Here is a 458,547-nt window from a genome sequence, read left to right as displayed (position 1 = left end):
ACTGCTTACCGGAGTATTCCATGACCAAATCCGCCTGGCTGTTTCTGACCCTGGCCCTGGCCGCCGTCGGTCTCGGCCTGAATGTATTGTCGCAAGACGTACAGACCATCGCTTTCGTCGCCGCAGCTGTGTTCGGTAGCCTCTGGCTATTGGCAATCATCATTGGCCGACGCATCAAATTCGATCCCGTACTGCGCTGAATCCCCCCGCTCGTCGCCCTCTCTGTACAGGGTAGTCAACCTCAGGCTCACCCGTCCGAACGACCGACCATATGTCGCTCCGCCCTCGTAAATTGGCAATTTGCCACTAATCTTAAAGTTAAGGGCAAAAGGCCATATTGCTATAGCATGTGCCCCCGAAAAGCCTTTTGCGCCCAGGCCCTGCGGCCTCGACACCTATTTGGGTGCAACCGTGGAAAAGTTTTCCAACCAGTCCGCAAATTTTGAAATGAGTACTGGCATAAAGCCGGTAGCCGGTTCAATATTTGTCACAGAATTGACGCCAAGGAACTGGCAAAACTGAGGCATGATGCGGCCTCTTTGCAATTCAGGTTGAACATTTGGCAGCAAGTCTTGTCCTAACATGCATCTTGCGGCCAATTCCAAAAACCGCTCCCCTGAACTAACCGGTTAAATATATGCGCCCATTGAAACAGGCAATTTATTCCAGCCGTACGGCTGACAAGTTCGTCGTACGTCTGCCAGACGGAATGCGGGAACGCATTGCCGAGGTGGCTCGCAATCATCACCGCAGCATGAACTCCGAAATCATCGCACGCCTGGAACAAAGCCTGATTCAGGAAGGTGCGCTGGGCGACGAGCTGAGCATGCGCCTGGACAGCCCCGAGCTGTCACTGCACGAACGCGAACTGCTGCAGCGTTTTCGTCAGCTCTCCCACCGCCAGCAAAATGCTCTCGTCTCGCTTATCGCTCACGACGTTGAGGCAGCTGCAGAAGCCAACTGATTGGCAACCGAAAGCTGAAAGCCAGCCATGGGCTGGCTTTTTTTTGCCTGGGATTTGGTAAACAAAAGAAAGGATCAAGGGGCATAAGCCCCCTGACCGATGGAAGGGGTCAAAGCAGGAAGATGGTTGCCAGGCCCAGGAAGATGAAGAAGCCGCCACTGTCGGTCATGGCGGTGATCATCACACTGGCGCCCATGGCCGGGTCCCGCCCAAGGCGCACCAGGGTCATTGGAATCAGAACCCCCATCAAGGCCGCCAGCAGCAGGTTGAGCGTCATGGCCGCGGTCATGACCACACCAAGGGACCAACTGCCATACAGCAGGTACGCCACGACGCCAATGACACCACCCCACACCAGGCCGTTGATCAGCGCGACCGCAAGCTCCTTGCGCATCAAACGCTTACCGTGCCCGGTACCCACCTGATCCAGCGCCATGGCCCGCACGATCATGGTGATGGTCTGGTTACCCGAGTTACCGCCAATCCCAGCCACGATCGGCATCAGCGCCGCCAAGGCCACAAGCTTCTCGATGGAGCCTTCAAACAGGCCAATAACCCTTGATGCAATGAACGCGGTAATCAAGTTAACCGCCAGCCAGGCCCAGCGGTTGCGCAGGGACTTCCACACCGACGCAAAAATATCTTCTTCTTCCCGCAGACCGGCCATGTTGAGGACTTCGCTTTCGCTCTCCTCACGAATCAGGTCGACCATTTCATCGATGGTCAGACGGCCGATCAGCTTGCCGTTCTTGTCGACCACCGGGGCCGAGATCAAGTCATAACGCTCGAACGCCTGGGCAGCGTCGTAAGCGTCTTCGTCCGGATGGAAACTTACCGGGTCGTTGGCCATGACGTCCGCGACTTTCTTGTCCGGGTCATTGACCAGCAGGCGCTTGATCGGCAGCACGCCCTTGAGAATGCCTTCGTAATCGACCACGAACAGTTTGTCGGTATGCCCTGGCAGCTCCTTGAGGCGGCGCAGGTAACGCAGAACCACTTCCAGGCTGACGTCTTCGCGGATGGTGACCATCTCGAAGTCCATCAACGCACCGACCTGCTCCTCGTCGTAGGACAACGCCGAGCGCACACGCTCACGCTGCTGGGCGTCGAGGGTTTCCATCAGCTCATGGACAACGTCACGCGGCAGCTCGGAAGCCAGGTCAGCGAGTTCGTCGGCATCCATGTCCTTGGCGGCAGCCAGGAGCTCGTGATCGTCCATGTCGGCGATCAGGGTTTCACGGACCGAGTCGGATACTTCGAGGAGGATGTCGCCGTCGCGATCAGCCTTGACCAATTGCCAAAGCGTCAGACGGTCATTAAGCGGCAAGGCTTCGAGGATGTAGGCAACGTCGGCAGAGTGCAGGTCATCGAGCTTGCGTTGCAGCTCGACAAGGTTTTGCCGGTGGACCAGGTTCTCGACCCGGTCATGATTCGCACCTTCCTGGCGATGCGTCAGGTCTTCGACCACACGCTGGCGCTGCAGCAGCTCGACGACTTGAGCCAGGCGATCCTGCAGGCTTTCTTGTGTTTTCTTTACTTCAACTTCGGTCATAGGCGAACTCCACTCCCAGCAGCGGGGCACGCCGGAAGGATCAATCAGTCAATTCATGATTGGTAAAACGGGGTACTGAGTAACTACTGGGTAAGTCCATGGAGGTGTTCCACAAGCCCCGGCGGGGCTGACGGGCGCAATGATACACCGGGCGGGCGCTTTTAACGTCAAAAAACTGGAAAGAACAAGCGCTTGCGACACAAAGCTGAGCATTGGCCACACATATGAACTGCGACGACGCCGCTTGAAAGGAAAACACATGGGGCGGGAGAAAAAGGCGCCCCGGGAAATAAAAACCCCAGACGGCAAAAAGCCCGCACTAGGCGGGCTTTTTGTTGTTTGGTGCACTCGACAGGATTCGAACCTGTGACCGCTCGGTTCGTAGCCGAGTACTCTATCCAGCTGAGCTACGAGTGCAGATTGTGTTTTTAGACCAGATCACAACTGGTTGAAGCCAAGTTACCTGCATTGCTGCAACTAACTCTTAAATGGTGCACTCGACAGGATTCGAACCTGTGACCGCTCGGTTCGTAGCCGAGTACTCTATCCAGCTGAGCTACGAGTGCATTTGTTGCCGCGCATTATAGGCCGTTCAATCTCTATGTAAAGCTATTTTTTCGTTTAGTTTCAACAACTTAGCGAAAAAACCAGATTGCAACGTACTAAGCAAATAATGGCGGAGAACGGGGGATTCGAACCCCCGACACCCTTTTGAGGTGTACTCCCTTAGCAGGGGAGCGCCTTCGGCCACTCGGCCAGCTCTCCGCAACACGGGGCGTATATTAACCAGCTTCATCCCCGTTTGCAAACATAAAAAACGATAAAAATTAATGGCTTGGTTCTTCGTCCTTCTCTTTCTTGATCCGCAGGTAGATTTCCTCGCGGTGGACAGCCACCTCTTTCGGAGCGTTAACCCCGATACGCACTTGATTGCCTTTGACGCCGAGCACGGTCACGGTGATTTCGCCATCACCAATAATCAGGCTTTCTGCGCATCGACGAGTCAGAATCAACATACCTTTCTCCTCACGCATTTCATTTCGGGAACAACAGTCTGCAAAAAAAGGCATTCGCCCTACAACCAAATGGCCGTAGCCCTACCGCCTAAGTATTGTCGAGCGCAGGCAAAAGAACAGGTCTTCACCACGCGCCCGGCAAAAAAATGAAAGGCGCGGATAACCGCGCCTTCCTGGCAACGCATCACTCGCCCTGTCGGGCCGGAGCGTCGAGCTCGAAAGCCGTATGCAATGCGCGTACAGCCAGCTCCAGGTACTTCTCTTCGATCACTACCGACACCTTGATTTCCGAGGTGGAGATCATCTGGATGTTGATGCTTTCCTTGGCCAGAGCTTCGAACATGCGGCTGGCAACGCCCGCATGGGAACGCATGCCCACGCCCACGATCGACACCTTGGCAATCTTGGTATCGCCGACCACTTCACGGGCGCCGATTTCCTTCGCGGTGTTCTGCAGGATACGCTCCGCCGCATCGTACTCGTTGCGGTGCACGGTGAAGGTGAAATCGGTGGTGTTATCGTGCGAAACGTTCTGCACGATCATGTCGACTTCGATGTTCGCGCCACTGATAGGGCCCAGAATCTTGAAAGCCACGCCCGGGGTGTCTGGCACGCCACGGATAGTCAGCTTGGCTTCATCACGGTTGAAAGCGATACCGGAAATGATCGGCTGTTCCATGGATTCCTCTTCATCAATAGTAATGAGGGTGCCCGGACCCTCCTTGAAGCTGTGCAGTACGCGCAGCGGAACGTTGTACTTGCCGGCAAACTCAACGGCACGGATCTGCAAGACCTTGGAACCGAGGCTGGCCATTTCCAGCATCTCTTCGAAGGTGATCTTGTCCAGGCGCTGGGCCACGGACACAACCCGCGGGTCGGTGGTGTAGACGCCATCCACATCGGTGTAGATCTGGCATTCGTCAGCCTTCAGGGCTGCCGCCAGGGCCACGCCGGTGGTGTCGGAACCGCCACGACCGAGGGTGGTGATATTGCCGTGCTCGTCGACGCCCTGGAAACCGGCGACAACCACCACACGACCGGCCTTCAGGTCAGCGCGAATCTTCTGGTCATCAATCTGCAGGATGCGGGCTTTAGTGTGCGCGCTATCCGTAAGAATGCGGACCTGGTTGCCAGTGTAGGACACCGCCGGCACACCACGCTTGTTCAGCGCCATGGCCAGCAACGCGATGGTCACCTGCTCACCGGTGGAGATGATCACGTCCAGCTCACGGGGAACCGGTTGCTGATCGCCACTGATTTGCTTGGCCAGATCGATCAGGCGATTGGTCTCGCCGCTCATGGCCGAGAGCACCACCACCAGGTCATCGCCGGCATCGCGGAATTTCTTAACCTTGTCGGCGACCTGCTCGATTCTTTCGACAGAGCCGACCGAGGTGCCTCCAAATTTCTGTACGATCAAAGCCATTTCTAAGCCGCCTCAGCCCGTAAAGGGGCGCCTGTTATTCAATCAACCAGCACTGACTGAGCCCGCGACTAGACCACGGGCTCATTAACAGCGTCTTAAATACCTGCCTCGACAAACGGCACGGTCAGGGCCAGGGCCGCGTCCAGGGCGCCGGCGTCAACACCACCGCCTTGCGCCATGTCCGGACGACCACCGCCCTTCCCGCCCACTGCCGCGGCGGCTTGCTTCATCAAATCACCGGCCTTGAGTTGGCCAGTCAGGTCTTTGGTTACACCGGCAACCAGCACGACCTTCTCCTCATGGACACTGCCGAGCAGGATCACTGCGCGGCCGAGCTTGTTCTTCAACTGATCGACCAAGGCCAACAGCGCCTTGCCGTCCTGACCGTCCAGGCGCACGGCCAGTACTTTCACACCCTTGACGTCCAGGGCGGAAGCCGACAGATCGTCGCCCGCCGCGCTGGCCGCCTTGGCCTGCAACTGCTCCAGCTGTTTCTCCAGCTGACGGTTGCGCTCCAGTACGCCGGAGAGCTTGTCGATCAGGTTGTCGCGGCTGCCCTTGACCAGGCCGGCCGCTTCCTTGAGTTGTTCTTCTGCCGCATTGAGGTAGGCCAGGGCCGCAGCGCCGGTGATCGCTTCAATACGACGCACGCCGGAAGCCACACCGCCTTCGCTGATGATCTTCAGCAAGCCGATGTCGCCGGTACGGCTGGCGTGGATACCGCCACACAGCTCCACCGAGAAGCTGCCGCCCATGCTCAGTACGCGCACTTCGTCGCCGTACTTCTCGCCAAACAGCGCCATGGCGCCTTTTTGCTTGGCGGTCTCGATGTCGGTTTCTTCGGTTTCCACCGGGGTGTTCTTGCGAATCTCGGCGTTGACGATGTCTTCCAGGGCCTTCAACTGCTCAGGCTTGATCGCCTCGAAATGACTGAAGTCAAAACGCAGGCGCTGGCTATCCACCAACGAACCCTTCTGCTGCACATGCTCACCCAGCACCTGACGCAACGCGGCGTGCAGCAAGTGAGTGGCCGAGTGATTCAAAGCAGTTGCATGCCGTACGTCGGCATCTACCTGAGTGTCCACCGGCGCGCCGACGGTCAGGTTACCCAGCACCAGCACGCCGTGATGCAGGAATGCTCCGCCGGTCTTGGTGGTGTCGCGCACTTCAAAACGACCGGAGGTGGAACTCAGGAAACCGCAATCACCGACCTGGCCGCCGGATTCAGCGTAGAACGGGGTCTGATCCAGGACTACAACGCCCTCGTCACCTTCGTTCAGCACGTCGACCGACTTGCCGTCCTTATAGATAGCCACGATCTTGGCCGAGCCAACGGTGGCTTGATAACCAATGAACGAAGTCGCTACATCAACCTTTACCAGGGTGTTGTAGTCCAGGCCAAAGGAGCTGGCGGAACGGGCACGCACACGCTGGGCTTCCATCTCACGCTCAAACCCGGCTTCGTCGATGGTCAGCTCGCGTTCGCGGGCGATGTCGGCGGTCAGGTCCATCGGGAAACCGTAGGTGTCGTACAGCTTGAACACCACGTCGCCCGGCACCACGGTGCCTTTGAGCTCAGCCAGGTCCTGCTCGAGGATCTTCAGGCCGTGCTCCAGGGTCTTGGAGAACTGCTCTTCTTCAGCCTTGAGCACGCGCTCGATGTTGGCTTGTTGCTGCTTGAGTTCCGGGAAGGCATCGCCCATCTCGGCCACCAGCGCGGCAACGATCTTGTAGAAGAAGCTGCCGGTGGCGCCCAGCTTGTTACCGTGACGGCAGGCGCGACGGATGATGCGGCGCAGCACATAGCCACGGCCTTCGTTCGACGGCAGCACGCCGTCGGCGATCAGGAAGCCGCAGGAACGGATGTGGTCCGACACCACCTTGAGCGACGACTGATTGTCGTTGGCACAGCCAATGGCCGCGGCCGAAGCGCTCAGCAGGTTGGTGAACAGGTCGATCTCGTAGTTGGAGTGAACGTGCTGCATCACCGCACTGATCCGCTCCAGGCCCATGCCGGTGTCCACCGACGGCGCTGGCAACGGGTGCAACACGCCATCGGCGGTGCGGTTGAACTGCATGAACACGTTGTTCCAGATTTCGATGTAGCGGTCGCCGTCTTCTTCCGGCGAGCCCGGTGGGCCGCCCCAGATGTCGGCGCCGTGATCGTAGAAAATCTCGGTGCAAGGGCCGCACGGGCCGGTATCGCCCATGGTCCAGAAGTTGTCGGAGGCGTAAGGCGCGCCCTTGTTGTCGCCGATGCGAATCATGCGCTCGACCGGCACCCCGATTTGCTGGGTCCAGATGTCGTAGGCTTCGTCATCGGTGGCGTAGACGGTGACCCAGAGTTTTTCCTTCGGCAGCTTCAGCACGCCGGTCAGGAAGGTCCAGGCGAAGGTGATCGCATCTTTCTTGAAATAGTCGCCGAAGCTGAAGTTACCCAGCATCTCGAAGAATGTGTGGTGGCGGGCGGTGTAGCCCACGTTTTCCAGGTCGCTGTTCTTGCCGCCGGCGCGTACGCACTTCTGGCTGCTGGTGGCGCGGGTGTAGGCGCGCTTTTCCTGGCCCAGGAAGCAGTCCTTGAACTGGTTCATCCCCGCGTTAGTGAACAGCAGGGTTGGGTCATTGCCTGGGATCAAGGAGCTGGAGGCGACACGGGTGTGACCTTGCTCTTCGAAGAAGCGAAGGAAGGCTTCACGGATTTCTGCGCTTTTCATTAGGTTCTTCCACGGAGGCTGCGGCCAAAGGCCAGTGCTAAACGTCATCAGACGGAGCGACGGCAAAGGGCCGCATTATATCGGCCCTTTGCCCGTGGTACAGCGTGTTTATGTGATAGAAACAGTCAATTAGACGGTCTGCACTGTCATTTCCGGGAAAACTCGACAAATGTTGCGAGTACTTGCTCGATCTGTGCCCGGCTGACATCCAGGTGAGTGACCATGCGCAGACGCGGCGCGGCGCTCAACTTGATCCCGCGCTCGGCAGCAAACGCCTTCAAGGCCTGGGCCCGATCACCAATATCCACGTAGACCATATTGGTCTGCACCGGCTCCACCGTATAACCCGCCTTGCGCAGTTCATCCCCCAGCCATTGGGCGTTGGCGTGGTCGTCGGCCAGGCGCTGCACCTGGTGATCCAGGGCGTACAGCCCCGCCGCCGCCAGCGAACCGGCCTGGCGCATGCCGCCACCGACCATTTTGCGCAAACGGCGGGCCTTGGCGATCAATGCCGTGGAGCCGCACAACACCGAGCCGATGGGCGCGCCCAGGCCCTTGGACAGGCACACCGACACCGAATCGAAGTGCTGGGCGATCTCCCGTGCATCCACACCCAGCTTGACCGCCGCGTTGTAGAGCCGCGCGCCGTCCAGGTGCAAGGCCAGGCCGTGCTCCCGGGTAAAGGCTCGCGCGGCTGCCAGGTATTCAAGCGGCAGGACTTTGCCCTGCATGGTGTTTTCCAGCGCCAGCAGGCGGGTGCGGGCGAAGTGGAAGTCGTCCGGCTTGATCGCCGCCAGCACGTGCTCAAGGTTCAGGGAACCGTCGGCCTGCACCTCCAGGGGTTGTGGCTGGATCGAGCCGAGAACCGCCGCGCCGCCGCCTTCGTATTTGTAGGTGTGGGCCTGCTGACCGACGATGTATTCCTCGCCACGCTCACAGTGCGCCATCAACGCCAGCAGGTTGCTCATGGTGCCGGTGGGCACGAACAACGCGGCGGCAAAACCCAGGCGCTTGGCCAGTTCGGCTTCCAGATGATTGACGCTTGGGTCTTCGCCGTAGACGTCGTCGCCACTGGCGGCCGTCGCCATCGCCTCGAGCATGCCTGGGGTCGGTTGGGTCACTGTGTCGCTGCGCAGGTCAATCACGGTCATCAAACTAGCCTCTAGCGGATTGGAGCGTTTCTTGTGTTAACGATTACTGCGGGCAAACCCGCGGAATATCAAGCCCCGAGCTTGCACAATCGAATACCAACCAAACAAACCGATATAGGTTATCGATAAACCAACCGTGCAGTTTCTGAAAAACCATGATAAAAACTCTCCGCCGCCAGGGTTCTGGCGGCAACGTTCTCAGGGCGGGGTGTAATTCCCCACCGGCGGTAATTGCACGCAATGTGCATAGCCCGCGAGCGCTTGGCGCCTCGAACTGCCTCGGCAGGACGGCGACAAGGTCAGCAGACCCGGTGTGATCCCGGGGCCGACGGTCATAGTCCGGATGAAGAGAGAACGGGATTGGCACCTAAGGGCCGCGCTGACGTCATGTTCACATGAGCCAGCTGTGCGTACCCTTAAATCCCATTCGATTCATAACGCCCTGTTTTTTTCTTAAACAGGAGTCAGAACATGCAACCCACCGCAATCGACAGCAAAAGCAAAAACCATCACGGCGAGCGTGTCGCGTTTATCCAGGCCTGCTGGCACAAGGATATTGTCGACCAATCCCGTAAAGGTTTCCTCGCCGAAATGATCGCCCAGGGCTACCAGGAATCGGACATCGATTTCTTCGAAGTCGGCGGCGCTTTTGAACTGCCCCTGCACGCCAAGCTGCTGGCCAAGTCCGGCCGTTATGCCGGTATCGTCGCGGCCGCCCTGGTGGTGGACGGCGGGATCTACCGTCATGAGTTCGTGGCCCAGTCCGTGGTCAGCGGCCTGATGCAGGTTCAGCTGGAAACCGAAGTGCCGGTGTTCTCGGTATCCCTCACCCCGCACCACTTCCACGCGGGCAGCGAGCACCACACCTTCTTTTATGAGCACTTCGTGCACAAGGGCCAGGAAGCGGCACGCACCTGCGCCGACACCCTGCACAAGGTTCGCGCACTGCGTCGCAATGAGCCACGGGCGGTAGCGGTTTAAGCAACACCACCAAGCCCAGTCTCAGAGCCGGGCTTGTGTGGGAGCTGGCTTGCCTGCGATAGGATCAACTCGGTCTGCCAGATACACCGAGGCGATGCTATCGCAGGCAAGCCAGCTCCCACATTTTTGACCGAGACAGTCTCGAGTTTCAGGCCAGGCCAGCATCCGTGGTCGGCACAATCAATATCCCGGCTCGCAAGCCATTCTTGACCTTCGGGTTCGGGAAGATGATGCGTGCGCCCTCCTCCTCGATCACCCAGCGGGTCTTGGCAATGTCCTCGGCCAGCAGATAGCCCATCTCCAACTCCGAAAAGTTTTCCACGTCCGCCGGCAAATGCAGGACGAAGGTATCGCTGTGCTTGATCACTTCCCGGGAGACGCTGAACAGCTTCAGGCCGTCCAGGCTCTCGGTGGTCGGCTCGTTGCCTTCGATGATCTGCTTGAGGCGGGTCTCCAGGCGCGATACGTCCACGCCCTGGTTATGCCCGAACGGCCGGGCCTTGCCCAACTCCAGGGTAAAGGACTCGGCCTCAAGCTGCTCGTAGGTAAACGCGGTGAAGGTGATCGAGGTCTTGTTCTGCAACAGCACCGCTTCCATGCCGGCAGCTCGCAGGCGCGCCAGCTCGGCACGCGAATGCTGGCGACCGTCTTTCCACGGGTACAGCGCGAACTGCTCGATCTTCGAGCCACGGATGGCGGTGTGCAGGTCGTAGTGCAAACGGCTACGCCCCGGCACGCTGAAGAAGGTGCGGGCCAACTGCTCAAGCTCGGCGGCGCGCATGGCTTCGGGGCCGATGTTTTGTTCGTGACGGCCATTGAACAGCCGGTTGACGTCCAGTTCGAGGTAACGCTCGCCGCGGCGCATGGCCTCGGGGTTACCGAACAGGAACAGAATACGGGTACGGGGCTTGATCTCCCCGCGGGCAATGCCCTGCAGCAAGCGGTCGGCCAATTCGATCGGCGCGGTTTCGTTGCCATGGATGCCGGACGACAGCAGCACGTCGCTGCCGTTGTCCCGCGCCTCAGGAGGCCGCACTTCCAGCGCGCCCTCACTGAGCCAGCGCAGTTGCACGCCATCGACAGTCAGTTGAATTTTTTGCGCCGGTTCGCGACCGGCGAGGGTCAGTTCAAGCAGTTTGCCGAGGGCGAGCATAAGCAGCTTCCTTAGTGGTTGCAGCCAGGACCGTGGACGTGATCGTCGTCATCACCTTCAACGTCGGCCGGTTCCATTTCCAGTTGCAGGCTCATCAGGTTGGTGGCCAATGGGCGCATCAGCAGGTTGGCGTATTCCGCGTCGCCTTCTTCCACGTCAACGCCGATCAGCAGCTGGCCACGGCCGTCGTGCTGGATCCAGATCTCCTTGTCCTGCCACACCACGGCAACGCGGGTGCAGGAGGTTTCCAGCTGGGTGCCGTCGGTGTCTTCAAGGATCAGTTTCAGGGTGTCGGTGGTCATAAATAGTTCTCAGCCGTGCGGCGTTAATTGATCTGGAAAGGATAAACCGAGCCCAGTTTAAGGATTTGCGTCAGTTCATCCAGTGCCGTCCGGCACTCAAGCAGCAATTGCGGGTCAGCCAGGTCGGTTTCCCGCAGGCTGTCGCGGTAGTGCTTGTCGACCCATTGGGTCAGGGTGTCGTACAACGGCGCCGTCATGATAACCCCTGGGTTGACCGCCGCCAGTTCGGTTTCATTGAGCGCTACACGCAAGCGCAGGCACGCCGGGCCACCGCCGTTCTGCATGCTTTGCTTGAGGTCGAAGACTTTGACTTCGCGGATCAGCCCGCCGGAAGACGTCAGGCCTTGCAGGTACTGCCAGACGCGTTCGTTGGCGCGGCATTCTTCCGGCACGATCAGCAGCATCGAGCCGTCGGCGCGGCTCAGCAACTGGCTGTTGAACAGGTAGGAACGCACCGCATCTTCAACGCCGACCTGGGCCCGTGGCACGCAGATCGACTGGAAATTGCCGCCGAGCTTGCCGAGCTTGCCCTGCAATTCGCCGAGCATCTGATCGGTATTGAGGAACGCGTCCTCGTGATAGAACAGCACCTCGCCATTGCCCACCGCGATCACGTCGTTATGGAACACACCGGCATCGATCACCGCCGGGTTCTGCTGGGCGTAGACCACGCCGTCATCCCGCAGGCCGTGCAGGCGCGCGACCGCCTGGGAGGCTTCGAGGGTCTGGCGTGCCGGGTACTTTTGCGGCGCCGGGTAGCGGGTGTCGAACGCACTGCGACCGAACACGAAAAACTCCACGCCCGCCTCGCCATAGTCACGGCAGAAACGCGTGTGGTTGGCCGCGCCTTCGTCACCGAACTGCGCCACGGCCGGTAATGCGGCGTGGTGGGCGAAGTGCTTCTGGTCAGCGAACATCGCCCCCAGCACGCGGCTGGTGGTCGGGTGCTCGATGCTGCGGTGGTATTTGCAGTTGAGGTTGGCGGCGGTGAAATGCACGCGGCCGTCAAAGGTGTCGGCGCTCGGGCTGACGGTGGCGGCGTTGGCCACCCACATGCTCGACGCCGAGCAGCTGGCAACCAGCAGCGGCATGGCTTGCTTGGCGGCCTGCTGGATGACTTGTGCGTCGGTGCCGGCAAACCCGAGGCTGCGCAAGGCGGCCACATCCGGACGTTCCTGGGGCGCCAGCACACCTTGCACAAAGCCCATTTCCATCAGGGCTTTCATTTTCGCCAGGCCTTGCAGCGCCGCTTCCTTCGGGTTGGAGGACTGCTGGCTGTTGCTCTGGGACGCGACGTTGCCGTAGGACAAACCGCCGTAGTTATGGGTCGGCCCCACGAGACCGTCAAAATTGACTTCACAGGATTTCATCGGCGAGGCTCCACGAACATCTGTATTTTTATAGGCATCAAGTGCAGATCTGTATCTGTTAACCCGATCAAGTGTGGGAGCTGGCTTGCCTGCGATGCGGGCAACTCGGTCATTCAGATACACCGAGGTGATGCCATCGCAGGCAAGCCAGCTCCCACATTAGATCAGTGTCACTTTCACTTAAGCGTTACGCCCGGGGTCAGAGTTGCTGGTAACACCAGGCTCGGGGTCTCAAGGGAGGCCACCGGGTACGCGCAATAATCCGCTGCGTAATAGGCGCTGGCGCGATGGTTGCCCGAAGCCCCTACCCCGCCAAACGGTGCGCTGCTCGCAGCCCCCGTCAGCTGTTTGTTCCAGTTGACGATCCCGGCACGGCTTTCCAGCCAGAACTGCTGGTAACGCGCTTCGGAATCCGACAGCAACCCGGCCGCCAAGCCGTATTGGGTGTTGTTGGCCTCGGCAATCGCCGCCTCGAAATCGGTGTAGCGGATCACTTGCAGCAGCGGGCCGAACAGCTCTTCGTCAGCGCGATCCGTCACCTCGCTCACATCGATAATCCCCGGCGTCAGCAACGCAGCCTGGGCCTGGGGTTGGGTCATTTCCAATAGCGCCACGGCGCCATTGGCCAGCAGCAATTCCTGCGCATCCATCAACGCCTTGGCAGCACCGAGGGAAATCACCGAGCCCATGAACGGCGCCGGCGTTTGGTCAAATGCGCCGACTTCGATGGTCGAGCTCACCGCCACCAGGCGCGCGAGCAACGCATCGCCCCACGCGCCTTGCGGCACCAGCAGGCGACGGGCACAGGTGCAGCGCTGGCCGGCGGAGATAAACGCCGACTGGATAATGGTGTACACCGCCGCGTCCACGTCGACCACTTCGTCCACTACCAGCGGGTTGTTGCCGCCCATTTCCAGCGCGAGGATCTTGTCCGGGCGCCCGGCGAATTGCTGGTGCAGATGGTTGCCGGTACGGCTGGAGCCGGTGAAGAACAGACCGTCGATGCCTGGGTTGGCCGCCAGGGCGATCCCGGTTTCCCGCGCGCCTTGCAGCAGGTTCAACACGCCCGCCGGCAGGCCGGCGTCGATCCAGCATTGCACGGTCAACTCGGCGACTTTCGGGGTCAGTTCGCTCGGTTTGAACAGTACGGTATTACCCGCCAGCAAGGCCGGCACGATGTGGCCGTTAGGCAGATGACCCGGGAAGTTGTAAGGGCCAAACACCGCCACCACACCGTGGGGCTTGTGGCGCAATACGGCAGTGGCGTCGCCCAACGGGCCGCTTTTTTCGCCGGTACGTTCGCGGTAGCTTTGCACCGAGATCGCGACCTTGTTGACCATGCTGGTGACTTCAGTCGCCGATTCCCACAATGGCTTGCCGGTTTCCTCACCGATGCAGCGGGCGAGTTCGTCGGCACGGCTTTTCAGGTTGGCGGCGAAGGCTTCCAGCACGCTCAGGCGCTCTTCCAGGGAGCGCTTGGCCCAGGCTGGAAAGGCCTGGCGTGCAGCCTGAACGGCAGACTCGACCTGCTCGGTGGTGGCGCCATTACCCGACCACACGACCTGCTGGGTCACCGGGTTCAGCGACTCAAACACTTCACCCTGGCCAGCAAGCCACTCACCTGCGATGTATAGCGAATTCATTATTTCGACTCCCGGGCAGCGGACAACGGTACGGCGCGCACTTGATCACCGGCGATCAGTTGCAGGCGCTTGGCGGTCTGTTGATCGACCACCAGGGTGCCCGCAGCCAACCGCGCCGGTGCGGCGGTGATGCGGCAATCTTCACGTTTACGGTTATGGATCAGGAACGGCGTGGCGTCGTCACCCGGCGTACCAATCGCCAGCACCAGCGCCTCGCTGTCGCGCACGGCGCGGATCTTGGTGGTTTCACACTCCACCGCCGGGCCGGCGTCGAAGATGTCGACGTAGCCCTGATAACTGAAGCCTTCGCTCTTGAGCATGCTCAGGGCCGGCTCGGTGTCGGTGTGGACCTTGCCGATCACGTTGCGCGCGTCTTCAGACAGGAAGCAGGTGTACAGCGGAAACTTCGGCATCAGCTCGGCGATAAACGCCTTGTTGCCCACGCCGGTGAGGTAGTCGGCCTGGCTGAATTCCATCTTGAAGAAGTGCCGGCCCAGGCTTTCCCAGAACGGCGAGCGCCCGGCTTCGTCGGACATGCCGCGCATCTCGGCGATGATCTTGTTGCCGAACAGCTGCGGGAATTCGGCGATAAACAGCATGCGCGCCTTGGCCAGCATGCGACCGTTAAGGCCGTTGCGGTAATCGGCGTGCAGGAACAACGAGCACAACTCGGAGTTGCCGGTCAGGTCGTTGGCCAGAAACAGCGTCGGGATTTCACGGTAGATGTTCAGCTCCTGGGAGGCGCTGACCGTCAGGCCGACCCGGAAGTTGTACCAGGGCTCACGCAGGCCGACGGCGCCGGCGATGGCGGAAATCCCCACCACGCGACCTTCGTCGTTTTCCAGCACGAACAGGTAGTCCGCATCACCACGCCCGGCTTCGCCGCGAAAGGTCTTTTCAGCCCAGCCGACCCGGTGGGTCAGGCGCTCTTCGTTGGCCGGCAAGGTGGTGAGGCCGGTGCCGGTGCTGCGCGCCAGATCAATCAGGGCCGGTAAATCGCTGCTGCGTACGGGACGAACGATCATGCTATCTCCTCAAACGGGCCGCCTTGCAAGCCACCCGCGAAACTCATTCTTAAACCGCTACCAGTCGAACGCTGGCACCCTCGCCGACGCCCAGGGCTTCGGCGGTTTCCAGGTCCAGGGTCACTGGCTTGCCCGGTGCGTAGTCCAGTTCCAGCATCACCGCGCGGTAATCCTGCAACTGGCCGTTGCTGACCAGGTACTGGCGGCCGACACCCTTGGCCATCTCACCGATCTTCACCGGCACCACCCGACTCTGGGCGATCGAGCGAATGCCCGAGACCCGTGCGTGCAGGGTTGGGCCGCCGTCGAAGATGTCGATGTAATGGTCAGTCTCGAAGCCTTCGCGCATCAGGATGTCGAAGGTGATCTGCGCCCGTGGGTGCACCTGGCCCATGGCTTCCTGGGCGGCGTCCGGCAACAGCGGCACGTAGATCGGGTAATGCGGCATCAGTTCGGCCAGGAAGGTCCGGCTCTTCAACCCGCACAGGCGCTCGGCAGCGGCGTAATTGAGGTCGAAGAAGTTGCGGCCGATGGCGTCCCAGAACGGCGAATCACCGTTCTCGTCGCTGTAGCCCACAATCTCGGTGACCACCGAATCGGCGAAGCGCTCCGGATGGCCGGCCACGAACAGCAGGCGGCCACGGGAGTTGAGTTCCGACCACGGCGAACCCACCAGCTCCGGCACCACGTAGAAACTGGTCAGCAGGCTGTTGCCGGTGAGGTCATGGCACTGCGAGAGCACGTGGATCTTGTTGTGGATCTTCAGCTCGCGGGAAGCATGCACGAAGGTTTCGTTGCGAAAGCTGTAGAACGGTTCCGAGTAGCCCGCCGAAGCGACGATGGCCGAGCAGCCCACCAGCTTGCCGGCGTCGGTGTCTTCAAGCACGAAGAAATAGCTTTCTTCGCCGTTGAAGCTGACCTCGGCGGCGAAGGACGCTTCGCTCGCGGCGATCTTGTCGCTCAGGCGTTCGACATCATCCGGCAAGGAGGTGACACCAATCGGGCTGTCCGCAGCCAGACGCTGTACCTCGCCCAGATCAGCCATTTGCGCGGGGCGCATCACCAGCATGGTGTCACTCCTTAACTCGAAAAACTCACAGGAAAAAATGCCGGACACGATCTTGAAATCAGTGAGGTCAAGTGTGGGAGCGGGCTTGCTCGCGAAAGCGGTGTGTCATTCAACATTTCAGGTGACTGAGCCACTGCATTCGCGAGCAAGCCCGCTCCCACATTTGATCTTCACAGCTTCAACTAAAGAGTCCGGCATACAAAATTTGTGTTGGGCGCCCGACTCGTCGGGCACCCAACGGTCTATCAGGCTTGCGTCAGCTTTTTCACAGCACGTTCGAAGCGGTCCAGGCCTTCCTGGATATCGGCATCTTCCACCACCAGGCTCGGGGCGAAACGCACGACATCCGGGCCGGCTTGCAGGATCATCAGGCCTTCGCGCTCGGCGGCGTTGAAGATGTCCTTGGCCTTGCCTTTCCAGGCATCGCTCAGCACGCAACCGAGCAGCAGGCCCAGGCCACGCACTTCGGTGAAGATGCCGTATTGCTGGCCAATCTTCTCCAGACGGGAAACGAACACGTCGTGCTTGGCGTTAACGCCAGCCAGCACTTCTGGCGTGTTGATCACGTCGATCACCGCTTCCGCCACCGCGCACGCCAGCGGGTTGCCGCCGTAGGTGGTGCCGTGGGTGCCGACCACCAGGTGCTTGGCCAGGGCCTCCGTGGTCAGCATGGCGGCAATCGGGAAACCGCCGCCCAGGCTCTTGGCGCTGGTGAGGATGTCCGGCACGACGCCGTAATGCTGATAGGCGAACAGCTCGCCGCTGCGGCCCATGCCGGTTTGCACTTCGTCGAACACCAGCAGCGCGTTGTTCGCGTCGCACAGGTCGCGGGCACCTTGCAGGTACGACAGTTCTGCCGGCAGCACGCCGCCTTCGCCCTGGATCGGCTCCAGCACCACGGCGCAGGTCTTGTCCGAAACGGCGGCTTTCAGCGCCTCCAGATCGTTATAAGGCACGTGGGTGATGCCGACGATTTTCGGACCGAAGCCGTCGGAATACTTCGACTGGCCACCCACGTTCACGGTGAACAGGGTGCGACCGTGGAAGCTGTTCAGGGCTGCGATGATTTCGTATTTCTCGGTGCCGAAGCGGTCGAACGCGACGCGACGGGCCAGCTTGAAGGCGGCCTCGTTGGCTTCGGCGCCGGAGTTGCAGAAGAACACACGCTCGGCAAATGTGGCGTCGATCAGCTTATGGGCCAGGCGCAGGGCCGGCTCATTGGTGAAGACGTTGGACACGTGCCACAGCTTGTTGGCCTGTTCGGTCAGTGCACCGACCAGCGCCGGGTGGGCGTGGCCCAATACGTTGACCGCGATGCCGCCGGCAAAGTCGATCAGCTCTCGGCCCGCCTGGTCCCATACGCGGGAACCTGCGCCACGCACGGGGATGAAAGCGGCAGGTGCGTAGTTGGGAACCATGACCTGGTCGAAATCGGCACGTTGCACCGGGGCTTGCTCAACGGACATCGGAGTCTCCTGAAGAGGAACGCCTGCCTGAAACTGGCGGGCGATGCAGGGATTGTAAGGACAGTTTTCAGCGCGGCCTTGCCGCCAAGCGACAACTTCTTATAGCGCCAACCCGCGATTTTCGCGGGTTTACGCCAATGCGACAAATAGCATCGCAATGGCGCAGTTTAAACCGCCCGGGCCGGTTTTGGGCGGTCGGTGAGGCACAACTATCTAATGCCGTCGCCGATTGCTGTTTTGGTCTGCTGTTGATCTCATCCGCGCACAGGAACAGCGCCATGCCTGAAATAGACGAGCAACACTTTCCGCAACACCCCGATGTTCATTATCAACCTCTGGCCCAGGCCGTTCCCGACTGGCTAACCAGCGCTTCGGCCGACCGACGCGCCCAGCTCAAGAGCGCCCGGCCCAAGCCTTTGGCGTGGCACAAAACCGCCACCGGCGAGCAGCACCGCCAATTGCGCCTGCGCAACGCCAGCCACTGGACCGCGCAAAACCTGGTTGACCAACGCCTGGCGCAGTTGCAAGACGCCGGCGCTTTCGCTGCGCCCCTGCTGGCGGATGCCCTGAAAACCCGCTTTGGACTGACGCTGGACGTCCGCACAACCTGCTTGCGACTGTACATTCCCGCCACCATTCCCTGGTTCCCCGTCAAAACCGGCGCTGCACGAACCTGGACCGTCTCGCTGCTGGACGCCGCACTGCACAACTTCGAAACCCGCGAAACCCAGCCTGACGCCTTCGAGGCTGCCAGCGAATTCATTACTCAACCCGATGCACTCGGCCACTTCCAACCGTTACCCGAGATCCAGCGCAGCCTGTCGATCCCGGCGTTTACCCAACTGTGCAGAAACCTGGATCTCGGTGCCCGGTACACCGCCTATCTGGAGGAGAACCTGGGCATCACCAACGCCGTGGTCGCGACGATGCTGCAACGCGAGGTCAAGGCCAGTGAACGTGCGGCGCTGGAGGTTGCCCTGCAACTGGCCCCTATGAAAGGCGACCTGGACACCCTCTCCCATCAAGCCCTGCAAGGCATGCTGGAGGGCAAACCGGGGATGCGCCTGGCGGGCAAGCCCGTGCGCTGCCATGAATTGCGCATGATGTCTGCCCGGCTGACCGGGATCGTGCTGTTCGCCCCGGACCTGGAGCGCGAGCACGGTGCAGTGCCCGTGGTGGCCTATATTCCGGACGACCCGGAACACCCCATCAAGCAATACACCTCGACCGCCGCGTTCACCGCTGAACTGACCCGGCAACTGCGCGACGCCAGCTATCAACGGTTCTTCAGTCGCTTTGTCGCCCATCAAGACCGTGGCTTTTTCTTCGCCAACCTCAACAACCGCCTGGGGCAGATCACCTGGCATCCGCACAGCTCCACCGACCCGCAACCCACCTGGCGTGAAACCCCGCACCAGCGCCCCAACCTGCAATTGAGTGCACCGGTCATTCCCGGCGATTTGCTGACTCATCTCTATCAGCAAAAACTCAACAAGATCCTCAATGACGCCAAAGTCATTGCTGTGTCCACTGCCGATGTCGATCAGAAAGCCCGCTGGGCCCTGTGGGACTCATTCCAGCAAATCGCCACCTCGCTGCTCAACATCGCTGCACTGGTGATCGCGCCGTTCGTGCCGGTATTGGGCGAGGCCATGCTGGCCTACATGGCCTATCAACTGCTGGATGAGACCTTCGAAGGCATCGTCGACTGGGCCGAAGGGCAAACCACCGACGCCTTCGAGCACTTGATGGGCATGGTCGAAGCCCTGGTGCAACTGGGCACCTTCGGAGCGGGCGGGGCCGTTGTCGCCGGCGAGTTTCGCGCATTGCTGCCGCAACGGACGGTGGCCTTTATCGACAGCTTCAAGCCGGTCCAGGCGCCGAACGGCAAAACGCTGTATTGGAAGCCCGATCTCAAACCCTATGCCCGCAAAATCCCGCTACCCAAAGACTCCCCCCCTGACGGGCGGGGTATTCATCAACACCTGGACCAGGCAGTGATCAGCCTGGACGGCACCGCCTATGTGCTGAACAAAGCGCCGGCCGGCGAGGATTTCTCGCTGCTGCACCCGGATCGCCCAGAAGCCTATCAGCCCAAGGCCTGGCACAACCGCAGGGGCGCCTGGCAAACCGAGCTGGATCAACCGCTGTATTGGGACAGGCCAACCCTGCTGCGCCGGCTGGGACACATGGCGAACAGCTTCAGCCCACAGACGCTGGAACAGATTCGCAGCGTGAGCAACACCCCCGAGAACGTGCTTCGCCAAATGCATGTCCAGCGTGAACCGATGCCCGCGCTGCTGGAGGACACGCTCAAGCGCTTCAAGATCGAGCAAGACATTTCGACCTTCATCCAGCAAATGAACAGTGACGACCCGACGGTGTTTCGCAACGCCGCGCCCCTGACACAATTGCAACTGCTGTGCGAAACCCATATCTGGCCTGAAACCAAGGCCCTGCAAGTGGTGGATGCCTCGGGCCAGGTGCTCTGGCAATACGCACCCCGCGACGGCGCTGCGAAGGTGCGGATCAACCAGGCGCAACTCAACAACGGGGATCTGTTGAAAACCGTGCTGTTGGCGCTCGACGCAGACGAGATCAAGACACTGCTGGGGCAAGCGTTTGGTGAACCGTCCGATGCGCTTGAGGTACAGACTCGCGCATTGCGCAAAAAGATCGCGCAGGCCGCCGAGGCGAAAGCCTCCAGCCTGTTCGAATCGCGCTACAAAGGCCTGAACCAACCCGAGCACGGAGGCGCTCAACAATTGATGGACCGCTACCCCGGGCTTCCGGCCTCGGCGGCCGAGGTCTTGCTGGCACAGGCCAGTGACCTGGAGCGCGCAGCACTGCGCAACAGCAGCGTCTCCACACGCATGGACCAACTGGCACGCTGGGCGCGCCAGGAAACCCGCTTGAACCGCGCCTATGAAGGCCTGTACCTGAAATCGCCCACCAACCTGGACACCCACACACTGGCCCTGCACTCACTGCCGGAACTGCCTGGCTGGTCGGGCACCGTGCGCCTGGAAGTGCGAGAACACACGGTGATGGCCCCCTGCGCGACAGCATCGGGCAAGCTGCCGCGCCGCAACGCAAAGTGCTGGTACACGAAGAGGGCCGGTACCAGGCCTATGACAATGAAGGCCTGCACCTGCTTGGAAAAAGCGACCTGTACAGCGCGCTGCTCCAGGCGCTGCCCGACAGCGAGCGCAATGCTTTGAACCTGCATATCCAGCAAGGCCCGCAACTGTGCCAGGCCATTGCCAACGTGGCCCTGCCCCGCGACCGGCTGCTCCCGCTACTCGAGCGCCAGCCCGTCAGGCCGCCCGCCACCGGCAAACGTCCGAAGCTGTTGGGTGGCATGAACGGCTACGCCATCCCACCCGAACCAATGCCGGCACCCGGCGCGCCGCTTACACTGATTCAGCGCCTGCAAGCGCTTTACCCCAGCCAGAGCCCGATGCAAAACCGCGTCTTGCTTCAACAGCTCAATCGGCTGCCGGGCGGCGCGTTGCCACAACTGGTGCAATTGCAGGCCGAATACGCCCAACTCAACGCGCAGCTGACCGCCTGGCACGGTGAGACGCCGGCTCTCCATCCCCAGACTCAAGTCCCCCTTGCTCCGGATACCTACGCGTATGAACAGGAAAAACGCGCAACGCTGGCCGAAGAAATCAGACGGTGCTGGCGCAGGGAAACCGGGCCGGCCATAAATGAAGAGGATGATGATGCACTCGGCTACAACCTGGTGTACGAAGAGCCCATCATGGGCCGACTTCCCGTACTGAGCGCCAACTTCGAACACGTGACAACGCTCGGCTTGATGGGAGATAGCAGCACTTCGGGCGCACAGGCGTTTATTCAACACTTTCCTCGCCTGCGAATCCTGGAGCTCAAGAACATGCCGCTGGGCGCGCTGCCCGTGGGGCTGGAAACAATGCCCAACCTCACCAGCCTGGTACTCGACAGTTGCGGTATTCAATTGACCGAGCAGAGCCTGGCGGCGCTGTCGTCGATGTCACGCCTCGAATCCCTGGACCTGTTCAATAATCCGTTAGGACACGTACCCAGTGTCGAAGCCATGCCCGAGCTCAGGTACCTGGACCTGTCCTCCACCGGGATTGATCAAGTCCCGGCCGGATTGCTCTCACGCCCCGAGCTTGAAAGCGCGATCCTCAATAACAACCGCATCACCGCCCTGCCGGATGCACTGTTTCAACTGCCGGAGACGGTCAGTGACGGGATAGACCTGGAGAACAATCCCTTCCCGGACCCCGTCATCGAGCGGATCAAAAGGCACTTCCAGCGCACCGGGGAACGCTGGGAAACCACAGCGCCGCCCGCCGACATCAGCCGCCTCAAAGCGCTCTACCCCACCTTCACCAACCACGAATGCAATCTGTTCATCTTCGGCATGCCGGGCACCCTGGAAACAGGCCGACTGGAACTGACCCGCATGGAAGCCGAATACGAAAAGCTGACGAACGACCTGCATGAATGGCATATCAACGTGCCCACCCACCACCCGACACTGGGCACCGAACTGACTACGCAGGTACGCGCCCAGGAGCAAGTCAAGCGACTGGCCTTCAAGGAGCTGCTGGAAGGTTGCTGGCGTCGGGAAACCGCGATTGATGAGCTCGACGAGGGTTCTGCGATCACTCACGAGTTGCGCTACCACGCCACGCTATTGGGGGATTTCCCGGCAGTGACGGCCAATTTCGACCACGTGACACTACTGTCGCTGTTTGGTGAGCAAGCCGCCACGGGAGGCATCGACAGCCTTCTTGCGAGTTTCCCCAAGCTCAGGAGCCTGACCATTCACCGCTACCAGTTGCACAGCATCCCGCAAACCGTATTCCGCATGCCACGGTTGGAAGAGCTGATGTTGCAGAGCTGCAGCATCCGGCTGACACCCGCAACGACCAACCAACTGGCGGATGTGCATACCCTGATCAACCTGGACTTGAGCCACAACCCGCTGGGCATGCCACCAAGGCTGGGTAACCTGCAGCAACTGGTGCTGCTGGACCTGGAACACACCGGCATCAGCCAGGTACCGCCGGGACTGTTTTCACTACGGCGGATAAACAGCGCCGACCTGAGCCATAACGCGATACAACATATCGACCGCAGCATCCTGGAAGTGCCCCCACACAACTTCAACGCGATGCTCTGGGACGGTAACCCGCTGTCCAGGCCGAGCCGAATCATCCTGCGACGTTATGCACAGCGCCATCGCCTGGAGATGCCGGCCGAGCACTGATGCCTAGCCGCGCTCGGACGGCACCGACGACAATTCGAACGGGCTGCTGCTGCGGCGCTGGTTGCGGTCTTCACGAGGGGTGGCGCCGAAGAAGTTGCGGTAGGCGCTGGAGAAGTGCGGCCCCGAGGAGAAGCCGCAGGACAGGCCGATCTGGATGATCGACTTGCTGGTTTGCATGAGCATCTGGCGGGCCTTGTTCAGGCGCAGTTCCAGGTAGTACTGGCTGGGGACGCGATTGAGGTATTGCTTGAAGATCCGCTCGAGCTGTCGTCGGGATACGCACACATGCTGGGCGATTTCGTCGGTGGTCAGCGGTTCTTCAATGTTGGCTTCCATCAGCAACACGGCCTGGGTCAGCTTTGGATGGCTGGAGCCCAGGCGGTTTTGCAGCGGGATGCGCTGGCGCTCGCCGCCTTCGCGGATGCGCTCTACCACCAGTTCTTCCGAGACGGCGCCGGCCAGTTCGGCGCCGTGGTCACGGGCCAGCACCGCCAGCAGCAGGTCGAGTACCGACATGCCACCGCAGGCGGTCAGGCGGTCACGGTCCCAGTCGAACAGGTGGCTGGTGGCGATAACCTTGGGGAAACGCTCGGCGAAATCATCCTGCCAGCGCCAGTGCACGGCGGCGCGATAGCCGTCGAGCAGACCGAGTTGGGCCAACGGATACACACCGGCCGACAGACCGCCGATAACGCAGCCGGCGCGCACCAGTTGCTTGAGGGCGGTGCTGAGCTGGGAGGCGATGACGGTCGGTGGTTCATCCGCCAGCAGGAACAGCTTTTGAAAGCCTTCCAGCTTGCCGGCCCAGGGTTCACCCGGCAGTTGCCAGGCCCCGTCGATTGGCGGTTCGGCCTGCAAAAACGAGAGTTCGTACACCACGTCCGGATGCACCCGCTGAGCAACGCGCAAGGCCTCCTCAGCCAGCGCAAGCGTCAGTGCTTTAGTGCTGGGCCAAATCAGGAAACCAATTCGATGGGCAGTCATGGAGTGCTATCCGAAGCGAGTAACAGTAATGAAGACAAAGGCCAATGCTAGCCCGTAAACCAACACAAATCTCAAACCATATGGAGATCTAATGTGGGAGCTGGCTCGCCTGCGATGGCGGCGTGTCTGTGCCAGAGAGGCAAACTGACCCACCGCTATCGCAGGCAAGCCAGCTCCCACAGGGGATCGGGGCCAGCCTTAAAGCTGTGAAGCTTGCACTAATTCAGTGCATAAAAGCAGTTCTGTTTACTTCAAGCTGCCGGAAAGAAACTGCTGCAAACGCTCGGACTGTGGGTTTACCAGCACTTCGCGCGGGTTGCCACGTTCTTCAACGATGCCTTTGTGCAGGAACACCAGCTGGTTGGAGACTTCACGGGCAAAGCCCATTTCGTGGGTCACCACCACCATGGTCCGGCCTTCCTGGGCCAAGTCCTGCATTACCTTGAGCACTTCGCCCACCAGCTCCGGGTCGAGGGCCGAGGTGGGTTCGTCGAACAGCATCACCTCAGGCTCCATCGCCAGGGCCCGGGCAATCGCCACGCGTTGCTGTTCACCGCCGGACATGTGGCCAGGGAACGCATCCTTACGATGGCCCACACCGACTTTAGCCAGGTAGTGCTCGGCCTTTTCCCGGGCGTCTTTTTTCGACATGCCCAGCACGTGCACTGGCGCTTCCATGACGTTTTCCAGCGCGGTCATGTGGGACCACAGGTTGAAGTGCTGGAACACCATCGACAGTCGCGAACGCATGCGTTGCAGCTGTTTCGGGTCTGCAGCCTTCATGGCGCCGTCTTTGTTGGCCACCAGTTTCAGCTCTTCGTTATTGAGCAGAATCTTGCCGGCGTGGGGTTGCTCCAGCAGGTTGATGCAGCGCAAAAAGGTACTTTTGCCCGAGCCACTGGACCCGATGATGCTGATCACATCACCGGCCGCGGCGGCCAGGGACACACCTTTGAGCACTTCATGACTGCCATAGCGTTTATGCAGGTCTTGGACTTCAAGTTTGTACATGCGGTCGGTTCTCACAAAAACAGTTGGTCAGTCGTTGAGCAAGCGCCCGTGCCGCAGCGCTTCGCGCCCCGCCACCTTGGCCAGCCAGAAACCCGCTTGGGCATAACGTAGCCGTTCAACGGCAAACAACACCCCAGACGTACCCGCACAAATAATGCTCACGCGGTCGGACAAGGGATCGATCACTTCAAATATCGGGTCGCCGGCTTCGACTACGTCACCGGCTTTACGCAAGTAGCTGATCACGCCGGCGTGGGGCGCGAACAACAACTCGGTGCCTTCAAAGGGCAGGCCTTCGCAGGCTTCGTAGGGCGGCGCGGGCCATTCACCACGGATCAGGCCTTGCTCGGCGAGGAACGCCAGGATGCCTTCGGCGTGGAAAATCGCCTCGTCACGACCGGTATCGGCCTGGCCGCCCAACTCCAAGGTCGTCGCCAGGCACGCCAGGGGAATCTGCGCCTCGGGGAACGCCCGAGACAGCCGCAGCCACGGCAGCGAACAGGCTTCGTCAAACGAACTGCCGCCGGAATCTTCCGCCAGCAGGCCGACCTTCACATTCAGATGCGCCGACAGCGAACGCCACTGCGGCCAGTGCTGCGGCAGCGCGTACATGTGCAACGCGGCCTCGGCATCGCAATGCAGGTCGAGGACCACGTCGGCGGTGCAGGCATGGCTCAGCAACACCCGCTGCATGCCTTGCAGTTGGCTGCTCGGCTCCGGCAAGGCGTTCAGCGCGTCGCTCATGGCCTGGCGGATCAAGCGCACATTGGCATGGGGATCATCCCCCAGCTTACCGTTGAGCAACTCGGTAACCGGCTCGCTCAACTCAACGAAATCACGGTTGAAATTCTTGCCGCTGCCGACCTCGAAGCGGCCCTGGTGGCTGCCTTGCAGCAACTGTCCCAGGCCCATCGGGTTAGCGACCGGGACCAGCTCGATCACGCCGTTGAGGGCGCCTTGCTGCTCCAGTTCCGTCAGGCGCTTTTTCAGCTCCCAGGCGGCGCGCATGCCGGGCAATTCATCGGCGTGCAGGCTGGCCTGGATATAGGCCTTGCGCTCGCCGCTGCCGAATCGGAACACCGTCAGCTGGCGTTCGCAGCCCAGGTGACCCCAGGGCAACAGGTGATCGATACGTTCCATATCAATGCTTCCGTGGAGCCAGGTAGCTCAGCCAGCGGCCTTCGGCCAACTTGAACAGGCGCACCAGGATGAAGGTCAGGCACAGGTAGAACGCACCCGCCGTGATATAGGCTTCGAACGGCAAGTAGTACTGGGCGTTCACCGTGCGCGCGGCACCGGTGATGTCGATCAAGGTGACGATGGAGGCCAGGCTCGTGGTCTGGAGCATCATAATCACTTCGTTGCTGTATTGCGGCAGCGCCCGGCGCAGGGCCGATGGCAGCAGGATCCGGCGATACAGTTTGTAGCGCGACATGCCCATGGCCTTGGCCGCTTCGATCTCACCATGGGGCGTGGCCTTGAGGCTCCCCGCGATGATTTCAGCGGTGTAGGCGCTGGTGTTCACGGCAAACGCCAGGCACGCACAGAAGGTGGCGCTGGACAGCAGTGGCCACAGGAAGCTTTCGCGCACCGCTTCAAACTGGGCCAGGCCGTAGTAGATCAAGAACAACTGCACCAGCATCGGCGTGCCGCGAATCACGTAGGTGTAGAGCCAGGCAACGCCGTTGACGATCGGCTGCTTGGACACGCGCATCAGGCCCAGGGGCAAGGCCGCGAGCAAACCGAAGAACAGCGAAATGGCCAGCAGTTTCAGGGTGGTCAGCAAGCCGCCGAGGTACAGCGGCATGGCCTCCCAGATGACGTTGTAGTCGAAGATCATAGATCAGCCGCCTTTACGCCTACCGAGTAGCGCTTCTCAAGATGACGCAGGGCCAGCAACGACACGCTGGTGATCACCAGGTACATCGCCGCCACTGCGAGGAAGAAGGTAAAAGGTTCGCGGGTGGCGTCTGCCGCCTGCTTGGCCTTGAACATCATGTCTTGCAGGCCCACCACCGAAATCAATGCGGTGGCCTTGGTCAGTACCAGCCAGTTGTTGGTAAACCCGGGGATCGCCAGCCGAATCATCTGCGGCACCATCACCCGGAAAAACACCTGGAACGGGCTCATGCCATACGCCAGGCCGGCTTCGGCCTGGCCCTTGGGAATGGCCATGAAGGCGCCACGGAAGGTTTCCGAAAGGTAGGCGCCAAAGATGAAACCCAGGGTGCCGATACCGGCGGCCAAGGGGTTCAAGTCAATGTAGTCGTTGTAGCCGAGCAACGGCGCAACGCGGTTAAGCAGGTCCTGACCGCCGTAGAAAATCAGCAGGATCAGCACCAGGTCGGGGATCCCGCGGATCACCGTGGAGTACAGGTCGCCCAGCCAGGCCAACCAGCGCACCGGCGAGAGGCGCAACGCGACCCCGATCAGACCCAGAACAATGGCCAAGGCCATGGACGACAAGGCGAGCTGAAGCGTCAACCATGCGCCATCGAGGATGACAGCCCCGTAGCCTTTCAACATGATTCAGGTCCTCGAAAAGGGGGATGAAAAAATGGCGCAAACTTCAGAGATCCTGGTGCTTGCGCCATTCTGGACAGACAGCTGCGACGGTTTACTTGGCTTCTGGGCCGTAAATGTCGAAGTTGAAGTACTTGTCCTGGATTGCCTTGTACTTGCCGTTGGCACGGATCGCGGCGATTGCAGCGTTGATGCGGTCCAGGTTTTCCTTGTCGCCTTTACGTACCGCGATGCCGATGCCGTCGCCGAAGTACTTGGCGTCGGTGAAGGCCGGGCCGGTGAACGCGTAGCCTTTACCGGCTGGCGTGTCGAGGAAGCCTTCCTGCAACAGGGTGGCGTCGGCCACGGTGCCATCAAGGCGACCGGCTTCTACGTCCAGGTAGATTTCGTTCTGCGAGCTGTAAGGAACAATGGTGGCGCCTTTGGGAGCCAGCACTTCCTTGGCGAAACGGTCGTGGATCGAACCGCGCTGCACGCCGATTTTCTTGCCTTTCAATTCATCCAGGCTGTCGCTGACGGCAGTGCCTTCCTTCAACACCAGGCGAGCCGGGGTCAGGTAGTAGCGGTTGGTGAAGTCCACGGACTTCTTGCGATCTTCGGTGATGGACATCGAGGACAGGATGGCGTCGATCTTGCGCACTTTCAGCGCCGGGATCAGGCCGTCGAACTCCTGCTCGACCCACGTGCACTTGACCTGCATCTGCTCACACAGGGCGTTGCCGATGTCGTAGTCAAAACCGACGATGCTGCCGTCCGGTGCCTTGGAGGCAAACGGAGGGTAAGCCGCTTCAATACCAATCTTCAGTGGCTTGCCTTCGGCGAAAGCCTGCATGGACAGCACGGACAGCGCCAGGGCGCCCAACAGCACGAGTTTCTTCATCTTGGGACTCCATCGGTATAGGGCAAAACAGCAGTATGAGCCAGGGCCCACGATGCGAATGAGTGAAACCGAATAGCGGTGCTGCGTCCTGCGCCAGTTCAGCATCGGCGACGACGAGCGAGTGATCGGCATTCTAACGACAGGCCGGAAGCCGATATTTCCTCAATGCGACAACAATTTACAGAAGCACCGAGAAAGCGGTTCCAGCACATTGACAGCCTCTTGATTTTATGCAGAGGCAAAAGATATTAAACCTGTTAACGCTGCAAGTTGCGGGCCTATTATTCGCAAACCCTTCTAGCACGGCAAGTGTAGCGTTTGATCTAATTTTTCAGGGCGTCTAAGACGCGGGTTTTCGGGGCAACGGCGTAGCACTTTGCCTCATGTTTGGGCATGAGGTTACACATTTGCTGGGTTCGGTAACATTCAGAAACTTCCTACGAGCAACACCGATATTTATTGGCCTCGTGTAAGTCGCCCCACTGTAATGACCAATTTTGGAATGCAATCAAAATGTGGGAGCGGGCTTGCTCGCGAAGGCGGCGTGTCAGCCAGCACATCACCCACTGATACACCGCCTTCGCGAGCAAGCCCGCCCCCACAGGGGTTATAGGTCGCCTGTCCGATCGCACAAAAAAGCCCCACCCGGCCTACGCCGGATGGGGCTTTGTCCCACAAACCGCCTTACGCGACGTTCATGGTCTTGTGCGTTTCGATCAGATGCGCCACCACACTCGGATCCGCCAGGGTGGAGATATCCCCCAACCCGTCGTATTCAGCGGTAGCAATCTTGCGCAGGATCCGGCGCATGATTTTCCCCGAACGGGTCTTCGGCAAGCCCGGCGCCCACTGGATCACATCCGGTGAAGCAATCGGCCCGATCTCTTTACGCACCCAGTTTTTCAGCTCCAGGCGCAGCGCTTCATTCGGCTCTTCGCCGTTTTTCAGCGTGACATACACATAGATGCCCTGGCCCTTGATGTCGTGGGGCACACCCACCACTGCCGCTTCGGCGACTTTCGGGTGGGCGACCATGGCGCTTTCAATCTCGGCGGTGCCCATGCGGTGGCCGGACACGTTCAACACGTCGTCCACCCGACCGGTGATCCAGTAGTAGCCATCTTCGTCACGACGCGCACCGTCACCGGTGAAGTACATGCCACGGAAGGTCTTGAAGTAGGTGTCCACAAACCGGTCATGGTCGCCGTACAGGGTACGTGCCTGGCCCGGCCACGAATCCAGAATCACCAGGTTACCCTCGGCCACACCTTCAATCAGGTTGCCCAGGTTATCCACCAGCGCCGGCACCACGCCAAAGAATGGACGTGCCGCCGAACCCGGCTTCAGTGCATGGGCGCCCGGCAGCGGGCTCATCATGTTGCCGCCGGTCTCGGTCTGCCACCAGGTATCGACGATCGGGCAACGGGATTGGCCGACGTTCTTGTAGTACCAGTCCCACGCTTCCGGGTTAATCGGCTCACCCACCGAACCCAGCAGGCGCAAGCTGCTGCCATCGGCGCCTTCGCAGGCAGCGGTGCCGGAAGCCATCATGGCGCGGATCGCGGTCGGTGCGGTGTAGAGGATGTTGACCTTATGCTTGTCGACGATCTTCGCCACCCGGGTAATGTCCGGATAGTTCGGCACGCCTTCGAACATCAGCGTGGTCGCGCCATTAGCCAGCGGGCCGTAAACGATATAGGTGTGACCGGTGACCCAGCCGACGTCGGCGGTACACCAGTAGATTTCGCCCGGGCGGTAGTCGAACACGCGCTCGTGGGTCAGGGCTGCGTACAACAGGTAGCCGCCGGTAGTGTGCTGCACGCCCTTCGGCTTGCCGGTGGAGCCGGAGGTGTAAAGGATGAACAGCGCTTCTTCGGCGCCCATCTCTTTCGGCGCACACACAGTGCCCGCCACTTTCATCAGGTCTTCGTACCAGATGTCGCGATGCTGGTTCCACTTGATGTTGCCGCCGGTGCGCTTGCACACGATGACTTTCTGGATGCTGCTGGTTTCCGGGTTGGTCAGGGCGTCGTCGACGTTGGCCTTCAGGGAAATTTTCTTGCCGGCACGAATGCCTTCATCGGCGGTGATCACCACCTTGGATTTGCAGTCGATGATCCGACCGGCCAGGGCCTCTGGCGAGAACCCGCCAAACACCACCGAGTGAATCGCACCGATCCGGGCACAGGCCAGCATGGCGACCGCAGCTTCGGGAATCATCGGCATATAGATAGTCACCACGTCGCCGCGGTGCACATCCTGGCCGCGCAGGGCGTTGGCGAACTTGCAGACTTCTTCATGCAGCTCGCGGTAGGTGATGGTGCGGCTTTCGGCAGGGTCGTCGCCCTCCCAGATGATTGCCGGCTGGTCGCCACGCTCGGCGAGGTGGCGGTCCAGGCAGTTGTAGGAAACGTTGAGGGTGCCGTCGGCAAACCACTTGATGTCGACATGGTGATCGTCGAAGGAGGTCTGCTTCACCGTGGTGAAAGGCTTGATCCAGTCCAGGCGCTTGGCTTGCTCGCGCCAGAAACCGTCGGGGTTGACCACCGACTGCTGGTACATGGCCTTGTAGGTCGCCTCATCGGTCAGCGTATTGGCTGCTACTTCGGGGCGAACGGGGTACAGAGAAGCCGCACTCATCTTTCTTACCTCGGTGACATAGTTGTTGTTGTATGACCCTGTTGTAGCCGGGCCGGACCTATAGAACCATTCGACGATGGTAGTAACAAGCCCCTACAAATTGCCCACCTATCCCCCGGCGGCGCTCTGGCCCGTGGCCTGTGGCGCTTTGCAGGTTTCTGAAAAAACCTTCATTTCGGGATTGTTACAAAAACCGCCAATAGTGTTTATCAAAAGCACGGGTATATGAATATAACTCGGGCGCCTAAAATCAACCTCGCCATCAAGGCACTGTGATTAACAACGTAACAGCCCCCACGAAGGCAACGTTAATCCGAACTTCCCAATCAAGTTACACACGTGGCCTCACAAGGGCCCCGTGACCCCTTTCGACCGCCAAAAGGTAAATAGTCAAATGAAAGCGTTATTAGTTATGGCCCTTAGCAGCTTGTGCGCCACCGCCGCCCTGGCCGACGAAGCCCCGACTGACGTAGCCAGCCAGAGCACCCCGATTGTTGAGGATTATACTTACAGCACCCATCTGGACGTCGCCAAAGTAGTGTCCATGAGTGAAGTCCCGGATGTATGCAAAGTTGTACCGGTAAAAATGGAATATGAAGACTCACAAGGTCAGCGTCATATTCTTCAATATCAGGTCATGGGTAACGGTTGCTCTAACGGATAATAACTTCGTTAGTTTGAACTGAACCTGATCTTATTCGCCGCAAGAAATCGTTCTTGCGGCAAAGAACCGGCTTACCCCCTACCGCTTGAATCGAATGCTACGATTGTGGCGCCGCCACCTCACCTGCAAGGCAGGATGCATTCATGCGAGCCAGTTTCGAAAAAATCCCTACCGAGGCGAACACCTCCTGGACCCTGCTGAACAGGCGTCTACCGGAGGCGATTCCGTTTGAATGGCATCACCATCCCGAATACGAACTGACCCTCACCCTCAACAGCCGCGGGCACCGCTATATCAGCAACGATGTGGCGCTCTACGATGATGGCGACCTGGTGCTGGTGGGGCCGAACGTGCCCCATAGCTGGTCTTCCGCCGAGCTGATCGACCCCACCAAACCGCACATTGCCCTGGTCATCTGGTTTTCCGAGGCCTGGGCGGACTCGCTGGTGCAGCTGTTTCCGGAGATGGGGTCGACGCGCGCGCTATTGGCTGCCGCGCGACAGGCGCTGAGCTTCAGTGATGCTACGTCCCGGGCGCTGCGCCCGGTGATCGAAGCCATGGTCGAGCAAGACGCTTCCCAGCGACTGATCTCGTTGCTTACCGTGCTCAACACATTGTCCCGGGATATCGCTGCGCAGCGCATCGCGACGGAAAACGCCGCCCCTCACATCGTTGAAGACGCACGCATCCGCCGCGTTCTGGACTACCTGCACGGCCACTATGCACAACCTGTCGGCATTCCCGAGCTGGCGCAAATGGCCTGCGTCAGCGTTTCAGCCTTCCATCGCATGTTCCGCAAACACACACGCTGCACGGCGCTGGACTACATCGTCCGGCTACGCATCGGACATGCCTGCGCTTTATTGATGCAGGGCAACCTGGCGGTCAGCGCGATTTCCGAACAGGTCGGCTATGCCTCCCAGGCGTTGTTCAACCGGCAGTTCAAGGCGCACAAGGGCATGACGCCGTCACAGTTTCGTCTTCAACACGGGCATCACTTTCAATAAGCCGATTCTTCTATACGCCTCGAAACAAACGCCACAATCGTACTTCTCAACGCGCCAAATCAGGCTGCCGCCCAGGCGGGCCGGAGTGATTCCATACCTGTATGCACAACAACAAGACAGGTCACCCCATGAGCAACTACCACGCCTTCGAATGTGCCGAGCTGCCGGACGACTACAAGCGCAGCATCGTCGCGATGAAAAAGGCCCTGCGCGCGCAGATCGGCGACGTGCCTGCGCTGTTCGCCGAGGTCAGCGAGTTCATCAGTACTGAAATCGCCTCGATCAAGGCCCAGCAGTCCGCCTGGCCCGAGCTCGACTTTGAAACCATCGCCAACGGCCAGGTCACCGAAGCACAACGGGCACTCATCAAGCGCAGGGGCTGCCTGGTGATTCGTAACCACTTCCCCAGGGAACAAGTGCTGGCGTGGGACAAGAGCCTGCTGGACTACCTCGACCACAACCATTTCGACGAGGTGTATCGCGGCCCGGCCGACAATTTCTTCGGCAACCTCGAAGCCTCGCGCCCGGAGATATTCCCGATCTATTGGTCCGACGCCCAGATGCAACTGCGCCAACACGAGCGCATGGGCGCCGCGCAGTCGTTCCTGAATCGCCTGTGGACCTACAATTCCCAAGGCCGGCAATGGTTCGACCCAGACATCAATGCGCTATACCCCGACCGCGTCCGCCGCCGCCCACCGGGCACCAGCTCCAAAGGGCTTGGCCCGCACACCGACTCGGGCGCCCTGGAACGCTGGCTGCACCCCGCCTACCTCAAGGTGTTCGACAAGATCTACCACAACGATTTCAAGTCCTACGACCCCTGGGACGCCGCCCATCGCACCGAAGTCGATGAATACGCCTACAAGGACACGGTGAAATGCTCGGCCTTCCGCACCTTCCAGGGCTGGACCGCACTGTGCGACATGCAGGCCGACCAGGGCGTGCTGCATACCTTGCCGATCCCCAAGGCCATGGCCTACATGCTGCTGCGCCCGCTGCTGGACGACGTCCCCGAAGATGAGCTGTGCGGCGTTGCGCCGGGCAAGGTGCTGCCAGTTTCAGAGAAATGGCACCCGCTGCTGGTCCAGGGCATGACCCCGATTCCGGACGTGCAGGCCGGCGATTCGGTGTGGTGGCACTGCGACGTAATCCACAGCGTCGCCCCCGTCGAAAATCAACAGGGCTGGGGCAACGTGATGTACGTGCCCGCCGCGCCCATGTGCCCGAAAAACCTGCGGTACGCCAAGGATGTGCTCAGGGCGTTCGAGCAAGGGGCCTCACCGGATGATTTCGCCCGGGAGGACTACGAGAAAGAGTGGAAAGACCGCTTCATGACGCCGCAACTGAACACCCTCGGCCGCAAAGGGCTGGGGCTGGAATAAGCACCGCTCCCCAAAACAACAAAAAGGGTTATCCCACATGAAAATCCCCCATCGCCTTGCCGTTGCCCTCTCCCTCGCCAGCCTTTGCACGTTCGCCGCTCACGCAGCCGACAGCAAAGGCACTGTTGAAGTCGTCCACTACTGGACCTCGGGCGGGGAAGCCAAGTCTGTACAGGTGCTGCAACAACTGATCGAGAAAGACGGCTTCATCTGGCAAAACAGTGCCGTGGCCGGCGGCGGTGGCGCTGCTGCCATGACCGTCCTCAAGAGCCGCGCCGTCTCCGGCAACCCGCCCTCTGCCGCGCAGATCAAAGCTCCGGACATTCAGGAGTGGGGCAAGCTGGGCCTGCTGACCAGCGTCGACAACGTCGCCAAGGCCAATCACTGGGACAGCCTGCTGCCCGAAAGCATTGCGCAACTGATGAAGTTCGACGGCCACTACGTCGCCGTGCCGCTCAACATCCACCGCATCAACTGGTTATGGATCAACCCCGAAGTGCTCAAGAAAGCCGGCGTGTCCAAAGCCCCGGCCACCCTGGAAGAACTCTACGCCGCCGGCGACAAACTCAAGGCCGCCGGCTTCATCGCCATCGCCCACGGCGGCCAACCCTGGCAGGACACCACCGTATTTGAAGGCCTGGTGCTCAGCATCCTGGGCGCCGATGGCTTCCAGAAAGCCTTTATCGATAACGACGAAGCCACCTTCACCGGCCCCAAAATGACCGAAGTCTTTGTCGCGCTGCGCAAGTTGAAGACCTACATGGACCCCAACGGCGCAGGCCAGGACTGGAACATGGAAACCGCCAAAGTCATCAATGGCCAGGCCGGCATGCAAATCATGGGGGACTGGGCCAAGAGTGAGTGGACCGCGGCGGGTAAAAAAGCCGGGGCCGATTATGAATGCGTGCCCTTCCCCGGCTCACAAGGAATTTATAGCTACACCATCGACTCACTGGCCATGTTCAAACCGTCCAGCAAAAATGATACGCCGGGCAACAACGCGGCTCGCGACGACCTGGCCAAGATCGCCCTGGAGCCGCAGTTCCAGACGGTGTTCAACCAGAACAAAGGCTCCATCCCGGTGATCAAGGGCCTGGACATGAGCCAGTTCGACAGCTGTGCCCAGGCTTCCGCCAAGGACTTCGCCGAAGCCGAGAACGCCGGCACGCTGGAGCCGAGCATGGCCTTCAACATGTCCACGTCCCAGGCGGTGCAAGGGGCGGTGTTTGATGTGGTCAGCAACTTCATGAGCAATAAAGACGCGGACCCCGCCAAGGCTGGCAAGCAGATGTTTGCCAGCATCAAAGCCGCAGCCCAGTAACCCCCGCGACCCGTTCTTGCGCCAAACGGCGCAAGAACTTCCAGACCGAATCTGCCCCAGTTCGGCGCGCTGAAACAAACGCCTACCGCCCGTCAAAAAAATCCAAGCCAGGCAAAGCCTTGTAAACCCGGACCTTGGCTGCAAACACCACCATTTTGGCCGCTCACCGAGACCATCCGCCGCAACACAAAGTCGAATTTTTCCCTATAATGCGCGGGTAAATCGGGCCTGCAATATCCCTTTACATGGGGATGAAGAGCCAGACCTGAGGCCCCCGCTGGAGCCAGCAAGCATTGCTCCGCCCCTCAAGCCTCAAGCAGAACACCCGTAACCCTGATTCCGTTTAATGCGTGCGTTAGCTGCAACAAACGATTCCTTAAGATCCACCGCGGCCTTTGGGCCGTGTGAACACCCCACCATCCGGTTTCACACGGGCACCTTAGAGCCCTCACGCAGGAGACGACACGTCATGCTGAGCTGGGACGAATTCGACAAAGAAGAAGACGGCGAAGTAGTTGCCAAAGGCGCCAACGCCGGCCACGCCACAGAAGCCAACATGGACCGCCTCGACGGTGCCGGCGCTGCTGCCGCCATCGAAGCCCGCGCCGTCACCGCCAATGACTCCGCCGCCATCGTGCGCGCCAAGGCCGCCCTCGACAAACTCGACGTCGCCGAAGGCCTCGCCGAGCTGGAAGGCTCCGCCGCCCGCGTCGCCGTTGACGAAAAGCGCATGATCAACTGCCGCGCCGACCTCAACCAACTCGTGCCTTTCAAGTACGATTGGGCCTGGCAGAAATACCTCGACGGCTGCGCCAACCACTGGATGCCGCAAGAGGTCAACATGACCGCCGACATCGCCCTGTGGAAAACCCCAGAAGGCCTGACCGACGACGAGCGCCGCATCGTGATGCGCAACCTCGGCTTCTTCTCCACTGCGGACTCGTTGGTCGCGAACAACCTGGTACTGGCCGTGTACCGCCTGATCACCAACCCGGAGTGCCGCCAGTACATCCTGCGCCAGGCCTTCGAAGAAGCGATCCACACTCACGCCTATCAGTACTGCATCGAATCGCTGGCCATGGATGAAGGCGAGATCTTCAACATGTACCACGAGATTCCATCGGTCGCGAAGAAAGCGGCTTGGGGCTTGAAGTACACCCGTTCGATCTCCGATCCGAAGTTCGAAACCGGCACCGTTGAGACTGATAAAGAGCTGCTGCGCAACCTGGTGGCGTACTACTGCGTACTGGAAGGTATCTTCTTCTACTGCGGCTTCACCCAGATCCTGTCCATGGGCCGTCGCAACAAAATGACCGGCGTGGCCGAGCAGTTCCAGTACATCCTGCGGGATGAGTCGATGCACCTGAACTTCGGTATCGATGTGATCAACCAGATCAAAATCGAAAACCCACACTTGTGGGATGCCGAGATGAAGGAAGAAGCGACCCAGATGATCCTGCAAGGGACTCAGCTGGAGATTGAATACGCTCGCGACACCATGCCGCGTGGGGTGTTGGGGATGAATGCGGCGATGATGGAGGATTACCTCAAGTTCATCGCGAATCGTCGTTTGTCGCAGATTGGGTTGAAGGAAGAGTATCCAGGGACGACTAACCCGTTCCCGTGGATGAGTGAAATCATGGACTTGAAGAAAGAGAAGAATTTCTTTGAGACTCGTGTGATCGAGTACCAGACCGGCGGCGCGCTGAGCTGGGATTGATTCCTGAGCTAACTAAAAAGCCCTGACTTGTTCAGGGCTTTTTTGTATTTGCAGAGTGCCAATTCCTACAGGCTCGTAGGAAATTTCGTGGACGTGCTAGTGGCCACTCAGTATCGTCCGAGGGTTTTCTACCTTCGGCGGCTGTATGGATACGAAAAAAGCTAAGACTGGCTGGAGTGACGACGAGCTTGAAGCCTCAGTCGACGCTTATTTGAGAATGTGGGCGCTTGAACAGAACGGAAAAGCCTTCAACAAATCGGTCGAAAATCGACTGTTACGCGAGGGGCCACTGAGGCTGCGTAGCGCTTCGTCTGTCGAGTACCGCATGCAAAACATATCAGCCGTAATCGAACTAATGGGCCTGCGGTGTATCACCGGATATAGGCCTGCAAAAAATGTCGGAGCCAGAGTGAATGAGCGTATTCGCAAAGTATTGGTTTCGAAAATAGGCCTCTATCCAGAGATTGATATCGCTACGGCAGATAAACCGCTACCTAGAAGCCCCCCCACTGTCTCGAAGCCCTTACTTCAAATAGAGCCTCAGGGCATTCTTAATCCACGGCAACTATTTACTGTCAGCATTTCCTTTGCGCGCGCGCTCCATGTACGAAAGCAGGTTCGACGGCTAGCAAGTGGTATTTGCGAGGGTTGCGATAAGCCGGCACCGTTCACAGGTGATGATGGCTTGCCATTTCTTGAAGTACATCACGTCAAGCACCTCGCCCAGAAGGGTTCGGATCGCGTTACCAATGCTGTAGCCTTGTGCCCCAATTGCCATCAGCGTTGTCACCGCTCAAATGACCGTGGTGAATTCACCAAAGGGCTTTACTCGAAAATCAAAAGATTGAGAGAGGAGTAGAATTCTGCGGTCACAGCTCATGCGTTACCAAAATTACTAGATAGGACCGAGACCCGCCCGTGAACCCAGACATGCTCGAATCCGGCCCCCTGGATGCCAAAGTACTCTCCGTCTTTGACTTCGACGGCACCCTGACCCACCACGACAGCTTCGTACCGTTCCTGAAGTTCGCCTTTGGTAAAGGCGAGTTCATGCGCAGGATGGTGAAGCTGGCGGTGCCTGGCGCGCAGTTTCTGTTGCGGGTCATTAGCCGTGATGAGCTCAAGGCGCAGTTGATCCGCACCTTTATGACCGGCGTGGACAAGGCGTGGGTTCAGCAGAAGGCTGAAGCGTATTGCCAGGCGTATTGGAACAAGTTGATGCGGCCTACCGGTCTGCAATCGGTGGCCGATGAATTGAAGTCCGGGGCGGTGGTGACGTTGTGTTCGGCGTCGCCGGCGTTGGTGTTGCAGCCGTTTGCGGATCGGCTTGGGATCCGGTTGATTGGTACTGAGCTTGAGGTGGTGGACGGGGTGTTGACGGGCAAGCTCACGGGGAATAATTGCCGGTGTGAGAATAAGGTGCTTCGGCTTGAGGCGGTTTATGGGGATCTGGGGGAGTATCGGCTCAGGGCCTGGGGGGATACGCGCGGGGATCGGGAGTTGTTGGCGGCGGCGCAGGATGCGCATTTTCGGCATTTTCATGCGAAGAAGAAGCGGGCCAGGTTGCAGCGGTGATGCGGGTGGATGGGGTTGGAAGGTAGACCGAGTCGATGCCATCGCAGCCTCGCTAAAGCTCGACAGCTCCTACAGGTGATCTCTGTATATCCTTAGGGTTAGATTGGCGCTTTGAGATCCACGCCTAGTGCCGTTGCGAAGGCTTTGACCAGTGGGCTACGTGGGGCGTTGTGGCGCAGGATGAGGTTGAACGCTGTGCTCAGGTGGATCTGCTCCGGGCATAACACGCGCAGGCGCCCTTCCCTCACCAGCGGCGCGGCGTAGTGTTCGGGGAGGAAGCCCAGGAAGCGGCCGGTGAGGATGAGGATGGCGACGGCTTCTACCTGGGAGGCCGAGGCGGACTGGCTGTCGTAGCTGACGAAGTTGGCCTTGTCGCTGTGGATCGCGTAACGATGGTTGACCACTTCGTGCTGGCGCAACACATCTGCGTTGATAGCACTCGCTTCAAACAGCGGATGCCCGACGGCGCAGTACGCGTGGGACTTTTCTTCGTACAGCGGGAAATAATCGAATTCTTCCCGCCGCTGGTACACCGGGACGATGCCGACAATCAGCCGCCCTTCCACCACGCCCCGTTCAACTTCGTCCAGTTGCGAGGCATGCAGGCGTAATCTTATTTTTGGCGATTCTGTATGTAATTTTCCCAGCGCTTTAATCAGCGGCGAATTAACGTCAGAGACGGTGTTATCAATAACGCCCACACTAAGGTCGCCGATCAGTTCGTTCTGTGCCGAACTAAGCTTGTCTCTGAAACTGTCTACCGAGGCAAATAATTCAATGGACGCTTGATAGACTAATTTGCCTTCTTCGGTCAGGCCAAACCCTTCTCGCCCTCGTGTACACAAGCGCATGCCGATGCGAATTTCCAGGTCGGAAATCTGCTTGCTGATCGCCGCCAGGCCCACGTTCAGCTCATTCTGCGCCGCACTGAAGCCGCCAGCTTCGACTACAGCCTTGAACACCCGCAGCAATTTGAAGTCCAGGCCGCTGAGTTGCAGGGGCGGTCTTGTGCCGGGTTTTGGCGGTATGTTTCCAGAATTGGAAAGTGGAGTTTCCATAATACGTGTTGACCTCAAGTGCCATCTTCAACAGGCTTTGACCTACTCCATGAACATCGCCGGGCGGCAATAATGAACATACTTAACCGCCCTTGGCAACCTTGAATATAGCGGGTTGAACAGCTTTTACCGGCTGCTTTAACGCCCATAAAAACCTGACACTTCGATCAGGACTTTTCGTTTTGCTACTGCCCTCCGAATCCATAAGGCCAAGCCACGTCCATCGGGCTTGTCACTTCTAAAAACAAGCGTGAGGAACACCATGTCTCAGCCCACCGATCGCCTCTGGGGTGCTCGTTTCAAGTCCGGCCCGTCTGCTGCTTTGGCGGCGCTGTCCCGTTGCCCCGAGCGCTATTTTCGCCTGACGCCCTACGACCTGGCCGGCTCCCGGGCCCATGCCCGTGAGTTGCAGCGGGCCGGGTTGCTGGACGAGTCGGAAACCTTGCGCACCCTGGAAGCACTGGACCGGATTGGTGAGGACTTTGCCGCTGGCCGCCTGCACCCGACGCTGGATGACGAGGATGTGCACACCTTCATCGAGCGGGTGTTGACCGAGCGCTTGGGCGCCCTGGGCGGCAAGTTGCGCGCCGGGCGTTCGCGCAATGACCAGACGGCCAACGATTTGCGCCTGTTCCTGCGGGACCACGCGCGCACCATCACCACCGAGGTGTTGGGGTTGCAGCAGGCGCTGGTGGACCAGGCCGAGCAGCATATCGAGAGCATCTGCCCGGGCTTCACCCACTTGCAACAGGCGCAGCCGATTGTGTTCGCCCATCACTTGTTGGCTCATGCGCAATCGATGCTGCGGGATGTGCAGCGCCTGGTGGATTGGGATGCGCGTACGGCGTTGTCGCCGTTGGGTGCTGCGGCGATGGCCGGCTCGGCGATTGCGCGCCAGCCGGAGCATTCGGCCAAGGAGATGGGTTACACCGGGCCGTGCGAAAACTCTATCGATGCTGTAGCCAGTCGTGACCACGTGGCGGAGTTTCTATTTGTGGCGGGCATGCTCGGGGTGAATATCTCGCGGCTGTCGGAAGAGTTTTGCCTGTGGTCGTCGCGGCAGTTTCGCTGGGTGCAATTGGACGATGCCTACGCCACCGGTAGCTCGATCATGCCGCAGAAGAAGAACCCGGACATTGCCGAATTGGCGCGGGGTAAAGCCGGGCGGTTGATTGGCAACCTGACCGGGTTGATGTCCACGCTGAAGTCGTTGCCGCTGTCGTACAACCGCGATTTGAGTGAAGACAAGCACAGTGTGTTGGACAGCGTGGATACCTTGCTGCTGGTGCTGCCAGCGATGGCCGGGATGGTCGCGACGATGAAGGTGCAGGTGGAAGAGCTGCGGCGTCAGGCGCCGATGGGCTTCACCCTGGCGACAGAGGTGGCGGATTGGTTGGCCACTCGTGGTGTGCCGTTCAAGGAGGCCCATGAGATTACCGGCGCCTTGGTGCAGGCCTGTGAGAAGCATGAGATTGAATTGTGGGAAGCCTCGCCAGCGTTGTTGGCGGAGGTGGATACGCGGCTGACGCCGGAAGTACGTGAGTGCCTGACCCTGGAAGCGGCGATTGCGGCGCGCAGTGGTTGGGGTGGTACGGCGCCGGAGCGGGTGCGGGAGCAGATTGGGCGGTTGAAGACTGCGTTGGCTGTGCAGCAAGAGTGGACACAGAGTTACACCGGTTTTCGGATTTGAGACAGCTTCACTTGTAGGAGCGAGCTTGCTCGCGAAAAACTCAAGAGCGCCGCTGGGTGTCAGGTTTCCAGCGTTATCGTTCACGACCATCGCGAGCAAGCTCGCTCCTACAGGGTTAAAGATCGTTCCCACGCTCTGCGTGGGAATGCCGCCTTGGACGCTCCGCGTCCTGCCGCCAATGCAGGTGGTGACGCGGAGCGTCACGGGATGCATTCCCACGCAGAGCGTGGGAACGATCAGTGTATTCAGTTGTTTTGGAGAGTCACCATGAAACAAACCCCGGCAGAGCGCTTGCAAGCCGAGCGCCAGCAGACCGAGAACCAGTTCGATATCACGAAGTACGAGCATGTGCCGCGTCGCTATTACGGGCGGATGTTTTTTGCCACGTTGATCGTGATCGCACTGGCCGCCTTGTTGCGGGCATTCGCCAACGGCCAGATCGAATGGTCCTACATCGGTCAGTTCCTCACGTCCGAGGCGATCATTTGGGGCTTGGTAAACACCATCATCATGTCGATCCTGGCCATGGCGCTGGGGGTGGTGATCGGGGTGATCACGGCAATCATGCGCATGTCGGCCAACCCGATCCTGCGTTATGTGGCCATCACCTACACCTGGCTGTTTCGCGGTACGCCGCTGATTCTGCAACTGCTGTTGTGGTTCAACCTGGCGCTGATTTTCCCGGTGATCGCGATTCCCGGGCTGTTCAGCATCGACACCGTGGACCTGATGACGCCGTTCGTGGCCGCCCTCCTCGGCCTGAGCATCAACCAGGGTGCCTACACCGCTGAAGTGGTGCGCGCCGGCCTGTTGTCGGTGGACACCGGCCAGTACGAAGCCGCCAAGTCCATCGGCATGCCGAGCCTTCAGGCGCTGCGTAGGGTGATTCTGCCCCAGGCGATGCGGGTGATCATTCCGCCTGTAGGCAACGAGTTCATCAGCATGGTGAAAATGACCAGCCTGGCGAGTGTGATCCAGTACTCGGAGCTGCTGCACAACGCGCAAAACATCTACTACGCCAACGCCCGGGTCATGGAGCTGCTGATTGTTGCCGGCATCTGGTACCTGGCGGTGGTGACTGTTCTTTCATTCGGTCAGAGCCGCCTCGAGCGTCGTTTTGCCCGCGGCGCCGGCAAGCGTTCGTAAGCCCTGACTGAGGAGATTTGCCCCATGAGAAGCATCGTCAAGGCCGTGAACCTGAACAAGTACTACGACCAGTATCACGCGTTGCAGGACATCAACCTGGAAGTCGAACAAGGCGAAGTGCTGTGCATTATCGGCCCGTCCGGTTCCGGCAAAAGTACCCTGCTGCGCTGCGTCAATCAGCTGGAAAAAATCGACAAGGGCGGCCTGTGGGTCGACGGCGAACTGGTGGGTTACCGGGTCGTCGGCAACAAGCTGCATGAGTTGAATGAATCACAGATCGCCCGTCAGCGCTTGGCCACCGGCATGGTGTTTCAGCGCTTCAATTTGTTCCCGCACATGACCGTGTTGCAGAACATCATCGAAGGCCCGTGCCAGGTGCTCAAGCGTTCGCCCAAGGAAGCCACCGAGGATGCGTTGGAGTTGTTGGCCCGCGTCGGCCTGGTGGACAAACGCAATGCCTACCCGGTGGAGTTGTCCGGCGGCCAGCAACAGCGTGTGGCGATTGCCCGGGCGTTGGCGATGCGGCCCAAGCTGATGTTGTTTGACGAACCCACATCAGCCCTCGACCCGGAGCTGGTAGGAGAAGTGCTGTCGGTGATGCGCGATTTGGCCACCACCGGCATGACCATGATTGTGGTCACCCATGAATTGGGCTTCGCCCGCGAAGTGTCCAACCGCATGGTGTTTATGGACGCCGGCCAGATTGTGGAAGCCGGCAGCCCTGAAGAAATTCTAATAAGCCCACAAAACCCGCGTACCCAAAGCTTTATTTCTGCCGTTCGCACTTAACTAAAAAACTAACGAGAACGCCCCATGAAAAATCTGTTTCTTCCAAGTTTGCTCGTAGGCCTGATGGCCTCCACTTCGGTTTTGGCGGCATTGCCGGCAGCGATCAAGGACAAGGGTGAGATCAGCGCGGCCATCGTGCCGAACTACCCGCCGATGGATTTCAAGGACACCGCCACCAACAAACTCACCGGCCTGGACTTTGACCTGGGCAACGCCCTGGCCGAGCGCCTGGGTGTGAAGATCAAGTGGCAGGAAACCGGCTTCGAACAGATGCTCAGCGGCCTGACCACCAAGCGCGTGGACATTGTGCTGTCGGGCATGACCGACACCGCCGAGCGCCAGAAGTCGGTGACCTTTATCGACTACTTCACCAGCGGCCCGCAGCTGTACACCCTGGCCAAGCGTGAAGACCTCAAGGAATTGACTGACCTGTGCGGTAAAAAAGTCGGCACCAGCCGACGTACCACCTGGCCGTCGGAAATTACCGCGTGGAGCAAAGAAAACTGCGAAAAGGCTGGTAAGCCAGCCATCGTGGTGATTGGCACCGAGGGCTCGGCGGATGCGCGGGCACAGTTGCAGCAGAACCGTCTGGATGCGGCGATGCAAGGCAGTGAAACCATTCCTTACCTGATGTCGCTGGACAAGGGTAAGTACAAGCCGGTGGGCCTGGCGATTTCCAAGCAGTTCACGGGGTTGGGGATTGAGAAGAGCAATACCGAGTTGGTCACGGCCATCAGTGAGGCGTTGCAGGGCATGATTGATGATGGGACGTATGGCAAGATTCTGAAGAAGTGGGATCTGGAGCAGGGTGCGGTGGAAAAAATCAGCATCAATGCCGGCCAGTAACACCCTATAACCCTGTGGGAGCCGGGCTTGCCCGCGATGAGGGCGTGTCAGTCGATATTTCCAGTGGCTGACACACCGCAATCGCGGGCAAGCCCGGCTCCCACAGGGATCACCTGTGTATGAAAGATCATCGTCAGCCCCAAGAATAAGGACATCCGCCCCACCGTGGCCACGTACTCCCTGGTAATCCGCCGCCTGATGATCTGCTCGGTGACCATCGTCGTCAGCCGCGCCATGACCAGCCCGTTGCTCGCGCTGTTGCTGAGCACCCGACTGGGCCTCAACCAGCAAGATATCGGCTTGCTGATGGGCATCGCCGTGTTCATCGCCACGCTGCTGGGCCTCTACGGTGGCTACATCATCGACCGTCTGGAAAAACGCAAGCTGCTGATCCTGGCAATGCTCTCCAGCTCCATCGGTTTTCTGTTGCTGACCTTTGCCAGCAACCTCTACCTGACCACCCTGACCCTGGTGATCACCGAAGCCGCTTCGGCGCTATTCCTGATCGGCTCCAAGGCGATCATCAGCGAGAACCTGCCGGTGGGCCAGCGGGCCAAGGTGTTTTCCCTGCGCTACACCCTGACCAATGTCGGCTACGCCACCGGCCCGATGCTCGGCGTGGTGATTGCCGGCCAGATGCCCCTGGCACCGTTCCTGATCGCCAGTGCGATTGCCTTTGGCAGCCTGTTCCTGATGATCGGCATCCCACCGACCCAACGCGACGACAGCAATAAACCCTTAAGTTTTCTCAGCACCCTGCGGACCCTGCGCAGCGATCGCACCTTGATCCTGTTTACCAGCGGTAGCCTGCTGAGCACCATTGTCCACGGGCGCTACACCTTGTATCTGTCGCAGTTTCTGCTGGTGGCCTACAAGCCGGAGAACGCGCTGAAAATTCTCTCTGCGGTGCTGGCGTGCAACGCCATCACAGTTATCCTGATGCAGTACCAGATCGGCCGCTTCCTCAAGCGCGAACAACTGCGCTACTGGATCGTGCTCGGCACCTCGCTGTTTATTGCCGGGTTGATCGGCTTCAGCATGGCGGACGGCCTGGTGTCGTGGTGTGTCGCGATGTTTGTGTTCACCCTCGGGGAGATGATCATCTACCCCTCCGAATTCCTGTTTATCGACACCATCGCCCCGGACGCCCTGCGCGGCAGTTATTACGGCGCACAAAACCTGGCGGCATTTGGCGGCGCCCTGAGCCCGGTGATCTGCGGTTACCTGCTGATCAACGCATCGCCCGCCTCAATGTTTTATGTACTGAGCGGGCTGACGGCGGTGGGTGGCACCTTGTGTTTCCTGAGTGGCCGGCGTGTGGTGGTCCGTGCGTAATTTCTACTGATATTTGCGCAATATCCCGCTATTAATAGCGAACTCTCTCACGGACCCGAGCCCCATGAAATTCGACACGGCCTACAGCCTGAGTCTCGACGACAAGCTGTCGATCTATGACGTGCGCGACCTGAATTTCGACGAAACCGCCGCCTTCGATTCCGACAAGGACAGTTTCCTGTGCCCCAATGACGAGTGCCGGGCGGCGTTTACGGCGGGCAATGTGCTGGGCACGTTTAATGCGAAAAACGTCAATTACCTGCGCACGCCGCACTTCAAGAACATCCCCAGCACCCGGCATATCGAAGGTTGCCGGTACGCCAGTCGCCATGCCGGAAAAGGCGAAGCTGAAGACGGGCCGGAAGAAAATTTCCCGTCGGAATTTGTCCTGACGCGGCGCCAGTACGAACGCAAAACGCCGGTCATCGGTGCTGAGGCTGGCACCCCACAAGAACCACCGAAAACGCCGGCAACCCGCAATGCCTTGTCTCACAGCTCAAGCGACACCACCCCGGACAAGACCAGCGTCTTTGCCCACCCCGTGGAATGCTACGTGTCGAATATCGGCGATAAGGAAAAGCTGAAAAGCATGCCCTTGAAGATCGGCGAGCACACTGCGACCTACTGGACGTTTTTCAAGAAGATCGAATACCTGCAAGACAACAAAGGCCTGATCTACTGGGGCAAGATCAAGGAGATCAAGGACTACACCAGCAGCTTTCGCATCGACTTCGAAAAGAAAGCCTGGCTCGACAAGAAGCCCTACTCCATCAATGTTTACCTGAGCAAAAAACTGATCGAGAACTACCGCAAGCGCAAGGCGTTCCTGGAGCAGATCAAGGCGGCGGTGGACAGTGATCGAACGTTGTATTGCTTCTTTTACGGGGTGACGCCGGAGTTGAAACAGGTACCGAGCAAGAAAAACCCCGAGCAGACGTTCGGGGTGTTCAGTGCCGATATCGAGAACCTGGATCACCTGATTATTCGCGAGGCGCCGGGGTTGGGAGAACGGTAACGCGATTCCAGGTCAGGCCCCTCGGCTGAATAGACGGTACTTTTCACGTGCAAGTGCGGCGCCCGCAGGGTCCAAGCCGCCTACCGTGACCAACCAATGAATCAGCATTTCCTCATCCGGCCAATAAAGCCCCTTCACATCTTTCAAGCTTCGAGGCGTATGGTTGATTCGAGCGTCGTAATGCAGAGCGCTCCAACACATTGCGGCAAGATCCACGCCTTCTGCGTCCATCTCAAAATTCCGCAATATTTTGTTGATTTGAGTCTGCGCACTCCGATCACCCCGCTGCTGCAGGCAGTACGACTCGACCAAACTGACGAATTGCTGCTCAGGCACCGACGGATCAACCAAATCCAAAACATCAGACTTTAAGGCGAGATCCAAAACACCAGTCATCCAGCGATTAATAAAGGTGCGCACGAAGCCATCGGCGTCGGCCTTTTTCATATCAAAAAACAGCATGCAATAGCGGGTTTTCAGATGTATCGCCAACAGCACATGTTTACGTTGCACCGTCGCGGCATGGACCAGCCACTGATGAGGGTCGGCGTACAGGTCATCACCCTGGCGCTCTTGTGTCGGCGGTTTTTGAACTGGGGTAATTTTTTTGCCTTTGTGAACCCGGCTAAAAAAATCACCAGCCGCCTGCGTACAATTAAAACTTAGCATCAAGACACTTCCTGAACATTTGTACTGAAGTCAAAGACAAGACTCTCAGTCGCCTTGTACGTGTGCAGCCACCCACTCGATTTCGTAACGCTGCCTGACCGCGCAGCCGATAGCGATCAATGTCTCTTCGCTTAATACCGACAACTCTGAATCACTCAACAAGTCATGCCTGATCATTTGCGCAAGGCTTTCGCGGGCTTTCGAACGACTGTAGAGATCAAACATTCGGACGACATCGTTATCGCGATCCCTGGTGAGGCGATACAGCGTTTTGTACCGAGCCTCGGCAGAAAGCGTTTCGCGCTCACTGATGGTCTTTGCATCAGCCAGTACGCCTAGGTAAAAGCGCTCAAGCGCCAATGCCCTGAGGACTTTGAACTTCTGCCAATCGCTTTCGGAAATGGACATCACATTCCCCGGTCACTTTCTTTTGAATAAAGAAGTAACCCTAGCCTGCGGCTAAAAGAACGCAAAATCCACTAGCGTCAGACCAGCATGCTCACCATCACCACGCCCAACAACCCGATATATACCCGCGCATGCAGTGCATCCGGGATACGACCAATCCACGGCGTGGCCAGGCGAATGCCCAGCAGCGAGCCCAGGGTGAGGATGGCAAACGCCAGCAAGTCGACATAGCCGACAAACCACGCACCCAATTCCACCTTGGCGAATCCTGCCATGAGCACGTAGGTAAACGTACCGGCCAGCGCCACTGGAACACTCAAGGGGTTGGCCATGGACGTGGACTGGGACATGCTCAAGCCACAACGGCGCAACAGTGGCACGGTCATCACGCTGCCGCCCACGCCCAGGAAGGTGGCGATCACGCCAATGGCGATGCCGCCACCCGTCACTTCCGCGCCGCTCAGGCGTCGTGGCTGGAGCCTGTCGTCCTGGCTGAGAAAGCCCCTGCGCAACAGGCAATCGACAATGGTGACGGCCAGGTAGGCGATAAAGGCGTACCGCATGAAATCGCCACTGGCGAACATTGCAGCCCCTGCGCCCAGCACGGCGCCGACCCCGATGTACCCGCCCAACGGCCACAAGTAATGGCGAATCAGATTACCTTTGCGACGGTGTTTTCCAGTGGCGAGCAGCGCGTTGACGATCATCACGCAGGTGGAGGTGGCGACTGCGATATGCATCGCCGATGCACTCACGCCCGCGTCGTGGCTGAGCTTGAGCATGCCGTATAGCAACGGCACCACCACGAACCCGCCGCCGAAGCCGAACAACACAGCCGTCACGCCGGTCATGCAGCCGAACAGTGCCAGTAATAGATAGAACATCGAGAATCGCCTTGAGTATCAGGAAGAGCTGTGACGATAGAGATTCAAGGCTTGGCCCGCTTGCGCAAGTCGGCCAATAATATGCGAGATATTGCCACTTCCGGAATCAGCTCCATGCGCAACGTTTCCATCGCTCAACTGGACCTGACGCCCCGAACGGTCGTGGCAATCGGCACCGACTACCCCCACGGCTATCTGCTCAAGCGCCACAGCCACCGGCGCGGGCAGTTGTTGTATGGCGCCACCGGAGTGATGCAGGTCAGCACTCAGGAAGGCAATTGGGTTGTGCCGCCCCAGCGTGCGGTGTGGATTCCCGCCCAGATGCCCCATGAAGTGCTGATGATCGGTGTGTCGACGCGCAGCCTGTATATCGAACCGCACGCCGTCACCGACTTGGGCGCCAGTTGTCACGTCATCAATGTTTCACCCCTGATGCGACAGTTGCTGATGGAGGCGGTGGAGCTGCCGCTGGAATACGACGAGGCCGGGCGCGACGGTACGCTGGTCAGCCTGCTGTTGCATGAACTGGCCCGCGCCACGCACTTGCCCCTGCATATCCCGCTGCCGGAGGACCCACGCCTGCTTGCTCTGTGCCTGGCGTTTCTGCAGCGGCCGGACGTGCACCAGTCACCGATTCAATGGGCCGAACAATCGCACCTGAGCTTGCGCACCTTCAGCCGGCATTTCCGCCAACACACCGGCTTGAGCTTCGTGCAGTGGCGCCAACGAGCCTGCGTGGTGCAAGCCCTGGCACGCCTGGCCAGCGGCGAAACCGTCACCCGGATCGCCCTGGACCTGGGCTACGAAAACCCGGCGGCATTTTCCAGCATGTTCCGGCGAGTGCTTGGCCAGTCGCCGAGCACTTACCTGGAAGGGGCGAAATAGAGCAGCGACAACCCTACCGACAAAATCCAGTTGATGAGCGGTAGAAACAACTGTACAAAAACACAGTATAGTTTGCCCTCCCCCGTCGAACCTGGAGAAAGCCCATGTCCTCTCTGGCAATGAGCAACACCGTAGAACAGCAGATCGTCCTTCATCAATTCACCCCACGGCACAGTGTCCAGGCCCGCCTGCTGCTGGGCTGGAGCCGGGAAGACCTGGCCCGGGAAGCGGATGTGGAAGTGGACGCCCTTCAACGTTTTGAAAGCCATGGCGATGTGGACGACGAAGTCCGCCTGAGTGTGGCGTTTCGTCTGGAGGCTGAAGGGTTGGTGTTTTTCCCGGGCTTTGCACCGGGGTGGGGGATGAATGTGCGGGGCCGCGCCAGCGCTTCGACACAACCTGCCGCCAAAGGGATCATCTCCCGGTTTCTGGATTCAACAGCGGCATCCATTGACCCAACAACACCTCAGCCCAATGGTGCGTAGCGCGCAAGGCCATCAACTCACGCCTGCAACTGCAACGCCCTACGGATCATTTGTGGCGGTTGGCCAAACGCTCGCAGGAAGGCTCGACGCATGCGCTCCGGGTCACCGAAGCCCGTCTCTCGGGCGACGACGTCGATGGAGTGGCTGCCGGATTCGAGCATCAAGCGCGCGGCTTCAATGCGCAGGTGTTCCACCGCCTTGGCCGGGGATTGGCCGGTTTCGGCGCGGAACAGTCGGCTGAATTGGCGCGGGCTGAGGTGTGCCGCTTCGGCTAGTTGCTCTACCGAGAGGTCCTCACGCAGATGCCCTTTGGCCCAGGCCAGGGCGGTTTGTACGCGGTCGGACTTTGGGTCCAGTTCCAGCAGCGCCGAGAACTGCGACTGGCCACCGGCACGGCGATGGTAGACCACCAGTTTTTTCGCCACGTCGCGGGCCACTTCCACGCCCAGGTCGTGCTCGACCAAGGCCAGGGCCAAGTCGATACAGGCGGTCATCCCGGCCGATGTCCAGAGCGGACCATCGACGGTGAAGATCCGGTCTTCCTCCAGCTTTACATTGGGGTAGCGCTGGCGAAACGTCATGGCGTGGTACCAGTGGGTGGTTGCCTTGCGCCCTTCCAATAACCCGGCCGCTGCCAGGTGGAACGAACCGGTGCAGGCCGACGTAACCCGGCGCGACGACTTCAATGACGCCTGTAGATACGCCACCATGCCAGGAGTGGGCTCGAGTAATTCGTTATCCCCCAGCACCACAATCGTGTCGTAGTCCTGCTGCCCGAACGCCAGGCTATCAATGGCAAAGCCCATGGAGCTTTTGATCGGCCCACCATGCTCCGACAGCAAATCCACGCGGTAGAACGGTCGTCCGACTACGAAGTTGGCAAATTCGAACACGCTGCTGGTGGACAGGCTCAGCACCTGGAAACCGGGAAACAGCACGATACCGACGGACACCATGGCCAAACCTCATGTCTCTAAAGGAGGGATATATGACATTGCGGCCACCACATTACACCCATAATCTTGGTTCCAACAAGGCCGATCCCCTCCCCGGCCCATTTGGAGCAACTGCCATGTCGCAACAAAAAGGTTATGCCCTGATTACCGGTGCTTCGTCAGGAATTGGCGCGGTGTATGCCGACCGCCTGGCCCGTGCCGGCTACGACCTGATTCTGGTGGCCCGCAACCAGCAACGCCTGGAGCAGTTGGCAACACGCTTGAAGGCCAGCACCCAGCGTGACGTTGAAGTGATAGCGGCCGATCTCAATCTGCCGGCCGACTTGGCGCGTATTGCCCAGCTCGCGCAGGACGACAGCCGTATCAGCCTGCTGGTGAATAACGCCGGTGTGGGCGCCACAGCTTCGCTGCTGGAGTCGGATGCCGACAAGATGGACGCGATGATTCTGCTTAACGTGCTGGCGCTGACCCGCCTGGCCAAAGCGGCGGCAACCAACTTCGTCGCCCAGGGCCGTGGGACGATTATCAACATTGGCTCGATAGTCGCCCTCGCCCCCAAAGTGCTGAACGGGGTATATGGCGGCACCAAGGCCTTTGTGCAGGCCTTCAGCGAATCGTTGCAGCATGAGCTGAGCGACAAGGGCGTGGTGGTTCAAGTGGTACTGCCGGGCGCCACCGCCACGGCGTTCTGGGACATCGCCGGCCTGCCGGTAAACAACCTGCCGGAGACCATGGTAATGACCACGGAAAACCTGGTGGACGCAGCCCTCGCCGGCCTGGCTCAAGGCGAAGCCGTGACGATCCCGTCGCTGCCGGACAGCGCAGATTGGGACACCTACGAACGCGCGCGGCTGGCCCTGGGTCCGAACCTGTCGCACCGTGAACCCGCCGCTCGCTATGGGTTGAAGTAATCCGGACTAGCGCAGGCCGGGTTTAAACGCAGGCTTCCTGATTGCCTGGGAGGCCTGTTCATAACCGTAGGCGACCGAAAGCAACGTGGCTTCGCTCAAACTTTTCCCATAGAAGTGAACGGCTGTCGGCATCCCTTCGTCGTCCATGCCCGATGGTATGGAGATGCCGGGGTAACCGGCCACCGCCGAGTAGTAGTAACTGTATGAGTGAAAGTTGGACATCATTGCATCAAGCTTATGCTCGGTCAGCGGCTTATCGATGGTGCCTTTGAAAATCGGCCCTATGGCAGCCCATAACTCATTGCGCGCCTCATCACTGATATCCATCTCGTTGATCAGGGTGAGCATCTGTTGATCCGGCACACCCGGGCCGCTGTTGCGCTCGTTGAATTCAATCAGCTCAGACAGCGACTTCACCGGCAAGCCTGCCCGTCGTGCCAGATAGGCCTCAAGCTGGTGTTTAACGTCTGATAACAGTGCATCGTTGTATTTTTCGTACGTTTCGTACGACACGCCTTCACCCAGCTGATCCACGGGTACCAATGTCGCGCCCTTGGTCCGCAGCAGCGTAATGGCATCCTCGAAGTGCTGCCTGTCGGCTTTTTTGGCCGGGTCGTTGGCCTCTTTTGCCGATAACTCAGGCAATGGCGTATAGCCGATGCGCTTGCCCACCAAGGCGTCAGGCTTGAGCCCCTGGGTGTAGAGGTTGGTACCTGTCATCGCATCCAGTGCCTGGGCCGCATCACGCACGTTGCGAGTGAAGGTGCCCACGGTATCCTGGCGGGAACTGGTCATCACCCCTTCGGTGCTCACTAATCCTTCGGTCGGTTTGAAACCAATAACACCGTTGTAAGCCGCCGGCGTAATGATTGAACCATTGGTTTCGACCCCCAATGCCAAGGGCACGATCCCTTGAGCGACGGCGACGGCAGAGCCTGTACTCGAACCGGCCGCCTGGCCATCCAACCGATGCGGGTTGAGGGTCAAACCGCCCCTGGAGCTCCAGCCGTGAACCGGCTCTTCAGAGCGAAAATTGGACAATTCACTCATGTTGGTTTTTCCAATAATCACCACGCCGGCCTTCAGCAGGTTGTCCACTACCTTGGCGTTCTTTGAGGCGGGCCTGCCCACCAGTGCCATGGAGCCAGCGCTGGTCTGCATCTTGTCGCTGGTTTCGAACACATCTTTGAGCGCTATCGGAACGCCGTGCAAAGGCCCACGCACTTTGCCTTCGGCCCGTTCCTGATCCAGCGCACGGGCTTTCACACGAGCGTCAGGATTGATTTCGATGAACGCATTGCCGCCCTGCAAGCCCTTGTCCATGTTGGCGATCAGCTTCAGTGAATCCCTCACCACCGAATCGGAACTGGCCCCATTGGGCCGGGTCATGTCCGCCGCCAAATCGTCGGCACTCCTGTAGGCTTGCGGCGGGTTCACCACCGCCTCGAAAAGCCCCGCTGCCCATCCCGCGCCCAAACCTGGTCCGATCATAAATACTCCCCGCCTGCCTGAATGTTGGGAATACCGTTCGATATCCCTGCCTCAGTCTAAGAAGCGAAATACTCGATGACTCGGGGGCAACTCTTACTGCGGCGTGCGATCACTCTCTCCTTGGCGTAGGTCCTTAAAGCCGTCCTAAAACCTGCCGGCAACCTCGCACCAACGCCGCCAGACGATCTCCAGACCAATGCGCACCATAGAACCAGATAAACCTCCAAACCCCGTCAGCATCGGTGCCGACGGGTATGCGAAAGCTCGGGTTACCTGCAGTGGCAGCTTGATGAAAGGCGGCACTTTGCGCATCGGACACCAGCCCATCCAGCCGATTTTCCGTGATCCGATCGTTAATTTCGTTGCCAGGGTCCAGGGTGAAATGGCACGCGTCATCCGTCACCCGCGCAGACACAGGCACCAACTCCGCACCGGCTGTGCGCAGTACGTTCAGGACTTGAGCAAAGTGCGCGCTGTGTTCGATCATTTCCCGCACATCACCTGCAACATATTCACTGGCAAAACCAATGCGGCTGCCAGCCAACGGCCGTGTGTTGATCAGATGGCCTGCATCGACGACCGGCGGAATCTCCACCATCACCGGCCCCTCAGGGTCGATGCCGCCGAGGGCGATCAGTGATAACGAAGGGTCGCGCACGGTGCGCATCAGGGGGCCGGGGATATCGAACCGGGGGCCGTAGCCACTCGGGGAGTCAAACTCCGGACCGCTGGGGTGATCGCCGGAGCTGACGATTGCACCGCAAGTGTCAGCACCAAACACGACGCCCTTGCTGACGGTCAGGGCGCAAGGCGGGGAAACAGAACTGTCCCCCGAGATTGTCTGTTTAAACAGACACAACGCACCCGACGCTGTGACCTTCCTACTCTTGTCGTCCATATACACCCACGCCTCGAAACTGATTTTCGAGGGATGATTGCATCCTTTTATCGGGACGGCTGTAGGTCGGAAACAACCTGCAACTCAGCGGCGGGATTGCACCAAATAGCTATCACCCGCCGACATATTGCTCGTTACCCGCGTGCTCGACTTCCAGCCACCAGGCCTGCCCGCGCTCCGGCTGATTGAGCATGAACGCCTGTCCCATCGCCGGCGTGGTGATCGACACATTACGCTCCCACGCCAGCGCCATGATGCGGTCGAACGGTTCGTGCCACGCATGAAACGCGAGGTCGAAGGTGCCGTTGTGGATCGGCAGCAACCAGCGGCCCTTCAGGTCGATGTGCGCCTGCAGGGTTTCTTCCGGTTGCATGTGAACGTGGGGCCAGTCGACGTTGTAAGCACCGGTTTCCATCAGGGTCAGATCAAACGGACCGTACTGCTCGCCGATACGCTTGAAGCCCTCGAAATAGCCGGTATCACCGCTGAAGAAAATCCGCCGCGGGCCGTCAATCATCACCCACGAACACCACAGCGTCTGGTTGCCATCGAACAGGCCACGCCCGGAAAAGTGCTGGGCCGGCGTGGAAACAAAGCGAATCCCGTCCACTTCAGTGCCCTGCCACCAATCCAGTTGCCGCACCTTGCTGGCATCCACACCCCACTTGACCAACGTATCGCCCACGCCCAGGGGCGCGAGGAAATAGCGGGTCTTGTCCGCCAGTTGCACCACGGCTTTGTGGTCCAGGTGGTCGTAGTGATTGTGGGAAAGGATTACCGCCTCGATGGGCGGCAGGTCTTCAAGGCTGATCGGCGGTTGGTGGAAACGCTTGGGGCCGGCCCAACTGAACGGCGATGCGCGCTCGGCGAACACCGGGTCGGTCAGCCAGAACTTGCCGCGCATTTTCAGCAGGACAGTGGAGTGCCCAAGGCGGAACACGCTGTGGTCGGGGGCGGCAAACAGTTGCTCACGGGTCAGCGGCTGCACCGGGATCTCACCCACCGGGCGCGTGCTGCGGGGCTTCTGGAAAAGCATCTTCCACATGATGCCCAAGGTCTTGCCCAAGCCGCCATGCTGGATGGGCTTCTGATTGGTGAAGTGACCTTGCTGCTGTTCGGAAGACTTGGGCGCTGAAGAAGAACTGTCGAGACGGGTTGAGATCGTGGCCATTACCGAGGAACTCCTGCAGGCTGCTCTTGAAATTACACTGCACAGTGTAGTTTCTACATTGCAACAAAACTCGGAGCAAGTAAACTACCGAGTGTAATTTTCCCTTCAGAGCCGAAATCCCCCATGACTGCACCTCGACGCCTCACCGACCGTAAACGCGAAGCCATCGTGGCAGCTGCCATCGCCGAGTTTCGCGACAACGGTTTCGAGGTCACGAGCATGGACAAGATCGCCGCCACTGCGGGGGTTTCCAAGCGCACGGTGTACAACCACTTCCCCAGCAAGGAAGAACTGTTCGCCGAGATCCTGCATCAACTGTGGGCCAGCAGCGTTGCGCAGCTGGACGTCAGCTACGCCAGCGACCGCCCGTTGCGCGAGCAATTGCGCGGGTTGCTGCAGGCGAAGATGACGATGATGTCGGACGCCAACTTCCTCGACCTGGCCCGTGTGGCAATTGCCGCCACCATCCACTCGCCGGAACGCGCCCAGGACATGGTCAACCGCCTGAGCAAACGCGAAGAAGGCTTCACCCAATGGGTGCGTGCCGCCCAGGAAGACGGCCGGCTGAGTTGCACCGACCCGTGCTTCGCCGCCCACCAGGTGCAAAGCCTGCTTAAGGCTTTTGCCTTCTGGCCACAGATCACCCTCGGCCAGCCAACCCTGGACGCCGACGCCCAAGCGAACGTCATCGAGTCAGCCATCGATCTGTTTCTGGCGGGCTATGAGGTGGTGCCGCAGCACTGACCTGTTTCAGGAACGACATCCAAGGTCGTTTTTTGTCTGATTCGCCCTGTGTCCTTTGCAAATGGCTTGGAAGGACACTGATTATTCCCGCGCGAATAACTGACAATATTCACACGTATTATCCGACCAGTGGTTTTCCCGATCACGTGTGCCGTCGTACCTGCAAAAAAAGAATCGACCCAGGAATTTATGGAAAACCAACGAGGCAAAGGGCTGTCATTTGCCAGACGTATCTACAAGCCAAGGATCATCGGCCTGGGCATCGGCTGCATCAGCGTCATCGCTGCGCTTTACCCACTGCAAATGCCTGGCTGGGTCTGGGGGTTGCTGCTGTTCAATGGTTTTGGCTGGGCGCACCTGGCGTACCAACTGTCGACCCGTTCTGACTTCCCCTACAAGGCTGAACGACGAAACTTGCTCTACGACTCGCTGCTCGGCGGGTTTTGGGCGGCTACCACGCAGTTCACGCCCCTTACCGCCGTGACCATCCTGTCGATGATGACCATGAACAACGTCGCCGCCGGCGGCAAACGCCTGTTCCTCCACGGGATAGTCGCGCAACTGGTGGGCATCGGCGTGGCATGGCTGTTGTTCGGTATCAAGTTCAACCCCGATGTCAGCCTGGTTCAGGTCTACGCCTGCCTGCCCATGCTGACGCTGTATCCGATGGCGCTGGGCATGGTCTGCTACCGCCTGGCGATCAAACTGTCGGAACACAAACGTGCCCTGAGCGCCCTGAGCCGCACCGACAGCCTTACTGGCCTGCTCAACCACGGCTCGTGGAAAGACCTGCTGCACCTGACGTTTCACAAGTGCCAGCAACAACAGGTCCACGCCACCATCGCGCTGATCGATATCGATCACTTCAAGCAGATCAACGACAGCTACGGGCACATCATCGGCGACCAGGTCCTGCGCCAACTGAGCCTGGAGCTGCGACGCAACCTGCGGGGAAACGACTTGGCCGGGCGTTACGGCGGCGACGAATTCTGTGTGATTCTTACGGACATGCCCCTGGAACAGGCCGCGCAGGTCATGGAGCGCATGCGCGAAGTGTTCAGCAACTACCGTCATCCGGAAATCCCCGAGCTGCGGGTCAGCCTGAGCATCGGCCTGGCGTCGTTCCAACCGGCCTTCACCGACGCGGCCATGTGGCTCAACGCAGCGGACCGCGCGCTGTACGCGGCCAAGGACACTGGCCGTAACCGCGTCAATATCAGCGACTATGTGGTCGCTCATAGCGCTTGAATCCCGCGAATTACACCTCGTCTGAATTAAACGCAGCCACCACCGACCGATAGCATAATGCCGCCATTGGTCGGTCGCCGTAGAACTTCTGGCCGACCCTACGACTCAGAACCCGCTGTTCCACCCTCTGTCAGCACAAGGAAGCTGGCAATGAGCACGTTCGCCGTATGCTTGAGCCATACGGTGGCAGGCGCCCCCATGGATACCCCTGACGCTTGCTTCCCCCGAGCACACGACCATGCTATTCAACGCCCATAAAAAAACCATCAGTACCTTGCAAGCCACCCTCGCCCAGCAAGCCAGCCTTCTCGACGCCATCGACCGCTCAATGGCGGTGATCGAATTCGACCTGCAAGGCACGGTCCTGCGGGCCAATGAGAACTTTCTCAAGGCCATGGGTTACACCGCCGATCAAGTGGTGGGCCAGTCCCACCGCCTGTTCTGTACCCCGGCCTTCGCCCGCAGCGCCGAGTATGGCCAGCTGTGGACGCAACTGCGCAACGGCCAGTTCCAGTCCGGCACCTTTGAACGAATCACCCGCAGCGGCCAGCCGATCTGGCTGGAGGCCAGCTACAACCCGGTGCGCGACGAGTCCGGCAGCGTGGTGAAAGTGGTGAAGTACGCCATGGACGTCACCCCGAAAATGCAGGCCGAGAGCGAAGCCAGCGCCAAGTTGCAGGCCATCGACCGCGCCATGGCGGTGATCGAGTTCAACCTCGACGGCACCATCATCAGTGCCAACCAGAATTTCCTGCATCGCATGGGCTACAGCCTGGCGCAGGTCCAGGGCAAGCATCACCGCATGTTCTGCACACCGGAGCTGGCCAACAGCAGCGCCTACAGCGAGTTCTGGCAACGGCTGAACCAGGGCGAGCTGTTCAACGGGCAGTTCGAACGCGTCGACAAAAACGGCCATGTGGTGTGGCTGGAAGCCAACTACAACCCGGTGTACGACGCCAGCGGGCGCCTGTGCAAGGTGGTGAAGTACGCCTCCGACGTCACGGCCATGGTGGAGAAACACGCCGCCGATGCGCAAAGCGCGACCCAGGCCTATCACATCTCGCTGCAAACCCGGGACTTCGCCGAAAAAGGCGCCGAGGTGATCCAGCAGACGGCTACGGGCATGCGCGAGATTGCCGCCAACATCGACGGTTCTTCCACGCTGATCGCCAAGCTGGGCGAGCGCTCGCAGCAGATCACCGCCATCGTCAACACCATTCGCGGGATTGCCGACCAGACCAACCTGCTGGCCTTGAACGCCGCCATCGAAGCCGCGCGGGCGGGTGAGCAAGGCCGTGGGTTTGCGGTGGTGGCCGATGAGGTCCGGCAACTGGCGGCGCGCACCAGCGGTTCAACGGCGGAGATTTCCTCGATGATCGAGATGATCCAGACCGAAACCCGCCAGGCCATCGACAGCATGGACGGCACCCGCGACCGCGCCGCCCAGGGCGTGGACCTGGCGAACCAGGCCGGCACCGTGATCCTGCAGATTCGCGACGGCGCCAGCGAGGCGGTGCAGGCGGTGAGTGCGTTTGCCAATGAACGGGGCAACAGGTAAGCGACAGGCTTCTTCATGTGTCCGGTCAAGGGCTCGGTCTATAGTGGTGGCTTGTCTTACGCCACGGATTCGAGCCCGCCATGACCCCGGATAAACCTGAAGCCCACGTTGACCATCTGCGCTTTCACCGTAAACACGCCCATCTCGCGCCGACCTTTGGCAACGACACGTTTGCGCTGAAAGCCGAAGCCTTCGCGCGCTTCTTTGGCACCCCGACATTCCTGGGGGCGCAAACGGCAATCGTGATTCTGTGGGTCGTGCTCAACATGACCGGCATCACGCACTTTGACGTGTATCCGTTCATTCTCTTGAACCTGGCGTTCAGCCTGCAATCGGCCTACGCCGCGCCACTGATCCTGCTGGCCCAGACCCGCCAGGCCGCACGGGACAAGGCCCAGTCCGACGCCGACGCCCAGCACCGCGAAGCCCTGGCCGTGGCCAACACCGAACGCCAGGCCCAGGCGGCGCAGACCACCAAGCAATTGCTGGAACTGCTGGAACAGAACACCAAGCTCACCGAGATGACCAAGCAACTGACCGAACGCATCGAAGGGCTGACCAGCGAAATGCACGACCAGTTCGTGCGCAAGACCTAGCCCTCCCATGCATCCAGCTCCCACAGTCAGTGCTCCGGCAAGCGCACATGCTGGCCCAACTGATCAAATAACGTAACCACCGAGCGCAGCGCCCGGCAATCGGGGCGCGTCAGCAGCCACAGGGCCGTGTCGTGCCCCGTCAGCGGCGGGCTCAACGGTTGCAGGCCGGCGCCCAGCAAGTAATCCGGTAACGCCGCTACACCGAGTCCCGCGCGCACCAGTTCGGTCACCGAGACCATGCTGTTGCAGCGATAGGCCGGCATCACTCCAGGCAAGTGCTGGCGCCGCCAGGTGACAGTGGGATGATCCGGCAGGAAGTCATCCGGCGCGATCCAGCTCAGGGCGGCCAGCGCCTTGCCTGCATGCTGGCGGGCATAGTCGGCGCTGGCACACACTCGATACGACACCGTGCCCAGGCAACGTCCTACCAGATGCTCGGGCGGGGCCTTGGTCAGGCGCAAGGCGATATCCGCATCGCGGCGGCTGAGGTTGGCAAAGTCATTGGAGGTGCTCAGCTCCAGGGTCAGCGCCGGGTAGCCGGGCATGAAGTGCACCAGGGCCGGCAGCAACAGTGACTGCAACACCGAATCCGTGCACGTCAGGCGCACCGTGCCGCTGATCACTTCACCGCCCTGCTCCACCCCCACACGTGCCGCTTCCAGCGCCTGTTCGGCACGTTCGGCCTGTTCGGCGAGGGTGGTAGCCAAGGTGGTGGGCAGGTAGCCGGCTCGGCTCTTTTCGAACAGTGTCTGGCCCAGCGCCGCCTCCAGCCGCCGCACCGCGCGAAACACCGTCGAGACATCCACCCGCAGCAACCCCGCCGCCCGTGCGAGCGTGCCACCCCGCACCAGGGCGAGGATCAGGGAAAGGTCGGGGTAGTCGATCTGATAGTGCGCAGCTGCATTGAACATGTGGGCTAACGCCAATATTGATTGCGTGAGCGCCAATCTATAGTGAGCGCCAGGACTCAACAAGCCACGGATACCCGCGATGAATAAAACCACTCTGCACCTGGCCCTGATCGGCGACTACGATGCACAAGTCACCGCCCACCAGGCCATTCCCTTGGCGTTGCAACAGGCCGGCGCGGCGTTGGGCCTGACGGTGCGGTTCGACTGGCTGGCCACCGACACGATCAAATCCACCGAACAACTGCAGCACTACGACGGCTTCTGGTGCGTTCCCGCCAGCCCTTACCGTGACTTGGAAGGCGCACTGCTGGCCATCCGTTATGCCCGCGAACAGCGGCGCCCTTTCCTCGGCACCTGCGGCGGTTTTCAACATGCGGTGCTGGAATATGCCCGCAACGTGATGGGCTGGGCCGACGCAGAACATGGCGAACTGGCGCCCGACTCGCCGCGCGCAGTGCTCACACCTCTGACCTGTGCGCTGGTGGAAGCGACTGACACCATCCGCTTGATGGCCTATACCCGCATCGCCGAGGCCTACGCCACCCTGGATATCCATGAAGGCTACCGTTGCCGCTATGGCATCAATCCAGACTTCGAAAGTGCATTGCTGGAAGCCGACCTGATTGCCACCGGCCATGACTCGGCGGGCGACCTGCGGGCAGTGGAGCTGCTGGACCATCCGTTTTTTGTCGCCACCCTGTTCCAGCCGGAACGTGCGGCTCTCAAAGGCATCACACCGCCGCTGGCAATTGCACTGCTGAAGGCCTGCGTATGATCGCCAACACGCCCAAGCCGCCGTACTACGCGGTGGTGTTCAGCTCCCTGCGCACTGAAGGCGACAACGGCTACGGACAAGCCGCCGACCGCATGCTGGAACTGGCCCGGCAACAACCTGGTTTTCTCGGCGTGGAATCGGCGCGTGGGGAAGATGGCCTGGGCATCACCGTGTCCTACTGGAGCAGCGAAGCCGCGATCCTGGCGTGGAGGCAGCACGCCGAACACACCGAGGTGCGCGAACAGGGGCGCTCCACCTGGTACTCGGCGTGCCATACGCGGGTGTGCAAGGTGGAGCGGTCTTACGCGTTCGAGCGGTGAAACATCAGCCTGTGTAAAACACTTAATGTGGACAAGGGAGGCTCTGTGGTGAGGGAGCTTCTGTGGCGAGGGAGCTTGCTCCCGCTGGAGTGCGCAGCGCTCCCAAGATTTTGGGGCCGCTACGCAGCCCAGCGGGAGCAAGCTCCCTCGCCACAGCAAGCTCCCTCTCCACAAAAAGCGCTCTAGCCACAGGGACAATGTGGCATTCAACTGACCAGACTGCGCACCGCACTGATCTGCGGAATCTCCACCCGGCGCATATACACCCGCAGCGGTTCGGTGATGTTGATGCGATCGTCGATGTTCTGGTCCAGCAGCAATTGGATCCGCTCGCGGGACAGGGTCATGGCCTGCTCGTCAACCGGCTGCCAGACAAACTCGGCGGTCGGGATAATGCCGTCGTCGGCCACGTCCATGCCGAAGGCGTCTTCGCTGAAACGAACGATGTACTGGCCAGTCTTGCGGTTCAGGCCGACAAAACCGTGGAGTTGGTCGGCGGCCTGGCAGATAAGCTCGGAGGTGATGCGCATGGTAAACCTCACTGAAAAGTCCTGTTTGGACTGGAAAGATGGTTTACACGCATGGCAGATAATCTGCCCTCTGATGGGGCAGCTGAGGGCAAGAGTACTGCATGGCACCGCACAAAAGTGCAGAAAAATGGCCCGTGAACACGTTAATGTCGGTTTGGTGATAGCGCCATTCGCAAGCAATTGTTAAAAAGGAGCCCTTCTCAAAGTTACCTCCACGAAAGGACTTCGCTTATGCCTGTCACGTTTACCAAGAGTGCCCTGCTGCTGGCCCTGATGCTGGGCCTTGGCCACGCACAGGCGGCAAGCCCGATCAGCCCTACCGAACTCGCGGCCAACGAAGGCATTCCAAACCCTGCCGTCATTGCCCACCGTGGCGCGTCCTTCGATGCACCGGAATCCACCGCCGCCGCCTACAAAGTCGCGCGCGACCTGGGGGCCGACTACCTGGAAATGGACCTGCAACGCAGCAAGGACGGCGTGCTGTTTGCCCTGCATGACAACAACCTGCAACGCACCACCGACGTTGCCACCAAATTCCCAGAGCGCAAGGACAGCCCGGCCAACGAGTTCACCTGGGCCGAGCTTAAAACCCTGGACGCCGGCAGCTGGTTCAACGTCGCCTACCCGGATCGCGCCCGCCCTGGCTTCGTCGGTTTGAAAATCCTCAGCCTGGACGAAATCATCAAGATCGCCGAAGGCAACCCGCAGCACAAACCCGGCCTGTACATCGAAACCAAAGAGCCGAAGCAATTCCCGGGTATCGAAGCCGACCTGAAGAACAAGCTGCTGGACAAAGGCTGGTTGAGTTCCACCGGTTCCAACCAGGCCCAGAAAAACATCGGCGTCGGCCAGGGCAAGGGCCGCGTAGTGCTGCAAACCTTTGAAAAGGACAGCCTCAAAGAACTGCAAAAAGAGATGCCCAACACCCCGAAAATCCTGCTGTTGTGGGTCGGTGAAGGCAGCATCGAGCCAAAATCCAAGGTGACCTTCGCCGAGTCCGGCGAGCCGAGCAAAGCCGCCTACTACGCCAAGCAAGAACCGAAGGACGCCGCCGAGTTCGAAAAATGGGTCGACGAGGCCAAGAGCCTGGGCGCCATCGGTACTGGCCCTTCGGCACAGCTGACCAACCTGGGCGACCAGAGCTATTCCGACCTGGTCAAACCCGAAATGAACCAGTTGACCCACGACAAAGGCATGCTGGTGCACGTGTACACCGTGGATGAGCCGGTGGACTTCGACAAGGTGATGAAAGCCGGCGTCGACGGCATCTTCACCAACCGCGCCGCCGAACTGCTGAAGTACTACAAACGCTGGCCGTCCTCGAGTGTGGCCGACCTGCTGCAGGACAACGGTTACTGAGTGAGTTCCGAATGGTCAGGTCGCCTGTGGCTGGGGCCTGACTACGGGCTGATCCTGGGTATACCGGGGTGCACCGCGCCCCACGCACATTATGCCCACCAGTTGATGTTCTCCCCGGGCGGGCCGATCACGGCCAGCCTCGATGGCCGTGTCATCACGGCCCATCGCCTGTTTATCCCCTCAAGAATGCCCCACGCCCTCCTCCACTCCCATGGTGAAGTGTTGATGGTGTATGCCGAACCTGGCGCGTTTGACCTCGACTTTTTGCAGGCCGCCCTGGCCGACAGTGAACTGTCCCTTGAAGCACTCGAGCGTACGCTGCGCCAATTGCCGAGACGCGCACTGGAAGATGCCCGGGTGGAGCGCGCGCTGTTGGCGCTGGATCAGCAGTTGAGCGGCAAGGTCTCGGCTCACGCACTCGCACAGGCAGCGCATGTGTCGTTGAGCCAGTTGGAACGCTTGTTCGCCAACCAACTGGGTTTGCCGGTACGTCGCCTGGTGCTGTGGCGTCGCTTGCAGGTGGCACTGGGACTGGCGCTCGGCGGCAGCACCTTGACCGAGGCTGCACATGGCGCCGGGTTCGCCGATTCGGCGCACTTTTCCCGGACCATGAAGCAACTATTTGGCGTCACGGCCGGGGCGTCGTTGCGCAAGCTGCAACTGACACTGCTGCCACTGATGACGCGAGCATCCTGAATGAACGCGGTGCCCTCAGGTTTTTCGCGAGCAAGCTCGCTCCTACAGTAGGTCGGTGGGAACCGGTGGCTCCTTGCTCAATCGCACCTTCCTGAATGGATCACGCAACTGCGCCACATACCCCCGTGGAAAATCCGGCCGGCTGCCAATCCCCAGATCGCCCTGGCCCATTCGATAGTCATGGCTGTAAAACGCCGTGCCCAATAGCCAATCCCATAGATTGAAAAACAAGCCGAAATTCACATCCCCTGCCCGGCCATATTTCATGTGATGAAAACGGTGCACCGGCGCCCAGGCGAATACCCAGCGCAGCGGCCCCAGGCGCATGTCGACATTGGAATGCTGCAACAGCAGTTGAACGGCAATCGCCAGGGCCAGCAGCAGCGCAACGTCCGTGGGAATGCCCAGCAGGATCAGCGGCAACAAACCCGCCGTGGCTTCGAGCATCTGGTGCAACGGATGCTTCATCAAGCCATTGAAACCGTACAGCCGCTGCACGCTGTGATGCACCGCATGCAGGCGCCACAAGGCCGCGACTCGGTGACTGGCGTAATGCATCAGGGTGATGCCCGCATCGGCGATGAAGATCGCCAGCAGCAATTGCGCCCAGAGCGGCCACGCCCGTGGCCATACGCCGTCAACGGCCAGCAACGCGGTCAACACCGGCAAGATCAACAAGCCCGCGGCATTGAGACCTTCGTTGACCACCGCATGAATCACGTCGCGACGACGATCTCCCTGGTTGCGATTCCACTGCGGCTCATAGGGCAACCACCACTCCGTAACACACGACACCACCACCGCGCAGGCAAATACCAGCGCCAGCCACTGCGGCTCATCCACCTGCACCCACCAGAGCGCCCACCCGATAAATCCCACCCAGAACAAGGGCGCATACACCCAGGCCATTAACTGTTTCATCTGTGCCTCCCGTAAGTGAGACGCCAGCATGAAACCCCGCACTCGCCGCCGATTGAACAAACGGCGCAATCTTAAGGGTGAGTTAAGTTGCGCTGGTTAACCTGATCCCACTTAAACAGCTCACCCCAAAGGATCACACCATGAAAAACCTGACCGCTTTGTTCGCCGCTGCCGCCTTGACCCTTACCGCTGGCTTGGCCCAGGCCGACGTTCGCCCGGACCATATTCCGGGCCTGCTCAAGTCCGGCGACATTATGGATTTTGAAAAACTCAACGCCAAGGCAGTGGCCCAGCACAAAGGCGCCACCATCGTTGACACCGAACTGGAAGACAAAGCCGGCCGCCTGGTCTACGAGACCGAACTGCGTGACACCGCCAATGTGAAGTGGGACGTGAAGCTGGATGCCAAGACCGGTGAAGTCCTGGAAAACAAGCAAGACACCTGAGTTAAACCGTAAAAACGCCGCGCCGCCTTCGGGCCGCGCGGCTTTTTTATGCGCGCTCGTCGCCGAGAAGAGCAAATAGTCTAATTCCTGTGAACGAATTTGTACCTTACGCCGCCAGCTCGCTAGAATCCCAATCATCAGCCAAGGCACAACGCCAGCAGCATCAGGACCGAGACCGCGCGCCATGGGGCAAAAAGCCGCCGACATTGCCACCATTGGCCGAATCAGCGCTGTACCGGCGATTCTGCAGGTGATCAGTGAAATGACCGGCTTGCGCTTCGCGGCCGTAGCGCGGGTCACCGACGATTCCTGGACCGCCTGCGCCGTGCGCGACCAATTGGACTTCGGCCTGCCCGTGGGTGGCGAGTTGGACCTGACCACCACCCTGTGCCACGAAATCCGCGGCTCCCACGTCTCGATCGTGATCGACAAAGCCAGCGAAGACCCGCTGTACCGCGACCACCACACGCCACGCCTCTACCACTTTGAAAGCTACATCTCGGTGCCGGTGTTTCGCACCGACGGGCGTTTCTTCGGCACCATCTGCGCCCTGGACCCGAACCCGGCACAACTGCGCAGCAGCACCATCCAGTCGACCATGGAGTCGTTTGCCCGGGTGCTGTCGCTGCAGATCGAAGCCGAAGAAAGCCTCCAGCAGACCGAAGCCGACCTGCAGCAGGAGCGGGAAACCGCCGAACTGCGCGAACAATTCATCGCCGTGCTCGGCCACGACCTGCGCAACCCGCTGTTCGCCATCAACGTCGGCGCCGAACGGCTGCTGCGCAAACACCCGGACCCGGCCACCGACACGCTGGTGCGGCACATGTTGGCCAGCGGCCGCCGCGCCTCGCAATTGGTGGAGGACGTACTGGACTTTGCCCGTGGCCGAATGGGCAGTGGCATCCCGGTGAATATCGGTGAGTGCGCGGGGCTGGAAGACACCTTGCAGCATGTGGTGGACGAGGTGCAGCACGTGCACCCCAAGCGGCTGATCCACGCCCGCATCGGCAATCTCAACGGCGTGAAAGGCGACCGCGAGCGGCTGGCGCAACTGCTCTCCAACCTGGTGGCCAACGCCATCAGCCACGGCAGTCCCGAAGGGCCGGTTGAAGTCAGTGCACAGGTCAACGCCGGCACGTTTGAGTTAACGGTGAAAAACCTTGGGCTGATCAGTGAGCAAGCCATGCCGCTGCTGTTCCAGCCCTACTCCCGACCGACGGGCGCCCTGCCCCAGGCCGGGTTGGGCCTGGGGTTGTACATCGTCAAACAGATTGCCGACGCCCATGGCGGGCGGCTGGAAGTGTCTTCCAGCGAGCAGGACGGCACGGTGTTTAGCTTCAGTTTGCCCGCAGGCGATTGACGGCCACCTCAAACCGTCACAAAAGCGTCAAATTCAGTTGCCATGATGCGCTCAAGTGAACCTGTGAAATCTCCTACAGGCACTTTCCCTGCGAGCCTCCATGAACCACAGCATCGACCATAGTCACCAGGACTCCGACCTGTTTGGCTTGCTTTACGGTTTTCGTTTTCGCCCCGGTGAAAAGGGCGAACAGATTGACTCAGCCACCGCCCTGGCGGCCTTGCAGCAACCCGGTGACCCCGAAGAATTTCTGTGGCTGCATTTGAACCTGGCCCACGCCGCCTGTGAGCGCTGGATGCAGGCGCACCTGAACCTGCCGGAAGAATTCTTCGAAGCCTTGCACGAAGGCTCGCGCTCCACCCGCATCGAACACGTGGACTCGGCCTTGTTGGCGGTGGTCAACGACGTGGTCTTCAACTTCAGCAGCATGGTCTCTTCAGACATTTCCACCTTATGGGTGTGCGCCCGCAGCCGGCTGTTGATCAGCGCGCGCCTGCAACCGCTGCACTCGGTGGACAAGCTGCGCTCGTCAGTGAAGGCCGGTGAACACTTTCGCTCGCCGCTGGAACTGCTGGTGCATTTGCTGCGGGACCAGGGCGAGGTGCTGACGCAGATCGTGCGCAAGACCAGCCTCAGCGTCGACCAGATCGAGGACCAGTTGCTGTCGTCACGCCTGTCCACCAACCGCGCCGAACTGGGCGCCGCGCGCCGGGTGCTGGTGCGCCTGCAACGGCTGCTGGCCCTGGAGCCGGGCTCGTTGCTGCGGCTGCTCAACCGCCCGCCGCAATGGTTGCAGAAGGAAGACGTGAAGGAGTTGCGCAAATCCACCGAGGAGTTTGCGCTGATCATCAACGACCTGATGGCGTTGGGCGAGCGCATCAAGCTGTTGCAGGAAGAGATCGCCGCCAACCTCAACGAGCAGAGCAACCGCACGCTGTTCACCCTGACCGTGGTCACGGTGCTGGCGTTGCCGATCAACATCATTGCCGGTTTCTTTGGCATGAACGTCGGTGGCGTGCCGCTTTCTACAGACCCTGAAGGCTTCTGGATTCTGGTGGCGCTGGTGGCGACGTTTACCCTGATTGCCGGGCGTTGGGCGTTTCGCAAGCGCAAGGATTATTGAATTTGAAATGCGATCAATGTGGGAGCTGGCTTGCCTGCGATAGCGGTGGTGACTGATACACCGCTATCGCAGGCAAGCCAGCTCCCACATTTGATCGGCGGTGTTTTATAGACCAGCGGCAACTTCAATTCCCTAAACACTGATTTATCGCAGCATCTCTGTAACATTCTGCAACGATCATGACCGACATCCTCCCCACACTGGATGCTCCGGCATGGCCACCCCTTCCCTGACTGCCTCCACACACGCTTCCACCGCCGACCCCAAACCGCGCCTGGACAAGAAACCGGGCCTGGTGACGGTGATCATTTTCTTCGCCGTACTCGCCATGGGCCTGTTGTTCACCGCCTACAGCCTGATGCACGACATGCACGAGCTGGGCACGGTGGTCACCACCTGGACACCGTTTCTGCTGCTGGGCGTGGCGCTGTTGATCGCCCTGGGCTTCGAGTTCGTCAACGGTTTCCACGACACCGCCAACGCGGTGGCCACGGTGATTTACACCAACTCGCTGCCGCCGCATTTCGCGGTGGTGTGGTCGGGCTTTTTCAACTTCCTTGGTGTGCTGCTGTCCAGCGGCGCGGTGGCGTTCGGCATCATCGCCCTGCTGCCGGTGGAGCTGATTCTGCAGGTGGGCTCCTCGGCCGGCTTTGCGATGATCTTCGCGCTGTTGATCGCCGCGATCCTGTGGAACCTCGGCACCTGGTGGTTAGGCTTACCAGCTTCGTCGTCCCACACCTTGATCGGCTCGATCATCGGCGTGGGCGTGGCCAACGCACTGATGCATGGCCGTGACGGCACCAGCGGTGTGGACTGGGGCCAGGCGATCAAGATCGGTTACGCACTGTTGTTGTCGCCGCTGATCGGCTTTGCCTTCGCCGCCCTGCTGTTGCTGGCGCTGCGGGCCTTCGTGAAAAACCGTTCGCTGTACAAGGCGCCAAAAGGCGACACCCCGCCACCTTGGTGGATTCGCGGCATGCTGATCGTCACTTGCACCGGCGTGTCGTTCGCCCACGGTTCCAACGATGGCCAGAAGGGCATGGGCCTGATCATGTTGATCCTGGTGGGCACCCTGCCGATGGCCTACGCGCTGAACCGCACCATGCCGGCCGGTGAGTCGTTGCAGTTTGCCGCCGTGGCCGAAGTGACCCAGGCAGCCCTGGTAAAAGCGGCGCCGCAACTGGCGCCTGCCGACTCGCGCGCCACCTTGTCGACCTACGTCCGCACCAAGGAAGCCACGCCGGAACTGGTGCCCGCCCTGGCGAACATCACCGGGCATATCGGTGAAGAAGTGAAGAGCTACGGCTCCCTCGCCGCCGTGCCGGCCGAGGCCGTGGGCAACGTGCGTAACGACATGTACCTGACCAGCGAAACCATCCGCCTGATGGACAAGGGCAAGGTCGGCAACTTCGACGCCGACACCCAGAACAAACTGCAACTGTTCAAGCAACAGATCGACAACGCCACACGGTTTATCCCGCTGTGGGTCAAGATCGCCGTGGCCATCGCCCTCGGCCTGGGCACCATGGTCGGCTGGAAACGCATCGTGGTGACCGTGGGCGAGAAGATCGGCAAAACCCACCTGACCTACGCCCAGGGCGCCTCGGCCGAGATGGTGGCGATGCTGACCATCGGCGCGGCGGACATGTATGGTTTGCCGGTGTCCACCACCCATGTGCTGTCGTCGGGCGTGGCCGGGACCATGGTGGCGAATGGTGGTGGGTTGCAGATGAAGACCATCCGCAACTTGCTGATGGCCTGGGTGCTGACGTTACCGGCGGCGATTCTGTTGTCGGGTAGCCTGTACTGGCTATTCACCAAGTTGTTCTGACACAACCCGATAAAAATGTGGGAGCTGGCTTGCCTGCGATAGCGGTGGTGACTGATACACCGCTATCGCAGGCAAGCCAGCTCCCACAGGGGTTCGGCGGCGTTCTCAGGTATTAAACAACCCACCCATCACCTTCAACCGCTTTTTGTACACCCGCCGCGCCTCAAGCGCTTCCTCCAGCGTCACCGCCACAAACCCCGCCCGCTGGTTCGGTTGCATCTGCCCGATCAGATCCAGGTCGGCACTGATCACCGTGCCAATCATCGCGTAGCCACCGCCCGACACCGCGTCCCGGTGCAACACGATCGGTTCCAGCCCGGCCGGCACCTGGATCGAGCCGATGGGGTAGCAACTGTCGACGATGTTCGACGGATCAGACCCGGCACCAAACGGCTGTTCCCGTGGCTGAAAGCTCAACGCGCTACCACCCTTGAAGCGATAGCCGATGCGATCAGCCTCCGAACCGACCGTCCACGGCTCGGCAAAAAAGCTGGTTTTGGCACCGGGCGTCAGCCGCTCGTAATACAGCCCCGGCACCACCCGCAGCGTCACGTCCCCGCCCACCGATTGGCGCAACGCCATGGGCAAACTATTCCCCGCCCGGCCTTTGCCGCTGGCCTCGCCCAAAGGCAATTCATCACCCTCCACCAGCCGCCGCCCGTGAAAACCGCCCAACGCGCCCAAGGTGTAAGTGGACCGGCTGCCCAATACCAGCGGCACGTCGATACCACCGGCCACCGCGAGGTAAGTCCGTGCGCCGGCCTTGGGAAATTCAAAGCGCAGCACTTGCCCGGCCCGTACTTCAAACGCGGTGTCCTGATGCACTACCACACCGTCCAGGCGCGGCGACATCAGCGCACCGCACAGCGCCACCAGGGCGTCTTGCTGAAACTCCAGTTCCGGCCCGATCAGCGTGCATTCCAGCCCGGCAGCACCAATGGGGTTGCCCACTAGGTGGTTGGCCGCGCTCAACGCGTATTGGTCCAGCGCGCCGGACGGCGGGATGCCGAGGTGGTAATAACCTTCGCGGCCCAGGTCCTGCACCGAGGTGGCGAGGCCAGGTTTGAGTACCTTGATCATGCCAGCGCCTCCTGCAGGGTTTTCGGGTAGCCAATGGGGTCGGCGAGAAAAGCATCGAGGGAAAACTCCACCGGACGGATGCGCAGGTCGAACCGCCCTGCGTCCACTTCAGCCACCGCCAGGTCATAGGCATCGCGGTCCATGGGTTTGAACTGGACGATGTCGCCGGGGCGGAAGAACACCATGTGTTCCTTGAGGTACGCCAACTGCTGTTGCGGGTCGTAGATCGGCGCCGGGGTGACGCCGAACATCTGGTAGCCGCCGGCGCCGCGCACCGAATAAATACAGCCGAAGCAGCCGCCATGGCCGAGGGTCAATTTCGGCGTGTCGGTACGTGGACGCAAATACTTGGGCACCTGCAACTGCCGCTCGCGTTCCACCATCTGGAACATGAACGGCAAACCTGCCACAAACCCCACCATCGAGACAAACCACGGCGCGCCACTGTGGGCCGCGATAAACGCCTCCACGTCTGCCAGGCCGTTGATCCGCGCGGCGTATTCCAGGTCGGTGCCGGTGGGGTCTTGATGCCGGTCGCGAAAACGCATCAGGGTTTCATGGGTCCAGGGGTCGTTGTACAGCACCGGCATTTCGATGATGCGGGTGTGCAAGGTGCGTTCGGCCACGGCTTGGGCTTCGGCGCTTTGCACCGCGTCCAGCAGCACGTGGGGCGCGATGCGGTCCGGGTCGAAGCGAATCTGGAACGAGGCATTTGCCAGGCAGACGTCCAGCACACCGTCCAGGGCCAGGCGCTCCACCGCGCGGGTGACGGCCATGCCCTTGAAGAAGGCCTCCAGGGACATGCTCTCGCTGACCTCGGCAAACAGGTGTTCATCACCGCCAAAGCTGTAGCGGATCGGGGAAGATTCAGCCATGTCTGTTCCTCTTGGAATCATTGTAGAAAGGCAGGCAAAAAATCAGCAGGACCCGGTGTCTGGGCACCGGTGTCGGTCAGCGAGGTGTGCGCACTTCAATCCCCGCCTGGTCCAGCGCTTCACGCGTCGCTTCCACCAGCTCAAGGGCGCCGGGGGTGTCGCTGTGCAAGCAGATGGAATCGAATTCGATAAACAGGTCTTCGCCTTCAACCGTGCGTACCAACCCGGTCTGGCAAGCACGCAGGACACGCGCCGCAACCGTTGCCGGATCCAGCGCCCGCACATTGCGGGTAAACACGATGGAGCCAGTGAGATCGTACTCACGGTCGGCATAAAACTCCCGCACCACCGGCTGGCCCAGTTCCTTGGCAATGCGCCAGATCACCGAGTTGGGCATGCAGTACAGCAACAGTGTGGGCTCCAGGCGTTGCAGGTTTTCCACCAACAGCCGCGCCGCTTCTTCGTCCCGCGCCAGATGCATGTACAACGCGCCGTGGGGCTTGATGTGTTGCAGCGTCAGGCCCTGGGCCCGGGCGATCTCCCGCAGGGCGCCGAGCTGATAGAGCATGTCGTCCACCAGTTCCTGGGCCGGCGCGTTGATATGGCGCCGGCCGAACCCCACCAGGTCACGAAAGCCCGGGTGCGCGCCAATCGCCACACCCAGTTGCTTGGCGCGCTCGACGGTGCGGCGCATGGTGCCCGGGTCGCCGGCATGAAAGCCGGTGGCGATGTTGGCCGAGCTGATATAGGCCATCAGTTCACTGTCGACGCCATCGCCGATGGTCCAGGGGCCGAAGCCTTCGCCCATGTCCGAATTGAAATCCACTGCCTGCATCGGGGTCGCTCCGTTGAAGTTCATGCCATGGAAATTAGGCTGCCCCTTGACCCCTTGGGAAGATCTATTATCAGATGGCCCATCTTCTGAAAATCAGATACCTGATACTGATCGTTCCCACGCTCCGCGTGGGAATGCGGCCCTGGACGCTCTGCGTCCGCTTTTAAAATCGTGACGCGGAGCGTCACAGGATGCATTCCCACGCAGAGCGTGGGAACGAGCGGAGAAACCAATGTCCCTGACCCTGCGCCAAATCCGCTACTTCGTCGCCACCGCCGAAATCGGCCAGATCTCCCAGGCGGCGATTCACCTGAACATCTCCCAATCCGCAGTGACCACCGCGATCAAGGAGCTGGAAGCGATGCTCGGTGCGCAGCTATTCGTGCGCTCGGCCCAGGGCATGAGCCTGACCGATGCCGGGCGGCATTTTCTCAACCGCGCCTACGTGATTGTGCGCAGTGTCGACGACGCCCTGAACAGCCCGTTGCCGGACTACCGCGCCAGCGGCGTACTGCGGGTGGCCGCCAGCTACACCGTGCTCGGTTATTTCCTGCCGCACCATTTGCAACGCATGGAACACTGGCACCCCGACGTGACCATCGAGGTCTTCGAACAGGAACGCCAGGCCATCGAACAGGGCCTGCTCAACGGCCAGTTCGACATGGCCGTGGTGCTCACCGCCAACCTCACCCACCCGGACATCGTCTCGGAAATCCTCTTCAACTCCGAACGCCGCCTGTGGCTGCCCAGCCATCACCCGTTGTGCGAACGCCCGGCCGTGAGCCTCGCGGACGTGGCCAGGGAGCCGTACATTTTCCTCACCGTCGACGAGGCCGAACAAAGCGCCATGCGCTACTGGGAACAGGCCGGGCAAACACCCAAAGTGCGGCTACGCACCAGTTCGGTGGAAGCGGTGCGCAGCATGGTCGCCAACGGCAGCGGCGTGGCAATTCTGTCGGACCTGGTGCATCGCCCGTGGTCGCTGGAAGGCAAGCGCATCGAAACCGTAAGCGTCACCGACAAGGTCACGCCCATGAGTGTCGGCCTGGCCTGGCACCGCGAGCGCGACTTCACCCCGGCGATGCAGGCGTTTCGGGATTACTTCCACGATGCATTCCTGGCGCCGCAGCAGTTGTCGGCCCGGCGTTAAAGCCGGGATTGCAGGATCGCCGCCAGCCAATCCATGAACACCCGCACCCGCAGCGGCAAATGCCGTTGGCCGGCGTACAGCAGCGACACGTCCAGCGCGGGTGGCGGATAGTCCGGCAGCACCGCCACCAACTCACCACTGGCCAATAGATTGACAATGCCCAGCACCGGCACCTGAGTCAGGCCGAACCCGCCGATGCACGCTGCCCGATACGCATCCGTGCTGTTGACGGTCACCCGCCCCGCCATGGGAACCCGGTGCACTTTGTTGCCCTGTACGTATTCAAACCCCGGCGAACGCGAGCCCAATGGGCGTACGTAATGCACCAGTTGATGGTGGGCCAAATCGTCGAGTGTCTTGGGCACGCCGTAACGTTGAAGGTAAGTCGCGCTGGCGCAATTGATCATCGTCATGCTGCCTAACAGCCGCGCCACTACCGACTGGTCCGGCTGCGCGCCAATCCGCAACACGCAGTCGAAACCTTCGGCCAGCAGGTCGACCTGGCGGTCAGTGCTGCTGATTTCCAGCTCGATCAGCGGGTGCAGGTCCATGAATTCCGGCAGGCGCGGCAGGATCAGTTCCCGGGCCATGACGTTGGGCATGTCCACGCGAATCCGCCCCGCCAGTTGCGCCTCATCCTGACGGAACAAGCCTTCCAGCTCCTCCATGTGCGACAGCAAATCCTTGCTGCGTTCGTACAGCACGCGGCCATCCTGGGTGGCCTGGACCTTGCGCGTGGTGCGCTGCAACAGGCGCGAACCGACCAACTCTTCCAGGGCCTGTACATGCTCGGAAACGGTCGAGCGCGGCAGGCCCAGGCTCTCGCCCGCCTGGGTGAAACTCGACAGTTCGGTGACGCGCACGAAGGTGCGCAGCAACTCCAGTTTGTTCATGGGATTGTTCGCCTTATCCGGCCAGTGATTCCGGTATAGCTCTGTTTATCACGTTATGGCGGACAAATACACTCAGTCCCACGAACACTCACCTGCTCCGAGGACTCCACCATGACCCGTAAAATCGCACTCATCACCGGCGCCAGCCGCGGCCTGGGTAAAAGCGCTGCGCTGCACTTGGCGGCACAAGGCGTCGACATCATCGGCACCTACTACAGCGCGGCGGACGAAGCCCAGGCCGTGGTCGCCCAAGTCGAAGCGCTGGGCGGCAAGGCGGCGATGCTGCAACTGGACGTCAGCCAAAGCGCCACCTTCGATGCATTCACCGCCCAGGTCGGCTCGGTGTTGAAGGACGTGTTCGGCCAGGCGCACTTCAATTTCCTGGTCAACAACGCCGGGATTGGCGCCCACGCCAGCTTCGCCGAAACCACCGAAGCGCAGTTTGACCAACTGGTGGCGATCCACTTCAAGGGCCCGTTTTTCCTGACCCAGAAACTGCTGCCGCTGATCAGCGATGGCGGCCGCATCATCAATATCTCCAGCGGTCTGGCGCGCTTCAGCCTGCCGGGTTACGCGGCCTACGCCTCGATGAAAGGCGCGGTGGAAGTGCTGACCCGCTATCAGGCCAAGGAATTGGGCGCCCGCGGGATTACCGTCAACACCCTGGCCCCCGGCGCGATTGCCACCGACTTCAGCGGCGGCGCGGTGCGCGACAATCCGAACGTGAACGCGATGGTCGCCAACAACACCGCACTCGGTCGCGCGGGCTTGCCGGATGACATTGGCGGGGCGATTTCCACCTTGCTGGCCGATGGCAGCAACTGGATCACCGGGCAGCGCATTGAGGCGTCGGGCGGGATGTTTCTGTAACGCGCCCAGATTCTCCGCTAGCATCAATGCTTTCGGATACCTGACAGGCAATCACCCATGAGTTTTGATCCAGGACTGGCCGGCGGCATGGGCGTACTGGCTGCCGTGGTCGACAGCGGCAGTTTTGCCCGCGCTGCCGACAGCCTGGAGATGACGCCTTCAGGGGTCAGCCGGGCCATTTCGCGGCTGGAAAAACGCCTGGGGATTCGCCTGTTCGACCGCACCACTCGCTCGGTGCAATTGACCGACGAAGGCCGGCGTTTCTACCAGGAAATCGCCCCGCTGCTGGCCGGCCTGGAAGAAGCCGCCAGCTCGGCGGCAGACAGCGCCCTGACGGTGCGCGGGCGGTTGCGGGTGAACATCGACCCGTACTTCTCGCGGCTGGTGCTGGGGCCGGTGCTCGGTGAATTCATGAGCCAATACCCGCAGTTGCAGTTGGACCTGCACACACGGGACCAGCTCGGGGACTTGGTGGCGGATGGCTTTGACCTGGCCATCCGTTTTGGTATTCCGCAATCGTCCTCGTTGATCGCCCGCAAGTTGATGGAAGTGCGGGTGCTCACGTTGGCGTCACCGACTTATCTTGAGCGTCATGGCCGCCCCAGCCATCCACTGGACCTGGAAGACGGCCAGCACGTGTGCATCGACTTTCGCGACTCCCAGACCGGCCGGCCGTTTGGCTGGGAATTCCACCGGCCCGGCGAGCACGTCAACGTCGCCACCAGCGGACGGCTGGTGGTCAACGATGCCGGGACCTTGTACAGCGTGTGCGAACACGGCCATGCGGTGGCGCAGATGCTCGACCTCGGGCTTGCGCCAGCGCTCGAATCCGGCGCGTTGGTCGAGTTGTTTCCCGACTGGCCCGATGAGCGCTTCCCGTTGTATGCCTTCTACCCGTCGCGGCACTTGCCAGCGGCCAAGGTGCGGGCGTTCCTGGATTTTGTCAGCGCCTTAAAACTCACCTGACTTCCCCCCGGTAGCAGCTGTCGAGCCTAAGCGAGGCTGCGTAGGCCGCACCGCCGATCCCGATGGCTGGCTCAGAACCGAGTCGCTCCCGACGCAGCCTCGCCTAGGCTCGACAGCTGCTACGCCAGGTGATGGCCGGGATTTTCTAGGCGAGTTGTTTCGCCTCGCGTTTTTGCATGATCCGCTCGCGCACTGCGTCATAACCCCAGTGATACACATAGGTGTACGGCAGGAAAAACAGCAGCACGCCGATGTCGAGGATAAACGCCTGCATCAGGCTGATGTTCAGCCACCAGGCAATCAACGGTACGCAGATCGCCACCAGGCCGCCTTCAAACATCAACGCGTGCAGCACGCGGGTCCACACCCCGCCGGACAGTTGCAGGCGCGCCTTGAGACGGTCGAACAGGCCGTTGAAAATCACGTTCCAGGTCAGCGCCATAAGGCTGATGGCCAAGGTCACCATGCCCATCTCCAGCGCCGGTTTATCCATGATCCACGCCAGCAGCGGCGTACAGATCAACAAGGCCAGGCCTTCAAAACCAATGGCCTGCCAAACGCGTTCAGTAATCGACTTGGTGGGTGTCATGACCCGTTCTCCGTGAGTGACGATGGTTGCCATCATTACCCTTTGACTCGATACTTCATAACCAGTAACCATCGATCAAGGCGATAGTCATGGCTTCCCATGAAGTGCTTCAGGCGTTTGTGCAGGCGGCAACCCAGGGTTCGTTTTCGGCGGCGGCGCGCAAGCTGGGCAAGAGCCAGTCCACCGTCAGTGCGGCGGTGGCCAGCCTGGAGATTGACCTGGACGTGGTGCTGTTTGATCGCAGCAGCCGCAAGCCCACGCTGACCCCGGCCGGGCACGTGCTGTTGCAACGCGCCGAGCAGGTGCTGGAAGCCAGCAGCCGCCTGGAGTTGGCGGCCAGCCAGTTGTCCCAGGGGTTGGAGCCGAAGCTGAGTATCGCCATGTCCGATACCTACCAGTCGGACCGTTTCGAAACCGCCCTCAGCGCCTTCGAACAGCGCTACCCGGACCTGGAACTGGAATGCCTGATCGCCGAATGCGAGGACTTGGTCGCCCTGGTGCAAAGCGGCCGGGCGCAGATTGCGTTTATCGAGAAGCAGGAGGTTTATCCGCCGGACCTCACCAGCACCGCCGTGGAAGAACGCACGGAAATCGCGCTGTTTGTCGCCGCCAAACATCCGCTGGCAAACCTTAAGGACATCGATCAGCAAACCCTGGAGCAACACCGCGAACTGCGCCTGGCGAGCATCATCAACCCGAATGAAACCCGGGGCCTGGGGCGGGTGTGGTCGGCCCCCAGTTACCTGATGCTGATGGAAATGGCGCAGCTGGGCTTTGGCTGGGCGCCGCTGCCGCGCTGGCTGGTGGAACGCTTTGGCGGCGACCACCTGTGTGAAATCAAGGCCCGAAGTTGGCCGCGCTCGGTGGCGGTGGATGCGTTGTGGTCACGCCAGCATCCGCCCGGCCCGGCAGGCAGTTGGTTGCTGGGCAAGATGCTGGAGTAAGGCCGGAACACACTATTCGCAACAATGAAGACCCAATGTGGGAGCTGGCTTGCCTGCGATAGCGGTGGTGACTGACACACCGCTATCGCAGGCAAGCCAGCTCCCACATTGAATTTGCGGTGCATTCGAAGGCGCAGTCAGGCCGCTTCAATCTGCGGCGGGCGGTTGTTCTGGAAATACTCATGCAGCGCCCGCAACGCCGGCAACTCCAGGGCCTGGGCGGCAAAGCACAAGCCCACACGGCGCGTCGGTGCCGGCAGGTGCCAGCGGCGAATCACCACCCCGGCCCGCTCCGCCGCCAGCGACTGCGGCAACATCGCCACGCCCACACCGGCCGCCACCATGTGCAAGGCCTGGGTCAACGAACCGGCATGCCCGGCCACCGCCTGGGGCGAACGGCCGTACAAGGCCATCAGCCGTTGGTGGGAATCATGCTGCGGGCAGGTGATCCAGTCTTCAATCGGTGCCCAGGCCTGCTCCTTGCCGCCCGCCGCCATCGGGTGCCCAACCGGCAGCGCCATCACGTAGGACTCTTCCCAAAGCGGCAGGAATAATTCGTCCTCGCAGCACATTTCCTCTACCGCCAGGCGCCCTTCTCCTTCGCAGCCTTCCTGCAAGGTCAGCAGCAAACCGGGCAGGCCCTGGTGCGCCATGCGCAGGAAAGTTTCGATCTGGCTGTCGGCAATATCGCCTTCCACACCCAGTTCCAGGGCGATGCGGTTTTCGCGCCCGCGAAACAGTCGGCTCAACGCGTCGGCCTCGGCCACCATGCGCCGGGCTTGCGGGTACAACACCCGCGCTTCATCGCTGACTTCAACCCCGCGAGGCTGGCGCAGAAACAGCGCCACGCCCAATTCTTCTTCCAACTGCTTGATGGTCACCGACAACGTCGGCTGGCTGATGAACAGGCGCTGCGCAGCCGCGGTGATATTGCGCTCTTCGAACACCGCGAGAAACGCCTTGAGATGACGCACATCCATAGTTAATACCGATGACAGACAGAGGAATAAGGCATTTTTCAGCCGATGAGAGGCTAAATATACTGCGCCCCACGTTTAGATATTTGTTTTTCTTATCTCAGGAGTTCCACCATGAGCAAGCCATTGATCATCATCACCGGCGCCAGTTCGGGCATTGGCGAAGCGACTGCGCGTTTGCTGTCGGCCGCCGGCCACCCGCTGTTGCTGTTGGCCCGCCGTCTCGACCGGCTGAATGCGCTTGAGTTGCCGAATACCTTGAGTCGCGGTGTCGACATCACCGACCGCGCTGCGCTGGTGACAGCGGTGAAAGAAGCCGAAGCGCAATTCGGCCCGGCCGATGCACTGATCAACAATGCCGGCGTGATGCTGCTGGGCAGCGTCAGCGAACAGGACCCGGCACAGTGGGAGCAGATGCTCGACGTCAACGTGAAAGGCCTGCTGAACGGCATTCACGCGGTGGCCGCCAGCATGGTCGAACGCAAGGGCGGCACCATCATCAACGTCAGCTCCGTGGCCGGGCGCAAGACCTTCCCTAACCATGTCGCCTATGTAGGCACCAAGTTCGCCGTGCACGGGATTTCGGAAAACCTGCGGGAAGAAATGTCGCCGCACAATGTGCGGGTGATCACCATTGCGCCGGGTGCGGTGGAAACCGAACTGCTGGGCCACACCACCGATGAAGCGATCAAGAGCGGCTACCAGGCGTGGAAACAGGACATGGGCGGCACGGTATTGAGCGCGGATGACGTGGCGTCGGCGATTGCCTATGCCTACCAGCAGCCGCAGCATGTGTGCATTCGCGAGATCGTGTTGGCGGCGACGCGTCAGCAGCCGTAAGAAGCCAAGGCAGACAACACAAATCCACTGTGGGAGCTGGCTTGCCTGCGATGGCGCTGGGTCAGCCATGCATCTGTTGCTGATACACCGCTATCGCAGGCAAGCCAGCTCCCACAGGGGATCGCACTCCAGTCTCACAGGCTATTTGAGTTCGGCCAAACGCCGCTCGATAAAGCGCTTTTCCGGTTCTTGCTGGGTCAACGCCAGCGCCCGTTCAAACGCTCGCCGCGCGTCCTCCACTCGCCCCAATCGCCGACAAAATTCGCCCCGTGCCGAGTGCGCCAGGTGATAGTCGACTAACTCCCCGCGCGCCAGAATCTCGTCCACCAATTCCAACCCCGCCAACGCCCCATCGCGCATCGCAACGGCCACCGCGCGATTCAGTTCGATCACCGGCGACGGCACCAGCCCGAGCAACACGTCGTACAGCCCAACAATCTGCAGCCAGTCGGTCTCGTCAGCGCTCGTCGCCTCGGCATGTACCGCCGCAATCGCCGCCTGCAGGCTGTAGGGCCCGAAGCGCCGTGTGGTCAGGGATTTCTCCACCAACGCACATCCTTCAGCCATCAGCGAAGCGTCCCACAGCGAACGGTCCTGCTCATCCAGCAGCACCAATTCACCGCCGGCCGAGGTGCGTGCCGGGCGCCGGGATTCGTGGAGCAGCATCAGCGCCAGCAAGCCCATCACTTCCGGTTCCGGCAACAATTCCATCAGCAATCGACCCAGGCGAATCGCTTCGCGGGTCAGGTCCTCTCGGGTCAGATCAGCGCCCATGGACGCCGAATAGCCTTCGTTGAACACCAGGTAAATCACCCGCAACACACTGTCCAGGCGCTCGGGCAACTCCGCCAGGGACGGCACTTGATAGGGGATTTTCGCTTCGCGGATCTTGCCCTTGGCCCGCACGATGCGCTGGGCGATAGTGGCCGGTGTGGCGAGAAACGCTCGGGCGATTTCCTCGGTGGTGAGGTCGCAGATCTCACGCAAGGTCAGTGCCGCCTGGGCATCCGCCGCCAGTGCCGGGTGGCAACAGGTGAAGATCAGGCGCAGGCGGTCGTCTTCCACGTCTTCAGCGCTCCAGTCGGCTTCTTCCAATTCATCAGCCTGAGCCAACAACGCGTTCTGGTGCGCGGCAAACCGGGCCTGGCGCCGCAAACGGTCGATGGCCTTGAAGCGCCCGGTGGAGACCAGCCAGGCCCGGGGATTGTCGGGCACACCGTCTTGCTCCCAACGCTCGACCGCGACGAAAAACGCCTCGTGCAAGGCTTCTTCAGCGAGGTCGAAATCGCCGAGCAGGCGAATCAGGGTCGCGAGGATGCGCCGCGATTCGCTGCGATAAACCGCTTCGACCCGGGCCTGCACCGTCAATCGCGCAGGCCTTCGGTCACCAGCGTCACCAGCCGGTCAAGGCTCTGGCCCCAGCCCTCGTGAAAGCCCATGGCTTCGTGGGCCTGCTTGGTTTCGGCGCTCCAGTGCATGGCGCGGGCGGTGTAGAGGGTTTTGCCGTCGACGTCTTCAAAGGTGACTTCGGCGGTCATGAACGGCTGGCCCGAGGGGATCCAGCCGGGGGTGAACGCATCGGTAAACACCAGCCGACTGGGCGCGGTGATTTCGAGGAATACGCCCTGGGTCGGGTATTCGCTGCCGTCGGGCGCGCGCATCAGGGTGCGAAATTGCCCACCGACCCACAGGTCCATTTCGCACTCGGGGGTGGTCTGCCGTGCGGGCCCCACCACTGCTGCAACAAGGCCGGCTCGGTCCAGGCACGGAATACGCGGCTGCGAGGGGCGTCGATCAAGCGACTGATGGACAGTTCAAATTCGGCGGGCTTGGGTTGATTGCTCATGGGTAAACCTCCTGAGTTTTATTGTTGTGATCAGAGATTCAATTCACGCACGGGGCGCACTTCCACGCTGCCGACCCGGGCGGCCGGAATGCCACCGGCCACCTGGATCGCTTCATTCAGGTCCTTGGCCTCGATCAGGTAAAACCCGGCGAGCTGCTCCTTGGTTTCGGCAAACGGCCCGTCGGTGATCGACAGCTTGCCGTTGCGCATGCGCACGGTGGTGGCGGTGGTCACCGACTCCAGCGGCTCGGCGGCAAGCATCCGCCCGCTGGCCTGTACAGACTCGGCATAGGCAAAACACTCCGGGTCCTTGGGACTGTCGGGCGACTCGTGCAGCACCTGCTCGTTGCTATAGATCAGGCAGAGGTATTTCATGGGATTCTCCGTTTTCGGACAACTGACTATAGTTCGCGACGATCAAGGTTTCAGGTCGAACAGACCGGCGCCGGTTTCCATGTCGAAGGGTGCCGACCAATGCTCATGCACCACTTTCCACTCGCCGCGAACGCGCTGGTAGCCGGCGCTGACGCGCATCCAGCAGGTCTTGAGCACGCCGTCGGGCCCGGTGCCGCCACAGTGTGCGAGCCAGTGGGCAAAGGCGCTGTTATCGGCGGCGACGATACGCATCTCATGGAAGTCAAAGACTCCGGGGCCCGGGCAGAACTCCATGCACGCCTTCCAGTGCGCCTCATAGGCGGCCTTGCCCTTGAACTGCAGGGCGCTAACGGCGTCGAACGCGACGATATCGTCGACGTAAAAGCTGACAATCTTCTCGACATCCTTGTCGGTGACGGCCTGTTTCCATTGTTCGATCAAGCTGCGGATTTCGGTGCTCATGGCGACACTCCTTGCGGGAAAAATCACTGAAGACACCCTTAGTCGACTGGGATATCGGCCAATCGACAGTCCCGCGAAAAATAATTGCGATGACCGCAAACCCGCTAGAATTCGCGCTTCTTTGTAGGATTTCGGATGCTACGCCGATGGAAACCCGCCTCGTCGCCTATCAGACGTTGACTCCCCTGCAACAACAGCAACTCAACGCCCTGGAAGTGCATCCCGAACAGTTGGGGTTTTCCGGCGATATCTACTGTGCGCTGAACACCCTGCTGGTCAATCCGAATCCCGGCGTGGCAGGCTTTGCGTTACTCGCCGACGGGATTCCCGTCGCCTTCCTACTGCTCAAACGCCCGCCCTGCCTGCCCCATTGGGCGGATGAACACAGCGCCACGCTGCATGCGTTGCAAGTCGATCGCCACCAGCAAGGCCTGGGGTTTGGCAAAGCCTGCCTGCAAGCCCTCCCCGCCGCCGCGCGCTTGGTTTGGCCGCAGATCAAAGCGCTGGAACTGTCGGTGGACACGGACAATGTGGCGGCGATGGGTCTGTATTTGCAGCAGGGTTGGGTGGACAGCGGGGAAGCGTATAAGGGGCGGATTGGGTATGAGCGCCGGTTGGCGTGGGTGTTTGGTGCCGAGGCACCTTGACAATGCCAAAATGTAACGTATACATAACTTATCAGCATAAATGTAATGGATACGAGACATGGACTCTTCTGTCATCACCCAGAGAATCGGCAGCCAAGTGCGCACCATGCGGCTCAACCGAGGCTATAAACAAGCGGAATTGGCGCGCTTGGCGGGCGTAACTCGGCAAAAACTGATTGAAATCGAGCAAGGCAGCCCAACGGTCTCCATGAATGCCTACGCTCGAGTGATTGCCGCCTTGGGCAGTGAAATAAAATTGGTACCTGCCACCATGCCAACGCTGGAAGAAGTGGAGGACTTGTTCAATGAATAGCCCGAAGCTTCAAGTTCATACCCCTCAAGGCGCCAGCGGCAGCGTATTCACTAGTGCAGGCGACTATCTTTTCCGCTACGGCGATAACGCACTACCACCCAGCGCACTCAGCCTGGTAATGCCCGTTCGCGCAGATGAATACCGTCGACGAGAGCTACATCCGATATTCCAGATGAACCTGCCAGAAGGGTTTGTGCTGGAGCAGCTTCGCAATCGCCTTGCCAAGACAGTGAAGGTAGATCCGATGTTGCTGCTGGCATTGTCTGGTAGCAGTGCGCCTATCGGTCGCGTCTTCGTTTCCTCGGACCAAGTCAATGAGCTGATTCAGCGCAACGGCGCTCCGTCGACGGGAGAAAACCTGGACGAAATTCTCGCCTGGGACGGGGCGGAAGATGGTGGAGAAACCCGAGGAGCGAATCCGGGCACTGCTCCAAACCCTTGACGTTGTTCTCAAGCGTGAAGACGATTACTGCCGACAAGCCCCTAATGTTGCACAAGCTATACGGCAATCGGCGCAAGGCTATCAGCGCAGCTTCGGTGGCTGAACACATCACCTGACCGATCGATAAGGAATCCCAATGCTGACCACGCTGGAACAACTCGAATCCCTCTACGGCCTCCCCCACGAACGGGCCGTGCGCAAGGAAATCCCGTTTCTCAACGAGGACTACCAGGCGATGGTCCGCGCGTCGCCCCTGGTGGTGGTGAGTTCGTCAGGCCCGGACGGTATCGACGGTTCGCCCCGTGGCGATGTGCCGGGGTTTGTGCGAATCATCGACGAGCGCACGCTGGCGATTCCGGATCGGCCAGGGAATAACCGTCTCGACACCCTGCGCAATCTGGTGGTGGACCCGCGTATAGCGTTGCTGTTCATCATCCCGGGGATTGGCGAGACGTTGCGGGTCAATGGCCGGGCGCAGATTTCCATCGAGCCTGAGTTGCTGGAGAGCTTTGCGGTGAATGGCAAAGCGGCCCGCTCGGTGATTCTGGTGCAGGTGGAGGCGGCGTATTTCCATTGCTCCAAAGCCTTTGTGCGTTCCGATTGCTGGAACCCGGAAAAGCATCTGGATCGCTCGGCACTACCCTCCGCCGGGGCCTTTCACAAGCGCTTGAATGATGGGGCGTTCGACGCCGAAGCCTATGACCGCGAGATGCCGGAGCGGGTCAAGGCCACGTTGTATTGAGGGGCGGTGGCAGGAGCGAATATCCGTGCTCCTGCCGATGGTGCGGTCAGGCGGCTTCGGCGTTGATCGGGATCCAGATTTCCACGGAGCCCGTGCCTTTACCCACATCGAAGTCGGCGCTGTAGCGCTCAAAGTCGGCCCCGACCACCTTGTACCCGGAGGCCGGCAGCCATTCGAACATGATGCGTTCATAGGTCTGCGCCAGTGCCTGCACCGGGCCGAAATGCGGGAACACGGCATAGCGATGGGCCGGGATTTCAATCGACTGGAAGTTGCTCGGTACATCGCCCTTGGCCGGCACTTCAACGCCGGCCAGGTAGTCGAACTCATCGTGTTTGGCGTTGTAGCACACGCCGTAGGTCACGCCGCCGACGCGCTTTTTGATCTCTTTGAAGCAGCTGTCGAACAACTCCCACAACTTGGGAATATCGCCAATCGTGGCCTTCGAATAACGCCCCTGCACACCTGCGATCACCAGGGCCTTGCCCTCTTCCATGCGCGGCTGTAACGGCAGTTTTGTCTGTTGATCCATCTGAACAGTCTCCTTCTTATGAGGGAACAAACCCGCGTCGAGTATAGGGGCATATCCCCGTCGCACTCCAAGCAGAAATTTTTCCCACAGCATCTGGACAATTGGCCATCATCGACCGTATTGTCTGCCCCGCAGGCCACCGCAGTGGCCGACGTCGCTCGGACGGTTCCGGGCGCTTACGTATTTCGAGGCAACAATGGCCGAACCAAGTTCGCCGCGCCGCTTTGCGCGCATAGATCGACTCCCCCCTTACGTGTTCAATATCACTGCCGAGCTGAAGATGGCTGCGCGTCGGCGCGGCGAAGACATCATCGACTTGAGCATGGGTAACCCTGACGGCGCCACGCCACCGCACATCGTGGAAAAAATGGTCACCGTCGCCCAACGCGAAGACACCCACGGCTACTCCACCTCCAAAGGCATTCCGCGGCTGCGCCGGGCGATTTCGCGCTGGTACAAAGACCGCTATGAAGTGGACATCGACCCGGAAACCGAAGCCATCGTGACCATCGGTTCCAAGGAAGGCCTGGCGCATTTGATGCTGGCCACCCTGGACCAGGGCGACACGGTGCTGGTGCCTAACCCCAGCTACCCGATTCACATCTACGGTGCCGTGATTGCCGGCGCCCAGGTGCGTTCGGTGCCACTGATTCCAGGCGTGGATTTCTTCGCAGAACTGGAACGCGCCATTCGCGGCTCGATTCCCAAGCCGAAGATGATGATCCTCGGCTTCCCGTCCAACCCCACCGCGCAGTGCGTGGAGCTGGACTTCTTCGAACGGGTGATCGCCCTGGCCAAACAGTACGACGTGCTGGTGGTGCATGACCTGGCCTACGCCGACATCGTCTACGACGGCTGGAAAGCTCCGTCGATCATGCAAGTGCCGGGCGCCAAGGACATCGCGGTGGAGTTTTTCACCCTGTCCAAGAGCTACAACATGGCCGGCTGGCGCATTGGTTTCATGGTGGGCAACCCGGAACTGGTCAACGCCCTGGCGCGGATCAAGAGCTACCACGACTACGGCACCTTCACCCCGCTGCAAGTGGCGGCGATTGCGGCGCTGGAAGGCGATCAACAGTGTGTGAAAGACATTGCCGAGCAGTACCGCCAGCGTCGTAACGTGCTGGTGAAAGGCCTGCATGAGCTGGGCTGGATGGTCGAGAACCCGAAGGCGTCGATGTACGTCTGGGCGAAGATTCCCGAGGCGTACGCCGCGATGGGGTCGCTGGAGTTTGCCAAGAAGCTGCTGCTTGAGGCGAAGGTGTGTGTATCGCCGGGGATTGGTTTTGGTGAGTATGGCGACGATCACGTGCGCTTTGCGCTGATCGAAAACCAGGACCGGATTCGCCAGGCGGTGCGGGGCATCCGGGCGATGTTCCGGGCGGATGGGCTGGTCAAGAAAGCTGACGCCTGACCCGATCCAACGGCAGGAACCCAATCAATGTGGGAGCTGGCTTGCCTGCGATAGCGGTGTTGAATTCACCATCGCTATCGCAGGCAAGCCAGCTCCCACATTTTGTTTTGCGGTGTGTCTGTTAGACCACCAGCGACAGCAACATGATAAAGCCCAACGCCACCACCGACAGAATGGTCTCCATCGCTGTCCAGGTCTTGAACGTCTCGGCCACGGTCATATTGAAGTACTGCTTCACCAGCCAGAACCCCGCATCGTTGACGTGAGACAACACCAGCGAGCCCGCCCCTGTCGCCAATACCAGCAACTCGCGGTTCACCCCCGGAATCATCCCCACCACCGGCACCACAATGCCCGCACCGGTAATGGTCGCCACCGTCGCAGAACCGGTAGCCACACGAATCACCGCCGCCACCAGCCAGGCCAGCAGGATCGGGTTGATCTGCGCAGTCACCGCCATATGGCCGATCACATCACCCACGCCGCTGGTCACCAGCATCTGCTTGAAGCCACCACCGGCGCCGATGATCAGGATGATCGCTGCAGTCGGCGCCAGGCTGGCGTCGAGCAGTTTGAGGATTTGCGGGGAACCGATGCCCTGGCGACGGCCAAAGGTGTACAGCGACAGCAGCAAGGCCAGCAGCAACGCGGTGATCGGGTGACCGATCATGTCCATCCAGTTGCGGATCACGTGGCCGTCCGGCAGGGCGACGTCGGCGAAGGTTTTCAGCAGCATCAGGAACACCGGCAGCAGCACGGTGATCAGGGTGATGCTGAAGCTCGGCAGGGTCTTGGATTCCGGTTGCTCACTGGCCAGTTGGTCCACCAGTTCCTGGGACGGATTGCCCGGGATGTACTTGGCGATAAACGAACCGTAGAGCGGGCCGGCGATGATGGCCGTAGGCAGCGCGACAATCAGGCCGTAGAGAATGGTCTTGCCGATGTCAGCCCCAAACACGCCAATTGCCAGCAACGGGCCCGGGTGCGGTGGCACCAGGCCGTGCACCGCCGACAGGCCGGCCAGCAGCGGAATGCCGATCTTGATCAGCGACACGCCCGTACGGCGCGCAACGATAAACACCAGCGGGATCAGCAATACAAAACCGATCTCGAAGAACAACGGAATGCCCACCAGGAACGCGGCGAACATCATTGCCCACTGCACCTTCTCCTTGCCGAAGGCCCGCACCAGGGTTTGCGCGATCTGATCGGCACCGCCGGAATCGGCCATCATTTTGCCGAGCATCGTACCCAGCGCGAGGATAATCCCGACAAAGCCGAGCACCCCGCCGAAGCCGTCCTGGAAGGCCTTGATGATCTTGTCCACGGGCATGCCCGAGGTCAGGCCGAGAAAGCCTGCGGCGATGATCAGCGCAATGAACGGGTGGACTTTGAACCGGGTGATCAACACGATCAGGCCGATGATGGTGACCACTGCATCGAGTAGCAGATAGGTATCGTGGGACAAGCCAAACATGGGGGTCTCTCCTGTTTGTTGTTGTTATTAAAGCCGGTAAAAAATTCAGTGCAGGCGGACAGCGCTATCTTGTCCGGCAAAAAATTATTTGTTTGGTTCAAAGCCGTGTTTCAGCCACCAGGCGTTGGTTTGCTCGGCCAGGTCTTCAACGCTGTCTTCACTGGCATTCAGCGCCAGCGTCAACGGCTCGCCCACCGGGGATTCCAGGGTGGCGAACTGGCTGTCTATGAGGCTGGCCGGCATGAAATGGCCGGGGCGATGGGACACACGGTCGGCGGCGACTTCGCGGGTCAGCTCCAGAAACACAAACCCCAGGCCCGGCGCGGCTTCGCGCAGGTGGTCGCGGTATTTCTTTTTCAGGGCCGAACAGGTGAGCACGGGATGCTCGCCGGCTTTGAGGGAGCGGCGCAGTTCATCGCACAGGATGTCGAGCCAGCCGGCGCGGTCTTCGTCGTTAAGGGGATGGCCGGCGCTCATCTTTTCGATGTTCGCGGCGGGGTGAAAGCTGTCGCCTTCGATGGCGGTGGCGCCGTTCAGCAGGCACAGCGCCTCGCTGACGCTGGACTTGCCACAGCCGGAAACACCCATGATCACGAGGGCAGTAACAGGTTGACTCATGAAACACCTCAAGACGCAGATAGCGCTACCTTTGCACGCTGTAAGGCTAGTGCAAAAACAGGCTTTTCCCGCGCCGTCTTGTCATTTTTATGGAGTGACGCGTGCATCTGCTCCAAAGGTTTGAACGGGAACAGGCATCCCGGCGTTCAAGAATTTGCAGGGTCTTGGAGACAGCGCTACCTTAGTGCCTCGATTTTTGTTTGGCAAGCCGCCTGATGACTCCCAAGAACGATAAAAATACCCGCACCACGGGCCGCCCTACCCTGAATGAAGTGGCCCGCCTGGCTGGCGTCAGCCCGATTACCGCCTCCCGGGCCTTGCGCGGCATCAGCACCGTGGCCACCGAACTGGTGGAAAAAGTGCAAAAAGCCGCTGCCGAACTGAGCTACGTGGTCAACCCGGCCGCCCGTGCCCTGGCATCTGCCCAGAGCCAGTCGGTGGTGGTGTTGGTGCCGTCACTGTCCAACCTGCTGTTTATCGAAACCCTCGAAGCCATCCACCAGGTGCTGCGACCCAAGGGCTTTGAAGTGCTGATCGGCAACACCCACTATTCCCGCGATGAAGAAGAAGACCTGCTGCGCAACTACATGGCCTACCAGCCACGGGGTTTGCTGCTGACCGGGTTTGACCGTACGGAAAGTGCCCGGCGCTTGGTGGAATCGAGCAATGTGCCGTGTGTGTACATGATGGACCTGGACCCGGGCGCCGGCCTGAACTGCGTAGGATTCTCGCAGTTGAACGCCGGGGAAACGGCGGCGGCGCATTTGATCTCACGGGGTCGCAAGCGCCTGGCCTACATTGGCGCGCAACTGGACCAGCGCACATTGTTGCGCGGTGAGGGTTTTCGGCGCGCCCTGCAACAGGCCGGCTTGTATGACCCGGCGCTGGAAGTGCTGACGCCACGCCCATCGTCGGTTGGCCTGGGTGGCGAGTTGTTCTTGCAGTTGCTGGCCAGCCATCCGGATGTGGACGCCATCTTCTTTGGTAATGACGACCTGGCTCAAGGTGCGCTGCTGGAAGCGTTGCGCCATGGCATCAAGGTACCGGAGCAGATCTCGGTGCTGGGCTTCAATGACCTGCCGTCTTCCTCGTTCATGGTGCCGCGTTTGAGCAGCATCAGTACGCCACGGGAAGCCATTGGCCGACGCGCCGCTGAACATCTGCTGACGGTGATGGCCGGCAACAAGATCGCCCGACCGGTGGTGGACATGGGGTTTGAGTTGAAGGTGCGTGAGAGTACCTAGACCGGTCCAGTAAGGAGAGACTCACGGGGGGCCACCGGTAAAACGTTCTACGCTAGCCCCTGCGAGCATGAAAATCCACTGTAACTTCTGACAGTATACAAACCTGTGAGGGGCTCCTCTAATCAAGCAACTATCCAGCAAAAAGAGATAGCAAATTGCACGTTAGATGGAGCATCTCGACCATGACACATGAAAGAAATAACGTAGCGCCCGCAAGGGGAATATTTAATGTTAGCCAATCCGTAGATGGACCTTTCGAAGCTACCAGCATCGAGTTTTCTTATGGCAAGGGCGATCTGCAGTTTTCGGGCCGGTATGTTGATGGATTAGGAAGAGTTCAGCTTATGGTGCTTCTCCTGCCTGCCAAGGAAGGTTCATTTTCGGGCGAATTCAACGCTGACGGCGCCGCCTATTACATGAACGGGCCCGATAATAAGCCGGTCTTCTGGGATTCAGTGTCAGGCAAATACGACGCCAAAATTATTACAATACCTGGACATATAACCGGAACTTTCGACTTTACTGGCGTGGGGAACGGCTTACCTAGGAAGTTTGCCGGCGACTTCAATTTCTTTACCAAAGGCATTCATGAGGAATGTACAAACCAAACCGGTTTGAGTTGACACTGCGCGAACGCATACAGGCGGTAGCTGTAGGAAGTGGCTGGTGTTGATGGCAGCGCCTTGCTCCGTTACCTACAGGTACGTCAGAATCCGCCGGCTTGTGCGCCTGGGTAGGGCTCTCTAAGGTTGCCCGGTCGCTGAATTTCTCAGTGATCGGGTTTAGTAGCCCGAACTGGTTCACTCTTAGTGCATGAGCTTCATCTGTCAGACGATTTTGTCTGTGCTTGATGGCGGCTGTGCGTAGGGCACCCTCGGGTGCGCCGGCTATGAGTGTCCACCGGTCTACTAACCTGCGCGCAGCTGCCTCCTTTTTGTTTAGTAGCGATATGGGGGTGGCCTAATACAGGGCACTTACTATGTTCAAAGCAACTCCAAATCCTCCCGCCTTATTCACCGTCAGCCCCAACGCCAGCAGCGAAAGCCTGATCGCCAACAGCTACGAGACGTTTTCCTCGGTCAGCACATTATTGCTCGACCTGTCTGATGAACTCACCGGCAAAGACCGCGACACCGCATTGGCGATTCACCAGTTGAGTGAGTTGGGCGTACTGCTGATGGGCAAACTGATGGACCAGGAATCACCACTGATCTGACAGACCGCACGCGGTCAAACTGTGGGAGCGGGCTTGCTCGCGAATGCGGTGTGTCAGCGGACCGTTCCATCACTGATACACCGCTTTCGCGAGCAAGCCCGCTCCCACATTTTTGATTCTGCCCACTTAACAACCTCGCCGTGCCTTCTGCCCCCTGCTAAATTGCCCCCTGCCTTCTCACCCTCGTCAGGAAAGCACCATGGGCCATTCGCTGAAAATCCTCGGTCGCACTTCTTCCATCAACGTGCGAAAAGTCCTGTGGACCTGCCAGGAACTAGGCATCTCCTACGACCGCGAAGACTGGGGTATCGGCTTCGCCTCCACCCAGTCCGCCGAATTCCTGGCCCTGAACCCCAACGCTCAAGTCCCGGTACTCATCGACGACAACGGCGTGCTGTGGGAATCCAACACCATCTGCCGCTATCTCGTGAGCCTGCACCAACGCCACGATCTGTTGCCCACCGAGCCGGCAGCCCGGGCCAGAGTCGAGCAATGGATAGACTGGCAAGCCATCGAACTCAACCGTTCCTGGGGTGCTGCGTTTACCGCCCTGGTGCGCAACAACCCGGACGGCCTGGACGCGCCAGCCATCGCCGCCGCGGTAAAGGCCTGGAACGACAAGATGGGCCTGCTCGAAGAGCAACTGATCAAAACCGGTGCCTACGTCGCCGGTAAAGACTTCACACTGGCCGACATCCTCATCGGCCTGTCGGTACACCGCTGGCGGATTACGCCCATGGAGCGTCCGTCCTACCCGGCGGTCAGCGCCTACTACGAAACCCTCAGCCAACGCCCCGGCTTCAACACCTTCGCCCTCGACGGCCACAACTAAAAACAAGGACTACACAATGAACGGACTCAACGTACTACTCACCGGCGCCTGCGGCCGCATCGGCAAGACGTTTTTCCAAGCCTCGAAAGACCGCTACCGCTTCACCCTCACCGACCGCATCGAGCCGGATTTCGCCCTCGGCGAGCACCGTTTCATCCACGCCGACCTGAGCGACAAAACCGCCCTCGCCGCCCTGCTCGACGGGATTGACGTGATCGTCCATCTGTCAGGCATCCCCCACGCCAGCGCGACCTTCGACGAGTTGCTGCCCAACAATATCCTGGCCACCACCTACCTGTTCGAAGCCGCCGTGGCCGCGGGTGTGAAGCGCCTGGTGTTCGCCAGCAGTGCCCAGACCATCGAAGGCTACTCGGTAGACCGGCAGATCACTCCGGGCATGCCCGTATTGCCCGCCAACCTGTACGGCGTGAGCAAATGCTACGGCGAAGCCCTGTGCGGTTTTTACGCCGCCAAAACCCCGCTCTCCACCATCGCCCTGCGCATCGGTGCGTTTGAATTCCCCGAAACCCACGACCTGAACAACGCCCGCGACCTCAGCGCCTGGCTCAGCCCGCGCGACGCCGTGCAACTGCTGCAACGCTCGGTGGAAACCGAAGGGGTGAAACACCTGATCGCCCATGGCATTTCCAATAACCGCTTCAAACGCCTGGACCTCAGCGAAACAACCCGTGTGCTGGGTTACCAACCGGTGGATGATGCGTTCCAGGAATTCGAGATCCCGATCACTTACTGAGTCTTCTGCCCATGTCTTCACCCTCTCTTGCAGACGGCATCGACCCGATCCGCGCCGCCCACATCAGCGCGCGCATTGATCGCCTGCCTGCCGTCGCCACCGTCTGGCGCCTGGTGGCGCTGCTATCGATTGGCGGCTTTTTCGAACTGTATGACTTGTTCCAGACTGCCTATATCAGCCCAGGTCTGATCAGCGACGGGATTTTCCACACCGGCAGCCAGGGCGTGTTCGGCTTTTCCGACCAGGCGGCCTTTGCCTCGGCGACCTTCCTCGGCCTGTTCCTCGGCGCCAGCCTGCTCAGCCCGATTGCCGACCGCTACGGGCGCCGGGCGATCTTCACCTTTGCGTTGATCTGGTACACCGTTGCCACCGTGTTGATGGGCATCCAGACCTCCGCCCTGGGCATCATCTGCATGCGCTTCCTGGTGGGCATCGGCCTGGGCATCGAACTGGTGACCATCGACGCCTACCTCTCGGAACTGGTGCCCAAGCGCATGCGCAGTTCGGCGTTCGCCTTTGCGTTTTTCATCCAGTTCCTGTCGGTGCCGGCGGTGGCCTTGATGTCGTGGTGGCTGGTGCCCCAGGCGCCGTTCGGGATCTCCGGCTGGCGCTGGGTGGTGCTGAGCAGTGCGGTGTTTGCGCTGTTTATCTGGCAACTGCGCAAGCGCCTGCCGGAGTCACCACGCTGGCTCGCGCAAAAAGGCCGCTTCGACGAAGCCGGGCAGATCATGGACAGCCTCGAAGCGCGCTGCCAGAAAGACCACGGCAAGCCGCTGGACGAACCGGAACCGGAAGCCGTGAGTGTGCAGGGCCAAGGGCGCTTTGCTGATATCTGGCAACCGCCGTACCGGCGCCGGGCGTTGATGCTGATTGTGTTTCATGTGTTCCAGGCCATCGGCTTTTTTGGTTTCGGCAACTGGCTGCCGGCGCTGCTCTCGGGCCAGGGCGTGAGCGTCACTCACAGCCTGGGTTATGCCTTCATCATCACCCTCGCCTACCCGCTGGGGCCGCTGCTGTTTGTGAAGGTGGCGAACCGCTTTGAGAACAAATGGCAGATTGTCGGCTCGGCCCTGGGGGCGGTGATCTTCGGCAGTTTGTTCGCGCTGCAAACCACCGCCGTGGGGCTGGTGATCTGCGGGGTGATGATCACCTTCTGTAACGCCTGGCTGAGCTTCAGTTATCACTCCTACCAGAGCGAACTGTTCCCCACCAATATCCGCGCCCGGGCGGTGGGGTTCTGCTATTCGTTCAGCCGGTTGTCGACGGTGTTCAGCAGCTTGTTGATCGGCGTGATTCTCGAACACCTCGGCACGCCCGGCGTGTTGGCGTTTATCGCCAGCAGCATGTTGATCGTGATGATCACCATCAGTTGGTTCGGCCCGCGCACCCGCAACCTGGCGCTGGAGAACATTGCCCACTAGCGGCAAACACTGGCCGTCGGCACGCCAACGCTTGCCGACGGTGGCGGCCCAAGGCCCCGTAAACACGGGACCACACCACTGGGCACGCTAATTGCTCCTCCTGTGGCACCGCCCACATCCACAGGTGTCCTGATCATGCTGATCAACAACAATCCCCAGGCTCAGTCGACGATCCAACGCATCAAGCGCGCAGACATGGACCCGGCCAACGCTGCCGCCAGCGCGCTGTACAGCGGTGCTGCACAAAACGCGCAGGGTGCCGGTGCCGCCGGCGTGTCCACCACCCAGGCCGCCGCCGATGCCAAGGCTGACAACATCGACGCAGCCTTTGCCAAGACCCGCGTGCAGTTGCAGGCCACCACCGCGGCCACGTCGAGCACCGATGTGCCCAAGACCGACTCCACCACGTCGGCCCGCAGTGACTTCACCGACTACATGAAGAAAAGCCCGGCCGAGCGCATCCGCGAGCAACTGCTCAAGGAACAGGGTTTGACCGAAGAAGATGTGAAGAACCTGCCGCAGGAAAAGCAGGACGCCATTTCCAAGGAAGTCGCCGCGCGCCTGAAGGACCAGCAGGCGCAGCAGGTAGCGGCGAAAACCGCTGACCCGCAGGCGCAGACGGTGAAAGAAACCTTGGCTGCGATCTAAGCCACGCGCAATGATCGTTCCCACGCTCCGCGTGGGAATGCAGCCCAAGACGCTCTGCGTCCGCTCTTGAAGTCGTGACGCAGAGCGTCACCGAATGCATTCCCACGCTGAGCGTGGGAACGATCTGTTACTGCAGTTGCAGTGTCGAGTTGAACTGACTGATCGCATCCACCACATGCCGTGACCCTTCTTGAATCTCCAGGATCACGTGCCCCGCCTCGTTCGCCAACTCCACCCCAAGCCCCGTGCGGCTCAAGCTCGACTGCATGCTCGACACCGCGCTGATCGACAGGTCGTGGTTCTTGCGCACCACATCCACAATCTCGATTGTCGCCTGGCTGGTACGTGCTGCAAGGCTGCGCACTTCATCTGCCACCACTGCAAAGCCGCGCCCATGTTCACCCGCTCGGGCCGCTTCAATCGCGGCGTTGAGCGCCAGCAGGTTGGTCTGGTCGGCGATGCCGCGGATGGTCTGGACGATGCTGCCGATGATGTCCGACTGCTTGCTCACCGCATCGATGCTCACGGCGGCTTCGTTTAGGTCGCGAGAGATTTCTTCGATGATCTGCACGGTCTGCTGCACCACTTCCGACCCCTTGCGGGCGCAGGCATCGTTCTGCACCGAGGTGGCGTGGGCCGAGTCGGCGGCGGTGCGCAAGGTGGTGACCTGGTCGGTGATGTCACTGGCGAACTTCACCACTTTGTACAGGCGCCCGCTGGCATCGAAGATCGGGTTGTAGGAGGCTTCCAGGAACAGCGTCTGGCCGAATTTGTCTTTGCGCTCAAACCGATGGGAGTGATATTCGCCGCGATTGAGCGAGGCCCAGAAGGCTTTATAGGCCGGCGAATCGGTCTCACCGCGATGGCAGAACATACTGTGGTGCTGGCCCACGATTTCACCGAGGGAATACTTCACCGTCTTCAGGAAGTTGTCGTTGGCATTCAGAATCTGGCCTTGCGGGGTGAATTCGATCACCGCCATGGAGCGGCCGATGGCGTCGATCAGGCTCTGGTTTTCATGCTCGTGGTGGATTCGCGCCGAGATATCCGAGGCGACCTTGATCACGCTCTGTACCTGGTTATCGGCACCGAGCACCGGCATGTAACTGGCCTCCAGCCACACTTCCTGGCCATGTTTATTCAACCGCATGAACGTGCCGCTGAGAGGTTCCCCCCGCGCCAGGTCGTACCAGAGCTTGGCGTAGGCATCGGTGTGGGTGTAGGCCTCTTCGCAGAAAATCCGGTGATGCTGGCCGCGAATTTCTTCGGCGCTGTAGCCCATGGTCTTGCAGAAGTTTTCATTGGCATCCAGCACGATGCCGTTGCGGTCAAACTCGATCATTGCCATGGAACGGCTGATGGCGGCCAATTTGGCTTTGGCTTCGGTAAGGGCACAGGCGAAACGTTCGATTTCCAGCAGGTCGGATTTGTGTTGGCGGTTGAACATGGTGGATCACCCTTTATTTTCCCGACGCCCACGGGGGCGCATTCCATTCACGGTTTGAATCTTGATCGCAGACCTTTATCGGGGAACCTATCCAAAACGCTTTATATGCCGAGCGTCATCAACGGTTCTGGGTGAGCATAGACAGGCGTTGGCGCTATGCAAGGCCACTAGTCAGCCAGCATTTGCAACAAGGCATTAACGGCTGCGGAAGGCGGTTGGTGGCGTGAGGTCACCAAGGCAAACTCGCGATGCACCGGCTCCGCCAGCGGCATGATGCGCAAGCCTTGGCGCTGCGCGGGCAGGGTCATCTCGGGTACCAGGGTGACGCCGACACCTTCGCGCACCAGGCTGAAGGCGCTGTTCCATTCCCGCACTTCCACCCGTACCTCGCGCAATGTCAGACCGGCTTCCTGCGCCAGGCTGCGGGCATTGACGGTGCAGCCGCCGGTGGCAAGCACAAAGGGTTGCTCCACCAATTCTTCCAGCGTCACGGTTGCCTGCGCCGGGCGCCGGGAAAACGCGTGTGCCATCGGCAACACGGCCACCCAGTTGTCGCGCCCCAGCACCGCAGCATTGCGCTCGGATGGCGGGTTGAGTACCACCCCCAGGTCGATCAGATTCGCGTCAAGCAAGGTGTTCACTTCATCGTCGGTCACCTCCAGGGCCGTGACGTCGATGCCCGGGTATAGCTGGTTGAACCGCCGCAACAGCGGCGGCAGGAACACCGCCAGCACCATGGGGAAACTCGCGATGCGAATCGTCCCGCGCAGCATGGGCCGCGCTTCGTCCACCGTGGTACGAATCGCCTGCAAGGCCCCCAGCATCACCCGCGCCTGCTCGATCACTTGCACGCCCAAGGCGGTGGGCACAGTCTGGCGCGCCTCACGCACAAACAGTTGCGCACCGAGGTTGGCCTCCATGGCTGCCATGGCCTGGCTGGCGGCGGACTGAGTCATGCCCACCCGCTCGGAGGCCGCAGTGATACTGCCGTTGTCCGCCACGGCCACCAGCAGGCGCCAGTGCATCAGGTTCATCATGGCAGTAGCTGTCCTTATGGCAGGATTCTGAAAGATTAATTTTACGCAAGGTGCCATGCCCGCGAGACTGAAGGCAACTGTCCTGCGGAGTTGCCCCGATGAAGCTGTATTTTTCCCCGAATGCCTGTTCCCTCGCGTCCCATATCGTGCTGCGGGAACTGGCCCTGCCGTTTGAATTGATTCGCGTCGACAACCAGAAAAAGCTCACCGCTGACGGTGATGATTTCCTGCAGATCAACCCCAAGGGCTACGTGGCGGCGCTGCAACTGGACGACGGCGAGGTGCTGACCGAAGGTGCCGCGATCCTGCAATACCTGGCCGACCGGGTACCTGCGGCAGGCCTGGCGCCGGCCAATGGCAGTTGGGAGCGGGTGCGTTTGCAGGAGTGGCTGAACTTTGTCTCCAGCGAGATTCATGGCGGGCTGGGGGTGTTGTTCAAGGACGCGATTCCGGATGAAGTGAAGGCGCTGTTCAAGGCCACGCTGTTCAAGCGGTTCGCGATTCTGGTGCAGACCCTGGAGCGTCAGGACTACCTGCTGGGCGCGCAGTACTCGGTGGCGGATGCGTACCTGTTTGTGGTGCTGCGCTGGGCGGGGTTGTTTGATATCGACTTGCAGCAGTGGCCGGCGTTGGCGAAGTTTCAGCAGCGGGTGGGCGAGCGGCCGGCAGTGATTGCTGCGTTGGCCGCTGAAAATTCATGACCTGAAATGCTCCCACATTTGATCTTCATTGTTTTACAGGTAGGGCCAACACATCCACTGACCCGGATGGCAACACTGGATTCAATGGCGTTGAGGAAGTCGATGCAGATCGGTTGCATGGCTTACTCTTTGTGGCGAGGGGGCTTGTCCCCCGTTGGGTCGCGAAGCGGCCCCAATAAGATCGCCGAGTTGTTTCAGTCAGAGCGGGTTGGCAGGTTTCAGGGCTGCTTCGCAGCCCAACGGGGGACAAGCCCCCTCGCCACAAAAGCCCCCTTGCCACTTGGGATAGTTGGTTGCCACGAGGGTTACGGGGCCTTGAACACCACTTGCTGCACATCGACCTTTTTCGGGATCAGGCCATTGGCAAAAAACGCGTCGGCCGTGCCTTGTTGGGTGGCGATGTCCGTTGCGTTCAGTGGCCGGCTCGGCGTCGGCGAGCGGTGCTTGAAGTAGCTTTCTACCACCGCCGGCTGCAAGCCCAGTGTCTTGGCCATCAGCGCGACGCTTTCGTCATGCTGGTCCAAAGACAACCGCTGCGCCTGGGCAAACACCTTGAGAATCGCGGCAATCGCCTGGGGATACTGCTTGGCAAACGGGCCGCTGGCGATGAAGAAACTGCCCGCGGGGTTCAGCCCCTGGCCATCCCCCAACACCTTCGCCGAACCATCCACCACCGCCGCCGAGTAGTACGGGTCCCACACGACCCAGGCGTCGACCTTGCCTTGTTCAAACGCGGCACGGCCGTCGGAGGGCGACAGGTACACCACGTTCACGTCCTTCCACTGCAAGCCGGCACGCAGCAGGCTTTTGAGGAACAGGTTGTGGGCGCTGGAGCCCTTGAGCAGCGCCACGCGCTTGCCCTTGAGTTCGGCGACACTTTGCACAGTGCTGTCCTTGGGCAGCAGGATGGCTTCGGTGCGGCCGTCATTGGGTTCGACGCCGATATAGCGAATGTCGATCCCGGCGGCCTGGGCGAAGATCGGCGGGATGTCGCCGATATTGCCGATGTCGATGCTGCCGCCGTTCAAGGCTTCGATCAGCGGCGGGCCGCCGAGGAATTCGATCCACTCGACCTTGGTGCCCGGCAACCCTTGCTCGAACAGGTGATGCTCACGGGCGAGCACCATGCTCACCGAGCTTTTCTGGTAGCCGACGCGCAGGGTGGCCGGGTCTGCCGCCAGCAGAGGCCCGGCGCACAGCGCCAACAGGGTGGCTGCGATGAGTTTGCGCATCAGAGACTCTCCTTGACCTTGGCTGCGACGTCGGCCGGTACCCATTGCTGCCAGACCTGCGGTTGTTCTTTCAGGAACGCTTCGGCCACTTGGCGCGGCGCGGTGCGTTTCTCGGCCATTTGCGCGAGGATGCCGTTGAGCAGGTCAATCGGCAGGTCGACCTTTTCAAAGAACGTCACCAGTTGCGGGTACTGCGCCTTGAACGGCGCCGACACGCCAATCGCCAGGTGCGCCGGCATCGAGCGGGTGCCGATGGGGTGCGGGTTGTTGGCGTCGGCCAGGGTCTTCCAGGCTTCGGCGTTGAACGGTGGCTCTTCCAGTTTGATCAGCTTGAAGCGCCCCAACAGTGGCGTCGGTGACCAGTAGTAGAACAGCACCGGCTTGCCGCGTCGGATCGACGAAGCGACCTCGGCATCCAGCGCCGCACCAGAGCCGGTGCGGAAGTTGACGAAGGTGTCGGTCAGGCCGTAAGCCTTGAGTTTCTGGCTGTTGACGATCTCCGAGGTCCAGCCGGTGGGGCTGTTGAGGAAGCGCCCGCGGGTGGGGTCTTCAGGGTCGCGGAACACGTCTTTGTAGCGGGCCAGGTCGGCCACGGATTTAAGCTCCGGGGCCAGGGGCTTGATGCCGCGTTCGGCGTCGCCCTTGATCACGTATTCCGGTACCCACCAGCCTTCGGTGGCGCCTTTGACGGTGTCGCCCAGGCCGAACACTTTACCTTCGCTTTCGGCCTTGACCCACGCCGGACTGCGCCCGGCCCACTCTTCGCCGATCACCTGGATATCGTCCTTGGCCAGGGCAGCTTCCAGGCTCACGGTGCTGCCGGGCAAGGTGTCGGTGGGCAGGCCGTAGCCTTTCTCGACGATCAGGCGCAGCACTTCGGTGATGAGGCTGCCGCTTTCCCAGGTGATGTCACCGAAGTGGATCGGTTTGGCAGGTTCGGCGGCTGTGGCGGACTGTGCCAGAACGGTCAGCGCCATTAGCGAGCCACCGAGCAGGTTTTTGAGTGTTCTCATGAGTAGCCTCTTGGAGATGATCGTTCCCACGCTCTGCGTGGGAATGCCTCTTGTGACGCTCCGCGTCACGCTTTGGGGCGCAGAGCGCCCCAGGCTGCATTCCCACGCGGAGCGTGGGAACGATCGGTAGGTGGTTTAAAAGTCATCACTGAGCCGCGTGCAGTAAAGGCGCCGTCGGCGGCAGGTACCTGTATTGCTGGCCCGGGGTCTGGCGCAAACGGCTCATGTAGTTGCTGACCGAACGCGGGGAAATACCCAGTTCAGCTGCGATTTGCGGGTAGGTCAGGCCGTTGAGTTGCGACAGCAGAAAGGTCGCCTTGACCTTGGCCGGCAAGCCGTCGAGCAACTGGTCGATGGCCTGCAGGGCTTCGAGCATTTGCGCGAGGTCTTCCGGGGATGGCGCGGGTGACGCTTCGTCCTGATCGAGGGCGTCGAGGTAAACGCGCTCCAGGTCTCGACGGCGCCACAGCTGGTACATCAGGCGTTGAGCGATGGTGGTGAGCAAGGCGCGAGGCTGGCGAATCGGCGCCACGCCCGGGGAGCTGAGAAGCTGGACGAAGGTGTCGGCGGCGATGTCTTCGGCGTGGGCACGAGAATCGAGGTGGCGGTGCAAACGGCTGCACAGCCAGTCGTAATGAGTGCGGAATAATCCGCCCACGTAGTCGCGGTGAGAAGTGTCGGCGCCGGACATAGTGGCTCCATCTAAGTAGGTTGCGCGTTATGTCCGGTGTTCCGGTGGAGCGATCCTAGCAAGGCCGGTTATTCTTTAATAATATTAAAAAGGTATTTTTATATAACCGATAGTTCTCACGCTCTGCGTGGGAATGCCGCCTTGGACGCTCTGCGTCTGCTTTGAAATCGTGACGCAGAGCGTCACAGGATGCGTTCCCACGCGGAGCGTGGGAACGATCATTGGAGGCGTGGATAACCCAGGGCTTCGGCCTGTTGCCGGTAATCCAGCAGCACTTGGTAATCGGCTTCGGAGGCGGGTAGCACTTCGCGTACGCCGAGGGTTTGCACCACGTCGGGCAGGTCCTGCAAGGCCAGGTTCATGGCTTCCCGCAGGTGTTCACTTGAGCCCAACGCGGTGATGTATGGCAATGTCGGGCTGGGCGCACTGCGGGTGACGATCCGCAATCCGGCCACTTCCTGCGGCGCAAAGTGCGCGAGGTAATCGAAGGTCACGCTGTCGATGGCGGCCAGGTCAGCACGGTCTTCCAGCAGCCAGCGCAGGCTTTCACGATGGGCGCCGCTGATGCCGACTTCGGCAAAGAACCGACCGCCCTGCTGCAACGGCGCCAGGCGTTCGCGCAGCAGGTTCATGCCGCTGTTGGAGTCATGGCCGTTGATCACGCCGCGGCTGTTGTAGAAGTCGGCCAAGGCGCTGCGTGGGTTGTCGTCGCCGGTCAGCAGCAGGCTGCAATGCTGGCCGCCGCTGCTGTGGGGCAGTTCGTAGCGCGGGCGGCCAATCACCTGGACTTGCCCGCGCAGCTCGGTCATCAGCGGGTAGCCGCAGGTTTGCGTCAGCAGCAGTTCGGGGGCACGCCACAGGCTGCGCAGGTCAAGATGCTCGGCGTTGCGACGGGTCACGCCCAGGCGTTCCAGGATGCGCGAAAGCCAACGCTCATTGGCCTGTTGCACCTCTTGCGGCGCCACGTACATCAGCAGTTCGGCGTAGCGGTCACTCATGGTCGTCTCTCAAGCAAAGGGATGCCGTGGGCTGTCGATGGCCTTGAGCCCGTGCCGGCCGATCAACTGGCCGTAACCCTGCACCAGAAACCCGCCGCTGCGCGCCACCCATTGTTCGCGGCGCGCGCGGTAGACGGTGGGCAGCAAGTACCACGGCAGCTTCGGCAAGTCGTGATGTACCAGGTGCAGGTTGTTATTGAGGAACAACCAGGTCCACGGCCAAGCGGCTTCATTGAGCACCGTGCGCTGTTCCGGTTGCGGGTGCGGACGGTGTTCATAGTAGGAACGGATCGCCGCCACCGACAAGGCCGGCACGCTGACCAGCGCCACGTAGTGCCACACCGGCAGCACGCTGTAGTGGGCGATGAAGGCCAGCATCAGCGCGGTCACGGCACCATGGCTCAGCCACATCAGCCAGGCCTGGCGCTGGCCCTGGCGCAGGCGCCTGAATTCGTTGCGTGCCAGCTTCCACAGCGCCAGCGGCGAGCCCAGCAGGAAGCGCCCGAGCACGGTCTTGGTCAGCCAATGCAGGGTGCGCTCAAAGGGTGAGCTCGCTGACCACTGCAATTGATTCAGGTAGCGGCTTTCCGGGTCGACACCGGGCACCGTCAGGTCTTCGTCGTTGTGGTGCACCAGGTGGCAGTTGCGGTACAGGGTGTAGGGGTACCAGACGGCAAACGGCGCGTAGCCGAGGAGTTTGTTCAGGGCATTGAAACGGGTGGGATGGCCGTGCAGGAGTTCGTGTTGCAGGGACATCCACAGCGCCACGAGCGGAATCAACAGTGCAGTACTCAGCCACCGGCCAAGCCAGTGGCTGGCGAGGATCACGGCAAACCAGCCGCCGTACACGCCGATCAACAGCAGCCAGGTCGGCCACTCGGTACGGGCGGTAAACGTCTGGGCCAGGGCTTCGATTTCAAAGCTGTGGGTTTCATCAAGGTAGTTGGACATCGGCAGCTCAGGGCAGGCGTGGCCGACGAAAAAGTCGGCTTCATCCTGCTCTGTGCAATGAGGCGGGGAAATCTTGCAGATCGTTTGGTGCTTAGCTTAGAACTTAATGACCGAACAGATTGCTGTCGGTTTTCTTGGCCTTTTTCTCGGCGCGTTTTTCATCGGCGGTCTTTGCCGGTTTCTTCTTGTCAGCTTTCTTGGAATTCAGACCTTTGGCCATGATGCGTGCTCCACTTACAGGGGATGTAACACTGGGTATAACACCGATTGCCCAACAGAAGGCGCTTTGCCCGACTTATAATCTTCGCCCCCTGAATTCGCGTGTTTGAAAACCATGCCCGAGTTGCACATCGACCGACTGGCAGAGCCGTTGTGGCCGCTGCTGAACAAGTTCTACCGCAGCCATAACTCACCGATGAAGGCTCTCAAGGGTGGCCAGTTATGGGTGGCCAAAGGCAGCGAGATTGTCGCAGGGCTGTGCCTGACGCCGGTGGTGGGCGGGCAATGGCTGACCGGGCTGTTTGTCGACCCGGCCATGCGTGGCCAGGGGCTGGCGGCGCAATTGATTCGCGCCTCGGTGGCCGGCGTTGAAGGCACGGTGTGGCTGCTGTGCCATCCGGACCTGGAAGGCTTTTACCAACGCCTGGGTTTTACCCAGGACACGCTGCTGCCGCAGTCTCTGTCCGAGCGCCTGGTGCGTTACAAACGCAACAAGCCCATGATCGCCATGGGCTTAGAACCGTTGATGAGGTCGACCTTCGATAAAGTGTGATCAGCCGTTGTGAGCCCCATGCTAGCCTCGGCGGCACCAGCGGCCCATTACAGGATGATCATGAAAGCGACCCTTGCAGCCTTATCCCTTGCAGCCCTCCTCGCCCCGGCCTTGAGCCAGGCAGCCGAAGCGCCGGTTTCCGCCGAGCAGTACGCAAGCGTGCTCGCCGGCAGTTGGCGCGTGCCGGCCAACAGCGCCCGCGATGTTTATCGTCACCCGCAACAGACCCTGGAATTCTTTGGTCTGCGGGCCAACCAGACCCTGATCGAAATCACCCCGGGTGGCGGCTGGTACAGCGAAGTGCTGGCGCCGCTGCTCAAGGACAACGGCCATTACATCGCCGCTGTGCAGGCGCCGAACAGCAGTGCCTACGCGCGTACGTCAGAGGAAAACCTGAAGAAGAAATTCGCCGCAGACCCGGTGCATTATTCCAAGGCCGGCTTCGTCGAGTTCGATCCCAAGGCACCGGTGCTGGGCCAGCCTGGCTCGGCGGACACGGTGCTGACCTTTCGCAATGTGCATAACTGGGTGATGGCGGATACGGCGCCGGCGATGTTCGAAGCGTTCTTCAAGGTGTTGAAACCGGGTGGCGTGCTGGGGGTGGTGGATCACCGGGCCAAGGATGGGGCGTCGCTGGAAGACATCAAGCACAGCGGTTACCTGACCACCGCGTATGTGGTGAAACTGGCGACCGAGGCGGGGTTCAAGCTTGAGGGTCAGAGCGAGGTGAATGCCAACCCGAAAGACACCAAGGATTACCCGGATGGGGTCTGGACGTTGCCGCCGGCGTTGACGTTGGGGGAGAAGGACAAGGCCAAGTATGTGGCGATTGGTGAGTCGGATCGGATGACGTTGCGGTTTGTGAAGCCCGCAAAATAAGCTGAATGCACGCAGAACAAATGTGGGAGCGGGCTTGCTCGCGAATGCGGTGGATCAGTCTATATCTTCGGTGACTGGCACTCCGCTTTCGCGAGCAAGCCCGCTCCCACAGTTTGATGTGTGTTTTGCCTGAGGGTTATTCGTCTGCCGTCGGATCCATATCCGGGAACATCACTTCGATAAACCCGAACTTGCTGAAATCGGTAATCCGCGACGGGTACAGCCGGCCGATCAGGTGATCACACTCGTGCTGTACCACCCGTGCGTGAAAGCCTTCGGCAATCCGCACAATCGGTTCGCCTTTGGGGTCAAACCCTTCGTAGCGAATCTGCTGGTAACGGTCCACCGCCCCACGCAAACCAGGCACCGACAGGCACCCTTCATAACCTTCTTCCAGCACCGGGCTAAGGGGCGTGATCAGCGGGTTGATCAGGATGGTCTGGGGCACGGCGGGCGCGTCCGGGTAGCGTTCGCTGCTCTCGAAACCGAAGATCACCAGTTGCAGGTCTACACCGATCTGCGGCGCGGCCAGGCCGACGCCACCGACGTGTTCCATGGTCTGGAACATGTCATCAATCAACTGCCACAGCTCGGGGCTGTCGAACATCTCCGGCGGAACCGGCGGGGCAATACGCAGCAGGCGCTCATCGCCCATTTTCAGGATTTCACGGATCATCGATCAGACTTCGTCGGTAGTGGGCTTGAGTGAGGGGTCTCGGCCGAGGCCGGAAACATGCTTTTTTTCGTCGTGCTCGCCAAAGTCCTTTTCACCAGGATCCTTGCCTTCAGCCGACATGTGTTCGATCACGGCATTCATCTCCGCCCCCAGCAACAGCACGGCGGCCGAAATGTAGAAGTACAGCAGCAACACAATAATCGCGCCGATACTGCCATACATGGCGTTGTAGTCGGCAAAGGTTTTGACGTAGTAGCCAAACCCCAGGGAAGCGACGATCCAGACCACCACCGCCAGGACCGATCCCGGGGTGATAAAGCGAAACTTCTGCTTCACGTCAGGCATCACGTAGTACATCAACGCCACGGAGAACATCAACAGGATGACGATCAGCGGCCAACGCAGGATGGTCCACAGCGTGACCACGAATTCCTGCATGCCGATCTGCCCCGCCAGCCATTCCATCACCTGCGGCCCGAGCACCATCAAGGCGGCGGCGGCCAACAGCATGCCGGCGAAACCTACGGTGTAGAAAATCGACAGCGGGAAGCGCTTCCAGATCGGTCGGCCTTCCACCACGTCATAGGCGGCATTCATCGCACTCATCATCAGGCGCACACCCGCCGAGGCGGTGTACAGCGCGATCACGATACCCACCGACAACAGGCCACCCTTGGATTGCTGCAACTGGTCGATCACCGGGTTGACCTGCTCCAGGGCCTGGGGCGGCAATACCAGTTCCGATTGCATGCGCAGCCAGGTGAAGAAGTCCGGCAGGTGCAGGAAACCGATCAGGGCAATCAGGAACAGCAGGAAGGGAAACAGCGAGAACAGCATCTGGTAGGCCAGCGCCGAGGCGTACGTAGGCATCTCGTCATCGAGGAACTCTGTGACAGTGCGCACCAGCACTTTGTGCAGGGGCAAGCCTTGTAATACCGGAAAAATCATAGCGTCTCCTTTCGCCGCAAAAAATTTGAGTTCGTGGGCGACTCAGGGGCCGTTTTCTACATCAAGGTAGCCCATTTGGCGACCCTGAAACAATTTCCAATGTTTAATCACTGCGGGTGACACAAAAACGGCCATCCGTGGATAGCCGTCGGGCTGCTGGAGTGCAGTCAGCCAGGTCGGGACTATTTGGTCGCTTTCTTGACCGCGTCCTTGGTGTCGCCAACTGCTTTTTGCACTTCGCCTTTCTTTTCCTGAACCACGCCTTCAGCCCGCAACTTGTCGTTGCCGGTGACTTTGCCAACACCTTGTTTGATGTTGCCAACGGCTTCGTTCGCTAAACCTTTTGCCTTATCCGATGTGCTGCTCATGGTATTTCTCCTGGGAACAATCAAGGATTTTGGTCACTACGTAATCGTTGACCCTTGGCCTTTCCAGAGAGTTTCAATTATTTTTTGAGCGGCATTTCATCGCGCCGTACAGGTTTGGCTTTATGTTTTGCGGCCAACCCACGAGAATGCCGGGCACATTCAGGCGCAAGCGCTGGATAACAGATCCCGTAGGAAGGTTATGAAACTCAATAAAGCACAGGCCATCGCCCGCAGAAACCAGGAACTGGGCGGTGCCGTACTCGGCGTCAACAACTGCCACTTCACCGACCTGGACCGCAAACGCAACATCTGGTGGTTCGACCTGCCGGTGGGCCGGATTGCCGTGGGCCAGTACGAGTGGATTCACTTGTTGATGCACAACGCCGAAAGCGACCAGTTGCTGCACCTGAAGGTGCCGACGGTGTTTTTGCGCGAGAAGCTCGAAGGGCTGGTGGTGCGCAATGCTGGCAAACGTAAGCCGGAGATCACGTTGGAGCTGAGTGCAGACAAGGACTCGTTCCTCAAGGATGTACGCCCGGCTGGTGCCGGTGTGAGCTTCGCGCAGTTCGCACTGTAGGAATACGGTTAAAACCTGTGGGAGCTGGCTTGCCTGCGATAGCGGTGGGTCAGCTAACACGGCGGTGACTGGCCCACCGCTATCGCAGGCAAGCCAGCTCCCACATTTGGATTGCATTCCAAGTGACTGAATCATCGCCCAATAAAAAGCCCCGCATCTGCGGGGCTTTTTATTGGGGGCCGAGTTACTTCTTCAAACCCAGCTTTTTCAGTTCTTCATCCCGCAGCTCACGACGCAGGATCTTGCCAACGTTGGTGGTCGGCAGCGCATCGCGGAATTCCACGGCCTTGGGCACCTTGTAGCCCGTGACGTTGGCACGCATGTGCTCCATCACTTGGTCTTTGGTCAGGGTGGCACCGGGCTTGACCACGATGAAGATCTTGATGTGTTCCCCGGACTTCTCGTCCGGCACACCAATGGCTGCACATTGCAGCACGCCCGGCAGGGTCGCCAGTACGTCTTCCAGCTCGTTGGGGTACACGTTGAAACCGGAGACCAGGATCATGTCCTTCTTGCGGTCGACAATGCGCATGTAGCCATCGGGCTGGATGATCGCGATGTCACCGGTCTTCAGCCAGCCTTCGCTGTCGAGGATCTCGGCGGTGGCGTCTTCGCGCTGCCAGTAGCCCTTCATCACTTGCGGGCCCTTGACGCACAACTCGCCCACTTCACCCAGCGCCAGTTCGACGCCGTCATCGGTGATGACCTTGCACAGGGTCGACGGCACCGGGATGCCGATGGTGCCGATCTGGATGTTCTGGATCGGGTTCACGGTGGCCACCGGGCTGGTTTCGGTCATGCCGTAACCTTCGCAGATGGAGCAGCCGGTGACCGCTTTCCAGCGCTCGGCCGCCGCCAGTTGCAGGGCCATGCCACCCGACAGGGTGACTTTCAGCGCCGAGAAATCCAGCTTGCGGAAGGCATCGTTGTTGCACAGGGCAACGAACAGCGTGTTCAGGCCGACAAAGCCGCTGAACTTCCACTTCGACAGTTCCTTGACCATCGCCGACAGGTCGCGCGGGTTGCTGATCAGGATGTTGTGGTTGCCGATCAGCATCATCGCCATGCAATGAAAGGTGAAGGCATAGATGTGGTACAGCGGCAGCGGGGTGATCAGGATCTCGCAGCCTTCATTAAGGTTGGAGCCCATCAGCGCCTTGCACTGCAGCATGTTGGCGACGAGGTTGCGGTGGGTCAGCATCGCGCCTTTGGCCACGCCGGTGGTGCCGCCGGTGTATTGCAATACGGCGACCTCGTCGCTGGCGGGGCTGACTTCGTTCACCGGCTGGCCGTGGCCCTTGGCCAAGACGTCGTTGAACTTGATGGCCTTGGGCAAGTGGTACGCCGGGACCATCTTCTTCACGTATTTGATGACGCTGTTGATCAGCAGGCGCTTGAGCGGCGGCAACAGGTCGGCGACTTCGGTGACGATCACGTGCTTGACGGAAGTCTTGGGCACGACTTTTTCAGCCAAGTGCGCCATGTTGGCCAGGCAAACCAGGGCCTTGGCACCGGAGTCGTTGAATTGGTGTTCCATTTCCCGCGCGGTGTACAGCGGGTTGGTGTTGACCACGATCAAGCCGGCCCGGATGGCACCGAATACGGCGACCGGGTATTGCAGGACGTTGGGCAGTTGCACGGCGATTCGATCACCGGGCTGCAAGTCGGTATGCTGTTGCAGGTAGGCGGCAAAGGCGCCGGACAATTCGTACAGTTCACCGTAGGTGATTGTCTTGCCCAGGTTGCTGAAAGCCGGTTTGTTGGCGAAGCGTTGGCAGGACTGTTTCAGTACCGCCTGAATATTCGGATACTCGTCTGGATTGATTTCTGCAGCAATCCCGGCGGGGTACTTATCCTTCCAAAAGTCTTCGATCATGGAAGCCCACTCCTCAGCGACGCGAATTCATTCATCGCATTTGATGCGATTATTATTTGTTTGTTTTTGGGTGAGTCTGGCGGTTGAAAGCAGGCCAAGAGGTCACAAAGCGCGCCGAGAGTAGCAGCTTTGCCAAAGGCCGCCTAGAGCCAAAAGAGGCCCCTACGGTCATAAACATGACTCAAGAATATCTAATGGTCATTTTTAGAGCAAAGATTCTATAAGCCAGGAAATGGCTCTGGAATGGGCTCTACAGGGCAAAAAAAACAATGTGGGAGCTGGCTTGCCTGCGATTGCGTTTCGTCAGTCGATACATCTGGTGACTGATACACCGCAATCGCAGGCAAGCCAGCTCCCACATTTTTGAGCCTATTCCAAATCAGGCGATGTCGCGAAGCTCACGCCGCAAGATCTTGCCCACCGGCGTCATCGGCAACGACTCACGCAACACAATGTGCTTGGGCACCTTGTAGCCGGTGAAGTTGGCCTTGCAGTAAGTCTTCAGTTCTTCAAGGCTCACGCCCTGGGCACGGGCCACCACAAACAGCTTCACCGCCTCGCCGGTACGCTCGTCCGGCACACCGATCACCGCGCAGCTGGCCACCGCCGGGTGCGCCATCACCACGTCCTCGATCTCGTTGGGGTACACGTTGAAGCCCGAGACGATGATCAGATCCTTCTTGCGATCAACGATACGCACAAAGCCGTCCGGGTCGATCACCGCGATATCGCCGGTCTTGAGCCAGCCTTCGGCGTCCAGGGTCTCGGCGGTCGCCACCGGTTGCTGCCAGTAGCCTTTCATCACTTGCGGGCCCTTGATGCACAACTCGCCCCGCTCGCCCAGCGGCAGCTCCGCGCCGTTGTCGTCGATGACTTTCATCGCCGTGCCCGGTACCGGAATGCCCACGGTACCCAGCTTCGATTTGCCGCCATAGGGGTTGGTGCTGGCCACTGGTGAGGTTTCGGTGAGGCCGTAGCCTTCGCCAATCGCACAGCCGGTCAGTTGCTGCCAGCGCTCGGCCGTGGCCTTGACCAGGGCAGTGCCGCCGGAGTTGGTGAGCTTGAGGTGAGAGAAATCCAGGCTCTTGAAATCAGGGTGATCCATCAACGCCACAAACAGCGTGTTGAGCCCCAGCAGCCCGGTGAAGCGCCACTTCTTGAGCTCCTTGATAAAGCCGCCGATGTCCCGGGGATTGGTGATCAGCACGTTGTGGTTGCCCGACACCATCATGCACATGCAATTCGCGGTGAAGGCATAGATGTGGTACAGCGGCAGCGGCGCGACCATCACCTCCTGCCCTTCCTTGATCAGCGGATGGCCGTCGTCCCCCAGTTGCGACATGCACGCCCGCACTTGCTGCATGTTGGCCACCAGGTTGCCGTGGGTGAGCATGGCGCCCTTGGCCAGGCCGGTGGTGCCGCCGGTGTATTGCAGCACGGCGATGTCGTCCAGGGTCACCGGGTGGCGGATGAGCGCCTGGCCAGCGCCCATGTGCAGGGCACGCTTGAAGGAGATGGCCTGGGGCAGGTTGTAGGCCGGGACCATCTTCTTGACCTTGTCGACCACGGTGTTGATCAGCCAGCCCTTGGCGGCGGGCATGAAGTCGCCCATTTTCGCTTCGATCAGGTACTCGATCTCGGTGTCTTTGCTGACTTCCTCAACCCGCGAGCCGAACAGATTGAGGTACACCAATGCACGAATGCCGGCGTCCTTGAACTGGTGACGCATCTCCCGCGGGGTGTACAGAGGGTTGGTGTTGACCACGATCAGCCCGGCGCGCAGGGCGCCGAACACGGCAATCGGATAATGCAGGACGTTGGGCATCTGCACCGCAATGCGGTCACCCGGTTTGAGGTCGGTGTGCCCTTGCAGGTAACCGGCGAACGCGGCACTGCGCCGGTCCAGCTCGGCATAAGTCAGGGTGATCCCCATGTTGCTGAACGCCGGACGGTCGGCAAAGGTCTTGCAGGAACGCTCGAAAACTTCGATCACCGACTTGTAGGCGCTCAGGTCGATCTCGTTGGGGACCCCGGCCGCGCGTTTGTCATTCCAGAAATCAGGTTGCATTATTCTTGTCCTCTTACCTGAGTGGTCCGGCCGCTTTTGATTGCGATGAAAGCGGAGCTTTGGGGACGTTAGCAGCTATGGTCAATCAGGCAAATACAACAAGATGCGTCATTGATTGTGTGAATCTCCCCGCTGAGGCCAGCGCTGATCCAGCGGCCCGAGGCCGATGAGCGATACACTGCAACGACCCTGAGCAAAGGAAGCGCCATGAACCACACCACTTTCTGGCTGACCGCGAATGACCGCAGTCGGGTGTACGTCAACCAATGGCTACCCGACGGGCCGCCCAAGGCGCTGATCATGCTGGCCCACGGCATGGCCGAGCACAGTGGCCGCTATGGGCGCCTGGCCCAGGCGTTGTGTGATGCCGGTTACGGCCTGTATGCCCCCGACCAGCGCGGCCACGGGCGCACCGCCGACGAGGGCACGCTGGGGCTGTTCGCCGAGAAAGACGGCTGGAACAAAGTGGTGGGCGACCTGGCGAGCCTCAACCAGCACATCGGCCAGCAGGCGCCGGGCGTGCCGATCATCCTGCTGGGCCACAGCATGGGCAGCTACATCGCCCAGGCGTATCTGCTGCACCACAGCGCCAGCCTCAACGGGGCGATTCTCAGTGGCTCGAACTTCCAGCCAGTGGCGCTGTACGGCGCGGCCAAGGTGATTGCTCATGTCGAACGCTTGCGTCAGGGTTTGCGGGGACGCAGCGCGCTGATCGAGTTCCTGTCATTTGGATCGTTCAACAAAGCGTTTAAACCCAATCGCACCGCTTTCGACTGGCTCAGCCGCGATTCGGCCGAGGTCGACAAGTACGTCAGCGACCCGCTCTGCGGCTTTCGTTGCACCAACCAGCTATGGATCGACCTGCTGGGCGGCTTGCAGCAAATCAGCAAAGCGTCCAATCTCGCTCAGATCGATCCGGGCCTGCCGATCCTGATAATGGGTGGAGAATGTGATCCGGTCAGTGAAGGCAAGCGTCTCAAAAGTCTGGCCAACGCGTTGCGTGAAGCCGGCTGCCAGAACCTGGAGCTGAGCATTTACCCGCAGGCGCGCCACGAATTATTCAACGAAACCAACCGTGATGCGGTCACAGCCGATGTGCTGACGTGGCTGGCCCAGGCAGCAGTGCTGCGCCGCCCTACTCGCTGCGAATGATTTTTCGTTTAAAATCAACACATTAAGATTTCTGATTAGCCACAGGATGCACCAACTGATGACCCAGGTTACCAACACGCCTTACGAAGCCCTTGAAGTCGGCCAGACCGCCAGCTACAGCAAGACCGTCGAGGAGCGCGATATCCAGTTGTTCGCGGCGATGTCCGGCGACCACAACCCGGTGCACCTGGACGCCGAATTCGCCAAGGCGACCATGTTCAAGGAGCGCATTGCCCACGGCATGTTCAGCGGCGCTCTGATCAGCGCGGCGGTCGCGTGCGAGTTGCCCGGGCCCGGCACCATCTACATCGGCCAGCAAATGACCTTCCAGAAGCCGGTCAAAATCGGCGACACCCTGACCGTGCGTCTGGAAATCCTCGAGAAGCTGCCGAAATTTCGTGTGCGCATCGCCACCCGCGTGTTCAACCAGCGCGATGAGTTGGTGGTGGACGGTGAGGCCGAGATCCTCGCGCCCCGCAAGCAGCAGACCGTGACCTTGACCGAACTGCCGGCCATCAGCATCGGCTGAATAATCGCCCATAAAAAAGCCCCGCATCTGCGGGGCTTTTTTATTCAGGCGGGGCTCAAGACTGAGCGCGTGCCTGGTTACGCAGGGCTTTCACCTGGTCGTGGTTGCGTTGCGCGCCGTGGAACTGACGCTCTACCAGGTCACGAATACCCAGCAGGTTGTGCTTGTTGATCTTCTCGATCGCTTCTTTGTAAGCCTTCAGTGCGTGGTCTTCACCGCGCTCGGCTTCGTTCAGCACCGCTTCTTCGTCTTTACCGGTGACCAACGACTTCACGTCGACCCAGCCACGGTGCAGGGCACCGGCAACGCTACCGGAGTTTTCCGGATCGCCACCCAAGGCTCTAACAGCGGTTTGCAGTTCGGCAGCGGCGGTGGCGCAATCAGCGGAACGCTTTTGAAACAGGGCTTTGAGCTCTGGATGCTTGATGTCTTCTGCGCAGGTCTTGAAGCCTTCCTGGCCGTCCTTGCTGGTCTCGATCAGGTCATTCAGTACGGAGATCGATTCTTTGTTGATATCAGTCATTTTTCAATTCCTTCGCGGGTTAAGAAACGTGTCTTAGTAATTGCAGCGCCCGTGCCAGCTTCTGAAAAACGATTTAATCCTTATATTTCAACGAGTTATAAATTAAGCAAAAATCTGTATCCGCTTTATTTGCATGATCTGTCATTTGGCCTCCATGCAGAATGCCTGTATTTTCCAAGGCATCGACTCAAATACCTGAAGCCCCAATGAATCCTGAAAAACTTGAATTGCTGATCACCCGCGAAATGCCTTTCGGCAAGTACAAGGGGCGGATCATTGCCGACCTGCCTGGCCCTTACCTGAACTGGTTTGCCCGTGAGGGCTTCCCCCACGGTGAGCTGGGCGGGCTGCTGGCCCTGATGCAGGAAATCGACCACAACGGCTTGTCCGAATTGCTGGAACCCCTGCGCGCCAAACACGGCAAGCCTGCCCCTCGTCATTAATAGAGCACGCACATGGACAGTACCCGCGACGAACAACACTGGCACGCCATCGCCCAGCGCTACGACCTGGAGCCCGGCCCGATCAACCTCGAAAATGGTTACTTCGGGCGCATGAGCCGCGCGGTACTTGAGCAGTATCAAGACAACGTCGCCTTCATCAACCGCAGCAACTCGATCCATGTGCGCCAGCGTTTCGAGCAGGGCGAGAACGTCGAGATCCGTAACCAATTGGCGCAATTGATGGACGCCGATCCTGAAGCCATCGCCCTCACCCGCTGCGCCTCGGATGCGTTGCAGTCGCTGATCCGTAATTACAACCGCTTGCAGCCCGGCGACCAGGTGCTGATCAGCGACCTGGAGTACGACACGGTCAAAGGCGCCATGCGTTGGCTGGCGCAGCACCGTGGGGTGGAGGTGATCGAGATTGCCCACGAACACCCGGCCAGTTTCGACAGCCTGGTGCAGACGTATCGTGATGCCTTCGTGCGCTACCCGCGCCTGAAGTTGCTCGCGCTGACCTACGTGACCCACCGCACCGGACTGGTAATGCCGGTGGAGGCGATTGCCAGCGCTGCCAGAGAACATGGAATTGATGTGATCCTCGATGGCGCCCATGCGCTGGGGCAGATTGAGTTCAACCTGGCGCAGTTGGGTATCGCGTTTGCCGGTTTCAACCTGCACAAGTGGATCGGTGCGCCGTTGACCCTGGGCTTTATTTATATCGACCCACAGCGCTTGGCGGACATTGATCCGGACATGGGTGAGTTCCACTACCCCATCACCGATGTACGGGCCCGTACGCCGTACAGCACACCGAATTTCCCGGCGCTGATGACCTTGCCGCTGGTGTTCGAGGAGCATCGCTTGTTGGGCGGTTCGAAGGCCAAGGGTGCCCGGCTCAACTACCTGCGGGATTTGTGGGTGAGTGAGGTGCGCCAGTTGCCGGGGATTGAAGTGCTGACGCCGGATGATCCACGGCTGTACTGCGCGATCACCTCGTTCAAGTTCACTGATCAGCCGGATCAACAGGTGATGGCGGACCGACTGCTCAAGGAATACAACCTCTTCACCACAACCCGCAGCGGGGCATCGTTCGGCAGTTGTATTCGGGTGACACCAGGCTTTTTAACGTCAGCAGCAGACATTCATGTGCTGATCAAAGCCCTCACCGAACTGAGCGCGATCTCACTGTAGGAGCGAGCTTGCTCGCGAAGGTCGTTAACGATGACACGGGAAACCTGACACCCAGCGGTGCTCTCGGGTTTTTCGCGAGCGAGCTCGCTCCTACAGTGGGAGTGGGCCATTTTCCGCAGGCAAAAAAAAGCGGCACACCGACCAAGTGCGCCGCAAAAATGCCGTAGAACACAGCAACAACGATTCGGTAAATCCAATCAGTCCAGCAGGGCCAGCGCCTCGGCGGTGGTTTCCTGAATACGTGCCCAGTCGCCGTTCTTGACCCATTCAGGATCAAGCATCCAGCTACCGCCCACGCACATCACATTCTTCAACGCCATGTAGCTCTTGATGTTGGCCGGACCGACGCCGCCAGTCGGGCAGAATTTCACTTCGCCAAACGGGCCACCCAAGGCCTTGATCGCGGCAACACCACCGCTGACCTCAGCCGGGAACAGCTTGAAGCGGCGATAACCCAGGCCATAACCTTCCATGATCCCGGAGGCATTGCTGATGCCCGGCAACAGCGGAATCGAGCTGTGTACCGAGGCTTCCAGCAGGTCGCGGGTAATCCCGGGGGTGACGATAAACTGCGAACCGGCCACTTCGGCCGCTTCCAGCATCTGGCGATCCAGCACGGTACCGGCACCGGTGCACAGCTCCGGACGCTGCTCACGCAGCACCTGAATGGCCTTGAGGCCGAACTGCGAACGCAGGGTCACTTCCAGCGCGGTCAAACCACCGGCTGCCAGGGCATCGGCCAAAGGCAGAATGTCCTGCTCACGGGCAATGGTGATCACCGGCAGGATCCGCGCCTTGGCGCAGAGGCTGTCGATCAAGGCAACTTTGTCCGCCATGGAAACGGTAGGTTGAGGGCTGTTCATCGCGGCTGATCCTTGGCTCATGGGCACCAGTAAATCTCTAAAGTAGGTTGCAAAAACGCGCGTATCGGCATGGCAGCAACGTCGTCACTGGCCAGCGCGGCGCTCAAGGTGGTCAATTTCGAGCTGCCGGAAATCGACAGCACGGTGTAGTGGGCGGTAGCCAGCAACGCACGACTCATGGTCAGGCGTTGGTGCGGCACGGTCGGCGCCAGCATCGGCCAGCAACGACGACTGCCATCGGGCTTCAGTGCTTCAGCCAGGTTCGGGCTGTTGGGGAACAGCGACGCGGTGTGGCCGTCATCGCCCATGCCCAGCACCAGCACATCAATTGCCGGCAACTCGGCCAGCAGGCGATCGGCTTGCTCGGCAGCGTCTTCAAGATTGGCGGCAGCGCTGTACAGGCTGAGGAACTTGGCCTTGGCCGCCGGGCCTTGCAACAAGTGCTGCTTCAACAGGCCGGCGTTGCTGTCAGCGTGTTCCACCGGCACCCAGCGCTCGTCGGCCAGGGTGATGGTCACCTTGGACCAGTCCTGGCCCTGCTTGGCGAGGTTCTGGAAGAACGCCACGGGGCTGCGCCCACCGGACACCACCAGGGTCGCTTCGCCACGGGCACTGATGGCCGCGCGCAGCTGTTCGGCCACGTCATTGGCCAAGCCATCGGCCAGCAGCACCGGGTTGCGGTACTCATGGGCCGTCACACCCTGAGGCAGTTTCAAATCAGATATCGCCATACCAAGACCTCCCGTCCCGCGTGATCAGTGCAATCGAGCTCATCGGCCCCCAGGACCCCGCCGCATACGGCTTGGGCGCATCACCGGATTTTTTCCACCCGGCGATCAACTGGTCACACCACTTCCACGCGGCTTCGATTTCATCTTTGCGCACAAACAGGTTCTGGTTGCCACGCATGACTTCAAGTAACAACCGCTCGTAGGCATCGGGAATCCGTGCGCTGCGATAGGTGTCGGAAAAATTCAGTTGCAGTGGCCCGCTGCGCAGTTGCATGCCCTTGTCCAGGCCCTGCTCCTTGGTCATCACCCGCAAGGAAATCCCTTCGTCCGGCTGCAGGCGGATGATCAGTTTGTTGCTGATCTGCAAGCGCTGCTCGGGGGCGAAGATGTAGTGGGACGGTTCCTTGAAGTGGATGACAATCTGCGACAGCTTTTGCGGCATGCGCTTGCCGGTGCGCAGGTAGAACGGCACCCCCGCCCAACGCCAGTTACGAATATCGGCACGCAGGGCGACGAAGGTTTCGGTGTCGCTCTGGGTGTTGGAGTTCTCTTCTTCCAGGTAACCCGGCACCGGCTTGCCGGCGCTGTAGCCGGCGATGTATTGGCCGCGTACCACTTGGGTGGTCAGGCCGTCCGGGCTGATGGGCGCCAGGGCCTTGAGCACCTTGACCTTCTCGTCCCGAATACTGTCGGCAGACAGGTCGGCCGGCGGGTCCATCGCGATCAGGCACAGCAACTGCAGCAGGTGATTCTGGATCATGTCCCGCAGTTGCCCGGCCTTGTCGAAATAGCCCCAGCGACCTTCGATACCGACCTGCTCGGCCACGGTGATTTCCACGTGGGAGATGTAGTTCTGGTTCCACTGGGTTTCAAACAGGCTGTTGGCAAATCGCAGGGCGATCAGGTTCTGGACGGTTTCTTTGCCCAGGTAGTGGTCGATGCGGTAGGTGCGGTTTTCCGGGAAAAACTGCGCTACGGCGTCGTTGACCTTGCGTGAGGAATCCAGGTCCGAGCCGATGGGTTTTTCCAGGACGACCCGGGTGTTTTCCGCCAGGCCCACCTTGGACAGGTTCTCGCAGATCGCGCCATACACCGCCGCCGGGGTGGCGAAGTAGGCAATCAGGCGTTGTTCGGTGCCGGCTTTTTCCGCCAGGGCGACGTAATCATCGGCCTTCAGGAAGTCGACGTGCAGGTACGTCAGGCGGGCCAGGAAACGCTGGGCGACGGTTTCGTCCAGTTCCTTGCCCACGTAGCTGCGTAATTCTTTTTCGATGTGGGCCAGGTGTTGTTGCTCGGAACCGGCCTCACGGGCCAGGGCCAGGATGCGCGTGTCTTCGTGCAGCAGACCCGCGCCATCAAGTTGATAGAGGGCAGGAAATAACTTGCGCAGCGCCAGATCACCCAAGGCGCCAAACAGGGCAAAGGTGCAGGGTTCTACGGTTATCGAAGGCATGATGTTTGTTCTTTTATCAAGTTAAGCTACAAATACCTTTTTTTAAGGCATCACTCAAGGAAAAATGTAGTAATAACCACAACATTTTCCCGAAAAACGTATTCCGAGTGGTGGTGTTCAACTACCCTCAGTAGGATAGGCCACCGCAAAGGGCCGCTCGTCGATTGGTTGACGACCCTTATTTGCATCGTCGCCCTAAGGAAACATGAATGGACCGCGTGCGAAATCTACTGGAACAGATCCAGAAACGCCTCGATGAACTGAACAAGGCTGAACGTAAAGTTGCTGAGGTCATCCTGCTCAACCCGCAGCAGGCGACCCGCTTCTCTATCGCCGCCCTCGCCCAGGCCGCTTCGGTCAGCGAACCTACAGTGAACCGCTTCTGCCGCTCGTTCGGCGTGAGTGGTTACCCTGAACTTAAATTGCAGCTGGCGCAAAGCCTGGCCAGTGGCGCGGCGTATGTCAGCCGCGCGGTGGAGGCCGATGATAACCCGGAGGCCTACACCCAGAAGATCTTTGGCAGTGCCATCGCGTCTCTCGACAGCGCCTGCCAGGCCCTGGACCCGAACCTGATCAGCAAGGCCGTCGACCTGCTGATCCAGGCCCGGCAGATCCACTTCTTTGGCCTGGGTGCTTCGGCGCCCGTGGCCATGGATGCCCTGCACAAGTTTTTCCGTTTCAACCTGTCGGTCACGGCCCACGCCGATGTGCTGATGCAGCGGATGATCGCCTCGGTGGCCCACACCGGGGAATTGTTCGTGATCATTTCCTACACCGGGCGTACCCGTGAACTGGTGGAAGTGGCGCGTATTGCGCGGGAGAACGGCGCCTCGGTGCTGGGGGTGACCGCCGAGAACTCGCCGCTGGCCAAGGTCAGCACGGTGAGCCTGAACATTCCGTTGCCGGAAGACACCGACATCTATATGCCAATGACCTCGCGGATCATTCAGTTGACGGTGCTGGACGTGCTGGCGACAGGCATGACCTTGCGTCGCGGGGTGGATTTCCAGCCGCACTTGCGCAAGATCAAAGAGAGTTTGAACGACAGCCGGTATCCGGTTGGGGATGAGTTTAACTAAGCTCGAATTTCTGCCTGCAGTACCGCCGCCATCGCGGGCAAGCCCGCTCCCACATTTGGAATGCATTCCCCTGTGGGAGCCGGGCTTGCCCGCGATGAGGCCATCAGCAACACCACTAAACCCCAGCCCGCGCCTGCAAACTCAAATGCGCCCTCTCCCCCGGCGCCAGACTCGCAGCAGCCATCGCCGACTCCACACACACAAACCCTGAAGCCTCGTTGAAGCTCACCCCCAGCAACGGCCGGGTCCCCGGGTGCCACACCACCGTGTCGGCACTCTCGCCGGTATCGATGCACAACTCGCGCTGCCAGGCGTGGTCCTTGAGGTGCAATTCGCCCTCGTGCTGGAACACCCGCTGACAACCGCCCTCCACCCGCAACTCACCTTCCTGCTGGCACGCCTGGCGATTGAGCTGATCGTAGCCTTGCGCGCCATCCAGCCCAGACAGCGCTACCTCACCCACGTTGCCAATCCGCCAATAGGCGTGCAACGCATGGCTCAGTTGGCACGGCAGCTCATCCTGGTGCTCGGTGGCCAGACGCAGTTCCAGGGTTTCCCCCAGGTGCGCATGCAGGTCTACCTGCCAATCGCATAACTGCAATTGCCAGTGCAAACGCACGCCGTCGTCGTCGGTGCTGCTGTCCAGCAGTTTCCAGTCGATCAACCTTGCCCAGCCATGGGATGGCCAGGCGTTTTCGCTGGGATGGCGGCCATACCACGGCCAACATACCGGCACGCCGCCACGAATGGCGCCGACCTGCGGCCACTTGGCCGCGCACCACAGCCAGGGCTTCTGGCCCGTGGGCTGAAAGTGCAGCAATTGCGCGCCCTGACGACTGAACACCGCTTGGCAGAGCGGGTGATCAATCACCAGCACATCGCGCATCTGGAAGCGTTCCCAGGCGAATACCGGCCGCTCGCGCAGGGATTTGAAAAAGCGTTGCAGCGGATGCTCATGCATGTGCCACGGTCCTGAATATCTTTGTAGGCGCTGGCTTGCCTGCGATGGCATCGCCTCGGTGTGGCAGATACACCGCGGGGCTCGCATCGCAGGCAAGCCAGCTCCCACACAAAAAAAAGCGGATAGCCATGGCTACCCGCAAAATGCGCACAGAGAGAAGGAGCTTATCGCAACAACGTTAGAACGTAGACTGAATTTTCAGGCCCGCTACCACCGCGTTGTCGACTTGCTTAACACCACCTGGGTTGGCGATGTATTGCAGGTTAGGACGCACGGTCAGCCAGTTGGTGACGTGGAAACCGTAGTTCAGTTCAACGTTGTACTCGGTGTTACGCAGCGGTGCGTAACCCGACTGGTCGTAATCCGTGAAACCGCCGGCCGCGTTGAGCAACTCAGCGTTTTTCTTCACGTCACTGTTGGCATGGATACGGGATACACCGATACCCACGTCATCTTTTGTACGTGCGTCGAATGGACCTTTATACACAAGCATCAGCGACTGGTAGTTGTCGACCAGGTTGGTGTCTTTGTCGTGGAAGGTGACGTTGGCCGCAATGTTCAAGCCGCGGGAAGCATCGCCATTGTGGGTGGTGAGTTGCTGTTGCAGAACGCCCCAGTAACCGCTTTTGCTGCTGCGAACGCGGAAGGCTGCGCCCGTGGTGCCAGCATCGTTACCGTTGACGTCTTCACGTACGTCGGTAGCGTCGGCGGTGCTCTTGTAGTAACCCACACGGTATTCGCCCGGCAGGCCATTGACCTTCGGCGACCAGACCAATTCAACCGGCAATACGGTGCCCTTGGTGCCGCTGCCGCTGAGTTTGAAGCCGTTGCCGTGCTCCAGTTGCGACGGGTTCTGGTTGTACGCACCGATTTGCGCATACAGCTCAGGCGTGATGTTGTACTTCACGCGGATGGCCGCCTGGCTGACGGGCCAGTTGTACCAGGTGTTTACATAGTTACCGACCTGCGAGCCACAGAACGACAGGTTCTGGAAGTCGCACGGGAAGGTGTTGAAGTCTTCGCCTTCACCGAAGTAACCGAGTTTCACGTCCAGCTTGTTGTCGAACATCTGGTGCTGAATCCAGAACTGGGTCAGACGCACCATGTGGCCTCGGCCGTCGACTTCTTGAGACGAACTCAAGGTGCCGGCACGCGGGTCGCCAATACGGTCGTTGGAGATGTTGGCGCCGTTACGATTGGTCAGCTGGATCTTGGCCTGGGTGTTATCCCAGCCCCACAGCTTTTGCAGGTCCAGTGCCACGCCCAGACCGAACTGGTCAGCGTAACGGGCAGTCTTGTCGTTGTTGTAGCCACCGCTGAGGTTGCCACCGACTTCACCGACGTAATCCGCCTTGATGTCGATACCTTGCTCGATCAGCTTGGTACGCTCGCCGCCCCAATCGCCGGTCATCCACTTGGAATCGGCGCTGAACGCGTCGGCCGCCATCGCATTGGCGGACAGTACCAGGGCGGCTGCTGCTGACAGTTGGCAGATCAGCCGGGTGTTGTTGTGGTGCTTTTTCATCCCTACATCCTCGTCTTTATTGTTATTAACTGTTTTTATCTAACGCGGTTTACTTCTTTGTGAGAGCAGGACTCTCACAAAAGCCCCTACACATCATTTGAAACTTCAGCGTCCCTTGAATTGAGCAACGTTGTCCGCACGGTCCTGTGCCGGCAACGAAGTGGCAGTGCCCAGGCGCTCGCCGGTCTTGGCGTCGAACAGCAACACCTTGGCCGGGTCGAACTGCAAGGTCAGGGTCTCGCCCACTTGCGGCGCCACATCGGGCGCCAGTCGGCAGCAGACCTTGGTGTCATTGATTTGCACGAACACCAGGGTGTCCGGACCGGTCGGCTCGGTGACTTGCACCTCGGCGCGAATGGTCGGCGCACCGGTGGCTTCGGCGGCGGCCAGCACGATCTGCTCCGGGCGCAGGCCCAGGATCACTTCGCGGTCTTCAAGGCCTGCATCGTTCATGTTCAACGGCAATTCACAGCGTGCCTGGCCGCTGTCCAGCAGCGCCACCAGGCGGCTGTCCTTGCGTTGCAGGCGCAGTGGAATGAAGTTCATCGGTGGTGAACCGATAAAGCTTGCCACAAACAGGTTGGCCGGGTCGTTATAGATCTCTTTCGGCGTGCCGAACTGTTGGATGATGCCGTCCTTCATCACCGCCACTTTGTCGCCCAAGGTCATCGCCTCGATCTGATCGTGGGTGACGTAGACGGTGGTGGTTTTCAGACGCTGGTGCATCAGCTTCATTTCGGTACGCATCTCGACCCGCAGCTTGGCGTCGAGGTTGGACAGTGGTTCGTCAAACAGGTAGATCTTCGGGCGACGCGCCAGTGCACGGCCCATGGCCACACGCTGTTGCTGGCCGCCGGAAAGCTGGCCTGGCTTGCGATTGAGCAGGTGCTCGATCTGCAGCAGCTTGGCCACCCGTGCCACTTCTTCGTCGATCGCCGCCTGGGGCATCTTGCGAATCTTCAGGCCGAACTCGATGTTCTCGCGCACGCTCATGGTCGGGTACAGCGCGTAGGACTGGAACACCATGGCGATGTCACGATCCTTGGGGCTCATGCCGCTGACGTCCTGGTCGCCGATCATGATCGCGCCGCCGGTGATGTTTTCCAGGCCGGCAATGCAGTTCATCAAGGTCGATTTACCGCAACCCGAAGGCCCGACCAGGATCAGGAACTCACCCTCCTTGATCGACAGTTCGATGTTCTTTAGGGTGTCCGGCAGGCCGGTACCGTAGGTCTTGTTTACGTTACGAAGTTCAAGCGTTGCCATGATTACCCCTTGACCGCGCCGGCCGTCAGACCGCGCACGAAATACTTGCCTGCGACCACATAGACCAGCAGGGTCGGCAGCCCGGCGATCATCGCCGCCGCCATATCAACGTTATATTCCTTGACCCCGGTGCTGGTGTTGACCAGGTTGTTCAGCGCCACCGTGATGGGCTGCGAATCACCGCTGGAGAACACCACGCCGAACAGGAAGTCGTTCCAGATCTGCGTGAACTGCCAGATCAGGCACACCATGATGATCGGTGTCGACATCGGCAGGATGATCAGCCGGAAGATCGTGAAGAACCCCGCGCCATCCAGGCGTGCCGCTTTCACCAGTGCATCGGGAATGCTGACGTAGTAGTTACGGAAGAACAGTGTCGTAAAGGCCAGTCCGTACACGATGTGCACGAACACCAGACCCGTTGTGGTACTGGCCAGGCCCATCTTGCCGAGGGTGAACGAGGCTGGCAGCAGCACGGTCTGGAATGGCAGGAAGCAGCCGAACAGCAACAGGCCGAAGAACAACTGCGAACCGCGGAAACGCCACATCGACAACACGTAGCCGTTCAACGCGCCGATGCCGGTAGAGATCAGTACCGCCGGAACGGTGATCTTGATCGAGTTCCAGAAGTAACCGTCAACCGTGGCCCAGGCTTTCACCCAGCCGATGCCGGTGATCACGGTGGGCCAGCTCAGCAGGTTGCCGGTGCTGATGTCTTCCGGGGTCTTGAAGCTGGTCAGCAACATGACCACCAATGGCACCAGGTAAAGCAGGACAGCGAGGATCAGCACCGCGTAGATCGCGACGCGGCTCAGGCTGATGGCAGGTTTGCCGGCGAGACTAGTCATTACGCTTGGTCCTTAGCTCGGAGTACAGGTAAGGCACGATGATTGCGAGAATCGCACCGAGCATCAGAATCGCACTGGCCGAGCCCATGCCCATCTGGCCGCGGCTGAAGGTGAAGGAGTACATGAACATCGCCGGCAGGTCGGAGGAATAACCCGGACCACCCGCAGTCATTGCCGCCACCAGGTCGAAACTCTTGATCGCGATGTGCGCCAGGATCATTACCGCACTGAAGAACACCGGACGCAGGCTTGGCAGCACCACTTTCCAGTAGATGCGCGGCATGCTCGCGCCGTCGATCTGCGCGGCACGGATGATCGATTGATCAACACCCCGCAGGCCGGCGAGGAACATCGCCATGATGAAGCCCGAGGCTTGCCACACAGCGGCGATCACCAGGCAGTACACCACACGGTCCGGGTCGATCAGCCAGTCGAGGCGAAAGCCTTCCCAGCCCCAGTCACGCAGCAATTTGTCCAGGCCCATGCCCGGGTTGAGCAGCCATTTCCAGGCCGTACCGGTAACGATCATCGAGAGCGCCATCGGGTACAGGTAAATGGTGCGGATAAAACCTTCGCGGCGGATTTTCTGGTCGAGGAAAATTGCCAGGGTCACACCGATCACCAGGGTGATGCCGATGAACATGCCACCGAACACCGCCAGGTTCTTGCTCGCGACCCACCAGCGGTCGTTGTCGAACAAGCGCACGTATTGCGCCAGGCCTACAAACTTGTAGGTCGGCAGGAAAGTCGAGTTAGTGAACGACAGCACAAACGTCCACAGGATGTAGCCATAGAAGCCCACCAGAACGATGAACATGCTCGGCGCCAGCACCAGTTTGGGTAGCCAGCGCTGCAGTGCATCGAACGGCGAGGCTTTGCTGAACACAGCAACAGAACTCATGGGAAAATCCAGTACAGGGAAAAAGGACTGCAGGAACATGCCTTGTGGGGGTCAGGGGTCCCCCCACAAGGCCATTCAGTGCTAACCGTTACTTGGCCGACTTGATCGCTGCCGCGAGTTTCTTCGCGGTATCAGCAGGGTCAGCTTTCGGGTCGTTGATGTAGTTGGTCACGACATCAAAGAACGCGCCTTGTACCGCCAGCGTGGTCGCCATGTTGTGCGCCATGCTCGGCTGCAGGCCACCGGTCTGGGCGTCTGCAAGGAAGTCCTTGGCAGCGGTCTGGGCGCAGGAGTCGAAGCCGTATTTGCCCATGTCTTTCAACATGTCGATACGAACCGGGATCGAGCCCTTGTTGATGCTGAAGACTTTCTGGAAGTTTTCGCTCAACACGACCTTGGCGATGTCCTGCTGACCGGCAGCAGTGCCTTTGTCTTTCTGCTTGAAGGCTGCGAGGGAGTCGATGTTGTAGGTGAAGGCCTTGTCGGTGCCCGGGAAGGCTACGCACTCGTAGTCTTTGCCGGCGACTTTCTTGGCGGCGGTCCATTCACTCTTGGCCCAGTCACCCATGATCTGCATGCCGGCCTTGCCGTTGATGACTTTGGCCGCTTCCAGGTTCCAGTCCTGGCCTTTGCCGTCGGCGTCCATGTAGGTCGCGACTTTCTTCAGCTCGGTCAGGGACTTGATCATTTCAGGGCCGGTGAGGGCTTTTTCATCCAGGTCGACCAGGGCCTTCTTGTAACCGTCAGCCCCCATGACCGAGAGCACGACCGCTTCAAAAACGGTGCTGTCCTGCCAAGGCTGGCCACCGTGGGCGAGCGCAATGAAGCCGGCTTTTTTCAGCTTGTCGCCAGCGGCGTAGAATTCTTCGAGGGTGGTAGGCGGTTTTTCGATACCGGCTTTCTTGAAGACTTCCGGGTTGATCCACAGCCAGTTGACGCGGTGGATGTTCACCGGCACGGCGACGTAATCACCTTCGTACTTCACGGTATCCGAGACTTTCTTGTCCAGCAGGCTGTCCCACTTCTCTTCTTTGGCGGGAACCTTCAGGACGTCGGTGTCGAGCAGCCCGGTGGACGCCCATTCCTGGATGTCGGGGCCTTTGATCTGGGCCATGCCTGGCGGGTTGCCAGCAACGGCGCGGCTTTTCAGTACGGTCATGGCAGTCGAACCGCCACCGCCGGCGACGGCACCGTCTTTCCAGGTGAAACCGTCTTTTTCAACTTGGGCCTTCAGGACATCTACTGCCGCTTTCTCGCCACCCGAGGTCCACCAATGCACAACTTCAACCGTCCCTTTCGAGTCGGCGGCAAAAGCACTGAGGGGAAACAACGAGGCAACGGAAATAGCAACGGCGAGGCGACTGATCGCTTTCATCTGAGTACCTTTTTTCTTGTTGTTATGCATGCAAGTCGGTGCTTGCGCTGCAAACGAGTTTAAACAGGGATTTTTAGGTGCAGGTAACAAAGGGACGCCAAAATGTCACCACTTGGTGACATAACGCCCGGCGGCCACGGCACTGGCCATGCTCGGTGCCAAGGGTAGACCCGGCAGCAAGACAGACTGCCAGGCGTGATACAGGTCCGGCTTGCCACCCCATATCTGGCTGCTGGGCTGGTTTTTCGGGCTCAGTTCGTGGTGCCAGCTGCCATGGGTGCGGTCAATGAAATGGCTTTCACAGAACTCCCAGAAGCGCCGGTACCAGATTTCGTAATGCAGCTCACCCGTGCGTTTGAGCAGCGCCTGGGCAGCCGCGCTGGCTTCACAATGGGTCCAGTGCAGGCGCTCGTGCACCACGGGGCGCTGGCTCCAGTCGAGGGTGTAGACAATGCCGGGGGCGCCGTCGACGGCCCAGGCATATTCGCAGGCACTGGCGAACAGGCCTTTGACGTCGGTCAACAACCACTCAGGCGTAACGAGCCCGGCATCCAGGCGCGCCGCCTCCAGGTGCAGCACCAGCCGCGCCCATTCAAAGCCGTGACCAGGGGTGATGCCGTAAGGGCGAAAACCATCGGCCGGATTATCTTCGTTGTAACCGCGCAGGGGTTGCCAGTGACTGTCGAAATGCTCGATCACCATGTACTGGTTTTCCGCCGCATGGGTATGGATCACCCGTTCGACGATGCGTAGCGCGCGATCCAGCCAACGGGTTTCACCGGTGACATCGGCCAGGGCCAGGAAGGCTTCGGTGGCGTGCATGTTGCTGTTGGCGCCGCGATAGGCTTCTACACCACTCCAGTCCTGGGCAAAGGACTCAAGCATCGCGCCCTCCTCTTCGCTCCAGAAGTACTGGTCGATGATGTGGGTCGCGTCGTTGAGCAAGATGTGTGCGCCGGGCGCGCCGGCCACTACTGCCGAGCTGGCAGCCAGGGCCACAAAGGCATGCAGGTAGGCGGCCTTGCCGGTGTTGCCATCGCGGGCATCGGGCGTAGCGAACCAACCACCGTGCCGGGCATCGCGCAGCGGGCCGCTGAGGGCCGCAACGCCATGTTCCACCAGGTCGGCATAACCTGGCAGCCCCAGGCTATGGGCCATGGCGAAGCTGTGGGTCATACGGGCGGTGTTCATGGTTTCAGCGACGGCATCGGGCGGCAAAACGCCGTGATCGTCGAGATTGCCGAAGCCTTCAGGCAGTTTGGAAGCCTTGGCGAATGACAGCAGGCGCTGGCCTTCAGTGGCAAGCCAGGCGTGATGGGCAGGAGCGTTCAGCCAACTACTGGCAGGCAGTGGTTGCGTGGTCATGATTAGCCCTTTTTATTATGTGCGGGATGACGGGAGTCTAAACAAGGGCGGGGCGAGGGCAAGTAACGAAGGAGGTAGGAAATGTCACCGGATGGTGACATTGAGTGTGCCAGGGCCTGCAGGCGCCATGTGTGATGACGCCTGCAGGCCCTCACATCACTGCTGCCCGAGCGGGGTGATCCGGGCCGGCTGGTTGATCTGCTGCTGCAGGTTCTGCACCTGGCTTTGCAAGGCAGTGACGTTGCGCGTGGTCTGGATGCGGAACACGTCGAACTCCTTGGTGGACGGACCGTCGGAGGCCGCCGCGCGGTTGTCCAGTTCACTCTTGAGGACCACGAGGTCCTGCTCCAGGCGGGCGATGGCGGCGGTGGGGTTGCCCTGCTTTTTCAGGGCCGCGACGTCGGCGGAGAGGTCCTTGAACTCGGCGTCCCGGGACTTGAGGGTTGCCACCGCCTCCGTCAGCGCCTGGACCTGGCCTTGCAGTTGCGCGTTGGCACTGGACAGTTGGGCGGTGCTGGCAGTCATTTGCTCCAGGCGTTTGTCCAGGTCGGTGGCTTGGCCGGCCACGCCCAACTGCTGCTTGCCCTGCTCGAGCAGTTGGGTTTCCAGTTGCTTGATCTGCAATTTCAGGGCTTCGCTGCCATTGTTCACGTTAGCTTCGCTGGCCACCACCTTGCCGGAAATATCCTGCAGGCGCCCCGCCGCTTCCTCGCTGATACGCGCGAAGCTTTCCTGGGTGGCCACCAGTTGCTGGCCCATCAGGGAAATCTGCTGGAAGCTCCACCAGGCAAGGCCGGCAAAGGCAAACAGGAGTGCGCCGACCAGTGCCCACAACGGCCCGGTACTGGCGCTCTTGACCTTGACCACAGGCGTTGGCCGGGAACGCACGGACGTGGCCGGCGTAGGCTCGAAATCATCGTCGTCCGGGGTGTCAGCCCGCAGGCTGGGAACGTTGTCAAAGTCGTCGTTAGCATCGTTACGCATGAATCAACCTTCAAACCTTTGAGGTGGCATATGAATAGCCAAGCGCCGGAGTATAAACCCCCGACCTGCCGCACTGATCGACCCTGGGTCGCAAATTCGGTTCCCGGAGTGTTGCCGGTTATTTAAGTGCTGCGTCCTGGGCCTTCCACCAACTGCAGAACTCGTCGAGGGCCGCCCACAGGCTGACCTTGGGCTGGTAGTCGAGATAATGCCGTGCGCGGGTGATGTCGAGGGTGAAATCTTTGTTCATGACCTGCATGCCCAGCCGTGACAAAGACGGCTCCGGACGTCCTGGCCACATCGCACAGAAGGCCTCGTTCAGCGCCGCGACACTGTAGGACAAGCCGTAGGACCGGTAACGGGTGACCTGGGGCATGTCCATTTGACGCATCACATAGTTCACCACATCCCACACCGGCACCGGGGCGCCGTTGCTGATGTTGTAGGCCTTGCCCAACGCTGAACCCGTCGCGAGCAAACCGCTGAGCAACGCTTCATTGAGGTTGTGCACGCTGGTGAAATCCACCTTGTTCAGGCCATCCCCGACAATCGCCAGGCGGTTCTTGTGCTGCATCTTCAACAAGCGCGGGAAGATACTCATGTCACCGGCACCGGTGACAAAACGCGGGCGCAGGGCCAGCACTTCGAGGCCGAATTCCTGGGCGCCAAACACCTTTTGTTCCGCCAGGTATTTGGTGGCCGCATACGGATGCTTGAAGCGCTTGGGCACTTGTTCTTCGGTCACCCCCAGGTGGTCGCGGCCGTCGAAATAGATCGACGGCGACGACAGGTGCACCAGGCGCCCGACCCGCTGCTTGAGGCAGGCCTCCACCACGTTTTCGGTGACCAGCACATTGCCCTGATGGAAGTCCTGATAGCGCCCCCACAGCCCTACGGCCCCGGCGCAATGCACCACGGCCTCGACGTCGCGGCACAGCTCGCGCACCAGGTCCGGATCATTCAAATCACCCTGGATAAACTCGGCGCCGCGCCGCACCAGATGCTCCACACCTTCGGCCCGCCGCCCGTTGACCCGCACGTCCAGGCCCTGCTCCAGAGCGAAACGCGCAAAACGCCCGCCAATGAAGCCGCTTGCGCCGGTGACCAGAATTTTCATGACTTACTCCGCATTCTTTCGTTTTTCATCGCTGTTGCCTTGACGCCGGCCATCACGCCAACGGCACCAACCATTGCCCGGTTGTGTGTGCCAGATGATCCGTCAGCAGCCCCAGCAATTGTCCACCACTGCGCCAATGATGCCAGTACAGAGGCACATCGATCGGCTTATCTGGCAATAACTCCACCAGCACGCCTCTTTCCAGTTGATCGCGCACCTGCAATTCGGGCACCAGGCCCCAGCCCAATCCGGCTTCCGTCAGGCGGATAAAACCTTCGGACGAGGGGCATAAATGGTGTTCGAAACCACCGTCGACACCCAGGGACGCCAGGTAGCGATGCTGCAGAAAGTCATCCGGGCCGAACACCAGCGCCGGGGTGCGGGCCAGTTGATCGGCGCGTACGCCATCGGGAAAGTGCCGCGCGACAAACGCCGGGCTGGCCAGCGCCCGATAGCGCATGGCACCGAGCAACAGGCTGCGGGCACCGGCCACCGGGCGTTCGCTGGCGCAGATACACGCCGCCACTTCGCCGGCACGCATGCGTTTGAGGCCGACGGTCTGGTCTTCTACGACCAAATCCAGCAGCAGGTGTTGCTCGGCGCAGAAGTCGCTCACGGCCTCGGCCCACCAGGTGGCGAGGCTGTCGGCATTCAAGGCGATGCGCAGACGCTCGGGCATGCCCTCTTCATCCAGGGCGGGCACCTGGCTTTGCAGGTCGCGCTCCAACAGCCGCACCTGTTGCACGTGGTTGAGCAAACGGCGGCCGATTTCGGTGGGCGTCGGCGGCGTGGCGCGTACCAGCACCGGCTGGCCGACCCGCGCTTCCAGCAGCTTGATGCGCTGGGAGATCGCCGACTGAGAAATTCCCAGCACTTGGGCGCCCCGCTCAAAGCCAGCCTGTTCCACCACCGCTGCCAGGGCGGAAAGCAATTTATAGTCGAACATCAGTTTTCCTAATGAGCGATCAGCAATATTGGTTTTTCTTATACAGCCTTGGACGGGAGAATAGCCAGCATCGCTTCTTCTTATTCAAGGACCTTCCACATGGCTGGCGAAACCGCCCTGGCAACCCTGCTGCGCAGCATGAGCCCACAGCTCAACGACGGCGACTACGTGTTCTGCACCCTGGCCGACAGCCGCATTCCCGAAGGTTGCGACGTGATCGGCAGCTTTCGCGAGCAGGAAGGCCTGACGCTGATCGTCGAGCGCCAGCAGGCCGAACGGGCCGGACTGGCTTTCGAATACGTAGCGGCGTGGATCACCCTCAACGTGCATTCGGCCCTGGAAGCCGTCGGCCTGACCGCGGCCTTCGCCACCGCCCTGGGCAAGGCCGGGATCAGTTGCAACGTGATTGCCGGCTACTACCACGATCACTTGTTCGTTGGCCGCGCCGATGCCGAGCGCGCGATGAACGTGTTGCAGCAATTGGCAGCGGACGCGGAGTAAATCCTATGTGGCAGAGCTATACGAATGGCCTGTTGGTGGCCTTTGGTTTGATCATGGCGATCGGCACCCAGAACGCGTTTGTGCTGGCGCAGAGCCTGCGGCGCGAACATCACCTGCCCGTGGCGGCGTTATGCGTGGTGTGCGACGCAATCCTGGTGGCCGCCGGCGTGTTCGGCCTGGCGACCGTGCTGGCGCATAACCCGATATTGCTGGCAGTTGCCCGTTGGGGCGGTGCGGCGTTCCTGTTGTGGTACGGCACCCTCGCCCTGCGCCGGGCCTGCTCGAAGCAGAGCCTGGGCCAGGGCGAGAACCTCAAGGTGCGCTCGCTGAAGGCGGTGATGCTCAGCGCCCTGGCGGTGACGTTGCTCAATCCCCACGTGTATCTGGACACGGTTCTGTTGATCGGCTCCCTCGGCGCCCAGCAGACCGAGCCGGGCGCCTACGTGGCCGGTGCCGCCAGCGCTTCATTCCTGTGGTTCATGACCCTGGCCCTGGGCGCCGCATGGCTGGCACCGTGGCTGGCGCGCCCTGCCACCTGGCGAATTCTGGACCTGCTGGTGGCGGCCATGATGTTCAGCGTGGCCTATCAATTAATCAGCGCCGCATAAACTTTTTTCAACAGAAGCCAAAACCCTCTGGAACCTCTATCCCACACAGTTGTTGCGTGGTTTTGCCGCACCCCCGGTGCTATGATCCAGCCCCTGCGCCGCAAAGAGTACAAACTCCCCGGCGCTTGTTTGGCCGCCCGTGATCGGCCTTGCGCTCACCGCAACTGACCTGATTAGGAGAATCATCATGGCTTTCGAATTGCCGCCGCTGCCCTACGCACACGATGCCCTGCAGCCGCACATTTCCAAGGAAACCTTGGAGTATCACCACGACAAGCACCACAACACCTATGTCGTGAACCTGAACAACCTGGTGCCTGGCACCGAGTTCGAAGGCAAGACCCTGGAAGAAATCGTCAAGTCTTCTTCGGGCGGCATCTTCAACAACGCCGCTCAGGTCTGGAACCACACGTTCTACTGGAACTGCCTGGCGCCAAACGCCGGCGGCCAACCTACCGGCGCGCTGGCTGAAGCCATCAACGCAGCCTTCGGTTCGTTCGACAAGTTCAAGGAAGAGTTCACCAAGACTTCCGTCGGCACCTTCGGTTCCGGTTGGGGCTGGCTGGTGAAAAAGGCTGACGGTTCCCTGGCCCTGGCCAGCACCATCGGCGCCGGCAACCCGCTGACCAGCGGCGACACCCCGCTGCTGACCTGCGACGTCTGGGAACACGCTTACTACATCGACTACCGCAACGTGCGTCCAAAGTATGTGGAAGCGTTCTGGAACCTGGTCAACTGGAAGTTCGTGGCTGAGCAGTTCGAAGGCAAAACCTTCACCGCTTAAGCAACGCTTGCAGTAGAAAAAGCCCGGCATTGCCGGGCTTTTTTGTGGGCGGTCACAAACGGAAAAACCCGCCAGGCACAGTGGAACTCAACGACAGGAAATTGCCACCCACGCAGCGAGAGGAATCCGCCTCTCATTCAACATCGGAGATGTACCTATGATCGCAGAAAGCGCAGGCGCCGCAGCACTGGCCCCAATCGTTGCGCCCATGGCCATGCAAGCCGTGGATATGGGGATGAAGGTCGCCCAGGACGTTGCAGGCAAAGCGCTGGACTTCACCCAGCAGGCTGGAAATCAGCAACAACAGCCACCCCTGACCTTTTGATGAACCAAGGAGGGCGGGTGAAAATCCGCCTCCCACCTGATCAGCTTCCCCTTCAACATTTCCCCGCTGCCTGCCCACCAACGCCCCGAACAGCCGCCTGTCGCAATGTCCCTTTGACTGCCATCACTGGATTGCCAATACTCATGGCATATTGAGGCTACCCGCATGGAACAAGGAATACCCCTTTGAAGCTGGAACTCAAAAACAGCTTGTCGGTGAAGTTGCTACGGGTGGTGCTGCTTTCGGCATTGGCAGTGGGCGTGGTGCTGAGCGCGGCGCAGATCGTCTTTGATGCGTATAAGACGCGCCAGGCCGTGGCCGGTGATGCCCAACGTATCCTCGACATGTTTCGCGACCCGTCCACCCAGGCCGTCTACAGCCTGGACCGGGAGATGGGCATGCAGGTCATCGAAGGTCTGTTCCAGGACGATGCCGTGCGCATGGCCTCCATCGGCCACCCCAACGAAACCATGCTCGCGGAGAAAACCCGCGACCTGCAACAATCCCCGACCCGCTGGCTGACCGACCTGATTCTGGGCCAGGAGCGCACCTTCACCACGCCACTGGTGGGGCGCGGGCCTTATAGCGAGTACTACGGCGACCTGAGCATCACCCTCGACACCGCCACCTATGGCAAAGGGTTTCTCGTCAGTTCGGTGATCATTTTCATCTCCGGGGTGCTGCGGGCCCTGGCCATGGGCCTGGTGTTGTACCTGGTCTATCACTGGCTGCTGACCAAGCCGCTGTCGCGCATCATCGAGCACCTGAGTTCAATCAACCCGGACCGCCCCAGCGAGCACAAGATCCCGCAGCTCAAGGGCCACGAGAAAAACGAGCTGGGGATCTGGATCAACACCGCCAACCAGTTGCTCGAATCCATCGAGCGCAACACGCACTTGCGCCATGAGGCGGAAAACAGCCTGCTGCGCATGGCCCAGTACGACTTTCTTACCGGCCTGCCGAACCGCCAGAAGTTGCAGGAGCAACTGGACAAGATCCTGATCGACGCCGGCCGCCGCCAACGCAGCGTTGCAGTGCTGTGCGTGGGGCTGGATGACTTCAAAAGCGTCAACGAGCAGTTTACCTACCAGGCCGGCGACCAATTGCTGCTGGCCCTGGCCGACCGTCTGCGGGCCCACAGTGGCCGTCTCGGCGCCCTCGCCCGCCTGGGTGGCGACCAGTTCGCCCTGGTGCAGGCCGATATCGAGCAACCCTACGAAGCCGCCGAACTGGCACAAAGCATTCTTGATGACCTGGAAGCGGAATTCGCCCTCGACGATGGGCACGAGCAGATACGCCTGCGTGCCACCATCGGCATCACCCTGTTCCCGGAAGACGGCGACAGCACCGAGAAGCTGCTGCAAAAAGCCGAACAGACCATGACCCTGGCCAAGAGCCGTTCGCGCAACCGCTACCAGTTCTATATCGCCAGCGTCGACAGCGAAATGCGCCGCCGCCGTGAACTGGAAAAGGATCTGCGCGACGCCTTGAGCCGCGAGCAGTTCCACCTGGTGTACCAGCCGCAGATCAGCTATCTCGACCATCGCGTGGTGGGTGTCGAAGCCTTGATTCGCTGGCAGCACCCGGAACACGGCCTGGTGCCGCCCGACCTGTTTATCCCCTTGGCCGAACAGAACGGCACCATCATTGCCATCGGCGAATGGGTGCTGGACCAGGCCTGCCGGCAACTGCGGGAATGGCATGACCTGGGCTTCACCGAGCTGCGCATGGCGGTCAACCTGTCCACCGTACAGTTGCACCATGCCGAGCTGCCACGGGTGGTCAACAACCTGCTGCAAATCTACCGCCTGCCGCCCCGCAGCCTGGAGCTGGAAGTCACCGAGACCGGCCTGATGGAGGACATCAGCACCGCCGCCCAGCACCTGCTGAGCCTGCGCCGCTCCGGGGCGCTGATTGCAATTGATGACTTCGGCACGGGTTATTCGTCCCTGAGCTATCTGAAAAGCCTGCCGCTGGACAAGATCAAGATCGACAAGAGCTTCGTCCAGGACCTGCTGGATGACGACGACGATGCGACCATCGTGCGGGCCATCATCCAGCTCGGCAAAAGCCTCGGCATGCAGGTGATCGCCGAAGGCGTGGAGACCGCCGAACAGGAGGCCTACATCATCTCCGAGGGTTGCCACGAAGGTCAGGGCTACCACTACAGCAAACCCCTGCCGGCACGGGAGTTGGCGGTCTACTTGAAACAGGCCCAACGCAATAACGCGGCCATTCTCTGAAGCAATGCTGGCCAGTGGTGCCCCGCGCACCGATGGCCAGCGAATCGAAACTAAATATTTCCTAGTTATAACCCTTTACACAAAATGCAAATCTTTCGCATTATGTCGCAGTTTTGCGCGCCCCCCCGCGTGCCCCATCATCAACCGAAGCAGGATGTTCGCCATGATTCGTATGCCCCTGGCCACCGCCAGCCTTCTCGCCATTGCCATTTCTCTTGCCGGTTGCGGTGAAGGCAAAGACAAGGCCGCCGCACCTCAAGCCCCGGCCGCCGCCAGCACTCCAGCCCCTGCGGCTGCCCCGGCAGGCCAGGTCGACGAGGCCGCTGCCAAGGCCGTGGTCGCGCATTACGCTGACATGGTCTTCGCCGTCTACAGCGATGCCGAGTCCACCGCGAAAACCCTGCAAACCGCGATCGACACCTTCCTCGCCAACCCGAACGACGACACCCTGAAAGCGGCCCGTACCGCCTGGATCGCCGCCCGCGTGCCGTACCTGCAGAGTGAAGTGTTCCGCTTCGGCAACACCATCATTGACGACTGGGAAGGCCAAGTGAACGCCTGGCCCCTGGACGAAGGCCTGATCGACTACGTCGACAAAACCTACGAACACGCCCTGGGCAACCCTGGCGCAACCGCCAACATCATCGCCAACAACGAAATCCAGGTCGGCGAAGACAAGGTCGATGTGAAAGACATCACCCCGGAAAAACTCGCCAGCCTGAACGAGCTGGGCGGTTCCGAGGCCAACGTGGCCACCGGTTACCACGCGATTGAGTTCCTGCTCTGGGGCCAGGACCTGAACGGCACCGGCCCGGGCGCCGGCAATCGTCCAGCATCGGACTACATGACCGGTGATGGCGCTACTGGCGGCCACAACGAACGCCGCCGCACCTACCTGCGCGCCGTGACTCAACTGTTGGTCAGCGACCTGGAAGAAATGGTCGGCAACTGGAAACCCAACGTCGAAGACAACTACCGCGCCACCCTGGAAGCCGAAGCGCCGACCGATGGCCTGCGCAAAATGCTGTTCGGCATGGGTAGCCTGTCCCTGGGCGAACTGGCCGGTGAACGCATGAAGGTTTCCCTGGAAGCCAACTCGCCGGAAGACGAACAGGATTGCTTCAGCGACAACACCCACAACTCGCACTTCTATGACGCCAAGGGTATTCGTAACGTTTACCTGGGTGAGTACACCCGCACCGACGGTACCAAGATGACCGGCCCAAGCCTGTCGTCCCTGGTGGCCAAGGCTGATCCGACCGCCGATGCGACACTGAAAGCTGACCTGGCGTCGACCGAAGCGAAGATCCAGGTGATGGTCGACCACGCCAACAACGGTGAGCATTACGACCAGTTGATCGCGGCCGGTAACGATAAAGGCAACCAGATCGTGCGTGATGCCATCGCCGCGCTGGTCAAGCAGACCGGCTCGATCGAACAGGCCGCTGGCAAGCTGGGCATCAGTGACTTGAACCCGGATAACGCTGATCACGATTTCTGATCCGTGCCGCGTTGAATGAGGCGACCTTCGGGTCGCCTTTTTTGTGCCTGCCCTTCAAGGTCCATTAACCACCGCAACCCCCTGTGGGAGCGGGCTTGCTCGCGAAAGCGGAGGGTCAGCCAATGCATCCGTTGACTGGCACACCGCTTTCGCGAGCAAGCCCGCTCCCACATTTGCCCGGCGTCGCCTTCCAGCCCCCGGTTTACTTGCCCTGCACCGCAGGTAGAATGGCGCCTTTCCTGTCACACCGAGCGGACCTCATGGCGTTGCCGACCTTACGGATAATCGGTTTCATAATCGGCATCTTCCTGATCACCCTGGCGATCGCCATGGTCATCCCCATGGCGACCCTAGTGTTCTTCGAACGCACCAGCGACCTGCCATCGTTCCTCTGGGCCAGCCTGATCACCTTCATCGCCGGCCTGGCGCTGGTGATCCCCGGCCGCCCGGAGCACGTGCACCTGCGCCCCCGGGACATGTACCTGCTGACCGTCTCCAGCTGGCTGGTGGTGTGCATCTTCGCCGCACTGCCGTTCCTGCTGACCCAGCACATCAGCTACACCGACTCGTTCTTCGAAAGCATGTCCGGCATCACCGCCACCGGTTCCACGGTGCTCAGCGGCCTGGACACCATGTCCCCGGGCATCCTCATCTGGCGCTCGCTGCTGCACTGGCTCGGCGGCATCGGCTTTATCGGCATGGCGGTGGCGATCCTGCCGCTGCTGCGCATCGGTGGCATGCGCCTGTTCCAGACCGAGTCCTCCGACCGCTCGGAAAAGGTCATGCCCCGCTCGCACATGGTGGCGCGCCTGATCGTGGCGGCGTACGTGGGCATCACCATCCTCGGCAGCCTGGCGTTCTGGTGGGCAGGCATGGGCCTGTTCGATGCGATCAACCATGCGATGTCGGCGATTTCCACCGGCGGGTTCTCCACCTCCGATGAATCCCTGGCCCACTGGAAACAGCCGGCGGTGCACTGGGTGGCGGTGGTGGTGATGATTCTCGGCAGCCTGCCGTTCACCCTGTATGTGGCCACGATGCGCGGCAACCGCCGGGCGCTGATCAAGGACCAGCAGGTGCAGGGCATGCTCGGTTTGCTGGTGGTGACCTGGCTGGTGCTCGGCACCTGGTATTGGTGGACCACCAATCTGCATTGGCTGGAGGCGCTGCGCCACGTGGCGGTAAACGTCACTTCGGTAGTGACTACCACCGGTTTTGCGCTGGGGGACTACAGCATCTGGGGCAATTTCTCGCTGATGCTGTTCTTTTACCTGGGCTTTGTGGGCGGTTGCTCCGGTTCCACCGCTGGCGGGATCAAGATTTTCCGTTTCCAGGTCGCCTACATCCTGCTCAAGGCCAACTTGAACCAGCTGATTCACCCTCGGGCGGTGATCAAGCAGAAGTACAACGGCCATCGCCTCGATGAAGAAATCGTGCGTTCGATCCTGACCTTTTCGTTTTTCTTCGCCATCACCATCTGCGCCATCGCCCTGGCCCTGTCACTGCTGGGCCTGGACTGGATGACCGCGCTGACCGGCGCCGCCAGCACCGTGTCCGGTGTAGGCCCGGGCCTGGGGGAAACCATCGGCCCGGCCGGCAACTTCTCCACCCTGCCGGACGCCGCCAAGTGGATCCTGTCCCTCGGCATGCTGCTGGGCCGGCTGGAGATCATTACGGTGTTTGTGCTGTGCATTCCGGCGTTTTGGCGTCACTGACCGGAGCCTCCTGCAACCGCGCCCGGTACTCGCCGGGCGTGGCATCGAACCAGCGGCGGAACGCGCGAAAGAAGTTGCTCGGGTCGGCAAACCCCAACAGGTAGGCAATTTCCAGCAGGGTCATGCTCGGCTGTGCCAGGTATTGCTCGGCCAGTTCGCGGCGGGTGTCGTCGAGCAAGGTCTGGAAACTGGTGCCCTCCTCCTGCAAGCGCCGCTGCAAGGTGCGCTGGGACAGGTGCAAGGTCTGCGCAACCACCTCGCGCTTGGGCTCGCCTTGCGGCAGCAATCGGCACAATACCTGCCGCGCCTTGTGGGTCACCCGGCTCTCGGAAAACCGCGCCAGATACTCCCCGGCAAAACGATCATGCAACAACGCCATCGCCTCGTTCGCCGTGGGCAACGGCGCCTCCATATCCGCCCGCTCGAAGATCAGCGCGTCATAGGGCGCGTTGAACACCAGCGGTGCATGGAACGCTTGTTTGTAGGGTGCCAGGTCCGCTGGTTGATCGCCCTGCACCAGCACTTTGCGCGGTTGCAGAGTGCGCCCGGTCAGCCAGCCGCATAACGCCAGGGCACTGGCCAGAGACGCTTCGGCGCTTTGCCGGGTGGGCGGCAGATGGTCGCCGTGCACGGTAAGAATCAGCGCATAACCTTCGGGTAACAGTCGGAAACTCAGGTCAGCACTTTCAGCGATGATTCGCTGATAACGCACCAGCCGCATAAAGCCTTCGGCCAGGGTGTTACTGGACATCAAGGCGTAGCCGGCCACATGAAACGACGCCGGGCGCACCACCTTACCCATGTTCAAGCCGATCGCCGGGTTGCCCGACAGCTCGACCGCGCGCTGCCAGAGCCGGGTCATGGAGTCCTGGGGGAAGCGTGCATCCGGGTCATTCAACGCGGCGTAATCCAGGCCAAGCTGCTTGAACAAGGCACGGCAATCCAGGCCGTCCATCTCCAGCGCCTTGACTATCCCCATCGCCCAGCTTGCAGAAGTCGTTCGTTCGCTCATGGCGTTTTCTTAACAAGGAAGGCTGAAACGACAGCCAGGAATCCGAAGGATACTAAAGTGGCATCTATTGTCACTGGCTGTTACCACTGATGACTCTAGACTCAAATAAGCTCCCCGCCGAACACCTGTCGGGCAGAACAATAACCAGAGGGCTGGATACTGTGGAAAATGTCAGACAATTCAACAGCTTCGCTGATTTCTACCCGTACTACCTGAGGGAACACGGCAACAGCACCTGCCGTCGCCTGCACTTTATCGGCACCAGCCTCGTGATCTTCTTTCTTGCGTTCGCGATCGGCAAAGGCGCCTGGTGGCTGCTGCTGGCGGTGCCGGTGGCGGGCTACAGCTTTGCCTGGGTCGGCCACTTCTTCTTTGAAAAGAACCGTCCGGCCACCTTCCAGCACCCGCTTTACAGCCTGTTGGGGGATTTTGTGATGTACCGCGACATGATTCTGGGCAAAGTGCCGTTCTAGCCCTGCCCTTCAAAAACAATTAGAGCGCCCTTGATGAACCAGCAGGCCCGCTTTACCCATATGCAGGACGGCACACAGGAAGACTGGGCGATCATCGCCAAGGATTTCAGCGCCTATGCCCGGCAACTGCCGACCCGGATCGTGGCGCACCTGCGACTGCTGGAGGGCGACTTCGGCGGCTTCCCGGTGGACCGCCTGACCCACTCGCTGCAAACCGCCAGCCGCGCCTGGCACGACGGGCGCGATGAAGAGTACGTGGTGTGCGCCCTGCTCCACGACATCGGTGACACCCTGGGTTCCTACAACCACCCGGACATCGCCGCCGCGATCCTCAAGCCATTTGTGAGCCCCGAAAATCTGTGGATGGTGGAGAAGCACGGGATTTTCCAGGGCTACTATTTCTTCCATCACCTGGGGATGGACCGCCACCTGCGCGAGCAATTTGGCGACCACCCGCAGTACCGGCAAACCATCGAGTTCTGCGCCCAATACGACGCGGCGGCGTTCGATCCGGCCTACGACACCCTGCCGTTGAGCTTCTTCGAACCGATGCTGGCGCGGGTGTTTGCCCAGCCGAAGCACTCGCTCTACAAGGCGGCGATGGAGCGCCAGGGTTAAACCGGCAACAGGGTGCCGCCGTGACCGGTTTGGGTGGCCGGCTCCGGGCCTTTAACAATCTCCCGGGCCACAGTCAGGATGATGATGGCAGCGATGATGTCGAAAATCGCCAGCACCACAAACAGCGGGCTGTAGCCGACCTTGGTCACCAACACGCCGAACACGGCGGTAAATGCCGCTGCCCCGATAAACCCGCACATCTGCCCGCCCCCGGTCGCGGTGGCCACGTCGTTCTTGCCGAATGAGTCCGAGGCGATGGAAAACAGCGCGCCCGATAAGGTCTGGTGCGCGAAACCACCGACACACAGCAGGGCAATCGCGGTGTAGGCACTGTCCACTAGGCCGATGCACGCCGGGCCGATCATGCACAGGCAACCGAACAACATCACCAGCTTGCGCGAGGTGAACAGCGATACCTTGAAGTAGCGATGGAACAGCGGGCTCAGGTAGCCACCCAGTACGCAGCCGATGTCGGCGGCCAGGAATGGCAGCCAGGCGAACAGCGCCATTTCCTTGATGTTCATGTGCCGCTCGGTCATCAGGTACAGCGGAATCCAGGCGTTGAAGGTCTGCCAGGCCGGTTCCGAGAGCATCCGCGCCGAGGCGATGGCGAAAAAGTTGCGGCTCTTGAGGATGCGCTTCCAGCTGGCTTTCTTCTGCACGCCTTCCTTGAGGTGGGTTTCCTGGCCGGCTTCGATGTACTCACGTTCGGCTTGAGCCAGCAGGCGCTGGTCACGCGGGTGCTTGTACAGCAGCAGCCACAGCCCGCTCCATACCAGGCCGATACCGCCGACGATCAGGAACGCCAACTGCCAGCCGCTGTGCAGAATCGCCCAGACCACCAGCGGCGGCGCCAGCAGCGCACCAAACGACGAACCAAAGTTGAACCAGCCGATGGCGACGGAGCGCTCCTTGGCCGGGAACCACTCGGTAATCGCCTTGACGCCGCCGGGGAAGCCCGCCGATTCCGTCAGCCCCAGGGCGCCACGGGCCACGGCCAGGCTCTGCCAGCCCGTGGCGAACGCCGCCAGCGCGCACACCACCGACCAGGAAATGGCGAAGATCGCAAAGCCCATCTTGGTGCCAATCGCATCGATCACATAACCGGCGATCGGCTGCATCAAGGCATAGCACACCTGCCAGGCAACAACGATATGGGAGTACTGCTCAGTGGAGATGCTCAGGTCGGTCATCAGCGTGGGGGCTGCGACGGACAGCGTATTGCGGGCCAGGTAGTTAATAATCAGGCCGACCGTCATCAGCCCGACCATCCACCAACGGATGCCTTTGATTTTCATCGCTTCACCTTAATTATTTTTAGATTTGAGGCTTACGTTCTGCGACCGAGCGCGCCCATATTACGGGCGCTATAAAACTGTAACGTCATATGTCGTCATACAACTGTTAGCGTTATATTCAGTCCGCAACACGATGTCAATCCGTTAAGGGTGATGTTGTACGATGACAATCGATCACCTGTGGCGCCACGTCACTTGCGCGGCGGGATGAAGAGGTGTTCATTTTTCGAGATAAAATCTTTCTGTCATTTACAGTGCTGTATCCTGCCCAAGCTTTTTGAAAGCGCGGAATCACCTGCGATTGATAAAACAGATCTTGCGAGGAGCGACGACGATGCACGAAATCCCTAATCTCCCCTTCCCAAGCCTGCGCGAAACTGAGCAGCCAACCCCGCAACAGGCCGGTGCCAGCAAGCCCGAGCCAAAAGAGGCAAAACCGGTCGACCGCAAGCGCGAAGACTGAGAGCCGTACCCAGACCGTGTGGAAAGCGTGACATTGCGCGCTTTCCACACCGCCTGAACACCGTGAGCCCCGCCATGACCGACACCACGCCCGATACCGCCCTGCTCGACACTGCCCTGCAGATGGTCGATGTATGGAACCGCCTCACCCCGGAAAAACAGGCCCTCCTGCTCAAGCGCTTCGGCACCCAGGAAAACGCCCTCGCCGCCTTGGTAACCACGCAACTGCTCAACCCCGCCGATCGCTAAAAATTTGGTTTGCTGCCCCCGCACGCGCCCAGCATCGGTATCATAAGCAGCCTATCTTTTCCTGCTGCGACAGTGGACCTCTCCCCATGCCAGATACCCAGCGCCCCATGGCGGTCACGCTGCAAGTCGTTTCCATCGTTCTGTTCACCTTCATCGGCTACCTGAATATCGGCATTCCCCTGGCCGTGTTGCCCGGCTATGTGCACAGCGAGCTGGGCTTTGGCGCCGTGATCGCCGGCCTCGTAATCAGCGTGCAATACCTGGCCACCCTGCTGAGCCGGCCCTATGCCGGGCGCATCATCGATAATCGCGGCAGCAAGCGCGCCGTCATGTACGGCCTGGCGGGTTGCGGGTTGAGCGGCGTGTTCATGTTGCTCTCGGCGTGGCTGTCACACCTGCCGGCATTGAGCCTCACCAGCCTGCTGATCGGCCGCCTGGTGCTGGGCAGCGCTGAAAGCCTGGTGGGCTCGGGCTCCATTGGCTGGGGCATCGGCCGGGTGGGCGCGGCGAATACCGCCAAGGTCATCTCCTGGAACGGCATCGCCAGCTACGGCGCCCTGGCCATCGGCGCGCCACTGGGGGTGCTGCTGGTCAGTCACTTCGGGCTGTGGAGCATGGGCGTCAGCATCATCCTGCTGGCGGTGCTGGGCCTGCTGCTGGCCTGGCCGAAAGTCGCGGCGCCAATCGTGGTGGGCGAGCGTCTGCCGTTCATGCACGTGCTCGGGCGCGTACTGCCCCACGGCTGCGGCCTGGCGCTGGGCTCGATCGGGTTTGGCACGATTGCGACCTTCATCACCTTGTATTACGCGACCCAGCACTGGGATAACGCGGTGCTGTGCCTGAGCCTGTTCGGTGCCAGCTTTATCGGGGCGCGGTTGTTGTTCGGGAATTTGATCAACCGCATTGGTGGGTTTCGCGTGGCGATTGCCTGCCTGTCGGTGGAGACCCTGGGCCTGCTGCTGTTGTGGCTGGCGCCGGATCCCCATTTGGCATTGGCGGGCGCGGCGTTGAGCGGGTTTGGGTTTTCCCTGGTGTTTCCGGCGTTGGGTGTGGAAGCGGTCAACCTGGTGCCCGCCTCGAGCCGGGGCGCGGCGGTGGGGGCGTATTCGCTGTTTATCGATTTGTCGCTGGGGATCACCGGGCCGTTGGCCGGGGCGATTGCGGCGGGGTTCGGGTTTGCCTCGATCTTCCTGTTTGCGGCGATCGCGGCGTTTGGCGGGTTGCTGTTGAGCCTGTATTTGTATCGGCAGGCGCCTAAGTACCGCGAGGAGCGGGACGCGGCTTAGAAATCGACCTTGCCGCGGCCGGCCTTGATGCTGCCGCGTTTGGTTTTGGATTCGAGGCGGCGCTTCTTTGAGCCCAGGGTGGGTTTGGTGGGGCGGCGTTTCTTTTCGACCTTGGTGGCGCTGAGGATCAGCTCGACCAGGCGCTCGAGGGCGTCGGCGCGGTTTTGTTCCTGGGTGCGGTATTGCTGGGCCTTGAGGATCAGCACGCCATCGCTGGTGATGCGGGTGTCGCGCAGGGCCAGCAGGCGTTCCTTGTAGAAGTCAGGCAGGGACGAGGCCGGGATGTCGAAACGCAGGTGCACGGCGCTGGAGACTTTGTTGACGTTTTGACCGCCGGCGCCTTGGGCGCGGATGGCTGTCAGTTCGATCTCGGCGTCGGGGAGGTGCACGTTGTTGGAAATCACCAGCATTTTTTGATCGGGCCTTGGGGTGAGGGGTAAGGATACGCCAATGTGGTGGGCTGCTGGGGGCTGGGGGCATATCCGTTATTTAGGTAACGGCCGCCTATGGTTCCGCTCTTACAGCGGCTCACTTTTGAAGAGCGCAAAAGTAAGCAAAACGCTCTTGCCCCACCACTCGGCTCCTCGCCTAGGCTCGGAGTGCCCTCACTCCGGCTTTGGACCGTGGGCCGCCGTCATGGGCCATCCCTGGCCCAGGACGGCTAACCTGGCGTCCTGCCAGGTTACCCACGCTCCAAAGCCTGCGTTCGGCCAGCGTGGTTTAACGGGGCGCCTAAGATCAAAATCAAGATCAAAAGCAAAAGCACAGCGGCCTCCCGGCCGGCTTGAGTGTTAAAAGCAAAATCAAAATCTAAAGCGGGCACGGTCAAAAATGTGGGAGCGGGCTTGCTCGCGAAGGTCGTTAACGATGACGTGGGCATTCTGAATGAACGCGGCGGTCTCAGGTTTTTCGCGAGCAAGCCCGCTCCCACAGAAAAGCAGATTTGTTTTCGCTCTGGTTTTTGCTTTGGCTTTTAACACTCAAGCCGGCCTGTAGGCCGCTGTGCTCTTGCTTTTGATTTTGATCTTAGGCGCCCCGTTAACCACGATGGCCGCAAGTAGGCACGGTGGAGCGGGTAAATCGGCAGGGAAGCCGATTTAGCCGCGCCGGGCCATGGATGGCCCGTCGCGGCGGCCCGCGGAACCGGGCCGGAGTGCGGGCATGCCGAGCCTAAGCGAGGCACCGAGTGGTGGGGCAAAGACCTTTTGGTTACTTTTGGGGCGTTTGCCAAAAGTGACCCGCTGTAAGAGCGGAACCATAAGTCGCCGTTACCGAAGAAACGGATATGTACACCATCAACTCAACACCACCCCCTCCCGAGCCTTACGCCTGTTCTTGATCCCATAGCAAACCCACATAAACACCACCCAAACCGGAATCGCATACACCGACACCTGAATCCCCGGAATCAGCAGCATCACCCCAAGAATAAACACCACAAACGCCAGGCAAACATAATTCCCATACGGATACCAAAGCGCCTTGAACAACGGCACCTGCCCCGTCCGATCCATATGCTGGCGAAACTTGAAATGCGAAAAGCTGATCATCGCCCAGTTAATCACCAGGGTCGCCACCACCAGCGACATCAGCAACTCCAGCGCATGCTGCGGAATCAGATAATTCATCAACACCGCCACCAGCGTGATCGCCGCCGACGCCAGGATCGACCGCACCGGCACCCCACGCTTGTCGATCTTCGCCAATGCACGAGGCGCGTCACCCTGCTCGGCCATCCCCAACAACATCCGGCTATTGCAGTAAGTGCCGCTGTTGTAGACCGACAACGCCGCCGTCAGCACCACAAAGTTGAGAATGTGCGCCGCCGTGTTACTGCCCAACATCGAAAACACCTGCACAAACGGACTGCCGCTATAAGCGTCACCCGAAGCGTTCAGCGTCTCCAGCAAACTGTCCCAAGGCGTCAACGACAACAGCACCACCAACGCGCCGATGTAGAAAATCAGAATCCGGTAGATCACCTGATTGATCGCCTTCGGAATCACCGTACGCGGCTGGTCCGCCTCGGCTGCGGTAAACCCGAGCATCTCCAGACCACCAAACGAAAACATGATGATCGCCATGGCCATCACCAAACCACCTACACCATGGGGAAAGAACCCACCGTGCTCCCACAGGTTGGTCACCGAAGCCTGCGGCCCGCCGGTGCCGCTCACCAGCAGATAACTGCCCAGGGCGATCATGCCGACAATGGCAACCACCTTGATGATCGCAAACCAGAACTCGGCCTCGCCGAAGACTTTGACGTTGGACAGGTTGATCACATTGATCAGCACAAAAAACGCCGCCGCCGACACCCAGGTCGGGATCTCGGGCCACCAGTAATGCACGTACTTGCCGACGGCCGTCAGCTCCGACATGCCCACCAGGATGTACAGGATCCAGCAGTTCCAGCCCGACAGAAAGCCGGCGAAACCGCCCCAGTACTTGTGGGCAAAGTGGCTGAAGGAACCGGCTACCGGCTCTTCGACGATCATCTCGCCCAGCTGGCGCATGATCATGAAGGCGATAAAGCCGCAGATGGCGTAACCGAGGATCATCGACGGCCCGGCGGATTTCAGCACGCCAGCCGAACCGAGGAACAACCCGGTGCCAATCGCGCCACCGAGGGCGATCAGTTGAATATGGCGATTTTTCAGGCCGCGCTTCAGCTCGCCTGAATGCGAGTTGGCTTCACTCATGGAAAGGGTCTCACGCAAGGTTTGATGGTGCTCATGGAGGGGTGCTGCTTTGGTAACGGGCTACAGCAGCGCCGATCAAACCCCGGTCCAGCGTTTTTTCTTACGGTCATACGTCACCTGTTGTTTTTATCTGTGACGAAATCGAACCCGACGGGCTTGTGGCCAGGCGGAATGAACAAGGCGGATAGCCCTGAAATAGTGGGATCACAGTAAAACGCGGCGCATTGTACACCGCCAAACCTGTCTGGGCCGACAGGATGCGATGCGGCGGAGAGCAGGGACACTGGGAAAATTCTTTCAGATATCGAGAAATTGACGCAGAGACGTTTCCCACAGAAACACGCAACCAACTGACTGTTTCGTCGACATAAACCAAATCGCCATCAAAACAGAATAAAAAATCCAAATGAAACCGTGTCAATAAAAATTTTGCATTTCCCAACACTCTCTTCTAGGTTCATCCACTTGCCCAGCGCAGCCCGCTGGCAAATTCGTCTCAAACACCGTCATCTAGGAGATTCACCATGCAAGCACTGGAAAATGACCTGGAAACCGAACTGCAACTCGACGATTGGTTTGAAGCGCCGACCCACGAGGCCGCCGTTGAAATGATGCAAGCCGATGCCGTTGTGCCGTTCGGCACCGCGATGTGGCCTTTCTAATCTGATCAGGCACCCCGGCAGGTGCGGGACGCCGCACCTGCCACTGCTTCTACCGAAGGCTTTGAAGGAAGGACGTCATGGACAAGGCCCGCGCCGTCGAACATTTTCTCTATTACCTCGTCCATCACCCGGCCCTCACCGGCCTGCACCGCCCCACCATTCTGCTCGGCCATACCGAACGCTACGACGCCATCGCCCACTCGATCACCCAAGGCAGCGCCGCCCGTTTCGACTTCCAGGTACAACGCCTGGACCAGGCCCCCAGCGAAGCGCTGGCCAAGGCCATCGAAGCCTGCGACCTGTACATGTTTCTCTACGATTCCTCGACCTTGCCCAACCCACGTGCCGAGGGCCCGGACTTTATCCGTGCGCTGCAAGGCGTGATGGCCGAGCACTGGAAAAAATCCCTGCTGCTCAAGGACTACGGCGACTATTTCTACGACACCTTCAGCGTCGCCCCACAGCGGATTGCCGACCTCAACGCCACGTTGATCCGGCGTATGTCCCAGGCCAGCGTGCTGAGTTTCACCGACCAGCATGGCTCACGCCTTGAAGCGCCCATGAGCAGCATCAAGAAGTGGACCAATATCAACGGCGTCGGCAACCACGACCTGGCGCCCGGCGAGATCGCGACCCACAGCGAGGCCATCAATGGCCAGGTGCGGTTTGTGGGCACCTTCCTCAGCACCATTCCCTTTGCGCGCAAATACGGCGTGCTGCAATCACCGCTGGAACTGTGGATCGAGAACTCGACCATCTGCACCGTGGCCAGTGAAGTGCCGGGGCTGGCGGATGACTTCAACAAATACCTGAATGCCAACCCGTCCAACCGCCGGGTGGAGGAACTCGGCATTGGCACCAATGAAGGCGTGAAGGATTTGTATGCGCGCAATGCCGGCTTTGAAGAGCGCCATTGCGGGCTGCACCTGGGCTTGGGTGGCGGGCAGAAAGGCAGCCATCACCTGGACCTGATCTTCGCCAGTGGCGTGCTGGCCCTCGACGATAAACCCGTGTTCGATGGGGCTTTCATGTTCTGACACGCCCGCCAAAACAATGAAGATCAACTGTGGGAGCTGGCTTGCCTGCGATGGCATCACCTCGGTATTGCCGACAGACCGAGTTGCCGGTATCGCAGGCAAGCCAGCTCCCACAGGAAATCAGGTCTGCTTGATAGAAAGCATTCCAAATCCAGGCCAAAAAAAAACGCCAACCCGAGGGTTGGCGTTTTTATGCAGTGCTTAACAAATCACTGCGGCTTCTTGCGACCAAAACCTGGACGCTGGCCGGAACCGGCCGGTGCACCACGACGCTTGCCCGATGGCGCGTCATCGACCAGTTTCAAGCCCGGGCGCTTTTTCGGCGATGGCTTGGCTGGGCGTTTGGTGCTGGCGCTGTCGTCGGGACGGCCCGCAGCCGGAGCACCACGGCCAGACTCACCACGGTTACCGCGACCGCCCGTTGGGGCATCACCACCACGACCCGCTGGACGCGGTGCGCGCGGCGCACGTTCGCCATCCTGACGAGCCGGTGCCGAAGGACGACGTTCGCCTTCGATGTGCGGCTCGCGGGAGATACGGCCGCCAGTGGCCGGTGCATCCAGCGCAGGGCGCAGGGTGCGGGCAACACGGTCGGTACGCGCCACGGGACGCGACGATTTACGCTGCATACGCTCAAGTTTGTCTTTGCTCTTGGCGTTCATCTGCGGCATGGCCACCGGCGTCAGGCCGACTTCAGCACTCAGGATGTCGACTTCGTACTGGCTCATTTCGCGCCAGCGGCCCATCGGCAGGTCGGAGTTGAGGAACACCGGGCCGAAACGCACGCGCTTCAGGCGGCTGACCACCAGGCCCTGGGATTCCCACAGGCGACGTACTTCACGGTTACGGCCTTCCATCACCACGCAGTGGTACCAATGGTTGAAGCCTTCGCCGCCTGGAGCCTGCTTGATGTCGGTGAACTTGGCCGGGCCGTCTTCCAGCACGACGCCGGCTTTCAGGCGCTCGATCATTTCGTCATCGACTTCGCCACGTACACGCACCGCATATTCACGGTCCATCTCGTAGGAAGGGTGCATCAGGCGGTTGGCCAGTTCACCGTCGGTGGTGAACATCAGCAAGCCGGTGGTGTTGATGTCGAGACGACCGATGTTGATCCAGCGGCCTTCTTTAGGGCGCGGCATCTTGTCGAATACGGTTGGACGGCCTTCCGGGTCGTCACGGGTGCAGATTTCGCCATCAGGCTTGTTGTACATGATGACGCGGCGCACCGATTCGGCGGCCTCTTCACGCTTGATGACCTTGCCATCAATGGTGATCGCATCGTGCAGGTCGACGCGCTGGCCAAGGGTGGCTTCAACGCCGTTGACCTTGATGCGCTTCTGGGTGATCCAGGCTTCTACGTCGCGGCGTGAACCTACGCCGATACGGGCGAGGACTTTCTGCAGTTTTTCACCTGCGGGGCCGATTTCCTGGCTGTCTTTCTGGTCTTGGTCACTCATCTTAAGCACCTCCCGGTGTGTCGATTCAGGCTGGGCCTGAAGATAGTAAAAGCTGGGCTTTTGGCGAACGCATCGCCAAAGGGTCGCGAATCATACGCGTAAGCCGCGCGTTGCGCATCAGAGACTAGTCGATAAGTGGTGGCTCATTTGCCTTTCCGCCGACCGGTGGCACCCAGCGCCAGCAGGCGCAGCTCGGCTTCGGCGAGTACCGTGCGCTTGTCGACCTTGTCGAGTTTCTTCCAGGCACGAATCTCGCGCTTGCTGCGGCCACAGCCCACGCAGATGTCGTCGGTGAATTTGCAGATGCTGATGCAGGGGTCTTTGGTGGAGCTCATTTGAGTTCTCCTTGCTGGCGACAATCCAAATGTGGGAGCGGGCTTGCTCGCGAATGCGGTGTGTCAGTCGCCGGATGCTTGGCTGACCCACCGCATTCGCGAGCAAGCCCGCTCCCACATTGTGTTCTGCGTCAGTCTTCGAATTGGCGGCGTTCGTTTTCGATGGCTTCGGCCAGTGCCTGGGCTTCGGCCTCTTCGTCACTGAGCGGCGGTTGTTCAAGCGCAGCTACGGCGGCCAAGAGTTTTGCACGGGCTTCGGCGACGCCGAGGATGTCTTCTTCCGGCTCGGGTTCAGGGTCAGGTTCAACTTCGACTGGCAGCTCAACCTCAACGTTCAGTTGCGGTGTTGGCTCTTGCTCGGGCTCACCCTCACCGACCGCGCCATCACGCAGCAAGTCGTCGAAGTCGGTCTTGATGCCCTGCTCCATATCGTCCAGTTCCAGCAACAGCGTATGGAAACTGGTTTCGTCCTTCGGCTCCTCCGGCTCCGCGCTGGCGTCGGCCAGTTCCTGCAAACTTGCCGGCACCGGGGCGTCGTCGAAGTCCAGGACCGGGTCCGGCTCCATCTCCCGCAGTTCGGCCAACGGCGGCAAGTCGTCGAGGTTTTTCAGGTTGAAGTGGTCGAGGAACACCTTGGTAGTAGCAAACATCGCGGGCTTGCCGGGCACGTCGCGGTAACCAACGATCCTGATCCACTCCCGCTCCAGTAGCGTCTTGACGATATGGCTGTTGACCGCCACGCCCCGCACGTCTTCGATCTCGCCCCGGGTGATCGGCTGGCGATAGGCGATCAGCGCCATGGTTTCCAGCATCGCCCGGGAATAACGTTGCGGGCGCTCTTCCCAGAGGCGGCCCACCCACGGCGAGAACTTCTCGCGGATTTGCAGGCGATACCCGGAAGCCACTTCCCGCAGCTCAAAAGCACGGCCGTCGCAGGACTTGCGCAGAATCTCCAACGCCTTCTTGAACACCGGCGGCTCAGGGCGCTCGGCTTCTTCAAACAGTTCGAACAGGCGTTCCAGGGATTGCGGCTTGCCCGAGGCCAGGAGAAAAGCCTCCAGCAGCGGGGCCAGTTCGCGGGGTTCAGTCAGATTCATCGATTCAGCTCTTTATTCGGCTCGCGCCCGCACGTGGATAGCCGCAAAAGGCTCATTCTGGACCAGCTCGACCAAGGATTCCTTGACCAGTTCGAGGATCGCCATAAAGGTCACCACCACCCCCAGGCGCCCTTCTTCCTTGGTAAACAGTTCGACGAAAGGCACAAACCCGCCGCCCTTGAGACGGTCCAGCACATCACTCATGCGCTCGCGGGTGGACAGCGCCTCGCGGCTGACCTGGTGGCTTTCAAACATATCGCCACGGCGCAGTACTTCGGCCATGGACATCAGCAATTCTTCCAGGCTTACGTCTGGCAGCAGTTTGCGCGCCCGGGCTTCCGGGGCGTCGAGCTTGGGCACCACCACATCGCGACCGACCCGGCTCAGGCCGTCGATGCCTTCGGCAGCAGCCTTGAAGCGTTCGTATTCCTGCAGGCGGCGGATCAGTTCGGCCCGCGGGTCATCCTCTTCAGCCTCGATACTTTCCGAGCGCGGCAGCAGCATGCGCGACTTGATCTCCGCGAGCATCGCGGCCATCACCAGGTACTCGGCGGCCAGTTCCAGGCGCACGGTCTGCATCAACTCGACATAGCCCATGTATTGGCGGGTGATTTCCGCCACCGGGATGTCGAGGATGTTGATGTTCTGTTTGCGGATCAGGTACAGCAGCAAGTCCAACGGGCCTTCGAAGGCTTCGAGGAAGACTTCCAGGGCGTCCGGCGGGATGTACAGGTCCAGCGGCATTTCCATGACGGCCTGGCCGTAGACCATGGCAAATGGCAGTTCCTGCTGGGCGCCTGCCTGGCTGTCGACGGATTCCACGGCCGACATTCAGGCCTCGACCATGAACGGTGCCGGGTCGCCACAACCCACGCGCACCACTTCCGGCTCGCCGTCGGCCAGGTTGATCACGGTGGAGGCCTTGTTACCGCCGTAGCCGCCGTCGATGATCAGGTCGACGTGTTTTTCCAGCAACCGGCGCATTTCATAAGGGTCGTACAACGGCTCTTCTTCACCCGGCAGGATCAGCGACACGCTCATCAGCGGCTCACCGAGTTCGGCCAGCAGCGCCAGGGCAATCGGGTGTTCCGGCACCCGCAGGCCGATGGTGCGCTTCTTCGGGTGCAGCAGCAGGCGCGGCACTTCGCGGGTGGCGTTGAGGATGAAAGTGTAAGGCCCCGGCGTGTGGGCCTTGAGCAGGCGGAAGGTGCCGGTGTCGACCTTGGCGAACAGCCCCAGCTGGGACAGGTCGCTGCAAATCAGTGCGAAGTTGTGGTTCTTGTCCAGGTCGCGCAGGCGTCTTACGCGCTCGACCGCATTCTTGTCGCCGATCTGGCAACCGATAGCGTAGGAGGAATCCGTGGGGTAGATCACCACGCCACCGGCACGGATGATCTCCACGGCCTGTTTGATCAGGCGCGCCTGGGGGTTTTCCGGATGAATCTGGAAGAATTGACTCACGTGTTCTACCTGTTCAGACGGTGGCAATAATGGGGTCATGTTTGAAGCGACACCAAAGGGGCGGCAAATCTTCCGGGACGGCACGGTACTCGCCAATCTCGGACCAGCCGCCAGGGCCATGAAAATCACTGCCGGCGCTGACCAGCAGACCAAATTCGCGGGCAAGAATCGCCAGGCTGCCTACCTGTTCGGCGGGTTGATGCCCGTTGACCACTTCAATTGCGTGGCCGCCCGCTCCAATATAGTCGCCAATCAGCTTGCGGCGCTTGCTGCGGGTGAAATCGTAATGCCACGGGTGCGCCAGGCTGACCCAGGCACCCGCTGCCCGCAATGTGCCGACGGTGTCTTCCAGAGTTGGCCAGTGTTGCTTGACGTCCCCCAGCTTGCCGGCACCCAGCCATTTGCGGAACGCTTCGGCGCGATCCTTTACAAAACCTTCACGCACCATCCAGTCGGCAAAGTGCGGACGGGCCGGAGCGTTGCCGCTGTCGCCCAGTTCCTGCTGGATGGCGCGGGCGCCTTCCAGGCCGTTGGGCATGCCCTTGAGGGCCAGCTTGCGGCTTATTTCTTCGGACCGCAGCCAGCGGCCATCGTGCAATTTGGCGATGGCCTCCACCAGCGGCGGCGCGTTGACGTCGAAACCGTAGCCCAATACGTGGATGGTTGCGCCGCCCCAGGTGCAGGACAATTCAACTCCGTTGACCAGTTGCATGCCCAACGCATTCGCCGCTTCGCGGGCCTCTGCCAGGCCTTCGAGGGTGTCGTGGTCGGTCAACGACAGGACTCGCACGCCTTTTTCAAACGCACGCGCAACCAGGACCGCGGGCGCCAGGGCGCCGTCGGAGGCTGTGCTATGGCAGTGCAAATCAACATTCACGGGAGTGTGTAACCTCAAGTCAGCTGGCGCTTTCGCTACCAAGGATGTTTGTTATTATGCCGCCACATCCAGCTTCTGGCTCTTACTGTGAAACAATTCATCGACTTCATCCCGCTGTTGCTGTTTTTCATCGTTTACAAAATCGACCCTCGCGTTATCGATATTGCCGGCCACGAGCTGACAGTCGGTGGCATCTACAGTGCCACGGCGGTACTGATCATCAGCTCCGTGGTGGTCTACGGCGCTCTCTTCATCTCTCAGCGCAAGCTGGAAAAAAGCCAATGGCTGACCCTGATCGCCTGCCTCGTCTTCGGCAGCCTGACCCTGGCCTTCCACAGCGAAACCTTCCTTAAATGGAAAGCCCCGGTGGTCAACTGGCTGTTCGCCCTGGCCTTTATCGGCAGCCACTTCATCGGTGATCGCCTGCTGATCAAGCGGATCATGGGCCACGCGCTGAGCTTGCCGGCCCCGATCTGGGTGCGCCTGAACATCGCCTGGATCGTGTTTTTCCTGTTCTGCGGCGCTGCCAACCTGTTCGTCGCCTTCACCTTCCAGAGCTACTGGGTAGACTTCAAGGTGTTCGGCAGCCTGGGCATGACCGTGCTGTTCCTGGTCGGCCAGGGTATCTACCTGTCGCGCCACCTGCATGACACCGACCCTACCACGCCGAAAACCGAGGACTGACATGCTCTACGCCATCATTGCCACCGACGTTGCCGACTCGCTGGAAAAACGCCTGGGCGTGCGCCCGGCCCACGTCGAGCGCCTGAAACAGCTGCAAGCCGAAGGCCGTATCGTGCTCGCCGGCCCGCACCCGGCAGTCGACAGCAATGACCCGGGAGACGCCGGCTTCACCGGTAGCCTGATCGTCGCCGAGTTCGCCTCCCTGGCGGCGGCGCAGGCCTGGGCCGACGCTGATCCGTATGTCGCGGCCGGCGTATATGCGCATGTGCTGGTCAAGCCGTTCAAGCAAGTCCTGCCTTGATTCGTTGCGCGCTGAACCAAATGGCTTCAGCGCACTCCTAAACGCTCATTATTCCCGGTAACCTGCCGACAACGTTCTGAATATTCGTGTGGAATCAGGAGTTCCGATGCGCTTACGTCAGTTGTGTCTGTTGGCAGTGTTAATGATCGGGGCTACGGCCCACGCTGAAGAAACCTCGAACACCGGCAGTTCCACGCCCCTGTCCTTGAGTGCCGGCAGCCAGATCACCGATTTGCAGCAACGTTTGAAAGAAAGCGAACGGCAGCGGGATGAACTGAGCAAGCAATTGCAAAGTGCTGACGCCACCCGGGAAAGTACCCAACTGAGTAAACTGCGCCAGGAGAACCAACGCCTGGTCCAGCAACTCAAAGAAGCACAGGGCAGTGCCTTGCCACGCTGGCTTACCGAACAACAGCAATGGTTCGTGACCGGTGGAGCAGTCGCGCTGATCGCCCTGCTGTGCGGGATCTTCGCCAGTGGCGGGCACCGGCGCCGTCGACAATGGCTAAATTGAGTGAGTCATGAGCGAGCTGTTACTGATAGATGATGACCAGGAGCTCTGTGAGCTGCTGACCAGTTGGTTGAGCCAGGAAGGTTTCCAGGTGCGCGCCTGCCATGACGGCTTGAGCGCCCGCAAGGCATTGGCCGAAGCCGCCCCGGCGGCCGTGGTGCTCGACGTGATGCTGCCCGACGGCAGCGGCCTGGAGCTGCTCAAGCAATTGCGCAGCGACCACCCGGAGCTGCCGGTGCTGATGCTCTCCGCTCGCGGCGAACCGCTGGACCGGATCCTCGGCCTGGAACTGGGCGCCGACGACTACCTGGCCAAGCCCTGCGACCCTCGCGAACTGACCGCCCGCCTGCGTGCCGTGCTGCGCCGCAGTCACCCGGCCGCTGTGTCTACACAGCTGGAGCTGGGTGACCTGTGCTTCAGCCCGGTGCGTGGCGTGGTCACTATCGATGAACAGGAATTTGCCCTGACCGTTTCCGAAAGCCGTCTGCTGGAAGCTTTGTTGCGCCAGCCGGGCGAGCCGCTGGACAAACAGGAACTGGCGCAAATCGCCCTGGGCCGCAAGCTGACCCTGTATGACCGCAGCCTGGACATGCACGTCAGCAACCTGCGCAAGAAGATCGGCCCGCACCCGGATGGCCGGCCACGAATCGTGGCGCTGCGTAGCCGCGGCTACTACTACAGCCTCTAAGCACAACACCTGTCCCCTGTGGGAGCTGTCGAGCCTTGGCGAGGCTGCGATGGCATCACCCCGGTGCAACGGATAGACCGCGGTGCCTGCATCGCAGCCTCGCCAAGGCTCGACAGCTCCCACACATGATCTCCCCTTCCGGGATAGTTTTGTCAGCCCCGCCCAAATGCCTCTTTACCCAAGCTTTACCGTCCCCTGACTGCCGCTGACCTTGTTCTCCGTAATCTACTCACATCCGGACTCACCGGAATAGAGACAGGAGAATCACCATGCGCAAGACCCTTATCGCTCTGATGTTCGCCGCTGCCCTGCCCACCGTTGCCATGGCGGCCATGCCAGAAGGCCCGGGCCCGATGGGCGGCCCTGAAGGCCACATGATGGGTGGCCCAGGCCACGGCGGTGAACACGGCATGCGCGGCAAAGGTGGGCCTTTCGGCCAGCTGGACCTGAGCCCTGAACAGCGCCAGCAGATCGGCAAATTGATGGGCGAGCAGTGGCACGCTCGCAAAGAGCTGGTCAAAAAGTACCTGGATAAACTCCCGGCCGCTGACCAGAAAGCCATGCAAGACGAAATGGCTGCCGGCAAACAGAAAACCCAGGCCGACATCCGTGCCGTACTGAAACCCGATCAACAGAAGAAATTCGACGAGATCGTGAAGAAACAAGCCGAGCGCCGCGCCGAGTGGAAGGAATTCCAGGCCTGGAAAGCCCAACAGCCGCAAAAAGCGCAATAATGATCTAGCTTCACTCCCAGCCCAGTGGCCACCGCCGCTGGGCTTTTCCTGTTTGAGGGTTTCTTGTGCGTTCATTGTTCTGGCGCGTCCTGGCCAGCTTCTGGCTGGCCATCGCCCTGGTTGCCGGGTTGTCGATCCTGCTTGGGCATATGCTCAACCAGGACGCCTGGATTCTCAGCCGCCACCCCGGGCTCAACAACCTCGCGCAGGAATGGACGCAGCTCTATGAGGCACAAGGCGAGGACGCCGCCCAGGAATTGCTGCAACAGCGCAAGCGCCAGTACCACATCGACGTGCAAGTGCTTAACGAAAGCGGCGAGCCCGTGGTACGCGGCACCTTCCCGCGCCGTGCCGCCGCCCTCGAAGCCCGGCAAAACGACAGCCAGGACCGCCACCTGCCCTGGCGACGCCTGACCGCCGAGTACACCAGTGAAAAAACCGGCGATACCTACCTGCTGATCTACCGCATTCCCCACCCGGAGCTGGACGCCTGGCACCGCAGCAGCCTGCTGTGGCCGTTGAGTGCCCTGGCAATCGCGTTGGTGGTGCTGACCCTGTTCAGTTTGCTGGTGACGCTGTCCATCACCCGCCCCCTCAGCCGCCTGCGCGGCGCAGTGCACGACCTGGGCCAGACCACCTACCAGCAAAACAGCCTGGCGCGGCTGGCCAACCGTCGCGACGAATTCGGCGTGCTCGCTACCGACTTCAACCGCATGGGCGCCCGCCTGCAAAGCCTGATCGGCAGCCAGCGCCAATTGCTGCGGGACGTGTCCCACGAACTGCGCTCGCCCCTGGCCCGCCTGCGGATCGCCCTGGCCCTGGCAGAACGCGCCACACCCGAGGCACGGGAGAAACTCTGGCCGCGCCTGACCCGCGAATGCGACCGTCTGGAAGCGCTGATCAGCGAAATCCTGGTACTCGCACGGGTGGATGCCGACAACGCCAGCGCCGAAGACATCGACCTCAACCCACTGCTCAAAACCCTGCAAAAAGACGCCTTGCTCGGCGCGCCGGACCAACCCGTACAGCTCGATGCCGAGGCCGGGCTGCACCTCAAGGGCTGGCCGACCATGATCGAACGCGCGGTGGACAACCTGCTGCGCAACGCCCAACGCTTCAACCCGCCGGGCCAACCGATTGAAATGGAAGCCAGACGCCAGGGCGACCGTATTGTGATCAGCGTGCGCGACCACGGCCCCGGTGTGGACGCCGAACACCTGAAGCAACTGGGCGAGCCGTTTTACCGCGCCCCGGGGCAAACCGCCCAAGGGCACGGCCTGGGACTGGCCATCGCGCGGCGCGCCGCAGAACGTCATGGCGGCAGCCTGATCCTGGCCAATCATCCTGACGGCGGTTTTATCGCCAGTGTGGATTTGCCGCTGGAGCCTGGGGTTGTCATTCAACCCTGATGATCTTCTATGATGGTCCTTCTCATTAGGAGGGCCTTTGATGACTGATCTGCTCACTCCCATCCAGGAAGCACTCGATTTACCCGTCACCCCGCTGGCCTTTACCGAGGCCGGCGCCCTGCCCTCGACCTTTGCCGTCACCGAACTGGCCAGCGCCAGCATCGGTGCGGCGGGCCAGGCAGTTGCCCAGTTGCTGCTGCAGCAAACCGGGCGCCTGCCTTCGGTGACCGTGGACCGGCGCCTCGCTTCATTCTGGTTCTCCTCGTCCCTGCGTCCCGATGGCTGGACCACACCGCCGCTGTGGGACCCGATTGCCGGCGACTACGCCTGCGCCGACGGCTGGATTCGCCTGCACACCAATGCACCGCATCACCGGGCCGCCGCCGAGCGCGTACTCGGGCAGGTCGCTGACCGTGAAGCGATGGCCGCGAAGGTTGCGACATGGAACGCTGCCGAGCTGGAACAGGCGATTGTCGAAGCCAACGGCTGTGCGGCGCAGATGCGCTCGTGGCAAGACTGGCAGGTGCATCCACAAGGTTTGGCGGTCAATCAGGAACCGCTGGTCCATCGCCAGACCTTTGCAGCCCTCAGCAACAAACCCTGGCTGGGCTCGGTGGCAAGGCCGTTGGCGGGGATCAAGGTGCTGGACCTGACGCGCGTATTGGCCGGCCCCACCGCCAGTCGTTTCCTGGCAGGCCTTGGCGCCGATGTACTGCGCATCGATTCTCCTGACTGGAACGAACCCGGCGTGGTACCGGAAATGACCCTGGGCAAACGCTGCGCCCGCCTCGACCTGAAAAACGCCGACGACCGGCAAATCTTCGAAAATCTGCTCAAGGACACCGACATTCTGCTGCACGGCTACCGCGCCGATGCATTGGAGCAGTTGGGCTACGGTGAGGCCGCGTTGCAAGCCCTCGCCCCCGGCCTGATCGACGCCAGCCTGAACGCTTACGGCTGGAGCGGCCCATGGCGCAATCGCCGAGGCTTCGACAGCCTGGTGCAGATGAGTACCGGGATTGCCGAGGCCGGCAGGCAGTGGAAAAACTCGGACACGCCGGTGCCGCTGCCGTTACAGGCGCTGGATCACGCCACCGGGTATTTGATGGCGGCCAGTGCAATCCAGGCCTTGAGCGAACGATTGAAATCCGGACGCGGCGGTTCGGCGCTGCTGTCCCTCGCGCGCACGGCAAAACTCTTGGTGGACGCCGGGCAAGTCCCGGAACAACTACCGCTGCGGGCCGAAGAACCGGGTGATCAGGGCTTGGTGGTGGAGCAAACAGCCTGGGGCCCGGCCCACCGGTTGCTGCCCCCGGTGACCATCAGCGGGACACCGTTGCAGTGGGATTTGCCGGCAGGTGAACTGGGTTCACACCGCCCTCAGTGGTGAGCGAAGATCCTGTGGCGAGGGAGCTTGCTCCCGCTGGACTGCGCAGCAGGCCCCTGCTTTGGGCTCAATGGGGCCGCTTCGCGCCCCAGCGGGAGCAAGCTCCCTCGCCACAGGTATGCAGTATCAATCCGCGCGGCTCAGTGATGTCCACAAATGCTGCGCCGCATAGGCTCTCAGCGGCCGCCAGGCCTCAGCCCGCGCCAGCAACTGGCGTGGGCTTACCGGCCCGCCTTCCAGCGCCACCAGCGCATTGATCAAACCGATATCCCCCGAGGCAAATGCATCCTGCTCGCGCATCTGGCGCATGGCGATGTACTGCGCCGTCCAATCACCAATTCCCGGCAAGGCAACCAACCGCGCCACGCCTTCCTTCAGGCTCGCCTTCGGCTGGAAAATCTGTGGGTCATCCAATAAGGCCTGGGCCACACCCGACAAGGTGCGCCCGCGACTTTTCGGCATGCCGAGGGTCGCCAAATCTGCGGCTGCCAGCACCTCGGCTGACGGAAACACGTGGGTCACACCGGCATGGGGCGTCACCAGCGGCGTGCCGTACTGCGCCACCAGCTTGCCCGCCAGCTTGATCGCCGCCACCACGGTAATCTGCTGGCCCAACACCGCGCGGATCGCCAACTCCAGCCCATCCCAGGTTCCCGGCACCCGCAAGCCAGGACGCGCCGCCACCAAGCTCGCCATCAAGGGATCATTCGCCAATTGCCGGTTGATCCGCTTCGGGTCAGCCGACAGGTCAAACATGTCCCGTAACCGTCGCTCAATTTCCGGCAACGCTGCCGGGTCGGGGAAGTCCACCGTTACTTCAAGCCAATCACCGGCCCCCGGCGACACACTGAGCCAACCCTGCTGACCGTCGACACTGATGCTGCGCGCGTACACGCCGCCGTCCACCGTCTCCAGCCCGCTGATCGCCCGCGCCGACAAGAAGCCCAGCATCGCCGCCCAGTCATACGGCGCCTGATACGCCAGCTGCATCCTCACAACGACAACACCCCGCTGTACAACCCATACGCCGCCAGGCTCGCCCCGGCGATCACGCAGGCGAAAATGCCTTTTTCCAGGTGGGTAAACAAGGGTTGGCCCTGCTCACGCTTGGCCAGGGCAAACAGGATCACCCCCGGCGCGTACAGCAACGCCGACAGCAGCAGGTACTTCAAGCCTCCGGCGTAAAGCAGCCACACTGCGTAAGCCAGGGCGATCAGGCTCACCAGCAAGTCCTTCATGCGTTCGCCATGGGCACCTTCGTAGGTTTCACCGCGCCCGCTCAACAGCACCGCATACGCCGCCGACCACAGGTAGGGCACCAAAATCATCGATGACGCCAGGTAGATCAGGGTGGTGTAGGTGCTTTCCGAAAACAGCGTGATCACCAGGAACAGCTGGATCATTACATTGGTCAGCCACAACGCATTGACCGGCACCTGGTTGACGTTTTCCTTTTTCAGGAACGCGGGCATGGTTTTGTCATGGGCGGTGGCGTAGAGAATTTCGGCGCAGAGCAACGCCCACGACAGCAGCGCACCCAGCAACGAAACCGCCAGCCCGATGCTGATCAACAGCGCGCCCCAGGGGCCGACAATATGTTCCAGCACCCCGGCCAGGGACGGGTTTTGCAGGTTGGCCAGTTCCGGCTGGCTCATGATCCCGAGCGACAACAGGTTGACCAATATCAGCAGCGCCAACACCCCCAGGAAACCAATCACCGTGGCCCGCCCTACGTCAGAGCGTTTCTCGGCCCGCGCCGAGTAGACGCTGGCGCCCTCGATGCCGATAAACACAAACACCGTGACCAGCATCATGTTGCGCACCTGGTCCACCACGCCGCCAAAGTTCGGATTACTCAGGCCCCAGATATCCCGGGTAAAGATGTCGGCCTTGAACGCCACGGCGGCGATCACGATAAACATCACCAGCGGCACGATCTTGGCCACGGTGGTGATCTGATTGATAAACGCCGCCTCCTTGATCCCGCGCATTACCAGAAAATGCACAGCCCACAGCAACACCGACGCACAGCCGATCGCCACCGGGGTATTGCCTTGGCCGAACACCGGGAAGAAGTAGCCGAGGGTACTGAATAGCAACACGAAGTAACCGACGTTGCCCATCCAGGCACTGATCCAGTAGCCCCACGCGGACGAGAACCCCATGTAGTCGCCAAACCCGGCCTTGGCGTAGGCGTAGACACCGGAATCCAGTTCAGGCTTGCGGTTGGCCAGGGTCTGGAACACGAAGGCCAGGGTCAACATGCCAACAGCGGTAATCCCCCAGCCGATCAACACCGCGCCCACTTCAGCCCGCGCTGCCATGTTCTGGGGCAACGAGAAGATCCCGCCACCGATCATCGAACCCACCACCAGGGCGATCAAGGCGTTGAGGCGAAGCTTTTCTGACGCTTGGGACATGGATATTCCTGAATAAAGAAACAGCTGTTGAGGCCACAAGCGTGCACTCAACTAATTTATCTAACGCGAGCAGCGTTTATTAGATATAGCTAATAAACCCTAACGCCTCATAACTTAAAGGCATGACAGTAAACAGCCTTCGGTCAAATTTATAATTTAAATAATGATTGAACTTTCCAGACAGTGAAGCGTTGCACAAGCCCATTCCAAAAAGTTTGCATATCTGAAAAAACGAACTAGCTTCAAACGTCCATGCCAATGAGAAAACCTGCTGTTTAAAACGTAGAAGCGCTCTACAACGAGCCTCTGCGTGGCGCTTCAGCGCCCGGACCTTTCATCATAAGTCATTAATTCACAATGGAATGTGCCAATGAAGTGATCTGAGTCAGCTGTTTGATTAGCGCACGGATTTATTCTGTGGTCTCTCTTCTCCTGCATTGGAGTCATGCAATGTCTGAATCTCCCGGAAAACTTCGATTAGGCGCACTGGTTGCACTTGTCGTGGGTTCAATGATTGGTGGCGGGATCTTCTCACTGCCGCAAAACATGGCGGCCAGCGCCGATGTCGGCGCGGTACTGATTGGCTGGGTGATCACCGCCGTGGGCATGTTGACCCTGGCGTTCGTGTTCCAGACCCTGGCCAATCGCAAGCCTGACCTCGACGGCGGGGTCTACGCCTACGCCAAGGCCGGGTTTGGCGACTACATGGGTTTCTCATCCGCCTGGGGTTACTGGATCAGTGCCTGGCTGGGCAACGTCGGCTACTTCGTGCTGCTGTTCAGCACCCTCGGTTACTTCTTCCCCATCTTCGGCGAAGGCAACACTCCGGCGGCGGTGATCGGCGCGTCGGTGCTGCTGTGGGCCGTGCATTTTTTGGTACTGCGCGGGATCAAGGAAGCCGCGTTCATCAACCTGGTGACCACCGTCGCCAAGGTAGTGCCGCTGGTGCTGTTCGTGTTGATCGCGCTCTTCGCGTTCAAGCTGGACATCTTCACCGCTGACATCTGGGGCGTGAAAAACCCGGACCTGGGCAGCGTGATGAACCAGGTGCGCAACATGATGCTGGTCACCGTCTGGGTGTTCATCGGCATTGAAGGCGCAAGCATCTTCTCGTCGCGTGCCGAAAAACGCTCCGACGTCGGCAAGGCCACCGTGATTGGTTTTATCACCGTGCTGCTGTTCCTGATGCTGGTGAACGTGCTGTCCCTGGGGATCATGACCCAACCGGAACTGGCCAAGCTGCAGAACCCTTCGATGGCCGCCGTGCTGGAGCATGTGGTAGGTCACTGGGGCGCGGTGCTGATCAGCGTCGGCTTGATCATTTCTTTGCTCGGGGCGCTGCTGTCGTGGGTGCTGCTGTGTGCGGAGATCATGTTCGCCGCGGCCAAGGACCACACCATGCCGGAGTTCCTGCGTAAGGAAAACGCCAACCACGTGCCGGTCAACGCCCTGTGGCTGACCAACGCCATGGTGCAGATCTTCCTGGTGATCACGCTGTTTTCCGCCAGTACATACCTGTCGCTGATCTACCTCGCCACCTCGATGATCCTGGTGCCTTACCTGTGGTCGGCGGCCTATGCGCTGCTGCTGGCAGTGCGCGGCGAGACCTACGAAAACGCCCTGGCCGAACGCAAGAAAGACCTGTTCATCGGCGCGGTCGCACTGATCTACGCGGTCTGGCTGCTCTACGCCGGCGGCACCAAATACCTGCTGCTCTCCGCCCTGCTCTACGCCCCTGGCGCGATCCTGTTCGCCAAGGCCAAACACGAACTGGGCAAACCGATTTTCACCAATGTCGAGAAGCTGATTTTCGCCGCAGTAGTCATTGGCGCCCTGGTGGCGGCCTATGGGCTCTACGACGGCTTCCTGACCCTGTAATTATTGTTCACTGGAGGATCTGTAATGACCACGGAAAAAGTGAAGTACGGCGTACATTCCGAAGCCGGCAAACTGCGCAAAGTCATGGTGTGCTCCCCAGGTTTGGCCCATCAGCGGCTGACCCCCAACAACTGCGATGAACTGCTGTTCGATGACGTGCTGTGGGTGGCCCAGGCCAAGCGTGACCACTTCGACTTCGTGACCAAGATGCGCGAGCGCGACATCGATGTGCTGGAAATGCACAACCTGCTGACCGACATCGTCGCCATCCCCGAAGCGCTGGACTGGATCCTGGCGCGCAAGATCACCGCCAACCAGGTCGGCCTGGGGCTGGTCAATGAAGTCAGCTCGTGGCTGCGCAGCCTGGAGCCACGCAAGGTCGCCGAATACCTGATCGGTGGCGTGTCGGCCGATGACCTGCCGAGCAGCTTCGGCGGCAAGACCATCGAGATGTTCCGCGATTTCCTCGGGCACTCCAGCTTCATTCTGCCGCCACTGCCCAACACCCAGTTCACCCGCGACACCACCTGCTGGATCTACGGCGGCGTGACGCTGAACCCGATGTACTGGCCGGCACGACGCCAGGAAACCCTGCTGGCCAGCGCCATCTACAAATTCCATCCCGAGTTCACCAACGCCGACTTCCAGGTGTGGTACGGCGACCCGGACCAGGAACACGGCAACGCCACCCTGGAAGGCGGCGACGTGATGCCGATCGGTAACGGGGTGGTGTTGATCGGCATGGGCGAGCGTTCCTCGCGCCAGGCCATCGGCCAACTCGCCCTGAACCTGTTCAAGCACAAAGCCGTAGAACGCGTAATTGTCGCCGGCCTGCCGAAATCCCGCGCGGCGATGCACCTCGACACCGTGTTCAGCTTCTGCGACCGCGACCTGGTCACGATCTTCCCGGAAGTGGTCAACCAGATCGTCGCCTTCACCCTGCGCCCGGACGAGACCAAGCCCGGCGGCATCGATATCCAACGCGAAAAAACCAACTTCCTCGACACCGTCGCTGCCGCCCTGAACCTCAAGGCCCTGCGTGTGGTGGAAACCGGTGGCAACAGCTTCGCCGCCGAACGCGAGCAGTGGGATGACGGCAACAACGTGGTGGCCGTGGAGCCTGGCGTGGTGATCGGTTACGACCGCAACACCTACACCAACACCCTGCTGCGCAAGGCCGGTGTGGAAGTCATCACCATCAGCGCCGGCGAACTCGGCCGCGGCCGTGGCGGCGGCCACTGCATGACCTGCCCGATCATTCGCGACCCAATCGACTACTGATATTCAAACCCTGGCCGCCGCTCATAAGGCGCCGGCCAGGGGGATAACCTAAACAGAAGGAGATCCACCATGGCTTTTAATATGCGCAACCGCAGCCTGCTGTCGCTAATGCATCACACCACCCGCGAACTGCACTACCTGCTCGACCTGTCCCGCGACCTCAAGCGCGCCAAATACACCGGCACCGAGCGTCCGCACCTGAAGGGCAAAAACATCGCGCTGATCTTCGAAAAAACCTCGACCCGCACCCGTTGCGCGTTCGAAGTCGCAGCCCACGACCAGGGTGCCCACGTCACCTACATCGACCCGGTGTCGTCGCAGATCGGCCACAAAGAAAGCATGAAAGACACCGCCCGCGTCCTGGGCCGGATGTTCGATGCCATCGAGTACCGTGGCTTTGAACAGGAAATCGTCGAAGAGCTGGCCAAGTTCGCCGGGGTGCCGGTATTCAACGGCCTGACCGCCGAATTCCACCCGACCCAGATGATCGCCGACACCCTGACCATGCGCGAGCACAGCGACAAGCCGCTGCATGACATCAGCTACGCCTACCTGGGCGACGCCCGCTACAACATGGGCAACTCGCTGCTGATGATCGGCGCCAAGCTCGGCATGGACGTGCGCATCGGCGCGCCGAAAGCCCTGTGGCCCCATGCTGACTTCATCAAGCAGTGCCAGGAATTCGCCGAGGAAAGTGGCGCACGCATCACCATCACCGAAGACCCGAAGGAAGCGGTGAAAGGCGTGGACTTCATCCACACCGATATCTGGGTGTCCATGGGCGAACCGGTGGAAGCGTGGGACGAGCGCATCGAGCAACTGCTGCCGTACCAGGTCAACGCCAAGATGATGAAGGCCTCGGGCAATCCCCGCGTGAAATTCATGCACTGCCTGCCGGCGTTCCACAACAGCGAAACCAAGGTCGGCAAGGACATCGCCGCGCGTTATCCGAACCTGGCCAACGGCGTGGAAGTGACCGAAGAAGTGTTTGAGTCCCCGGCCAACATCGCCTTTGAGCAGGCGGAAAACCGCATGCACACCATCAAGGCGATCCTGGTGTCGGCGTTGGCGGATATCTAAACCCTGCCGCGATCACACTGTAGGAGCGAGCTTGCTCGCGAAAAACTCAAGGGCACCGCGTTCATTCAGGATGGACGCGTTATCGTTGACCTCCATCGCGAGCAAGCTCGCTCCTACAAAGGATTGCGAGCTCTAGAAGGATTGAATTATGCGTATCGTCGTTGCACTGGGCGGCAACGCCCTTCTGCGCCGTGGTGAACCCATGACCGCAGACAATCAACGGGCCAATATCCGCATCGCCACCGAACAGATCGCCAAGATCCACAAAGGCAACGAGCTGGTGATTGCCCACGGCAATGGCCCGCAGGTGGGCCTGCTGTCGCTGCAAGCGGCGGCTTACACCCAGGTGTCGCCGTACCCGCTGGATGTGCTGGGCGCCGAAACCGAAGGCATGATCGGCTACATCATCGAACAGGAACTGGGCAACCTGCTGGACTTTGAAGTGCCGTTCGCCACCCTGCTCACCCAGGTGGAAGTGGACGCCAAGGACCCGGCCTTCCAGAACCCGACCAAGCCCATCGGCCCGGTCTACGCCAAGGCCGAAGCGGAAAAACTCGCCGCCGAAAAAGGCTGGGCGATTGCCCCCGATGGCGACAAGTATCGCCGCGTGGTGGCCAGCCCACGGCCGAAGCGGATCTTTGAAATCCGCCCGATCCAGTGGCTGCTGGAAAAAGGCAGCATCGTGATCTGCGCCGGTGGCGGCGGGATTCCGACGATGTATGGCGAAGACGGCAAGCTCAAGGGCATTGAAGCCGTGATCGACAAAGACCTGTGCTCCTCGTTGCTGGCCGGGCAACTGGACGCCGATTTGCTGGTGATCGCCACCGACGTCAATGCGGCATTTATCGACTTCGGCAAACCTACCCAGAAAGCCATCGGCCAGGCGCACCCGGACGAAATCGAAAAGCTCGGCTTCGCCGCCGGCTCCATGGGGCCCAAGGTCCAGGCCGCCTGCGAGTTCGCCCGCCAGACTGGCAAAACCGCAGTGATCGGTTCACTCTCGGACATCGAAGCGATCGTCCAGGGCACTGCCGGCACGCGAATCAGCACGGCGAAACCCGGAATCACCTACCTGTGAAGTAGAGGAGAAATGCCTATGGCTACCTTTGAACCTGGTCACCTGCACATCGAACGCCACGCGCTGAACAAGGATGACTACAGCTACAACCTGTGCATCGACTACGAAGTCAGCCAGGACCCAAAGGAAGGCAAAGGAATGCTCTTCAAAATGCACGGCTCGGTGCAGGACAAGGAGCTCAAGGAAGAGTTTTTCCTGCCCAAGGACCAGTCGTTCGACTTCGCCCGGCATGCGATGAATATCGCGCAGAAGTACGGTATGCCGAAGATAGCCGTGCTCAATGGGCAAATGCACAAGCAGTACGATTTGATGTTTGAAGATGTGCGGCATCAACTGGATGTGAAGCCTGGGGATCCGGTCAAACCTGAACACCTCGAATAACCGCGGCCACAACCCACTGTAGGAGCGAGCTTGCTCGCGAAGGTCGCCAACGATAACGCTGGCATCCTGAATGAACGCGGTGCTTGTGCGTTTTTCGCGAGCAAGCTCGCTCCTACAGATTTCACCTGACCCCTCCTCCAAGGCATACTTGCCACCTCTCGTTCGCCAGAACCGCTAACCGCCCCATGCGTATCCACGTCAGCTTCATCGACCGCGTCGGCATCACCCAGGAAGTCCTGGCCTTGCTCGGTGGGCGCAATCTGAACCTGGATGCGGTGGAAATGGTTCCGCCCAACGTCTACATCGACGCCCCGACCCTGAGCGCCGAGGTGCTGGAAGAGCTGCGCGATGCACTGTTCAGCGTGCGCGGCGTGCAAGCCGTGACCGTGGTCGACATCCTCCCCGGCCAGCGCCAGCACCTGCAACTCGATGCCCTGCTCGCCGCCATGACCGACCCGGTGCTGGCCCTGGACAGCGCCGGCAAGATCCTCCTGGCCAACCCGGCCTTGATCGCCTTGTACGGTCGCGAGCCCGCCGGCGAGAGCATCAATGAACTGTTCGACGACCCAAAGTTGCTGGCCACCTTGCTCGAACACGGCTTTCGCCTGGCCCTGCGGGAAATCAACGTGAACGGCCAGACCCTGCTGCTGGACGCCACGCCGATAACCGACGCCGGCGCCCTGCTGACCCTGTACCCACCCAACCGCATCGGCGAACAACTGTCGGCGCTGCACCACGACCATGCCGAAGGTTTCGATGCGCTGCTGGGCGAGTCCCCGGCGATTCGCACCCTCAAGGCGCGGGCGCAACGGGTGGCGGCGCTGGATGCACCGTTGTTGATCCAGGGCGAGACCGGTACCGGCAAGGAACTGGTGGCCCGCGCCTGCCACGCCATCAGTGCGCGCCACAGTGCGCCGTTCCTGGCCCTGAACTGCGCGGCGCTGCCGGAAAACCTGGCCGAGAGCGAGCTGTTCGGCTACGCCCCCGGCGCATTCACCGGCGCCCAGCGTGGCGGCAAGCCCGGGCTGATGGAACTAGCCAATCAGGGCACGGTGTTCCTCGACGAAATCGGCGAAATGTCACCGTACTTGCAGGCCAAGTTGCTGCGATTTCTCAACGACGGCAGCTTCCGCCGGGTAGGCGGCGACCGTGAGGTGAAGGTCAATGTGCGGATCCTCAGCGCCACCCACCGCGACTTGGAAAAAATGGTCAGCGAAGGCACCTTCCGCGAAGACCTGTTCTACCGCCTCAACGTGCTCAACGTTGAAGTACCGCCCCTGCGCGAGCGCGGCCAGGACATCCTGCTGCTGGCCCGCTACTTCATGCAGCAGGCCTGCGCGCAGATCCAGCGCCCGGTGTGCCGCCTGGCGCCGGGCACCTACCCTGCACTGCTGGGCAACCGCTGGCCGGGCAACGTGCGCCAGTTGCAGAACGTGATCTTCCGCGCGGCCGCCATTTGCGAAAGCAGCCTGGTGGACATTGGCGACCTGGACATCGCCGGCACCTCGGTGGCGCGTCAGAACGACGGTGAAGTCGACAGCCTGGAGCAGGCGGTGGAAGACTTCGAGCGCGGGTTGCTGGAGAAGCTCTATGTCAGCTATCCGTCCACGCGTCAGCTGGCGAGCCGCCTGCAAACCTCCCACACCGCCATTGCCCATCGCTTGCGCAAGTACGGTATTCCCAACAAGCCCTGACGCCTTAGCCCCACTGTAGGAGCGAGCTTGCTCGCGAAAAACTCAAGCACACCGCGTTCCTCCAGGTTTCCCGAGTCATCGTTTGCGACCTTCGCGAGCAAGCTCGCTCCTACAAGGGTGTTGCAGCTAAAAGCGACTCCTACCTGTACTGAAAGCGCTACAGCGGAACGATATCGATACACACCGTCCTAGGCGTCGCCATGCAAGGCTTTGATCCTCATAGTCTTTTTTTCCACGGCCCAGCTGTAGCGATATCGCTACAGCCAACTTTGGAACATCATCTGCGATAAACAGTAACCAATTGTTTTATAACGATAAAAAAACATTGGCCGCGATTTTGCTAAGCAACTCCTCATTATTCCAATCCCGTCCACCAGACGAATCTGGCCCTGAGGAGTTTCCATGAGCGAGTTGCGCTTTACTGAAGATCACGAATGGCTGCGCGCCGAAGCCGACGGCAGCGTTACCGTGGGCATTACCGCTTTTGCGCAGAACGCGCTGGGTGATGTGGTTTTCGTGCAACTGCCTGAACTGCAGGCCTACGACAAGGGCGCAGAAGCCTCCACCGTTGAATCGGTCAAGGCCGCCAGCGGCGTATACATGCCATTGAACGGCGAAGTCCTCGAAGTCAACGACAAGCTGGATGGCAGCCCCGAGCTGGTCAACGAAGACCCGATGGGCGAAGGCTGGTTCTTCCGCTTTAAACCGGCTGATGCCGATGCAGTAGCTAAGCTGTTGGATCAGGATGCGTACGACCGCCTGATCAAAGCCAACGCTGAAGCCTGAGGAGCGCGCCATGACTAATCTGACCACCGCCAACGAATTCATCGCCCGCCACATCGGCCCGCGCCAGGACGACGAGCAACACATGCTCGCCACCCTGGGCTTTGACTCCCTGGAAGCCTTGAGCGCCAGCGTGATCCCGGAAAGCATCAAGGGCACCGCCGTGCTGGGCCTGAGCGACGGCCTGAGCGAAGCCGACGCACTGGCTTCGATCAAGGCGATTGCCGCCAAGAACGAGCTGTTCAAGACCTACATCGGCCAGGGCTACTACAACTGCCACACGCCGTCGCCGATCCTGCGCAACCTCCTGGAAAACCCGGCCTGGTACACCGCCTACACGCCGTATCAGCCGGAGATTTCCCAGGGCCGCCTGGAGTCGCTGCTGAACTTCCAGACGCTGATCAGCGACCTCACCGGCCTGCCGATCGCCAACGCCTCGCTGTTGGACGAAGCCACCGCCGCTGCCGAAGCCATGACCTTCTGCAAACGCCTGAGCAAGAACAAAGGCAGCAACGCGTTCTTCGCCTCCGTGCACAGCCACCCGCAAACCCTCGACGTATTGCGCACCCGTGCCGAGCCGCTGGGCATCGACGTGGTGGTGGGCGACGAGCGTGAACTGACCGACGTCAGCGCCTTCTTCGGCGCCCTGCTGCAATACCCGGCCAGCAACGGTGATGTGTTCGACTACCGCGAACTGACCGAGCGCTTCCACGCCGCCAATGCGCTGGTGGCCGTGGCCGCCGACCTGCTGGCCCTGACGCTGCTGACCCCGCCGGGCGAGTTCGGCGCCGACGTGGCCATCGGCAGTGCACAACGCTTCGGCGTGCCGCTGGGCTTCGGTGGTCCGCACGCGGCGTACTTCTCCACCAAGGATGCGTTCAAGCGCGACATGCCGGGCCGTCTGGTAGGCGTTTCCGTGGACCGTTTCGGCAAGCCGGCCCTGCGCCTGGCCATGCAGACCCGCGAGCAACATATCCGCCGCGAGAAGGCCACCAGCAACATCTGCACCGCCCAAGTGCTGTTGGCCAACATTGCCAGCATGTATGCCGTGTACCACGGCCCGAAAGGCCTGACCCGGATTGCCAACCGCATTCACCACCTGACCGCGATCTTCGCCAAAGGCTTGAGCGCATTGGGCCTGGCAGTTGAACAAGCCCACTTCTTCGACACCCTGACCATCAAGACCGGCGCGCAAACCGCCGCCCTGCACGACAAGGCCCGCGCCCAGCGCATCAACCTGCGTGTGGTCGATGGCGAACGCCTTGGCCTGTCGGTGGACGAAACCACCTCCCAAGCCGATATCGAAACCCTGTGGAGCGTGTTCGCCGGCGGCAAAGCCCTGCCAGACTTCGCCGCATTGGCTGCCAGCGTTGAAAGCACCCTGCCGGCCGCGCTGCTGCGCCAGTCGCCGATCCTCAGCCACCCGGTGTTCAACCGTTATCACTCCGAAACCGAGCTGATGCGCTACCTGCGCAAGCTGGCCGACAAGGACCTGGCCCTGGATCGCACCATGATCCCGCTGGGCTCGTGCACCATGAAGCTCAACGCCGCCAGCGAAATGATCCCGGTGACCTGGGCCGAGTTCGGTGCCCTGCACCCGTTCGCCCCCGCCTCGCAAAGCGCCGGCTACCAGCAACTGACCACCGAACTGGAAGCCATGCTCTGCGCGGCCACCGGTTATGACGCGATCTCCCTGCAACCGAACGCCGGTTCCCAGGGCGAGTACGCTGGCCTGCTGGCCATCCGTGCGTATCACCAGAGCCGTGGTGAAGAGCGCCGCGACATCTGCCTGATCCCGTCGTCGGCCCACGGCACCAACCCGGCCACCGCCAACATGGCCGGCATGCGCGTCGTGGTCACCGCGTGCGATGCACGCGGTAACGTCGACATCGAAGACCTGCGCGCCAAGGCTATCGAGCACCGCGAGCACCTCGCCGCGCTGATGATCACCTACCCGTCCACCCACGGCGTGTTCGAAGAAGGCATCCGCGAAATCTGCGGGATCATTCACGACAACGGCGGCCAGGTGTACATCGACGGCGCCAACATGAACGCGATGGTCGGCCTGTGCGCCCCGGGCAAGTTCGGCGGCGATGTGTCCCACCTGAACCTGCACAAGACCTTCTGCATTCCCCACGGTGGTGGCGGCCCGGGCGTTGGCCCGATTGGCGTCAAATCCCACCTGACCCCGTTCCTGCCCGGCCACGCCGCGATGGAACGCAAGGAAGGCGCGGTCTGCGCCGCACCGTTCGGCAGCGCGAGCATCCTGCCGATCACCTGGATGTACATCAGCATGATGGGCGGCGCAGGCCTCAAGCGCGCTTCGCAGTTGGCGATTTTGAATGCCAACTACATTTCCCGCCGCCTGGAAGAGCACTACCCCGTGCTGTACACCGGCAGTAATGGCCTGGTGGCTCACGAATGCATCCTCGACCTGCGCCCGTTGAAAGACAGCAGCGGCATCAGCGTGGATGACGTGGCCAAGCGTCTGATCGACTTTGGTTTCCATGCGCCGACCATGTCGTTCCCAGTGGCTGGCACCCTGATGATCGAGCCGACCGAAAGCGAATCCAGGGAAGAACTGGACCGCTTCTGCGACGCGATGATCGCCATCCGCGAAGAAATCCGCGCGGTGGAAAACGGCTCGCTGGACAAGGACGACAACCCGCTGAAGAACGCACCACACACTGCCGCGGAACTGGTTGGCGAATGGAGCCACCCATACAGCCGTGAACAAGCGGTGTACCCGGTGGCGTCGTTGATCGAGGCCAAGTACTGGCCGCCGGTTGGCCGGGTGGACAACGTGTTTGGCGATCGCAATTTGGTGTGCGCTTGCCCGTCGATCGAGAGCTACGCGTAACCTGACCGGTAGAACCCGATCAATGTGGGAGCTGGCTTGCCTGCGATAGCGGTGTATCAGTTGACAGAAATGTCGCCTGACCCACCGCTATCGCGGGCAAGCCCGGCTCCCACAGGGATCGGGTACAACCGAAAATCTGCGTCCAATAATAAGAAACCGGAGAACAACCATGTCTTTAAGCGTGTTCGACCTGTTCAAGATTGGCATCGGCCCCTCCAGCTCCCACACCGTCGGCCCGATGCGCGCTGCCGCTCGATTCGTCGAAGGCTTGAAGCGCGATAACCTGTTAGCCACCACCACCTGCGTCAAGGTGGAACTCTACGGTTCCCTCGGCGCCACCGGCAAAGGCCACGGCAGCGACAAGGCCGTATTGCTGGGCCTGGAAGGCGAACACCCGGACACCGTGAATACTGAAACCGTCGCCGCACGCTTGTCGGAAATTCGCGGCAACGCACGCTTGAACCTGCTCGGCGAACACAGCATTGCGTTCAACGAGAAAGAACACCTGGCGATGATTCGCAAACCCTTGCCCTATCATCCCAACGGCATGATCTTCCGCGCTTTCGACGCCGCTGGCCTGCAGATTCGCAGCCGCGAGTACTACTCGGTGGGCGGCGGTTTTGTGGTGGATGAAGACGCCGCCGGCCACGACCGTATCGTCGAAGACGCCACACCCCTGACCTTCCCGTTCAAAAGTGCCAAGGACTTGCTCGGCCATTGCGCCACCTATGGGCTGTCCATCAGCCAGGTGATGCTGACCAATGAAAGCGCCTGGCGCCCGGAAGCGGAAACCCGTGCCGGCCTGCTGAAGATCTGGCAGGTGATGCAGGACTGCGTGGACGCGGGCTGTCGCAACGAAGGGATTTTGCCGGGCGGCCTGAAGGTCAAGCGACGCGCCGCCGCGCTGCACCGCCAGCTGTGCAAAAACCCGGAATCGGCGCTGCGCGACCCGTTGTCGGTGCTGGACTGGGTCAACCTGTACGCCCTGGCGGTCAACGAAGAAAACGCCAATGGCGGGCGCGTGGTGACGGCGCCCACCAACGGGGCGGCCGGGATTGTGCCGGCGGTGTTGCACTACTACATGCGCTTTATCCCGGGGGCCAGTGAAGACGGCGTGGTGCGCTTCCTGCTCACCGCTGCGGCCATCGGCATTCTGTACAAGGAAAACGCCTCGATCTCCGGCGCCGAAGTCGGCTGCCAGGGGGAAGTCGGCGTGGCCTGCTCCATGGCCGCCGGCGCCCTGTGCGAAGTGTTGGGCGGTACGGTTTCCCAGGTAGAAAACGCCGCCGAGATCGGCATGGAACACAACCTCGGCCTGACCTGCGACCCCATCGGCGGCTTGGTGCAGGTGCCCTGCATCGAGCGCAACGCCATGGGTTCGGTCAAGGCCATCAATGCGGTGCGCATGGCCCTGCGCGGCGACGGGCAACACTTCGTCTCCCTCGACAAGGTCATCCGCACCATGCGCCAGACCGGCGCCGACATGAAAAGCAAATACAAGGAAACCGCCCGTGGCGGTTTGGCGGTCAACATTATCGAGTGCTGACGCCTACAAGCGCGTCCGCACGTTTTTCAGGAGCTGAATATGTCCACCGAAACCCTGTTGAAAACCCCATTGCACGCCCTGCACCTCGAGCTGGGCGCACGCATGGTGCCCTTCGCCGGCTACGACATGCCGGTGCAATACCCGCTGGGCGTGATGAAAGAACACCTGCACACCCGTGAACAGGCCGGGTTGTTCGATGTGTCCCACATGGGCCAGATCCGCCTGACCGGCGCCGGCGCCGCCAAGGCCCTGGAAACCCTGGTGCCGGTGGACATCATTGACCTGCCGGTGGGCATGCAGCGTTATGCGATGTTCACCAACGAGCAAGGCGGCATCCTGGATGACCTGATGGTCGCCAACCTGGGTAACGACGAACTGTTCCTGGTGGTCAACGCTGCCTGCAAGGACCAGGACCTGGCCCACCTGCGCCAGCACATCGGTGACCAGTGCACCATCGAACCACTGTTCGAGGAACGCGCCCTGCTGGCCCTGCAAGGCCCGGCTGCTGTCAGCGTGCTGGCGCGCCTGGCGCCGGAGGTCAAGCACATGACCTTCATGCAATTCGCACCGACCCGCCTGCTGGGCGTGGACTGCTACGTCAGCCGCTCGGGCTACACCGGTGAAGACGGCTTCGAAATCTCGGTGCCGGCCGCCAGCGCCGAAACCCTGGCCCGCAGCCTGCTGGCCGAAAGCGAAGTGCAGGCCATAGGCCTCGGCGCTCGCGACTCCCTGCGCCTGGAAGCCGGCCTGTGCCTTTACGGCCATGACATGAACACCGAGACCACGCCGATTGAAGCCAGCCTGTTGTGGGCGATTTCCAAGGCCCGCCGCGCTGATGGCGCACGTGCCGGCGGCTTCCCGGGTGCCGACGCAATCTTCACCCAGCAACAAACCGGCGTGAGCCGCAAACGCGTAGGCCTGTTGCCACAGGAGCGGACACCGGTGCGTGAAGGTGCAGAAATCGTCGACGAACACGGCACCGTGATCGGCAGCGTCTGCAGCGGCGGTTTTGGCCCGAGCCTGGGCGGCCCGCTGGCCATGGGTTACCTGGACAGCGCATTCATCGCACTGGATACCGAAGTATCTGCATTGGTGCGTGGGAAAAAGGTGCCACTACGTGTAAGTAAAATGCCATTCGTGCCACAACGTTACTACCGTGGCTGATTGACTGTTCCTATAAGTAACGCGGTTGCGTTAACGTGCACTAATCTGTAACGCAACCGCCACATTAAAGTGCACTGTCGATAGTCAATGTTATGTTCCGTCACCTATAACAAGTGACGAATTCTATCGAATAAAGACATTCCACATTGTGAACAGAACTGTCATGAAGCCGAGCAAAACCTGGGCTTTTTCCGGGGCTTGTTTTTTCTGTCTTAGTTGGCGTAGAGTTTGCCCACTGTGTTTGCATGGGTCGCTTTGAACCTGGACCTGGGCAGTAGCCAAAGTTTGCTACAACCCGTTCGACGTCTCTTACTTTCCTGCAACCCAGCCCAGTACTCTTTCATGTGAAAGGGACTGTCATTAATTTTTAGCGTCAAGGAAATAAGAAAATGGCTGAACGTCAGAGCGGTACCGTCAAGTGGTTTAACGACGAGAAAGGGTTTGGTTTTATCACTCCAGAAAGCGGTCCGGATCTGTTCGTCCACTTCCGCGCTATTCAGGGCAACGGCTTCAAAAGCCTGAAGGAAGGCCAGAAAGTGACCTTCATCGCGGTGCAAGGCCAAAAAGGCATGCAAGCCGACGAAGTACAAGCAGAAGGCTGATCCTTACTGCGACAAAAAGCCCCTGATATGACATCAGGGGCTTTTTTATGGGCGTTCTTCCGTAAAATGGCTTTTTTCCTGCCGAGAGCCATGCCATGTCGAAACACCTGCTGAGCCCCCAAGGCGAGTTTCCCGCCGTAGGCCTGGGCCGTCGTCTGGCAGCGATGTTCTATGACTTCCTGTTGTGCACGGCCCTGCTGATCGTCACGGCCTTTATCTACAAGCTGGTGTGGATGGGGTTTGTCGGGGAGGCCAAGTTACGGGCGCTGTCTGAATCTGGCGCGCTGGATGGTGATCCGCTGTTGTCGACGATTTTGTTTTTTGTGTTGTTTGGGTTTTTTGCCAAGTTTTGGACGCACTCGGGGCAGACCCTGGGGATGCAGGTTTGGGGGCTGCGGGTGCAGAACGCTGATGGGTCGCGGATTAGTCTGTGGCAGGCGTTGTTGCGGTTTGTGGTGTCGATTGCTTCGTGGTTGTGCCTGGGGCTTGGGTTTATCTGGTCGTTGTTCGACAAGCAGAAGCGTGGCTGGCATGACATTTATTCGGACACGCGGTTGGTGCGGGTTCCGAAGAAAAAGAAGTAGGTTTTTAGATTGGGGGCATATCCGTTGCTGCGGTTATGGCCGCTATTGGTTCCGCTCTTACAGCGGCTCACTTTTGAAGAGCGCAAAAGTAAGCAAAACGCTCTTGCCCCACCACTCGGCACCTCGCCTAGGCTCGGTGTGCCCTCACTCCGGCTTTGGACCGTGGGCCGCCGTCATGGGCCATCCTTGGCCCAGGACGGCTAACCCGGCGTCCTGCCGGGTTACCCACGCTCCAAAGCCTGCGTTCGGCCAGCGTGGTTTAACGGGGCGCCTAAGATCAAGATCAAAAGCAGATCAAGAGCACAGCGGCCTACCGGCCGGCTTGAGTGTTGAAGAGCAAAATCAAAATCTAAAGCGGGCACGGTCAAATGTGGGAGCTGGCTTGCCTGCGATAGCATCAACTGGGTGTACCTGAAGCACCGAGGTGTCTGCATCGCAGGCAAGCCAGCTCCCACAGAAAAGCAGATCGGTTTTCGCTCTGGTCTTTGCTTTTGCTTTTAACACTCAAGCCGGCCGGTAGGCCGCTGTGCTCTGCTTTTGATCTGCTTTTGATTTTGATCTGCGGGCCCCGTTAACCACGATGGCCGCAAGTAGGCACGGTGGAGCGGGTAAATCGGCAGGGATGCCGATTTAGCCGCGCCGGGCCATGGATGGCCCGTCGCGGCGGCCCGCGGAGCCGTGCCGGAGTGCGGGCATGCCGAGCCTAGGCGAGGCACCGAGTGGTGGGGCAAAGACCTTTTGGTTACTTTTGGGGCGTTTGCCAAAAGTGACCCGCTGTAAGAGCGGAACCCTAAGCCGCCGTTACCGCAGCAACGGATATGTACACAAACCAACCCACCACAAATCAGGCATTCCCCGCCAACCTCAACCGAGCCGCCTGAGTAAAATCCAACATCCGCTTCAGCGGCCTAACCGCCTGCGGAATCACCGAAGGCTCAACAAAAATCTCATTACTCCCCTCACGCAAACACTGCAGCGTACGCTCCAGGGTATTCATCGCCATCCAGGGACAATGCGCACAACTGCGACACGCCGCCCCATTCCCGGCCGTCGGCGCCTCGACAAACACCTTGTCCGGACACAACTGCTGCATCTTGTAGAAGATGCCCCGATCAGTAGCCACGATAAACGTCTTGTTCGGCAACCGCTGCGCCGCCGCGATCAACTGGCTGGTCGACCCCACCGCATCCGCCAACTCAATCACCGAAGTGGGCGACTCCGGATGCACCAGAATCGCTGCGTCCGGATACAACGCCTTCATGTCCTCCAACTGCTTGGACTTGAACTCCTCGTGCACGATACACGCACCGTCCCACAGCAGCATGTCCGCCCCCGTCTGACGCTGGATATAGGTGCCCAGATGCTTATCCGGCCCCCAGATAATGGTCTCGCCGTTATCCATCAGGCTTTCGACAATCTCCAACGCACAACTGGAGGTGACCACCCAATCAGCCCGGGCTTTCACCGCTGCCGACGTGTTGGCATAAACCACCACCGTGCGCTCAGGGTGCTGATCACAGAACGCCGAAAACTCATCCACCGGGCAGCCAAGGTCCAGGGAGCAGGTGGCTTCCAGTGTCGGCATCAGGATGCGTTTTTCAGGCGTGAGGATCTTGGCCGTCTCGCCCATGAAGCGCACGCCCGCCACCAAGACGGTCTTGGCCGGGTGCGCCGCGCCGAAGCGGGCCATTTCCAGGGAGTCAGAGACACAGCCACCGGTTTCTTCGGCCAGGGCCTGAATCACCGGATCGCAGTAGAAGTGCGCCACCAGCACCGCGTCCTGAGCCTTGAGCTCGGCGGCGATGGCGGCACGGTAGCCCGCCTCTTCTTCGGCGCTCAGCACCTTGGGCTGCTTGGCGTCGAGGTGGGCTTGGACCAGAAGGCGTTCGGAAATTTGCGTCATGTTCGCAAGACCTGCAGGCGCAGTTGCGCGAAAGTCGAGTGTACCACCGGCTCTGGAGCCCTTCGGGCGCCGCCGGACGAAGTGATTGTGCTCATCAAGCACGGTGAAGCTGCGCAAGGCTACAGAATATCGAATGGTTTCAAAAGCCTAATCTGGGATTCGGCGAGGCATAAAAAAAGGGAAACCCAAGCAGGGGTTTCCCTTTTTTACAACGACCGGTTTAACGGGACAAAACGGTGGGGTCGTCTTGCAGCAACACCCACTGATGCATGTTCGCCAGCGCATCCTTCAGGATGGTTTCATCGGCGCCCTGGGCCTTCTTGCCTTCCCGCGCCGCGTACTCCAGCAACACCAGGTAGTCGCGATGGCTGCTGGCCTGGTTCGGCGCCACGCTGTCTTTAACCAATATCCCCATCTCATAGCGCTGGGTGCGGGTGCTCTGGCTGGCGCTCTGGTCCACGGAGGCGTTGGTCAGGAGGCCGTCCTTGTAGGTGATATTCGCCGCGCTGCTGGCCTTGTCGTCGACCTGCACGTAGAGGTAGTTCTGCGACTCGCGCTGGGTGTCGAAAGACGGTGGCTTGCCGCCATTGAGCGCCAAATGAAAACGGGCTTTGAGAGTTGATTGCTGGACCTGGTCGACCGTGCGATTCGAGAGGTCATTGCCTCCGACACGCGTCTTCTGGGACACCTCATAGGCAAACGTGTCGTTTTCCATAAGACGGGACGGGTTCGGCAACGTGGCCGTCTGGCGGATGGAGGCCTTGAAATCTGCAAGACCGGTGAGCAAGCCTTGATCCGCCGCACTCCGGGTCAGTGGCTGCGGTGCCTTGATGCCCTGTGGGTAGTTGCTGTTCATGGCGGTAAACGCGTCCTTGAACATCGCCATCATGTCAGCGTCGGCTTTGCCCCGCGCCTGGGCCTTGTCGAACTGGGCCAGGTAGCTTTTCAGCGCGATTGCCTGTTGCTTGGCGTTACCGATAATGCCGGCGTTTTTCAGGTCGACCGAAAGATTCACCTCCCCCGCCGGGCCACTCATCCGCGTCGTACGGCTCTGGCTGTCCGCATGGAATGCAAGCGTGAGGTCCTCAGCCTTGCGTACTTTCAATTTGCCGCTGAGGTCCACCGAGGACAACACACTGGAATCAAACTGCGTCAGCTTGCTCAGCTCGAGTTTCGGCGGCTGGGCGGCCAGACCGTCGATAGCCCCCTGGAACGCTTCGCCCAACTTGGCGACTTCCTTGAGCTCGGCGGCGCTGAGGGTGCCGCCGTCCACCTTGGCCTGCGCGGCCAGGCCACTGGACTGGCTGGCCAGACTGAAGGTGACGGTCTTGCCGCTGGCCGTCTTGACGGTGAGGCTGACCAGGTTGTCTGCCTTGCTGTGGAGCAGCGCCTGTTGAATCTTGAGCTCGTCGGGGCTTTGGGTCTTGGACGAAGTGGTGCTCAGCGCCGACTGGGAAATGTCGGTACCGCTCTTCGCAAATTGCTCGATCAGGGTAGCGCCCAGGCCGCTGAAGCCCGTGCCTCTGGGCAGCACATAGAAATTCGTGTTGATCGCTTTAGTGACCGCATAGTAGCTGTCACTTTCCCAGGCGTTGATCGACCCATGGCCGGGCAATTGGCCGTTACGGGAATAGGTGCCGGCTTGAACATCCACCGTGACATTGCCAAGGCTGACCACCGAGGAAGGACGCACGGCAGTGGCGTCCGTTTCTGGCGTCAGCGTCGCTGGCGGCGCAACGGCGGGTCGATTGATAAGGGGAATGGCGGAGCTGATCGGCGAAAGCGTAGTCATGACGATCCCTGTCTTGAGCTGAATTACGCCTAATTTAACCAAGACAGGCAGGGTTTGGTAGCACGATCGATACAATTGCTAGCAAAGAGCCATGTCAGAAAAATGACTCTTTGCCCTGTTTCGGTGCATCAGAAGCGGTAAGTTACCGAACCACCAAAACCGTTGGCGCTGTTTTCATACTTGGCGTCGTAGGTCAGGCCCAAGGCGGGCTGGCTCTGGCGCACCTTGATCGGTTCTTCCTTGAGGTAGGAATAGGCCACGTCAAACGTTACGTTTTCGATTGGCGTCCACCCGGCACCGAGGCTGAATACGGTGCGGTCACCCGTCGGAATCCGCAGGGAACGGTCGGTGTTGTTGGTTGGCGTCTGATCCACCGAGAACCCGGTACGCAGCACCAGTTGTTTGTTGACCCGATACGCCGCGCCAATGGCGTGGGACCAGGTGTCATGCCAGTTCTGCTGTTCGGTGATCGCATTCAAGCCGCCGAACTGGGCGGCCAACGCTGACACACCGTCGTTGTTGATGGTGATCTTCTTCAGCTGGCTCCAGCGTGTGTAAGTGCTGCCCAGGTACAAGGTCCAGTCATCGTTCAGTTGATGGGTAACCGAGAAGTCCACCGACGAGGGTGTGGTGACATTGAGGCTGGCGTCATAGCGTTGCGGGCCGCCATCAAAGGCATCGGAAATCAGGCCGGAAGCGTTGGTCTTGCCGCTGAGGTGGTAGACCACCTGCGAGTGATAAGTCAGGCCGATGCGCGTGCTTTCCAGCGGCTGTACCAGAATACCGGCATTGAAACCGGTGGCGGTGTCGTCACCCTTGACCTTGACCTTCTCACCGGCGCCACCCCCGAGCGGCACGTTGGAATCCAGTTCACCCGAGATCCGGTTGAAGGTGGGGCCGAAACCCACCGAGACCTTGTCGTTGAAGGCATAACTGACGGTCGGCTGCACGGTAATGACCTTGATCTGGCTTTTATTGCCAAAACCATTGCCCTGAAAGCTGCGCTCATAGTCGGTTTCCAAACCGAACGGCGCATAGATCCCCAGGCCGAACGCCCAGTGTTCATCAATCGGCGTCACCAGGTAGCCCATCGGCACGGCAATGCCAGGCACCATATCGCCCTTGTCGGTGCCCGGGTTATTGGCACCGAATTGCGAGGAGCTGGCGTTCTTGATATTCGAACTGGCATCCAGGTAAGTCGCCCCGATGCTCACTTCATTCTGCTTGAGGCGGGACATGCCGGCCGGGTTGCCGAACACCGTGCTGGCGTCATCGGCGGAGGAGGAACGCCCGGCGTAGCCTGTACCCATTGAACTGATGCTTTGTTCATTGAGGGCGAAACCACCTGCAAACAGGGACGTGGAGGCGAGCGAAATCGACAGCGCCAAAGCGCTCTTGCAGAGTTTTTTATTCATTATTAGAACTCGAATTATTGGGCAGCACGAGGAAGCTACCAATCTTCGAGCGGGCAAATTATGAAGAGTTTTTCATGCGGGAAATTGTCCGACAATCCTCTTGATTTCAACGACTTTGGCGGTTTTTAGCGCACTTATTCAGACCTGAAAACCCGAAAGTGACTGATGAGTTTTAAGCTTGATCCCGCGCTTGCAGGCAGACGGGGTCTGCCGTCGAATTAGCGTCAAATGGCTGGAGATATAAGTGTCGCAATGACATGATGGCGGGTATTTAACACGCGCGGCAGCACTCAAATGAATAGCACTATCGGGAAGGGTTCAGAAACACATCGCCCACCCGAAACGGGTGTCAGCGATTTGTCCGTCGCGGGCCTGGATCACAGCGAAGCCTTCACCGAGCGCGTGCTTGCCAGCATCAACGACTGCATCAAGGTGCTGGACCTCGACGCACGCCTGACCTTCATGAGTGAAGGCGGCAAGCAGATCATGGAAGTCAGCGACTTCAATGCGATTCGCGGCTGCCCCTGGCCGGACTTCTGGCAGGACCAGGGAAATCTCGACGCCAAGGCCGCCGTGCAAGCCGCCCGAAATGGTCAGAACGCCAGCTTCATCGGCGCCGCCAATACCCTGGCCGGCAACCTGAAGTGGTGGCATGTGAACGTCAGCCCGATCATGGGCAGTGACGGACTGCCGGAGAAGATCCTCTGTGTTTCCCGGGACATCACGCCCCTGCGCGAAGCCGAAGAGTCCCTGCGCAAACTCAACGAGTCCCTGGAACAGCGGGTGATCGAACGCACCCGCGACCGCGACCGCATCTGGCGCCTGTCGCCAGACCTGATGCTGGTGGCGCAGCTCGACGGTGTGATCTCCGCCGTGAACCCGGCGTGGACACGCATGCTCGGCCACACCGAAAACGACCTGGTGGGCAGCCAATTGCTGGCCCTGGTTCACCCCGACGACCTGGCCGTCTCATCCTCGGCGGTCAGCCGTTTGGGGGATGGCAAGAACTTCCCCAACTTCAAGAACCGTTACCGCCACCAGGACGGCAGCTACCGCATGATCGCCTGGACGGCCGTGCCCGACAGCGACTACATCCATGCCGTGGGCCGCGACATCCAGGCCGAGGAAGAAGCCAAGGAAGCCTTGCGCCTGTCGGAGGATGCCCGGCGCCAGTCGCAGAAACTGGAAGCCATCGGCCAGCTTACGGGTGGTGTCGCCCACGATTTCAATAACCTGCTGACGGTGATCAAGTCCTGCGCCGACTTGCTCAAGCCGCCCTCCCTCAGCGAAGAGCGGCGCGTGAAATACGTGGAAGCCATCGCCAGCACCGTCGACCGCGCAGCCCGCCTGACCGCCCAATTGCTCACGTTCGCCCGCCGCCAGGCCTTGCGGCCAGAAGTGTTCAACGTCGGCGAAAGTGTGAAGCGGGTGGGCGAGATGATGGACAGCCTGACCGGTTCACGGGTCAAGGTCAGCATCCAGGTGCCCGACGACGCCTGCTATATCAACGCCGATGAGAGCCAGTTCGATACCGCGCTGGTCAACATGGTGGTCAACGCCCGGGACGCCATGGCCGGCAACGGGCATTTGACAATTACTGTCTCGACGGCCAGTTGGCTGCCTTCGGTTCGCGCTCATCCGGTGCGCATCGCCGAATACGTAACCATCGAGCTGGCCGACACCGGGTCGGGTATCCCGCCGGAGAAACTCGACGCGATCTTCGAGCCCTTCTACACCACCAAGGGCATCGGCCAGGGCACCGGTTTGGGTTTGTCTCAGGTGTACGGCTTCGCCAAGCAGTCGGGCGGTGAAATCCTGGTGCAGAGCGAATGCGGCACAGGCAGCCAATTCACCCTGTACCTGCCCAGGGTCGAGCCAAGTGCCATGCCGGTACTTCAAGACACCAGCCCCACCCCCATCGTCTCAAGCTTGTGCGTGCTGATGGTCGAGGACAACGCCGATATCGGCCTGTACACCTCACAAACCCTGGAACAGATGGGCTTTCACGTACTCTGGGTGCCGGATGCCAACAGCGCGCTGGAAGCCCTGGCACCCAACCCGGAAAGCTTCCAGGTGGTGTTCTCCGACATCTCCATGCCCGGCATGAGCGGCCTGGAGTTGCTGGACGCAATCGAGGCCCTGTATCCGTGGCTGCCGGTGGTGCTCACCACTGGCTACAACGACGAGTACGCGCGTATCGCTCAGGAAGAGGCCAGCCGTTTTGTCTTGCTGCAGAAGCCTTACTCCACCGAGGCACTGGCCCTGCTGCTGCAAAAAGTCGTCAAGAGTCGCCTGACCCTGACCGCACAAGGCTAAACCGCCGGCTGGGTCGCGCTGCCTGGAACATTGCCCATCTCCAGGGCCAAGTCCAGCCAGGCCCGTGCTGCCGGGGGCAGATGCGCCTGTCGCCGCCAGGCCAGGGCGATGTGCCAATCGGTCTGGGGCTCATCCAACTGGATCAGAGCAATGCCGGCGTGCAGGTGTTTGTAAGCCAGCATGCTCGGCAAAAACGCGACCCCCAAGCCTGCGGCAACCAGGTCGACGATAAAGTCGATCTGGGCGCTGCGGGCGGTGATGCGTGGGACTACGCCTCTGCGCTCGCAGGCCGTGAGAATAATCCGGTTAAGCGCAAACCCGGCCTCGAACAAAATGAAAGGCGAGTCGGCCAGATCGGAAAAATTGACGCTTTTGCGCCCGGCCAATGGATGGTCGATCGGCATTACCACCATCAGCGGTTCGACGCGCACGTCCTGATATTCAAATTCCCCCGCCACCGGTACCAGCAATGCGGCCAGGTCCACCTCCCCGGCCTCCAGGCATTCGCCCAGCTTCTTGCTGCCGTGCTCGATCAGCTCGATCTCGATCTCCGGATAACGCTGTCGATACAACGCAAACATCGCCGCAAACAGCACGCCACTGCCCACCGGCGGCAAGCCAATGCGCAATACACCGCGCTTGAGCCCCAGCAGGTCGTTGATCTCGGCCACCAGGTCACTGCGCTCGGCCAGCAACACCAGCGCGCGTCGGTAGGCAATTTCGCCAGCGGCCGTCAGCTCGCTCTTGTGGCCGATGCGATTGAACAGCGGCGTGCCCAACTCATCTTCCAGGGTCTTGACCGCCTTACTGACGGTAGACTGGGTGAGCGAAACCACCTCGGCCGCCTGTGAGAAGCTGCCCTGGCGAACCACTTCGACAAAGGCCAACAACGTACGAAGGTTCATGAGTATTCCATTTGCGACTTGATTCAAGTTGGAAAAGTTGTTTTTACCATGAATGGCCTTTGTCTATGCTCACCCCACCGTTTTTCTTCACTCGGGGCATCACTGTTCATGATCATTTCGTCCGCATCGGATTACCGCGAAGCCGCCCGCCGCAAACTGCCGCGTTTCCTGTTCGACTACATCGACGGCGGTGCCTACGCCGAACACACCCTCAAGGCCAACAGCTCGGACCTGTCCGATATCAGCCTGCGCCAGCGCATCCTGCGTAACGTCGAAAGCCTGAGCCTTGAAACCACGCTGTTCGACCAGCCCTTGGCGATGCCGGTGGTGCTCAGCCCGGTGGGCCTGACCGGCATGTTTGCCCGGCGCGGTGAAGTGCAGGCGGCGAAGGCGGCAGCGAACAAGGGCATTCCGTTTTGCCTGTCGACGGTGTCTGTGTGCCCGATCGAGGAAGTGGCGTCCCAGAGTGCGCAATCCATCTGGTTTCAGCTGTATGTGCTGAAAGATCGCGGCTTCATGAAAAATGCCCTGGAGCGAGCCCAGGCCGCCGGGGTGAAAAACCTCGTATTCACCGTCGACATGCCCACCCCCGGCGCGCGTTATCGCGACGCCCATTCGGGGATGTCCGGCGCCTACGGGCCGCAACGCCAAATCCTGCAGGCCATGACCAAACCGGCCTGGGCCTTCGATGTGGGCCTGCTGGGTCGCCCCCACGACCTGGGCAACATCTCCAAATACCTGGGCAAGCCCACCCAACTGAAGGACTACATCGGCTGGCTGGCGAACAACTTCGATCCGTCTATCAGCTGGAAAGACCTGGAGTGGATCCGCGAGTTCTGGAAAGGCCCAATGATCATCAAAGGCATCCTCGACCCCGAGGATGCCAAGGACGCGGTGAGCTTTGGCGCCGACGGCATCGTCGTCTCCAACCACGGCGGCCGCCAGCTGGATGGCGTGCTGTCCACGGCCAAGGCGCTGGCGCCTATCGTACAAGCCGTGGGCAGCGATCTGACGGTGCTGGTGGACTCCGGCGTACGCTCGGGGCTGGACGTGGTGCGCATGCTCGCGCTGGGGGCCAAGGGCGTGTTGCTGGGCCGTGCGCAGGCTTACGCACTGGCCGCCGACGGACAGCGTGGCGTGGAAAACCTGCTGGATATCTTCGCCAAGGAGATGCGCGTGGCCATGACGCTGACCGGGGTCACGTCGATTGCACAAATCGATGAATCGATTCTGGTACGCGGCCAAAACTGAGTTGAAACGAGGCAGCCCCGTTCTCTTGCCAAGACCGGGGCTGCCCTTTTCAGCCACGTATAAACAAAAAGATTAAGCGCCTGTATTGCAACAATCAAAAAGCTCTCTTCGCCCCCTCCTGAACGACTAACTCCCGAAAAACCAACCTACATTAAGCACCTGCCTGCCCTTCTTTCACCACCCTTGTGCATTTATTTTGTGAATAACACGGCATTCCCCACGTTTTACGTAATAAATCCTCCCTCCGATGTAACAATCCGTTTAATGATGGCTCAACTATGGCAAGCCCCTGGGTTAACCGCCTGGTTCAGGGGCATGGATCGTGCGTATTTCTACGTTAAGGATGTCGAGTGCCGAATCAGCCCTCAACCAAACGCCACAGCGGCACCCACAAACTGGTCACGGCCCTGCTCTGCCTGTGCACGCTGCCGGCGGCCGCCGCCGATGGGCCGGTGCCTGGCCAGGAAGCACTGCGCTTGCAGCAGCAACAGCAGCGCGACCTGCAGCAACTGCAACTGGAACAGCGTCAGCGACAACTCCAGCGAGGCAGCTTCGCACCGCCGCCGGCCACGCCAGCATTGCCCGCGAACACCACTCAGGATCAGCGCTGCTGGCCCCTGAGCGGTACCCGCGTGGCCGGTGTCACGCTGTTCAACAAGGCTGAACTGGACACCCGCATCGAACCCTATGTGGCGCCGTGCATGGGCGCCGCGCAGATCAACCGCCTGCTGGCCGAAATCACCCGCCTGTATGTCGAGGCCGGCTACATTGCCAGCCGTCCGTACCTGACCAGCCCCCCGGCCGCCGGACAGCCGCTGGCGATTCATGTCGAAGAAGGCTACGTCGAAGCCATCGAGCTGGCCGACCAGAGCCTGCCCGTGTCGTTACGCGGGGCATTCCCGGGCATGCTCGGCGAGCCGCTGAACCTGCGGGACCTGGAACAGGGCCTGGACCAACTCAATCGCCTGCGCTCGGTTGACCTCACCGCCGACATCGCCCCTGGCGGCGCAGCGGGTGCCTCACGGATCATCCTGCGCTCGCGCAGCACTGCCTCGCGGTGGTCGTTGGGACTTGGCGTCGACAACCTCGGCAGTGCCGGCACCGGCCGTGATCGCAATGCGGTCAGCCTCAGCCTGGACAGCCCGTTGCAGCTCAACGACGCGCTTAACCTGAGCTTCAGCGACACCCTCAACCACGGCCCGCGTTACAGCCGCAGCAACAGCCTGTTTTATTCCATCCCCTACGGTTACTGGACCTACAGCCTGTTCGCCAGCCATGCCGAATACCGCTCGCCGTTCAAGCTCAGCCGCACCACGCTCTATAACAGCGGCCGCACCGATCAAGTCAGCCTGCGCACCGACCGGGTGTTGTGGCGCGACCAAAGCCATCAACTGAGCGCCAACCTGCAACTGGCTTACAAGGACGTCGACAGCTATCTGCAAAAGGTTCGGCTGGGTATCCAGAGCCCGACGCTGACCGTGGCCGAGGCCGGCGTAAATCTGTTCTGGCTCAACAGCGCAGTGTGGAACCTGGACGTCAATTACGCCCAGGGCCTGACCTGGTTCGGCGCCGACCGCGACGCCGATCAAGTGGTGAAAAACCTGCCCCAGGCGCAATTTCACAAGTACCGCGCCAACCTCACCCAATGGCGCAATGGCCAGCTCTTCGGGCAACCGTGGCAGTGGCAGAGCCAACTGTCGGTGCAATACAGCCCGGATGCATTGCCTGCCATCGAACAACTGCTGGTGACTGACGATTCGGCGGTGCGTGGCTATCGCGAGAACAACGCGTCCGGCGCCATCGGTGCGGTGTGGCGCAACACCTTGCGCCTGCCGCTCAACAGCGACCTGCCGTTCAAGATCACCCCGCGCCTGGGCCTGGACAACGGCTGGGTCAAGCGTGAATACGGCGCCCGCAGCCAACGCCTGAGCGGCGCCAGTGCCGGGCTCAACCTGAGCTGGAAGAACGTGCAACTCGACCTCGATTACCAACGCAACTTGAACACCCCCGCGGGGTTTGCCCAGGAGCCGGAGGTCTGGCTGACGCGCCTTAGTTTGCAGATATGAGCCGACACCTGATTTGCCTGAAATAAACGCAGCACCTGATCAGCACGGCAGCGTTGCACCGAACGACGCACTTCACCGATCAGCCAACAGAGCGAGACTATTTATGCCGACTCACACTCATGCCTTTCACCTCTCTCCCCAGGGCAAACTGCGCTGGGCCATCGCCAGCCTGTTCCTGTTACCTCAACTCGTACTGGCCGGCGGCTTGACCGTCGTCGAAGGGCCCGGCGGCACCCCGCAACTGCAAAACCAGGCGGGCGTGCCCATCGTCAATATCGTCGCGCCGAATGCCGGCGGCCTGTCCCACAATCAATTTCTCGACTACAACGTCGACCGCCAAGGCGTGGTGTTGAACAACGCTTTGCAGGCCGGGCAATCTCAGCTCGCCGGGCACCTGGCGGCCAACCCACAGTTCCAGGGCCAGGCAGCGAGCGTGATCCTCAATGAAGTGGTGAGTCGGAACGCCTCGGCCCTCAACGGTGCACAGGAGATTTTTGGCCGGGCGGCGGATTATGTGCTGGCCAACCCGAACGGGATTTCTGTCAACGGTGGCAGCTTCATCAACACCCCCAACGCCAGCCTGGTCGTCGGCCGTCCCGAGCTCAACGATGGCAAGCTGCAAGGCTTGGACACCCGTGATGCAAGCGGCCAACTGACGGTGCAAGCCCAGGGCCTGCAAAACCGTGACGGCTCGATCAACCTGATCGCACCGCGCATCGACAGCGATGGCCGGCTCAGCGCCCGTGATCAATTGAACCTCACGGTCGGGCGCAATCAGGTCGACGTTGCCAGCGGCCAGGTGCGCCAGGTGGACCCGGCCAGCAAGACCGGGGAGCAACGTATCGACGCCAGCCTGTTCGGTGCGATGCAGGCCGGACGGATCAATATCGTCAGCACCGCCGAAGGTGCCGGCGTACGCGTGGGGGCCGTGCAAGTGGATGGGCAGGACGGCGTGAACATCCGCTCGGCCGGCGACCTCGACATCAGCGGCCAGGTGCACGCCAATAGCCTCGAGGCCACCCGCGCCGGGGTGCAGAGCCGCCAGGGCGATGTCGACCTGCACAGCGCCAAGGACTTGAGCCTGGCCGCCACCGATGTTGGCGGGCGCAACGTCAAGCTCGACGCTGGCCGCAACCTGACCCTGAGCAGCCTGGAAAGCCGCAAGTTCCAGGAAAAGCGTGAGCAGTGGAACAACAGCAACTTCCTTTTCACCTACGAAACCTACGACCGCACCACCACCGACAAGGACTCGCGCCAGCACGGCAACAGCGTCGTCGCGCAGCAGAATGCCGCGCTGTCTTCCGGCGCCAACACCGAGATCAAGGCCAGCCATGTCGAAGCCGGCGACACCGTGCGCGTCAACAGCGGCGCAGACTTGCGCCTGACCGCAGCCACCGAGACCCATGAAACCCGCGACCAGGGCAACCACCGCAAGCACCTGTGGAAAGCCGACTGGGACAAGTCCGCCAGCGAACAACGCAGCATCACCAGCGGCCTCAAGGCTGGCAAGAACCTGGAACTGACAGGCCGGCAGACCCTGCAATTGCAAGGCGCCGAACTGAAAACCCCGGGGGATATTCAACTGGCCGCCCGGCACGTGGAAATCACCAGCGCCAGCCGCACCCAGAGCAGCCGGGACAACGGGTACTCCGGAGACCTGGTGGGCGGCAGTTTCTTCGGTTCCAAAGGCGACGGCGACAAGGGCAAAACCCTGAATACCGGCAGCAAGGTCAACGCTGACGGCAAGCTGATCGTGAGGGCCGATGAAGTGCGCATCAGCGGCAGCCAGGCCCGTGGCGGCACACAGGCCAGCGTCATCAGCGACAAGGGTTCGCTGGTGATCGATGGCGTGCGCGACACGTCCCACGACAACCGCTACAGCCAGGACAGCAAGTTCTTCGGGATCTCCAAGGACGAAAGCCGCAAGAACCTCAAAGACAGCACCGTGGTCGCCAGCGAACTGCGCTCGGACAGTAACCTCGCACTGCGCAGCGCCAAGGACATCGAAGTCAGTGGTTCCAAGGTGTCTGCCACAGGCGAACTGACGGCTGACGCCAAGGGTGATATCAAGATCGCCTCGGCGGAAAACACCTCCGGCGATACCACCCGCACTCACACCCGGGGTTTTGATGGCTACGCCAAGGAAACCGCCGACGGCACGCGCCAGTACCGCGCAGGCGTGAACTACGAAGACCAGCAGAAAACCCGCCACACCGACACCACCCGCCAACAAGCCTCCAGCCTCAGCGGCGGCACCCTGGCCGTCACCGCAGGTGGCGATTTGAGCGTCGAGGGTTCAGACCTCAAGGCCACCCAGGGTGATGCGACCTTGAGCGGGAAAAATGTCGAGTTGTTGGCGACGCATGACAGCACGGCCAACACCACCGAGCAGACCACCACCGGCGGCGGCGTCTACTACACCGGCGGCCTCGACAGGGCCGGCAGCGGCGCGCAGTTCAGCCATCAAAGCAGCCACGACACCAACAGCAAAACCACCGCGCACACCAGCACCGTTGCGGCGGCCGGCAAGCTGACCATCAATACCGGCAACACCCTCACCAGCCAGGGCGCACAGGTCAAGGCCGGTTCCGGGCTGCAGGTCAACGCTGCCCAGGTCGACAACCAGGCGGCGCATAACAGTGAGTCGAGCACCCACAAGGAGAATGGCTGGACGGCCGATGTCGGCGCCAATGTCGAATACAAAGGCATCACCCGCCCCATCGAAAAAGCCATCGAAGGTGTGGCCCAAAGCAAGTTTCATCAGCCAGGGCTGTTGGACGCGTTCGAACAACCCAATGTCGGGCTTGATGTTGAAGTCGGCCATACCAACAAGACCCGCACACAGCAGGACAGCACAGCAGTGGTCAGCCAGTTCACGGGCGGCACGGTGCAGGTCAATGTCGCTGGCAAATTGCAGGATGAAGGCACTCAATACCGCGCCACCGATGGCGGCCTGAAGATCGATGCCGGCAGCCACCTTGCCACCGCTGCCGCCAATACCCACAGCAGCAGTGAGCAAGGCGTGGACGCCAAGGCCGGCGTGCGGGTCTACACCACCACGGGTGAAGACTTGAACGTGCGCGGCAGCGGCGCAGGCGGCAGCAGTGACGTACGCGAATCCAGCAGCACGGCAGTGGTCGGCAGCTACGCCGGGGCCCAGGGCGTGAGCATCGACGTCAAGGGCGATGCGCGTTATGTAGGCAGCCAGTTCAACGGTGGCCGGGCCGGAGTCGACCTCAAGACGGGCGGCGAGTTGGCGCTGAATCAAGCCAACGACACCCAGAGCAAAACCAGCAGCACCCTGCGCGGCAATGGCTCGCTGACCGTGGGCACGGCGCCGGGCACCAACGGCAATAACGTCAACCTCGGTGCTGGTGTGCAGCTGGACAACAAGCGCCTGGACACCCAGGACAGCCAGGCCCGGGTCGCGACCCTACAGGGCAAAGGTCCGGTGCAACTCAACAGCGGCGCCGACCTGACCCTGCAAGGCACCCGGATTGGCAGCAGCACCGCCAAGACCGGTGACATCAACCTCGCCGCCGGGGGCAAGCTGGACCTGCAAGCCGCCACCGATCACCACGTCAGCAGCGCCAGCAACCTGGGCGGCGGCCTGAACGTCGGCGCGGGCAAGACCAGCAGCGCTGAAAGCAGCGGCAAGACCGGGAGCCTCAGCGCCAACTTCAACATCGGCAAGGGCGCGGAAAACGACCAGGCCGTCAGCGTCGGACAGCTGCACAGCAACGGCAACGTGACGCTCGCCAGCGGCGGCAACAGCGCCGATGCCATCCACCTGCAAGGCACGCAAATCGAAGCCGGCAACGTGCGCCTCGACGCGGTAAATGGCGGCATCCTGCAAGAGTCGGCGCAATCGACCCAGGCCCATGACAGCTGGGGCGTGACCTTGGGCGCGGGCGGCAGCGGCGGCAAAACCACGCTGGCCAACGCGGGTGAACACGACACACCCAAGACCCAGCACGGCATCAATGCCCGGGCCAAGGTCGACGTCGATTACCGGCAAGGCACCACTCAGCACGACAGCCAGATCAAGGCCGACACCGTGGTGATCAACAGTGCCGGTGATACCCGATTGTCCGGGGCACGGATCGACGCGAATCAGGTGAGCGGCAAGATCGGCGGCGACCTGGTGGTCGAGAGCCGCAAGGATCATGTCAGCAGTACCCAGGTCAACGTCGATGCCAAGCTGGACGTCGAGAAAAACCAGCCTGGCGTGGTCAACAAACTCGCCAAGACCACCGGCCCCCTCAAGGACAAAGTGCAGGCCAAGGCGGAAGGCGCGTTCGACAAGCACCGCGAAAAACTCGAGAACGCCGTCGACAAGGGCACCGAACACCTGGCCTCGGCCAAGGACAACCTGGTCAACAGCGTCGGCAACGCCAAGGAACGCCTGGGCGAAAAACTCACCCGCAGCGGTAGCTACGACGTGAACCCCGAGCCCCGTGGCGCCTTCGGCACCCGCGTGGACCAGGCCAAGACTTACCTCGCCGAGAAGAAGGACGCACTGGGCACGCGCCTGTCCAGCGTCAAGGAAAAGCTCTGGCCGAAAACCAGTGACAGCTACGCCGTCAGCGGCAAGAACACCACCGGCAGCTCGGTGGCCAATACCGCAGAAAGCGTGTTGTTCGGCGACAAGAGTGGCACCACCGCCTACACCCCGACCTTGAACCTGGACGTCAGCCACATCGCCAAGGACAGCGTCACTCAGGCCTCGGGCATCAGCGGTACCCAAGGCGTGAATTTGCAGGTGGGCGGTGAGACTCGGCTGACCGGTGCGCGCATCGGGGCTTCGGAAGGCAAGGTCGATTTGGGTGGTTCGGCGGTAAACGCCACCACGTTGACAGGCAGCGATTATCGCGCGGATGTCGGGCTGAACGTCTCGAAGTCACCGGTCAATCTGGCGCTGGGCGCCAAGGACGAATTGACGCGCAAACAGGACGACGCAACGCGTAAGGATCAAGCCATCAACCTCGGACCGCTGCGGGCAGGCGGGCACAGTAATAGCCAGGAGCTACAGGCCGGGATTGATCAAGGCACCCACTAAGCAACCCTGTTCCGGTGCAGACGGGCACGCCCGCCTTCACCGGAACAAACATTTCTAAATGTTTCTTCATAAAGCCAAACCGTCATTAAACAGAAACATCCCAGGAATTAAATCGTCACGTCCCAGACAGGTGGAGCCCTCCACCTACCCCCTTCCTTTGAGGTGTCGTCGTGATGTTGCTGACCAAAAAGAGTCTGTCAGTGTTGTTCGCTGCCCTGTGCCTGAGTGGTGTCGCTCACGCCACTGACGTCACGGGTGCAGGCTCCAGTTTCGTCTACCCGGTGCTGTCCAAGTGGTCCCAGGAATACAGCAAAAGCTCCAGTGACCGGATCAACTACCAGTCCATCGGTTCTGGCGGCGGCATCGCCCAGATCAAGGCTGCCACCGTGGATTTCGGCGCTTCCGACGCACCGCTGTCGGCAGACGAACTGAAGGCCGGCGGCCTCGGCCAGTTCCCCAGCGTGATTGGCGGCATCGTGCCGGTGATGAACGTCGAAGGCGTTGCAGCAGGCCAGCTGAAACTCGATGGCGAGGTGCTGGCGAAGATTTTCCTCGGTGACATCAAGGCCTGGAACGACCCGGCGATTGCCGCGCTCAACCCCGGCCTGAAGCTGCCCGGCGCGAATATCACCGTGGTCCACCGCTCGGACGGTTCGGGCACCTCGTACAACTTCACCAACTACCTCTCCAAAGTCAGTGATGGCTGGAAAAGCAAAATCGGTTTCGGCACCACCGTGCCGTGGCCGGTCGGTGTGGGTGGCAAGGGTAACGAAGGTGTTTCGGCCTACGTAAAGCAGATCAAGAATTCCATCGGCTTTGTTGAATACGCCTACGCCCTCCAGAACAAGATGACTTACGCCTCACTGAAGAACGCGTCCGGCAAATTCGTCGAGCCCAACGCCAAGGCCTTCCAGGCAGCGGCGGATACCGCCGACTGGGCCAACGCCAAGGACTTCAACCTGATCATGACCAACGCACCGGGCGAGAACGCGTGGCCGATCACGGCGACCACCTGGATCATCATGTACAAGCAGGCAAAGAACGCCGAGCAAAGCCAGGCCGCTTTCAACTTCTTCAAATGGTCGCTGGAGAAAGGTCAACAGCAGGCTGCGGCATTGGACTACGTCGCGTTGCCTGATTCCCTCGTGACCCGGATCGAAGGTTACTGGAAGTCCGACTTCGCCCACTGATCCGTCCTCCCATGACCCCCTTGCCAGGCACCTGCTTGAGCAAGGGGGTGAGCACATCTGATATGAACGAAACTGTCCATCCTCTGGCCATGACCACTCACGCGAGCGATGTGTCGGGTGACAGCCGCGCCGCTCGCGATCAGCGTAACGACCTGTGGTTCAAACGCTCGATGTTCGGGGCCGCCATGCTGGTCTTGCTGTTGCTGGCAAGCATCGCCGCCTCGACATTGTGGGGCGGCGGCCTGGCCTTCAAGACCTTCGGTTTCGGTTTCATTACCAGCACCGACTGGGATGCGGTCAACAACCACTTCGGCGCCCTGGTGCCGATTTACGGCACCTTGGTCACCTCCTTCCTCGCGTTGCTGATTGCGGTGCCCGTGAGTTTCGGCATCGCGATTTTCCTGACTGAAGTGGCGCCGCCCTGGCTGAGAATGCCGGTCGCCTCCGCCGTTGAATTGCTCGCGGGCATTCCCTCGATCATCTACGGCATGTGGGGACTGTTTGTTTTCGGGCCCTTTATGGCAGAACACTTGTCACCCTGGATCAACGATTACCTGGGTGCGCTTCCGTTTATTGGCTCGCTGTTCCAGGGACCGCCGCTGGGCATCGGAATGCTGACTGCCGGCATCGTGCTGGCGATCATGATTACGCCGTTCATTACGTCGGTGATGCATGAGGTTTTCCGCAGTGTGCCGACTCAATTGAAGGAGTCGGCCTACGCACTCGGTAGTACTACCTGGGAAGTGGTGTGGGACATCGTGTTGCCCTACACCCGCTCGGCCGTGGTTGGTGGGATCTTTCTCGGCCTCGGCCGCGCACTGGGTGAAACCATGGCCGTCACCTTCGTGCTGGGTAACGCGCAACAGTTTTCCGCCTCGTTGCTGATGCCCAGCAGTTCCATCGCGTCGGTCATCGCCAACGAGTTCAGCGAGGCCTATACCGACCTGCATCGCTCGGCGCTGATCGCCCTGGGCTTCCTGCTGTTTATCGTGACATTCGTGGTGCTGGCACTGGCGCGGCTGATGCTCATGCGCCTGTCACGCAAGGAGGGCCTATGAACAGCAACGACCGCCTGTACCGCAAGCGTGCCTTCAAGAACCGCGTGGCCATGCTGCTCAGTTGTGGCGCCACCGCCTTTGGCCTGTTGTGGCTGGCGTGGATTCTGCTGACCACCATCATCAACGGCTTTCAGGCACTCAACCTGCGCCTGTTTACCGAGATGACACCACCCCCCGGAACAGACGGCGGCCTGGCCAACGCGTTTTATGGCAGCGCCCTGATGTCCGGGATTGCGCTGCTGATTGGCACGCCCATCGGGCTGATGGCCGGTATCTGGCTGGCGGAATTCGCACGGCATTCGCGCCTGGGTACCACGGTGCGTTTCATCAACGACATTCTGCTGTCCGCGCCCTCGATCGTCCTCGGTTTGTTCATCTACACCGGCGTGATCCTGCCGCTGAACCTGCTGACCAATCACCAGGTCGGTTTCTCTGCCATTGCCGGCGCCCTGGCGTTGGCACTGCTGGTGATTCCGGTGGTGGTGAGGACGACCGACGAGATGCTCCAACTGCAGCCCTCCACCATGCGTGAGGCCGCCCTGGCCTTGGGCGTGCCGCAATGGAAGCTGACGTTGCAGATCGTGCTGAGAGCCGCCAAGGCCGGCGTGGTGACCGGCATCCTGCTGGCGCTGGCTCGGATTACCGGCGAAACCGCCCCGCTGCTGTTCACTGCCTTCGGCAACCAGTTCTGGAGCAGCAACCTGCTCAAACCGATCGCCAGCGTGCCGGTGGTTATTTTCCAGTACGCCATGAGCCCCTTCGATGACTGGCACTCCCTCGCATGGGCAGGCGCCTTGGTACTGACGATGTTCGTGCTGGTGCTGAGCTTGCTGTCTCGCCTGATTCTTTTGCGCAATAGGTCCCACTGATGCAATCGACCCGCCTTGATCCTGAAAAAACCAAAATCCGTGTCCGTGGGTTGGAGTTTTTCTACAACAACCAGCGTTCGCTGAAATCCATCGACATCGACATTCCGGAAAAACGCATCACCGCGATCATTGGCCCATCGGGTTGCGGGAAGTCGACGTTGCTGCGGGTGTTCAACCGTATCTACTCGATGTACCCCAAGCAGGAAGCCCGCGGCGAAGTGCTGCTCAACGGCGAAAACATCCTCGCCCCCGGCTACTCGATGAACCGCCTGCGCAGTCATGTCGGGATGGTCTTCCAGAAGCCGGTGCCGTTCCCCATGTCGATCTACGACAACATCGCCTATGCCGTACGCCACCATGAAAAGCTGTCGCGCCGGGAAATGGATGATCGAGTCGAGCAAGCCTTGCGCGGCGGCGCGCTGTGGGATGAGGTGAAAGACAAACTCAAGCAGAGCGCCCAGAGTCTCTCAGGCGGGCAGCAGCAACGCCTGTGCATCGCCCGCACTATTGCGCTGCGGCCGCAGGTGTTGCTGCTGGATGAACCGACCTCGGCACTCGACCCGATTTCCACCGGGCGTATCGAACAGCTGATCACCGAGCTGAAAGAGCAATATACGGTGATTATCGTGACCCACAACATGCAGCAGGCCGCGCGGGTGTCCGACAGCACGGCGTTCATGTTCATGGGCGAGCTGATTGAGCATGGCAATACGGATGAGATCTTCACCAAGCCGAAGATGAAGCAGACCGAGGACTACATCACCGGGCGGTTTGGCTAGGTTCAACAAAAAAGCCGATCACTCTCTGCCATGAGAGTGATCGGCTTTTGTTGGGCAAAAAAAACCCGGAAATCCTCACTTGCGTGGGCCTTCCGGATTTTCTAAACCGCCAAAAATGGTGGGTCGTGTGGGATTCGAACCTACGACCAATTGGTTAAAAGCCAACTGCTCTACCAACTGAGCTAACGACCCGCTGTGTGGTGGCGCGTATAATACTGATTTCTAAGGATTATTCAACACCTTATTTAAATTAAATCAGAAATAACGCGTTGGGTCAGTGATTCCGGCCGCCTGGAAGCCTTCAGCACGCAGTCGGCAGCTGTCGCATTTCCCACAAGCACGGCCGTCATTGTCCGCCTGATAGCAGGAAACGGTCAGCGAGTAATCGACGCCAAGTCCTACGCCAGCCTTCACGATATCGGCCTTGCTGCGGTTCTGCAGCGGCGCCAGGATGCGAAAGCCCTGCCCTTCTACACCGGCCTTTGTAGCGAGGTTGGCCATGCGCTCGAACGACTCGATGTACTCGGGACGGCAGTCGGGGTAACCGGCGTAGTCCAGGGCGTTGACGCCGATGAAGATGTCGCGGGCGTTCAGCACTTCGGCCCAACCGAGGGCCAGGGACAGAAAGACCGTGTTGCGCGCCGGCACGTAGGTCACCGGGATGCCTTCGCTGGGGCCTTGTGGCACGTCGATGGAGCTGTCGGTCAGCGCCGAACCACCCATGCCGTCTAGATTCAGGCCGATCACCTTGTGCTCCACCACGCCCAGATCGCGGGCGACACGGGCAGCAGCATCCAACTCGGCGCGGTGGCGCTGGCCGTAGTCGAAGCTCATGGTGTAGCAGCTGTAGCCTTCGGCACGGGCCATGGCAACCACGGTGGCAGAGTCGAGGCCACCGGACAGCAGAATGACCGCACGCTTTTGATCAGTCATCTCAGCGCCCCGGCTCGTCGTTCCACAGGTACTTGTGCAACTGCAGTTGCAGGCGCACCGGCAGATTGTCTGCGACAACCCAGTCAGCCAGGTCACGCGCATTCAGGTCATGGTGGCTTGGGGAAAACAGCACTTCGCCGGCGCGGCGGTCCAGGCCATATTGGATCAGCTTGGAGTTCGCCCAGTCGTAGTCTTCGCGGGAACAGATGACGAACTTGACCTGGTCGTTGGCCGTCAGCAGCTCGATGTTCTCGTAGCGGTTGCGGTGCGCTTCCTTGGAACCCGGGGTCTTGAGGTCGACGACCCGGCTGACGCGAGGGTCGACCGCAGAAATATCCAGGGCGCCGCTGGTTTCCAGGGACACCTCGTAACCAGCGTCACACAACTGCTTGAGCAGGGGAATGGCATTAGGCTGTGCCAGTGGCTCGCCACCGGTAACACAGACATAGCGCGGCCGGTAACCGGCTACTTGCTCGAGAATGTCGTCAAGGGTACGCACGGTGCCGCCACTGAAGGCGTAGGCGCTGTCGCAGTACTGGCAACGCAGCGGGCAACCGGTGAGGCGCACAAATACAGTGGGCAGCCCGGCAGTGCGCGTTTCACCCTGCAACGAGTAAAAAACTTCGGTGATACGTAATGTGTCTTGCATAGTCGCCACGGGCGTAACAGCTAAACAGGCTGTCCGCCTCCGTCAGGCACTTCAAGGAATTCCGCCAACGCGTAAACCCCAGGAAGCGTGTGTCATAAAAGGGCGTGGATTCTAACGAAAAAACCCGCGCAGGGCGCGGGTTTCTTCTGAACGGGTTGCGACGCTTACATGCGTTGCAGATCCCGCTGTGCCAACTGAGCAGCGGAGGTACCCGGATATTGGGCCACCACCTGCTGCAGAATGCCTTTGACCTTGTCGGTATGACCCAGGCGGCGTTCTACGTCAGCGAGTTTGTACAGCGAATCCGGCACCTTGGCGTGCTTGGGGTACAGCTGGCTGACCTTGGCAAACGCTTGACCTGCACCTTGCAGGTCACCCTTGGCCAGGTTCACCTCGCCCAACCAGTACTGGGCGTTGCCCGCGTACTGGCTGTTCGGGTATTTGCGCAGGAATGCGGTAAAAGCCTGGCTGGCCTTATCGAAATCCTTGGCTTTGATCAGGTCGAAGGCTGCGTCGTAATACAGCTTTTCCTTCGCCGGATCACCCGGTTCGCTGCTGGCGGCAGGGGCTTGGCTCGCAGCTGCGGCCCCTGCTGCTGCACCACCGGCGGCGCTTGCGGCGCCACCGGCAGAAGAATTATCAGGAGTGGCGGCTGGTGTAACGCCGGCTCCAATACGTCGATCAAGATCCTGGTAACGCTCCAGGCCTTCTTGCTTCAGCTGGTTCACTTGATTCTGCAGAACCTCAATCGTGCCTTGTTGCTGCGACAATTGATCCTGCATGCGTTGCAGCTGGTTGAACAGTTCGCCCTGTGCCGAAGGCGCGGCCGTAGCCGCGCCCCCGGCATAGGCGCCGTTCGTGCCATAACCCGCTGGCGGATAACTGCTCCCGCTATTGTTATAGCCAGAGTTGCTATCTTCCACAGGAACCGCAGCCCACACCGCAAGCGGTGCCAGGCTGAGAGCCAATACAGTTAGAGCACGACGGCACGTTCGCATGACGAATTACTTACGCAGTTCGACGCGACGGTTTTGAGCCCAGGACTGCTCGTCGTGGCCAGTAGCAACTGGACGCTCTTTACCGTAGGAAACCAGTTCCAGTTGGCCTGGAGCAACACCTTGCAGTACCAGGTAGCGCTGAACGGCTTTCGCACGACGCTCGCCCAGTGCCATGTTGTACTCACGAGTACCACGTTCGTCGGTGTTACCTTCCAGAACAACGCGAGCGCCGTTAGCTTTCAGGTCCTTCGCGTGAACGTCCAGAGCGCGCATGGCTTCTGGCTTCAGGTCCGAACTGTCGTATTCGAAGTAGAAAGTGGTGATAGCGCGCAGAGCAGCTTCTTCGCTCAGGGAGCCGTCAACTGCACCAGTGTTAGCGCCGTAACCAGCGTTTGGATCAACAGCTGCGCCTTCACCGGCATTGTCGCCGCCTTTAGACGAGCAACCAACGGCTACGGACAGAGCCAGAGCCAGAGCAGCAAACTTACCAAACTTCAGCATTTCCATCGTGAAACTCCTAATGAACCCCAGTGTGTTAAGTACTTCTTTTTGTAGCGCCGCGTCAGTTCAGGTAAGGGGACCAGGACGGTTCTCTGACTTCGCCTTGTGCGGTAGGAAGCGGGAGCCTTACGCGTCCATTAATGGACACGAGCATCAAGACTCCCCGGCCCTGCTGGCGGGTGGCGTAGATTACCATGGTGCCGTTGGGCGCAACAGTAGCTGACTCATCAAGGTTGGTATCTGTAAGGATTTTTACCGTTCCACGCTGCAAATCCTGGGCCGCAACCCGGAAATTAGTGAAACCATCCTGACGGTGAATCATCACCAACGTCTTTTCATCAGCCGAAAGCTTCGGTGCAGCGTTGTAGTTACCAATAAAGGTCACTCGTTCGGCGCCGCCGCCGCTCACGCTGGTTTTGTAGACTTGCGGCTTGCCACCACGGTCTGAGGTGAAGTAGATGGTCGAACCATCCTTGCCCCAGAACGGTTCGGTGTTGATGCCCGGGCCGCTGGTAACACGGCTCAGTTGGCGCGAAGCCATGTTCATCACGTAGATGTCCGGGTTGCCATCTTTGGACAATACGAATGCCAGGCGCGAACCATCCGGCGACCAGGCTGGCGCGCCATTCAGGCCTTCAAAGTTGGTGATCTGCTCACGGCGACCGGTATCGATGTGCTGAACGAAGATCCGCGGACGCTTCTGTTCAAAGGACACGTAGGCGATACGCTTGCCATCGGGTGCAAAGCGAGGCGACAGGATCGGCTCACGGGATTGCAGCAGCGTCACGGCGCGAGCACCGTCATAGTCGGAGCGCTGCAGCGTGTAGCGAGTGTTGTCTACCGAAAAACGCTCTGCCGTTACATAAAGCAGGCGAGTCGAGAAGGCACCCTTGATCCCGGTCAGCTTTTCAAACGACTGGTCGGAGATGTAGTGCGCCATGTCCCGCAGTTGATCCGTGGTGCCCGACACGCTGCCGGTCAGCACTTGCTGCTCGGTCGCGACGTTGAACAACGTGTACTGGATCTGCAGGCGACCGCCGGCAGGCGTGATGCTGCCCACCATCAGGTACTGGGCGTTCAGCGCTTTCCAGTCGCGGAAGATGACTTCGCTGGCCTGGGTCGGCTGGCTGATCATGTTGCCTTTGTCGATCGGTGCGTAGTAACCGGAGTTGCGCAGGTCATCGCTGATGATCTGCGACATGTCGTCCGGCAGCACGCTGCCGCCCTGCCAGCCAAACGGTACAACGGCGATCGGGGTGGCCCGATCGCTACCGCTGGTGACCAGGATGTTCTTTTCATCCGCCGCCGCTATCCCTGCCATGCAGCAAATAACGACAAGCATTCCTCGAAGAAGGTTTCTCACAAGGCTAGATCCTCAGGTGTGAATGTCATCTTGAATGAACGGTAGGGAGCGAAGTCGCTTGGTTTCATTCCCTGCATCTCGGTCAACCGGCCAATGTTCTTGACCGCTGCTACCGCCGAACTGTCGAACGAACCGTCGCCACTGGACTTGGCCACGCTGACCGAGGTCACCGTGCCGTCCGGCAACATGCCGATCTGCAGCACTACTGTCATGCCTTTACGTGCCGAAGGAGGACGGGTCCACCCTTCCGCTGCCCGTGAACGAATCAGGTCATCGAAACTGCCCGCGACTTCGTCACCACGTTCATCGGCCAAGGCTTGCTGGCGCTGCGGCGTGTCGGAAAGCAAATCGGCCAAGGCCTGGGCCTTTTTGTCTTCGGTCGATTTACGTGCTGCTTCCTGGGCCTTTTTCTTGGAGGCGTCGGCGGCAGCTTTCTTCTTCGCATCGTCGGCGATTTTCTTTTTCGCCTCGTCAGCTTCAGCTTTCTTCTTGGCGTCGTCGGCGGCTTTTTTCTTCGCGTCTTCGACTATCTTTTTCTTCGCGTCTTCAGCGGCCTTTTTCTTGGCCTCTTCTTCAGCCGCTTTTTTGGCTTCTTCTTCAGATTTCTTCTTGGCTATATTAGCCAATTGTTTCTCTTCAGCTTTCTTGGCTTCGGCAGCTTTATCGGCTTTCTTGGCTTCATCAGCCTTTTTAGCCTCGTCAGCTTTCTTCGCCTCGTCAGCCTTTTTCGATTCCTCGGCCTTTTGAGCCGCCTCTTCTTTCTTTTGTTCCGCAGCAGCCTTCACCGCTTCCTGCTCGACCTTCTTCTGTTCCATCTGCTCGACTTCAGTCTGGCGCGCAGCCGACTTCTGGGCCTCACCCGCAATCTTCTGATTGGTCTGGGTGGTGGCCTGGCTTTTCGATTTCAGCTGATACAGGGTCGCCTGCACGATCGGCTTGGCTGGCGGCAGGTCCGGGGTCATGGCAAAGCTGACAAACAGCATGCCAAACACCAGGACGTGCAGGGCAATCGCCCAGACGCTAGGCCAGAAGAAGCTTTCCGAGGCGGACGGCTCTCGCTGTTGGTGCATCAGGGCGCCTCGGTAATCAAGCCAACGTTACCGACGCCGGCCTTCTGCAGCCCGCCCATGGCGCCCATCACGGAGCCATAGTCGACGACCTTGTCGCCGCGGATGAACACCTGGGTGTGCTTGCCACCTTCGTTGCCGGCGCGAATGATCTTGGTCACAGCATCAGTCATCTGCGGCAAGGTCATGGCCTTGTCCTGCTGTTTCTGAGTGTCGACTTCGCTGCCAAGGTTCCAGTAATAGGTCTTGTCAGCCTTGATCGAAATGGTCAGGACCTGGGTGTTGTTGTCCTGCGGCAAGGCTTCGCTGGAAACCTTGGGCAGATCAACCTTCACGCCCTGATTGAGCATCGGCGCGGTCACCATGAAGATAACCAGCAGCACCAGCATCACGTCGATGTAAGGCACTACGTTCATCTCGGCGACCGGCTTGCGCTTTTTGCGAGCTCGAGCGATTAAAGCCATTGGGAATTACCTGCTTATTCTTCGCTGGTGTGCACTTTACGGTGCAGGATCGCCTGGAATTCATCGGCGAAGGTGTAGTAACGGCTGATCAAGGTTTCGCCACGAGCGGCAAAACGGTTGTAGGCGATTACTGCGGGAATAGCTGCGAACAGGCCGATGGCGGTGGCGATCAGCGCTTCGGCGATACCCGGGGCCACGGTGGCCAGGGTCGCTTGCTGGGCCTGGGCCAGGCCGCGAAAGGAGTTCATAATCCCCCACACGGTACCGAACAGGCCGATGTACGGGCTGACGGAACCTACGGTGGCGAGGAACGGCAAGCTTTGCTCAAGCTTTTCTTCTTCGCGGGAAATCGCTACGCGCATGGCACGGGCCACGCCTTCCATGACCGCTTCCGGGTCAACGCCTGGCTGCTGGCGCAGACGGGAGAATTCCTTGAAGCCGGCGCGGAAGATCTGCTCGACGCCCGAATCCGGGTCCGGGTTGCTGCCGGCCTGGCGATACAGTTTGGACAGGTCGATACCCGACCAGAAGCGCTCTTCGAAGCTCTCCAGGGCACGTCGACCGGCACGCAGCAGGTTGCTGCGCTGAAAAATCATGACCCAAGAGGTAACCGATGCGGCTACCAGAATCAGCATCACCAGTTGAACCACGACACTGGCATTGCTGACCAGGCTCCACATGGAGGAATGGTCGACGACGGTAGGTTCCACGCTAAATCTCCTGCTCTGAATGTTTACCCGCGCCGCTCACGCCGGCAAAGGCCGTGCGTAGAGCTTCGGGAATGGCCCGGGGTTTCAAACTATTGGTGCGAACACAGGCCACCAGGAACTGCCCCTCACAGAGCAGCGTTGCATCCGTAGCCCGCCTGACCTGCTGTTTAAAGCGCAGGCTGGCACGGTTCAATTCGGTTATTTCTGCGCTGACCAGCAATTCATCGTCCAGTCGCGCCGGCGCGTGGTAACGCGCCTCGCTGGAATGCACGACAAACAACAGGTCCTCCCCTGCCAGCTGGGATTGGGCAAAGCCCAGCTCCCGTAGCCGCTCGGTTCGAGCCCGCTCCATGAACTTTAGGTAATTGACGTAATAAACGATGCCGCCGGCATCGGTGTCCTCGTAATAAACGCGACAGCGATGTGCGAACGACTGATCCCCGTTTTGCGCGCGCATACTCTAGTGCTTACTCCTCAGGTTGCCAATCCGGCCAGGCAACTGTTTTTCATTCTGTGGCACATTTCTAACGAAAGAATGACGACGCCAGCCACTAGGACAGCACAAACGCCGAATAAATCGAATCGCCAAGCGTTTTTAATCGTCTACTGCATCGAGGAATTCGTCTACCACGGGCATCTCGCCCAATCGTGACGGAATGTTTAACCCAAAGTGCAGATACGCATGCCGGGTGACCACACGCCCCCTCGGCGTACGCATGATGTAGCCCTGCTGGATCAGGTACGGTTCCAGTACATCCTCAATTGTGTGCCGCTCTTCGCTGATGGCTGCCGCGAGGCTGTCCACACCCACCGGGCCACCGTCGAACTTCTCGATCATGGTCAGCAGCAGGCGCCGGTCCTGGTGATCAAAGCCGTGCTCATCCACATCCAGCAGGTTCAGCGCCAGGTCTGCCACGGGTTTGGTGATATGCCCTTTGGCCCGAACTTCGGCAAAGTCGCGCACCCGTCGCAGTAACCGATTGGCAATCCGCGGCGTACCACGGGCGCGGCGGGCGATTTCAAACGCGCCTTCCGGGTCCAGGGGCAAGCCGAGGATAGTCGCCGAACGGCTGACGATGGTGGCCAGATCCGCCGTGCTATAGAACTCCAGACGTTGAACAATCCCGAAACGGTCTCGCAGCGGATTGGTCAGCATGCCCGCACGGGTAGTAGCCCCCACCAGGGTGAACGGTGGCAGGTCGAGCTTGATCGAGCGCGCGGCCGGGCCTTCGCCAATCATGATGTCCAGCTGGAAGTCTTCCATGGCCGGGTACAACACTTCTTCGACGATGGGCGAAAGCCGGTGGATCTCGTCGATAAACAGTACGTCGTGGGGCTCCAAGTTGGTCAGCAGCGCCGCCAGGTCGCCCGGTCGCTCCAGCACAGGGCCGGAGGTGGACTTGATCGACACGCCCATTTCCTGGGCAATGATGTTGGCCAGAGTGGTCTTGCCCAGGCCCGGCGGGCCGAAGATCAACGTGTGATCCAATGACTCGCTGCGCCCGCGCGCGGCCTGGATGAACAGCTCCATCTGCTCGCGCACGGTGGGCTGACCAATATATTCGGCGAGGCTCAGGGGGCGAATGGCCCGGTCCTGGACTTCTTCACGGTCACGGGGGCCGGTGGCCGCGATCAGACGATCAGCTTCAATCACTTAAATCATTCCCTTCAGGGCGCGGCGGATCATGTCTTCGCTGCTCAGGTTCTTGTCCTTGATGGCCGACACCGCCTTGCTCGCCTCCTGGGGCTTGTAGCCCAGGGAGATCAGCGCGCTGACTGCATCGCTTTCGGCACTGGCCACCGGCACACCCGGCGCGTCCGGTTGGTTAGGCACCAGGGCGAACATGCTCGGCACGACCTCCCAGGCTTTGAAGCGATCCTTGAGTTCCACCAGCAAGCGCTCGGCGGTTTTCTTGCCAACGCCTGGCACCTTGGTCAGCGCCGAGGTGTCCTGGGCCGACACACAGCGCACCAGCTCATCCACTTCCAGGCTCGACATCAGCGCCAACGCCAGCTTCGGGCCCACGCCGTTGAGGCGGATCAGCTCACGAAAGAAGTCCCGGTCACGCTTGCCAATGAAACCATAGAGCAATTGCGCGTCTTCGCGCACCACCAGATGGGTGTGCAGGGTCAGCGGTTCACCGACCGACGGTAGGCGGTAGAGGGTGGTCATGGGCACTTCCAGCTCATAGCCCAGCCCGTTTACATCCAGAATCAGGTGCGGCGGCTGTTTCTCAGCCAGGGTGCCGCGCAAGCGTCCAATCACGTTCGAATCCTTAAGAATCGGCTCAGATCAAGGCCTGACCGGTAATAACGCGGGCGTGCCGGCCGCCACGACAGGCCGTTCATGCACCCCACGCAGAATGATTGCGCTGATGCTATCAGAGACGCAGCCGGCCGCCACGACTGCGTGCCGTCCCCAAGCCGTGGGGCATCAGGCTGGAACGGGTATGGGCGTGGCAAATGGCAATGGCCAGGGCGTCAGAGGCATCGATTTGCGGTTTGGCGGTGAGCTTGAGCATGTGCATGACCATCATCATCACCTGCTCCTTGTTGGCCGCACCGGTGCCGACCACGGCCTGCTTGACCTGGGTCGCGGTGTATTCCGCGATCTCCATGCCCTCCTCGGCACCGGCCACGATGGCCGCACCCCGGGCTTGGCCGAGCTTCAAGGCCGAGTCGGCGTTTTTTGCCATGAACACTTTTTCGATGCCCATGGTCACTGGCCCGTAGGTCTGGATCACTTCACGCACGCCGCGATAGACGATTTGCAAGCGCTCGGCCAACTCGCCGGCGCCGGTACGGATACAGCCCGACGCCACGTACACGCAGCCTCGCGGGGTCTGTTGGACCACGCCAAAGCCGGTGATTCGCGAACCGGGGTCGATACCTAGGATTAGAGTCATAACGCCTGCGGATTGGATTTAAAGCGGATGCGCCAGGCACATGGTTTGTGTATCAGCATAGATCCCTGTGGGAGCTGGCTTGCCTGCGATACAGGCACCTCGGTGCATCAGTTACACCGGGTTGATGCCATCGCAGCCTCGCCAAGGCTCGACAGCTCCCACATTGGATCTTTGGTGCTCTTAAACGAGCTGTTCGGCTACCGACTCCGGGATATCGGCATTGGAGTAGACGTTCTGCACGTCATCCAGGTCTTCAAGCATGTCGAGCATCTTGAGCACCTTCTGCGCGCCATCCAGGTCCAGCTCGGCGCTGGTGGTGGGCAGCATCACGATTTCCGCATCGGTACCTTTGAAACCCGCCGCTTCCAGAGCGTTACGCACAGCGTAGAAACCCGCGAACGAGGTAAACACGTCGATGGAACCGTCTTCGTTGGTCACCACGTCGTCGGCATCGGCCTCCATCGCGGCTTCGATCAGTGCATCTTCGTCAACGCCCGGCGCGAAGGAAATCTGCCCCTTGCGCTCAAACAGGTAGGCTACCGAACCGTCAGTGCCCAGGTTGCCGCCACATTTGCTGAACGCATGGCGCACGGCGGCCGCAGTACGGTTGCGGTTGTCGGTCATGCACTCGACCATCACCGCCACGCCACCCGGGCCGTAGCCTTCGTAGCTCAACTCGACCATGTCGTCGGTATCGGCCGCACCAGCCCCACGGGCCACGGCACGGTCGATGATGTCGCGGCTCATGTTGGCACCGAGGGCCTTGTCCAGGGCCAGGCGCAGACGCGGGTTGGAGCCCGGGTCACCGCCACCCTGGCGCGCGGCGACGGTCAGCTCGCGAATCCACTTGGTGAAGATCTTGCCTTTCTTGGCATCCTGACGCTCTTTGCGGTGCTTGATGTTCGCCCACTTGGAATGGCCAGCCATAACACAACTCCGAAATTCTGTAGAAACCTGTCAATCCCGCCCCAGGCGGGACTTCCCTCTTTAACGTGCAGCCCTTGTAACGCAAAGGCGCATCCGAAGATGCGCCCTTAGCTGACAATGTAAAACCTTATCGCGCTTTCACGCTGCGGCCTTACTCAGCCTTTGGTGTCTCGCGCAGACGGATATGCAGCTCGCGCAGTGCCTTGGCATCCACCACACCCGGTGCTTGCGTCATGACGTCGGCAGCACTTTGGGTTTTCGGGAAGGCAATCACTTCACGGATCGACTGGGCACCGGTCATCAGCATCACCAGACGGTCCAGGCCGAAGGCCAGGCCACCGTGAGGCGGCGCGCCGTACTTCAGGGCATCGAGCAGGAAGCCGAACTTCTCTTGCTGCTCATCTTCGTTGATGCCCAGCAGGCGGAAGACCGACTGCTGCATTTCCTTGCGGTGGATACGGATCGAACCGCCACCCAGCTCGGTGCCGTTGAGCACCATGTCGTAGGCACGGGACAGAGCGCCAGCCGGGTTGGCTTCGAGCTCTTGCGGCGTGCACTTCGGCGCGGTGAACGGGTGGTGCAGCGCGCTGAAGCTGCCGTCGTCGTTCTCTTCGAACATCGGGAAATCGACAACCCACATCGGCGCCCACTGACAGGTCAGCAGGTTCAGGTCGTTACCGACCTTGATCCGCAGTGCACCCAGCGCTTCGCTGACGATCTTCGACTTGTCGGCGCCGAAGAACACGATATCGCCGTCGACCGCGCCAACACGATCAAGGATCACGTTGAGGTTGGCTTCAGGGATGTTCTTGACGATTGGCGACTGCAGGCCTTCAACGCCCTTGGCGCGCTCGTTGACCTTGATGTACGCCAGGCCCTTGGCACCGTAGATGCCGACAAACTTGGTGTAGTCGTCGATCTGCTTGCGCGGCATGCTCGCAGCGCCAGGAACGCGCAAGGCGGCAATACGGCATTTCGGGTCGTTGGCCGGACCGCTGAACACTTTGAAGTCGACGTCTTTGAGCTGGTCTTCAACGTCAACCAGTTCCAGCGGGTTACGCAGGTCCGGCTTGTCGGAACCGTAACGGCGCATGGCTTCTTCGAAGGTCATGTGCGGGAATTCGCCGAACTCCAGGTTCAGCACTTCCTTGAACAGGTTGCGGATCATCTGCTCGGTGATGCCCATGATCTCTTTTTCATCGAGGAAACTGGTCTCGATGTCGATCTGGGTGAATTCCGGCTGGCGGTCGGCCCGCAGGTCTTCGTCACGGAAGCATTTGGCGATCTGGTAGTAACGGTCGAAGCCGGCAACCATCAGCAACTGCTTGAACAGCTGTGGCGATTGCGGCAAGGCGAAGAAGGAACCGGCGTGGGTACGGCTCGGCACCAGGTAGTCGCGAGCGCCTTCCGGGGTAGCACGGGTCAGGATCGGCGTCTCGACGTCGAGGAAGCCGTTTTCGTCCAGGAAGCGACGGATGCTGGTGGTCATGCGCGAACGCAGACGCAGCTTCTCGGCCATTTCCGGGCGACGCAGGTCCAGGAAGCGATACCGCAGGCGGGTTTCTTCGCCAACGTCGGAGAACTCGTTCAGTGGGAACGGCGGGGTTTCCGACTCGTTCAGCACTTCCAGTTCGTAACCCAGCACTTCGATCATGCCCGACGCCATGTTGGCGTTGGTGGCACCGGCCGGACGCAGGCGAACCTTGCCGGTGATCTTCACGACGTACTCGCTGCGCACGCGGTCGGCGGCGGCGAAGCTCTCGGCGCGGTCCGGATCGAATACCACCTGGGCCAGACCATCACGATCACGGATATCGAGGAAGATCACCCCGCCGTGGTCGCGGCGACGGTGAACCCATCCGCAAAGGGTGATTTCCTGACCTTCCAGGGTCTCGTTCAGTTGGCCGCAATAGTGGCTGCGCATCATGATAGTGGTTTCGCTTCTCGTAATTCGAAATTCGGTGGAGGCCTGCCTCATCACCGTACAGCTAAGTCAGGTGACGGATAATGCAGGAGCCTGCGCGTAGAGTTCAACTCAGTCTGCTTTGTCGCCGCCGGCCAGATTCTTCTTCGAACCGGTCTTGAAATCGGTCTCGTACCAACCGTTGCCACTCAGGCGAAAGCCCGGCATGGACAACATCTTCTTGAGCTCCGGAGCCTGGCAGGCAGGGCAATCGACCAGCGGCGCTGCGCTGATCTTTTGAATGGCTTCCAACTGATGACCACAGGAAGCGCATTGATAGTCGTACATGGGCATGGAGATGTCTCGGCGATCAGATCATTACTGCGCCACGCCCTGCCCTGGCTCTATCCCGTGGGAAAGTCCCGGCATGCGCAGCAAAGCCCGGGATTATATCTGGTAAATCGAGGCTGTGCAGCCGTAGCGGCGCGCTGCTCTTTATATAGGTGGCTGTGGCACGCTTCTGCCAGGCGCCCGACCCGGGGCAATCCCGAGCCTGGCGGCTGGCATAAGGATCATGCCAGGTCCGGGTGGACACCCGGCGCGTCGAGGCGTCCTTTCAATACATGAACCACGCAAACCACCCTGACCAGACCACTGAAGTTCTTTACACCGCCATAACGCAAGTGCACTTCACGGTCCACGTAAGACAGCAACGCACTGACCGAACATGTATTGATCCGGGCTATTTCCGCGAGGATATTCCAATAGACCTCTTCGAGTCGCAAACACGTCGAAAAACCATTAAGCCGAACGGATCGGGACAATGGCCTCGCCAAGGTCATATCGAACCCTTTGGCAAACGGATCTACCTTTATCTTGTGCAACCCGCACGTTTCCATAACTCCATTACCTGCTCCGCGTGACATACACTTGACACTCCATTGCCTGACGGCCACTCATCAGTGTTGTCGTTGGCCGTTGAGCTATAAAACATCAAGAAGACAAGTGCAGCCAGAAGACAGGGAGCCGATCGCCGTAGGACAAGCCAACGCGTGTATCAGGAAGCTCGCGGGGTCAGGAAAATCGCCGAAAAACAGGCACGCGAGGGGCGTCAGCTCGACGCCCACCCGCCACCGGCATTACTTGTTTTCGAGCAGGGAACGCAACATCCACGCGGTCTTTTCATGAACTTGCATACGCTGAGTCAGCAAGTCCGCAGTGGGTTCATCGCTGACTTTATCCAGCAACGGGAAGATGCCCCGGGCCGTGCGGGTAACCGCTTCCTGGCCTTCGACCAATTGCTTGATCATGTCTTCAGCGCTCGGCACACCTTCTTCTTCCTTGATGGAAGAAAGTCGTGCGTACACCGAATAAGCACCCGGCGCAGGAAAACCCAGGGCGCGAATACGCTCTGCAATTGAATCCACCGCCAGCGCCAGTTCGTTGTACTGCTCTTCAAACATCAAGTGCAGTGTGCGAAACATCGGGCCCGTTACGTTCCAATGGAAGTTGTGGGTCTTCAGGTAAAGTACATAGGTATCGGAAAGCAGGCGCGAAAGTCCGTCAACGATTGATTTACGGTCTTCTTCACTGATACCAATATCGATTGCCATGTGTTTCCCCTTCAATTGATGAACATTCATTGATCAGGTGCAGGACCACTCTAGCAAGAGTGCCGGCCTTGCGCAGCCTGGCTGACCCTATAGAGGTGCGGCAAATCGCCCCTCGCAAAGCGGGTTTGCACGGCAGGCGAAGCTTCAAGCCCTGCCGAAAAAATTATCCGCCGCGGGAGAAAAAGCCCGCACCTGTCTAGGACAAGCGTTTGACGCAGAAATGCCGCATGCCTCGCAACAGCCCGAAATGCTTGATTTGAGTAGGCACAGGCTTTGCTGTTAAATAGGCAGCGTGTCGCCGCCGTTTTTGTTTGCGGCAAGCGACATAGGCTGATACCCGTGTACGTGTCCAACGCCTCCCATTGTTCAGAAGCGAACCGTGCCAGTCAGCTCTTCCTCGTGATCCGTCTTAACGTGAGTTAATCAAAATGTTGAAAATCGTCCACCTGCTAACGGGCGCTGCAGCTTTGCTGCTGTCCTTTATCCCCAGCCTGCGATCAGAAACCCTGCCTTACCTGCAACAACCTGACGCTCTCTACCTGACCTTTTTTGGTCTTCTTAACCTGACACTGGCTCCAGTCATTCCTTACTGGAACAAAGGCCCGCGTCATCAACTGCAAAACCTGGTCAGCGCCTTGCTGGTTCTGGCTGTTGTCGTGCAAACCCTCACCCTGCTGGCACCAATGCCTGAAGTCGGTGGCCACCCGGCCGTCCTGCTCAGCCTGGCAATCGCACTGGTCGCCATCGTCCTTCATCTGGCCATCAGTTTTTACCGTTCCTCGCCGGCCGCTGCGTCGCAAAGCTACGACATGACCAACCGGGATACCGGTACCGTGAAGTGGTTCAACACCTCCAAGGGCTTCGGCTTTATTTCCCGGGATTCGGGCGACGATATCTTCGTCCACTTCCGGGCGATTCGCGGCGAAGGCCATCGCGTCCTGGTGGAAGGCCAGCGCGTGGAGTTCTCCGTAATGAATCGTGACAAGGGCCTGCAAGCCGAAGATGTGATCGCGGCGTTGCCGCGTCGCTGATTCCAGCACCCCGAAACAAAAAAACCGCGAAGCAGCCTGGCTGCATCGCGGTTTTTTTATGCCTGGGGATTCACCCCCGCCTCGTTAATAGTGAGGCGGCGGCGCCTCTTCCTCGGACGACTCGAACTGGCCGCCCATTTCTTCCTGGCGCTTGAGCAATGCAGTCATCTGCATTTGCAGGCGTTCAACCGCCCGCTGCTGGGTGACCAGGATGTCATTGAGGGTCTCAATGGTGTCGTCCTGAAAGGCCAGGCGGCTTTCCAGGTCGGTCACACGGTCTTGAAGGTCCATGGTTCAAGCCTCCAGGAACGTGAAGTCAGCCGGCAGAATCTCGCGCAGGCGTGCACGAATCGCCGCCGCCTGCTCGTCGCTGTATGGCTTCGCCGGATGCTTGCCCCACACCGGCGCCGGCCAGGCGGCGTCATCGCGCTTGCGCACGATCACATGCACGTGCAGTTGGCTGACCACATTACCCAGCGCACCGATATTCATTTTGTCGGCGCCAAACCCTTCATTTAATAGCTGGGCCAGCGCCGTGCTTTCCTGCCATACCCGCTGCTGGTCAGCGACATCCAGCTGAAACACTTCGCTGATACCGTCAATGCGCGGCACCAGGATGAACCAAGGGTAATTCGAATCATTGGACAGCAGCAGCCGGCACAGGGGGAAATCCCCGATGGGCAAGGTGTCTTGTTGAAGACGTGGATCTAAGGCGAACACAGCAGTCACTCCCGTTCGGCGGGTCAGGTTTCAGGCGCCCAGCATACCTGCGAATGCCGGGCGCTTCACGGCGAATGCTTCTGGTCAGATACGCGCCCAAACAGGACGCCACGAAAAAAAGCGCACCATTTCGAGACAGGCCAATATTTCAGCTACGCTAAATGACCAATGCATCCAATCCCAGTCAAAGTCGGGACGTGGGACACGCTTAAAGACCTTGAGCCAGAGGGCTCTCAGGATAAGAACAGTAGCCTGGGGCAAAAAAGCAGAGCGGGAACAATTGCACCAAAATGACCCATTTGTGCTTCAAAGGGATCCGCCGACTACCCACCGAACGGGGTGAACCGGTAACGTTTTGCTCGGGTGCAGGTTTTATACACCACCGAACAGGAGCACAGCAGGCGCGTCAAGGCCAAACCAAACGGCGTAAAAAGCCCGTGCTTATGCGGTTTTTACACCGCGTTGACAATTTTCACGAAAAAATCACATTCGGTTTCCGGTTTGTGCACGCTTGTTGCATTCACCGTTCTATCGTCGACAACCGCACCGGCAGGAAGCAGGTGTTTCGCGACGGAAAACAACAGCGGTTCAATGCTTTTTCAAGGAAGAGTTAAAACTTTGAGAAGGGATATTCCTTACCCGACTCAACGCTTTTAAACAGTATTGAAGTTGTCAGTCCGGTTCCAAACGGACTGTGAATTTGCGACATGGAGCTAGCAATTTACGACAGGCCCGTAAAGAAGCTGAAAGGATAGATGTGCAAGTATCGTCAATAATGTCTGCGTGATATAACTTTGCGCCGACACAAAAAAGAAAGAGCCGCCCAGACAAAAATATAGGTGGGACGGCAGTACTCTTCCTAAAACCAAAGGAGCAAATCACGATGCGCGTGATGAAGTGGAGCATGATCGCCCTGGCTGTTTCAGCAGGCACCTCGCAGTTCGCAATGGCGTCCTCTCAGGACGACTCCAAGGGCTTTGTTGAAGACAGTACTTTCAGCATCAACACTCGCCTCCTGAACTTTGGCCGCGACTTCCGTAACAACGACACCGGCAAAAGCCGCGTCAACGAAACCGGTCTGGGCTTCAACGGCCTGTACCAGTCGGGCTTCACCCAAGGCACCATCGGTGTGGGTGTCGACGTCATCGGTCTGTTGGGCGTCAAACTGGACAGCGGCAAGGGTCGTTCCGGTACTGGCCTGTTTCCAACGGGCTCCGACGGTCGCTCTCAGGATGATTACTCCAAAGGCGGCGGCGCCGTTAAGTTCCGTATCTCCGATACGGTCCTGAAAGTCGGCGACCAGTACACCACCGCACCTGTATTCGCTTCCGATGACAGCCGCCTGCTGCCTGAATTGCCACAGGGTATCTCGCTGACCAGCAACGAGATCAAGGGCCTGAAACTCGAAGGCGGTCACTTCACCTCGAGCGTGGCGCAAGCCCAGACCTACCGCGACAGCCTGGGCCTGACAAAAACTGACTTCATCGGTGGCGTCTACGCCCTCACTCCAGAAGTCAGCGCCAGCCTCTACTACGCGAAGACCGAAGACTACTGGAAGAAAACCTACGCCAACCTGAACTGGACTCATGCGCTTAGCAATGAACAGTCCCTGGCGGTCGACTTCAACATCTACAGCACCAAAAGTGATGGCGCTGGCCTGCAACGGGCTGAAAAGGACGGCACCACCAAACTGGATAACCGTGCCTACAGCTTGCAAGGCGCGTACACCATCCAGGCTCACACCTTTACCCTGGCCTACCAGAAGGTTAGCGGTGACGGTGACTACGGTTACGGCGTAGACGGCGGCGGCACGATCTTCCTGGCCAACTCCATCGCTCGTTCCGACTTCAACGCTGAAGACGAGAAGTCCTTCCAGGCTCGCTACGACCTGAACATGGCCACGTTTGGCGTGCCAGGCCTGAGCTTCATGACTCGCTACGTTAAAGGTACCGGCGCCAACACCGCCGACACTTCGAACGGCAAAGAGTGGGAACGTGACATCGAAGCCAAGTACGTGATCCAGAGCGGCCCGGCTAAAGACCTGAGCCTGCGTGTACGTCAAGCCACTTATCGCTCCAGCGATGGTGTGTACTACGGTTCGGCGTCGATCGACGAACTGCGTCTGATCGCGCAATACCCGCTGAACATCTTGTAATTGGCAGTTTGATTACAACGATGACTTAGGGCCTCGGCCCTAACTAAAAAGCCGCTCACTTGTTCGCAAGTGAGCGGCTTTTTTATTGCCACTTAATCTCAACAACCGGATAACTAGCAAGCTAGCTATCTAGTTTAATGCTGCGTAACAAACCTGACACATTGGCCAGGTTTAATCATCCAGTCACGTTATTACTTCGTAGCACTTTCCTGCATGACGCGAATCACCCGCTGCGGAAATGGAATATCAATTCCCGCCGCTTTCAAACGGTCACGTGCCAGTTCGTTGAACATAAACATCACATCCCAATAATCCGCAGTCTTGGTCCAGACTCGCAGGGATACAGTGATCGAACTATCGCCCAAGGTGGAAATCACGGCAGCCGGCGCAGGATCAGCCAGTACCCGTGGATCCTTGGCCAGTTCCAGCAGCACTTCGCGGGCCTTCTGCAGGTCGGCTTCATAGTCGACACCCACATCAAATACCACTTTACGGGTCGGCTGACGGTTGGTGTTGGTGATGAGGCCGTTGGACAGGCTGCCGTTCGGGATGATCACCGTCTTGTTGTCGCCGGTGCGCAACACGGTGTGAAAGATCTGGATGCTGTCGACGGTACCGGAAGTGCCCTGGGCTTCGATCCAGTCGCCAATGCGGAACGGGCGGAACAACAGAATCAGCACGCCGCCGGCGAAATTCGCCAGGCTGCCTTGCAAGGCCAGACCGATGGCCAGGGTAGCGGCACCAATCGCGGCAACGAACGATGTGGTTGCGACGCCGATCATCGAGGCCACGTTAACCACCAGCATGACCTTGAGCGCAATGTTCGCAAGGCTGGTAATGAAGTGTTGCAGCGCCAGGTCAGCATTACGCAGTGCCAGCAAACGCCCGACTCGGTGGGTCAAGACGTTGATCAGCCACCAACCGATGGCCAGGGTGACCACGGCCAGCAAAAATCGGCTGCCGTATTCCATGATCATCGGTAACCACGACTCCGAGCTCTTGATCAAGTGATCCACTTCAGCGTTCAAATCCATCTACATTCTCCTGTTTACCGGATGCTCGGCCTATTGATTGGCCCTGAATACAATTGAGCCCCGTAGGGCTCAATGGTGGGCGCAGGTTCTGGGGCGTGGGACGTCAAAAACGCCCACAGGTTCCCCAACGTGCTATCAGTCGCGGAAGTTGTTGAACTGCAGCGGCATGTCGAAGGTCTTGGCACGCAGGGCAGCAATGGCCTCTTGCAAGTCGTCACGCTTCTTGCCGGTGATACGCACCTGTTCACCTTGAATCGAGGCCTGGACCTTGAGCTTGGCGTCCTTGACGTGAGCGACGATTTTCTTCGCCAGCTCCTTGTCGATGCCTTCCTTGAGCACGGCTTCCTGCTTCATCAGCTTGCCGGAAGCATACGCATCCTTGATTTCAAGGCACTGCGCATCGATCTTGCGCTTGACCAGCGACAGCTTGAGGATCTCAATCATCGCTTCCAGCTGGAAATCGGCTTCTGCGGTCAGGTTGACGGTCAGCTCCTTTTCCTTGAACTCGAAGCTGCCCTTGCCCTTCAAGTCATAGCGACGATCCAGCTCCTTGACGGCGTTCTCGACGGCGTTGGTGACTTCGTGTTTGTCCAGTTCGGATACCACGTCGAACGACGGCATGTAATTTCTCCAATAAAAAGGGGCGCGGCTCAGTAGAGATGGAGCACGCCCAGGCTAAAATGCCCGGGCATTATAGCGGTTCTTTCGCCTCGTTCACTGCGGGCAGCCTTACGGAGTAAAAACTGATGTCGACCACCTGGCATGTCCTCGGCGCTGGCAGCCTCGGAACATTGTGGGCTGCCCGCCTGGCCCGCGCCGGGTTGCCCGTGCGCCTGATCCTGCGGGACCACACGCGGCTGGCCAGTTATCAGGCCGCCGAGGGCCTGACCCTGGTTGAGCAAGGCGTGGCCCACACTTACCCGGTCGTCGGCGAAACATCCGACAGCCCAGGGCCGATTCATCGCCTGCTGGTGGCGTGCAAGGCCTACGACGCCCAGAAAGCCGTCGCACAGCTTGAACATCGACTGGCGCCGGACGCCGAACTGATCCTGCTGCAAAACGGCCTGGGCAGCCAGGACGCCGTCGCCGCCCAACTGCCCCAGGCACGCTGCATCTTCGCCTCCAGCACCGAAGGCGCGTTTCGCGAAAGCGACTGGCGGGTCGTGTTTGCCGGCCATGGCTACACCTGGCTGGGAGATGCGAGCCACCCTACCCCGCCGCCGTGGCTGGATGACCTGCAAGCCGCCGGCATTCCCCATGAATGGAGCACCGACATCCTTACCCGCCTGTGGCGCAAACTGGCTTTGAACTGCGCCATCAACCCGCTGACCGTGCTCTACGAATGCCGCAATGGCGAGCTGCAAGCCCATCAGTGCGAAGTGGCCACCTTGTGCGCCGAACTCGCCGACCTGCTGGAATGCTTCGGCCAACCCGCTGCCGCGCAGGACCTGCAGAGCGAAGTGGAACGGGTGATCCAGGCCACGGCAGCCAATTACTCGTCGATGTACCAGGACGTGGCCAGTTCCCGACGCACCGAAATCAGCTATTTGCTGGGCTACGCCTGCCAAGCGGCCGCACGCCACCAACTGACCTTGCCGCACCTGCAACAACTCCAGGCGCGCCTGGTACAGCGACTGTCTGCACGCGGATTGCCCAGCGACTGAAGCACGCGCTACCCTGCCTGCCTGTTCCTTTGCAGCGAAAACCTTGATGCCACTGCGCCAGCGTCTCGAAAATCTACCGGTTGGGCAAAAACTGCTGGCGGCCCTGCTGGTTTTGTTGACCACCGTCTTGCTGGTGGCCAACCTGACCTTTATCAGCGCCGCCTACTGGATCTCCCAGGAAAGCATGGCACCCCAGGCCTTGCAGGCCATCGGCCGGCTGGTGTCCAACCCCTCGCTCGCCGCCGAGTCCCTGGACTCACCGCTCAAGGCGCAAACCCTGCTGGATGAACTGACCAGCTACTCACCCTTGCGGGCCGCAGCCTTATATGACGGCGAAGGCACGCGCCTGGCCCAGCTGCAACATCCCAATCGCCTGCACCTGCCAGACAATTACCGGGATATTGAAACCTGGCGCGCCACCGAGTTTCGCAGCAACCAGGTGATCACCCTTCCCCGGGCCGGCCAACCGTCCGGGCATTTGTTGCTGGTGGCCAGCAGCGAACTGCCCGTGGCCTTTTACACCGGGACCTTCACCGCCAGCCTGGGCATCCTGATTTTCAGCGTGCTGCTATGGCTGCTGATTGCACGGCAGATCAAACGCCTGATCACCCGACCAATCCATGAACTGGAAGAATTGTCGCGCCAGGTAACCCGGGAAGAGAACTACGCCCTGCGCGCCGGCCGTGGCAACCACGATGAAATCGGTAGCCTCGCCGAAGCCTTCAACACCATGCTTTCGCGCATCGAAGCCCGCGAGCAGCAGCTCAAGCGCGCCCGGGACGATTCCCAGGCCGCCTACGATCAAGCCCAGGGCCTGGCGGAAGAAACCCGCCATACCAACCGCAAGCTGGAGCTGGAAGTCCAAGTGCGCAGCAAGATCGAGAAAAAGCTCACCGGCTTCCAGAATTACCTCAACAGCATCATCGACTCGATGCCCTCGGCGCTGATCGCCCTCGACGAGCAGCTCTACGTCACCCAATGGAACCAGGAAGCCACTGCGCTTTCCGGCACCCGCCTGGACGAGGCGTTGAACCAGCCGATCTACCTTGCCTTCCAGCCGCTCAAGCCGTTCCTGCCGCAAATCAAGGCCACGGTGGAGCAACACACCGTGGAGCGGATTGAGCGGGTCACCTGGATCAAGGATGACGAAGCCAAGCACTACGCCCTGACTTTCTACCCGCTGATGGGCGGTGCCGGGCGCGGCGTGGTGATCCGGATCGACGACATCACCCAGCGCCTGTCCCTGGAAGAAATGATGGTGCAGTCAGAGAAGATGCTCTCGGTCGGCGGCCTGGCCGCCGGCATGGCCCACGAAATCAACAACCCGCTGGGGGCAATCCTGCATAACGTGCAGAACATCCGCCGCCGGCTGTCCAACGAACTGCCGAAAAACCTCGAGCATGCCGAACAGGTGGGCATCGACCTGGACATGGTCAACCGCTACCTGCAAAGCCGCGAAGTGCCGCAATTGCTCGACGGCATCCAGCAGGCGGGAGCCCGGGCGGCAAAAATTGTCACCCACATGCTCAGCTTCAGCCGCCGCAGCAACCGCCAGATGGCGCCCTGCGACTTGCCGGCCTTGATCGACCAGGCCGTGGAAATCGCCGGCAACGACTTCGACCTCATCGTCGGTTTCGACTTCAAGGGCCAGGCGATCATCCGCCAGTTCGACCCACAACTGGGCCCGGTCCCCGGCACCGCCAACGAACTCGAACAAGTGCTGCTCAACCTGCTGAAAAACGCCGCACAGGCGATTCACCAGCGCGAAAATGACAGCGAACCAGGCCGTATCATCCTGCGTACCCGGCTCAACCCGCCGTGGGCGGAGATCCAGGTGGAAGACAACGGCATCGGCATGAGCGAGAACGTGCGCAAACGCACATTTGAGCCGTTCTTCACCACCAAGGAGATCGGCCAGGGCACCGGGCTTGGCCTGTCGGTTTCGTATTTCATCATCACCAACAATCACAAGGGCCAGATGGAAGTCCAATCGACCCTCGGCCAAGGCACCTGCTTCACCCTGCGATTACCTTTGGCGGGCAGCCAATTGCCCCCTAACGAACTCACTCAACTGGAGCGCTAACCATGGGCTTTCGCCTGTCGAAGATTTACACCCGAACCGGCGACAAGGGCGAAACCGGCCTGGGCGATGGCCGCCGCGTGCCCAAGGACCATCCACGGGTTGAGGCGATTGGCGAAGTCGATGCGTTGAACAGCCAGCTGGGTTTGTTGTTGGCGGGTCTTGAGGAACAGAGCGGGCAGCATCCTGCGTTGAAGGATGTGATCGAGGTGCTGACGCCTTGCCAGCATCGACTGTTTGACCTGGGCGGCGAGTTGGCGATGCCGGTGTACAAGGCGCTGAATGCGGCGGAAGTCGACCGGCTTGAAGCGGCCATCGATCGCTGGAATGAAGAGGTCGGGCCGCTGGAGAACTTCATTCTGCCGGGTGGTTCGGCGTTGATTGCCCAGGCTCATGTGTGCCGCAGCCTGGCCCGCAGTGCGGAGCGTCGGTGTCAGCACCTGAATGCGGTGGAACCGCTGGAAGGCGTGGGGCTGGCGTATATCAACCGGCTGTCGGACTTGCTGTTTGTGGCTGCCAGGGTGATCGCCAAGCGTCAGGGCGTTGCAGAGATTTTGTGGCAGGCGGCGGCAAAGCCGCACTGATACTTACTGACCGATTGCAACCTGTGGCGAGGGAGCTTGCTCCCGCTGGGCTGCGTAGCGGCCCCAAAAAAGCGGGAGCGCTGCGCACTCCAGCGGGAGCAAGCTCCCTCGCCACAACAAGCTCACCAGCCTGGTCCTTACACCTCAGGCCAGAACGCCCGAATCCCCGCCACACCTTGAGCCCCGGCTTCCCAGGCCTTTTCCCGCTCAGCAGGGCCAACCCCACCGAGCAAGAACACCGGTTTGCTGAAACCACTGATCAACTGCTGCGCCTGCTCCCAACCCAATGGCTGGGCATCAGGGTGAGTCTGGGTCGGCTGCACCGGTGACAAAGTGACGAAATCCACGTCCATCAACTCCGCCAAGGCTAATTCCTCAGCATTGTGGCAAGACGCCGCCAACCAGCGATCCTTCGGCAAAGGTCGCCCCTTGCTCGCGTATTTGCGCAGTTGCGCCGAGGTCATGTGCCAGCCGGCTGCGGGAAAATCCCCCAGCCATTCAAACGGCCCTTTCAGCATAAGCTGAGCCTTGCCCGCACACAGGCCCACGGCGTCCACCGCCAGGTCGCGATACTTGGGGTCGTAACCGTTGGGGGCACGCAACTGAACCAGCTTGATGCCGCCTGCGATGGCCTTTTGAATCCCGCGCAGCAGTGTCGGCGTTTCCAGCTCACCCGGAGTGATCAGGTATTCAGCCGGCAAACGCGCTGCCGCTACGATCGGCGCGTTGGCCGCCGGAAACTCATAGTTAGGCAGGTCCCGTTGGGCCACCCACTCAAGGGGTTGCCCTTCGGCACCGTGAGGTTCGCCGGTAAAGGCCGAGACTTCCCAGACATCCAGCAACACCTGCTTGTCCGGGTAATCATGCTGCACCTTGATCAACGGACGAGCCGCCGTCACCTGGATGCCCAACTCTTCCTGCAATTCACGGGACAGCGCGGTAGCAACCGACTCATCGGCCTCCACCTTGCCACCCGGAAACTCCCAGAGGCCGCCCTGATGCTGGGTATCGGCGCGGCGCGCCAGCAGAATCCTGCCGTCGACACCCCGGATGACCGCTGCTGCTACATGAACTCGTTTCACCGCATTGTTCCTCTAAACGTAAATCCACCTGTAGGAGCGAGCTGGCTCGCGAAGGTCGTTAACGATAACGCGGGCTTCCTGACTCAGCGGGGCGCCCTCTGGTTTTTCGCGAGCAAGCTCGCTCCTACAATGACACCTGCCATACCTGCATATCAGGTGCGGTATTCCGCGTTGATCTTCACGTACTCGTGGGACAGGTCGGTGGTCCAGATGGTTTCGCTGCACTCACCGCGGCCCAATTCGATACGGATGGTGATTTCTTCCTGCTGCATCACCGCAGAACCCTGGGCCTCGGTGTACGTTTCGGCACGGGCGCCACGGCTGGCGATGCACACCTCGCCAAGGAATACGTCGATCTTGCTCACATCCAGGTTCGGCACACCGGCACGACCTACCGCAGCCAGGATACGGCCCCAGTTCGGGTCGGAGGCAAACAGCGCGGTCTTGATCAACGGCGAGTGGGCCACGGTGTAGCCCACATCCAGGCATTCCTGATGGTTGCCGCCACCGTTGACTTCAACCGTCACAAACTTGGTAGCGCCTTCGCCGTCACGCACGATGGCCTGGGCCACGTCCATGCACACTTCGAACACCGCCTGCTTCAAGGCTGCGAAATACGCGCCGTTGGACGAGGTAATTTCCGGCAGGTCGGCCTGGCCGGTGGCGATCAACATGCAGCAGTCGTTGGTCGAGGTATCGCCGTCGATGGTGATGCGGTTGAACGACTTGTTGGCACCGTCGAGCATCAGGTTTTGCAGCACATCGCGGGAGACTTTGGCGTCGGTGGCAATGTAGCCAAGCATGGTCGCCATGTTCGGGCGAATCATGCCGGCACCTTTGCTGATGCCGGTAACGGTGACGGTGACGCCTTCGTGCACGAACTGGCGGCTCGCGCCTTTGGGCAGGGTGTCGGTAGTCATGATGCCGGTGGCCGCAGCCGCCCAGTTATCCACCGACAAGTCATCCAGTGCGGCTTGCAACGCGCCTTCGATTTTCTCGACCGGCAACGGCTCACCGATCACGCCGGTGGAGTACGGCAGCACTTGGCTGGCATCTACGCCGGTCAGCTCCGCCAATTTGGCGCAAGTGCGGGCAGCGGCAGCCAGGCCAGGCTCGCCAGTGCCGGCGTTGGCATTGCCGGTGTTGGTCAGCAGGTAGCGCACCGGGCCTTCAACCCGCTGCTTGGCCAGAATCACCGGAGCCGCGCAGAACGCGTTCAGGGTGAACACACCCGCGACGGTCGAGCCTTCGGCACAGCGCATCACCACCACATCCTTGCGCCCCGGGCGTTTGATGCCGGCCGAAGCGATACCAAGTTCAAAACCGGCAACCGGGTGCAACGTGGGCAAAGGACCAAGACCAACAGCCATGAATGCGCTCCTAACAATAGTGGATGTGTATTCCGTCGTTATCGACGGTGACAAAATGGCAAAACGCCGCGACGGCTGATGCCGGTCGCGGCGCGGGGTGTTGCAGCGTCAGGCGAAAATCTTAGTTGATTTCGCCGTGGCAGTGTTTGAACTTCTTGCCCGAACCGCACCAGCACAGCTCGTTGCGACCCAGCTTCTGCTCATTGCGCACTGGCGCCTGGGCCAAGGCCACATCGACCTCCTCACCCAAGACTTCCGGAGCTTCAAGACCCGGTGCTTCGTCGTGCTGGAACTGCATGCGCGCAGCCAGTGCCTCGGCTTCCTGACGCAGGCGGGCTTCTTCCTCGATCGGGTCTTCGCGACGCACCTGAACGTGGGACAGCACACGAATCGAATCGCGCTTGATCGAATCCAGCAGCTCGGAGAACAGCGTGAACGACTCGCGCTTGTACTCCTGCTTCGGGTTCTTCTGGGCGTAGCCGCGCAAGTGGATGCCGTGACGCAGGTGATCCATGGTCGACAGGTGGTCTTTCCACAGGTCGTCCAGCACGCGCAGTACGATTTGCTTCTCGAAGGTGCGCAGTGCTTCGGCACTCGCCTGCTCTTCTTTTTCGTTGTACGCGGCCAGCAGCTCGGTCATGAGCTTCTCGCGCAGGGTTTCTTCGTACAGGTGGTCGTCATCGTCGAGCCATTGCTGGACCGGCAAATCGACACCGAAGTCGCTCTTCAACGCGGCTTCCAGACCGGCAACATCCCACTGCTCAGGCAGGGACTGTGGCGGAATGTGTGCGCTGACGGTGGCGTTGAGCACATCCTGGCGGAAATCGGCAATGGTCTCGCCGATGTTGGTGGCAGCCAACAAACTGTTACGCATGTGATAAATCACTTTACGCTGTTCGTTGTTGACGTCATCGAACTCGAGCAGTTGCTTACGAATGTCGAAGTTACGGCCTTCTACCTTGCGCTGTGCCTTCTCGATGGCATTGGTCACCATGCGGTGCTCAATCGCTTCACCGGACTGCATGCCCAGGGCTTTCATGAAGTTCTTCACCCGGTCCGAGGCGAAGATACGCATCAGGCTGTCTTCCAGGGACAGGTAGAAACGGCTGGAACCGGCGTCACCCTGACGACCGGCACGACCACGCAACTGGTTGTCGATACGGCGCGATTCGTGACGCTCGGACGCGATCACCTGCAAGCCGCCGGACTCCAGCACTTGCTGGTGACGCTTCTGCCAGTCGGCCTTGATCTGCGCGATCTGCTCTGGGGTCGGGTTGTCCAGGGAGGCGACTTCCACTTCCCAGTTACCGCCCAACAGGATGTCGGTACCACGACCGGCCATGTTGGTGGCGATGGTCAGTGCGCCCGGGCGACCGGCCTGGGCAATGATCTCGGCTTCTTTTTCGTGGAACTTGGCGTTGAGGACCTTGTGCTCGATGCCTTCCTTGGCCAGCAAGCTGGACATGTGCTCGGAAGTTTCGATGGTGGCAGTACCCACCAGCACCGGACGCCCCTGGGCCATGCATTCCTTGATGTCGGCGACGATTGCAGCGTATTTCTCGTCGGCGGTCAGGAACACCAGGTCGTTGAAGTCTTTACGCGCCAGCGGCTTGTTCGGCGGGATAACCATCACCGACAGACCGTAGATCTGGTGGAATTCGAACGCTTCGGTATCGGCTGTACCGGTCATGCCGGACAGCTTGTTGTACAGACGGAAGTAGTTCTGGAAGGTGGTCGAGGCCAGGGTCTGGCTTTCAGCCTGAATGTTCAGGGCTTCCTTGGCTTCGATCGCCTGGTGCAGGCCTTCCGACAAACGGCGACCCGGCATGGTACGACCGGTGTGTTCGTCGACCAGTACGACCTGACCGTCCTGCACGATGTATTCAACGTTGCGATGGAACAGCTTGTGAGCACGCAGGCCCGCATACACGTGGGTCAACAGGCCCAGGTTGTGCGCCGAGTACAGGCTCTCGCCTTCAGCCAGCAGGCCGATCTGGGTCAGCATGTCTTCGACGAACTGGTGACCGGCTTCGTTGAGTTCGACCTGGCGGGTCTTCTCGTCGATGGTGAAGTGACCTTCTTTGGTCACCACGCCTTCCACTTCCTCGATGTGTTGCTCAAGGCGCGGGATCAGCTTGTTGATTTCGGTGTACAGGCGCGAGCTGTCCTCGGCCTGACCGGAAATGATCAGCGGGGTACGGGCTTCGTCGATCAGGATGGAGTCGACTTCGTCGATCACGGCAAAATTGAGTTCGCGCTGGAATTTTTCTTCCATGCTGAACGCCATGTTGTCGCGCAGGTAGTCGAAACCGAATTCGTTGTTGGTACCGTAGGTGATGTCGGCAGCGTAGGCGGCGCGCTTCTCTTCCGGCGGCTGGAACGGCGTAACAACGCCGACCGTCAGGCCGAGGAATTCATACAGCGGACGCATCCAGTTGGCATCCCGGCGGGCCAGGTAGTCGTTCACCGTCACAACGTGCACGCCCTTGCCGGACAATGCGTTGAGGTAAACGCCCAGGGTAGCTACCAGGGTCTTGCCTTCACCGGTACGCATTTCGGCAATCATGCCTTCATGCAAGGTCATGCCGCCGATCAACTGAACGTCGAAGTGGCGCATGCCCATGACACGCTTACCGGCTTCACGGGCGACCGCAAAGGCTTCGGGAAGCAGCTTGTCGAGGGTTTCACCTTTGGCTATGCGGGCCTTGAACTCTTCGGTCTTGGCGCGCAATTGCTCGTCCGAAAGGGCAACCATCTGCTCTTCGAAGGCATTAACCAGCTGCACCGTCTTGAGCATGCGTTTGACTTCGCGCTCATTCTTGCTTCCAAAAAGTTTCTTTAACAAAGGCGCAAACATATCGGCAGGTTCTTCCACACATAGGGATGGAGGGCGCCCCGTGAGTCGCCCGAGCAGCCCTCACGGCCGCATGCGAACGAGCATTCTACCCGGAAACGTGGGTGAGGAAAGTGGCGTTATTCCACGATGCAGGCACGGCGCTCTCAGAGGGCTTGTTTAAAATAAGGGCTTTTTGCTGAACTTCAACCCATTCGGGTAATAAGTTACTCGTTGATTTAATGGATAAACTGCCGGTAATGCAATGGCGGCGGTGTCGCAGACGCTTTCTGCTACCATGGCCTCTCTGTTACTTAAGGTGTCTAGTCATGGCATTTCGCCCTCTTACGGCCCGAGCTCCCGCCGTGTTGCTTCGCGAAGCCAAGCCTTTAAAAGCCATCTTCGGCCATGCGCAACGCCTTGGTCATCTGCAACGCCTGGTAGAAAGCCAACTGCAACCCGCCGCTCGCGAACACTGCCATGTGGCCTCGTGGCGCGAAGGCAATCTGCTGCTGATCGTCACCGACGGCCATTGGGCGACGCGCCTGCGCTATCAGCAAAAACGGCTGCAGCGCCAATTGATGGCCTTCGATGAGTTCACCAGCCTGACGCGCATCCAGTTCAAAGTACAACCGCCGACCGTTCCGCAAGGTGCGGTGGGGCATACGATGGACTTGTCGGAGATTGCAGCCGAAACCATTCAGGCAACAGCCGACGGGATTACCGACCCGAATTTACGCGCGGCACTGGAGCGGCTGGCCGCTCACGCCAAACCCAAAACCTGAGACCTGGCGCATAACCAAATGTGGGAGCGGGCTTGCTCGCGAAGGCGGCGTGTCAGTCACTGCATATATTGACTGATCCACCGCTTTCGCGAGCAAGCCCGCTCCCACATTTGATCGCATCGTTATTTACGTTTGCTGCCACCCAACAACGACCCGAGTAACCCGCGCACCAACTGCCGGCCCATCTGATTGGCCGCCTGTTGCATCGCCGATTTCAGTGCCTTGCCTGCCGTAGTCCCCAGAAACGCACCGGCCTTGTCGGTAAAGCTCGGCTCTTCAGCTGCGGGCGTCGCCTCTTCTTGCGGCCCCAGGTCCTTGCGCGCCATCAAGACTTCGTACGCCGACTCCCGGTCAATCGGCTTGTCATAGCGCCCCAGCAACGGCGAACCGGCAATCAACGCCGCCCGTTCGGCTTCGCTCAACGGCCCGATCCGCGATTGCGGCGGCGCGACCAGCACGCGTTGGACTACCTCAGGCGTGCCCTTTTCCTGCAACGTTCCCACCAGCGCCTCACCCGTACCCAATTCGGTCAGCACCGCCAGCGCATCAAACGCCGGGTTGGGGCGGAAGCCATCGGCCACGGCCCGCAGGGATTTCTGTTCTTTGGTAGTGAACGCCCGCAGCCCGTGCTGGATGCGCAGGCCCAACTGAGCGAGCACGGTGTCTGGCAGATCCCCCGGAGACTGGGTGACGAAATACACCCCGACCCCTTTCGATCGAATCAGCCGTACCACTTGTTCCAGGCGATCCTGCAGGGCCTTTGGCGTATCGGCGAACAACAGATGCGCCTCATCGAAAAACAGCGCGAGCAGCGGCTTGTCCGCATCACCGCGCTCCGGCAATTGCTCGAACAGTTCAGCCAGCAGCCAGAGCAGGAAGGTCGCGTACACCTTCGGTGCCTCATGCACCAGGCGGCTGGCGTCCAACAGGTGAATACGCCCGCGGCCGTCACTGGCCGGCTGCAGGATATCTTCCAGTTGCAACGCCGGCTCGCCGAACAACGCTTCGGCGCCCTGCTGCTCCAGCACAGCCAGGCGCCGCAACAGCGCCTGGCTGGAACCGGTGGTCATCAAGGCCGCGTCTTCCCCCAGCAATTCCGGGTGGTAGCGCAAATGATTGAGCAACGCCTTGAGGTCCTTCAGATCCAGCAGCAGCAGGCCTTCGCGGTCGGCCACCTTAAAAGCTGCATAAAGCGCTGATTGCTGGCTGTCGGTGAGTTCCAACAGGCTACCGAGCAACAGCGGGCCCATTTCACTCATGGTGGTACGCAGCGGATGACCGGACTCGCCGTGGATATCCCACAACGTCACCGGATACGCCTTGGGCGTGTAATTAAGGAAAGGCATGCCGGCGATCCGCTCGGCGACCTTGCCTTGAGGGTTGGCCGCAGCGCCCAGGCCACACAGGTCGCCCTTGATGTCGGCGGCAAATACCGCGACGCCGGCATCGCTGAAGGCTTCCGCCAGACGCTGCAACGTGACGGTTTTGCCAGTACCGGTAGCACCCGCGATCAGGCCGTGGCGGTTGGCCAGGCGCATCGACTGGGCGATCGGCTGACCTTGAAGGTCTGCACCAATAATGAGTTGCGAGGAGTCAGGCATTTTGTCACCCATGGTTAATCTTTAGCACGGCGTGGTCGATACAGTTAAAGCGAGAGACCCAAGAAGTCTTAGAAAAAACGGGCCGGATAATTCCTGCAGGAGCAGATGGAAATATCACACTTTTTTTGACGCAGCCATTTTGCGCGCCCCAAAAGGACGTGCATCGGATATTAAGACCATAGCGGACCCCACAAGCCATGAATAAAAATCTGCGTTTCAGCCATAAAATCCTGCTTGCCGCCGCTCTTATCGTCATTGCCGCCTTTGCGTTGTTTACCCTCTACAACGACTACTTGCAGCGCAATGCGATTCGCGACGATCTGAACAACTACCTGCATGAAATGGGCGACGTCACCGCCAGCAACATTCAGACCTGGCTCACCGGGCGCATTGTGCTGATCGAAAGCGCCGCCCAGAACATCGCCATCAACCCGGATTCAACTAACGTCGCGAGCCTGCTGGAACAGAAAGCCCTGACGTCTTCGTTCATGGCCACGTACCTGGGCGACAGCAAAGGCGGTTTCGTGATCCGCCCCGACACCAAGATGCCCGACGGCTTCGACCCGCGTGTACGCCCCTGGTACAAGGGCGCACAGGGCAGCAACGGCTCAACCCTGACCGAACCCTACATTGATGCGGCCACCGGCCAGTTGATCATCTCCATTGCCACTCCCAGCAGCAAGGCCGGGCAGAGTGTTGGCGTGGTGGGCGGCGACCTGAGCCTGCAAACCCTGGTGGACAACATCGGTGCCCTGAACTTCGGCGGCATGGGTTATGCCTTCCTGGTCAGCGCCGACGGCAAAGTGCTGGTGCACCCGGACAAAAGCCTGGTGATGAAAACCCTGGCCGACGTCTATCCAAAAAACACCCCGAAGATCAGCAGCGATTTCAGTGAAATCGACGTCGACGGCAAAACCCGCATCGTCACCTTTACCCCGATCAAGGGCCTGCCCTCGGTGAACTGGTACCTCGGCCTGTCGGTGGATAAAGACAAATCCTTCGCCATGCTCAGCGAATTCCGCACCTCGGCGATCATTGCCACGATCATCGCGGTGGTCATAATCATCGCCCTGCTGGGCATGCTGATCCGCATCCTCCTGCAGCCATTGCACGTCATGACCCGCGCCATGGAAGACATCGCCGACGGCGAAGGCGACCTGACCCGCCGCCTGACCATCCAGAACCATGACGAATTCGGCGTGCTCGGTACCGCGTTCAATCGCTTCGTGGAGCGGATACACACCTCGATTCGCGAAGTGTCCTCGGCCACTGAGCACGTCAATGAAGTGGCCTTGCGGGTGGTCAGCGCCTCCAACTCCTCGATGGTCAATTCCGACGAGCAGGCCAACCGCACTAACAGCGTCGCCGCCGCCATCAACGAGCTGGGGGCAGCCGCTCAGGAAATCGCCCGCAACGCCGCACAGGCCTCTAATCAGGCCAGCGATGCGCGGCACTTGGCCGAAGACGGTCAACAAGTTGTCGAGCGCAATATCAAGGCGATGACCCAGTTGTCGCAAATGATCAGCGCGTCCAGCACCAACATCGAAGCGCTTAACAGCAAGACCGTGAACATCGGGCAGATCCTGGAAGTGATCACCAGCATTTCCCAGCAAACCAACTTGCTGGCCCTCAACGCGGCGATTGAAGCCGCACGGGCCGGGGAAGCCGGGCGCGGGTTCGCGGTGGTGGCCGATGAAGTGCGCAACCTGGCACACCGCACCCAGGAATCGGCGCAGCAGGTGCAGAAGATGATCGAGGAGCTGCAAGTGGGCGCGCGGGATTCAGTCAGCACCATGAGTGAAAGCCAGCGTCACAGTCAGGACAGCGTGGAAATCGCCAACCTGGCGGGCGAGCGCCTGAACAGCGTGACCCAGCGCATCGGCGAGATTGACGGGATGAACCAGTCGGTGGCCACCGCTACCGAGGAACAGACTTCGGTGGTGGAGTCGATCAACATGGACATCACCGAGATCAACACCCTCAATCAGGAAGGTGTGGAAAACCTGCAATCGACGTTGCGTGCCTGTTCCGACCTGGAACAGCAGGCAGCGCGCTTGAAACAACTGGTGGGCAGTTTCCGGATCTGATTCAACGGCGTCAGTGGCGGCCTTGCGCAGCGGCTGACGCCTGTTCTTCCGGCGATTCGGATGGGTCCTGCAGTTGTTCCCACAACTCAGCGGCGCCTGGAAACTCGGTGCCGTCTTCACTGCTCAAGTCATCCGGGTCATATCGACTCAAACAACCCTCTCCCAACGTCGCAGGTGCTTTGGACGTAGCTTTATCAAGTGGATCGCTCATTCTCCAATCCTTTCCCGTGGCAAAAAAAAGGGCCTGTAGCGATTTAACGCCCAGGCCCTTGATTCTTCAATCAGAACACTTCAATCAGAACACGACGGTCTTGTTGCCGTGCACCAGCACCCGATCTTCCAGGTGATAGCGCAGGCCGCGAGCCAGCACCATCTTCTCGACGTCACGGCCAAAACGGACCATGTCTTCGATGCTGTCGCTATGGCTGACGCGCACCACGTCCTGCTCGATGATCGGACCTGCGTCCAGCTCTTCGGTGACGTAGTGGCAGGTAGCGCCGATCAGCTTTACACCGCGCAGGGATGCCTGGTGATACGGCTTGGCGCCCACAAACGACGGCAGGAAACTGTGGTGAATGTTGATCACCTTGCCAGCGTATTCACTGCACAGTTCCGGCGGCAGGATTTGCATGTAGCGCGCCAGCACCACGACGTCTGCGTCGTGCTGTTTGACCAGGCGCGAGACTTCGGCAAATGCCGGCTCCTTGTCCTGCGGGTTGACCGGGACGTGGTAGTACGGGATGCCATGCCACTCGACCATGCTGCGCAGGTCGTCGTGGTTGGAAATCACGCAGGAAATCTCGCAGTCCAGTTCGTCGCTGTGCCAACGGTGCAGCAAGTCTGCCAGGCAGTGAGACTCACGACTGGCCATCAGGACCACGCGCTTTTTCTGTTCCGTGTCGGTAATGCGCCAGGTCATCGAGAACTCTTCGGCGATCGGCGCAAATGCCTCGCGAAATGCCTCAAGACCAAAGGGCAGCGTATCGGCACGAATTTCGTGACGCATGAAGAACCAACCGCTGAGATTGTCCGAGTGATGGCTCGCTTCGGTGATCCAGCCGTTATGGGAAGCCAGAAAGTTACTGACCTTGGCAACGATGCCAACCCGGTCCGGGCAAGCAATCACCAGCCGAAAAGTGCGCATTAGGGGGAAACTCCAGAACTTCACAAAGGCCGCCATTCTAGCGATTGCGCAGAAAAACTGCAGTATTCCTTAACCGTTATTCTGATCGCGAGCGTCAGCCCTGCCCCTTAATAGCGTAAGGTTTTACCCATTGTATGTGTGCAAACCCGTGGACTCAGGCAGTAAGCCAAGACTTAGCGAGAGTATCTTTAGCCTGTCGCGGTTACTAATTAACTAAATTCCACGCTTTTGTCACAAACAACCAAAGTAAATTACATAAATGCAGTCTTAAATGTTTACTTGAGCAAACTGTCTGACTATTATTGGGCCACTATCCCCTTTCACCCAGCGCCCTACATAAGGTAGTCCTCATGTCCTTGATCAACGAATACCGTGCCACCGAAGAAGCTATCAAAGAGCTGCAAGCTCGTTTGAAGAACCTGTCCCAAGACGACAAACTGCAAACCGAGCTGGAATTCGAAGGCAAATTGCGCACCCTGATGGGCGAGTACTCCAAATCCCTGCGTGACATCATCGCGCTGCTGGATCCAGAGTCGAAAGTTAAGGCTCCACGTGGCGCCGTAAAAACTACCGGCACCAAGCGTGCACGCAAGGTTAAACAATACAAAAACCCGCATAACGGCGAAGTGATTGAAACCAAAGGCGGCAACCACAAGACACTGAAAGAGTGGAAAGCCAAGTGGGGCGGCGACGTGGTTGAAGGCTGGGCTACCCTGCTGGGCTAAGCCTCGCCAGGACGCCGCGTGATACGCAACGCAATAAAAAACGCCAGCTAGCTGGCGTTTTTTATTGTCCGTATTTTACCTGTGCGCCGATTACAGGCTCATGCGTGCGGCTAAAGAGTCAACATACTCCTGCCATTCATCAAGCACCCGCTGCTGAAACGGTGTAGCACTAACAGCCAACTCAAGACGCGCCTGCTTAAAAGCCTCAAGGGTGTTTGGCGCGCCCCATTGCGGGTCTGACAAACGTTGCTGACAGAAAACTCTCCAGCGTTGTTGCTCCTCACTATTCAAGGTGTCAGGGAAGTTACGCGCACGATAGCGAAATAATAATTCAGGCAAACGTTCATCATCAAAAGGCCATTGCTGACGCGCTAGTTGCGCAGGCTCGGCGACTCTCACTTGTTCACATAAACGTCGATCACGGTCACCGATAAAACCATCGTATAGCTGCTGCTCAGGATCAGCGGTTGGCGCAAAATCTTCCTCGGCGTAAATCAGCGCTAATTTATCGCGCCATAGTTCCTGTGCGTCGCTTAGCCGCAGGGCCCGCGCCTCACACTCATCCATATCCAGTTGCAGACGCTCGCGGTCTTGGGCCCGAAGCACGCTCAACGGTGCGACCACCGGGCAGCGATTGATGTGCAGCAATTTGAGCGGTACCGGCAACTCACCTTCGGCAAGGTCGTCCCGACGGGTATATAAGCGCCGGCGCAAAGTATCGGCGTCCTCGTCCAACAGCCCTTGGGGATCGAGCCCCAGGTCGCAGACGATCAACGCATTGCGATTGCGCGGGTGCCAGGCCAGAGGCAGCACCACCCCCAGGTAATGACGCTCGGCAGAAAAGCGACCGGAAATGTGCACCATCGGCTGCAACAAACGAATCTGGTCCATAACCCGTTGCTTGCTGCGCAGTTGAAATAGCCATTCATAGAGCTTGGGTTGTTTCTCGCGGATCAACCGCGCCAGGGCGATGGTAGCGCGCACATCGGACAAGGCATCGTGGGCCTGGCCGTGATCGATGCCGTTGGCAGCCGTCAATCGCTCAAGCTTGAGGGTGACGCGCCCGTCCTGCTCCGGCCAGACGATCCCGTCCGGGCGCAGAGCATAGGCGGTGCGTACCACGTCGATCAGGTCCCAGCGGCTGTTGCCGCCCTGCCACTCCCGGGCATACGGATCAAAAAAGTTGCGGTACAGACTGTAGCGCGTCATCTCGTCGTCAAAACGCAAGGTGTTGTAGCCGGCTCCGCAGGTGCCCGGGGCGGCCAGTTCGGCATGTACCCGGGTCATGAAGTCGGCTTCGGCCAGGCCTTTTTCCGCCAATACTCCGGGTGTGATGCCGGTGATCGCGCAAGCGGCCGGATGCGGCAGGATATCCTCGCTGGGCTGGCAGTAGAGATTGACCGGCGGCCCGACCTCGTTGAGTTCAAGGTCAGTGCGAATGCCGGCTACCTGCAGCGGGCGGTCGCTACGCGGGTTGATGCCGGTGGTTTCATAGTCGTACCAGAAAATGGTGGTCACGGGCTATTCCTGTGCTGAAGACCGGCAAAGTCTAGGCGCTTGACGGCACCTGGGGCCAGCGCTGTGTTCACTGTACAAACATTCAGTAAATCGTTGAGTGGTTGCTTCCACCGTCGACACTGCTAGCATCCGTCTTTCCAACCCCGCCGCTGCCGCCCAGGCGCCAGCGCCGCACTGCCAAGGACCGCGATGCCATCTGCGCCACTGGACACCCGCTACCAGATCGAGACCCCGGAGGGCATCGACCTGCCCCTGCGCCCGGCCGGCCTGCTGGTTCGCTCACTGGCCTTTGCCTTCGACCTGGGGTTGCGCGGCCTGATTCTCGGCATCCTGTTCATCGCCCTCGCGTTTCTCGGCAATCTGGGCATTGGCCTGGGCTCGCTGCTGCTGTTTCTCGTCAGTTGGTGGTACATGGTGCTGTTCGAAGTGCTCAACCAGGGCTGTTCGCCCGGTAAACAGATCATGGGCCTGCGGGTGGTACAGGACGACGGCACGCCCATCGGCTGGTCGGCCTCGCTGATCCGCAACCTGCTGCGCTTTGTCGACATGTTGCCGTTCGGCTACTTCCTCGGCGCCATCAGTTGCCTGCAACACCCCTACTTCAAGCGTCTGGGTGACCTGGCGGCCGGGACCCTGGTGATCTATCGCGAACAACCACTTTCCCGTCCGCAACTGCCGCAAGCCCCGGCGCTGCGCCTGCCGTTCGCCCTGGAGCTGAACGAACAACGGGCGATTCTCAGCTTCGCCGAACGCCAGGGCGAACTCTCCGCCGAGCGAATCAACGAACTGGCCGCGATCCTGGCCACGCCCCTGCAGGTCTCTCCTGCCCGCGCCGTGGCGGAACTGAACGGCGTGGCTCGCGGATTGTTGGGGCCAGCATGAAGCAGAGTCTTTTCGAAAGCCGCCACCAGGCACAATGGCAAGCCTTTGCTACGCAACTGACACTGCTTGAAAAAGGCAACGCCAAGCGCGCTGACTTCACCGACTTCCCGCATCAGTACCGGCAGTTGTGCCAGCATCTGGCCCTGGCCCAGGAGCGCGGCTACAGCAGTTATCTGGTTGATCCATTGCAGCAGCTCGCCTTGCGCGGCCATCAACAGCTGTACCGGCATCGCAGCCAGTTGAGTGCAAACGTGCTGAGCTTCCTGCTGGCCGACTTCCCCAGGCTGGTTCGCGCGCAATGGCCATTCGTGTTGGCCGCCAGCCTGCTGTTCTTGGGCAGCCTGATCGGCATCGCGTTGCTGGTGTACCTTTTTCCAGACCTGATCTACAGCATCGTCAGCCCCCAACAAGTGGCTGAGATGCAAAGCATGTACGACCCGGATGCCAGCCGCCTGGGCCGGGCAGCCGAACGTGCCTCCAGCGAAGACTGGATGATGTTTGGCTACTACGTGATGCACAACATCGGCATCGCGTTCCAGACCTTTGCCGCCGGGCTGTTGTTCGGCCTGGGCAGCGTGTTTTTCCTGTTCTTCAACGGCCTGATCATTGGTGCCGTTGCCGGGCACCTGACACAAATCGGCTACGGCCAGACCTTCTGGTCTTTCGTGATTGGCCATGGCGCCTTCGAACTCAGCGCCATCGCCCTGGCTGGCGCGGCCGGCCTGCAACTGGGCTGGGCCTTGATTGCGCCGGGGCAACTGACGAGAGGTGAATCCCTGCGACTGGCCGCGCGTAAAAGCGTGCAAATGATTTGCGGTGTGATGGTGTTCCTGCTGATCGCCGCGTTTATCGAGGCGTACTGGTCGTCCACCACTGCGGTGGCGCCGTGGATCAAGTACCTGGTAGGCGCCGCCCTCTGGTTGCTGATGGCCGCCTACCTGCTGTTTGCCGGACGGAACCGCCATGCGCCTGAGTGATGCCAGCGTCGTGATCCGCCCGCGTACCTCCTGGGAAGCCATGGACCTCGGCATCCTGCTGGCCCGCGAGCATCGTCTGCTGTTGATGAGCAGTTGGGCCATCGTGACCTTGCCGATCTTCGCCCTGTTCAGTGTGCTGCTGTGGAATCACCCCTCTACCGCACTGTTGCTGTTCTGGTGGTTGAAACCGGCATTCGACCGCCTGCCGCTGTATATCCTGTCCAAGGCCCTGTTCGGCGAAACACCCAGCCTGAAACAAGCTCTGCGTCACTCGCCGAGCCTGCTCAAGGGCCAACTGCTGGCCAGCCTGACGTGGCGACGCTTCAGCCTGAGCCGAAGCTTCGTGATGCCGGTGGTCCAGCTCGAAGGCCTGCAAGGCCAGGCGCGCCAACAACGTCTTGGTGTGCTGCAACAACGCAATGCCGGCGCCGCGCGCTGGCTGACCCTGATCGGGGTGCACCTGGAAATCGCCCTGTGGTTCGGGTTGATGGCCGTGTTCTATTTTTTCCTGCCGCAAGAGGTCGAACGGGACTGGGACTGGCAACAATTGGTGCTAACAGCGGGGCACGACTGGCTGTGGCTGGAGCACCTGACCAACGCCTTCTATGCGCTGATCCTGGTGTTCTGGGAGCCTATCTATGTCGCCTGCGGTTTCAGCCTGTACCTGAACCGCCGCACCGTACTGGAAGCCTGGGACCTGGAACTGGTGTTCCGCCGACTGCGCCAGCGCCTGAGCAGTGTGGCCCCGGTCCTGCTGCTGGTCATCGGGCTGATGCTGGTTCCGGCGCTCCCATCGGCATGGGCCGATGAAACGGCGCCCCAAAAGCCCCTGAGTACACAATCGGCCGGTCAGTCGATCAAGGCGCTGTTGGAGCAGCCACCGTTTAAAAACGCCGAGACCGTCACCCGCTACCGTTTCGGCGAAGAAAACACTGCGGACAAAAACAAACCGAAAGGTGAAGGCAAGTTGCCGGCCTGGCTGGAAGCATTGCTGAAAAACCTCAACAGCGATTCGTTCAAGCACATCGCGAAGGGCCTTGAAGTGCTGCTTTGGGGATTGCTGGTGGGTGGCCTGGCACTGGTGATCTGGCGCTATCGCGACTGGCTGCATGCCTTCGTCAGCCGCCGCAGCCCCCGCAAGCCCAAGGCTGCCAAGCCCGCTCCCTCGCAGTTGTTCGGCCTCGAGCTGGGGGCAGAGACGCTGCCCGAAGACATCGCCGGCACCGCCGAACAGCTCTGGGCGACGCAGCCCCGGGAAGCCCTCGGCTTACTTTACCGTGGGTTGCTCAGCCGCCTGCTGCACGACTTCAACCTGCCGCTGAAAAGCGCCGACACGGAAGGCCAGGTCCTTGAGCGTATCCGCCAACTGCAGCAACCGCAGTTGCTGGCGTTCAGCGATGAGCTGACCCGCCACTGGCAAAACCTTGCCTACGGCCACCGCCTGCCGCCTGCCTTGGTGCAACAACAGCTATGCAGCCGTTGGCGAGCCCTGTTCGGGCCGGGAGCTGCACAATGAATCGGCCATTGCTGTGGGTCGGACTGCTTGTGGCGTGCCTGCTCGCAGCAGGCGGTTTTTATGCCTGGCACAAGGCGATCCCCTATCAGGAGGTGGTCGACCGCGGCCCTTCGCCCGAAGCCCTCGCCAACCCTTACCTCGCGGCGGAACACTTTCTGCGCCAGCAAGGCCTGGTGGTGGAACACGCCAACAGTCTGGAACGGCTGGCCAGTCTTTCGCCCAAAGGCAACAGCCTGCTATTGCTGGGCGAGCGCAGCAGCATGAGCCCGCCGCAGGTCGAGCAATTGCTGCAATGGACCCGGGCGGGCGGCCACCTGCTGCTGGTCGCCGAGGCACTGTGGGATGAGGACACCGGTAAAAGTGGTGACCTGCTGCTGGACCGCGTGCAGATACACCAATCCTTCAGCGAAGCGTTCGACGCTCCAGCACCCGCGCGTAAAAAGAAAACGCCGGACCTGACCAAACTCTATGTGGACAACGAAACGGCCCCGGCCTATTTCAGCTTCGACACCGACTTCAATCTCACCGACCCCAGGCACCTGGCGCAATTCTCGGCCAACAGTGCCAAGTCGACGCACCTGATGCAGATTAACCTCGGGCAAGGCCGTGTGACCGTGGTCACCGACAGCGACCTGTGGAAAAGCCCGGCCATTGGCCAATACGATAACGCCTGGCTGCTCTGGTACCTGAGCCAGGGGACACAGGTCACGCTGCTGTTCAACTCCGATGTCGAAGATCTGTTCAGCCTGTTGCTGCGCTATTTCCCCCAGGCTCTGGTGGCACTCGCCGCATTGATCGCCCTGGGGTTATGGCACGCCAGCCTGCGCCAGGGCCCGATCCGGCAACCCGCCCCCAAGGCACGTCGGCAATTGCAGGAACACTTGAAAGCCAGTGCCGACTTCCTGCTGCGCCGCAGCGGCCAAAACAGCTTGTTGCAAGCCTTGCAGCGCGACATCCAACGCACTGCAAGGCGTCGTCATCCCGGGTTCGAACACCTCGACACCGCCGAACAATCACGGGTGCTTGAACGCCTGACCCGCCAACCCTCCCTCGTCATCAGCCAGGCCCTCGGCCCACTTCCGGCAAAACGGCTCTCCAGTGCCGATTTCAGCCGCCAGGTGGCTAGCCTGCAAACCCTCAGGAATGCCCTATGAGCGAATTTCCAGCCGCAGACCCGATACAGCGCGCCAGCCAACTGGCCCAGGCCTTGCGCGTCGAACTGCGCAAGGCGGTCATCGGCCAGGAGCAGGTGATCGATGACGTGCTCACGGCGTTAATAGCAGGTGGCCACGTACTGCTTGAAGGTGTTCCTGGCCTGGGCAAAACCTTGCTGGTACGAGCCCTGGCGCGCTGTTTTGGTGGAGAGTTCGCACGTATCCAGTTCACCCCGGACCTGATGCCCAGCGACGTGACCGGCCATGCCGTGTACGACCTGCATACCGAGCAGTTCAAGCTGCGCAAGGGGCCGTTGTTTACCAACCTGCTGTTGGCTGACGAGATAAACCGTGCCCCGGCGAAAACCCAGGCGGCGTTGCTGGAAGCCATGCAGGAACGCCAGGTAACCCTCGAAGGCGAGGCGCTGCCCATCGGCCAACCGTTCATGGTACTGGCCACCCAGAACCCCATCGAGCAGGAAGGCACTTACCCGTTACCCGAGGCCGAACTGGACCGTTTCATGCTCAAGGTGCGCATGGACTACCCCGACGCGCAGCAGGAACTGGACATGGTGCGCGAAGTCACTCGCTCGTCCCGTGCCGATATGCTCGACGTGCAACCCCTGCGAACGGTGCTGCACGCCGAAGATGTGTTGCAGCTGCAACAGATCGCCAGTGAACTGGCGCTGGATGAGCAGGTACTCGACTACGCCGTACGCCTGGCCCGTACCACACGCAGTTGGCCAGGCCTGACCATCGGCGCGGGCCCGCGGGCCTCCATCGCCCTGGTGCGTGGCGCACGGGCCCGGGCTCTGCTGCGCGGTGGCGAGTTTGTCACCCCGGACGATATCAAAGGCTGCGCCCTGGCAGTGCTGCGCCATCGGGTGCGCATCGCCCCGGAGCTGGATATCGACGGGCTGGAAGTCGACCAGGTGCTCAAGCAACTGCTGGACCAAGTCCCGGCGCCTCGGCAATGACACGCCCATGAGACCGACCCGCCTGCTATTGATCTGGCTCGGCATGCTGCTAGGCCTGAGCATCCTGCTCGGCACACTGGGGGCGCTGCAGGTCAAGGTGCCAGATACCCTGCACGCCGTGACGTGGGGCCTGTTGCTGGCCCTGTTGTTACTGGCCGTGCTGGATGCCGGCCGTTTGCGTCGCCGCCCGTCCCCGCGCTTGCGACGGCAGATGCCCGGGAGCCTGGCGCTGGGTCGCTGGGGTGAGGTGCGGGTGACGCTGGACCACGACTATTCCCAGCCACTGGTGGTCCAGGTATTCGATCATGTACCGGACGGTTTGACGGTGGAGAACCTGCCACAGTCCATCGACCTGCGGCCCGGCGAGCAGAGTGAATTGGGCTACCGGTTAAAACCTCAAAGGCGCGGGCATTTCAGTTTTACCCGGTGCGAAGTCCACCTTCCCAGCCCACTGGGGTTATGGTCGGCACGGCGCTTGATAGACGTCAGCGATGCCACCCGGGTCTACCCGGACTTCGCGCGCCTGTATGGCGCGCAGCTGCTGGCGGTGGACAACTGGCTCAACCAGCTCGGCGTACGCCAGCGCCAACGACGCGGACTGGGCCTGGAGTTTCATCAACTGCGCGAGTTTCGCGAGGGCGACAGCCTGCGCCAGATCGACTGGAAAGCCACTGCTCGGCAACGCACGCCCATTGCCCGTGAGTACCAGGACGAGCGCGACCAGCAGATCATGTTCATGCTCGATTGTGGCCGGCGCATGCGCAGCCAGGACGCCGAATTGTCGCACTTCGACCACGCCCTCAACGCTTGCCTGCTGCTCAGCTATGTCGCCCTGCGCCAAGGTGATGCCGTGGGGCTCTGCACGTTTGCCTGCGACCAGCCGCGCTACCTGGCCCCGGTCAAGGGCAGCGGCCAGCTCAACCTGCTGCTGAATGCGGTATATGACCTGGACACTTCCCGGCGTACGGCCGATTACCAGGCAGCCGCCAACCAACTGCTGGCTCGACAAAAACGCCGTTCGTTGGTGATCGTAGTGACCAATTTGCGCGATGAGGATGATGAAGAATTGCTGAGCGCCGTTAAACGCCTCAGTCGCCAGCACCGGGTACTGGTTGCCAGCCTGCGGGAGGAGGTCCTTGACCAGTTGCGCCAGGCCCCCGTGCAAACCCTGCCCGAAGCCCTGGCCTATTGCGGGAATGTCGACTATCTCAACACCCGGGACGAACTCCATGACCGCTTGAACGCCCACGGCCTGTCGGTACTGGACACACTGCCTTCGGAACTGGGGGCCGCCCTGGTGACCCGCTACCTGGGCTGGAAAAAAGCCGGCGTGCTATGAATGCTGGCGCACGGCGCCTAGGCAGAGGCCTGCAAGGGATCAAAGCTGAAGTAACTCAACAGCGCGTTGATCACCTCTGCATATTCGGCGGGCGCGTGGGACACACTGAACCCGGAGTCGTAATGCATGGGGTTTATATCCTCATGGCACCACAGGCAGGCAGCCGTGAGGTCTACCGACTGTACCTGGCCCTCAGGCCCCGGGATCTTCAAGCGCAGCTCGAACTCCACGTCGACCATCATGGGCAATTGGCTGATCAACATCAGCCCCTGCGCGGAGACATTGCCCAAATAGCCAATGGGCTTGTCCGTCAGGCGATTGAACACTTGAAGGAAGCAAGGTAACTGATGTCGCTCGATCCGTCGGGGAGTAAACATGATGAGGTCGCCATCCAATGGCCATGATTGTGGCCGCTCCAGTGATTCGAAACGAGCCTGAAGGCCCGCTCTCCCCGGATATCGGTGCGACAACCGCAAACGCGTTGCCACTTCTACAGCTGCCAAATCCGGGAACTCCATCCGTTTGAATAGAAACTTATACAAACTGACATTCAAAGGTTAGCCCAAGACTGGCAACGAGCCAGCTACGGCATGACAAATATCATCACAACGACGCGGGACGCGGCTGGGCGGCGCTCGCACCGGAGTAATGCCCCAGTTGTTGCAGGGTGTCCAGGCGAGCGCGGGCACGGAAGGCGTACTCGCTCGCCGGGTACTGGCTGATGATGAACTGATAGGTTTGCGCCGCATCGACGAACAATTTCTGGCGCTCCAGGCACTGCCCGCGCAGCATCGAGACTTCCGGCTGCACATAGCGCCGGGAACGGCTCTCACGGTCGACCTGGGACAACTCAAGGGTGACCCGCTGGCAATCGCCGACGCCATAGGCGCGGTACGCGTTGTTCAAATGATGGTCCATCGACCAACGGGTGCAGCCGACAACACTGACGGCCAGGGCAGCAATGATCACGATTCGCATGGGGGTTCTCCTGTCTTGTGCAGTGTATCGACCCTTCATCGAAAATCTTCAAGGTTGTTCATCTGTTCCTGCAGAGTGAAAACAAGCGAATCATCGATAAGTAGTGCAAACGAACAATGACTACAACCAAAGAGCATAGTAGCCTTCCTCAGCGCTTGAACTCAGGAGTCCGTGCATGTCCGTCCGTCGTACCAAAATCGTCGCCACCCTTGGCCCGGCCAGTAACTCGCCGGAAGTCCTCGAACAGCTGATTCTGGCTGGCCTGGACGTTGCCCGTCTGAACTTCTCCCACGGCACCCCGGACGAGCACAAGGCTCGCGCCAAGCTGGTGCGTGACCTGGCTGCCAAGCATGGCCGCTTCGTTGCATTGCTGGGTGACCTGCAAGGCCCGAAAATCCGTATCGCCAAATTCACCAACAAGCGGATCGAGCTGAAGATCGGTGACCAGTTCACTTTCTCCACCAGCCATCCGCTGACTGAGGGCAACCAGCAAGTCGTGGGTATCGATTACCCGGACCTGGTGAAAGACTGCGGCGTCGGCGACGAACTGCTGCTGGACGACGGTCGCGTGGTGATGCGCGTCGACACCGCAACCCCGACCGAACTGAACTGCACCGTGATCATCGGCGGCCCGCTGTCGGATCACAAAGGCATCAACCGTCGCGGCGGTGGCCTGACCGCTCCTGCCCTGACTGAAAAAGACAAGGCCGACATCAAGCTCGCCGCCGAAATGGAAGTGGACTACCTCGCGGTCTCCTTCCCGCGCGACGCCGCCGACATGGAATACGCCCGTAAACTGCGCGACGAAGCCGGCGGTACTGCCTGGCTGGTGGCGAAGATCGAACGCGCCGAAGCCGTGGCCGATGACGAAACCCTCGACGGCCTGATCAAGGCGTCCGACGCCGTGATGGTTGCCCGTGGCGACCTCGGCGTGGAAATCGGTGACGCCGAGCTGATCGGTATCCAGAAGAAAATCATCCTGCACGCACGTCGCCACAATAAAGCGGTGATCGTTGCGACCCAGATGATGGAGTCGATGATCCAGAACCCGATGCCGACCCGTGCCGAAGTGTCCGACGTGGCCAACGCCGTGCTCGACTACACCGACGCCGTAATGCTCTCGGCTGAAAGTGCGGCGGGTCCGTACCCGCTGGAAGCCGTACAGGCCATGGCGCGCATCTGCGTCGGCGCTGAAAAGCACCCGACCAGCAAGACCTCCAGCCACCGTATCGGCAAGGTCTTCGAAAGCTGCGACCAGAGCATCGCGCTCGCCGCCATGTACACCGCCAACCACTTCCCGGGCGTGAAAGCGATCATCGCCTTGACCGAAAGTGGCTACACGCCGTTGATCATGTCGCGCATCCGCTCCTCGATCCCGATCTACGCATTCTCCCCGCACCGCGAAACCCAAGCCCGCGCGGCCATGTTCCGTGGTGTCTACACCGTACCGTTCGACCCGGCATCGCTGCCGCCTGAGCAAGTCAGCCAGGCCGCGATCGACGAGTTGCTCAAGCGCGGCGTTGTGGAGAAAGGCGACTGGGTCATCCTGACCAAGGGCGACAGCTACCACACCATCGGCGGAACCAACGGCATGAAGATCCTGCACGTTGGCGACCCAATGGTCTGAGTGACACGCTGAAAAACAAAAGCCCCGCCCTGTGAATGGCGGGGCTTTTTTACATTCCAGGTCGGGATATTCCATTGGCTATCAGGGCCTCATCGCAGGCAAGCCAGCTCCCACAGTTGACCGAGTTGACTTGAAGAAACGCGATTAACTGTGGGAGCTGGCTTGCCTGCGATAGCGCCCGTTCCCACAACACTTCTTCATCGCCTGGCGATAAATCCCGACAACGCCGCAATCGCTTCCGGCGACTTCAACCGCTGGGTAAACAACGCCCCCTCCTCCTCGATCACCCTGCGCAACTGCTCGCGATCGACGCTTTTCATCAGATGCTTGCTGACCTGCACCGCTCCCGGCGCCAGGGTTTCAAAGCGTGCGGCGACTTCCCGCGCCTTGGCCAACGCCGATTCGCCGCTGCCCAGTGCCTCAGTGGCAATGCCCCAAGCGGCAGCCTGCTCACCGGTAAAACCTTCACCCAACAGCAACAACTCCGCTGCCTTGGCATGCCCCAGCAAGCGCGGCAGGATCAAGCTGGAACCAAACTCCGGACACAGCCCCAGGTTGACGAACGGCATGCGCAGCCGCGCGTCCCGGCTGACGTACACCAGGTCACAATGCAGCAGCAGCGTCGTACCAATCCCCACCGCCACGCCCGCCACTGCCGCAATCACCGGCTTGCGGCAATTGAGCAAGCTGCGCATGAAGTGAAACACCGGAGTGTCGAGATCAGCCGGCGGTTGTTCAAGGAAGTCGCCAATATCGTTACCGGCGGTGAAGCACTCACTGCTGCCCTGGATCAACACGGCGTTGACGCTGGTATCGGCATCCGCCTGCTCCAGTGCTTCGGCCAGTTGGCTGTACATGGCGCGGGTCAGGGCGTTTTTCTTGTCCGGGCGGTTGAGCTGCAGGAGCAGCAACCCGCGTTCGCGTTGCTGCAGGATGGCATCGGTCATGGCAAATCTCGCGGCTGGAAAATTCAGCGCTCAACCACGGGGCAGGAACACATCGGCCAGCAGTTGATTGCGCGGCAGTCCGGCCAGGAACAGGCGCTTGGAGAAGGCCTCGACGCTGGCAGGGTGCCCGCAGAGTAAGGCCAGAGTTTGCCGGGAAACAAGCCGCAGTTGCGCCAAAGCGTCAGTCGACCCGGCCGCGGTCCATAGCTCGACCGTCACGTTCGGATGCGCCGCAGCCAACTGCGCCAGTGGCTCGGCCAGATAATGACCGCCGGTATCATGGGCCAGGTGAATGACCCGGATGGCGCCTTGGTGATCCTGGCGCAAGGCCTCACGTAGCACGCCCCACAAGGGGCCAAGTCCGGTGCCCGAGGCCAGCAGCCAGAGCGGCCGGGATTGCCAGTCTGGGTCGTACTGCAACGCCCCGCCCCGCAGTTCGCCCAGGCGCAGGCTGTCACCGGCCTTGAACTGGCGGGCGGCGTCGCTGAACTCGCCGGGCAGGCGGCAATCGATGTGAAACTCGAGAAACGGATCGTCCTGGGGCAGGCTGGCCAGAGAGTAAGGCCGCGCAATGCTGCCCGCCCACAACACCAGATGCTGCCCCGCCCGGTAGCGCAAGCTGCGCTCGGGTTGCAGCCGCAGACGTAGCACCGTCGGGTTCAACCAATCGACGCTCAGCACCGTCGCGGGCAGCCCATCACGCAGTGGGTCAAATGCCTCGACCTGCAAATCAGCCACGACCTGGCACTGACAGGCCAGGCGCCAGCCGTCCTGGCGTTGCGCCGGGCTCAGGGCATCGGGTTGATTGTCCTGAAGGTCACCCTGGCAACGCACCAGACAGGCATGGCAGCTACCGGCGCGGCAGCTGTAGGGCACAGCCACACCCGCCTGGTTCAGGGCATCCAGCAGGTTGCTGCCGGCGGCTACCGACCAGTGGCGTGCGCCGACGTGAAGTTCAGGCATAAAACTCTTCAACTGTAGGAGCGAGCTTGCTCGCGAAGGTCGCTAACGATAACGCGGGCGGCCTGACGAAACCCACCAGATTCACGTTTTTCGCGAGCAAGCTCGCTCCTACAGTGAACCGGGACCGGCATTCATGACCATAGTCGGGTGTATCGGCCACCGCGGCGGGTTATACTGCCGCGCCTTTTTAGCGTCGCGCCAGCACCATACGGCGTGCCTTGGAAAGGTGCCTTCAGCCGACCGATTCACCCTACTGAAGGCACCTTTATTGAATGTTCCCTTATAGAGGAGCGCGACTCATGACCGTGATCAAGCAAGACGACCTGATTCAGAGCGTTGCCGACGCCCTGCAATTCATTTCCTACTACCATCCCGTTGACTTCATCCAGGCGATGCACGAGGCCTACCTGCGCGAAGAATCGCCAGCGGCCCGTGACTCCATGGCTCAGATCCTGATCAACTCGCGCATGTGTGCCACCGGCCACCGCCCGATCTGCCAGGACACCGGCATCGTCACCGTATTCGTACGTGTCGGCATGGACGTGCGCTGGGATGGCGCCACCATGAGCCTGGACGACATGATCAACCAAGGCGTGCGCCAAGCGTACAACCTGCCGGAAAACGTGCTGCGGGCTTCGATCCTTGCCGACCCGGCCGGCGCGCGTAAAAACACCAAGGACAACACCCCTGCCGTGATCCACTACTCCATCGTCCCGGGTAACACCGTGGAAGTGGACGTGGCCGCCAAAGGCGGTGGTTCCGAGAACAAGTCGAAAATGGCCATGCTCAACCCGTCCGACTCGATCGTCGACTGGGTGCTGAAGACCGTTCCGACCATGGGCGCCGGCTGGTGCCCACCGGGTATGCTCGGCATTGGCATCGGCGGCACCGCCGAGAAAGCCGCTGTAATGGCCAAGGAAGTGTTGATGGAATCCATCGACATCCACGAGCTGAAAAAGCGCGGCCCGTCCAACCGTATCGAAGAGATGCGCCTGGAGCTGTTCGAGAAGGTCAACCAACTGGGCATCGGCGCCCAGGGCCTGGGTGGCCTGACCACCGTGCTCGACGTGAAAATCATGGACTACCCGACCCACGCGGCCTCGCTGCCGGTGTGCATGATCCCCAACTGCGCCGCCACCCGTCACGCGCACTTCGTGCTCGACGGCTCGGGCCCCGCGTCGCTGGAAGCCCCACCGCTGGACGCCTACCCGGAAATCGTCTGGGAAGCCGGCCCGTCGGCCCGTCGCGTCAACCTCGACACCCTGACCCCGGAAGACGTGCAGAGCTGGAAGCCGGGCGAAACCGTACTGCTCAACGGCAAGATGCTCACCGGTCGCGACGCGGCGCACAAGCGCATGGTCGAGATGCTGAACAAGGGCGAAACCCTGCCGGTGGACCTCAAGGGTCGCTTCATCTACTACGTCGGCCCGGTTGATCCGGTACGCGAAGAAGTGGTGGGGCCTGCCGGTCCGACCACCGCCACGCGGATGGACAAGTTCACTCGCCAGATCCTCGAGCAAACCGGCCTGTTGGGCATGATCGGCAAATCCGAGCGCGGCCCGACCGCTATCGAAGCGATCAAGGACCACAAGGCGGTTTACCTGATGGCAGTGGGCGGCGCGGCTTACCTGGTGGCCCAGGCCATCAAGAAATCCCGCGTCGTGGCGTTCGCCGAGCTGGGCATGGAAGCGATCTACGAGTTCGACGTGAAAGACATGCCGGTCACCGTTGCAGTGGACAGCAAGGGCGAGTCGGTACACATCACCGGTCCTGCCATCTGGCAGAAAAAGATCAGTGAAAGCCTGGCGGTAGAAGTGCAGTAAGCATTTCCCCTGCAAGATAAATGACCTTGTGGCGAGGGGGCTTGTCCCCCGTTGGGCTGCGCAGCGGCCCCGAAAAAAGCGGGAGCGCTGCGCACTCCAACGGGGGACAAGCCCCCTCGCCACAAGACAATCCCTCCCCTCGCAACAAGCCATGCACTGCGTGCTATGGTGCTCGCCCCTAATTGCACTGTTCATCTTCGTATGATTGCGATTCCCCGCCCGCTGCGTTTGACGTTCTACTCCTTGCTGATCATCGCCGGCGCGGTACTGGCTGCCGCCCTGGCCACCCGTCACGCCGAACGCCTGGCCCTGGTGGATGACGCTGCCCGCGCCAATCAGCAGCTCATGCTCTATGGCAACTCCCTGCACACCCTGATCGAACGTTACCGCGCCCTGCCCGCCGTACTGGCCCTGGACTCGGAAATGATCAGCGCCCTGAAGGGCCCGCTGGACACCGCCACCCAGGATTTGCTCAACCGCAAGCTGGAGCGCATCAACGGCGCCGCCCAGTCTTCCACCCTGGAACTGATGGACCGCAATGGCCTGGCCGTGGCCGCCAGCAACTGGAACCTGCCCAGCAGTTATGTGGGGCACAACTACGCGTTTCGCCCGTACTTCAGCCAGACCCTGAGCCAGGGCACCGGGCGGTTTTATGCCGTGGGGGTGACCACCGGGATTCCGGGATACTTCCTTTCCAGTGCGGTGGTCGGCGAGAACGAACAGTTCCTCGGCGCCATGGTGGTCAAGCTGGAGTTCCCGGAACTGGAACGCGAGTGGGCTCAGGGCAATGACCTGCTGCTGGTCAGCGACGCCCGGGGCATTGTGTTTATCGCCAACCAGCCGGGCTGGCGCTACCGCGCGCTTCGCCCACTGTCGGACAACGACCATGCCGAACTCAAGGCCACCCGCCAATACGACAAGAAACAACTGCTGCCGCTGGACGCCGAAGTCCTGCAGCGCTTCGACGAAAACAGCCACCTGATGCGCGTCGACGGCCCCGACGGCAAGGCCAACTACATCTGGGAATCCCTGCCGCTGAAGGCTGAAGGCTGGACCTTGCACCTGTTGCGCAAACCACAGGTTGCCTTTGAGGACCAACGCAACGCTGGCCTCGCCGCCGCCGGTTCGTGGCTGGCGCTGGTGTTCCTGGTGCTGTTCCTGACCCAGCGCTGGCGCCTCGCCCGCCTGCGCCAGCGCAGTCGTGAGGAACTTGAACAGTTGGTGGAGGAACGCACCCGCGCCCTGCGTACCGCCCAGGACGGTTTGGTGCAGTCCGCCAAGCTGGCAGCGCTGGGGCAGATGTCCGCCGCACTGGCCCACGAAATCAACCAGCCACTGACCGCCCAGCGCATGCAGTTGGCGACCCTGCGGCTGCTGCTGGATCACGGCCGGGTGGACGACGCCTACCAGGCCCTGACCCCGCTGGACGACATGCTCACCCGCATGGCCGCCCTCACCGGCCACCTCAAGACCTTCGCCCGCAAGAGCCCCAGCGGCCTGCGCGAACGCCTCGACCTGGCCACGGTGGTGGACCAGTCCCTGCATTTGCTCGACGCCCGCCTGCGTGACGAAGCCATCGGCACCGTCCTCGATTTGACCCGTCCGGCCTGGGTACGGGGCGACGCGATCCGCCTGGAACAGGTGCTGATCAACCTGCTGCGCAACGCCCTCGACGCCATGGCCGACAAACCGCGCAAACGCCTGGAAATCCGCCTGCACGCCGATCAACAACTGTGGTGCCTGACCGTCAGCGACAGCGGTGGCGGGATTGCCGAGGAAAACCTCAACAGCGTGTTCGACCCGTTCTTCACCACCAAGCCGGTGGGCGACGGGCTCGGCTTGGGGCTCGCCGTGTCGTACGCTATCGTCCACGAACTCGGCGGCCGCCTGAGCGCCGGTAATCACGGTGACGGGGCGATCTTTACCCTGACCTTGCCTATCGCGCTGGAGACGCCAGACCTATGTTGAATTCGGTGATTGTGGTCGATGACGAAGCCAGCATTCGCACGGCCGTCGAGCAATGGCTGAGCCTGTCGGGGTTTGAGGTGCAGTTGTTCAGCCGCGCCGAGGAATGCCTGGCGCGATTGCCCAGGGACTTTCCCGGGGTGATCCTGAGCGACGTGCGCATGCCCGGCCTCAGCGGCCTGGAGTTGCTGGCTGAAGTGCAGCGGCGCGACGCCGACCTGCCGGTGATTCTGCTCACCGGCCACGGCGATGTGCCGATGGCCGTCGAAGCCATGCGCGACGGCGCCTACGACTTCCTCGAAAAACCCTTCAGCCCCGAGGCCCTGCTCAGCAGCCTGCGCCGGGCGCTGGACAAGCGCGGGCTGGTGCTGGAAAACCGCCGCCTGCATCAGCAGGCCGATCACCGGGCCCAGTTGGAATCGAGCCTGCTCGGGGTGTCGCGCGGCTTGCAGAACCTGCGCCGGCAAGTGCTGGACCTGGCGGGCCTGCCGGTCAATGTGTTGATTCGCGGCGAAACCGGCAGCGGCAAGGAACTGGTCGCCCGTTGCCTGCATGATTTCGGCCCCCGGGCGAAGAAGCCATTTGTGGCGCTGAACTGCGCGGCGATTCCCGAGCAGCTGTTTGAAGCCGAGCTGTTCGGCCATGAAAGTGGCGCGTTTACCGGCGCCCAGGGCAAGCGTATCGGCAAGCTGGAGTATGCGGACGGTGGCACGCTGTTTCTCGATGAGATTGAAAGCATGCCCCTGGCCCAGCAGGTGAAATTGCTGCGGGTGTTGCAGGAGCAAAAACTCGAACGGCTCGGCTCCAATCAAAGCATCAAGGTGGACTTGCGGATCATCGCCGCGACCAAGCCCGACCTGCTGGACGAAGCCCGCGCCGGGCGTTTTCGTGAGGATTTGGCCTACCGCCTGACCGTCGCGCAACTGCGCCTGCCACCGCTGCGGGAACGCCGGGAAGACATTCCGCTGCTGTTCGAACACTTTGCGCAAAGCGCCGCCGAACGCCTGGGCCGCAGCTTCGCTCCGTTGAGCGGGCCGGCGCTGGGCCGCCTGCTCAGCCATGACTGGCCGGGCAACGTACGAGAGCTGGCCAACGTCGCTGAACGCCAGGTGCTGGGGCTGGGTGAACCGGAGCCGGAAGGCATCGAAGCCGGGCAATCGCTGGCGGCGCAACAGGAAGCGTTTGAAGCCCATTGCCTGAAAGCCGCGTTGACCCGGCACAAGGGTGATATCAAGGCGGTGCTGGCCGAGCTGCAGCTGCCTCGGCGCACCTTCAATGAAAAAATGCAGCGCCATGGCTTGGCGCGGGACACGTTCCTCTAACCCGATCGTTCCCACGCTCCGCGTGGGGATGCAGCTCTGGACGCTCCGCGTCCGCCTTAAAATCGTGACGCGGAGCGTCACAGGATGCGCTCCCACGCAGAGCGTGGGAGCGATCTTCGTCGGCGGATTTCCGCTCATCACCCTTTAATCATCAGCAACTTTCCGCTCAAAAAAATCCTGCAACCCCTCTAGACCGGGCCTTCATCTGATTGGCACAGCTCCTGCTATAGCCCAGCCAGGCTGCGCTTGGGCGCGCTCCACAAAAACAATTAGATGAAGGATCCTTAAATGGATAACTCCAACTCCCTGCCTGTAGGGTCGGCGGCTGCGCCGGCAAAAGAACGCACCACTTCCAGCCGTATCAGGTCGATCTTCAGCGGATCGGTCGGCAACATGGTCGAGTGGTACGACTGGTACGTCTACGCTGCTTTCTCGCTGTACTTCGCCAAGACCTTTTTCCCGAAAGGCGACACCACCGCCCAACTCTTGAACACCGCCGCGATCTTCGCCGTGGGTTTCCTGATGCGTCCGATCGGTGGCTGGCTGATGGGCCTGTACGCCGACAAAGTCGGGCGTAAAAAGGCCTTGATGGCCTCGGTGTACCTGATGTGCTTCGGCTCGTTGCTGATTGCCCTAAGCCCGGGCTATGAGGCCATTGGTATCGGTGCGCCGATCCTGCTGGTCTTTGCCCGTTTGCTGCAGGGCCTGTCGGTAGGTGGCGAATACGGCACCTCCGCCACTTACCTCAGCGAGATGGCGACCAAGGAACGTCGTGGCTTCTACTCCAGCTTCCAGTACGTGACCCTGATCTCCGGCCAGCTCATCGCCCTTGGCGTGCTGATTGTGCTGCAACAGACCCTGACGACCGAGCAGCTGTACGACTGGGGCTGGCGCATCCCGTTCGCCATCGGCGCCCTGTGTGCGGTAGTGGCGCTGTACCTGCGTCGCGGCATGGAAGAAACCGAGTCGTTCACCAAGAAAGAAAAAGCCAAGGAAAGCGCGATGCGCACCTTGATGCGCCACCCCAAGGAACTGATGACCGTGGTCGGCCTGACCATGGGCGGCACCCTGGCGTTCTACACCTACACCACCTACATGCAGAAATACCTGGTGAACACCGTCGGCATGAGCATCTCCGACTCCACCACCATTTCGGCAGCGACACTGTTCCTGTTCATGTGCCTGCAACCTATCATCGGCGGGCTGTCGGACAAGGTTGGCCGCCGGCCAATCCTGATCGCCTTCGGCGTTCTGGGCACGCTGTTCACGGTGCCGATCCTCACCACCCTGCACACCATCCAGACCTGGTGGGGCGCGTTCTTCCTGATCATGGCCGCACTGATCATCGTCAGCGGCTATACCTCGATCAACGCCGTGGTGAAGGCTGAACTGTTCCCGACTGAGATCCGCGCCCTGGGTGTTGGCTTGCCCTATGCGCTGACCGTATCGATCTTCGGCGGCACCGCCGAATACATCGCGCTGTGGTTCAAGAGCATCGGCATGGAAACCGGCTACTACTGGTACGTGACGGCCTGTATTGCAGTATCGCTGATGGTGTATGTGACCATGAAGGACACCCGCAAGCATTCGCGGATTACCACGGACTAAGGGTTCTGCCGAGATAAAAAAGGGGCTGTGTCAGTGCATGACGCAGCCCCTTTTTCATTGGCGAACACTCCACCTGAGTGCACTATGATGCCCTTCCCCGAACCACCAGCAGGAACCCCGGCCATGTCCGACGATATCCATTTCTACGAACCCGCCAACGGCCACGGCCTGCCCCATGACCCGTTCAATGCGATTGTCGGCCCGCGCCCGATTGGCTGGATTTCGTCCCACGACAGCCAGGGCCGCCTGAACCTGGCGCCCTACAGCTTCTTCAATGCGTTCAACTACATTCCGCCGATCATTGGGTTTTCCAGCGTCGGGCGCAAAGACAGCCTGAACAACATCGAACAGACCGGCGAATTCGTGTGGAACCTGGCCACCCGCCCGCTGGCCGAACAGATGAACCAGAGTTGCGCGCCGGTCTCTCCCGAGGTCAACGAGTTTGAATTGTCGGGCCTGACGCCGGTGGCTTCAAAGGTGATCGCCGTGCCTCGCGTGGGTGAGAGCCCGGTGTCGTTCGAGTGCAAAGTGACGCAGATCATTCAGCTGCAGCGGGCCGACAAGGAGCTGGTGCCGAGTTGGTTGGTGCTTGGCGAGGTCGTGGCGGTGCATATCGCCAAGTGGCTGTTGAAAGACGGGGTGTACGACACGGCTGCCGCCGAGCCGATCCTGCGTGGAGGCGGCCCGGCAGATTATTTTCAGTTGGGGCCGGAAGCGATGTTCAAAATGTACCGCCCAGGCGCCGCGAAACGCTGATTGGAATGCGATAAAAATGTGGGAGATTCTATGGTTGAGGGTTGCCCCTCAATCATAGAATCTCCCACATTTGGATCAGCGGTGTTTTAGTTGGCGGAAGTTGCCCAAGAAAGCTGACCGTCTTCATCTACATTGACCAAGCGCTCCAGTTGCAGGGCGGCGGCATCATCAGCGTCATCAGCGGTCTTGAATTTCTGTCCATCGAGGATCTTGTGAAAGCGCGGTGCGCCCATGCCATCCAGCGCCTTGACGGCGATGGCGGCGCTATAGCCACCCTCTTCTTCACGCACCAAGGCGGAAACGGCTTCGTGGTGGGCAAATTCTTTACGTGCCATGTTGCAGGTCCTGGCCAGTGGGAAAGGCGGCCATTCTAAAGCACTAACCCGCCAGTTGCAGGTACTCGCCGTAGGCGTTGGCTGCCGAGGCGTCGGTGAAGGTCTGGAAGTCCATGCTGCGAACCACCATGTCGTTCAACAACTCGGTGAACACCATCAGCGCCGGTGAGCTGAAGTAGGCACTCATTGCCTGCTCGCTGCTCCAGAAGCCCGACACCAACCACACATCCGGGTCGGCCAGGGAGTGCTGCAACGAGAATTGCAGGCAGCCCTGAGCCTGGCGGCCCGGTTCGATCAAACTGCTCAAGCGTGCACCCAGTTCGGTGCTGTACCCGGTACGGGCACGGATAAAGGCCATATGGCTCGCGGGAATGGGGGTGGACATGTTCGACTCTCCCGTTGAGAAGTGATGCTCGGCAAGCACTGTGAGGGCGTGTTGCCACAGGATCAAAGATACGGGCGCGGGTGTGGATGCGGTTAGTCGATTCCTGCCAGCTTATTGCACAATCCTGCGAGAAGCGTAGAGATAGCAATCGGACTGCGGGTTTTATTCCCGGCATGACTGCCGTATTTCAGGGGCATGACAGCCCTCTGCTTGCCTGATTCACGATTTATCGCAGGATCAGGCAAGGATTGTGCAGAATCGAAGTACCGCTTTTTGCAAAGCCGCCTTTAAGCTGTGCCCATCGTCAAAAGCACCAGAGGATGTCCCATGCCGTCGCCCGACCTTCGCTCCACGCCCCTCGACGCCGACATGGAAAAGCAGCGCGCAGAACTCGCCGGCATCGTACGTCGGCACACTTGGGAGGACGGTTCCTACGGCACGGCGATCACGTCGCTGTACCTCAACCGCCATAACACCCCACGGGAATTCACGCCTGTGCTGGTAGAACCCGCGCTGTGCATCCTGGCCCAGGGCAGCAAGGAAGTGCGCCTGGCGGATGAAGTCTTCGCCTACGACCCGCTCAATTACCTGGTGTTTTCGGTAGCGATGCCGGTGGCCGGGCGCATCCTTGATGCCACGCCGGAAGACCCCAACCTGTCGATTCGAGTGAATATCGATCCGGCACACATCACCGCACTGATTGCCGAAGCCGGACCGATGGGCGTGCCCCCGCGCCCGACCTCCCGAGGGATGTATGTCGACCGCCTGGACAACCAGCTACTGGACGCCGTGCTGCGCCTGACCCGATTGCTGGACACGCCGAAAGACATCGCGATGCTGGCGCCGTTGATCAATCGGGAAATTCTCTACCGTTTGTTGCGTGGCCCGCAGGGATATCGGCTGTATGAAATCGCCGTCGCCAACAGTCAGAGCCATCGGGTGAGCCAGGCGATCACCTGGCTGAACGGCAACTACGAACAACCCCTGCGTATTGATGACCTGGCCAAGGAAGTAAACCTCAGCGTTTCGACCTTGCACCACCGCTTCAAGGCGATGACCGCCATGAGCCCGTTGCAGTACCAAAAACAGTTGCGCTTGCAGGAGGCTCGGCGGTTGATGATCGCCGAGGGGCTGGAAGCCTCGGCGGCGGGGTATCGGGTGGGCTATGAAAGCGCCTCGCAGTTCAGCCGCGAATACAGCCGGCTGTTTGGTGCGCCGCCGCTTAGAGATCTGGCCAGATTGCGTCAAAGCATTTGACGCACCACAGACCGACAATGTGGAGTTGGAAGCACGCTCCGTTCCGAGAGTCGCTGTAACCCAACCCACATGGAGCGCGCTGCGCTAAGTCATATCCAGCCCGGTGAAATAGTAGTCGAGGCGATATCGCGGCGAATGACGCGCCCAGTCGTAGTGCCCCCTCATCTCAGATCGCATAGACGACAGAAAGCGTATCAACTCAGGGCTGGCCCCCTTTCGCGCAGCGGTTTCCAACTCAAGGTACTGGTCTATCAACTGGTTATGCAGCGCTGCGGTAGCGTCCAGCGCATCCTGCTCATTCAGTCCTTCATGCGCAATGAGTACGGCTGGATAGTTGAGGGCTACTACCCGCGTCTCATCTCTTTCCTTAGGGAACGAAAAGATGTCGTTGCATAGCGCAGTGATACTGGTAACCACTGCATTCAGGTCACGAATGTCTTGACGCAGGTACTCCGTCGGCGGGACTTCATATCCGGCGGCGACGTCTTGCAACGCCAAACCGAATGGCGTTGCAGTGGTTAACCGGCGCCCCACGAGGTACTCCACCGGACTCGGTGTGCGGCGCGTGGAATGCCAACCGGCTTCCCACAGCGTTCCAACAAAATAGTAGGTAGCCGCCTCAACGCAGCGCATGTACTGAGTCGATGAACTCAGCATTTGCAATCGCCGCCAACTGTCTATTGTCGCGGTACCGATGCTTTTACACAGACTGGCTTGCTGAGCCGAGCAGCCTGCAATAACCGCTGCCCCCAAAGCGTCGTGCTCCCGGGCGTTGGGATTATCCATGATCTCGCGGAGCCATAGATGCAGGCGGGTCAGATTGGCTACGTCGTGCCCGAAGATGCCCGTGTCTCCTACAGCATCATCCAAGGCAAACAACCAACCAAAAAAATCGGTGATCAACTGCAAGCCTTCATCCGTCGCGGTAGGGTACTCACGACTGGTGAACTCTCCAAAATTGCCATACTTCACCGAGCGAGCCATCACGGGATCAGTCAAAAGCCCAACGCTCGTCAACCAGCGAACCATGGACGCTTCCACCTGGGGACCTGCGGGGTGGATGGTTGCAGCGAAAGGGTAACTCAGGCGAGGAAACACTAACCTGGCTGCCGGACTCATTGGCCTGCCCCTCATACTGTGCAATCAGGCGCCAAAACGGCGCTGTCTTTGCAGATAGCTGTTGATGGCTGCGTCAAAATCATTCTTGCTGAATTCCGGCCAGCACACGGAAGAGAAATAGTATTCGGAAAACGCACTTTGCTACGGCATGAAGCCTGACAGCCTTTGCTCGCCGGAAGTGCGAATAATCAGGTCAGGGTCAGGGTTGCCAGCGCTGTAGAGGTGGGCGTTCACATCCTCAAGGCTCAATGTTTCGGCCAGATTGGAAAGCTCCCCGGTGGCTTCACGCTCAATCAGAATTTTTCTGAATGCCGAAACGATCTCATCACGGCCGCTGTAGGCAATGGCAATGTTGACCCACATCCCGCTCTCTCCCCGAGTGAAGGCCTGGGCGCGCTCGATGGACTGAACAACCTCGCCGGGTAACTTACATAGCTCGCCAAAAAAGTTGAGGCGCCAGCGGCGTATAGCAGCCAGACCATCAATCACGTCAACGATAATGCCCAGTAATGCATCGATTTCCTGTGCATCGCGCTTGAGGTTCTCCAAGGACAAGGGCCAAAGAGTAACCTGGGGAATATGGTGCATGTCGCACCAGGAAAGAAACGTGGCAACTGCCGCCCCGCCCTGGCGATAACCTTCTGTAACCGGCAGGTTATTCTTCGCTGCCCATCGCCGATTGCCGTCCATTATGACCGCAAGATGCTGCATCGGAGGGTTAGCAACTGCCGACCATAGACCGGGGATGTCCGCATCTTCATTGCGCATGAACAACACTCCTGACGCTTCCTGCGTCCTGTACCCGGATAGTGCTGAACTCACTCGAAATCGGCCACTGTCAGAAATGACAGTTAGTTATACAAAATTGGAATAACCCCAGAATATTTAGCGATAGCCGTCAGCGTGTCTAGTCGAGGCCACGGGGCAGTTGCAAGGTCACCCGCAAACCGCCCTCCCGTAGATTCTGCAAACTCACTTCACCGCCATGGCTGTGGGCAATGTTACGGGCGATGCCCAGGCCCAGGCCGTAACCCTGTTGCTGCCCCGCCAGGCGGAAGTGCGGCTCGAAGACCTGCTCCAGGCGCTGTTCCGGCACGCCCGGGCCTTCGTCGTCGACGTGGAGGATGAACTCCGCGCCGTCGTCTTCAATATGCAAATGCGCGTTCTGTCCGTACTTCAACGCGTTGTCGATCAGGTTGCCGATGCAGCGCTTGAGCGCCAGCGGCTTGCCCGGGTAAGTCGTAAGTGCCCGGCCAGTTTGGGTCACGCGGCCATTGCCGTTGGGTGCCAGGTACGGTTCCACCAGGCAGTCGAGTACGTGGTTGAGGTCCACCGGTTCGATGTTTTCGTGAATGTCGGTGTCTTTCACACACTGCAGCGCGCCTTTGACCAGCAACTCCAGTTCATCCAGGTCGCGGCCGAACTTGGTTTGCAGGTTCTCGTCTTCCAGCAATTCCACCCGCAACCGCAGGCGCGTGATGGGTGTGCGCAGGTCGTGGGAAATAGCGCTGAACAGTTGGCTGCGTTCGGTCAGGTAACGGCTGATGCGTTCGCGCATGGCATTAAACGCGCGGCCCACTTCCACCACTTCGCTGCCGCCGCCTTCGGCCACTGGCTCCACGTCGGCGCCCAGGGACATGTCCCGCGCCGCCCTTGCCAGGCGCTTGAGCGGACGGCTTTGCCAGTGCACCAACAGGCCGATAAACAGCAGCAGGAAGCCGCTGGTGAGCACGATAAACCACACCTGCTGGTACGGCAGGCCTTGCTCTTCGAGGCTGGTGTAGGGTTCGGGCAGCAAGGAGGCGATGTAGAGCCATTCGCCTTGGGCCAGTTGGATCTGGGTCACCAACACCGGCGGATTCACCGGCTCCAGGGTCAACGCGTAATGCGCCCAGGAGCGCGGCAATTCATCGAGTTTCAAACCGGCATTGAAGATGCGCAGGTCTTCGGCGCTGACGAACTCCACCGAGACATGCACGTCGCTGCCCAGGGTCTGGCGCAACACTTCTTCGACAGCACCGAGCACCGCGTGCTTGCGCGGGGTTTCCGGCAACACGGCCATGTCCAGGGGCTTGTCGTTGAGGGTCACGACAAAACGTGTGCCGCCCATGCTACGCAACTGATCGAGCACCAGCGGCCGAAAGGCCACCGGCAAGGAGCGGAAATAACTGACACTGGCAGTCATCGAATGCGCCAGGCTGCGGGCAGCGGTCACCAGGCCTTCGAGCTGGGTGGCGCGCAGTTGTGACACCCAGATCACGCTGGATAACGCCTGGGCAAACAGCACCGCCAACAGGGTCAGCAGTAACATCCGCCCCAGCAGCGAACGCGGTACCGGGATCCGCCGGCGCAGTTCACGCAGGCGTTCAGTGGGCATTGCCGGCAACCACGCTGGCTGCCAATTGATAACCACTGCCGCGCACGGTGCGGATCAGCCGGGGTGGTTTTTCGGTATCGCGCAGGCGTTGGCGCAAGCGGCTGACGGCCATGTCGACAATCCGGTCCAGGGGCATCAGGTCGCGGCCACGGGTGGCGTTGCCAATGGTGTCGCGGTCGAGGATTTGCTGGGGATGATCGAGGAACAATTTCAATAACGCGAAATCGGCACCGGAGAGAATCACTTCCTCGCCGTCGACGTGGAACAGCCGGTGGCTGACCATGTCCAGGCGCCACTCGCCAAACACCAGCACCTCGCCGCCGCTGCGCTCCTGGCCAAACTGGCAGCGCCGCAACAGCGCCTTGATTCGCGCCTGCAACTCGCGGGGACTGAAGGGCTTGCCGATGTAATCGTCGGCGCCCAGTTCCAGGCCGATCACGCGGTCGGCCTCGTCGGAACTGGCGGTGAGCATGATGATCGGCACTTGCGCCTGGCGCGGGTGCTGGCGGATCCAGCGGCAGAGGCTGAAGCCATCTTCGTCCGGCAGCATCACATCAAGGATCACCAGGTCGCACGGCGCTTCGTTCATGGCCTGGCGGAACCCCGCGCCATCCGGCACGCCACGCACCTGGAAACCGGCGCGGCTGAGGTAAGTTTGCAGCAACTCGCGGATTTCCTGGTCGTCGTCGACCAGGAGAATGGATTTACTGATTACGCTCACGGGGCCCCTCCTTGTTGTTATGGCCAAGCTTAGGTCATTTGTTGCCCTTGAGGCCGCCTTCGCGAGCAAGCCCGCTCCCACATTCGACCTCATTCATCCAGTTGGAATGGGATTGAATGTGGGAGCGGGCTTGCTCGCGAAGAGGCCATCACTGCCTACGCAAATGCCTGCTCAAGCGCCACACCAGCACCTGTCAACCCTGAATACGGTGCCGTCACCAGCCACACCGGAATGCCTTTGAAGTAGTCGCTCATGCAGCCTTTGTCGCAAAAACTCTTGGCAAAACCACTCTTGATAAAGAAATCGGCAAAGCGCGGGATCACGCCGCCAACGATATAAACCCCTCCACGACCGCCGGTGGTCAGCACATTGTTACCGGCAACGCGGCCCAGCCAGATACTGAACTGGTCCAGCACTTCCAGGGCAATCGGGTCGCCCGCCAGGCCAGCGGCAGTGATGGCCTCGGGGGTTTCCAGCACGGCTTCATGGCCGTCCACCGCGCAGATCGCCCGATACAACCTCGGCAGACCGCCACCGCTCAAAGCGGTTTCAGCGCTGACATGGCCGATCTCGTTGTGGATGTGTTGCCACAGCTGGGCTTCCCGCGGGCTGCTCACCGGCAGGTCGACATGGCCGCCCTCACCCGGCAACGCGGCCCAACGGCCATGGCCGAGGTCGAGCAAGGTGCCTACACCCAGGCCGGTGCCCGGGCCAATCACCACCGCAGGTCGCAACGGTTCCGGCGTGCCTTCGCACACCACACGGAATTCGTCCGGTTTCAGGCGGGTCATGCCCAGGGCCATGGCCGAGAAATCATTCACCAGCAGCAGCTCGTCCACCTGCAAGGTCTTGCAGAACGCAGTCTTGCTCAGGCGCCAGTGATTGTTGGTGAATTTAAATTCATCTCCGCTCACCGGCCCCGCGACCGACAGGCACACCGCACCAATCGAGCCGATGGCCAGGCCTTCTTCCTTCAGATAGACCTGGATCGCCTCTTCGGGGCTGGCATGATCCGCCGTCGCGTGGACGCGGATCGAATGCAGTTCCTGATCACGCCACAATGCAAAACGGGCGTTGGTACCCCCAATATCACCGACCAGCGCAAGCTTCACTTAAGTGTCTCCAGGGCAGAGGTAAAGGCGCTGGCGCCCTGCTCTGCGGAGCTTGCGGCCAAACGCATAAACGCAAACAGCTCGCGACCGGCCCCCACGTTATTGCCCAGAAGGCCCGTGGCAGGCGTACGCGCAGCAAATTCTTCGGCGTCCACCTTAAGCTCCAAGGTGCCTTTGACGCCATCCACGCGAATGATATCGCCATCGCGCACGCGTGCCAGTGGCCCGCAGCTCTGGGCTTCGGGGTTGACATGAATCGCGGCGGGAATCTTACCCGACGCGCCGGACATACGCCCGTCTGTTACCAACGCCACTTTGAAGCCACGATCCTGCAACACGCCGAGGAACGGCGTCATCTTGTGCAATTCCGGCATGCCGTTGGAGCGCGGGCCCTGGAAACGCATTACCGCGACGAAGTCTTTTTCCAACTGGCCGGCCTTGAAGGCGTCCGCCAGGTCTTGCTGGTCCTGGAATACCACGGCCGGGGCTTCGACGATTTGATGCTCAAGGGCCACGGCGGAGACTTTCATCACCCCACGACCAAGGTTGCCTTCCATTACGCGCAAGCCGCCTTCCGGGGAAAACGCACGGGCCACAGGGCGCAGGATGGTTTCGTCGAGGCTTTCGATCGGACCTTCACGCCATACCAGCTCGCCGTCCACCAGGAACGGTTCCTGGGTGTAGCGGCTCAGGCCATGACCGGCCACGGTATTGACGTCGTTGTGGAGCAGGCCGGCTTCCAGCAGTTCGCGGATCAGGAACGACATACCGCCCGCCGCCTGGAAATGGTTGATGTCGGCCTTGCCGTTTGGATACACGTGAGACAGGGTCGGCACGACTTCGGAGAGGTCGGCCATGTCCTGCCAGGTGAGAATGATGCCCGCCGACATGGCGATGGCCGGCATGTGCAGGGTGTGGTTGGTGGAACCGCCGGTGGCGTTGAGGGCGACGATGGAGTTGACGATGGATTTCTCGTCGACGATCTCGCCGATCGGCGTGAAGTTACCGTTGGCCTTGGTCAGGCGCGTGACCTGGTGCGCGGCTTCGCGGGTCAGGGCATCACGCAGCGGCGTGTACGGGTTGACGAACGAGGCGCCCGGCAGGTGCAGGCCCATGACTTCCATCAGCAACTGGTTGGTGTTGGCGGTGCCGTAAAAGGTGCAGGTGCCCGGGCTGTGGTAGGACTTCATCTCCGATTCCAGCAGCTCTTCGCGGGTGGCCTTGCCTTCGGCGTAACGCTGGCGCACGTCGGCTTTCTGTTTGTTGGAGATCCCCGACGGCATCGGGCCGCCCGGCACGAAGATCATCGGCAGGTGGCCATAGCGCAGGGCGCCCATCATCAGGCCAGGGACGATCTTGTCGCAGATGCCGAGCATCAGCGCGGCGTCAAACATGTTGTGGGACAGCGCTACCGCCGTGGACATCGCAATCACTTCGCGGCTCAGCAGGCTGAGTTCCATGCCCGGCTCGCCCTGGGTCACGCCGTCGCACATGGCGGGGGTGCCGCCGGCGAACTGGCCCACGGAGCCGACTTCACGCAGGGCGGTCTTGATTTGCTCGGGGAAATGTTCGTACGGCTGGTGGGCCGACAGCATGTCGTTATATGACGAAACAATTGCCACGTTGGCGGCGTTCATCATGCGCAGGCTGTTTTTGTCTTCGGTGCCGCACCCGGCCACGCCGTGGGCAAAGTTGGCGCATTGCAGCTTGCCGCGCATCGGCCCGTCGCTGGCAGCGCCGCGAATGAGCGCAAGGTATGCCTCACGGGTTGCACGGCTGCGGGCGATAAGCCGTTCGGTGACCTCAAGTACGCGGGGATGCATGTATAGAACTCCAGGCTAACGGATGTGGCGACCTGAGAGTCTATGCTGGTCAAACGCCCGCCGCGAAGAGGTTGGCAGGGTGTTGCTTGACCAATCGGACCAGTTGATTCAGGTCACTCGTTGTAGATTAAACAAAATATTGCCACTAAAAAGGCTTGTTTTCTATTTTTATGCGAATAATCTTGTAATTCTTACAACAAATCGACGACAGGCACCTTCCAATGACTCTACGTATCGCTATTAATGGTTTTGGCCGTATTGGCCGAAATGTCCTGCGCGCACTTTATACCCAAGGCTACCGCCAGGATTTGCAGATCGTCGCCATCAACGATCTCGGCGACAGCTCGATCAATGCCCACCTGCTTAAATACGACACCGTCCACGGTACTTTCGACGCAGAGGTCGCTCACGATCAGGAAAGCCTGACCGTGAACGGTGACCGGATTGCCGTGAGTGCCATTCGCAACCCGGCCGACCTGCCGTGGGCTGCCCACAAGGTGGACGTGGTGTTCGAGTGCACCGGCCTGTTCACCGACCGTGACAAAGCCGCCGCCCATATTAACGCCGGCGCGCGCAAGGTAATCATCTCGGCCCCGGCCAAGGGCGCCGATGCCACTGTGGTGTATGGCGTGAACCATGACATTTTGCGTCAGTCCCACCAGATCATCTCCAACGCCTCCTGCACCACCAACTGCCTGGCCCCGGTGGCCCAGGTGCTGCACCGCGAGCTGGGCATCGAAAGCGGCTTGATGACCACCATCCACGCCTACACCAACGACCAGAACCTGACCGACGTCTACCACACCGACCCGTACCGCGCGCGTTCGGCCACCCAGAACATGATCCCGAGCAAAACCGGCGCCGCCGAAGCCGTGGGCCTGGTGCTGCCGGAACTGGCAGGCAAGCTGACCGGCATGGCCGTGCGGGTACCGGTGATCAACGTGTCGCTGGTGGACCTCACCGTGCAGTTGAAAAAAGAAGCCAGTGCCGAGCAGGTCAACGCACTGCTCAAAGAAGCCAGCCAGCACTCGAAAATCCTCGGCTACAACACCCTGCCGCTGGTTTCCAGCGACTTCAACCATAACCCGCTGTCGTCGATCTTCGACGCCAATCACACCAAGGTCAGCGGCAAACTGCTGAAAGTGCTGGCCTGGTACGACAACGAGTGGGGCTTCTCGAACCGCATGCTGGATAACTGCCTAGCGCTGTGCAACGCCGAGTGATGCTCGGCCTGTAGGAGCGAGCTTGCTCGCGAAAAACGCAAAACCACCGCGTTTATTCAGGATGTCAGCGTTATCGTTGACGCCCTTCGCGAGCAAGCTCGCTCCTACAGTAATCCAAAGTGCCACTTGCCATTTGCGTTGATGATAAGCATTATCATTCGCTGCAAATCGGTCTGGTATCTCTGTGAGCCAATCTCGCTTCAACCAAGTCTTCCTCACCCAGCGGGTGATTCTGCTGCGCACCTTGCAGCGGATGGTGAATAACCACAGCACCGCCGAGGACCTGCTGCAGGAAACCTACCTGCGCGTGACCCGGGCCTTGAGCGAACGGCCGATCGATCACCTCGAACCCTTCGTCTACCAAACGGCGCGCAACCTGGCGCTGGATCATCTGCGCGCCCGCAGGATTCAGGCGCGCACCCTGCAGGAAGATGTCCCTCTGGACGTCCTGCAAAGCGTCGCCTCCCCCGTCAGCACTCCCGAAGACGCGACACAGGCCGAGCAATTGCTCGAGCACCTGAGTGTCAGCCTCGGCCAGTTGAGCGCCCGCCAGCAGCAGATCTTTATCCTCAGCCGCCTGCACGGTTGCAGCTATCAGGAGATCGCCGACAAACTCGACGTGTCCCTGAGCACCGTGCAAAAGGAACTGAAATTGATCATGGCCATCTGCATAGGTGTGGCCGAAAGACTGGATCGCCCTTAAGCTTTGTCGACACAGCCTGTAGGACTATTGATTAAAACGTGGCGAAGACCCGAGGAACACCGTGACGGATCCGAATAAACTGCGCCCCCATGAGCTGGCTCATGAGGTGTTGCAAGACACGGCTATGGACCAAGCCCTCGACTGGCTGATCGCCTTGCAGTGCCCGCAACCCGGGCAACAAGACGAGTTTGAAGCCTGGCTCGCCCGCGACCCTTTAAACGCCGAAGCCTTCATCAAGGCCCAGACCGCCTGGGGCGGCGCGCCGGTGCACAGCGCTGCCGTCGCCCTGAATGCGCCGCGCAAGCCCAGTGCCTGGCGACGTATCAAACCTCACTGGAAACCCCTGGCCACCGCCGCCGTGTTGCTGCTGGGCCTGTTCAGCTTCAGCAACCTGCCGATGCGCCTGCAGGCCGACCACTTGACGGTGGTGGGCGAGCGCCAGCGCCTGCAACTCGACGACGGCTCAAAAGTCTTGCTGAACACCAATTCCGCCTTCTCCAGCAGCATCAAGGACCACCAGCGCATCGCCCGCCTGTATCAGGGCGAGGCATTTTTCGAAGTGCTGCCCAGCCGTGGCCTGCCCCTGGAGATCGACGCCGGCCCGGTGCGCGCCAGCGTGCGCGATACGTCCTTCGCGGTGCGCTACTTGAACGGTGAAGCCCAGGTTCAGGTACAACGCGGCGATGTTGACCTGAGCAACACCTTTGACGATGCCCGGGTACGCCTGAGCGCCGGTGAAAGTATCCGCATCGGGCCCAAGGGCTTCGGCCAACCCGCCAAGCTGGACACCACCAAGGACCTGGCCTGGGTCGACGGTCGGTTGATCTTCGAAAACTGCCCGATGAGCGAAGTGCTGGCCGAATTGCGGCGCTACTACCCGGGCTGGATCGTCAACAACAACGACAAGCTCGCCAGCGTGGCGGTCACCGGCAATTACCGTCTCGACCAGCCTCTCGACGTCGTGCGCTCCCTGGCCCACATCACTTCCGCCAAGCTCTCGGAATACCCGGCGCTGGTGATCCTGAACTAAATGAGAATTATTTTTACTCGATAGCCTGCGCAGGTTCGTCTCGTTATAGCCAATGCAACTGATTCCTATTTGATTCAGTGTCGCAACTATAAGATTCGTACCTTCCGGAGCGCTCTCGATGTCCTCTCGTTTCAACCGCCGGCCCTCTTCGCCCGTTCGCCGTCACGGCTTGTCCCTGCTGACGGCCGCAATCCTGTTGGCCGGTGCGCCCGTCATGGCCGCCACCGCTGCCGAGCCTGCCAGCCGCAGCCAGGGCAATTACAGCTTCAGCATCGAGCAGCAATCCCTGGTCTCGGCGCTGAATGCCTTCACCGCAGTGACCGGCTGGCAAGTCGGCCTGCCCGCCGAGCTGGGCCAGGGTGTGTCGTCCCCTGGCGTGCGCGGCTCGTTGCCGGCAGATAAAGCCCTGGACCGGCTATTGGTGGGGACCAACCTCGGCTATCGCAAACTGAGTAACAACAACATCGTGCTGGAAAAACGCGCCGCCGGCAGCGCTATCACCCTGCAACAAATGACCATCAGCGCCACCCGCCAGGAACAGGCCGTAGACAGCGTGCCCAGCACCGTGACCGTGCATGATCGCGAAGAACTGGACCGCCAGAACGTCAACACCATCCGCGAACTGGTGCGCTACGAGCCAGGCGTGTCGGTGGGGGGTGCCGGTACCCGCTCCGGGAACGCCGGCTACAACATTCGCGGCATCGACGGCGACCGCATCCTGACCCAGGTGGACGGCGTCGAAGTCCCGGACAACTTCTTCAACGGCCCCTACGCCAAGACTCGCCGCAACTACGTCGACCCGGAAATCGTCAAGCGCGTGGAAATCCTCCGTGGCCCGGCCTCGGCGTTGTACGGCAGCAGCGCCATCGGCGGCGCCGTGAGCTATTTCACCCTCGACCCCGACGACATCATCAAGCCCGGCCAGGACTTCGGCGCGCGCCTGAAGACCGGCTACAGCTCCGCCGACGAAAGCTGGCTGACCTCCGGCACCGTCGCCGGTCGCGTACAGGACTTCGACGGCTTGCTGCACCTGAGCCAGCGCAACGGCCACGAAATGGAGTCCTACGATGGCAATAACGCCACCGGCCTGGCCCGCACCGGCGCCAACCCGGAGGATGCGCGCACCACTAACATCCTGGCCAAGCTCGGCTGGAATTATGGTGAAGAGAATCGCCTGGGCCTGACCTACGAGAAGTTCAAGGATGATCGCGACACCAACCTGAAAAACGCGGTGGGTGGCCCGTTCGTCGGTGGCCAGGGCTTTAACTTCTACCGCGGCCGTACGGGCAACGACACCATCACCCGCGAGCGTTTCGGCATAGAAAACACCTTCGCCCTCGACTCGCCGATTGCCGATCACATCAAGACCAGCCTCAACTACCAAATCGCCAAGACCGACCAGGCCACCGCAGAGATCTACCAGCCATCGCGCGAGGTGCTGCGCACCCGCGACACCCTGTACGAAGAGAAACAGTGGGTATTCGACGCGCAACTGGACAAAGCTTTCAGCATCGGCGAAACCGATCACGTGGTGACCTACGGCACCACCCTCAAACAGCAGAAAGTCACGGGCTCCCGTGAAGGCTCCGCGACCTGCCTGGCGGTTGGCAGCGGCTGCACCGCCATCGGCGCACCAAGCCCGTCGGCCGCCGACAGCGTGAAAAAGGCCAGCGACTTCCCGGATCCGACCATCAACTCCTACGCGCTGTTTGCCCAGGACCAGATTGCCTGGGACAAGTGGACCTTCCTGCCCAGCGTGCGTTACGACTACATCCAGCTCAAACCCAAGCTGACTCAGGAATTCCTCAACACCGTTGACCCGACACGCATCTACGACCACAGCAATTCGGAAAAGAACTGGCACCGTGTAACGCCAAAATTCGGCGTGACTTACGCACTGACCGAGCAATACACCTGGTTCGGCCAATACGCCGAAGGCTATCGCACGCCGTCGGCCAAGGCCTTGTATGGCCGCTTTGAAAACCTGCAACAGGGCTACACCGTCGAACCCAACCCGGACCTCAAGCCGGAAAGCAGCCGGGGTGTCGAAACCGGAATTCGCGGTAACTTCGATTCGGGCTCGTTTGACGTGGCGGTGTACTACAACAAGTACCGTGATTTCATCAACGAAGATGCCTCGGTCGCTGGTGGCACGGTTCAGCAGTTCGAAGCCAACAACATCAAGCACGCCACTATCAAGGGCGTGGAAGCCAAGGGCCGCTTGAACCTCGATGCGTTTGGCGCGCCGCAGGGCCTGTACACCAAAGGCTCGATTGCCTACACCTACGGGCGCAACGACGACAACGGCGAACCGCTGAACAGCGTCAACCCGCTCAAGGGCGTATTTGGCCTCGGTTACGACCAGCAGAACTACGGTGCCCTGGTCAGTTGGACCCTGGTCAAGAAACAGAATCGCGTCGACAGCACCACCTTCTTCGCCCCCGACGGCAACAGCGCCAACGGCCCGTTCAAGACCCCGGGCTTCGGCATCGTGGACCTGACCGGCTTCTACAAGGTCACCAACGACGTGACCATCAACGGTGGCCTGTACAACCTGACCGACAAGAAATACTGGGACTGGGACGACGTTCGCAGCTACGACAGCGTCGGCGAAGCCGGTGTGACCGGCCCGGCCAATCTGGACCGCCTGACCCAGCCGGGCCGCAACTTTGCGATCAACCTGATCTGGGACATCTGATCAAGGGAGCCTCGCCCCGCCGGAATTTCTTCTTGCGCGGGGTGAGGATTTTTTACTGTGACGCGTCTTCTGGTTCGTCTAGTTCATAACAGCCTGGCAACCAGACGCATCCTCTTCTCAAGGACATCTTCATGACCGCTTCTCCTACTGCTGAACGCCCAAGCCTGCGCTCTCAACGCCTGAACCAGATCACCAACGAACCGCACACCAAGCTCGACGCGCTGGTAAAGGCCCATGCACCGTTTGAAACCCAGGCCAACTTCGCCCGCTTCGTGGTCGCGCAGTACCTGTTCCAGTCGGAGCTGGTGGCGCTGTACAACGATGCAGAACTGATCAAGATCGTCCCCGACCTGGCCGAACGCTGCCGTGCCGAAGCGGCCAAGCTGGACCTGGGCGACCTGGACACCGAAGTACCGGCACCGGTGGCCGGCGCGGTGAAAAACCCGAGCAAGGCTGAAGCCCTGGGCTGGCTGTTCGTGTCCGAAGGCTCCAAGCTGGGCGCTGCGTTCCTGATCAAGCGCGCCGTGGGCCTGGGCCTGAGCGAAACCTTCGGTGCCCGTCACCTGGGCGAGCCGGCAGGTGGTCGCGCTGAAGGCTGGAAGCGCTTCACCCGCACCCTCGACGCACTGGAATTCAACGCTGAAGAAGAAGCCGAAGTGGAGAAAGGCGCGATTGATGCGTTCGTGCGCTTCACCGTGTTGCTGGAACAGGCGTACGCTAGCGCCCCTGAACTGGCCTGATTCCCTGATTGGAATGCAATCAAATGTGGGAGCGGGCTTGCTCGCGAATGCGGTGTGTCAGTCAATACATGTACCGACTGATCCACCGTATTCGCGAGCAAGCCCGCTCCCACATTTGATCCAGTTTCACTTTGAATCCTTCGTAAATCCATCCATGCAAACCTCAACCATGACCGGCAAAACCCAATCCTCATCCAAAATCGCCCGTGTCCTGTTCGGCCTGCTGGCCTACGTCAGCCTGGGCATCGGTTTGATTGCGATTGTGGTTCCGGGCTTACCCACCACCGAATTCATCCTGCTGGCCGCCTGGGCCGCCACCAAAAGCTCCCCGCGACTAAGCGCCTGGTTGGAAAACCACCGCCTGTTCGGACCGATCCTGTTCAATTGGCGCAACGGCAAGATTATCGCCCGCCGGGCCAAAGTCAGCGCCACCGTGAGCATGCTGCTGTGCGCCGGCCTGATGCTGGTGATGCTCGACCACGGCTGGCCGATCTACCTGGCCATCGCTGGAATGAGCTTGGGCAACCTGTGGATCTGGTCGCGACCGGAGCGTCTCCCGCAACCCACCTGACACCCCCACTACCGCTCATCGGCTCCCGCTCATGAACCGCCGGCCCAAGCCGATGTTCCGGGCATAGCGCCGAATGGACTTGGCAATGCTGCGTGCATACCAATAAGTCTATTCGCGGGTAAACCTATGTTCGACACCCTCTCCATTCGTTTGAAAATCGTGCTGCTGTCCGGGCTCTGCCTGCTGGGGGTGATCGCATTGGTGGTCAGCATGAACCTGTACCAGACCAATCAGAACGATGAACTGATCAGCGATTCAAGCTCGCGAATGCTCACCGACAGCGTGCAAAACCTGCTGCAAGCCAAAGCCGCCGAACAAGCGGTGCAACTGCAAAAAACCTTCGGTGAAAGCCTGTTGGTGGTCACAGCCCTCGCCGACCAAGTCAAAGACCTGCGCAGCCTGGCCGGCAAGCGCTCGCTGGACGCCGCCGCCTTGCGTGAAGAGCTCAACCACAGCTTGAAAACCGCCTTCGACCGCAACAGCAAGGTGCTCGGCATCTGGCTGTCGTTCGAGCCCAACGCGCTGGACGGCAAAGACAGAGAATTCGTCAACGACGCCGCCCGTGTGTCCAACGAAAAAGGCCGCTTTTCCAGCTACTGGAGCCGCGCCGGTGGCGAAGGCCTGAACACGGTGATGGTCGAGGACGACTTGACCAAGACCACCCTCAACCTCAACGGCACCCCCTACAACATTTGGTACACCTGCCCGCGGGACACCAAAAACACCTGCCTGCTGGACCCGTATGAAGACACCGTCGCCGGCAAACCGGTGTTGATGACCACCATCTCCCTGCCCCTGCTGGTAGAGGGCAAAGTGATTGGCGTGGTGGGTGTCGACCTCGCCCTCAACACCCTGCAAGCCGCGACCGACGCGGTGCAGAAAGAGCTGTTCGACGGCGCCGGGCACCTGGAGATTATCTCCAGCACCGGGTTGATCGCCGGCTACAGCGGTGAACCCGCCAAAGTCGGCAAAAACCTGATCGACACCCTGGGCGCCGAAGGCAAGGAAATCGTGCAGCTGTTGGCCAGCGATACCCGCAAGATTCGCGAGGAAGACAACACAATCCGTGCGGTGTACCCGGTCAAGCCGATTGCCGACGCCAAATCCTGGGGCATCGTAATCAAGTTGCCCAAACAGGTGCTGTTGGCAGACGCCCACAAACTCCAGGCCGTGCTCGACAACGCCCAGGCCAGCGACACTTTCAAGGCGTTGCTGGTAGGCGCATCGGCTGGCCTGCTGGGCCTGTTGCTGATCTGGCTGGCTGCCACCGGCGTGACCCGGCCGATCAACAGCGTGGCGGCCATGCTCAAGGAAATCGCCAGCGGCGACGGTGACCTCACCCAGCGCCTTGCCTACACGAAAAAGGATGAACTGGGGGAACTGGTGAACTGGTTCAACCGCTTCCTCGACAAGCTGCAGCCGATCATCGCGCAGATCAAGCAAAGCATCACCGAAGCCCGTGGCACCGCCGACCAATCCTCGGAAATCGCGCGCCAGACCAGCGAAGGCATGCAGGTGCAGTTCCGGGAAATCGACCAGGTGGCCACCGCCTCGAATGAAATGAGCGCCACCGCCCACGACGTGGCGAACAGCGCCTCTAACGCCGCTAACGCCGCTCGCGGTGCCGACCAGTCAGCCCGTGAAGGCATGCAGATTATTGAACGCAGCACCCGCGACATCACCACCTTGGCCGAAGAAGTCAGCAAGGCCGTGACCGAAGTCGAAGCCCTGGCGGTGAACAGCGAACAGATCGGTTCGGTACTGGAAGTGATCCGCAGCATCGCCGAACAGACCAACCTGCTGGCCCTGAACGCTGCGATTGAAGCAGCGCGGGCCGGGGAAAGCGGGCGAGGTTTTGCGGTGGTGGCCGACGAGGTGCGCAACCTGGCCAAGCGCACCCAGGATTCGGTGGAGGAGATTCGCCTGGTGATCGAACGCATCCAGACCGGCACCCGTGGGGTGGTGGCGACCATGCATTCGAGCCAGAGCCAGGCGCAAAACAATGCCGGGCAGATTCATCAGGCGGTGCAGGCCTTGGGCAAGATCAGCGATGCAGTGACGGTGATCAGCGACATGAACCTGCAAATCGCCAGCGCTGCCGAGCAGCAGAGTGCGGTGGCCGAAGAGGTCAACCGCAACGTTTCGGCGATCCGCACAGTCACCGAAACCCTCACCGGCCAAGCCACCGAATCGGCAGCCATCAGCAGCCAGCTCAATGCCCTGGCCAGCCAACAGATGAAGCTGATGGATCAGTTTCGGGTTTGACCCGAGCTTGAAACCAGTGAGGACCCAATGTGGGAGCGGGCTTGCTCGCGAATGCGGTGGATCAGTCGGTACATGTATTGACTGACATACCGCATTCGCGAGCAAGCCCGCTCCCACACAAGCCCGTCCTCATTAGAGTTGCGGTGCCTTATTGACCCGTCCAGGCTGCCACAAACGGCGCCAGGTCTTCTTTCGGCGCGGTACGCGGCGGGTTTTGCGGCGCGCCCAGGTAGAGGAAGCCAATCACTTCCTCACCTTCCGTCAAACCCAAACCCTTGGCAACGTGTGCCGAGTACGACAACTCACCGGTGCGCCACACCGCGCCGATCCCCTGGGCGTACGCCGCCAGCAGAATCCCGTGGGCCGCACAGGCCGCCGCCAGCCGTTGCTCGGATTTTGGCACTTTGAAATGTTCTTGCAGGCGGGCAATCACTACCACCACCAACGGCGCACGCAGCGGGCCGTTCTGCGCCTTGTCGATCGCGGCCTGGGGCGCCTCGGCGTCTTGCAGGCGGGCGGCTTCGGCCAGCAGCGTGCCCATGCGCTCACGTGCCGCACCTTCCACTGTCAGGAAGCGCCAAGGCCGCAGCTGGCCGTGGTCGGGGGCGCGCATGGCGGCGGCGAACAGCAGGTCGCGCTGCTCCTGGGTCGGTGCCGGGTCCAGCAGTCGCGGCACGGAAACACGGTTGAGCAAAGCGTCGAGAGCCTGCATTGGCCACCTCCAGAGAAAAATGTGCGGTCATTCTAGCGGGAATGAATCGGATACCACCAAACGATAATTGCTCTTATTCAATCCGCCCTGCCCTGTTAGACTTTGCGGCCTTGTTTTCAGCCTCCGTTCAGGAAACCTGATGCCCCGTTCGCCCCTTCGCCTGTCTGCACTGTTGATGGTCTTGAGCCTGAGTGCCTGCGATGACGCCCCGCGATTCACCAAAGCGGAGCCGGGCGAAGCGCGCGCGGGTGGCGCGACAACGGTGAGAAAAACCGACCAGAACGCCTTCTCGCTGCCCTCGGCCAACCTGTCCCCGACCCGGCGCCTGGACTTCAGCGTGGGCAACAGTTTCTTCCGCAGCCCCTGGGTGATAGCCCCGTCGACCACCACTGCCCGCGATGGGCTGGGGCCGCTGTTCAACACCAACGCCTGCCAGAACTGCCATATCAAGGATGGCCGTGGTCATCCGCCGCTGCCCGATGCAGCCAACGCGGTGTCGATGCTGGTACGCCTGTCGATCCCCGATGCGCCCCCCTATGCGAAGGTCATCGAGCAACTGGGTGTCGTCCCCGAGCCGGTCTACGGTGGGCAATTGCAGGACATGGCCGTGCCTGGCGTCATCCCGGAAGGCAAGGTGCGGGTCGACTACACACCGATCAACGTCAGCTTCAAGGACGGTACCGTCGTCGAGTTGCGCAAGCCGGCGCTGCAAATCACCCAGCTGGGTTATGGCCCGATGCACCCCGACACGCGCTTCTCGGCCCGGGTTGCCCCGCCGATGATCGGCCTGGGGCTGCTGGAAGCCATCCCCGACGCCGACATCCTGCGCAATACCGACCCGAAAACCGCCGACAAGGAAGCCATCGTCGGACGCGCGAACTGGGTCTGGGACGACGCGCAGCACAAGACCGTGCTGGGTCGATTTGGCTGGAAAGCCGGGCAACCGAACCTCAATCAACAAAATGTTCACGCGTTCTCTGGTGATATGGGCCTCACTACGTCCCTGAGACCGTTCGATGACTGCACCGATGCACAAGTCGCCTGCAAACAGGCGCCCAACGGCAATGGCCCGGACGGCGAGCCAGAGGTCAGCGACAACATCCTGCGCCTGGTGCTGTTCTACACCCGCAACCTGGCCGTCCCCGCCCGCCGCGACGTCAACGCGCCGCAGGTGCTGGCCGGGAAAAACCTGTTCTACCAGGCTGGCTGCCAGGGCTGTCACACCCCTCAATTCACCACGGCGCCGACGGCGGCCGAACCTGAATTGGCCAACCAGGTGATTCGCCCCTACAGCGACTTGCTGCTCCACGACATGGGCGACGGCCTGGCCGACAACCGTACCGAATTCAAGGCCAGTGGCCGCGACTGGCGCACCCCGCCGTTGTGGGGCATTGGCCTGACGCAAGCCGTCAGTGGCCACACCCAGTTTTTGCATGACGGCCGCGCCCGCAACCTGATGGAGGCCGTGCTGTGGCACGGCGGTGAAGCCCAGGCGGCGCAGCAGCATGTGTTGTCTTTTAATGCCGAACAGCGCGCAGCGTTGCTGGCATTCCTGAATTCTTTATAAGCTTTGTCCTAATTACAGAAGGGAGCTCGACATGTTCCGTCCCAAGTTGTTGTTCACCAGCCTGGCCGCCCTCGCCCTCGGTGCGTGCTCGCCCCAGGACCCGCAAGCGGTGACCTCGGCGGCCATTGCCAAGCAAGTGATCCTGCCGACCTACAGCCGCTGGGTTGAAGCCGACCGCCAACTGGCCGTCAGCGCCCTGGCCTACTGCCAGGGCAAGGAAAGCCTGGAGACCGCCCGTGCTGACTTCCTGCACGCACAAAAAGCCTGGGCCGAGCTGCAACCGCTGCTGATCGGCCCACTGGCCGAGGGCAACCGCTCGTGGCAGGTGCAGTTCTGGCCGGACAAGAAAAACCTGGTGGGCCGTCAGGTCGAGCAACTGGTGACTGCCCAGCCGCAGATCGATGCCGCCGCGCTGGCCAAATCCAGCGTCGTGGTGCAGGGCCTGTCGGCCTACGAATACATCCTCTACGACGCCAAGACCGACCTGGCGGACGAGACGCAAAAAGCCCGATACTGCCCGTTGCTGGTAGCCATCGGCGAACGCCAGAAACTGCTCGCCGAAGAAATCCTGTCGAGCTGGAACAGCACCGACGGCATGCTGGCGCAGATGACCAAGTTTCCTAACCAGCGCTACGCCGATTCCCACGAAGCCATTGCTGACCTGCTGCGTGTACAAGTGACTGCACTGGACACACTGAAGAAAAAACTCGGCACCCCGATGGGCCGCCAGACCAAGGGCATCCCGCAGCCGTTCCAGGCCGATGCGTGGCGCAGCCAGTCGTCCCTGCAAAGCCTGGAGGCCAGCCTGGCGGCCGCCCAGACCGTATGGGTCGGCGTCGACAACAAAGGCTTGCGCGGCCTGCTGCCTGCCGATCAAAAGCCGTTGGCTGACAAGATCGACGCCGCGTATGCCGCGTCCCTGAAACTGTTCGCCAGCAACCAGCGCTCGCTGAACGAACTGCTGGGCGACGATGCCGGGCGCCAGCAACTCAACGACATCTACGACAGCCTCAACGTGGTCCACCGCCTGCACGAAGGCGAACTGGCCAAGGCGCTGGGCATCCAACTGGGCTTTAACGCCAACGACGGTGACTGATGATGCTCAGGCGACAGGCTTTGGCCCTCGGCAGCGTGCTGCTCAGTGCAATTACCCTGGGTGGCTGGACGCTGTTCAAGCAGAAGGGCAAAAGCCCGCTGCTGCTCTCAGCGCGCGATGACGGTGATGGCAAGCACTACGCCGTCGGCTTCCACCTGGACGGCAAACAAGTGTTTGCGACCCAGGTTGGACAACGTTGCCACGACATCATCAACCACCCGACATTGCCGATTGCGCTGTTTGTCGCCCGCCGGCCGGGCACCAAGAGCTACCTGATCGACTTGCGTGACGGGGCGCTGCTGCAGACCATTACGTCCAACGCCAATCGCCACTTTTATGGGCATGCGGTGGTGCACAAGGATGGCGAGTGGTTGTATGCCACGGAGAACGACACGTCCGATCCGGGTCGCGGCTTGCTTGGGGTGTATCGGTTTGAAGGTAAGCGGTTGGTGCACACCGGGGAGATTTCTACCCATGGGATCGGGCCGCATCAGGTGTCGTGGATGCCTGATGGCGAGACGCTGGTGGTGGCTAATGGCGGGATTCGTACCGAGGCGGAGAGCCGGGTCGAGATGAACCTGAATGCCATGGAGCCGAGCCTGGTCCTGATGAAGCGCGACGGGACGCTGTTGAGCAAGGAGACCCTGAGCCAGCAGATGAACAGTGTGCGGCATATGGGGATTGCCAGCGACGGGACGATCCTCGCGGGGCAGCAGTTCATGGGGGCGTCTCATGAGCGGTCGGAGTTGCTGGCGATCAAGCGACCGGGGCAGCCGTTTGTGGCGTTTCCGGTGGCGGATGAGCAGCTGCAGGCCATGGGGCATTACACGGCCAGCGTTGCGGTGCACAGTGAGTTACGGCTGGTGGCGCTGACGGCGCCTCGCGGGAATCGGTTCTTTATCTGGAACATGGACAGCGCGCAGTTGCTGCTGGACGGGCCGTTGCCGGATTGTGCCGGGGTGGGTGCGGTGGCTGACGGGTTTGTGGTGACTTCCGGGCAGGGGCGTTGCCGGTTTTATGATTGTCGGCAGGTGCCGTTGGTGGCGAAGCCGCTGGAGTTGCCGGCGGGGCTTTGGGATAACCATCTGCATCTGGTTTGATCGGGGCTGATTGGGGGCATATCCGTTGCTGCGGTTATGGCCGCTATTGGTTCCGCTCTTACAGCGGCTCACTTTTGAAGAGCGCAAAAGTAAGCAAAACGCTCTTGCCCCACCACTCGGCACCTCGCCTGGGCTCGGTGTGCCCTCACTCCGGCTTTGGACCGTGGGCCGCCGTCATGGGCCATCCCTGGCCCAGGACGGCTAACCTGGCGTCCTGCCAGGTTACCCACGCTCCAAAGCCTGCGTTCGGCCAGCGTGGTTTAACGGGGCGCCTAAGATCAAAATCAAGATCAAAAGCACAGCGGCCTCCCGGCCGGCTTGAGTGTTGAAGAGCAAAATCAAAAGCTAAAGCGGGCACGGTCCAAAATGTGGGAGCGGGCTTGCTCGCGAAGGTCGTTAACGATGACGTGGGCATTCTGAATGAACGCGGCGACCTCAGGTTTTTCGCGAGCAAGCCCGCTCCCACAGAAAAGCAGATCTGTTTTCGCTCTGGTCTTTGCTTTTAACACTCAAGCCGGCCGGTAGGCCGCTGTGCTGCTTTTGATCTGCTTTTGATTTTGATCTGCGGGCCCCGTCAACCACGATGGCCGCAAGTAGGCACGGTGGAGCGGGTAAATCGGCAGGGAAGCCGATTTAGCCGCGCCGGGCCATGGATGGCCCGTCGCGGCGGCCCGCGGAGCCGAGCCGGAGTGCGGGCATGCCGAGCCTAGGCGAGGCACCGAGTGGTGGGGCAAAGACCTTTTGGTTACTTTTGGGGCGTTTGCCAAAAGTGACCCGCTGTAAGAGCGGAACCATAAGCCGCCGTTACCGCAGCAACGGATATGTACTCGATCAACCAAACCAAGCCCAAATAAAAGGCCTCGAACTAGCGAGGCCTTTTATTTGGGCTTCAATCTCTTCAACTCTGTGGCCTCATCCCTTGGGACATCCCAAACATGAACAACAACAACTCATGATCAGGCTTGGCCGCGACACCGACCTTGGCGATCCGCGGCATCGGGCATTGCTGCCCGACACCCTGCACCGCACTGAGAACTTGTGTCCGGGGCTGCTCCCAGGCAGCCAGGGCCAGGGCAGCTATGCCCAAAGCCCCCAACAGAAACAAACCTCGTGCAATTTCTAGCTTCATTACGTTAAACCTTTGATAGCGCTGCCAAACGCCGTCTCGTAAAAGTAGCTGAGTTTCTGCCAGTCCGTAGCATTCCACGACGAATGGCGGCGTAACTGCAACATGTCATGCCGGGCCGCCCGCATAGCCGTCAAACGTTGGCGGCACTTCTCAAAGTCCAGCAGCGCCACTTCAACCTTCGCCGCGTCACCCTCACCCGTCACCCGCACAAAGATATGCTTGATATACAGGCAACCATGCTGCCAACGCCCCTTGTGCATCCGCGCCAACGTACCCGCGAGTTCCTTGAGCAAACGCTCATGCACCAACTCGCCATACTGCTCACGACCACCCGCGGCGTACCAGTTTTCGATCTCGTCGAAACCGTCCAGCGACGCCGTCACCAACAATGCCTTCCATTGGTGCTCAGGATCGCGACGGGCCTCGCAGAACACCAGCTCCGGCACGCGTACATCCAGCAAACGCAGGCCCTTCAGGGCGTCACGCTCACGCAACACAGTGGGGCGCCCAAACGGATGGAGCCAACTACGGTAGATATGACCGGTCTGGCGCTTGCTGTAGAGCAAACGACCATGGGTGCCCGTCACCCGTTGCACACCACTTTCACCGCCGCGACGACGATTGGGCTCTTCGACCCACTCGCCCTGCTGGCGCCAGAAATAATCAAATCGCTCCTCGGGAGCTACTTCACTACCTGGTAAACACTCGACAGCCATCCTGTTACCTCTTGCGCAATACATACACTCGCCACATGGCGTAGAGCGGTATGAAGTCCAGAGATTCCTGAACACGGAAACCGGCTTGTTCAAACTCTGCCTCAACAGTAGCAGCCGGTAACACAAACCGATTTTGGTAACCTTCCTGCTCACCTTTGTTGCGACGGCGCACTTCGGCACGCTTGCGTTTCCAGGCCTTGAAATTCCCATCCACCCACAACGAGATAATCACGCTGTCGCGGGTAACGCGCTGAAATTCGCGCAGTATTGCCAGCCTGTGCTCAGGATCACCGATGTGGTGCATCAAGCGCATGCAGAAAATACTGTCGACCGCGTTATCTGGCAAATCGATATCAAAGGCAGACGTCTGCAAGGGGCGTACCCGTTTCACCACATCCGCCGGTTGGGCGACCGTGGCGATCTTCAACATCGACGCTGAGTTATCGGCGCCGATGATCACACGGTTGGGCTTTTCGGCCAGCAGTGGCCAGAAGCGCCCGGCACCACATGGCAGGTCCAGCACCAGGCCAGGCTCACCGGCCATGGCCAACGCACCACGGGCCAATTGCTCGTCGCGTTTGTGGGACAACCGGCGAGCCAGATTGTCCTGATGTTTGAGCAAATAATTCTGCGCGTGCTGATCGTCGTACTTTTCGGAAAATTCGAGCTTGATTGGGGTAGGCATCACCGGGTCTCCAGTTACTAATGCCTACAACCTTAAGAAGAATCCTGTGATCAACAGGTCAACACGTTGTGAAAAACTTGTCCTGTCGAATCGTATACATTACAAAACTTTGCAGACACAAGTCGTGGCATGATGCCATCTTCGGCGAAAATCAGGAAGTCTGCCGCAGCTTAGCGGCAGCGCAGGCATCAGGCTTTGACCTGACTCAACTCGACGTGAAAGCGGCAGCCGTTGGGCTCCATGGTGCTGAGGCTGACGCTCCACCCCTGGTTCTCGCAGATGCGCTGAACCAAGGACAAACCCAGGCCAAGGCCTTCTCCACGCTTTTCACTGCCGCGTACAAACGGTTCGAACATCGCTTCGCGTTTGTCCTCGGGAATGCCCACGCCAGTGTCTTCCACCACAAAACCGCTCGGCTCCAGGGTAAGGCGGATCAAGCCATGCTCGGTGTAGTGCAGGGCATTACGCAACAGGTTGCCCATGACCGCGTGCAGGAAGGTCGCGTTGTAGCGGGTATCCAGTGGATTGCCCGGTTGATAGATCAGCTCAAGGCCTTTGCGCTCGATCGGCTCACGCCAGATCCCCAGCAAGTCCTCGGCCACCTGGGCCAGATTGGCCTGGGGCGACATGCCGGCCTCCTCGCGCTGGGCACGGGCCAGCATCAGGAAGGTCTGTACCAGTTCGCGCATTTCTTCACAGGCCCGCGCAATGCGCTCGACCTGCTTGCGGCCGCGCTGATCAATCGCCGGGTTCTCCAGCAACAGCTCGCAGGAGCTGGCGAGCACCATCAGCGGGGTACGCAATTCGTGGCTCACGTCACTGGTAAACAGCTGCTCCCGGGACAACGCCTGGCGCAAACGGCCCAGCGTGGCGTCGAAGGCCACGGCCAATTCGCCGACTTCATCCGCGGCGTAATCCGGCGCCAGCGGTGGCGCCAGGCCGAGTAACTGGTCGCGATGCCGCACCTGGCGGGCCAGGCGCACCACCGGCGCCATTACCTTGCGCGCCAGTACCCAGCCGAGGAACACCGCCAACGCCAGGCTGAGCACAAACCCCACCAGCACCACGGCAAACAGCACGCGCTCGCGCTCTTCGAAATCGCTCTGGTCTTGCAGCAGGACATAACGGCGGCCGTCGACCACCTCGACCATGGCATGGTAGGACAGCGCCTCCCGAAACACTTCGTGAAAACCAGGCTCCAGATGGCGCAAATCCTTGGGCAGCTCGAAATCGCCGGGGCCGCCGCTGAAGTAGAACAATTGGTCGGGCTCGGGACGGTGACTCCAGTCCTCGACGCTGTCCATCAGCAACAGGCGTTGCAGGTCACCGCCCAGGCCTGCCGAAATGAGTTTTTCTTCCACCAGGTGCACCGTGGCAACGATGCCCATGGCGAAGGCCCCCGCCACCAACGCGCTCATCAAGGCGAAGGCGATGATGATCCGCTGGGCAAGGCTTTGCTTAAACTCCATCACGACCCTCGGCCAGGCGATAACCCACACCGTGCACCGTTTGCAGCAACGGTTTGGCGAAGGGTTTATCGATCACCTGACGCAGTTGATGGACGTGGCTGCGCAAGCTGTCGCTGTCCGGGCAGTCATCGCCCCACAGGGCTTCTTCGAGAATCTCGCGGCGCAGCACATGGGGGCTTTTTTGCATCAGCACCGCCAGCAGCTTCAGGCCCACCGGGTTGAGCTTGAGCAGGCGCCCTTCGCGGGTGACTTCCAGGGTGTCGAGGTCGTAACTCAGGTCACCGACTTGCAGCGCACGGCGACCGCCGCCCTGGGCACGACGCAGCACCGCTTCGATGCGCGCGGCCAATTCCGACAGCGCAAATGGCTTGAGCAGGTAGTCATCAGCGCCGGACTTGAAGCCCTGCAGCCGGTCATCCAGTTGGTCGCGCGCAGTGAGCATGATCACCGGCGTGTCGCGGCGCGCGTCTTCCCGCAGGCGTTTGCACAGGGTGTAGCCGTCAATGCCAGGCAGCATGATGTCGAGCACGATCAGGTCGTAATGTTCGGTGGCAGCCAGGTGCAGGCCCGACAAACCGTCCTGCGCACAGTCTACGGTGTAGCCCTTCAGCCCCAGGTAATCCGCCAGGTTGGCCAGAATATCGCGGTTGTCTTCAACCAATAAAATTCGCATGGGCAGTGTCTCCGTACGCGGTAACGGCCGTGTTGGCTCGCGCAGCTTAAGGCCAAGTATGGCTCACGGCTAGGCCTGAAGGCCGCACCGATTACTGTTTTCAACCGATTGGGGAACTTAACGAGTTTTTCACTATAGGTTCACAAGCTGACTACAGTGTCAGCGCGAAGATCGCGCCCATCGTAAATAAGGAACATTGACATGGGTTTTCCAAAAACGGCGCCAATGCGCTATTTGCTGTTGGTGACCGGTGCCTGGCTGGTGGTTTTTCTACTGACCCGCCTCTTGCTGCTGGTAACCCATCTGGATGAAGTCAGCGGTAACCTGCTGCCGGTATTCGGCGTGGGCCTGCTCTATGACCTCGGCTTTCTCGCCTATGCCGCCCTGCCCCTGGGCCTGTACTTGCTGCTGTGCCCGCCAGGCTTGTGGCGTCGCCGCGGCCATCGCTGGTTCCTGCAAGCGGTACTGACCGTCAGCCTGTTCGCCATGCTCTTCACCAGCGTGGCCGAATGGTTGTTCTGGGACGAGTTCGGCGTGCGCTTCAACTTTATTGCCGTGGACTACCTGGTGTACTCCAAAGAGGTGCTGAACAACCTGCTGGAGTCTTATCCGATCGGCAAGTTGCTGAGCCTGCTGGCGGTGCTGGCAATTGTCTTGAGCCTGGCCTTGCGTAAACCGTTCAACGCGGCGATGAACTCGCCGTTGCCTGCGATGCGCAAACGCCTGCTCAACGCCCTTGGTTTGATGGTGGTGGCCGGCCTGAGCCTGCAACTGATCAACCAGGACAGCCCGCGCAGCCAGGGCGGTAACGCCTACAACAATGAACTGGCAAGCAACGGCCCGTATCAGTTCTTCGCCGCCTTCCGTAATAACGAGCTGGACTACAACCAGTTCTACAAGAGCCTGCCGGCCGAGGTGGTCGCCAAGCAATTGCGCGCCGAACTCAGCGAGCCCAATGCACGGTTTATCGGCACGGATCCGCTGGATATCCGTCGCGCCATTACCAACCCGGGCACGTTGCGCAAACCCAATATCGTACTGGTGACCATCGAGAGCTTCAGTGCCAAGTACATGGGCAGCAACGGCGACCCGAATAACCTCACGCCCAACCTCGACGCGCTGCGCAAACAGAGCCTGTACTTCAATAACTTCTACGCCACCGGCACCCGCACCGACCGTGGCCTGGAAGCTATCACCCTGGCTATCCCGCCAACGCCCGGGCGCTCCATCGTCAAGCGCATCGGCCGGGAAAGCGGTTTCGGCAGCCTGGGCCAACAGCTCAATGCCATCGGCTATGACAGTGTGTTTGTCTACGGCGGCCGTGGCTACTTTGACAACATGAACGCGTTCTTCAGCGGCAACGGCTACCGCGTGGTGGACCAGAGCAGCGTGCCTGAAGCGGAAATCAGCTTCAAAAACGCTTGGGGCATGGCCGACGAAGACCTCTATAAACAGACGCTGAAACTGGCAGATGCCGACTACGCCAAGCAGCAACCGTTCCTGCTGCAACTGATGACCACCTCCAACCACCGCCCGTATACCTACCCGGCAGGCCGCATTGATATCAAATCCGGTGACGGCCGCGACGGTGCGGTGAAGTACACCGACCATGCCATCGGCCAGTTCCTGGAGGCGGCGCGCCAGAAACCATGGTTCGACAACACGATCTTTATCTTCGTCGCCGACCACACGGCGGGCAGCGCGGGCAAGGAAGACCTGCCGATGGTGAATTACCAGATCCCGCTGTTTATCTACGCCCCCAAGCTGGTGGACGCCGGCGAGAACGCGAAGCTGGCCAGCCAGATCGACCTGGCGCCCACCCTGCTGGGCTTGCTGAACCTGAGCTACGAGTCGACGTTTTTTGGCCGCAACCTGCTGCAAGACAACCCGCTGCCGCCACGGGTAGTGGTGGGCAATTACCAGTACCTGGGGTTGTTCGACGGCAATGACCTGGCGATTCTCAGCCCACGCCAAGGCCTGCGTCGCCATGACCAGGCACTGGGGGACAGCCATGAAACCCGCGCAGGTAGCGATGACCCGTTGATCCAGCGGGCCATCACCTACTACCAGGGCGCCAGTTATGACTACAAACAACAGTTGCTGAGCTGGAGGGCGCCCAAGGACGAGGCTCCTAAGGTGAGTACACGCTAACCAAAAAGCCCCGGCCAGGTCTGACCGGGGCTTTTTTTAGAGTCTGAGTGCGCCATGCAAGCAATCGCTGTTCGTCCGGTATCCCACCCCCTCAACTTCTGGCTGTGTCTCGGTGTGCCTGCCGTGCTGGCGGTGGCCATGCTGCTGTTGGAGCTGACGTCGCTGGACATGGACATCGCCAAGCTGTTTTACAACGCTTCCGAAGGCGGCTTTGTGGGCCGGCACAGCTTTTTTCTGGAGGACATTCTTCACGACCGCGCCAAGCAGATGGTGATCGTATTTTCGGTGCTGGCGATCGCCGGGTTTGCCGGTGCCTTTATTGTCGAGCGGCTTAAACCCTTTCGCCGGGAACTGGGCTGCCTGGTGCTGTCGCTGGCGCTGGCCACCTCGTTTGTGATTTTCAGCTGGTTGATCTGTTTGGGGGCCTATTACTTGCTGCTGTACCGCCCGCTGAAAACATCACTGCCCACCTTCCACAAACAGGCCACCACACCTTGATGAACAGCCCTTGCCTCGCCGGGGCCAAGGGCGCAACACTCTGCGCACTTTTTTGGCAACGATCCTGCTGAGCCATGTCCGATACCCTGCTGCTGATCGAAGACGACCTGCCACTGGCGGCACTCACCGCCGAGTTCCTGCGTGCCGAAGGGTTTACCGTGGCCGTGGAACACCGTGGCGACCGCGCCGCCCAACGTATCCGCGATGAACAGCCCGCGCTGTTGATCCTCGATGTGATGCTGCCGGGCATCGACGGTTTCACCTTGTGTCGACAGATTCGCGACCACTACCCCGGGTTGATCCTGATGATGACGGCGCTGGACGAGAACGCCGAACAATTGGTGGGGTTTGCCGCCGGGGCCGACGACTACGTGGTCAAGCCGATCGACCCGCAATTGTTATTGGCGAGGATCCGCTCGCTGCTGCGCCGCCATCCTCAGGCACCTCGCAGCTATTATCAGTGGGGCGCTTTTCGGCTGGACCTGAACAACCACTTCGCCTGGCTTGGCGAGGCGCCTTTGCAGTTTTCGGTGGCCGAGTTCGAGTTGCTCGCCATTTTCGCCCGCCACTGCGGCGTATTGCTCACCCGGGAAAAACTGCTCCAACGCCTGCGCGGCCTGGAGTACGACGGCCTGAACCGTTCGATTGATATGCGGGTGTCGCGCTTGCGCAAGAAACTCATGAGCCTTGAGTGCCCCGTGACCATCCAGACCATCACGGCGCAGGGATACCTGTTCGTCGAAATCCCGAGCGGGAGTCAACATGCTGTCTAAAGTGCGCCCCTGGATGGCAATCGCGGCCGGCACCAGTTGGGCCGCCCTCACCCTTTACCTGTTGTGGCTGTGCACCAACGCTGCGGTGTTTATCGGCGACTACAGCTTTCTGCGCCTGATGGCCGGGCCGGGCTATCTGGTTGCCGAGCAACTCAAGACCCTGCCCGCCGAACAATGGGAGGCGCGTGTCGAGTCGCTGCAAGCACGCTTTCAGTACCCGGTGAGCGTGGTGAAAAAGGACGATATCGAGCTGCCACCCGAAGCCATTGTGATGCTCGACCATCATCAACCGGCGCAGAACAGTGATGAGGACGTCACCTACTTCCCGCTGGACGATGACACGGTGATTCAATTCGGCCCCATGTGGGGAACCGCCGAAGTGGAGGACCTGCTGCAATATCCGGTGTATTGGGTGACCGCCTGTGTCGCCGGCCTACCGGTATTGCTGCTTCTCTGGATCGCCCTGCGTGCCCGACGCAAATACACCCACGACCTCAACACCCTCAACGCGAGTATCACTGCCCTCGCCCGCACGCCCAACACGCTGCTGCCGGCGATGAGTCAGGAATGGACGCCGCTGCTGCAGACCTTGCGCAAGCATGCCCAGGACATCACCTCGATGGGTGAACGCCACCGGGAGGTTTCCCAGGCGGTGTCCCACGAACTGCGCACGCCCCTGGCCCGGATGCGGTTTGCTCTGGCACTGCTGAGTAAAAGTGCCGACCCCGATACCCGCACCCGCCTGCAAGAGCGCCTGCAAACCGACATCGAAGAGCTGGAGTCGCTGGTTCGCGCCAGCCTCGCCTTTGCCCGGCTGGCCGACGCACCCAGCGACCTGCAGCATGAGCCGATCAACATCCATGACTGGCTGCAGCAAGAGTTCGCCCTGCTGGACGGGCACCATCGCTTGCTGACCCTGGACACCCAGCCGGCCGAGCTGGAGCTGATCGGCGACCGTGCCCTGCTGCACTTGATCGTGCGTAACCTGTTGAGCAACGCCATTACCTATGCCCGCGAACGGGTGAACGTCAGCGCTGCCTGCCAGGACCAGCACCTGGTGCTGCATGTGGACGATGACGGCCCCGGCGTGTTGCCGGAAAACCGCGAAAAGATCTTCGAACCCTTCGTGCGCCTGGCCATGGGCGGCGACGAACCCAGCGGGTTTGGCCTGGGCCTGGCGCTGGCCAAGCGCGCCACCCATTGGCACCGTGGGGAACTGTCGATCACCCGCAGCCCGTTGGGCGGCGCACGCCTGACCCTGACCCTGGCGCTGCGCCCGGGTTAGGCTGTTACAGCCTGTGACAGTGAAACATCCGCGCGGCCGCTAACCTCGCGACCTTGTCCTTTGGATCAGGTTGGAGAGTCAGTTCATGCGTCACCCTAGACGGCATCTGCCCACGCTGCTGTTATCACTGTGCATGGCCGCCGGTTCATGGTCAGTCAGCAGCGCAGCCCAGACTGCTCACGCGCCCTACTACCCCGGCACCATCCTGCCCAATCGCCAGACCCAGGCGATCATGGATAAACAATTGGTCACGTTCTACAAGGACTGGAAGGCGGTGTATCTCTCAGGGGAATGCGGCAGCGGTCGGTATTTCGTCAAGGTCAACGCCGACCGCAAACCGGTAGGAGGTGGCGCCGCGCCCAACACCATCACGGTGTCCGAGGCCCATGGCTACGGCATGCTGCTTACGGTGATGATGGCGGACTACGATGAAGATGCCCAAAAAATCTTCGACGGCATGGTGCGCTACTTTCAGGATCACCCGGCAGCGTCCGATCCCGGCCTGATGGCCTGGAACCAGATCGAGGGTTGCGGAGACTCCACCGACCCTTTCCGTGGCGACGTCAGTGCCACCGATGGCGACCTGGACATCGCCTACGCCCTGCTGCTGGCCGACCAGAAATGGGGCAGCGAGGGCACCATTGACTATCGCAGCGAGGCCAACACGGTGATGGCGGCGATCATGAAACACGAGGTGCACCCCAGGACTCAGCATCTGATGCTCGGCGACTGGGCCGGCACCGACGGCGACCCGGAGCTTGAGTACACCACCCGCAGCTCGGATTTCATGCAGTCGCACCTCTACAGCTTTTTCGCCATGACCGGGGATAAACGCTGGCAGACGGTGCGCGACAAGACCTATTCGATCATCAGCGACTTTACTCAGCGCTACAGTGCCAAAAGTGCTTTGGTGCCGGACTTCATCAGCCATTTGGACACCTCGCTCACACCTGCACGGCCCGAACTGGTGGAAGGTCAATACGACGGCGGCTACTCGTGGAACGCGGCCCGTTACCCGTGGCGCATCGGCCTGGATTACCTGATGTACGGTGATCCTCGTGCGCTGTACACCTTGACCACCTTCAACCGCTGGGCACGCGCCACCGCTCACGATGAGCCAGGCAACTTCAATAGTGGTTACCGGATCGACGGCAGTGCCATTGAGGAAGCACACAATGAGCCGGCCTTTGTGGCGGCACTCGGGGTCAGCGCAATGATCAGCCCCGACAATCAGCTGTGGCTCAATAACATCTGGGACAACCTGCAACGCCAGTCCATCCGGGACCATGACTACTACGGCAACACCCTCAAACTGCTGGGCATGGTCGTCATGTCCGGCCATTGGGAGCGGCCCCAACCGGCGCCCCTCAAAAAAACCGCAAACGTGCCTGTCCATCCGTCATCCGGCACTGCGGCACCAGGACCCGTGGCATCTTTGCCGCCTGCCTCACAGCTGATGCTGGCTCGCGGCTTTATGTTCAAGAAGCTACTGGGGCGTCGCGGCGTCAGCTGAGGCGTGCGCGTAAAGAGAGACGCAGAGTGTCCCTGGCGGCATTCCCACGCAGAGCGTGGGAACGATCAACATAAAAAAACCCCGCCTGCATCGCTGCAGGCGGGGTTTTCAGTATCGGGGTAAGGCTGGCTTACATCATGCCGCCCATGCCGCCCATACCGCCCATGTCTGGCATACCGCCGCCAGCTGGAGCATCTTCTTTGATCTCGGCGATCATTGCTTCAGTGGTGATCATCAGGCTGGCAATCGACGAAGCCGCTTGCAGAGCCGAACGAGTCACTTTAGCCGGGTCCAGGATGCCCATTTCGATCATGTCGCCGTATTCGCCGGTAGCAGCGTTGTAACCGAAGTTACCCGAACCCTGCTTGACCTTGTCGACCACTACGCTTGGCTCGTCGCCGGAGTTGGCAACGATCTGGCGCAGAGGTGCTTCAACAGCACGACGCAGCAGAGCGATACCGACGTCCTGGTCAGCGTTGTCGCCTTTCAGCTCGGAGATAGCCTGCAGAGCGCGAACCAGTGCCACGCCACCGCCAGGTACCACGCCTTCTTCAACGGCTGCACGAGTAGCGTGCAGGGCGTCTTCAACGCGGGCTTTCTTCTCTTTCATTTCAACTTCGGAACCAGCGCCAACCTTGATCACTGCAACGCCGCCGGACAGCTTGGCCAGACGCTCTTGCAGTTTTTCACGGTCGTAGTCGGAAGTGGTATCAGCCACTTGAGCGCGGATCTGGGTAACACGTGCCTGGATGTCAGCTTCAACACCAGCACCGTCGATCACGGTGGTGTTTTCCTTGGTCACGGTGACGCGCTTGGCATTACCCAGGTGTTCCAGGGTAGCGCTTTCCAGGCTCAGGCCGATCTCTTCGGAGATAACGGTACCGCCAGTCAGAACAGCGATGTCCTGCAGCATGGCCTTGCGACGATCGCCGAAACCAGGTGCTTTGACAGCAACCACTTTCACGATACCGCGCATGTTGTTCACAACCAGAGTCGCCAGGGCTTCGCCTTCAACGTCTTCGGAAACGATCAGCAGTGGGCGACCGGCCTTGGCAACAGCTTCCAGAACTGGCAGCAGCTCACGGATGTTGGAGATCTTTTTGTCAACCAGCAGGATCAGCGGGCCGTCGAGCTCGGCGGTCATGGTGTCTGGCTTGTTGACGAAGTACGGGGACAGGTAGCCACGGTCGAACTGCATGCCTTCAACAACCGACAGTTCGTTTTCCAGGCCCGAGCCTTCTTCAACGGTGATCACGCCTTCTTTACCGACTTTTTCCATGGCTTCGGCAATGATGTCGCCGATGGAGCTGTCGGAGTTGGCCGAGATGGTGCCGACCTGAGCGATGGCCTTGGTGTCAGCGCATGGCTTGGACAGGGACTTCAGCTCTTTGACAATGGCGATGGTCGCCTTGTCGATGCCGCGTTTCAGGTCCATCGGGTTCATGCCGGCAGCGACGGCTTTCAGGCCTTCGTTGACGATCGACTGAGCCAGAACGGTAGCGGTGGTGGTGCCGTCGCCTGCGTCATCGTTGGCACGGGAGGCAACGTCTTTGACCAGCTGCGCGCCCATGTTTTCGAAGCGATCTTTCAGCTCGATTTCTTTGGCGACGGAAACGCCGTCCTTGGTGATGGTCGGAGCGCCGAAGCTCTTCTCGATGATCACGTTACGGCCTTTAGGGCCCAGGGTCGCTTTTACTGCGTCAGCCAGGACGTTCACACCGGCGAGCATTTTCTTACGGGCGGAATCGCCGAATTTAACTTCTTTAGCAGCCATGATCGATATTCCTTAAATACTTTGTAGTAACGGGAAGATGAACGGGGAAATCAGCCTTCCAGAACAGCGAGAATCTCGTTCTCAGCCATTACCAGCAGGTCTTCGCCGTCGATTTTCACAGTGTTGCTGCCGGAGTAAGGGCCGAACACAACCTTGTCACCCACTTTCACAGCCAGCGCACGTACTTCACCGTTTTCCAGGGTCCTGCCTGGGCCAGCAGCGAGAATCACACCGTGGTTGGCTTTTTCAGCAGCCGAACCTGGCAGCACGATACCGCCAGCGGTTTTCTTTTCTTCTTCACTGCGACGGATGACGACGCGGTCATGCAGAGGACGAAGCTTGCTCATTGTCGATCTCTCCTAATTGTGTTTTTCATCGGCCGGTGTCAATTCCGGCTAGTTAAATTCCGGCGGTGCCGGTCGCGGTTCGCGGTGCGAAACGCGGAAGTCTGTCTGGTGTCGCCACCAGAAACCTTGCGGTGACCGTTACATAAGGGCGCATAAGCTTATTTCAAGGGTGCAGAGATGAAAATTTTTGTGTCGGGGACGTGTTCAAAAGCCGCACGGCACCCGCGGGTGCCGTGCCAGTGAGGGGATTACTTGGGGTCGCGGTGTTCGAACTCGCCTTCGATCACGTCACCTTCACGTCCCAGTGGCTGGCGCGGGGCCGGGCCACCACGGGGTTGCAGGTCGTCGGCGAAGGCGCGCTGGCGGATCGCAGCCTCTTCGGCACGCTGGCGCATCTTGCCCGCCAGCAGCTTGCGAGTGAATGGCAGCAACATCACCAGGCCAACCACATCGCTGATGAAGCCCGGCAGGATCAACAGGCCACCGGCCAACGCCATCATCAAGCCTTCGAGCATGGTCTGGGCCGGCAGTTCGCCGCGATTCAGGCTTTCACGGGCACGCAGCGCCGTGGCCAGGCCGGCGACGCGCAGCACCAGAACGCCAAGCATCGAGCCAAGAATGATCAGCAGCAGCGCCGGGAAAAACCCGATGGCCCCACTGACTTGTACGAATACGAACAGCTCCAACACGGGGAACAACAAAAAGAGCAACAAAAAAGGGCGCATCAAATGGTTCCTCAACGCAAGAATGCCTTGCTACTTCACCTTAGATGACGTCGCCGTTTCGTGAATTCAAGCTTCAGCGGCGGCTTTTTTCGGCCAGACCTCGGCGTGAGCCAGGAAAACCAAGGCTTCGCGTACTTGTGTCGGCGTATTGCAAGGCTCGGCAAAGGGCAGCCAGTAGAGCGCCTGGCCAATGCGCAGGTGCATGCCTTCGCTGTCGATACCGGCCAATTGTGCAGGCTCGGTGGTCGGCAGGCCGGCCAGTTCGACATAGTGGGCAATGGCCTTGGTGTGGTCGCTGTTCATGTGCTCGATCATGCTCAGCTCGGCCTTGCCGGCGAACGGGTTGGCCAGGGTCAGTTGGTCGACCCAGTGAATCGCGCCGAACCCGCCGATGTAACGGTGGCGCACCGGCTTAAGTACCCAGAAGTCAAAATCATGGGCCTTGTGGTAGTTGGCCGAATCCGGGAAGTAGCGGTAATAACGCTCGGCGGCGGCTTCAATCGCGGCGCTGTCTTCGAGCTTTTCGGCCTCCGCCAGGTAGGTCAGGCGCCCTACCGCTTGCACGTCGTCCGCCTCACGCTCACCCACCAGCAGGGAGCACTTGGGGTCTTTCTGCAGATTATGGGTGTGCTGGGCGATACGGCTGATCAGGATCAGCGGCCGGCCCTCGGCATCCAGGCAGTACGGCACCACTGAGCCGAACGGAAAGCCGGGCATGGCCTTGGACAAGGTGGCAAGTGCCCCACGGTATTCCTTGAGCAGTAGTTCTCGGGCATTCTTGGCAACGTGCGCGCTCAACTTATGACTCCTTTGATAAATTCCGTCAGAAAACAAACTTGGATAGCCGATTAATTCTGCCCACAGGACTTGCGAATGGATCTCAACGACAAAGTAATCATTATCACCGGCGGTTGCCAGGGTTTGGGCCGTTCCATGGCCGAGTATTTTGCAACCAAGGGCGCGCACCTGGCGCTTGTGGACCTCAATCAGGAAAAACTCGACCAGGCGGTAGCCGCCTGCCAGGCACACGGCGTAACGGCCCGGGCCTATCTATGCAATGTGGCGAATGAAGAACAGGTGTGCCAGACGGTGGCACAGATCGCCGAAGACTTCGGCGCGATCAACGGTTTGATCAACAACGCGGGGATTTTGCGCGACGGCTTGCTGCTCAAGGTCAAGGATGGGGAGATGACCAAGATGAGCCTGGCCCAATGGCAGGCAGTGATCGACGTGAACCTCACCGGCGTGTTCCTGTGCTCCCGCGAAGTGGCAGCAAAAATGGTGGAGTTGAAGAACCAGGGCACCATCATCAACATCTCGTCGATCTCCCGCGCCGGCAACGTCGGCCAGACCAACTACTCGGCCGCCAAGGCCGGTGTAGCGGCCGCTACCGTGACCTGGGCCAGGGAGCTGGCGCGCTATGGCATCCGCGTCGCGGGCATTGCGCCGGGGTTTATCGAGACGGAAATGACCTTGGGCATGAAGCCCGAGGCACTGGAGAAGATGACGTCGGGCATTCCCCTCAAGCGCATGGGGCGGCCTGAGGAGATTGCCCATTCAGCGGCGTACATCTTCGAAAACGACTACTACACCGGGCGAATCCTGGAAATGGACGGCGGGTTACGCCTTTAATTACCAGGCGGCTCGTTACCAGGCGACGCCGAACCCTGCGGTATAGCGGGTCTTGCTCAACGCGCTTTCCGAGTCGCCACTGATCACGTCGCGTTCGGCCTTGAGGTTGAGAGAAGCCCACTCGGTGACTTTGTAGCGCAAGCCCACTTCCGCATCCAGGGAGTAGTCGGACGGCCCGGCCAGTGGCTTGCCCAGCTCGCCATTGGTGAAGAATTCGACGGTTTTGCCCACCAGGTAGCGGTTGTAGTTCCACTTCATCGCCAGCGAGTAGAAGTTGTCTTTGCCGCCGTCCTGGTATTCATAGTCGGTGCGGTTGACCAGCGAGCCGAGAGAGAAGGCGCCCAGTTCGTCGTCCCAGAATTGGTAGCCCGGACCCGTACCCACGGTGCGCTGGCGTGACAGGTCTTCAACCTTGTCGCGCTTGTAGGTCAAGCGGCCCTGCCAGAACCAGTGTTCGGTGATAAACCGGTCCAGGTCGTATTCCAGCGCCCAGTTGTCAGTGGTGGTCACGTCGTCCTGGAATTCGCGGTTATATTCGCCCTGGCCGGTATGGCGCCACTGGCCATGGCGGGCTGTGGTCTTGAAGTCGATGTCGTAGTCGTTGGTGTCTTTTTCCGCGCGCTTGTAGTCCAGCGCCATGTCGACATTGCCCTTCCACACCAGGTCTTCGATCACAGGCTTGGGCTTGATGATCTGCTGGATGCTCGCCAGCTCGACGGTCTTGGGCGCCTCACCGTTGGCCAGGATGACTTTGCCGTCATCGGCCGCGTGCAGGGATTTGGCCTTCTCGCCGGTGTAGGCATCCTGCTTGACCAGCAGTTCCTGATCACTTTCAAGGGTTTTGACCTGCTTCCAGTCCACCGGGATGGCACCGGCATAAGCAGTCTGGATCAGCAGCTTGCCGCCGTCGAAAACCTTGATCTTGCCGGTCAGACGGTCACCGTTCTTTAACCAGACGGTATCGGCGAGCAGAGGCGTGGAGGCGCTGAATACAGCGAGGCACAGCAGGGTTCTGGACAACATAAGCGGATATTGGGCTCGAGTTTGACGAAAAAACGGGCATTATCGGGTTGGATAACTTCTTAGCAAGGACTGACTCGGGTATTGGTATCGAGTTCCCTGTCCGGCAGCTCATTTTGCAGACATTTCCTACGAATAGACGGATATTTTCATCGGACATGCCACCGTGAACGAAACGACCGACGCTCCGCAAAGCCCCGCTGAAATGCGCCGCACCGTGCTGTACCTGACTCTCGCCCAAGTACCTGAAGGCTGCGTAATCAGCTACGGGGAGCTGGCACACCTCGCCGGTTTGGGTCGTGCCGCACGCTGGGTAGGGCGCACCCTGAGCCAACTGCCCGAGGGCACCAAACTGCCCTGGCACCGCGTGTTGGGTGCCGGTGGTCGGATAAGTCTGCCGGTGGGCAGTGCTTCAGGTGACGAGCAACGCGCGCGTTTACGCGCCGAAGGTGTCAGCATCCTGAACAATCGTGTTGATATTCAGCGTCATGGCTGGCGCCCGGTAGAGCACAGCGGTTAGAGTGCGCGCTTTATTTGCGTAATTCTGAGGCAGACTCCAGCCCATGCCCCGTAAAACCTGGCGCGCCGCGCTCGCCGCCTATGCCAGCCCCTCGACGTTAGTACTGCTGTTGCTCGGCTTTGCTGCCGGCATGCCTTACATGTTGGTGTTCTCGACGCTCTCGGTGTGGTTGCGTGAGGCCGGTGTGGCCCGCGAAACCATCGGTTACGCGAGCCTGATCGGCCTGGCCTATGCCTTCAAGTGGGTCTGGTCGCCCTTGCTTGACCAATGGCGCCTGCCACTGCTCGGCAAGCTCGGACGGCGTCGATCCTGGTTAGTCTTGTCCCAGACGCTGGTTATCCTTGGATTGATCGGCATGGGCTTTTGCGATCCGCAAAAGCACCTGTCCTGGCTGATCGCTATCGCGGTAATCGTCGCCTTCGCTTCCGCCACCCAAGACATCGCCGTAGACGCCTACCGCCTGGAAATCGCCGACGACAGCCGCCAGGCTGCGCTGGCCGCCAGCTATATGTCCGGCTATCGAATTGCGGCCCTGCTGGCGACGGCCGGCGCACTGTTTTTCGCTGAAGGCTTTGGCTCCACCGGCTTCAATTACAAGCACTCGGCATGGACCGGCACCTACGTGCTGTTTGGGGTGCTGATGGTGCCCGCGCTGCTGACCACGCTGCTGATGCGCGAGCCTAATGTGCCATTGCGCACCCAACTGCAGGCCGGGCGCTACAGCTTTGCTCACCAGTTAGTCTCGGTGTTCGTGTTGATCGTGCTGCTGGTCTCGGTACCGGCGATGTTCACCCAGCTGTACAACACTGACTTCGCCAGCGTGCTGTTCCAGGGCGTGAGCCTGCTGGATCTGCTGCTGGAAGACCGCGCGTTCCTGCGGGCCATCCTCTATATCATCCTTACCACCCTGTGCCTGTCGACCATGGGCCGCCGGGGCCTGGCGCCGGTGCTCACACCGGTCAACGACTTTATCCTGCGCTACCGCTGGCAGGCCCTGCTGCTGTTGGGGCTGATTGCCACCTATCGCATGTCGGACACGGTAATGGGCGTCATGGCCAACGTGTTCTATATCGACCAGGGTTTCACCAAGGACCAGATCGCCGGCGTCAGCAAGATCTTCGGCCTGATCATGACCCTGTTGGGTGCCGGCATGGGCGGCCTGCTGATCGTGCGTTTCGGGATCCTGCCGATCCTGTTTATCGGCGGCATTGCATCGGCCGGCACTAACCTGCTGTTCGTGATGCTCGCCGACATGGGCCCGGACCTGCAGATGCTGATTTTCACCATCTCCCTGGATAACTTCAGTTCCGGCATGGCGACCTCGGCGTTTGTCGCGTACCTGTCGAGCCTGACCAACCTGAAGTTCTCCGCCACCCAATACGCGTTGCTCAGCTCGATCATGTTGCTGCTGCCACGTTTGATCGGCGGGTATTCGGGGGTGATGGTCGAGAAGTTCGGCTACCACAACTTCTTCCTGATCACCTGCCTGCTGGGTGTGCCGACGCTGCTCCTGATTGCCTTGCACTGGTTCCAGGAAAGCCGGCGGATTCGGTTGAATCCTCCCGAGGACACCTCCCCGCTGTAGGAGCAAGCTTGCTCGCGAAGCACTCACAGGCACCGCGTTTATCCCGGTTTCCCGTGTAATCGTTGACGATCTTCGCGAGCCAGCTCGCTCCTACAGACAGCTCTGCATCCTGATGCCTGTACGTCGGCGGCAAGCGCCCGTACAATCCAACGTCATTTCAAGTCCAAGCAACCGACAACGGCCTACCATGCGCACCAGTCAATATTTGCTCGCCACACAGAAAGAAACGCCTTCCGACGCGGTCGTGATCAGCCACCAGCTGATGCTGCGCGCCGGCATGATCCGCAAACTGGCCTCGGGCCTGTACACCTGGCTGCCCATGGGCTTGAAGGTGATGCGCAAGGTCGAAGCCATCGTTCGTGAAGAAATGAACGCTGCCGGCTCTCTGGAAGTGTTGATGCCGAGCACCCAACCGGCTGAGCTGTGGCAGGAATCCGGGCGCTGGGAAGAGTACGGCCCTGAATTGCTGCGCTTCAAGGACCGTCACGGCCGCGACTTCTGCGCCGGCCCGACCCACGAAGAAGTGATCACCGACCTGATGCGCAACGAGTTGAGCAGCTATAAACAGCTGCCCCTCAACCTGTATCAGATCCAGACCAAATTCCGTGACGAAATCCGCCCACGCTTCGGTTTGATGCGCGGCCGCGAATTCATCATGAAGGACGCCTATTCGTTCCACGCTGACCAGGCGTCCCTGCAAGTCACCTACGACCGCATGCACACTGCCTACTGCAACGTGTTCACCCGCCTGGGCCTGAAATTCCGTCCGGTTGAAGCGGACAACGGTTCCATCGGCGGTGCCGGCTCCCACGAATTCCACGTGCTGGCCGAATCCGGTGAAGACGACATCGTGTTCAGCAACGGTTCCGACTACGCGGCGAACATCGAGAAAGCCGAAGCCGTGCCACGGGAAACCTCCCGCCCAGCGCCAAGCGAAGAGCTGCGCCTGGTGGACACGCCCGAGACCAAGACCATCGCGGCCCTGGTGGAGAAATTCAATCTGCCGATTGAAAAGACCATCAAGACCCTGATCGTGCGCGCCGAGGAAGAAGGCAAGCTGATCGCCCTGGTGATCCGCGGCGACCACGAACTTAACGAAATCAAAGCCGCCCAGCAGCCAGGCGTTGCCAGCCCGCTGGTCATGGCCACCGACTCAGAACTGCGCGACGCCATTGGCGCCGGCGCTGGCTCCCTCGGCCCGCTGAACCTGCCGTTGCCAATCATCATCGACCGTTCGGTTGAGCTGATGAGCGACTTCGGCATCGGTGCGAACATTGATGACAAGCACTACTTCGGCGTGAACTGGGAGCGTGACCTGCCGGTTCCGACCGTGGCCGACCTGCGCAACGTGGTTGCCGGCGACCCGAGCCCGGACGGCAAGGGCACCCTGGAAATCAAGCGCGGTATCGAAGTCGGGCACATCTTCCAGCTGGGCAACAAGTACAGCAAGGCGATGAAGTGCGAAGTGCTGGGCGAGAACGGCAAGCCGATCACCCTGGAAATGGGCTGCTACGGCATTGGTGTTTCCCGTGTGGTTGCCGCTGCCATCGAGCAGAACAACGACGAGAAAGGCATCATCTGGAGCGACGCCCTGGCGCCGTTCCAAGTTGCCCTGGTACCGCTGCGCTACGAAACCGAGCAAGTACGCGAAGCCACCGACAAACTGTATGCCGAACTCACGGCTGCCGGTTTTGAAGTGCTGCTGGATGATCGGGACAAGAAAACCAGCCCGGGCATCAAATTCGCCGACATGGAACTGATTGGCATCCCGCACCGGATCGTGGTCAGTGACCGCGGCCTGGCCGATGGCAATCTGGAATACAAGAGCCGGACCGAAGCCGAAGCCCAACCGTTGCCGGTGGCTGACGTGCTGTCTTTCCTTCAGGCGCGTATTCGTCGCTGAAAACCAGATCAAGAGTCGTCATGTTCAAGCGAAACACCATAGCCCTGGGGGGCGCCACGTTATGTGGCGCCCTGCTGGTCAGCGGCTGCGCCAACCAAATGTCGCAACGCAGCGAGCACGAGGAACGTATCGAGCGCAAATTGCTCGATCACAGCCTGCAGATCGACGTGGGCGAACCCAAGGTGCTGGAGCTGCCGCAACGCCGGGTTCGCATTCACGAGCAAAAGACCTTTGAGGTCACCGAATTCGAAGTCACCCGTCGTTACGACCGCTACACGCCCTACCAGCCTTGGCGCAAACTCTATGAGATGCCCCTTGGCGCGGTCGCGCTCGTGGCGGGCGTCGGCGCCAACGTGGCGAATATCTTTGCCCTGGGCAACTTGCCTACCAGCGTGACCCGTGACTGGCTCAGCTACGGCGTGGACGGGATCAACCCGTTCATGAACGTGCAATCCCATGGTCGGGCGCAACAGAACCTGGCGGGCATCGATGAAGTCCAGCGCGACAAGCGCGTGGAGTATTCGAGCCTGCCCTGGAGCGAGCGCCCGGTACAGGTGACGGCTGGCAAGCAAACCCATGAACTGACCACCGACCGTAACGGCGTGCTGCGCCTGAACCTGCTGGACAGCCCGTTTGCCGAGCAGGACCTGAACCGCATCAGCATCCTGAAAATCAGCGTTGAAGATGCCCAAGATGACGTGCACTCGGACTCATCCCTGGCCGTCAGCAGCAGCCTGCGCAGCAAATTGCTCGAAGCTCACGGGTTGATCTACGACGACCTCGAAGACGATGAAGTCAACGAGTGGGTGCACCGGGTCAAGCGCCTCTCGGAGTTGGGCCTGGAAGAAGAAGCCAGCGAGCTGGAACAAAGTCTGATCGAACTGACCCGCAATGATCCGGAGTTGCAGCAGGAATTTTTGCAGGCATTGACCAAGGATGCAGGTCGGCTGGTGGCGGATCCCGGGGCACGCTGAAGCCGTTAAATGTGGGAGCGGGCTTGCTCGCGAATGCGGTGTGCCAGTTGATGCATGTGCTGGCTGACACGCCGCATTCGCGAGCAAGCCCGCTCCCACATTTGGTTTCCGGTTTCTACCAGGGAAATTGGAGCTGCTCGTTGCCGCTGCTCAAATCCAGCAAACGCACACCTATTCCCAGCAATCGCACCGGCTTGCCGCCGCGATTGAACGCCTGGGTCAGCAACTGCCGGTAACTCTCCAGATCCCGCCCTGCCCCAGCCTGCTCCAGGGTGGTTTGGGTAAAGTCGTGGAACTTCACTTTGACGAACGGCTTGCCCGCCCGGTAGCTGCTGTCGATGCGCGCCATGCGCCCGGCCAGGGTGTCCATCAGTTCAGGCAGTTTTTCCAGGCAACTGGGCAAGTCCGGCAGGTCGACATCGTAGGTGTTTTCCACGCTGATGGATTGCCGGCGGCTGTCGTTCTGTACCACACGGTCATCGATCCCGCGGGCCAGGCTCCAAAGCCGCTCGCCGAAGCTGCCAAATTCACGCACCAGGGCCAGCTTGTTCCACTCTCGCAGTTGCAGGCAATCTTCGATCCCCAGCCGCGTCAGCTTGTCGGCCGTTACCTTGCCCACGCCGTGGAGCTTTTTCACCGGCAACGCGGAGACAAAGTCTTCCACCTGATCGGGGGTGATCACAAACAGCCCGTTGGGCTTTTTCCAGTCGCTGGCGATCTTGGCGAGAAACTTGTTCGGCGCCACGCCCGCAGAAACGGTGATATGCAATTGGTTGGAGACCCGCCGGCGAATGTCCTGGGCAATGCGCGTGGCGCTGCCGCCGAAATGCGGGCTGTCGGAGACGTCGAGGTAGGCTTCGTCCAAGGATAACGGTTCGATCAGGTCGGTGTAGTCGCGAAAGATCGTCTGGATTTCCTTGGAGGCTTCTTTATAGGCATCCATGCGCGGTTTGACGATGGTCAGGTCCGGGCACAGCTTCAACGCGTGACGGGATGACATGGCCGAACGCACACCGTAGGCCCGCGCCTCATAGTTGCAGGTGGCGATCACGCCGCGTCGATCTGCCGAGCCACCGACCGCCAGGGGCTTTTGCGCCAGGGTCGGGTCGTCGCGCATCTCGATGGCGGCGTAGAAGCAATCACAGTCGACGTGGATGATTTTGCGCTGCGTCATATATAAGGCAGTGATTCTGGGCAGAAAACGAACAGGCGGGCAGTATCTCACTCACACCTGTATATAGCACCAGTAGTTTGAATCTTCCGCCTAAGCGGTAGGAAAATTCGTAGATGAATTCATTTTCTCAATCGAAACACACCCCCCAATAGAGCTGAAAGCCTCGGCCAGACTGGCCCCGCGGCCTATCAAGGGGCCACCTTGGAGAGCTAACCGATTGAACCACAAGCGCTTTTCTTTGAATCAGCGGTTGACACACTCGCGTTCCTCTGTAGAATGCCGACACACAGACGCGGGATGGAGCAGTCTGGTAGCTCGTCGGGCTCATAACCCGAAGGTCGTCGGTTCAAATCCGGCTCCCGCAACCAAACATCAAAAAAGGCTACTCGAAAGAGTGGCCTTTTTTGTGCCTGTCTGTTTTAGCCCCTCTTTTCGATTGTCTGACAAAAATCCTTTCCCAATCGCGCACTTACCGCACGCGCGTGACAATCCGATGCTAATTTGCACTTATTTGACCCATCGTTCGATTAACGGTTGACACCCCGCCGTTGCTCTGTAGAATGCCGCCACACAGACGCGGGATGGAGCAGTCTGGTAGCTCGTCGGGCTCATAACCCGAAGGTCGTCGGTTCAAATCCGGCTCCCGCAACCAAACATCAAAAAAGGCTGCTCGAAAGAGTGGCCTTTTTTGTATCTGACGAAAAAGTCCTTTTGAAACAATGGCATGGCATCTTTCATGAAACCGTACACGGTTTGTAGAGTCCATCTCATTGCAAGCTATGCTAAGTCTTCAAGCACTGTCCTTCTACGACCAATGGGCGCTGTCGCCGCACTTCGCGATACGCGTTAATATTTGTAATTATTTTGTCCATAGGGATTGGTAACTTGGCTGGATACCTCCATCCTGTCGCGCACAATCCACGAGGTGATTGATGCGCGCCAACTCGTCTGAACCACAAGACTCTGTCACAGCGACACAACCGATCACTCCCACCCGTTTGCGCTGGCTGGATCTGTTGAGCAAGTACCGCCAACCCATCGGATTGGCCGTCACCTTGTTGCTGTTCGCAATCGCCCTTATCGCCTGTCGCCACCTGCTGCTTGAGCTGGACCTGTACGCGCTCCACGATTCGATCCTGGAGGTGCCGAAGCCTGCCCTGCTGGGCGCATTCGGTGCCGCTGTCGCCGGCTTTATCATTCTGTTGGGCTATGAATTTTCCGGCGCCCGCTATGCCGGCGTGAAACTGCCTGCCAAGACCCTGGCCTACGGCGGCTTTACCGCTTTCGCCATCGGCAATGCGATTGGCCTGTCGATGCTCTCGGGCGGTTCGGTACGCTACCGTTTATATGCACGGTACGGCATCGGCGCCTCCGAAGTGGCCCGCATGACCGTGTTTGCCAGCCTGGCCCTGGGTTGCGCCCTGCCCCCACTGGCTGCCCTGGCCACCCTGAGCAACTTGCCCGCTGCGTCCAACGCGCTGCATTTACCCGCGAGCCTGCTGGGTGGTGTCGCAGGCGCCGTGCTGTTGTTGACGGTGGCACTGTGCATCGGCATCTATCGTCGCCGCCTGCCGGAACAACCGTATCCGGACAACCTGCTGGTCAAGGCTGGGCGCCGCACCTTGCGCCTGCCGGGCCGTCGCCTGACCTTTCTGCAACTGATCATCACCGCCCTTGACGTCGCCGCTGCCGCCACCGTGTTGTATATGCTGCTGCCGGAAGCGCCACCCTTTGGCCCGTTCCTGCTGGTGTACCTGTTGGCCCTGGCCGCCGGCGTACTCAGCCATGTCCCGGGCGGCGTCGGGGTGTTCGAAGCGATCCTGCTGGCTGCCTTCGCCGACAAGCTCGGTGCCGCGCCACTGGCGGCCGCACTGCTGCTGTACCGGATGATCTATGTGGTGCTGCCGCTGTTGATCGCTTGTGTGTTCCTGCTGGTCAATGAAGCCCAGCGCCTGTTCCATACGCAACAAAGCCTGCGGGCGGCCTCGGGCCTTGCTGCACCGATCCTGGCCGTACTGGTTTTTTTGTCAGGCGTGGTCCTGCTGTTTTCCGGCGCAACCCCGGAAATCGACTCACGCCTGGAAAACATCGGCTTCCTGATTCCTCATCGCCTGATTGACGCTTCGCACTTCGGTGCCAGCCTGATCGGCGTGCTTTGCCTGCTCTTGGCCCAGGGCCTGCGTCGCCGGTTGTCCGCCGCGTGGATGCTGACCATGGTGCTGCTGCTGACGGGCGCCCTGCTCTCCTTGCTCAAGGGTTTCGACTGGGAAGAAGCCAGCCTGATGACCATGACGGCGGTGCTGCTGGCAATCTTCCGACGCTCGTTCTATCGCGCCAGCCGCCTGACCGAACTGCCGTTCTCGCCGCTGTATCTTGTTGCCAGCGTGTGCGTACTCGGTGCGTCGATCTGGCTGCTGTTGTTCGCCTACCAGGACGTGCCCTACAGCCATCAGCTGTGGTGGCAGTTCACCCTCGACGCCAACGCCCCACGTGGCCTGCGCTCGCTGCTGGGCGCTGCCGTGGTGCTGGTGGTGGTCTCGCTGACCTGGCTGCTGCGTACCGCGCGCCCGATCATCCACCTGCCGACACCCGAAGAGCTGGAGCGCGCCACCAAGATCCTGATGAACTCGGCGCAACCCGACGGCGGCCTGGCCCTGACCGGCGACAAAGCCCTGCTGTTTCACCCCAACGACGAAGCGTTCCTGATGTACGCTCGTCGCGGCCGCAGCCTGGTGGCCTTGTATGACCCGATCGGCCCGACCCTGCAACGGGCCGAGATGATCTGGCAGTTCCGTGACCTGTGCGACATTCACCACGCGCGCCCGGTGTTCTACCAGGTGCGAGCGGAGAACCTGCCGTACTACATGGACATCGGCCTCACCGCGATCAAATTGGGTGAAGAAGCCCGGGTCGACCTGAAGCGCTTTGACCTGGAAGCCAAGGGCAAAGAGATGAAGGACCTGCGCTACACCTGGAACCGCGGGACCCGAGACGGCCTGTCCCTGGAGATCCACGAACCCGGCCAGGCGCCGATGGAGGAGCTGAAAGTCATCTCCGACGCGTGGCTGACCGGCAAGAACGTACGGGAAAAAGGCTTTTCCCTGGGACGATTCAGCGACGACTACCTCAAGCACTTTCGGATTGCGATCATTCGCTTCGAAGGGCGCCCGGTAGCGTTTGCGAACCTGCTTGAGACCTACAGCCATGACCTGGCCAGTCTCGACCTGATGCGTGCGCACCCGGACGCGCCGAAACTGACCATGGAATTCATGATGGTCGGCCTGATTCAACATTATAAGAACCATGGCTACGCCCGCTTCAGCCTCGGCATGGTGCCGTTGTCGGGCCTGCAACCACGACGTGGCGCCCCGCTGACCCAACGCCTGGGCTCGATGGTGTTCCGCCGTGGCGAGCAACTGTATAACTTCCAAGGCTTGCGCCGCTTCAAAGACAAGTTCCAGCCTGACTGGGAACCCCGTTATATGGCCGTGCCCGCAGGACTTGATCCGCTGGTGGCACTGGCCGACACCGCCGCCCTGATTGCGGGCGGCTTGACTGGATTGGTGAAACGCTGATGATTCGACGCTCCTGGCGGTATGTATTGGCATTTTTGGTGGTACTGGCACTGATCCTTGGTGGCGGCTACTGGTACTGGAACCGCCCTGCACCGCAACCGACTCTGGAACAACTGCCACAGGCTGACGGCTCGGTCCTGACCCGCGTAACCCCGGGCACCGCGCCCAAGGCACGTGTAGCCGTGGCCGTGCTGGCCGATGAAACCCTGACCGACAGCCAACTGATCGCCCTCAGCCAGGGCGGCGCAGCGCAGATCGTCCAGGTGGTCCTGCCCAAGGACGACTGCAAGTTGCAGGAACAAGCCCTGCAAACCGCCCTGGGCCAGCTTGCCGGCCCGGCGACCCTGGTCAGCGGCATCGGCCCTGGCGCAGCCCTGGCCTGGCGCTGGCTGGCCGCGCAGAACGACGACAAGGCGAATGCCATTTCCGTCGGCTTCGCGCTGGCACAACCTGGCTGCAACGACCCGCTGCCGAAAACCTCGGCCCACGGCAACTGGCTGGTGGCCTGGAACGATAACCCTGACGATGATGCCGCCAGTTTCGTACGCGACACGCCGCGCGCCACCACCAGCATCAGCGACTATGACGTTCACTACCCGCAAGTGCTGAACAACGAGCTGCGCAAGCAACTGGTGGGTTCGGACAACGGTGGCCTGGCAATCCCGGTGGTCGAAGTGCCGGCTGGCCAGGCCAAGGACACCGTCACCCTGTTCCTCTCCGGTGACGGCGGCTGGCGTGACCTGGACCGTGACGTGGCCGGTGAAATGGCCAAGATCGGCTACCCGGTGGTCGGCATTGACACCCTGCGCTACTACTGGCAGCACAAGTCTCCGGAACAAAGCGCCAAGGATCTCGCCGAGCTGATGCAGCACTACCGGCAGAAATGGGGCACCAAGCGCTTCGTGCTGACCGGTTACTCGTTCGGCGCCGACGTGTTGCCGGCCATCTACAACCGCCTGCCGGAAAACGAGCAGCAGCGTGTAGACGCAATCATTCTGCTGGCCTTCGCCCGCACCGGCAGCTTTGAGATCGAAGTGGAAGGCTGGTTGGGCAACGCCGGCAAAGAAGCGGCTACCGGCCCGGAAATGGCCAAGCTGCCAGCCGACAAGGTGGTGTGCATCTACGGTGCCGAAGAAGTCGACGAGAGTGGCTGCACCGACAAGACGGCAGTCGGTGAAGCCGTGAAGCTGCCTGGCGGCCATCACTTCGACGAGAACTACCCGGCGCTGGCCAAGCGTTTGGTCGATATCATCGAGAAGCGCCAGGGCAAAACCCCGGCCGAATAAGCGCCCACAAAAAAGCCCCCGCTGCCGCAAGGCACCGGGGGCTTTTTGTTGGGCTTACATTTCTACCTGGGTACCGAGCTCGATCACCCGGTTAACCGGCAGCTTGAAGAAGCGCAGGTTGCCGTTGGCGTTCTTGAGCATGAAGGCGAACAACCCTTCACGCCAGCGCGCCATGCCTTTGATGCGGGAGGCGATCACGGTTTCGCGGCTGAGGAAGTAGGTGGTGCGCATCGGGCTGAAGTCCAGGTCATCCAGATGGCACAGCTTCAGCGCCTCGGGCACGTCCGGCTCGTCGGTAAAGCCGAAGTGCAGGATCACGCGAAAGAAGCCTTCGCCGTAGGAATCCACCTCAAAACGGCGCGAGACGGGCACCCGCGGGATGTCTTCGTAGACCACCGTCAACAGCACCACTTGCTCGTGCAAGACCTGGTTATGCAGCAGGTTGTGCAACAGCGCGTGGGGCACGGCATCGGGCCGCGCGGTGAGGAATACCGCAGTGCCCTGCACGCGGTGAGGCGGCTGCACGCGGATACTGCTGATAAAGATCGGCAACGGCAGGCCACCCTCGTCGAGGCGGTCCACCAGCAGCTGCTTGCCGCGCTTCCATGTGGTCATCAGCACGAACAGCACAATCCCCGCGAGTACCGGGAAGGCGCCGCCCTGGACGACCTTCGGCACGTTGGCCGCAAAGTACAGCCCATCCACCAACAGGCAGCAGACCAGGACCGGCACTGCCAATATCGGTGGCCATTTCCACAGCAGCAGCATGACTGCCGATACCAGGATGGTGGTCATCAGCATGGTACCGGTCACCGCCACACCGTAAGCCGATGCCAGTGCGTTGGAGGACTCGAAACCCAGCACCAGCAGGATCACGCCGACCATCAGCGACCAGTTCACCGCGCCGATGTAGATCTGGCCCTGTTCGGCACTGGAAGTGTGCTGGATGTGCATGCGGGGGATGTAACCCAGCTGGATCGCCTGGCGGGTCAGGGAGAACGCGCCGGAGATCACCGCCTGGGACGCGATCACCGTGGCCAGGGTGGACAACACCACCAGCGGGATCAGCGCCCAACTCGGCGCCAGCAGGTAGAACGGGTTGCGCGCAGCTTCAGGATCGCCGAGCAGCAGGGCGCCCTGGCCGAAATAATTGAGCACCAGCGCCGGCAACACCAGAATGAACCAGGCGCGGGCAATGGGCTTACGGCCGAAGTGGCCCATGTCGGCGTACAGCGCCTCGGCACCGGTCAACGCCAGCACCACCGCGCCAAGGATGGCCACGCCGATGCCCGGGTGAGCCTCAAAGAAACGCACGCCCCACATCGGGTTCATGGCGTTGAGTACCTCCGGATGCTGGGTGATGCCGTAGGCGCCGAGGCCGCCCAGCACCAGGAACCAGGTCACCATCACCGGCCCGAACAACTTGCCGATGCGATCGGTGCCATGCTTCTGGATCAGGAACAAGGCCACCAACACGACAAGAGCGATCGGCACGACCCACTTTTCCAGACCATCGAACGCCAGCTCCAGACCTTCCACCGCCGATAACACGGAAATCGCCGGGGTGATCATGCTGTCGCCGTAGAACAGCGCCGCGCCGCACAGGCCACATACCACCAGGAAACTGCGCAATCGCTTGCGCTCACCTGCCGCCCGTCGCGCCAACGCGGTCAAGGCCATGATGCCGCCTTCACCCTGGTTATCGGCCCGCAGCACGAACAGCATGTATTTGATCGATACCACCCAGATCAGCGACCAGAAGATCAGCGCCAGGATCCCCAGCACACCGTCATGGTTGACCTGAACCCCATAACCACCGGTAAACACCTCTTTAAGGGTGTAGAGCGGGCTGGTGCCGATATCGCCGTAAACCACTCCCACTGCCGCCACCAGCATGCCGATCGGCTTTGAGTTGGACTGCTCGGCACCTGCTGCCTGACTACTTGCCTGACCCATCAACCACTCCTGCCCTTTGACCTGCGGTCTTTTATAAACAGCGCGCCTGCTGCGGGCGCCTATGCTGTCCACAGCATGCGCTGTTTTACTTCTCGTTACAGACGATTTATTGACCGAGGAAATTCACTCAGGTGCAACGGCGCGAAGCATAGCGCAGCACTCGTCGTATTTCCCTGCATAAAGCTGGTCAAGAGCGATTCCCGTCGATAGAATTGCGCACTTTTTGATCAGAGGCACACCAAGTGCCCGTCCGCCGCCTTTCGTGCACGACTGGTGGCGTCATTCAATACCGAGGTTAGACATGTCCACCACCATCGCAAAAGCCAACCCCAAGGTCGGCTTTGTATCCCTGGGTTGCCCAAAGGCTCTGGTCGACTCCGAACGCATCCTTACCCAACTGCGCATGGAAGGTTATGACGTCGTGTCCACCTACCAGGACGCGGACGTGGTGGTGGTCAACACCTGTGGCTTCATTGACTCGGCCAAGGCTGAGTCCCTGGAAGTGATCGGCGAAGCCATCAAGGAAAACGGCAAGGTGATCGTCACCGGCTGCATGGGCGTGGAAGAAGGCGCCATCCGCAACGTGCACCCGAGCGTGCTGGCCGTAACCGGCCCGCAGCAGTACGAGCAAGTGGTCAACGCCGTGCACGACGTAGTGCCGCCGCGCCAGGACCACAACCCGCTGATCGACCTGGTACCGCCGCAAGGCATCAAGCTGACTCCGCGCCACTACGCCTACCTGAAGATTTCCGAAGGCTGCAACCACAGCTGCAGCTTCTGCATCATCCCGTCGATGCGCGGCAAGCTGGTGAGCCGCCCGGTGGGCGACGTGCTGGACGAGGCCCAGCGCCTGGTCAAATCCGGCGTGAAAGAGCTGCTGGTGATCTCCCAGGACACCAGCGCCTACGGCGTCGACGTCAAATACCGCACCGGTTTCTGGAACGGCGCGCCGGTGAAAACCCGCATGACCGAACTCTGCGAAGCCCTGAGCAGCCTCGGCGTTTGGGTGCGCCTGCACTACGTTTACCCGTACCCGCACGTTGACGAGCTGATCCCGCTGATGGCTGCCGGCAAGATCCTGCCGTACCTGGACATCCCGTTCCAGCACGCCAGCCCGAAGATCCTCAAGGCCATGAAACGCCCGGCCTTCGAAGACAAGACCCTGGCGCGCATCAAGAACTGGCGCGAGATCTGCCCGGAACTGATCATCCGTTCCACCTTTATCGTTGGCTTCCCCGGCGAAACCGAAGAAGACTTCCAGTACCTGCTGGACTGGCTGACCGAGGCCCAGCTGGACCGCGTCGGCTGCTTCCAGTACTCCCCGGTGGAAGGTGCTCCGGCCAACCTGCTGGACGCTGCCATCGTGCCGGACGACGTCAAGCAGGACCGTTGGGAGCGCTTCATGGCGCACCAGCAGGCCATCAGCTCGGCGCGCCTGCAACTGCGCATCGGCCGTGAGATCGAAGTGCTGATCGACGAAGTCGACGAACAAGGCGCGGTTGGCCGTTGCTTCTTCGATGCGCCGGAAATCGACGGCAACGTGTTCATCGACGATGCCAGCGGCTTGAAGCCTGGCGACAAGGTCTGGTGCACCGTGACCGACGCCGACGAGTACGACCTGTGGGCTGAAAAGCGCGCATAAGATGTAAAGAATTGAAAAAGCCCTGCTTCTGGACAAGATGCGGGGCTTTTTTAGGTCTATCGTTTGGCCCATCAGCGCAAAACATCAGCAAGGGGCAGCGGGCATGCGCCAGCATTCGGTTATCCATACACCCAAATCCAGCGACTATCAGGAACTGACCCGCATCTGGGAGGCGTCGGTGCGGGCCACCCATGACTTCCTGCCGGACAGTTACATCGAGTTGCTGAAAAACCTGGTGCTGACCCGCTACCTCGACGCGGTGATGCTGATCTGCACCAAGGACGCGCGCCAACGCATCACCGGGTTTGCCGGCGTGGCGGCGGGCAAGGTCGAGATGCTGTTTATCGACCCCGAGCACCGTGGCCAGGGCCTGGGCCGGCAATTGCTGCGCTATGCCATCGAGTCCATGAACGCCGACCAACTCGACGTCAACGAACAGAACCCACAGGCCCTGGGCTTTTACTTCAAGCAAGGCTTCGAGGTGATCGGACGCACGGACCACGACGGCATGGGCCAGCCTTATCCGTTGCTGCACATGCGTTTGCGCCAGGCCCAGCAACAGGCACGTCGCGGCTAAATGAAATGGAGCCGGGATTAACCGGCGCCACACAGGTACAATAGCCGCCCCCTTTTGTTTCGGCCCTTGTCATGACTGAACCCCTACGCCTCTCCAAACGCCTCATCGAACTGGTCGGTTGCTCCCGTCGGGAGGCTGAGCTGTTCATCGAAGGCGGCTGGGTCACGGTGGACGGCGAAGTGATCGACGAACCGCAGTTCAAGGTCACCACCCAGAAGGTCGAGCTTGACCCTGAGGCCAAGGCCACTGCGCCGGAGCCGGTGACCATCCTGTTCCACGCGCCTGCCGGTGTGGATGCCGAGACGGCCATGGCGTCGATCAACGCCGAGACCCTGTCGGAAGAACACCGCTTCAGCAAACGCCCGCTCAAAGGCCACTTCCTGCGCCTGACCGCCAGCAGCGACCTGCAAGCCAAGGCCAGCGGCCTGTTGGTGTTCACCCAGGACTGGAAGATCCTGCGCAAGCTGACGGCTGACGCGAACAAGATCGAACAGGAATACGTGGTGGAAGTGTCCGGCGACATGGTCGCCCACGGCCTGAACCGCCTCAACCACGGCCTGACCTACAAAGGCAAGGAATTGCCGGCGGTGAAAGCCAGCTGGCAGAACGAGAACCGCCTGCGCTTTGCGTTGAAAAACCCGCAACCGGGTGTGATTGCCTTGTTCTGCGAAGCCGTTGGCCTGAAAGTCGTCGCCATTCGACGCATCCGCATTGGCGGAGTCTCCATCGGCAAAGTGCCGGTAGGCCAATGGCGCTATCTGTCCGGCAAAGAAAAGTTCTAAGACTTTTTTCGCCGCCGAATCTCTCGACACCGCCTGCCTGGGCGGTGTCCACAGTTGAATGACCAGGATTGCCCACCATGATTCACAACGACGTACTGCGCAGCGTGCGCTACATGCTCGACATCAGCGATAACAAGATGGTCGAGATCATCAAGCTCGGCGGCATGGAAGTCACCAAGGACGACCTGCTGACCTACCTCAAGAAAGACGAGGAAGAAGGCTTCGTGTTCTGCCCTGATGAAGTCATGGCGCATTTCCTCGATGGTTTGGTGATCTTCAAGCGCGGCAAGGACGAAACCCGTCCACCGCAGCCAATCGAACTGCCGGTGACCAACAACATCGTCCTGAAGAAACTGCGCGTGGCCTTCGAACTGAAAGAAGACGACATGCACGCGATCCTCAAGGCTTCGGAGTTTCCGGTGTCCAAGCCTGAGCTGAGCGCGCTGTTCCGCAAGTTCGGCCACACCAACTACCGCACCTGTGGTGACCAGCTGTTGCGCAACTTCCTCAAGGGCCTGACCCTGCGCGTTCGCGCCTAAGCCCGTGAGCTACAGCGTCTCGCCCATCGGCTTTGTCCGCTCCTGCTTCAAGGAGAAGTTCGCCATCCCGCGCCAGCCACAACTGGCGCCTGCCGCCCGGGGCGTGCTCGAACTGGTGGCGCCGTTCGACCAGGGCGAGGCGGTGCAGGGTTTGGAGCAGGTCAGCCATGTTTGGCTGCTGTTCCTGTTCCACCAGGCACTGGAAGACAAGCCCCGCCTGAAAGTGCGCCCGCCGCGCCTGGGCGGCAACACGTCCATGGGCGTATTCGCCACCCGCGCGACTCACCGACCGAATGGCATTGGCCAATCGGTGGTCAAGCTGGACAAGGTGGAGGCCGGCCGTCTGTGGATATCCGGCATCGACCTGCTGGATGGCACACCGATTCTCGACATCAAGCCGTACGTGCCGTACGCGGACATCGTTGACACCGCGACCAACAGCATCGCCAGCGCTGCGCCACCGCTGATTCCCGTGCAGTGGCTGAAGACTGCGCTGCAACAGGCTGAAGGCCACGCTCAGCGCCTTGGCGAGCCATTGGTGGCGTTGATCGAGCAGTGCCTGGCGCAGGATCCAAGGCCGGCGTACCAGACGCCGGGGCCGGAGCGGGAATACGGGGCGCAGTTCTGGGATGTGGATGTGCGCTGGCACTATCCCGAAGCCGGGATGATTTGTGTGCTGGAAGTGATTGCCGCCAAGTAAATCCCGAAAACGAAAAAGCCCGCGCTGCCTCTACAGGCAGCGCGGGCTTTTCTTTGGTGACTCAGTCACCTGTAGGAGCGAGCTTGCTCGCGAAGAACGCAAGTACACCGCGCTAATCCAGGATACCCGCGTTATCGTTAACGTTTTTCGCGAGCAAGCTCGCTCCTACAAGTGACCCACGGTCACTTCTCGACGAACGCACGCTCGATCAGATAGTCGCCCGGCTCACGCATACGCGGGGAGACCTTCAAACCAAAGCTGTTCAGCACTTCGCTGGTTTCATCCAGCATGCTCGGGCTGCCGCACAGCATGGCGCGGTCGTCTTCAGGATTGATCGGCGGCAGGCCGATGTCACTGAACAGCTTGCCGCTGCGCATCAGGTCGGTCAGGCGGCCTTCGTTTTCGAACGGCTCGCGGGTCACGGTCGGGTAGTAGATCAACTTGTCACGCAGGGCCTCGCCGAAGAACTCGTTCTGCGGCAGGTGCTCGGTGATGAACTCGCGGTAGGCGACTTCGTTGACGTAACGCACGCCGTGGCACAGGATCACTTTTTCGAAACGCTCGTAGGTTTCCGGGTCCTGGATCACGCTCATGAACGGCGCCAGGCCAGTACCCGTGCTGAGCAGGTACAGGTGTTTGCCCGGCTTCAAATCGTCAAGCACCAGAGTGCCCGTCGGTTTTTTGCTGATGATGATCTCGTCGCCTTCCTTCAAGTGCTGCAACTGGGAAGTCAGCGGGCCATCGGGCACCTTGATGCTGAAGAACTCCAGATGCTCTTCCCAGTTCGGGCTGGCAATGGAGTAAGCGCGCATGAGCGGGCGGCCATTAGGCTGTTGCAGGCCGATCATCACGAACTGACCGTTCTCGAAGCGCAGGCCCGGATCGCGGGTGCACTTGAAGCTGAACAGAGTGTCGTTCCAGTGATGAACACTGAGGACACGCTCGTGGTTCATGTTGCTCATGTACGGGGGACTCCTGGAAATGGGTCTGCGCCAAATGATGGATGCGCAATTGCACAGCATTCTAATGGCGGCGACAATATCTGTTAACTGGATTATTAAGATAAGGGTTATCGGTTATATCGATATGCGATTTACTCTACGTCAACTGCAAGTCTTCGTCGCCGTCGCCCAGCAGGAAAGCGTCTCGCGCGCTGCTGGCCTTCTGGCCTTATCTCAATCCGCCGCCAGCACCTCGATTACCGAGCTGGAGCGCCAATCCAGCTGCCAATTATTCGACCGCGCCGGTAAACGCCTGAGCCTCAACGCCCTCGGGCATCAGCTATTGCCCCAGGCCGTGGCGCTGCTGGACCAGGCCAAGGAGATCGAGGACCTGCTCAACGGCAAGTCGGGCTTCGGCTCCCTGGCCGTCGGCGCGACCCTGACCATCGGCAATTACCTGGCCACGCTGCTGATCGGCAGCTTCATGCAGCAGCATCCCGAGAGCCAGGTGAAGCTGCATGTGCAGAACACTGCGCATATCGTGCATCAGGTGGCGCACTACGAAATTGATCTGGGTCTAATCGAGGGCGACTGCAGCCACCCGGACATCGAGGTGCAAACCTGGGTGGAAGACGAGTTGGTGGTGTTCTGTGCGCCCCAGCATCATCTGGCCAAGCGCGGCCAGGCCACCATGGAAGAGTTGACCCATGAAGCGTGGATCCTGCGGGAACAAGGCTCCGGTACGCGCCTGACCTTTGACCAGGCCATGCGGCATCACCGCAGCGCGCTGAATATCCGCCTGGAGCTGGAACACACCGAGGCGATCAAGCGGGCAGTGGAATCAGGATTGGGGATTGGCTGCATTTCCCGGCTGGCGCTGCGCGACGCCTTCCGGCGCGGCAGCCTGGTACCGGTGGAAACCCCGGACCTGGATCTGGCCCGGCAGTTCTACTTCATCTGGCACAAGCAGAAGTACCAGACCTCGGCCATGCGCGAATTCCTCGAGCTGTGCCGTTCCTTTACCGCCGGGGTGCAGCGCAGCGACGAGATTGTACTGCCGACCATTGCCTAGATCAGGATCACAGCCCACACCAGGGTAATCATGGTCAGCGCGACGAACTGCGCGGCGCTGCCCATGTCCTTGGCGTTTTTCGACAAGGGGTGCAGGTCCAGGGAAATCCGGTCGATCGCCGCTTCGACGGCGGAATTGAGCAACTCGACGATCAACGCCAGCAGGCACACGGCAATCAGCAGCGCCCGCTCTACTCGGCTTACATTCAGGAAGAAACTCAGCGGGATCAGGATGACATTGAGCAACACCAACTGACGAAAAGCCGCCTCGCCGGTGAATGCCGCACGCAGGCCATCCAGGGAATATCCCCCTGCGTTAAAGATACGTTTGATACCGGTTTGACCTTTGAAAGGCGACATAGAGTTAGGCAACTGAGCAAAAAGGTGTGGGGAAACTAGAGCACGCAAAGTCAAAAAAACGTGAATGAACAGTGTCTTAATGCTGCGAAATTGACTCAAGTTGTTGCAAGAGCAGCGCCGCCTGGGTCCGCGTACGCACGCCCAGCTTGCGGAAAATCGCCGTGACGTGGGCCTTGATGGTCGCTTCCGACACACTCAACTCGTAGGCAATCTGTTTGTTCAACAGACCTTCGCAGACCATGGTCAATACGCGGAACTGCTGGGGCGTCAGGCTGGCCAGGCCATCACGGGCGGCCTTGGCTTCGTCGGAAACATTGATCTCTTCAAAGGCTTGCGGCGGCCAGGAGACATCGCCATCCAACACCGTGCGCACGGCTTTCTGGATATCTTCCATGGAGCTGGACTTGGGAATGAAACCGCTGGCACCGAACTCCTTGGAGCGCACCACTACCGAAGCCTCTTCCTGCGCCGACACCATCACCACCGGAATTTGCGGGTATTGCCCGCGCAACAGCACCAGCCCGGAAAAACCGTAGGCACCCGGCATATTCAGGTCCAGCAGGACCAGGTCCCAGTCGGATTTTTCGGTAAGGCGGGTTTCCAGCTCGGCAATGCTGGCGACTTCGACGAGGCGTACATCCGGCCCCAAGCCCAGCGTGACCGCCTGATGCAGCGCGCTGCGAAACAGCGGGTGATCATCGGCAATCAGGATTTCGTATGTGGCCATTGATTAAATGATCCTGTTTTTTATGGGGGCACTGATGGGTTCAGTGCTCGCCAACACGCAAGGTGGCTGCCAGGCCAGCAGTCACCAAAGGGCGCGCTCAACGTCAAAAGACGACGTATCCAATCTGTGACAACGCCCCAATCGGCGCCAAGCATGCCCAGCGTAGCCTGGGTGGTCAAGCGCTACGCCCGTGGCCATTCTAGCGGGCTGCGCGTTTGCGCGGCCATCATGCAAAGGTCGGCTGGCCATGACGCCTATAGATAAGGTGCAAGACGAGTATGGACGACATCGGCCGGGTCCAACGCCAATTGAAACTTGGCGGCCAGGTAGTGGGTGCTGAACACGTCCAGATAGGCGTCGAGTACTTCGCTGGCCGCGTGATCCTCAGCGAGCTCCAGACACAGGGCCGCCACTTCGGCGGTACAGAAATGATCATCACGCTTGGAGCGGCGCAGTTTGTAGCGCGAGAGTTGCTCGGGAGCCAGGCTCAGCACCGGCAAGTGCTCCAGGTATGGGCTCTTGCGGAACATCTTGCGCGCCTCACTCCAGGTACCGTCCAGCAGAATGAACAGCGGGCGCTTGCCCTCTTCCAGGCTGACCTGGTTGACCACCCGCTCCGGCGCCACGAATTCGCCAGGAAAGACGATGTAGGGCTGCCATTGCGGATCGGCCAGCAAGGCGAGCAACTCAGGCTCGACTTCAGTCCGCGACCAGGGGAATGCGCTAGTGTCGTTGATCACATCGGCAATCAGCCAGCCGGTGTTACTGGGCTTCATCGGCTCTACGTCATGCATCAGCAGGCACATGCCGGATTTGGCCTGGACCTTGGGCCGCCAGGCGCACAGGCAATATTCGGGAATCACCCGGCAGCCGGGACAGCGCTCAGCACGGGAGCCTCGAGCAACAAACGGCTTGACGGCGCGGGCCAGGCGCTGAGTGCGCAAACGGGAGACGGCATGGCTCATCGGGTGCGCCGCTGCATGAATGTGGAAATCGACACGGATAGAACTCGGGAAGGAAAGTTACCGCAGTTTACCAGAGGCGCCCTCGCCTACCTGCACTTCCCCGCAATAGGCTGGCCGTAGTGGCAGGCGGTCACCTATAATCCCGCGCCACTGAACGCACAGCGCAGTGGCTGGTCTATGCACCAGTAACCGAATCAGGAGAGTTTCATGCTGCGTCTTATGCCACGCCTTGTAGTTCCGTCCGTCGCCCTTGCGTTGGTATTGCCTCTGGGCGCCCAAGCAGCCTCGTTGCTGGAGGCTCAACTGAACAGGAAGCTGCAAAGCGTCGCAGAGGAAACCAACAAGAACCTGCCTCGGGAAATTGACGATAAAACCCTGGAAGTCGCCTACACCGTTGAAGGCCTGCAGCTGATTGATCATCTCAGCGTACTGCCAGACCGCGCCGAGCAAATGCGCGCCAACCCCAAGGCTGTGTACTTCCAGCTGGGTCAAAGCGTGTGCCTGAACGCGGGTTATCGCGAGCTGATGGCCAAGGGCGCGATCATGCGCTATGAAATCACCGAGAACAAAACCAACCGCCCGGTGGCTTCGGTGAAGTTCCAGGAAGCAGATTGCCCGGCGCCGGCTGCGGCGAAGAAGAGAAAGTAAGCGATGCTCCCTGTCGCGCGCCGCTGATCAGCGGCGCGCAATATGCCCACCGAACCATCCGCAAGTGCCTGTTCACGGCAACGTCTAAACTCCCTCAGAAGTGATCAATAAGCGGTTGCCAGCCAAGACTTTATAGGCTCATGATCAATTCATGCTGAAAGCTTGGAGCATCGGGTTTTCACACCGTTCTGTAACATTTTCAGGGCAAAAGAGGGTTGCCCTCCTGTGCGTGCAGTGCAAAGGTTTTTAAACATAAGGAACATACAGAACCGGTTTCGCCCACCTCGTTAATCAGAGGCAGCGACACATGCAGTGTCGTGGTCCCGACGAATTTCTCGCCGGCACCCAGGGTTCTGTGAAGAAGGAGAAGTTGAATGCCTTACGAACCGAATGAACTCCTGATCCGTCAATTTGAAGAAAACGGCACCGACCTCACGCAGCAGGTCGACGCGCAACTCCACCTGATTGCGCCCAACAGCCCGAATATCCCCCTTTATCGCGACATGATCTTCACCGTGTTGCGCATGGCCCAGGACGACCGCAGTCGCTGGAATGCCAAGATCACCTTGCAGGCCATCCACGAACTGGACCACGCTTTCCGGGTGCTTGAACAGTTCAAAGGCCGACGCAAAGTCACGGTGTTCGGTTCGGCGCGCACGCCGGTGGAAAGCCCGCTGTATGCCTTGGCCCGGGAAGTGGGCGCGGTCCTCGCCCGCTCGGACCTGATGGTGATTACCGGCGGTGGCGGCGGCATCATGGCGGCGGCCCATGAAGGGGCTGGCCTGCAACACAGCCTGGGATTCAACATCACCCTGCCCTTTGAACAGCACGCCAACCCGACCATCGATGGCACCGAGAACCTGCTGTCTTTCCACTTCTTCTTTACCCGCAAGCTGTTCTTCGTCAAGGAAGCCGACGCCTTGATCCTGTGCCCCGGCGGTTTCGGCACCCTGGATGAAGCGCTCGAAGTGCTGACCCTGATCCAGACCGGCAAAAGCCCGCTGGTTCCAGTGGTACTGCTGGATGCACCGGGTGGCAGCTTCTGGCAAGGCGCACTGGACTTTATCCGCAGCCAGCTTGAAGCCAATCGCTACATCCTGCCCACCGACCTCAAGCTGGTCCGCCTGGTGTACAACGCTGAAGAGGCGGTGGAAGAGATCAATCAGTTCTATGCGAACTTCCACTCCACTCGTTGGTTGAAGCGCCAATTTGTGATTCGCATGCATCATCCGTTGAGTGACCCCGCACTGGCCCATCTGCAGGAGGCATTTGCCAGTCTTCGCCTCAGTGGCGACTTCCAACAAATTCCGTACACCGGCGAGGAGCATGACGAGCCAAGCTTCAGCCATCTGACGCGGCTGGTATTCAACTTCAACGGGCGCGATCAGGGCCGCTTGCGGGAATTGGTGGATTACATCAACTTGCCGGAAAACTGGGCCGAGGCTCAGGGAAAAACGCAGCAGCGGGTGACGGAGACGGCGTGACCTGACAGTGAAACGAAAAAAGGCCCGCTATTTTCATAGCGGGCCTTTTGGGTTGTGTCAGGTAGAACGATGCGCAGGTTGGGGCCGCTGCGCAGCCCAGCGGGAGCAAGCTCCCTCGCCACACCAAGCCCCACGATAATCAGAGCAACCATTTACCAGGCGCAGCCTTCAGTCATCCATATCCCGACCGCTCAACAGGCGGCTGATCATCTCCATCGAAAACCCCCGATAACTCAGGAAGCGACCTTGCTTCGCCCGCTCCCGCGCATCAATGGGCAGATGACCGGCAAACTTGCGACGCCAGGTATCTTCCAATTGTGCCTGCCAGTTGATACCGCACTCACGCAAGGCGAGCTCGATATCAGCACGTTGCAGGCCACGCTGACTTAGCTCTTCACGAATTCGCGCAGGGCCATAGCCGGATCGAGCTCGGTAGGACACAAAACTTTCGAGGTAACGGGATTCCGACAGCAGCCCTTCTTCCGTCAAACGGTCAAGGGCTGCGTCGATCATCTCAGGATCTGCGCCGCGCTGACGCAGTTTACGCGTCAGCTCGACTCGACCATGCTCGCGTCGTGCGAGCAGGTCCATTGCAGTGCGCCTTACGGCGACGGGTGTATCGAGGACAACGCTCATCGTTTGCTTCAGATGTCAGTGTCGACTTCTTCTACTTCTTCAACCGGCTCGCGGTTGGCGGCGGCCTTGACGTCAGGTGCCGGGGTCAACAGCTTGTCGCGGATCTGCTTCTCGAGCGTAGCGGCAACATCCGGGTTATCCGCAAGGAACTTGGCCGAGTTGGCCTTGCCCTGGCCGATCTTGCTGCCGTTGTAGGCATACCAGGCACCGGACTTCTCAACGAAGCCGTGCAGCACGCCCAGGTCGATCATCTCGCCGTTCAGGTAGATACCCTTGCCGTAGAGAATCTGGAACTCGGCCTGACGGAACGGCGGAGCTACCTTGTTCTTCACGACTTTAACGCGGGTTTCGCTACCGACAACCTCGTCACCTTCCTTCACCGCGCCAGTACGGCGGATGTCCAGACGGACCGAAGCGTAGAACTTCAGCGCGTTACCACCGGTGGTGGTTTCCGGGCTGCCGAACATCACGCCGATCTTCATCCGGATCTGGTTGATGAAGATCACCAGGCAGTTGGCGTTCTTGATGTTACCGGTGATTTTACGCAGGGCCTGGGACATCAGGCGGGCTTGCAGGCCCACGTGCATGTCACCCATTTCGCCTTCGATCTCAGCCTTCGGAACCAGGGCTGCCACGGAGTCGACCACGATCACGTCGATGGCGTTGGAGCGCACCAGCATGTCGGTGATTTCCAGCGCTTGCTCACCGGTGTCCGGTTGCGAAACCAGCAGGTCGTCAACGTTGACGCCCAGTTTGCCGGCGTATTCTGGATCCAGGGCGTGCTCGGCATCGACGAACGCACAAGTGGCGCCCATCTTTTGTGCCTGGGCAATCACCGACAGGGTCAGGGTGGTTTTACCGGAAGATTCAGGACCGTAGATTTCAACGATACGGCCTTTTGGCAGGCCGCCAATGCCGAGCGCGATATCCAGACCCAGAGAGCCAGTAGAGATAGCCGGGATCGCCTGACGGTCGTGATCGCCCATACGCATTACGGCACCCTTGCCGAATTGACGTTCGATCTGACCCAGGGCCGCAGCCAAGGCTTTCTTCTTGTTGTCGTCCATTAAAGTCCTCACGTAATCAATAAGGCCTGGCGGCCAACACCTGTATAAGTAGACAGTATTGTTCCACAAAGATCCGTGATCGCCTACCCCTGTTTTTCTATTTCTGCTGCAGCTCGTCGCAACAAGCCCTCTAGCGCGGCCTTTACCGTTTGTCGGCGGACCTCGTCGCGGTTGCCGGGGAAGTGTTCGAGCTCGGTGGTGACCTCATCGCCCACGCCCCAGGCCAGCCATACGGTGCCCACCGGTTTGTCCGGCGAACCGCCATCGGGGCCCGCCACACCGCTGACCGCTACGGCAAAACGCGCCAGGCTTTTCTCCTGGGCACCCCGGACCATCGCCTCCACCACTTCGCGGCTGACAGCCCCGACTTTGGGGAACAGCGCTTCCGACACATTCAACTCCCGGGTCTTCTGGCGATTGGAATACGTGACATAGCCCGCCTCGAACCAGGCCGAACTCCCGGGAATCCGCGTGATCGCCTCGGCGATGCCACCGCCGGTGCACGACTCGGCCGTTGTGACGTGGGCATTGAGAACCTGCAAGCGTCGACCAAGTTCAGCGGCGAGTTGAGTAATTTCCTTCACGGTCATCTCCTGGAGTGGACGGGCGTTTGCCTACCCTACAGGAGCCCATGGGCCATGCAAGTTACAAGAGACTAACGCGCGACGGCCCGGACATACGCCTGGCAGGCGCGCAAGGCAATCATTGCGTTATCGCCGTCGTCGGTGATGGCGATAATTCGTTGAGCATGCGCCGGGTCAAGTCGGGCTCGCGGGGCGCCATGAACCACGCTGCCGGGGGTGGCGGTGGCTGGCATTGGGCAGCCGCTGGCTGAGTCGCTGGCGTCGAGAAGGACTGACAACCGCACATCAGCAGTGGCCAGGCGATCCCGCAGGTGAGCCTGATCGTGCTGTGCATCGGAAAGCTCCCGGGTGTGTTGTTGGTCGCTGGCGCTGAGTTGTTGCTCCAGTGCCAGCCGTTTGTCCTGTTCCAACTGTTGTTGACGCTGAGCCGACAGGCTTTGTTGGCTCAGCGCTTCAGCGTGAAGAGCCTCCAGGCGCTCAAGTTGTGTGCCATACCGCCAGGCCTGTACCTGCCAGGCAACCCCCGCCGAGACCGCCAACAACAGCAAAAAGCCAAGCAGGCGATATGACGTCAGGAAGCCCATAAAACCGCCTTCGCCCGGGCCCACACCTGCATACGGTTCTCCAGACCGTTGAGGCCGCCATTGATACGCCGGGTGATGGTGGTGAACTGGTCCTTGTCAGCCAGTTCGTTCAAGCCATTGCTCTGCCAGAACCACGCGGCGGATTCGCAGGCCCATTGCGGCTGCTCCAGCAACTCTGGTTGCTGCAATAAACGCTCATCGCCGAACAACGCCTGGCTGCATGCCAGGTAGTTGCGCCGGCCAGTGATCTGGATCAGGCCACGCCCGCGATACTTCTGGCCATCGCCATCGGCTTCGGGGGTGTTGCCCAGGCGAGCGGCCAGGGTGCCGGTGTCGTATTTGCTCAGGTATTGATCACTGCCCAGTTCACGTACGTAGCGCAGTTCGCCGGATTCGTGGCCGATTTGGGCGAGGAAGGCGGCGATGCGTTTGGGGGTGGTGATCTGGTAGTGGGCCATGGCAGCGTTTAAAGCAGATATAAAAACGCCGGCTCTAAGGCCGGCGCCGGGCAAGATTGCCTGAAGCTGCGAAATTTGCATAAAAACTCCGTCAAGCATTACTCCACCTGCTGTGAAATCCAGCCTGGAGCCTTTGGACGCTGGTCCATTGCCGGAAACTCCACAGCCTGGGGCCAATCTCGAAGTTGTTGCAAATACGTAAGCAACTCGAAAAACTGCGCGCTACTCAGCGTCGTGTTTGCTGCCATATCTGCTTCATCTCGATGGCGTTCGCGTAGCCATTTGATGCTCTCAATCTGAGAGTTCCGCCAATCACGTTCCAGACTCTGCATAACCGGCCCGTCTTGAGGTACGGGAATTCCGCCCTCCTCCAGCCATTGCTCATATTCGGCCCAGAAACGGTGAGAACGCGGAACCGTTGCTCTATCGACCAAGCGTAAAACGGTGTCTGGATCATGTGTCAACTGATAGCTCATAAACCCTCCTAAAGTTCGGCATCAGCCGCTGCGTGGATGTAATAGGACTGTGTGGCCAAACCGACATCCGAGTTATCCACCCAGACGGACCGGGTTGATGCGGTGTAGGTTCGCGCATTGCCGGATGACACCAGGTCACTGCCAGATCGCCATTGGCCGGGAGCTCCAGTGCCAAGCGCGCGGTAGAGCGTTGTGCTGGGAATCGCACGTTTCTCGACCTTGAAAGACCACTGAGTCGCCGGCTGGCCCGAAGAAGCCACCTGCCCTTGCATAACGATTGAAATCAGCGAACCCGCCGTAGATCCGGCCGCGTCACCAGGTACAACATCTTGACTAAAGGTCTTCTCGTAGTAGCGCTGACAAAGGCTCAACTCTTCACCGTTGGTTCTTCGCTCAAAGAGAGTGGCTACAGGTCCTTCTTCCAACTGCACTTGAGCCAAGTCGATCGTTTGCAGTGAATTCAGCGCAAGATCCAACTCAATCCGCAGGCAGTCGCTGTCTCCAGCGCCCAGCGTCTTGCCAGCAATGGACGGAACCTGAAATGTCGCCTGGCACCTCGTCCAGCCATTCGTCACCTGAAACGAGTTAACCAGCGTAGTGGCCGGGAGAGATCCACCATTGCCGAAGTACTGCGTAATCGAAAAAGTCACACGACGCGGCGCATCACCACGGACCCAAAACGAAACCGTCGCCACTTTTCCAGCCAGCGTTCTTACCGACTCGATTTTTTGAGAAATCTTATGAGTGGTTGCGCCCGAACCGGCTACCACTTGCTGCCAGCGCAAGAAAAACCGCGGCTCGTTGGGTACATCAGTCTGACCAGGTGCAAAGTTCTGCCGAGAGATGTTCACCCCGGCAGCACCGTCCCAATCACAGCGAAATCGATCGGCAAGAAACCCGCCTACACTGGGCCCAACATTGACCACACCGCGCTGCCAAATATCAAAACCGCCATTGATAACCAGATTCTTGCGATAAACCTGAACCGGAAAATTTTGCTGCGGGTCCAGCTTTGCCAACTCTTTAATCGCCAACGCCAGCTGGTTGTTTTGAGACTCGTTCGGCACTAAACCGGCCGCAGTAATTGCGTTAACGATCTCCTGCGTAACCCCATTCCCCCAAGCCGCCGGAATCAAACTCCCTGGCGTCCCGGTCACCGGGTTCTCATCCACAAACTTGCCATTCACCAGCCCAACGCTGGGCACACTCTTTGGATAATCCACGCTTCTACCCTCTAGTCATAATTGATGTACACCTGCGTATGAGCAGGTGCGCTGCGATGAATCAGGCACTCCAGGGCGTTCCCCGGATTGACGCCAAACCGCTCTCCCCAATAACTCGCCCCAAACCGCCGCCCCAGGTGCTGGCGGCCGCCGGTGTTGAGCGTCCACATGAAGTGCGCCTGCCAGGTGCCAAAATGCGCGGCGCCAAACCGTGAGCGGCCCATGCGCGGTGCGCGGTGCTCTGTGACACTGGCGTCGGGATAACCCTGGCTGCGGGCGATTTCGATGTAGTACGCGGCGCGCTGGCTGCCCACCGCCAACAGGCGCCGACGCACCGCCAGGCGACGGTCGTCGTACAGCGGGCTCAAGCCCAGGCAGGGATCGGGCAGTTGCATCACCCTTTCCCACTCCGGCACCAGTTCGCTGACGGTCGCCGGGTCCATTTCGTTTTGCAGGTCGCAGGCCCGGGCGTCGATGCGCGTGAGTTCTTCGGCGATGCCTTTGAGCACCGTCTCCAACTGCGGCACGGTTTCCAGATCCCAGGCTGGCCCGCTGGGCAACAAGGCGATCAGTTGTTCCTGATACTGACCAGCGGTTCTCACTCCAGCCATGTGATACCTCCGAACACCAGTAACTGATTCGTCGCCGCTGTAACGTCCGCCAACGGGTTTGTGAGGGTGTGATCGGTCTCGCCGGTCGCAGTGCTGATGGCTTCGGCGATATGGGTCAGCAACAAGGTGTCGCCCAAGCCGGCTTCGCGGTTGTGCAGGTCACGCAGTTGGGCCTCGACAGCCGCGCGCACGGCGCTGGTGTCGGGGGTCAGCCGCAGTTGATAAGCCACCGGTTTCATCACTGGCGCCAACACATACACATCAGCGGTGACTGGCCGCAGCGGCTCGATATGGGCTTGAACCTGCGCCAGCTGCGCGGCATTGGGGATCGGCTGCGGGTCGTCGTCACGCATCACAAACACTCCCACCGTCCCCGGCCCCAGGTAATTGCCGCGACACCACGCGCGAGTAATGCCGGGCACTTCGAGGGACCAGGTCTCGTAATCCTGTGCCGAACCGCCCTGGGGGATAACGCGATAGGAACGAATCACCCGCGCCCGCAGCGACTCCAGGGTTTCTCGCGCCACACCGCCGGTCAGCCCCGGCGCCAGCACGGTAAAGGTCGAACCAATACCTTGCAGCGGCTGGACCGCGATCAGGCTCAGCCCGGCATCAGCGTTGCCCAGGGTGCCGGCGTCAATCGCCTGCACGGTGGCAGTGTTGAGGCCCGCATGGGTCGTGCCGGCAGCGGTGACCTTGAAGCTGCGCCCATCACTGCTTTGCAGCACCGTATCCACATCCAGCACCGCACCCGTCGCCGCGGTAAAACTCACACTGCCACTGGCGGCCACCGCCGCCTTGCGCGCCTGGTTCAACCGCAGCGCGGCGATGCGCTCCAGGGTGGATTCATCCGCGGTATCCGGCAGGATCTGCTCAGCGATCCAATCGAGATAACCGTACAGGCCGAACGCCGCACCACTGAGTGTGCGCGCCAGGACCTGGGCATCGGACTGGCGCAGCGAATCGCTGGCCAGGTCGCTTTGGGTGCGTTTGATCAGCACCGGCAGCGAAGGGGTTTCAAACGGCATAGATCACCTGCCAACTGTTATCAGGGTTGATGTCCAGGCGCTCGCCATCGGCCAGAGTCAGCTGCGTGCGCAGGTTGAGCCGCTGGGCGTCAAGGCGTTCACTGAGGACTTCGATGGCGCTGCAATGCCCGTCGTCGATCAGCCATTGCAAGGCTTCGCGGGCATAGAATTCGGCGTCCAGTTGCGTCTGGCGGGTCAGCTTGACTCGGCGCAGCAACCACAGCCTTGAGCCGATACGGTCGTCGGCCACGCTGGGGAAACTGTCGCCCCACCAGCCGAAGCGCTCGTCATCGTCAACGGGGTCATCCGGCGCGGCACGGCGCCAGGTGAACAGGCTGATCAGCACCGAGCGGGTCAGGGCATTTTTCAGGTTGTCGGAGACAAACATCACTGGCCTCCCGCCGGCGCGCCGGTCTGGCCGCTGCCGGGCTGTACGCCCACATGCACGTGCCGGATCTGGCTGATGCCGCCGGCAATCTGGTCGCCCTGGGAGATGATCTTGCCGCTCTGGGTCAGGGTCGGCGTATCGATGTTCACAGCGTGGCTGGCGCGGATATTCAGGGTGCCGGTTTCAATGTCGATCACCCGCCCGCGCTTGAAGTGAACCTTGTCGCCTTCGTCGGTGTAGATCGCCACTTCACCCGGCGCCAGGGACTGCAAGCGATAGCGACGGTCGGCCACCACCAGCACGATGGCGTGGGAGCGGTCCCCGCCCAGGAACGTGGCGATGCCTTCAGCACCCGCCAGCGGATTGCTGGTGAAACCGTAGGGTTCGAAGTGCTCCATGTCGTCGTTCACTTCGCCTGCGGTCAGGCGCATTTGCAGTGATTGCAGCTTGGTGGCCGAGTGGGCGAGCACGACAGTGCCGCGCGCCAGCAGGCGAGTCAGTAGGCTCATGGAAATTCCTTGATGGTTAAGCGGATGGCAACGGATTGGCATCAAAGGTGGACGGCGGCGCCACCTGTAGCGTAGTGATCGAACCTTGGTCGGAGAGCGAATAAGTAATCCTGGAGATCAGCATGTCCTGGTCAAAGCCCAGCACCGGATCGACCACCCGTACCAACAGGTTGTGGCGCCACAAATCGCCGTTGGACTGCCGCCAGCCTTGCACGGTGTAGGTGGTGGTCAGGGCTTTTCCGGTACGGGTGGCGCGTTCCCAATCGGCGCGTTGCTGGGCCAGCTCAGGGGTCAACTGCGTCGGTTCGCTGATCACCGTGACGCGTTTTCGCGCGGCGTTTTCATCCCGGGAAATCCCTGAAACCTCACTGACCGCCGCTGCACTTTTCTGATCATCGCCCTTGTGCTGGCCGATGACGCGGTACTCGGAAAACACCGAGCCAAAGTCCATCGGCGCGTTAGCCGAAAGGATGTTCTTGCCCAGTTCCAGGCTGTCATTCGCACGCCCTGCACTCCCCGGCAATGCCAGCACCAGGCGTCCGTCCGCATCGTCGGTGGAGAACACCCGATACAGCGTCAGCAAGCGGTCGATGGATTGGAATACCGTCTCCCCGGGCACGATGCTGTGGGTCTGCAAACGTGTGGTCTCGGCAATCTCGCTGTGCACCTCGACGCCATAGGAGGCCGTCAGCGCGCGGACGATGCTCAACACACTTTGCCCGCGCCACTGGCCGGGCTGGTTTATCGCTGCACAGTCCACCAGGTCCTGCGTCACCGAACCGCCTTGAATACTCAGGCTGATCTGCTGGCCGTCGTAACTGATGGGCGCCTTGAACACAAAGCCGGTGAGCACCAGATCGCAACCGATGCGCACCTGGCAACGGACTCCAGGCTTGATCGGCACCGCCAGGGTTTGCCCGGGCCATTGCCAGGTGATGTTGAGGGTGAAGGTGCGAAATTGACGCTCCAGGTCGGCGCTGATTTCCACGCTTTTCCAGCCGCCATAATCTAGGCCGTCCACGGTCAGGGTGACGGCATTGTCCAACTCGTTCATGGGTTACTCCCTGACCACTTGCAGATCCGCTGGTGGCAGGAAGCCCGGATGGGCCACCCGATTGCGCTGCACCACCTCGCCCACTCGCGTCGCGTCCCCGAAGCGCTGATACGCCAACAGCAAGGCGGGCATGCTGCGCATTGGCGTCAGGTTGACCAGTCGCACACCGGACGAAGCCACCGCGGTCAGATGCGTGAACATCTGTTGGCGCAAGTCGTTCAGCGCAACGTAGTGCCCGGCGTCGGCCTTCAATGCGGCTTGCCACATGGCTTCGTTCAGAAGGTCACGCAGCACCAGCACATCGTCGGCCACCGGCACTTCGCGGCGCTGCACCGGCTGTGCCGCCTGTTGCGCCAGGGACGGCGTGGTACTGAGGGTCACCGCTTTGGTCGCCACCGGTACGTCCGCCAGCCACTGGGCGATCTTCACCCACAACGCGTCCTGTACCAGATTGGCGGTGGCCTGCACGGCGGCCATGCTGTCTTTGCCGGTGGTCAGCTTCGGCACGTCGATAGTGCGAGCCGCTTCCACCTGCTGCGAGAGGTTGGCCAGCATGCCGCGATAGCCGCTGCGGGCAAACGCCTTCAGCTCCTTCACATCGCCGAGCAAGCCCTTGAATTCGGCGCTCAATTCCTTGGGTACTTCCTTGATGGCTTTGACCAGTGCGTTCAGGTCGCCATACAACTGAATCAGCGGGGCAAACTGCTGTTCAATCACCTGGTAAACCTCAGCCAGGCCATTGCGCAACGCCTGGATCCCCACCCGTGCCAGCTTCACCAGTGCGACGGCCTGCTCAAAACGCAGCACCGCCGACCCCAGCAAACTGTCGGCCGACACCAGCAACAGCTGGCGGGTATTGACCGCCGTAGTGGGAAACTTCAAGGGTTCGTCGGGATAGAACTTCAGGGCAAAGGTCACCAGCCCGCCGTCCTGGCGAGTCTGGGTCATCTCGCATTCGCCGACCTTGACCTGCAACCGTCCAAGCCAAGGGTGCACCAGCTCGCCAGCGCCCTCCTCCAGGGCCTTGAGCAACTTGTCGCGTTGCTCCAGGCAGTCCTCGCCCACGACAAATGCCGTCAGCTCATGCACCCGGGACTGTTGGCCCAGTCCTTCAAAAAACGGCAGGTCGCGCTGAGGGTATTCGTGCAACTGGCCCTTCTTGCCGACCGGGACTTTCGCCTGGTCAACCCAAAAACTGACGCCACGAAACGACGCCGGCAACAAACGATCACGCCAGCTCATTGGAGCCTCCAAGGGACAAGGAACGGTAGCCGACACGTGGGGTGACACTCAGGCCGGGCTGGTTGGTTCTGGGCTGGTCGACCCGCAGGCCGGCCGGTGCATTGTCGAAGCTCACCCGCAAGTCGCCGTTGAGCTGCGTGCGGTTGTTGGCCGCGGTTTGTTGCAGCAGCGAACTGGAGCTGGACGCCAGGGGTGATACCAAGCCAGGCCCCTTGCGGAACCAGGATGGGTTACGCGCGCTTTCGGCATTGCGTTCCTGTTGCTCGGTGGTCAACTCCAGCACACTGCCGGTCGCCTGGTTGATCACTTCACCCAGCCCACCGTTGAACAGCTTGCGAATCGGCGCGGTGATCACCGCAAGCTTCTCCGACAGCGCCGTGAACCAACTCAGCACCGGTGCCCACATGGCTTCAAGTTGCTCCATCGGATGCCAGTCGTCGAACAGGCCACTCAGCACCACAAAGGCGTCCTGGGCCTGCAACTTGAGATCGCTCCAGATCGAGGCAAATGCTCCGCTGACGCTACCCCAGACGGCAGAGATCTTGTCCAGGGGCGACCAATCGAAGTAACTGCTGACGATGGTAAAAGCCGCCAGCGCGGTGAGTTTGAAGTCACTCCAGATCGCCGCAAACATCTCACTGATCACACCCCAGTTGGCAATGATTTGCCCTTGGGGTGACCAACTGAACAGGCTTTTCATGAACTCGACCACTGGCACGCTCAGTGCTTTGAGCAAGTCCCAGAGGGCCGCAAAAAAGCCGCTCAACGGCGTCCAGTTGTTGACGATCAACCCCATTGGCGACCAGGAAAACAGTGTGGTGAAAAAGCCGACCAAGGGCTGCGCCATCACCTTCAGCGACGTCCACAACCCTGCAAAAAAACCTGTGATCGGCCCCCACAGGCGCATTACTTGTTCCAGCGGACGAAACGCAAAGACCGTCTGAAAAAACTCGCCCATCGTTCCTATCGCCGCCATCACTCGCTCGCCGAGCCCGACAAAAAACGCCGAAATGGGCTTCCAGTTGGCGACGATCAATCCCGCCGCCACGGCAATGCCCACGGCCACCAACACTATCGGGTTGGCGCTGAGCACCAGTTGCATCAGCCCCAGCGCCTGGGACACGCCGGTGACAGCCGCTTGAATGGCGGTAAACGCCACCGCACCCGCTGCGAGGCCCTGCACCAGTTGCGGATTCTCGGTAAGCACTTGGGCCACCGAGGTCAGCAACGGCTCCAGCCCGACCACCACTGCCGTGACGGCTGGCAACAGCGCGGTACCGAAAGCCACTGATACCTTGTCCAACGAGGCGTTGAAATCCTTCAGGCCCTGCGCTGCGGTTTCGGTAACGCCCTGCCCCACGGCGGCATTCACTTCGCCGACCTCAGCCTTGAACGCCAAAGCCGATTTAATGCCGCTGACAAACGGTGCCGCCAGCCCGCCGCCCTTCACCAAACCGGCGATATCCAGCTTGCCGAGGCCCGTTTGTTCCAGGTTCTGCCTGAAGCGCCCGACCGTGGCCTGCAGCGCAGCGAGCTTGGGCGACAGCTGGTCGATCCCGGTCAGGCGCACGGCGGTACTTTCTACTTTCTGAGCTTCTGCCATCACTGCACCTGCTGCATCGCATTGATCCGTTGCGCATGCTCCAGGGATTCCCGGAGCGTATCCAAAGGCCTGGCCAGCATCTGTTCGGGGTCAACCTTCCAGAACCAGGCCAGGTCATAGGCCACCGCAATCAGCTCGGCGACGGAGCCTGCGCCGCACTCATGAAAAAACCGGCGACGGCCCAGCTCAGCGCGTTGAAGTCCACCAGGTCGAGCTGGTTGACCGACGACGGCGGAATGCCCGCGCACACCGCGATGTACTTGGCGGCCACGTCGAGGTCGAGACTCACGTCTTCACCCTTGTCGATCTTGTACGGCAGCGCCTTGATCGCCCGTACCTCCTGCACCGTCGGGCGGCGCAGGGTGAGTTCGGTCAGTGGCTCGCCGTGGGCCTCGATGGCCACTTGCAGCTTCACCGTATCGGTCATTGCCAGGTCCCCTTGATGCCTTCGAATTTCAGCTCGATCACGGCGTCGTCGCCCTTGGCCACGGGCTCTTCCACCAGGTAGGCACCGGCCAGCACGTAGACCTTGCCGTTGTTGAATTCGCAGGTGACGGTCATGTCGGTGCCGGCGATCAGTTGCTTCAATGGAAAATCCGGCGTGTGCAGCGCGGTAACCTTGAAGGACGGGGTGATGTCGGTTTCCTTGTAGAAACCCGGCACCACGGTTTCCCGCTTGACGGCCATCAACGGTGCTTCGCAGCCGCCGTTGATGGTCAGTTGAGCGCCGTCCACTTTGACGTAGCAGGTGCCCGCAATCAGTTGACCCATGATGTTTCTCCCAAAAATAAGCCCGCACTCGGCGGGCTGGAATCAGTTGCGAAAAGCGCGGGGCTTACACCGCCGCGTCGTACTGCAAACGGAACTGGTTGAGCAGCGCAAACACCCGCAGCCCGTTGACGTAATCCGGCGGGAACAGCACGTTGACCCGGCTCGGGTCCTGGCTGTCGCGCTCGACGATCAGGTGCTCGGCGAACAGCTCGGCGTTCTCCACATGGCCTTCCAGTTCCAGCTTGGCGTACTGGGCGATCAGCTCACCGCGGATAGTGCTCGGGGTGACGATCGGCTGGCCGGCGCCAAAACGCGTGCCGTCAGCGGCGAGCTTGTGGCGCCCGTACTTGCTGGTGATCACGCTTTGCAGACGGCGCACGATAAAGGCCGACTGGTGCAGGGTTTCGCTGTCCAGGTAGGAGTTGTCCGCCTGGCCGAAAGCGTTCTTCTGGTAGGTGGTGATCGCCCGCTGAATGCGCACGTAACCGCCTTCGTAGTAAGCGGTGGCGATGCCGTAGTTGAGCAGCGATTGGCGCTCGGTCAGCGTGAAGCGCTCGCTGGCGTCCGCCGGGTCGAGGCCTGGCAGGCTGCCGCTTTGGGTCGGACGGCTGGCATCGGCGGAGATAAACACCGCCGTGCGTGCGGCCAAGGCGGCTGCCTGGACCCAGAACGGTTGTGGTACGCCCGGCTCCATGGCCTGGATGGTCACGTGCTGGTCGTTACGCCCTTGCCCGGCAGCCACCAGGGTACCGATGGTGCCGCGCTTGGCGGTGTAGACGTGACCGAACAGTTGCTTGGCCCAGGACCAGCGTCCGCTGCTGTCATCCATCACCGCTTGCCAGGCGTTGAGGCTGGTGGTGTCGGCCCAGGGCACGCAGATGAACTCGAACGGCTCATCGCCCAGCGCAGCCAGCGCCGCGAGTTGGTCAGGTACACCGGCACCCGCGGCCATTTTGCCGAGCACGGCGGTCAGGCCATCGGGGATTTGTTCACCGTTGCTCTGGCCCAGGCGGTTGAGCTGCAGGCTGATGTCGTTGCCACTCTCACCGGTCCATTTGGCGGTCAGGGTGACCGTGCCATCGGCGGCCACCGCACTGACCGGCAGGTCGGCGCTGGCGTTGATTTTCAGCGCCAGGGCGGTGGCGGCCACGGCAGCGGTCGCGCCATTGATCACGGTCGCTTGAACGCGGGTGCCGCCAACGTACAGGCTGAGAATGCCACCTTGGGTCGCGGCGCCGGTCAGCTTGAGCTCGGCCTTGGCCGCGCTGCCTTCGGTACTGTGCAGCGGCAGGCACCAGATCTCGCCCACCGGGTCACTCTTGCGGAACGTCTCGTACATCGATGCCAGCATCGAACCCTGGCCACCGATACGTTTGGCCATGGCCGCGCTCGACACCAGCACCAGGCTGCCGATTTCCGGGCTGGTGACGTTGTCGTTGACCTGGGCCACGATCAATCGGCGCAAGGCGGACGACGCACTATTGGCTGCCGAATTGTCCATCTCGGCGTAGAACAGCGGTACACGAATGTCCGCCGGAATATGACTGAATCCAATCGCCATTATTTGGCTCCCTGTGGTTTTGCCGCCTTGACGGCTTTGGTTGTGATGTCGCCATCGGCCAGACGTCGACGCCACCAGGCGTTGTCCGGGACTTCGCGGCCTTCGGCGGGCAACAGATCGCCCGCCTCCGGATCAGGTACGGCACGGCCGGAAACCGGCAGTACGGTGATGCGTTTGCTCATGGTTTTACCTCGGCAGAAAACGTCATTTCCAGGCGCCCGTCGGGGCCTGGGCGTTGCAGATTGGGGTCGGCCGGGTCGATGGCATCGACCCGCACCGTCACCCCGTTGAAGGACGGCAGAGCGTCCAGCTCAAGCTCGAGCCAGGTTTCCGCTGGCTGTGTGCTGAGGTTGCGTCCCAGTTGGAACTCGGCGAAAAATCGCAGCCGGTAGAGCCCGCGGGTCTTCGTCAGCAGCAGCCAGTCGCCGCCTTCGTACTGAATGGGCTCGTAGAAGCGCTCGGGCTTGAATCCCACCAGGGCGCGCCAGACTTCGGCGCGCAGGGCCTGGAGTTGGTCCATGGCTAGCGCTTGTTGGCCGTCCACCAGGTCGAGTACCAACACCACGCCAAAATGCTCGCGGATAGTTTGCCGGGTGGTGTTTTGCGAACTGTTCGCGGTGGCTGCGTCAGTGATCGGCGTAACGACCGCAGCGGGAGCACCGAGCAGGGTTTGCAGCGCATCGAGATCGAGGCCAGCGTGCACCTGTTGGTTGAAACCGGGGCAGTGATCACGCAGGTGGGTCAGTAACGGGGTGATCTTCATAGGGTTCACCGGGCAATAAAAAACCCGCTCGGGAGCGGGTCTGGTTAGAGGGCGCGCGGCTAGACCGTCAAGCCACTGGCGACGATCGAGCTGCGATAGCCCGCCTTCGGCACCCCGGTATGCGTCACCGTTTTGATCGACCATCGCCCTTGCATATACGTCGGCCAGGTTTCGTCCAAGAGCAAAAGACCTTCGGCCGCCAGCAACGGGTTACCTGGGCAATCAATGGTTAGCGTTCGTCCTTTAAGGCTGGCCCGGCCCAACTCGCGCTGCGCCACCACCCGGGCTTCATTTTCGCTCTGATAGCGCTGGCGCAGGACGGTAAACGGGGCAACCCCGACCTGAACCACCCGCAGCTTGCCTGCCGCGGCATCCCACCAACTGGTTTGGCAACCTGCGTATTTAGCGCGGGCTTTTTCCTCAAACTTGGCGCTGATAAATGCCTGCTCCCCGGGGCGGTTGTTCTGGGTCACGGAGAGTTTTACCTCTGGCAGCATCTGGCCAGAAAGCGTTTTGACCTGCCCGCTGTCAGCCAGTACATACAGCTCGTTGAAGGGCTTGCTGACCCCACCGTACTTCCCGGCAAGCCGGGTGATAAAGGCCATGTCGCTTTCATTGGACTGATCGATATGGGGAATGAAAATACCCTCCAGACTCGGCGCAACACGGGGTGAAAAGCCGTGGCGGGTCACCAGTTGGCGGAACAGCGCCCCCAGGGTAGTTGGCCCGTAACTGGCGGAACGACGCTGCCGATAGCCGGTTTGATCCTGCACACTGAACGGAGCTGCGGTGGCTCCCACCACCAGGCGCATGGGAAACAGGAACGGCGTTAGATGGGTAACCACAAACTCGCCCTTTTCCACCAGCCCCGTCTCCAGGTAGCCCGCCCGAAAACCGATCTTCCCGCTCAGGCTCGGCAAGCCTTCCAGGCCTTCGATGTTGAGGGTGAGTTCCAACTGGTCAGATTCAATACCGGTGGTATCCGTATGGCTCCACTGCATGATTCGCTCGTTGAGCAGGGCCGCGTTGGCGCCGTAGAACTCGACGATCGGGGTAAATCCCATTGCCATGAAACCTCCTTAATCCCAGGCCGACACCGGGCGCACCGCAGCCGGGCGCGACTCCACTTCGGGCACGATTACCCAAACACCCGCCGGCAAGACCGGGCCCTGCTCGGCAAGGTCGGGATTCAAGCGCCAGAGGTTTTCTTCAGCCATGTCATCGCAGCGGCCAAGCTCGCGGTAGAGCAGCAGGTTGACCGAGTCACCGGCAATACTTCGCACTCTACGCATTGACGAACTCCTCCAGCACCAGTGTCCAGCCGATCAACAGAGCGGTGCCGTCATCGATCACACAGGACTGATCTTCCGTGACCGAGGTGATGCGCCACAGTCCCCAGTTACGACCGATACCGTCCACCAATGGCAGCGGCGCCCGACCGTTCTGCAGGGCGCGCAGCTCGTCCAGGCGTTGCATGCCCACGGCGTACGCGGCTTTACCTGTGAACGTGAGCTTTTCCAGGTTTTGCCCTTTCTGCCGCGACTGCGGCTTGCTGGCAATAATCTCCAGATTCGCCCAGCCACCGTCCGTGAGGCGGTTGAGACCGGAATAGGCAAACCCGCGCGACAACCCGAAAATAAAATCCCCCAGTACCATTTGCTGTCGCATCAGGCATATCCCCTTAAATCAGTCAGCGATGCGTTACGCCGCACGCTCAAGGCGTCGGTCAGTATCGGTAAGGTTTGGTATTGCAGCGCCTGAATCACGCCATCGATGATGGGTTGGGCATCGGCAAGACTTACACCGCTGATCTGAATGCTTGGCGCGATGGTGATCTGCAGGTTGTCGGTGCTGGCGCTACTGAGTTCCTTGCTTACCGTGTTGGGTGATGGCAGACGATCACTTGGGCCGAACAACTTGTCACCGAGCCAGGTTCCCGCCTCGCTGCCCAACAAACCACCGATGGCGCCGCCGACAGCAGTGCCGACACCGGGAAAAATCAGGGTGCCGATAGCGGCGCCGGCGGAGGCTCCCGCCCAGGCGCCGCCCGCGGTGCTGAGGCCGGAGGCGACCGCTTTTGCGTCGCCATTGCGCACGCCCTGCACCACATCCATGGCGGTGTCGACGTACTTCAACGGGCCGAGGCGGCGGGTGCCTACCGATTCCAGTCTGGCAAACGCTCCCGATAAACTCGCGGCCAGGCCTTTGCCTGCACCGCGCGCCACACGGCGGTTTGCCGACGGTGCCGCGTAGGAGGCAAACGAATTACCAGGTAGGTTGGTCGACGCCTGGGCGGCCTGTTTGGCAGAGAACGGAACAAGCGGCTGGCCCATCGCATTGAGCTGGGGCGCGGCATTTGCCGAGGCGGGAAGATGAAGAGGTTTGAGATCCGCGGCTTTGCCATCGACGGTTGCCTTCGATTCACGCGGAACCGTTTGGCCAGGCTTGGGAAGCTTGACGCGCCGCTTCTTCAAATTCCCGGGGGTGCGAGCTTTGTCTTTCTTGCGGACCGTCTCTCCAACGCTTTCGGGTAACTGTGCGGCCGCCGTTTCAAGTGGGCCGGTGGTGCCAGGGCAACATTGCTTGTCGCCACCCTTGTCCTTGTCTTTATCAAGCCCCCCGTCCTTGAACAGTTTCCCTACTCCGGGAATCTTGCCGAACGTCACATCGACCAGATTGCCGATCACTCGGGTCTTGACCGTATCCAACAGGCTCGAACCCAAATCCTTGCCGATATCGGCCCCGGCCTTGAGGCCCTTGTCCACCCAGGAGTCGGGGGCCGTTGCTGGGTCCTTTTGCTCGCTCTTCGGCGCGCCAGCGGCGACATCGACCGTCTTGGTCTCCAGCGAGTTACCGTTAATGAACAACGTGCTGTTGAGCGTTTCGAGGGTCTCGCGCAGCCGGACCTGCTCCAGGGTCAGGCCGTTGATTTCGAGGCTGGCACTGGCCAGCGCCAGGCTAAGATCCGTCATTGCGGCAGGCACCGCATCCAGGGAGGCAGGCCCGGTCAAATCCTCGGCCGCCGGTGACAAGTCCCTCGAAAGCCCTCGGTCATACGTTTGCCCGGCAAATGCCAGCGCATAGTTAATCTGCATCCGGCTCTACTCCTGTTTGATGCCAAGGCGAGTGATCGCGATGTCGTAGCGGCGCAATGCTTTTCCGGCGTCCCAGTCCAGGATTTCCGCTTCGTTTACCGAGTAAACCAGCGGCACAACATCGAGGATTACTTCGATGTCGCGCTCTGAAAGAAGGCCGCCGGTTGATTTAAAAAATCGTCGATTCGCCCCTGCAGTTCGGTCCAGTCGGGAACGGTCAGGCCCGCCAGGTCGGGGATCATCAGCCCCGAACAATGGGCAGTGATGAACTCGGCGCGCTCCTTGGCCGTGGTGAGTTTTTTCATCACTTTGGTGGCGCGCAGGGCAGGCATTTCCAGGGTCACATCGGTCAGGGTTCGACCCGCTGCGTTCAGCGGCAGCAGCAGCTTCACCTGTTCGGTGATGGTTGAGTCACCAGGCGTGCGGGACTCGTCCAGGAAGAACGAAGCCGGGCGGGTCGACATGTCATGCACGTATTGCGCGATGCTCACGTAGTCCGGGCGTTTGAGCTGGTCGAGCTCTTTTTCCGACAGGCCGGTGGCGAGTTTCGCCAGTTCGAAAAACTGGTCGTCCTCATCGTCACCGGCCCGGGCCAGCGCGTCTTTTTGCGCGGCATAGAACAGCGGTTTGAGTTGAATCTGCTCGACCGTCGCGCCGGTATCGGCGGTGATCGGCGACAGCAGGATGTGCAGTGGAGGCATCCAGGCCATGAATCAATTCCTTGATGAAGTATGGGAGCGGGAAAACCCGCCCCCGGGGGCTTATGGCATCAGCACCGCGCGGCGGGCATCGCCGAGGATGTCGACACCGTTGAGCACGAACTTCTGGGTGCGCACGTCGATGTCGATTACCGGGATGCCGTTTTCCAGGCGGTTGTAGGTGCGGCAGGAGAACTCCAGGGTGATGGCGGGTTTTTCGCCCATCTTCAGCGTGGTCTCGGTCAGCGTTTTCAGCTTGCCGCCGATGGTGTGGTAGGTGAAGTAAGTCTTGCCATCCTGGTCCTGGCCGGCTTCACGCACGTTCAGCAAAATGTCGTCGCCCAAGCGCACGCCCAGGGCAAGCATGATTTCCGGACCTGCGCCTTGCAGCTCCAATGTGGCGTTGAGCGCTTTGGCGCCCTTGGCCATTTCTTCGGCGATGAAGCGCCCGCCGGTCATGAGCTCCATATCGAACTCAATCTTCGGCGGTGCGAACGAGGTGACCGTCGCCGACAACGGCAGGCCTTGGAGGGTGGCCGCCATGGCCTGTCTGATTCGGTTGGTAAACATTAGAGAACGTCCTCCAGGAACTGCTCGATGATTTCATCGCGGGCGTTGAGTTGATAAATCATGTGTTCGTTCGGCGCGTAGCGGCCGTAGTCGATGACGATGAACCAGGTGCCGTTCTTGTACTTCTCGACACTGTTCAATTCCGGGTGCAGGTACACGCTGCCGCCAGGAATGGTTTCGTCGGCCACCAGGGTTTGCAGCCAGTCGTTGATGCGCTTGACCTCCTGGTCCATGAACGACTTGGTCAGGTTCTTGGCCATGGCTTTCTGGCCGGCCTTGACCAGCTTGCGGCTGATGGCGTCTTCCAGACCCACGTAGCTGATGAACTTGCCGGTGATGGAGCGGTTACCCAGCAGCGAGAAACCGCCGAGGATGGTGCGGGCGTAGTAGCTCACGCCGTAACGGTTGAGCAGGTCGCCTTCGGTGGAGGTGTCGAGGATGTTGTACTCAACCACGCGGGAAACGTCTTCGGCGAAGGTCACCTGATTGCCCGGGCTTTCCCACTGCTTGACCTTGGCCAGTGCAGCGATGGCCAGGGACGACGGGGCCAGGAACACGTTTTTCTTCGCAGCCTTGGAGTACACCGACGGCATGTTGTGCACCAGCAGGCAGCGGTCGAAACCGAGGTCGGCACCGCCCAGTTCGCCGCTGTAGGTCACCTGGTCGGCGACGGTTACGTCCTTGCCATCCAGCACCACACGGGCCTTGATGCGCTTGCCGAAGGAGGCGAATTCGCCGGCCACGGCTTTGGTGCCGGTGAAACCCGGGGCGCCGATGATGGTCAGGTCTTCGGGGACGCTGGCCAGGGCGGCGAGGCCCAGTTTACGGCCGGTGACCGGCTCTTCACCGCCGATTACGTTATTGAGGGTGTCGGCCGGCGTGGTGCCCTCGTCGACGATCACTACGTAGACCGGCACCTTGACCACTTTGAGGATCTGGTACACGGCGTGGAACAGCGTGCCGGTTTCAGCGCCGGTAGGGTCCAGCAGCGCCTGGGTGGTGAAGCTGTTGATGCGGAACGGGGCGTTTTTCGGGATCGACGCATGGGCGTTGGGGGCGGTGCCCACCAGGCCGATGACGTTATCGCCCAAGCCACCCATGGCCTCGGGGGATTCGGTGGCATTCACGGTGATGCCGTTGTGTTCGAAGTTCAAAACCTCAGCCATGGTTATTCAGCCTTCTTGGGGGTGGAGTTGAGGACGCTGGTCAGTTCCAGGCGGCCAGCGGTGCGCAGGGCGGATGCTTCGACGTCCAGCAGGTCGAGTTCCTGGCCGGCGGTGGACCAATGGCCATTGCCGGTAGGGAATGGGATGAGGACGGTGTATTTCTGACGGTTTGGCATTTGCGAAATTCTCCAGGCGCAAAACGCGAAAGCCCCTGCGAGAGGGGCTTTGGGCGGGCGAAAAAAAACCGCTTTCGCGGTGGGTTATTTCAGAAATTCAGGTTTAGGGGGCCATACGACGGCATCAGGATCGCTCCCTTGATCAGGAATATCTCGAAGCCCTTGGCGGTAGGCCGCGAATGTCGCTTTATTTTTATCCAACATAGGATAGTCGGGCATAGCCGCATAATCACTCGCGGATAGATCCTGATCACGAGCGCTACGAATTACTTGCCACTTAATAAGAGGATGAAGTTCAGCAGGCACAAAAATTGGTTTCATGATTTCTCCTTAGCTCAAAGCCAACATAGTTCCCCAGTCGCCTGGACTGGTAACAACACCCGTGCACGCGCCCGCCAACATCACTTCAACAATACCGGAAGCGGAAGTGCGCATTGGATGAAGATGATAATAGGCGCCAAACAGTTCAGTGGGGGCGACTACCGTCGAGCACCAGCGCCATTTACCTTTTTCTGACCCGACACTCCATGCGCCTGAAATTGAACCCTCCAAGACACGGACAAAAGCTCCCAATGTGATGTAGGAGTTAAGTGGCACCGCCCCCGTTCCATTAGCAAGCGCCGTATCAACCGTATAAGGAAAAGCGAGCCAGGGACTAATGTCTGCGGTTGCCCACTTCAACTGCCACACGTTTACGACAGTTCGCCAATACTCACTGGCTCTGATATCAAAGCCAGGAAACTGCTCACGCACGTCTGCTTGAACCTGAAGCATGAAATCCACATCAGCCTGCGGACGTCCCGTGGCTTGAGAGGTCGTGCTGATTGAACGAAGCTTAGTGCAACTAACCTCGCCATGAATCCCCCAATTATCGATCAACTTTCCGTCAGCACTAGGGTTCAAGTTGAAATTTTTAGTCACCGCAAGCCTTGGCAAGCGACTTTTAAGTTCCAACAATTGTGCGTCATAGGCACTCCTAGCATCTACAATCGCCTTATCAATTTCCCCGACCTTGCCAGTAACTACATTAGTAAGAGTGTTTGCCGCGCTGACAACCGCAGCAAGTTGCTGTTCTGTACTCAAAATACGATCTCCTTATCTTCTTTGATCACTTAGTAAAAACCTCATTGGTCACCACCAAATAAGTCTTACATCTACACAGCGCTACCTTTGCTCTCAAGTTGCATCACTCGAAGCAAGAGCCCAACACCCCTGGCCATATTATCGACACTGGCAGCGGCCAGTGCCGCCAACTCATCGACCAACAACACATTTAGATTTTCACTCCCCACCACAATCGTCACGCTGTCCGCCGGCAATGGCGAAATATCCAACGTGAACTTCTGCAGCACCCGAGCCGCCGCCGCTTTATACGTCAGCAACTTTCCTGCAACGGAATACACCGCCAACAACGTGCCACTGGCGAGATAAAAACCGAACTCGCCAATCTCATACTCAGCCTCGCCATCAAACAGCGCGGCCATCCTGAGTTGTCGGTCGCCCAAGTCCTCGTAGTCCACAATGGCGACCCGTTGACGCTCGTCACGCAGGGCAACTTCGGTGCCGTCGGGGTTGTAGCGGCCAGTACCGGCGCCAATGTGGGTGATCTCGCCTTTCAAGCCCTGGTTCTTTGCCTGCAGCACTTCATCCAATCCCTTGGAGGTGAAGCGCACCAGGCGTGTAATTTCATCTGTCATGGCTGCGCCCTGAGGTCGTAGTCGTTAATGGTGTAGTGCCGGGCAACCCCGGCACTGTTAAGCCGGGCCGCCAGCCCGAGTTCAGGCAGTACGCCGCACAGCTCCAACTCGCCATCGCTGAGCGGTGTGTGCGCCACGCTGCTACAAGCAAGTACCCCGTGAAGCTTCACCTCGGGTAATGCCCCGGGCTGGCTCTCATCGCCGATGCTCAATCCTGGATCAGCGGTTGCAGCGACACGTAAACCCTGGGAGGTCTCGTGCACGATGGTGATGGTGGCCAGGTCCCGCTCGCTCTTGGCCGCGTTGATGCGGCGGATCAAACGGTTGTGATCGCCACTGGACCAACTGCGACCGATGATTGCCTGCACGTCAAAGGTGTAAGGCAGACCGGTTGGCCGCTGTTGATACCAGGCGCTGATGTTCGGTGTGAAACCCAGTGACTCAACCGCGTAGCTCAGCGCCTTGGGCGTACCGGCCTGACGTTGGATCTGCCAGGACAAGGCCACGGTGAGGCGCTTCTCCGACTCGCTGGCAGCGGCATCCCATTCACTGACGCCGCGATCAGCGGCCAGGTAGGGAAGGAATTCAACCGGGGTTTGCAGCGGGTTCATCAAGGCGGGAAAAGGTGGTGTGACCCGGTCGAGCAACTGCCCGAACCCCAGGTCCAGTGCCTTCTCCAACGGCGAACTGTTGGCGGGCAGCAAGCTGCCTTTTGGTTCGTTCATAGGGTGCGCACCTCCACCTCGACACCCGTGCAATACGGGGCCTGGAATGCCGTGGTGACGATCGGCTCCAGCGGCTCAAGAATTTGCAGTTGCGCAGCGCCCGCCGAGTGGATGGCGTAGTCGATCCAGCTCGGGTCCACCCGCCCTTCCAGGCGATGGCAAGACTCTGCATAGTCTTGCAGCAGTTTCTGGGCGGCGACTTGAGTGAGCCCGGAGTCCGGGCCGGCGTTGATCTTTGCCACCACGCGGATTTTGTAACGCAGGATTTGTGCGCCCTGCACCGAGACGAGATCCGTTTCCGGTCGTACATCAGGCCGGGCGAAATGCCGGCGTACACCCTCGAGTAGATCCGCAGAGGGTGTGCCATCCCCGTCTCGGGACAGGACGGTGACCATCACTTCGCCAGGCGCGGTGCGACGGCCGTTGCCATCCTTGACCCGCGCCGCGTAGCCGTCCGGGTCGAAGGTATAAGTGACCGTCACCACACCCGGCGTAGCACTTTGCACTTTCACCGATGGACGCTCACCGAGGGTGAAAACCTCCCGGCGATACTGCATCCGCGAGCCTGCTGCGGGTGCGTGTGGCGCCAGGTAATAACGCAGGCGGGCGTCGTCGTCGCTCTCCAACGTCGGCGGCACGGGCGGGAAAGCCGCCGGGTCACCAGGGTCGAGCACTTGACGCTCCAGGCCCATGTCGGCAAGGCGTGCGTCAAGGTTACTGCCGGTGGCCCACCACGCCAGCATCTGCTTGATGCGGGCGTTGTATTTACGCTCGTGGGTTTGCAGGCGAACGCAAAAAGCTTCCAGCGCCAACGTCAGCAGCTCGCTTTCGTTCTCCAGGCTGACCTTCAGCTTGGCGGCATTTTCCGGCGCACGAGTCGCGACGTAATCAACGACAAATGCCTTGAATTCTGCCAACAGTGGCTCGAATTCATCGACGGCAATGATCGCTGGCTCAGCCAACTGGTTCTGACCGGGTATCAGCATGCTCATGTCACCACCTCGAAGGTTTGTTTGCGGTTTTTCCAGGTGCCGGCGAAGCGCAGCAACAGGCCCGCGCCCTGGCGATTGGCGACGATGACTTGCGGTTCGAAATCGGCGATGCCGTTCTGCGGGTTGTAGAACGCCTGGGCGGCATGGCTCTGGGCGAGAATCAGCAGGTCATCGCCGAGGTTTTGCCCGAGCAGTTGCGGGATCATCGAGCCGTACAGCGGGCGCTTCTGGCGAGTGCCCAAGGGAGTGGTCAGCGCTCGGGTGGCGCGCTGGACGAATTGCAGCCAGTCATCGACGGCCGCCCCGGTGTTCCGATCGATTCCGATCATGGGATGTCCTTATCAGGGGCTGATGACTCGGCCTTGGTGGTCCACCACCGGGCCGCTGAAGTGCGCGCCGCCGGCATCCAGCAACAGACGGGTACCACCGACTTGCAGCGTGATGCTCTGGGCATTCATCGTCAGGCTGGCGGCGCCGACCTTGACGTCGACCTGCTCGCGGGAACCGGTGAACGTGGTCGGGCCGTTGATCCAGTTGAAGGTATGGCTGGCGTCGTCGTAGTCGCTTTGGGTGCCGTCTTGATGGCGGCGCCGGGTCAGTGACGGAACGCTGGAGACCGGCGGAAAACGGTCGCTGTTCAAGCCGAACAAGGCCACCGATTGCGCCCCGCCCTCCCCGCCGCCGTAGTTGAGCAGCAAGCATTGCTCGCCCACGGACGGGATGCGGGTTTCCGTCTGCGCACCGGCGCTGGGGTTGAAAAAGCGAATGGCCGGGGTGAGCAGTTCGCCGTGGCTGACCTTGCAGGTATTGCTGGCGGCGTCGACCTCCTGGCACACGCCGATGCGGCAGAAACTTTCAGCGCGTCGATACAGGTCTTCGAGCTGGTTTTCCATTTCCGCCAGTCGCTCGACAATCGGCCCCAGTTGCATGCGTAACAGCGCGTCGAACATGGGCTACTCCGCCAGCGGCTTGTATTGGTCGGGGTCGTCGATGTTCGAGACTTCCCAGGTGCAGGCGAACAGTGGTTTGCCTGTGGGATCGTTGAGCAGCGGCGGTCCGATATAGAGGGTTTGGGTGAAGCTGACGGTCCAGGTGTCGTAGTCCGTTTCTGCGGTGGTGCCTATTGAGGGCGCAGCGACGATATTGCTCGGCAAGTCGCACTGCTCCTGCGGCAGGTTCCAGCGGTTATCCAGCACCAGGTCCATCAGTTGGCTGGCCAGGTCGCAGGCATCAAAGGGCAAGGCACCTGGGGCAACCATAGCCTTGAGTGAAATCCCCAGGGCGTGGGCCTTGCGCCCTTCGCGGGAGCGAATGCCCGGGCCATTGCCTTCGACCGTGATCAACACACCGGTGTTATCCGTTGTGCCCTGGAAGTCCTGATGATTGCCGACCTTCAGATTCGGAAAGGCAACGCGCAACGCCTCGTTGATGGCCTGGGGCAGTTGGGAGGGTTTTTCGATGAGTGTCATTTAAGTCGCGTCCTTGCAACGGTTACTGCGGGTCCCGGCCGGGGCCTTCGTTGACGCCGATGCGCTTGGCTGCCCAGCGTTCATAAAGGCCGATGGCCACGTCGGCACCGGCCATGGCAGTCAGGCAACCAATGGCGCCGGCCGTCCAGATCGACATGCCGGCGGCGTAGCACAGCATCAGGGCTGACACCCCGCACACCATGCAGGCCCCGGAACGCAGGGCCAGGCGCCGCACCAGCGACCAACCGCGGGCGCCCTCCTTGTCGGCGCGCCACATTTCTCCGGAGACACCGCCGATCAGAGCCAGTGCGATCACTAACCAGATAGGCATTTCCGCTAACGCTTGCTGCTCGTTTGTCATGTCACGCCTCCTGGCTGAGCATTACCGGCGCAGTGCCGGGTTTTGGGTAATTCCATTTATAGGTAGGCATTCCAAAAAGCCCGGTTGCCCGGGCTTTTCAGTAATGCTGTCCTCGAACTTTCGGCGCTACTGGCGCGGTACGGTTCTTTCCTCAATGTTTTTCCGACCACGATCCCTGTCTGCCGGATAACTGCTTCTGGTGCTTTACGCTGCACACCCGGGCCAGTTGCCAACCCTCTGAACCGTTAAGGCCGGTTCATCGCTGCCTGTTCTTGAAGCGGTTTGAAACTAAAGAGCGTCGGCATCCTTGCCGGTGTTGCCTGGCATCCGTGCCATCGCTTCGATGGCGTCCTTGCCGGTGTTGCGTAACGTCCTTGTCTTCCTTGGCAGCATCCTTGCCGCCTCCACCAGGCCTTCTTGGCTGGCTTGAGATGAAGAATATGCATGTATGCATATACAGTCAATGCACAAATGCATTTATTTTTGCAGTGCATATGCATGGATGCATTCGCAGCCTTATGGGCAAAGGGTTTGGTGGTTTTGCACGGACGAAAAAAAGCCCGCGCATTGGCGGGCTTTGTCTTACGAAGAGGGGTTAGCGGGCGTACATGCCCCACCAGAAGACGTGACCGAGGATGCTGATCTGCTCATCCTGGATATCCTGGAAGCTGTAGTCCTCATCCGGGTGTTCATCGCGGTTGAAGCTGCGCAGGCGAATCCCCGAAGGCAGGCGGTAGAGCTGTTTCACCCGCAGTTGGCCATTGTGGTTGATGGCATACAGGTCGCCGTCGACGATGTCACCAATCCCGCACTTGCCGGCGTTGACGCCGACGGTCGCGCCGTCACGCAGCACCGGCAACATACTGTTGCCACGCACCGTGACGCACTTGGCCTGGTCGAACTGCACACCGTTATGCCGCAGGCTGCGCTTGCCGAATCGCAGGCTGGCCTTCTCGCTTTCCTCGATGACGAATCTTCCTGATCCAGCAGCCAATTCAACCTCGCGCAGAAAGGGGATCGACACCTCGTCATCATTAACGGGCGTGTCGTCGTCCCACAGGCTTATGTCCTTGAGTTCCGAATGCATCGGGTCACGCTCGTCCAACCGCGCCGGCACCAGCCCTGCGCGCCCGCGCAACTGATCGGTGCTGACCTGAAAGTAATCGGCAATGCGTGAGATGTGCTTGTCCGACGGATCGACGATCTTGCCGCTGAGGATCCGGGACAACGTGGATTGAGGCACGCCGGTACGCCGGTGAAGCTCCGTGGGGGAGATCCGGTCGCGGTCCAGCAGCTCTCTTAAGACGATAGAAACGTTGCGTTTTTGCATAACGCGGATAGTGCAGGCAGTTTTGATGCTTGGCAAATGCTAATTTGCATATTTAATGCATTGATTGCAGATTTTTACCTAACCATTTGTGGTCTGCCTCGCATGCTAACCTGCGCCTATCGGAAAAATGCTGGGTTTGTTGATGACGCACTTTGCAGATCCAATCAGAAAAGTCATGACGCACTCAGAGCAGGAAGTCTCAGACGAAGCGCTGCGCTTTGCTCGCTCAAACAAGAAAATGATTGCCAGGCGTCTGACCGACAAAGCTATCTATCCTCCGGAAGAGGCGCCTGTATCGGTCTACATGGCCGGCTCACCGGGTGCAGGAAAAACCGAGGCATCAATCGCGCTCGTGAATCTTTTTGCCGACACCCCGATCCTTCGAATTGACCCCGATGAGCTTCGTAGCGAATTTGTTGCCTATACCGGCGGTAACTCCTGGTTATTCCAGAAAGGGGTTTCTATTTTGGTGGAGAAGATTCTGGATTTTGCGATGGACCAACAGCAGTCGTTCCTCCTTGACGGAACATTTTCAAACATTGATGTTGCTAGGCGGAATGTGGATCGTTCCTTAAGAAAAGGCAGGTTCGTACAGATTCTGTACGTCTACCAGGATCCGATGCTCGCTTGGGACTTCGTCAAAGCTCGCGAAGAAGCAGAAGGAAGAAGGATTCGTAAAGAGCATTTCATCGACCAGTACTTTGCCGCACGTGACGTCGTCAACGCACTTAAGCTAGAGTACGGCGGCGATATCCACGTGGATTTGCTGCTCAAGCACATTGACAACTCGGGACGATTGTACAAAGCCGGTGTCGAAAAAATTGACTACCATATTCCTGAGCGACACACGCGGGCCGATCTTGAGGCCAGACTCGGGCAACCATCAGGAGCGTAATGATGATTTCGATCAAGCTGGGCTTGACCAAAGGTGCAAAAAGCCCCTTTGCCGACTTTATTCGTAACGCTAAATCTGATCAAAAAAAGCGCGTATACAGCGAAGTGCTGACCGAAGCGACCAAACAGCAGAACCTTGTATTGATGGCAGCTGAGGCAAAACGAGCCTGACATCTACTAAGGCACTGCAATAAAGAACCCGACCCAGCGTCGGGTTTTTTTATTGATCAACCGAACCCGATCTGCCTTGGTTTCTATCGTAAACCATAGGACAAACACATCGTTTATAAGGCTCGTAGCGAGAATTCAACATCATATAGCCGCCCACAATGCATAAAAAATCAATGTACCATTAGCCTATTTACCCTTGCCAAAAATCGACAGGAAGAGCTGAACCCCGCGTATGACCGACCTTTCCAGCCACACCCCGATGATGCAGCAGTACTGGCGCCTGAAAAACCAGCACCCTGATCAGTTGATGTTCTACCGCATGGGCGACTTCTACGAGATCTTCTATGAAGACGCGAAGAAGGCCGCCAAGTTGCTGGATATCACCCTGACCGCGCGCGGGCAGTCGGCCGGGCAGGCGATTCCGATGTGCGGGATTCCTTATCATTCGTTGGAAGGTTACCTGGTCAAGCTGGTGAAGCTGGGCGAGTCGGTGGTGATCTGTGAGCAGATCGGCGACCCGGCCACCAGCAAAGGCCCGGTGGAACGCCAGGTGGTGCGCATCATTACGCCGGGTACAGTGAGTGATGAGGCGCTGCTGGATGAGCGTCGCGACAACCTGATCGCGGCGGTGCTGGGGGATGAGCGGTTGTTCGGCCTGGCGGTGCTGGACATCACCAGTGGCAATTTCACGGTGTTGGAAATCAAGGGCTGGGAAAACCTGCTGGCGGAACTGGAGCGCGTCAACCCGGTGGAGTTGATGATTCCGGATGACTGGCCAAAGGATCTGCCGGCGGAACGTCGTCGTGGGACCAAGCGTCGCGCGCCGTGGGATTTCGAGCGTGATTCAGCGCTGAAAAGCCTGTGCCAGCAATTCTCCGTGCAAGACCTCAAGGGCTTCGGTTGCGAGACTCTGACCCTGGCCATCGGCGCTGCCGGTTGCCTGCTGAGCTATGCCAAGGAAACCCAGCGCACCGCCCTGCCGCATTTGCGCAGCCTGCGTCATGAACGTCTGGACGACACCGTGGTGCTCGATGGCGCCAGCCGTCGCAACCTGGAACTGGACACCAACCTGGCGGGCGGTCGCGACAACACCCTGCAATCGGTGGTCGACCGTTGCCAGACCGCCATGGGCAGCCGCTTGCTGACCCGCTGGTTGAACCGTCCGCTGCGGGATTTGACCGTGCTGCAAGCCCGTCAAACCTCTATTACGTGCCTGCTGGATCAATACCGCTTTGAAAAGCTGCAACCGCAGCTCAAGGAAATCGGGGATATCGAGCGGATCCTGGCGCGGATCGGCCTGCGCAACGCGCGGCCACGCGACCTGGCACGCCTGCGGGATGCCCTCGGCGCCCTGCCGCAACTGCAAGCGGCGATGACTGAACTGGAAGCACCGCACCTCCAGCAGCTTGCCGTCACCACCAGCACCTACCCGGAACTGGCGGCGCTGCTGGAAAAAGCCATCATCGACAACCCGCCCGCGATCATCCGTGACGGTGGCGTGTTGAAGACCGGTTACGACACCGAGCTGGACGAACTGCAATCCCTGAGCGAGAACGCCGGGCAGTTCCTGATCGACCTGGAAGCCCGCGAAAAAGCCCGCACGGGCCTCGCCAACCTGAAAGTCGGCTACAACCGCGTGCACGGCTACTTCATCGAATTGCCAAGCAAGCAGGCCGAGCAGGCGCCGATCGATTACCAGCGGCGCCAGACCCTCAAGGGCGCCGAGCGCTTTATCACCCCGGAACTTAAAGAGTTCGAAGACAAGGCGCTGTCGGCCAAAAGCCGCGCCCTGGCTCGGGAGAAGATGCTCTACGAGGCCTTGCTCGAAAGCTTGATCGACAAGCTGGCGCCGTTGCAGGATACAGCCGCCGCCCTGGCCGAACTGGATGTACTGAGCAACCTGGCCGAGCGTGCCCTGAACCTTGACCTGAACTGCCCGCGTTTTGTCAGCGAGCCGTGCATGCGCATCGTGCAAGGGCGCCACCCGGTGGTGGAGCAGGTTCTGACCACGCCGTTCGTCGCCAACGATCTGTCGCTGGACGACGACACCCGCATGCTGGTGATCACCGGTCCGAACATGGGCGGTAAATCCACCTACATGCGTCAGACCGCATTGATCGTACTGCTGGCCCATATCGGCAGCTTCGTGCCGGCGGCCAGTTGCGAACTGTCCCTGGTGGACCGCATCTTCACCCGGATCGGCTCCAGCGATGACCTGGCCGGTGGCCGTTCGACCTTTATGGTGGAAATGAGCGAAACCGCCAACATCCTGCACAACGCTACCGAACGCAGCCTGGTGCTGATGGACGAAGTGGGCCGCGGCACCAGCACCTTCGACGGCCTGTCCCTGGCCTGGGCGGCGGCCGAGCGATTGGCACACCTGCGGGCGTATACGCTGTTCGCGACGCACTATTTCGAGCTGACCGTGCTGCCGGAAAACGAGCCGCTGGTAGCCAACGTGCACCTCAATGCCACCGAGCACAACGAGCGCATCGTGTTTCTGCACCACGTGTTGCCCGGGCCGGCGAGCCAGAGTTACGGCCTGGCCGTGGCGCAGCTGGCGGGCGTGCCAAGTGAGGTGATCACTCGCGCCCGCGAACACCTTAGCCGCCTGGAAGAAACCGCCCTGCCCCACGAGATTCCCGTGGCCAGCCCGGCCAAAGCCAGCAACAAACCCAGCGCGCCACACCAGAGCGACATGTTCGCCAGCCTGCCTCATCCGGTGCTGGATGAGTTGGCTAAGCTTGACGTGGACGACTTGACCCCGCGAAAAGCGCTCGAAATGTTATATGCACTGAAGACTCGGATATAACGCAGACGCGTGCAAGCTGGTAGACTCTCGCGCGGTTTGGGATGCTGCGGGCTTTTAGCCTGGCCTGCAGACTATCGCTCCCGAACCTCGCGAGCCCTGCCACAAGGGGTTTCGCTGCCGCCGCCTGAGGAGAAAATTAGAAATGACCTTCGTCGTCACCGACAACTGCATCAAGTGCAAGTACACCGACTGCGTAGAAGTGTGTCCGGTGGACTGCTTCTACGAAGGCCCGAACTTCCTGGTCATCCACCCGGACGAGTGCATTGACTGCGCCCTGTGTGAGCCAGAATGCCCGGCCGTCGCAATTTTCTCCGAGGACGAAGTCCCGGCAGAAATGCAGGAATTTATTCAGTTGAACGTTGAGCTGGCGGAAATCTGGCCGAATATCACTGAGCGCAAAGACCCGATGCCGGATGCGGCGGAGTGGGATGGCAAGAAAGGCAAGATTGCAGACCTCGAGCGCTGATAGCGTCGATGCCCTCTAAAAGGCCCCTTGCGGGCCTTTTTGCATTTTCTGCGGGGTGGTTTTCACTTTTCTACAGGCAAAAAAAAGGGGCGGTATGACCCGCCCACATTTTTTCCCTAGTCCCTGTGTTCCTTTTCATCATCCTGATGAATCGCATCCTGCGAGGTTCCCTGAGTCATCGTTCCGTGATGACTGTGTCAATCCGTGGACACAGGGCTGATCTTAGAGAGTTCCCGGGGAAGTTCAACGGGATCCAAATCGCAGAGCTACAAGTTTGCGCGCTCGTTCAATAAAAAATAATTGTTATATTTCAAAGAGATAGAAATATAGGCAATCAATTCAAGACGTCTGCACCGACGAAAAAACCCAAACACTTACGAAAAAGTAAGTGAATGCTTACACCAGCAATTACGTAAAAGGGTAACAGGCGGACCCTGGGTATTCGCCAGGCAAGAAAAAGCCCCGACACCGTCGAGGCTTCTTTCCTGTCAAGTGGATCAGTCGTCGCTGACAGTGATGGTCGGCATCGCCTGGGCCTCAGCTTCCTGAAGTACGATCCGCGCGCCTACGTGGCGGGCCAGCTCCTGGTAAACCATGGCAATCTGACCATCGGGCTCGGCAACCACCGTCGGCTTGCCACCGTCAGCCTGCTCTCGAATCCCCATCGACAGCGGCAACGACGCCAGCAGTTCAACCCCGTACTGGGTCGCCAGCTTCTCGCCGCCGCCTTCACCGAACAGATGCTCGGCGTGGCCGCAGTTGGAGCAGATGTGCACCGCCATGTTTTCCACAACGCCCAGTACCGGAATGTTGACCTTGCGGAACATCTCCACGCCCTTGCGGGCATCCAGCAGCGCCAGGTCCTGCGGCGTGGTGACGATCACCGCGCCGGCCACCGGCACTTTCTGCGCCAGGGTCAGCTGGATATCACCGGTGCCTGGTGGCATGTCGATCACCAGGTAGTCCAGATTGCCCCAATCGGTCTGGGTGACCAGTTGCAGCAATGCACCGGAAACCATCGGGCCGCGCCAGACCATCGGCGTGTTGTCGTCGGTCAGGAAGGCCATGGACATCACTTCCACGCCATGGGATTCAATCGGCACGAACCATTTCTGGTCCTTGATCCTCGGCCGGGTGCCTTCAGCGATACCGAACATCACGCCCTGGCTTGGGCCATAGATGTCAGCATCGAGAATCCCGACGCGCGCGCCTTCGCGGGCCAGGGCCAGGGCCAGGTTGGCGGCGGTGGTGGATTTGCCCACGCCGCCCTTGCCGGAGGCCACGGCCACCACGTTCTTGACGTTGGCCAGGCCCGGGATCTGCGCCTGGGCCTTGTGCGCGGCGATCACGCACTGGATGTCGACCTTGGCCGAGCTGACGCCGTCCAGGCCTTCGATGGCCATTTGCAGCATCTGCGCCCAGCCGCTCTTGAACAGCCCGGCGGCATAGCCCAGTTCAAGCTGGACCGAAACCTTGTCACCCTGCACGTCGATGGCGCGTACGCACCCGGCGCTGACAGGGTCCTGGTTCAGGTAGGGGTCGGTGTATTGGCGAAGAACGGCTTCCACCGCTGCGCGATTGACGGCGCTCATGGGCTACTCCCGAAAAAAGACTGACTAAAACAGGCGGCTATCCTAACCGTTCCAGCGCCTTAGCGGCACGCTTTCGGCCGTCGGGAAAATCCTGAAACAGCCGCACGGGGTGAAATAAATTTCCCGGCGCTTTATAGTGGCCGACCTCCGTTTCATCAAGTAGCCGAGCCCCATGTCCGAGCCACGCAAGATCCTCGTCACCAGCGCCCTGCCCTATGCCAATGGTTCTATCCACCTTGGCCATATGCTTGAGTACATCCAGACCGATATGTGGGTGCGCTTCCAGAAGCATCGCGGCAATCAATGCATTTATGTCTGCGCGGACGACGCCCACGGTTCGGCCATCATGTTGCGCGCCGAGAAGGAAGGCATCACCCCGGAACAACTGATCGCCAACGTCCAGGCTGAACACAGCGCCGACTTTGCCGAGTTCCTGGTGGATTTCGACAACTTCCACTCGACCCACTCCGAAGAAAACCGCGAGCTGTCGAGCCAGATCTACCTGCGCCTGAAGGATGCCGGGCACATTGCCACGCGTTCGATCACCCAGTATTTCGACCCGGAAAAGAAAATGTTCCTGGCCGACCGCTTCATCAAGGGCACCTGCCCGAAATGCGGCACTGAGGACCAGTACGGCGACAACTGCGAAAAATGCGGCGCCACCTACGCGCCTACCGACCTGAAGGATCCGAAGTCGGCCATCTCCGGCGCCACCCCGGTGCTCAAGGATTCCCAGCACTTCTTCTTCAAGCTCCCGGATTTCCAGCAAATGCTGCAAACCTGGACCCGCAGCGGCACCCTGCAGGACGCCGTGGCGAACAAGATCGCCGAATGGCTGGACGCCGGCCTGCAGCAGTGGGACATCTCCCGCGATGCGCCGTACTTCGGTTTTGAAATTCCGGGCGAACCAGGCAAGTACTTCTATGTATGGCTGGACGCGCCGATTGGCTACATGGCCAGCTTCAAGAACCTGTGCGACCGTACGCCGGAGCTGGACTTCGACGCGTTCTGGGCCAAGGACTCCACTGCCGAGCTGTATCACTTCATCGGCAAGGACATCGTCAACTTCCACGCGCTGTTCTGGCCGGCGATGCTCGAAGGTTCGGGCTACCGCAAGCCTACCGGCATCGCGGTTCACGGCTACTTGACGGTGAATGGCCAGAAGATGTCCAAGTCCCGTGGCACCTTTATCAAGGCGCGCACCTACCTGGACCATCTGTCGCCGGAATACCTGCGCTACTACTACGCGTCCAAACTGGGCCGTGGCGTCGACGACCTGGACCTGAACCTGGAAGACTTCGTACAGAAGGTCAACTCGGACCTGGTGGGCAAGGTCGTCAACATCGCCAGCCGTTGCGCCGGTTTTATCCACAAGGGCAACGCCGGTGTGCTGGTGGCGGAAAACGCCGCGCCGGAGCTGACCGACGCGTTCCTGGCCGCTGCCCCGAGCATCGCCGACGCCTATGAAGCCCGCGACTTTGCCCGCGCCATGCGCGAGATCATGGGCCTGGCCGACCGTGCCAACGCCTGGATCGCCGACAAGGCGCCGTGGTCGCTGAACAAACAGGAAGGCAAGCAAGCTGAAGTCCAGGCCATCTGTGCCACGGGCGTCAACCTGTTCCGCCAGCTGGTGATCTTCCTCAAGCCGGTACTGCCACTGCTGGCGGCCGACGCCGAGGCGTTCCTCAACGTGCCGCCACTGACCTGGAACGACCACGCGACCTTGCTCAGCAACCATCATTTGAATGAGTTCAAGCCCCTGATGACCCGTATCGATCCGGTAAAAGTCCAGGCCATGACCGACGCTTCGAAAGAAGACCTCGAGGCCAGCAAGACCGACACTGGCGATGCGGCACCTGCCGGCAATGGCGAGCTGGCGAAAGATCCGCTGTCGCCAGAAATCGACTTCGACGCCTTCGCTGCGGTGGACCTGCGGGTGGCTCTGATCATCAAGGCCGAAGCCGTGGAAGGCGCTGACAAGCTGCTGCGCCTGACCCTGGACATCGGTGACGAGCAACGCAACGTGTTCTCCGGGATCAAGAGCGCCTATCCGGATCCGTCCAAGCTCGATGGTCGCCTGACCATGATGATCGCCAACCTCAAGCCACGGAAAATGAAGTTCGGTATCTCCGAAGGCATGGTGATGGCGGCCGGCCCTGGCGGTGAAGAGATCTACCTGTTGAGCCCGGACAGCGGCGCCAAGCCGGGTCAGCGCATCAAGTAACATCGGCTGACTGCCCCATGGTCTCGGCCATGGGGCGGTTTCAGCTAGTACCCCCTCCTCGCTTGCCGGATAATCGGATTCTGTTGCTGTCGGCCCGTTGTTGGCTGTGGCTTTTCCGGGTTCCAACGCAATGATCAAACCATGAGCCTGATTCAACGTATCGACGCCCTGCTGCCGCAAACCCAATGTGGCAAATGTGGGCATCCTGGCTGCAAGCCCTACGCAGAAGGCATTGCCCAGGGCGAGGCGATCAACAAGTGCCCACCGGGCGGCCAGGAAACCATTGCCGGCCTGGCGCAACTGCTGAAGCTCCCGGTGCTGGAACTGGACACGTCCCGAGGCGAGGCGCCCGCGCAGATCGCGTTTATCCGTGAAGCGGAGTGCATCGGCTGTACCAAGTGCATTCAGGCCTGCCCGGTGGACGCTATCGTCGGTGCTGCCAAATTGATGCATACGGTGATTATCGACGAGTGCACGGGCTGCGACCTGTGTGTGGCACCTTGCCCGGTTGATTGCATCGAAATGCGTCCGTTGACCACCGTGGTGCCGATTGTCGGCGGGCTGGCCTCCAGTGATCATGAGCGCCAGGCACGCAGCCTCAAGCGCGACCGGGCCCGGCGGCGGTTTGAGCAGCGCAACGCGCGGCTGCAACGCGAGGAGGAGCAGAAGCTCGCCGAACGCCTGGCACGCACCAAGCGTGCTGCCCCGGTGGCTGCGGCGACGGAGAACCCGGTCCAGGCCGCCATTGAGCGGGTTCGTGCACAAAAAGCCGCCGCGATGGACGCCGCCTTGAAGAAGGCCAAGATCAACCTGGCCATGAGCCGTGCCCAATTGCACAAATCGTTGAAAGCCTTTGGTCACCCACCGACCTTTGAACAGCAGTCGCAGTTGATCATCCTGCAACAACACTTCGAAACAGCAGAGCAGGCGCTTGCGGCACTGGTAGCGGCCCATGCTCGCACTTGAAGTCCATGATCAACAGTCGCACGTGATGAAGCGTGTACTGCGGGTGACCGCCGCGTTTATCCTGCTCGGGTTGTTGGGCCCGTTTTTCGTAACCACACTGACTGTCCGCAAGGAACCGCTCGCCCCATGAACGCCGCAAAACGCCTGGAAATTTTCCGCCGGCTTCACGAAGACAACCCGGAACCAAAAACCGAACTGGCCTATTCCTCGCCGTTCGAGTTACTGATCGCCGTGATTCTCTCGGCCCAGTCCACAGACGTTGGTGTCAACAAGGCCACTGCCAAGTTGTACCCCGTGGCCAATACTCCCGAGGCAATCTACGCGCTTGGCGTTGAAGGGTTGTCCGAATACATCAAGACCATCGGCCTGTACAACAGCAAGGCGAAGAATGTCATCGAAACCTGTCGACTGCTGGTGGAGTTGCACGGCAGCGAAGTGCCGCAGACGCGGGAAGCCCTGGAAGCGCTTCCAGGCGTAGGCCGCAAAACCGCCAACGTGGTACTCAACACGGCATTTCGCCAATTGACCATGGCGGTGGACACGCACATCTTTCGGGTGAGTAACCGTACCGGGATTGCCCGCGGAAGGAACGTGGTGGAGGTGGAAAAGCAATTGATGAAGTTTGTGCCCAAGCCCTATCTGCTGGATTCACATCACTGGCTGATCCTTCACGGACGCTATGTCTGCCAGGCCCGCAAGCCGCGCTGTGGCAGTTGCCGCATCGAAGACCTGTGTGAATACAAGGAAAAGACTTCCGACGATTGAGCCATCATTGCTTTTATTGATGAATCGATTGAAAAAATCTTTTTTACCAGACTCAAGATTATCGTTATAAGGAGCGCCAACGGCAGTCTTAGCCTGGAGTTAACCTTATGAGCACTGGCAAAGAACAACTGGATGTAGAAGACGACGTTGTTGGCGCTGAATCCGACGATGAGGCAGCAGAAACACCGGTAGAGGTAGCCAAGACCAATTTGAGCAAACGCCGCACCATCGACAACCTTCTGGAAGAGCGGCGCCTGCAAAAACAGTTGGCCGATTACGACTTCGATCTCTAATCGACCCAACGAAAAACAGAAGCCTCCCTTACGGAGGCTTTTTTCTGACTGCCTATAAGTGTGTGGCCGGCCTACACCAACCCGTTGCGCTGGGCCAGTTCGATCAAGTCCACCAGGGAGCGTGCGTTGAGCTTGAGGAGCAAGCGCGTCTTGTAGGTGCTCACGGTTTTGTTGCTCAGGAACATGCCATCAGCGATCTCCTTGTTGGTTTTACCGCGGGCCAGTTGCTGCAGCACCATCATCTCCCGGCCGGACAAGCGCTCGACCATGTCCGCTTCGCTGGCATTACCCATTGTGGAACGCACCGAATTCAGCGCCTGGTTGGGGAAGTAGCTGTACCCGCACAGCACCGCCTTGACCGCGCTCAATAGCTCGGTGAGGTCCTGCTGCTTGCACACATAGCCCGCAGCGCCCGCCTGCATGCACCGCATGGAGAAATGCCCGGGCGCCTGGGACGTCAGCACCAGCACTTTGAAGGGGTGGGCCTGTTTGGTAGATGACAGCCGGCATATAACTTCCAGGCCATCGAGTTTGGGAATTCCAATATCCAGTATGACTATGTCCGGCATATGCTCCCGTGCAAGTTGCAAGGCATCGACACCGTTATCGGTCTCGGCAACGACCTCATAACTATGACGTTCCATTAGCATACGCACAGCAAGACGAATGACGGGATGATCATCCACGATCAGCACTTTATTCATGGGCAAGTCCAATTTCGCTGTTCGAATTATTAAGAGCAAGCACAATAGCCTAGTCGTTTCCCGCTTGGCATAGCGCTCCCCCCCAAGCAACAGCAAGCAGAGACCCAACCCACAAAGACATAGGATTTAACCTACAAAAAAACGCCAGTGCGGAGGTGTCCAGTTTTGTTGAGGCTTTCAGAACTTTCCGAGTACCAACATATTTTGAGTGAAAATTCCCCGGATTAGGGGGCGCGGGGTAAACGTGCCGCACACAAGTTTCAGGAAATGCCCCTTGTGCCTTATCAGAAGACCTGTGAATCCGGGCTGAAAGGCACTTTTTAAAAGTTCCATTCGACATAATTAATAACACTCCATAAATCCTACAGGCATGTCAGCATCTGACATGTTCGCGGTACATTTCTGAGTGAAATTTCTGTAGTACATAGTTCCTGCACACAAGAAAAAAACCCACTTTCAACAATGCACCACTTATCGAGCGAAATTAATAAACATTGCCCCCCGTATAAACATAAACACTCCACACCACCGCCTTAAGCACACGGTTTTTTTGAACTGAACAATAAACACTGCATCGCCCCTATGGACTCCAGGTGTATTTTCAGCCAAAAAAAATGGCCCCTAACGGGACCATTTTTCATTGCCACTTAAAACACTCAGAACAACTTGCGACCTTTGTTGGCCGCAATGCGCATGCGCAACGCGTTCAGCTTGATGAAGCCTGCCGCGTCTGCCTGGTTGTACGCGCCGCCATCTTCTTCGAAGGTGGCGATATTGGCGTCGAACAGCGACTCATCAGACTTGCGACCGGTCACGATCACGTTGCCCTTGTACAGTTTCAGGCGCACGACGCCGTTCACGTGGACCTGGGAAGCGTCGATCATCTGTTGCAGCATCAGACGCTCCGGGCTCCACCAGTAGCCGGTGTAGATCAGGCTGGCGTACTTGGGCATCAGCTCGTCTTTGAGGTGGGCCACTTCACGGTCCAGGGTGATGGACTCGATGGCGCGGTGAGCGCGCAGCATGATGGTGCCGCCCGGGGTTTCGTAGCAACCACGGGACTTCATGCCGACGTAACGGTTCTCGACGATGTCGAGGCGGCCGATACCGTGTTCGCCACCGATACGGTTCAGGGTCGCCAAGACGGTGGCCGGTGTCATTTCGACGCCGTCCAGCGCGACGATGTCGCCGTTGCGGTAGGTCAGTTCCAGGTACTGGGCCTTGTCAGGAGCGTTCTCCGGGGAGACGGTCCACTTCCACATGTCTTCTTCGTGCTCGGTCCAGGTGTCTTCCAGCACGCCGCCTTCATAGGAGATGTGCAGCAAGTTGGCGTCCATCGAGTACGGGGACTTCTTCTTGCCGTGACGCTCGATCGGGATGGCGTGCTTTTCAGCGTAGTCCATCAGCTTTTCACGGGACAGCAGGTCCCACTCACGCCACGGAGCAATGACTTTTACGCCTGGCTTCAAGGCATAGGCGCCCAGTTCGAAACGCACTTGGTCGTTGCCCTTGCCGGTGGCGCCATGGGAAATGGCGTCAGCGCCGGTTTCGTTGGCGATTTCGATCAGGCGCTTGGCGATCAGCGGACGTGCGATGGAAGTACCCAGCAGGTACTCGCCTTCGTAGACAGTGTTGGCGCGAAACATCGGGAAAACGAAATCGCGGACGAACTCTTCGCGCAGGTCGTCAATGTAGATCTCTTTCACGCCCATGGCTTGCGCCTTGGCACGTGCAGGTTCGACCTCTTCGCCCTGACCCAGGTCAGCGGTGAAGGTCACCACTTCACAGTTATAAGTATCCTGCAGCCACTTGAGGATCACCGAAGTGTCCAGGCCGCCGGAATACGCGAGAACGACCTTGTTTACGTCGGCCATGCCATCACTCCACGGGGTTGTACGGAAAGGCGTCGATTCTACCGACCAAAACCGTGAATTTACAGAGGCGCGACAGCAAATGAAGATAAAGCGACAGATTATGTCGAGCGGGCGACGAAACGCAGCACCTTATGAGGTGGCAGCGGCGTTGCCTGGCGCTTTGGCTTGGGGCGCCGGTTTTTCGGGGGCTGCCACCCGTTCGAGCTGAATATTCACCCGACGGTTTTTCGCCCGGTTGGCCGGGTTGGTGTTCGGCGCCAACGGGTAGCTTTCACCATGGAAACGCAGGGTAATCTGCGATTCATCGATGCCATTGGCCTTGAAGTAGTCCATCACCGCCAATGCTCGACGCCGCGATACATCGCGGTTGGTCAGGCGATTGCCGCTGTTGTCGGAGTGGCCGTCCAACTCGATGTGGTTAACCGTCGGGTCGGCTTTCATGAACTCGATAATCACCGAGAGCTTTTTCTTGGCCGCCGCATCCAGTTCGATGCCACCGCCTGGAAAACCCACTTCGGTCTGTTTGACCTGCTCGAAATTCATCGGCAGCAGCTTGGTGGTGCACAGCTGATAGTCGTTGTACGCCTTGTTGAATTTCACCGGCAACAGGCGAATCTCGGAATATCCGCCATCGCGTCCATAGTGCCGCACCGTCGGGGTACGACCTTCGAGCAAGCCGGTGAACAAGCGCCCGGCCTGGGCCTGGGAGCTGTTAAACAGTACATCACCATTACCGACGCGCACCGCGCCGAGGTTGATATCACCACGCCCCGGCTGCCACGGCGCAGCGGCCGCCAGCAGGGTTGCGGAACCGGCGCCAAACGAACCGTTAAAGGCTTTCAGACGAAACGTCGCCTGCTCGCCGGCCCGGCGCACGAACTCGCCCGAGCCGAAATCGGTGATCGGCTGGCTCAAGCGGCACTCGAATTTATCGCCCTCCACTTTCCACTCAATATTCTCCAGACGTGTCTGGAACGTGAGGGCCATCGCGGGCAGGCTGGCAAACACACTGAGCAGGGCTAGATAATGCTGGCGCACGGGAGGCTCCACTGGTTTCTACAACACATCAAGGCGTCATACATCGTTAAGGCATACCCAGGGATATCGGTCGTATCCTGCAAAACTTGATAGCGAGTGCCTGCAAGAGTCTTTTCCGGTAGCATTCCCACCAGATTGACCCGCCTGGAATCCCCAATGTCCGACCGCCTGACCCTGCTGCGTCCCGACGACTGGCATATTCATCTTCGCGATGGTGCTGCGTTGCCCCAAACCGTGGCCGATGTAGCGCGCACGTTTGGCCGCGCCATCATCATGCCTAACCTGGTACCTCCGGTGCGTAACGCCGCGGAAGCCGATGCCTATCGCCAGCGCATTCTTGCTGCCCGACCGGCCGGCAGCCGCTTCGAACCGTTGATGGTGCTGTACCTGACCGACCGCACCCAGCCCGAAGAAATTCGCCAGGCCAAAGCCAGCGGTTTCGTGCACGCCGCCAAACTGTACCCGGCCGGAGCGACCACCAACTCCGATTCCGGCGTCACCAGTATCGACAAGATCCTGCCGGCCATCGAAGCCATGGCGGAAGTGGGCATGCCGTTGCTGATCCACGGTGAAGTCACCCGTGGCGATGTCGATGTATTCGATCGTGAAAAGATCTTCATCGACGAGCACATGCGTCGTGTGGTCGAGTTGTTCCCGACCCTGAAGGTCGTGTTCGAACACATCACCACCGCCGACGCCGTGCAGTTCGTCACCGAGGCTTCGGCCAACGTCGGCGCGACCATCACCGCCCATCACCTGTTGTACAACCGCAACCACATGCTGGTGGGCGGGATTCGGCCGCACTTCTATTGCCTGCCGATTCTCAAGCGCAATACACACCAGGTGGCGCTGCTTGATGCCGCCACCAGTGGCAGCGAGAAATTTTTCCTCGGTACCGACTCTGCCCCCCACGCCCAACACGCCAAGGAAGCCGCGTGTGGTTGTGCCGGCTGCTACACCGCGTATGCGGCGATCGAGTTGTATGCCGAAGCGTTCGAACAACGCAACGCCCTGGACAAGCTTGAAGGGTTCGCCAGCCTCAACGGCCCGCGTTTCTACGGCCTGCCGGCGAATACCGACCGCATTACCCTGGTCCGTGAAGACTGGACCGCCCCCACCAGCCTGCCGTTTGGCGAGCTGACCGTTATCCCGCTGCGCGCCGGTGAAACACTGCGCTGGCGCCTGCTGGAGGAACACCCGTGAGTGAAGACCATTACGACGACGACCAGGAACACGGCGGCGGTGGTGGCGGTTCCCGTCACCCGATGGCCGAGCGTTTCCGTGGCTACCTGCCGGTTGTCATCGACGTAGAAACCGGCGGTTTCAATTGCGCCACTGACGCATTGCTGGAAATCGCCGCTACGACTATCGGCATGGACGAACAGGGTTTTGTGTTCCCGGAACACACCCACTTCTTCCGCGTCGAGCCGTTCGAAGGCGCCAACATCGAAGCGGCCGCCCTGGAGTTCACCGGGATCAAGCTCGATCACCCGCTGCGCATGGCAGTCAGTGAAGAAGCAGCGTTGACCGACATCTTCCGTGGTGTGCGCAAGGCCTTGAAGGCCAATGGCTGCAAGCGCGCGATCCTGGTGGGTCACAACAGCAGCTTCGACCTGGGCTTCCTCAACGCCGCTGTGACGCGCCTGGACATGAAGCGTAACCCGTTTCACCCGTTCTCCAGCTTCGACACTGCGACCCTTGCCGGCTTGGCCTATGGCCAGACCGTGCTGGCAAAAGCCTGCCAGGCCGCCGGTATCGACTTCGACGGTCGTGAGGCCCACTCGGCTCGCTACGACACCGAGAAGACGGCCGAGCTGTTCTGCGGCATCGTCAACCGCTGGAAACAAATGGGCGGCTGGGAAGACTTCGGCGACTGAAGCTGAATCCCGCGCATAAAAAAACCGGCCTTCTCAGGCCGGTTTTTTTGTCCCGCGAATCTGGCTTACAGCTTGCCAGCGTTCTCGGTCAGGTAAGCCGCAACGCCTTCTGGCGAAGCGTTCATGCCTTTGTCGCCTTTTTTCCAGTTGGCAGGGCAAACTTCACCGTGCTCTTCGTGGAATTGCAGAGCGTCGACCAGGCGGATCAGCTCTTCCATGTTACGGCCCAGCGGCAGGTCGTTGATGATCTGCGAGCGCACAACGCCCTTGTCGTCGATCAGGAACGCGCCACGGAAAGCCACGCCGCCTTCGGACTCAACGTCGTAGGCCTTGGCGATGTCGTGCTTCATGTCGGCAGCCATGGTGTATTTGACTTTACCGATGCCGCCATCATTGATGGCGGTGTTGCGCCAGGCGTTGTGGGTGAAATGGGAGTCGATGGAAACGGCTACCACTTCAACGTTACGGGCCTTGAAATCGTCCATGCGGTGATCCAGAGCGATCAGCTCCGATGGGCAGACGAAGGTGAAGTCCAGCGGGTAGAAGAACACCAGGCCGTATTTGCCTTTGATGGCTTCAGACAGTTTGAAGCTGTCTACGATTTCGCCATTGCCGAGGACGGCGGGTACGTCGAAATCCGGGGCTTGTTTGCCGACGAGTACGCTCATTGGGTATCTCCTGATGGTGGTGACTTGAAGTAAAAGGATCCCTTCCAGTGTGCCGTGGGTAAACGACAGCCCTGTGACGGGATCACGCTTCGTGAAGACCGACCATCATACACGGCTCGGGAAAAAACCGTTCGTCAGTGGGTCATCAATCTGTTTCAAACACCCATGAAACTACTTTGACAATCATTCTCGTTAACATTAAGATCCATCGCACTTAAGCCTTACCCGCGATGGTTCTCCCTTATGTATGTCTGCCTCTGCACTGGCGTCACCGACGGACAAATCCGCGAAGCAATCTACGAAGGTTGCTGCAGCTACAAGGAAGTACGTGAAACCACCGGCGTTGCCAGCCAATGCGGCAAATGCGCCTGCCTCGCCAAGCAAGTGGTACGGGAAACCCTGACGCAGCTGCAAACTGCCCAGGCTGCGATCCCCTACTCAGCAGAATTTACACACGCTTAATTGGCGTATTTTAAAGAACCGGACTTAGTGTCCGGTTTTTTTATGCCCGAAATTCAAACAGTTAGCGCCAAGACGCGGAACACAAACATTCTTATTCCGATTAATTTTCATTTATTATTCAATAACTTAGGTTTGACAGTAGTAAATGCGCAGCTCAAACTCCGCCTTATATACAGCTAATACAGGGCAGGACCCCAATCATGAAAGGCGACATCACAGTCATCCAGCAACTCAACAAAATCCTTGCCAATGAACTGGTCGCGATCAATCAGTACTTCCTGCATGCACGCATGTATGACGATTGGGGCCTGGAAAAGCTCGGCAAGCGTGAATACAAAGAATCCATCAAGGCCATGAAGGACGCCGACGCGCTGATCAAGCGCATCCTGTTCCTGGAAGGCCTGCCGAACGTGCAGGACCTGGGCAAGCTGAGCATCGGCGAGCATACCCAGGAAATGATCAACTGCGACCTGAACTTCGAGCGCAAGAGCCATACCGACCTCAAGGCCGCCATTGCGCATTGCGAAACCAAGAGCGACTTCGGCAGCCGTGAACTGCTGGAAGATATCCTTGAAGACCAGGAAGAACACATCGACTGGCTGGAAACCCAGATCGGCCTGATCGACAAAGTGACTATCGAGAATTATCTGCAATCGCAGATGGGTGAATAACCCTTAATTCCCGGCCACTAAAAAGCCCCGCTCTCTTTCGAGAAGCGGGGCTTTTTATTGCCGCAGCCTAAAACCAATCAGGCTTCGGTCTTGGCAGCGGCTTTTTCTGCTGCGTCTTTGATCAGTGCCTGCAACGAACCATCAGCCGCCATCTCGGTGATGATATCGCTACCGCCGACCAGCTCACCGGCCACCCACAGCTGTGGGAAGGTTGGCCAGTTGGCGTACTTCGGCAGGTTGGCGCGGATTTCCGGGTTCTGCAGGATATCCACGTAGGCGAACTTCTCGCCACATTGCATGATTGCCTGGGAAGCCTTTGCGGAGAAGCCACACTGAGGCGCGTTAGGTGCGCCCTTCATGTAAAGCAGAATAGTGTTGTTGGCAATCTGCTCTTTGATCGTTTCGATGATATCCATGGAACACCTCGGCTGGAACTTTCCGACTCATGGGTCGGCACGGTGGCGCATTGTAACGCAAACCCTAGCATGACGCTCGGACTCCCCGACAGACAATCCTTACGCCGCCGCCACCTGCACCGGCACGCCGTTCAACGCCGCATTGCCCGACAGCTCGTCCAGTTGCCGCTCATCCGTCAGGTCATTCGCGCTCGCCCCCGGTTGCCCGCTGGCGATGGTCATCTGCACGCCCGGGCGGCCGTGGCCCCAACCGTGGGGCAGGCTGACCACGCCGGGCATCATGTCCAGGCTGGCCATCACTTCCACTTCGATCATGCCGATCCGCGAACTGACCCGCACCCGCTGGCCGTCACTCAACTGGCGATGGGCAAGATCGTCCGGGTGCATCAACAACTGGTGGCGGGGTTTGCCCTTCACCAGCCGGTGGTAGTTATGCATCCAGGAGTTGTTGCTGCGCACATGGCGACGGCCGATCAACAGCAACTCATTCACCTCAGGCACTGGCTGCGCGGCAAAGCGCACCAGGTCGGCGAGGATCACCGGCGGCGCAGCCTGCAAATGGCCGTTGGCGGTTTTCATGCGGTCCGTCAGGTTGGGCTTCAGCGGCCCGAGGTCCAGACCGTGGGGGTGATCAGCCAGCGCGGCAATGGACAAGGTATCGCCATAAGGGCCGGCTCGCAGTCCAAAGTCGATCATCTGCGCAGGCGGCATGGTCGGTTTGAGCGTATTCCCCGTCTTCGCGGCAAACGCCTGGGCCAGGCCGACGAAGATTTCCCAGTCATGCAATGCGCCTTCAGGCTTTGGCAGGATGGCGCGATTGAAGCGGGTGACGTTGCGCACCGCGAACATATTGAAGGTGGTGTCGTAGTGATCGTTTTCCAGCGCCGAGGTGGACGGCAGGATCAGGTCGGCATAACGCGTGGTTTCGTTGATATACAGGTCGACGCTGACCATGAACTCCAGGCCATCCAGCGCCTGTTCCAGTTGCCGCCCGTTAGGCGTGGACAGCACCGGATTGCCCGCCACCGTCACCAGCGCACGGATTTGTCCTTCGCCCTCGGTGAGCATTTCTTCAGCCAGTGCCGACACCGGCAGCTCACCACCGTACTCCGGTCGCCCGGAAACCCGGCTCTGCCAGCGATTGAAGTGCCCGCCGGAGGTGGAAGCCACCAGGTCGACTGCCGGTGTGGTGCACAAGGCACCACCCACTCGATCCAGATTGCCAGTGACCAGGTTGATCAGTTGCACCAGCCAATGACACAGCGTGCCGAACGCCTGGGTCGACACGCCCATGCGGCCATAACACACGGCCGTTTCAGCCGCCGCAAAGTCCCGGGCCAACTGGCGGATCTGCTCGGCGGGCACCGCGCATTGACGGCTCATGGCCTCGGCAGTGAATCCGGCCACGGCGTGGCGCACTTCATCCAGGCCGTCGACCGGCAGGTGACTGTCACGGGTCAGGTTCTCGGCGAACAGCGTATTAAGCAAACCGAACAACAACGCGGCATCGCCGCCCGGGCGTACAAACAAGTGCTGATCGGCTATGGCTGCCGTCTCGCTGCGACGCGGGTCAACCACTACGACTTTGCCGCCCCGGGCCTGGATGGCCTTCAGGCGCTTTTCCACATCCGGCACGGTCATGATGCTGCCGTTGGATGCCAGTGGGTTGCCGCCGAGGATCAGCATGAAGTCGGTATGGTCGATGTCCGGGATCGGCAGCAGCAGACCGTGGCCGTACATCAGGTGACTGGTGAGGTGGTGGGGCAACTGATCCACCGACGTGGCGGAAAAGCGGTTGCGGGTCTTGAGCTGGCCCAGGAAGTAATTGCTGTGGGTCATCAGGCCATAATTGTGCACGCTCGGATTGCCCTGATACACCGCCACCGCATTCTGCCCGTGACGTGCCTGGATGCCCGCGAGGCGCTCGGCTACAAGCGCAAAGGCGTCGTCCCACGGGATAGGCTGCCATTCGTTGCCCACCCGCAACATGGGCTGGTGCAGGCGGTCCGGGTCGTTCTGGATGTCCTGCAGGGCCACGGCCTTGGGGCAGATATGGCCACGGCTGAACGTGTCCAGCGGGTCGCCCTTGATTGAGGTGATCGCCAGGCTCCCGTCTTCACCCTGGGTGGTTTCCAGTGTCAGGCCGCAGATGGCTTCGCACAGATGGCAGGCACGGTGGTGGAGAGTCTTGGTCATGGCCAGTCTCTTTATTGTGGGCTGAGCGCTTCGGACGAAAACTATGGCCCGCCGTCGGCAGCAGCGCCAGCAACGTTCGTCGCGTGAATCCAACGGCATCAGGCCGGGCCATGAGGAAACATCAGGAAATGTTTCAGAAGCCTCCGACAGCCCGCTGAAAACGACGCAGCCCGGCCCGCGCCCGCCTTCGCGCATTGCAATGTGGCGCAGCGCCAGTGTACAAATGACCCGCTGCTGTCAGGAAACAGGCTTCAAAAGCGCCCTTCCCGCGTCCTTGAACTCCCCTAAAAACTGTAGCCCTATTGGTAAGACGCGACATTTAATTATAAGATCGCGCCTTCCCCTATTTCGTCGCCCCGTGCGGCTTTCGCCGCAGGTCTCGCCCGTTTTCAAAATAAACAAGGCTTTGAGTATCTGCGGTCTGTTGCAAAAAGGTAGTTAATGATGAGCGCAAGGCACTTTCTCTCCCTGATGGATTGCACGCCCGAAGAGCTGGTCAGCGTGCTCCGTCGAGGCATTGAGCTTAAAGACCTGCGTAACCGCGGCGTACTGTTCGAGCCTTTGAAAAACCGCGTGCTCGGGATGATTTTCGAGAAGTCGTCCACCCGCACCCGCGTGTCTTTCGAAGCCGGCATGATCCAGCTCGGCGGCCAGGCTATCTTCCTGTCACCTCGCGATACTCAACTGGGCCGTGGCGAGCCGATCAGCGACTGCGCGATCGTGATGTCGAGCATGCTGGATGCGGTGATGATCCGTACCTTCGCCCACAGCACCCTGACCGAATTTGCCGCCAACTCCCGAGTGCCCGTGATCAACGGCCTGTCCGATGACTTGCACCCGTGCCAGTTGCTGGCCGACATGCAAACCTTCCTCGAACAGCGCGGTTCGATCCAGGGCAAGGCCGTGGCCTGGATCGGCGATGGCAACAATATGTGCAACAGCTATATAGAAGCGGCGATCCAGTTCGACTTCCAATTGCGCGTTGCCTGCCCTGAAGGCTATGAGCCGGACGCCAAGTTCCTGGCCCAGGCCGGCGACCGCGTGACCATCGTTCGCGACCCGCGTGAGGCCGTCATCGGCGCGCACCTGGTGAGTACCGACGTCTGGACCTCCATGGGCCAGGAAGAAGAAACCGCCAAGCGCCTCAAGCTGTTCGCACCGTTCCAGGTCAACCGCGCACTGCTCGACCTGGCCGCGCCGGACGTGCTGTTCATGCACTGCCTGCCCGCCCACCGTGGCGAAGAAATCAGCCTCGACCTGCTGGACGACCCACGTTCGGTGGCCTGGGCTCAGGCAGAAAACCGCCTGCACGCGCAAAAAGCGCTGCTGGAGTTTTTGGTTGCGCCGGCGTACCGCCCTGCATGAGCCAGCCTTTACTGCTGAATCTACGCAATCTGGCATGCGGTTATCAGGACCAACGGGTGGTGCAGAACCTCAACCTGCACCTCAACGCCGGTGACATCGGTTGCCTGCTGGGCTCCTCGGGTTGCGGCAAGACCACCACCCTGCGAGCGATTGCCGGCTTTGAGCCGGTACACGAAGGTGAGATCAGCCTGGCGGGCGAAGTCATCTCCAGCGCCGGTTTCACACTGGCCCCGGAGAAACGTCGGATCGGCATGGTGTTCCAGGACTACGCGCTGTTTCCACACCTCAGCGTGGCCGACAACATCGCCTTCGGCATTCGCAAGCACCCGCAAAAAGAGCGTGTGGTCGCCGAATTGCTGGAACTGGTGAACCTGAAGAACCTCGGCAAGCGCTTCCCCCATGAGCTTTCCGGCGGCCAGCAACAGCGCGTCGCCCTGGCCCGCGCCCTGGCGCCGGAGCCACAGCTGTTGCTGTTGGACGAACCCTTCTCCAACCTCGACGGCGAACTGCGGCGCAAGCTCAGCCATGAGGTGCGCGACATCCTCAAGGCTCGTGGCACCAGTGCAATTCTGGTGACCCACGACCAGGAAGAAGCCTTCGCGGTGAGCGACCATGTCGGTGTATTCAAGGAGGGTCGCCTGGAGCAGTGGGATACGCCCTACAACCTGTACCACGAACCGCTGACACCCTTTGTCGCCAGCTTCATTGGCCAGGGTTACTTCATTCGCGGGCAGTTGAACACGCCGGAATCGGTCACCACCGAACTGGGCGAGTTGCGCGGTAATCGTGCCTACACCTGGCCCACGGGCGGCGCGGTGGATGTGTTGTTGCGCCCGGACGACATTGTTTATGCACCGGACAGCACCTTGAAAGCGCGGATTGTCGGCAAGACATTCCTTGGTGCATCAACCCTGTATCGCCTGCAATTGCCTACCGGTGCGCAGCTGGAATCGATCTTCCCCAGCCACGCCGATCACTTGGTCGGTGCTGATGTAGGCATTCGCGTGGCGGCCGAGCACCTGGTGTTGTTCCAGGCCTCAGGCAGCACAGCGGCGCACATTCCCCACGTAGAGTCAGGCGTTCGTCGCTACAGCACGGCCACCTGACCTCAGAACATCACGCCCGGCCAATTTCCGCGAATTTGGCCTGGGTGTGTTCGGCCAGCACCGCCGCTGCCAATTCCACCTCAAGCCCTCTTCTACCGGCACTGATAAAAATTGTCGGAAACGACTGCGCCGTCACATCGACAAAGGTGCGCAGGCGCTTCTTCTGTCCCAACGGGCTGATGCCACCCAGCAAGTAACCGGTGGCCCGCTGCGCCGCAGCCGGGTCTGCCATCTCTACCTTTTTCACCCCCGCCGCCTGCGCCAACGCTTTTAAATCCAAACTTCCGACGACCGGCACAACGGCCACCAGCAACTCAGCTTTTTCACTGCTGGCCAGCAGGGTCTTGAACACCTGCGCCGGATCAAGCCCCAATTTTTCCGCGGCCTCCAGACCATAAGACGCTGCCTTGGGGTCATGTTCGTAACTGTGGATTCGATGTTCGGCGCGAACTTTTTTCAACAGATCCAATGCGGGCGTCATGCGGGCTCCAGGCTTGGCAAAAAGGTGAAAAAACAGACCGCCAATTCTAGGCCAACGGAAGGCAAAAGGCTCTAGTCCGGAGCCCTGTGCCACGACCTCGCGTGCTCCTTTTCTGCCACTCCCGGCGCCCACGCCACGATCATTCACCACACCAATAATTACAAAATGACCGATCGTTCACTTTCGACCTTTGACAGCCGTCATTCTTGTCTATATTTTTTCGTTTACGAATACTGTAGGAATACACCTTCGGATTCACAGCAGTAAGCCGCGAAAAGGATGGGGATCCTCGCCACGGTGAAAATCGCCGATTGCCCGATGCGGCAAAACGCCAGACAACAACAAAAACAGAGGTTTTCCATGACAACTGCTCTTCAACAGCCTTCACTCTCAAGCCAATGCATGGCCGAATTCCTGGGCACTGCGTTGCTGATCTTCTTCGGTACCGGATGTGTTGCTGCGCTCAAGGTCGCGGGTGCCAGCTTTGGCTTGTGGGAAATCAGTATCATCTGGGGGATCGGCGTCAGCATGGCGATCTACCTGAGCGCCGGGATTTCCGGGGCTCACCTCAATCCAGCCGTCAGTATCGCCCTGTGCATTTTTGCCGATTTCGACAAGCGCAAACTGCCGTTCTACATCATCGCCCAGGTCGCCGGTGCCTTCTGCTCGGCCGCGTTGGTTTACACGCTCTATAGCAACCTGTTTTTCGATTACGAACAAACCCACCATATGATTCGCGGCACACAGGCCAGCCTGGAATTGGCCTCGGTGTTCTCCACCTATCCGCATCCGCTGCTGGGCACGGCCCAGGCGTTCCTGGTGGAAATGGTCATTACCGCGATCCTGATGGGCGTGATCATGGCCCTGACCGATGACAACAACGGCCTGCCCCGCGGCCCGTTGGCACCGCTGCTGATTGGTTTGCTGATCGCCGTGATCGGCAGCGCCATGGGCCCGCTGACCGGCTTTGCGATGAACCCGGCCCGTGACTTCGGTCCCAAACTGATGACCTTTTTCGCCGGTTGGGGTGAAATAGCCTTCACCGGCGGGCGCGACATTCCTTATTTCCTGATTCCGATCTTTGCACCGATTGTCGGTGCCTGCCTCGGTGCTGCCGCGTATCGCGGGCTGATTGCCCGTCACCTGCCCAGCGCCGCACCTGCTACAACTGATGCAACCGAAGCGGCCGCCAGCGGCAAAACCCGTACTTCCTGATGCGACAGCCTGGGCCGTACTGCCCTTTTGCGGCCCAGGCTGTTTACTTGACTCCCCTATTCTCCGTCCAAGGCAATCGACATGACCGACATTCAGAATAAGAACTACATCATTGCCCTCGATCAGGGCACCACCAGTTCCCGGGCGATCATCTTTGATCGTGACGCCAACGTGGTCTGCACCGCCCAGCGTGAATTCACACAGCATTACCCGCAAGCCGGCTGGGTCGAACATGACCCGATGGAAATTTTCGCCACCCAGAGCGCGGTGATGGTCGAGGCCCTGGCACAAGCCGGCCTGCACCATGACCAGGTCGCAGCCATCGGTATCACCAACCAGCGTGAAACCACCGTGGTCTGGGACAAAATCACCGGCCGCCCGATCTACAACGCGATCGTCTGGCAATGCCGCCGCAGCACCGAGATCTGCCAGCAACTCAAGCGCGATGGCCATGAGCAATACATCAACGACACCACTGGCCTGGTCACCGACCCGTACTTCTCCGGCACCAAGCTCAAGTGGATCCTCGACAACGTCGAAGGCAGCCGCGAACGTGCGCGTAACGGCGAACTGCTGTTCGGCACCATCGACAGCTGGCTGATCTGGAAATTTACCGGCGGCAAAACCCACGTCACCGACTACACCAACGCCTCGCGCACCATGCTCTTCAACATCCACACCCTCGAGTGGGATTCGAAGATGCTGGAGATTCTCGACGTGCCGCGCGAAATGCTGCCGGAAGTGAAGTCTTCTTCGGAAATCTACGGCCGCACCAAAAGTGGCATCGCCATCGGCGGTATTGCCGGTGACCAGCAGGCGGCACTGTTCGGCCAAATGTGCGTAGAACCGGGCCAGGCGAAAAACACCTACGGCACCGGCTGCTTCCTGCTGCTGAACACCGGCGACAAAGCGGTGAAATCCAAGCACGGCATGCTCACCACCATCGCGTGCGGTCCTCGTGGCGAAGTGGCCTACGCCCTGGAAGGCGCGGTGTTCAACGGCGGTTCCACCGTGCAATGGCTGCGTGACGAGCTGAAGATCATCGCCGATGCCACCGACACCGAATACTTCGCCGGCAAGGTCAAGGACAGCAACGGCGTGTACCTGGTACCGGCCTTCACCGGCCTGGGCGCTCCCTACTGGGACCCGTATGCCCGTGGCGCGCTGTTCGGCCTGACCCGTGGCGTACGCGTGGACCACATCATTCGTGCCGCCCTGGAGTCGATTGCCTACCAGACCCGCGACGTACTCGACGCCATGCAGCAGGATTCCGGCGAACGCCTCAAATCCCTGCGGGTAGACGGTGGCGCAGTTGCCAACAACTTTCTGATGCAGTTCCAGGCCGACATCCTCGGCACCCAGGTTGAGCGCCCGCAAATGCGCGAAACCACCGCATTGGGCGCCGCTTACCTGGCCGGCCTGGCGTGCGGCTTCTGGGGCAGCCTGGACGAATTGCGTGGCAAGGCCGTGATCGAGCGCCAATTCGAACCGCAACTGGAAGAAGCGGCGAAGGAAAAACTCTACGCCGGCTGGCAGAAAGCGGTCAGCCGCACCCGCGACTGGGAACCCCACGAAGGCGCTGAATAAGCCAAGCGCCGGACCCACATAGGGTTGTAACTGGCAGGGAGCAGATTCCTGCGTCATCATGGGCCACTTTTTACGGCAGCCCAAAGGACGCACCATGAATCTGCCTCCCCGCCAGCAACAAATCCTCGAACTGGTTCGCGAACGCGGCTATGTGAGTATCGAGGAAATGGCGCAGCTCTTCGTTGTCACCCCGCAAACCATCCGCCGCGATATCAATCAACTGGCGGAAGCCAATCTGTTGCGCCGCTACCACGGCGGCGCAGCCTATGACTCCAGCGTTGAAAACACCGCCTACGCCATGCGGGCCGACCAGATGCGCGACGAGAAACAGCGCATCGGCGAAGCCATCGCCGCACAAATCCCCGATCACGCCTCGCTGTTTATCAACATCGGTACCACCACCGAATCGATTGCCCGCGCGCTGCTTAACCACAGCCACCTGAAAATCATCACCAATAACCTCAACGTCGCCATGATGCTGAGTGCCAAAGACGACTTCGACGTACTCCTGACCGGCGGCAACGTGCGCCGTGACGGCGGCGTGGTAGGCCAGGCCAGCGTCGACTTTATCAACCAGTTCAAGGTCGATTTTGCCCTGGTGGGCATCAGCGGCATCGATGAAGACGGCAGCCTGTTGGACTTCGATTACCAGGAAGTACGGGTTTCCCAGGCGATCATTGCCAATGCACGCAAGGTGATCCTGGCGGCGGACTCCAGCAAATTCGGGCGCAACGCCATGATTCGCCTGGGACCCATCAGTTTGATTGATTGTTTAGTCACCGATCAGCAGCCGGTCCCGGCACTGGTGCAGTTGCTGAATCAGCACAAGATTCGGCTGGAAGTGGTGTAAGCCTATACAGGGGGTGTCCTGCCCCCTGATGTTCACAAATTTTCCTTTCTTCGCCCTTCGATCAGTATTTTCAATCGAAGCGGGCTGGCTGTGCCTGCGTTTATAAGCTACCATTTTCGCAAATGAACATTTATGTTCGAATTCCAATACGAAAAAGATTGCGAGGCCAGCCGATGAACCCTTCTACCTTGCCTGCCCCACCGCTTGCCGAAGTCTATGACGTCGCCGTTATCGGTGGCGGGATCAATGGCGTCGGGATTGCAGCAGACGCAGCCGGTCGCGGTTTGTCGGTATTCCTTTGCGAAAAGGACGACCTGGCCAGCCACACCTCCTCCGCCAGCAGCAAGCTGATCCACGGCGGCCTGCGTTACCTCGAACATTACGAATTCCGCCTGGTGCGTGAAGCCCTGGCTGAGCGTGAAGTGCTGCTGGCCAAGGCGCCGCACATCGTCAAGCAGATGCGCTTTGTGTTGCCACACCGCCCGCACCTGCGCCCGGCGTGGATGATTCGCGCCGGCCTGTTCCTGTATGACCACCTGGGCAAGCGGGAAAAACTCGAGGGCTCCAAGAGCCTCAAATTCGGCCCCGACAGCCCGCTGAAAAGCGAAATCACCAAAGGCTTCGAATACTCCGATTGCTGGGTCGATGACGCCCGCCTTGTAGTACTCAACGCCATGGCCGCGCGGGAAAAGGGTGCGCATATCCACACCCAGACCCGTTGCGTCAGCGCGCACCGCAGCCAGGGCCTGTGGGAAATGAACATGGAGCGCGCCGACGGCAGCCTGTTCTCGATCCGCGCCCGGGCCCTGGTGAACGCAGCCGGCCCGTGGGTCGCCAAGTTCATCAAGGATGACTTGAAGCTGGATTCGCCTTATGGCATCCGCCTGATCCAGGGCAGCCACCTGATCGTGCCGAAGTTGTATGAAGGCGCCCACGCACACATCCTGCAGAACGAAGACCAGCGCATTGTCTTCACCATTCCGTACCTGAATCACCTGACCATCATCGGCACCACCGACCGCGAATACACTGGCGACCCGGCGAAAGTGGCGATTACCGAAGGTGAAACCGACTACATGCTCAACGTGGTCAACGCGCACTTCAAGAAGCAGCTGAGCCGCGATGACATCGTGCACACCTATTCCGGCGTACGCCCGCTGTGCAACGACGAATCCGACAACCCGTCGGCCGTGACCCGCGACTACACCCTGGCGCTTTCGGGCACCTCGGGCGAGGCGCCGTTGCTGTCGGTGTTCGGCGGCAAGCTGACCACCTACCGCAAGCTGGCTGAATCGGCGATGGCGCAGTTGGCACCGTACTTCACGCAGATGCGCCCAAGCTGGACGGCCACGGCCACCCTGCCCGGCGGCGAAAACATGAGCACGCCAGAAGCCCTGGCGGATGCGATTCGCAGCAAGTACGACTGGGTGCCGAGCGAGATTGCCCGTCGCTGGTCCACCACTTATGGCAGCCGCACCTGGCGCCTGCTGGAAGGCGTGCAGTCGCTGGCAGACATGGGCGACCACCTCGGTGGCGGCCTGTACACCCGCGAAGTCGACTACCTGTGCGCTGAAGAATGGGCCACGCAGCCCCAGGACATCCTGTGGCGCCGCAGCAAGCTGGGCCTGTTCACCACGCCGGAAGAACAGGAAAAGGTGCAGCGCTACCTGTCCAAGGTCGAGCACAATCGCGGCAAGATCGAAGCCGCTTGATCGACCCGCTGTAAAAAAGCCCCTGCGCCGAAAGGTCCAGGGGCTTTTTCATGCCTGGAGATGGCGCTGATAACGCAGGCCCATTTCACGAATACCGCTGAAGGCAGAGCCCAGCAACACGGGATAAGCCGCCTGCAAAAAGCCCGGCGTGGCCGTCGCGAGCGCCCGCTCCAACCAAAGGCAGGCCTGCACTTCGTCGCCGTCGTGAGCCAACTCCGCAGCATGGTTGTATTGCCCGCGGAAATCCCCGGCCTCGGCTGAACGGTGATACCACCGGCGCGCCAGTTGAACATCCTTGGGCACCACCACGCCTTCATGGTGGAACCGCCCCAACAGGTTCATCGACTTGGCGTGCCCCTTGGCCGCAGCCTGGCGAAACAGCTCATACGCCGCGACAAGATCACGCTCCACACCACGGCCACGCGTCAGCAACTGGCCGTAGTTATACAGCCCCCAATCCAGCCCCAGATCGGCAGCCTTGCGGTAATGCCGCGCACTGTCTTCCAAATCGACTTCGCAGCCCCAGCCATTCTCCAGGCAGCGCCCGATCATGTTGCTCGCCATGGGGTGGCGCTGCCGGGCGGCGATGCGAAACCAGCTCAATGCCAGGGCCTCATCCTTCTGCACGCCACGGCCGTCAAGCAGCAGCTGGGCCAGCGTCGCCTGTGCATCGGCATCACCCAGTTGGGCGGCATGCATCACCCACCGCACATAGGCGCGCGGATTTTCACCGATGTCGGACGGCTCGCTGCCTGGCTGTGCGCTCTGCATTCCTGCCCCGAATAGCGATCAAGGACCGCAAAAAGTTTCATGATTTATTTGGTTACAAAGTATTACATTTGAGATCGCTTATCAATTACGATCGAATCTCACTAACACCCACAAGAGATAACTCAATGGCTACCGGCATCAGTTCTGCCCCCCTTTCATCGCGGCATATGCTCGCGTCGGCAGTGGGTCTGGCAGTGGCTGCGCAAGGAGGATTCAGTTACGCGGCGGAGACCGCACCAGATGACAACACAGGCGTCATTCAGCTCGGCGCGACCAGCATCGAAGGTCAGGCCCCAAGCCAGAGCGTCTACAACCCTGTGGCGCCTTCTTCCCCCAAGTACACCGAGCCATTGCGCGACACGCCGCAGACCATCACGGTGGTGCCCAAGGAAGTCATCCATGACCAAAACCTGCTGACCTTGCGCGATGTGCTGAGCACCGTGCCAGGCATCACCTTCGGTGCCGGCGAAGGTGGCAGCGGGTATGGCGACAGCATCAACCTGCGCGGCTTCTCCGCCAGCGGCGACATCTACGTGGACGGCGTGCGCGACAGCGCGCAATACAGCCGCACCGACCCCTTCAACCTGGAACAGGTGGAAGTCGTCAGCGGCGCGAGTTCGGTGTATTCCGGTTCAGGTGCAGTCGGCGGCACCATCAATCTGGTGAGCAAACAGCCAGAATTGCGCGACAAAACCACCATCAGTGCAGGTATCGGCACCGATAACTACAAGCGCACCACCCTCGACACCAACCAGCTGCTCAACGACACCACGGCGTTCCGCCTGAACCTGATGGCCCATGGTAACGATGTGCCGGGGCGCGACTATGAGGATTACGAACGCTGGGGCATCGCGCCGTCTATCGCGTTTGGCCTGGGCACACCGACCCGCGTCACGGTCAGTTACGAGCACCAGAAAGACGACAACACGCCGCAATACGGGATTCCGATCTACAACGGCAAGCCGATGCCAGGCGTGGGCTGGAGCGATTTCTACGGCTACCACAACATCAACGAGCAACAAACCACCTCGGACGCGTTCAGCCTGAAGCTCGAGCATGATTTCAACGACGCCGTGTCCGTGCGCAACTTCACCCGCGTCGAGCGCGTTCGCCAGGACCTGCGCGCCTCGGGCCCCGAAGGTGCGCAGGCCGGCTGCCTCGCCAGCGGCACCCAGATCACGGGCGCGCCTTGCGCTGCAGGCCTCAAGCCGGGCTATTTCCAGCCAAGCGGCGGCTCACTGGGTAACGAGCGCAACACCCAGAACAAAATGTTCACCAACCAGACCGACGTCACCAGCCACTTCAGCACCGGCTTCATCGACCACACGCTGGTGACCGGTATCGCCATCAGCCGTGAGGAATACGAGGCGGATACCGGAAAATGGCTGACCAACAGCAACGGCAGCACCATCGTCCCGCCACCGGTCAGCTACAGCGATCCCAACTCCGAATGGACCGGCCCGGTCAATTTCACCCGGGCGGCCCACGTCGATGGCGCGCTGAACAACCGCGCTGCCTATGCCTTCGACACGCTCAAACTCAACCCACAGTGGGAAATCAACGGCGGTTTGCGTTACGAGCACAACGCCGGCAGCTCGGTGACCAATGCCTACTCCAGCACCGGCGTGGAAACGCCCGGCACTCGTTACGGCCAAGCGGATGACCTGACGTCCTACCGCCTGGCCCTGGTCTACAAACCGGCGGAAAACGGCAGCTTCTATATCGCCTACGGCAACAGCAAGACGCCGTCCCAAGCCAGCGTCAATGGGAGTTGCTACACACCGGCCAAAAGCTCCAGCGTGGCCACCAACAATTGCAACGTGGACCCTGAAACCGCCGTCAGCTATGAGATCGGCACCAAGTGGGACCTGCTCGACAATGCCCTGTCGCTGACAGGTGCGATCTTCCGCAACGACCGTACCAACTACAAAGTCGCCGATAACGACCCGAGCAACCTCAGCGGCACGCAAACCCTCGACGGCAAGGCTCGCGCCGATGGTGTGGCCCTGGGCCTCAGTGGCCAGCTTACTGACCGCTGGAAGGTCTTCGCCAACTACACCTACCTGAACACCCGTGTGCTGCGCAGCGCCAGCGATTACACCCTGGCGACCACCGGCCTCGACGTGCAGAAAGGTGAGCCGCTGACCTTCACCCCCAAACATGCCGCCAGCCTCTGGACGGTGTACGACCTGCCCCATGACTTCCAGGTGGGCTATGGCATCACGGCGCAAACCAAGCAGTACCTGGCCAGCGCCGCCGGGGCACCGACTTCGCCTGGCTACGCGGTGCAGCGCGCGATGCTCGGCTACAAGGTCAACAAACAGCTGAACCTGCAACTGAACGTCAACAATCTGTTCAACAAGGATTACCTCACCCGCATCCGTAACAACGGTTGGGCGGTACCCGGCGATGGTCGCGCCGCGGTTGTCTCGGCCGACTACACGTTCTGACGAAAAATCCACACTAAGACGCCCCGGGTAGCCACGCTCCCGGGGCTTTTTTTATGGGCGACATCAGCGTATCCAGGCATTCGGATTTCCGAACGCTGTATACCAACCTATTCGGTTTGCCGGATCGCGCTACAGCAAATTCTTCGTCATACAAAGTTAATCTCCATATATATCATGCGCTTAACCTTTTATTACTGGTCTGGCACGACTCATGCTCTACACTCGTACGCGATTGCCTGAGGCGCCTCAGGAGCCGTCATGGGCATTCGCAGCACTGTTTATATAAAAACGTGGCCGTACCAACCGGTCTCATAAAAAAAACAAATGTCGAGGAAGTATTGATGCGCATCGTTCCCCATATCTTGGGCGCAGCTATCGCTGCTGCTCTGATCAGCACTCCAGTTTTCGCCGCCGAACTCACCGGCACACTGAAGAAAATCAACGACTCCGGCACCATCACTCTCGCTCACCGCGACAGCTCCATTCCGTTTTCCTATATCGCGGATGGTTCGGGCAAGCCAGTGGGCTACTCCCACGACATTCAGTTGGCCGTCGTCGAGCAACTGAAAAAAGACCTGAACAAACCCGATCTGAAGGCCAAGTACAACCTGGTCACGTCGCAAACCCGTATCCCGTTGATCCAGAACGGCACCGCGGACCTCGAGTGCGGCTCCACCACCAACAACGCCGAACGCGCCCAGCAAGTCGACTTCACCGTCAACATCTTCGAAATCGGCACTCGTCTGCTGGTCAAGAAAGACAAGGATGGCAAGCCGTCCTATAGCGATTTCGCTGACCTGAAAGGCAAGAACGTCGTGACCACCGCTGGCACCACGTCCGAGCGCATCATCAAAGCGATGAACGCCGACAAGCAGATGGGCATGAACGTCATCTCCGCCAAAGACCACGGCGAATCCTTCCAGATGCTGGAAAGCGGCCGCGCCGTAGCCTTCATGATGGACGACGCCCTGCTGGCCGGTGAAGAAGCCAAGGCCAAGAAGCCGGATGACTGGGTCATCACCGGTACTCCGCAGTCCTTCGAAGCCTACGCCTGCATGGTTCGTAAAGACGACCCGGCCTTCAAGAAGGCTGTGGATGACGCCATCGTTGCCCTGTACAAATCCGGCGAAATCAACAAGATCTACAGCAAGTGGTTCGAAAGCCCGATCCCACCAAAAGGCCTGAACCTGAACTTCCCGATGAGCGACAAGGTGAAGGAGCTGATCGCCAACCCAAGCGACAAACCAGCGCCTGACGTAAAAATCTGATACCTGACTAAGCTTATCTCCTGAGGGAGCCAACCCTCCCTCAGGCGTCTGTTACTACCTGCTGGCTTTAATTTTGGAACACTCGACCTGGCGGTTTTCGAGCCGATCGCGTGTGCCTGACGTTCACCGTCGGGCGGGAAAGGATCTTCCCCAAGCGGGTGCTTGTACATCGATCGATCTCGAGGGGAGACCCTAATGAACTACAACTGGGACTGGGGCGTATTCTTCAAGTCCACCGGCGTTGGCAGCGAGACTTATCTCGACTGGTACATCTCCGGACTGGGCTGGACCATCGCCATCGCCATCGTGGCCTGGATTATCGCCTTGCTGCTGGGCTCCGTACTCGGCGTCATGCGCACCGTGCCAAACCGCATCGTATCGGGCATCGCGACCTGCTACGTGGAACTGTTTCGTAACGTGCCGCTGCTGGTTCAGCTGTTTATCTGGTACTTCCTCGTACCCGACATGCTGCCGCAGAACCTGCAGGACTGGTACAAACAAGACCTCAACCCGACCACCTCGGCCTACCTGAGCGTCGTCGTGTGCCTGGGCCTGTTCACCGCCGCACGGGTGTGCGAACAAGTGCGCACCGGCATCCAGGCGTTGCCACGGGGCCAGGAATCCGCCGCACGCGCCATGGGCTTCAAGCTGCCACAGATCTACTGGAACGTGCTGCTGCCCCAGGCCTACCGGATCATCATTCCGCCGCTTACCTCGGAATTCCTCAACGTCTTCAAGAACTCCTCCGTGGCGTCCCTGATCGGCTTGATGGAACTGCTGGCGCAAACCAAACAGACCGCCGAGTTCTCGGCCAACCTGTTTGAAGCCTTCACCCTGGCCACGCTGATCTACTTCACCCTGAACATGAGCCTGATGCTGCTGATGCGCGTGGTCGAGAAGAAAGTTGCCGTGCCCGGCCTGATCTCCGTGGGGGGTAAATAATGGAATTCGATTTCAGTGGCATCATCCCCGCCATCCCGGGCCTGTGGAACGGCATGGTCATGACCTTGCAGTTGATGGTCATGGGCGTGGTCGGCGGTATCGTGCTGGGTACGATCCTCGCGCTGATGCGCCTGTCGTCCAGCAAACTGCTGTCGCGCCTGGCCGGCGCCTACGTGAACTACTTCCGCTCGATCCCGCTGCTGTTGGTGATCACCTGGTTCTACCTGGCGGTGCCGTTCGTGCTGCGCTGGATCACCGGCGAAGACACCCCGATCGGTGCGTTCACCTCCTGCGTCGTGGCGTTCATGATGTTCGAGGCGGCGTACTTCTGCGAAATCGTGCGGGCCGGCGTGCAGTCGATCCCCAAGGGCCAGATGGCCGCCGCGCAAGCCATGGGCATGACCTACGGCCAGACCATGCGCCTGATCATCCTGCCCCAGGCGTTCCGCAAGATGACCCCGTTGCTGCTGCAACAGTCGATCATCCTGTTCCAGGACACCTCGCTGGTCTACACCGTGGGCCTGGTGGATTTCCTCAACTCCGCCCGCTCCAACGGCGACATCATCGGCCGCTCCAATGAGTTCCTGGTCTTCGCCGGTGTCGTCTACTTCATCATCAGCTTTTCCGCCTCGCTGCTGGTCAAGCGTCTGCAAAAAAGGTTTGCCGTATGATCTCTATCAAGAATATCAACAAGTGGTATGGCGACTTCCAGGTGCTGACCGATTGCAGCACCGAGGTTAAAAAAGGCGAAGTGATCGTGGTGTGTGGACCGTCCGGCTCCGGCAAATCCACCCTGATCAAGTGCGTCAACGCTCTGGAGCCGTTCCAGAAAGGCGACGTGGTTGTGGACGGCACCTCCATCGCCGACCCGAAGACCAACCTGCCGAAACTGCGCTCGCGCGTCGGCATGGTGTTCCAGCACTTCGAGCTGTTTCCGCACCTGACCATCACCGAAAACCTGACCATCGCGCAGATCAAGGTATTGGGCCGCAGCAAGGAAGAAGCCACCAAGAAGGGCCTGCAACTGCTGGAGCGCGTCGGCCTTTCGGCTCACGCCCACAAGCACCCGGGCCAGCTTTCCGGCGGCCAGCAACAGCGTGTGGCGATTGCCCGTGCGCTGGCGATGGACCCGATCGTCATGCTGTTCGACGAACCGACCTCCGCCCTCGACCCGGAAATGGTCAACGAAGTACTCGACGTGATGGTGCAGCTGGCCCAGGAAGGCATGACCATGATGTGCGTGACCCACGAAATGGGTTTCGCCCGCAAGGTCGCCGACCGGGTGATCTTCATGGACGCCGGCAAGATCATCGAAGACTGCCCGAAAGAGGAATTCTTCGGCGACATCAGCGCCCGCTCCGAGCGCGCGCAGCACTTCCTTGAGAAAATCCTGCAGCACTAAAAAGCCGCAGCTCACTGCTTTTCTGTAGGAGCGTGCTTGCTCGCGAAAGAGGTCAACGATAACGCGATCATCCTGGATGAGCGCGGTGCCCTTGAGTTTTTCGCGAGCAAGCTCGCTCCTGCAGTTGGCAAGTGAGCGATAGCTGACCCAAGGCATCTGTGATGAAATGCGACCCCAACCTCTTTCGCGCCGCGCCGCCATCACTTGCCGTGAAGCCTCGTCTGATTCGCCAATTGTTCCTGCCGCCGCTGATCATCGCCCTGATGATCGGACTGGGTTACGTCGGCTTCTGGATCAGTGAGTTCTATGGAATCCGCACCCTCAGCGATACCGGCGAACGCCAGCTGGAATTGCACGCCCGCACCGTCGAGAGCGAACTCAGCAAATACACTTACCTGCCCAGTCTCCTGGAGCTGGAATCCAGCGTCTCCAAGCTGTTGGCCGACCCGAATCAGGAAACCCGAAAAACCGTCAACGACTACCTCGAAGGCCTGAACCGGCGCAGTCGCAGCCGGGCGATTTACGTGATGGATACCACCGGCCGCGTGCTGGCGACCAGTAACTGGCGCGACGCCGACAGTTACCAGGGTGAAGACCTGTCCTTCCGTGCCTATTTCCAGAATGCCGTGCGCGGCCAGCCCGGCCGGTTCTACGGCATCGGCAGCACCAACGGCGAACCTGGCTATTACCTGGCCCATGGCCTGGAAGAACACGGCAAGATCATCGGCGTCGCCGTGGTCAAGGTCCGCCTGGAAGCGCTGGAAGAGCGCTGGCAGCGGGCGCGCCTGGAGGCCTTTGTCAGTGACGAGAATGGCATCATCATTCTCTCCAGCGACCCGGCCCGTCGCCTCAAGTCCGTGCGACCACTGAGCGATGACACCAAGGACCGCCTCGCCCACAGCCTGCAATATTACTGGGCGACGCTCAACGAGCTGGAACCACTGGCCCGCGAGCGGCTCAATGAAGGCACCGAGAAATTAACCTTCCCGGCCAACAGCGAAGTGGTGGCCGACGAGCATGAGGTCAGCTACCTGGCCCAGACCCGCCCGTTGAACGACACCCCATGGAACTTCACCCTGCTCACCCCGCTGAACGACCTGCGCCAGGCCGCCATCAACCAGGGCATCCTGGTGGCCGTGGCGTTCGCGTTGGTGGCGTTCCTGTTGATCGCCTGGAACGAGCGCCGCAAGGTGATCGCCACCCGCCTCGCCGCCCGGGAAGCGCTGCAGGAAGCCAACAATCAGCTGGAGCGACGGATTGCCGAACGCACCACCGACCTGCGGGCCAGCAACGAACGGCTCAAGAGCCAGATTCGCGAGCGGCGCCAGGCCGAGGAAACCTTGCGCCGCGCCCAGGACGAACTGGTGCAGGCCGGCAAACTTGCCGCCATCGGCCAGATGTCCACCAGCATCGCCCACGAATTGAATCAACCACTGGCCGCCTTGCGCACGCTGTCGGGCAACACCGTACGCTTCCTGGAGCGTGGGGCGCTGGACACCGCCAGTGCCAACCTCAAGACCATCAACGAACTGATCGACCGCATGGGCCGCATCACCGCCAGCCTGCGCTCCTTTGCCCGGCGCGGTGATGACCAGGGCGAGGCCAATCTGGGCAAGGCGGTGGACGCCACGTTCCAGATCCTCGGCAGTCGCCTGGAAACCTCGCCGCTGACGGTTCACCGCCACTTCGCCAGCGCGCAATTGCAGATCGACCAGACGCGCCTGGAGCAGATCCTGGTCAACCTGATCGGCAACGCCCTGGACGCGATGCAGGCGCAACCGGCCCCCGAGTTGTGGCTGGAAGGCGACATCGTCGACGGCAAATATCGCCTGCGGGTGCGCGACAATGGCCACGGGATTGATCCCGAGACCCGCAAGCATTTGTTCGAACCGTTCTTTACCACCAAACCCGGCGAACAAGGCCTGGGCCTCGGCCTGACGCTGTCAGCCAGCCTCGCGGCCGCCACCGGCGGCAACCTCGCCGTCGAGCACCCGGCCAGCGGTGGTACTGCCTTTGTCCTGAGTTTGCCGCTGGCGAGCCCTCAACAAGTCGAGTCGAAATGAACGCAGAAAAAAACACCGACCTGACCGTCCTGATCGTCGAAGACGACCCCCATGTATTGCTCGGCTGCCAGCAAGCCCTGGCCCTGGAAGACATCCCCAGCGTGGGCGTGGCCAGCGCCGAAGAGGCACTGACCCGGGTTGGCGAAAACTTCGCCGGCATCGTCATCAGCGATATTCGCCTGCCGGGCATCGACGGCCTGGAGTTGCTGACCCGCCTCAAGGCCCTGGATAAAAGCCTGCCGGTGGTGCTGATCACCGGCCACGGCGATATCTCCATGGCCGTGGGCGCGATGCGCAACGGCGCCTATGACTTCATGGAAAAACCCTTCTCCCCCGAGCGCCTGGTGGACGTTGCCCGTCGCGCCCTGGAGCAACGCGGTTTGGCCCGGGAAGTCTGGTCGCTACGCCGGCAACTGGCCGAGCGCGACTCCCTGGAAGGCCGAATCATCGGCCGCTCCCCGGCCATGCAAAACTTGCGGGAGTTGATCGCCAACGTCGCCGACACCTCGGCCAACGTGCTGATCGAAGGCGAGACCGGCACCGGCAAGGAACTGGTCGCCCGTTGCCTGCATGATTTCAGCCGACGTCATTCCCATCAGTTCGTTGCCTTGAACTGCGGTGGCCTGCCGGAGAACCTGTTCGAAAGCGAAATCTTCGGCCATGAAGCCAACGCATTTACCGGCGCCGGCAAGCGCCGCATCGGCAAGATCGAACATGCCCACGAAGGCACGCTGTTCCTCGACGAAGTGGAAAGCATGCCGATGAACCTGCAGATCAAACTGCTGCGGGTGTTGCAGGAGCGCACCCTGGAACGCCTGGGTTCGAACCAGAGCGTGGCCGTGGATTGCCGGGTGATCGCCGCCACCAAGTCCGACCTCGACGACCTGAGCCGCGCCAACCAGTTTCGCAGCGACCTGTACTACCGCCTCAACGTGGTAACCCTGGAACTGCCGCCGCTGCGGGAACGCCGGGAAGACATCCTGCAATTGTTCGAACACTTCCTGCAGCAGTCGTCGTTGCGTTTCGACCGCACCGCGCCGGACCTCGACAACCAGACCCTGTCCAACCTGATGAGCCACGACTGGCCGGGCAACGTGCGGGAATTGCGCAACGTGGCCGAGCGGTTTGCCCTGGGTTTGCCGGCGTTTAAAAAAAGCGGCGCCAGCAGCGGCAACCACGGGTTGGCCTTTACCGAAGCGGTGGAGGCGTTTGAGCGCAACCTGCTTAATGATGCGTTGCAGCGCAGCGGTGGCAACCTGACCCAGGCCAGCCAGGAACTGGGGATGGCCAAGACCACGTTGTTCGACAAGGTCAAGAAATACGGGCTGAGCCACTAGGAGCGCATTGTGGATTTATTGCTGAAGGCGGCGTTGGGCGCGGGGGTGGTGTTGATTCTGGCGGCGTTGGCCAAGACCAAGAACTACTACATCGCCGGGTTGGTGCCGCTGTTTCCGACGTTTGCGTTGATTGCGCATTACATTGTTGGCAGGGGTCGGTCGGTGGAGGATTTGAAGACCACCATCGTGTTCGGGATGTGGTCGATTATTCCGTACTTTGTGTACCTGGCGACGTTGTATGTGATGGTTGACCGGATGCGTCTGGAGGCTTCGCTGGCGGTGGCGGCGGTGGCGTGGTTGATGGCGGCTACGGTGTTGGTCAGCGTGTGGGTCCGGGTACACGCCTGACATACGCCTGTCAAAAATGTGGGGCTGGGTGGGTGTGTATATCCGTTATTTGGGTAACGGCCGCTATTGGTTCCGCTCTTACAGCGGCTCACTTTTGAAGAGCGCAAAAGTAAGCAAAACGCTCTTGCCCCACCACTCGGCACCTCGCCTAGGCTCGGTGTGCCCTCACTCCGGCTTTGGACCGTGGGCCGCCGTCATGGGCCATCCTTGGCCCAGGACGGCTAACCTGGCGTCCTGCCAGGTTACCCACGCTCCAAAGCCTGCGTTCGGCCAGCGTGGTTTAACGGGGCGCCTAAGATCAAGATCAAAAGCAGATCAAAAGCACAGCGGCCTCCCGGCCGGCTTGAGTGTTAAAAGCAAAATCTAAAGCGGGCACGGTCCAAATGTGGGAGCGGGCTTGCTCGCGAAGGTCGTTAACGATGACGCGGGCATCCTGAATGAACGCGGCGCTCTCAGGTTTTTCGCGAGCAAGCCCGCTCCCACAGAAAAGCAGATTTGTTTTCGCTCTGGTTTTTGCTTTTGCTCTTTAACACTCAAGCCGGCCGGGAGGCCGCTGTGCTCTTGCTTTTGATTTTGATCTGACTGCCCCAATAAGCCCGAGGCCGAACGCAGGTATTGCGGAGCGGGTAAACCGGCAGGACGCCGGTTTAGCCGCGCCGGGCCATGGATGGCCCGTCGCGGCGGCCCGCGGAGCAATGCCGGAGTGAGGGAACACCGAGCCTAAGCGAGGTGCCGACAGGCGGGGCAGAGCCCTTTGCTTACTTTGGGGCTTTTCCAAAGTGAGCCGCTGTAAGAGCGGAACCATAAGTCGCCGTTACCTAAATAACGGATATGTACTCCCCCCCAAAAAACGCTCAGCGCCCCCTAGCGAACAATCTTGTCCACCTGAATCCCCAGCTTCTTCAACCGATACCAAAAGCTACGCTCAGAAATCCCGATCTTCTGCGCCGCCGCAGCCTGCACCCCGTTGCTCTCCTGCAACGCAGCCATGATGTAAGCCTTCTCCACCTCAGCCAGCGCCGCATCCAGATCCTGCGGCACCCCCGGTCCGTTGCTGAGTATCGCGCCCACCCCCTCCTCAGCCGGCTTCGAAGCAAACAGATACGCCGGCAGATCAATGTCCTCGATCACCGGCGTCGCCGCGACGATGGTCGCCCGCTCCACACAGTTTTGCAGCTCACGAATATTGCCCGGCCAGGAATACGCCCCCATGGCCTGCAATGCCTCAGGGCTGAAACCGGTGATGCGTTTACCCGCCGTAGCACTCAAGGTCTGGGCAAAATGCCGAGCCAGCGGCGCGATGTCTTCCACCCGTTCGCGCAAGGCCGGCAGCGGAATCGGGAACACATTGAGGCGGTAGTAAAGGTCTTCACGAAACTCTTTGTTCGCCACCGCATCCAGCAAATTCTTGTTGGTGGCGGCGATCACCCGCACATCCACTTTGCGCTCGCGCGGATCGCCCACCGGCTCGATCACCCGCTCCTGCAAGGCCCGCAGGATTTTCGCCTGCAACGCCAACGGCATGTCGCCCACTTCATCGAGAAACAACGTGCCCTTGTCCGCCTGCATGAAGCGCCCGACCCGGTCCGCCACCGCGCCGGTAAAGGCGCCCTTGCGATGGCCGAACATCTCGCTTTCCAGCAAGCCTTCGGGAATCGCCGCACAGTTGACGGCTACAAATGGCTTGTCGGCGCGATTGCCGTGTTTGTGGATGGCGCGGGCGACCATCTCTTTGCCGGTGCCGCTTTCGCCCGTCAGCAGCACTGTAGCGTTGCTGTCGCGCACCGAGTCCACGGCGTGCAGCACGCGGCGAAACGCCGGGCTGTCGCCCACCAGGCTGTCGAACTGCGAGTGTTCATCCAGCTCCGCACGCATGCGCGCGTTGTCGCGCATGATGTCGCGAAACTGCAGGGCCTTGGCCACGGTGATGTCCAGCTCATCGATGTCGAAGGGCTTGGCGATGTAGTCGTAGGCACCGTTGCGCATCGACTGCACCGCGTTTTTCACGGTGCTGTAGGCGGTCATCACGATCACCGGCAGGTGGGGGTAACGCACCTTGATTTCCGCCAGCAGCGCCGGCCCGTCCATGCCGGACATGCGCCAGTCGCTGATCACCAGGTCGATGTCTTCCTGCTCCAGCACCTTGAGCGCGTGCAGGCCGTTGCCGGCGGTAAACACCTGGATCCCGCTCTGGCTCAAGGCCGACGAGAGCAAGTCACAGAGCTTGGGTTCATCGTCGACTACCAATACGTTATGCGTCATCACCATCCTCATCATCGCCGTCATCGTCACCCTGGGCCGGAATGTACAGGCTGAAGGTGGCGCCGGCATCTTTCTCGCTGACACATTCGATGCTGCCGTCATGACTTTCCATGATCGAGAAGACTTTGGCCAGACCCAAGCCCGTGCCCGAGGCCTTGGTGGTGACGAATGGTGTGAAGATCCGCTCAATCATGTCCGACGGAATGCCTTCGCCGGTATCGCCGATGCTGATCACTGTGTTGCCGCCCACGCTGCGGATGCCCAGGGTCAGGCGACCGCCTCCGGGCATGGCATCGATGGCGTTGAGAATCAGGTTTAGGCACGCCTGCTTGAGCTGCTTGGCATCGGCGTAAATCGTCGCACCGGGGGCTTGGTCATCGATATGCGCGTCGATGTTATGGGTCGACAGCTCAGGTCCGCAGAAGCCGAGGATTTCCTCCACCACCGGCCGTGCCGCTTGCACCGTGCGCAACGGCGCGCTCGGTTTGGCGAAGTCGAGGAATTCGGTGATCAGGTCGTTGATCCGGCTGACTTCGCTGATCACGTATTCGAGGTGGCGTTTGTCGGTTTCCGGCAAATCGGCGCGGCGGTGCAGCAACTGGGTGGCGGTCTTGATAATGCCCAGCGGGTTGCGGATTTCGTGGGCCAGGCCCATCGCGACTTCGCCCAATGCATGCAGGCGGTCGCGGCGGCGCAGTTGCGCTTCCAGGTGATGCAACTCACCGAGGCGCTCCGTCATGTGGTTGAAGGTGCTGCTCAGTTGCGCCAGTTCGTCACCGCCACTGACCGCCACACGATGCTGATAGTTACCCGAGATCACCGCGCTGACACCTTCGGACAAGTCCCGCAACGGGCGCGTGAGACGCTGGGACACCAGCATGCCGGCACCGAGGGACAGCGCCGAGCTGAGCAGGAAGATCAACACGAACAGATTGCTCTGGTTCACCAGGCCCACCAGGCTGGTGTGCCGCAGCAAGCCGCTGAAGATCACCCCTTGCAGCTCGCCGGCATCATTGAAGATCGGCCAGTACAAACCGCTGTAGTTGTTGGTGAACTGTTCGCTGGGCTGCTTGGTGCTGCGCAGCGCGGCTTCGATGTTCGAAGGAATCCGGGTGGGGTGATCGACGAAACGCTGGGTAGAGAAAATCTCCGAGAAGCCGTTGGGATTGGCCAGGTACAGGCGCAAGTCGAGGGAATGCACATCGGCCACGCTGGTCAGGAAACTGCTGTCCAGGTAGGTGGCCACCAGCAGTTGATAGTCAACCCCGTCCTCACTGGTCTCGAAGGTCGACACCACCACGCCGGTGGTCACGCCCGCCACCTGGACGGTCTGCAACACCGCATTACTGGCCAGGTTGATTTGCTTGACGATGTCATCGGCGGCAGTGCTGAAGACAATCTTGTGGTCACTGCTGCGGATCAGCGCGACCACATCGATGTCGGTGGCGGCGGCAATGTCGGCGGTCAGCTTGTCGTGCTTCTCGGCCTGGCGCGACGACGGCGGCTTGGTGTAGCGCAGGAACAGTTGAGCGACCCGGGCGTTGTCGTGGAGGATGTCGCCAATCTCATCCTTGACGATCTTGGTCGACTCCTGCAGCCAGATCCGCACGTTGCTGTCGAAGATCTGCGACAGCGTCGTAGCGGCCAGCTCCGCCGCAATCATCGTCGGAATCACCGTGACCAGCCAGAACGCCAACACCAGCTTGCGCTGGACGCTCCAACGCGAAATGGCAAAGGGGCGAGCTTTTTGGCGGGTCTTGTTGATCATCAGGTTTCGCTTATCGCAGCAGCCATGGCAGGGTCGGATCGATCCGGTCGGAGAAACACTTTTGCAACGAACAGCGCACGGTTGACCAGCCAGTTACGGTGGCGAAAAAACATGCTGTTGCCCTGAAACTCGCAGCCCAGCAGCAGCTTGCTGGCATAGCCGGCCTGACCGCATTCATATAACGCAATCTCATTGCGAATACAGTAGTCGATATTGGTTAACCAACCGCGCACAGCCAGGCTGTATTCATGGCTGTAATCACTGTCTTCGCCGAAAAATTTGTCAATCAACCGGTCCTGGTTCAACAGGATCAGGTTGAACGCCACCAATTGCGCGTCCACCCAATACAGCACACAGACCGCACGCTCTTGCAGCTGTTCAAGGATACCGGTGAAATAGCCCGCCGGCAGCCGCTCGAACTGCAGATCGGAACGTTCCAGGGTGGCCTCATACAGCGCCATGATGCGCGGCAGGACGTCATCGATGTTGCGACGCCACTCAACGCGCGGGCCAGGCGCGCGCAGTTTGCGGCGTAAGTCTTTGCGGGTGGCTTTGTCCAGGGAACCCAGGTAGGCGTCCACTGAACCAAAAGGGATCGGCAATAAGGCCGTTGGCAGGCTGGGCATGCTCTGGAAACCTGCGTCAAGGCAGCTGTTTGACCAGGCTTCATCCTTGGTCGGTGCGTCCTTGACCGCCACCAGCCCAACACCAAACGTATCGGCATCCTGGCGCGCGGCGGCGAGCAATTGCGCAAGCAGCGCCTGGCGCCCTGATTCGGGAACGTGGCTGGCGATGCCTGCATTGCACTGTTCCGCCACCGGCGAACCGATGGCATACAGGCCCAACTTCAAAACACCCGGCCACAGTCGCTCCAGGCGCTCGGTAAAGCGCTTGCCTACGCCCGACACCGTGGTGTCGAGGCGATAACGCGTGATGAACGCCGGCGCGACCGCTACCAGCGTTGCATCGTCAAACACCGCCAGATAGCGCCACTGAAAATCATCGATAGCGGCATTTTCCACGGCCACGTAATAGTCCCAATCCTCCAGGGCATCGGGAAAACAGTCGTTCCAGGCACTGCGCTCGATGGCCCGAATAGTCGAAAAGGCTTGGGCGGTAATCACAACGTTTCCTTGTAGGAGCGAGCGTGCTCGCGAAAAACTCAAGCGCACCGCGTTAAACCAGACAGAACGCGTTTTCGTTCACGTCCTTCGCGAGCAAGCTCGCTCCTACAGGGGCAGCGTGTTGCTCGACAAACTCGGCACTCAACTCGATCACTCGGCGGTATTGCAGGTCGACGGTGATCATGTGGTAGCAGTTGTCCAGCAGGATCTTGGTCACGGGGCCGCCGAGGCGGCGTTCCACGTAATCGGCGTTCCAGCGGCTGGTGATGTCATCCTCGATGGAATGCAGCACCAGGGCCGGGGTCTTGATCGACGGCATGAGTTTCTTCACCACGGCGTTCATCCAGTGCAACTCGCGCACCGTGACACCCTCCATGGTCAACAGCCCCGCCTCGCTGCTCTCCCCTTCCTTCATCTGCCGCTCGACGATAGCCCGAAGGCGCTCGTTCTTGATGCCATAGGGCGGCTTCTCAGTGAAGCGGAACAGGCGCACACCGAAGGGAATGCGGATCAGCAAGGGCGTAATGAATGCCATCTTGCTGATGCTCCAGCCGTCGTACTTCAACGTGGTGGAGTACATCAACAAGCCCGCAACCTGGCCCGGGAACTGCGACGCCACGTACATCGACATCACCGCGCCCATCGACAGCCCGCCGACAAACACCTGCTCGTGGCGCTGTTTCACGCCAACGAACGTCTTGCGTACGCCCTCGTACCAGTCCTGCCAGCCGGTGGCTTGCAGGTCGCTGTTGTCCCCGCAATGCCCGGCCAGGGTCGGCACGTACACCGTGCAGTTCCCGGCCTTGGCCAAACCCTGAGCCACCCGACGGAGTTCCGTCGGGGTGCCCGTCAAGCCGTGGATCAACAGGATCCCGACCGGACCGCTACCGAGAACGAAGCCGGCATCACCTTCACCGAGGTCGATCTCGTGGCTGCTCACCGTTTGGTCGCTCGCACAAGCAGTTGCTCGAGCAGCTTCAGGCCCAGGTCGATTTCCGGGTAGCTGATTTCCAGCGATGGAGCCAGGGTGATTACGTTTTTGTAGTAGCCGCCCACGTCGAGGATCAGGCCGAGTTTCTGACCGTCAACCACCATGTCGCCCTTCATGCCTTCCTCGACCATGTAGTCCAGGGTCGCCTTGTCTGGAGTGAAGCCGTCCGGGCCGCAGATTTCGCAGCGCAGGGCCAGGCCCAGGCCGTCGACGTCGCCGATGATCGGGAAGCGCTTTTGCAGCTCTTGCAGGCCGGCCAGGAAGTATTTGCCCTTGGCCATGACCATCGCGCCGTAGTCGACTTCGCTGGTCATCTTGAACATTTCCAGGCCTACCGCAGTGCCCAACGGGTTGGACGCGAAGGTGGAGTGGGTGGAGCCTGGCGGGAAGATCTTAGGGTTGATCAACTCTTCCTTGGCCCAGATGCCGCCCAGCGGGTTCAGGCCGTTGGTCAGCGCTTTGCCGAAGACGATCACGTCCGGTTTGACGTCGAAGTGTTCGATCGACCACAGCTTGCCGGTGCGCCAGAAACCCATCTGGATTTCGTCGACGACCATCAGGATGCCGTGCTGGTCGAGGACGTGCTTGAGTTCGCTGTAGAAGTTCATCGGCGGGATCACGTAGCCGCCGGTGCCCTGGATCGGCTCGACATAGAAGGCTGCGTATTCGCTCTGGCCGACTTTCGGGTCCCACACGCCGTTGTATTCAGTTTCGAACAGGCGGGCGAACTGCTGCACGCAGTGGCTGCCGTATTCTTCCTTGGTCATGCCTTTCGGGCCACGGAAGTGGTACGGGAACGGGATGAAGTTGGCGCGCTCGCCAAAGTGACCGTAGCGACGACGGTAGCGGTAGCTCGAGGTGATCGACGAAGCGCCGAGGGTACGGCCGTGGTAGCCGCCTTCGAAGGCAAACATCAGGCTCTTGCCGTTGGTGGCGTTACGCACAACCTTCAGGGAGTCCTCGATGGACTGCGAACCGCCCACGTTGAAGTGCACGCGACCGTCGAGGCCGAATTTTCTCTTGGCGTCGACTGCGATCATTTCCGACAGCTCGATCTTGCCTTTATGCAGGTACTGGCTGGCGATTTGCGGCAGGGTGTCGATCTGCTGTTTCAGCGCGTTGTTCAGGCGCGGGTTGGCGTAACCGAAGTTAACGGCCGAGTACCACATTTGCAGGTCGAGGTAAGCCTGGTCTTCGGTGTCCCACACATAGGAGCCTTCGCAACGGCTGAAAATACGTGGCGGGTCGATGTAGTGAACGGTGTCGCCGTAGGAGCAGTACTTGGCTTCTTTATCCAGAAGAACCTGGTCTTCTGCGGTAGCGATGCGGATATCAGACATGGTGGAAGAGTTCCTGATTGTCGGAAGAGGTGCTGAAGGAGGTGGCGTTGGCGGCGATGCCCTGAGGCAGCTTGGCCAGCAAGGCCGGCAGTTCGGCGAAGGTGTCGAACCGCGCGTAAGGAATGTTGTTGGTTTCACAGTAGTCAGCCAGGCTGGCCTTGGCGAAGACGAAGTCGGCGGTGGAGGCCACGCACATGTCGGACTTGCCGTCACCGATCACCAGCACGCGCTTGTTGCGCGGCGTGGACTTGCACTTGCAGTTGCCGGAAGCCGCACGGCAAGCGTCGCTGGCATACGGGAAATCGATGCGCCAGCTGTTCTGGTCGACCTGGCGCAAGCGGTTGGCGAGGATCGGCAGCAAGGTCACGTAGTTGCGCGACAGAATCCGCGCGATGCCTTGTTCGATGCCATCGCTGACCACTTCAATGGAAGCGCCCAGGCCCATGACGTGATCGACGAAGTCCGGGAAGTCCGGGTCGATCTCGACGCTGTCGAAGTACGCCAGCAACTCGGCCGGGGTCGCCTTGATCAGCGCCAGTTGACGGCTCAGGCATTCGCGCGAACCGATGTGCCCGTCCAGCCATTCCTGTTCGATGGTTTCCCACTCGGGGCCGGCGAAGCGTTGGAGGACGTTGTCGATGACGTCGGTGGGGGTGATGGTCCCGTCGAAGTCACACACGATATGCCATTGGATCATCTGCATTTACCTATGAAGTAGGAACGCGCTGTTGCGCTTGCAGAGTGCTAGAGCATGGACTGTGCCAAGTGCTCGCAGCCCCTGTTTTCAAAGGGTTTGGCGGGTATTGGCGTTTGGTTGTGTCGGAACTGGCTACAATTTTTGTAGCTTGCTACAACCTAGATGAGTGCTTGCCTGAGGCCGGGTGTTTGCGCGTTCATGCGCGCATGTTCACAAAAGGAAATGGCTCCATGTTCAGGGTTACTTTTGCTGTATTCGCCGGTTTGCTGGGGCTGTGGGGCGTTTCAGGCGCGGCGCTGGCAGGCGGGATTACCGGTGAGGCCGGCGCGGGTGTCAGTTACCAGCCTCATGATCCGACGGGCAGCCGCTACGAAACGCGGCCGATTCCTTATTTCGATCTGGATTGGGGGAGCGTCAGTCTGGGTACCGACGATGGGCTGACCTGGAGTGCCCTGAATACCCATGGCTTTACTGCCGGACCTTACCTCAACTACTTGCCGGGGCGGACGGCCAATGGGTCGCTGCGGGGCTTGCGGGATGTTTCGGATATGGCCGAGGTTGGGGGGTTTATTCAGTACGCTCCAGCTGATTTCTGGCGGGTGTATGCACAGGTGGGTCAGGCCGTGGGCGGGGCGCGTGATCAAAGCGGGGTTGTGGGGAAGCTTGGCGGGGAGTTGGGGTATCCGTTGGGTGGCGGGATTATTGGCAGCACTGGTTTGATGGCGCATTTTGCCGATGCTCGGCAGGCGCAGACGTTTTTCGGGGTGGATGCCAACGAGGCTGCGGCTTCGGGGTTTCGGCCGTATAACGCCAGTGCGGGGTTTCAGAACCTGACGTTGACGCAGAGTTTTGAGATTCCCCTGGATGCGAAGTGGTCGTTGTTGACCAGTGCCAGTTGGGTTCACTTGGTGGGGTCGGCGGCCAACAGCAGTATCGTCAAGGAAACCGGGGATGTGAATCAGGGGCAGGTGCAGACTGCGATCAGCTATAAGTTTGATTGAGTTGGGGGGGCATATCCGTTGCTGCGGTCAGGGCCGCTATTGGTTCCGCTCTTACAGCGGCTCACTTTTGAAAAGCGCAAAAGTAAGCAAAACGCTCTTGCCCCACCACTCGGCTCCTCGCCTAGGCTCGGAGTGCCCTCACTCCGGCTTTGGACCGTGGGCCGCCGTCATGGGCCATCCCTGGCCCAGGACGGCTAACCTGGCGTCCTGCCAGGTTACCCACGCTCCAAAGCCTGCGTTCGGCCAGCGTGGTTTAACGGGGCGCCTAAGATCAAGATCAAAAGCAAGAGCACAGCGGCCTCCCGGCCGGCTTGAGTGTTGAAGAGCAAAAGCCAAATCAAAATCTAAAGCGGGCACGGTCCAAATGTGGGAGCGGGCTTGCTCGCGAAGGTCGTTAACGATGACGCGGGCATCCTGAATGAACGCGGCGCTCTCAGGTTTTTCGCGAGCAAGCCCGCTCCCACAGAAAAGCAGATCTGTTTTCGCTCTGGATCTTGCCTTTGCTTTTAACACTCAAGCCGGCCGGGAGGCCGCTGTGCTTTTGCTTTTGATTTTGATCTGACTGCCCCAATAAGCCCGAGGCCGAACGCAGGTATTGCGGAGCGGGTAAACCGGCAGGACGCCGGTTTAGCCGCGCCGGGCCATGGATGGCCCGTCGCGGCGGCCCGCGGAGCAATGCCGGAGTGAGGGAACGCCGAGCCTAAGCGAGGCGCCGACAGGCGGGGCAGAGCCCTTTGCTTACTTTGGGGCTTTTCCAAAGTGAGCCGCTGTAAGAGCGGAACCATAAGTAGCCGTTACCGAAGAAACGGATATGCCCCCATCACCCCCTGCCAGCCTCACTGATAATCTGCCGAATCGCCCCGACAAACGCCTCAGCCGGCTGCCCACCACTCACCGCATACTGGTCGTTAAACACGATCGTAGGCACAGAAGTCACCCCACGAGACACCCACAACTGCTCCTGCTCCCGCACCTCGGCGGCATATTCATCCGAAGCCAGAATCGCTTCAGCCCGTACGCGATCCAACCCAACCCCCTCGGCAATCCCCACCAACGTCTCGTGATCCGACGGGTCCTGCTGATCCGTAAAGTACGCCTTGAACAGCGCCTCCTTGAGGTTGTACTGCAACCCCTCAAGCCCCGCCCAATGCAACAGACGATGCGCATCAAACGTGTTGTAGATACGACTCTGCCCATCGGTACGAAACGCAAACCCCAACTCCGCGCCCATATCACGAATCCGCGCCCGGTTAGCCTGGGACTGCTCAGCCGTGGAGCCGTACTTTTCAGTGATGTGCTCGGTAATGTTCTGCCCTTCAGCAGCCATGTTCGGGTTCAGCTCAAACGGCTGGAAATGAATCTCGGCCTGCACCTCCGGGCCCAGTTGGTCCAGGGCCTCGGTCAAGCCGCGCAGGCCGATAATGCACCAGGGGCAGGACACGTCGCTGACGAAATCGATCTTCAGGGGAGTACTCATGACTAGGCAACCTCGCTGGCATTAAACGCCGGAAAGGTCCCACGATACACCCCGTCAAGCCCTTACAAAACCTTCGCAGGCACCACCGGGTCGATCTGCGCCCAATGCGCTGCGTCCTGCCGATGCTCTTGCAAGTAGGGTAAGACCGCCGCCAGCAACGGCGCCTTGAACGCCTCCTGAAAGCGATGGGCCAGCCCCGGAATCAGCCGCAACTGGCTGCCCTGGATATGCGCCGCCAAGTGCACCCCATGCATCACCGGCAGCAGCGGGTCGGCAGTGCCATGCACCACCAGGGTCGGCACCCGCAGCTGGTTGAGCAACGGCACCCGGCTCGGTTCGGCAAGGATCGCCATGATCTGGCGCTTCACACCGTCAGGGTTGAACGCCCGGTCGTAAGACTGCGCCGCCTGCTGCAGCAACACCTTGCGATCATCCTTCACATAAGGACTGCCCAGCGCCGCCAGCAGGTCGGCCTGTTGTTCCAGGGCCACCTCACGATTGGGCGCGCTGCGTCGTGACAACAGTTGCACCAACGCCGCACTCGGTGCAGGAAGGCCTTCGGCGCCGGAACTGGTCATGATCAGGGTCAGGCTTTCCACCCGTTGCGGCGCCATGGCCGCCAGGTGCTGGGCGATCATGCCGCCCATGCTCGCGCCCAGCACATGGAATTGCTGGATGTGCAAGCCGTCCATCAAGCCCAGTGCGTCGTCGGCCATGTCGGTCAGGGTGTAGGGCGCCGCCACCGGCAGGCCGAGTTTGTAGCGCAGCACCTCGAACGTCAGGTTGGCGCTGGCCGGTGCCTGGCGCCAGGTCGACAGGCCCACATCACGGTTGTCATAGCGAATCACCCGAAAGCCCTGCTCACACAGGGCCACCACCACTTCGTCCGGCCAGTGAATCAACTGCCCGCCCAGGCCCATCACCAGCAACAAGGCCGGGTCGGAGGCACGACCAATGCTCTGGTAGGCCAGGCTCACCTGTTCCAGATCGACCCGTTGGGTCGGCACATTCACATCACATCGAGAAACCGCAAAGGACGGCAGGCCGAATAACAGAGCGGCCATGAAAAACAACACGCGCATGAAAAACACCGAAACGCAGAACCCCAGTAGAGCGCGAGTCTGATGAAGTTTGTACAAGCGCGCTGCCACAGTTCAGTGACAGTTTGATGAAGGGCGCCCAACGGTCATCCGCGTATCTATCTATCACCTCAAGCCCTGGCCCCGCCTCTTTAATGGCGCATTCACCGGCAAGCCCGGTCTTACCAGAGCATGAACACACCATCATGAGTGACCTGACCCTACTTCCCCCGTCTGCCACCCTGAGCGACTTCGCCTCGCCGTCGCTTCCAGGCCAGTCCCGCCTCCAGGACCTGAGCCTGTCCCTGCATGCCTCCGCGCGCTGGCGCGAAAGCCAGCAGGAACTGCATCAACTGATCACCCAGGCGCCCGGCGTACGCGACTCCATCGAACAACTGCTCACAGAGCATTGGCAACTGGGCGCCGCACCGGTCGGCCTGGGTTTTCTCAAGACCGAAGATCACGACGAGCACTTCGTCAGCCTGGTGGATGCCTGGGGATTTATCTGCCAGTTTCCAGACATCTCCCCCACCCTGGATGCCCGCAGCACCGTGGTCGGCCTGGCATCCCACAGCCTGTCAGCCCTCTCGCCGGTGCAATTGCTCAAGCGGCTCCAGGCAATGGGCCTGGGGAAATTGCTCAGTGCGCGCTGGGAGCACTATTGGAATACTCGGGCGCCAGGCACGCCGTTGTCCCGTCGCGAGCGGGCGGCACAGCTGTACTGCCAGCATTTCGAAGCCTGCGGGCAATCGGCCTATGCCCAGGGAAGGCTGAGTGCCCAGCAACTGATCTCGTTGCAGACGGTTCTCAACCCGGTCACTACTCCCAATGGCGTGCGCCCCGTCGAGACCTGCCAGCTGGCGTTGCTGCTGCCCGACCAGAGCAAAGTCAAATTGCCGGGCGCCTGGGTTATCTCCGTGGGCCACGAGCCGTTGATGACTCAAACCCTGTACCTGCCCTGCCGGCAACCCGGCGTGATGGTGTTCAGCCAACGCAGCGACATGGAGCGGTGGCTGGTCGCGGCGGATCAGCAACTGATCCCGCCGGATGTCGCGACTGACGCTGTCACCGTCGAATACAGCTCGCGCACGGAGCCCCTGGAGCACGGCATTCTAGACCTGTTGTCGCACCTGCACGCGGCGCAGTTGGAAAGCCTGCGCAACCGTCATCGCAATGGCAGTGACCTGGCCCGTTACGCCAGACACGCCCTGGATGATGCCGACCGCCTGGACAGCCAGCGCCGGGAAATCCCGATGCTTATTGCACCGCATCAACCGGCAGATGCGCCCGGCCCGGACGCTGATGACCTGCCTCCTGCCCTGCCCTTCGGCCACCTCAGCGCCGACATTGCCCTGGGCCAGCGCTGGGCCGCGATCAGGCAACAACGCAGCGCACTGGAGCGCTTCCTGGGCGATGGCCCTGAGCAAACAGCCCGGCTGGCGCAGTTGAAGGTATTGATGCAGGCCCTGAAAGACGCAGAGCAGGCCGGCAATGATGCCGCCAGCGGCCTGCTGGCAAAAAAAGCCGCCTTCGATCAACTTGAGCTGCGGCAAAAGCCCAACCCGGACTATGACGCGCTCTATCAGGCACGCCTCGCCGCCCTGCGCGCCGAGGGGGCCATCCAGCATGCCCTCCAGCAGATCAGCGATGAAGAACATCGCATGCTCCTGGCCGTCGCGGATCACCCCTCGGCCCCGGAACTCCGCCCGGCTGTCGCGGTTACCCGCCTGATACTCTCCAGCCGTGACCCAAGGGAAGGCGCCGACGAGCTGACAGGCCTGTTGCTCATTACCCAGGCCAGTGCCCTGACCGCTTCGGCCCCCCACAGCCTGTTGCTGTACTGGCCCGGCAATGCAGGGGGCCTGCAGCGCTTCGAATCCCGCCAAGCCCTGGAACACTCCCTGTTCAAGCTGTCGAGCGAAGCGCAGGACGTCACCCTGCAACTGTCGCTGCTGACCGGCGACCCGATTGAATACTCGTTGCAACAGCAGCTGTACGCCAGCGAACAACAGGCGTATGCGCTGATCTCCCTTTTTCCGGTACCACCGTTCGCCCAGGAGCGCGCCGAAGGCCTGGACAAGCTTAAGGAACAAACCCTGTTCGCCCTGCAAACCCCAGTGAACCCGGCGCGCGAGCTGGCCTACAGGCAACTGCTCGAGCAACAACGCAGCACCACCCTGGCCGGGGCACTGCCCGGGGAGTTGAGCCAGTTGCCGGCAGATGAACGCCTGGCGCTCAAGCACCTGATTCAAGCGCAGGTCAGCGCCCTGCATCGCTCGCAGCAGTTGCTCGAGCGCGAGTTGGAACCCTTCGACGATTTCGGCCAGCGCCGCCTGGACCAGCGCCTGCGCGAAGACTTCCAGCTTGAACACGCCTGGTCGGTGCAACTGGACCTGCCTGACGCGGTCAGCCAGGAGCGCGAATACCTGTCCGAATACGCGGGCCCGGGTACACCGTTCAAGTATGTGACGGTGCCCAGTACCCGCCGCAGCACCCTGTCATTGTTGCAACTGGCCCAGCAAAACATCGACCCGACGCTGGCCCAACGCCTGACCTACATGAAGCTCGATGTCACCGGCCCCAATGCCCTTGAAACCACCCGGCTGAACACCGGCCTGTCCCTGGAGTACCTGAAGAACCTGGTCAAGGAACTCGACCTCGCCGGGGCCTACGAAAGCTTGATCACCCGCACCTTCCTCGGTGATCCCGCAGCGGCGCCCTTCACCACCCAGCACCGTCGCGAATGCCTGACCGAGCCACTGCGCCTGATGCTGATGCTGCAAGGCAAACGCGCGCGGGCCCTGGGGCGATTCGACGACAACGATCTGCGGGTGTTGAACATCGCCATCGACGCCGACAACGCGGGTGCCTGGCAGGTGGAGGGCAAGAAAATCGCGCTGCTACCGGCCACGCTGAGTGCGGGCGGGGAAGATACCGACTTCGGTCCGACCACCCTGTCGGGGGTCACCTTTATTCAGGAACAGGTCTCCGGCCTGACCCTGCTGTACCTGCCGAACAGCCCGGACAACCAGGACCTGCGGCGTTACCCGAGCCTGGAACTGGCCCGCAAGGCGCTCTACGACCTCAGCCTGGGCAGCGGCATGAGCGCCTACCTGGCCGGCCTGGCCATCAAGGGCGACACCGCCGCCCACCTCGCCCGTATCGCCCAGGCACAGCAACGGAATTTTGATCCGATCTTTGCCGTCGGAACCCCGTGGCCGGCCACCACATCGCTGGCCGCCCATTTGCTGAACGCCCATATGGGGCGGGTCATAGAAGCGCATCGCGCAACCTCGCGCTCCAACGCGGCCTTGTTGCTGGAGCAGAATGCGCTGCGCGCCGGGCTGATCTTCAACTACTTGAAAATCGCCCTGGGGCTGGTGCCGTTCGTAGGTTCGGTTGTCGCGCTGTATGACGCCTGGTCCAGCGCCAACCTGGCCACTGCTGCGTTCTTGCGCGGGAACGTCGGCCATGGCCTGGCCGAGGTCGAGGCGGTGCTGTTGTCGCTGATCGACTGCGCCATGGACATTCTGCCGGGCAGCCTCGCCCTGCCGGTCAACGCCCGCGCTGCCACCCGCCAGCGTCAATTGCGCCATCTGGCCAGCAGCGCCGCCAGCCTGCACCTGCCCTCGGTCACGCAGGCTCGTCGGGCGGCACAGCGTTTCGCCGGTTACATGAAGGGGTGATCTCGCTGGCCGGGCTGCAACCTCAAACCCACGGGTTTTATCGCAATGTGTACCGGCATGCCGACGGCGACTTCATCGTGCGGCGCGGGCGTATCTATCAGGTTGAACTGGCCGGTGATCCCCTGGACTGGCGCCTGAGCCCGACTCGCAGCAAAACCTACAAGCAGCCGATTGCCCTGGATGAAAACGGCGAGTGGGACACTCACTACGGCGTCTACGGCAGCGCATTCAAGGGTGGCCTGGCGGGTGGCGGCAGCGTACTCGGGCATATGGCCGAAGTGCTTGATCCGATATGGCCCCAGGCGATCCGTGATTACTTGCCGCGCTGGTGGACCGACCGCGCCCTGCGCCGCCAACGGGCGTTGGCCAACAGTATCAACAGCCGCGAAGACCTGATTGCGCACGCCATTAACCGAACCGAAGAACTGATGGCCCGCACCGACAGCACAGGCCCGGCGATCCGCAGGGCCTTCGAGCAGGACATCGAACTGTACAGCCGCCAGTATCAGGAACTGACGGAGTTCGCGCCCTTCACCAGCGGCAACCGGCAGCGCGCGATCAGAGAGGACATGAGCCGCAATGCGGCGCGCCTGACCCTGACCACCCTGAACCGGGCGCGCTATCACTTCAAGCAGATCGAGGTGCGGGTCCTGGAGCTTGGAACCCATAACATGACCGCCATCCCTCCCGAGATTTTCGGCACCCCGGCGCTTGTTCCTGCCGTGTTGGACATCCTGCGGCAACGTAAAAGGATCAGTATCGAGATTCTGCGCGACCTGGACATGATCGATGCCGACTTTCCCCAATTCAACCGCTGGTTCGAAAACGTCACTGACACCGCCCACCGTGCCCGGCTGAACCCGATGCTTGAACAGTTCCGACGCGTGCTCAATGACAGCTACCGCATGCACCTGAGGTTGGCGCACCGCTTCGACACCCTTGAGGTATACCCAGAAGTGACCGAACTGTCCTGGTGGTACCTGCGGGCCCAGTCTCGAGACAGCTATGCCAAGGTCAACCGGGCCCAGGCCTCCCATTTTGAACTGCCCAACGCCAGCGCCAACATCACACAGCGGCGCAAGGTGCTGGAAGACTGCATACAGGCCTATGAACAATTCCGGCTGACCATCCGCACCTGGAACCTTGGTTACCCGCAGCATTTCGACCAGGCGCAACTCAGTGCGTTTTTCGTCGACATTGAGCAGATGATCGAACTGGCCCGCCGTGGCATCAAGGAGTCACCGGCAAGCCGCCCACCGGCCGGGCAACCTGTGCGGCGGGTATTCGACACCGAGGACAATATTTCCCTGGTAGGTACCGAGAGCGTCGACCCGCAAACCCAGGCCACCACTTACCGGGTGGAGAGCACCAGAGGGCGGGCCGAAACCTGGGTCAAGGGCCCCGGCGGAAAGTCCCGGCTCAAGGACAGTATTGCCTCGGAACCCGCCCCGCCGGAGTCCAACGTCAAGCAGTTCGTGGTGAGCGAAGCCAAGGCTCGCCTGGACAACGTCGCGCAGTACGAAAGCCGCGCCATCGCCTACACCGAGCAAAAAATGCTGCCGGTGGACCTGGAACATTTGCTGGTCAGTGAAGCGGCCGAGTTGAACCTGCGGGCCAATCGCCTGGAACGCCTGGACCCTACCGAGGACCTCGTGCGCCAGTTGCGGGCCAAGGCCGCGGAGCTGACCATCAAAGGCCGCAACCTGCGAATCCGCCAGACCCTCGCCAGCAAAACCCCTACCGAAGGTTATCTGGACTACCTGCGCGAACAGCGGGTGGTGGAGATTCGCAAGGACGAACCGGCCCGCAACCTCAATGAAGGCAAGAAGGGACGAGCGGATTACCTTCAGGAATACGTGGTTGAGGACCTGACACAAACGCCGCCCGCCACCCTGTGGTATGCGCACTTTCATTACGACAAGGCCGGGGCGCAGTTCGACGAGTTCATCAAGGCCCACTTGAAGATTCCCGAGCAGCGCAACCTGGGCCTGCAATGGCAAGTCGCCCAGGCGCAAGCCGGGGCCACGGTCGACCCTATCTGGCGCGGCAATATCGGGCGACCGCTGGCCGCCCGGCACTTTGCCGGGGTGTGAAGGCGGCGGGACTTGAGCACCACGGTCGACAGGCCTATCAACATGAGACAAACTCAACCGATCAGAATTTGTCACAAGTTATATTCATGGAGACCCCGTGCTCGAAATCCGCCATCTCAAGACCCTGCACGCCTTGCGCGAAGCCGACAGCCTGGTGGAGGCCGCTGAGCGCCTGCACCTGACGCAATCAGCGCTGTCCCATCAGTTCAAGGAGCTTGAAGAACGCCTGGGCATGCAACTGTTCGTGCGCAAGACCAAGCCACTGCGCTTCACCAGCGCCGGCCTGCGCCTGCTGCAACTGGCGGACGCCACCCTGCCCTTGCTGCGTGGCGCCGAACGCGACATCGCACGCCTGGCCGGCGGCACGGCCGGGCGTTTGCACATGGCCATCGAGTGCCACAGCTGTTTCCAGTGGCTGATGCCGACCATCGACCAGTTCCGCGATGCCTGGCCGGAAGTCGAGCTGGACCTGGCTTCCGGCTTCGCCTTCGCGCCGTTGCCGGCCCTGGCCCGTGGCGACCTCGACCTGGTAGTGACGTCCGACCCGCTGGAACTGCCGGGCATCACCTATGTGCCGCTGTTCACCTATGAAGCCATGCTCGCGGTGGCCAACCAGCACCCGCTGGCGAACAAGCCGTACATCGTGCCCGAAGACCTGATCAGCGAAACCCTGATCACCTACCCGGTGGAACGGGATCGCCTGGATATCTTCACCCGCTTCCTGGAACCGGCCGACGTGGAACCGGCCCAGGTGCGCACCTCGGAACTGACGGTGATGATGATGCAGTTGGTGGCCAGCGGTCGCGGCGTGTGCGGCATGCCCCACTGGGCGCTGCATGAATACAGCTCACGGGGTTATGTGAAGGCCAAGCGGCTGGGGGAGAAAGGCTTGTTTGCCACGCTTTACGCCGGGATTCGCGCCGACATGCTGGATGCGCCCTACATGCGCGACTTCCTGCTGACGGCCAAGGACACCTCGTTTTCGACCCTGGACGGGGTCAGCGCCGTACGCTGACCTGTAGCGGTTCCCTGTGGCCAGGGAGGCCTTTGTGGTGATGGGGCTTGTCCTGTGGCGAGGGGGCTTGTCCCCCGTTGGGCTGCGCAGCGGCCCCAAAAAAAGCGGGAGCGCTACGCACTCCAACGGGGGACAAGCCCCCTCGCCACAGGACAAGCCCATTCACCACAGACAAACTCCCTCATCCCTGATCAGGCGGTGATCAGCGACGAGCGGTAGAACGGCAGAATCAAGTCCCGGGTCAGCGGCGCAAGCTGCAAACCGCCGTCACCGGTCGGGTCGATCCAGCGCACCTCTTCAATCTCGGCAGCCGGTGTCACCGCCACGTCGATGTGCACCTGGAACAGCTCGGCCTGCACCACAAACCCCGGTTCATTCGCCGCCGGCGCCGAGAACTGCCCAAGGTACACCGCTGCCGCCGGGTCAATCCGCAGGCCCAGCTCTTCGTGCAGCTCACGGGCAAGAGCCTCGGCAGGTTGCTCGCCGGCATCGATCTTGCCGCCTGGCTGCATGAAGGCCTGGGTGCCGCGCTTGCGTACCAGCAGGGTCTGGCCGTCGCTGCCGATCAGCAGGGCGGCGGCGATGCGAATGGTGGAGGTCATGGGAAGGTCGCCTTGAATACAAAGGCGCAAGGATCCCATGAACCGGTATCAGCTCGAAAGCAGCGCCTCATCCGGTTCCTTGATAAACACGCTGTACTTCGCCCCTTCCATGGCCTCGAACGCAATCAGCTTGTCCACCAGCGGCAGGTTCAACACTTTGCCGGCGTTGAGCAGCAGCATGCCGTTGTCGGCGTTGAGGTTGCGCGCCAGCACCATGCCTTCGGCGAGTTCGCGGGTGCTCAGGACCTTGACCGACGGGTCGCCCAAGGTCACGTCGCTGAGGAACGCGGCGCAGGCCTGGATGAAGTCTTCCACCATCTCCGGGTCGTAAAGGCGCCCGGCGTATTTACGGATGTAGAGCAGCGCTTCATCGCTGTTCATCTGCCGTTCGAGGATCAAGCCGCGTTGCAATTCGATGAAATCCACCGCCAGCTTCAACAGGCGCGCGCCCACAGGTATTGCCTCGCCCTTGAGATGGTCGGGAAAACCGCTGCCGTCCCAGCGCTCCTGGTGATGGCGGATCAAGCGGGCCGCGTCTTTCATCGGTTCCAGGGTCATCAGCAACGACTCGCTCTGGGTCGGATAGGCCCGATAACGCAAACGGTCGGTGCTGTGCAGCAAGTCGCTGGGAGAGACCATCATGCTGTCGCTCCAGCTTAACTTGCCGATGTTGTAGAGCGCGGCAGCCATGGTCAGGTCGCGCGCGCTGGCTTCGTCCATGGGCTGGAACTTGCAGTACACACGGATCAGTTCGATCAGTTGACGGTTGGTCTGTTTTTCCTTGGGCAGCCGCAGGTTGGCCAGCAGCGAAAATACCTCGGTGCCGGTCACGTAGCTGCGCTTGAGTTCATCGTAGGCCAGGTCGAGCATGTCGGCGGTCTGTTGCAGCTCGGAGGTGCGCGCCGCCACGCGTTTTTCCAGGGTGGCATTCAGGGCTTTCAGCTGGTCGTTCTGCTCCCGGGTCAACTGCTCAAGGCGCAGCCGCTCACGCTCGGAATGCTGGTGCTCCAGGGACTGGCGCAGGGTCAGGAGCATTTCCTCGTCATTCCAGGGTTTGCTGATGTAGCGGTGGATCTGCCCTTCATTGATCGCCTTGATCATCATGCTCATGTCGGCGTAGCCGGTCAGCAGGATGCGCGTGGTGGCCGGGTACAGCCGGTGGGTCTCGGCCAGCAGCATCGCGCCGTCCATGGCCGGCATGCGGGCGTCGGTCATGACCAGGTCGATGGGCCGCGTGGCCATGATTTCCAGGGCCTGGGCGCCACTGCCGGCCAGCAGCACGTCGTAGGGTTGGCCGCGCAGCAAACGGCGCAGGCTGTTGAGGATCGACTCTTCGTCGTCGACCAGCAAAATCGTGGGGGTGTAGGGGGCAGTCGTAGCAAGTTGCTCGTCCATGGCGACACCTCCTTTCAATGACACACAATTGCACCATTGCGCGCCCGTCGTCATCAATCGCTGTACTTGCTGGAGCATTGAGCGCTAGATGAATGCGGGGGTAACTGGCGTTGATTTGACGCCAACTGGCCGACTTATTCAAGGGAGCCAACTATGCTTGTGGCAAGAAGCCCATGACCGCCCCTGTTTATCGATGCATTCAAGGTAAGGAAGCCACATGCGCCAGAATATGCAGTTGAGCGCCTCCTGGAACCGCTCATGAACCCGCGCTCTGCACGGGCCAATCGGCGAATCCTGATCGTCGACGATACCGCCTCGATCCACGAAGACTTCCGCAAGATCCTCGAAGCCGACGCCAATGGCGGCCAATCTCTGGACAGCATCGAAGAGACCCTGTTCGGCACCGCCCCGGCCGTGCGCCAGACGTTCCTGCTGGACTCGGCCTACCAAGGCCAGGAAGCGCTGGACCTGGTAACCAAAGCCTTGGCCGCCAACACCCCCTACGCCCTGGTCTTTATCGACATGCGCATGCCGCCGGGCTGGGACGGGCTGGAGACCATCGAGCAACTGTGGGCTGTCGATCCCCACCTGCAAATCGCCTTGTGCACGGCCTACTCCGACTATTCCTTCGAAGCCATCGAAGCGCGCCTCAAATACGACGACCAACTGCTGATCCTGAAAAAACCCTTCGACAACCTCGAAATCCGCCAGATGGCCAGTGCCCTGACCTGGAAATGGCAGCTCGCACAGGATGCCGCGCTCAAGCTGATGGGCCTGGAGCGTACGGTAGAGGAACGGGTGCAGGAACTGCTCAAGGTTTCACACCTGCTGCAATACGATGCCCTCACCGACCTGCCCAACAGCACGCTGCTGGGGGACCGGCTGACCCAGGCCATCGCCGCCTGCCGGCGCCATGACACCCAGTTGGCGGTGATGTTTATCGGCCTGGACCGCTTCAAGCGCATCAATAACGCCCTGGGCCACCCCGTGGGCGATGAAGTGCTCAAGCAAGTCAGCCAAAGCCTGGTGGCGACAGTGCGCGAGTCGGACTCGGTGTTTCGCTACGGCTCCGACGAGTTCGTGCTGATCCTCAACGACGTTCATCATCCTCAGCAAACCCAGCACATCGCTGAAAAAATCCTCAAGGCCGTCAGCCACATCCGCTACGTCGCCGGCCACGACCTGAGCGTCACCGCCAGCCTGGGCATCAGCATTTACCCCAACGACAGTTTCAGCGCCGTGGAATTGATCAAGAAAGCCGAAACCGCCATGCACGCCGCCAAGGATCATGGCCGGAATGATTTCAGCTTTTTTATCGATGACATGAACCGCCGCGCCCAGGAACAACAAAGCCTGGAGACCGCGATTCGGCTGGCGCTGGAGCGTAAAGAGTTTGTCCTGCACTACCAGCCGAAACTGGACTTGAACAGTGGGCAAATCGTCGGCGCGGAAGCCTTGATTCGCTGGTACCAGCCCGGTCACGGCTGGGTCTACCCGTCGGCCTTTATCCCGGTCGCCGAGGACAGCGGGCTGATCGTGCTCCTGAGCCAATGGGTGCTGGGCCAGGCCTGCGAGCAAGCGCAAGCCTGGCAGGCAGCCGGCCTGGCGCCGATCTGTATTTCAGTGAACATCTCGGCCATCGATTTTCGCCAGCGGGATTTTGTCGCCAACTTGGCCGCCATCCTCGAGCGCACCCACCTCGCACCGGGCTTGCTGGAGCTGGAGATTACCGAAAGTGTGCTGATGCAAAACGTCGAAGACACCCTGGTGACCCTGCGGGCGATCAAGTCCATGGGGGTGCGCCTGGCGGTGGATGACTTCGGCACCGGCTATTCCAGCCTCAGCTACCTGCGGCGGTTTCCGATTGATGTGCTGAAAATCGATCAGTCGTTCATTCGTGGCTTGAGTAAAAACACCCAGGACGCGCAACTGATCAGCGCGATTATCAGCCTGGGTAAAAGCCTGGACCTGAACATCATTGCCGAAGGCGTGGAGACGCTTGAGCAACTGAACTTCCTCAGGACTCACCAGTGTGAAGAAGGCCAGGGTTTCCTGTTCAGCAAGGCCGTGGCCGCCGATGAATTCGCCCAGTTCATGCAAGCCGGACGACACACCCTGATGCCCAGCCAATAACCTTCTGCCCCAAGGAATCATCGCTTGAGCGACGCCACGCCACGCTACGTTCACCGGTCTTCACGGGTGCCCGGGATCGCCATCCTGTTTTGGCTGGCGACCTGCCTGCCAGTGATGGCCGCGCCCCTGGACGAACCGCTCAAGCCGCTGCCGCCGATACCGCAACTGGATCCGGCAACGGTGGAGCTGGGGCGCCAGCTGTTCAACGAAACACAACTGTCGGTCAACAACACCAAGTCCTGCGCCAGCTGCCATGACCTGCAAACCGGCGGCGTCGACAATCGGCCGTTTTCCCTGGGGTTCGACGGCAAGCCGGTGGCGCTCAACACCCCGACCGTGTTCAACGCCAGCCTGAACTTCAAGCAATTCTGGAACGCACGGGTCGACACCCTGGAGGCACAGGTCGAACATGTGGTCACCAGCCCCATGGAAATGGGCAACGACTGGAAAACCGTGATCCGGACCTTGTCGGCACTGCCCCACTACCAGGCGGCGTTCCGGCAGATCTACCCCGACGGCATCACGCCCGCCACGGTGCAAAATGCCCTGGCGACCTATGAACGTACCCTGCTCACCCCCAATTCGCGCTTCGACCAATACCTTCAGGGCAACACCGACATCCTCACCCTCAAGGAAAAATACGGCTACCAGCGCTTCAAGGAATACGGCTGCATCGCCTGCCATCAGGGTGCCAATATCGGCGGCAACATGTACCAGAAATTCGGCGTGATGGACGACTACTTCATTGCCCGTGGCAACCCCACCGAAGCTGACCTGGGGCGCTACCTGCTGACCAAGGATGAAGAAGACCGCAACGTATTCAAGGTGCCCAGCTTGCGCAATGTGGCCGTCACCGCCCCGTACTTTCACGACGCCTCGGCCAAGACCCTCGAAGAAGCCGTCGACGTGATGTTCAAGTACCAGCTGGGGCGCATTCCCTCGGCTGAAGACGAGACCCTGATCGTGCTGTTTCTGAAAACCCTGACGGGCGAATGGGCAGGCAAGCCACTATGAAACTCTCCCGCCGCGCCACCCAGGTCATGCTCAGCACCATGACCCTGATACTCGCCTCGACCCTGGTATTCCTGTACATCAAGTCATCGAGCGACCAGACCAGCATCTACACCGAATCCCGCGACCTGATCCGCGAAATCAAGCAACTGAACTCACAATGGGACAGTGAAGTCCTCAAGGCCCGGATTGCCCTGACCCACAACTACGACCCACTGGTCGCACCCCTCACCGAGATGAACCGCCTGTGGGCCAGCCTTCAGCAGCGCGGATCGCAACACCGTCACGAAGACCCCGCCCGCTGGCAGGCCGGCCAGGACGCCTATCGCCAGGCGATCGACGAAAAAGCCCGGTTGGTGGACCAGTTCAAGTCCCACAACGCGGTGTTGCGCAACTCCCTGGCGTTCCTGCCCACGGCCGAAGACGATATCCAGGCGCAGTTCCTGGCACTCACCGACGCCGAGAGACTGCTCCAGCAAGGCATTGCCACCGACACCTACGACGTGCTCCTCAGCAGCCTCGAATTCGCCCAGGTGACCAGCGACGACAAGGCCGCCGACATTCTGGTGGGCCTGAACACGCTGGCGATCAATAAACAGAGCCTGCCCGAGTCGTTCCAGGTGCCGGTGGAAATTCTCAGCAAGCACATTGCGCTGATCCTGCGGGAACAACCCTTGGTCAACGGTCTGCTCGAACGCATCGCCGCCGTGCCGCTGGCCGAACGCCTGGACGACCTGACCAACCAGCTCAATCAGGACCAGACGGCGTCTGACCTGCTCGACCAGAAATACCATCGCTATCTGTTGGTGTTTTCCATCTTGCTGGTGGCACTGCTGTTGTACCTGGCGATTCGCCTGTTGCGCAGTTTCGCCGAGATCAACCGGGTCAACCGCGCCTTGCATGGGGTCAACGAAAGCCTTGAGCAACGCGTCGAGGAACGTACCCGGGAACTCAAGGATGCCCAGAGCGAACTCATGGACAGTGCCCGCCAGGCCGGCATGGCGGAAATTGCCACCAACGTGCTGCACAACGTCGGCAACGTGCTCAACAGCGTGAATATCTCGGCTGAGCTGGTGACGCGCAAGCTGCGCACCAGCAAGGCGCTGGGGCTGGGCAAGGCCATGCAATTGATCAATGAACACCGCCGTGACCTGGGCACCTTCATCACCGAGGATGAAAAAGGCAAGCTGCTGCCCGATTACCTCAACCAGTTGGTCGAGGCCATCGCCACTGAGCAGCAGGGCCTCACCGAGGAACTGGCGCAACTGAGCAAAAGCGTCGACCACATCAAGGACATTGTTTCCACCCAGCAGTCCTACGCCGGCGCATCCACGCTGCTGGAGCCGGTGCATATCAGCGCCTTGATGGAGGACGCCCTGCGCATGAACTCCGGGGCCCTGAGCCGCCACCATGTGACCGTGGTCAAGCACTACCACGACGTCCCCGAGGTCATGGCCGACAAGCATCGGTTGCTGCTGATCCTGGTCAACCTGATCAGCAATGCCAAGTACGCCATGTCCAACCTCACCGACCGCCCCCGGCAAATCACCCTGACGGTAATGCCGTTGGACGACGGGACCTTGCAGATCAGCGTCAAGGACGAAGGCGAAGGCATACCTGCGCAAAACATGACGCGAATCTTCACCCACGGTTTCACCACCCGCAAGGAAGGCCACGGCTTTGGCCTGCACAGCTGCGCCCTGGCGGCCCTGGAAATGAAGGGCCGCCTGACCGCCCACAGCGATGGCCCGGGCAAAGGCGCGTTGTTCACCTTGCTCATCCCCCTTGACCCCGCACGGACCTGAGCATGAATAAACCACCGAACCGGCGAATCTTATTGATCGACGACACCCCGTCGATTCACGAGGACTTTCGCAAGATTTTGATGCCGCCCGTGGACGCGAACCAGGAACTGGATGAGATGGAAACCGCGCTCTTCGGCGACAGCGCCAAACCCCAGGCCCTGGCCTTTGAGCTGGATTCTGCCTACGGCGGCCAGGAAGGATTGCAGTTGCTGTGCCAGGCCATGCAACAAGAACGGCCCTACGCCCTGGCCTTTGTCGACATGCGCATGCCCCAGGGCTGGGACGGCGCGCAAACCATCGAAGAATTATGGAAAGTCGACCCGCACCTGCAAGTGGTGGTGTGCACCGCCTACTCCGATTACTCCTGGGAAGAACTGCTGTTTCGCCTGCAGGGCCATGACCGCCTGCTGATCCTGAAAAAGCCTTTCGACAACATCGAAGTCCAACAGATGGCCAACACCCTGGCCGCCAAATGGGACATGGCCCGGCGTGCGTCCCTGCAAACCAGTCACCTGGAACATCTGGTGGAGCAACGCACCCAGGCGTTGACCTTGGCCAGCCAGGCGCTGCAGCTGGAAATCGATGAACGCAAGCAACTGGAAAGCCAGTTGGTGCAGTCGGAAAAGCTCGCGTCTTTGGGCCAGCTCGCGGCGGGGGTGGCCCATGAAATCAACAACCCGGTGGGGTTCATCTCCTCCAACCTGAGCACCCTGGACGGCTACTTCAAACAATTGCAGCAGATGCTCGACGCCTATCGGCAGGCCGAGGAAGCCCTCGCGCCCGGCGAATGCCTGACGCAATTGCAAAGCCTGCGCAAGGCCATGGACCTGGAGTTTCTCAAGGAAGACATCCCGATTCTGATCCACGAATCCAAGGACGGCATTGGTCGCGTGGCGCAGATCGTCAAGGACCTGAAGGATTTTTCGCGGGTCGACAACGACCAGAAATGGCAATGGGCAAACCTGCAACACGGCATCGACTCAACCCTGAATATCGTCGCCAGCGAACTCAAGTACAAGGCCGATGTGGTCAAGCATTTCCAGGTGCTGCCAGACATTGAATGCCTGGCCTCGCAGCTCAATCAGGTGGTGATGAACCTGGTGATCAACGCCGCCCAGGCCATGGGCCCGGAACGCGGCACTATCACCCTCAGCAATGGCGTGGAGGGCGACAAGGTCTGGCTGGAAGTGGCGGATACCGGCTGCGGAATCGCGCCGGAGAGTGTGCAGAAAATCTTCGACCCGTTCTTCACTACCAAGCCGGTGGGCGAAGGGACGGGGCTGGGGCTGTCACTGTCGTATGGGATTGTGAAGAAGCATCACGGGACTATTTCAGTGAACAGCGAAGTCGGCAAAGGCACGACGTTTCGGGTGGTGTTGCCGATTCGCCAGACGGCAGATCCCCTGTAAAGGCCAACCTCTACAGGGGACAGGCTCAGGCGTCGGCGTTCTTCGGGCTCGAACCAAACGACGCAAACCGCTTGTTGAAGCCGGCGATGCGGCCTTCGGACTGGGTCTTGCGCTGCTGGCCGGTGTACACCGGGTGCGAAGCGCTGGACACGTCGAGGAGCACGTAAGGGTAAGTGTTGCCGTCGCTGTGTTTTTGCGTACGGTCGGTTTCCACGGTGGAACCGATCAGGAAGAAAACGTCGGCGGCGGTGTCATGGAACAACACGGTGCGGTAGTCGGGGTGGATACCAGGTTTCATAAGGCCTCCGGGGCGTCTGGGTGAACATCAAATGTTATACAGTAACACAAATGATGCACCCAAACGAGAACCGATTGCAATAAGAATAGACCCCGAACTTCTATGCGGCTTCCTGGAAGTCCATTTCCGGTGGCTGTTGGGAGAAGCCCCGCGTCAGGAAACCCAGGTATACCAGGCCAATCGCCAACCAACTCAGGCCCAGGTAGATCGCCAGGTGATCCAGGCTGACCATCAACCACAGATCCGCCACCAGGCCGATGATCGGGAACACCAGGAACAACACCAGCTCCCGCAACCCGCGCTGCTGGGCGCCGATCCAGTAGTGGAAGATCACCGACAGGTTCACCAGGCTGAAAGCCAGGAACGCGCCGAAGTTGATGAACGAGGTGGAGGTGGTGACGTCCAGCTTCAGTGCCAGCAAGGCGACCACCGCGCACAGCAGGATGCTGTTCACCGGTGTGCCGAAGCGTGCATGCAAGGTGCCGAAGAACGACTTGGGCAGAACACCGTCGCGGCCCATCGCAAACAGCAACCGCGATCCACTGGCCTGGGCCGACAAACCTGAAGCGAACTGGCCGACGATCAGGCCGATCAGGAAGATCGACACGAACAGGTCGCCGCCAATGTTGCGGGCAATCTCGTAGGCGGCAGAATCCACGTCGGTGAACTCGAACGACGGGTGGGCGATCTGCACGAAGTACGACACACCGACAAAGATCAGCCCGCCGATCAGGGTGATCAGCATGATCGCCCGGGGAATGGTGCGGCGCGGGTCGCGGGTTTCTTCGGTCAGGGTGCTGACCGCATCAAAGCCCAGGAACGAATAGCAGGCGATCGCCGCGCCGCTCATGATCAACGGCATTTGCATCTGGCCGTTGAAGAACGGGGTGATGGTCCACAGCGGCTTGCTCGCGTCACCGCCGATGTAGTGGATGCACAGCGCGACGAAGGCGATCAGCACCAGGAACTGCACCAGCATCAGCAAGGCGTTGATGCCGTTGGCGAGTTTCAGGCCGATGATGTTGATCACACTGGTGACCCCGATAAACGCCAGTACCCAGACCCATTGCGGCACCGCCGGAAAGGCCGAATGCAGGTAGGCTGCGCCGATCAGCCAGATGGCCATGGGCAGGAACAGGTAGTCGAGCAACACCGCCCAACCGGCGATAAACCCGAGCTTGGGGCTGATGGCCTTGCGCACGTAGCTGTAGGCGGAACCGGCCACCGGGAACGCCGAGGCCATACGGCCGTAGCTCATGGCGGTAAAGAACATCGCCACCAGCGCGGCCAGGTAAGCGGCCGGGACCATGCCGGCGGTGGATTGCGCCAGGATGCCGAAGGTGCCCAAGACAATGATCGGTGTCATATAGGCGATGCCAAACAGCACCACCGACCCTAGCGACAGGGTGCGTTGCAAACGAGCCATGAGCGATTCTCCGCGCGATTATTAGATTTATGGCAGAACTGAAGTCGGTGCAGCAGGAGCAATAATTTTTATGGTTAGAACAGTTTTGAAATGAAGTGCAGCTTTCTGTGGTGAGTGCAGCTTCTGTGGCGAGGGGGCTTGTCCCCCGTTGGGCTGCGCAGCGGCCCCAGAAAAAGCGGGAGCGCTTCGCACTCCAACGGGGGACAAGCCCCCTCGCCACAGGACAAGCCCCCTCGCCACGACAAGCACCTTCACAACAGGATCGGGGTCAGGGTTTCGGGATCAGCAACTCCCGCGTTCCGTCCTTGCGCTCAATCACCTCCCCCGGCAATTTCAAGCGCTGGTCATCCAGGTAGCGGTAGTCCTGTCGCGCCGCCGCCAGTTGTCCCAGGTCCAGTTCAACCCTGAACTGCCCTTCCTCGCGCCCGGCTTCAAACAGTAAGGTGCCAAACGGGTCCACCAGCGCACTGCCACCGGCAAACATCAGGCCGTCATCGCCCTCTTCCACCCGGTTGACCATCAGCGCAAACGCCTGGTTTTCCTGGGCGCGGGCCATGATCGCGGTGCGGTGGGTGGGGCCGTACGGGTCCATGTTGCCGTTGGTGACGATCAACACTTCAGCCCCCAACTGCGCCAAGGCGCGGGCGGTTTCCGGGAATTCAATGTCGTAGCAGATCAACAGCCCCACGCGCACGCCGTTCCACTCGCAGGTGGCGTATCGGTCGCCGGGAGTGAACACGCCACGGTCCGAGGCCCACAGGTGGGTCTTGCGATAACGCAGGGCGATGCCGTCCGGGGTGATCATCAAGGTGGTGTTATAGAACTGGCCGGCGTCGCTCTCGGCCATGCCGATGACAACCGCGATATTGCGCGCGCGGGCTGCCTGGATAATCGCCTGGACGGTGGGGCCCTCTACAGGCTCGGCCACCTCGGCCACGGTGTCGGCGGTCGGGAAGCCCATCAGGTGGGTTTCCGGGAATACGACCAATTGGGTATCCGCCGCACACGCAGCAATCGCCGCCAAAGCGCGCTCAAGGTTGTAAGCTGTGCCGTTATCGCGGCCTGCCAGCTGGGCAAATTCGACCTTCATGGTGATTCCTTGTTCTTTATCTGTGGCGCAGTATGCGCAGCCGCGAACACTCGGGAAATCACGCAGCCGGGTTAACCCTATGGGGGTAGATGCATGACATTGTCGCTGGAAGACATCGCCTGGCACCGTTCGGTGGGGCAAATGATAGACGCCCTGGACCAGCCGAATTTCTGGACGCAGCTGGTCCGGTTGCTGGACCAATATGTGCCGTTCGACAGTTGGGTGGTGTTGCTGTTCAGCAGCGAGCACAAGCCCCTGGTGTTCGCCGAATGCCCGGGCCAGGACGGTGAACCGGACCATCTGTTCCAGGATTACCTCAACGGTTTATACCTGCTCGATCCCTTCTACATCGCCAGCCGCGAGCACTCGCGCACCGGGCTGTTTCGCCTGGCCGAAGTGGCCCCGGAGCATTTCGAACTGACCGAGTATTACCAGCGCTACTTCCGGTTGAACGTGGTGGCCGATGAAATCCAGTTCAACTGCCAGCAACCGGACGGGCGAACCCTGTGCCTGTCCCTGGGTTCCAAACAGCGCTTTGACCCACAGCAGATCGCCCTGCTGTCGCTGATCCAGCCGTGGGTGCTGGGTTTGCTGCGCCAGCGCCTGCCCCATGAACTCAACCAGGTAAGCGCCCCGGAGCCGCCGATCCACAACGATGGCTGGGGCGCACAACTCACCGCGCGGGAGCTGGATGTGGGCCGTTTGATGCTCAGTGGTTGCTCCAGCAAGGAAATCGCTCGTAAGCTGGAAATCTCTGTTGAAACCGTGAAAGTCCATAAAAAACACATGTACAGCAAGCTAGGGATCAAATCCCAGTCGGAGCTGTTCTCGATTTTTCTGCAGGCGCAAAACGCCTGATCGAGCCCTGTAGCAGCGAGCTTGCTCGCGAAAAACGTCAATGCACCGCGGTCATCCAGACAACCGCGCTATCGTTAACGACCTTCGCGAGCTAGCTCGCTCCTACAGGATAAAAACTAAGGAACCCTGTATGAGCCTGTCCTTGTTAAGCCGTTACGCGTTCTTTGCCGTCTGCGTCATTTTCACCCTCGCCAGCATGCCGTTTATCGAACACGAATGGCTGTGGCCGATCGCCGTGGTCACCGGCATCCTTAGCCTGATCGGCATTTTCGACCTGCTGCAAAGCCCCCACGCGGTGCGCCGCAACTACCCGATCCTGGGCAATATCCGTTACCTGGTGGAAGGTATCCGTCCGGAAATCCGCCAATACCTGCTGGAATCCGACAGCGACGCCCTGCCCTTTTCCCGGGCCCAGCGCTCGCTGGTCTATTCCCGCGCCAAAAACGAAAGCGCCGACAAACCCTTCGGCACGCTGATCGACGTGTACCAGTCCGGCTTTGAATTTATCGGCCACTCCATGCGCCCTGCGCCGTTGAGCGACCCCAGCGCGTTTCGCGTGATGGTCGGCGGCCCACAGTGCAAGCAACCGTACTCGGCCTCGGTGTTCAACATCTCCGCCATGAGCTTCGGCTCGTTGAGCGCCAACGCGATTCGCGCCCTCAATCAGGGTGCCAAGCTCGGCAATTTCGCCCATGACACTGGCGAAGGCAGCATCAGCCCCTATCACCGGGAAAACGGCGGCGACCTGACCTGGGAACTGGGCAGCGGCTACTTCGGTTGCCGCACCAGCACCGGTCTCTTCGACCCGGAACGCTTCGCCGTACAGGCGCAGAACCCGCAAGTACGGATGATCGAAATCAAGATGAGCCAAGGCGCCAAACCGGGCCACGGCGGGATCCTGCCCAAGCACAAGGTCACCCAGGAAATCGCCGATACCCGCGGCATCATGATGGGCGAAGACTGCATCTCGCCGTCGCGTCACAGTGCGTTTTCCACCCCCATCGAAATGATGCACTTCATCGCTCAGTTGCGTGAACTGTCGGGCGGCAAACCGGTGGGTTTCAAGTTCTGCCTGGGCCACCCGTGGGAATTCATGGGCATCGCCAAGGCCATGCTGGAAACCGGCATCCTCCCGGACTTCATCGTGGTAGACGGCAAGGAAGGCGGCACCGGCGCCGCACCGGTTGAGTTCACCGACCATATTGGCGTGCCGCTGCGTGAAGGCTTGTTGTTCGTGCACAACACCCTGGTGGGCTTGAACCTGCGGGACAAGATCAAGCTCGGCGCCAGCGGCAAGATCGTCAGCGCGTTCGACATCGCCAGCGTCCTGGCCATCGGTGCCGACTGGGCCAACTCGGCGCGGGGTTTCATGTTCGCCATCGGCTGCATCCAGTCGCAGAGCTGCCATACCAACAAATGCCCGACCGGCGTGGCCACTCAAGACCCGCTGCGCCAACGCGCACTGGTGGTACCGGACAAGGCCCAACGCGTGTTCAACTTCCACCGCAACACCCTGAAGGCCCTGGCCGAAATGCTCGCCGCCGCCGGTCTCGATCACCCGTCGCAACTGTCGGCCAAGCACTTGGTGCGGCGCATGTCGGCCACCGAGATCAAGTTGTTTTCGCAGCTGCATGTGTTCCTCAAGCCAGGTGAATTGCTCACCGGCGAAGTGAACGGCGAGTTTTATTCGCGCATGTGGCAGATGGCGCGGGCCGACAGTTTTGAGCCGAATGAAATCGCCGCAGCCTGATCTTTTTAACGGAACGATACGATGCTGAAAGTCATTGCCGAAGACTTCATCAAACCCGAACACCTCGACACCGTGCGCCCGTGGTATGCGGAACTGGTGGAAAAAACCCGTCAGGAACCGCTGTGTATTGCCTACGACTTGTTCGTCGACCAGAAAGACCCCGGGCACTTTATCTTTATCGAGCAATGGCCCGACCAGGCCGCGCTGGATGCGCACTGCCAGACAGAGCACTTCACCCGCCTGGTGCCGCAGATCAACCAATACCAAGCCAAACCCTGCCGGGTTTTGCTGATGGACGCGTTCTAAACCCTCCCTTTTGCGCCTGAACCGGACCACCGAACGGCATCGTTGAAACAAGGAGCTTCACCATGCCGTTACTCGACTTCACCGCCATCGCCACACAACTGCCGGACACCTGGAAATCCACCCGCCTGGGCCACGTCGGCCCGGCGGTGATCATCGACGTTTAAACAAAGCGATGAGACATTCAGCAAAAAACTCAGCTTTGCAATTGCTTACAAATACCGCCAACCTGCGCCCGCCCGACGTACGGCTCGACTGAAGCCGTCGTCCACTTGTCATTACTAAACCCCTTGTTAAAGAGCCCGCTGCCATGTTGAACGGACGCGACCCGCGCATCGATTTTTTTCGGGGCCTGGCGTTGATCTTTATTTTCTGGGATCACGTGCCCCACAACCCTCTGGGCCAGATCACCCTGCGCAACTTCGGTTTCAGCGACGCGGCGGAAGTCTTCGTGTTCCTGGCCGGTTATGCGGCCGTGCTGGCCTACGGCAAGATCCTGCAGCGCGACGGTTATCTGATCGCCTGCGTGAAGATCTGGCGGCGCACCTGGGTGCTCTACGTGGTGCACATCTTCCTGCTGGCGATGCTGATGGGCATCGTGTTCTTTGCCAACAGCCATGTGGAAACCCGCGACCTCGTTGAAGAGATGGGCCTGACGCACTTCGTCACCCATCCCCAACAGGCCCTGGTGGATGAGCTGCTGCTGCGCTTCAAGCCCAACCTGATGGACCCGCTGCCACTGTACATCGTGCTGCTGGGCTGCCTGCCGCTGGTGTTGCCGTTGCTGTTGCGCAAGACCTGGGCGGTGGTGGCTGTTTCGCTGGCGGTGTACTTGCTGGCCCCGCACCTGGGCTGGAACCTGGCGGCGATTGCCGACGGCGTGTGGTATTTCAATCCGGTGACCTGGCAGTTGCTGTTTGTGCTGGGCGGCGCGGCGGCGATTCATGCCGGGCAACCACGTCCCGTCGAGACTCGGCGCCTGCTGCGTCAGCCGTTGTTCGTCGCGGCGGCGGTGTACGCGCTGGTGGCGGGGGTTCTCACGCTCTCGTGGCGCTGGCCGGAAATCCACGATGCGCTGATGCCGTCGGCACTCAGCGACCTGTTGTACCCCATCAGCAAGACCGACCTGTCGCCGGTGCGTCTGCTGCATTTTCTGGCCCTGGCCTATGTCACCGCCAAGCTGCTGCCCGGCCACACCTGGACGCAAAACTGGCTGGCGCAACAAACCTGCCGCATGGGCCGCTACTCGCTGGAAGTGTTCTGCCTGGGGGTGCTGCTGGCGCCGCTGGCGGACATGATCAACGCGATCACCGGCGATGCCTTTGCCATGCAAATCTTCACCGCATTGGTAGGCGCCGGGCTGATGGCGCTGCTGGGGGCCTGGCTGGATTTGAACAAGCGGCTCACCCAACCGGCGCCCCCCGCCACCGCCTGAAAAACAAAAAGCCCCGAAAGGGGCTTTTTGTTGAGCGCAGGACTATCAGCTCGCGGTGCGTGCCGCCGCCTGGGTCGGCTGCAACTTGAACACGTAGAACAACACCGTCAGCATCACCAGGAACGCCGGGCCGACATACAGCGCCACGCGGGTATCCGGGAAGTACGCCATCAAGCCCACCACCAGCACCAGGAACGCCAGCGCCAGATAGGAACTGACCGGGTACAGCCACATGCGGTATTTGAGGCAGTCACGTTCGGCCTGGGTCAGGCTCTTGCGGAATTTGAGCTGGGCCAGGAGGATCATCAGCCAGGTCCAGATCGCACCAAAGGTGGCGATGGAGGTGACCCAGACGAAGACTTTTTCCGGGACCATGTAGTTGAGCAACACGCCCAGCAACAGCACGAAGATCGACAGCAGCAGCGCCTTGCGCGGCACGCCGTTGCTCGACGTGGTGCCGAATGTGGCCGGAGCCTGGCCGTTCTGCGCCAGGCTGTAGAGCATGCGCCCGGTACTGAAGATGCCGCCGTTGCACGACGACAACGCCGCAGTGATCACCACGAAGTTAATAATGCCGGCGGCGGTCTTGATGCCAAGACGCTCGAAGGTCATCACGAACGGGCTGCCCTGGGTGCCAATTTCGTTCCACGGGTAGATCGACAGGATCACGAACAACGCACCGACGTAGAACAGCAGGATGCGCCAGAACACCGAGCCAATGGCACTCGGGATGGTCTTCTGCGGGTTCTTCGCTTCACCGGCAGTGAGGCCGATCATCTCCACGCCCAGGTAGGCGAACATCACCATTTGCAGGGACATCAACACGCCCTGCACACCGTTGGGCATAAAGCCGCCGTGGGCCCACAGGTTGGAAATCCCCAGCGCCACGCCATCGTTGCCGAAACCGAACGCGATGATGCCGATGCCGCCGATCACCATGGCAATGATGGTGACGATCTTGATCAGCGCGAACCAGAACTCGAACTCACCGAATGCCTTGACCGCGATCAGGTTGATGGTGCCCATGCTGACCAGCGCCGCGAGGGCCCAGATCCAGCGCGGCACATCGGGGAACCACACGCCCATGTACACCGCGACGGCAGTGATTTCCGCGACACAGGTCACCAGCCACAGGAACCAGTAGTTCCAGCCGGTGAGAAAGCCTGCCAACGGGCCGAGGTAATCCTGGGCGTAGCGGCTGAAGGAGCCGGCCACCGGGTTGTGCACAGCCATCTCGCCGAGGGCGCGCATGATCACCAGGATCGCCAGGCCGCCGATGATGTAGGACAGCATGATTGCCGGGCCGGCCATTTCAATGGCCTTGGCCGAGCCGAGGAACAGGCCGACACCGATACAGGCGCCGAGGGCCATCAGGCGAATATGCCGTTCGCCAAGTTCGCGTTTCAGCGGACCGCCCTGAGCGGTCTCGCCTTGGGGCAGGTGATTGCCAGCGGGCATAGGGATACAACCTCGTCTTGTTATTGGATATGAGCCACCGAGTCCGGAGCGTCGTGGCGGGTCTGCCATGACGTACCGTTTCCAGTTCACCTTTTGGGTAAAACGGTCTGGCCGAGCCAGATCAGCGGGGGTGCAGTATAAAAAGCTCAACCCAGGGGTTTTCACTCTATAAACGGCAAGATTCAGCGGGAACTCTCGGCAAAAGCGCCTTTGGCGGAGGAGCATTACCTGGTTAGCGTAGGAATCATCGCCACCAAACGGCGGCGAGTATTGCACGGTAATGGTGCAGCGTCATGCCCCTACCTTTGGCGGATTTACGGGTGGGGGAGGCTCTAGCTCGACGGTTGGGGATTATGTGGCTGGGTTATGTGGCTGGGTTATCTGTGGCGAGGGGGCTTGTCCCCCGTTGGGCTGCGCAGCAGCCCCAGTAAACACACCGCATTTCTTCAGGAAGATCCTCATGGCAGGTTTTGGGGCTGCTGCGCAGCCCAACGGGGGACAAGCCCCCTCGCCACAACAAGCCCCCTCGCCACAGAAAGCCCCTCGCCACAAATCCACCTGCGAGAAACACGCCGACACTGAACTGCAAGAGAGCACTCCACAGCAGCTGCTAGCGTCAATTGACTACTTCCCCTCAAGGAGCAAAGGAATGCTTCATCAACCCAACTCTCATCTGTTACGCCGTGGTCGACATTCAGAGTCTGGCCGTCCTTATCTGATTACCGCGGTGGTTCAGAATCGGCAACCCCTGTTCAAAGACTTCCATTTGGGAAGACTACTGGTAGCAGAATTCAGGAAGACCCATGAATTGGGAGTGGTCGACTCTCTGGCATGGGTCGTCATGCCTGATCACTTTCACTGGCTATTTGAGCTGCAAGACACAACGTTGTCGCAGGCTGTGGGACGTACCAAATCCCGCAGCACCCTCACCATTAATCGCGCACGCGGCAGCAAAGAGCGGTTCTGGCAACTTGGCTACCATGACCGAGCAGTGCGTACCGATGAAGACCTTCGCAAAATTGCTCGCTACATCATCGCTAATCCTCTGCGAGCGGGCCTGGTCGAACATATTGGTGACTACCCACTATGGGACGCAGCCTGGCTTTGATTTTTCCTGTGGGGAGAGGGCTTGTCCCCTCACCACAGCAAGCTCCCTCACCACAAACAACATCACCTTCACAAATCCCCCCCACTCGCCCACCACCGTCTAAGCTTCAACCAAGTCCGATCAATCTGCGTAAATGGATCAATCGACTATGGGCGCTTTATGGCAAAACGCTTCGACCAAGGCTGCGGTCTCCACCGATAGCCCGGATGAACAGCCATTGCCACAAAGCCCTCCCCGCCGCAGACGACTGTGGTGGCGGCTGTTCTGGCTGGTGCTGTTGATTGCGCTGATCGCTTTGGGCTTTGCGGCCCTGCGGGAAATGCGCACTTCAAGGTTGCAGGCCAAAACCTTCACCGACCTCGCCTCGACCCTCACCTACCAAATGCACTCGGGCCCCAGCGATGCACGGGTTTACCCTGGCGCCGGGCCCTTTGACAAGCGCCTGGGCTACAGCGCCCTCGGCGAGTTCCTGCCGCGCTTGATCAAGCGTGACTACCTGATCCAGGCTCAGGCGCGCTTCTCCCCCGACCTGATGACCTACGCCCAGCGCGGCCTGTTCGTGCCCTACCCGGAAAAAATCCAGGCTGGCCTGACCATCACCGATTGCCGCGCCGCACCGCTGTATCAGTTCACGTATCCACAACAGTTCTACCCCAGCTTTGCGGCGATTCCACCGGTGGTGGTCAGCAGCCTGCTGTTTATCGAAGACCGCGACCTGCTCGACCCGAAAAACCCTCAACTCAACCCGGCCGTGGATTGGCCGCGTTTCGCCAAGGCCGCCTGGTCCCAGGTGGCGAAGCTTTTGCACCTGCCCGGCCAGACCGCTGGCGGCAGTACCCTGGCAACGCAACTGGAGAAATACCGCCACTCGCCCGACGGCCTGACCCTGTCCGGCGGCGAGAAAATCCGCCAGATGATTTCCGCCAGCGTGCGCGCGTATCAGGACGGCCCGCAAACCCTCGCGGCCCGGCAAGACATCGTGCGCGACTACCTCAACAGCGTGCCCCTGTCGGCGGTACCCGGCCATGGCGAAGTGCACGGCATGGCCGAAGGCTTGCGCGTGTGGTACGGCGCCGACTTCAACCAGACAAACGCGCTGCTCATCGGCACCGACCCCAAACAGCTGCCGCAAAAGGGCCTGGCGCTGCGCGAGGTGCTGTCGCTGATGATCGCCCAACGCCGCCCGTCTCACTATTTGTCCAAGGGCCACAAGGAACTGGCGGACCTCACCGACAGCCACATCCGCCTGCTCGCACAAAACAACGTGATCGACCCGGCGCTGGCCAGCGCAGCCCTCGCCAGCAAAGTCACTTACCGTGACTGGCAGCAACAACCGACGATCCAGCCGATCGAAACCAACAAGGGCATCAGCGTCGCCCGCACGCGCTTGGCTGCCCTGCTCAACCAGCCGCTGTACGACCTCGACCGACTCGATCTCTCTGCCACGAGCACCTTGCAAGCCGACCTGCAAAGCCAGGCCAGCACTTACCTCAAGCAACTCGCCGACCCCGCCTTCGCCGCGCAGATCGGCCTGCTCGGGCCCACGCTGCTGACACCCGCCAGCACCGCTCAGGTTCGCTACAGTTTCAACCTCTACGAGATGACACCCGACGGCGCCCGCGTGCGCGTGCAAACCGACAGCACCGACCAGCCGTTCGACATCAACGAAGGCAGCAAGCTGGAACTGGGCTCAACCGCCAAGCTGCGGGTGATGACCACCTACCTGCAAATCGTCAGCGAACTGCATGATAAATACGCTGCAACGCCTGCCGCCGAGCTGCGCAAAGTCCCGGTCGACGACACCGACCGCATCACCCGCTGGGCCCTCGACTACCTGGCCCAGAACAGCGACCGCAACCTGCCGGCCATGCTCGACGCCGCCCTCAATCGCCAATACTCGGCCAACACCGGCGAAGGTTTTTTCACCGGCGGCGGCATGCACCACTTTCACAACTTCCGCAGCCAGGACAACGGTCGCAATCCCACGTTGATCGAGGCCCTGCGGGAGTCGATCAACCTGCCGTTCATTCGCCTGATGCGCGACCTGGTGCGCTACAGCACCTATCACGGTGCGAACAACAGTGCCGAGTTGCTCAAGGACGACAGCGACCCGAGGCGCCAGGAATACCTGGCCAAATTCGCCGACCGCGAAGGCACCACCTTCCTGCTCAAGTTCTGGAAGAAATACCGCAACAAGAACACCCAGGCGCGCCTCGACACCTTCCTCGACAGCATGCACCCCACCGCCATTCGCCTGGCCGCCGTACACCGCTACCTGCTGCCCAACGCCAGCCAGGCGAGTTTCAACAGCTTCGTCCGCTCGCACTTGAGCAGCGTCAAAAGCACTGAAAAACTCACCGACGAGCGCCTCGAAAAGCTCTACCAGAATTACGGCCCCGGCGCCTACGACCTGCCTGACCAAGGCTATATCGCCAAGGTTCACCCGCTGGATCTGTGGCTGATGGGCTACCTGCTGAACAACCCCGACGCCACCTTCACCCAGGCCACCGCCGCCAGTGAACACGAGCGCCAGGAGGTTTACAGCTGGCTGTTCAAGAGCCGCCACAAGAGCGCCCGCGACAGCCGCATCCGCACCATGCTGGAGATCGAAGCGTTCCTCGATATCCACCAGCGCTGGCAAAAAGTCGGCTATCCCTTCGACCACCTGGTGCCGTCGCTCGCCACCGCCATCGGCAGCTCCGGCGACCGCCCGGCAGCACTGGCAGAGCTGGTGGGGATCATCCTCAATGATGGCGTGCGCGAGCCCACCCTGCGTATCGACAGCCTGCGCTTTGCCGCCGACACCCCGTACGAAACCCGCTTGGTCAACGACCCCAATCGCGGCAAGCGCGTGATGCCTTCCGAGGTGGCCACGGCACTCAAAGGGGCGCTGTCCCAGGTGGTGGATGCCGGCACTGCACGGCGCGTGTCCGGCAGTTTCAAACTGGCGGACGGTACGCCATTGGCCATGGGCGGCAAGACCGGTACCGGCGACAACCGGATCGAAGCCATCGGCGCCGGTGGGCGGATTCTCAGCTCCAAGGCAATCAACCGCACGGCGACCTTCGTGTTCTACATCGGCGAGCACCATTTCGGCACGTTGACCGCCTTTGTGCCGGGCGCTTCGGCCCAGGGTTTCAAGTTCACTTCGGCGTTGCCGGTGCAGGTACTCAAAGGCATGGCGCCGATTCTTACGCCCTATCTGCAACCGGGCAACAACAGCTTATGCAGCGTGCGCTGATGGGCCTATCCCTGCGCTTTTCACTTGCGGATTACTGAGGGATCCGCCGCAGTTTCCACCCACTATTCAAACTTATCCGCAGCCGTGCCGGTGCATAGACTCAAACCTTCTTTTTGAGCTCTACAGGTTGCCCTCATGGCCGACACACCCGACCAGTCCCTGCACCACGCGTTTATCGAAAACGCCCTGCCGCACTGGCTGAAAACCACCTCGCCCCATCGCCTGCGCGCACTCAACGACGTCGCTCTCCAAGGCATCCGCCATTATCCCCATGCCAGCGCCGAACAGCATCAGGCGCTCAAGCCCGCCATTGCCAAACACTGGCAGCAACAGACGGCGATGGACCAGCGATTCCAGGCCTTAACCGACGTGTACGCCTTCGCCGAACCGCTGCTGAAAAATGCCTTGAAGGCCTATGGCGATATCGACGTGAAAACCACCTACCTGCGCCTGTATGCCAGCGCCACGGTTGCCTGGTGGGTGCATGACTTCACTCGCGGTGAGCAAAGCAAAACCCTGTCGCTGCTGGACGCCGCGCTGGCCAACTTTGCCGCCCCGGACACTTTCCTCGACTACGCCTTCCTGTCCGCCGAAGACCCGCGCGGGCAACGGGATACATTGACCTTGCGCCACACCACCACCGGCGCGGTATTGACCGCTGAACAGTTCAAGCAAATCTGCCGCACCCTGGACCTGGGCGCCCGCTATCAGAAGAGCCTGCGCCAAGCCCTGGGGTTCTATGACGCGACGGTAACCCGGGCCGTGCGCCTGCAGATGATTGCCACCCAGAAGACGGCCCTGGGTACGGCCGCGCACCTGGCCCTGATCAACCGGGACATCGACGCCGATGCCCACGGCGCCGTGCTCGACCTGATCGCCGGCCGCGTCGCACTGCTGGACGGGCTGGCGCTTGAATGCCATACCCTGAGCCTGATGAACACGGCATTGACCGGCATCCTGTTGCTGTTTGTCCCGCAGCCCACCCGACCCGTCGGCAAGGTGCTGGTGTACATCCCCGCAGACCCCGAACACCCCCTGAAGCAATACCCGTCGCCCGCGGCCTTCCTCAGTCATCTCACGGAAAAACTGCGGGACAAGCAGCACTACCAGACCTTCTTCAGCCAGTTCATCGACCATGCGCGGCGCGGTGAATTCTTTGCCGGGCTCAATTCACGCCTGAGCCGTGTGCGTTGGCATCAAACCCCAGCCACCGACCCGCGCCCCAGCTGGCGCGACACGCCGATCACCCAGCCGAATCTGCAATTCAGCCTGCTGGCCATCGGTGACGATCACGTCAATCGCTCAACACTCGCCGCCGAAAATGACCTGTGGAATTACCAGTACCGCCTCAAGTTGAACAAGATCGTCAACGATGCCCTGGACATCGCCGTGCCCACCGCCACCGCTGACCGCCACGCGCGCTGGGCCTGGTGGGACAACCTGGAAAAAATCCTCGGGGATATCTTCAACGCAGCGCTGCTGGTGCTGACGCCTTTCGTGCCGCTGCTGGGCGAAGCGATGCTCGCCTACAGCCTGTACCAGATCACCGACGAGGTGTTCGAGGGGATTGTCGATTGGGCCCAGGGGCGCGGTGCCGAGGCGGCAGAGCAAGTGGTCGCGGTGGCCGACAGCGTGATCCAGTTCGCCCTGTTCGGTGCCGCCAGCCAGTTGGGCCCTGTCGCACGGCTCAAGCTCAGCCCCTTCGTCGAAGGTTTGCGCCCGGTGGTGCGGCACGACGGCAGTAAGCGCCTGTGGCACCCGGATATTGCGCCCTATGCTGTGAAAAACCTCGACCATCCGCCCATTGTCGACGGCCTGCACACCCATCAGGGCAAGCAGATCCTCGCGCTGCAAGGTGCTCACTTCGAAGTGCAGGCAGACGCTGAAACCGGCGACACGCGTATCGCTCACCCGGAGCGCGCCAACGCCTATCAACCCCTGGTGCGGTTCAACGGCAGTGGCGCCTTCGTGCATGAAGCCGAGCAACCGCGCACCTGGGACAGCGCCCCCCTGATGCGCCGCCTGGGGCCACGAACCGCCCCCTTCAGCAACCAGCAACTGCAGCAGATGCAACGCATCAGCGGTGCCGACGACGGTGTGCTGCGCAACCTTTACGTGCAAAACCGGCCGACCCCGCCACTGCTGGAAGCCACCCTCAATCGCTACGAAGCCCAGCACGCGGCTACGCAGACCGTGCACACCCTGCGTACCGGCGCACCGCTGCCGCTGGATGCCACGTCCGCCTGGTTCGAGCAGACCATCACCGAACTGCCGGGCTGGCCCCAGGCCAAGGCGTTGGAAGTGTTCGTGCGCTCGGACAAGACCGGTGACTCCCACAAGTACGCCAACCCGGATGCGTCGCCGGCCGATACGCTGCAACTGAGCCTGGCCGAGGTGATGTCCGGCGAGTTGCCGACGCGAGTGCTGGGGTTTCTCGATGAGCCGTCGATCAAGCACCTGTTGGGTGGCGACGTGCCGCAAGCGTTGCGCGTACAAACCTTGCGCGATCAACTGGCGGACTCGGTGGCGCGCCAGGCCGGTGACATCGCCGACTACATCCATAACGCCCGCCAGCTCAGCGCCGATCCCCATGTGCGCCGGCTGCGCGAGCAGGTCAACCCGCTGGACAGGCCCCTGGCCGAAACCCTGCTGGCTGGTGCCACCCCGGCCGAACGGCAAACCCTGGACCAACACGTACCGCTGCGCTTGCTCAACCAGGCCAGCGAACTGAGCTTCGCCCAGCACAGCGCCCAGGCCTACGCCGGGTTCTTCTCGCCCTGGCCGATCACCGAAGACACCGAGCGCCTGGTGCTCAATACCCTCAAGCGCTACAGCGATGGCTTTGGCGACCTGCATCTGCAAATCCGCGATCGCCAGGTCAGCGGTACGTTGCGTTGTGAAGCCGGGCCGGCCGATGCCAACCGACGCCGCGTGCTGGTGCGCCAAAACCACGTGGGCTACGAACTGTTCGATGAACAGGGCCAGCGCCTGCACGGCCCGGATACCCTGTATGAATGCCTGTTGCGTGCATTGTCCGAAGCCCAGCAAAGCGAGTTGGGCTATCGGCCCGGCCAGGGGGCCGGGCTCAAGCACTGGCTGATGGAAACCCTCGAACCCCTGGCCGAACGGCGCCGAGTGCTGGCCGAGCCACCGCTGCGCAGTGCGGCAGATGTGCAGACCACCACCCTGCTCGGCGGCGCGGCCCTCGGCGGGTTGCGCCGCGCCCAGGAGCACCTGAGCCAGGCCCGCGCCCGGGAAGTGCTGGCCAGTCTGTTCCCGACCCTGGAGGAGGAACGCCTGCAGCGATTCCTCAATGAGATCGGGCCAGGGCCGAACAACCAAGTGCTCAATCGCCTGGTGCTGCAGCGGCAAAACTTGTACCGGGAACTGGAGCAATGGAAGCGCCTGCCCGGCGCCCACCCGAAGAACAGCGAAATGGCCCGCCGGGAGAAGCTGCGTAAAAACATCATTGCGCACAAACTCTATCGCTGCTGGGAAGACCGCTTCGCCGAACACCGCGACGACTGGGGCCAGGTTCAGAACGGCGCAAGCCTGGACCTCAGCACCCTGGAACTGCCCGGCAGCCTGCCACTGCTGGGGGATGGTTTCGAGCACGTCACCCAACTGAAGCTGGCCAACTGCATGTTCAACGACAGCCAGTGGCCCTTTCTGCAGGCATTCCCTTCCCTGCGTGAACTGGACGTCAGTGCGAACGAACTGACGCGGCTGCCCGAGCCCATCGCCAACATGCGCTACCTGCGCGACCTCAACCTGGGAGAAAACCAGATCATGCTGCTCAACGGCGACGTTGCACGCCTGAAAAACCTCCGGCACCTGCGCAACCTGAACCTGTACCGCAACCCGCTGACACAGCCTCCCAACGTCTCGAAAATGCCGCACCTGCGTCGCCTGTTCCTGAGCCGCACCCCTATCACCCAATGGCCCGCCGGGCTGTTTGCCCACCCTCGGGAGGAGGGTTTCCTGCTCGATCTGAGCCAAACCCGGATTGATCATGTGCCAGCGCTCATGGCCGACAGCGCCGAGGCTCGGACCGTCGCCCATACCCGCCTGGACCGCAACACCCTGCTCAACGACCAGCGCCTGTTGTACGAGCAGTACCGCGAAGCCGCCGGCCTGGACCCCAACCGCAGCTATGAACCCCGTGGAGAGAGCGGCCCGTGGCTGGAACGGGTCAGGCCGCCGTTACTGGGCAGGCGCCAGGCACTGTGGCAAGCGGTGGAACGCGAGCACGGCTCCCAGGGTTTGTTCGAGGTGATCAAGGCCCTTGAAGCACCCGACTTCTTCCAGCGGCCCCAGGACCAGGATACCTATTGGGACAATCTTGAAACGTTGCGCGAGCGCGTCTGGCGTTTGCTGGAGGCGGCCCACAACGACACGGCGCTGCGTGAAAAACTGTTCAAGATGGCCAGTTTTCCCGGCCTGTGCGCCGACGGCAGTGCACAGATTTTCAATGACCTGGGCATCGAAGTGCTGGTCAGCGAAGCCCAGCGTTACTCCGCCTCGGCCAGCGAGCGCGAGGCCAAACTGGTGACGCTGGCCAAGGGCAATGCACGGCTCAAGCAATTGAACCGCATCGCCAGCGAGGACATTGCCCATCGGCTCAAACCGGAAGCCGAAGGCGGCCTCGGCCAATGGCTGCGTTCGCAACGACGGGAGGGCGTGATGGGCAAGGTGGACGACGTGGAGGTCTACCTGAGCTACCAGACCTCCCTGGCCAAGCGCCTCGACCTGCCCTGGCTGTCGGAACATATGCTGTACCGCGACACCGGTGACGTGAAAGCGGCGCAGATCGAACAGGCCTACAGCACCGTGCTGGAGCTGGGCGAAGGCGATGGCCTGGTCAACCAGATGTTGCTGGAGCCCTATTGGGAACAGTACCTGCACGACCACCACCCGAACACCCTTGAGGCCAATGCCCGGCATTTCGACGAGCAATGCGCGCGCCTTGATGAGTTGCAGGAAGCCCAGGCCAGGCTGGCCCAGGCCAATGGCTTGCCCGCCGAGCAGAAGGATGCGTTGCAAGTCAGGCTCATGGGCCTCGCCGACGCCCTGGGTGTTCCGCACCCGCAGGTGCTGACCGGGCACCCCATGACCGACGACAGCTACAACCTGCTGCTCAACGAACTGGGCTACCGCGAAAAACAATGGATGCGCGAGTTGACCCACCAGGCTTTGGAACGCCACAGCCAACAACGTAACCGCGTCACGCGCCAGGTCTGAACGTATGGGTGTGTCACGGCACACCCATTACCAGTACGCCGTTGCCATTTACGACCCCCTCGACAGGCAGGGACCCCGCCCGCTTGACCAGGGCGAACGTTACAACGTCGCTCCCGGAGCTGTTGGTGATACGGGTCAGGAACGAGCCGTTGACTCGAACCGCAGTCCCCTGACGGACAAGGGCCGTACCCACGTTCGGATTACTCATCACCAGCGCATTGGCGTTGAACGAGGAAGGCGTGCCTTTGTAGGTAATGGTGATCGGCGTGTTAATTCCCGGGTCCGGGCACCGGTAGGTCAGCGTGTGATCCTTACGAACACTGGTGGACAGCGGGTCCGTGCCTATCGCCCTCTGGTGCACGTTGCCGAAGTTGATTTCGATCGGTTGGTTATTGTTGATCGTGCACGACGATGGAGAGATCGCGAATTTATTATCCGCGGTGTACTGGAGAACAAGCCGCGTCCGGTTTGAATCATAGTTGTTTGTCTGGTCCAGCGTTAACGTTCCAAGGATGTCCCCTCTTTCAACTTCGATTGGGTTGGTCGGATTGTTTCTTATCAAAATATAGGGCGTTACATTGACTCGTACCCCAATACCATTATTTGGCATGACAGATATTCGAATTCCGCCCGGGACGGGAGTATTCAAGTCTGAGCCGTTAATTCGTAGACCGGTGCCGAAGCCTGCGAATTTTCCGCCGGGCACCCAGGCAGATGGCGCAGTTGCCCAGTAGTCCTGCCTCCAAGCGGGATGGCCGTCCAAGAGAGAGTACCGACACTCCAGGTTCGCCCCATCAAGCAGAATACGGGTCGTGTCCGCCCCCAATCGGACAGTCACCGGGACCGTTAGGCTTACAGTTTCTCCAGTGTCCAATCGCTTCCAGGGCCCGCCATTGACTCGGCAATCAGCCGCTTTCACGGTGGTCGTAATGCCAGCCAGGGCAAGCAGCACAACGGCTCCAAATAGTCGTTTCATGTTGTTCTCTTTCATCCCATGCATAACGGTTTACCGTTACGGATAATCCAGCGTAAACGTCGAAGTCACACGGTAGCTGCCGTGCCCGATGGTCTTGTCCCGCAGGGCATCCGGCTCACCCTGCACATAGGCCTTGAGCAGGATGACGTTGTTGCCGGGGCTCAATTTCTGTTCGTCGCCGACCTTGTTCACCGGCACCGGCTTATCGCTCAGTGTCTCCAAACCCAGCCCGATACCAGAGGCACCGCTGCCACCATCCAGCGCGAACAAACCGGGCAGCGCGCGGTTTTCCGCACCGTTGAACAGGATGGTCACCGAGTCGCTGATGGTGGTATTGCAGTCATCCAGGTGCAGGGTGAAACGTTTGCCCACTGAGCGTGTGTTGATGTAGAGGTGCTTGCTGGTCAGGTCCCACAGCTCCAGGGTGATGGCTTCATCGCCCGGGCGGATGGTGCAGGCCTGTTCCACCAGGTTGCCCTTGAACCTCAGGTTGTCCACCGCCTGCGCCGTGGCCGCCAGGCCGACGGTCAGCAGCAGGACCAGCCCCTTATGAATCATTGCGTGTCGCATACACTCGACTCCTACTGGTATTCAGCCAACAGCGTGGCCACCGCCGTGAACCCCTGGGCCTTCAGGACCGAACCCGGCCGTTTGACCGGCACCACTTCCAAGGTCGGCGGTGCCGCCAGGCTGATGTCCAGCGGCGTGTTGAGGCGAAACGGCGCGTTGTTCTGATACAGCCGAATCCCCAGGTCAGGCGCAGTGGTCTGCAGGGCGGCGTTATCAAACGTCGTCTCTGTGCCCTTGACGCTCAGCTTCAACAACCACGGCAGCGTGGAGGCGCCGCAGCGGATGGTGTAGCCGACGGCCCTGCGGTATTTCACGCCATCGACACGCTTGGTGCCGACATCCCCGAAATCGACTTCAATCGTGCTGCCCGAATCAATCGTGCAGGGCGGCGGCTCGTTCAGCGTGCCGTTGAACGTCAGGTTGGCCGACGCAGCACTGAAAAAGCCGAAGCAACACAAGCCGAGCAACGTTCGCTGTGGCCAACATTTCATTGATCGTTTCCTCATTATTGGTACTCGATCACGAGGGTGGCGGCAGTCGCAAATGCCCCGCCCGTCAGCGTGCTGCCTGCGCGCTTGACCGGCACCGCCTGCACGGCCGGAAAGGTCGGATGGGTAAACCTGAGCGGCGTGTTCAGCGGCCAGTCCGCCCCATTGGCGAAGAGCTTGATCCCCAGGTCGGTCTTGGGGGTCGAGAGCACTTTGTTATCAAACCCGGCTGCCGCGCCCTTGAGTTCCAGGGTCATCGCGTTGCTGTAAACGGGAGGACTGCAGGTGACGGTATACGGCACGTCCCGTCGATAATTCACGCCATCAATCCGTGACGTCAGCAGGTCATTGCCGAACGGAACATTCAGCGTGCCGCCGCTGTTAATCACGCACGGTGGAGGTGCAATGATGGTCGCGCGGATCGTCAGGTTGGTATCGGCCTGAACGCCCTGGCTGACCGCCCACAGCAGTCCCGCACCGATAAAAATGGCCCACGGGCCGGTTAACCTGGTCATTGTTCTGCCCTTACTCATAATTGAGCCTGAAATCCACCACGGCCCGGAATGCACCGCTGGTCAGGGGTGCCGGGGTGCGCGTGGGCTGGACGTTCCAGGTCTGCGTGTTGCGGCCCAAGGGCAAGAACAATGGCTCCCCCCTTGAACCCAGCTGTACATCGCGCCCCTGGGAATCGGTCAGGCGCAGGCCCATTCCGGTGATGCCTTGCACCTTGACCAGCCGTGGATCATCAGCATCGGCGGGCGCGAGAAATGCCACCGACAGCACTGGCTGATGAGCGCTCCATGTCAGGTTCCCCGTGCGTTCACTGGCGATGCGGCCGGCGGTGCGCCGACAATCCTCGAACAGCAGTTGAAAGGCCACGGAGGTCGCCTGGTCACCCGGCCGTTGCAACTGGCTGGCCGACACCGGGCCCAGGTCAATCGTCTGGTGCAGGGATGCCATCTCCAGGCTGCAGGGCGTTTCGTGCATGGACCCGAGAATGTTGAGCATCCCGACCATGCCCTCCACATCCTCGTCATCCGCGGCGTGCGCCGGCCCCATCAGGGCCAGCAACAGACCGCCCAAGACCTTCACTGTGTGCAACTTCATGACGTTCTCCGGCAGCAGGCACTACTGATTGGCCACAGACAGTTGCGTGTTCACCTTGCACGTCTCGCCACCGCAGGTGAACGCCAGCAGCGGACGGCCGCCGTAATCATTCACGTAGGACAAATAGGGGGTGGTACCGAGCTCCTTGGCAGTCGGCCCCAGGGCCTGCGTGCCTTTGGGCGGGACCATCACCGGCTCGAAGCCCGGTATGGTCTTGCCGTCCTTGCTGCTGCGCGCATCCACCAGGGTCACGTAGTAAGGCGTGGGGTTATTCACCTGGTAGTGATCACCTTGCCGGGTAAGGGTCAGCTTTTCCTGCCATGGGTTGGACAGGTCCTGCTGGGTGGGGGTAATTGCCTGCGGCCGGTAAAACAATTTGATCCGGGTTTGCAGGGCGATTTGCAGGGTGTTGGGCTTGTCGCTGCGCGGCGGAATTTCCCGCAGGTTGAAGTAGTAGACCGTCTCCCGATCCTGGGGCAGCGACTTGGCGGCCGGCAACGCCTGGACTTTCACCTGGCTTTGCTTGCCGGGCTCCAGGCGTTGGACCGGTGGCAGCACGATCAACGGCGAGGTGATCTTGTTGCCCTCTTCATCCTCGATCCAGCCCTGGGCCAGGTACGGCAATTGAGGGTTGTTGTTGGTGATGTTGACGCTGGTGGCGTCTTTGCCACCGTCGAAAATCACGCGGGTACGGTCCAGGCCGACAGCGGCGTTGGCGCTCTGGCTCAAGACCGCCAGCAGCAGTGCGTAGGTAAAACGTATGTGGTGTTTCATGAGGATGGGTTCTCCATAGTGTTTCGCTGGCCGGTCAGGGTGGTTGGCTCGGGTGAGGCTTGATCGACGGCTACCCTCTGGCAGCGCAGTTGCAGGGCATCGGTGAACGCATCCGTTGGCAACTCGACAGGCAGCGTCAGGACGCAACGCTCGGTGCCGCCCCAACTGACGATCATCTGCTCGCCGGCCTGAATGCCGCTCAGGTAGACATCCCCGCCGTCATTCACCACCCCGGTGTCCTGCTGCTTGCGGTTTTTCACCGTGGCGCCGAAGGGCGGTGCGCTGCCATCCGGCAGGCGAAGAATCGCCATGGCCTTCTGGCCGGAAATCACTTCCAGGGATCGGTAGCCAATGGCCCCGTCGGTGAGGGTCAGTTGCGTCACGGATTGAGTGGCCTCGACATCGCTGGGCAATTTCTCCAGGTCAACACTGGCCGCCGTACGCTGGTAGCTGGTGATGTCGGAGATGACCGCCTTGCCGAACGCGTTGCTGCGGGTCGGCGTGCCGTAACCCCGCACGGGCACATCGGACACACCGGCGGTATCGACCAGCAGCCGGGTTCCGCCGGTACTGGTGGTTCGATGCAGCGCCCCACCGTAAGGCGTGAGCGTGCCGCCGCCACGCACGGATGCACTGAGGGTGCGGTTATTGCCTTGTTGCGTCGTGGCGCTGAGGTCGATGTCGGCCAGGTCACCAATATGGCTCAGGTAGCCGGTGGCCGAGGTGTCGCTGGCACTGACCTGGTAGCTGTTACGTTCATCCAGGCGATCGGCGTAGCGCGTGGTAAAGCTGTTCTTGCCGCCGGCCCTGTTGGCATCCATCGACAAGGTGCCGGTGGGGCCCAGCGGCAGGCTGACCGTCAGCGCTGCTCCGTTGTCCTTATATTGGTATTCATGGGTACGATATAAATTCAGCGACAGGCTCATGTTCCTGACAGAGCCCACGTTGAAGTAACGAGACGCCGACAGGTTCCAGCGCTGGGTGTCCGGCCGGTTCCAATAGGTTTGTTTGTTGTAGCTGGCATACACAGTGGTGTTCAGATCGCGGAACTGTTTGTTCACCGTCACCGTATAAAGCGCCTTGTTACCGCCAATGGGTTTCCAGTGTTCAATGAAGTTACCGTATTCATCGAACACGCCGCGTCCGCCCAGCTCACCGTTCAACCCGTAGTGCCGGGCATCCAGGTATTGGCTCATGCTCAAGTAGTTCTTCTCGGAGAACCGGTAACCGGCGAAGGTGACCTGGCTGTCGTACTCTTCAAAGTTCTTGGAATATTGAAGGCGGTAGGATTTGCCCGAGAGTGTCTGGTTCCACAGGCTGGCACGGGACTGGGTGACATCCAGGGAAACGGCCCCGAACGCCAGCAAATCCCGCCCCGCCCCCACCGACAGCGCACGGTAGTTGTTATCCGTTATCGCACCGCCCAAAAGCGACCAGCCGTTGCTGATCCCCCAGGAAAACTCGCCGGTGCCGAAAAAGTCACCGTGGGAGTGGTACTGCAGGTTGGACGGTCGCCCGGCAGACAGCTTGTAACGAACCTGCCCGGGACGCGTCAGGTAGGGAACGCCTGCCGTATCGAGCTGGAATTTCTGTACCGAACCGTCCTGCTCCTCGACCCGCACATCCAGCGTGCCGGACACGGCGTCGTTAAGGTCCTGGATCCGAAAAGGGCCTGCCGCCACCAGCGTTTCATAGAGCACACGCCCCTGCTGGCTGATGACAACCTTTGCATTGGTCTTGGCCACCCCGACCACTTCCGGTGCATAACCCCGCAGGTTGGGCGGCAGCTGGCTTTCGTCTGACTTGAGCCCGGCACCGGTAAAGCGGAAGCTGTCGAACAGGTCCGAATACAGGTAGTCCTCGCCCAACACCAGGCGTGCCTTCAGCGCAGGAATGGCGCGATACGCGTAATAACGACTCCACTCCAGTTTTTGCCGGCTGGCCTGCGCCTCGCGGTCTTTCTCGACACGCCCTTGCCAATCCGCCCGCAGGCGCCAGGCCCCGGCATTGGCCCCGAGTGTGCCGTTACCGCTGAGGTCATTGCGCGTACCGTCACCTTTGCGGTAGCTGGACTGCGCCGTCATGTTGTAGTCGACCAGCAGCCCCGGCACCCCCTCATCCCAACGTGACGGCGGGTCCCAGTTGATGGCGCTGTATTCCAGGTAGGCCTGGGGAAGGTTGATGTCCAGGGTGGACGTGCCCAGGTCGGCACTGACCTCCATGCCGGGCAAGCCCGTGACATCCAGGCACTGCCCGCCCTTCCACCACTTCAGCTGGTCAGCACCGGACGCCTTGAGGCCCAGTTGCTCGACAAGTTCGCGCGATAAACAGGGCACACTGCCTTTGGGATCATCATCGGGGGGAAAGAACGCCACCGATTGTTCAGATATAGGTTGGGTATTGAGCTGGACCACCATCGAGTAGGTGCCAGGCAAGATAAACCCACTGCGTGCAAACTGAGACAGATCAATATTGGAGCGATCAATCAGATCAAGAACGTCGGTATTAAACTCAATATCCCCGGCGCCCATTGCAGTTCCAGCCAGTGATATCAACCCGCCAAAGAGGCTGGGGCGCAGCGTATTCATGACTTTCGACGTATTCAACATACACGCAACTCAATCTTCAAAAGTATTCCAACTTGAACCGCACTGCCGCGCGATGAGCCCCTGCCAACAGCGGCACTCCGTTGCCCACCAGGCGGAGCCTGTAATGAAGTGTCATGTCGCCATCAACCACCGGCAGCAGCGCCATCGGCACTCCCGGCACACTCACCTGGCCAGCGGCGTCCTCAATATGGAAAGCGACCCCCTGCGAGGCTCCAAAGGCCGCAAAGGTGCGCCCGCCCATATCGCTGGGCCCGTCGAACGTCACGCGAAGATGCTCCCAGTCCGGCAGCGTTTCGCCGGGGCGCAGCGGGTCGGGACGCGTCACGGTGCAGTTGACCAGCCGTAGCTGGAACGGCTGCATTTGCCCCGCCCCCTCTCGCAACAGGCGGCCGATGGGTTCGGGAGGCATTTCGATGGTCTGATCGGCAGTGACCGCTTCCAGCCCGCAGGCCGAGTCGATGATCTCGCCTCCCAGCGTGACGAGCCCATCGCCTTGCACACGCGTCTGCGCGGCATCACAAGGGCTGATGAACAACGTCAATGAAGAGGCAATAGCGAGACTTATGAATGTTTTCACCTTGATCTCCCGCCAGTTTTCCCCCGCCACCACTGGTGGCGGGGGAAACACTTACTGATAAGCCAAGGTGAAGTTGGTGACCGCGCTGAAATCACCAGGAACGATGTCGCCTGTCGCCTGGCCTTGTACGTAGGCGCCGAACTCCAGGGTGTTATTACCGGCAACAATGGCCTGCGGAGTGGTTGGCACGCCCAACTCAACCGCTTTGCCACCGTGGGTCATCATGATGCCGATGCCGCCCGCGCTACCGACCGTGCCGATGCCGCCAGGCACAACGCTGGATGGCGCACCGGTGAAGGTAGTGGTCACGGTGTTATCGGTAAGGCCAGACAGGTCGCAACCTTCAAGTTCGATAGTCACGGGGCGGGCAGTGGACTTGCCGCCGGATTGCAGCTGATGCTTCGCAATAGCGCCCAGTGCAACTGACTGATCCACAGACTCAGGCTTGATAGAGCAAGCACCCGAATGGACCGAACCGGTAAATGTAATTGTCCCGTCCGCCGCATTAGCAACAGAGATCGAACCCGCCAACAGGCCGACAGTCAACAGCGCAGCTTTTACTTTAGTCTTCATTTGCAGATGCTCATATGTATTAAAAATCAAAACCAAGTCCTGGCTTAGTTGCGCACAGGACTTATTAACCAAGCGCCAGAACAGTTTCCTGAAGCAGTGGAAATCGGAGGCTTTCCAATTACTTGTATTGCAATTCAGGAGTTCGTTCGAGGCCGGGCAATTATCCATTTCGATTTTGAATATGAAAGCCGGTCGATTCCCTTATTCACGTAGCCTTGATACACCAAGACACATAGGAAAATTATGGCACTTTGCCAAAACTTTAGAAGCAGCCGTAAGAAAGGGACTACATAAATCAAATGAGAATAATTTAGTGCGAATCAAGTCCGTAAGAATAGGATTACATATTCTAAAAAACAACAGTAATTACTGGAGCACGCCAACTAACAAGTTGAAGAATATGTCGTGAGGGACAGTGCACCTATCGAGCGGGTTGCGAGCCCTGCTCCGCCAGGTACGGAATGTCCGTTCGTCTGCCCGGGTTGCGATGGACATAAGATATATCTTACGTTGTATCTAAACCAAACGAGAGCACCTGAAATGAGAGACCATCATTCACACCGCGAACCCGGTGACAGCCGCGACGGCTTCGACAAACGCCCAGGCCGCGAGCGCGGCGGCCGAGGCCCACGGGTCTTCGCCCCCGGCGACCTGAAACTGCTGTTGCCGGCGCTGATCGCCGAACAACCGTGCCACGGCTACGACCTGATCCGCCGGATCGAAGCCCTGTTCGACGGCGCCTACAGCCCAAGCCCCGGCGTGATCTACCCCACGCTGACATTCCTCGAAGAAAGCGAATTGATTACCGGCGATGCCGAAGACGGAAAAAAACGCTACACAATCACCGACGCCGGTCGTCTCTTCTTAAGCGAACAGGCGGTTGCCCTCGAAGGTATCCGCATGCGTATGGATGTGAGCAAACGTTCGCTGCGCGGCCAGGACCGTCCGCCGGAAATCCACGAGGCGGTGCATAACCTGCGCCACGCCTTGCATTCGCACCACGGGCGCTGGAGCCCGGAAGAAATCGTTCGTGTTGCGGCGCTGCTCAACAGCACCGCCCAAGCCATTGCCGACGGGAAAGCTCAATGAATACCCAAGCCATCCACCGCGTGACCCACGAAATCAAACGCCGCCGCCTCGAAGTGCTGCGGGTGGTCGACATCACCCCGCGCATGCGCCGCATTACTCTGGGCGGGCCGGAACTGGCGGGCTTTATCAGCCTGGGCAGTGACGACCACATCAAGCTGCTGTTCCCGCAGAACGCCGCCGAACAAGCCGCGCTGGACAGCCCCGACTTCAACCTGCGTGGCGATGGCCCGCAACCCGCCATGCGCGACTACACCCCACGCCGGTACGACCTGGCCATTGGCGAGCTGGACATCGACTTCGTGCTGCACGGCGATGGCCCTGCCTCCACCTGGGCCGAGCAGGCCAAGGTCGGCCAGCACCTGCACATCGGCGGGCCCCGTGGTTCGATGATCGTGCCGGATATCTTCGACAGCTACCTGTTGATCGGCGATGAAACCGCGATCCCGGCCATCGCCCGGCGCCTGGACGAACTGCCGGCGGGGCGCAAGGTATTGGCGGTGATCGAGATCGCCAATGCGGCAGAGCGGCAACCGCTGCACAGCGCTGCCGAGGTGGAAGTGATCTGGGTGGTGCGTGGCCAGGATGACCTGCTCGAGACGGTGCAGAACCTGACGCTGCCGGGCGGTTCGCTGTACAGCTTCGTCGCCACCGAGAGCAAGCTGTCGCGCCAGCTGCGGCGGGTGCTGCTGGATACACACAACATCAATGAGGCATTCCTCAAGGCGGTTGGTTACTGGCAACAGTGATCCCCTGTAGGAGCGAGCTTGCTCGCGAAGAACCTGAGAGCGCCGCGTCAAACCAGACACACTGCGTTATCGTTAACGTTCTTCGCGAGCAAGCTCGCTCCTACAGATTTTATCCAGCCCCACCACCACCAAAGCAACCAGTACAAACCCCGCCAGAATTCCCCCGGCATTGATAAACACCTGTGGATAACCCAGGGTGTCCACGTTAATGAACGGGTACTGATACAGCCCCCACACATACCCGCGCAACAACGCATACGCGAAGTACACCAGCGGGTAAATCACCCACAGCCCGATGTGCTTGAGGTGCAGGCTGCCCTTGGGTACGCACCACCACCAATACACGACAAACACCAGCGGCATCACGTCGTGCAGCAGCTCGTCCGCCAAAAACTGCACCCCCGCAGGCTGCCACATGTGGCGCAGCAACAGGCTGTAGGCGAGGCTGACCACGACAATGCTCACGGTGATCCCGCTGCTGACCACGGGCCCAAGAAAGAACCGGCTCGCTGCGGTTGGCCGTTGTACCCACGCATGGGTCAACACCACCGCCACCAGGGTGTTGGTGAGCACGGTGAAGAAGCTGAAGAAATTCACCAGGCCCGGCAACAGGCTCGCACCATCGACCCAGCGGTAGTAGAAAATGATGTACTGCTGCAGCGCCAGGCCAACCCAGCCGCCGAGGGCTGCCAGGCCGATAAGGTGACGTTTCACCTCAGTCCTCGACCGGTCGCTTGGTGCGCATCAACTTCACGTACAACCCTTCGACCTTCTCCCGCGCCCACGGCGTCTTGCGCAGGAACGACAGGCTCGACTTGATGCTCGGGTCACTGGAAAAACAACGGATATTGATGCGCTCGGCCAGGCCTTCCCATTGGTAATGCGCCACCAGCGCGGTGAGAACCTGTTCCAGGGTGACGCCGTGCAGTGGGTCTTTGTTTGTCGCGGTCATGCCGGGCCTTTTGCGAAAAGAAGAAAACGAAGCCGCGCACCTTAGCGGACGGGCCGTGCGGGTGGAAGCGTTGCCTTCACTATAGGCCACTGCTCGATCGTTCCCACGCTCTGCGTGAGAATGCCGAATTGGACGCGCTGCGCCCCGCGGTCGACGCAAATTTTGACCCTGCGCAATGGTGACGCAGAGCGTCACGGGATGCATTTCCACGCAGAGCGTGGGAACGATCAGTGTGGGCGTGATCGAGCGGGTTCTGGGAAAGTTCCCCTTGGCAGAGAAAAAGTGATGTTATATTGTAACTATAATTATCAAAGGGTATCGAATCCCTTACCGTTTTCAGCCTTCTCTTTTTTTGCCGTTTGCCAAGGAACGACCGATGTCCCTCTCTTCTCTCTGGCGCCTCACCCCGCTGGCCGCCGCCCTGCTGATCACCCCCCAGGCCAACGCCCTGGAGCTGCAACCCCAAGTCATCACCGGCAACCCGCTGGGCAGCGAAACCCTCGCCTCGCCCACCACCGTGCTCGAAGGCGACGACCTGACCCTGCAACAAAAAGGCAGCCTGGGTGAAACCCTGAACAAGCAGCCCGGCGTTTCGTCGTCGTACTTCGGCCCGGGGGCCAGCCGGCCGATCATTCGTGGCCAGGATGGTGACCGTATTCGCGTTCTGCGCAACGGAGTCGGCGCGCTGGATGCCTCGTCGCTGTCCTATGACCACGCGGTGCCGCTGGACCCGGTCAACATTGACCGCGTCGAAATCGTGCGCGGCCCGGCCGCCCTGCTCTATGGCGGCAGCGCCATCGGCGGCGTGGTCAACACCTTCGACAACCGCATCCCCACCGAAGCCATTGAAGGCATTCATGGGGCCGGTGAATTGCGCTACGGCGGCGCCGACACCACCCGCAGCAGCGCCGGCAAACTGGAAGCCGGCAACGGCACTTTCGCCTTGCACCTGGACGCCAGCGCGCGGGAATTCAACGACCTGAAAATCCCCGGCTTTGCCCGCAGCCGCCATGCACCGCCAAGTGAAGACGGTGAAGGCAAGAACGGTCGCCTCGGCAACAGCAACGGACGCCAGGACGGCGGTGCAGTCGGCGGTTCCTACACTTGGGACGACGGCTACGCCGGGCTGTCCTACAGCAACTACGACAGCAACTACGGCTCCCCGGCCGAGCAGGACGTACGCATCCGCATGAAGCAGGATCACTACGCCTTTGCGTCCGAGATCCGCAACCTGCAGGGCCCGTTCACCTCGGTGAAACTCGACGCCGGCTACACCGACTACAAGCACATGGAAATCGAAGGCGGCGAGACCGGCACCACCTTCAAGAACAAGGGCTATGAAGCGCGGGTTGAAGCGCGGCACCTGCCGATCGGGCCATTCAACGGCGTGGTGGGCGCGCAGGTCAGCCGCAACGAATTCTCGGCGCTGGGTGAAGAAGCCTTCGTGCCGCAGACCGACACCAATGCCGGCGCGCTGTTTATCCTCGAAGAAATGCAGGCCACCGAGCGCCTCAAGCTGAGCCTCGGCGGGCGCCTGGAACACACTAACGTCGACCCGGACGGCAAAGGCAACGCGCGCTTTGCCAATGCCAACAAATCCGCCGACTTCACCGCCGGCAGCCTGTCGTCTGGTGCGGTGTACACCCTCACGCCAATCTGGTCGCTGGCCGCCACCTTGGGCTACACCGAACGCGCCCCGACGTTCTACGAGCTGTATGCCAACGGCGCTCACGTTGCCACCGGCACTTACGAACTGGGCGACGCCAACCTGTCGAAAGAAAAAGCGGTGTCCAGCGACCTGGCGCTGCGCTTTGACAACGGCACCCACAAGGGCAGCTTCGGCGTGTTCTACAGCCACTTCTCCAACTACATCGGCCTGCTGGGCAGCGGTCGCACCTTGAATGACGAAGGCGAGGAAGATGCCAGCGGCATTCCGGAGTACAAATACTCCGGCGTGCGCGCGCGTTTCGCGGGCTTTGAAGCCCAGGATCACATCAAGCTGGGGGAAGGTGCCTACGGCAAGTTCGCGCTGGAACTGTCCGGCGACTACACCCGCGCGACCAACCTGGACACGGGTGAAGCCTTGCCACGGATTGCGCCGTTGCGTTTGAACAGCGGCTTGCTGTGGGAACTGGATCGCTGGCAGGCGCGGATCGACGTTGAACACGCGGCGGGTCAGGGGCGTGTGCCGGATAACGAAAGCGGCACCGACGGCTACACCACCCTGGGCGCCAGCGCCGGCTACCGTTTCAACGTGGGCGGCAGCCAGTGGCTGGCGTTCGTCAACGGCGAGAACCTGACGAACCAGACCGTGCGCTACGCCAGCTCGATTCTGCGGGACATCGCACCGGCGCCGGGGCGGAGTGTGCAGGTTGGGTTGCGCACCACCTTCTAACTGACTGCACTCGGTTAAAACTGTGGGAGCGGGCTTGCTCGCGAAAGCGGAGTGTCAGTCAATACATGGGTGACTGACTCACCGTCTTCGCGAGCAAGCCCGCTCCCACATTGACTGTGCCCACTTCGAACAGGTGGTGGGGTTAGTACCGCGCATCAACGGGCTTCCCGCCCTTCGGCCAATCCTTCACCTTGTCCGGGAAATCCGGACGAGGTTGTTGGGAGAAGTACGCCGCCACATCCACCGCCTCCTGATCCGACAAGCCACCCTGCCCCAACGGGAATTTCTCGTGGAAGCCAATCGGCATATTGCGTTTCACGAACGCCGCCGCCGTGTACAGCCGCGCCATCCCCGCCCCGATATTGAACGATTGCTCGCCCCACAGCGGCGGGTACACCCACTCGCCATCCGCCCGCGTCAACCCTTGGCCATTGTCGCCATGGCACACCGCGCACTGCTTGGCGTAGACCTGCTTGCCATTCTCCATGTCCGGCTTGATCGCAGGGTCGACCTTGCCCACGCCACGCCCGGCGACTTTATCTTCGGGCTGGGTGTTGTTTTTCATCCAGTCGAAGTACGCCACCATCGCCTGCATATCCGCCGATTCCGGTGGCAGTGGTTTGCCATTCATCGAACGCCGGAAGCAGCCGTTGATCCGCTCTTCCAGGCTCACCACCTTGCCCGCACGCGGCGCATAGCTCGGGAAAAATGCCGAGACACCCACAAACGGCGAACCGTCCGCTACGGTGCCGGCGTTGAGATGGCAACTGGTGCAGTTCAAGGCATTGCCCACGTTGTTTGGCAGCAGTGCCTTGGTCTGCAGGTGCAGGCGCATGCCACGCACCACTTGATCGGCATTCGGTGCCGCCAGCAACTCAGCCAGGCGTGGGGTTTCGAACGCTGACGAATCGGTGGTGACCGGGTTGAGCTGGCCGCGCATTTTCTTCACTTGGGCAGCACTGATGGGCGTGCCTTCGTTGCCCCAACTGCTGCGTACGAAACTGAGGATTTCAGCGATTTCCTGATCCGCCAACCGGGCAAACCCGGGCATGGTGTAGACCCGTGGATGAGTCGCCGTTTCAGCGGTCTCCCAGCCCGTGAGGGTGATGTGCAGCAGTGAAGTCGGGTTGTTGGAAGCCACGCCGGGGTTGCCGGCCAACTGCGGAAACAGCCCCTTCACCCCGCCGCCGTCGCTGCGGTGGCAGTCACTGCAAAACTGCATATAGCCCAGGCCGCCCCGGCTGGTGAACAGGTCCTTGGGCGGTGCGGCGGGCTCGTGGGCCACGGCGGGCATCGGCAGATCATCCTTGCCCGGCGGCAGGGATTTCAAATAGGTCGCGATGGCCGTCAAGTCAGCGTCAGTGAAATGCTGGGTACTGTGATGAATCACATCGGCCATGTTGCCCGAGACCGTGGCAAAGCGGTTCTGCCCGGTTTTGAGCAATTGCACGGTGTCTTCCACCGTCCACAGGTTGCGCAAGCTCAAGGCGCGCCAGTGCTCGACAGTCTCCCCGGCCAGGTAGTGCCGACCGCTGCGGCCCGCATCGCTCATGGCCTTTTCCTGGAAGGCAATGCCGCGCGGGGTGTGGCAGGAACCGCAGTGGCCCAGGCCCTGGACCAGGTAAGCGCCCCGGTTAAGCACTTCATCCTTTGCCGGGTCAGGCGCAAACGGCTGCTTGTCGAGGAACGCAAAATTCCACAACGCCAGGCCCCAACGCTGGTTGAACGGGAAGCCCATCTCCGCTTCCAGATTGGGTTTGTTCACCGCTTCCACGCCCTGCATCAGGTAAGCGAACAGGGCGCGCATGTCGCCTTCGCTCATCTTCGCGTAGGACGGGTACGGCATCGCCGGGTACAGGTTCTGCCCGGCCGGCGTCACGCCTTCACGCATCACCCGGTCGAACTGCTCGAAGGTGTACTGGCCGATGCCAGTGTCGCGGTCCGGGGTGATATTGCTCGAGTAGATCGTGCCCATTGGCGTGCTCAGTTCAAGCCCGCCGGCCATTTGCGCGCCTTGCTTGGCGGTGTGGCAGGCGATGCAGTCGCCCAGTTGGGCAACGTATTTGCCCTGTTCGATCAGCGTGGGGTCGGCTTCGTTGGCGTGCAAGGGAAGGGACAGACACAGCACCACCCCCACAAGGCCCAGACGTGACAGGGGAAAAATCATCGCACTATTCCTTTAATAACCCGGCGTGGGGCGGTCCCCTCGGCGCAGGTCTGCAATCGTTTTTATTGGGTCATCAGGCAGATAACCGGGGCATGGTCGGCCCCAGCTTCGTTGTAGCGGATTTTTTGCGCGCGGCCCTTGATGTGGATCAGGCGGCATGTTCTACAGTGGAACTGAAATTGACTAATTGACGCGGGCATCGATGTCGGCGAGGAGAGCAAGGATGCGTTATTCACCCTTTGTGGGGCGCATTGGCGGCGAATCCGTCAGTGCCTGGGATATTCACTACGCCGCCGCCGACGCTCAACTGCGTGGCGAAGACGTGATTGTGCTCAGTGTCGGCGACCCGGATTTCGCCACACACAGCGCGATCTGTGAAACCGCCGTGGACGCCCTGCGCGCCGGCGACACCCACTACACCCCTGTGCTCGGCCGCCCGAAACTGCGGGAAGCCATCGCAGCCCGGCAGAGCCTGCTGCAAGGGATTGCGGTGCATGCCGACAATATCGCCCTGGTCGCCGGCGCGCAAAATGGCCTGTTCGCGGCCTGCTTGTGCCTGTTCAGCCACGGCGATGAAGTGCTGGTGCCGGAGCCGATGTACCTGACCTACGAGGCCTGTGTCCAAGCCTCGGGGGCACGCATTAAAACCGTCGAACAACCGGCCGCCAACGGCTTTCGCCTGACCCGCACCGCGCTGCAAGCCGCGATTACCGACAAGACCCGGGGCATCGCCCTCGCTACACCGTGCAACCCCACCGGCAACGTCTACTGCCGCGAAGAGCTGGAAGCCGTCGCCGAAGTGGCACGCGCCCACGACCTATGGGTGATTTGCGATGAAGTGTATGGGCAGCTCATCTATGACGATCAACACCTGAGTATCAGCGCATTACCCGGCATGGCCGAGCGTACGGTGGTGCTCAACAGCCTGTCGAAAAGCCACGCCATGACTGGCTGGCGGGTAGGCTGGGTGGCCGGCCCGCCCACGTTGATCAGCCATCTGGAGAACTTGCTGCTGTGCATGATTTACGGCCTGCCAGGATTTATCCAGGCGGCGGCGCTCAAGGCACTGGAACTGGATGAGGCCGTGGTCAGCGATGCCCGCGCGCTGTATCGGCGCCGGCGTGACCTGGTGGTGAACGCGTTGAGTGCGATCAGCGAGCTGGACTGCCGAGTCCCCAAGGCGGGCATGTTCATGCTGGTGGACGTACGCCGCACCGGGCTCACCGGCCGGGAATTCGCCTGGCAACTGTATCGCCAGACCGGCGTATCGGTGCTTGACGCCCAGGCCTTTGGCCCCAGCGCCGATGGGTTTGTGCGGGTTTCGTTTACCGTTGCCGATGACACCCTCAGGGAGGCTTGCCAGCGCATTGCCGGCTTCGTCGAAGGGCTTAAGGCCAACGCCGCGCCTTTACGTGATCGCCGATAACGGGCATAAAACGCCCTCTGCCCCGTTCGAAGGACTGCCATGTCTCAAGGATTGACCTATCGCCAGGCGCACCAGGATGACCTGCACACCCTGTGCGTGTTGGGCCAGCCGCTGAACCGCCTGCACCACCAGGAACGGCCCGATATCTACCGTGACGCCACCGACCAGGTGGAGCGCGACCAGTCCCATTGGCGGCCCTGCCTGACCAGCCGGGTTCAGGCGGTGTTTCTTGCCGAGCAGCACGGCGTTGGTGTTGGATTTATCACCGCGCAAATCATCGAGACCGCCAGCCCGTTGTTGCAGCCGCTGCGTGTTGCCAGGATCGGCTCGATCTGCGTGCTGGAGGCCCAGCGTGGCCAGGGCATTGGCCGCGAACTGATGGCGCTCGCCGAACGCTGGGCCATCCGCCAGGGCGCCCGGGATTTGCGCCTGACCGTCTGGGCCTTCAACGAACCGGCGCAGCGGCTGTACGAGGAATTGGGCTACGAAAAACGCGCCTTCGAAATGGGCAAGCGCCTCGGTTAAATCAACCGTTGGTAAGATGCCCCTTGATGACCTGTACGTATTTCTGTACGTTTCAGCCATTAAGCGAGGACTCAATTATGGAAACTATCAACTACACCAATGCACGCGCCCATCTCTCGGACACGATGGATCGGGTAAACGAAGATCGTGCCCCTCTGCTGGTGACCCGGCAAAAAGGTGAACCGGTGGTCATGATCTCTCTCTCAGAGTTCAACGCTCTTGAAGAGACGGCCTATCTGCTGCGCTCTCCCAACAACGCGGAACGCTTGATCAAATCGATCAACAGCCTGCGAGCCGGAAAGGCCAAGCCGAGGCAGTTGATTGAAGAATGAAAATACTCTTTACGCCTGAAGGCTGGGACGACTACCTCTGGTTTCAACAAAACGACAAAGCTGGGCTCAAACGCATCAACTTACTGATCAAATCGATCCAGCGTGATCCTTTTGACGGCGTTGGCAAACCCGAACCACTCAAACATAACCTCAGTGGATTCTGGTCCCGGCGAATCACAGCGGAACATCGTCTGGTGTACGGGATTGAGGATGGTGAAATACAGATCCTCATGTGTCGCTATCACTATTGACGCCATTTACCGTCAGGATCCTGCCTTGACCTGATCCCCCTCCCCGCTGAAAATGCGCGACGCTTTTCCCGTCTCCCCGTTTACTGAAGTAGTGAAATTTCAATGTCCGATTCCCGCACCGAAGAATCCGTAGTCGCCTTGCAGTCCAAAGCTGAATACGAAAACGCCATCAATCTTTCACAGCACGTGCCGGCGGCCAAGACCATCAGTGAAATGGTGCTGGACGCGTTCCACACCTCCAAGGAAAGCGACCAGATCCGCGAGCTGCGCGTGGCCATCCGCCAGGCCCACGACGCCTTCGATGACGACAAGGCCTACGACCTGATGGGCGAGCTCAAGCAGCTCAAAGACGCCGAAGCCGCCGACAACGCCGCCCTGGAAGACCTGAACACCAAGTTCTCCATCAGCCGCATCCTGTCCAGCTTCAAGGACGACCCGGAGTTCCAGGAGCTGGTCTACGGCCTGGCCCTCAAGGTACTGAACCAGACCCACCAGGCCATCAGCAACCCGAGCGCAGGCAAAGGCAAGGCTTCCCGCCCGAAGAAGGAAATGGAAGTGTTCGCCATCAGCAAGGACGGCATCAGCGTCACCCTGCCGCTGCGTTCGCCGCGCTCCAAACCGAACGTGGATCGCGAGGCGTTTGAGTTCCTCGGTTTTACCTTTGTCGGTGAAGGTGACGAGGCGGAACTGGAAGTTGAAACCTTTGTGGATAACTCGGGCGCCGAACAGCCGCTGACGCGTAAAAGCATCATCAGCGCACTGCAGCAGCAGACGGCGTTTGAGGGCTACAGCATCGCCCAGCAGTAAAATCGGTGGCCCCTGTAGGAGCGAGCTTGCTCGCGAAAAACGTCAACGAAAACGCAGCGCGTCTGGTTTAACGCGGCGCTCTCAAGTTTTTCGCGAGCAAGCTCGCTCCTACAAGGAACTGAACACCTCGCGAAACCGCTTCATCTCATCAGCATTCCCCACGGTAACCCGCACCCACTGCGGCCAGTTTTGCCACACGCGCCCAATCTTCACGCCCTGCTCGTCCAGCCGCTCGATGACCTGTTCCGCCGGACGGCGCACATCAATCATGAAGCAGTTGCTGTGAGACGCCGTGCAGGTGAATCCGCGGTTTTTTAGCCAGGCCACCGTCTCATCCCGCAACCGGGTATTGAGCGCCTTGCGCGCCGGCACCAGTTGCGCATCCGCAAGGCTGGCGCGGCCGGCGAGCAGGCTGGCGGCCGCCGGCACGTTGTCCCCGCCAAACACCGCCAGTTGTTCCAGCAACTGCGGGTGACCGATCGCCAGCCCCAGGCGCGCACCGGCCAAGCCGTAGATTTTCGAGAACGTACGCAGCACCAGCAAGTCGTCATGGTCCCTGACCCACGCCACGCAACTGGGCGCATCGCTGAAGTCGATATAGGCCTCGTCCACCAGCAAAATGCTGCCTTTGGGTTTGTTCGCCAGTGCCTGTTCGATGGCCTTGGCGGGTGTGAGGGTGCCGGTGGGATTGTTCGGGTTGCAGAGGTAGATCAGGCCGGGCTGCCGGTCAATGGCGAGCATGGCGGGAAGGTCATGGGCGTGATCGGCGGTGAGATCGACTTCGTGCACCCTGGCCTTGCGCGATTCGGCAGCCTGGCGCGGTACTTCGTAGGAAGGCGTGGCCATCACCAGGCTGCGGGTTTCGCTGGTAAACGCCAGCACCGCGTAGCGCAACGCAGCCATGGAGCCGGCGAACACCGCCACCTGCTCCTCCAAAATGCCCTGCTGCTGGGCAAATTGTTCAACCAGCGCGTACATCTCCGGGTACGGGTAGCGCCCCGAAACGGCAATACCGCGCAGCATGGCCTGCCGCGCGGCCGGCGAAGGACCGTAGGGGCTTTCGTTGTAGTTGAGCAGCACCTCGGGCGGCGCCACGGCGGGGCTTGCTTCAGCCCAGTCCAGGCGACCCAGCAACGGCAAGGCTGCGCCCAGTGCGATCAGGGAACGACGACTCACGTTGACCATGATGACCTCTCCTTGTCGGCTCGCAGCTTCAGGTGCGGAATTCGCGCCCGTTCCTACAGTTGGGTATGACGAGGAAAACATCCGGTGATTTACCCGCCCAACAAAAAGCCCCGCACTTCATACCGAAGGCGGGGCTTTTGCGTTTCTGGCTAGTTGGAATGAAAACGCCGGTTCAACGCGATCCGCTTGGCCTCCACTGCCCGCAGGTGTTGATGGTGACGCCGCCACAGCACCAGCACGATGACCAGCACCAGCAACGCCAGGCCACCGCCCCACAACAGATACGGCATCGCCGTGATCAACAACGGCGCATCCCCACCGCGACGCAGGCTGGTCACCTCTTCGGAACTGACGCTCAGCGCCGGGTTGCCGAAGGTCTGCAGGCTGTAGTTGGCGATGGCGGCGATTTGCGCGTCGTTCAGGTCGCCACCCAAAGCCGGCATATTCACTGCGCCGTCGGCACCTTTACGGTCGATGCCTGCAATGATTGCCATCACCAGGTTGTTGGCCTGGTTGCCGTTGAGCGCGGTGTTGAGGCTCAGTGACGGGTAGAACTTGTCCGCCGAGCCCTGGCCATCGCGGCCGTGGCAGCTGGAGCAGGCCGAGTTGTAGAGGCGTGCGCCATCCAGGCCAGTGGCATCGGCCAGTGAGGCTTGATCGCCCTGGCCGGTTTCCAGGGCGCTCATGTCCACCGGCTTGACGTCGCGCACTACCCGCTCGGTCTGCCCGGGATCGCGGATCGGCGGCACGCTGTGCAGGTAGGCGGCCATGGCGTGCAGGTCGCTGTCGCTGAGGAAGCGGAAGCTGTTTTCCACCGCTTCGGCCATGCCGCCTGCCGCTTGGGCCTTGTCGGCGAGGTGACCGTTTTTCAGGAAGTTGACCAGGTCGTCCTCGCTCCAGTCGCCGAGGCCACTGACCTTGTCGGAGGTGATGTTGGGCGCAACCCAGCCCCCCAGTCTGGCGCCGGCCAGGTACTGGCTATTGTCCTCGGCCATCAAGGCATTACGTGGGGTGTGGCAGGCACCGCAGTGGGCGAGGTTGTCCACCAGGTATTGGCCACGGCTGACCTGTTCGGTAGCGCCTGGCTTGGGCACAAAACCCTGGCTGTCGAGGAACACCAGGTTCCAGCCGAACATCAGTTGGCGGATGTTGAACGGGAACGCCAGGTGCGTTTCCGGCACCGGCTGGTCCACGGCTTTGACGCCCTGTTGCAGGTACACGTACAAGGCGTGGATGTCGTCATCACTCATGCCCTGGTACGAGGTGTAAGGCATCGCCGGGTACAGGTGCTGGCCCTTGGCGTTGATGCCTTTGCGCAAGGCGTCCGCCAGTTGCTGCTCGGTGTAGTCGCCGATGCCGTAGGCCTTGGACGGGGTGATGTTGCTGGAGATGATCTTGCCCATGGGTGAGTCGATCACATACCCGCCGGCCAGCGGCGCGCCACCGTTTTCGGCGGTGCGGTGACAGGCTTCGCAATCGCCGGCACGGGCGACATAGGCGCCCTTCTCGATCAGCGCATCGGTGTCTTCTGCGGCAAACACCGGCAACGCGGTGAGCAGCAAGGCCAGCAGCGGAAATTTAAGCAATCCCATGACCTAGACCTCCCGCGCAATGATGTCGGCCATACGGATACTCAGCGCCACGCCGGCCAGGGTCGGGTTGATGGTGCCGGAGGCCGGGATCACCCCGGTGGTGGCGAGGAACAGGTTGGCGTGGTCGTGGGTGCGGCACTCGTGGTTGACCACCGAGTCCTTGGGGTTGGCGCCCATGATCACGGTGCCCATCAGGTGGTCGCGGTTCTGGTAGCCGGTGTTGTCTTCCACCACCGTGCCGCCCATCAGCTGCACAAAGTGCGCATAGTCTTCGGTAACACCGGCCTTGGCCGCCTTCACGTAATCGCCCACCTCGTAGTTGACCACCAGCATCGGGATGCCCAGGGCGTCCTTGCGGGTGCGGCTCGGGCGTACGGTGTTGGTCGAAAGCGGCAGGGTTTCGTAGACGGTGGAGACATCAACCCAGCGCGCCGCGTCATGGCGGATGCGCTCGTCCAGTTCCTTGCCGTACACGCCTTGGGCGATCAGGCGCTTGGCCACGGCGATGTTCGGCACGTTGTTGGAGATCGAGTGTTTGACCGACGCCCGTTCCTTGCGGAACTCGCCGTCGCGCCGATTGAAAATACCGCCTTGCTGCACCGCCCCGCGTCCCGGCCACAAAGGCTCGTCGGCGATAAATTGCAGGCCTTGGCCAGTGTGGTCCATCAGGTTGCGACCGACCTGGTCGGAGGAGTTGGCCACCTCGGAAATCAGCAGCAGCTTGGGGGTTTCCAGGCCGTGGGCGGCAACGATGAAGTACTTGGCGGTGAGCCGCACATCGGCACCGGTGGAGCTGCGGTAATGAATGGCGACGATCTTGTCGTCCGCGCCTTTTTCCAGCTTGTAGGCGGTGGCGTCGGTGATCAGCTTGGCGCCGGCCTGTTCGGCATGGCGGGCGTGCACATCGCCGCTGTACATCGCACCGATGGGGCAGACCGGCATGCAGTTGTTGTTGCCGCTGCACGCCGGGCGCCCGTCGTAGGGTTCGGTGGCACGGCCGTTGGGCTCATGGATAAAGTGATAACCGGCCGGGGCCATGCGTTCACGCAGGCGCTGGAACAGGTAGGTATCGCCCTCCGGCGCCATCGGATAGGGGCTGGAGCGCGGTGGGAAAGCGCCGCCGCCCTGCCCGCTCTGGTCCTGGGTGTCACTGCCGCACACGCCCAGGGCAATTTCCGCACGTACGTAATAGGGTTCCAGTTCGCTGTATTCCAGCGGCCAGTCGCGACCTACGCCGTACAGCGTCTTGAGCTTCATATCGTTGGGCAAATAACGCCAGCACGCCGCCGCCCAGTGCCAGGTGGTGCCGCCCACCAGTTTCAACATGCCGGGGCGAAACTCGAAAGAACCGGTGTTCTCGATGTATTGCTCATCATAAGAATGATGGGCCCACGGCTCATTGGGATAGGGTGAGTTGTAATTGCCCTTGTTCGACGAATTACGGAAGTTCTCGACTATCTTCCAGCGGGGAATATGTTCACCCGCTTCCAGAATAATCACCGACTTGCCGAGTTTGGCCAATTCAAAGGCTGCGTTACTGCCTAATGCGCCGGAGCCAACCACAATGACATCGGCGTCAAAATCCTGATTCATATAAGTGCCTTGTCTTAGTCGTTGGCCAGCGTGGCCGGGGGATTGACCCAATAATTGGTTTTTCCCCGGGAGTACGTCGGGATCACTGTGGCGTCTGCGGTCGGCTGGTAGGCCAGCGCGCCGGTGAAGGTCACCAGCCGCGTGCCGTCGGTAGCGCGCAGGGACACCGGCGTGCCGGTGTAGCCCAGGTACCAGGCGGAGACGATTTTCTGTGTCGTATCCTTGATCACCGGGTCGCGATAAAACGGGCTGCCGGACAACTGGCCGACGCTACGCACGTGATGCTGGCCAACCTTGCTCCACAAGGCTTTCATCTTCTGCGGAAACTCGGGGTCGTTCTGGGTGCACTGGGCCAGGATGCGCAAGGACAAGGCGGCATCCAGGCTCGGGCGTTCGAGGAGGAACATCGACAATTGGCGGAAGGATTCGACGTCGTCGCTGGCGGCGCTGCTGACTTCCTGGGCCAACGCAACACCGGCCCACAGCGGGGCAAACAGGCCGGCACCGGTCAAGGCTGCGCCTGAATACAGGAGTTTTCTTCGGGTTATCACGGGGTATCTCCTCATAAGTCGAACAACTATCGGCGCAGAGGCCAAGTTCGACTTCACTGCAAAAGGCTGAGTACTTCGTTCACGGAGGTTGAACGGACTTTAAGAGCCCTTTTTATAACTGCCAGGAGAACGCCAAGCTGTCATGCAGCTTGTTAATTATGGATTTGAGCAATAACGCGACCGTCTATAACAGCCGCTAAACACCGTACAGCAATTTATCCCGCAATAACATGAAACATCCCCGTGGATACTGGCTCAGTTGTGCAGGTAATCCGCGAGGGGATACTTCGCGCACAAGGTTTGGGCCTGCAAACGCAGGGATTCCTGTGCATTGGGATCAAGGGTGAACTTGTGCTCGTTGAGGGGCGTGACGGCATCGAGTACCCGGCACACCAACTCGACGACCTGACGGCATCCGGAAGCGTCGAGGTAGCGTTGGGCCATTGAGCCGGTGCCGATACACAACCCGCCAGCGACAAATGACGGTCGCGTCTCCCCCGGTGCGCGATGTTTATCCACGATGATGCCGCACTGCTCCAGGGCCGCCTGGGCGATGGAGCCGGTGATGCCACCACGCAAGCGGATCAGCACCGAGTGGTTTTCACTGCGCCCGCCCACCACCTCGTAGTCGCAGGCCTGAAACGCATTGGCCAGTTCGTCGGCCGTGGTGCGAATCCGCGCCATCCAGGCATCGAAATCCGCTGACATGGCGTAGCCAAATGCGGCCGCCTTTGCCGCGATCATGTTGAAGGCCGGTGCGCCCTGCATCCGTGGGAACACGGCTTGATCGAGGAGACGACTGAAAGTGGTCTTAAGGCCGGGCACCTTGGTTTCAGCGTCGAGACCGGAAAGGATCAGGCCGCCGCGAGGGCCGCCAAGCTGCTGGTGAGTACACAGCGTGGTGACGTGTGCTGCGTTGATCGGGCTCGGATGACGCCCGGTGGCGACCAGGCCGGCGATGCTCGAAATGTCCGCCAGCAGGATCGCCCCGGCTTCATCGGCAATCCTGCGGAACCGCTCGAAATCGATGACGTGCGAGTAGGCCGTCGCACCGCAGATAATCACGCGCGGGCGATGGGCCAGCGCCAGTGTGCGCACCTGTTCGTAGTCGATAACGTCTTTGGAGGTGGTGCCGTATCTGAGCGCCTTGTAGTACGCCCCGGTGAACGCGACAGGGCTGCCATGACTCAGGTGCCCACCGTGATCGGTGGCCATGCCGAGCACCGTGTCTCCCGGCTCCAGCAAGGCCGTCAGCACCTGGTAGATCGCCGTCGACCCCGAGTGTGATTGCACGCCGGCGTAGTGCGCACCGAACAGTTCACACGCTCGGCGGACAGCCAGGGCTTCGACCCGGTCGGCGTTCTCGCACCCGGCGTGATGGCGCCAGCCAAGCGCGCCCTCGGCGGTCACATTGACCAGCAGCGAGGCGGACGCCGCCAGGATGTGCGGTTTCACTGCACAGGACGAAGCGGCCAATGACAAGGTGTGGTGTTGGCGCGTGACTTCCGCATCCAGCAGCCCCGCCAGCTCCGCGTCCGCTGCACGTAGATCCGCCAGCCCTCGTTGCAGCAGGCCGGCCTGGTGGGTAAGTGGTTGCGTGTGGACTGTCATAGTCTTGGGTTCCTTCCCTGAAAATCGACTTCGCCTTTCCATTCGGCGCAGGGCAATTAAGCAGAAAAATGAACATTTTCCAAATTAAATGATTCTTTTTGGCCGCACACAGGGGGACAAGACGCGGTTTTCCCTGACTGGATGATGGCCCATCGCCAAAAAACTGATCACGGTCTTTATTCTTGTAGCGGGTGCATGCAACACTTCGCGCCGCGGCGAAGCACGCGACCCAGCGCAATATGGACGCTCTGTGTAAAACATAAGGAAGTGGTGGGCATTTGATTCACAGAAGAGAACGCACCGAGTATTTGAAGAGCAATATCAAATACCTGATCAAAAGCCGTGGAGAAACGCAGCTGTCGTTGTGCAACTCGGCCGGCCTGACCAGAACCACGATCTACAACATTCTGGAAGGCAAGGTCGTCAACGTTCAGCAGTCCACCATCCGCAAGATCTCGGATTTCTTTGGCGTGTCCTATGAAGAAATCGAGACCCTCGACTTTGAAGAAAAAGAGATCATCGACAGCAGTATTTCCCCCCAGGGAAATATGAACCCCGCCGCCGTGCCGATCATCAAGCAAAGCCAGGTCATGGCGAGCATGGACAAGCGCATTGGCGAACTCGCCACGCTGTACCCGCTGACTTACTACTTCGGCACTTCCTATAACTTGATCGCCGTGCTGCTGGAGCATGCAATTGCCGGCGTCAACGAGCCGGGGGATTTGTTGATCGTGCAGAAAGGTACGTCGAGCGACGATAAGGAAAAGTTGGTGTACGACAGCGTCAGCAAAAAACTATTTATCACGGATGAAGCGTGTATCAGCTCGGATCGTATCTGTGTGGTGGGAGATATCATCGAGGAGCGCTTCAATGACAACGTATGAGCACGAAGTCGAGAACAGCAAATACAAACTGCTGGGGTTCGAGAATGACAAGAGCCTGGCGGTGATCATGGTGATCGCCACGGGCAAGATCATTCGGGTAAAGCTGAGCGAAGTGCTGAACAGCGAAATCATGGACAATTTAAATAAAATGGAAGTCAAGAACATGTATAAGAAGTTCTATTCACAGGGCGGCGCGCTCACCGCCTACGACATCAACGACCGCAACGAGAACTCATGGATGATTTACATCATCCTGAACCTGCTGCTCTTTACGTTCTATATCTTCACCAGCATTGCCGCGACCAAACCTATTTACCTGGAGTCGCTGGGCATCATCGTCACCCCCGGCACGTTTCTCTACCCGCTGACGTTTCTGATCGTGGACCTGCTCAACGAGCAATTCGGCCTCCGGCTGGCGAGACGGGCCATCCTGTTTGCGTTTGCCAGTAACGCGATGATCATCATCCTGCTCTACGGCTCGACCTTCCTCCCCGGCTTGCCAGGCTGGAAACTCGATGGGCCGTATAACGACGTGATCATTCAGGTGTCGTCGGTACTGATCGCCTCCTCGGTTTCGTTCCTGGTGTCGGAGAACATCAACTCGTACCTGCTGTGCAAGATCAAAGAGCTGACCAACTCCAAGTACCTGTTCCTGCGCATTTTCCTGAGTACGTTCTTCGCGGTGATTATCGATAGCTTCCTGTTCTGCTTCATCGCGTTCTACGGCGCCATGCAGACCAGCGACATCCTGAACATGATCTACGTGCAGATCGCGATCAAGGTCTGCTTTGCCTTCATCAACATCCTGCCGGCCTACGGTGCCCGTTCGCTGTTCAAGCGCTACATCACGGGCGATACCCAGGCCCAACCGCACGCCAGCTGATGATCGTTCCCACGCTCTGCGTGGGAATGCCGCGTTGGACGCTCCGCGTCCGCCTTTGTGACGCGGAGCGTCACGGGATGCATTCCCACGCGGAGCGTGGGAACGATCGACAGGTCTGCTTTGCCTTCTTCAATATCCTGCCGGCCTATGGTGCCCGTTCGCTGTTCAAGCTACATCACGGGCGATACCCAGACCCAACCGCACGCCAGCTGATGATCGTTCCCACGCTCTGCGTGGGAATGCCGCATTGGACGCTCCGCGTCCGCCTTTGTGACGCGGAGCGTCACGGGATGCGTTCCCACGCGGAGCGTGGGAACGATCGACATCACGCCAGTTTGCTTTTCAGGCTCTGCATGACGGCTGCCTTGTTTTCCAGGTAGTCGTTCAGGCCACGGGCGCGAAGGTTGCACGCGTCGCAGTTGCCGCAGCCCGTGCCGATAATGCCGTTGTAGCAGGTCAGGGTCTGGTTGCGGATCAAGTCCAACTGGTGGTGATAGTCCGCCAGGGCCCAGGTCTCGGCCTTGTTCAGCCACATCAGCGGGGTTTCCAGGCGCACGTCGTATTCCATGCCCAGTTGCAGCGCTTTATTCAGCGCCTTGACGAACTCGTCACGGCAATCGGGATAGCCGGAGAAGTCGGTTTCACACACGCCGGTGATCACGGTTTCTGCCTTGACCTGATAGGCGTAGATCGCCGCCAAGGTTAAGAACAGAATGTTCCGCCCCGGCACGAAGGTGCTCGGCAAACTCTCGCCTGAGCTGTTCACCGTAGGTACCGGAATGTTGTCGCGGGTCAGGCTGCTGATGGCCAGCTCGTTCAACAGGGACACGTCCATCACCTTGTGAACGGTGGCACCCAGCTGTTTTGCGAGCTTCTGTGCAACTTCGATTTCCGCCACATGCCGCTGGCCATAATCGAAGGTTATGCAGTGCACTTCGTCATACAGCGGCAGTGCCTGGATCAGGCAGGTGGTCGAGTCCTGCCCACCACTGAATACGACAACGGCTTTTTTACTCATCATTCTGCTTCCTGCATTGATCAAATGTATAGGAGCGAGGGGACGCCTGGTTCTTGCTCGCGAAAAACGTCCATGATAACGCAGCGTATCGGGTTTAACGCGGCGCCCTCTGGTTTTTCGCGAGCAAGCTCGCGCCTACAAAAAAGCCCCGCGCTTCTCACGAAGGCGGGGCTTTTTCTACTTCATCCACTCAGTGGGCGTAGGTCAGCAGCAACTCTTTCGGCACCTGGAAATCCAGGGACATCATCACGCTCAAGGCGGTGATGGTGAAGATCGAGAAGACGAACAGCTTACGTGCCCAGACGGTGTCATCCACCGCCTTGTAGCCGGTCCAGGCCATGTACAACCAGTACATGCCCATGGCGGCGGCAACGGCAAGGTAGCTCATGCCGGCGTAGCCACTGAAGGTCAACATCAAGGTCGCCACGAGGAAGGCCAGGATGTAGAGCAGGATGTGTTTCTTGGCGACCTTGATGCCACGCTTGACCGGCAGAACCGGAATCGAGGCAGCCAGGTAGTCATTGAAGCGGAAGATCGCGATGGCATAGGAGTGCGGCATCTGCCACAGGCTGAACATCACCAGTAGCACCAGCGCGGCCATGTCGAAGCTATTGGTCACAGCCACATAACCAATCACCGGCGGCATCGCCCCCGACAGACTGCCCACCAGCGTGCCGTGAACCGACTTGCGCTTGAGGTACAGGCTGTAGAAGCCGACGTAGATGACAAAACCGATCACGGCAAACAGCGCCGCCAGCGGGTTGGCCACCTTGTACAACAACACCACGCCGGCGATACCCAAAACGGTCGCGAAGACCAGTGCCAGCTTCAGGGAGATAAGGCCCTGGACCAGCACACGATTCTTGGTGCGCTCCATCTTGATGTCGATATCGCGGTCGATGCAGTTGTTGAATACACAACCGGAAGCTACCACCAGGGACGTGCCGATCATCGCAGCCAGGAAAATGGCCAGATCGACATGCCCCTTGGAGGCCAGGAAGAAACCGCCTGCCACAGAAAGCACGTTACCGAAAATGATCCCCGGTTTGGTGATTTGGATAAAGTGCTTAAGCGACATCGGGTCTTACCTCACTTCGCCATCATGAACGTATGGATGCTGAACATGATCCATACCGACAGGCCAACCAGCAGGAGGATCACCAAACCTGCGAACACGAACGCAATCACGTTATCGCGCTGAGCCTTCGAGCGGTCCAGGTGCAGGAAGTACACCAGGTGAACCAGAACCTGAATCACCGCGAACGCCAGGACGATCATCAAGGTGATCGACTTCGGCAAGGTTGGGTACATCACCAGGCCGAACGGGATCAGCGTCAGGATGACCGACAGGATGAAGCCGATGGCGTACGACTTGACGCTGCCGTGGCTGTCATCGTGGCTGTCATGGGAATGTGCATTAGCCATTACAGAGTCCCCATCAGGTAGACAACGGTGAAGACGCAGATCCAGACCACGTCCAGGAAGTGCCAGAACAGGCTCAGGCAGCTCAGGCGAGTCTTGTTGGTGTTGGTCAGGCCATGTTTGTTGACCTGATACATCATGGTCGCCATCCAGATCAGACCGGCAGTCACGTGCAGACCGTGGGTGCCTACCAGCGTGAAGAACGCCGACAGGAAGCCGCTACGGTGCGGGCCGTAACCTTCGGAGATCAGCAGGTGGAACTCGTTGACCTCCATGCCGATGAAGCCCAGGCCGAACAGGAAGGTCAGTGCCAACCAGCTCAGGACGCCTTTCTTGCTGCCCTTGTAGAAGGCCAGCATGGCGAAGCCGTAGGTGATCGAGCTGAACAACAGCAAGGCGGTTTCGCCGAGCACGTAAGGCAGTTCGAAGATGTCGTGGCCCGACGGGCCACCCGCTACGTTGTTTACCAGTACCGCGTACACCGCGAAGATCGACGCAAACAAGATGCAGTCGGTCATCAGGTAGAGCCAGAAACCGAATACGGTCATTGGCCCCGAGTCGTGGTGATGGTCATCGTGCCCATGGTCATCGACATGGGCGTGTCCAGCATTGGTCACTAAGTTCGACATGGTTTAAGCCTGTTCCAACGAGGTTTCAACACGGTTGGCCGGGATCTTCTTCTCGGCAACCAGGCGAGCGTGTTGCTCGGCTTCGATGCGTTCGATCACGTCGACCGGCACCATGTAGCCTTGGTCATCACGGGCAGCGTGAACGATGAAGTAGCCGATGGTGCCCACCAGGCTGACGATGGCCAGCCACCAGATGTGCCAGATCATCGCGAAACCGAACACGGTCAACAGCGCGCCCATCACAACGCCGGTAGCGGTGTTGTTAGGCATGTGGATCGGTTCATAACGAGCTGGCTTCTGGTACGCAGTACCGTCTTCCTTGGCTTCGGTGAACGGATCGATGCTGTCGGCCTTCGGCAGTACGGCAAAGTTGTAGAACGGCGGTGGCGACGAAGTCGACCATTCCAGGGTGTGTGCATTCCATGGGTCGCCGGATTCGCACATGTTCTGCTTGCGATCACGCACGCTGACATACAGCTGAATCAACTGGCAGGCGATACCGACAGCGATCATCAGCGCACCCACCATTGCAACGTACAGGTACGGTACCCACTCAGGGTTGGTAGTGGCGTTCAGACGACGGGTCATGCCCATGAAGCCCAGTGCATAGAGCGGCATGAACGCGACGAAGAAGCCCGAGATCCAGAACCAGAATGCAGCCTTGCCCCAGCCTTCGTGCAGCTTGAAGCCGAACGCTTTCGGGAAGTAGAAGCTGAAACCTGCGATGTAGCCGAATACTGCGCCGCCGATGATCACGTTGTGGAAGTGAGCAATTACGAACAGGCTGTTGTGCAGTACGAAGTCAGCACCCGGGATGGCCAGCAGTACGCCGGTCATGCCGCCGATCGCGAAGGTCACCATGAAGCCCAGGGTCCACAGAACCTGGCTGGTGATACGCAGACGACCGTGATAGATGGTGAACAGCCAGTTAAATAGCTTCACCCCCGTCGGGATAGAAATCAGCATCGTCGCCAGTCCGAAGAACGCGTTGACGCTGGCCCCCGAACCCATGGTGAAGAAGTGGTGCAGCCAAACCATGAAGCCCAGTACCGAGATCGCGCCCGAGGCGTAGATCATCGAGTGGTGACCGAACAGGCGCTTGCCCGAGAAGGTCGAGATCACTTCAGAGAAGATACCGAACGCTGGCAGGATCAGGATGTACACCTCAGGGTGACCCCATGCCCAGAACAGGTTCACGTACATCATTGGATTGCCACCAAGTTCATTGGTGAAAATGTGGAAATCCAGGTAACGGTCAAGCGACAGCAACGCCATGGTTGCAGCCAGGATCGGGAACGATGCAACGATCAGTACGTTGGCCCAGGTGCAGGTCCAGGTGAAGATCGGCATGTCCATCAGCTTCATGCCCGGGGCGCGCATTTTCAAGACGGTGGCCAGGAAGTTGACCCCCGTCAGTGTCGTCCCGAGTCCTGATAACTGTAGCGCCCAGATGTAGTAATCCACACCTACGCCCGGACTGTAGGCCAGGCCCGACAACGGTGGATACGCAACCCAGCCGGTCTTGGCGAATTCGCCGACGCCCAGGGACAGGTTGATCAGCACTACGCCGGATACCAGCAGCCAGAAGCTCAGGGAGTTCAGGAACGGGAACGCAACGTCACGCGCACCGATCTGCAGCGGCAAGGCAAGGTTCATCAGGCCGGTGAAGAAAGGCATCGCCATGAAGATGATCATGATCACACCGTGGGCGGTGAAGATCTGGTCATAGTGTTCAGGGGGCAGGTAGCCAGGCGAACCCTCGGTGGCCATGGCCAACTGGGTACGCATCATGATGGCGTCGGCAAAACCACGCAGCAGCATGACCATGGCAACGATGACGTACATGACGCCGATTTTCTTGTGGTCGACCGAAGTCAGCCATTCGGTCCACAGGTAGGTCCACTTCTTGAAGTAAGTGATACCTGCAAACAGTGCCAGACCACCCAGCGCGATCATGGCGATGGTCACCATCACGATCGGCTCGTGGAACGGGACCGCATCCCAACTTAATTTACCAAACATCGTTTACTCCTCTGCCCCAGCAGTTGAATGCGAGCCCGTGTCAGAACCTTCAACCGCGGCCACTTCTTTCTTCTCGTGCTTGACCGGCTTGCCTGGCTTCATACCTTCGTACTTGTCGACGATTTTCTGAAACAGGTCCGGCTCGTACGTGGAGTACAGGGCGACTGGGTTGTTCTGGCTTGGTTTGGCAAGGGCATCGTATTCAGCTTGATCAAGCTGTTTAGGTGCGGCCTTGACTTCGGCTACCCAGGCGTTGAAATCTTCCTGGCTCGTCGAGATCGCTTTGAATTTCATGCCGGTGAAGCCAGCACCGCTGTAGTTGGCGGAGATGCCTTCCATTTCAGCTTTCTCGTTCGCGATCAGGTGCAGGCGAGTCTGCATGCCTGCCATCGCGTAGATCTGGCCACCCAATGCAGGGATGAAGAACGAGTTCATCACGGCGTCGGAGGTGATCCGGAAGTTAAGCGGGGTGTTCTCCGGGAACCGGATCTGGTTCACCGTGGCGATACCCAGGTCCGGGTAGATGAACAGCCACTTCCAGTCCAGCGCGACCACTTCGATGTTGATCGGCTTGACGTCGGAGTCCAGCGGACGGTACGGGTCCAGCTCATGGGTCGACTTATAGGTGATGTAACCCAGGGCGATGATGATGAGGATCGGCACCAGCCACACCGCGATTTCGATCTTGGTGGAGTGCGACCACTTCGGCGCGTAGGTGGCGCTGGTGTTCGACGCGCGGTATTTCCAGGCGAAAGCGAACGTCATGATGATCACGGGCACCACGACCAACAGCATCAGCAGGGTGGCGGTGATGATCAGGTTGCGTTGATCCAGACCGACCTGACCTTTAGGGTCGAGCAAGGTCCACTTGCAGCCTCCCAGCATTAATATCATGCCGAGCAGCGGCAAAAAGCCTAGTAATCGGGGGTACCTGTTTTTACTCATCTCACGACCTCTAAAGCAGCTTGCGCAATGCAGTTGGGTTTTGATCGCCAACACTTCACCCTGCCAAGGGTTGGCATTTCTCTTCGATTGAATAAGGGCCTGCCCGTCGCACCTTGCGCGAATCGACACGTCCCGGGCTAGCGGTGAGTTCTTATTCGAATTCGTTGGTCAAAGGCCTTGTTACAGACCAATTCCATTTGGTGCGGATAGTTGAAAGGCTGCCGGCACCTGGGGTCGCATGAAACGTTACATCCGCTTCTCGACCGCCCTAGTTTGCTCACGGGTGA

Annotated in this window: 422 protein-coding genes, 6 tRNA genes, 12 pseudogenes and 1 riboswitch; of the genes and pseudogenes, 209 read left to right on the top strand and 231 right to left on the bottom strand. The window is 60.3% G+C overall.

The genetic code is table 11. The features are described 5' to 3' along the window. The first annotated feature begins 20 nt into the window (after positions 1-20). Both ACUN0G_RS21060 and ACUN0G_RS21055 read left to right on the top strand, forming a co-directional pair. Positions 21-200, top strand: a complete 180-nt coding sequence (locus tag ACUN0G_RS21060) for a PA3371 family protein (RefSeq protein ID WP_258347253.1) — start codon at positions 21-23, stop codon at positions 198-200. Positions 201-637: 437 nt separating this feature from the next. Continuing rightward, positions 638-964 (top strand): Arc family DNA-binding protein, encoded by a 327-nt coding sequence (locus tag ACUN0G_RS21055; RefSeq protein ID WP_003175643.1) that lies wholly within the window; start codon positions 638-640, stop codon positions 962-964. Between the two features lie 109 nt (positions 965-1,073). On the opposite strand, the gene mgtE is transcribed toward ACUN0G_RS21055, so the two are convergent. From mgtE to ltaE, 8 genes are all read right to left on the bottom strand, one after another. Then, positions 1,074-2,516, bottom strand: a complete 1,443-nt coding sequence (mgtE, locus tag ACUN0G_RS21050) for a magnesium transporter (protein ID WP_258347255.1) — start codon at positions 2,514-2,516, stop codon at positions 1,074-1,076. A 340-nt stretch (positions 2,517-2,856) separates the two neighbouring features. Further along, positions 2,857-2,933, bottom strand: a tRNA-Arg gene (locus ACUN0G_RS21045). 72 nt (positions 2,934-3,005) lie between these two features. After that, positions 3,006-3,082, bottom strand: a tRNA-Arg gene (locus tag ACUN0G_RS21040). A 108-nt stretch (positions 3,083-3,190) separates the two neighbouring features. Then, a tRNA-Ser gene (locus ACUN0G_RS21035) sits at positions 3,191-3,281 on the bottom strand. Between the two features lie 62 nt (positions 3,282-3,343). After that, positions 3,344-3,532 carry a carbon storage regulator CsrA gene (gene csrA, locus ACUN0G_RS21030; protein ID WP_002554426.1) on the bottom strand — a complete coding sequence of 63 codons (189 nt, stop codon included), beginning with the start codon at positions 3,530-3,532 and terminating at the stop codon, positions 3,344-3,346. 184 nt (positions 3,533-3,716) lie between these two features. After that, positions 3,717-4,958: an aspartate kinase gene (locus ACUN0G_RS21025; RefSeq protein ID WP_003214308.1), complete on the bottom strand. Its 1,242-nt coding sequence runs from the start codon at positions 4,956-4,958 to the stop codon at positions 3,717-3,719. Between the two features lie 95 nt (positions 4,959-5,053). Beyond that, positions 5,054-7,672 (bottom strand): alanine--tRNA ligase, encoded by a 2,619-nt coding sequence (alaS, locus tag ACUN0G_RS21020; protein WP_445574187.1) that lies wholly within the window; start codon positions 7,670-7,672, stop codon positions 5,054-5,056. 146 nt (positions 7,673-7,818) lie between these two features. Continuing rightward, complete coding sequence (ltaE, locus tag ACUN0G_RS21015; protein WP_445574186.1) at positions 7,819-8,823, bottom strand: low-specificity L-threonine aldolase; 1,005 nt, start codon at positions 8,821-8,823, stop codon at positions 7,819-7,821. Positions 8,824-9,013: 190 nt separating this feature from the next. Then, positions 9,014-9,183: riboswitch (FMN riboswitch) on the top strand. Between the two features lie 111 nt (positions 9,184-9,294). Here ltaE and ACUN0G_RS21010 point away from each other — a divergent pair. Then, complete coding sequence (locus ACUN0G_RS21010) at positions 9,295-9,804, top strand: 6,7-dimethyl-8-ribityllumazine synthase (protein ID WP_017475890.1); 510 nt, start codon at positions 9,295-9,297, stop codon at positions 9,802-9,804. Positions 9,805-9,952: 148 nt separating this feature from the next. Here the strand turns inward: ACUN0G_RS21010 and astE are convergent, their stop codons facing one another. The 7 genes from astE to ACUN0G_RS20975 form a co-directional block, all read right to left on the bottom strand. Beyond that, positions 9,953-10,957 carry a succinylglutamate desuccinylase gene (gene astE, locus ACUN0G_RS21005; RefSeq protein ID WP_445574185.1) on the bottom strand — a complete coding sequence of 335 codons (1,005 nt, stop codon included), beginning with the start codon at positions 10,955-10,957 and terminating at the stop codon, positions 9,953-9,955. An 11-nt stretch (positions 10,958-10,968) separates the two neighbouring features. Beyond that, positions 10,969-11,259: a topoisomerase II gene (locus ACUN0G_RS21000; RefSeq protein WP_445574184.1), complete on the bottom strand. Its 291-nt coding sequence runs from the start codon at positions 11,257-11,259 to the stop codon at positions 10,969-10,971. Positions 11,260-11,282: 23 nt separating this feature from the next. After that, positions 11,283-12,629 carry an N-succinylarginine dihydrolase gene (gene astB, locus ACUN0G_RS20995; RefSeq protein ID WP_445574183.1) on the bottom strand — a complete coding sequence of 449 codons (1,347 nt, stop codon included), beginning with the start codon at positions 12,627-12,629 and terminating at the stop codon, positions 11,283-11,285. Between the two features lie 176 nt (positions 12,630-12,805). Next, entirely contained in the window at positions 12,806-14,275 is a 1,470-nt protein-coding gene (astD, locus tag ACUN0G_RS20990; protein ID WP_445575580.1) for a succinylglutamate-semialdehyde dehydrogenase, read from the bottom strand. Continuing rightward, positions 14,272-15,297, bottom strand: a complete 1,026-nt coding sequence (gene astA / locus ACUN0G_RS20985) for an arginine N-succinyltransferase (RefSeq protein WP_003214325.1) — start codon at positions 15,295-15,297, stop codon at positions 14,272-14,274. The genes astD and astA overlap by 4 nt, the downstream gene beginning before the upstream one ends. 49 nt (positions 15,298-15,346) lie before the next feature. Beyond that, positions 15,347-16,366 (bottom strand): arginine/ornithine succinyltransferase subunit alpha, encoded by a 1,020-nt coding sequence (gene aruF / locus ACUN0G_RS20980; protein ID WP_093207115.1) that lies wholly within the window; start codon positions 16,364-16,366, stop codon positions 15,347-15,349. 245 nt (positions 16,367-16,611) lie between these two features. Continuing rightward, positions 16,612-17,832, bottom strand: coding sequence for an aspartate aminotransferase family protein (locus ACUN0G_RS20975; protein WP_445574182.1), 1,221 nt, complete (start codon positions 17,830-17,832; stop codon positions 16,612-16,614). A gap of 278 nt (positions 17,833-18,110) precedes the next feature. Here ACUN0G_RS20975 and ACUN0G_RS20970 point away from each other — a divergent pair, with 278 nt between their 5' ends. After that, positions 18,111-21,053 carry a dermonecrotic toxin domain-containing protein gene (locus ACUN0G_RS20970; protein ID WP_445574181.1) on the top strand — a complete coding sequence of 981 codons (2,943 nt, stop codon included), beginning with the start codon at positions 18,111-18,113 and terminating at the stop codon, positions 21,051-21,053. A 2,048-nt stretch (positions 21,054-23,101) separates the two neighbouring features. Here ACUN0G_RS20970 and ACUN0G_RS20965 read toward each other — a convergent pair. The 7 genes from ACUN0G_RS20965 to acs form a co-directional block, all read right to left on the bottom strand. Then, positions 23,102-24,082, bottom strand: a complete 981-nt coding sequence (locus ACUN0G_RS20965) for a GlxA family transcriptional regulator (RefSeq protein ID WP_003214334.1) — start codon at positions 24,080-24,082, stop codon at positions 23,102-23,104. Positions 24,083-24,328: 246 nt separating this feature from the next. Beyond that, positions 24,329-25,093, bottom strand: a complete 765-nt coding sequence (locus tag ACUN0G_RS20960) for an ABC transporter ATP-binding protein (RefSeq protein ID WP_003214336.1) — start codon at positions 25,091-25,093, stop codon at positions 24,329-24,331. A 27-nt stretch (positions 25,094-25,120) separates the two neighbouring features. Then, positions 25,121-26,233: a succinylglutamate desuccinylase/aspartoacylase family protein gene (locus ACUN0G_RS20955; RefSeq protein ID WP_445574180.1), complete on the bottom strand. Its 1,113-nt coding sequence runs from the start codon at positions 26,231-26,233 to the stop codon at positions 25,121-25,123. A gap of 1 nt (position 26,234) precedes the next feature. Then, a complete protein-coding gene (locus ACUN0G_RS20950; protein ID WP_010165618.1) occupies positions 26,235-26,933 on the bottom strand; it encodes an ABC transporter permease in 699 nt (232 codons plus the stop codon). After that, positions 26,930-27,619 carry an ABC transporter permease gene (locus ACUN0G_RS20945; protein ID WP_003214341.1) on the bottom strand — a complete coding sequence of 230 codons (690 nt, stop codon included), beginning with the start codon at positions 27,617-27,619 and terminating at the stop codon, positions 26,930-26,932. The genes ACUN0G_RS20950 and ACUN0G_RS20945 overlap by 4 nt, the downstream gene beginning before the upstream one ends. Before the next feature lie 91 nt (positions 27,620-27,710). Next, complete coding sequence (locus tag ACUN0G_RS20940; RefSeq protein ID WP_017475899.1) at positions 27,711-28,496, bottom strand: ABC transporter substrate-binding protein; 786 nt, start codon at positions 28,494-28,496, stop codon at positions 27,711-27,713. Positions 28,497-29,180: 684 nt separating this feature from the next. Further along, positions 29,181-31,136, bottom strand: a complete 1,956-nt coding sequence (gene acs, locus ACUN0G_RS20935; protein ID WP_003214346.1) for an acetate--CoA ligase — start codon at positions 31,134-31,136, stop codon at positions 29,181-29,183. A gap of 394 nt (positions 31,137-31,530) precedes the next feature. On the opposite strand from acs, the gene ACUN0G_RS20930 reads away from it, so the two are divergent. From ACUN0G_RS20930 to ACUN0G_RS20900, 7 genes are all read left to right on the top strand, one after another. Continuing rightward, the gene (locus tag ACUN0G_RS20930) at positions 31,531-31,800 is read left to right on the top strand and encodes a DUF2790 domain-containing protein (protein ID WP_008435250.1); all 270 of its coding nucleotides are present in this window, start codon (positions 31,531-31,533) and stop codon (positions 31,798-31,800) included. Between the two features lie 143 nt (positions 31,801-31,943). Continuing rightward, complete coding sequence (locus ACUN0G_RS20925; protein WP_445574179.1) at positions 31,944-32,807, top strand: helix-turn-helix domain-containing protein; 864 nt, start codon at positions 31,944-31,946, stop codon at positions 32,805-32,807. Between the two features lie 128 nt (positions 32,808-32,935). Further along, positions 32,936-34,192, top strand: a complete 1,257-nt coding sequence (locus ACUN0G_RS20920) for a DUF1479 domain-containing protein (protein WP_445574178.1) — start codon at positions 32,936-32,938, stop codon at positions 34,190-34,192. 37 nt (positions 34,193-34,229) lie between these two features. Beyond that, the gene (locus ACUN0G_RS20915) at positions 34,230-35,513 is read left to right on the top strand and encodes an ABC transporter substrate-binding protein (RefSeq protein WP_445574177.1); all 1,284 of its coding nucleotides are present in this window, start codon (positions 34,230-34,232) and stop codon (positions 35,511-35,513) included. Between the two features lie 469 nt (positions 35,514-35,982). Further along, positions 35,983-37,233 carry a ribonucleotide-diphosphate reductase subunit beta gene (locus ACUN0G_RS20910; protein WP_167663725.1) on the top strand — a complete coding sequence of 417 codons (1,251 nt, stop codon included), beginning with the start codon at positions 35,983-35,985 and terminating at the stop codon, positions 37,231-37,233. A 145-nt stretch (positions 37,234-37,378) separates the two neighbouring features. Next, the gene (locus ACUN0G_RS20905; RefSeq protein WP_445574176.1) at positions 37,379-38,092 is read left to right on the top strand and encodes an HNH endonuclease; all 714 of its coding nucleotides are present in this window, start codon (positions 37,379-37,381) and stop codon (positions 38,090-38,092) included. A gap of 71 nt (positions 38,093-38,163) precedes the next feature. Further along, positions 38,164-38,808 carry an HAD-IB family hydrolase gene (locus tag ACUN0G_RS20900; RefSeq protein WP_445574175.1) on the top strand — a complete coding sequence of 215 codons (645 nt, stop codon included), beginning with the start codon at positions 38,164-38,166 and terminating at the stop codon, positions 38,806-38,808. A 98-nt stretch (positions 38,809-38,906) separates the two neighbouring features. On the opposite strand, the gene ACUN0G_RS20895 is transcribed toward ACUN0G_RS20900, so the two are convergent. Beyond that, positions 38,907-39,866, bottom strand: coding sequence for a LysR family transcriptional regulator (locus tag ACUN0G_RS20895; protein WP_421523823.1), 960 nt, complete (start codon positions 39,864-39,866; stop codon positions 38,907-38,909). Positions 39,867-40,128: 262 nt separating this feature from the next. On the opposite strand from ACUN0G_RS20895, the gene argH reads away from it, so the two are divergent. The 6 genes from argH to ACUN0G_RS20865 all read left to right on the top strand — a co-directional run bounded on the left by argH (position 40,129) and on the right by ACUN0G_RS20865 (position 46,687). Then, on the top strand, positions 40,129-41,556 hold the full coding sequence (gene argH / locus ACUN0G_RS20890; protein ID WP_177083667.1) for an argininosuccinate lyase: 1,428 nt from the start codon (positions 40,129-40,131) through the stop codon (positions 41,554-41,556). A gap of 267 nt (positions 41,557-41,823) precedes the next feature. After that, positions 41,824-42,702 carry an amino acid ABC transporter permease gene (locus ACUN0G_RS20885; RefSeq protein WP_177025713.1) on the top strand — a complete coding sequence of 293 codons (879 nt, stop codon included), beginning with the start codon at positions 41,824-41,826 and terminating at the stop codon, positions 42,700-42,702. 24 nt (positions 42,703-42,726) lie between these two features. Beyond that, complete coding sequence (locus tag ACUN0G_RS20880) at positions 42,727-43,491, top strand: amino acid ABC transporter ATP-binding protein (RefSeq protein ID WP_177025712.1); 765 nt, start codon at positions 42,727-42,729, stop codon at positions 43,489-43,491. 24 nt (positions 43,492-43,515) lie between these two features. Next, a complete protein-coding gene (locus tag ACUN0G_RS20875; RefSeq protein ID WP_063027826.1) occupies positions 43,516-44,337 on the top strand; it encodes an ABC transporter substrate-binding protein in 822 nt (273 codons plus the stop codon). A 165-nt stretch (positions 44,338-44,502) separates the two neighbouring features. After that, positions 44,503-45,672 carry an MFS transporter gene (locus tag ACUN0G_RS20870; protein WP_003211499.1) on the top strand — a complete coding sequence of 390 codons (1,170 nt, stop codon included), beginning with the start codon at positions 44,503-44,505 and terminating at the stop codon, positions 45,670-45,672. A gap of 64 nt (positions 45,673-45,736) precedes the next feature. Further along, positions 45,737-46,687: a hypothetical protein gene (locus tag ACUN0G_RS20865; protein WP_445574174.1), complete on the top strand. Its 951-nt coding sequence runs from the start codon at positions 45,737-45,739 to the stop codon at positions 46,685-46,687. Between the two features lie 12 nt (positions 46,688-46,699). Here the strand turns inward: ACUN0G_RS20865 and ACUN0G_RS20860 are convergent, their stop codons facing one another. From ACUN0G_RS20860 to ACUN0G_RS20850, 3 genes are all read right to left on the bottom strand, one after another. Further along, positions 46,700-47,356, bottom strand: a complete 657-nt coding sequence (locus ACUN0G_RS20860; RefSeq protein WP_445574173.1) for a DUF6933 domain-containing protein — start codon at positions 47,354-47,356, stop codon at positions 46,700-46,702. 45 nt (positions 47,357-47,401) lie between these two features. Continuing rightward, a complete protein-coding gene (locus tag ACUN0G_RS20855; protein ID WP_177072024.1) occupies positions 47,402-47,764 on the bottom strand; it encodes a hypothetical protein in 363 nt (120 codons plus the stop codon). 77 nt (positions 47,765-47,841) lie between these two features. Further along, entirely contained in the window at positions 47,842-48,648 is an 807-nt protein-coding gene (locus ACUN0G_RS20850; protein WP_445574172.1) for a sulfite exporter TauE/SafE family protein, read from the bottom strand. Between the two features lie 114 nt (positions 48,649-48,762). On the opposite strand from ACUN0G_RS20850, the gene ACUN0G_RS20845 reads away from it, so the two are divergent. Together ACUN0G_RS20845 and ACUN0G_RS20840 are read left to right on the top strand one after the other, a co-directional pair. Continuing rightward, on the top strand, positions 48,763-49,533 hold the full coding sequence (locus tag ACUN0G_RS20845; protein WP_445574171.1) for an AraC family transcriptional regulator: 771 nt from the start codon (positions 48,763-48,765) through the stop codon (positions 49,531-49,533). Positions 49,534-49,637: 104 nt separating this feature from the next. Beyond that, positions 49,638-50,018, top strand: a complete 381-nt coding sequence (locus ACUN0G_RS20840; protein ID WP_445574170.1) for a helix-turn-helix domain-containing protein — start codon at positions 49,638-49,640, stop codon at positions 50,016-50,018. Between the two features lie 17 nt (positions 50,019-50,035). Here ACUN0G_RS20840 and ACUN0G_RS20835 read toward each other — a convergent pair whose 3' ends face one another. Continuing rightward, positions 50,036-50,974, bottom strand: a complete 939-nt coding sequence (locus ACUN0G_RS20835; protein WP_445574169.1) for a GlxA family transcriptional regulator — start codon at positions 50,972-50,974, stop codon at positions 50,036-50,038. Positions 50,975-51,090: 116 nt separating this feature from the next. Here ACUN0G_RS20835 and ACUN0G_RS20830 point away from each other — a divergent pair, with 116 nt between their 5' ends. Next, complete coding sequence (locus ACUN0G_RS20830; protein ID WP_445574168.1) at positions 51,091-51,885, top strand: SDR family NAD(P)-dependent oxidoreductase; 795 nt, start codon at positions 51,091-51,093, stop codon at positions 51,883-51,885. A 6-nt stretch (positions 51,886-51,891) separates the two neighbouring features. On the opposite strand, the gene ACUN0G_RS20825 is transcribed toward ACUN0G_RS20830, so the two are convergent. The 3 genes from ACUN0G_RS20825 to ACUN0G_RS20815 form a co-directional block, all read right to left on the bottom strand. Further along, complete coding sequence (locus tag ACUN0G_RS20825; RefSeq protein ID WP_445575579.1) at positions 51,892-53,274, bottom strand: amidase family protein; 1,383 nt, start codon at positions 53,272-53,274, stop codon at positions 51,892-51,894. Positions 53,275-53,509: 235 nt separating this feature from the next. Continuing rightward, positions 53,510-54,274, bottom strand: a complete 765-nt coding sequence (locus ACUN0G_RS20820; RefSeq protein ID WP_445574167.1) for a hypothetical protein — start codon at positions 54,272-54,274, stop codon at positions 53,510-53,512. A 112-nt stretch (positions 54,275-54,386) separates the two neighbouring features. Beyond that, positions 54,387-55,445, bottom strand: a complete 1,059-nt coding sequence (locus ACUN0G_RS20815; protein ID WP_258347288.1) for an MBL fold metallo-hydrolase — start codon at positions 55,443-55,445, stop codon at positions 54,387-54,389. A 123-nt stretch (positions 55,446-55,568) separates the two neighbouring features. On the opposite strand from ACUN0G_RS20815, the gene ACUN0G_RS20810 reads away from it, so the two are divergent. The 4 genes from ACUN0G_RS20810 to ACUN0G_RS20795 all read left to right on the top strand — a co-directional run bounded on the left by ACUN0G_RS20810 (position 55,569) and on the right by ACUN0G_RS20795 (position 59,591). Next, positions 55,569-56,189: a TetR/AcrR family transcriptional regulator gene (locus ACUN0G_RS20810; RefSeq protein WP_258347289.1), complete on the top strand. Its 621-nt coding sequence runs from the start codon at positions 55,569-55,571 to the stop codon at positions 56,187-56,189. A 189-nt stretch (positions 56,190-56,378) separates the two neighbouring features. Beyond that, a complete protein-coding gene (locus ACUN0G_RS20805) occupies positions 56,379-57,437 on the top strand; it encodes a diguanylate cyclase (protein ID WP_445574166.1) in 1,059 nt (352 codons plus the stop codon). 238 nt (positions 57,438-57,675) lie between these two features. Further along, positions 57,676-58,995, top strand: coding sequence for a methyl-accepting chemotaxis protein (locus ACUN0G_RS20800; RefSeq protein WP_445574165.1), 1,320 nt, complete (start codon positions 57,676-57,678; stop codon positions 58,993-58,995). Between the two features lie 80 nt (positions 58,996-59,075). Then, entirely contained in the window at positions 59,076-59,591 is a 516-nt protein-coding gene (locus tag ACUN0G_RS20795) for a DUF1003 domain-containing protein (protein WP_258347292.1), read from the top strand. A gap of 26 nt (positions 59,592-59,617) precedes the next feature. Here the strand turns inward: ACUN0G_RS20795 and ACUN0G_RS20790 are convergent, their stop codons facing one another. Next, positions 59,618-60,502 (bottom strand): LysR family transcriptional regulator, encoded by an 885-nt coding sequence (locus ACUN0G_RS20790; protein WP_445574164.1) that lies wholly within the window; start codon positions 60,500-60,502, stop codon positions 59,618-59,620. A gap of 79 nt (positions 60,503-60,581) precedes the next feature. Here ACUN0G_RS20790 and ACUN0G_RS20785 point away from each other — a divergent pair, with 79 nt between their 5' ends. Together ACUN0G_RS20785 and ACUN0G_RS20780 are read left to right on the top strand one after the other, a co-directional pair. Further along, positions 60,582-61,277, top strand: coding sequence for a CTP synthase C-terminal region-related (seleno)protein (locus ACUN0G_RS20785; RefSeq protein WP_445574163.1), 696 nt, complete (start codon positions 60,582-60,584; stop codon positions 61,275-61,277). Continuing rightward, positions 61,274-61,597, top strand: coding sequence for an antibiotic biosynthesis monooxygenase family protein (locus tag ACUN0G_RS20780; protein WP_445574162.1), 324 nt, complete (start codon positions 61,274-61,276; stop codon positions 61,595-61,597). The genes ACUN0G_RS20785 and ACUN0G_RS20780 overlap by 4 nt, the downstream gene beginning before the upstream one ends. A gap of 206 nt (positions 61,598-61,803) precedes the next feature. Here ACUN0G_RS20780 and ACUN0G_RS20775 read toward each other — a convergent pair whose 3' ends face one another. Then, positions 61,804-62,127: a DUF2025 family protein gene (locus ACUN0G_RS20775; RefSeq protein ID WP_258347296.1), complete on the bottom strand. Its 324-nt coding sequence runs from the start codon at positions 62,125-62,127 to the stop codon at positions 61,804-61,806. Between the two features lie 231 nt (positions 62,128-62,358). Here ACUN0G_RS20775 and ACUN0G_RS20770 point away from each other — a divergent pair, with 231 nt between their 5' ends. Then, a complete protein-coding gene (locus ACUN0G_RS20770) occupies positions 62,359-63,486 on the top strand; it encodes a glycerophosphodiester phosphodiesterase (protein ID WP_445574161.1) in 1,128 nt (375 codons plus the stop codon). After that, positions 63,487-64,182, top strand: a complete 696-nt coding sequence (locus ACUN0G_RS20765) for an AraC family transcriptional regulator (protein ID WP_445574160.1) — start codon at positions 63,487-63,489, stop codon at positions 64,180-64,182. A gap of 42 nt (positions 64,183-64,224) precedes the next feature. Here the strand turns inward: ACUN0G_RS20765 and ACUN0G_RS20760 are convergent, their stop codons facing one another. Continuing rightward, a complete protein-coding gene (locus tag ACUN0G_RS20760) occupies positions 64,225-65,103 on the bottom strand; it encodes a sterol desaturase family protein (RefSeq protein ID WP_445574159.1) in 879 nt (292 codons plus the stop codon). Positions 65,104-65,243: 140 nt separating this feature from the next. Here ACUN0G_RS20760 and ACUN0G_RS20755 point away from each other — a divergent pair, with 140 nt between their 5' ends. The 4 genes from ACUN0G_RS20755 (at position 65,244) to ACUN0G_RS20740 (ending at position 69,863) form a co-directional block, all read left to right on the top strand. Beyond that, complete coding sequence (locus ACUN0G_RS20755; RefSeq protein ID WP_445574158.1) at positions 65,244-65,549, top strand: PepSY domain-containing protein; 306 nt, start codon at positions 65,244-65,246, stop codon at positions 65,547-65,549. A 184-nt stretch (positions 65,550-65,733) separates the two neighbouring features. After that, positions 65,734-66,909 (top strand): GAF domain-containing sensor histidine kinase, encoded by a 1,176-nt coding sequence (locus ACUN0G_RS20750; protein WP_445574157.1) that lies wholly within the window; start codon positions 65,734-65,736, stop codon positions 66,907-66,909. Between the two features lie 100 nt (positions 66,910-67,009). Further along, entirely contained in the window at positions 67,010-68,032 is a 1,023-nt protein-coding gene (locus tag ACUN0G_RS20745) for a transporter (RefSeq protein WP_177027663.1), read from the top strand. A gap of 214 nt (positions 68,033-68,246) precedes the next feature. Continuing rightward, positions 68,247-69,863 (top strand): inorganic phosphate transporter, encoded by a 1,617-nt coding sequence (locus tag ACUN0G_RS20740; RefSeq protein WP_445574156.1) that lies wholly within the window; start codon positions 68,247-68,249, stop codon positions 69,861-69,863. Positions 69,864-69,968: 105 nt separating this feature from the next. On the opposite strand, the gene ACUN0G_RS20735 is transcribed toward ACUN0G_RS20740, so the two are convergent. From ACUN0G_RS20735 to ACUN0G_RS20725, 3 genes are all read right to left on the bottom strand, one after another. Beyond that, complete coding sequence (locus ACUN0G_RS20735) at positions 69,969-70,943, bottom strand: 5-oxoprolinase subunit C family protein (RefSeq protein ID WP_445574155.1); 975 nt, start codon at positions 70,941-70,943, stop codon at positions 69,969-69,971. Continuing rightward, positions 70,940-71,818, bottom strand: a complete 879-nt coding sequence (locus ACUN0G_RS20730; RefSeq protein WP_445574154.1) for a 5-oxoprolinase subunit B family protein — start codon at positions 71,816-71,818, stop codon at positions 70,940-70,942. Before ACUN0G_RS20730 ends, ACUN0G_RS20735 begins: the two co-directional genes overlap by 4 nt. A gap of 76 nt (positions 71,819-71,894) precedes the next feature. After that, positions 71,895-72,653 (bottom strand): 5-oxoprolinase subunit PxpA, encoded by a 759-nt coding sequence (locus tag ACUN0G_RS20725; protein WP_063027778.1) that lies wholly within the window; start codon positions 72,651-72,653, stop codon positions 71,895-71,897. Positions 72,654-72,885: 232 nt separating this feature from the next. Between ACUN0G_RS20725 and ACUN0G_RS20720 the strand changes: the two genes are divergently transcribed. Beyond that, the gene (locus tag ACUN0G_RS20720) at positions 72,886-73,803 is read left to right on the top strand and encodes a LysR family transcriptional regulator (protein ID WP_445574153.1); all 918 of its coding nucleotides are present in this window, start codon (positions 72,886-72,888) and stop codon (positions 73,801-73,803) included. Here ACUN0G_RS20720 and ACUN0G_RS20715 read toward each other — a convergent pair. Then, positions 73,800-74,696, bottom strand: coding sequence for a LysR family transcriptional regulator (locus ACUN0G_RS20715; RefSeq protein WP_445574152.1), 897 nt, complete (start codon positions 74,694-74,696; stop codon positions 73,800-73,802). The genes ACUN0G_RS20720 and ACUN0G_RS20715 overlap by 4 nt on opposite strands. 111 nt (positions 74,697-74,807) lie before the next feature. Between ACUN0G_RS20715 and ACUN0G_RS20710 the strand changes: the two genes are divergently transcribed. Together ACUN0G_RS20710 and ACUN0G_RS20705 are read left to right on the top strand one after the other, a co-directional pair. After that, complete coding sequence (locus ACUN0G_RS20710) at positions 74,808-75,566, top strand: SDR family NAD(P)-dependent oxidoreductase (RefSeq protein ID WP_445574151.1); 759 nt, start codon at positions 74,808-74,810, stop codon at positions 75,564-75,566. 57 nt (positions 75,567-75,623) lie between these two features. Next, positions 75,624-76,532, top strand: coding sequence for a LysR family transcriptional regulator (locus ACUN0G_RS20705; RefSeq protein WP_445574150.1), 909 nt, complete (start codon positions 75,624-75,626; stop codon positions 76,530-76,532). 145 nt (positions 76,533-76,677) lie between these two features. Here ACUN0G_RS20705 and ACUN0G_RS20700 read toward each other — a convergent pair whose 3' ends face one another. Then, positions 76,678-77,121 carry a multidrug/biocide efflux PACE transporter gene (locus tag ACUN0G_RS20700; RefSeq protein WP_445574149.1) on the bottom strand — a complete coding sequence of 148 codons (444 nt, stop codon included), beginning with the start codon at positions 77,119-77,121 and terminating at the stop codon, positions 76,678-76,680. 89 nt (positions 77,122-77,210) lie between these two features. Between ACUN0G_RS20700 and ACUN0G_RS20695 the strand changes: the two genes are divergently transcribed. Beyond that, positions 77,211-78,065, top strand: coding sequence for a LysR family transcriptional regulator (locus ACUN0G_RS20695; protein WP_258347310.1), 855 nt, complete (start codon positions 77,211-77,213; stop codon positions 78,063-78,065). 137 nt (positions 78,066-78,202) lie between these two features. On the opposite strand, the gene ACUN0G_RS20690 is transcribed toward ACUN0G_RS20695, so the two are convergent. Continuing rightward, positions 78,203-79,045, bottom strand: a complete 843-nt coding sequence (locus tag ACUN0G_RS20690) for a LysR family transcriptional regulator (protein ID WP_445574148.1) — start codon at positions 79,043-79,045, stop codon at positions 78,203-78,205. Between the two features lie 111 nt (positions 79,046-79,156). On the opposite strand from ACUN0G_RS20690, the gene ACUN0G_RS20685 reads away from it, so the two are divergent. Beyond that, positions 79,157-79,882 carry an SDR family oxidoreductase gene (locus tag ACUN0G_RS20685; RefSeq protein WP_445574147.1) on the top strand — a complete coding sequence of 242 codons (726 nt, stop codon included), beginning with the start codon at positions 79,157-79,159 and terminating at the stop codon, positions 79,880-79,882. A 141-nt stretch (positions 79,883-80,023) separates the two neighbouring features. On the opposite strand, the gene ACUN0G_RS20680 is transcribed toward ACUN0G_RS20685, so the two are convergent. The 4 genes and pseudogenes from ACUN0G_RS20680 to ACUN0G_RS20665 all read right to left on the bottom strand — a co-directional run bounded on the left by ACUN0G_RS20680 (position 80,024) and on the right by ACUN0G_RS20665 (position 82,565). After that, a complete protein-coding gene (locus ACUN0G_RS20680; RefSeq protein ID WP_445574146.1) occupies positions 80,024-81,250 on the bottom strand; it encodes an RNA polymerase sigma factor in 1,227 nt (408 codons plus the stop codon). Continuing rightward, positions 81,247-81,728 (bottom strand): annotated as a pseudogene (locus ACUN0G_RS20675) (SRPBCC family protein). The gene ACUN0G_RS20680 and the pseudogene ACUN0G_RS20675 overlap by 4 nt, the downstream one beginning before the upstream one ends. Before the next feature lie 30 nt (positions 81,729-81,758). After that, positions 81,759-82,103 (bottom strand): YciI family protein, encoded by a 345-nt coding sequence (locus ACUN0G_RS20670; RefSeq protein WP_093206940.1) that lies wholly within the window; start codon positions 82,101-82,103, stop codon positions 81,759-81,761. 42 nt (positions 82,104-82,145) lie between these two features. After that, on the bottom strand, positions 82,146-82,565 hold the full coding sequence (locus tag ACUN0G_RS20665; RefSeq protein ID WP_445574145.1) for a YybH family protein: 420 nt from the start codon (positions 82,563-82,565) through the stop codon (positions 82,146-82,148). A gap of 146 nt (positions 82,566-82,711) precedes the next feature. Between ACUN0G_RS20665 and ACUN0G_RS20660 the strand changes: the two genes are divergently transcribed. The 4 genes and pseudogenes from ACUN0G_RS20660 to ACUN0G_RS20645 all read left to right on the top strand — a co-directional run bounded on the left by ACUN0G_RS20660 (position 82,712) and on the right by ACUN0G_RS20645 (position 84,709). Continuing rightward, positions 82,712-83,212, top strand: coding sequence for a GNAT family N-acetyltransferase (locus ACUN0G_RS20660; protein WP_445574144.1), 501 nt, complete (start codon positions 82,712-82,714; stop codon positions 83,210-83,212). Between the two features lie 58 nt (positions 83,213-83,270). Continuing rightward, on the top strand, positions 83,271-83,525 hold the full coding sequence (locus tag ACUN0G_RS20655) for a helix-turn-helix domain-containing protein (protein ID WP_076015826.1): 255 nt from the start codon (positions 83,271-83,273) through the stop codon (positions 83,523-83,525). Then, positions 83,518-83,919 (top strand): annotated as a pseudogene (locus ACUN0G_RS20650) (HipA N-terminal domain-containing protein); the annotation flags it as partial. The gene ACUN0G_RS20655 and the pseudogene ACUN0G_RS20650, both read left to right, overlap by 8 nt. A gap of 184 nt (positions 83,920-84,103) precedes the next feature. Further along, the gene (locus tag ACUN0G_RS20645; RefSeq protein WP_063027754.1) at positions 84,104-84,709 is read left to right on the top strand and encodes a pyridoxamine 5'-phosphate oxidase family protein; all 606 of its coding nucleotides are present in this window, start codon (positions 84,104-84,106) and stop codon (positions 84,707-84,709) included. Between the two features lie 46 nt (positions 84,710-84,755). Here ACUN0G_RS20645 and ACUN0G_RS20640 read toward each other — a convergent pair whose 3' ends face one another. Continuing rightward, the gene (locus ACUN0G_RS20640) at positions 84,756-85,241 is read right to left on the bottom strand and encodes a GyrI-like domain-containing protein (RefSeq protein ID WP_445574143.1); all 486 of its coding nucleotides are present in this window, start codon (positions 85,239-85,241) and stop codon (positions 84,756-84,758) included. 196 nt (positions 85,242-85,437) lie between these two features. Between ACUN0G_RS20640 and alaC the strand changes: the two genes are divergently transcribed. Next, positions 85,438-86,655 (top strand): alanine transaminase, encoded by a 1,218-nt coding sequence (gene alaC, locus ACUN0G_RS20635; RefSeq protein WP_017475951.1) that lies wholly within the window; start codon positions 85,438-85,440, stop codon positions 86,653-86,655. Positions 86,656-86,776: 121 nt separating this feature from the next. Here the strand turns inward: alaC and ACUN0G_RS20630 are convergent, their stop codons facing one another. Both ACUN0G_RS20630 and ACUN0G_RS20625 read right to left on the bottom strand, forming a co-directional pair. Continuing rightward, positions 86,777-88,132, bottom strand: coding sequence for a GntP family permease (locus tag ACUN0G_RS20630; protein WP_258347320.1), 1,356 nt, complete (start codon positions 88,130-88,132; stop codon positions 86,777-86,779). An 84-nt stretch (positions 88,133-88,216) separates the two neighbouring features. Then, positions 88,217-88,750, bottom strand: coding sequence for a gluconokinase (locus tag ACUN0G_RS20625; RefSeq protein WP_258347321.1), 534 nt, complete (start codon positions 88,748-88,750; stop codon positions 88,217-88,219). A gap of 212 nt (positions 88,751-88,962) precedes the next feature. Here ACUN0G_RS20625 and ACUN0G_RS20620 point away from each other — a divergent pair, with 212 nt between their 5' ends. The 7 genes from ACUN0G_RS20620 to ACUN0G_RS20590 all read left to right on the top strand — a co-directional run bounded on the left by ACUN0G_RS20620 (position 88,963) and on the right by ACUN0G_RS20590 (position 94,865). Beyond that, positions 88,963-89,994 (top strand): LacI family DNA-binding transcriptional regulator, encoded by a 1,032-nt coding sequence (locus ACUN0G_RS20620; RefSeq protein WP_445575578.1) that lies wholly within the window; start codon positions 88,963-88,965, stop codon positions 89,992-89,994. Positions 89,995-90,176: 182 nt separating this feature from the next. Further along, a complete protein-coding gene (locus tag ACUN0G_RS20615; RefSeq protein ID WP_445574142.1) occupies positions 90,177-90,617 on the top strand; it encodes a hypothetical protein in 441 nt (146 codons plus the stop codon). A gap of 356 nt (positions 90,618-90,973) precedes the next feature. Then, positions 90,974-91,210 (top strand): DUF6124 family protein, encoded by a 237-nt coding sequence (locus ACUN0G_RS20610; RefSeq protein ID WP_258347323.1) that lies wholly within the window; start codon positions 90,974-90,976, stop codon positions 91,208-91,210. Positions 91,211-91,409: 199 nt separating this feature from the next. Then, positions 91,410-92,042 (top strand): glutathione S-transferase family protein, encoded by a 633-nt coding sequence (locus tag ACUN0G_RS20605; RefSeq protein WP_445574141.1) that lies wholly within the window; start codon positions 91,410-91,412, stop codon positions 92,040-92,042. A gap of 16 nt (positions 92,043-92,058) precedes the next feature. Then, positions 92,059-92,796, top strand: coding sequence for an NAD-dependent epimerase/dehydratase family protein (locus ACUN0G_RS20600; protein ID WP_445574140.1), 738 nt, complete (start codon positions 92,059-92,061; stop codon positions 92,794-92,796). Between the two features lie 11 nt (positions 92,797-92,807). After that, positions 92,808-94,217 (top strand): MFS transporter, encoded by a 1,410-nt coding sequence (locus ACUN0G_RS20595; RefSeq protein ID WP_445574139.1) that lies wholly within the window; start codon positions 92,808-92,810, stop codon positions 94,215-94,217. 135 nt (positions 94,218-94,352) lie between these two features. After that, the gene (locus tag ACUN0G_RS20590) at positions 94,353-94,865 is read left to right on the top strand and encodes a hypothetical protein (RefSeq protein ID WP_445574138.1); all 513 of its coding nucleotides are present in this window, start codon (positions 94,353-94,355) and stop codon (positions 94,863-94,865) included. Positions 94,866-94,992: 127 nt separating this feature from the next. Here ACUN0G_RS20590 and ACUN0G_RS20585 read toward each other — a convergent pair. The 3 genes and pseudogenes from ACUN0G_RS20585 to ACUN0G_RS20575 all read right to left on the bottom strand — a co-directional run. Then, positions 94,993-95,418: pseudogene (locus ACUN0G_RS20585) on the bottom strand (methyl-accepting chemotaxis protein); the annotation flags it as partial. A 165-nt stretch (positions 95,419-95,583) separates the two neighbouring features. Further along, positions 95,584-96,207: pseudogene (locus tag ACUN0G_RS20580) on the bottom strand (PAS domain-containing protein); the annotation flags it as partial. Positions 96,208-96,479: 272 nt separating this feature from the next. Then, on the bottom strand, positions 96,480-97,349 hold the full coding sequence (locus ACUN0G_RS20575) for a LysR substrate-binding domain-containing protein (protein WP_445574137.1): 870 nt from the start codon (positions 97,347-97,349) through the stop codon (positions 96,480-96,482). Positions 97,350-97,447: 98 nt separating this feature from the next. On the opposite strand from ACUN0G_RS20575, the gene gstA reads away from it, so the two are divergent. Further along, positions 97,448-98,050 carry a glutathione transferase GstA gene (gene gstA / locus ACUN0G_RS20570; protein WP_445574136.1) on the top strand — a complete coding sequence of 201 codons (603 nt, stop codon included), beginning with the start codon at positions 97,448-97,450 and terminating at the stop codon, positions 98,048-98,050. 305 nt (positions 98,051-98,355) lie between these two features. Here the strand turns inward: gstA and ACUN0G_RS20565 are convergent, their stop codons facing one another. The 5 genes from ACUN0G_RS20565 to ACUN0G_RS20545 form a co-directional block, all read right to left on the bottom strand. Next, entirely contained in the window at positions 98,356-99,282 is a 927-nt protein-coding gene (locus ACUN0G_RS20565; protein ID WP_421552772.1) for an aliphatic sulfonate ABC transporter substrate-binding protein, read from the bottom strand. Next, positions 99,282-100,295: an ABC transporter substrate-binding protein gene (locus tag ACUN0G_RS20560; RefSeq protein WP_445574135.1), complete on the bottom strand. Its 1,014-nt coding sequence runs from the start codon at positions 100,293-100,295 to the stop codon at positions 99,282-99,284. The genes ACUN0G_RS20565 and ACUN0G_RS20560 overlap by 1 nt, the downstream gene beginning before the upstream one ends. A 145-nt stretch (positions 100,296-100,440) precedes the next feature. After that, the gene (locus tag ACUN0G_RS20555; protein ID WP_445574134.1) at positions 100,441-100,986 is read right to left on the bottom strand and encodes a sigma-70 family RNA polymerase sigma factor; all 546 of its coding nucleotides are present in this window, start codon (positions 100,984-100,986) and stop codon (positions 100,441-100,443) included. A 218-nt stretch (positions 100,987-101,204) separates the two neighbouring features. After that, positions 101,205-101,984 carry a phosphate/phosphite/phosphonate ABC transporter substrate-binding protein gene (locus ACUN0G_RS20550; protein ID WP_445574133.1) on the bottom strand — a complete coding sequence of 260 codons (780 nt, stop codon included), beginning with the start codon at positions 101,982-101,984 and terminating at the stop codon, positions 101,205-101,207. Between the two features lie 9 nt (positions 101,985-101,993). Further along, positions 101,994-102,935, bottom strand: a complete 942-nt coding sequence (locus ACUN0G_RS20545; RefSeq protein WP_445574132.1) for a fatty acid desaturase — start codon at positions 102,933-102,935, stop codon at positions 101,994-101,996. Between the two features lie 334 nt (positions 102,936-103,269). Here ACUN0G_RS20545 and ACUN0G_RS20540 point away from each other — a divergent pair, with 334 nt between their 5' ends. Both ACUN0G_RS20540 and ACUN0G_RS20535 read left to right on the top strand, forming a co-directional pair. Further along, on the top strand, positions 103,270-103,707 hold the full coding sequence (locus ACUN0G_RS20540) for a GNAT family N-acetyltransferase (RefSeq protein ID WP_258347338.1): 438 nt from the start codon (positions 103,270-103,272) through the stop codon (positions 103,705-103,707). 60 nt (positions 103,708-103,767) lie between these two features. Continuing rightward, positions 103,768-104,586 (top strand): class I SAM-dependent methyltransferase, encoded by an 819-nt coding sequence (locus ACUN0G_RS20535; RefSeq protein WP_445574131.1) that lies wholly within the window; start codon positions 103,768-103,770, stop codon positions 104,584-104,586. A 136-nt stretch (positions 104,587-104,722) separates the two neighbouring features. Here the strand turns inward: ACUN0G_RS20535 and def are convergent, their stop codons facing one another. From def to ACUN0G_RS20520, 3 genes are all read right to left on the bottom strand, one after another. Further along, positions 104,723-105,262, bottom strand: a complete 540-nt coding sequence (def, locus tag ACUN0G_RS20530) for a peptide deformylase (protein ID WP_003213049.1) — start codon at positions 105,260-105,262, stop codon at positions 104,723-104,725. A 3-nt stretch (positions 105,263-105,265) separates the two neighbouring features. Beyond that, complete coding sequence (locus tag ACUN0G_RS20525) at positions 105,266-106,210, bottom strand: YihY/virulence factor BrkB family protein (protein ID WP_003213047.1); 945 nt, start codon at positions 106,208-106,210, stop codon at positions 105,266-105,268. A gap of 182 nt (positions 106,211-106,392) precedes the next feature. Beyond that, positions 106,393-106,578 carry a CsbD family protein gene (locus ACUN0G_RS20520; RefSeq protein WP_058414423.1) on the bottom strand — a complete coding sequence of 62 codons (186 nt, stop codon included), beginning with the start codon at positions 106,576-106,578 and terminating at the stop codon, positions 106,393-106,395. Between the two features lie 199 nt (positions 106,579-106,777). Between ACUN0G_RS20520 and ACUN0G_RS20515 the strand changes: the two genes are divergently transcribed. After that, positions 106,778-107,155, top strand: a complete 378-nt coding sequence (locus ACUN0G_RS20515) for a hypothetical protein (RefSeq protein WP_003213043.1) — start codon at positions 106,778-106,780, stop codon at positions 107,153-107,155. Positions 107,156-107,339: 184 nt separating this feature from the next. Here the strand turns inward: ACUN0G_RS20515 and fadD1 are convergent, their stop codons facing one another. Both fadD1 and fadD2 read right to left on the bottom strand, forming a co-directional pair. Further along, positions 107,340-109,031, bottom strand: coding sequence for a long-chain-fatty-acid--CoA ligase FadD1 (fadD1, locus tag ACUN0G_RS20510; protein ID WP_093206871.1), 1,692 nt, complete (start codon positions 109,029-109,031; stop codon positions 107,340-107,342). A gap of 379 nt (positions 109,032-109,410) precedes the next feature. Then, entirely contained in the window at positions 109,411-111,099 is a 1,689-nt protein-coding gene (gene fadD2 / locus ACUN0G_RS20505; RefSeq protein ID WP_421552765.1) for a long-chain-fatty-acid--CoA ligase FadD2, read from the bottom strand. Between the two features lie 207 nt (positions 111,100-111,306). Here fadD2 and ACUN0G_RS20500 point away from each other — a divergent pair, with 207 nt between their 5' ends. Continuing rightward, complete coding sequence (locus ACUN0G_RS20500) at positions 111,307-112,251, top strand: alpha/beta hydrolase (RefSeq protein WP_445574130.1); 945 nt, start codon at positions 111,307-111,309, stop codon at positions 112,249-112,251. 58 nt (positions 112,252-112,309) lie between these two features. After that, on the top strand, positions 112,310-112,780 hold the full coding sequence (locus ACUN0G_RS20495) for a MaoC family dehydratase (RefSeq protein WP_003213034.1): 471 nt from the start codon (positions 112,310-112,312) through the stop codon (positions 112,778-112,780). A 55-nt stretch (positions 112,781-112,835) separates the two neighbouring features. On the opposite strand, the gene ACUN0G_RS20490 is transcribed toward ACUN0G_RS20495, so the two are convergent. After that, positions 112,836-113,303: a ferritin-like domain-containing protein gene (locus tag ACUN0G_RS20490; protein WP_421525408.1), complete on the bottom strand. Its 468-nt coding sequence runs from the start codon at positions 113,301-113,303 to the stop codon at positions 112,836-112,838. Between the two features lie 206 nt (positions 113,304-113,509). Here ACUN0G_RS20490 and ACUN0G_RS20485 point away from each other — a divergent pair, with 206 nt between their 5' ends. Then, a complete protein-coding gene (locus tag ACUN0G_RS20485) occupies positions 113,510-113,746 on the top strand; it encodes a DUF3820 family protein (RefSeq protein WP_003213031.1) in 237 nt (78 codons plus the stop codon). 12 nt (positions 113,747-113,758) lie between these two features. Continuing rightward, positions 113,759-114,940, top strand: a complete 1,182-nt coding sequence (locus tag ACUN0G_RS20480) for an aminotransferase class V-fold PLP-dependent enzyme (protein WP_445574129.1) — start codon at positions 113,759-113,761, stop codon at positions 114,938-114,940. Between the two features lie 197 nt (positions 114,941-115,137). On the opposite strand, the gene ACUN0G_RS20475 is transcribed toward ACUN0G_RS20480, so the two are convergent. Genes ACUN0G_RS20475 through zwf form a run of 3 tightly spaced genes read right to left on the bottom strand, consistent with a single transcriptional unit; the run spans position 115,138 to position 117,987 of the window. Beyond that, complete coding sequence (locus ACUN0G_RS20475; RefSeq protein ID WP_076015855.1) at positions 115,138-115,803, bottom strand: bifunctional 4-hydroxy-2-oxoglutarate aldolase/2-dehydro-3-deoxy-phosphogluconate aldolase; 666 nt, start codon at positions 115,801-115,803, stop codon at positions 115,138-115,140. 17 nt (positions 115,804-115,820) lie between these two features. After that, positions 115,821-116,534: a 6-phosphogluconolactonase gene (gene pgl, locus ACUN0G_RS20470; protein WP_445574128.1), complete on the bottom strand. Its 714-nt coding sequence runs from the start codon at positions 116,532-116,534 to the stop codon at positions 115,821-115,823. Continuing rightward, complete coding sequence (zwf, locus tag ACUN0G_RS20465; protein ID WP_076015857.1) at positions 116,521-117,987, bottom strand: glucose-6-phosphate dehydrogenase; 1,467 nt, start codon at positions 117,985-117,987, stop codon at positions 116,521-116,523. The genes pgl and zwf overlap by 14 nt, the downstream gene beginning before the upstream one ends. A 218-nt stretch (positions 117,988-118,205) precedes the next feature. Here zwf and ACUN0G_RS20460 point away from each other — a divergent pair, with 218 nt between their 5' ends. Next, the gene (locus tag ACUN0G_RS20460) at positions 118,206-119,066 is read left to right on the top strand and encodes a MurR/RpiR family transcriptional regulator (RefSeq protein WP_172834605.1); all 861 of its coding nucleotides are present in this window, start codon (positions 118,206-118,208) and stop codon (positions 119,064-119,066) included. Positions 119,067-119,181: 115 nt separating this feature from the next. On the opposite strand, the gene ACUN0G_RS20455 is transcribed toward ACUN0G_RS20460, so the two are convergent. The 10 genes from ACUN0G_RS20455 to ACUN0G_RS20410 all read right to left on the bottom strand — a co-directional run bounded on the left by ACUN0G_RS20455 (position 119,182) and on the right by ACUN0G_RS20410 (position 130,354). Then, entirely contained in the window at positions 119,182-120,027 is an 846-nt protein-coding gene (locus ACUN0G_RS20455; protein WP_421525412.1) for a D-hexose-6-phosphate mutarotase, read from the bottom strand. Positions 120,028-120,205: 178 nt separating this feature from the next. Next, the gene (locus ACUN0G_RS20450) at positions 120,206-121,552 is read right to left on the bottom strand and encodes a carbohydrate porin (protein ID WP_421525413.1); all 1,347 of its coding nucleotides are present in this window, start codon (positions 121,550-121,552) and stop codon (positions 120,206-120,208) included. A gap of 105 nt (positions 121,553-121,657) precedes the next feature. Continuing rightward, on the bottom strand, positions 121,658-122,818 hold the full coding sequence (locus ACUN0G_RS20445) for an ABC transporter ATP-binding protein (protein WP_421525414.1): 1,161 nt from the start codon (positions 122,816-122,818) through the stop codon (positions 121,658-121,660). Between the two features lie 2 nt (positions 122,819-122,820). Then, positions 122,821-123,666 (bottom strand): carbohydrate ABC transporter permease, encoded by an 846-nt coding sequence (locus ACUN0G_RS20440; RefSeq protein WP_017475737.1) that lies wholly within the window; start codon positions 123,664-123,666, stop codon positions 122,821-122,823. Then, on the bottom strand, positions 123,659-124,567 hold the full coding sequence (locus tag ACUN0G_RS20435; RefSeq protein WP_003213011.1) for a carbohydrate ABC transporter permease: 909 nt from the start codon (positions 124,565-124,567) through the stop codon (positions 123,659-123,661). The genes ACUN0G_RS20440 and ACUN0G_RS20435 overlap by 8 nt, the downstream gene beginning before the upstream one ends. 88 nt (positions 124,568-124,655) lie before the next feature. Further along, positions 124,656-125,942: an ABC transporter substrate-binding protein gene (locus ACUN0G_RS20430; RefSeq protein ID WP_134327218.1), complete on the bottom strand. Its 1,287-nt coding sequence runs from the start codon at positions 125,940-125,942 to the stop codon at positions 124,656-124,658. A gap of 105 nt (positions 125,943-126,047) precedes the next feature. Then, a complete protein-coding gene (locus ACUN0G_RS20425; RefSeq protein WP_445574127.1) occupies positions 126,048-127,307 on the bottom strand; it encodes a D-mannose isomerase in 1,260 nt (419 codons plus the stop codon). A gap of 156 nt (positions 127,308-127,463) precedes the next feature. Beyond that, positions 127,464-128,291: an ATPase gene (locus ACUN0G_RS20420; RefSeq protein WP_445574126.1), complete on the bottom strand. Its 828-nt coding sequence runs from the start codon at positions 128,289-128,291 to the stop codon at positions 127,464-127,466. A gap of 118 nt (positions 128,292-128,409) precedes the next feature. Next, positions 128,410-129,408: an NAD-dependent epimerase/dehydratase family protein gene (locus ACUN0G_RS20415; RefSeq protein WP_445574125.1), complete on the bottom strand. Its 999-nt coding sequence runs from the start codon at positions 129,406-129,408 to the stop codon at positions 128,410-128,412. A gap of 52 nt (positions 129,409-129,460) precedes the next feature. Further along, entirely contained in the window at positions 129,461-130,354 is an 894-nt protein-coding gene (locus ACUN0G_RS20410) for a LysR family transcriptional regulator ArgP (protein ID WP_063027695.1), read from the bottom strand. Between the two features lie 99 nt (positions 130,355-130,453). On the opposite strand from ACUN0G_RS20410, the gene ACUN0G_RS20405 reads away from it, so the two are divergent. The 7 genes from ACUN0G_RS20405 to ACUN0G_RS20375 all read left to right on the top strand — a co-directional run bounded on the left by ACUN0G_RS20405 (position 130,454) and on the right by ACUN0G_RS20375 (position 138,031). Beyond that, positions 130,454-130,855, top strand: a complete 402-nt coding sequence (locus ACUN0G_RS20405) for an ACT domain-containing protein (protein ID WP_445574124.1) — start codon at positions 130,454-130,456, stop codon at positions 130,853-130,855. A gap of 5 nt (positions 130,856-130,860) precedes the next feature. Continuing rightward, a complete protein-coding gene (locus ACUN0G_RS20400) occupies positions 130,861-131,463 on the top strand; it encodes a LysE/ArgO family amino acid transporter (RefSeq protein ID WP_076015866.1) in 603 nt (200 codons plus the stop codon). 187 nt (positions 131,464-131,650) lie between these two features. Further along, positions 131,651-132,247: a superoxide dismutase gene (locus tag ACUN0G_RS20395; RefSeq protein ID WP_003212997.1), complete on the top strand. Its 597-nt coding sequence runs from the start codon at positions 131,651-131,653 to the stop codon at positions 132,245-132,247. 157 nt (positions 132,248-132,404) lie between these two features. Then, positions 132,405-132,572 (top strand): hypothetical protein, encoded by a 168-nt coding sequence (locus ACUN0G_RS20390; protein WP_421525416.1) that lies wholly within the window; start codon positions 132,405-132,407, stop codon positions 132,570-132,572. Positions 132,573-132,757: 185 nt separating this feature from the next. Continuing rightward, the gene (locus ACUN0G_RS20385) at positions 132,758-134,815 is read left to right on the top strand and encodes a putative bifunctional diguanylate cyclase/phosphodiesterase (protein ID WP_421525417.1); all 2,058 of its coding nucleotides are present in this window, start codon (positions 132,758-132,760) and stop codon (positions 134,813-134,815) included. 163 nt (positions 134,816-134,978) lie between these two features. Continuing rightward, positions 134,979-136,316: an imelysin family protein gene (locus tag ACUN0G_RS20380; protein ID WP_218264555.1), complete on the top strand. Its 1,338-nt coding sequence runs from the start codon at positions 134,979-134,981 to the stop codon at positions 136,314-136,316. A gap of 260 nt (positions 136,317-136,576) precedes the next feature. After that, the gene (locus ACUN0G_RS20375) at positions 136,577-138,031 is read left to right on the top strand and encodes a TrkH family potassium uptake protein (RefSeq protein ID WP_258347358.1); all 1,455 of its coding nucleotides are present in this window, start codon (positions 136,577-136,579) and stop codon (positions 138,029-138,031) included. On the opposite strand, the gene ACUN0G_RS20370 is transcribed toward ACUN0G_RS20375, so the two are convergent. Continuing rightward, positions 137,988-139,043 (bottom strand): AraC family transcriptional regulator, encoded by a 1,056-nt coding sequence (locus ACUN0G_RS20370; protein WP_010169878.1) that lies wholly within the window; start codon positions 139,041-139,043, stop codon positions 137,988-137,990. The genes ACUN0G_RS20375 and ACUN0G_RS20370 overlap by 44 nt on opposite strands. A 161-nt stretch (positions 139,044-139,204) precedes the next feature. Between ACUN0G_RS20370 and ACUN0G_RS20365 the strand changes: the two genes are divergently transcribed. Then, complete coding sequence (locus ACUN0G_RS20365) at positions 139,205-139,516, top strand: DUF962 domain-containing protein (protein WP_258347359.1); 312 nt, start codon at positions 139,205-139,207, stop codon at positions 139,514-139,516. A 33-nt stretch (positions 139,517-139,549) separates the two neighbouring features. Then, positions 139,550-140,134, top strand: coding sequence for an HD domain-containing protein (locus ACUN0G_RS20360; RefSeq protein ID WP_063027683.1), 585 nt, complete (start codon positions 139,550-139,552; stop codon positions 140,132-140,134). On the opposite strand, the gene ACUN0G_RS20355 is transcribed toward ACUN0G_RS20360, so the two are convergent. Beyond that, positions 140,131-141,405, bottom strand: a complete 1,275-nt coding sequence (locus ACUN0G_RS20355; RefSeq protein ID WP_421526222.1) for an MFS transporter — start codon at positions 141,403-141,405, stop codon at positions 140,131-140,133. The two genes, ACUN0G_RS20360 and ACUN0G_RS20355, sit on opposite strands and share 4 nt — an antisense overlap. A 361-nt stretch (positions 141,406-141,766) precedes the next feature. Here ACUN0G_RS20355 and ACUN0G_RS20350 point away from each other — a divergent pair, with 361 nt between their 5' ends. From ACUN0G_RS20350 to ACUN0G_RS20340, 3 genes are all read left to right on the top strand, one after another. Beyond that, positions 141,767-141,895 (top strand): hypothetical protein, encoded by a 129-nt coding sequence (locus ACUN0G_RS20350; protein WP_256579784.1) that lies wholly within the window; start codon positions 141,767-141,769, stop codon positions 141,893-141,895. A gap of 74 nt (positions 141,896-141,969) precedes the next feature. Continuing rightward, positions 141,970-142,143: a hypothetical protein gene (locus ACUN0G_RS20345; protein ID WP_010169883.1), complete on the top strand. Its 174-nt coding sequence runs from the start codon at positions 141,970-141,972 to the stop codon at positions 142,141-142,143. Between the two features lie 86 nt (positions 142,144-142,229). Then, positions 142,230-143,429, top strand: a complete 1,200-nt coding sequence (locus ACUN0G_RS20340) for an MFS transporter (protein ID WP_421526221.1) — start codon at positions 142,230-142,232, stop codon at positions 143,427-143,429. Here the strand turns inward: ACUN0G_RS20340 and arfB are convergent. Then, a complete protein-coding gene (arfB, locus tag ACUN0G_RS20335) occupies positions 143,426-143,839 on the bottom strand; it encodes an alternative ribosome rescue aminoacyl-tRNA hydrolase ArfB (RefSeq protein WP_093206840.1) in 414 nt (137 codons plus the stop codon). The genes ACUN0G_RS20340 and arfB overlap by 4 nt on opposite strands. A gap of 885 nt (positions 143,840-144,724) precedes the next feature. Then, positions 144,725-146,131, bottom strand: coding sequence for an amino acid permease (locus ACUN0G_RS20330; protein WP_093206834.1), 1,407 nt, complete (start codon positions 146,129-146,131; stop codon positions 144,725-144,727). Between the two features lie 524 nt (positions 146,132-146,655). On the opposite strand from ACUN0G_RS20330, the gene ACUN0G_RS20325 reads away from it, so the two are divergent. Together ACUN0G_RS20325 and ACUN0G_RS20320 are read left to right on the top strand one after the other, a co-directional pair. Beyond that, positions 146,656-146,793 carry a hypothetical protein gene (locus ACUN0G_RS20325; protein WP_003175756.1) on the top strand — a complete coding sequence of 46 codons (138 nt, stop codon included), beginning with the start codon at positions 146,656-146,658 and terminating at the stop codon, positions 146,791-146,793. Between the two features lie 77 nt (positions 146,794-146,870). Further along, positions 146,871-147,830: a leucyl aminopeptidase gene (locus tag ACUN0G_RS20320; protein ID WP_445574123.1), complete on the top strand. Its 960-nt coding sequence runs from the start codon at positions 146,871-146,873 to the stop codon at positions 147,828-147,830. A gap of 209 nt (positions 147,831-148,039) precedes the next feature. On the opposite strand, the gene rluB is transcribed toward ACUN0G_RS20320, so the two are convergent. The 6 genes from rluB to ACUN0G_RS20290 all read right to left on the bottom strand — a co-directional run bounded on the left by rluB (position 148,040) and on the right by ACUN0G_RS20290 (position 153,060). Continuing rightward, positions 148,040-149,290 carry a 23S rRNA pseudouridine(2605) synthase RluB gene (gene rluB / locus ACUN0G_RS20315; RefSeq protein ID WP_017475718.1) on the bottom strand — a complete coding sequence of 417 codons (1,251 nt, stop codon included), beginning with the start codon at positions 149,288-149,290 and terminating at the stop codon, positions 148,040-148,042. A 143-nt stretch (positions 149,291-149,433) separates the two neighbouring features. Continuing rightward, positions 149,434-149,625 carry a DUF1289 domain-containing protein gene (locus tag ACUN0G_RS20310; RefSeq protein ID WP_003220079.1) on the bottom strand — a complete coding sequence of 64 codons (192 nt, stop codon included), beginning with the start codon at positions 149,623-149,625 and terminating at the stop codon, positions 149,434-149,436. Between the two features lie 131 nt (positions 149,626-149,756). Beyond that, positions 149,757-150,722, bottom strand: a complete 966-nt coding sequence (gene scpB, locus ACUN0G_RS20305; RefSeq protein WP_445574122.1) for an SMC-Scp complex subunit ScpB — start codon at positions 150,720-150,722, stop codon at positions 149,757-149,759. 12 nt (positions 150,723-150,734) lie between these two features. Then, positions 150,735-151,433, bottom strand: coding sequence for a segregation and condensation protein A (locus ACUN0G_RS20300; protein ID WP_172834604.1), 699 nt, complete (start codon positions 151,431-151,433; stop codon positions 150,735-150,737). A 120-nt stretch (positions 151,434-151,553) separates the two neighbouring features. After that, positions 151,554-152,183, bottom strand: coding sequence for an L-threonylcarbamoyladenylate synthase (locus ACUN0G_RS20295; RefSeq protein WP_003220075.1), 630 nt, complete (start codon positions 152,181-152,183; stop codon positions 151,554-151,556). Positions 152,184-152,196: 13 nt separating this feature from the next. Next, the gene (locus tag ACUN0G_RS20290; RefSeq protein ID WP_134327226.1) at positions 152,197-153,060 is read right to left on the bottom strand and encodes a PHP domain-containing protein; all 864 of its coding nucleotides are present in this window, start codon (positions 153,058-153,060) and stop codon (positions 152,197-152,199) included. 87 nt (positions 153,061-153,147) lie between these two features. Between ACUN0G_RS20290 and ACUN0G_RS20285 the strand changes: the two genes are divergently transcribed. The 7 genes from ACUN0G_RS20285 to ACUN0G_RS20255 all read left to right on the top strand — a co-directional run bounded on the left by ACUN0G_RS20285 (position 153,148) and on the right by ACUN0G_RS20255 (position 158,777). Beyond that, positions 153,148-153,744, top strand: coding sequence for a septation protein A (locus tag ACUN0G_RS20285; protein WP_445574121.1), 597 nt, complete (start codon positions 153,148-153,150; stop codon positions 153,742-153,744). A gap of 1 nt (position 153,745) precedes the next feature. Continuing rightward, positions 153,746-154,045, top strand: coding sequence for a YciI family protein (locus tag ACUN0G_RS20280; RefSeq protein WP_063027669.1), 300 nt, complete (start codon positions 153,746-153,748; stop codon positions 154,043-154,045). 106 nt (positions 154,046-154,151) lie between these two features. After that, positions 154,152-154,559, top strand: a complete 408-nt coding sequence (locus tag ACUN0G_RS20275; RefSeq protein ID WP_003220067.1) for a hypothetical protein — start codon at positions 154,152-154,154, stop codon at positions 154,557-154,559. A 7-nt stretch (positions 154,560-154,566) separates the two neighbouring features. Then, positions 154,567-155,244: a response regulator transcription factor gene (locus ACUN0G_RS20270; RefSeq protein WP_003220065.1), complete on the top strand. Its 678-nt coding sequence runs from the start codon at positions 154,567-154,569 to the stop codon at positions 155,242-155,244. A 269-nt stretch (positions 155,245-155,513) separates the two neighbouring features. Continuing rightward, positions 155,514-155,978, top strand: coding sequence for an LTXXQ domain-containing protein (locus tag ACUN0G_RS20265; RefSeq protein ID WP_017475709.1), 465 nt, complete (start codon positions 155,514-155,516; stop codon positions 155,976-155,978). 65 nt (positions 155,979-156,043) lie between these two features. Continuing rightward, complete coding sequence (locus ACUN0G_RS20260) at positions 156,044-157,387, top strand: sensor histidine kinase (RefSeq protein WP_445574120.1); 1,344 nt, start codon at positions 156,044-156,046, stop codon at positions 157,385-157,387. Positions 157,388-157,427: 40 nt separating this feature from the next. Next, positions 157,428-158,777 carry a CoA transferase gene (locus ACUN0G_RS20255; protein WP_445574119.1) on the top strand — a complete coding sequence of 450 codons (1,350 nt, stop codon included), beginning with the start codon at positions 157,428-157,430 and terminating at the stop codon, positions 158,775-158,777. A gap of 123 nt (positions 158,778-158,900) precedes the next feature. On the opposite strand, the gene ACUN0G_RS20250 is transcribed toward ACUN0G_RS20255, so the two are convergent. Then, positions 158,901-159,764, bottom strand: a complete 864-nt coding sequence (locus ACUN0G_RS20250) for a DNA-3-methyladenine glycosylase family protein (protein ID WP_445575577.1) — start codon at positions 159,762-159,764, stop codon at positions 158,901-158,903. Positions 159,765-159,766: 2 nt separating this feature from the next. Next, positions 159,767-161,194 carry an arginine-ornithine antiporter gene (gene arcD / locus ACUN0G_RS20245; protein ID WP_421553703.1) on the bottom strand — a complete coding sequence of 476 codons (1,428 nt, stop codon included), beginning with the start codon at positions 161,192-161,194 and terminating at the stop codon, positions 159,767-159,769. Positions 161,195-161,644: 450 nt separating this feature from the next. On the opposite strand from arcD (ACUN0G_RS20245), the gene arcD (ACUN0G_RS20240) reads away from it, so the two are divergent. The 12 genes from arcD (ACUN0G_RS20240) to ACUN0G_RS20185 all read left to right on the top strand — a co-directional run bounded on the left by arcD (ACUN0G_RS20240) (position 161,645) and on the right by ACUN0G_RS20185 (position 176,125). Next, on the top strand, positions 161,645-163,072 hold the full coding sequence (gene arcD / locus ACUN0G_RS20240; RefSeq protein WP_421525854.1) for an arginine-ornithine antiporter: 1,428 nt from the start codon (positions 161,645-161,647) through the stop codon (positions 163,070-163,072). 24 nt (positions 163,073-163,096) lie between these two features. Further along, positions 163,097-164,353, top strand: coding sequence for an arginine deiminase (gene arcA, locus ACUN0G_RS20235; protein WP_087692650.1), 1,257 nt, complete (start codon positions 163,097-163,099; stop codon positions 164,351-164,353). Positions 164,354-164,422: 69 nt separating this feature from the next. Continuing rightward, the gene (locus ACUN0G_RS20230) at positions 164,423-165,433 is read left to right on the top strand and encodes an ornithine carbamoyltransferase (RefSeq protein WP_010169901.1); all 1,011 of its coding nucleotides are present in this window, start codon (positions 164,423-164,425) and stop codon (positions 165,431-165,433) included. Positions 165,434-165,581: 148 nt separating this feature from the next. Continuing rightward, positions 165,582-166,511 carry a carbamate kinase gene (arcC, locus tag ACUN0G_RS20225; protein WP_201139978.1) on the top strand — a complete coding sequence of 310 codons (930 nt, stop codon included), beginning with the start codon at positions 165,582-165,584 and terminating at the stop codon, positions 166,509-166,511. A gap of 18 nt (positions 166,512-166,529) precedes the next feature. Further along, entirely contained in the window at positions 166,530-166,892 is a 363-nt protein-coding gene (locus ACUN0G_RS20220) for a DUF5064 family protein (protein WP_063027653.1), read from the top strand. 185 nt (positions 166,893-167,077) lie between these two features. Then, positions 167,078-168,586: a sigma-54-dependent transcriptional regulator gene (locus ACUN0G_RS20215; RefSeq protein ID WP_063027651.1), complete on the top strand. Its 1,509-nt coding sequence runs from the start codon at positions 167,078-167,080 to the stop codon at positions 168,584-168,586. Positions 168,587-168,988: 402 nt separating this feature from the next. Then, the gene (gene gcvH / locus ACUN0G_RS20210) at positions 168,989-169,372 is read left to right on the top strand and encodes a glycine cleavage system protein GcvH (protein WP_445574118.1); all 384 of its coding nucleotides are present in this window, start codon (positions 168,989-168,991) and stop codon (positions 169,370-169,372) included. A 10-nt stretch (positions 169,373-169,382) separates the two neighbouring features. After that, positions 169,383-172,229 carry an aminomethyl-transferring glycine dehydrogenase gene (gene gcvP, locus ACUN0G_RS20205; RefSeq protein ID WP_258347380.1) on the top strand — a complete coding sequence of 949 codons (2,847 nt, stop codon included), beginning with the start codon at positions 169,383-169,385 and terminating at the stop codon, positions 172,227-172,229. 169 nt (positions 172,230-172,398) lie between these two features. Further along, the gene (locus ACUN0G_RS20200) at positions 172,399-173,775 is read left to right on the top strand and encodes an L-serine ammonia-lyase (protein WP_330564484.1); all 1,377 of its coding nucleotides are present in this window, start codon (positions 172,399-172,401) and stop codon (positions 173,773-173,775) included. Positions 173,776-173,814: 39 nt separating this feature from the next. Next, positions 173,815-174,939, top strand: a complete 1,125-nt coding sequence (gcvT, locus tag ACUN0G_RS20195; protein WP_445574117.1) for a glycine cleavage system aminomethyltransferase GcvT — start codon at positions 173,815-173,817, stop codon at positions 174,937-174,939. 389 nt (positions 174,940-175,328) lie between these two features. Then, entirely contained in the window at positions 175,329-175,541 is a 213-nt protein-coding gene (locus ACUN0G_RS20190; RefSeq protein WP_003316897.1) for a cold-shock protein, read from the top strand. Between the two features lie 95 nt (positions 175,542-175,636). After that, entirely contained in the window at positions 175,637-176,125 is a 489-nt protein-coding gene (locus ACUN0G_RS20185) for an RDD family protein (RefSeq protein ID WP_445574116.1), read from the top strand. Positions 176,126-176,969: 844 nt separating this feature from the next. Here the strand turns inward: ACUN0G_RS20185 and nadA are convergent. From nadA to ACUN0G_RS20170, 3 genes are all read right to left on the bottom strand, one after another. Further along, a complete protein-coding gene (gene nadA / locus ACUN0G_RS20180) occupies positions 176,970-178,028 on the bottom strand; it encodes a quinolinate synthase NadA (protein ID WP_003209852.1) in 1,059 nt (352 codons plus the stop codon). Positions 178,029-178,248: 220 nt separating this feature from the next. After that, positions 178,249-179,820, bottom strand: a complete 1,572-nt coding sequence (locus ACUN0G_RS20175) for a lactate dehydrogenase (RefSeq protein WP_445574115.1) — start codon at positions 179,818-179,820, stop codon at positions 178,249-178,251. Between the two features lie 128 nt (positions 179,821-179,948). After that, positions 179,949-181,235: an OmpP1/FadL family transporter gene (locus ACUN0G_RS20170; RefSeq protein ID WP_445574114.1), complete on the bottom strand. Its 1,287-nt coding sequence runs from the start codon at positions 181,233-181,235 to the stop codon at positions 179,949-179,951. A gap of 357 nt (positions 181,236-181,592) precedes the next feature. Here ACUN0G_RS20170 and ACUN0G_RS20165 point away from each other — a divergent pair, with 357 nt between their 5' ends. After that, positions 181,593-183,551 carry an ATP-binding protein gene (locus ACUN0G_RS20165; RefSeq protein ID WP_445574113.1) on the top strand — a complete coding sequence of 653 codons (1,959 nt, stop codon included), beginning with the start codon at positions 181,593-181,595 and terminating at the stop codon, positions 183,549-183,551. Here ACUN0G_RS20165 and ACUN0G_RS20160 read toward each other — a convergent pair. After that, the gene (locus tag ACUN0G_RS20160; protein ID WP_258347393.1) at positions 183,548-184,456 is read right to left on the bottom strand and encodes a LysR family transcriptional regulator; all 909 of its coding nucleotides are present in this window, start codon (positions 184,454-184,456) and stop codon (positions 183,548-183,550) included. The genes ACUN0G_RS20165 and ACUN0G_RS20160 overlap by 4 nt on opposite strands. A 108-nt stretch (positions 184,457-184,564) precedes the next feature. On the opposite strand from ACUN0G_RS20160, the gene lldD reads away from it, so the two are divergent. The 7 genes from lldD (at position 184,565) to pstB (ending at position 196,728) form a co-directional block, all read left to right on the top strand. Next, positions 184,565-185,707, top strand: a complete 1,143-nt coding sequence (gene lldD / locus ACUN0G_RS20155; RefSeq protein ID WP_445574112.1) for an FMN-dependent L-lactate dehydrogenase LldD — start codon at positions 184,565-184,567, stop codon at positions 185,705-185,707. A 350-nt stretch (positions 185,708-186,057) separates the two neighbouring features. After that, on the top strand, positions 186,058-187,773 hold the full coding sequence (locus tag ACUN0G_RS20150) for a ShlB/FhaC/HecB family hemolysin secretion/activation protein (protein WP_445574111.1): 1,716 nt from the start codon (positions 186,058-186,060) through the stop codon (positions 187,771-187,773). A gap of 103 nt (positions 187,774-187,876) precedes the next feature. Continuing rightward, positions 187,877-192,832, top strand: a complete 4,956-nt coding sequence (locus tag ACUN0G_RS20145; protein ID WP_445574110.1) for a hemagglutinin repeat-containing protein — start codon at positions 187,877-187,879, stop codon at positions 192,830-192,832. Between the two features lie 173 nt (positions 192,833-193,005). Continuing rightward, positions 193,006-194,022, top strand: a complete 1,017-nt coding sequence (gene pstS, locus ACUN0G_RS20140) for a phosphate ABC transporter substrate-binding protein PstS (RefSeq protein WP_258347396.1) — start codon at positions 193,006-193,008, stop codon at positions 194,020-194,022. Positions 194,023-194,084: 62 nt separating this feature from the next. Next, positions 194,085-195,080, top strand: a complete 996-nt coding sequence (gene pstC, locus ACUN0G_RS20135) for a phosphate ABC transporter permease subunit PstC (RefSeq protein WP_445574109.1) — start codon at positions 194,085-194,087, stop codon at positions 195,078-195,080. Beyond that, positions 195,077-195,949, top strand: coding sequence for a phosphate ABC transporter permease PstA (gene pstA, locus ACUN0G_RS20130; RefSeq protein ID WP_258347400.1), 873 nt, complete (start codon positions 195,077-195,079; stop codon positions 195,947-195,949). The genes pstC and pstA overlap by 4 nt, the downstream gene beginning before the upstream one ends. Further along, positions 195,949-196,728, top strand: a complete 780-nt coding sequence (gene pstB / locus ACUN0G_RS20125) for a phosphate ABC transporter ATP-binding protein PstB (protein WP_003209835.1) — start codon at positions 195,949-195,951, stop codon at positions 196,726-196,728. The genes pstA and pstB overlap by 1 nt, the downstream gene beginning before the upstream one ends. 116 nt (positions 196,729-196,844) lie before the next feature. Here the strand turns inward: pstB and ACUN0G_RS20120 are convergent. From ACUN0G_RS20120 to ACUN0G_RS20035, 18 genes are all read right to left on the bottom strand, one after another. After that, positions 196,845-196,920: transfer RNA gene (locus tag ACUN0G_RS20120), tRNA-Lys, on the bottom strand. Positions 196,921-196,983: 63 nt separating this feature from the next. Beyond that, positions 196,984-197,661 carry a 7-cyano-7-deazaguanine synthase QueC gene (gene queC, locus ACUN0G_RS20115; RefSeq protein ID WP_445574108.1) on the bottom strand — a complete coding sequence of 226 codons (678 nt, stop codon included), beginning with the start codon at positions 197,659-197,661 and terminating at the stop codon, positions 196,984-196,986. A gap of 1 nt (position 197,662) precedes the next feature. Beyond that, complete coding sequence (gene queE / locus ACUN0G_RS20110; RefSeq protein WP_076017424.1) at positions 197,663-198,310, bottom strand: 7-carboxy-7-deazaguanine synthase QueE; 648 nt, start codon at positions 198,308-198,310, stop codon at positions 197,663-197,665. Between the two features lie 164 nt (positions 198,311-198,474). After that, on the bottom strand, positions 198,475-199,308 hold the full coding sequence (ybgF, locus tag ACUN0G_RS20105) for a tol-pal system protein YbgF (RefSeq protein WP_023659229.1): 834 nt from the start codon (positions 199,306-199,308) through the stop codon (positions 198,475-198,477). 6 nt (positions 199,309-199,314) lie between these two features. Next, entirely contained in the window at positions 199,315-199,815 is a 501-nt protein-coding gene (pal, locus tag ACUN0G_RS20100; protein WP_003209827.1) for a peptidoglycan-associated lipoprotein Pal, read from the bottom strand. A gap of 55 nt (positions 199,816-199,870) precedes the next feature. Further along, positions 199,871-201,151: a Tol-Pal system beta propeller repeat protein TolB gene (gene tolB / locus ACUN0G_RS20095; protein WP_173860414.1), complete on the bottom strand. Its 1,281-nt coding sequence runs from the start codon at positions 201,149-201,151 to the stop codon at positions 199,871-199,873. Positions 201,152-201,168: 17 nt separating this feature from the next. Beyond that, on the bottom strand, positions 201,169-202,242 hold the full coding sequence (tolA, locus tag ACUN0G_RS20090) for a cell envelope integrity protein TolA (protein ID WP_445574107.1): 1,074 nt from the start codon (positions 202,240-202,242) through the stop codon (positions 201,169-201,171). Further along, entirely contained in the window at positions 202,242-202,694 is a 453-nt protein-coding gene (tolR, locus tag ACUN0G_RS20085; RefSeq protein ID WP_161635741.1) for a protein TolR, read from the bottom strand. Before tolR ends, tolA begins: the two co-directional genes overlap by 1 nt. A 23-nt stretch (positions 202,695-202,717) precedes the next feature. After that, the gene (gene tolQ / locus ACUN0G_RS20080) at positions 202,718-203,413 is read right to left on the bottom strand and encodes a protein TolQ (protein WP_048727035.1); all 696 of its coding nucleotides are present in this window, start codon (positions 203,411-203,413) and stop codon (positions 202,718-202,720) included. Position 203,414: 1 nt separating this feature from the next. Beyond that, positions 203,415-203,870, bottom strand: a complete 456-nt coding sequence (gene ybgC, locus ACUN0G_RS20075; protein ID WP_258347410.1) for a tol-pal system-associated acyl-CoA thioesterase — start codon at positions 203,868-203,870, stop codon at positions 203,415-203,417. 138 nt (positions 203,871-204,008) lie between these two features. Continuing rightward, positions 204,009-205,067, bottom strand: a complete 1,059-nt coding sequence (ruvB, locus tag ACUN0G_RS20070) for a Holliday junction branch migration DNA helicase RuvB (protein WP_017475679.1) — start codon at positions 205,065-205,067, stop codon at positions 204,009-204,011. Further along, positions 205,068-205,679, bottom strand: coding sequence for a Holliday junction branch migration protein RuvA (gene ruvA, locus ACUN0G_RS20065; protein WP_010169952.1), 612 nt, complete (start codon positions 205,677-205,679; stop codon positions 205,068-205,070). It abuts the gene before it with no gap. Positions 205,680-205,794: 115 nt separating this feature from the next. Beyond that, positions 205,795-206,319, bottom strand: a complete 525-nt coding sequence (gene ruvC / locus ACUN0G_RS20060) for a crossover junction endodeoxyribonuclease RuvC (protein ID WP_003209812.1) — start codon at positions 206,317-206,319, stop codon at positions 205,795-205,797. Positions 206,320-206,499: 180 nt separating this feature from the next. Continuing rightward, the gene (locus ACUN0G_RS20055; RefSeq protein ID WP_445574106.1) at positions 206,500-207,246 is read right to left on the bottom strand and encodes a YebC/PmpR family DNA-binding transcriptional regulator; all 747 of its coding nucleotides are present in this window, start codon (positions 207,244-207,246) and stop codon (positions 206,500-206,502) included. 151 nt (positions 207,247-207,397) lie between these two features. After that, positions 207,398-209,173, bottom strand: a complete 1,776-nt coding sequence (aspS, locus tag ACUN0G_RS20050) for an aspartate--tRNA ligase (protein ID WP_003209808.1) — start codon at positions 209,171-209,173, stop codon at positions 207,398-207,400. A 108-nt stretch (positions 209,174-209,281) separates the two neighbouring features. Continuing rightward, positions 209,282-209,503 carry an FmdB family zinc ribbon protein gene (locus tag ACUN0G_RS20045; RefSeq protein ID WP_003209804.1) on the bottom strand — a complete coding sequence of 74 codons (222 nt, stop codon included), beginning with the start codon at positions 209,501-209,503 and terminating at the stop codon, positions 209,282-209,284. Positions 209,504-209,721: 218 nt separating this feature from the next. Further along, a complete protein-coding gene (locus ACUN0G_RS20040) occupies positions 209,722-210,075 on the bottom strand; it encodes a ribbon-helix-helix domain-containing protein (RefSeq protein WP_445574105.1) in 354 nt (117 codons plus the stop codon). Positions 210,076-210,288: 213 nt separating this feature from the next. Further along, complete coding sequence (locus ACUN0G_RS20035) at positions 210,289-210,762, bottom strand: Dps family protein (RefSeq protein WP_003209800.1); 474 nt, start codon at positions 210,760-210,762, stop codon at positions 210,289-210,291. 428 nt (positions 210,763-211,190) lie between these two features. On the opposite strand from ACUN0G_RS20035, the gene ACUN0G_RS20030 reads away from it, so the two are divergent. Next, positions 211,191-211,793, top strand: coding sequence for a cold-shock protein (locus ACUN0G_RS20030; RefSeq protein ID WP_003209798.1), 603 nt, complete (start codon positions 211,191-211,193; stop codon positions 211,791-211,793). 84 nt (positions 211,794-211,877) lie between these two features. Here ACUN0G_RS20030 and ACUN0G_RS20025 read toward each other — a convergent pair whose 3' ends face one another. Next, positions 211,878-212,084: a SlyX family protein gene (locus ACUN0G_RS20025; RefSeq protein ID WP_017475674.1), complete on the bottom strand. Its 207-nt coding sequence runs from the start codon at positions 212,082-212,084 to the stop codon at positions 211,878-211,880. A 3-nt stretch (positions 212,085-212,087) separates the two neighbouring features. Further along, positions 212,088-212,513, bottom strand: coding sequence for an HIT domain-containing protein (locus tag ACUN0G_RS20020; RefSeq protein ID WP_258347419.1), 426 nt, complete (start codon positions 212,511-212,513; stop codon positions 212,088-212,090). Positions 212,514-213,396: 883 nt separating this feature from the next. Here ACUN0G_RS20020 and ACUN0G_RS20015 point away from each other — a divergent pair. Next, entirely contained in the window at positions 213,397-214,668 is a 1,272-nt protein-coding gene (locus tag ACUN0G_RS20015) for an OprD family porin (protein ID WP_258347421.1), read from the top strand. Between the two features lie 191 nt (positions 214,669-214,859). Here ACUN0G_RS20015 and ACUN0G_RS20010 read toward each other — a convergent pair whose 3' ends face one another. Together ACUN0G_RS20010 and ACUN0G_RS20005 are read right to left on the bottom strand one after the other, a co-directional pair. After that, positions 214,860-215,702 (bottom strand): mechanosensitive ion channel family protein, encoded by an 843-nt coding sequence (locus tag ACUN0G_RS20010; RefSeq protein ID WP_421524759.1) that lies wholly within the window; start codon positions 215,700-215,702, stop codon positions 214,860-214,862. 135 nt (positions 215,703-215,837) lie between these two features. Beyond that, positions 215,838-216,323 carry a YajQ family cyclic di-GMP-binding protein gene (locus ACUN0G_RS20005; RefSeq protein WP_017475669.1) on the bottom strand — a complete coding sequence of 162 codons (486 nt, stop codon included), beginning with the start codon at positions 216,321-216,323 and terminating at the stop codon, positions 215,838-215,840. 125 nt (positions 216,324-216,448) lie between these two features. On the opposite strand from ACUN0G_RS20005, the gene ACUN0G_RS20000 reads away from it, so the two are divergent. From ACUN0G_RS20000 to ACUN0G_RS19990, 3 genes are read left to right on the top strand one after another with little or no spacing between them, the layout of a single operon-like run. Continuing rightward, the gene (locus tag ACUN0G_RS20000; RefSeq protein ID WP_445574104.1) at positions 216,449-217,366 is read left to right on the top strand and encodes a putative 2-dehydropantoate 2-reductase; all 918 of its coding nucleotides are present in this window, start codon (positions 216,449-216,451) and stop codon (positions 217,364-217,366) included. A 46-nt stretch (positions 217,367-217,412) separates the two neighbouring features. Then, a complete protein-coding gene (locus tag ACUN0G_RS19995) occupies positions 217,413-219,449 on the top strand; it encodes a sensor histidine kinase (RefSeq protein ID WP_258347426.1) in 2,037 nt (678 codons plus the stop codon). Between the two features lie 2 nt (positions 219,450-219,451). Continuing rightward, a complete protein-coding gene (locus ACUN0G_RS19990; protein WP_063027599.1) occupies positions 219,452-220,030 on the top strand; it encodes a cob(I)yrinic acid a,c-diamide adenosyltransferase in 579 nt (192 codons plus the stop codon). 137 nt (positions 220,031-220,167) lie between these two features. On the opposite strand, the gene ACUN0G_RS19985 is transcribed toward ACUN0G_RS19990, so the two are convergent. The 3 genes from ACUN0G_RS19985 to secA all read right to left on the bottom strand — a co-directional run bounded on the left by ACUN0G_RS19985 (position 220,168) and on the right by secA (position 225,339). Then, positions 220,168-221,112 carry a Nudix family hydrolase gene (locus tag ACUN0G_RS19985; RefSeq protein WP_017475665.1) on the bottom strand — a complete coding sequence of 315 codons (945 nt, stop codon included), beginning with the start codon at positions 221,110-221,112 and terminating at the stop codon, positions 220,168-220,170. Between the two features lie 152 nt (positions 221,113-221,264). Continuing rightward, a complete protein-coding gene (argJ, locus tag ACUN0G_RS19980) occupies positions 221,265-222,482 on the bottom strand; it encodes a bifunctional glutamate N-acetyltransferase/amino-acid acetyltransferase ArgJ (RefSeq protein ID WP_003209777.1) in 1,218 nt (405 codons plus the stop codon). Between the two features lie 121 nt (positions 222,483-222,603). Further along, on the bottom strand, positions 222,604-225,339 hold the full coding sequence (secA, locus tag ACUN0G_RS19975) for a preprotein translocase subunit SecA (RefSeq protein ID WP_258347431.1): 2,736 nt from the start codon (positions 225,337-225,339) through the stop codon (positions 222,604-222,606). A 305-nt stretch (positions 225,340-225,644) separates the two neighbouring features. On the opposite strand from secA, the gene ACUN0G_RS19970 reads away from it, so the two are divergent. Beyond that, positions 225,645-226,100, top strand: coding sequence for a DUF721 domain-containing protein (locus tag ACUN0G_RS19970; RefSeq protein WP_026077754.1), 456 nt, complete (start codon positions 225,645-225,647; stop codon positions 226,098-226,100). A gap of 122 nt (positions 226,101-226,222) precedes the next feature. On the opposite strand, the gene ACUN0G_RS19965 is transcribed toward ACUN0G_RS19970, so the two are convergent. Beyond that, positions 226,223-227,701: a helicase HerA-like domain-containing protein gene (locus ACUN0G_RS19965; RefSeq protein ID WP_076017730.1), complete on the bottom strand. Its 1,479-nt coding sequence runs from the start codon at positions 227,699-227,701 to the stop codon at positions 226,223-226,225. A gap of 197 nt (positions 227,702-227,898) precedes the next feature. Between ACUN0G_RS19965 and ACUN0G_RS19960 the strand changes: the two are divergent. Further along, positions 227,899-228,930 (top strand): annotated as a pseudogene (locus ACUN0G_RS19960) (HAMP domain-containing protein); the annotation flags it as partial. 93 nt (positions 228,931-229,023) lie between these two features. After that, on the top strand, positions 229,024-229,788 hold the full coding sequence (locus tag ACUN0G_RS19955) for a methyl-accepting chemotaxis protein (RefSeq protein ID WP_375378943.1): 765 nt from the start codon (positions 229,024-229,026) through the stop codon (positions 229,786-229,788). A gap of 10 nt (positions 229,789-229,798) precedes the next feature. On the opposite strand, the gene ACUN0G_RS19950 is transcribed toward ACUN0G_RS19955, so the two are convergent. Together ACUN0G_RS19950 and purU are read right to left on the bottom strand one after the other, a co-directional pair. Continuing rightward, complete coding sequence (locus tag ACUN0G_RS19950) at positions 229,799-229,999, bottom strand: hypothetical protein (protein ID WP_445574103.1); 201 nt, start codon at positions 229,997-229,999, stop codon at positions 229,799-229,801. Between the two features lie 84 nt (positions 230,000-230,083). Then, complete coding sequence (gene purU / locus ACUN0G_RS19945) at positions 230,084-230,932, bottom strand: formyltetrahydrofolate deformylase (protein WP_003209762.1); 849 nt, start codon at positions 230,930-230,932, stop codon at positions 230,084-230,086. 350 nt (positions 230,933-231,282) lie between these two features. On the opposite strand from purU, the gene mvaT reads away from it, so the two are divergent. Further along, a complete protein-coding gene (mvaT, locus tag ACUN0G_RS19940) occupies positions 231,283-231,657 on the top strand; it encodes a histone-like nucleoid-structuring protein MvaT (RefSeq protein ID WP_005790963.1) in 375 nt (124 codons plus the stop codon). A 90-nt stretch (positions 231,658-231,747) separates the two neighbouring features. On the opposite strand, the gene sbcB is transcribed toward mvaT, so the two are convergent. Next, positions 231,748-233,175 carry an exodeoxyribonuclease I gene (gene sbcB, locus ACUN0G_RS19935; protein ID WP_445574102.1) on the bottom strand — a complete coding sequence of 476 codons (1,428 nt, stop codon included), beginning with the start codon at positions 233,173-233,175 and terminating at the stop codon, positions 231,748-231,750. A gap of 189 nt (positions 233,176-233,364) precedes the next feature. On the opposite strand from sbcB, the gene ACUN0G_RS19930 reads away from it, so the two are divergent. Genes ACUN0G_RS19930 through ACUN0G_RS19905 form a run of 6 tightly spaced genes read left to right on the top strand, consistent with a single transcriptional unit; the run spans position 233,365 to position 240,020 of the window. Then, positions 233,365-234,057 carry an RDD family protein gene (locus tag ACUN0G_RS19930; protein WP_445574101.1) on the top strand — a complete coding sequence of 231 codons (693 nt, stop codon included), beginning with the start codon at positions 233,365-233,367 and terminating at the stop codon, positions 234,055-234,057. Further along, a complete protein-coding gene (locus ACUN0G_RS19925) occupies positions 234,054-235,034 on the top strand; it encodes a stage II sporulation protein M (protein ID WP_445574100.1) in 981 nt (326 codons plus the stop codon). Before ACUN0G_RS19930 ends, ACUN0G_RS19925 begins: the two co-directional genes overlap by 4 nt. Then, complete coding sequence (locus tag ACUN0G_RS19920; RefSeq protein WP_445574099.1) at positions 235,021-236,550, top strand: DUF4129 domain-containing protein; 1,530 nt, start codon at positions 235,021-235,023, stop codon at positions 236,548-236,550. The genes ACUN0G_RS19925 and ACUN0G_RS19920 overlap by 14 nt, the downstream gene beginning before the upstream one ends. Further along, positions 236,547-237,704 (top strand): DUF4350 domain-containing protein, encoded by a 1,158-nt coding sequence (locus ACUN0G_RS19915; RefSeq protein WP_445574098.1) that lies wholly within the window; start codon positions 236,547-236,549, stop codon positions 237,702-237,704. Before ACUN0G_RS19920 ends, ACUN0G_RS19915 begins: the two co-directional genes overlap by 4 nt. After that, complete coding sequence (locus ACUN0G_RS19910; protein WP_258347515.1) at positions 237,701-238,681, top strand: AAA family ATPase; 981 nt, start codon at positions 237,701-237,703, stop codon at positions 238,679-238,681. Before ACUN0G_RS19915 ends, ACUN0G_RS19910 begins: the two co-directional genes overlap by 4 nt. Before the next feature lie 7 nt (positions 238,682-238,688). Continuing rightward, the gene (locus tag ACUN0G_RS19905; RefSeq protein ID WP_445574097.1) at positions 238,689-240,020 is read left to right on the top strand and encodes a DUF58 domain-containing protein; all 1,332 of its coding nucleotides are present in this window, start codon (positions 238,689-238,691) and stop codon (positions 240,018-240,020) included. 17 nt (positions 240,021-240,037) lie between these two features. Here the strand turns inward: ACUN0G_RS19905 and ACUN0G_RS19900 are convergent, their stop codons facing one another. Beyond that, positions 240,038-240,397 carry a PilZ domain-containing protein gene (locus ACUN0G_RS19900; protein ID WP_258347518.1) on the bottom strand — a complete coding sequence of 120 codons (360 nt, stop codon included), beginning with the start codon at positions 240,395-240,397 and terminating at the stop codon, positions 240,038-240,040. Positions 240,398-240,623: 226 nt separating this feature from the next. Beyond that, positions 240,624-240,998, bottom strand: a complete 375-nt coding sequence (locus ACUN0G_RS19895; RefSeq protein WP_258347519.1) for a tetratricopeptide repeat protein — start codon at positions 240,996-240,998, stop codon at positions 240,624-240,626. Positions 240,999-241,173: 175 nt separating this feature from the next. Between ACUN0G_RS19895 and pyk the strand changes: the two genes are divergently transcribed. Then, a complete protein-coding gene (gene pyk / locus ACUN0G_RS19890) occupies positions 241,174-242,625 on the top strand; it encodes a pyruvate kinase (protein ID WP_017475648.1) in 1,452 nt (483 codons plus the stop codon). Between the two features lie 197 nt (positions 242,626-242,822). On the opposite strand, the gene ACUN0G_RS19885 is transcribed toward pyk, so the two are convergent. Continuing rightward, entirely contained in the window at positions 242,823-243,572 is a 750-nt protein-coding gene (locus ACUN0G_RS19885) for an enoyl-CoA hydratase-related protein (RefSeq protein ID WP_445574096.1), read from the bottom strand. 30 nt (positions 243,573-243,602) lie between these two features. Beyond that, complete coding sequence (locus ACUN0G_RS19880; protein WP_445574095.1) at positions 243,603-244,535, bottom strand: iron-sulfur-binding ferredoxin reductase; 933 nt, start codon at positions 244,533-244,535, stop codon at positions 243,603-243,605. Between the two features lie 299 nt (positions 244,536-244,834). On the opposite strand from ACUN0G_RS19880, the gene ACUN0G_RS19875 reads away from it, so the two are divergent. From ACUN0G_RS19875 to ACUN0G_RS19855, 5 genes are all read left to right on the top strand, one after another. Next, positions 244,835-246,358 (top strand): fumarate hydratase, encoded by a 1,524-nt coding sequence (locus ACUN0G_RS19875; RefSeq protein ID WP_003214142.1) that lies wholly within the window; start codon positions 244,835-244,837, stop codon positions 246,356-246,358. Positions 246,359-246,559: 201 nt separating this feature from the next. Continuing rightward, the gene (locus tag ACUN0G_RS19870) at positions 246,560-248,326 is read left to right on the top strand and encodes an ATP-binding protein (protein ID WP_445574094.1); all 1,767 of its coding nucleotides are present in this window, start codon (positions 246,560-246,562) and stop codon (positions 248,324-248,326) included. Then, positions 248,320-249,645, top strand: coding sequence for a sigma-54-dependent transcriptional regulator (locus ACUN0G_RS19865; protein WP_445574093.1), 1,326 nt, complete (start codon positions 248,320-248,322; stop codon positions 249,643-249,645). Before ACUN0G_RS19870 ends, ACUN0G_RS19865 begins: the two co-directional genes overlap by 7 nt. A gap of 288 nt (positions 249,646-249,933) precedes the next feature. Then, positions 249,934-251,253, top strand: a complete 1,320-nt coding sequence (locus tag ACUN0G_RS19860) for an MFS transporter (protein WP_421524751.1) — start codon at positions 249,934-249,936, stop codon at positions 251,251-251,253. 123 nt (positions 251,254-251,376) lie between these two features. Then, on the top strand, positions 251,377-252,009 hold the full coding sequence (locus ACUN0G_RS19855; protein ID WP_445574092.1) for a flavin reductase family protein: 633 nt from the start codon (positions 251,377-251,379) through the stop codon (positions 252,007-252,009). An 86-nt stretch (positions 252,010-252,095) separates the two neighbouring features. On the opposite strand, the gene ACUN0G_RS19850 is transcribed toward ACUN0G_RS19855, so the two are convergent. Further along, entirely contained in the window at positions 252,096-252,344 is a 249-nt protein-coding gene (locus ACUN0G_RS19850) for a hypothetical protein (RefSeq protein WP_063027568.1), read from the bottom strand. A gap of 43 nt (positions 252,345-252,387) precedes the next feature. Beyond that, positions 252,388-252,729: an antibiotic biosynthesis monooxygenase family protein gene (locus ACUN0G_RS19845; RefSeq protein WP_003214130.1), complete on the bottom strand. Its 342-nt coding sequence runs from the start codon at positions 252,727-252,729 to the stop codon at positions 252,388-252,390. A 327-nt stretch (positions 252,730-253,056) separates the two neighbouring features. Here ACUN0G_RS19845 and ACUN0G_RS19840 point away from each other — a divergent pair, with 327 nt between their 5' ends. Continuing rightward, complete coding sequence (locus tag ACUN0G_RS19840; protein ID WP_445574091.1) at positions 253,057-253,986, top strand: AraC family transcriptional regulator; 930 nt, start codon at positions 253,057-253,059, stop codon at positions 253,984-253,986. Positions 253,987-254,070: 84 nt separating this feature from the next. Here the strand turns inward: ACUN0G_RS19840 and ACUN0G_RS19835 are convergent, their stop codons facing one another. The 6 genes and pseudogenes from ACUN0G_RS19835 to edd form a co-directional block, all read right to left on the bottom strand. Next, positions 254,071-255,015 (bottom strand): terpene synthase family protein, encoded by a 945-nt coding sequence (locus ACUN0G_RS19835; RefSeq protein WP_445574090.1) that lies wholly within the window; start codon positions 255,013-255,015, stop codon positions 254,071-254,073. A 114-nt stretch (positions 255,016-255,129) separates the two neighbouring features. After that, positions 255,130-255,816 (bottom strand): annotated as a pseudogene (gene uppS, locus ACUN0G_RS19830) (polyprenyl diphosphate synthase). Positions 255,817-256,012: 196 nt separating this feature from the next. Further along, the gene (locus tag ACUN0G_RS19825) at positions 256,013-257,482 is read right to left on the bottom strand and encodes an ATP-binding protein (RefSeq protein ID WP_258347532.1); all 1,470 of its coding nucleotides are present in this window, start codon (positions 257,480-257,482) and stop codon (positions 256,013-256,015) included. Next, complete coding sequence (locus ACUN0G_RS19820; protein ID WP_003214124.1) at positions 257,472-258,203, bottom strand: response regulator; 732 nt, start codon at positions 258,201-258,203, stop codon at positions 257,472-257,474. The genes ACUN0G_RS19825 and ACUN0G_RS19820 overlap by 11 nt, the downstream gene beginning before the upstream one ends. A gap of 155 nt (positions 258,204-258,358) precedes the next feature. Further along, a complete protein-coding gene (locus ACUN0G_RS19815) occupies positions 258,359-259,315 on the bottom strand; it encodes a glucokinase (RefSeq protein ID WP_421524750.1) in 957 nt (318 codons plus the stop codon). After that, positions 259,312-261,138: a phosphogluconate dehydratase gene (edd, locus tag ACUN0G_RS19810; protein WP_445574089.1), complete on the bottom strand. Its 1,827-nt coding sequence runs from the start codon at positions 261,136-261,138 to the stop codon at positions 259,312-259,314. Before edd ends, ACUN0G_RS19815 begins: the two co-directional genes overlap by 4 nt. Before the next feature lie 221 nt (positions 261,139-261,359). Here edd and gap point away from each other — a divergent pair, with 221 nt between their 5' ends. From gap to ACUN0G_RS19770, 8 genes and pseudogenes are all read left to right on the top strand, one after another. Then, positions 261,360-262,361, top strand: a complete 1,002-nt coding sequence (gene gap / locus ACUN0G_RS19805; RefSeq protein ID WP_445574088.1) for a type I glyceraldehyde-3-phosphate dehydrogenase — start codon at positions 261,360-261,362, stop codon at positions 262,359-262,361. A 184-nt stretch (positions 262,362-262,545) separates the two neighbouring features. After that, a complete protein-coding gene (locus tag ACUN0G_RS19800; protein WP_003214115.1) occupies positions 262,546-263,064 on the top strand; it encodes an RNA polymerase sigma factor in 519 nt (172 codons plus the stop codon). A gap of 61 nt (positions 263,065-263,125) precedes the next feature. Then, the gene (locus tag ACUN0G_RS19795) at positions 263,126-264,094 is read left to right on the top strand and encodes a FecR family protein (RefSeq protein WP_421524748.1); all 969 of its coding nucleotides are present in this window, start codon (positions 263,126-263,128) and stop codon (positions 264,092-264,094) included. 118 nt (positions 264,095-264,212) lie between these two features. After that, complete coding sequence (locus ACUN0G_RS19790; protein WP_445574087.1) at positions 264,213-266,792, top strand: TonB-dependent receptor; 2,580 nt, start codon at positions 264,213-264,215, stop codon at positions 266,790-266,792. A 131-nt stretch (positions 266,793-266,923) separates the two neighbouring features. Continuing rightward, entirely contained in the window at positions 266,924-267,532 is a 609-nt protein-coding gene (locus tag ACUN0G_RS19785; protein ID WP_445574086.1) for a biliverdin-producing heme oxygenase, read from the top strand. Positions 267,533-267,701: 169 nt separating this feature from the next. Beyond that, the gene (locus ACUN0G_RS19780; RefSeq protein ID WP_258348602.1) at positions 267,702-268,103 is read left to right on the top strand and encodes a YbaN family protein; all 402 of its coding nucleotides are present in this window, start codon (positions 267,702-267,704) and stop codon (positions 268,101-268,103) included. A gap of 126 nt (positions 268,104-268,229) precedes the next feature. After that, positions 268,230-269,510, top strand: a pseudogene (locus ACUN0G_RS19775) (PDC sensor domain-containing protein); the annotation flags it as partial. 102 nt (positions 269,511-269,612) lie between these two features. After that, positions 269,613-270,368 carry a methyl-accepting chemotaxis protein gene (locus tag ACUN0G_RS19770; protein ID WP_371916670.1) on the top strand — a complete coding sequence of 252 codons (756 nt, stop codon included), beginning with the start codon at positions 269,613-269,615 and terminating at the stop codon, positions 270,366-270,368. 148 nt (positions 270,369-270,516) lie between these two features. On the opposite strand, the gene ACUN0G_RS19765 is transcribed toward ACUN0G_RS19770, so the two are convergent. After that, entirely contained in the window at positions 270,517-271,080 is a 564-nt protein-coding gene (locus tag ACUN0G_RS19765) for an NAD(P)H nitroreductase (RefSeq protein ID WP_445574085.1), read from the bottom strand. Positions 271,081-271,219: 139 nt separating this feature from the next. On the opposite strand from ACUN0G_RS19765, the gene ACUN0G_RS19760 reads away from it, so the two are divergent. From ACUN0G_RS19760 to ACUN0G_RS19750, 3 genes are read left to right on the top strand one after another with little or no spacing between them, the layout of a single operon-like run. Beyond that, on the top strand, positions 271,220-272,647 hold the full coding sequence (locus tag ACUN0G_RS19760) for a di-heme oxidoreductase family protein (RefSeq protein ID WP_445574084.1): 1,428 nt from the start codon (positions 271,220-271,222) through the stop codon (positions 272,645-272,647). Between the two features lie 31 nt (positions 272,648-272,678). Continuing rightward, on the top strand, positions 272,679-273,743 hold the full coding sequence (locus ACUN0G_RS19755; protein ID WP_076017468.1) for an imelysin family protein: 1,065 nt from the start codon (positions 272,679-272,681) through the stop codon (positions 273,741-273,743). A gap of 2 nt (positions 273,744-273,745) precedes the next feature. After that, entirely contained in the window at positions 273,746-274,843 is a 1,098-nt protein-coding gene (locus tag ACUN0G_RS19750; protein WP_445575576.1) for a DUF1513 domain-containing protein, read from the top strand. Positions 274,844-275,741: 898 nt separating this feature from the next. On the opposite strand, the gene ACUN0G_RS19745 is transcribed toward ACUN0G_RS19750, so the two are convergent. The 5 genes from ACUN0G_RS19745 to colR form a co-directional block, all read right to left on the bottom strand. Then, positions 275,742-275,972 (bottom strand): hypothetical protein, encoded by a 231-nt coding sequence (locus tag ACUN0G_RS19745; protein WP_008433604.1) that lies wholly within the window; start codon positions 275,970-275,972, stop codon positions 275,742-275,744. Further along, complete coding sequence (locus ACUN0G_RS19740) at positions 275,972-276,688, bottom strand: lipopolysaccharide kinase InaA family protein (protein WP_134327248.1); 717 nt, start codon at positions 276,686-276,688, stop codon at positions 275,972-275,974. The genes ACUN0G_RS19745 and ACUN0G_RS19740 overlap by 1 nt, the downstream gene beginning before the upstream one ends. Positions 276,689-276,692: 4 nt before the next feature. Beyond that, a complete protein-coding gene (locus ACUN0G_RS19735) occupies positions 276,693-277,373 on the bottom strand; it encodes a class I SAM-dependent methyltransferase (RefSeq protein WP_008433602.1) in 681 nt (226 codons plus the stop codon). A gap of 188 nt (positions 277,374-277,561) precedes the next feature. Then, entirely contained in the window at positions 277,562-278,842 is a 1,281-nt protein-coding gene (locus ACUN0G_RS19730) for a sensor histidine kinase (protein ID WP_102369809.1), read from the bottom strand. Then, complete coding sequence (gene colR, locus ACUN0G_RS19725) at positions 278,832-279,515, bottom strand: two-component system response regulator ColR (protein WP_003175870.1); 684 nt, start codon at positions 279,513-279,515, stop codon at positions 278,832-278,834. The genes ACUN0G_RS19730 and colR overlap by 11 nt, the downstream gene beginning before the upstream one ends. Before the next feature lie 201 nt (positions 279,516-279,716). Between colR and ACUN0G_RS19720 the strand changes: the two genes are divergently transcribed. The 5 genes and pseudogenes from ACUN0G_RS19720 to ACUN0G_RS19700 all read left to right on the top strand — a co-directional run bounded on the left by ACUN0G_RS19720 (position 279,717) and on the right by ACUN0G_RS19700 (position 285,735). Continuing rightward, entirely contained in the window at positions 279,717-281,666 is a 1,950-nt protein-coding gene (locus ACUN0G_RS19720) for an LTA synthase family protein (RefSeq protein WP_445574083.1), read from the top strand. 54 nt (positions 281,667-281,720) lie between these two features. Continuing rightward, positions 281,721-282,062, top strand: a pseudogene (locus ACUN0G_RS19715) (phosphatase PAP2 family protein); the annotation flags it as partial. Positions 282,063-282,238: 176 nt separating this feature from the next. Continuing rightward, positions 282,239-282,937 (top strand): response regulator transcription factor, encoded by a 699-nt coding sequence (locus ACUN0G_RS19710; RefSeq protein ID WP_076015363.1) that lies wholly within the window; start codon positions 282,239-282,241, stop codon positions 282,935-282,937. After that, the gene (locus ACUN0G_RS19705; RefSeq protein ID WP_445574082.1) at positions 282,927-284,222 is read left to right on the top strand and encodes a sensor histidine kinase; all 1,296 of its coding nucleotides are present in this window, start codon (positions 282,927-282,929) and stop codon (positions 284,220-284,222) included. The genes ACUN0G_RS19710 and ACUN0G_RS19705 overlap by 11 nt, the downstream gene beginning before the upstream one ends. A gap of 85 nt (positions 284,223-284,307) precedes the next feature. Further along, positions 284,308-285,735, top strand: coding sequence for a glycosyl hydrolase family 8 (locus ACUN0G_RS19700; RefSeq protein ID WP_445574081.1), 1,428 nt, complete (start codon positions 284,308-284,310; stop codon positions 285,733-285,735). 130 nt (positions 285,736-285,865) lie between these two features. Here the strand turns inward: ACUN0G_RS19700 and groL are convergent, their stop codons facing one another. From groL to ACUN0G_RS19680, 4 genes are all read right to left on the bottom strand, one after another. Then, positions 285,866-287,509 carry a chaperonin GroEL gene (groL, locus tag ACUN0G_RS19695; protein WP_003208597.1) on the bottom strand — a complete coding sequence of 548 codons (1,644 nt, stop codon included), beginning with the start codon at positions 287,507-287,509 and terminating at the stop codon, positions 285,866-285,868. 50 nt (positions 287,510-287,559) lie between these two features. Continuing rightward, complete coding sequence (locus tag ACUN0G_RS19690; protein ID WP_445574080.1) at positions 287,560-287,856, bottom strand: co-chaperone GroES; 297 nt, start codon at positions 287,854-287,856, stop codon at positions 287,560-287,562. Between the two features lie 248 nt (positions 287,857-288,104). Beyond that, on the bottom strand, positions 288,105-288,581 hold the full coding sequence (locus ACUN0G_RS19685) for an FxsA family protein (RefSeq protein ID WP_008433587.1): 477 nt from the start codon (positions 288,579-288,581) through the stop codon (positions 288,105-288,107). A 66-nt stretch (positions 288,582-288,647) separates the two neighbouring features. Further along, positions 288,648-289,379: a HugZ family pyridoxamine 5'-phosphate oxidase gene (locus tag ACUN0G_RS19680; protein ID WP_076015367.1), complete on the bottom strand. Its 732-nt coding sequence runs from the start codon at positions 289,377-289,379 to the stop codon at positions 288,648-288,650. Positions 289,380-289,454: 75 nt separating this feature from the next. Between ACUN0G_RS19680 and ACUN0G_RS19675 the strand changes: the two genes are divergently transcribed. Beyond that, positions 289,455-290,213 carry an SDR family oxidoreductase gene (locus ACUN0G_RS19675; protein ID WP_445574079.1) on the top strand — a complete coding sequence of 253 codons (759 nt, stop codon included), beginning with the start codon at positions 289,455-289,457 and terminating at the stop codon, positions 290,211-290,213. Positions 290,214-290,228: 15 nt separating this feature from the next. Here the strand turns inward: ACUN0G_RS19675 and ACUN0G_RS19670 are convergent, their stop codons facing one another. Further along, complete coding sequence (locus tag ACUN0G_RS19670) at positions 290,229-291,236, bottom strand: DUF481 domain-containing protein (RefSeq protein WP_258347558.1); 1,008 nt, start codon at positions 291,234-291,236, stop codon at positions 290,229-290,231. Between the two features lie 202 nt (positions 291,237-291,438). Between ACUN0G_RS19670 and ACUN0G_RS19665 the strand changes: the two genes are divergently transcribed. The 4 genes from ACUN0G_RS19665 (at position 291,439) to ACUN0G_RS19650 (ending at position 296,215) form a co-directional block, all read left to right on the top strand. Continuing rightward, positions 291,439-291,753, top strand: a complete 315-nt coding sequence (locus ACUN0G_RS19665) for an MGMT family protein (protein WP_421552285.1) — start codon at positions 291,439-291,441, stop codon at positions 291,751-291,753. Between the two features lie 43 nt (positions 291,754-291,796). Then, positions 291,797-293,338 (top strand): AmpG family muropeptide MFS transporter, encoded by a 1,542-nt coding sequence (locus ACUN0G_RS19660; RefSeq protein WP_258347562.1) that lies wholly within the window; start codon positions 291,797-291,799, stop codon positions 293,336-293,338. 187 nt (positions 293,339-293,525) lie between these two features. Further along, complete coding sequence (locus ACUN0G_RS19655) at positions 293,526-295,241, top strand: proline--tRNA ligase (protein ID WP_003208614.1); 1,716 nt, start codon at positions 293,526-293,528, stop codon at positions 295,239-295,241. A gap of 20 nt (positions 295,242-295,261) precedes the next feature. Next, positions 295,262-296,215 (top strand): hypothetical protein, encoded by a 954-nt coding sequence (locus ACUN0G_RS19650; RefSeq protein WP_258347563.1) that lies wholly within the window; start codon positions 295,262-295,264, stop codon positions 296,213-296,215. A 115-nt stretch (positions 296,216-296,330) separates the two neighbouring features. On the opposite strand, the gene dinB is transcribed toward ACUN0G_RS19650, so the two are convergent. Then, the gene (dinB, locus tag ACUN0G_RS19645) at positions 296,331-297,389 is read right to left on the bottom strand and encodes a DNA polymerase IV (RefSeq protein ID WP_076015374.1); all 1,059 of its coding nucleotides are present in this window, start codon (positions 297,387-297,389) and stop codon (positions 296,331-296,333) included. A gap of 291 nt (positions 297,390-297,680) precedes the next feature. Between dinB and ACUN0G_RS19640 the strand changes: the two genes are divergently transcribed. The 4 genes from ACUN0G_RS19640 (at position 297,681) to ACUN0G_RS19625 (ending at position 302,250) form a co-directional block, all read left to right on the top strand. Continuing rightward, positions 297,681-297,757 (top strand) — tRNA-Met (locus tag ACUN0G_RS19640). Positions 297,758-297,964: 207 nt separating this feature from the next. After that, a tRNA-Met gene (locus tag ACUN0G_RS19635) sits at positions 297,965-298,041 on the top strand. Between the two features lie 280 nt (positions 298,042-298,321). Continuing rightward, entirely contained in the window at positions 298,322-300,964 is a 2,643-nt protein-coding gene (mprF, locus tag ACUN0G_RS19630; RefSeq protein ID WP_258347565.1) for a bifunctional lysylphosphatidylglycerol flippase/synthetase MprF, read from the top strand. After that, positions 300,964-302,250 (top strand): virulence factor family protein, encoded by a 1,287-nt coding sequence (locus ACUN0G_RS19625; RefSeq protein ID WP_258347567.1) that lies wholly within the window; start codon positions 300,964-300,966, stop codon positions 302,248-302,250. The genes mprF and ACUN0G_RS19625 overlap by 1 nt, the downstream gene beginning before the upstream one ends. A 54-nt stretch (positions 302,251-302,304) precedes the next feature. Here ACUN0G_RS19625 and ACUN0G_RS19620 read toward each other — a convergent pair whose 3' ends face one another. Beyond that, positions 302,305-304,206, bottom strand: coding sequence for a potassium transporter Kup (locus ACUN0G_RS19620; protein WP_445574078.1), 1,902 nt, complete (start codon positions 304,204-304,206; stop codon positions 302,305-302,307). A 301-nt stretch (positions 304,207-304,507) separates the two neighbouring features. On the opposite strand from ACUN0G_RS19620, the gene rimO reads away from it, so the two are divergent. The 5 genes from rimO (at position 304,508) to tsaA (ending at position 308,446) form a co-directional block, all read left to right on the top strand. Further along, entirely contained in the window at positions 304,508-305,848 is a 1,341-nt protein-coding gene (gene rimO / locus ACUN0G_RS19615) for a 30S ribosomal protein S12 methylthiotransferase RimO (protein WP_445574077.1), read from the top strand. Positions 305,849-305,951: 103 nt separating this feature from the next. Beyond that, positions 305,952-306,425 (top strand): GNAT family N-acetyltransferase, encoded by a 474-nt coding sequence (locus ACUN0G_RS19610; RefSeq protein ID WP_258347570.1) that lies wholly within the window; start codon positions 305,952-305,954, stop codon positions 306,423-306,425. A gap of 71 nt (positions 306,426-306,496) precedes the next feature. Further along, positions 306,497-307,207: an rRNA pseudouridine synthase gene (locus ACUN0G_RS19605; protein ID WP_003208627.1), complete on the top strand. Its 711-nt coding sequence runs from the start codon at positions 306,497-306,499 to the stop codon at positions 307,205-307,207. A 77-nt stretch (positions 307,208-307,284) separates the two neighbouring features. Further along, entirely contained in the window at positions 307,285-307,746 is a 462-nt protein-coding gene (locus ACUN0G_RS19600; protein ID WP_258347572.1) for a YehS family protein, read from the top strand. 4 nt (positions 307,747-307,750) lie between these two features. Continuing rightward, positions 307,751-308,446, top strand: a complete 696-nt coding sequence (gene tsaA / locus ACUN0G_RS19595) for a tRNA (N6-threonylcarbamoyladenosine(37)-N6)-methyltransferase TrmO (protein WP_421524956.1) — start codon at positions 307,751-307,753, stop codon at positions 308,444-308,446. A gap of 182 nt (positions 308,447-308,628) precedes the next feature. On the opposite strand, the gene fpr is transcribed toward tsaA, so the two are convergent. Continuing rightward, a complete protein-coding gene (gene fpr, locus ACUN0G_RS19590) occupies positions 308,629-309,408 on the bottom strand; it encodes a ferredoxin-NADP reductase (RefSeq protein ID WP_003189055.1) in 780 nt (259 codons plus the stop codon). 124 nt (positions 309,409-309,532) lie between these two features. Here fpr and ACUN0G_RS19585 point away from each other — a divergent pair, with 124 nt between their 5' ends. After that, positions 309,533-310,459, top strand: a complete 927-nt coding sequence (locus ACUN0G_RS19585; protein WP_003208633.1) for a LysR family transcriptional regulator — start codon at positions 309,533-309,535, stop codon at positions 310,457-310,459. On the opposite strand, the gene ACUN0G_RS19580 is transcribed toward ACUN0G_RS19585, so the two are convergent. The 3 genes from ACUN0G_RS19580 to ACUN0G_RS19570 all read right to left on the bottom strand — a co-directional run bounded on the left by ACUN0G_RS19580 (position 310,456) and on the right by ACUN0G_RS19570 (position 312,510). Beyond that, entirely contained in the window at positions 310,456-310,818 is a 363-nt protein-coding gene (locus tag ACUN0G_RS19580; RefSeq protein ID WP_003208635.1) for a diacylglycerol kinase, read from the bottom strand. The two genes, ACUN0G_RS19585 and ACUN0G_RS19580, sit on opposite strands and share 4 nt — an antisense overlap. Before the next feature lie 76 nt (positions 310,819-310,894). After that, the gene (gene erdR, locus ACUN0G_RS19575) at positions 310,895-311,545 is read right to left on the bottom strand and encodes a response regulator transcription factor ErdR (RefSeq protein ID WP_003208636.1); all 651 of its coding nucleotides are present in this window, start codon (positions 311,543-311,545) and stop codon (positions 310,895-310,897) included. A 254-nt stretch (positions 311,546-311,799) separates the two neighbouring features. Continuing rightward, a complete protein-coding gene (locus ACUN0G_RS19570) occupies positions 311,800-312,510 on the bottom strand; it encodes a tRNA-uridine aminocarboxypropyltransferase (RefSeq protein ID WP_445574076.1) in 711 nt (236 codons plus the stop codon). Between the two features lie 207 nt (positions 312,511-312,717). Here ACUN0G_RS19570 and ACUN0G_RS19565 point away from each other — a divergent pair, with 207 nt between their 5' ends. Further along, a complete protein-coding gene (locus ACUN0G_RS19565; RefSeq protein WP_445574075.1) occupies positions 312,718-313,158 on the top strand; it encodes a PA3611 family quorum-sensing-regulated virulence factor in 441 nt (146 codons plus the stop codon). A gap of 374 nt (positions 313,159-313,532) precedes the next feature. Beyond that, positions 313,533-314,642: an LOG family protein gene (locus tag ACUN0G_RS19560; protein WP_258347579.1), complete on the top strand. Its 1,110-nt coding sequence runs from the start codon at positions 313,533-313,535 to the stop codon at positions 314,640-314,642. A gap of 168 nt (positions 314,643-314,810) precedes the next feature. Here the strand turns inward: ACUN0G_RS19560 and recX are convergent, their stop codons facing one another. The 38 genes from recX to ACUN0G_RS19370 all read right to left on the bottom strand — a co-directional run bounded on the left by recX (position 314,811) and on the right by ACUN0G_RS19370 (position 341,479). After that, on the bottom strand, positions 314,811-315,278 hold the full coding sequence (gene recX / locus ACUN0G_RS19555) for a recombination regulator RecX (protein WP_063027502.1): 468 nt from the start codon (positions 315,276-315,278) through the stop codon (positions 314,811-314,813). Between the two features lie 8 nt (positions 315,279-315,286). Further along, a complete protein-coding gene (gene recA, locus ACUN0G_RS19550) occupies positions 315,287-316,345 on the bottom strand; it encodes a recombinase RecA (protein WP_003208645.1) in 1,059 nt (352 codons plus the stop codon). 83 nt (positions 316,346-316,428) lie between these two features. Next, the gene (locus tag ACUN0G_RS19545) at positions 316,429-316,929 is read right to left on the bottom strand and encodes a CinA family protein (RefSeq protein WP_445574074.1); all 501 of its coding nucleotides are present in this window, start codon (positions 316,927-316,929) and stop codon (positions 316,429-316,431) included. A gap of 71 nt (positions 316,930-317,000) precedes the next feature. Then, positions 317,001-317,513 (bottom strand): lysis system i-spanin subunit Rz, encoded by a 513-nt coding sequence (locus ACUN0G_RS19540; protein ID WP_445574073.1) that lies wholly within the window; start codon positions 317,511-317,513, stop codon positions 317,001-317,003. Beyond that, positions 317,501-318,052: a glycoside hydrolase family 19 protein gene (locus ACUN0G_RS19535; protein WP_445574072.1), complete on the bottom strand. Its 552-nt coding sequence runs from the start codon at positions 318,050-318,052 to the stop codon at positions 317,501-317,503. Before ACUN0G_RS19535 ends, ACUN0G_RS19540 begins: the two co-directional genes overlap by 13 nt. A gap of 17 nt (positions 318,053-318,069) precedes the next feature. Next, the gene (locus ACUN0G_RS19530; RefSeq protein WP_421524951.1) at positions 318,070-318,447 is read right to left on the bottom strand and encodes a phage tail protein; all 378 of its coding nucleotides are present in this window, start codon (positions 318,445-318,447) and stop codon (positions 318,070-318,072) included. Between the two features lie 8 nt (positions 318,448-318,455). After that, a complete protein-coding gene (locus ACUN0G_RS19525; protein WP_445574071.1) occupies positions 318,456-319,670 on the bottom strand; it encodes a carbohydrate binding domain-containing protein in 1,215 nt (404 codons plus the stop codon). Between the two features lie 11 nt (positions 319,671-319,681). Then, complete coding sequence (locus ACUN0G_RS19520; protein WP_404607589.1) at positions 319,682-320,281, bottom strand: YmfQ family protein; 600 nt, start codon at positions 320,279-320,281, stop codon at positions 319,682-319,684. Next, positions 320,269-321,309: a baseplate J/gp47 family protein gene (locus ACUN0G_RS19515; RefSeq protein WP_445574070.1), complete on the bottom strand. Its 1,041-nt coding sequence runs from the start codon at positions 321,307-321,309 to the stop codon at positions 320,269-320,271. Before ACUN0G_RS19515 ends, ACUN0G_RS19520 begins: the two co-directional genes overlap by 13 nt. Continuing rightward, positions 321,299-321,697, bottom strand: a complete 399-nt coding sequence (locus tag ACUN0G_RS19510; protein ID WP_258347592.1) for a phage GP46 family protein — start codon at positions 321,695-321,697, stop codon at positions 321,299-321,301. Before ACUN0G_RS19510 ends, ACUN0G_RS19515 begins: the two co-directional genes overlap by 11 nt. Beyond that, positions 321,697-322,206, bottom strand: a complete 510-nt coding sequence (locus ACUN0G_RS19505) for a phage baseplate assembly protein V (protein WP_421524948.1) — start codon at positions 322,204-322,206, stop codon at positions 321,697-321,699. Before ACUN0G_RS19505 ends, ACUN0G_RS19510 begins: the two co-directional genes overlap by 1 nt. A 16-nt stretch (positions 322,207-322,222) precedes the next feature. Continuing rightward, complete coding sequence (locus ACUN0G_RS19500; protein WP_445574069.1) at positions 322,223-323,260, bottom strand: phage baseplate assembly protein; 1,038 nt, start codon at positions 323,258-323,260, stop codon at positions 322,223-322,225. 3 nt (positions 323,261-323,263) lie between these two features. Next, on the bottom strand, positions 323,264-324,502 hold the full coding sequence (locus ACUN0G_RS19495) for a DNA circularization protein (RefSeq protein ID WP_445574068.1): 1,239 nt from the start codon (positions 324,500-324,502) through the stop codon (positions 323,264-323,266). Continuing rightward, the gene (locus ACUN0G_RS19490) at positions 324,489-326,105 is read right to left on the bottom strand and encodes a hypothetical protein (RefSeq protein ID WP_445574067.1); all 1,617 of its coding nucleotides are present in this window, start codon (positions 326,103-326,105) and stop codon (positions 324,489-324,491) included. The genes ACUN0G_RS19495 and ACUN0G_RS19490 overlap by 14 nt, the downstream gene beginning before the upstream one ends. Next, entirely contained in the window at positions 326,105-326,230 is a 126-nt protein-coding gene (locus ACUN0G_RS19485) for a hypothetical protein (RefSeq protein WP_010170085.1), read from the bottom strand. Before ACUN0G_RS19485 ends, ACUN0G_RS19490 begins: the two co-directional genes overlap by 1 nt. Before the next feature lie 5 nt (positions 326,231-326,235). After that, entirely contained in the window at positions 326,236-326,532 is a 297-nt protein-coding gene (locus tag ACUN0G_RS19480) for a phage tail assembly protein (protein WP_017480155.1), read from the bottom strand. Beyond that, entirely contained in the window at positions 326,529-326,876 is a 348-nt protein-coding gene (locus tag ACUN0G_RS19475) for a phage tail tube protein (protein WP_010170089.1), read from the bottom strand. The genes ACUN0G_RS19480 and ACUN0G_RS19475 overlap by 4 nt, the downstream gene beginning before the upstream one ends. A 64-nt stretch (positions 326,877-326,940) precedes the next feature. After that, on the bottom strand, positions 326,941-328,437 hold the full coding sequence (locus ACUN0G_RS19470) for a phage tail sheath subtilisin-like domain-containing protein (RefSeq protein WP_445574066.1): 1,497 nt from the start codon (positions 328,435-328,437) through the stop codon (positions 326,941-326,943). Next, positions 328,437-328,619, bottom strand: a complete 183-nt coding sequence (locus tag ACUN0G_RS19465; RefSeq protein WP_010170093.1) for a DUF2635 domain-containing protein — start codon at positions 328,617-328,619, stop codon at positions 328,437-328,439. Before ACUN0G_RS19465 ends, ACUN0G_RS19470 begins: the two co-directional genes overlap by 1 nt. Further along, positions 328,616-329,200 (bottom strand): phage tail terminator protein, encoded by a 585-nt coding sequence (locus ACUN0G_RS19460; protein ID WP_421524943.1) that lies wholly within the window; start codon positions 329,198-329,200, stop codon positions 328,616-328,618. The genes ACUN0G_RS19465 and ACUN0G_RS19460 overlap by 4 nt, the downstream gene beginning before the upstream one ends. A 59-nt stretch (positions 329,201-329,259) precedes the next feature. After that, entirely contained in the window at positions 329,260-330,270 is a 1,011-nt protein-coding gene (locus ACUN0G_RS19455; RefSeq protein WP_445574065.1) for a contractile injection system protein, VgrG/Pvc8 family, read from the bottom strand. 9 nt (positions 330,271-330,279) lie between these two features. Then, the gene (locus ACUN0G_RS19450) at positions 330,280-330,492 is read right to left on the bottom strand and encodes a tail protein X (protein ID WP_063027474.1); all 213 of its coding nucleotides are present in this window, start codon (positions 330,490-330,492) and stop codon (positions 330,280-330,282) included. Further along, positions 330,485-330,868: a phage tail protein gene (locus ACUN0G_RS19445; protein WP_177027022.1), complete on the bottom strand. Its 384-nt coding sequence runs from the start codon at positions 330,866-330,868 to the stop codon at positions 330,485-330,487. The genes ACUN0G_RS19450 and ACUN0G_RS19445 overlap by 8 nt, the downstream gene beginning before the upstream one ends. Then, positions 330,868-332,295, bottom strand: coding sequence for a tail tape measure protein (locus tag ACUN0G_RS19440; RefSeq protein ID WP_445574064.1), 1,428 nt, complete (start codon positions 332,293-332,295; stop codon positions 330,868-330,870). Before ACUN0G_RS19440 ends, ACUN0G_RS19445 begins: the two co-directional genes overlap by 1 nt. 128 nt (positions 332,296-332,423) lie before the next feature. Next, the gene (locus ACUN0G_RS19435; RefSeq protein ID WP_421552217.1) at positions 332,424-333,005 is read right to left on the bottom strand and encodes a phage tail assembly protein; all 582 of its coding nucleotides are present in this window, start codon (positions 333,003-333,005) and stop codon (positions 332,424-332,426) included. Between the two features lie 51 nt (positions 333,006-333,056). Then, positions 333,057-333,563 carry a phage major tail tube protein gene (locus ACUN0G_RS19430; protein WP_017480145.1) on the bottom strand — a complete coding sequence of 169 codons (507 nt, stop codon included), beginning with the start codon at positions 333,561-333,563 and terminating at the stop codon, positions 333,057-333,059. Continuing rightward, a complete protein-coding gene (locus ACUN0G_RS19425; protein ID WP_445574063.1) occupies positions 333,563-334,729 on the bottom strand; it encodes a phage tail protein in 1,167 nt (388 codons plus the stop codon). The genes ACUN0G_RS19430 and ACUN0G_RS19425 overlap by 1 nt, the downstream gene beginning before the upstream one ends. Positions 334,730-334,731: 2 nt before the next feature. Beyond that, a complete protein-coding gene (locus ACUN0G_RS19420; protein WP_445574062.1) occupies positions 334,732-334,905 on the bottom strand; it encodes a hypothetical protein in 174 nt (57 codons plus the stop codon). A gap of 84 nt (positions 334,906-334,989) precedes the next feature. Next, a complete protein-coding gene (locus ACUN0G_RS19415) occupies positions 334,990-335,226 on the bottom strand; it encodes a tail fiber assembly protein (RefSeq protein WP_445574061.1) in 237 nt (78 codons plus the stop codon). Between the two features lie 9 nt (positions 335,227-335,235). After that, positions 335,236-335,988, bottom strand: coding sequence for a hypothetical protein (locus ACUN0G_RS19410; protein ID WP_445574060.1), 753 nt, complete (start codon positions 335,986-335,988; stop codon positions 335,236-335,238). Between the two features lie 71 nt (positions 335,989-336,059). Next, positions 336,060-336,602 carry a hypothetical protein gene (locus ACUN0G_RS19405; protein WP_445574059.1) on the bottom strand — a complete coding sequence of 181 codons (543 nt, stop codon included), beginning with the start codon at positions 336,600-336,602 and terminating at the stop codon, positions 336,060-336,062. Beyond that, positions 336,599-337,327: a phage tail protein I gene (locus ACUN0G_RS19400; protein ID WP_445574058.1), complete on the bottom strand. Its 729-nt coding sequence runs from the start codon at positions 337,325-337,327 to the stop codon at positions 336,599-336,601. The genes ACUN0G_RS19405 and ACUN0G_RS19400 overlap by 4 nt, the downstream gene beginning before the upstream one ends. Continuing rightward, entirely contained in the window at positions 337,324-338,319 is a 996-nt protein-coding gene (locus ACUN0G_RS19395) for a baseplate J/gp47 family protein (RefSeq protein ID WP_445574057.1), read from the bottom strand. The genes ACUN0G_RS19400 and ACUN0G_RS19395 overlap by 4 nt, the downstream gene beginning before the upstream one ends. Continuing rightward, entirely contained in the window at positions 338,316-338,648 is a 333-nt protein-coding gene (locus ACUN0G_RS19390) for a phage baseplate protein (protein ID WP_010170122.1), read from the bottom strand. Before ACUN0G_RS19390 ends, ACUN0G_RS19395 begins: the two co-directional genes overlap by 4 nt. Before the next feature lie 12 nt (positions 338,649-338,660). Continuing rightward, the gene (locus ACUN0G_RS19385; protein ID WP_445574056.1) at positions 338,661-339,269 is read right to left on the bottom strand and encodes a phage baseplate assembly protein V; all 609 of its coding nucleotides are present in this window, start codon (positions 339,267-339,269) and stop codon (positions 338,661-338,663) included. Positions 339,270-339,272: 3 nt separating this feature from the next. Beyond that, positions 339,273-339,788 (bottom strand): hypothetical protein, encoded by a 516-nt coding sequence (locus tag ACUN0G_RS19380; RefSeq protein WP_421552221.1) that lies wholly within the window; start codon positions 339,786-339,788, stop codon positions 339,273-339,275. 22 nt (positions 339,789-339,810) lie between these two features. Next, entirely contained in the window at positions 339,811-340,149 is a 339-nt protein-coding gene (locus ACUN0G_RS19375; RefSeq protein WP_017480135.1) for a phage holin family protein, read from the bottom strand. A gap of 595 nt (positions 340,150-340,744) precedes the next feature. After that, positions 340,745-341,479 (bottom strand): LexA family transcriptional regulator, encoded by a 735-nt coding sequence (locus ACUN0G_RS19370; protein ID WP_445574055.1) that lies wholly within the window; start codon positions 341,477-341,479, stop codon positions 340,745-340,747. A gap of 142 nt (positions 341,480-341,621) precedes the next feature. Here ACUN0G_RS19370 and ACUN0G_RS19365 point away from each other — a divergent pair, with 142 nt between their 5' ends. From ACUN0G_RS19365 to fdxA, 4 genes are all read left to right on the top strand, one after another. Further along, a complete protein-coding gene (locus ACUN0G_RS19365; RefSeq protein ID WP_445574054.1) occupies positions 341,622-342,374 on the top strand; it encodes a zeta toxin family protein in 753 nt (250 codons plus the stop codon). Continuing rightward, positions 342,374-342,544, top strand: a complete 171-nt coding sequence (locus ACUN0G_RS19360; protein WP_003208685.1) for a hypothetical protein — start codon at positions 342,374-342,376, stop codon at positions 342,542-342,544. The genes ACUN0G_RS19365 and ACUN0G_RS19360 overlap by 1 nt, the downstream gene beginning before the upstream one ends. A gap of 232 nt (positions 342,545-342,776) precedes the next feature. Continuing rightward, positions 342,777-345,356, top strand: coding sequence for a DNA mismatch repair protein MutS (gene mutS / locus ACUN0G_RS19355; protein ID WP_258347634.1), 2,580 nt, complete (start codon positions 342,777-342,779; stop codon positions 345,354-345,356). Between the two features lie 142 nt (positions 345,357-345,498). After that, the gene (gene fdxA / locus ACUN0G_RS19350) at positions 345,499-345,822 is read left to right on the top strand and encodes a ferredoxin FdxA (RefSeq protein WP_003208688.1); all 324 of its coding nucleotides are present in this window, start codon (positions 345,499-345,501) and stop codon (positions 345,820-345,822) included. Between the two features lie 497 nt (positions 345,823-346,319). Here fdxA and apbC read toward each other — a convergent pair whose 3' ends face one another. Then, a complete protein-coding gene (apbC, locus tag ACUN0G_RS19345) occupies positions 346,320-347,414 on the bottom strand; it encodes an iron-sulfur cluster carrier protein ApbC (RefSeq protein WP_445574053.1) in 1,095 nt (364 codons plus the stop codon). A 172-nt stretch (positions 347,415-347,586) separates the two neighbouring features. Here apbC and metG point away from each other — a divergent pair, with 172 nt between their 5' ends. The 5 genes and pseudogenes from metG to ACUN0G_RS19320 all read left to right on the top strand — a co-directional run bounded on the left by metG (position 347,587) and on the right by ACUN0G_RS19320 (position 351,662). Next, positions 347,587-349,638, top strand: coding sequence for a methionine--tRNA ligase (gene metG, locus ACUN0G_RS19340; RefSeq protein WP_445574052.1), 2,052 nt, complete (start codon positions 347,587-347,589; stop codon positions 349,636-349,638). A gap of 69 nt (positions 349,639-349,707) precedes the next feature. Next, positions 349,708-350,586: pseudogene (gene rsxB, locus ACUN0G_RS19335) on the top strand (electron transport complex subunit RsxB); the annotation flags it as partial. Between the two features lie 4 nt (positions 350,587-350,590). Beyond that, positions 350,591-350,734: a hypothetical protein gene (locus ACUN0G_RS19330; RefSeq protein WP_445574051.1), complete on the top strand. Its 144-nt coding sequence runs from the start codon at positions 350,591-350,593 to the stop codon at positions 350,732-350,734. After that, complete coding sequence (gene nth, locus ACUN0G_RS19325; RefSeq protein ID WP_445574050.1) at positions 350,731-351,369, top strand: endonuclease III; 639 nt, start codon at positions 350,731-350,733, stop codon at positions 351,367-351,369. Before ACUN0G_RS19330 ends, nth begins: the two co-directional genes overlap by 4 nt. 107 nt (positions 351,370-351,476) lie before the next feature. Then, the gene (locus tag ACUN0G_RS19320; RefSeq protein ID WP_017480127.1) at positions 351,477-351,662 is read left to right on the top strand and encodes a PA3496 family putative envelope integrity protein; all 186 of its coding nucleotides are present in this window, start codon (positions 351,477-351,479) and stop codon (positions 351,660-351,662) included. Positions 351,663-351,733: 71 nt separating this feature from the next. On the opposite strand, the gene ACUN0G_RS19315 is transcribed toward ACUN0G_RS19320, so the two are convergent. The 3 genes from ACUN0G_RS19315 to ACUN0G_RS19305 form a co-directional block, all read right to left on the bottom strand. Further along, positions 351,734-352,366 (bottom strand): response regulator transcription factor, encoded by a 633-nt coding sequence (locus tag ACUN0G_RS19315; RefSeq protein WP_003208698.1) that lies wholly within the window; start codon positions 352,364-352,366, stop codon positions 351,734-351,736. Between the two features lie 656 nt (positions 352,367-353,022). After that, positions 353,023-354,240, bottom strand: coding sequence for an argininosuccinate synthase (locus ACUN0G_RS19310; RefSeq protein ID WP_003208700.1), 1,218 nt, complete (start codon positions 354,238-354,240; stop codon positions 353,023-353,025). Between the two features lie 129 nt (positions 354,241-354,369). Beyond that, positions 354,370-355,278 carry a flagellar protein MotY gene (locus ACUN0G_RS19305; protein WP_445574049.1) on the bottom strand — a complete coding sequence of 303 codons (909 nt, stop codon included), beginning with the start codon at positions 355,276-355,278 and terminating at the stop codon, positions 354,370-354,372. A 156-nt stretch (positions 355,279-355,434) separates the two neighbouring features. Between ACUN0G_RS19305 and pyrC the strand changes: the two genes are divergently transcribed. Both pyrC and rnt read left to right on the top strand, forming a co-directional pair. Continuing rightward, positions 355,435-356,481, top strand: coding sequence for a dihydroorotase (pyrC, locus tag ACUN0G_RS19300; protein WP_003208703.1), 1,047 nt, complete (start codon positions 355,435-355,437; stop codon positions 356,479-356,481). Then, the gene (gene rnt, locus ACUN0G_RS19295; RefSeq protein ID WP_076015417.1) at positions 356,478-357,155 is read left to right on the top strand and encodes a ribonuclease T; all 678 of its coding nucleotides are present in this window, start codon (positions 356,478-356,480) and stop codon (positions 357,153-357,155) included. The genes pyrC and rnt overlap by 4 nt, the downstream gene beginning before the upstream one ends. 65 nt (positions 357,156-357,220) lie before the next feature. Here the strand turns inward: rnt and ACUN0G_RS19290 are convergent, their stop codons facing one another. Further along, the gene (locus ACUN0G_RS19290) at positions 357,221-357,823 is read right to left on the bottom strand and encodes a peroxiredoxin (protein ID WP_003172097.1); all 603 of its coding nucleotides are present in this window, start codon (positions 357,821-357,823) and stop codon (positions 357,221-357,223) included. 243 nt (positions 357,824-358,066) lie between these two features. Between ACUN0G_RS19290 and ACUN0G_RS19285 the strand changes: the two genes are divergently transcribed. Beyond that, entirely contained in the window at positions 358,067-358,285 is a 219-nt protein-coding gene (locus ACUN0G_RS19285) for a bacterioferritin-associated ferredoxin (protein ID WP_003208706.1), read from the top strand. A gap of 200 nt (positions 358,286-358,485) precedes the next feature. Further along, positions 358,486-358,956 carry a bacterioferritin gene (gene bfr, locus ACUN0G_RS19280; protein ID WP_258347642.1) on the top strand — a complete coding sequence of 157 codons (471 nt, stop codon included), beginning with the start codon at positions 358,486-358,488 and terminating at the stop codon, positions 358,954-358,956. A 77-nt stretch (positions 358,957-359,033) separates the two neighbouring features. Here the strand turns inward: bfr and grxD are convergent, their stop codons facing one another. Both grxD and ACUN0G_RS19270 read right to left on the bottom strand, forming a co-directional pair. Further along, positions 359,034-359,372 (bottom strand): Grx4 family monothiol glutaredoxin, encoded by a 339-nt coding sequence (gene grxD / locus ACUN0G_RS19275; protein ID WP_034118308.1) that lies wholly within the window; start codon positions 359,370-359,372, stop codon positions 359,034-359,036. A gap of 99 nt (positions 359,373-359,471) precedes the next feature. Then, positions 359,472-361,568: a molybdopterin oxidoreductase family protein gene (locus ACUN0G_RS19270; protein WP_445574048.1), complete on the bottom strand. Its 2,097-nt coding sequence runs from the start codon at positions 361,566-361,568 to the stop codon at positions 359,472-359,474. 444 nt (positions 361,569-362,012) lie between these two features. On the opposite strand from ACUN0G_RS19270, the gene argF reads away from it, so the two are divergent. Together argF and ACUN0G_RS19260 are read left to right on the top strand one after the other, a co-directional pair. After that, positions 362,013-362,933 carry an ornithine carbamoyltransferase gene (argF, locus tag ACUN0G_RS19265; RefSeq protein WP_445574047.1) on the top strand — a complete coding sequence of 307 codons (921 nt, stop codon included), beginning with the start codon at positions 362,013-362,015 and terminating at the stop codon, positions 362,931-362,933. Next, positions 362,930-364,039 (top strand): ABC transporter ATP-binding protein, encoded by a 1,110-nt coding sequence (locus ACUN0G_RS19260; RefSeq protein WP_445574046.1) that lies wholly within the window; start codon positions 362,930-362,932, stop codon positions 364,037-364,039. Before argF ends, ACUN0G_RS19260 begins: the two co-directional genes overlap by 4 nt. 10 nt (positions 364,040-364,049) lie before the next feature. On the opposite strand, the gene ybaK is transcribed toward ACUN0G_RS19260, so the two are convergent. Further along, entirely contained in the window at positions 364,050-364,520 is a 471-nt protein-coding gene (gene ybaK, locus ACUN0G_RS19255; RefSeq protein ID WP_010170166.1) for a Cys-tRNA(Pro) deacylase, read from the bottom strand. Positions 364,521-364,880: 360 nt separating this feature from the next. On the opposite strand from ybaK, the gene ACUN0G_RS19250 reads away from it, so the two are divergent. The 4 genes from ACUN0G_RS19250 to glpD all read left to right on the top strand — a co-directional run bounded on the left by ACUN0G_RS19250 (position 364,881) and on the right by glpD (position 369,884). Then, positions 364,881-365,735 (top strand): MIP/aquaporin family protein, encoded by an 855-nt coding sequence (locus ACUN0G_RS19250; RefSeq protein WP_445574045.1) that lies wholly within the window; start codon positions 364,881-364,883, stop codon positions 365,733-365,735. Between the two features lie 81 nt (positions 365,736-365,816). Further along, positions 365,817-367,322: a glycerol kinase GlpK gene (gene glpK / locus ACUN0G_RS19245; RefSeq protein ID WP_445574044.1), complete on the top strand. Its 1,506-nt coding sequence runs from the start codon at positions 365,817-365,819 to the stop codon at positions 367,320-367,322. 94 nt (positions 367,323-367,416) lie between these two features. Next, positions 367,417-368,172: a DeoR/GlpR family transcriptional regulator gene (locus ACUN0G_RS19240; RefSeq protein WP_003208723.1), complete on the top strand. Its 756-nt coding sequence runs from the start codon at positions 367,417-367,419 to the stop codon at positions 368,170-368,172. 173 nt (positions 368,173-368,345) lie between these two features. Then, positions 368,346-369,884 (top strand): glycerol-3-phosphate dehydrogenase, encoded by a 1,539-nt coding sequence (gene glpD, locus ACUN0G_RS19235; RefSeq protein WP_258347651.1) that lies wholly within the window; start codon positions 368,346-368,348, stop codon positions 369,882-369,884. A gap of 48 nt (positions 369,885-369,932) precedes the next feature. Here the strand turns inward: glpD and ACUN0G_RS19230 are convergent, their stop codons facing one another. Then, positions 369,933-370,655: a tetratricopeptide repeat protein gene (locus tag ACUN0G_RS19230; protein ID WP_445574043.1), complete on the bottom strand. Its 723-nt coding sequence runs from the start codon at positions 370,653-370,655 to the stop codon at positions 369,933-369,935. Between the two features lie 125 nt (positions 370,656-370,780). On the opposite strand from ACUN0G_RS19230, the gene ACUN0G_RS19225 reads away from it, so the two are divergent. From ACUN0G_RS19225 to ACUN0G_RS19190, 8 genes are all read left to right on the top strand, one after another. Further along, on the top strand, positions 370,781-373,105 hold the full coding sequence (locus tag ACUN0G_RS19225) for a TonB-dependent receptor (protein WP_445574042.1): 2,325 nt from the start codon (positions 370,781-370,783) through the stop codon (positions 373,103-373,105). A gap of 341 nt (positions 373,106-373,446) precedes the next feature. Further along, entirely contained in the window at positions 373,447-374,373 is a 927-nt protein-coding gene (locus tag ACUN0G_RS19220; RefSeq protein WP_445574041.1) for a glutamate/aspartate ABC transporter substrate-binding protein, read from the top strand. Positions 374,374-374,568: 195 nt separating this feature from the next. Further along, entirely contained in the window at positions 374,569-375,315 is a 747-nt protein-coding gene (locus tag ACUN0G_RS19215; protein WP_421524924.1) for an amino acid ABC transporter permease, read from the top strand. After that, complete coding sequence (locus tag ACUN0G_RS19210; protein ID WP_445574040.1) at positions 375,315-375,986, top strand: amino acid ABC transporter permease; 672 nt, start codon at positions 375,315-375,317, stop codon at positions 375,984-375,986. The genes ACUN0G_RS19215 and ACUN0G_RS19210 overlap by 1 nt, the downstream gene beginning before the upstream one ends. Continuing rightward, positions 375,983-376,717 carry an amino acid ABC transporter ATP-binding protein gene (locus ACUN0G_RS19205; protein ID WP_003208734.1) on the top strand — a complete coding sequence of 245 codons (735 nt, stop codon included), beginning with the start codon at positions 375,983-375,985 and terminating at the stop codon, positions 376,715-376,717. The genes ACUN0G_RS19210 and ACUN0G_RS19205 overlap by 4 nt, the downstream gene beginning before the upstream one ends. Positions 376,718-376,878: 161 nt before the next feature. After that, a complete protein-coding gene (locus ACUN0G_RS19200) occupies positions 376,879-378,780 on the top strand; it encodes a sensor histidine kinase (protein WP_258347659.1) in 1,902 nt (633 codons plus the stop codon). Further along, entirely contained in the window at positions 378,777-380,117 is a 1,341-nt protein-coding gene (locus ACUN0G_RS19195) for a sigma-54-dependent transcriptional regulator (protein ID WP_309255770.1), read from the top strand. Before ACUN0G_RS19200 ends, ACUN0G_RS19195 begins: the two co-directional genes overlap by 4 nt. Positions 380,118-380,135: 18 nt before the next feature. Continuing rightward, the gene (locus ACUN0G_RS19190; RefSeq protein WP_445575575.1) at positions 380,136-380,465 is read left to right on the top strand and encodes a GlpM family protein; all 330 of its coding nucleotides are present in this window, start codon (positions 380,136-380,138) and stop codon (positions 380,463-380,465) included. Positions 380,466-381,329: 864 nt separating this feature from the next. Here the strand turns inward: ACUN0G_RS19190 and ACUN0G_RS19185 are convergent. Genes ACUN0G_RS19185 through ACUN0G_RS19160 form a run of 6 tightly spaced genes read right to left on the bottom strand, consistent with a single transcriptional unit; the run spans position 381,330 to position 388,647 of the window. After that, a complete protein-coding gene (locus ACUN0G_RS19185) occupies positions 381,330-382,727 on the bottom strand; it encodes a sigma-54-dependent transcriptional regulator (protein ID WP_445574039.1) in 1,398 nt (465 codons plus the stop codon). Further along, on the bottom strand, positions 382,717-384,495 hold the full coding sequence (locus ACUN0G_RS19180) for a sensor histidine kinase (RefSeq protein WP_076015434.1): 1,779 nt from the start codon (positions 384,493-384,495) through the stop codon (positions 382,717-382,719). The genes ACUN0G_RS19185 and ACUN0G_RS19180 overlap by 11 nt, the downstream gene beginning before the upstream one ends. Continuing rightward, positions 384,495-385,619, bottom strand: coding sequence for a GNAT family N-acetyltransferase (locus ACUN0G_RS19175; protein ID WP_445574038.1), 1,125 nt, complete (start codon positions 385,617-385,619; stop codon positions 384,495-384,497). Before ACUN0G_RS19175 ends, ACUN0G_RS19180 begins: the two co-directional genes overlap by 1 nt. Positions 385,620-385,671: 52 nt before the next feature. Next, positions 385,672-386,559: an alpha/beta hydrolase gene (locus tag ACUN0G_RS19170; RefSeq protein WP_445574037.1), complete on the bottom strand. Its 888-nt coding sequence runs from the start codon at positions 386,557-386,559 to the stop codon at positions 385,672-385,674. Further along, complete coding sequence (locus tag ACUN0G_RS19165) at positions 386,556-387,950, bottom strand: aspartate aminotransferase family protein (protein WP_445574036.1); 1,395 nt, start codon at positions 387,948-387,950, stop codon at positions 386,556-386,558. The genes ACUN0G_RS19170 and ACUN0G_RS19165 overlap by 4 nt, the downstream gene beginning before the upstream one ends. Then, complete coding sequence (locus tag ACUN0G_RS19160; RefSeq protein WP_421553870.1) at positions 387,943-388,647, bottom strand: MtnX-like HAD-IB family phosphatase; 705 nt, start codon at positions 388,645-388,647, stop codon at positions 387,943-387,945. Before ACUN0G_RS19160 ends, ACUN0G_RS19165 begins: the two co-directional genes overlap by 8 nt. A 230-nt stretch (positions 388,648-388,877) precedes the next feature. Here ACUN0G_RS19160 and ACUN0G_RS19155 point away from each other — a divergent pair, with 230 nt between their 5' ends. Then, complete coding sequence (locus ACUN0G_RS19155; protein ID WP_445574035.1) at positions 388,878-389,648, top strand: MipA/OmpV family protein; 771 nt, start codon at positions 388,878-388,880, stop codon at positions 389,646-389,648. Positions 389,649-390,468: 820 nt separating this feature from the next. On the opposite strand, the gene ACUN0G_RS19150 is transcribed toward ACUN0G_RS19155, so the two are convergent. Together ACUN0G_RS19150 and ACUN0G_RS19145 are read right to left on the bottom strand one after the other, a co-directional pair. Further along, positions 390,469-391,125, bottom strand: coding sequence for a DsbA family oxidoreductase (locus ACUN0G_RS19150; RefSeq protein ID WP_445574034.1), 657 nt, complete (start codon positions 391,123-391,125; stop codon positions 390,469-390,471). Between the two features lie 62 nt (positions 391,126-391,187). Next, positions 391,188-392,207 carry an alpha/beta fold hydrolase gene (locus ACUN0G_RS19145; protein ID WP_445574033.1) on the bottom strand — a complete coding sequence of 340 codons (1,020 nt, stop codon included), beginning with the start codon at positions 392,205-392,207 and terminating at the stop codon, positions 391,188-391,190. 203 nt (positions 392,208-392,410) lie between these two features. On the opposite strand from ACUN0G_RS19145, the gene ACUN0G_RS19140 reads away from it, so the two are divergent. From ACUN0G_RS19140 to metR, 3 genes are all read left to right on the top strand, one after another. Further along, complete coding sequence (locus ACUN0G_RS19140; RefSeq protein WP_445574032.1) at positions 392,411-395,890, top strand: dermonecrotic toxin domain-containing protein; 3,480 nt, start codon at positions 392,411-392,413, stop codon at positions 395,888-395,890. Beyond that, positions 395,887-397,983 carry a hypothetical protein gene (locus ACUN0G_RS19135; protein WP_445574031.1) on the top strand — a complete coding sequence of 699 codons (2,097 nt, stop codon included), beginning with the start codon at positions 395,887-395,889 and terminating at the stop codon, positions 397,981-397,983. The genes ACUN0G_RS19140 and ACUN0G_RS19135 overlap by 4 nt, the downstream gene beginning before the upstream one ends. Positions 397,984-398,080: 97 nt before the next feature. After that, positions 398,081-398,998, top strand: a complete 918-nt coding sequence (gene metR / locus ACUN0G_RS19130) for a transcriptional regulator MetR (protein WP_017480097.1) — start codon at positions 398,081-398,083, stop codon at positions 398,996-398,998. Positions 398,999-399,189: 191 nt separating this feature from the next. Here the strand turns inward: metR and ACUN0G_RS19125 are convergent, their stop codons facing one another. Together ACUN0G_RS19125 and ACUN0G_RS19120 are read right to left on the bottom strand one after the other, a co-directional pair. Next, positions 399,190-399,600 (bottom strand): NUDIX hydrolase, encoded by a 411-nt coding sequence (locus tag ACUN0G_RS19125; RefSeq protein WP_445574030.1) that lies wholly within the window; start codon positions 399,598-399,600, stop codon positions 399,190-399,192. Between the two features lie 48 nt (positions 399,601-399,648). Continuing rightward, positions 399,649-400,995 (bottom strand): HD domain-containing phosphohydrolase, encoded by a 1,347-nt coding sequence (locus ACUN0G_RS19120; protein ID WP_445574029.1) that lies wholly within the window; start codon positions 400,993-400,995, stop codon positions 399,649-399,651. Positions 400,996-401,253: 258 nt separating this feature from the next. Here ACUN0G_RS19120 and ACUN0G_RS19115 point away from each other — a divergent pair, with 258 nt between their 5' ends. The 6 genes and pseudogenes from ACUN0G_RS19115 to ACUN0G_RS19090 all read left to right on the top strand — a co-directional run bounded on the left by ACUN0G_RS19115 (position 401,254) and on the right by ACUN0G_RS19090 (position 407,353). Further along, the gene (locus tag ACUN0G_RS19115) at positions 401,254-403,128 is read left to right on the top strand and encodes a putative bifunctional diguanylate cyclase/phosphodiesterase (RefSeq protein WP_421552750.1); all 1,875 of its coding nucleotides are present in this window, start codon (positions 401,254-401,256) and stop codon (positions 403,126-403,128) included. A 66-nt stretch (positions 403,129-403,194) separates the two neighbouring features. Further along, positions 403,195-404,142 (top strand): cytochrome-c peroxidase, encoded by a 948-nt coding sequence (locus ACUN0G_RS19110; RefSeq protein ID WP_445575574.1) that lies wholly within the window; start codon positions 403,195-403,197, stop codon positions 404,140-404,142. Continuing rightward, positions 404,139-405,944 (top strand): DAHL domain-containing protein, encoded by a 1,806-nt coding sequence (locus ACUN0G_RS19105; protein ID WP_445574028.1) that lies wholly within the window; start codon positions 404,139-404,141, stop codon positions 405,942-405,944. Before ACUN0G_RS19110 ends, ACUN0G_RS19105 begins: the two co-directional genes overlap by 4 nt. A gap of 2 nt (positions 405,945-405,946) precedes the next feature. Then, a pseudogene (locus ACUN0G_RS19100) lies at positions 405,947-406,384 on the top strand (response regulator transcription factor); the annotation flags it as partial. A gap of 156 nt (positions 406,385-406,540) precedes the next feature. Beyond that, positions 406,541-406,624 (top strand): annotated as a pseudogene (locus ACUN0G_RS19095) (hypothetical protein); the annotation flags it as partial. Between the two features lie 60 nt (positions 406,625-406,684). Next, entirely contained in the window at positions 406,685-407,353 is a 669-nt protein-coding gene (locus ACUN0G_RS19090) for a sensor histidine kinase (protein ID WP_445575573.1), read from the top strand. Between the two features lie 25 nt (positions 407,354-407,378). Here ACUN0G_RS19090 and ACUN0G_RS19085 read toward each other — a convergent pair whose 3' ends face one another. The 3 genes from ACUN0G_RS19085 to ACUN0G_RS19075 form a co-directional block, all read right to left on the bottom strand. Further along, positions 407,379-407,651: a type B 50S ribosomal protein L31 gene (locus tag ACUN0G_RS19085; RefSeq protein ID WP_421524168.1), complete on the bottom strand. Its 273-nt coding sequence runs from the start codon at positions 407,649-407,651 to the stop codon at positions 407,379-407,381. A 100-nt stretch (positions 407,652-407,751) separates the two neighbouring features. Further along, a complete protein-coding gene (locus tag ACUN0G_RS19080; RefSeq protein WP_421524169.1) occupies positions 407,752-409,077 on the bottom strand; it encodes an APC family permease in 1,326 nt (441 codons plus the stop codon). Positions 409,078-409,345: 268 nt separating this feature from the next. Beyond that, positions 409,346-410,167, bottom strand: a complete 822-nt coding sequence (locus tag ACUN0G_RS19075) for a carbon-nitrogen hydrolase family protein (RefSeq protein ID WP_445574027.1) — start codon at positions 410,165-410,167, stop codon at positions 409,346-409,348. Between the two features lie 93 nt (positions 410,168-410,260). Between ACUN0G_RS19075 and ACUN0G_RS19070 the strand changes: the two genes are divergently transcribed. The 5 genes and pseudogenes from ACUN0G_RS19070 to ACUN0G_RS19050 all read left to right on the top strand — a co-directional run bounded on the left by ACUN0G_RS19070 (position 410,261) and on the right by ACUN0G_RS19050 (position 414,513). After that, positions 410,261-411,025 (top strand): helix-turn-helix transcriptional regulator, encoded by a 765-nt coding sequence (locus ACUN0G_RS19070; RefSeq protein ID WP_093205468.1) that lies wholly within the window; start codon positions 410,261-410,263, stop codon positions 411,023-411,025. 130 nt (positions 411,026-411,155) lie between these two features. Then, positions 411,156-412,775 carry an FMN-binding glutamate synthase family protein gene (locus ACUN0G_RS19065; RefSeq protein ID WP_445574026.1) on the top strand — a complete coding sequence of 540 codons (1,620 nt, stop codon included), beginning with the start codon at positions 411,156-411,158 and terminating at the stop codon, positions 412,773-412,775. Positions 412,776-412,796: 21 nt separating this feature from the next. Beyond that, positions 412,797-413,081 (top strand): putative quinol monooxygenase, encoded by a 285-nt coding sequence (locus ACUN0G_RS19060; RefSeq protein WP_258347695.1) that lies wholly within the window; start codon positions 412,797-412,799, stop codon positions 413,079-413,081. Between the two features lie 62 nt (positions 413,082-413,143). Beyond that, positions 413,144-413,233, top strand: a pseudogene (locus tag ACUN0G_RS19055) (cupin domain-containing protein); the annotation flags it as partial. A gap of 155 nt (positions 413,234-413,388) precedes the next feature. Continuing rightward, on the top strand, positions 413,389-414,513 hold the full coding sequence (locus ACUN0G_RS19050; RefSeq protein WP_445574025.1) for an OpgC family protein: 1,125 nt from the start codon (positions 413,389-413,391) through the stop codon (positions 414,511-414,513). 45 nt (positions 414,514-414,558) lie between these two features. Here ACUN0G_RS19050 and ACUN0G_RS19045 read toward each other — a convergent pair whose 3' ends face one another. Next, positions 414,559-415,971 (bottom strand): amino acid permease, encoded by a 1,413-nt coding sequence (locus ACUN0G_RS19045; protein ID WP_445574024.1) that lies wholly within the window; start codon positions 415,969-415,971, stop codon positions 414,559-414,561. Positions 415,972-416,620: 649 nt separating this feature from the next. Between ACUN0G_RS19045 and ACUN0G_RS19040 the strand changes: the two genes are divergently transcribed. The 3 genes from ACUN0G_RS19040 to ACUN0G_RS19030 all read left to right on the top strand — a co-directional run bounded on the left by ACUN0G_RS19040 (position 416,621) and on the right by ACUN0G_RS19030 (position 425,561). Further along, positions 416,621-417,079, top strand: coding sequence for an REP-associated tyrosine transposase (locus ACUN0G_RS19040; protein ID WP_445574023.1), 459 nt, complete (start codon positions 416,621-416,623; stop codon positions 417,077-417,079). Positions 417,080-417,227: 148 nt separating this feature from the next. Then, positions 417,228-420,320: a transglycosylase domain-containing protein gene (locus ACUN0G_RS19035; protein ID WP_445574022.1), complete on the top strand. Its 3,093-nt coding sequence runs from the start codon at positions 417,228-417,230 to the stop codon at positions 420,318-420,320. A gap of 135 nt (positions 420,321-420,455) precedes the next feature. After that, positions 420,456-425,561, top strand: coding sequence for an NEL-type E3 ubiquitin ligase domain-containing protein (locus ACUN0G_RS19030; protein WP_445574021.1), 5,106 nt, complete (start codon positions 420,456-420,458; stop codon positions 425,559-425,561). 13 nt (positions 425,562-425,574) lie between these two features. Here the strand turns inward: ACUN0G_RS19030 and ACUN0G_RS19025 are convergent, their stop codons facing one another. From ACUN0G_RS19025 to ACUN0G_RS18985, 9 genes are read right to left on the bottom strand one after another with little or no spacing between them, the layout of a single operon-like run. Further along, entirely contained in the window at positions 425,575-426,537 is a 963-nt protein-coding gene (locus ACUN0G_RS19025; protein WP_445574020.1) for a fimbrial protein, read from the bottom strand. 36 nt (positions 426,538-426,573) lie between these two features. Further along, entirely contained in the window at positions 426,574-427,107 is a 534-nt protein-coding gene (locus ACUN0G_RS19020; protein ID WP_445574019.1) for a fimbrial protein, read from the bottom strand. 11 nt (positions 427,108-427,118) lie between these two features. Next, complete coding sequence (locus ACUN0G_RS19015; RefSeq protein ID WP_178903359.1) at positions 427,119-427,598, bottom strand: fimbrial protein; 480 nt, start codon at positions 427,596-427,598, stop codon at positions 427,119-427,121. 14 nt (positions 427,599-427,612) lie between these two features. Continuing rightward, positions 427,613-428,110, bottom strand: a complete 498-nt coding sequence (locus ACUN0G_RS19010) for a fimbrial protein (RefSeq protein WP_177036182.1) — start codon at positions 428,108-428,110, stop codon at positions 427,613-427,615. 10 nt (positions 428,111-428,120) lie between these two features. Then, positions 428,121-428,702, bottom strand: coding sequence for a fimbrial protein (locus ACUN0G_RS19005; RefSeq protein WP_445574018.1), 582 nt, complete (start codon positions 428,700-428,702; stop codon positions 428,121-428,123). A gap of 21 nt (positions 428,703-428,723) precedes the next feature. After that, entirely contained in the window at positions 428,724-429,476 is a 753-nt protein-coding gene (locus tag ACUN0G_RS19000) for a fimbria/pilus periplasmic chaperone (protein WP_445574017.1), read from the bottom strand. Beyond that, positions 429,473-432,085 carry an outer membrane usher protein gene (locus tag ACUN0G_RS18995; RefSeq protein WP_445574016.1) on the bottom strand — a complete coding sequence of 871 codons (2,613 nt, stop codon included), beginning with the start codon at positions 432,083-432,085 and terminating at the stop codon, positions 429,473-429,475. Before ACUN0G_RS18995 ends, ACUN0G_RS19000 begins: the two co-directional genes overlap by 4 nt. Positions 432,086-432,101: 16 nt before the next feature. Beyond that, positions 432,102-432,662: a fimbrial protein gene (locus ACUN0G_RS18990; protein WP_445574015.1), complete on the bottom strand. Its 561-nt coding sequence runs from the start codon at positions 432,660-432,662 to the stop codon at positions 432,102-432,104. A 51-nt stretch (positions 432,663-432,713) separates the two neighbouring features. Beyond that, positions 432,714-433,235, bottom strand: a complete 522-nt coding sequence (locus tag ACUN0G_RS18985) for a fimbrial protein (protein WP_445575572.1) — start codon at positions 433,233-433,235, stop codon at positions 432,714-432,716. 540 nt (positions 433,236-433,775) lie between these two features. On the opposite strand from ACUN0G_RS18985, the gene ACUN0G_RS18980 reads away from it, so the two are divergent. Both ACUN0G_RS18980 and ACUN0G_RS18975 read left to right on the top strand, forming a co-directional pair. Continuing rightward, on the top strand, positions 433,776-434,324 hold the full coding sequence (locus ACUN0G_RS18980; protein WP_258347722.1) for a PadR family transcriptional regulator: 549 nt from the start codon (positions 433,776-433,778) through the stop codon (positions 434,322-434,324). After that, the gene (locus tag ACUN0G_RS18975; protein ID WP_445574014.1) at positions 434,321-435,070 is read left to right on the top strand and encodes a siderophore-interacting protein; all 750 of its coding nucleotides are present in this window, start codon (positions 434,321-434,323) and stop codon (positions 435,068-435,070) included. Before ACUN0G_RS18980 ends, ACUN0G_RS18975 begins: the two co-directional genes overlap by 4 nt. A gap of 72 nt (positions 435,071-435,142) precedes the next feature. On the opposite strand, the gene ACUN0G_RS18970 is transcribed toward ACUN0G_RS18975, so the two are convergent. Further along, entirely contained in the window at positions 435,143-435,784 is a 642-nt protein-coding gene (locus tag ACUN0G_RS18970; RefSeq protein WP_445574013.1) for a Pr6Pr family membrane protein, read from the bottom strand. Between the two features lies 1 nt (position 435,785). After that, on the bottom strand, positions 435,786-436,022 hold the full coding sequence (locus tag ACUN0G_RS18965; RefSeq protein WP_003216406.1) for a VF530 family protein: 237 nt from the start codon (positions 436,020-436,022) through the stop codon (positions 435,786-435,788). A gap of 376 nt (positions 436,023-436,398) precedes the next feature. Here ACUN0G_RS18965 and ACUN0G_RS18960 point away from each other — a divergent pair, with 376 nt between their 5' ends. Further along, positions 436,399-438,417, top strand: a complete 2,019-nt coding sequence (locus ACUN0G_RS18960) for a TonB-dependent receptor (protein ID WP_445574012.1) — start codon at positions 436,399-436,401, stop codon at positions 438,415-438,417. Positions 438,418-438,559: 142 nt separating this feature from the next. Here the strand turns inward: ACUN0G_RS18960 and ACUN0G_RS18955 are convergent, their stop codons facing one another. Next, on the bottom strand, positions 438,560-440,584 hold the full coding sequence (locus ACUN0G_RS18955) for a c-type cytochrome (protein WP_445574011.1): 2,025 nt from the start codon (positions 440,582-440,584) through the stop codon (positions 438,560-438,562). 223 nt (positions 440,585-440,807) lie between these two features. Here ACUN0G_RS18955 and ACUN0G_RS18950 point away from each other — a divergent pair, with 223 nt between their 5' ends. The 5 genes from ACUN0G_RS18950 (at position 440,808) to ACUN0G_RS18930 (ending at position 443,925) form a co-directional block, all read left to right on the top strand. After that, positions 440,808-442,010, top strand: coding sequence for a pyridoxal phosphate-dependent aminotransferase (locus tag ACUN0G_RS18950; RefSeq protein WP_445574010.1), 1,203 nt, complete (start codon positions 440,808-440,810; stop codon positions 442,008-442,010). A 39-nt stretch (positions 442,011-442,049) separates the two neighbouring features. Next, on the top strand, positions 442,050-442,535 hold the full coding sequence (locus ACUN0G_RS18945) for a GNAT family N-acetyltransferase (protein ID WP_421524192.1): 486 nt from the start codon (positions 442,050-442,052) through the stop codon (positions 442,533-442,535). A gap of 77 nt (positions 442,536-442,612) precedes the next feature. Then, positions 442,613-442,867: a type II toxin-antitoxin system prevent-host-death family antitoxin gene (locus tag ACUN0G_RS18940; RefSeq protein WP_076015649.1), complete on the top strand. Its 255-nt coding sequence runs from the start codon at positions 442,613-442,615 to the stop codon at positions 442,865-442,867. Beyond that, positions 442,864-443,118, top strand: a complete 255-nt coding sequence (locus ACUN0G_RS18935; RefSeq protein WP_076015650.1) for a Txe/YoeB family addiction module toxin — start codon at positions 442,864-442,866, stop codon at positions 443,116-443,118. Before ACUN0G_RS18940 ends, ACUN0G_RS18935 begins: the two co-directional genes overlap by 4 nt. A gap of 102 nt (positions 443,119-443,220) precedes the next feature. Further along, entirely contained in the window at positions 443,221-443,925 is a 705-nt protein-coding gene (locus tag ACUN0G_RS18930; protein ID WP_258347735.1) for a hypothetical protein, read from the top strand. Between the two features lie 108 nt (positions 443,926-444,033). Here ACUN0G_RS18930 and ptaA read toward each other — a convergent pair whose 3' ends face one another. The 5 genes from ptaA to glyA all read right to left on the bottom strand — a co-directional run bounded on the left by ptaA (position 444,034) and on the right by glyA (position 450,457). Further along, positions 444,034-445,110, bottom strand: coding sequence for a pyoverdine biosynthesis transaminase PtaA (gene ptaA, locus ACUN0G_RS18925; protein ID WP_445574009.1), 1,077 nt, complete (start codon positions 445,108-445,110; stop codon positions 444,034-444,036). A 149-nt stretch (positions 445,111-445,259) separates the two neighbouring features. Then, on the bottom strand, positions 445,260-446,702 hold the full coding sequence (locus ACUN0G_RS18920) for a c-type cytochrome (RefSeq protein ID WP_445574008.1): 1,443 nt from the start codon (positions 446,700-446,702) through the stop codon (positions 445,260-445,262). Between the two features lie 3 nt (positions 446,703-446,705). Beyond that, on the bottom strand, positions 446,706-448,295 hold the full coding sequence (locus ACUN0G_RS18915) for a GMC family oxidoreductase (protein ID WP_167662841.1): 1,590 nt from the start codon (positions 448,293-448,295) through the stop codon (positions 446,706-446,708). A gap of 14 nt (positions 448,296-448,309) precedes the next feature. Continuing rightward, a complete protein-coding gene (locus ACUN0G_RS18910) occupies positions 448,310-448,846 on the bottom strand; it encodes a sugar dehydrogenase complex small subunit (protein ID WP_445574007.1) in 537 nt (178 codons plus the stop codon). A 255-nt stretch (positions 448,847-449,101) separates the two neighbouring features. Continuing rightward, positions 449,102-450,457 carry a serine hydroxymethyltransferase gene (glyA, locus tag ACUN0G_RS18905; RefSeq protein WP_445574006.1) on the bottom strand — a complete coding sequence of 452 codons (1,356 nt, stop codon included), beginning with the start codon at positions 450,455-450,457 and terminating at the stop codon, positions 449,102-449,104. A gap of 278 nt (positions 450,458-450,735) precedes the next feature. Here glyA and ACUN0G_RS18900 point away from each other — a divergent pair, with 278 nt between their 5' ends. Beyond that, on the top strand, positions 450,736-451,341 hold the full coding sequence (locus ACUN0G_RS18900; protein ID WP_421524197.1) for a helix-turn-helix transcriptional regulator: 606 nt from the start codon (positions 450,736-450,738) through the stop codon (positions 451,339-451,341). After that, complete coding sequence (locus ACUN0G_RS18895) at positions 451,328-452,224, top strand: queuosine precursor transporter (RefSeq protein ID WP_421524198.1); 897 nt, start codon at positions 451,328-451,330, stop codon at positions 452,222-452,224. The genes ACUN0G_RS18900 and ACUN0G_RS18895 overlap by 14 nt, the downstream gene beginning before the upstream one ends. Positions 452,225-452,549: 325 nt before the next feature. Here ACUN0G_RS18895 and queC (ACUN0G_RS18890) read toward each other — a convergent pair whose 3' ends face one another. From queC (ACUN0G_RS18890) to cyoA, 6 genes are all read right to left on the bottom strand, one after another. Next, complete coding sequence (gene queC, locus ACUN0G_RS18890) at positions 452,550-453,242, bottom strand: 7-cyano-7-deazaguanine synthase QueC (protein WP_445575571.1); 693 nt, start codon at positions 453,240-453,242, stop codon at positions 452,550-452,552. Between the two features lie 190 nt (positions 453,243-453,432). Further along, positions 453,433-454,320 carry a heme o synthase gene (gene cyoE, locus ACUN0G_RS18885; RefSeq protein ID WP_445574005.1) on the bottom strand — a complete coding sequence of 296 codons (888 nt, stop codon included), beginning with the start codon at positions 454,318-454,320 and terminating at the stop codon, positions 453,433-453,435. Between the two features lie 11 nt (positions 454,321-454,331). Further along, a complete protein-coding gene (cyoD, locus tag ACUN0G_RS18880) occupies positions 454,332-454,667 on the bottom strand; it encodes a cytochrome o ubiquinol oxidase subunit IV (RefSeq protein WP_003216374.1) in 336 nt (111 codons plus the stop codon). Beyond that, positions 454,667-455,293 carry a cytochrome o ubiquinol oxidase subunit III gene (locus tag ACUN0G_RS18875; protein WP_008435616.1) on the bottom strand — a complete coding sequence of 209 codons (627 nt, stop codon included), beginning with the start codon at positions 455,291-455,293 and terminating at the stop codon, positions 454,667-454,669. Before ACUN0G_RS18875 ends, cyoD begins: the two co-directional genes overlap by 1 nt. Positions 455,294-455,296: 3 nt before the next feature. Beyond that, positions 455,297-457,315, bottom strand: coding sequence for a cytochrome o ubiquinol oxidase subunit I (gene cyoB / locus ACUN0G_RS18870; RefSeq protein WP_003216371.1), 2,019 nt, complete (start codon positions 457,313-457,315; stop codon positions 455,297-455,299). 3 nt (positions 457,316-457,318) lie between these two features. Then, positions 457,319-458,260, bottom strand: coding sequence for a ubiquinol oxidase subunit II (gene cyoA / locus ACUN0G_RS18865; RefSeq protein WP_445575570.1), 942 nt, complete (start codon positions 458,258-458,260; stop codon positions 457,319-457,321). Positions 458,261-458,547 lie beyond the last annotated feature (287 nt).

The organism is Pseudomonas sp. 32A (assembly GCF_052682255.1).
This window is presented reverse-complemented; position numbering and strand designations above follow the sequence as displayed.

Bases quoted from the DNA above. Each gene is read 5' to 3' on its own strand.
- ACUN0G_RS21060 (WP_258347253.1), top strand. From the start codon at position 21: ATGACCAAATCCGCCTGGCTGTTTCTGACCCTGGCCCTGGCCGCCGTC.
- ACUN0G_RS21055 (WP_003175643.1), top strand. From the start codon at position 638: ATGCGCCCATTGAAACAGGCAATTTATTCCAGCCGTACGGCTGACAAG.
- mgtE (WP_258347255.1), bottom strand. From the start codon at position 2,516: ATGACCGAAGTTGAAGTAAAGAAAACACAAGAAAGCCTGCAGGATCGC.
- csrA (WP_002554426.1), bottom strand. From the start codon at position 3,532: ATGTTGATTCTGACTCGTCGATGCGCAGAAAGCCTGATTATTGGTGAT.
- ACUN0G_RS21025 (WP_003214308.1), bottom strand. From the start codon at position 4,958: ATGGCTTTGATCGTACAGAAATTTGGAGGCACCTCGGTCGGCTCTGTC.
- alaS (WP_445574187.1), bottom strand. From the start codon at position 7,672: ATGAAAAGCGCAGAAATCCGTGAAGCCTTCCTTCGCTTCTTCGAAGAG.
- ltaE (WP_445574186.1), bottom strand. From the start codon at position 8,823: ATGACCGTGATTGACCTGCGCAGCGACACAGTGACCCAACCGACCCCA.
- ACUN0G_RS21010 (WP_017475890.1), top strand. From the start codon at position 9,295: ATGCAACCCACCGCAATCGACAGCAAAAGCAAAAACCATCACGGCGAG.
- astE (WP_445574185.1), bottom strand. From the start codon at position 10,957: ATGCTCGCCCTCGGCAAACTGCTTGAACTGACCCTCGCCGGTCGCGAA.
- ACUN0G_RS21000 (WP_445574184.1), bottom strand. From the start codon at position 11,259: ATGACCACCGACACCCTGAAACTGATCCTTGAAGACACCGACGGCACC.
- astB (WP_445574183.1), bottom strand. From the start codon at position 12,629: ATGAAATCCTGTGAAGTCAATTTTGACGGTCTCGTGGGGCCGACCCAT.
- astA (WP_003214325.1), bottom strand. From the start codon at position 15,297: ATGATCGTTCGTCCCGTACGCAGCAGCGATTTACCGGCCCTGATTGAT.
- aruF (WP_093207115.1), bottom strand. From the start codon at position 16,366: ATGCTGGTGATGCGCCCCGCGCAAATGGCTGATCTGGGCGAGGTACAG.
- ACUN0G_RS20975 (WP_445574182.1), bottom strand. From the start codon at position 17,832: ATGTCCGTTGAGCAAGCCCCGGTGCAACGTGCCGATTTCGACCAGGTC.
- ACUN0G_RS20970 (WP_445574181.1), top strand. From the start codon at position 18,111: ATGCCTGAAATAGACGAGCAACACTTTCCGCAACACCCCGATGTTCAT.
- ACUN0G_RS20965 (WP_003214334.1), bottom strand. From the start codon at position 24,082: ATGACTGCCCATCGAATTGGTTTCCTGATTTGGCCCAGCACTAAAGCA.
- ACUN0G_RS20960 (WP_003214336.1), bottom strand. From the start codon at position 25,093: ATGTACAAACTTGAAGTCCAAGACCTGCATAAACGCTATGGCAGTCAT.
- ACUN0G_RS20955 (WP_445574180.1), bottom strand. From the start codon at position 26,233: ATGGAACGTATCGATCACCTGTTGCCCTGGGGTCACCTGGGCTGCGAA.
- ACUN0G_RS20950 (WP_010165618.1), bottom strand. From the start codon at position 26,933: ATGATCTTCGACTACAACGTCATCTGGGAGGCCATGCCGCTGTACCTC.
- ACUN0G_RS20945 (WP_003214341.1), bottom strand. From the start codon at position 27,619: ATGTTGAAAGGCTACGGGGCTGTCATCCTCGATGGCGCATGGTTGACG.
- ACUN0G_RS20940 (WP_017475899.1), bottom strand. From the start codon at position 28,496: ATGAAGAAACTCGTGCTGTTGGGCGCCCTGGCGCTGTCCGTGCTGTCC.
- acs (WP_003214346.1), bottom strand. From the start codon at position 31,136: ATGAGTGCGGCTTCTCTGTACCCCGTTCGCCCCGAAGTAGCAGCCAAT.
- ACUN0G_RS20930 (WP_008435250.1), top strand. From the start codon at position 31,531: ATGAAAGCGTTATTAGTTATGGCCCTTAGCAGCTTGTGCGCCACCGCC.
- ACUN0G_RS20925 (WP_445574179.1), top strand. From the start codon at position 31,944: ATGCGAGCCAGTTTCGAAAAAATCCCTACCGAGGCGAACACCTCCTGG.
- ACUN0G_RS20920 (WP_445574178.1), top strand. From the start codon at position 32,936: ATGAGCAACTACCACGCCTTCGAATGTGCCGAGCTGCCGGACGACTAC.
- ACUN0G_RS20915 (WP_445574177.1), top strand. From the start codon at position 34,230: ATGAAAATCCCCCATCGCCTTGCCGTTGCCCTCTCCCTCGCCAGCCTT.
- ACUN0G_RS20910 (WP_167663725.1), top strand. From the start codon at position 35,983: ATGCTGAGCTGGGACGAATTCGACAAAGAAGAAGACGGCGAAGTAGTT.
- ACUN0G_RS20905 (WP_445574176.1), top strand. From the start codon at position 37,379: ATGGATACGAAAAAAGCTAAGACTGGCTGGAGTGACGACGAGCTTGAA.
- ACUN0G_RS20900 (WP_445574175.1), top strand. From the start codon at position 38,164: ATGCTCGAATCCGGCCCCCTGGATGCCAAAGTACTCTCCGTCTTTGAC.
- ACUN0G_RS20895 (WP_421523823.1), bottom strand. From the start codon at position 39,866: ATGGAAACTCCACTTTCCAATTCTGGAAACATACCGCCAAAACCCGGC.
- argH (WP_177083667.1), top strand. From the start codon at position 40,129: ATGTCTCAGCCCACCGATCGCCTCTGGGGTGCTCGTTTCAAGTCCGGC.
- ACUN0G_RS20885 (WP_177025713.1), top strand. From the start codon at position 41,824: ATGAAACAAACCCCGGCAGAGCGCTTGCAAGCCGAGCGCCAGCAGACC.
- ACUN0G_RS20880 (WP_177025712.1), top strand. From the start codon at position 42,727: ATGAGAAGCATCGTCAAGGCCGTGAACCTGAACAAGTACTACGACCAG.
- ACUN0G_RS20875 (WP_063027826.1), top strand. From the start codon at position 43,516: ATGAAAAATCTGTTTCTTCCAAGTTTGCTCGTAGGCCTGATGGCCTCC.
- ACUN0G_RS20865 (WP_445574174.1), top strand. From the start codon at position 45,737: ATGAAATTCGACACGGCCTACAGCCTGAGTCTCGACGACAAGCTGTCG.
- ACUN0G_RS20860 (WP_445574173.1), bottom strand. From the start codon at position 47,356: ATGCTAAGTTTTAATTGTACGCAGGCGGCTGGTGATTTTTTTAGCCGG.
- ACUN0G_RS20855 (WP_177072024.1), bottom strand. From the start codon at position 47,764: ATGTCCATTTCCGAAAGCGATTGGCAGAAGTTCAAAGTCCTCAGGGCA.
- ACUN0G_RS20850 (WP_445574172.1), bottom strand. From the start codon at position 48,648: ATGTTCTATCTATTACTGGCACTGTTCGGCTGCATGACCGGCGTGACG.
- ACUN0G_RS20845 (WP_445574171.1), top strand. From the start codon at position 48,763: ATGCGCAACGTTTCCATCGCTCAACTGGACCTGACGCCCCGAACGGTC.
- ACUN0G_RS20840 (WP_445574170.1), top strand. From the start codon at position 49,638: ATGTCCTCTCTGGCAATGAGCAACACCGTAGAACAGCAGATCGTCCTT.
- ACUN0G_RS20835 (WP_445574169.1), bottom strand. From the start codon at position 50,974: ATGGTGTCCGTCGGTATCGTGCTGTTTCCCGGTTTCCAGGTGCTGAGC.
- ACUN0G_RS20830 (WP_445574168.1), top strand. From the start codon at position 51,091: ATGTCGCAACAAAAAGGTTATGCCCTGATTACCGGTGCTTCGTCAGGA.
- ACUN0G_RS20825 (WP_445575579.1), bottom strand. From the start codon at position 53,274: ATGACCCGGCCCAATGGGGCCAGTTCCGATTCGGTGGTGAGGGATTCA.
- ACUN0G_RS20820 (WP_445574167.1), bottom strand. From the start codon at position 54,274: ATGGACGACAAGAGTAGGAAGGTCACAGCGTCGGGTGCGTTGTGTCTG.
- ACUN0G_RS20815 (WP_258347288.1), bottom strand. From the start codon at position 55,445: ATGGCCACGATCTCAACCCGTCTCGACAGTTCTTCTTCAGCGCCCAAG.
- ACUN0G_RS20810 (WP_258347289.1), top strand. From the start codon at position 55,569: ATGACTGCACCTCGACGCCTCACCGACCGTAAACGCGAAGCCATCGTG.
- ACUN0G_RS20805 (WP_445574166.1), top strand. From the start codon at position 56,379: ATGGAAAACCAACGAGGCAAAGGGCTGTCATTTGCCAGACGTATCTAC.
- ACUN0G_RS20800 (WP_445574165.1), top strand. From the start codon at position 57,676: ATGCTATTCAACGCCCATAAAAAAACCATCAGTACCTTGCAAGCCACC.
- ACUN0G_RS20795 (WP_258347292.1), top strand. From the start codon at position 59,076: ATGACCCCGGATAAACCTGAAGCCCACGTTGACCATCTGCGCTTTCAC.
- ACUN0G_RS20790 (WP_445574164.1), bottom strand. From the start codon at position 60,502: ATGTTCAATGCAGCTGCGCACTATCAGATCGACTACCCCGACCTTTCC.
- ACUN0G_RS20785 (WP_445574163.1), top strand. From the start codon at position 60,582: ATGAATAAAACCACTCTGCACCTGGCCCTGATCGGCGACTACGATGCA.
- ACUN0G_RS20780 (WP_445574162.1), top strand. From the start codon at position 61,274: ATGATCGCCAACACGCCCAAGCCGCCGTACTACGCGGTGGTGTTCAGC.
- ACUN0G_RS20775 (WP_258347296.1), bottom strand. From the start codon at position 62,127: ATGCGCATCACCTCCGAGCTTATCTGCCAGGCCGCCGACCAACTCCAC.
- ACUN0G_RS20770 (WP_445574161.1), top strand. From the start codon at position 62,359: ATGCCTGTCACGTTTACCAAGAGTGCCCTGCTGCTGGCCCTGATGCTG.
- ACUN0G_RS20760 (WP_445574159.1), bottom strand. From the start codon at position 65,103: ATGAAACAGTTAATGGCCTGGGTGTATGCGCCCTTGTTCTGGGTGGGA.
- ACUN0G_RS20755 (WP_445574158.1), top strand. From the start codon at position 65,244: ATGAAAAACCTGACCGCTTTGTTCGCCGCTGCCGCCTTGACCCTTACC.
- ACUN0G_RS20750 (WP_445574157.1), top strand. From the start codon at position 65,734: ATGGGGCAAAAAGCCGCCGACATTGCCACCATTGGCCGAATCAGCGCT.
- ACUN0G_RS20745 (WP_177027663.1), top strand. From the start codon at position 67,010: ATGAACCACAGCATCGACCATAGTCACCAGGACTCCGACCTGTTTGGC.
- ACUN0G_RS20740 (WP_445574156.1), top strand. From the start codon at position 68,247: ATGGCCACCCCTTCCCTGACTGCCTCCACACACGCTTCCACCGCCGAC.
- ACUN0G_RS20735 (WP_445574155.1), bottom strand. From the start codon at position 70,943: ATGATCAAGGTACTCAAACCTGGCCTCGCCACCTCGGTGCAGGACCTG.
- ACUN0G_RS20730 (WP_445574154.1), bottom strand. From the start codon at position 71,818: ATGGCTGAATCTTCCCCGATCCGCTACAGCTTTGGCGGTGATGAACAC.
- ACUN0G_RS20725 (WP_063027778.1), bottom strand. From the start codon at position 72,653: ATGCAGGCAGTGGATTTCAATTCGGACATGGGCGAAGGCTTCGGCCCC.
- ACUN0G_RS20720 (WP_445574153.1), top strand. From the start codon at position 72,886: ATGTCCCTGACCCTGCGCCAAATCCGCTACTTCGTCGCCACCGCCGAA.
- ACUN0G_RS20715 (WP_445574152.1), bottom strand. From the start codon at position 74,696: ATGAACAAACTGGAGTTGCTGCGCACCTTCGTGCGCGTCACCGAACTG.
- ACUN0G_RS20710 (WP_445574151.1), top strand. From the start codon at position 74,808: ATGACCCGTAAAATCGCACTCATCACCGGCGCCAGCCGCGGCCTGGGT.
- ACUN0G_RS20705 (WP_445574150.1), top strand. From the start codon at position 75,624: ATGAGTTTTGATCCAGGACTGGCCGGCGGCATGGGCGTACTGGCTGCC.
- ACUN0G_RS20700 (WP_445574149.1), bottom strand. From the start codon at position 77,121: ATGACACCCACCAAGTCGATTACTGAACGCGTTTGGCAGGCCATTGGT.
- ACUN0G_RS20695 (WP_258347310.1), top strand. From the start codon at position 77,211: ATGGCTTCCCATGAAGTGCTTCAGGCGTTTGTGCAGGCGGCAACCCAG.
- ACUN0G_RS20690 (WP_445574148.1), bottom strand. From the start codon at position 79,045: ATGGATGTGCGTCATCTCAAGGCGTTTCTCGCGGTGTTCGAAGAGCGC.
- ACUN0G_RS20685 (WP_445574147.1), top strand. From the start codon at position 79,157: ATGAGCAAGCCATTGATCATCATCACCGGCGCCAGTTCGGGCATTGGC.
- ACUN0G_RS20670 (WP_093206940.1), bottom strand. From the start codon at position 82,103: ATGAAATACCTCTGCCTGATCTATAGCAACGAGCAGGTGCTGCACGAG.
- ACUN0G_RS20665 (WP_445574145.1), bottom strand. From the start codon at position 82,565: ATGAGCACCGAAATCCGCAGCTTGATCGAACAATGGAAACAGGCCGTC.
- ACUN0G_RS20660 (WP_445574144.1), top strand. From the start codon at position 82,712: ATGGAAACCCGCCTCGTCGCCTATCAGACGTTGACTCCCCTGCAACAA.
- ACUN0G_RS20655 (WP_076015826.1), top strand. From the start codon at position 83,271: ATGGACTCTTCTGTCATCACCCAGAGAATCGGCAGCCAAGTGCGCACC.
- ACUN0G_RS20645 (WP_063027754.1), top strand. From the start codon at position 84,104: ATGCTGACCACGCTGGAACAACTCGAATCCCTCTACGGCCTCCCCCAC.
- ACUN0G_RS20640 (WP_445574143.1), bottom strand. From the start codon at position 85,241: ATGGATCAACAGACAAAACTGCCGTTACAGCCGCGCATGGAAGAGGGC.
- alaC (WP_017475951.1), top strand. From the start codon at position 85,438: ATGGCCGAACCAAGTTCGCCGCGCCGCTTTGCGCGCATAGATCGACTC.
- ACUN0G_RS20630 (WP_258347320.1), bottom strand. From the start codon at position 88,132: ATGTTTGGCTTGTCCCACGATACCTATCTGCTACTCGATGCAGTGGTC.
- ACUN0G_RS20625 (WP_258347321.1), bottom strand. From the start codon at position 88,750: ATGAGTCAACCTGTTACTGCCCTCGTGATCATGGGTGTTTCCGGCTGT.
- ACUN0G_RS20615 (WP_445574142.1), top strand. From the start codon at position 90,177: ATGACACATGAAAGAAATAACGTAGCGCCCGCAAGGGGAATATTTAAT.
- ACUN0G_RS20610 (WP_258347323.1), top strand. From the start codon at position 90,974: ATGTTCAAAGCAACTCCAAATCCTCCCGCCTTATTCACCGTCAGCCCC.
- ACUN0G_RS20605 (WP_445574141.1), top strand. From the start codon at position 91,410: ATGGGCCATTCGCTGAAAATCCTCGGTCGCACTTCTTCCATCAACGTG.
- ACUN0G_RS20600 (WP_445574140.1), top strand. From the start codon at position 92,059: ATGAACGGACTCAACGTACTACTCACCGGCGCCTGCGGCCGCATCGGC.
- ACUN0G_RS20595 (WP_445574139.1), top strand. From the start codon at position 92,808: ATGTCTTCACCCTCTCTTGCAGACGGCATCGACCCGATCCGCGCCGCC.
- ACUN0G_RS20590 (WP_445574138.1), top strand. From the start codon at position 94,353: ATGCTGATCAACAACAATCCCCAGGCTCAGTCGACGATCCAACGCATC.
- ACUN0G_RS20575 (WP_445574137.1), bottom strand. From the start codon at position 97,349: ATGATGAACCTGATGCACTGGCGCCTGCTGGTGGCCGTGGCGGACAAC.
- gstA (WP_445574136.1), top strand. From the start codon at position 97,448: ATGAAGCTGTATTTTTCCCCGAATGCCTGTTCCCTCGCGTCCCATATC.
- ACUN0G_RS20565 (WP_421552772.1), bottom strand. From the start codon at position 99,282: ATGCGCAAACTCATCGCAGCCACCCTGTTGGCGCTGTGCGCCGGGCCT.
- ACUN0G_RS20560 (WP_445574135.1), bottom strand. From the start codon at position 100,295: ATGAGAACACTCAAAAACCTGCTCGGTGGCTCGCTAATGGCGCTGACC.
- ACUN0G_RS20555 (WP_445574134.1), bottom strand. From the start codon at position 100,986: ATGTCCGGCGCCGACACTTCTCACCGCGACTACGTGGGCGGATTATTC.
- ACUN0G_RS20550 (WP_445574133.1), bottom strand. From the start codon at position 101,984: ATGAGTGACCGCTACGCCGAACTGCTGATGTACGTGGCGCCGCAAGAG.
- ACUN0G_RS20545 (WP_445574132.1), bottom strand. From the start codon at position 102,935: ATGTCCAACTACCTTGATGAAACCCACAGCTTTGAAATCGAAGCCCTG.
- ACUN0G_RS20540 (WP_258347338.1), top strand. From the start codon at position 103,270: ATGCCCGAGTTGCACATCGACCGACTGGCAGAGCCGTTGTGGCCGCTG.
- ACUN0G_RS20535 (WP_445574131.1), top strand. From the start codon at position 103,768: ATGAAAGCGACCCTTGCAGCCTTATCCCTTGCAGCCCTCCTCGCCCCG.
- def (WP_003213049.1), bottom strand. From the start codon at position 105,262: ATGATCCGTGAAATCCTGAAAATGGGCGATGAGCGCCTGCTGCGTATT.
- ACUN0G_RS20525 (WP_003213047.1), bottom strand. From the start codon at position 106,210: ATGATTTTTCCGGTATTACAAGGCTTGCCCCTGCACAAAGTGCTGGTG.
- ACUN0G_RS20520 (WP_058414423.1), bottom strand. From the start codon at position 106,578: ATGAGCAGCACATCGGATAAGGCAAAAGGTTTAGCGAACGAAGCCGTT.
- ACUN0G_RS20515 (WP_003213043.1), top strand. From the start codon at position 106,778: ATGAAACTCAATAAAGCACAGGCCATCGCCCGCAGAAACCAGGAACTG.
- fadD1 (WP_093206871.1), bottom strand. From the start codon at position 109,031: ATGATCGAAGACTTTTGGAAGGATAAGTACCCCGCCGGGATTGCTGCA.
- fadD2 (WP_421552765.1), bottom strand. From the start codon at position 111,099: ATGCAACCTGATTTCTGGAATGACAAACGCGCGGCCGGGGTCCCCAAC.
- ACUN0G_RS20500 (WP_445574130.1), top strand. From the start codon at position 111,307: ATGAACCACACCACTTTCTGGCTGACCGCGAATGACCGCAGTCGGGTG.
- ACUN0G_RS20495 (WP_003213034.1), top strand. From the start codon at position 112,310: ATGACCCAGGTTACCAACACGCCTTACGAAGCCCTTGAAGTCGGCCAG.
- ACUN0G_RS20490 (WP_421525408.1), bottom strand. From the start codon at position 113,303: ATGACTGATATCAACAAAGAATCGATCTCCGTACTGAATGACCTGATC.
- ACUN0G_RS20485 (WP_003213031.1), top strand. From the start codon at position 113,510: ATGAATCCTGAAAAACTTGAATTGCTGATCACCCGCGAAATGCCTTTC.
- ACUN0G_RS20480 (WP_445574129.1), top strand. From the start codon at position 113,759: ATGGACAGTACCCGCGACGAACAACACTGGCACGCCATCGCCCAGCGC.
- ACUN0G_RS20475 (WP_076015855.1), bottom strand. From the start codon at position 115,803: ATGAACAGCCCTCAACCTACCGTTTCCATGGCGGACAAAGTTGCCTTG.
- pgl (WP_445574128.1), bottom strand. From the start codon at position 116,534: ATGGCGATATCTGATTTGAAACTGCCTCAGGGTGTGACGGCCCATGAG.
- zwf (WP_076015857.1), bottom strand. From the start codon at position 117,987: ATGCCTTCGATAACCGTAGAACCCTGCACCTTTGCCCTGTTTGGCGCC.
- ACUN0G_RS20455 (WP_421525412.1), bottom strand. From the start codon at position 120,027: ATGCATGAGCATCCGCTGCAACGCTTTTTCAAATCCCTGCGCGAGCGG.
- ACUN0G_RS20450 (WP_421525413.1), bottom strand. From the start codon at position 121,552: ATGAAAAAGCACCACAACAACACCCGGCTGATCTGCCAACTGTCAGCA.
- ACUN0G_RS20445 (WP_421525414.1), bottom strand. From the start codon at position 122,818: ATGGCAACGCTTGAACTTCGTAACGTAAACAAGACCTACGGTACCGGC.
- ACUN0G_RS20440 (WP_017475737.1), bottom strand. From the start codon at position 123,666: ATGACTAGTCTCGCCGGCAAACCTGCCATCAGCCTGAGCCGCGTCGCG.
- ACUN0G_RS20435 (WP_003213011.1), bottom strand. From the start codon at position 124,567: ATGAGTTCTGTTGCTGTGTTCAGCAAAGCCTCGCCGTTCGATGCACTG.
- ACUN0G_RS20430 (WP_134327218.1), bottom strand. From the start codon at position 125,942: ATGAAAGCGATCAGTCGCCTCGCCGTTGCTATTTCCGTTGCCTCGTTG.
- ACUN0G_RS20425 (WP_445574127.1), bottom strand. From the start codon at position 127,307: ATGACCACGCAACCACTGCCTGCCAGTAGTTGGCTGAACGCTCCTGCC.
- ACUN0G_RS20420 (WP_445574126.1), bottom strand. From the start codon at position 128,291: ATGCGTAACGATGCTAACGACGACTTTGACAACGTTCCCAGCCTGCGG.
- ACUN0G_RS20415 (WP_445574125.1), bottom strand. From the start codon at position 129,408: ATGAAAATTCTGGTCACCGGCGCAAGCGGCTTCATTGGCGGGCGTTTT.
- ACUN0G_RS20410 (WP_063027695.1), bottom strand. From the start codon at position 130,354: ATGTTCGACTATAAATTGCTTTCCGCCCTGGCAGCGGTGGTGGAACAG.
- ACUN0G_RS20405 (WP_445574124.1), top strand. From the start codon at position 130,454: ATGGCTGGCGAAACCGCCCTGGCAACCCTGCTGCGCAGCATGAGCCCA.
- ACUN0G_RS20400 (WP_076015866.1), top strand. From the start codon at position 130,861: ATGTGGCAGAGCTATACGAATGGCCTGTTGGTGGCCTTTGGTTTGATC.
- ACUN0G_RS20395 (WP_003212997.1), top strand. From the start codon at position 131,651: ATGGCTTTCGAATTGCCGCCGCTGCCCTACGCACACGATGCCCTGCAG.
- ACUN0G_RS20390 (WP_421525416.1), top strand. From the start codon at position 132,405: ATGATCGCAGAAAGCGCAGGCGCCGCAGCACTGGCCCCAATCGTTGCG.
- ACUN0G_RS20380 (WP_218264555.1), top strand. From the start codon at position 134,979: ATGATTCGTATGCCCCTGGCCACCGCCAGCCTTCTCGCCATTGCCATT.
- ACUN0G_RS20375 (WP_258347358.1), top strand. From the start codon at position 136,577: ATGGCGTTGCCGACCTTACGGATAATCGGTTTCATAATCGGCATCTTC.
- ACUN0G_RS20370 (WP_010169878.1), bottom strand. From the start codon at position 139,043: ATGAGCGAACGAACGACTTCTGCAAGCTGGGCGATGGGGATAGTCAAG.
- ACUN0G_RS20360 (WP_063027683.1), top strand. From the start codon at position 139,550: ATGAACCAGCAGGCCCGCTTTACCCATATGCAGGACGGCACACAGGAA.
- ACUN0G_RS20355 (WP_421526222.1), bottom strand. From the start codon at position 141,405: ATGGTCGGGCTGATGACGGTCGGCCTGATTATTAACTACCTGGCCCGC.
- ACUN0G_RS20350 (WP_256579784.1), top strand. From the start codon at position 141,767: ATGCACGAAATCCCTAATCTCCCCTTCCCAAGCCTGCGCGAAACTGAG.
- ACUN0G_RS20345 (WP_010169883.1), top strand. From the start codon at position 141,970: ATGACCGACACCACGCCCGATACCGCCCTGCTCGACACTGCCCTGCAG.
- ACUN0G_RS20340 (WP_421526221.1), top strand. From the start codon at position 142,230: ATGCCAGATACCCAGCGCCCCATGGCGGTCACGCTGCAAGTCGTTTCC.
- arfB (WP_093206840.1), bottom strand. From the start codon at position 143,839: ATGCTGGTGATTTCCAACAACGTGCACCTCCCCGACGCCGAGATCGAA.
- ACUN0G_RS20330 (WP_093206834.1), bottom strand. From the start codon at position 146,131: ATGAGTGAAGCCAACTCGCATTCAGGCGAGCTGAAGCGCGGCCTGAAA.
- ACUN0G_RS20325 (WP_003175756.1), top strand. From the start codon at position 146,656: ATGCAAGCACTGGAAAATGACCTGGAAACCGAACTGCAACTCGACGAT.
- ACUN0G_RS20320 (WP_445574123.1), top strand. From the start codon at position 146,871: ATGGACAAGGCCCGCGCCGTCGAACATTTTCTCTATTACCTCGTCCAT.
- rluB (WP_017475718.1), bottom strand. From the start codon at position 149,290: ATGAGTGACCAAGACCAGAAAGACAGCCAGGAAATCGGCCCCGCAGGT.
- ACUN0G_RS20310 (WP_003220079.1), bottom strand. From the start codon at position 149,625: ATGAGCTCCACCAAAGACCCCTGCATCAGCATCTGCAAATTCACCGAC.
- scpB (WP_445574122.1), bottom strand. From the start codon at position 150,722: ATGAATCTGACTGAACCCCGCGAACTGGCCCCGCTGCTGGAGGCTTTT.
- ACUN0G_RS20280 (WP_063027669.1), top strand. From the start codon at position 153,746: ATGCTCTACGCCATCATTGCCACCGACGTTGCCGACTCGCTGGAAAAA.
- ACUN0G_RS20275 (WP_003220067.1), top strand. From the start codon at position 154,152: ATGCGCTTACGTCAGTTGTGTCTGTTGGCAGTGTTAATGATCGGGGCT.
- ACUN0G_RS20270 (WP_003220065.1), top strand. From the start codon at position 154,567: ATGAGCGAGCTGTTACTGATAGATGATGACCAGGAGCTCTGTGAGCTG.
- ACUN0G_RS20265 (WP_017475709.1), top strand. From the start codon at position 155,514: ATGCGCAAGACCCTTATCGCTCTGATGTTCGCCGCTGCCCTGCCCACC.
- ACUN0G_RS20255 (WP_445574119.1), top strand. From the start codon at position 157,428: ATGACTGATCTGCTCACTCCCATCCAGGAAGCACTCGATTTACCCGTC.
- ACUN0G_RS20250 (WP_445575577.1), bottom strand. From the start codon at position 159,764: ATGCAGCTGGCGTATCAGGCGCCGTATGACTGGGCGGCGATGCTGGGC.
- arcD (WP_421553703.1), bottom strand. From the start codon at position 161,194: ATGTCCCAAGCGTCAGAAAAGCTTCGCCTCAACGCCTTGATCGCCCTG.
- arcD (WP_421525854.1), top strand. From the start codon at position 161,645: ATGTCTGAATCTCCCGGAAAACTTCGATTAGGCGCACTGGTTGCACTT.
- arcA (WP_087692650.1), top strand. From the start codon at position 163,097: ATGACCACGGAAAAAGTGAAGTACGGCGTACATTCCGAAGCCGGCAAA.
- ACUN0G_RS20230 (WP_010169901.1), top strand. From the start codon at position 164,423: ATGGCTTTTAATATGCGCAACCGCAGCCTGCTGTCGCTAATGCATCAC.
- arcC (WP_201139978.1), top strand. From the start codon at position 165,582: ATGCGTATCGTCGTTGCACTGGGCGGCAACGCCCTTCTGCGCCGTGGT.
- ACUN0G_RS20220 (WP_063027653.1), top strand. From the start codon at position 166,530: ATGGCTACCTTTGAACCTGGTCACCTGCACATCGAACGCCACGCGCTG.
- ACUN0G_RS20215 (WP_063027651.1), top strand. From the start codon at position 167,078: ATGCGTATCCACGTCAGCTTCATCGACCGCGTCGGCATCACCCAGGAA.
- gcvH (WP_445574118.1), top strand. From the start codon at position 168,989: ATGAGCGAGTTGCGCTTTACTGAAGATCACGAATGGCTGCGCGCCGAA.
- gcvP (WP_258347380.1), top strand. From the start codon at position 169,383: ATGACTAATCTGACCACCGCCAACGAATTCATCGCCCGCCACATCGGC.
- ACUN0G_RS20200 (WP_330564484.1), top strand. From the start codon at position 172,399: ATGTCTTTAAGCGTGTTCGACCTGTTCAAGATTGGCATCGGCCCCTCC.
- gcvT (WP_445574117.1), top strand. From the start codon at position 173,815: ATGTCCACCGAAACCCTGTTGAAAACCCCATTGCACGCCCTGCACCTC.
- ACUN0G_RS20190 (WP_003316897.1), top strand. From the start codon at position 175,329: ATGGCTGAACGTCAGAGCGGTACCGTCAAGTGGTTTAACGACGAGAAA.
- ACUN0G_RS20185 (WP_445574116.1), top strand. From the start codon at position 175,637: ATGTCGAAACACCTGCTGAGCCCCCAAGGCGAGTTTCCCGCCGTAGGC.
- nadA (WP_003209852.1), bottom strand. From the start codon at position 178,028: ATGACGCAAATTTCCGAACGCCTTCTGGTCCAAGCCCACCTCGACGCC.
- ACUN0G_RS20175 (WP_445574115.1), bottom strand. From the start codon at position 179,820: ATGACTACGCTTTCGCCGATCAGCTCCGCCATTCCCCTTATCAATCGA.
- ACUN0G_RS20170 (WP_445574114.1), bottom strand. From the start codon at position 181,235: ATGAATAAAAAACTCTGCAAGAGCGCTTTGGCGCTGTCGATTTCGCTC.
- ACUN0G_RS20160 (WP_258347393.1), bottom strand. From the start codon at position 184,456: ATGAACCTTCGTACGTTGTTGGCCTTTGTCGAAGTGGTTCGCCAGGGC.
- lldD (WP_445574112.1), top strand. From the start codon at position 184,565: ATGATCATTTCGTCCGCATCGGATTACCGCGAAGCCGCCCGCCGCAAA.
- ACUN0G_RS20145 (WP_445574110.1), top strand. From the start codon at position 187,877: ATGCCGACTCACACTCATGCCTTTCACCTCTCTCCCCAGGGCAAACTG.
- pstS (WP_258347396.1), top strand. From the start codon at position 193,006: ATGTTGCTGACCAAAAAGAGTCTGTCAGTGTTGTTCGCTGCCCTGTGC.
- pstC (WP_445574109.1), top strand. From the start codon at position 194,085: ATGAACGAAACTGTCCATCCTCTGGCCATGACCACTCACGCGAGCGAT.
- pstA (WP_258347400.1), top strand. From the start codon at position 195,077: ATGAACAGCAACGACCGCCTGTACCGCAAGCGTGCCTTCAAGAACCGC.
- pstB (WP_003209835.1), top strand. From the start codon at position 195,949: ATGCAATCGACCCGCCTTGATCCTGAAAAAACCAAAATCCGTGTCCGT.
- queC (WP_445574108.1), bottom strand. From the start codon at position 197,661: ATGACTGATCAAAAGCGTGCGGTCATTCTGCTGTCCGGTGGCCTCGAC.
- queE (WP_076017424.1), bottom strand. From the start codon at position 198,310: ATGCAAGACACATTACGTATCACCGAAGTTTTTTACTCGTTGCAGGGT.
- ybgF (WP_023659229.1), bottom strand. From the start codon at position 199,308: ATGCGAACGTGCCGTCGTGCTCTAACTGTATTGGCTCTCAGCCTGGCA.
- pal (WP_003209827.1), bottom strand. From the start codon at position 199,815: ATGGAAATGCTGAAGTTTGGTAAGTTTGCTGCTCTGGCTCTGGCTCTG.
- tolB (WP_173860414.1), bottom strand. From the start codon at position 201,151: ATGCTTGTCGTTATTTGCTGCATGGCAGGGATAGCGGCGGCGGATGAA.
- tolA (WP_445574107.1), bottom strand. From the start codon at position 202,242: ATGCACCAACAGCGAGAGCCGTCCGCCTCGGAAAGCTTCTTCTGGCCT.
- ybgC (WP_258347410.1), bottom strand. From the start codon at position 203,870: ATGCGCGCGCAAAACGGGGATCAGTCGTTCGCACATCGCTGTCGCGTT.
- ruvC (WP_003209812.1), bottom strand. From the start codon at position 206,319: ATGACTCTAATCCTAGGTATCGACCCCGGTTCGCGAATCACCGGCTTT.
- ACUN0G_RS20055 (WP_445574106.1), bottom strand. From the start codon at position 207,246: ATGGCTGGCCATTCCAAGTGGGCGAACATCAAGCACCGCAAAGAGCGT.
- aspS (WP_003209808.1), bottom strand. From the start codon at position 209,173: ATGATGCGCAGCCACTATTGCGGCCAACTGAACGAGACCCTGGAAGGT.
- ACUN0G_RS20045 (WP_003209804.1), bottom strand. From the start codon at position 209,503: ATGCCCATGTACGACTATCAATGCGCTTCCTGTGGTCATCAGTTGGAA.
- ACUN0G_RS20040 (WP_445574105.1), bottom strand. From the start codon at position 210,075: ATGTCACGCGGAGCAGGTAATGGAGTTATGGAAACGTGCGGGTTGCAC.
- ACUN0G_RS20035 (WP_003209800.1), bottom strand. From the start codon at position 210,762: ATGGCAATCGATATTGGTATCAGTGAAGAAGACCGTAAATCAATCGTT.
- ACUN0G_RS20030 (WP_003209798.1), top strand. From the start codon at position 211,191: ATGTTGAAAATCGTCCACCTGCTAACGGGCGCTGCAGCTTTGCTGCTG.
- ACUN0G_RS20025 (WP_017475674.1), bottom strand. From the start codon at position 212,084: ATGGACCTTCAAGACCGTGTGACCGACCTGGAAAGCCGCCTGGCCTTT.
- ACUN0G_RS20015 (WP_258347421.1), top strand. From the start codon at position 213,397: ATGCGCGTGATGAAGTGGAGCATGATCGCCCTGGCTGTTTCAGCAGGC.
- ACUN0G_RS20010 (WP_421524759.1), bottom strand. From the start codon at position 215,702: ATGGATTTGAACGCTGAAGTGGATCACTTGATCAAGAGCTCGGAGTCG.
- ACUN0G_RS20005 (WP_017475669.1), bottom strand. From the start codon at position 216,323: ATGCCGTCGTTCGACGTGGTATCCGAACTGGACAAACACGAAGTCACC.
- ACUN0G_RS20000 (WP_445574104.1), top strand. From the start codon at position 216,449: ATGTCGACCACCTGGCATGTCCTCGGCGCTGGCAGCCTCGGAACATTG.
- ACUN0G_RS19995 (WP_258347426.1), top strand. From the start codon at position 217,413: ATGCCACTGCGCCAGCGTCTCGAAAATCTACCGGTTGGGCAAAAACTG.
- ACUN0G_RS19990 (WP_063027599.1), top strand. From the start codon at position 219,452: ATGGGCTTTCGCCTGTCGAAGATTTACACCCGAACCGGCGACAAGGGC.
- argJ (WP_003209777.1), bottom strand. From the start codon at position 222,482: ATGGCTGTTGGTCTTGGTCCTTTGCCCACGTTGCACCCGGTTGCCGGT.
- secA (WP_258347431.1), bottom strand. From the start codon at position 225,339: ATGTTTGCGCCTTTGTTAAAGAAACTTTTTGGAAGCAAGAATGAGCGC.
- ACUN0G_RS19970 (WP_026077754.1), top strand. From the start codon at position 225,645: ATGGCATTTCGCCCTCTTACGGCCCGAGCTCCCGCCGTGTTGCTTCGC.
- ACUN0G_RS19965 (WP_076017730.1), bottom strand. From the start codon at position 227,701: ATGCCTGACTCCTCGCAACTCATTATTGGTGCAGACCTTCAAGGTCAG.
- ACUN0G_RS19955 (WP_375378943.1), top strand. From the start codon at position 229,024: ATGGTCAATTCCGACGAGCAGGCCAACCGCACTAACAGCGTCGCCGCC.
- ACUN0G_RS19950 (WP_445574103.1), bottom strand. From the start codon at position 229,999: ATGAGCGATCCACTTGATAAAGCTACGTCCAAAGCACCTGCGACGTTG.
- purU (WP_003209762.1), bottom strand. From the start codon at position 230,932: ATGCGCACTTTTCGGCTGGTGATTGCTTGCCCGGACCGGGTTGGCATC.
- mvaT (WP_005790963.1), top strand. From the start codon at position 231,283: ATGTCCTTGATCAACGAATACCGTGCCACCGAAGAAGCTATCAAAGAG.
- ACUN0G_RS19930 (WP_445574101.1), top strand. From the start codon at position 233,365: ATGCCATCTGCGCCACTGGACACCCGCTACCAGATCGAGACCCCGGAG.
- ACUN0G_RS19925 (WP_445574100.1), top strand. From the start codon at position 234,054: ATGAAGCAGAGTCTTTTCGAAAGCCGCCACCAGGCACAATGGCAAGCC.
- ACUN0G_RS19920 (WP_445574099.1), top strand. From the start codon at position 235,021: ATGCGCCTGAGTGATGCCAGCGTCGTGATCCGCCCGCGTACCTCCTGG.
- ACUN0G_RS19915 (WP_445574098.1), top strand. From the start codon at position 236,547: ATGAATCGGCCATTGCTGTGGGTCGGACTGCTTGTGGCGTGCCTGCTC.
- ACUN0G_RS19910 (WP_258347515.1), top strand. From the start codon at position 237,701: ATGAGCGAATTTCCAGCCGCAGACCCGATACAGCGCGCCAGCCAACTG.
- ACUN0G_RS19905 (WP_445574097.1), top strand. From the start codon at position 238,689: ATGAGACCGACCCGCCTGCTATTGATCTGGCTCGGCATGCTGCTAGGC.
- ACUN0G_RS19900 (WP_258347518.1), bottom strand. From the start codon at position 240,397: ATGTTTACTCCCCGACGGATCGAGCGACATCAGTTACCTTGCTTCCTT.
- ACUN0G_RS19895 (WP_258347519.1), bottom strand. From the start codon at position 240,998: ATGCGAATCGTGATCATTGCTGCCCTGGCCGTCAGTGTTGTCGGCTGC.
- pyk (WP_017475648.1), top strand. From the start codon at position 241,174: ATGTCCGTCCGTCGTACCAAAATCGTCGCCACCCTTGGCCCGGCCAGT.
- ACUN0G_RS19885 (WP_445574096.1), bottom strand. From the start codon at position 243,572: ATGACCGATGCCATCCTGCAGCAACGCGAACGCGGGTTGCTGCTCCTG.
- ACUN0G_RS19880 (WP_445574095.1), bottom strand. From the start codon at position 244,535: ATGCCTGAACTTCACGTCGGCGCACGCCACTGGTCGGTAGCCGCCGGC.
- ACUN0G_RS19875 (WP_003214142.1), top strand. From the start codon at position 244,835: ATGACCGTGATCAAGCAAGACGACCTGATTCAGAGCGTTGCCGACGCC.
- ACUN0G_RS19870 (WP_445574094.1), top strand. From the start codon at position 246,560: ATGATTGCGATTCCCCGCCCGCTGCGTTTGACGTTCTACTCCTTGCTG.
- ACUN0G_RS19865 (WP_445574093.1), top strand. From the start codon at position 248,320: ATGTTGAATTCGGTGATTGTGGTCGATGACGAAGCCAGCATTCGCACG.
- ACUN0G_RS19860 (WP_421524751.1), top strand. From the start codon at position 249,934: ATGGATAACTCCAACTCCCTGCCTGTAGGGTCGGCGGCTGCGCCGGCA.
- ACUN0G_RS19855 (WP_445574092.1), top strand. From the start codon at position 251,377: ATGTCCGACGATATCCATTTCTACGAACCCGCCAACGGCCACGGCCTG.
- ACUN0G_RS19850 (WP_063027568.1), bottom strand. From the start codon at position 252,344: ATGGCACGTAAAGAATTTGCCCACCACGAAGCCGTTTCCGCCTTGGTG.
- ACUN0G_RS19845 (WP_003214130.1), bottom strand. From the start codon at position 252,729: ATGTCCACCCCCATTCCCGCGAGCCATATGGCCTTTATCCGTGCCCGT.
- ACUN0G_RS19840 (WP_445574091.1), top strand. From the start codon at position 253,057: ATGCCGTCGCCCGACCTTCGCTCCACGCCCCTCGACGCCGACATGGAA.
- ACUN0G_RS19835 (WP_445574090.1), bottom strand. From the start codon at position 255,015: ATGGTTCGCTGGTTGACGAGCGTTGGGCTTTTGACTGATCCCGTGATG.
- ACUN0G_RS19825 (WP_258347532.1), bottom strand. From the start codon at position 257,482: ATGCCCACTGAACGCCTGCGTGAACTGCGCCGGCGGATCCCGGTACCG.
- edd (WP_445574089.1), bottom strand. From the start codon at position 261,138: ATGCATCCCCGCGTACTTGAGGTCACCGAACGGCTTATCGCCCGCAGC.
- gap (WP_445574088.1), top strand. From the start codon at position 261,360: ATGACTCTACGTATCGCTATTAATGGTTTTGGCCGTATTGGCCGAAAT.
- ACUN0G_RS19790 (WP_445574087.1), top strand. From the start codon at position 264,213: ATGTCCTCTCGTTTCAACCGCCGGCCCTCTTCGCCCGTTCGCCGTCAC.
- ACUN0G_RS19785 (WP_445574086.1), top strand. From the start codon at position 266,924: ATGACCGCTTCTCCTACTGCTGAACGCCCAAGCCTGCGCTCTCAACGC.
- ACUN0G_RS19780 (WP_258348602.1), top strand. From the start codon at position 267,702: ATGACCGGCAAAACCCAATCCTCATCCAAAATCGCCCGTGTCCTGTTC.
- ACUN0G_RS19770 (WP_371916670.1), top strand. From the start codon at position 269,613: ATGCAGGTGCAGTTCCGGGAAATCGACCAGGTGGCCACCGCCTCGAAT.
- ACUN0G_RS19765 (WP_445574085.1), bottom strand. From the start codon at position 271,080: ATGCAGGCTCTCGACGCTTTGCTCAACCGTGTTTCCGTGCCGCGACTG.
- ACUN0G_RS19760 (WP_445574084.1), top strand. From the start codon at position 271,220: ATGCCCCGTTCGCCCCTTCGCCTGTCTGCACTGTTGATGGTCTTGAGC.
- ACUN0G_RS19755 (WP_076017468.1), top strand. From the start codon at position 272,679: ATGTTCCGTCCCAAGTTGTTGTTCACCAGCCTGGCCGCCCTCGCCCTC.
- ACUN0G_RS19750 (WP_445575576.1), top strand. From the start codon at position 273,746: ATGCTCAGGCGACAGGCTTTGGCCCTCGGCAGCGTGCTGCTCAGTGCA.
- ACUN0G_RS19745 (WP_008433604.1), bottom strand. From the start codon at position 275,972: ATGAAGCTAGAAATTGCACGAGGTTTGTTTCTGTTGGGGGCTTTGGGC.
- ACUN0G_RS19740 (WP_134327248.1), bottom strand. From the start codon at position 276,688: ATGGCTGTCGAGTGTTTACCAGGTAGTGAAGTAGCTCCCGAGGAGCGA.
- ACUN0G_RS19735 (WP_008433602.1), bottom strand. From the start codon at position 277,373: ATGCCTACCCCAATCAAGCTCGAATTTTCCGAAAAGTACGACGATCAG.
- ACUN0G_RS19730 (WP_102369809.1), bottom strand. From the start codon at position 278,842: ATGGAGTTTAAGCAAAGCCTTGCCCAGCGGATCATCATCGCCTTCGCC.
- colR (WP_003175870.1), bottom strand. From the start codon at position 279,515: ATGCGAATTTTATTGGTTGAAGACAACCGCGATATTCTGGCCAACCTG.
- ACUN0G_RS19720 (WP_445574083.1), top strand. From the start codon at position 279,717: ATGGGTTTTCCAAAAACGGCGCCAATGCGCTATTTGCTGTTGGTGACC.
- ACUN0G_RS19710 (WP_076015363.1), top strand. From the start codon at position 282,239: ATGTCCGATACCCTGCTGCTGATCGAAGACGACCTGCCACTGGCGGCA.
- ACUN0G_RS19705 (WP_445574082.1), top strand. From the start codon at position 282,927: ATGCTGTCTAAAGTGCGCCCCTGGATGGCAATCGCGGCCGGCACCAGT.
- ACUN0G_RS19700 (WP_445574081.1), top strand. From the start codon at position 284,308: ATGCGTCACCCTAGACGGCATCTGCCCACGCTGCTGTTATCACTGTGC.
- groL (WP_003208597.1), bottom strand. From the start codon at position 287,509: ATGGCTGCTAAAGAAGTTAAATTCGGCGATTCCGCCCGTAAGAAAATG.
- ACUN0G_RS19690 (WP_445574080.1), bottom strand. From the start codon at position 287,856: ATGAGCAAGCTTCGTCCTCTGCATGACCGCGTCGTCATCCGTCGCAGT.
- ACUN0G_RS19685 (WP_008433587.1), bottom strand. From the start codon at position 288,581: ATGCGCCCTTTTTTGTTGCTCTTTTTGTTGTTCCCCGTGTTGGAGCTG.
- ACUN0G_RS19675 (WP_445574079.1), top strand. From the start codon at position 289,455: ATGGATCTCAACGACAAAGTAATCATTATCACCGGCGGTTGCCAGGGT.
- ACUN0G_RS19670 (WP_258347558.1), bottom strand. From the start codon at position 291,236: ATGTTGTCCAGAACCCTGCTGTGCCTCGCTGTATTCAGCGCCTCCACG.
- ACUN0G_RS19665 (WP_421552285.1), top strand. From the start codon at position 291,439: ATGCGCCGCACCGTGCTGTACCTGACTCTCGCCCAAGTACCTGAAGGC.
- ACUN0G_RS19660 (WP_258347562.1), top strand. From the start codon at position 291,797: ATGCCCCGTAAAACCTGGCGCGCCGCGCTCGCCGCCTATGCCAGCCCC.
- ACUN0G_RS19655 (WP_003208614.1), top strand. From the start codon at position 293,526: ATGCGCACCAGTCAATATTTGCTCGCCACACAGAAAGAAACGCCTTCC.
- ACUN0G_RS19650 (WP_258347563.1), top strand. From the start codon at position 295,262: ATGTTCAAGCGAAACACCATAGCCCTGGGGGGCGCCACGTTATGTGGC.
- dinB (WP_076015374.1), bottom strand. From the start codon at position 297,389: ATGACGCAGCGCAAAATCATCCACGTCGACTGTGATTGCTTCTACGCC.
- mprF (WP_258347565.1), top strand. From the start codon at position 298,322: ATGCGCGCCAACTCGTCTGAACCACAAGACTCTGTCACAGCGACACAA.
- ACUN0G_RS19625 (WP_258347567.1), top strand. From the start codon at position 300,964: ATGATTCGACGCTCCTGGCGGTATGTATTGGCATTTTTGGTGGTACTG.
- ACUN0G_RS19620 (WP_445574078.1), bottom strand. From the start codon at position 304,206: ATGGGTCAGGCAAGTAGTCAGGCAGCAGGTGCCGAGCAGTCCAACTCA.
- rimO (WP_445574077.1), top strand. From the start codon at position 304,508: ATGTCCACCACCATCGCAAAAGCCAACCCCAAGGTCGGCTTTGTATCC.
- ACUN0G_RS19610 (WP_258347570.1), top strand. From the start codon at position 305,952: ATGCGCCAGCATTCGGTTATCCATACACCCAAATCCAGCGACTATCAG.
- ACUN0G_RS19605 (WP_003208627.1), top strand. From the start codon at position 306,497: ATGACTGAACCCCTACGCCTCTCCAAACGCCTCATCGAACTGGTCGGT.
- ACUN0G_RS19600 (WP_258347572.1), top strand. From the start codon at position 307,285: ATGATTCACAACGACGTACTGCGCAGCGTGCGCTACATGCTCGACATC.
- fpr (WP_003189055.1), bottom strand. From the start codon at position 309,408: ATGAGCAACATGAACCACGAGCGTGTCCTCAGTGTTCATCACTGGAAC.
- ACUN0G_RS19585 (WP_003208633.1), top strand. From the start codon at position 309,533: ATGCGATTTACTCTACGTCAACTGCAAGTCTTCGTCGCCGTCGCCCAG.
- ACUN0G_RS19580 (WP_003208635.1), bottom strand. From the start codon at position 310,818: ATGTCGCCTTTCAAAGGTCAAACCGGTATCAAACGTATCTTTAACGCA.
- erdR (WP_003208636.1), bottom strand. From the start codon at position 311,545: ATGGCCACATACGAAATCCTGATTGCCGATGATCACCCGCTGTTTCGC.
- ACUN0G_RS19570 (WP_445574076.1), bottom strand. From the start codon at position 312,510: ATGAGCCATGCCGTCTCCCGTTTGCGCACTCAGCGCCTGGCCCGCGCC.
- ACUN0G_RS19565 (WP_445574075.1), top strand. From the start codon at position 312,718: ATGCTGCGTCTTATGCCACGCCTTGTAGTTCCGTCCGTCGCCCTTGCG.
- ACUN0G_RS19560 (WP_258347579.1), top strand. From the start codon at position 313,533: ATGCCTTACGAACCGAATGAACTCCTGATCCGTCAATTTGAAGAAAAC.
- recX (WP_063027502.1), bottom strand. From the start codon at position 315,278: ATGAGCGTTGTCCTCGATACACCCGTCGCCGTAAGGCGCACTGCAATG.
- recA (WP_003208645.1), bottom strand. From the start codon at position 316,345: ATGGACGACAACAAGAAGAAAGCCTTGGCTGCGGCCCTGGGTCAGATC.
- ACUN0G_RS19540 (WP_445574073.1), bottom strand. From the start codon at position 317,513: ATGGGCTTCCTGACGTCATATCGCCTGCTTGGCTTTTTGCTGTTGTTG.
- ACUN0G_RS19535 (WP_445574072.1), bottom strand. From the start codon at position 318,052: ATGCAAATTTCGCAGCTTCAGGCAATCTTGCCCGGCGCCGGCCTTAGA.
- ACUN0G_RS19530 (WP_421524951.1), bottom strand. From the start codon at position 318,447: ATGAGCTATCAGTTGACACATGATCCAGACACCGTTTTACGCTTGGTC.
- ACUN0G_RS19520 (WP_404607589.1), bottom strand. From the start codon at position 320,281: ATGGCTGGAGTGAGAACCGCTGGTCAGTATCAGGAACAACTGATCGCC.
- ACUN0G_RS19515 (WP_445574070.1), bottom strand. From the start codon at position 321,309: ATGCCGTTTGAAACCCCTTCGCTGCCGGTGCTGATCAAACGCACCCAA.
- ACUN0G_RS19510 (WP_258347592.1), bottom strand. From the start codon at position 321,697: ATGTTTGTCTCCGACAACCTGAAAAATGCCCTGACCCGCTCGGTGCTG.
- ACUN0G_RS19505 (WP_421524948.1), bottom strand. From the start codon at position 322,206: ATGAGCCTACTGACTCGCCTGCTGGCGCGCGGCACTGTCGTGCTCGCC.
- ACUN0G_RS19500 (WP_445574069.1), bottom strand. From the start codon at position 323,260: ATGAACGAGTTGGACAATGCCGTCACCCTGACCGTGGACGGCCTAGAT.
- ACUN0G_RS19495 (WP_445574068.1), bottom strand. From the start codon at position 324,502: ATGAGCTGGCGTGATCGTTTGTTGCCGGCGTCGTTTCGTGGCGTCAGT.
- ACUN0G_RS19490 (WP_445574067.1), bottom strand. From the start codon at position 326,105: ATGGCAGAAGCTCAGAAAGTAGAAAGTACCGCCGTGCGCCTGACCGGG.
- ACUN0G_RS19480 (WP_017480155.1), bottom strand. From the start codon at position 326,532: ATGACCGATACGGTGAAGCTGCAAGTGGCCATCGAGGCCCACGGCGAG.
- ACUN0G_RS19475 (WP_010170089.1), bottom strand. From the start codon at position 326,876: ATGGGTCAACTGATTGCGGGCACCTGCTACGTCAAAGTGGACGGCGCT.
- ACUN0G_RS19470 (WP_445574066.1), bottom strand. From the start codon at position 328,437: ATGGCGATTGGATTCAGTCATATTCCGGCGGACATTCGTGTACCGCTG.
- ACUN0G_RS19465 (WP_010170093.1), bottom strand. From the start codon at position 328,619: ATGAGCAAACGCATCACCGTACTGCCGGTTTCCGGCCGTGCCGTACCT.
- ACUN0G_RS19460 (WP_421524943.1), bottom strand. From the start codon at position 329,200: ATGAAGATCACCCCGTTACTGACCCACCTGCGTGATCACTGCCCCGGT.
- ACUN0G_RS19455 (WP_445574065.1), bottom strand. From the start codon at position 330,270: ATGGCAATGGGATTTACCCCGATCGTCGAGTTCTACGGCGCCAACGCG.
- ACUN0G_RS19450 (WP_063027474.1), bottom strand. From the start codon at position 330,492: ATGCGTAGAGTGCGAAGTATTGCCGGTGACTCGGTCAACCTGCTGCTC.
- ACUN0G_RS19445 (WP_177027022.1), bottom strand. From the start codon at position 330,868: ATGCGACAGCAAATGGTACTGGGGGATTTTATTTTCGGGTTGTCGCGC.
- ACUN0G_RS19440 (WP_445574064.1), bottom strand. From the start codon at position 332,295: ATGCAGATTAACTATGCGCTGGCATTTGCCGGGCAAACGTATGACCGA.
- ACUN0G_RS19435 (WP_421552217.1), bottom strand. From the start codon at position 333,005: ATGGCCTGGATGCCTCCACTGCACATCCTGCTGTCGCCGATCACCGCC.
- ACUN0G_RS19430 (WP_017480145.1), bottom strand. From the start codon at position 333,563: ATGTTTACCAACCGAATCAGACAGGCCATGGCGGCCACCCTCCAAGGC.
- ACUN0G_RS19425 (WP_445574063.1), bottom strand. From the start codon at position 334,729: ATGGCTGAGGTTTTGAACTTCGAACACAACGGCATCACCGTGAATGCC.
- ACUN0G_RS19420 (WP_445574062.1), bottom strand. From the start codon at position 334,905: ATGCCAAACCGTCAGAAATACACCGTCCTCATCCCATTCCCTACCGGC.
- ACUN0G_RS19415 (WP_445574061.1), bottom strand. From the start codon at position 335,226: ATGAAACCAATTTTTGTGCCTGCTGAACTTCATCCTCTTATTAAGTGG.
- ACUN0G_RS19405 (WP_445574059.1), bottom strand. From the start codon at position 336,602: ATGACAGATGAAATTACACGCCTGGTGCGCTTCACCTCCAAGGGATTG.
- ACUN0G_RS19400 (WP_445574058.1), bottom strand. From the start codon at position 337,327: ATGAACGAACCAAAAGGCAGCTTGCTGCCCGCCAACAGTTCGCCGTTG.
- ACUN0G_RS19395 (WP_445574057.1), bottom strand. From the start codon at position 338,319: ATGAGCATGCTGATACCCGGTCAGAACCAGTTGGCTGAGCCAGCGATC.
- ACUN0G_RS19390 (WP_010170122.1), bottom strand. From the start codon at position 338,648: ATGATCGGAATCGATCGGAACACCGGGGCGGCCGTCGATGACTGGCTG.
- ACUN0G_RS19385 (WP_445574056.1), bottom strand. From the start codon at position 339,269: ATGTTCGACGCGCTGTTACGCATGCAACTGGGGCCGATTGTCGAGCGA.
- ACUN0G_RS19380 (WP_421552221.1), bottom strand. From the start codon at position 339,788: ATGACACTCATCGAAAAACCCTCCCAACTGCCCCAGGCCATCAACGAG.
- ACUN0G_RS19375 (WP_017480135.1), bottom strand. From the start codon at position 340,149: ATGACAAACGAGCAGCAAGCGTTAGCGGAAATGCCTATCTGGTTAGTG.
- ACUN0G_RS19370 (WP_445574055.1), bottom strand. From the start codon at position 341,479: ATGCAAAAACGCAACGTTTCTATCGTCTTAAGAGAGCTGCTGGACCGC.
- ACUN0G_RS19365 (WP_445574054.1), top strand. From the start codon at position 341,622: ATGACGCACTTTGCAGATCCAATCAGAAAAGTCATGACGCACTCAGAG.
- ACUN0G_RS19360 (WP_003208685.1), top strand. From the start codon at position 342,374: ATGATGATTTCGATCAAGCTGGGCTTGACCAAAGGTGCAAAAAGCCCC.
- mutS (WP_258347634.1), top strand. From the start codon at position 342,777: ATGACCGACCTTTCCAGCCACACCCCGATGATGCAGCAGTACTGGCGC.
- fdxA (WP_003208688.1), top strand. From the start codon at position 345,499: ATGACCTTCGTCGTCACCGACAACTGCATCAAGTGCAAGTACACCGAC.
- apbC (WP_445574053.1), bottom strand. From the start codon at position 347,414: ATGAGCGCCGTCAATCGCGCAGCGGTGGAAGCCGTTCTTCGCCAATAC.
- metG (WP_445574052.1), top strand. From the start codon at position 347,587: ATGTCCGAGCCACGCAAGATCCTCGTCACCAGCGCCCTGCCCTATGCC.
- ACUN0G_RS19330 (WP_445574051.1), top strand. From the start codon at position 350,591: ATGCTCGCACTTGAAGTCCATGATCAACAGTCGCACGTGATGAAGCGT.
- nth (WP_445574050.1), top strand. From the start codon at position 350,731: ATGAACGCCGCAAAACGCCTGGAAATTTTCCGCCGGCTTCACGAAGAC.
- ACUN0G_RS19320 (WP_017480127.1), top strand. From the start codon at position 351,477: ATGAGCACTGGCAAAGAACAACTGGATGTAGAAGACGACGTTGTTGGC.
- ACUN0G_RS19315 (WP_003208698.1), bottom strand. From the start codon at position 352,366: ATGAATAAAGTGCTGATCGTGGATGATCATCCCGTCATTCGTCTTGCT.
- ACUN0G_RS19310 (WP_003208700.1), bottom strand. From the start codon at position 354,240: ATGGCCGACGTAAACAAGGTCGTTCTCGCGTATTCCGGCGGCCTGGAC.
- pyrC (WP_003208703.1), top strand. From the start codon at position 355,435: ATGTCCGACCGCCTGACCCTGCTGCGTCCCGACGACTGGCATATTCAT.
- ACUN0G_RS19290 (WP_003172097.1), bottom strand. From the start codon at position 357,823: ATGAGCGTACTCGTCGGCAAACAAGCCCCGGATTTCGACGTACCCGCC.
- ACUN0G_RS19285 (WP_003208706.1), top strand. From the start codon at position 358,067: ATGTATGTCTGCCTCTGCACTGGCGTCACCGACGGACAAATCCGCGAA.
- bfr (WP_258347642.1), top strand. From the start codon at position 358,486: ATGAAAGGCGACATCACAGTCATCCAGCAACTCAACAAAATCCTTGCC.
- grxD (WP_034118308.1), bottom strand. From the start codon at position 359,372: ATGGATATCATCGAAACGATCAAAGAGCAGATTGCCAACAACACTATT.
- ACUN0G_RS19270 (WP_445574048.1), bottom strand. From the start codon at position 361,568: ATGACCAAGACTCTCCACCACCGTGCCTGCCATCTGTGCGAAGCCATC.
- argF (WP_445574047.1), top strand. From the start codon at position 362,013: ATGAGCGCAAGGCACTTTCTCTCCCTGATGGATTGCACGCCCGAAGAG.
- ACUN0G_RS19260 (WP_445574046.1), top strand. From the start codon at position 362,930: ATGAGCCAGCCTTTACTGCTGAATCTACGCAATCTGGCATGCGGTTAT.
- ybaK (WP_010170166.1), bottom strand. From the start codon at position 364,520: ATGACGCCCGCATTGGATCTGTTGAAAAAAGTTCGCGCCGAACATCGA.
- ACUN0G_RS19250 (WP_445574045.1), top strand. From the start codon at position 364,881: ATGACAACTGCTCTTCAACAGCCTTCACTCTCAAGCCAATGCATGGCC.
- glpK (WP_445574044.1), top strand. From the start codon at position 365,817: ATGACCGACATTCAGAATAAGAACTACATCATTGCCCTCGATCAGGGC.
- ACUN0G_RS19240 (WP_003208723.1), top strand. From the start codon at position 367,417: ATGAATCTGCCTCCCCGCCAGCAACAAATCCTCGAACTGGTTCGCGAA.
- glpD (WP_258347651.1), top strand. From the start codon at position 368,346: ATGAACCCTTCTACCTTGCCTGCCCCACCGCTTGCCGAAGTCTATGAC.
- ACUN0G_RS19230 (WP_445574043.1), bottom strand. From the start codon at position 370,655: ATGCAGAGCGCACAGCCAGGCAGCGAGCCGTCCGACATCGGTGAAAAT.
- ACUN0G_RS19225 (WP_445574042.1), top strand. From the start codon at position 370,781: ATGGCTACCGGCATCAGTTCTGCCCCCCTTTCATCGCGGCATATGCTC.
- ACUN0G_RS19220 (WP_445574041.1), top strand. From the start codon at position 373,447: ATGCGCATCGTTCCCCATATCTTGGGCGCAGCTATCGCTGCTGCTCTG.
- ACUN0G_RS19215 (WP_421524924.1), top strand. From the start codon at position 374,569: ATGAACTACAACTGGGACTGGGGCGTATTCTTCAAGTCCACCGGCGTT.
- ACUN0G_RS19210 (WP_445574040.1), top strand. From the start codon at position 375,315: ATGGAATTCGATTTCAGTGGCATCATCCCCGCCATCCCGGGCCTGTGG.
- ACUN0G_RS19205 (WP_003208734.1), top strand. From the start codon at position 375,983: ATGATCTCTATCAAGAATATCAACAAGTGGTATGGCGACTTCCAGGTG.
- ACUN0G_RS19200 (WP_258347659.1), top strand. From the start codon at position 376,879: ATGAAATGCGACCCCAACCTCTTTCGCGCCGCGCCGCCATCACTTGCC.
- ACUN0G_RS19195 (WP_309255770.1), top strand. From the start codon at position 378,777: ATGAACGCAGAAAAAAACACCGACCTGACCGTCCTGATCGTCGAAGAC.
- ACUN0G_RS19185 (WP_445574039.1), bottom strand. From the start codon at position 382,727: ATGACGCATAACGTATTGGTAGTCGACGATGAACCCAAGCTCTGTGAC.
- ACUN0G_RS19180 (WP_076015434.1), bottom strand. From the start codon at position 384,495: ATGATCAACAAGACCCGCCAAAAAGCTCGCCCCTTTGCCATTTCGCGT.
- ACUN0G_RS19165 (WP_445574036.1), bottom strand. From the start codon at position 387,950: ATGTCTGATATCCGCATCGCTACCGCAGAAGACCAGGTTCTTCTGGAT.
- ACUN0G_RS19160 (WP_421553870.1), bottom strand. From the start codon at position 388,647: ATGATCCAATGGCATATCGTGTGTGACTTCGACGGGACCATCACCCCC.
- ACUN0G_RS19155 (WP_445574035.1), top strand. From the start codon at position 388,878: ATGTTCAGGGTTACTTTTGCTGTATTCGCCGGTTTGCTGGGGCTGTGG.
- ACUN0G_RS19150 (WP_445574034.1), bottom strand. From the start codon at position 391,125: ATGAGTACTCCCCTGAAGATCGATTTCGTCAGCGACGTGTCCTGCCCC.
- ACUN0G_RS19145 (WP_445574033.1), bottom strand. From the start codon at position 392,207: ATGCGCGTGTTGTTTTTCATGGCCGCTCTGTTATTCGGCCTGCCGTCC.
- ACUN0G_RS19140 (WP_445574032.1), top strand. From the start codon at position 392,411: ATGAGTGACCTGACCCTACTTCCCCCGTCTGCCACCCTGAGCGACTTC.
- ACUN0G_RS19125 (WP_445574030.1), bottom strand. From the start codon at position 399,600: ATGACCTCCACCATTCGCATCGCCGCCGCCCTGCTGATCGGCAGCGAC.
- ACUN0G_RS19120 (WP_445574029.1), bottom strand. From the start codon at position 400,995: ATGGACGAGCAACTTGCTACGACTGCCCCCTACACCCCCACGATTTTG.
- ACUN0G_RS19115 (WP_421552750.1), top strand. From the start codon at position 401,254: ATGAACCCGCGCTCTGCACGGGCCAATCGGCGAATCCTGATCGTCGAC.
- ACUN0G_RS19105 (WP_445574028.1), top strand. From the start codon at position 404,139: ATGAAACTCTCCCGCCGCGCCACCCAGGTCATGCTCAGCACCATGACC.
- ACUN0G_RS19090 (WP_445575573.1), top strand. From the start codon at position 406,685: ATGCTCGACGCCTATCGGCAGGCCGAGGAAGCCCTCGCGCCCGGCGAA.
- ACUN0G_RS19085 (WP_421524168.1), bottom strand. From the start codon at position 407,651: ATGAAACCTGGTATCCACCCCGACTACCGCACCGTGTTGTTCCATGAC.
- ACUN0G_RS19080 (WP_421524169.1), bottom strand. From the start codon at position 409,077: ATGGCTCGTTTGCAACGCACCCTGTCGCTAGGGTCGGTGGTGCTGTTT.
- ACUN0G_RS19075 (WP_445574027.1), bottom strand. From the start codon at position 410,167: ATGAAGGTCGAATTTGCCCAGCTGGCAGGCCGCGATAACGGCACAGCT.
- ACUN0G_RS19070 (WP_093205468.1), top strand. From the start codon at position 410,261: ATGACATTGTCGCTGGAAGACATCGCCTGGCACCGTTCGGTGGGGCAA.
- ACUN0G_RS19065 (WP_445574026.1), top strand. From the start codon at position 411,156: ATGAGCCTGTCCTTGTTAAGCCGTTACGCGTTCTTTGCCGTCTGCGTC.
- ACUN0G_RS19060 (WP_258347695.1), top strand. From the start codon at position 412,797: ATGCTGAAAGTCATTGCCGAAGACTTCATCAAACCCGAACACCTCGAC.
- ACUN0G_RS19050 (WP_445574025.1), top strand. From the start codon at position 413,389: ATGTTGAACGGACGCGACCCGCGCATCGATTTTTTTCGGGGCCTGGCG.
- ACUN0G_RS19045 (WP_445574024.1), bottom strand. From the start codon at position 415,971: ATGCCCGCTGGCAATCACCTGCCCCAAGGCGAGACCGCTCAGGGCGGT.
- ACUN0G_RS19040 (WP_445574023.1), top strand. From the start codon at position 416,621: ATGCTTCATCAACCCAACTCTCATCTGTTACGCCGTGGTCGACATTCA.
- ACUN0G_RS19035 (WP_445574022.1), top strand. From the start codon at position 417,228: ATGGGCGCTTTATGGCAAAACGCTTCGACCAAGGCTGCGGTCTCCACC.
- ACUN0G_RS19030 (WP_445574021.1), top strand. From the start codon at position 420,456: ATGGCCGACACACCCGACCAGTCCCTGCACCACGCGTTTATCGAAAAC.
- ACUN0G_RS19025 (WP_445574020.1), bottom strand. From the start codon at position 426,537: ATGAAACGACTATTTGGAGCCGTTGTGCTGCTTGCCCTGGCTGGCATT.
- ACUN0G_RS19020 (WP_445574019.1), bottom strand. From the start codon at position 427,107: ATGCGACACGCAATGATTCATAAGGGGCTGGTCCTGCTGCTGACCGTC.
- ACUN0G_RS19015 (WP_178903359.1), bottom strand. From the start codon at position 427,598: ATGAAATGTTGGCCACAGCGAACGTTGCTCGGCTTGTGTTGCTTCGGC.
- ACUN0G_RS19010 (WP_177036182.1), bottom strand. From the start codon at position 428,110: ATGACCAGGTTAACCGGCCCGTGGGCCATTTTTATCGGTGCGGGACTG.
- ACUN0G_RS19005 (WP_445574018.1), bottom strand. From the start codon at position 428,702: ATGAAGTTGCACACAGTGAAGGTCTTGGGCGGTCTGTTGCTGGCCCTG.
- ACUN0G_RS19000 (WP_445574017.1), bottom strand. From the start codon at position 429,476: ATGAAACACCACATACGTTTTACCTACGCACTGCTGCTGGCGGTCTTG.
- ACUN0G_RS18995 (WP_445574016.1), bottom strand. From the start codon at position 432,085: ATGTTGAATACGTCGAAAGTCATGAATACGCTGCGCCCCAGCCTCTTT.
- ACUN0G_RS18985 (WP_445575572.1), bottom strand. From the start codon at position 433,235: ATGAAGACTAAAGTAAAAGCTGCGCTGTTGACTGTCGGCCTGTTGGCG.
- ACUN0G_RS18980 (WP_258347722.1), top strand. From the start codon at position 433,776: ATGAGAGACCATCATTCACACCGCGAACCCGGTGACAGCCGCGACGGC.
- ACUN0G_RS18975 (WP_445574014.1), top strand. From the start codon at position 434,321: ATGAATACCCAAGCCATCCACCGCGTGACCCACGAAATCAAACGCCGC.
- ACUN0G_RS18965 (WP_003216406.1), bottom strand. From the start codon at position 436,022: ATGACCGCGACAAACAAAGACCCACTGCACGGCGTCACCCTGGAACAG.
- ACUN0G_RS18960 (WP_445574012.1), top strand. From the start codon at position 436,399: ATGTCCCTCTCTTCTCTCTGGCGCCTCACCCCGCTGGCCGCCGCCCTG.
- ACUN0G_RS18955 (WP_445574011.1), bottom strand. From the start codon at position 440,584: ATGATTTTTCCCCTGTCACGTCTGGGCCTTGTGGGGGTGGTGCTGTGT.
- ACUN0G_RS18950 (WP_445574010.1), top strand. From the start codon at position 440,808: ATGCGTTATTCACCCTTTGTGGGGCGCATTGGCGGCGAATCCGTCAGT.
- ACUN0G_RS18945 (WP_421524192.1), top strand. From the start codon at position 442,050: ATGTCTCAAGGATTGACCTATCGCCAGGCGCACCAGGATGACCTGCAC.
- ACUN0G_RS18940 (WP_076015649.1), top strand. From the start codon at position 442,613: ATGGAAACTATCAACTACACCAATGCACGCGCCCATCTCTCGGACACG.
- ACUN0G_RS18935 (WP_076015650.1), top strand. From the start codon at position 442,864: ATGAAAATACTCTTTACGCCTGAAGGCTGGGACGACTACCTCTGGTTT.
- ACUN0G_RS18930 (WP_258347735.1), top strand. From the start codon at position 443,221: ATGTCCGATTCCCGCACCGAAGAATCCGTAGTCGCCTTGCAGTCCAAA.
- ptaA (WP_445574009.1), bottom strand. From the start codon at position 445,110: ATGGTCAACGTGAGTCGTCGTTCCCTGATCGCACTGGGCGCAGCCTTG.
- ACUN0G_RS18920 (WP_445574008.1), bottom strand. From the start codon at position 446,702: ATGGGATTGCTTAAATTTCCGCTGCTGGCCTTGCTGCTCACCGCGTTG.
- ACUN0G_RS18915 (WP_167662841.1), bottom strand. From the start codon at position 448,295: ATGAATCAGGATTTTGACGCCGATGTCATTGTGGTTGGCTCCGGCGCA.
- glyA (WP_445574006.1), bottom strand. From the start codon at position 450,457: ATGACAGTCCACACGCAACCACTTACCCACCAGGCCGGCCTGCTGCAA.
- ACUN0G_RS18895 (WP_421524198.1), top strand. From the start codon at position 451,328: ATGACAACGTATGAGCACGAAGTCGAGAACAGCAAATACAAACTGCTG.
- queC (WP_445575571.1), bottom strand. From the start codon at position 453,242: ATGAGTAAAAAAGCCGTTGTCGTATTCAGTGGTGGGCAGGACTCGACC.
- cyoE (WP_445574005.1), bottom strand. From the start codon at position 454,320: ATGTCGCTTAAGCACTTTATCCAAATCACCAAACCGGGGATCATTTTC.
- cyoD (WP_003216374.1), bottom strand. From the start codon at position 454,667: ATGGCTAATGCACATTCCCATGACAGCCACGATGACAGCCACGGCAGC.
- ACUN0G_RS18875 (WP_008435616.1), bottom strand. From the start codon at position 455,293: ATGTCGAACTTAGTGACCAATGCTGGACACGCCCATGTCGATGACCAT.
- cyoB (WP_003216371.1), bottom strand. From the start codon at position 457,315: ATGTTTGGTAAATTAAGTTGGGATGCGGTCCCGTTCCACGAGCCGATC.
- cyoA (WP_445575570.1), bottom strand. From the start codon at position 458,260: ATGAGTAAAAACAGGTACCCCCGATTACTAGGCTTTTTGCCGCTGCTC.